Raw genomic sequence first — 451474 nt, 5'->3', positions numbered from 1 at the left:
ATAAAAAAGCCCCGATCAGATCGGGGCTTTTTGGTTTTCGATTCGTCGATTCAAGTCGTCAAATCGCGGCTAGCTTGGAAATCAATCCCAGCTCAAAGCCCCACCCGTCTGATACTCAATAACCCGAGTCTCAAAGAAATTCTTCTCTTTCTTCAAGTCCATGATCTCGCTCATCCAAGGGAACGGGTTAGTCGTCCCTGGATACTCTTCCTTCAACCCAATCTGCGACAGACGACGGTTAGCAATGAACTTGAGGTAGTCCTCCATCATCGCCGCATTCATGCCCAACACCCCACGAGGCATGGTGTCACGCGCGTATTCGATCTCCAGCTGAGTACCCTGCAGAATCATCTGCGAAGCTTCTTCCTTCATCTCGGCATCCCACAAATGCGGGTTTTCGATTTTGATCTGGTTGATCACGTCGATGCCGAAGTTCAGGTGCATGGATTCGTCGCGCAGGATGTATTGGAACTGCTCGGCGACGCCGGTCATTTTGTTGCGGCGGCCCATGGAGAGGATCTGGGTGAAGCCGCAGTAGAAGAAGATGCCTTCCAGAACGCAGTAGTAGGCGATCAGGTTGCGCAGCAGTTCTTTGTCGGTTTCGACGGTGCCGGTTTCGAACTTCGGATCGGAGATCGAACGGGTGTATTTCAGGCCCCAGGTGGCTTTTTTCGCGACCGATGGGATCTCGTGGTACATGTTGAAGATTTCGCCTTCATCCATGGCCAGCGATTCGATGCAGTACTGGTAGGCGTGGGTGTGGATCGCCTCTTCGAAGGCCTGGCGCAGGATGTACTGGCGGCATTCCGGGTTGGTGATCAGGCGGTACACGGCCAGGACCAGGTTGTTGGCAACCAGGGAGTCGGCGGTGGAGAAGAAGCCGAGGTTGCGCATCACAATGCGGCGCTCGTCGTCGGTCAGGCCTTCCGGGTTTTTCCAGAGGGCGATGTCGGCGGTCATGTTGACTTCTTGCGGCATCCAGTGGTTTGCGCAGCCGTCCAGGTACTTCTGCCAGGCCCAGTCGTACTTGAAGGGTACGAGTTGGTTGAGGTCGGCGCGGCAGTTGATCATGCGCTTTTCGTCAACGGCGACACGGGCGGAGGCGCCTTCGAGTTCGGCGAGGCCTTCGGCGACGTCGAGGGAATCCAGGGCGGCTTTGGCGCGGGCAACGGCGGCGGAGTCAGAAGCGGTCACGGCACGGGCTTCCAGGGCGGCGGCACCGCCGGCGCTGTCGAGACGGTCCATGTTGGCTTCGGTGGCGTGGCCAGCGTTGGCGCTCTTGACTGCTACTTCCGTGTCTTCTTTGTCGAATTCGTCCCAGCTCAGCATGACGTGTCGTCTCCTGCGTGAGGGCCAGTGTGCCCGTGTGAAATTGGATAGGTCGGTTTTTCACACGGCCTTACTGGCCGCGTTGGATCTAAAGGAATCGTTTTTTGCGGCAGCTATACGCAGGCATCAAACAGAATTTTGTACGGGGTTCCGAGAGCCACTGATGGGCGCAGCAAGCGTTGATCGCTTGTGCGGGGCTTCAGACTGGCTTTTCGTCCCTGTAAGGGAATATTGCAGGCCCGTTTAAGGCTGCATTATAGGGAAGTTTTGCGTGCTGTGGTGCGGCGAAATGGCTCACGGATCGGTCGACGGGGGCCGTTTTTCGGTCGGAGTGAGGGTTTACAGGGCTTTGAAGGGCGTTGGCGGGGGAAGATTTTTTTTCCTGATTTTTTGCCCCGGATTATTTTTGTTCAAGAAATGACCAGAAAAGGCTTTTTTCACTACATCTTGTGTTTCGGTGGGGTTTTCTCAGGCTCCAGACACAACTAAGCCCGACCGAAGTCGGGCTGTGAAGTCACGCTGGTGGATCAGCTCAGGCGAGCGGCACCGACGTGGTCTGCACCGTCGGCGGCAAGGCGGGCGGCACCGGTGTGGTCAGCGCCATCGGAGGCCAGTTTGCCTGCGCCAATGTGATCGGCACCATCGGCGGCGAGACGGGCGGCGCCAGTGTGGTCAGAGCCGTCGGAAGCGACAGCGGCTTCAGTGGTGTAAGCAGCCGAGCCGGTGCGGTCGTAACCATCGGCGGCGAAGGTGTTGGCAGCCAGTACGGAGAGGGTCAGGGCGAGGATCAGTTGGGTTTTCATGGTTGTTGCTCCAGTTTTGTAAGCGTTGTTTGTCTTGGGTTGAAATGAATACTACGCCAATGAATTCGATTAAAAAGTGCAAATAAATGCTTAAAACAATCGATTTAATCGATCATTAAGGTTCGGCGTTTCATCTACCTGAGCGCGGCAGGTGGGTCGAACCTTTCAGGGGAGGGGTGAAGCAGGGGATCAGCCGTTGGAGCAGCCGTTGCCCATCGCGCTGTAACGCAGGATATGCCGTTGACCGTTGGAGTCTTCGTATTCCATTTTCATCGGCACAACTTCACACACGTTCGGGGCTTCGCTCATGGAGATCACTTTGGCGATGTCCAGGTGGGTGGAGTAGGTGTATTCCTCTATTGCTGGTTGTTGCCGCGCGACATCAGTCGGGACCTCGTTTGCCATGGCGGTTGCGCACAGACTGCTGAGGGCCAGAACCAATAAAGCTTTCATTTGAAATTTACCTTTTAGAGGTCGAAAGGGGGCACGCAATCTTTTTGGGATTGCGTGTGGAGCTTCAGTACCAGGGTGATTGATTAACTGCCTTCGTGGGGGCTGCAACTGGGTTAATCAGGTTGCCTTGTCGGCGTGGCTGATTTTAGGTGGGCGCGCCTCGTCCATATAGCCGTGGATTTGATAAACACTTTTGACAGATCCTGTAACAATCCCTGAATAGCCGCTTCTTTTGCAGGCGCGAGCTTGCTCGCGATGAGCCAGAGAGCGCCGCGGGGTGTCAGATTGGGCGCGTTATCGTTGACGACCATCGCGAGCGAGCTCGCTCCTACAGGTGCCGCGGTGGTTGTGGAAGCGAGCTTGCTCGCGATGAGCCGGAGAGCACTGCGGGGTGTCAGGTTGGGCGCGTTATCGTTGGCGACCATCGCGAGCAGGCTCGCTCTACAGGTGTCGTGCGATGTTTAGTAGGGGGTTTTCACGACAATTTGTAGGGGCTTGTTACTACCATCGTCGAATGGTTCTATAGCCCCGGCCCGGCTAAAACGTGGTCATACAAAAACAACTATTCCACCGAGGTAAGAAAGATGAGTGCGGCTTCCCTGTATCCCGTTCGTCCCGAGGTTCTGGCTAACACGCTGACCGACGAGGCGACCTACAAGGCGATGTACCAGCAGTCGGTCGTCAACCCCGACGGCTTCTGGCGCGAGCAAGCCAAGCGCCTCGACTGGATCAAGCCTTTTACCACGGTGAAGCAGACTTCCTTCGACGATCACCACGTCGACATCAAATGGTTCGCCGACGGCACCCTGAACGTTTCCTACAACTGCCTCGACCGTCATCTGGCCGAGCGCGGCGATCAGGTCGCGATTATCTGGGAGGGTGATGACCCTGCCGAAAGCCGCCACATCACTTACCGCGAACTGCACGAGCAAGTGTGCAAGTTCGCCAACGCCCTGCGTGGTCAGGACGTGCACCGCGGCGACGTGGTGACTATCTATATGCCGATGATCCCCGAAGCCGTGGTCGCCATGCTGGCCTGTACCCGGATCGGCGCGATTCACTCGGTGGTGTTCGGCGGGTTCTCACCGGAAGCCCTGGCCGGTCGCATCATCGACTGCAAATCCAAAGTGGTGATCACCGCCGACGAAGGCATTCGTGCCGGCAAGAAGATCCCGCTCAAGGCCAACGTCGACGACGCCCTGACCAACCCGGAAACCAGCAGCATCCAGAAAGTCATCGTGTGCCAGCGCACCGGTGGCGACATCAAGTGGAACCAGCATCGCGACATCTGGTTCGAGGACCTGATGAAAGTGGCGGGCACCGTGTGCGCGCCGAAAGAAATGGGTGCTGAAGAAGCGCTGTTCATCCTTTACACCTCCGGCTCCACCGGCAAGCCGAAGGGCGTGCAGCACACCACCGGCGGCTATCTGTTGTACGCCGCAATGACCCACGAGCGTGTGTTCGACTACCGCCCGGGCGAGATCTACTGGTGCACCGCCGACGTCGGTTGGGTCACCGGCCACAGCTATATCGTCTACGGCCCGCTGGCCAACGGCGCGACCACGCTGCTGTTCGAAGGCGTGCCGAACTACCCGGACATCACCCGGGTGGCGAAGATCGTCGACAAGCACAAGGTCAACATCCTCTACACCGCACCGACCGCGATCCGCGCCATGATGGCCTCGGGCACCGCCGCTGTTGAAGGCGCGGATGGCAGCAGCCTGCGCCTGTTGGGTTCGGTGGGCGAGCCGATCAACCCGGAAGCCTGGGACTGGTACTACAAGAATGTCGGCAAGTCCCGTTGCCCGATCGTCGACACCTGGTGGCAGACCGAAACCGGCGGCAACATGATGAGCCCACTACCGGGTGCTCACGCGCTCAAGCCAGGCTCTGCGGCGCGTCCGTTCTTCGGCGTGGTGCCGGCACTGGTGGACAACCTGGGCAACATCGTCGAAGGCGAGGCCGAGGGCAACCTGGTGATTCTCGATTCGTGGCCAGGCCAGGCGCGCACGCTGTTTGGCGACCATGACCGCTTCGTCGACACCTACTTCAAGACCTTCCGTGGCATGTACTTCACCGGTGACGGTGCGCGTCGTGACGCGGACGGTTACTACTGGATCACCGGTCGCGTAGACGACGTGCTCAACGTGTCCGGCCACCGCATGGGCACCGCCGAGATTGAAAGCGCGATGGTCGCTCACCCGAAAGTCGCCGAAGCGGCTGTGGTCGGTGTGCCGCACGACATCAAGGGGCAGGGCATCTATGTCTATGTCACCCTTAAAAACGGCGAAGAGCCGAACGAGCAGTTGCGCCTGGAACTGAAAAACTGGGTGCGCAAGGAGATCGGCCCGATTGCTTCGCCGGATGTCATCCAGTGGGCGCCGGGGCTGCCGAAGACTCGCTCGGGCAAGATCATGCGCCGGATTCTGCGCAAGATTGCGACGGCTGAATATGATGGGTTGGGTGATATCTCCACCCTGGCTGATCCGAGTGTGGTGCAGCATTTGATTGATACGCACAAGACGATGAATGTCGCGTAAGCGGCAGCTCTGAGTCACTGAAAGCCCCGTCAGGTGTTGAGCCTGGCGGGGCTTTTTTGTGCCTGGGGGGGGGGTGGTTGGGCTGGCCTCATCGCTAGCAGGCTAGCTCCCACAGGGGAATTGGGGGAGATGAAAGTTATGGGCACGACACAAAACCATTGTGGGAGCTAGCCTGCTAGCGATGGCGGTCTGTCAGACAGCAATTAAACGCGGGCCAATAAATATCGGCTTCAGCCGCAGGACAATTCCTACTGTTACCTACATTCTTTCAGGTTACTGAATGTGTAACCGCATCGCGCCAATACGGGGCATTGGGAAACGCCGGGGGGTAAATCCGGGCCTGAAATGCGCCTCAAAAAAATAAGCCACTACACTGCGCTTGCCGGATTAGAAGGGTTTGCCAATAATAGGCCCGCAATTTGCAATATAGATCGGTTCAATGTCTTTTGCTCTTGCATGATTTTGCAGGGCTGTCAACGCGCTAAAACGACTTTCTCAGTGCATCTGTAATTAGTTGTCGCATTGAAGAAATATCGGCCTCGGGCCTGTCGTTAGAATGCCGATCACTCGCTCGTCGTTGGTCGTGTTGAATTTCAACACCCGCTTCCCAGGACGCAGCACTGCTTTCCGGTTCCACTCACTCGCATATTGGGCTGTCGCTCACTCTGCCGTTTTTGCCCTTTACCGATGGAGTCCCAAGATGAAGAAACTCGTGCTGCTTGGCGCCCTGGCACTGTCCGTGCTGTCCATGCCAACCTTCGCCGATGAAAAACCTCTGAAAATCGGTATCGAGGCGGCTTACCCTCCGTTCGCGTCCAAGGCTCCGGACGGCAGCATCGTTGGTTTCGACTACGACATCGGCAATGCATTGTGTGAAGAGATGAAGGTCAAGTGCGTGTGGGTCGAGCAAGAGTTCGACGGCCTGATCCCGGCACTGAAAGTGCGCAAGATCGACGCGATCCTGTCGTCCATGTCGATCACCGAAGATCGCAAGAAGTCCGTGGACTTCACCAACAAGTACTACAACACCCCGGCTCGCCTGGTCATGAAGGCCGGCACTCAAGTCAGCGAAGGCCTGACCGAGCTCAAGGGCAAGAACATCGGCGTGCAGCGTGGTTCGATCCACGAGCGTTTCGCCCGCGAAGTCCTGGCCCCGCTGGGTGCCGAGATCAAGCCTTACGGTTCGCAGAACGAAATTTACCTCGACGTGGCCGCCGGCCGCCTCGACGGCACCGTGGCAGACGCTACGCTTCTGGATGACGGTTTCCTGAAAACCGACGCCGGTAAAGGTTTCGCCTTCGTCGGCCCTGCGTTCACCGACGTCAAATACTTCGGCGACGGCGTAGGCATCGCGGTGCGCAAAGGCGACAAGGAAGATCTGGACAAGCTCAACAACGCTATCGCCGCTATTCGTGCGAACGGCAAGTACCAGCAAATCCAGGACAAGTACTTCGCCTTCGATATCTACGGCAAGTAATACGTCCCAGCGACAAGTCCGAAATGGCGCAAGCAACAGGATCTCTGAGGTTTGCGCCATTTTTTCATCCCAACTTTCGAGGACCTGAATCATGTTGAAAGGCTACGGGGCTGTCATCCTCGATGGCGCTTGGCTGACGCTTCAGCTCGCCTTGTCGTCCATGGCCATGGCCATCGTTCTGGGTCTGATCGGCGTGGCACTGCGTCTGTCGCCGGTGCGCTGGCTGGCCTGGCTGGGCGACCTGTATTCCACGGTGATCCGCGGTATTCCCGACCTGGTGCTGATCCTGCTGATTTTCTACGGCGGCCAGGACCTGCTCAACCGCGTCGCACCGCTGCTCGGCTTTGACGAGTACATCGACCTGAACCCGTTGGCCGCCGGTATCGGCACCCTGGGCTTCATCTTCGGTGCGTACCTGTCGGAAACCTTCCGTGGCGCCTTCATGGCGATCCCCAAGGGCCAGGCTGAAGCCGGCATGGCTTACGGCATGAGCAGTTTCCAGGTGTTCTTCCGGGTGTTGGTGCCACAGATGATTCGTCTGGCGATTCCGGGTTTCACCAACAACTGGCTGGTATTGACCAAGGCTACCGCGCTGATTTCGGTGGTGGGTCTGCAAGACATGATGTTCAAGGCCAAGCAGGCGGCCGATGCCACCCGCGAGCCTTTCACCTTCTTCCTCGCAGTGGCGGCGATGTACCTGGTGATCACCAGTGTGTCGTTGCTGGCATTGCGTCACCTTGAGAAGCGCTACTCGGTAGGCGTAAGGGCGGCTGATCTATGATCTTCGACTACAACGTCATTTGGGAGGCCTTGCCGCTGTACCTCGGCGGCCTGGTGACCACCCTCAAACTGCTCGCGCTGTCGCTGTTCTTCGGCTTGCTGTGCGCCTTGCCGCTGGGCTTGATGCGCGTCTCGAAGAACTCGGTCGTCAACATGTCGGCCTGGCTCTACACCTACGTGATCCGCGGCACGCCGATGCTGGTGCAGTTGTTCCTGATCTACTACGGTCTGGCGCAGTTCGAAGCGGTACGTGAAAGCTTCCTCTGGCCGTGGCTGTCCAGCGCAACGTTCTGTGCGTGCCTGGCGTTCGCGATCAACACCAGCGCCTACACCGCCGAAATCATCGCCGGCAGCCTGCGCGCCACGCCGAACGGTGAGATCGAAGCGGCCAAGGCCATGGGCATGTCGCGGGTCAAGATGTACAAGCGCATCCTGCTGCCGTCGGCCTTGCGCCGGGCGCTGCCGCAGTACAGCAACGAAGTGATCATGATGCTGCAGACCACCAGTCTGGCGTCCATCGTGACCCTGATCGACATCACCGGTGCCGCGCGCACGGTCAACGCCCAGTTCTACCTGCCGTTCGAGGCGTACATCACCGCCGGCGTGTTCTACCTGTGCCTGACCTTTATCCTGGTGAAACTGTTCAAGATGGCCGAGCGCCGCTGGCTGGGCTACCTGGCCCCGCGCAAGCACTGAATACCACTGACTGACTGTTTTTGTGAGAACCGACAGCATGTACAAACTTGAAGTCCAAGACCTGCATAAACGCTATGGCAGTCACGAAGTGCTCAAGGGCGTGTCCCTGAAAGCGGCAGCCGGCGATGTGATCAGCATCATCGGTTCCAGTGGCTCCGGCAAAAGCACTTTCCTGCGCTGTATCAACCTGCTGGAGCAGCCGCACGCGGGCAAGATCCTGCTCAACAACGAAGAGTTGAAGCTGGTGGCGAACAAGGACGGCGCGCTGAAGGCGGCCGACCCGAAACAGCTGCAGCGCATGCGTTCACGCCTGTCGATGGTGTTCCAGCATTTCAATCTGTGGTCGCACATGACTGCGCTGGAAAACATCATGGAAGCGCCGGTGCATGTGCTGGGCATGTCCAAGGTTGAAGCGCGCGAGAAAGCCGAACACTACCTGAACAAGGTGGGCGTGGCTCATCGCAAAGACGCGTATCCGGGACACATGTCCGGTGGCGAGCAGCAGCGTGTGGCGATTGCCCGTGCGCTGGCGATGGAACCTGAGGTGATGCTGTTCGACGAGCCCACTTCCGCACTCGACCCGGAGTTGGTCGGCGATGTGTTGAAAGTCATGCAGGCCCTGGCCCAGGAAGGCCGGACCATGGTCGTGGTGACGCACGAAATGGGCTTCGCCCGCGAGGTGTCGAACCAGTTGGTGTTCCTGCACAAAGGTGTGGTCGAAGAAAGCGGCAACCCGCGCGAAGTGCTGGTGAACCCGCAATCGGAGCGTTTGCAGCAATTCCTGTCCGGTAGCTTGAAGTAATCAGGACTGCCGTTGTGCACCGGGATAGTGCATGCTTCGCAATTTAGAGGCCGGCCCCGATCCCTTGTGGGAGCGAGCCTGCTCGCGAATGCGGTGTGACATTCAACACAGATGTCGACTGATCCACCGCTTTCGCGAGCAGGCTCGCTCCCACATTTAGATCTCTGTTGGTTTTGAGATTTGCGTTCATTTACGGGCTAGCATTGGCCCATGCCTTCATCACTGTTCTCCGCTTCGGATTGCCCACCATGACTGCCCATCGAATTGGTTTCCTGATTTGGCCCAGCACTAAAGCACTGACGCTTGCGCTGGCTGAGGAGGCCTTGCGTGTTGCCCAGCGTGTGCATCCGGACGTGGTTTACGAGTTGTCGTTCCTGCAGGCCGAGCCGCCGGCCGAAAGCGCCTGGCAATTGCCGGGTGAAGCGTGGACCGGCAAGCTCGAAAACTTCCAGAAACTGTTCCTGCTCGCGGACGAGCCGCCGACCGCATTGGCGCCGGCGCTCAGCAGTGCGCTCAAGCAACTGGTGCGTTCCGGTTGCGTGATCGGCGGTCTGTCGGCCGGTGTTTATCCGTTGGCGCAACTCGGTTTGCTCGACGGTTATCGCGCTGCCGTGCACTGGCGCTGGCAGGACGATTTCGCCGAGCGCTTTCCGAAGGTCATCGCCACCAGTCATCTGTTCGATTGGGATCGCGATCGCCTGACCGCGTGCGGCGGCCTGTCGGTGCTCGACCTGTTGCTGGCCGTACTGGCCCGCGACCATGGGGCGGAACTGGCCGGTGCGGTATCCGAAGAACTGGTGGTCGAGCGCATCCGCGAGGGCGGCGAACGCCAGCGTATTCCGTTGCAGAACCGCCTCGGTTCCAGCCATCCGAAGCTCACACAAGCCGTGTTGCTGATGGAAGCCAACATCGAAGAGCCCCTGACCACCGACGAAATTGCCCAGCACGTTTGCGTGTCCCGTCGGCAACTGGAGCGCATCTTCAAGCAATACCTCAACCGTGTGCCAAGCCAGTATTACCTGGAACTGCGCCTGAACAAGGCTCGGCAGATGTTGATGCAAACCAGCAAGTCGATCATCCAGATCGGCTTGTCCTGTGGCTTCTCCTCGGGGCCGCACTTTTCCAGCGCCTATCGCAATTTCTTCGGTGCCACGCCGCGGGAAGATCGCAACCAGCGGCGCAGCAGCAGCCCGTTCGAATTGTCATCGGTGCCGTCGGAGCGCGGTTGATCCGCGCCTGATCCCGATCAATCTTCCGGTTCGGACGCCTCGGAAGTCGACATCTCCAATTCTGCCCGTTCGATCACTTCCTGAACTCCGAAGTCGACGCTGGTCAGCCTGAAATACTCGAGCAGGATTTGCAGGCTTTCTTCAGAGAACGGATTACCCCGCAGGCTGATGCTTTCGGCGAGCTCCAGCGGCAGTTCGAGGAGGTCGGCGGGTATCTGGCTGATCGCGTTGTCGCTCAGGTCCACGGATTCCAGGCTCTTGAGTTGCAACAGTCCGGCGGGTAGTTCGGTGAGCCCGCAGTTGTCCAGTTGCAGGGTCGCCAGGTCTGTCATCTGGCTGATATCCGGAGCCAGTCCCAGCGGATTGTTTCTCAAGTCGATGAATTCCAGGCGGGCCATCTCCGCCAGGTTCAGGGCCGACTGCGGGGTCAGGGTGACGTTGCAGTCCAGGAGATTGAGCGACTTCAAATCGCTCATCCGGAAAATCGCCTCCGGGATATCGCCCAGCCTGAAGTCGTTGATAACGAGGGTCTTGAGTTTGGGGAAGCTCTCCAGGAACCCCGTGACACCTGTGGTCAGGCCGCTCTCGCTGCTCAGGTAAACCATGGAAACATGGCTGAAATCTGCGCTAAGTATCGGCAGGCTACCGGTAATCCGCGTCTCCAGACTCAGGTCATAAGTAGTCGCTTGCAGCGTATCGTTGAAATCATCCGGATCGGTTTCCCGGCGCCAGCAGCGCAGTACGGACTCTCTGAATGCGTCCCGCGTCGAATGTTCGATCAGCAGTTGCTGGGCAGTGAACGGTTGATTGCTGTGAGGGTGGACGGCTGGAATATTGCCGGTCCAGGCTGACAGGTCGTTTTCAAGGGTGGTGAGTTCGGCTTCCAGGCGGGTCAATGTGATTCGCCCCTCGTCCAGTGTGCCGGGTAACAGGAACACGAATTTGCTGGCAACCTCACGGTCCAGCATGGGGTACAGCGCTTGCACGCGGTGGATGTCTCCTTCTTCGGCGTAGATACCGAAATCCTGACGGGTCTGCTGGAAGTGCTGTTTGTGGCGTTCACGGGTTGCGCTTGAAAGTGGATTGTTGCCCAGGTTGATATCTCCCTGGGTGCTGCGCTGCAATGTGAACAGGGTGTCGGGTACCTCCTTGATCTGGTTGTCATGGAGCAGGGCGGTGCGCAGGCGCGGACGAGTCAATAAGTCGCGCGGAAGTTCAGTGATGCCTGTCTGCGATAAATCGATGTAATTCAGATCGGGCATGCTGCCGATATCGGGTGTCAGGCCCAAGGGGTTTTTGAACAAGTTCAGAAAAGTCAACTGATGCAGGCCGGCAAGTGCGGTCTGGCTTTCGGGGCTGAGGGTAATCGCGCAATTGCTCAGAACGAGTTCTTCGAGTTGCAACGAGGAAACGGTGTCGGGCAAGCGGCCAAGGTTGAAATCGCGCAGTTTCAGGATGCGTAAACCTGTAAAACTGCGCAGAAACTCCTGCACGCCTCGCGTGGCACTACTGCCATCCAGGGTCAGCATGGTGACGCCGCTGAATTCGGCGTCCAGTGTCGGCAATTGGCCGATGATCGGTTGGGAAAAGTTGAAGTCGACCGATTCAAAAGCGGTCTCGGGGAGGGTCCATTGCTGGCGCCAACACTCGGCCAGACGGGTAGTGAATTGACGGCGGACCTGCTGTTGCGCAGCGAATTGCTCGGGCGTGATTCCGATTTGCGTGTCTGGAATGAACAGTGGAATTTGATTGCGCCAGGACGAAAGTGTCTCCAGGAGTTGCGCGTGTTGAGTCATGAGCCGACTCAGCTCTGCTCGCAGCCCGTTGGGGTGTTGCTGCAAGCGTTCGACGAAGGCGTCGAGTTCTTCGGCGGATAGATGGGGAAACAGAGTCTGCGCCCGGGTTTGCAAGGTGGGTGTGTTGCCTGGGATTCGACGATACCCGTCACTGCCACCGAGCAAGCGCATCACCTTTGGGTCGTAGGTGGGTTTGAGATTGGGGTGTTGAATCAGCAGCGCGCGCAATGCATCACGGCTCAAGGCGTGCTGGCGAATCAACTGTTTGAGCCGTTCACCTTCACCGATATGAAGATTCAGGGCGGTACGTTCGCTGTCCGGCATGGCCTGTAGCAGGCAGGTGTAAAGCGAGCCCATGCCGCTGAGTTCTTCGCCATCATGATCGAACGGCTGATACGAGCCTTCTTCATTGAGCACCAGTACTTTGCGGTCGGGCGCTTCGACGCTGCCAAGGCTGTCAATGAGGAGACCCTCATGGGAGTACTGGCGGATTTCCAACCGTAGCTGTCCCGTCCAGCCTGGCAGTTTTTCCAGGGTGTGCAAGGCCAGCCGGTCGGTGTCGAGGTTGTTCTCGGTCGATGGCAAATCCAGCCCCTCGTAGGCGCGTGTCACGCGCACTTGCAAGCGGGCCTCCCGGCTCAGCTCGGCTAATCGAGGGGGGACGGTTGCGTTTTTCAACTGCTGCAGTTCCAGGTCGCTTGCTGTGTCCACAATCGCTTGTGCAACGCTGCGTGGCAGTCCGGGCTCGGCATCCATGACCACTTGTACAGCTGCGCGAGCGCCACCTTCGAGTCTGCGATAACGCTGGTCGAACAGGCGTTGCCGTTTCTTTTCGGCAAGTTGCGAGAGTATCTGGCGCAACCGCTGCGTCCGGTTTTCCAGGCCCGGGGAGGGATGGCCGAATTCTTCACCCATCAACGTTCTGGCTTCGCTGTCCGACAGGGTCAGGAGAACTGTTTTCAACAGGTCACCATCGGTGAGGCGGGCGGTATCGATTTGCACCACGGGCACATCGCGCGCCGGGCTTTGCCAAAGGGTTTGCGCATTGTCGTCGATCAGTCGCAGGCCTTTGTCTGCTGGCCAGTAGCCGTTTTCATTAAGCAGTTCCAGCTGTGTCACGGGATCTGCCTTGAGGAAATGTTCCGGCTGGTCGCTGCCGATCTGATCGATAAAGGCTTGTATGTCCTGATCGATCCCGAAGCGTACGAGTGTGTCGGCCAATAGCGGCGGCACCTGTTCGGCATTCACATGCATCTTGCGCAGGACATCTTCGTGGCTGCCGCTGATGTCGAGGATGCGCTCGCGGGTGCTGGCTGGAAATCGCTGCATGTCCGGGCCGACACGGTGCAATACGGTGGCCTGGTTCCAGCTCAACGGCTGGTCGAGTTCGGTTTGCCAGGCACCGCTGCCGTTGTGTCGCAGTTGTGGTTTGTAGGCGTCAGGGCGGGTGGGGTGGTCGATGCGGTATTTGCCGGTTAGCGGATCCTTGCTCACGGCGTAGTGTTTGGTTTCCAGGGGCAGCAGGGTTTGGCCTTGATGCGGGTGCAGCCCCAGCTCATCCGGTTTTGCATCCTTGGGTAACACCGCGGGGTGTTCATAGGTGGTCAGGTCGGGCTGCCAGTAGCGGGTGTCGCCATCAGGCCGTTTTACCGAATTGAAGCGGTCGATGAATTCAACGATCTCCCGAGGCAATACCGAGCGAAATTCCCCGGCCGCGATCGCGCCACCTGCGGCAAAGGTTCCCAGTTGCACCACGGACTCCACCACACCCATCAGGTGCCCGAAGGCCTCGCGACTCTGCCCTTCGGCCCAGTCGACCACGCTTTCGAAGGTTTCGTCGAGCAACTGGTAGGCCATGTAGCCCAGCATCAGTTCGCCGAGAAACGGCACGAATGGCAGCGCGACGAACGCGGCGATGTTCAGCAGCGCCGAGGCGATTTCCGTGAAGGAATCCCACAGCGCCCAGCGGGCTTTCTGGTCGACCGTTGCAGTGGACACCGCGATCACCCGCGCATCGTTGAGGATCTTGTCGAGCTTGCTTTGGTAGAGGTGAGTCCACAGTTCTGCTGTGACAGGCGTTGCCACGATCTGCAGATCCGCACGGGGGTTGGGTTGTTCCCGCCAGGTCGGACGAGAATCGCCTGGCTGGACCGGTTGCCAGGTGATCGGGGCAAGCAGGTTGTTCAACTGAGCGAAAAAGTGGCCGCGATCCTCATGGTTAATGAAGCGGCTGAAAAACTGTTGATAGGCGGGGGCGCGAAGGCGCTGGCCCAGTTCCTCGGCGAAGGCTGCGGACGATGGGTATTCCTTGATCGGCTGTTCGGGGTCGCCCGGTATATAAGCCACCACGCGAACCACTTCCCGGGCGCGCTCCAGGTCCGGGGCAAACAGCAGGATGCCGGTCAGGCGCGCGTTGAGGATCGTCAGGTCATGACAGCGCCATGGCTGCCTGTGCAGGCGCAGATGCGGCAGGTTGTCGAGCAGACCGAGAATCAGGCTGTGGGTGTCGTTGCCCAGGTTTTTTTGCATCTGTGCCAGGTGCAATGCAGCGGTGATGGCGGATTTCTGGCTGTCGCGGATTTTTCCTTGCAGGACCGCCGCGACCACCGGGTTGCTGATGCCCAGATTGTCTTCCAGATAGGTTTTATAGCGCTGGCCAATGTCCAGCTCCCGGCACATACCGGTAAATACCGTCACAGGCATTTTTTTCAGGATCTGCGGCAAGGTCAGGAATTGCCCGTCGGAAGACGGTGCTGTGATGTACGTCGAGGCAGGCTCGAAGGCATCGACGCGGGTCTCGGCAGTTTCGAAATTGTGCAGTGCGGCGTCCAGCAGCGATACCGTCCAGATGCGCGCAGCGCCCGACTTCAGTCGTAACCACGGCAGGTGATCAGGTAGGTAGAGGCGCAAAAACGTTTCGCGCACATTCAGATCCAGGCCGAAGCGGCGCTTGATTTCGGCCTGGAGCAGCGGTTCGGCGAAATCCGCGGGGTTTTGCAGGTTGGCCAGCGCCTTGTCGACCTGGTTCTGGCTGGCGACCTGTCGGGCGATCAGCCTGGTGAGTTCCGTGTGGTGATGTTTCGACGCAGTCTTTAGTCCGGCGGGCAGAGCGGGGGTGATGTTGCGTAGCGCCTTGCGTCTGTGGGGGGCCGCCTGGCGGAGCCAGGAGGGGATGACATTCTGCAGGTGCTGGAAGTGAGCGTCGGGGCTGAAAGCGTCGGAGGCAACAGTGGCAGTAGATTCGGTAGTCATGGGGGCAGTGGCCGTTGGCTTTGAAAGACCACTAGGAAAACCCGCGAATCTGGACGCTGTGCGGTACATATTTACCGCACTCCGACCATTGCCATGGGTTACAACGCAGCAAGCCTGCCGCAAACGCCCGTCGCCAGTTAAACTGCGCCTTTGCGACCCTATATGTCGCATTGCCGTAAACCCGGGAAAATCCGGGGTTTGCGCTATAAGAAGTTGTCGCTTGGCGGCAAGGCCGGGCTGAAAACTGTCCTTACAATCCTCACCAAGCTCGCCAGTTTCAGGCGAGTGTTTTCTCTTCAGGAGACTCCGATGTCCGTTGAGCACGCTGCGGTACAACGCGCCGATTTCGATCAGGTAATGGTTCCCAACTATGCGCCTGCCGCATTCATTCCTGTGCGTGGCGCCGGTTCCCGCGTTTGGGACCAGTCCGGCCGCGAGCTGATCGACTTCGCCGGCGGGATTGCCGTCAACGTATTGGGTCACGCGCATCCGGCGCTGGTCGGTGCCTTGACCGAGCAGGCGAACAAGCTGTGGCACGTGTCCAACGTGTTCACCAATGAGCCGGCCCTGCGCCTGGCGCATAAACTGGTCGACGCCACCTTTGCCGACCGCGCCTTCTTCTGCAACTCCGGCGCCGAAGCCAACGAGGCCGCTTTCAAGCTGGCCCGTCGCGTCGGCTTCGACCGTTTCGGCAGCGAGAAGTACGAAATCATTGCGGCGCTCAACAGTTTCCACGGCCGTACCCTGTTCACCGTGAACGTCGGCGGTCAGTCGAAGTACTCCGACGGTTTCGGTCCGAAAATCACCGGCATCACCCATGTGCCGTACAACGATCTGGCTGCACTGAAAGCTGCCATTTCCGACAAGACTTGCGCTGTGGTGCTGGAACCGATCCAGGGCGAAAGCGGTGTGATCCCGGCTGAACTCGAATACCTGCAAGGTGCCCGCGAGCTTTGCACCGCGCACAACGCGCTGCTGATTTTCGACGAAGTGCAAACCGGCATGGGCCGTACCGGCCATCTGTTCGCCTACCAGCATTACGGCGTGATCCCGGACATCCTGACCAGCGCCAAGAGCCTGGGCGGCGGTTTCCCGATCGCGGCGATGCTGACCACCGAAGACCTGGCCAAGCACCTGGTCGTCGGCACCCACGGCACCACTTACGGCGGCAACCCGCTGGCGTGCGCTGTCGCGGAAGCTGTGATCGACGTGATCAACACCCCTGAAGTGCTGGCCGGCGTCAACGCCAAGCACGACAAGTTCAAGGCCCGCCTTGAGCAGATCGGCGAGAAGTACGGGCTGTTCACCAAGGTCCGCGGCATGGGCCTGTTGATCGGTTGCGTGCTGAGCGATGCCTGGAAAGGCAAGGCCAAGGACATCTTCAATGCCGCTGAGCAAGAAGGCCTGATGGTCCTGCAAGCCGGCCCGGACGTGGTGCGTTTCGCCCCGAGCCTGGTGGTGGAAGACGCCGATATCGATGCCGGTCTGGACCGATTCGAACGTGCCGCGGCAAAACTGACGCAAGCCTGATAGACCCTTCGACGCCTGCAAGTCAGGCGTCGAACCGAATTTTTTATGCCGGCCCCGCTTTTCTGTAGGAGCGAGCCTGCTCGCGATGGTGTGTCAGGCGACATCATTGTTGCTGATCCACCATCGCGAGCAGGCTCGCTCCTACAAGGGGCCGGCTTATTTTCCTCAAAAGAGTTAAGAGAAAGGAGTGACACCATGCTGGTGATGCGCCCCGCGCAAATGGCTGATCTGGGCGAGGTACAGCGTCTGGCTGCGGACAGTCCGATTGGTGTCACTTCCTTGCCGGATGACGTTGAACGCCTGAGCGACAAGATCGCCGCAAGCGAAGCCTCGTTCGCCGCCGAAGTGAGTTTCAACGGTGAGGAAAGCTATTTCTTCGTCCTTGAAGACTCTGCCACCGGCAAGCTGGTCGGTTGCTCGGCCATCGTGGCATCGGCCGGTTACTCCGAGCCGTTCTACAGCTTTCGCAACGAAACCTTCGTGCACGCCTCCCGCGAGCTGAAGATTCACAACAAGATCCACGTGCTCTCCCAGTGCCACGACCTGACCGGCAACAGCTTGCTGACCAGCTTCTATGTGCAGCGCGAGCTGGTGGGTTCGCCGTGGTCGGAGCTCAACTCCCGTGGCCGCTTGTTGTTCGTGGCCAGCCATCCGGAGCGTTTTGCCGATTCCGTGGTGACCGAAATCGTCGGTTACAGCGATGAAAACGGCGACTCGCCATTCTGGGATGCCATCGGTCGCAACTTCTTCGACCTCAACTACGCCGAAGCCGAGCGGCTGTGCGGGCTGAAAAGCCGTACGTTCCTCGCCGAACTGATGCCGCATTACCCGATCTACGTGCCACTGCTGCCGGACTCCGCGCAAGAAGCCATGGGCCAGGTACACCCGCGGGCGCAGATCACCTTCGACATCCTGATGCGCGAAGGCTTCGAGACCGATCACTACATCGACATCTTCGACGGCGGCCCGACCCTGCATGCCCGTGTTTCGGGGATCCGTTCGATCGCCCAGAGCCGTGTGGTGCCGGTGAAGATCGGCGAGCCGGTCAAAGGCGTCGGTCGCCAGTATCTGGTGGCCAATGCCCAGTTGCAGGATTACCGCGCGGTCATGCTCGAACTCGATTACGCACCAGGCAAACCAGTGACCCTGGACCTGGAAGCGGCCGAAGCCCTGGGCGTCGGCGAGGGTGCCAGCGTGCGCCTGGTTGCGGTTTAACGCCTGCCTGGCCTGATTGCTTGTTTAGACAGCAGCGAAGTTTCACGGGTGGCGCAAGCGGCCCGTTTGAGGAGATAGCATGATCGTTCGTCCCGTACGCAGCAGCGATTTACCCGCTCTGATCGACCTGGCCCGCAGCACCGGCACCGGCCTGACCACCTTGCCGGCCAACGAAGAGCGGCTGGCCCATCGGGTCGGCTGGGCCGAGAAGACCTTTCGCGGCGAAGCCGGGCGGGGCGATGCGGACTACCTGTTCGTGCTCGAAGATGACGACGGTCGCGTGGTGGGTATTTCCGCCATCGCCGGTGCCGTCGGCCTGCGTGAGCCCTGGTACAACTTCCGGGTCGGTCTGACGGTCAGCGCTTCGCAAGAGCTGAACATCTATCGCGAAATCCCGACGCTGTTCCTGGCCAACGACCTGACCGGCAACTCCGAGCTGTGCTCGCTGTTCCTGCACGCCGATTACCGCAGCGGCCTCAACGGTCGCATGCTGTCCAAGGCGCGGATGCTGTTCATCGCCGAGTTCCCGCAGCTGTTCGGCAACAAGATCATTGCCGAAATGCGTGGTGTTTCCGACGAGGCCGGGCGTTCGCCGTTCTGGGAAAGCCTGGGTCGGCACTTCTTCAAGATGGAATTCAGCCAGGCCGACTACCTGACCGGCGTGGGCAACAAGGCGTTCATCGCCGAACTGATGCCGAAATTCCCGCTGTACACCTGCTTCCTGTCGCCGGATGCGCGCAACGTGATCGGGCAGGTTCACCCGGACACCGAGCCGGCGCTGGCCATGCTCAAGAGCGAAGGTTTCAGCTACCAGGGTTACGTCGACATTTTCGACGCCGGCCCGGCGATCGAGTGCGAAACCGGCAAGATCCGCGCCGTGCGTGACAGCCAGGCGCTGGTGCTGGCCGTCGGCACGCCGGGTGACGACGCCACGCCATTCATCATCCACAACCGCAAGCGCGAGGACTGCCGTATCACTGCTGCGCCGGCACGTCTGGCCGCCGGCACCCTGGTGGTCGATCCGCAGACCGCCAAACGTCTTCAACTCAACGCTGGCGACCAAGTACGCGCCGTGGCGTTGTCCGCAGCTCGGGAGTCGAAATAATGAAGTCGCTTTACATTGCAGGTGAATGGCTATCCGGTCAGGGCGAAGCCTTCGAGTCGCTGAACCCGGTGACCCAGCAGGTGCTGTGGTCCGGCGTTGGCGCCACCGCCGCTCAGGTCGAGTCGGCTGTGCAAGCGGCGCGTCAGGCGTTTCCGAGCTGGGCTCGACGCACCCTGGAAGAGCGTATTTCGGTGCTGGAAGCCTTTGCCGCTTCGCTGAAGAATCACGCTGACGAACTGGCTCATACCATCGGCGAAGAAACCGGCAAACCCCTGTGGGAAGCGGCGACCGAAGTCACCAGCATGGTCAACAAGATTGCCATCTCGGTGCAGAGCTACCGCGAGCGTACCGGCGAAAAGAGCGGCCCGCTGGGCGATGCCACCGCTGTGCTGCGCCACAAGCCACACGGTGTGGTGGCGGTATTTGGTCCTTACAACTTCCCGGGTCACCTGCCGAACGGCCACATCGTGCCGGCACTGCTGGCCGGTAACAGCGTGCTGTTCAAGCCAAGCGAACTGACACCGAAAGTCGCTGAGCTGACGGTCAAGTGCTGGGTCGAGGCGGGTCTGCCGGCTGGCGTGTTGAACCTGCTGCAGGGCGCTCGTGAAACCGGCATCGCCCTGGCGGCGAACCCGGGTATCGACGGGCTGTTCTTCACCGGCTCCAGCCGCACCGGCAATCACCTGCACCAGCAATTCGCCGGTCGTCCGGACAAGATCCTCGCGCTGGAGATGGGCGGCAACAACCCGCTGGTGGTCGATCAGGTCGCCGACCTCGATGCCGCGGTGTACACCATCATTCAGTCGGCGTTCATCTCCGCCGGCCAGCGCTGCACCTGTGCCCGCCGTTTGCTGGTGCCGCAAGGTGCCTGGGGTGATACGTTGCTGGCGCGCCTGGTGGCGGTCAGCGCGACTATCGAAGTCGGTGCTTTCGATCAGCAACCGGCGCCGTTCATGGGCTCGGTGGTTTCCCTTGGCGCTGCGAAAGCGTTGATGGATGCGCAAGAACATCTGCTGGCCAACGGCGCCGTGGCGCTGCTGGAAATGACTCAGCCCCAGGCTCAATCGGCCTTGCTGACCCCGGGTATCCTGGACGTGAGCGCCGTTGCCGATCGTCCTGACGAAGAACTGTTCGGCCCGCTGCTGCAGGTGATCCGCTACGCTGATTTTGAAGCGGCGATCGTTGAAGCCAACGACACCGCCTACGGCCTGGCCGCGGGCCTGCTGTCGGACTCCGAGGCGCGCTACCAGCAGTTCTGGCTGGAAAGCCGTGCCGGTATCGTCAACTGGAACAAGCAGCTGACCGGTGCCGCGAGCAGCGCGCCATTCGGCGGCGTCGGCGCCTCGGGCAACCACCGCGCCAGCGCCTACTACGCGGCGGATTACTGCGCGTACCCGGTGGCCTCGCTGGAAACGCCGAGCCTGGTGATGCCAGCAGCCTTGACGCCTGGCGTGAAAATGGCGTGATGCCCATCGCCAGCAGGCTGGCTCCCACAGGTTCGGTGGTGTTCACACACTCTGTGTACGACACAAACCCTGTAGGAGCCAGCCTGCTGGCGATGGCCGCGCCTCGGTCTCAAATCTAGTTACTGAAGCCTATAACAACAGATTCTCGTGGAGCCTCGCTGATGAAATCCTATGAAGTCAATTTTGACGGTCTAGTGGGGCCGACCCATAACTATGGCGGCCTGTCCTACGGCAACGTCGCGTCCCAGAGCAACAGCCAGCAGTCTTCCAACCCCAAGGAAGCGGCGCTGCAAGGCCTGGCGAAGATGAAAGCGTTGATGGAAATGGGTTTCCAGCAAGGCGTTCTGGCACCGCAAGAGCGCCCGGATGTGGCCGCACTGCGTCGCCTGGGCTTTGGCGGCACCGACGCTGAAGTGATCGAGCGCGCGGCCAAAGATGCGATGCCGCTGCTGGTGGCCAGTTGCTCGGCCTCGAGCATGTGGGTGGCCAACGCCGCCACCGTCAGCCCGAGCGCCGACACCGCTGATGGTCGCGTGCATTTCACCGCCGCCAACCTCAACTGCAAATACCACCGCAGCATCGAACACCCGACCACCAGCCGCGTGCTGGGGGCGATGTTCGCTGACCAGAAACACTTCGCCCACCACGCTGCCTTGCCGGCTGTGGCGCAGTTTGGTGACGAAGGCGCGGCCAACCACACGCGTTTCTGCCGTGAATACGGCGGAGCCGGTGTCGAGTTCTTCGTGTTCGGTCGCAGCGCGTTCGACACCCGCTACCCGGCACCGCAGAAGTACCCGGCGCGCCAGACCCTCGAAGCGTCCCAGGCCGTAGCCCGTCTGCACGGCTTGAGCGATGACGGCGTGGTCTACGCCCAGCAGAACCCGTCGGTGATCGACCAGGGCGTGTTCCACAACGACGTGATCGCCGTGGGTAATGGCGAAGTGCTGTTCTATCACGAGGACGCGTTCCTCGACACCGAGAAGATGCTCGCTGAATTGCAGAGCAAACTCGCCAAAGTCGGTGGGAAATTTCAGTCTGTCTGTGTTCCGCGTTCCGCTGTCAGCGTGGAAGACGCGGTTCGTTCCTACCTGTTCAATAGCCAGCTGCTGTCGCGTCCTGATGGCTCCATGCTGTTGATCGTGCCGGAAGAATGCCGTGGCAACGAGCGTGTCTGGCAATACCTGCAGGGTTTGACCAGCTCCGGCGGCCTGATCCGCGAAGTGAAAGTCTTCGATCTCAAGCAGAGCATGCAGAACGGCGGTGGCCCGGCTTGCCTGAGGTTGCGCGTCGCGCTCAACGAAACCGAACTGGCGGCGGTCAATCCAGGGGTTATCATGACGGCACCGTTGTACGGCACACTGACCGAATGGGTCGAGAAGCACTACCGCGACCGCATGACCGAAAACGATCTGGCGGACCCGCAATTGCTGCTTGAGTGCCGGACGGCACTGGATGAACTGACGCAAATCCTTAAACTGGGCGCGGTTTATCCATTCCAGATCAATTGATCGACGGTGCGTTGCCTCCCGTGGCTGCGCGCCGCTTCATCTCAAACGAGAGCGTAAAACATGAGTGATTCCCTGCAGCTGATCCTTGAAGACACCGACGGCACGCAACTGGAGACTTCCTGCACCCGCGTCGCGGTCCTGTGGCAAGGTAAAGAGCTGTGGATCCAGCAGGACGGCCGCGGCCAACTGTTGATCGGCGTGGACGTCGAAGAAGGTGACGCTGAATACGCCAACCTGCTGTTGCGCCCATTGGCGACTAATCTGGTAAGTCTGCAACTGGAGATGGAACCCGCTGACCTCGGTGACGACGAGGAACACGTCCACGGCCCGGACTGCAACCACGATCACTAAGGAAGCCGCTCTATGCTCGCCCTCGGCAAACTGCTTGAACTGACCCTCGCCGGCCGTGAACCGGCGGAGAAGACTCAACTGACTGTCGAAGGCGTGCGCATGCGCTGGTTGAGCGAAGGTGCGCTGGAAGTGCGGCCACCTGAGGCGCGTGACAATGGCCTGGACCTGCTGCTGTCGGCGGGGATCCACGGCAATGAAACAGCGCCGATCGAGTTGCTCGATCGCCTGTTGCACGACATTGCCCGCGGCGACTTGAAGCCGCGCGCACGTATTCTGTTCCTGTTCGGTAACCCCGAGGCGATTCGCAAGGGCGAGCGCTTCGTCGAGCAGGACGTCAATCGGCTGTTCAATGGCCGTCACGAACAAAGCAGCGGTTCCGAAGCCCTGCGCGCCTGTGAGCTGGAGCGTTTGGCTGCCAGCTTCTTCAGTCTGCCGGATCGTCAGCGCCTGCATTACGACCTGCACACGGCGATTCGCGGCTCGAAAATCGAGCAGTTCGCCCTGTATCCGTGGAAGGAAGATCGCCAGCATTCGCGTCAGGAACTGGCGCGCCTGCGTGCTGCCGGCATGGAAGCGGTGTTGTTGCAGAACAAGCCTTCCATCGTGTTCAGCGCCTACACCTACGACAAACTGGGGGCCGAGGCCTTCACTCTGGAGTTGGGCAAGGCACGGCCTTTCGGGCAGAACGACGGGGTCAATGTTTCCCTGCTGGAAAACCGTCTCAAGCAAATCATCGAAGGCACCGAGCCGGAGCTGACTGAAGCGGCACTGGACGGTTTGCAGCTGTACAGCGTGGCGCGGGAAATCATCAAGCACAGCGACAGCTTCCGCCTGAACCTGCCGGCGGATATCGAGAACTTTTCGGAACTGGAAGTGGGTTACCTGCTGGCGGAAGACATCGCCAACACCCGCTGGATCATCGAGGAGGAGGGCGCCCGGATCATCTTCCCGAACCCCAGGGTGAAGAATGGTTTGCGTGCCGGCATCCTGGTCGTGCCGACGACCGACGAAAACCTGGCCTGAATTCAGCGTAGAACCCATGTAGGAGCGAGCCTGCTCGCGATAGCGGTGTATCAGTCAGCATAAATGTCGACTGACAGTCCGCCATCGCGAGCAGGCTCGCTCCTACAGGTTTTGCGGTGATTATACGGCTAGCGCACGCGGTTCACTGCGACGCAGCGAACGGATCTTCATCAGCGTATCCGCACAGGTCTTCGCCGCTTCCTGACCTTTGTGCAGGAAATGCTCGAAGAAGAACTTCTGGTGTTCTTCACCGGCATGGAAGTGGTGCGGGGTCAGGGACACCGAGAACACCGGCACTTCGGTTTCCAGTTGCACCTGCATCAGGCCGCTGACCACTGACTGGGCGACGAACTCGTGACGGTAGATGCCGCCGTCCACCACCAGGGCTGCCGCGACGATGCCGGCATAACGACCGGTCCTGGCCAGCAACTTGGCGTGCAGGGGCATTTCAAAGGCGCCGCCGACTTCGAAGAAATCGATGTCGGACTCCTGATAACCCTGGGCAATCATTTCGGCGACGAAGCCTTTACGGCTCTGGTCGACAATATCCTTGTGCCAGCAGGCCTGGATGAACGCTACGCGCTCGCCGTGATGGTGTTTGCTTTTGCTGTCGATTGCGGTGGGTTGCATGTTCTGACTCCTGTTTGTGTGAAAAACAGGGCGTTATGAATCGAAGGGGATCTGAGGGTACGCACGCTCGCACGAGTGCCGGCGGACGGCCCTTTGTTGTCAATCCCGTTCTCTCTTCATCCGGACTATGACCGTCGGCCCCGGGATCACACCGGGTCTGCTGACCTTGCCGCCAACCACCGCCGAAGCAGCGTCGTCGCCAAGCGCTCGCGGGCTATGCGCTTTGCGCGCAATTACCGCCGGTGGGGAGTTGCACCCCGCCCTGAGAACGTTTTTGCCGCCCAAATGTTTGGCGGCGCAGCGTTTTTATCACATATTTGCGGTATGCGCATGGCCCCTTTTGGATGATTGCTATCGAGTATTTCGCTCTATTAGTGAGCATTATCCCAGCCCAAGGGTTGATTAATCGTCGCCATGCCCGCAGTAATTCCTGACTGAAAGGGATTTCCCCTGCTTACTGAGGCCAGATTCATGAGTGTTATCGATCTTCGCAGCGACACCGTCACCCAACCTTGCGCCGGCATGCTCGAGGCAATGACCAAGGCCGCCACCGGCGATGACGTGTATGGCGAAGATCCGACGGTCAATCACCTGGAAGCCGAACTGGCCAGGCGCCTGGGCTTTGCCGCGGCACTGTTCGTGCCGACCGGCACCATGAGCAACCTGCTGGGGTTGATGGCCCATTGCGATCGCGGTGACGAGTACATCGTCGGCCAGCAGGCCCACACTTATAAGTACGAAGGTGGGGGCGCGGCGGTGCTTGGCTCGATCCAGCCGCAGCCGCTGGAAGTGCAGGCCGATGGTTCGTTGGACCTGGCGCAGGTTGCGGCGGCGATCAAGCCGGACGACTTCCATTTCGCCCGCACCCGTTTGCTGGCGCTGGAAAACACCATGCAAGGCAAGGTCCTGCCCCTGGAATACCTGGCCCGGGCCCGAAACTTTACCCGCGAAAACGGCTTGCAACTGCACCTGGACGGCGCTCGTTTGTACAACGCGGCAGTGAAACTGGGGGTGGATGCCCGGGAAATCACCCAGTATTTCGATTCCGTCTCGGTGTGCCTGTCCAAAGGTTTGGGCGCACCGGTCGGTTCGGTGCTGTGTGGCTCGGCGGAGCTGATCGGCAAGGCCCGGCGCCTGCGCAAGATGGTCGGTGGTGGCATGCGTCAGGCCGGGATCCTCGCGGCGGCGGGCCTGTATGCGCTGGATAACAACGTTCAGCGCCTGGCCGATGACCATGCCAACGCACAGTGGCTGGCCGAAGGCCTGCGTGGAGCGGGCTTCGAGGTCGAGCCGGTGCAGACCAACATGGTTTACGTGCAGATGGGCGACCAGGCCGAGGCCATCAAGGCCTTTGCCGCCGAGCGGGGGATCAAGCTCAGTGCCGCTGCGCGTCTGCGCATGGTCACGCACATGGACGTCAGTCGTGCGCAAATCGAGCAGGTCGTCGCGACATTCGTCGACTTTTCGCGCAAGTGATAGCGTTAGCACTCCAATTGAGTGTTTCTATCGTATAAACACGCTGTACCCCGCGCGCAGGGCCGATATAATGCGGCCCTTTGCCGTCGCTTCGTCTGTTGACGTTTCGAACAGGCCTTTGGCCGCAGCCTCCGTGGAAGAACCTAATGAAAAGCGCAGAAATCCGTGAAGCCTTCCTTCGCTTCTTCGAAGAGCAAGGCCACACCCGTGTAGCCTCCAGCTCTTTGATTCCGGGCAACGACCCAACCCTGCTGTTCACCAACGCGGGGATGAACCAGTTCAAGGACTGCTTCCTGGGCCAGGAAAAGCGCGCGTACACCCGCGCGGTTTCCAGCCAGAAATGCGTGCGCGCCGGCGGCAAGCACAACGACCTGGAAAACGTCGGTTATACCGCTCGTCACCACACCTTCTTCGAAATGCTGGGTAACTTCAGCTTCGGTGATTATTTCAAGCGTGATGCCATCAGCTACGCCTGGAACTTCCTGACTTCCGACAAGTGGTTGAACCTGCCCAAGGAAAAGCTCTGGGTCACCGTCTACGCCAGCGATGACGAGGCGTATGACATCTGGACCAAGGACATCGGGGTTCCGGCCGAGCGCATGGTGCGCATCGGCGACAACAAGGGCGCGCCGTACGCCTCCGACAACTTCTGGACCATGGGCGATACCGGCCCGTGCGGTCCATGCACCGAGATTTTCTATGATCACGGCGCCGACATCTGGGGTGGCCCACCGGGCTCGCCGGAAGAAGACGGCGACCGTTACATCGAAATCTGGAACAACGTGTTCATGCAGTTCAACCGCACCGCCGATGGCGTGCTGCACCCGCTGCCAGCACCATCGGTGGATACCGGCATGGGCCTGGAGCGGATCAGTGCCGTGCTGCAGCACGTTCACTCGAACTATGAAATCGACCTGTTCCAGAGCCTGCTGACTGCATCGGCCAAGGCCATCGGCTGCACCAACGACGCCCAGGCTTCGCTGAAAGTCGTGGCTGACCACATCCGTTCCTGCGGTTTCCTGATTGCCGACGGCGTGCTGCCGTCCAACGAAGGTCGCGGCTACGTGCTGCGCCGGATCATCCGTCGCGCCTGTCGTCACGGTAACAAGCTGGGCGCCAAGGGCAGCTTCTTCTACCAGATCGTCGCGGCCCTGGTTGCCGAGATGGGCGAGGCGTTCCCGGAGCTGAAATCCCAGCAGGCGCACATCGAGCGCGTGCTGAAGGCCGAAGAGGAGCAATTCGCCAAGACCCTGGAGCAGGGTCTGAAGATCCTCGAGCAGGATCTGGCTGAACTCAAGGGCAACGTGGTGCCGGGCGACGTAGTGTTCAAACTCTACGACACCTACGGTTTCCCGATGGACCTGACCGGCGACATCGCTCGCGAGCGCAGCCTGACCATCGACGAAGAAGGTTTCGAGCGCGAAATGGAAGCCCAGCGCGTCCGTGCCCGTTCCGCCAGTTCCTTCGGCATGGACTACAACAGCCTGGTCAAGGTCGACGTGGCCACCGAGTTCACCGGTTACATCGCTCACAGCGGTTCCGCCAAGATCGTTGGGCTGTATAAAGATGGCCAGTCGGTCGACGTATTGAGCGAAGGCGATGAGGGCGTGATCGTTCTCGACAAGACGCCGTTCTACGCCGAGTCCGGTGGCCAGGTCGGTGATTGCGGTTACCTGCAGGCGGGCAGCGCGCGTTTCGACGTGCGTGACACCACCAAGACCGGCGGTGCATTCCTGCACCACGGTATCCTGGATTCGGGTAGCCTGATCGTCGGTACGCCGGTCGAGACCCACGTTGACGCCGAGGTGCGTCACGCCACGTCGTTGAACCACTCCGCGACTCACTTGCTGCACGCCGCATTGCGCCAGGTGCTGGGCGATCACGTTCAGCAGAAAGGCTCGTTGGTCGACAGTCAGCGCCTGCGCTTCGACTTCAGCCACTTCGAGGCCATCAAGCCTGAACAACTGAAAGCGCTGGAAGACATCGTCAACGCCGAGATTCGCAAGAATTCCGAAGTTGAAACCGAAGAAACCGATATCGAAACCGCCAAGCAGAAAGGCGCCATGGCGCTGTTCGGCGAGAAATACGGCGACAACGTGCGTGTACTGAGCATGGGCGATTTCTCCGTCGAGCTGTGCGGCGGTATCCACGCCAACCGTACCGGCGACATCGGCCTGCTGAAAATCATCAGCGAAGGCGGTGTGGCGTCGGGTGTGCGTCGTATCGAGGCAGTCACCGGTGCGCAAGCGCTGGCCTACTTGAACGCGGCGGAAGAACAACTCAAGGAAGCGGCCAGCCTGGTCAAGGGCAGCCGCGACAACCTGATCGACAAGCTGTCGGCTGTGCTGGAGCGCAACCGTCTGCTGGAGAAGCAACTCGAGCAGTTGCAAGCCAAGGCTGCCAGTGCTGCGGGCGACGATCTGTCGGCCCAGGCGCTGGACGTCAAGGACGTGAAAGTGCTGGCCGTGCGTCTGGACGGTCAGGATGGCAAGGCGCTGCTGGCGCTGGTTGATCAACTGAAAAACAAACTCGGCCGCGCAGTGATCCTGCTCGGCAGTGTCCATGAGGAAAAGGTCGTTCTGGTTGCAGGCGTAACCAAAGACCTGACTGGCCAACTCAAAGCCGGTGATTTGATGAAGCAAGCCGCTGCGGCAGTGGGCGGGAAGGGTGGTGGTCGTCCAGACATGGCGCAAGGCGGCGGTACCGACGCTGGCGCACTGGATGCGGCACTGGCCCTGGCCGTTCCGTTTGTAGAGCAGGGTCTATAAGGCAGTGCTTGCGGCCCGCAGTCTAGTGGCGGGCCGCAACGCTGTTTGAGTGATTATTTGGGCGCCCTTCATGGGCAGAGGCGGCTTTGAAATGGCTTTGATCGTACAGAAATTTGGAGGCACCTCGGTCGGCACCGTCGAGAGAATCGAGCAGGTCGCCGACAAGGTTAAGAAATTCCGCGACGCCGGCGATGACCTGGTGGTTGTGCTGTCTGCAATGAGCGGCGAAACCAACCGTCTGATCGATCTGGCCAAGCAAATCAGTGGCGACGGTCAACCGGTTCCGCGCGAGCTGGACGTGATCGTTTCCACCGGTGAGCAGGTGACGATTGCCCTGTTGGCCATGGCGCTGATCAAGCGCGGCGTGCCGGCGGTGTCCTACACCGGCAACCAGGTGCGGATCCTGACGGATAGCGCGCACAATAAAGCGCGTATCCTGCAGATTGATGACCAGAAGATTCGCGGTGATCTGAAGGCCGGTCGTGTGGTGGTTGTCGCCGGTTTCCAGGGCGTCGACGAGCATGGCAACATCACCACCCTCGGTCGTGGCGGTTCCGACACCACCGGCGTGGCGCTGGCTGCAGCCCTGAAGGCTGACGAATGCCAGATCTACACCGACGTCGACGGCGTCTACACCACCGACCCGCGTGTGGTGTCCGTGGCTCAGCGCCTGGACAAGATCACCTTCGAAGAGATGCTGGAAATGGCCAGCCTCGGATCCAAGGTGCTGCAGATCCGCGCGGTCGAGTTCGCCGGCAAGTACAACGTTCCGCTGCGCGTACTGCACAGCTTCAAGGAGGGTCCGGGCACCCTCATTACTATTGATGAAGAGGAAACCATGGAACAGCCGATCATTTCCGGTATCGCTTTCAACCGCGATGAAGCCAAGCTGACCATCCGTGGCGTGCCAGACATCCCGGGCGTTGCCTTCAAGATTCTCGGCCCGATCAGTGCCGCGAACATCGAAGTCGACATGATCGTGCAGAACGTTGCGCACGATAACACCACCGACTTCACCTTCACCGTGCATCGCAACGACTACCAGGCGGCGCAAGCGGTGCTGGAAAAGACCGCTGGCGAGCTGGGTGCCCGTGAAGTCGTGGGCGATACCAAGATCGCCAAGGTGTCGATCGTCGGTGTTGGCATGCGCTCTCACGCAGGCGTGGCCAGCCGCATGTTCGAGTCCCTGGCCAAAGAAAGCATCAACATCCAGATGATCTCGACTTCGGAGATCAAAGTCTCCGTAGTGATCGAAGAGAAGTACCTGGAACTGGCTGTGCGCGCTCTGCACACGGCTTTCGAACTGGACGCACCGGCCCGCCAGGGCGAGTGATGCGTTTGCCAAAAGGCGCGGTCTGACCGCGCCTTTTGTTTTTTTGAATGGCGTGGCCCTCGAGGCTGTTCTTTTGCTCGCGCTAGTCAATACTCAGGCATGTAGGGCTGCGACCGCTCCGGTTGTGGGTCGAGTGCCTTTTTTTTGCAGACTGTTGTCCCTGAAATGTAATGCGTGAGGAGAAAGGTATGCTGATTCTGACTCGTCGGTGCGCAGAAAGCCTGATTATCGGTGATGGCGAAATCACCGTGACCGTGCTCGGCGTCAAAGGAAATCAAGTGCGCATCGGTGTCAATGCCCCCAAAGAGGTGGCTGTTCACCGGGAAGAAATTTACCTGCGTATCAAGAAAGAGAAGGACGAAGAACCAAGCCATTAATTTTTATCGTTTTTTATGTTTGCAAACGGGGAAGAAGCTGGTTAATATACGCCCCGTGTTGCGGAGAGCTGGCCGAGTGGCCGAAGGCGCTCCCCTGCTAAGGGAGTACACCTCAAAAGGGTGTCGGGGGTTCGAATCCCCCGTTCTCCGCCATTATTTGCGTAGTACGTTGTAATCTGGCTTCTTCGGTAAGTTGTTGAAATTACTAGAAAAAGTGTTTGACATAGAGATTAGACGGCCTATAATGCGCGGCAACAAATGCACTCGTAGCTCAGCTGGATAGAGTACTCGGCTACGAACCGAGCGGTCACAGGTTCGAATCCTGTCGAGTGCACCATTTAAGAGTTAGTTGCAGCAATGCAGGTAACTTGGTTTCAACCAGTTGTGGTCTGGTCTAAAAACACAAAATGCACTCGTAGCTCAGCTGGATAGAGTACTCGGCTACGAACCGAGCGGTCACAGGTTCGAATCCTGTCGAGTGCACCATACAAACAGAAAGCCCGCATTTAATGCGGGCTTTTTGCCGTCTGGAATTTGGCTTTTCCTTTCGTGCATCCCTTCCCGTCGAACTCCACGTTTGCGCTACGACCTCGCCGGGTGTCGTAGCGCTAGCTGTGATCTCTCTGCGTACTCTCCAGCGTCTTCCGTGACGTTCCTTTTCAAGGGGAGCGTCTACAATTTTCGAAGGGTGTGTGTTTTCCTTTCAGAATTCGTCGTCGCATTTTCATGGATCAGGACGATGCTCAAGATTGTTGTGCAAGCGCTTGTTTCAGCCGAGATTTTTTAACGTTTAAAACCGTCAGGCGGTGTATCATTGCGCCCGTCAGCCCCGCCGGGGCTTGTGGAATACCTCCATGGACTTACCCAGTAGTTACTCAGTACCCCGTTTCACCAATCATGAATTGACTGATTGATCCTTCCGGCGTGCCCCGCTGCTGGGAGTGGAGTTCGCCTATGTCTGAAATCGAAGTAAAGAAAACGCAGGAAAGCTTGCAGGATCGCCTGGCTCAGGTGGTTGAGCTGCTGCAGCGCCAGCGAGTTGTAGAAGACCTGACTCACCGCCAGGAAGGCCCGCATCATGACCGGGTCGAGAACCTGGTCCACCGGCAGAACCTCGTCGAGCTGCAACGCAAGCTCGATGACCTGCACTCCGCCGACGTCGCCTACATCCTTGAAGCCTTGCCGCTGGACGATCGTCTGACGCTCTGGCAACTGGTCAAGGCCGATCGCGACGGCGACATCCTTCTTGAAGTATCCGATTCGGTCCGTGAATCGCTGATCGCCGACATGGACGATCACGAGCTCCTGGCAGCCGCCAAGGACATGGATGCCGACGAACTCGCTGACCTGGCCTCCGAGCTGCCGCGAGACGTCGTCCATGAGCTCATGGAGACCCTCGACCAGCAACAACGCGAGCGCGTGCGTTCGGCACTGTCCTACGACGAGGAGCAGGTCGGTGCGCTGATGGACTTCGAGATGGTGACCATCCGCGAGGATGTCAGCCTTGAAGTGGTCTTGCGTTATCTGCGCCGTCTCAAGGAGTTGCCGGGCCACACCGACAAGCTGTTCGTGGTCGATTACGACGGCGTCCTCAAGGGCGTGTTGCCGATCAAGCGTTTGCTGGTCAACGACCCGGACAAACAGGTTTCCGAGGTGATGGCCAGCGATCCGGTGAGTTTCCACCCGGACGAAGACGCCTACGATGCCGCTCAGGCGTTCGAGCGTTACGACTTGATCTCCGCCCCCGTGGTCGACAAGAACGGCAAGCTGATCGGCCGTCTGACCATCGATGAAATGGTCGACCTGATCCGTGAAGAGAGCGAAAGCGAAGTTCTCAACATGGCGGGTCTGCGTGAAGAAGAAGACATTTTTGCATCGGTCTGGAAATCCCTGCGCAACCGTTGGGCCTGGCTGGCGATCAACCTGATTACCGCGTTCGTGGCTTCTCGGGTGATCGGCTTGTTTGAAGGTTCGATCGAGAAACTCGTGGCGCTTGCGGCGTTGATGCCGATCGTGGCGGGAATCGGCGGTAACTCGGGTAACCAGACCATTACCATGATTGTGCGGGCCATGGCGCTGGACCAGGTGAGCACCGGCAATACCTCGCGCCTGATGCGCAAGGAGTTGGCGGTAGCGCTGATCAACGGCGTGATCTGGGGCGGGGTGATTGGCCTGGTTGCCTACATGCTCTATCACAGTTGGTCATTGGGCGTGGTGATGACCGCCGCGATGACACTCAACTTGCTACTGGCGGCGTTGATGGGGGTTCTGATCCCGATGACCCTGGCGAAGATGGGGCGCGATCCGGCGATGGGGGCCAGTGTGATGATTACTGCCGTGACCGACAGCGGAGGCTTTTTCATCTTCCTGGGGCTGGCGACAATCTTCCTGCTCTGAAGTCCTGCTTGTTGAAAACCCGCTGAATGGCGTAATGCTGTGTAGGAGCGAGCTTGCTCGCGATGGTCGCTAAAGATAACGCGTGTTTGCTGACTAAACGCAGCGCTCGCGAGTCCATCGCGAGCAAGCTCGCTCCTACAGTGATTAGCACTACGCCCGTGGCGGGTTTTTTTGTGCCCGGATTTCAGGCAAAAAAAAGCCAGCGATCAGGCTGGCTTGGGCTTTCTGGCTGAATCAGGACGCGTCGGCGGCCATTTCAGCGTCATGGGCGATCAGCGAAACCAGGGCGTTCTGCTGTCGATGGGAGAGCTGGCGGAAGCGCTGCAGCAGCTCCCGTTCGTGTAAGGAAAGCTCGGGGCTGTCCAGACGCATGCTCAACTCTTCTCCCAGTGCACCTTCCTGAATAAGACTCTGCTCAAGGCGCGCAATGATTTCGGAGTTCATGCTGCGATGATGATTGCGAGCCACCTCGGCAATGCGTTCACGCATTCCGTCTGGCAGACGTACGACGAACTTGTCAGCCGTACGGCTGGAATAAATTGCCTGTTTCAATGGGCGCATATATTTAACCGGTTAGTTCAGGGGAGCGGTTTTCGGGATTGGCCGCAGGATGTCTGGTAGGACAAGCGCTCTGGCCAAATGTTCAACCTGAATTGATAGAGGCGCGCATCATGCCTCAAAGTAGCCAGATCCTTGGCGTCAATTCTGTGACAAATATTGAACTGGATAAAGGCGTTCTGCCAGCACCAATTATCAGAAATGCGGACTGGTTTGAAAAGTTCGACCAGGCCGTATCACTTCGTGCTTTCTCCACCCGACGAAAGGTTTCCGGCGGGCAGGAAAAAGTGAACTCGATCCCTGTTCCTTACCTTTTACAGAATAGTGGCAAATGGCCGATTTACTAGGGGAGTCGCATGGAGGGGGGAATTAAGGATGGATGGCAGGCCCTTGCAATGGGACTGCCATGTCGGGATCACCGCAGAACCGGATCAAACTTGATCTTGCGCCCGGCGATCAATGCGAGCACGAACAGCGCGCTGAATACGCCACAGGCGATCAGGGGGAGGGTGACGACCATGTCCTGGGTCAATGACAGATGAAAAATGCCGCTCAACAAGGCGAGGATGAAGAAACTCGCGGCTGATCTGGACATGCTGTACTCCTGGTGAAGGTCTTTCAAAATACCAATCGTTCGGCGGATGGAGCCGGCACCAGGATGTTTTCCTGGCTGACAAAGCCGTGCCGGTCGCTTGTCGTTGCCAGCAGCTTGCACGCCAGAGTCTATCGGCAATTAAATTCTTTAAAAACAATGAATTAAGTTATTTTTGGCAAATCTCGATATTGCATTTTGCAATGATAGCTTTTTGCAGTGATGCAATTTGCACGGTAAACAAGTCCGCACCCGCTCGAGGCGTCTGCCTACACTTAAAAAGCCTACGGACGACATGACAAAAGCCAGCCCGGCCGTTAACATGCACGCCGTCCATCGCACCGCGTATCGTCGTGGTCACCGTGTGTCTCAGTAGCTCAATTGGATAGAGCATCCCCCTCCTAAGGGGAAGGTTGGCAGTTCGAACCTGCCCTGGGACACCATATTTTGCAGCTCCCCCACCTGTTTCAACGCTTCCCTTTCACGACTCGTAGATAAAGTTCGGCAAATTCAGATGCCCGGGATTTATCCCAAGCCATCAACTTTACCTTCGCGACTTTCCGTCTCCTCCCCCCTCGTAGTCTGAATCTCCCATCCCGTCTGGGAGTATCCGCCGATGTGCCGCCTGCGGTGCTTGTTCATAGTTGAGACCAATAGATCAGAAAATGGTCCAAGGTCGACCCCCGATGACTGGACCCCGCTCAGGAGAAAGTCATGACTATGCGCAAGAAAACCTCATCGCCCACGAACGACCTGACCAATAACACCGGTGACCATCCTTCACCCGTCAACCACGACTGGACGTTTACCTACATTCCGACCGTCACCACCAACCTTGAAGACTACGCTCCCGGCAGCACAGCCATCATTACGGCCAGCGGTTTTGCCGCCGGCAGCACCGTGACACTCGAAGTGGACCACGCCATCGGTGCTGGCGCGGATGGTGTGTGGGGCACGCCCGACGATGTGCTCGACACCAACACCGGCGCGGGGCATGAGCCCTGGTCCGTGACCGACGGCGGCGCTGGCGATCTCGACGGCCAGGTCAACGGCAGCGTCACCACTTCGTGGTACGTGAATCCCGACGACTCGGCAGGCGCGACGTTTCTGCTCACCGCGACCGCTGCGGGCGCCGATGGAGTGGTCGGCACCGGTGACGACGCCGTGGCGACAACGTCCTTTACGGACAGCGTTTTGGGCGTCGTGGCGACCGGCGAGGACGTCACGCTGGACGAAACGGCCGGGTTGCAGAACGCCACTGCCACGCCAGCCCCTGCGGGGGACGCTGACGACAACGATATTCTGGTGGCGTCCCTGCCTTCGACCTTCACTACCCGATTGACTGCTCTGGGGGCAGGTACCGCAACAGGCGCGGCCTTGAGTGGCTATACCGGTGCCGTTGGCAACACTGGCAGCAATGCATTCACCATCACCGCTGACCCCGGAGCAAGCATTACCGATATCAGCTTCGTCGGCATCTCCGGCGCACCGCTCAATGGCGTGGACAGCGGGCTGGATACTCTCGATGGCATCGACATCCTTCTCTATACGGATACGAACAACAACATCGTTCTGGGTCGAGCTGGGAGTTCCACCGGCGCGATCGTGTTCGCTGCCTATATTGAAGAATCCGGATCGGGCGGCAAAATCTGGACCGTGGAGTACCAACCGCTTAAACACCCCGTTACGACGAATGCCGATGATTCGCTCAACCTGCTGGATAAGGTTTTCATCGGCGCCAGCCAGGACATGGAATTCAGCCTGGCCAATGCGCCCTCCGGTCAGAACCTGTTCCTGATGTTCACGAAGGCGAACCCGAACGTTGTCGATGTCGGTGGTGTGTTGCGGATCACGGACCCCACCATCATCGCCACCGGCAAGGACCCCGCAGACCAGTCAAGCGGCGCCAATATAACGACTGGAGACACGATCAATACCAGCCAGGCGGGTGGCCCTACCACCTTCGGCACCAATAATCAGATGATTGTGGAGCAAGAAGGCATCCGCTTTTCGTTCGTCACGGGTGCCAGGCAGAGTGTGACCATTCCCAACCTGGACCAGAACGAAGCCGATGTTGAATCCAACGTCGACTTTACCGGTGTCTTCAATGCGAAATCGGCCAGTTTCGACGTTGTGCAGTTGCAAAGCGGCAAGAGTGCCGTGGTAAGAGTCAGCGCATCCAGCACCGCTGCTGAACCTGGCACGAATTTCATCAATGGGTATGGGAATGATTCGCCGGTGGCCATCACCAATGTTCGTGTCTTCAACAGCATCGGGCAGGTGATCGAGAATTCAAACGGCTCGGTGAATGATCCGGCCATCACCATCAGCTTTGCAGCAGGGGTTGCAACCATCACGGGCGTCAAAGCCGGTTACCAGATTGAATACACCACTGCGGCGGACCACAACCGTGTGCTCGTCGAGAACGGGGCGGCCGTCAATGCCAAGGGCAATGAGCACGCCGATTTTGATATCGGTGCTTTCACGCTGGTACAGGCCTCTATTTCGAAAGCCGAAATCGGCTCCAGGATCATCTTCGACGACGATGGACCGAGCATCACCACCACCGGCACGGAACCAACACTGACGGTGGACGAGACGGTACTGGCGACCAATGCCACCCAGAGCTTTGCCGCCAACTTCAATTCGGCGTTTGGCGCCGATGGGGCCGGCACCCTGACCTATGCGCTGGGCGTGGTGGCCGGGGCCTCCGGGCTGATCGACACGGCCACGGGCGAGGTGGTGAACCTGTCGCTCAACGGCACCGTGGTCGAAGGCCGCACGGCCCTTACCAGCCAGCTGGTGTTCACGGTCAGTGTCGCCGCCACTGGCAGCGTCACGCTCGACCAGATCCGCGCCGTGGTGCATGCCAACACAACCAATCCCGATGATTCGACGAGCCTGACCTCGGACAACCTGGTGACGCTGATCGCGACCAAGACCGACAGGGACGGCGACAGCGCCCTGGCGACCCTGAACATCGGGCAGAATCTGGTGTTCAAGGACGACGGGCCGAGCATCACGAGCACCGGCGTGGAACCGACGCTGACGGTGGACGAGACAGTACTGGGCACCGACGCCAACCAGAGCTTTGCCGCCAACTTCAATTCGGCGTTTGGCGCCGATGGGGCTGGCACGCTGACCTATGCGCTGGGCGTGGTGGCGGGGGCCTCCGGGCTGATCGACACGGCCACGGGCGAGGTGGTGAACCTGTCGCTCAACGGCACCGTGGTCGAAGGCCGCACGGCCCTTACCAGCCAGCTGGTGTTCACGGTCAGTGTCGCCGCCACTGGCAGCGTCACGCTCGACCAGATCCGCGCCGTGGTGCATACCAACACAACCAATCCCGATGATTCGACGAGCCTGACCTCGGACAACCTGGTGACGCTGATCGCGACCAAGACCGACGGCGACGGCGACAGTGCCCAAGCGACCCTCAACATCGGGCAGAACCTGGTGTTCAAGGACGACGGGCCGAGTATCAGCACCACTGGCGTCGAGCCGACGCTGACGGTGGACGAGACAGTACTGGAAGCCGACGCCAGCCAGAGCTATGCCGCCAACTTCAACTCGGCGTTTGGCGCCGATGGGGCTGGCACGCTGACCTATGCGCTGGGCGTGGTGGCCGGAGCCTCCGGGTTGACCGACACAGCCACGGGCGACGTGGTGAACCTGTCGCTCAATGGCACGGTGGTGGAAGGGCGTACGGCCACGGACAACCTGCTGGTGTTCACGGTCAGTGTGGCCGCCGATGGTGTCGTCACCCTCGACCAGATCCGGGCGGTGGTGCATCCCGATGCAAACAATCCCGATGATTCGACGACGTTGACCTCGGACAACCTGGTGACGCTGACCGCGACCAAGACCGACGGCGACAGCGACAGCGCCCTGGCGACCCTGAACATCGGGCAGAACCTGGTGTTCAAGGACGATGGGCCGAGCATCAGCACCACCGGTGTGGAACCGACGCTGACGGTGGACGAAACGGCACTGGCGACCAACGCCACCCAGAGCTTCGCCGCCAACTTCAACTCGGCGTTTGGCGCCGATGGGGCCGGCACCCTGACCTATGCGCTGGACATGGTGGCCGGGGCTTCCGGGCTGACGGACACGGCCACGGGCGACGTGGTGAACCTGTCGCTCAACGGGACTGTGGTGGAAGGCCGCACGGCCACGGACAACCTGCTGGTGTTCACAGTCAGTGTGGCCGCCGATGGCAGCGTCACGCTCGACCAGATTCGCGCCGTGGTGCATTCCGACCCAACCAATCCGGATGACTCGACGAGCCTGACCTCGGACAACCTGGTGACGCTGATCGCGACCAAGACCGACGGCGACGGCGACAGCGCCCAGGCGACCCTCAACATCGGGCAGAACCTGGTGTTCAAGGACGACGGGCCGAGCATCAGCACTACCGGTACGGAACCGACGCTGACGGTGGACGAAACGGCACTGGCGACCAACGCCACCCAGAGCTTTGCCGCCAACTTCAACTCGGCGTTTGGCGCCGATGGGGCCGGCACGCTGACCTATGCGCTGGGCGTGGTGGCCGGAGCTTCCGGACTGATCGACACGGCCTCGGGCGAGGCGGTGAATCTGTCGCTCAACGGCACCGTGGTCGAAGGTCGTACGGCCACGGGCAACCTGCTGGTGTTCACGGTCAGCGTCGCCGCCACTGGCAGCGTTACGCTCGACCAGCTCCGCGCCGTGGTGCATTCCGACCCAACCAATCCGGATGACTCGACGAGCCTGATCTCGGACAACCTGGTGACACTGACCGCGACCAAGACCGACGGGGACGGCGACAGTGCGCTGGCGACGCTGAACATCGGGCAGAACCTGATGTTCAAGGACGACGGACCGAGCATCACCAGCACCGGCGTGGAACCGACGTTGACGGTGGACGAGACGGTACTGGCGACCAACGCCACCCAGAGTTTCGCCGCCAACTTCAACTCGGCGTTTGGCGCCGATGGGGCCGGCACGCTGACCTATGCGCTGGGCGTGGTGGCGGGAGCCTCCGGGCTGACGGACACGGCCTCGGGCGAGGTGGTGAACCTGTCGCTCAATGGCGCCGTGGTCGAAGGCCGCACGGCCCTCGGCAACCTGCTGGTGTTTACCGTCAGCGTCGCCGCCAATGGCAGCGTCACGCTCGACCAGCTCCGCGCCGTGGTGCATCCCGACGCCACCAATCCCGATGATTCGAAGACATTGACCTCGGACGACCTGGTGACGCTGACGGCAACCATTACCGACAAGGAGGGCGACAGTGCCTTGGCGACCCTCAACATCGGGCAGAACCTGGTGTTCAAGGACGACGGACCGAGCATCAGCACCACCGGCGTGGAACCGACGCTGACAGTGGACGAGACGGTACTGGCGACCAACGCCACCCAGAGCTTCGCCGCCAACTTCAATTCGGCGTTTGGTGCCGATGGGGCCGGCACGCTGAGCTATGCGCTGGGCGTGGTGGCGGGAGCTTCCGGGTTGACCGATACGGCCTCGGGCCAGGCGGTGAACCTGTCGCTCAACGGCACCGTGGTCGAAGGCCGCACGGCCACGGGTAATCTGCTGGTGTTTACCGTCAGCGTCGCCGCCAATGGCAGCGTCACGCTCGACCAGCTCCGCGCCGTGGTGCATTCCGACCCAAACAATCCCGATGATTCGAAGTCGTTGACCTCGGACAACCTGGTGACACTGAGCGCGATCAAGACCGACGGGGACGGCGACAGCGCTTTGGCGACCCTGAACATCGGGCAGAACCTGGTGTTCAAGGACGACGGGCCGGCACTCAGTTTCGGCAACCTGATCGGGACCGGTAGCGTCCTGGCGCAATCCGGGTTCTGGAACATGGCGACGGGAGCCGACGGGCTGGGTGCGGCCGGTCTGGACATCTCGCTGGTCAATAACCAGTTTACCCTCGTCCGGCCCGACAACACGACCACGACCGGGACCGGCACGCTCACCGAGCTGGCGCCATCACCGGATGCCAATGGCGCGTACCAGTTCGCAGGAACCTTGACCGGTGACTTCGACAACAACGCGGCAACGGCGAACACCTCCGTCGATTACACGCTGACCGCCTATGCCGATGGCCACTATGCACTGGATCTGGTGCAAGGCTTCAGTTCGACGATCGTGCTCAGCAGTGCCGACGGCTCACTCACTGCCGGCGGCCCGGATGCGGTGCGCACATTGTTGATTCCGCTGACGAGCAACCCGGCTATTCCTTCGACATCCGAGGAGATCGTGTTCTTTTCCGCGAAGGCGCTGGCATCGACTTCGGACATCCTGAGCGGCATCGGGCTCGGAGCCCCCGACCCGACCGAAGCCACACTGCAGACCAACCCCCTGCCGTCGTACATAGACCCGGCGGCCATGAACGTCAGCACGTCCGGCATTGGCGTCGCCAACAACGTGTTCCAGGGGGATAACCTGGCGGCCATCAGCGCCGCCGATGAAAGCTTCGTCATCAATCCAGAGACCCTGCTGACGGGCATGAAGGTCTTTATCGACAACTCCGTGGCGGGTTACAACACCGCGACCGAGGACCTGTACTACAGGATCTACTACGAGGATGGCACGTTCTCGAACCGCGTCGAGGTGAACACCCTGACTCCGGAGGCCGGCGGACAGGTGTCCTTCCTCATTGAGAAGGAGGGCTCGGCGCTGATCGATGCTGTTCAGCTGACAATGGGCCGAGGCGAGATCAAGATCCCGGTGATCCAGTTCATACAGCAGAGCGAGAGCCTGGCCAGCGATGTCCAGCTTGCGTTCAGCGCGACGCTGACGGACAAGGATGGGGACTCGGCGACGAGTACGTTTGACGCCAACCTGTTCGCCAACGATCCGAACAACGCACTCTTCGACTTCACGCTGGCTGGCACGATCGCCAAGCAGGATGCGTTCAACGTCGATCTGTCAGTCAATGAGAACCTGTACCAGGTCACCGGCTTCGATACGGGCCCTGGCGTGCAAGACAAGCTGGTGTTCAACGGCGACCCGAACGCCGTTGTCCAATCGATCAACAACACCGGCGCGGACAGCGTCGTGACGGTTGCCGAGACGGGCGGACAAACAACGACCATCACCCTGGTCGGGGTCGATCTACAGAGTACCGACATCTTTTTTGGCAGCGCTTGAGGAATTGCGCGCGTGAACGGATGCGAGGGCGGCCCAGGAAACCCCCCTCGCATTCTTTTTGCGGCTCCAATACGAGATCCGCATGATCGCATCCGCGGTGAACTATCGAGCGGTACAAGGCTTGAAGGGGGCGGCGGGGGAGATACGGGTTAACGCGGCAGGATATATCGAGAACGACATCAGCATTCCGGGAATCCTGTTCCGGGCCACCGACAAGGAAGGCGAAATGGTGAAGGCCTACCCCCTGAAAGTAAGGGGCAGACCGTTTTGTATCGACTTGAATTCAATCCAGTTCCACCCAGACGGACTCGGTCGGTGCTTCGTTGGTGAGCCCGTGTTTGAGCGCATACATCAGCAAGTCGATGCGGTTGATGAGGTTGAGCTTTTGATAGATGTTGCTCAGGTGGTTGTGCACGGTGTGCTCGCTGATCCCCAGGCGCCCGGCGATGCTTACATATTTGGCGGACGGTTCGCCCACGATGGCGCGAATCAGTTCTCTCTCGCGCAGCGTCAACCGCGCCTGTTTCGCCTGCTCCAGATTGCATTTGATGGGTATGTGCCCGCTCACGGCATAGCCGCAAAGGCCGCCAGCCCAGGCTCTGTCCATTGCGAAGTCGCTATGGTGAACATTGAGGATGGCCTGGATAATCGATTCCGTCGGGTCTTCCGCGAGCACGATGCCGCGAGCGCCAGCCTCTATCGCCTGGGCAGCGGGGACGACTTCGTACAGGCCCTTGAGCAACAGCACTTTCATTTCAGCGCTACGGGTGAGTCCCGCGACGACATCCAGCGGATTCAGCGCATCCGGAAAGAAACTGAAAAAAATCACATCCGGCCGCAACTGATCGGCAAGGTCCAGCGCCTGGGTATAGGTGCTGGCCTGTCCTGTCACTTCCATCCGGGGCTTTCTGGCATTGATCAAGTCGTGAAGGCCCTTGAGTACGAGGGGGCGACAATCGATCAACATCACGCCAATTGATTCGTTCTGGTCAGTCATGATCTTCCTGACCCCCTTGAAAAACCTGTGATGGCCTCCATCCGCCGGCCTTCCAGGGTCAGCAACTTGCTCACTGGGGCGGTGCGATTGAAGGATGGATTTGAACGCCGGTAGGCCGTGATGATGCCCGCCCGGGTATTGGCAACCAGCACCCCCGAGGCAATTTTCATCGACAGCACTGGCACGCGGGGCGAAGGTTTACAAAAGTCAGGCAAAGCCCGGGAGAGAAGGTCAATACGAGTAATTATCAGTGGTTTACGCATGATGATGTGCTCCCTCCCGCCTATCAACTGATTCTAGGTCAGCCCGGAGTGCTGCCAACCTACCCATCCGTCAGGTCCTCGATAGCGAGCCGGTACGACGAGGCCTGAGCGATGTTCTCAAGGGGGACAGTAACCCTCGAAAATCAAGGGATTAGGCTCGCCGGAGGTGGCCACTGGCCAATATCGGATCCTGATCAATGTCGTCAATTAATCGACGAGTGGTGTGAAGTTAGGAGTGCTAACTTTAGAGTGGTCAATTTGTTGGCGATTCACGGTCTGACCGAACCACCTGCCAGCCAGCGCTTGTTGAAATCAGCCGACGACCTGCGTGGAAACCCGGTGACGGCTGTGCCTTACTTCAAATTACATCTGTGGAGATCAATCGATGCGACACAGAGGCACCGGATACTGGCTCTGGACCAATACCCGCTTACCCTTTCAGACCTATGAAGAAGTGCTCGACGACGGCGTGCAGGTCGAGGTGCGGGCGCGCAAAGGAGCGACTGCAGCAGGCCATCGATCAACGGGCCTGCGTGCAGCGGGCTTACTTGAGTTGCCTCAGGTCAATGAGCGCCGCAGAGCCTCAATAGTGTCGATCAGGTCATCGTAGGACACCGGTTTACCGATGTGCTGGTTGAAACCCGATTGCCGTGATTTCTGAATATCGCTTTGGGCACCGTAACCGGTCAGCGCAATGGCAGGCACATTTTTGACTTGCGGCAATTGGCGCAGGGCGCTGATCAGTTCATGGCCGTTCATGACCGGCATGCCCAGGTCCGAGATGATCAGGTCGAACCGGGTATTTTTTGCCGCGTCCAGCGCCGCCGCCGGACGGTCGAAAGCGATCACTTGGGCGTCCTCCATCTCCAGCAGCATCTTCAAGGTTTCCAGTACCTCGGCGGAGTCGTCTACCAGCAGGATGGTCAGGCCGCTGAGCCGGCCGGAAGCGTCTTCGATCTGCGCGGCGGGCAGGGCTTCGCCGTTGATCTCGGCCAATGGCAAGTAGACGGTAAACGTGCAACCGGTACCCACGCCGCCGGAACTCACTTGCACCGTGCCTCGTTGTGCCTCGGTCAATTGACGGACCAGCGACAGGCCGATCCCCAGCCCCTCGCGTTGGTGCGAGGCGTGCTGTTTCTCCGCCTGGCCGAACAAGTCGAATACGTGTTCGAGGTGCTCTTTCGCGATACCGATGCCGTTGTCTTTGACATCCAGCCTGGCCATGTTGCCCGCCTGACTCGCGATCAATAGCACGCGGCCCTTGGCCGGGGTGAATTTCAGTGCGTTGTTCACCAGGTTCCAGATGATTTGCTCCAGGCGCGTCGGGTCGGCCTGGATCATCAGTGCCTCGGCAGGGGCTTGCAGCTCGACCTTGATGTCGTGCCCGTCATTGAGAACCACGGTGTAGATGTCACGCAGTACATTGTTCAGGTCCACAGCGACCGATTGCAGCTTGAGCTTGCCGGTGCGGACCCGGGCGACATCCAGTAGATCGTCGATGATCCGCGCCTGGCTGGTGACGGCTTCGCAGATGGTGTTGACGGCTTTGGCGGCTGGAGACAGGTTTTTCGTCACTGGCAAGCGACGCAACAGTTCCGCATTGAGCTGGATCAGGTTCAGCGGATGCTTGAGCTCGTGGGACATGACCGCAAAGAACTCGTCCTTGAGGTAACTGGTATTGCGCGTCTCGGCCAGTTGCAGGCTCTGCTCTTCATGCTGGCGCTTGTGGCCGGTCAGGTCCCGGGCGATTTTCACGTAGCCCTGAAGTTTGTCACCGTTGAGCAGAGTGACTTCGCCGCTGCAAAAGAATCGGCTGCCGTCCTTGCGCAGGTGCCAGCGTTCATCTTCGAAGCGCCCATGATTGCGGGCCGATTGCAGTTCGTTTTGCGGAATGCCGTTGGCACGATCTTCGGCTGAAAAGATGAAATCGTAGCGAGTCCCCTCGGCCTCGTCTTTGTTGTAGCCAAAGATCAATTCGGCACCTTTGTTCCAGCTGGTGATCACGCCGTGTTCATCGAGGGTGATGATGGCGTAGTCGCGGGTGCTTTCGGCGACCAGCCGCATGCGTTCTTCACCCAGGCGCAACTCTTCCTCGGCCGCGCGGCGCTTGGTGATTTCGATGAAGGTCAGCACCGTACCGTCGATGTGGTCTTCGCTGGAGCGATAAGGCAACAGGCGGGCAATGTACCAGCGGTTGTCGGTGCTGCTGACTTCGCGCTCGATCATGTTCAGCGATTCGAAAACCAGGGCGGCATCGGCGGCCAGGTCCTCGTAGTGCAGGCGATGGGTGATGTCGAGCAGTGAGCGTCCGGTATCGACCGGCAACATGCTGAAGATGTCGGTGGCACGGGGGGTGAACCACTTGATGCGCAAGCTGCGGTCGACAAACACCGTGGCGATGTCGGTGGAGGCGATCAGGTTGCTCAGGTAATCGTTGATCTTGTCAGTCTCTTCGACTTTGGTTTTCAGTTCGAAGTTGACCGTCAGCAGCTCTTCGTTGATCGACTGAAGTTCTTCCTTGCTGGTCTCGAGCTCTTCGGTGGCCGAGCGCAGCTCTTCGTTGATCGCCTGCATTTCTTCATTGGAGGCCTTCAGCTCTTCGCTGGAGATTTCCGATTGTTCGATGGTGTCTTGCAAGTGCAGCTTGGTGCGTTGCAGTTCGCGCTCAAGGTTGGACAGCACCTGGCTTTCGGTTTGCAGCTGGGGGCTCAAGGTCACTTCCGAGGGGTCGATCTCGAGCTCCTCGAAAATCACCAGTACGTACTCGCCCTCCGAGACTTCATCCTTGTAGGGATGGGCGACCAGATCGATCAGGGAGCGCCGTTCATCGCGTTTGATCGGCACCCCGCGGGACTTGACCGAAGTACCGCTCTGCTGGACCTGGAACAGGGTGGTGCGGATTTCCAGGCGCAACTCCGGAAGAATCAGGTTCAGCAGGTTGCGCGACAGTTCGCCGCCCACATGCCGCAGGAAACGCCCGGCGCTCTCGCTCATGTGCAGGATGTCGGCGTTGGTATCGACGAGTACGCTCGGTGGCGCCGACTGTTCGAGGGCGCGCTGGTGCAGGTCGGCCACCGACAGTTTGCGTTGCACGCTGGTTTCCTGGGCCTGCCGGGGCATATTGGTACGTACGTAGCCGCCACGGGGCATGGTGGGCGTGCGTCGGCTGGAGGTCGTGCCGGTTTTGGCGCGGAAGATCCGGTTGCGTTTGTCGACAGGGGCAAACAGTTCATGGCAGGCATCGGCGCTTTCGGACGTGCCGAGGAACAGGAAGCCGCCGGGGCGCAGGGCGAAGTGGAACATCTGGAGGATCTCGCGCTGCACTTCGCGATCCAGATAGATCAGCAGATTGCGGCAAACGATCAGGTCGATCTGCGAAAACGGCGGGTCGGACAACAGGCTGTGCTTGGCGAATAAAACCCTTTCGCGCAACTCCTTGCGCACCCGGTAGTGGTCATTCTCCTTGATGAAATAGTGGCGCACCCGTGACGGAGGCACGTCGGTGATGATCGCTTGCGGATACAGACCGCTGCGCCCGTAGCTGACCGCGCGCTCGTCGATGTCGGTGGCAAACACTTGCAGCGTGGCCTTGCTGGAGTCCAGTTGCATTTGATCGTGCAGCAGCATCGCCAGGCTGTAGGCTTCTTCGCCGGTGGAGCAGCCGGCGGACCAGACACGTATTTCTTCTTTTTTCTCCGACTGTGCCGAAGCCGTGGCGGCGTTGACCAGTTGCGGCACCACATCCCGCTCGAGGGCTTCGAAGGCTTCGCGGTCACGGAAGAAGTTGGTCACGCCGATCAGCATGTCGCCCAGCAGCGCCTTGGTTTCCTCGGGATTGTTTTGCAGGAATTTGTAATAGGAGGCGAGGTCCGGTTGCGCCGTGACCTGCATCCGGCGTTCGATGCGTCGCAGTACCGTGGCACGCTTGTAGTGTTTGAAATCATGGCCGGTGCCAGTGCGCAATTGAATCAGAATGTCATGCAGCATCTGCTCGGCCGCCGCGGTATCGCGCTCGGACACCGGGGCAACACTTTTCATCTCCTGATCACTGACCGTGGGCAGGCTGATTTCCCGGGCGTTGCGCCACAACTCCAGCAACTTTTGCGGCATTTCAACCACCGGCAACACGAAGTCGACCATGCGCGTATCGATGGCGGCTTTCGGCATCCCGTCGAACTCGGCGTCTTCCGGCGTCTGGACCAGGGTGATGCCACCTTGTTCCTTGATGCGCGACAGGCCGACCGCGCCATCCGAGCCGGTGCCCGACAGTACCAGGCAGAACGCGCGTTCACGGTGCACATCGGCCAGGTCGCGGAAGAACAGATCGATCGACGAGTGACGTCCCAGGCGCGGGTCGACAGGGCTGACCTCAAGCAGACCGTCATTCATGTTCAGCTGTTGCGCCGGCGAAATGACGTAGACCCGGTTCTTTTCGATAGGCACCGTGCTGCCGACCTGCAGGACCGGCATCTTGGTTGATTCCTGGACGATCTTGTCGGCGATGCTTTGGTGGTCGGGAGACAGATGGAGAATGATCACGAACGCCATGCCGTTGTCCTGCGGCATGTTTTCGAAGAACAACTTGATCGCTTGCAGCCCGCCCGCCGACGCGCCGATCCCCACCACCGGAAAATCCAGCGTGCTTGGGCTCAGGGCCTTTCGCTCTGGAACGGTATTGGAGGGTCTACTCATGGGGTCGTCCTTTGGCGATGGGGGGCATGCACTTGAGTCCTGGGAGAGGCAAGAGCAAATCGATAAATCAGGATAATCCTGTTTTTCGCTAGCGCCTTCAAATAATTAGAGTGTGCCGCAGGGGAAGATTCTCAAGGGAACGCCACTGCTGGCCGATAACCCGGGCAGACAGGGGCCATTTTGCCTCTTTTGCCTTTGGGTTCTTCTTCTTAAATTGCCTGGAAATCTTCGATGCTGTCGTATCACCAAAAGCGTTTTCTGATCGTCGATGATTTCTCGGACTTTCGCAGTTCGGTCAGGTCGATGCTGCGCGAACTGGGCGTCAAGGAAGTGGACACTGCCGATACCGGCGAGCAGGCGCTGAAAATGTGCTCGCAGAAAGCCTACGATTTCATCTTGCAGGACTTTCACCTGGGTGACGGCAAGAAGAACGGCCAGCAGGTGCTCGAAGACCTGATGGAAGAAAAGCTGATCAGTCATGAAGCGGTGTTCGTCATGGTCACCGCCGAAACCAGCCAGGCCATGGTGCTCAGTGCACTGGAACATGAGCCCGATGCCTACCTGACCAAGCCGTTCAACCGCTCCAGCCTGGCCCAGCGCCTGGAGCGCCTGGAGCAGCGCAAGACCTTGCTCAAGCCGATCCTGCAGGCCCTGGATCGCGGCAAGCCGATGGAGGTGCTCAACGCCTGCATCGCCCTGTGCAAGCAAGACATCCGCTATTCGCCACTGTGCTTGCGCTATCGCGCCGATGCCTTGCGCGACCTGAATCAGAACGAAGCGCTGGAGCGCCTCTATGACGGCATCATCGCCGACCGCCCGTTGCCATGGGCGTTTGCCGGGTTGGGCAAGTTGCTGTTCAAGCGCGGTCAGGTCGGGCAGGCCAAGGGCATTTATGAAAAAGCCCTGAAAGTCTTCCCGATGATGCCGTCGCTGTATGACGGGATGGCGGATGTATTGGTCGCCGAAGGGGACACCAAGGGGGCGCAGCGTGTCCTGGAAGAGGCGATTCGCCTGTCGCCTCTGGCGGTGCGCCGGCAAGCGTTGCTCGGTAAGCTGGCGATGACCAACGAGGACTTCGACACTGCCTCCAAAGCCTATCGCCAGGCTGTGGCCCAAGGCGCGCAATCACGTTTCAAGGATCCTGAAAGCAACCTCGGCCTGGCTCACGCGTTGATCAGCAAGGGCAGCGAACGGGGCCTGGACACGCGCACCCGCCTGGAAATCAACACCACATTGAGCGCCGTGGCCAAGGAAAACCCCTCCGATCCGGGCCTGCAAATCCGGGCGCGCCTGATGAAGGCCACCAGCCTGTTGCTCAACGATGCAGAGACGGCTGACAAGCTCACCGAGCAAGCCATGTTGCGTCTGGACGGCATGGAGCAATTCATGAGCGCCGAAGCGGCCTTGCTGGTGGCCAAGCAGCTGAAACTGCTCGGGCAGACCGAGGCCGGTACCGCGATGCTGAAAAACTGCGTGGAAATCTACGGCGACGATCCGGTGGTCATGAAGGACATCGCCAAGCAGACCGACGACCCGAGCATCCTCAATTCCGGCAACGCCGCCGCGGAACTCAACCGTCAGGGCGTGCGCGTCTACAAGACCGGCAACCTGGTGGAAGCCCGGCAAGTATTCCGCAAGGCCCTGGCGATGCAACCGAAGAACATCAGTATCGCCCTGAACCTGGCGCAGTCGTTGTTGCATGGCACCGATACCAACCTTCCTTCGGCGGAGCTGGAAGAATGCCGGACCTGCCTGAAAATGGTCGGCCTGATGCCCGACTCCGACGCGCGCTATCCGCGTTACCAGAAGCTGAAAAGCAAGGCGCTTGGTCAATGAACGACAACCAACAGGCACTGGATTTTTCCACGGTGATCGCCTCTACCGTGCACGACATGAAGAACTCGCTGGCCATGCTGATGCAGGCCCACAGTCAGTGGCTGGGGCGATTGCCGCAGACGGCGCGGCAGACGCCGGAGCAGGGCGTGATCGACTTCGAGTTCGCTCACCTCAACGGCATGCTGGTGCAGTTGCTGGGATTGTACAAACTCGGGGTCAACCAGATGCCGCTGCAACCGGCCTACCATGAACTGGATGATTTCATCGAAGCGCAACTGGCCTGTCATCAGGAGGTGTTCGCCAGCCGCGGCATCATGGCCACCTTTGAAGTGGATCCGCTGAGCCCGCTGGGTTTCTTCGATCGTGAGTTGATCGCGTCGGTATTGGCCAACTGCATCAACAACGCCATTCGTTTTGCGCGGCATGCCGTTCTGATCAGCGTCAGCGACGAAGCCGGGCAACTGGTGTTGACCATCAATGACGATGGCGAGGGGTACCCGGCGCAGATGATCGAACGTCAGACCGATTACGTGCAGGGCATCAATCAAAGCACCGGCAGCACCGGGCTGGGCCTGTACTTTGCCGGGCGAATTGCCGCGCTGCATCAGCGCAACGGCGTGGGTGGGCGTACCGAAATCAGCAATGGTGGTCCATTGGGTGGGGGAGTGTTTCGCCTTTACCTGCCCTGACCGGCAGCATATTTAACGACGCTGCTTGAAATTCCGAACACGCGGAGCCTATTTTGTACGGTCGCCGTTCGCGGCCCGTACAATAACAAGGATAGCGTCATGACGACCGTTGGCCTGAGTTCACTCGCGCAGCGATTGACGGGCATTGATCAAGTTGAATGTGTCACGCCGGACTTGAATGGCGTTCCACGGGGCAAAGTGATGACCGCCGAGGGCTTTCTCGACGGTCGACGTTTGCAGATGGCACGGGGTGTGCTGCTGCAATGCATCATGGGCGGATATCCGCCGGCACGTTTTTACGGCAGCGACGATGGCGACCTGGCGTTGATCCCGGACCCTGCACAAATCCACCGCTTGCCCTGGAGCCATCCGCCGCGGGCCTTGGCCATTTGCGATGCGGATGAACTGGGCACCACCACCAGTTCCAATCTGTCGACCCGTGGCCAGCTCAAGGCGGTGATTGCCCGTTATGCGGCCCGCGGCCTGGCGCCCGTGGTGGCGACCGAGCTCGAGTTTTTTGTCTTCGCCCCCAATACCGATCCGACCCTGGCTTTTCAACCGCCACTGGGGCTGGACGGTCGCCGCGAAGACGGTCAGTCGGCGTTCAGCGTCAGTTCCAACAATGGCTTGCGGCCGTTCTTCAATGAAGTCTACGAGTGCATGGCGGCCTTGGGGCTGCCTCGCGATACCTTCATGCACGAAATGGGCGTCAGCCAGTTCGAGATCAATCTGCTGCACGGTGATCCGCTGTTGCTGGCCGACCAGACGTTCCTGTTCAAGCACCTGCTCAAGGAAGTGGCCCTCAAGCACGGTCTGAGCGTGGTGTGCATGGCCAAGCCGTTGGCGCATACGCCGGGCAGTTCGATGCATATCCACCAGAGCGTGGTCGAGATCGATTCAGGGCGTAACGTGTTCAGCGATGAGGCGGGGCAGGAGACGGCCATCTTCCGCCACTTCATTGCCGGTCAGCAAACGTGCATGGCCGATTTCACCGCGTTGTTTGCGCCGAACGTGAACTCCTATCAGCGCTTGTGCCACCCTTACGCCTCACCGAATAATGCCTGTTGGTCCTACGACAATCGGGCGGCGGGCCTGCGCATTCCGGCCAGTTTGCCGGTGGCCCGTCGGGTCGAGAACCGCTTGCCGGGGGCCGACGCCAACCCGTATCTGGCGATTGCCGCAAGCCTGGCGGCGGGGTTGCATGGCATCGAGAAGGCATTGGAGCCGAGCGCGCCGATCCAGGGTGAGTTCGAAGTGCCGGAAAATCTTTCGTTACCGTGTACCTTGCATGCGGCACTTGAGCGTCTGAAACGTAGTCAGTTGGCCAAGGAACTGTTTGGCGCGGAATTCATCGAAGGCTACATTGCTTCGAAGACCCTGGAACTGACCAGTTTCCATGATGAAATTACTCCCTGGGAACGGCGTGTTTTAGCAGCCCAGGCCTGACGATCCATCGACATCCGGCTATCGTTTAGCGGTAGCCGATTCTCACTGCAAGGAGCCGCTCGGAACGCCGATGCGCCAAATCTGGAAATCCTTTCGAGCGCTGTATTTCGCCTCGCTGATGATGTTGATCGGCTCGGGCCTGTTGAGCACTTACCTGGCGTTGCGCCTGGCTGCCGACCATGTCGACAGTCTGTGGGTCGGTGCGCTGATGGCTGCCAACTATTTCGGCCTGGTGCTGGGGGGCAAGATCGGTCACCGGTTGATTGCCCGGGTCGGGCATATCCGGGCTTACTCGGCCTGTGCCGGGATCGTTGGCGCGGCGGTGCTCGGCCATGGCCTGGTGGACTGGTTGCCGGCCTGGCTGTTTTTGCGGGTGATCGTCGGCCTCGGCATGATGTGTCAGTACATGGTGATCGAGAGCTGGCTCAATGAGCAGGCCGATGCCAATCAGCGCGGCATGGTCTTCAGTGGCTACATGATCGCTTCGTATCTGGGGTTGGTGCTGGGGCAGTTGATTCTGGTCATGCACCCAGGGCTGGGGCTTGAATTGCTGATGTTGGTCGCCCTGTGTTTCGCCCTGTGTCTGGTGCCGGTGGCCCTGACGCGGCGGATTCACCCGGCACCCTTGCACCCGGCACCGATGGAGCCGCGCTTCTTTATCAAGCGCGTGCCACAGTCATTGAGCACGGTGCTGGGGGCGGGCTTGATCGTCGGTTCGTTCTACGGTCTGGCGCCGCTGTATGCCTCGCAGCAGGGATTGTCCACGGAGCAGGTCGGCCTGTTCATGGGTAGCTGTATTTTTGCCGGGTTGCTGGTGCAGTGGCCGCTGGGTTGGTTGTCCGATCGCTACGATCGGGCCGTATTGATCCGCAGTTTTGCATTCAGCCTGGCACTGGCGGCACTGCCGCTGGCGATCATGCCGCAGGTGCCGCTGGAGGTTCTGTTTATCGCCGGTTTTATCTGTTCGCTGGTGCAGTTCTGCCTGTATCCGTTGGCAGTGGCGTTCTCCAACGACCACGTCGAAGGTGATCGCCGGGTGTCCCTGACGGCAATGTTGCTGGTGACCTACGGCGTTGGCGCGAGTATCGGGCCGCTGGTGGCCGGCGTGCTGATGAAGCTGTTCGGCAGCCAGATGCTTTATGCGTTTTTCAGTTTCTTTGCGTTGGTGCTGGTGTGGCGGATTCGCCCGAAAGCGGTGACCAACCTGCATCAGGTGGAAGACGCGCCGCTGCATCACGTGGCCATGCCGGACAACATGACGAGTTCACCGCTGGTGGCCTGCCTCGACCCGCGTGTTGATGAGCAGGTGGTGCAGGATCAGATGCAAAACCCGGTGAGTGCCGGGCCAGAGCCTGAATCAGAACCTGAAACTGTCACCGAAGCTGAAACCGATCAGCCGCCGCAAGACCCTGATACAGGGCGGGACCCTAACCTCAGCGAGGCCAGGCCTTAAATCCAGGGCATAAAAAACGGGCAGTCACCGCAAGGGACTGCCCGTTTTTTGTTGACGCTCTATCACATGTCGTCTTTGTCGAAGCGACGTGCTTCACGTTGCAACTGGTAGACGAAGCGCTCGACCTGGCGCTGCACCAGCCCGCTCATGTTGTGGAAGCGAACGCCGGCGAAGGTGGTGGAAATCCTTTCTTCGAAGTGCAGATAACGCAACTCGACCGGTGCGGTCATCTTGCCGAAGGGCAGGTCGGCGCTGAAGCGGTCGTAGACCTGACCCAGTTGCAGGCTGCCGGTGATGTCGCCGTCGAAGCGCAGTTTGCAGCCGGTAGCGGAAATATCCAGTAACTTGCCGCTGATCGACGCCTTGAGCTTTTCGCCGTCGAGGTTGACGTTGACCAGTTGTGCCAGCTTCAGCGCGGCGCGGAACGCATTGCGGCGCTGGTGGTACACCACTTCAGCGGGCAGGGGGCCGCGATAGCAGCGGCTGCCACCGGATTCGTCGATGTTCAACTGGCCGTTGCTTTCCCAGGCAATGCGTACGCCTTCGTGGAAGCCTTCGACCCTGAACGGCTCACCCGCCAGCAGGTAGCGCTCGCCATCACGGGGAATCATTTCGTCCAGGGCGATCATGTTGCTGTCACGGTCCAGGTCCACCAGATAGCTCTGGAAGCGCTGGCTGCGCTCGTGGAACGTGATGATCAGCGGGTCATGGCTTTCGAGCAGCTGGCGCAGGTTGCTGGAGATTTCCAAGGGCGTGGAGAGCACCTTGGGTGGCTGCGGAGCATCATCCACGGATAAGGCATTGGACACGGTTAATCAATCTCCAGACAAAATTTGACTACGGCAAGCTAGCAGTTTGCCAGTATGTTGCGCGTCTTGATAGAGCGGGGGCATTGACCGGCTCATGCCTGACTGAGCGGGCGCGGCTTGGCAAGCTTGGAGAATGTTCCGCTGGCATCGTAAAGCGCCGGGGTTTCACCGCCGGTGAGGATTTTCAGCTGGGTGGCCGTCGCGGCCTGCTGAGTGAGGATCGACTGGCCGTTGTTGGCGTTGATGGCCTGGCACTGGGCCAGGAGATCGGTCAGCACGTCACTTTGCGCCAGCAACTGCTCGCCAATGCTCGACTGGCCGGCCAATTGCTCGAGACCGCCGCGGTTGGTCGGCAGGTTGAGGCTGGCGAGGATTTCACTGCGCTTGCGGCCGTGCTGTTCGAGCAAAACGACCAATGCCTGTTTCTGCGCCAGGATGTTCTCGAGCAATGGCATGTCGCGGCCATGCAATGCGAGGGATTCGGTCTGCAGGAGTTCCAGCAAGTGTTGCGCTGGAGCAAAGTCGTCGGTGATCAGTTGCAGTAAATTTGTGTCGTGCATGGCTGGCCTTGGGTTTTAAGCGTCCAAAAGCCTGGCGCCGGCGGTGGCCTAGCGCTGGGCTTCGAAGTTGAGCAGTTTGCTGGCTACACGGTTGCTGTCGACTTTATAGCTGCCATCGGCAATCGCTGCTTTCAACTCGGCCACGCGGGCGTTGTCGACGGCAGGCTGATCGCGCAGCTTGTCAGTGACCTTCTGCAACTGTTGAGCCTCATTGCTGAGATGTACCGATTCCCCGCTTTTGACGGTACCGGCCTGTTCGGCCGCGGACTCCAGCGGCGCGGATTTGCCGGCCTCGGCGCTTTCCTTGCTGGCGCTGGTACGTGTACTGCCCGTCAGGGACGAGGAGCTGTTCAAACGGCTGAAATCAATGACCATGATAAAAAACCTCTGGGAATTTGGACGCTTGCCATGGTTTCGGCCATTCCCTGGAAAACTTTAGGCTCATTTATCAATGAACCTTGCGCGCGTCAGCGCTTGCCCTGCATGGAGCACAGTCTAGGGAACAGCCGCGGCAAGCGCCACATTCCGATCAACAGAGGACCTTACATGGACACTTCCACCTGCCCCGGCGCCATGACCTGCGCCTTGATGACTCGTTGGGAATTGAGGTTTTTCACCCGGATCTGTTCGCTCAGGCTGCCGTTTGACAGCGCTTCGCCGGGCATGCGCACGCTGAGGGTGCCGCTGCGGGCGGTGATCACCACCTGATCGCCCTTGCGGATGACTTCGGCCTGTTCGATGTTCACCAGGGTAATCACCTGATCGGTGACCATTGGTCGGGTCAGTCGCTGCCCGATCGCCTGATCGAGGGAGGTCAGGTAGCCCTGGCTGATCAAGCTGATATCGCGCTCGCGCAAGACCACATCCCCAGGCTCGACAATGGCGGCGCGGCGCAGTGGCCGGGCGCTGGTCACGACATCGCGAAACAGGCGGACTTGAGCGGGTACGAAGACGGTCCAGGGAGACGCGCCCTCGCAGCGAACCTTGACCGTGACCCGTCCCAGCGGCTTGGGACTCTCGAGCGTTGCTGTCAATTCCTTGTCGCACATGGGCATGTGCATGCGCGGATCGAGCGGGTTGACCTGGATCTCGTAGCGACCCTCCGTTTGACTGGTAGCCAGATAGTCTTCTACGGTGAATTCAAGAAAGCCCTGAGTGACGCCGATAAGCATGTCAGGCAAGGTAACCGCGTCAGCAAGGGCAGGGCTGCCAGCGTTGAACAGGCAAACAGCCGCCAGCACGCCGAGCCGTTTGCGGTAGGGTGTGGTCAGGCGTCGAAAAAATGTCGGTTCTGTGTTCATAACGATTAAAAAAGCAAGCGCCGTGCCGTTTAGTGATGAAGGCACGTCGCAACAACACTTGGCGTTGGCGTAGGAGTCTGGCATGGCTGGTGTAATGGATTCGGTAAACCAGCGCACGCAACTGGTGGGGCAGAATCGCCTTGAGCTGTTGTTGTTCCGTCTCGACGGCCAGCAGCTGTACGGGATCAACGTGTTCAAGGTTCGGGAGGTGCTGCAATGTCCCAAACTGACACTGATGCCCAAGTCCAGTCCTGTCGTGTGCGGCGTGGCGAACATCCGGGGGGCGACCATTCCGATCCTTGATCTGGCGATGGCGACCGGCTCCGGCGCGTTGAAGGACAAGCACAACCCCTTCGTGATCATCACGGAGTACAACACCAAGACCCAGGGTTTCCTGGTGCGTTCGGTGGAACGCATCGTCAACATGAACTGGGAGGAGATCCATCCGCCGCCCAAGGGAACCGGGCGCGATCATTACCTGACGGCGGTGACGCGGGTCGACAATCAGTTGGTCGAAATCATCGACGTCGAGAAGGTGCTGGCGGAAGTGGCGCCGACGCCGGAAGCGATTTCCGTCGGTGTGGTGGATGTCGAAACCCAGCACAAGGCGCTTTCGTTGCGCGTGCTGACGGTCGACGACTCGTCGGTGGCGCGCAAGCAGGTCACGCGTTGCCTGCAAACGGTCGGCGTCGAAGTGGTGGCGTTGAACGATGGTCGGCAGGCGCTGGACTACCTGCGCAAACTGGTCGACGAGGGCAAGAAGCCGGAAGAAGAGTTCCTGATGATGATCTCCGACATCGAGATGCCGGAGATGGACGGGTACACCCTGACGGCGGAAATCCGCAACGACCCGCGCATGCAAAAGCTTCATATCATCCTGCATACTTCGTTGTCGGGGGTATTCAATCAGGCGATGGTCAAGAAGGTCGGTGCCGATGACTTCCTGGCCAAGTTCCGTCCTGATGACCTGGCATCCCGGGTAGTCGACCGGATCAAAGCAGCAGATATCAGCCAGGGGCCCGTGTCCCTGGCAGTCAACACGATTTAAGAGGCGGCATCATTGTCTACGGGTAATTTGGATTTCGAACAGTTCCGGGTATTCCTGGAAAAAGCCTGTGGCATTTTGCTCGGTGAAAACAAGCAGTACCTGGTCTCCAGCCGTCTCAATAAACTGATGGAACAGCAAGGCATCAAGTCTTTGGGGGAACTGGTTCAGCGCATGCAGACCCAGCCGCGTAGCGGTTTGCGCGAGCAGGTGGTGGATGCCATGACCACCAACGAAACCCTGTGGTTTCGTGACACTTACCCGTTTGAAGTCTTGAAGAACAAGGTACTGCCCGAAGCGATCAAGGCCAGTCCCGGCCAGCGCCTGCGCATCTGGTCGGCAGCGTGCTCGTCGGGCCAGGAACCGTATTCGCTGTCGATGTCCATCGACGAGTTCGAACGGGTCAACATGGGCCAGTTGCGGATGGGGGTGCAGATTGTTGCCACCGACCTGTCCGGCACCATGCTGAACAACTGCAAGACCGGCGAGTACGACAGCCTGGCCATCGGCCGCGGTCTGTCGCCTGAGCGGCTGCAGCGTTACTTCGACCCGAAAGGGCCGGGGCGCTGGGCGATCAAGGCACCGATCAAGAGCCGTGTGGAATTTCGCTCGTTCAACCTGCTGGACAGCTATGCGGCCCTCGGCAAGTTCGACATCGTGTTTTGCCGCAACGTGTTGATCTACTTCTCCGCCGAGGTGAAGAAGGACATCCTGTTGCGCATCCACAGCACGTTGAAGCCGGGCGGTTATCTATTCCTCGGTGCTTCCGAAGCGCTGAACGGCTTGCCGGATCATTACCAGATGGTCCAGTGCAGCCCGGGGATCATTTACCAGGCGAAGTGATTCTGTTGGTGTTGTCAAAAAAACGGGAGTCCTCAGGGGCTCCCGTTTTTTTGTCTGCTGATTTTTCGCCAGCACTGCATTCTCCTGTAGGAGCGAGCCTGCTCGCGATGGCGTCCTGACAGTTGAACTCAACGTTGCCAGATAAACCGCTATCGCGAGCAGGCTCGCTCCCACAGTGGCCGGTGGTGTTCTGAAAGGGTGAGGAGGCGGCAGAAAAGCGGCATGCGGCGGAAAACCGTTGCCGCTTTTCTGGCATTGCCGCGTTGCCATGTCCGGGAAAGCCCCGGTTTTCGGGGGTTTTTGAATTGGCATGGGGCTTGCTAAGTTGATCCTACGAAAAATCAGGTCACCCGAAGGTTTCCCGACATGAGCATCAGCTTCGATAAAGCGCTCGGTATCCACGAACAAGCCCTGGGCTTCCGCGCCCAGCGTGCCGAAGTCCTGGCCAATAACATTGCCAACGCCGATACCCCGAACTACAAGGCTCGGGACCTGGACTTCTCGAAAGTGCTCGCCGAGCAGAACGAGAAAACCAAAAGCGGCACCTTCGCCTTGAACATGACCAACAGCCGTCATATCGAGGCTGAAGGCCTGGGCAATGGCGACGAATCGTTGCTGTATCGCACGCCGATGCAACCGTCGATCGACCAGAACACCGTGGATGCTCAACTTGAACAGTCGAACTACGCGGAAAACGCGATCGGCTTCCAGGCCAGCTTCACCCTGCTCAACAGCAAATTCAAAGGGCTGGTGTCAGCCCTGCGCGGAGAGTAAGCCATGTCTCTATCCAGTGTTTTCAACATTGCCGGTAGCGGCATGAGTGCGCAGACCACGCGCTTGAACACCGTCGCTTCGAACATCGCCAACGCCGAGACCGTCTCGTCGAGCATCGACCAGACCTACCGTGCGCGCCACCCGGTATTCGCCACCATGTTCCAGGGCGGGCAGAGCGGCGGCAGCGACTCGCTGTTCCAGAGCCAGGACGCCGCCGGTGAGGGCGTGCAGGTGCTGGGTGTGGTCGAAGACCAGAGCAACCTCGAAGCGCGCTACGAGCCGAACCATCCGGCGGCCGATGCCAAGGGTTACGTCTACTACCCGAACGTCAACGTGGTTGAAGAAATGGCCGACATGATTTCCGCGAGCCGTTCGTTCCAGACCAACGCCGAAATGATGAACACCGCCAAAACCATGATGCAGAAGGTCCTGACCCTCGGTCAGTGATAAGGGGCGACTCAGATGAGTGTTACCGATTCCACCAGTGGTTTGAGCCTCAAGGACATCCTGGCCAACTCTTCGGTCAAGACCACCACCACGACTGATGGTCTTGCGTCGGCAACCGGCAGCGCCACGGGCAACAAAGCTCTGGGCAAGGATGCATTCCTGCAGTTGCTGGTGACCCAGCTGAAAAACCAGAACCCGCTGGAGCCGCAAGACAACGGTGCTTTCGTGGCCCAGTTGGCGCAGTTCAGCAGCCTGGAAGGCATCACCTCGCTCAACGACACCGTGAGCGGGCTGGCCAGCAACTACAACTCGTCCCAGGCATTGCAGGCTTCTTCGCTGGTGGGGCGTTCGGTCATTGCACCCGGTGACAAGGCTGTGGTCGACACGTCGAAGAGCCTCAGCGGTACGGTGGTGGTGCCATCGTCGGTGGCCGCCGCGACCCTGAAGATCACTGATGCGGACGGCAAGACCGTACGCACCATCGACCTGGGTGCTCAGAAAGCAGGCAACGCCAGCTTCATCTGGGACGGCAAGAATGACGCGGGGGAAACGGTCGCTGCAGGTACGTACACCTTCGGTGCTACCAGCACGATCGATGGGCAGTCCGTGGCACTGATCACCAACCTGCCAGCGACCGTCAACAGCGTGACCATCAGCCAGACTGGCGGTGAGTTGATGCTCAATCTGGCCGGGCTGGGTACCGTCGCTCTGTCCAAAGTACAAACCATTGGCATGTAAGGCCGACTAACCCGGCACAAAGGAGTGGATTATGTCTTTTAATATCGGCCTTAGCGGTCTCTTTGCATCCAACAAACAACTGGACGTGACCGGCAACAACATCGCCAACGTCGCGACCACCGGGTTCAAATCGTCCCGTGCGGAATTCGAAGATGTGTACTCGGCAACTCGCCTGGGCACCGGCAGCAAGACCGTCGGCAACGGCGTGCGCCTGGCCAACATTTCCCAGCAGTTCGGCCAGGGTGACGTGAACAACACCGGCAACGTGCTCGACATGGGAATCCAGGGCAACGGCTTCTTCGTCATGAGCAACAACGGTTCGCTGACCTACACCCGTGCCGGTACGTTCAAGACCGACAAGGATGGCTACGTGACGAACAGCGACGGTACGGCCCGTCTGCAGGGTTATGGCGTGGACTCCAATGGCAAGATCCTCAATGGCGTGTTGACCGACCTGCGGATCGACACCTCCAATCTGGCGCCAAAATCCACCAGCACCGTTTCGTCCACGATCAACCTGAACTCTACGGCCGTGGTGATTGATCAGTCGGTCGCTACCAACAAATTCGATCCGACCAAACAGGCAACTTTCACCAAGCAGTTCAGTACCCCGATTTTCGACACTCAGGGTAACCAGCACACCATGGATCAATACATGGTCAAGACCGGGCCGAACACTTGGGATACCTACACCCTGATCGATGGCCGCAACCCGGACGGCTCCTCGCCTACCGGCACGGGTGCAGTTGATCCAATTGCTTCGACCATGACATTTGATACATCCGGTAAACTGGTTTCGGTCACCACACCAGTGACGCCGCCGACGACCCCGCCAACATCGACCACCAGCGATGACCTGAAAATCAGCAACTGGACGCCGGGCACCGTCACCAACGGTGTCTGGACAGCCAACGGCGCAGCAGCCGACCCGGCGGGCCTGACCATCGCCATGGGCAACACCACCCAGTTCAACGCCGACACCGCGCGTTCGATTCCGTCGCAGAACGGTTATGCCACGGGCCAGATCACCAACCTGACCATCGACGGCAGCGGCGTACTGCTGGCCAACTTCAGCAACAACCAGACCAAGCCAATCGGTCAGATTTCGTTGGCCAGTTTCACCAACGAACAAGGTCTGCAGCCGGTGGGTGGCACTAGCTGGAAGGAAACCTACAACTCGGGCATTCCGGGCTACGATGCGCCGGAAACCGGCACACTGGGTTCGATCGTTTCCAACTCCCTGGAGGAGTCCAACGTCAACCTGACCAACGAACTGGTCGACTTGATCAAGGCGCAGAGCAACTACCAGGCGAACGCCAAGACCATCTCCACCCAGAGCACCATCATGCAGACCATCATTCAGATGACTTGATGCTGGATTGTGCTGTGCAAGGAGCCCCTCGTAGAGGGGCTTTTTTGTGGCCTATGGTTTTGTGTTGGAGGTGACGGCCTCATCGCAAGCAGGCTGAACTGGTCTTTCCAGATAAACACGATCAACTGTAGGAGCGAGCCTGCTCGCGATGGTGTCAGACCGGGCACCATTTTCCTTGGGGCAAAAGAAAACCCCCGACCCGCCAGAGGCTGATCGGGGGTTTCGAGTAAGCACCTTGCGGCGCTCACGGGTTCAGCTTACTGGCAAGCTTCGCAATCCGGCTCGTCGATGGCGCAAGCCTTCGGCACTGGAGCAGGGCCGGCAGGCGCTGCCAGGACCGAGTCGTCACCGTGGTTGCCGCCGCTGGAAACAGCGTTCAGCTTGCCGGTGTTGATGGTCGACTTCTCGGTGCTGGTCGCAGCCAGGGCACGGAGGTAGTAAGTGGTTTTCAGACCACGGTACCAAGCCATGCGGTAGGTCACGTCCAGCTTCTTGCCCGAAGCGCCGGCGATGTACAGGTTCAGCGACTGAGCCTGGTCGATCCACTTCTGGCGACGGCTGGCGGCGTCGACGATCCACTTGGTGTCCACTTCGAAGGCAGTCGCGTAGAGCTCTTTGAGTTCCTGCGGGATGCGCTCGATCTGCTGCACCGAACCGTCGTAGTACTTCAGGTCGTTGATCATGACCGAGTCCCACAGGCCGCGAGCCTTCAGGTCGCGCACCAGGTACGGGTTGATCACGGTGAATTCGCCCGACAGGTTCGATTTCACATACAGGTTCTGGTAGGTCGGTTCGATCGACTGCGAGACGCCGGTGATGTTGGCGATGGTCGCGGTCGGTGCGATGGCCATGATGTTCGAGTTACGAATGCCTTTCTGTACACGGGCGCGAACCGGTGCCCAGTCCAGGGATTCGTTCAGGTCGACATCGATGTACTTCTGGCCACGGGCCTCGATCAGGATCTGTTGCGAATCCAGCGGCAGGATGCCTTTGGACCACAGCGAGCCCTGGAACGTCTCGTAGGCGCCACGCTCGTCAGCCAGGTCGCAGGACGCCTGGATCGCGAAGTAGCTGACCGCTTCCATGGAAGTGTCGGCGAACTGCACGGCAGCATCGGAACCGTAAGGAATGTGCTGCAGGTACAAAGCGTCCTGGAAGCCCATGATGCCCAGTCCGACCGGACGGTGCTTGAAGTTGGAGTTCTTCGCTTGCGGCACCGAGTAGTAGTTGATGTCGATCACGTTATCGAGCATGCGCACGGCGGTGTTCACGGTGCGTTCCAGCTTGGCGGTGTCCAGCTTGCCGTTGACGATGTGGTTCGGCAGGTTGATCGAACCCAGGTTGCAAACGGCGATCTCGTCCTTGTTGGTGTTCAAGGTGATCTCGGTGCACAGGTTCGAGCTGTGGACCACGCCCACGTGCTGCTGTGGGCTGCGCAGGTTGCACGGGTCTTTGAAGGTCAGCCATGGGTGGCCGGTTTCAAACAGCATGGACAGCATTTTGCGCCACAGGTCTTTGGCCTGGATGGTCTTGAACAGCTTGACCTTGCCCGGGTACTCGGTCAGGGCTTCGTAGTACTCGTAACGCTCTTCGAAGGCCTTGCCTGTCAGGTCGTGCAGGTCCGGTACTTCGGATGGCGAGAACAGGGTCCACTTGCCGTCATCGAAGACACGCTTCATGAACAGGTCAGGGATCCAGTTGGCGGTGTTCATGTCGTGGGTACGACGACGGTCATCACCGGTGTTCTTACGGAGTTCGATGAACTCTTCGATGTCCATGTGCCAGGTTTCCAGGTAGGCACACACAGCGCCTTTGCGCTTGCCACCCTGGTTAACGGCAACGGCGGTGTCGTTCACGACTTTCAGGAACGGAACAACGCCCTGGGATTTGCCGTTGGTGCCCTTGATGTACGAACCCAGCGCACGAACCGGCGTCCAGTCGTTGCCCAGGCCGCCAGCGAATTTCGACAGCATGGCGTTGTCGTGGATCGCGTGGTAGATGCCCGACAGGTCATCCGGCACGGTGGTCAGGTAGCAGCTCGACAGCTGTGGACGCAGGGTACCGGCGTTGAACAGGGTCGGAGTCGACGACATGTAGTCGAAGGACGACAGCAGGTTGTAGAACTCGATCGCGCGGTCTTCTTTGTGCTTCTCTTCGATCGCCAGGCCCATGGCCACGCGCATGAAGAAGATCTGCGGCAGTTCGAAACGCACGCCATCCTTGTGGATGAAGTAACGGTCGTACAGGGTTTGCAGGCCCAGGTAAGTGAACTGCTGGTCGCGCTCGTGGTTGATCGCCTTGCCCAGTTTTTCCAGGTCGAAGGTGGCCAGCACAGGGTTCAGCAGTTCGAACTCGATACCTTTGGCGATGTAGGCCGGCAGTGCCTTGGCGTACAGGTCGACCATTTCGTGGTGAGTGGCGCTCTCGGCCACTTCGAGGAAGCCCAGGCCTTCGGCACGCAGGGTGTCCATCAGCAGGCGGGCGGTGACGAACGAGTAGTTCGGCTCGCGTTCAACCAGGGTACGGGCGGTCATCACCAGGGCGGTGTTGACGTCGGTCAGGGCCACGCCGTCGTACAGGTTCTTCAGGGTTTCGCGCTGGATCAGGTCGCCGTCGACTTCTTCCAGGCCTTCGCACGCTTCGGTGACGATGGTGTTCAGGCGGCCCATGTCCAGCGGCGCCAGGCTGCCGTCGGCACGGGTGATGCGGATCGACGGGTGAGCGTTGACCGCTTCTTCGGCCGGTGCGTGGGCAGCGCGTTCTTTCGAACGACCGTCACGGTAGATCACGTAGTCGCGAGCGACTTTCTGCTCGCCGGCACGCATCAGGGCCAGTTCGACCTGGTCCTGGATTTCTTCGATGTGGATGGTGCCGCCCGAAGGCATGCGACGCTTGAAGGTCGCGGTGACCTGTTCGGTCAGGCGGGCAACGGTGTCGTGGATTCGCGACGAGGCAGCAGCGGTGCCGCCTTCAACTGCGAGGAACGCTTTGGTGATGGCGACGGTGATTTTGTCATCGGTGTAGGGAACGACAGTGCCGTTACGCTTGATCACACGCAGCTGGCCTGGCGCGGTGGCGGACAGATCCGGATTCGAATCGGCGGCCTGCGGCAAGGTGCCCTGCGGGTTCTCGCGAGTTGTGTCGGTTTGCATGGGGGGGTGTCTCCACATTCTCTATGTTTGTTTGGGCACCATCACGGTGCCCACCGTTCTGTCCTGAAGCACTACAACCGACATGGCGTCGGGCATAACAACTTCGGGACAGTAGGAAAAAGGCTAATGATGCCGCTTCCGTGCCGAAGTCTTTGGCCCCGAGCCTGAGCTCGAAGCCGGATTCCTTTCTCAGGGTGCCTGTCATGACTGCAACACCCGTACCGTTCTGGCCATTCGGGCCTGAAAAAACGGTGCCATCCGCCTGTGCGGTTTGGGCTTGTAAAATCGTGCTTGGTTCAACCAAAACTGGCGATAAAGCGCTTGAGTTTGTGGTCTGAAATGTGGTTGGGCTTTTCAGCTAAAACCCTACATGTAGGGTTTTTTTAGCGCCCAGGTACAAGATAATGCGTTTTTGAGGGGGTTGCAACGTACTGCCTGTGGATAAACCTGTGCGTAAATTGTGTGTGAAAGATGGAACGGGCGTGTAGGCCGCGAGCTAGCTGGAGCGGACTGTTTTTCACTGATTTTCAGCGATTGAAAACAGCCGTTCGGATTTTTAAGGGCGCGAACCCTATCACAAAAAACCCTGTCGTCCGAACGCATTTACCCGCTTGTGTTCTCGACGGGCGGCGTTTATACAATCGGCCCAGCGTGTATACATATTTGTCCCCCCGAATCATTACAAAAAGACGGGCGGAACCTTCCTTATTAGTGTTTTTGGCAAGCAGAGGTCACCCGTGGAGCAAGAAGCCTGGCAGGTATTGATTGTGGAGGACGACCAGCGACTGGCCGAACTGACCCGCGATTACCTGGAAGCCAATGGCCTGCGTGTATCGATCGAAGGTAATGGCGCGCTTGCTGCGAATCGCATCATCAAGGAACAACCGGACCTGGTGATCCTCGACCTGATGCTCCCCGGTGAAGATGGCCTGAGCATTTGCCGCAAGGTCCGCGCCCGCTATGACGGCCCGATCCTGATGCTCACTGCCCGCACCGATGACACTGACCAGATTCTCGGCCTGGACCTGGGGGCTGACGACTACGTTTGCAAACCGGTACGTCCGCGCCTGTTGCTGGCGCGCATCCAGGCGTTGCTGCGACGCAGTGAAACGCCCGAAGTCGCCCCGGAAAAACAGCGGCGTCTACAGTTCGGCCCGTTGATCGTCGACAACGCCTTGCGCGAAGCCTGGTTGCAGGGCAACGGCATCGAGCTGACCAGCGCCGAATTCGACTTGCTCTGGCTATTGGTGGCCAATGCCGGGCGCATCCTCTCTCGGGAAGAAATCTTCACCGCGCTGCGGGGCATCGGCTATGACGGTCAGGACCGTTCCATCGATGTGCGCATCTCGCGCATCCGCCCGAAAATCGGCGATGACCCGGAGCATCCACGGCTGATCAAGACCGTGCGCAGCAAAGGCTATCTGTTCGTTCCCGAGGCTTGCGTAGACCCGTCCCTGTGAACTCGATCTTCCTGCGTATCTATGGCGGCATGTGCGCCGCGCTGATTCTGGTGGCGGTGCTCGGTGTGCTGGCGTTGCACCTGCTCAATGAGGTGCGCAGCGAGCAATACCGCGAACGCCTGGCCCATGGCACGTTCTCACTGATGGCCGACAACCTGCAACCGATGAACCAGACCGAGCGCCACCGGGCCTTGCTGGTGTGGGAGCGGCTGCTGGGGATTCCGCTGGCGCTGAAAACCTTTGCCGAGACCGACCTCGACCTGACCCAGCGCACCCGTGTGTTGCGCGGCCAGGCATTGGTGGAACAGACCGGGCCGCACGCGGCGAAGGTCTACAAGCTGGTCAGCGACAAGGAACAGTTGATGCTCACCGGGGAAGTGCAGCAGATCAGCGAACAACTGGCCCGGGCGACCATCTACCTGTTGACCGATGAGCTGGTGCGTACCCCGGTTGCCGACCAGCCCTTACGCCTGGCGCAACTGAAGGAAAGCAAGGGTTTCGGCTTCGACCTGCGGCTGGTCACGGTCGACCAGGCGGACATGGACGAAGACCAGAGCCGCCGGGTGTCCGAGGGCGACACGGTGATGGCGCTGGGCAAGGGGGGCGATTCGATCCGGGTGTTTGCCGGCATGGTGGGCACGCCGTGGGTCCTGGAAATCGGTCCGTTGTATCAGATGAATCCTTATCCGCCGGAGTGGCTGGTGCTGATCGCCGCCCTGGGCCTGTCGCTGATCGGATTGATCGTCTATCTGCTGGTGCGCCAGCTCGAGCGACGCTTGCGTGGCCTCGAAGCCGCCGCCACGCGCATCGCCAAGGGCAGCCTGGAAACCCGCGTACCCGCTCGCGGTGCGGACTCGGTGGGACGACTGGCCTCGGCGTTCAACGGCATGGCCGAACACTTGCAGCAGTTGCTGGCGATCCAGCGCGAACTGGTGCGCGCGGTATCCCATGAATTGCGCACGCCGGTGGCGCGCCTGCGTTTTGGCCTGGAGATGATCGGTTCGGCCACCACGCCGCAAGCCCTGGAAAAATACTGCCAGGGCATGGACCACGACATCGAGGACCTCGACCGGCTGGTGGACGAGATGCTGACCTACGCGCGGTTGGAGCAGGGCTCGCCGGCGCTGAATTTTCAGCGGATCGATCTGGATGCCTTGGTCGATCAGGTGATCGAAGAGCTGGCGCCGTTGCGTGCCGACGTCACGGTGCAGCGCGGGTTGTGCCTGTCGGCCGCCGATAACGACGACGCCTGGGTCGAGGCTGAACCGCGCTACCTGCATCGGGCGATCCAGAACCTGGTGACTAATGCCATGCGCCATGCGCAATCACGGGTGACCATCAGCTATCAGGTGGGGCAGCAGCGTTGCCGGGTGGATATCGAGGATGACGGGCCGGGCGTGCCGGAGTCGGCGTGGGAGAAGATCTTTACGCCGTTCCTGCGCCTCGACGACAGCCGCACCCGTGCATCTGGAGGTCATGGGTTAGGCCTGTCCATTGTGCGACGCATCATCCATTGGCATGACGGGCGCGCGTTGATCGGCAAGAGCAAGAGCCTGGGCGGAGCGTGCTTCAGCCTGAGCTGGCCGAGAAATCAGGAAAAGCGCTGAAATGTTGCGTTGTCTGATAGGGCCCCATCGCGAGCAGGCTCGCTCCTACAGGGATCTATGTCACGCCACAAATCCCTGTAGGAGCGAGCCTGCTCGCGATGGCGGCCTGACAGGCGCCAATTAACCTCAGGCCTTGATACTGACCAGACTCAACAACTGCCCGTCCTTGACCCCGAACTGCGCATCCAGCTCGGTGCCATTGCGCCATTCGCTGGACAAGTCAGTGAGCAGTCGCAACCGCACTTCGCCCGATTCACGCCACTCCAGCACTTCGGCCTGTTCGAAATAAAAGCGTTGCCGAACGATCGGATAGAGCGCCTTGAACAGACTTTCCTTGACCGAGAAAGTCAGGGTGACCAGCAACGCCCGTTGATCGTGATCAGCCGCCGCCATGCGCTGGAGCTCCGGCGGATTGAGGATTTCCCCGGCCAGGCGTTCGGCCCGTTCGGCATTGAGCAGGTTTTCCAGGTCCATGCCCAGGCCGCGCCAATGGCTTTTGTTCGCCACGATCGCCGCGGCCCGGCCAGTGCTGTGGGTAATCGAGCCAGTGATATGAGCAGGCCAGACCGGTGCCCGGTCTTCACCGATGGCGGGAATGAAACTCAAGCCTTCGAGTCGCTGCAACGCGGCCCGGGCGCACACTCGCCCGGCGAGAAACTCCGCCTGCCGTTTGGCCACCGAGCGCTGGATGCTCGCCGGTGCTTCGACAGCACTGCGCTGAAAGTCATCGCTGGCCAGTTGGGTGCTATCGAAGTGAGTACTCAACAGGACCGTATCGGGCAGCACAAACGGCAGTGGCCAATGGTCATCGAGGGGGGTGCAACAGACGGGCAGGGCGGGGGTTGGATTCATATCAGGCATTTTGCCGGGTTGGCTTGAGGCTGGGTAGTGCAAAGCTTCTGACGCATTGGTAGTCGGCGCTGGCCTTGTCCATTGCATGGTCGGATCTGCTGTTGAAACGTTTCGAAATACTCGGGGCGGGTCGGTTCAGCCCAGGTTCAGAGTGTGTTCAGGGGGAGTTCAGGGCGCGGTGCGTAACCTTGCCCCGTACCCAAAAAACAAACGGCACATGAGGAAACTCCCCAATGACTGGATTCAAAAAACTGCTTCTGGCATTCACGGTTCTGGGCGCAAGCACCGCAGCTTTCGCGTCCGACGACAACTTCGCCAGCCTGACTCTTGGACAGACCAGCGACAAGGTCAAAAAATCCCACGCCCTGAACGACAACCTCAATCACCCGAACGCCGATGGCGTGATCGGCAAGGACACCACCTGGGGTGTTCGTCTCGGCCAGCAAAACACCAAGGGCCGCTACTACGCCACTTACGACAATGTGTCGGGCTCCCACAACGGCATTAAACTTCGTCAGGAAAACCTCCTGGGCAGCTACGATCTGTTCTACCCGGTGGGCGGCAGCACCAGGCTGTTCGGTGGCGCCACGGCCGGCCTGACCAAAATGACTCAGGAGTCGCCAGGCTTCAGCCGCGACAGCGATATCGGCTACGCCATCGGTGGCCAGGTGGGTGTGCTGCAACAGGTTTCGCAGAACACTTCGGTTGAACTGGGTTACCGTTACCTGCGCAGCAACGCCAGCACCGAGATGAGTGAGCGCGGCGGCAGCAAGCAGGGTTCGCTGGACCTGACCAGCAGCGCCCAGACTTACCTGTCCGCCAACTACGCTTTCTGACAAGGGCATGCGCCAACGCGAAGCCTGTAGGAGCGAGCTTGCTCGCGAAAGTGGTGTGTCAGGCAACATCAATGTTGACTGTGACGCCGTCTTCGCGAGCAAGCTCGCTCCTACAGTGACCGTTGCCATGTTAGCTATCGAGGTGCGACGTTGTGCCTATGGAGATGTTGATTTGCCCGGGAGAGCAATATGAAATTGCTGGTCATCGAAGATGAAGCGCTGCTGCGTCATCACCTGCAAACCCGCCTGACGGAGAGCGGCCACGTGGTCGAGTCCGTGGCCAACGCCGAAGAGGCGCTGTACCAGGCCGCACAGTTCAACTTTGACCTGGCGGTGATCGACCTCGGTCTGCCGGGCATGAGCGGGCTCGACCTGATTCGCCAGTTGCGCTCAAGTGGCAAAACCTTCCCGATTCTGATCCTCACCGCGCGCGGCAACTGGCAGGACAAGGTCGAAGGCCTGGCCGCCGGCGCCGATGATTACCTGGTCAAGCCGTTTCAGTTCGAAGAATTGGAGGCGCGCCTGAATGCCTTGCTGCGGCGCTCCAGCGGTTTCACCCAGTCGACCATCGTCGCTGGTCCGTTACTGCTGGATCTGAACCGCAAGCAGGCGTCCCTTGACGAACAGCCGTTGGCACTGACCGCGTATGAGTACCGCATTCTCGAATACCTGATGCGCCATCATCAGCAAGTGGTGCCCAAGGATCGCTTGATGGAACAACTCTACCCGGATGACGACGAGCGTGATCCGAATGTAATCGAGGTGTTGGTCGGCCGTCTGCGCCGCAAACTGGAGGGGCCGGGCGGGTTCAAGCCGATCGACACCGTGCGTGGCCTGGGCTACCTGTTCAACGAGCGTTGCACTTGATCCGTTCGCTGCGCATACGCTTGATGCTTGCCGCCACGCTGTTGGCGGTGTTGTTCATGCTGGCGTTGCTGCCGGCGATGCAGGGTGCCTTCAGCCTGGCGCTGCAGGATTCCATCGAGCAGCGCCTGGCATCCGACGTGACCACGCTGATCTCGGCCGCCCGGGTGGAGAACAACAGCCTGCAGATGCCGGCGCAATTGCCTGACGAGCGCTTCAACCTCACCGACAGCCGATTGCTCGGCTACATCTATGACCGTGAAGGGCATCTGGTCTGGCGCTCGAAGGCGACCCAGGAAGAACGCATCAACTACAGGCCGCGCTACGACGGACGTGGCAGCGAGTTTGCACGGATCCGCGAAGCCAGCGGTCAGGAATTCTTCGTCTACGACGTCGAGGTCAAGTTGCTCGGCGGCAAAAGTGCAGCCTTCAGCATCGTGGCATTGCAGCCGGTTCGCGAGTACGAACTGACCCTCGAAGGCCTGCGGGAAAATCTCTATCTGGGTTTTGGCGCGGCACTGCTGGTGCTGCTGGCGTTGCTGTGGATCGGCCTGACCTGGGGCTTGCAGGCATTGCGGCGCTTGAGCCAGGAACTGGACCAGATCGAAGGTGGCACCCGCGAAAGCCTCAGTGAGGAACATCCCCGGGAATTGCTGCGCCTGACCGGTTCCCTCAACCGTTTACTGCACAGCGAGCGTGAGCAGCGCAGTCGCTACCGTGATTCCCTCGACGACCTGGCCCATAGCCTGAAAACGCCGCTGGCGGTGTTGCAAGGCGTCAGTGAGGACATGGCCCAGCGGCCCGAGGATCGCGATCAGGCCTGGGTGCTGCAAACCCAGATCGAACGCATGAGCCAGCAGATCAGCTACCAGTTGCAGCGCGCCAGCCTGCGCAAAAGCGGTCTGGTACGTCATCAGGTGCACTTGCGACCGGTACTGAAGAGCCTGTGCGACACGCTGGACAAGGTCTATCGCGACAAGCGCGTGCACGTCGCGTTCGACCTGCCCGACCCGTGCTACGTACCGATCGAGCAGGGCGCTTTGCTGGAGATGATGGGCAACTTGCTGGAAAACGCCTATCGCCTTTGCCTGGGCGAAATACGCATCAGCGTTCGTGAAACCCTCAGCGGCACCGAGTTGTGTGTCGAGGATGACGGCCCTGGCGTACCACAGGATCAGCGCGCAAGGATTCTCGAGCGCGGAGAGCGCCTGGACCGTCAGCACCCGGGGCAGGGCATCGGCCTGGCGGTGGTCAAGGACATCATCGAAAGTTACAGCGCCAAGCTGACCCTGGGGGATTCACCGATGGGCGGGGCGGCGTTCCGGATTCATTTTCCGGTGGTTTAGTACACTGTCAAATGTGGGAGCGAGCCTGCTCGCGATGAAGTCAGTGAGTTCACCAGGTAGCTGAGCCTTGAACCTCAGTTTTCCTGAGCTCGATAGGCCCCCGGCGTCAGCCCCGTCCACTTCTTGAACGCCCGGTGAAACGCCGAAGGCTCGGAAAACCCCAATTGCTCGGCGATCTGTTGCAACGACAGGTCGGCGCGGCTCAGGTGATAAATCGCGATGTCCCGGCGCAATTGGTCCTTCAACTCCTGAAAGCTCGAACCCTCTTCCCGCAAATGCCGGCGCAAGGTCTGCGGGCTGATGTGCAGGTGCGCGGCCACGGCTTCCAGGTCGGGCCAGTGTGAACTGTCGCGACTGAGCAAGCGCCGCAGGCGGCTGCTCAAACTGTCGCCATCGTCCGGGCGCGAGAGCAGGTCGGCGGGGGAGCGCTCGAGGAAATGCTTGAGGGTGCGTTCGTCCTGTAACAGCGGCATGGCCAGGTAACGGCTGTGAAACAACAGGCTGCTCTGGGGCATGGAAAACTCAAGCGGGCAGGAAAACAGCAGGTCGTACTCGGCGCCGTGTTCCGGCCGGGGGTAGCTGAACGTGGCCTGCTCCAGGCGAATGCGCTGGCCGATCAGCCAGCTGCCGAAACGGTGCCAGATCACCAGCAGGCTTTCGCTGAGGAAATGATCCGGGTCCCAGAGTTGCGAGTCGTCCAGGCTCAGGCGCACCCATTCATCTTCGCGGCTCAGGGTCAAACGCGGAGCCCCGGGGAATAGGCTATAAAACAATAAGCCGCGATGGAGTGCCTTATCCAGGTTGCGGCAGTGAATCACGGCATGGCACATCATCGCGAAGCTGCCCGGCCTGCTTGGGGCTTGCCCGAACCCCAGGTACTCGTCGTCCAGTGCCAGCCATAAGGCCTGAATCAGTTGGGCGAATTGCTCCGGAGCGATGCGTGCCCGGGGCTCGTCCAGCAACTCGGGGCTGATGCCCAGTTGCTGTAGCAGGCCCGAATAGTCGTAGCCGTGCCGACGCGCACCACCCAGGGCGGCGCGGGCGAAATGACTGGCAATGGTGCGTTCGCGCATGGCAGCAGATCTGACCGTTGATCGACGGATGGTAGCTGCGCGCCGCGGCCATGAACAGGGCGGATATCCGCCAAATAGCAGGACGACTTTTAATGGAAGGGCGGAAATCCGCCACATGCTTGTATCCATCCGATAACAGGGAATTCGCTGCGCCCCCTGAGATCAAAAGGCTTGCAGGGATTTTGCGGAAGGTGGCACGGGCCTTGCGATACAACATGCAGATGCCTGCCGTTGCGCAGCTCGAAAAAACAAATCCCTCCAGTGCAGGAGGGTTCGCAATTGCGGTGTTGCGGGCAACAGATGGATGTTGTCACCGGGCACCCTTGAGGAACTTTGCAATGACGACTCGTCAGCCACTGTACAAATCCCTGTATTTCCAGGTGATCGTTGCAATTGTCATCGGTATTTTGCTCGGTCACTTCTATCCGCAGCTCGGTGTGGCGGTAAAGCCGCTGGGTGACGGGTTCATCAAGCTGATCAAAATGATCATCGCCCCGATCATCTTCTGCACCGTCGTCAGCGGTATCGCCGGCATGCAGGACATGAAAGCGGTCGGCAAGACCGGCGGCTACGCGCTGCTGTACTTCGAGATCGTTTCGACCATCGCATTGCTGGTCGGTCTGGTCGTGGTCAACATCGTGCAGCCGGGCAATGGCATGCACATCGACGTTACCACCCTCGATGCCTCCAAAATTGCCACGTATGTTGCAGCTGGTGCGGACCAAAGCGTCGTCGGCTTCCTGCTGAACGTGATCCCGGCCACCATCGTCGGCGCCTTCGCCACCGGTGACATCCTGCAAGTGCTGATGTTCTCGGTGATCTTCGGTTTCGCCCTGCATCGCCTGGGTGCCTACGGCAAGCCGCTGCTGGACTTCATCGATCGCTTTGCCCACGTGATGTTCAACATCATCAACATGATCATGAAGCTCGCGCCAATCGGTGCCTTCGGTGCCATGGCCTTCACCATCGGTGCCTACGGTGTCGGCTCGCTGGTGCAACTGGGTCAACTGATGGCCTGCTTCTACATCACTTGCCTGCTGTTCATCCTGATCGTGTTGGGCTCCATCGCTCGCATTCATGGTTTCAGCGTGCTGAAAATGATCCGCTACATCCGTGAGGAACTGCTGATCGTGCTGGGTACTTCTTCTTCGGAATCGGTACTGCCACGCATGCTGATCAAGATGGAGCGTCTGGGCGCGCAGAAATCTGTCGTGGGTCTGGTGATCCCGACCGGCTACTCGTTCAACCTCGACGGTACTGCCATCTACCTGACCATGGCCGCGGTGTTTATTGCACAGGCTACCGATACGCACATGGACATCACGCACCAGATCACCCTGCTGGTGGTGTTGCTGCTGTCCTCCAAAGGCGCTGCGGGCGTGACCGGTAGCGGTTTCATCGTACTGGCTGCCACCCTGTCCGCCGTCGGCCACCTGCCGGTTGCCGGCCTGGCGCTGATCCTCGGTATCGACCGCTTCATGTCCGAAGCCCGTGCCCTGACCAACCTGGTCGGCAACGCCGTGGCCACCATCGTTGTGGCCAAGTGGGTCAAGGAACTGGACACCGACGTGCTGCAAGCCGAGCTGGCTTCGGGCGGCCGCGGCATTGCCGACGAGCCTAAAGACGATGTTTTGGGCCACGTCGAAGAGGTAGCCCCAGCTAACGCCAAGTAAGCCTTGTTGTAATGAGAAAACCCGCTTCGGCGGGTTTTTTCATGCCCGACGATTGAGCGCAACGGTCACTGCACGTGGCGTATAAGGTGATTGCTGCAAAGCGATCGGCTGCCTAGGCTGTGGGCATCATTAAGGGAGAACGCCCATGCTCGGTCCACTGGCATCACTCAAGGTTCTGGATTTCTCGACACTGCTGCCGGGGCCGTTCGCCTCGTTGCTGCTGGCGGACATGGGCGCCGAAGTGCTGCGCATCGAATCACCGACCCGCATGGATCTGCTGCGGGTGTTGCCGCCCCACGATCAAGGCGTGTCAGCCAGTCATGCCTACCTCAACCGCAACAAGCGCAGCCTCGCCCTGGACCTCAAACAGCCTGAGGCGCTGGAGGTGATCAGGTCGTTGCTGCAGGACTACGACATTGTGCTCGAGCAATTCCGCCCGGGTGTCATGGAGCGTTTGGGGTTGGGGTACGAAGCCCTGAAGGCAATCAATCCGAAATTGATTTATGTGTCGATCACCGGCTACGGCCAGACCGGCCCCTACAAGGACCGCGCCGGCCATGACATCAACTACCTGGCCCTGTCCGGTCTGGCGAGTTACACCGGCCGTGCCGACAGTGGGCCTTTGCCGTTGGGCATGCAGGTGGCGGATGTCGCCGGTGGCTCGTTGCATGGGGTGATTGGCTTGCTGGCGGCGGTCGTTGCCCGGCAGCAAACCGGTCAGGGCCAGCACCTGGATGTCAGCATGACCGACTGCGCGTTCAGCCTCAATGCGATGGCGGGTGCCGGGTATCTGGCCTGCGGCGTCGAGCCGGGTCCGGAAAACCAGGTGCTCAACGGCGGCAGTTTCTACGACTACTACCGTTCCCGGGATGGCCGCTGGCTATCGGTGGGCAGCCTGGAACCGGTATTCATGAAACAGCTGTGCACGGCGTTGGGGTTGGAAGCGTTGGCCGGTCTCGGCCTGTCAGCGCAACCGGCGCAGCAGAAACAGCTTAAAGACGCGCTGAAGGCCGAATTCGAAAAGCATGACTTTGCCGAGTTGCGCACACTGTTTGCCGAACTGGATGCCTGTGTCGAGCCGGTGTTGAGCCTGGGAGAAGCGCTGCATCATCCACAGTTGCAGGCGCGGGAGTTGGTGGCCGAAGTGCCCCGGGGCGATGGCTCGTCCCAGGCGCAGATGGCTTGTCCGCTGAAGTTTTCACAAGGGTTGCCTGAGCCCCGGCATATTGGCGCGGCGCTGGGGCAGCATACGGATCAGGTGTTGGGGGAACTGGGGTTCAGTGTTGAGCGGATAGATGAACTGCGGCGTTCCCAGGTGGTTCTTTAGTGCCTGATAAATCGCTTTCGCCAGCAGGCTGGCTCCCACAATGGATCTATGGTGGACCGATGATCCCCTGTGGGAGCCAGCCCGCTGGCGAAGAGGCCAGTGCAGCCACTACAAAACTCAACTACTCGACCCGCATCTCCCCACTGAACACCAGGGTATTGCGACACCGCCGGCACAAATACCGCCGTCCTTGCCGAACCAGGCTGTGGCGCTGGGCCGAGAACGGGAAGTCGCTGTCGGCGCACGGGCACTTGTAGATGTAGCGGGTCACGCTGCGGCGTTTGACGTCATAGGTGTGGCAGCGGTTGGGCGGCAGTTCGTACACACCGCGCATGATCAATTGCCACTCTTCGCCATGGGGCTGGATGCGGTCGCCGAACAACTGGTGGGCGATCAGGTGTGCGACTTCATGGGCCACGGTCTGTTTGAGGAAATCTTCGGCGTTTTCCCGGTACAGCTGTGGGTTGAAGCGCAGCAGGTTCTCGTGCAAATGCGCGACACCGGCTTTTTGCCCGCGCAGCTTGAGGCTCACCACGGGGCGCTTGAAAGGTCGTTTGAAAAAGGATTCGGCTTGTTGGAAACAGTCTTCGACGCGGGTATTGAGTTGCTCGGGCATGCTTGATGGATCTCCAGAGCGGTCGAGTATGCCGCAACCCTCGGACCTTGCGAATCGCCAGGTTGACGAATGGTCGTGTGCCGCCTCGTTGCTGAAGAATGAAAAGGCCGCCTTGCGGCGGCCTTTGTCGGCAGTTCCGATTTTCAGTGATGAGCGGCTAACTGGTGTAGACCGGCCCCACGCCGAGTCCCCAGACAATGACTGTGAACGCCATGATGGCGACCAGCACCACCAGGCCTACGGCGAGCACCGAACTTGAAAACAGGAAGCCCTCGTCAGATGGAATGTTCATGAATGTCGGCAAGCCCACGTACAGCAAGTACACCGTGTAGCAGATGGCGGCGGTGCCGACGATCATCCCCAGCCACAAATGCGGGTACAAGGCGGCGAGGCCACCGATGAACAGCGGTGTAGCGGTGTAGGTTGCAAACGCAATGCAGCGGGCGAGGCTTGGGTTGGCGTCATAGGTGCGGGCCATCCAGTGGATGAATGCGCCCATTACCGCGACACCGCCGAGCATCGCCAGGTACGACATGATCGTCATCCATATCGCGCTTTCTACGGTCAGCATTACGGGAGGTCGATTGCCGATGACCCAGCCGACCTGTGTGGTGCCAATAAAGGCAGACACGGCGGGGATCGCCGCCAGGATCAGTGTATGGGTCAGGTACATGTGGCTGATGCTTTCCTCCTGGTCGCCACGGATTTCTTTCCATTCTTGGTCAGGGTGGGTGAAGAGCCCCACTACGTGATGGATCATGCCAGTCACTCCTCTTGTTTTTACCATCGCCCCCCAGCGGAGCGCCTACGGGCCAATGTGGCCAAGCAAGTCATAGGTCTGAATTTGTATGTGACCTTATGTCGCAGTATAGGGAGGAGTTTCCCCAGAGGGAGTAGGGGCTTTAGAGCAAATCGCGCTGTAAACCCGGTTGTTAATCGCCGCCGGGTCTGTGGCGAACGGCCCTTTTGGCCAGGCACTTCGCCCCTGAGGTGTTTTTGCGTAAAATGCCGGCCTTTCGTCACACCTCACGGACTTCGCGTCATGGGCACTCTCACGGTCAACCAGAACAAACTGCAAAAGCGCCTTCGCCGACTGGCCGGTGAGGCGGTTGCCGACTTCAACATGATTGAAGACGGCGACAAGGTCATGGTCTGCCTGTCCGGTGGCAAGATATAAGCGACAAATATTTTGTAAAGCAAAGAAAGCTGGAAGCCGTCTCTTTAAGCCCCGCTGTGTAACACTCATATATCCTTTTCGTTTGACAAAGCTCGTTTCCAGACTAGTCTTTTCTGAACTAGTTATTGGACTAACTATTTTGTCAATCATGAAGCTCAGGCGATACCAATTCAACTCGTTGCCATTCGTGACCCTAGTGGATGACGCGGATTGCCCTATCGATCCATATGTTTCGTGTTATCTCAATGGTCCGTTGTCTTCTAAGTCGGCTAATACGAGATTTAGATACGCAAATGAACTGTTGTTCGTGCTGCAGTACTTTTCAGAAAAGAATATCGACTTGCCAGCACGGGTTGCATCGGGAAAGTTTATTTCGCTGAAAGAGTATATGCAGTTTTATGATAGTTGTTGTTTGCACAAAGGCGCATTTGATGCAGCTTCAAATGTGAAGCACTTTAGAGTAAATGATAAGCACCTGAGAAATATCATAGTCGCCAATCAGAAAGGTATGGCAAAGGTATCTAGCGAGACTTTGCAAGGTCGCGTCAGGCGTCTTAGGTGTTTTCTTGACTGGCTATTTGAACAGTTTCACGAAGTGCATGAGGTTGACGAAGTAATAAGCGAACAATTTGCTAAGCTGATTACTAAAATTAAACTGGATGAAGAAGGGCTTCGAAGAAATGGAAGCCAACAAGTAAGTGGTGCTGAGGAGTCGGTCCTTCCGGATGAGATTTTCCTGAAGTTGCTCGAATTGATAATGCCTTCTTCTCCTAATAATCCATTCAAAGCATCAAGGGTCAGAAATTATCTGATCGTCAATTTGCTAGTACAAAGCGGCATCAGAAGAGGCGCGTTGGGAAAGTTAAAAATTTCAGATTTCAATTTCTATGGTACTTACGATCAGATATCTATCTATAGGTCTGGAAACGATTCAACAGATCCACGCGCTGAAAAACCCAATCAAAAAACAAAAGCGCACTTGGCTACGGTTGAAAAAAATGTAATGCATGAAGTTGAGTTTTATATTAATCACATTCGTACAATATTTCCTCGCGCTAAATATCATGACTTTTTGCTTATCAGCGAAAATGATTCAAAAGGTACCGCGGGTCAACCGCTTTCTCTGAAATCAATCAATTCAATCTTTCAGAAAATTTCTACAGCATTGGGGGTTCGTGTGCATCCTCATATGTTGCGTCACAAGTGGAATGAAATATTCGATGAAAAGGGAGAGCGGCGTGGCATCAATCCAGTTCTTCTTGAGGATATTAGAAAATATGCTATGGGTTGGTCGCAAAATACAACCATGAATAATGTTTATAATGACAAGCGACTTGCATTGAAAGCGAGGGAGTTATCACTAGCACACCAGCATAAAGTAGATCAAAAAAAATGATTCGATACAAAAAACAGGAAGGAGCAAAAGCTAGCAAACAAAAAGCTTGTTTGGTTACGGCTAAATCTGGCCTGGTGGTAAATACAGCAGATGACGTATGGGTAATACTCCCAAATAATGGAAAAGGACATAACCTTTACGTAGGATGGGTGCACTCATCGGGTATGCCAGATGATGAAAAAAATTTGATTTTGGATGTTTTTGTATATTACGTCCGAACCAAGGCTGCCAGCACAGCGTCCGGCATAAATACTAATGTGAAGCCATTTATGTCAGGTGGAATTCCTTCGTTAGACAGAATAAAGGCACTTTGGAGTGGGCTTAAAACAAACCAAAAGAAAGGGCTTAATCAATTTTTTGGAACACTCTCCAAACAAGGCTATAAGAGGTTTAAGGGATTTCATTCGTTTACTTCCACGCACTTGGATAAACTGCGTGTAAATGCACTCGATTCTTCCAGTGGGGCGTTAAGTGATAGTGAGTTTGATTCGTTGGCTAAGGAAATTAATCTTGGCCTTCAAGAGTTTAAATGGGGCGATGATCGAGAACTTCTCTTTTATCAGTCATCAAGGCTCTATGGTCGCCTTAGAAATTTAGTGACTAACAAATTATTGCTTTCGATTGTACGGAGGCCGATTCAAATTGCTCTTTTGAAATGGTCCGACTTGATTCCCTTAGGTGCAAGTTTTAATGATGCAGGGATTCGTGCTGCGGATGAAATTGGTGCTATGGGCGGACAAGCATTGCAGTTAAGAGTATTCATTGCAAAGTCTACAGGAATGAGCTTCTCGAGGGAGTGTCCCGAGCGCTATCCTATCTATGTTTCTGATGATCTTTCAAAAATGCTTATAGAATATAAGAGAGTAATGTTGGAAGGGCTCGTGATGTTAATGCAGTCATTGGAAGTCAAAGTCGACAAGTCCGAGCTATTGAATTTAATGACTGATATGCCTATGTTTCCTCATACTAGCCTTTTTGAAATACGTTTTAAGTCTATCGATTTTTTGAAAAGTCTTTTCACATCACGTTCTACGGCCTACCACGTTTCGGAGGGGGCTGTGACGAACGCAATGAGATGGGTATCGGTAACCTCTGATCGAACTGCAGATTGCATGGTCACTTCCAATAGGATTCGTCATACCGTATTAACTCGTGGCGCTCAAGATGGTTTGTCCGCTGCTCAGTTGGCAAAAATAACCGGTGTTACTGTGCCAGCTGCAAGGCACTATATAGACTTGGACTACAAATCCAGGCGGGAAATTGACTCCAAATATATCGGCAATGAGTTTCTGAAGAAGGCATTCAGCAGTAATGTAACGGTAGGTTCGGCAGATGACGAAACTATATTTGACAATCAATTCAATCCTATTGGCAACCCTAGAAACAAGCGTTCATGTACTACTTGCTCAACAATAATGGGGAGACCATTGGGGTGCTATGGGTGCCCAAATTTTCGCCCAATACTTGAGGCTGATCACAGGTCGGTGTTAGAGCTCGCGGAGAATAAGCTTGCGGTAAATCTCAGTTCCTTAATCAATCCTCTTCACGCCCGAAGCATTGAAAAATTGGAGCGACAAATTGCTTGGGTTAAACTGACAATAGCCGTTTGCGATGAAAACCTTCCAAGGCAGAGCGCAATTGAAGATTAACAAGTACTTTGATCGATTAGAGTCGTTAATCGATTCATATCGTGACACCGAACTAAAACAATTTGAAGGGCCTGGTGGTAATGCAATATTTGATGATCTGATTTGGTACCACATTGACCCTAATACCGGACGCCGAACTAGGTATCTTTGCGGAGTACATGGGCGTAAGGGAAAGGGTAACGCCGGTAACCTACCCACAGATGCGCTTCCTTACCCCTATAGTCATCTGATAAAAGTGTGGATAATCGAAGTGGCAAATACGCATTTATCTGCCAGCGAAAAAAAAGCTCAAACGTCCGCAGCTAGAAAGCTATTGTCATTTATGGAGGGGGATCTCTATACCCAATCAGAGTCTACAATTCGAGAACTTAATTTAGGAATAAGAGCTGCCGACCGTCTACGCCCGTTTTTTGATTTTTGCACTAAGAAGGGAGTAATGCGAAAAATTGACTTAAAGGGAAGTGATAATAGAGATAGAACTGGGCATGCTTCTTTAGATCACGTGTTGGAGAAATTACCGGATATCACCACAGTTCTCGCTCTGGGCAATATATTCTCATGTGTGTTTGAACATGTGGGTGAATGTGGATCGCTTCTCCCTGGTGAGAGCATTAAAATGCATGATGCCTTGGTTGTTACGTTTACCACCTTATCTCTGGCGTCACCTAATCGCACTTCTGCGGAAATACCACTCCTTCCTAAACAAAAGCTTAACTGCCACTCCGAAGGAGATGGGGTACCAGTCTACTATCTCGATTGGATTGGAAGCAAAGGATATAGGAACAATAAAAATCATGTGCTTTCGGCGCTAGCTGAACCAATCACGAAAGCTACGAATTACTTTTTTAAGGCATGTGAACCGGCAAGAGTGTTATGTAGGTATTACGAAAAGCCTAACCAAAGCTTGAGCCGACTGCTCGGAGAGTTCGAAGTTGCGCCAGAACTAAAGCACAATTTGTCTTTGACCCAGCAACCCAATCTTTTCACGTTGGGTTATGCGTTAGGGTTTTATGGAATTAATCAATGCGTTCCGGTGCTGAAAGAAGGTGTTGATCTGACTTCCATTAACCGGACTAAAAGAAGTCAGTGCTTTGAAATGAAACAAATTTGGTCTTTGCGACCTAATGATCGGTTATCTGTATCATATACTGATTCTGCCTCTTTGTCCGCGCTACCGCTATTATTCGGATACTCTAATATGCCTAGGGTATTTATCGATAAAATCACTGTCACAGTAGGAGAGGTTCAAAATTGGTGGGTTTCTTTTTACAAGGAAAATATTCTTCCAGAGTTTCCACTTTCATTTTCTAGCGGCGAGTCAAGTATCAATATAAAAAATGCAATGTTTTGCTGCTTGGGAAGCTGGCTTTATGGGAAATCATCGAAAGGAGGCACCGGTGGAAAAATATTTCAAAAGTCGAAGTATTCAGTAGTACCTCTCGCATCTCTAGGGAGCTCGGTGTCATCTCGAATTGGCCTTAATCGAAACATAAGGTCAATTTTTCAAAGTTACGGGTTTTCCTCAGATTTAACGCTGTCCCCGCATAGTTTGCGACACTTATCCAATACCCTTGCGGATTTAAGTCGTATCCCGGTAGAAATAATAACTGCTTGGTCTGGTAGAAAAAATTCTGAGCAAACTCATACTTATATCCATACGGGCGACGACGAGAAGGCAGGCCGGGTGAGTGCGATAATGAATCCGCCCGATATCGACAATCGTTATATTAGGGTGGTCTCTCAAGAGCAGCTTACTAAAGCTACAAACCTACCGGCGTCGCTTACTTCCACGGGGCTTTGTACTCAAAATCTAAATGTGACTCCATGCAATTATTTGAATGATTTCGTCTCCCAGTGCTTTCTATGTCCAGAGACTTGTCACATTGCCGGCGATGTAAATGCTATAGAGTTGTTTGAGAAAGATCTATCGTTTCAAGTTGTGAGGCTAGAGTCCGTGGCAGAGGATCTTCGTCTATCCTCATCTCAAGCAATGAGAAAATGGTATGTTATACATTCTCGAAATGTTCATGTCCTTTCAATGTTGATTGATTTGATGAGAAGTTGTTCCGCAGGTACGACAATTTGTTACTCGAACAAAGACTCTGAATTCAAATTGATCGATTTAGATACGATGGCCATAAAAAGGGTTGCGTGTGCCCTCCCAAATTTTGAGGCACGCCTGAAAAGTTTGATTGAAGATGAAGGTATGAACGCTACGGCAGATACCAATCCTCAGCTACGCTCTCTTTTTTCGTCTTTCGGACTGTCCGATAAGGAGGTATGACGTGGTGGAACCAAAAATATCTGCCCTGGCGCAACGTAAGATAGAGATTATGCTGATCAAGTGGAAAGGTAAGCTTACTTGGGATGCGCTAGTGACAAAGGTTGAGCTTGAACTCGCAATAAAAACTACAAGACAAACTCTATGCACTTATGTGGGTATAAGTACATCGTACAAAAACAAAAAAGCGCAACTTCGAGGTGTATCACCTTCGCTCTATACAAAAATTACGGCTTCTGATGTGAAGTTGGATAAACAGATAGAGCACTTAAAGGCTGAGGTTGAGGTGCTGAAAAAAAATAATGCGGAGCAATTACGAATGATTGAAAGAATGCTTTTGAACGCGAATGATATTCCAAATCTAGATCTCTATGCTTTAGTTAAGAAGAGGCCTGAGGAAATACAAGTGTTTAAGAAGTCCTAGACAACCAGGGTGATTCAGTTTTATGCAGCGGTTAAGTGTTGTGTTGTCTAATATGATCTTTTAAATATTTTCTAAGGTAATAGGTCTGCTGGGCCACATTCCAGGCTTTCGGCAATTTGGTATAACTTTTCGACCGTAATATTGACTTCGCCCCGCTCAATTCGGCCCATGTAGCTTCGGTCAACTTGGCAAATCAGAGCGAAGACGTCTTGCGATAGACCTTTTGCTTTTCTCGCTTGCCTGATCTTTTTCCCCAATTCTTTCGCCAGATTCCCCATAGCCGCCTCGACACACATGAGGAAAGACTATCGAGCGTTTGCGGACGAATCGGCCACGGACTATAATCCGTATTTTTGTTAAAGATCATTGAGGCGCCTGCATGAAACAAGATTTATTCGAATTCGACAGGCAGCTCCATTCTCTGCTTTGCGAGCATTTTTCTGAGGAATTCACGACCCGCCAGTTGAGAGACGCGTATGCAGCTCTCCTTCCTCCCTCAAGCTTTCGGCTCGCGGATGTGCGCGTCTATGTTTATGAACAAATCCGTAGGCTAGTTCGCGTTGGCTGGGCGGAGACGGCAGAGCAGCGCCAGAAGCGGGGGCAAGTGTTTCGTTTGTTGGATATGCCGCAACGGCTGCAGCTCGTACTGGTAGATGGGAACTTCTCCAAGAGCGTCGATTCGCTGGATGTTCTCGCAGATGAGGGAAGAGAAAGACCATGCCCTTCGTCTAACCCAAGGGAAGAGCAAGACGACCAAGCCCGCCTTCAAGTGATGCTGAAGGAGACCCGGCTTGATCTGCTCTCATCCTTGGGCGAGACCGAGCGCTACAAGCAGTTGTTTGAGGAGATCCCACATCTGAAGGGGCGTCTTGAAGGGGTATATCTAGAAGTCCGTGACAGGAGTTCAAAGCTACTTGGTCACGTTCGTGCAATCGAGAATACGCTTAAGGCGATTTCTGCCACATGAACTCCACTCTCAGGGTATGGCAGCACGACTGCATTACGTTGGCTATGCAGCACTTCACCCAGCAACCTCATTTTTTTTGCCAAGCAACTCCCGGTGCTGGCAAGACGAAAATGGCAGCGGAGTTGGCCAGGCAATTGCTTCAGCAAGATAAGATAGATCTGATTCTCTGCTTTGCTCCGTCACGGCAAACAATGGATGGATTTCAGAGAACATTCTCCGCCGCTCTAGGGAAGCGCCTGGATGGATTGATAGGTGCCGTCGGAGCTGTTTGCACGTATCAAGGGATGGAATATCGAGACGCAGCGTTCTGGAAGCTGTTCGACGACTATAGGGTGTTCGCAGTTTTCGATGAAATCCATCACTGCGCCGGCCATGACTTGCTGTTAAGCAATGCATGGGGTCAGCAGATTGTGCAAAGGATTCAAGATCGCGCCACCTTCACTCTTGCGCTCTCGGGGACACCCTGGAGGTCTGACCAGAAGGCAATAGCGCTTGCTCGATATTCTCAACCAGACGGGGTGCTGATCTGTGATTACCGATATGGCCTGCAGGAGGCAATCGCTGACGGCGTATGTCGGTCACCGCGTATCGTCGTATTGGATAACAACATGGTGAGATTAACTGAAACGCTATCCACAGAAGGCACCGTCACGACGTATCCGAGTATTGCCAGGCTACTTTCTGAGTCACCCGTGTCTTATGAAGATCTGCTTTTTCATGACGATATCCTGCGGCAGATTCTGTTTTTAGGGTGCACAAAGCTTCGCGAAATCCGTGAACGACATCCGGAAGCCGGGGGGCTGGTGGTTGCGACAAACATTGAGCACGCTCACCGCATAGCTGACCTTATGCGTGCTCAGGGGGAGGTTTGTCAGGTCGTGACCAATAAGACGCCAAACGCGCAGCAGGTCATCAATGATTTTCGACATGGTGGCTGCACTTGGATTATTGCGGTTGGCATGATCAGCGAGGGGACGGACATACCGAGGCTGCAGGTTTGCTGTCATCTAAGTCGTATACGTACCGAACTGCACTATCGCCAGGTCTTGGGCAGAATTCTCAGGCGCTCAAGTGATGCGGATGGAAAAGCTTGGCTATATGTTCTCGCGGAACCAGCGCTCCAGCAGTACTCGGAGCGTTTGGCCGATGATTTGCCCGATGATCATGCCGTATTGAGTGTCGTACGAGCTTCGCAGTTTGAGTGCGACGACCAGATTAACGACCATCCAGAAGATCCTAGCGGCATTGAGATCTCCATTTTAGGAGGTTCAATGGGCGGAGCCTTTTCCCGAATGGGGAGCGATCACGCAATTTCGATTCTCGGCTCATCTGAGCCTGCATTGTATGAACTCAACTTTTCACAGCACTACCGAACTCAGCTTCTGAGCGTGTATTGAGAGCATGAACTCATTAGCATGACTGTGGTTGGAAAGGTTCAGCTTCGGCTTCACAGTTCACCGACCCAGCGGACACAAAATGCCGGTTCCCCAAAGTTAATTTTGGTAGTGGCAGCACTGCGTTGGTGCCAATGCGAGAAACCTCTTTGTGCGAAAACAGAAAAACAGACGTAAGAAAGTGCAATTCATCAAAGCGTTGATGGCCATCAAAATCAATCAAGAAGCACGTCAATTGCTTGAAAGGCGTTCAGCCCGCGCGAGTCGATTTCTGAATGGGATATCGATCGTCGGAGATAACTCAGAGTCCGATGGCTGCGAAGCACAGGGAAAATACATGCGTGAGTGTTCAACCGTGGATGGGAGTATGGGGGCTAGCTATCGTCGATAGTTATCATTCATTTTAAAGGAGGCAGCCCGTAAGGCGCCGTGATGTTTAGCGCCCACCTGACGATGTGAAGCTGGTCATGTATCAACCCTAGCCTCTGGAAACCTCTATCAATGGACCTACAGACCCACGAAAACCACTACGTACCAATCTGGTACCAGAAGCGTTTCCTTCCTGCGGCTGGTGCCCAGTTTTTCTATCTTGACCTGTCACCCACCATCTATCGGAAGGAAAATCGTGTCCCCAAGAGCAGCTTCAAAAAAACTGATCTCTACACTACCTAGCCTGGCTGACAGCCCAATGATGAAATAGAGCGCTTGATTTTTGGAGAAATCGACAATTTTGGGGCTGTTGCGATTCGTCAACCGGCCGGTGGTCAGCCAGAGGAAGTTCATGAAGCGTTTACGCCTTTTTTCAAGTACCTCGGGGCACAGAAGTTACGCACACCAAAGGGTCTAGATTGGATCAACGCGCACTACTCGTAGCTTGATCAGTCCGGGCTAATGAGAGAAATGCAGCACCTATTGACACTGAACTTGACCATCTGGAGTGAAGGGGGTCGTGAGATCGTCTCCGCGAAAAAGTCGGACGTTAAATTCATCATTACTGACAATCCTGTCACCCTCTACAATGCGGCCTGCCCTCCAGAGGTGCCGACGTGTCGCTACCCAAATGAACCGTCCGTGCAATGGAACGGGACGCAAACGATTTTCCCTCTAGATGCCGAGCATTGCCTAATCCTTAGCCACCTCGATTACGCGAAGCAGACAGAGGGTGTCGACCTGTTAGCCGAGAGACAGAATGCCCGCAACTTCGGAAAAAGCTTGGCTCGAACGGATGCATGGATCCGTTCCAGGGCACTGTCCCGAGACCAAGTGCTGGCAATCAATTACCTTCTAAAATCTCGCGCCTGCAAACATGTGGCGGCGCCTGTAGAGGATTGGCTCTACCCGGAACGAGAATACGCGGTGATTGGGGCCAGATTGGGGAAGTGCTTCTCCCGCCAGCTGACGAGCTTTGGCATTTCGGCGGGGAAATGTTCGTTGGTTACGAGGATGGCTCGACCCTCTACCAGGACCCGTACGGGCGTACTTCAGGCAGTAATGAGTATCTGAAGAAATCGCCGCCCTCGGATTTCATTGATGGTGAAGCCGAATGCGGTTGCGGTAGCGGGTATTCGTTTACAGCGTGTTGTAAGGATATTACTGAAGCGCATCGGCCTGCCTGGTCTGTTGCAAGCATTCGAGAGCGGAACCTAATGTTCGTCGGTAAGGTGAAAAACGTCCTTGGATTGGACAGCGGCAAAAGCTGGGGCGACGTGCGAGCAGAACTCAACGATGAGCACGTCACGCAAATTTATCGGTAACCGGATGAAGCTCATGATCATGGTGTTACTGAAGATCGAACTCAATGAGCTGTCGGTGAAAGCGGAAGCAGAGGTTAACGCTGAATAATCTTGTCCCTATTTGCGAAAGGTTCGGCGTTGCACTGCAGAGCCGTGGTTGAAGTAGGCATGACTAACGACATGCCTCAGCCCGCTTTCTCGCTTTACCAGGCATTCGATCAAGGTGAATGGTTCCGCAGTAACGACCCACCGGAGAATGACCCCCAGTGAGAAATACACGAAGCCGGTGGTCGAGGAAATAATGAGTACCCTTAGATATTAGCGATGTGCTGCTAACGAGTCGCCGTCGAAAGTGTCAACAATGCTTCGAAAGCATTTATTTATGTATCCATGATCGAAGTAAGTTGTGTCGTGATGCACGAGTTAAAATGTAAAGAGGGACGGGGATGGGGATGGACGAATCTTATTGATCGGCGTAGCGGGGTGAGCGCGAAACAAGATAAAAGTTGCGTTTGATGTTGTTTCTCATGTGTGAAGTTATTTCAGAATCGTCTGATGGTGGCTGGCCGGAGTGTCAACTTAAACTATTTAGTGGAGGGAAGGTTCCGTTTTAATGGTAAGCGCTATTTTATTTTAAATGCGAACCCCCCTGTGGGCACTCTGCCGGCCACAGTGAGTAAACATGAATACAGACGACACTTTTTTGAAAATCAACCGCAGGCGCTTGCTCGGACTTGCAACCGGAGCCGGTTTGGTTGGCCTTCTGCCCAGGCAGGCGCTTTCGGGCTCGCCGGACTCGGCCATTGCAGGCCAGACTGCATCGAGGGAACAGGTGCGCTACCCGGAAAAGACCGGGATGATTCTGATCACCGATCGACCGCCGCAACTGGAAACCCCGCTGCATTTCTTTCGTCAGGATCTGACGCCAAATTCGGCACATTTTGTGCGCTGGCACTTGTCTGGTTACCCGACTGAAGTAGATACGCGAACCTTCCGTTTACGTCTCGACGGCCTTGTCGACAAACCGCAATCGTTCACTCTCGAAGAACTGGTCAAGGGTTTCGATCCGGTCACGTTGGTGGCGATGAATCAATGCTCCGGTAACGCACGTAGTTTGTTCAGTCCGCAACCGCCTGGCAGCCAATGGCAATTCGGCGCGATGGGTAATGCGCAATGGACAGGCGTACGGCTCAAAGATGTGCTGGCGCTTGCTGGGGTCAGATCCGGGGCAGTGGAAGTGGCGTTTTCCGGGCTGGACGAGTCGCCCATGCCAGGGCTGCCCAAAGTAGTCAAATCGTTGAAGTTCGATCATGCCGTCGATGGTGACGTGATGATCGCTTACGCCATGAATGGTGAGCCGTTACCTATGCTCAACGGCTTCCCGCTACGCCTAGTGGTGCCGGGCTGGTACGCGACGTACTGGATCAAATCGCTGGCACACATCGAGGTGCTCGAAAAGCCTTTGAGCAATATCTGGATGGACGTGGCCTACCGCATTCCTGATAACCCGGAAATCAACGAAGAACCGGGAAATCTGGCGAAGAAAACCGTTCCGATCAATCGCTTTGCTACCCATTCGATTTTCGTGCGTCCCGAGCCAGAAGAGCAGTTGTTGCTCAATCATCCGATGATGCTCGAAGGATTGGCCAATGACGGCGGCGACGGCATAGCCCGCGTCGAGGTGTCGTTGGACAACGGCCGCACTTGGGTCGACGCACTACTGGATCCTGAGATCGGGCGCTTTTCCTGGCGACGCTGGCGTTACCTTTGGACGCCACGCGAGAAGGGGCGTTACACCTTTCTAGTTCGCGCGACCAATCGCGCAGGCGAGGGGCAACCGGTCTCGCAGTGGAATCGTGGCGGCTTTGCGCGTCGCATGATCGAGAGCACCAGCGGAATGGTGGTCTGACATGGCCCGCCATTATCTGCCGTGCCTATTGGCATGCGCACTCAGTCCGACGCTCCACGCGCAAGAGTCGCCGGATGTGAATTTCGGCCAGGCGGTACACAGCATCACCGTGCCGCACAACGAGCCGTACCTGCTGGACGGGCCGGGACGTGCAGAATTTCTTCAGCAATGCGTGATTTGTCATTCGCCACGCTACGTCGTCATTCAGCCTACCTACCCCCGCAAAACCTGGGCGGCCGAAGTGGCGAAGATGCGCGACGAATACGGCGCGCCGATTCCCGATGCGGCGGTTGAGCCGATCCTCGATTACCTGATGTTCCTGCAAGGTAAGCCCGCGCCATGAGTGATGTTGAAACAAACGCCAGACATTCGAGCATCTCACGCGCGGCGCTGGTCATGCTGGTCGGCGTGTTGAGTCTGGGTACCGTTATTGCCTGGAGCGTGGTGCGCATGCCCGCGAGTTCGACCATTAGCCCGCGTGGCGACAACTTGCCCGGCGTGCCCCAAGGGACGACGTTTGACCCGGGCCGAGCGTCTGCCCTGATCCAAACCGGCAAAGTGGTGGTTCGCCAGCGTTGTGCCGGTTGCCATGACGCGCAGCAACGTCTGGAAGGGCCGTCCTGGCAAGCGATTGTGGCGCGCTACCAGCAACATGTTGGCGCAGATCCCATGGGTGCCGATGCCTTGGCGCTGATGAATACCGCCATTGGGCACCCGCGTCCGGGATGGGACGGATATACCCCGGGACCTTTAGCCATTGCTTTGACACCCGATGCACAACTGGGCGTGGCCGCCTGGATATTGAGTCATGCACGAGAAGAAATTAAATGAGAAGCCTTGATTCGGCATCGGCCGGAATTGCTCAACGACAGCTGGAATATCTACCGCGCACCGACTACGACCTGATCAAGGCGCACAGTTACGCGGCGGTCATCACGCTATTTCTGTCCGCCATAGCCGGCCTGCTGGTCGCGCTCAAACTGACCCTGCCGGAGTTGCTGGGTAACCACGCGGCATTATCTTGGGGCAGACTGCGATTCGATCACACCCAAGGCATCTTCTTCGGCTGGTTGGGTAACGCGTTTTTCGCGTTCTGCTACCACATGGTGCCTCGTCTGGCTGATCGTCCGGTTTACAGCCGCAAGCTCGGCTGGGGGATTTTCCTGCTCTGGAACTTCGGTGTGCTCTTGCCGGGATGGGCATTGATTTCGCTAGGCCTGGATAACCAGTGGCTCGCGGTGCAGTCGCTGGAATGGGCAGAGTTCCCGATGCTCATCGATCTGCTCGCGGTGCTCGGCTTGCTGCTGATCTGCGTGCAGTTCACCGGACCTTTTGTGCTCAAGCGTCAGTCCGGGGGGGTGTATATTTCCGTTTGGTACCTGGTGGGCGGCGCAGTCTTCAGTTTGCTGGCCTATCCAGTCGGCAACTTCGTCCCGGCTTTTATACCGGGGGCGCAGGGAGCTGCCTTCAGCGGACTGTGGATTCACGATGCGGTCGGGCTGTTTGTCACGCCATTCGTGTTGGCGATTGCCTATTACATTATCCCGGCGACCACCCAGCGGCCGATCTACAGCCATTTTCTGTCGATGATCGGATTCTGGTTTCTGTTTTTCTTCTATCCCTTGAATGGCACCCACCATTACGTCTATTCGGCAGTGCCGATGGATGCGCAGAAGGCGGCGATCATTGCCTCGGTGTACCTGGGGATGGACGTAATCCTTGTGGTATTCAATCTGTTGATGTCGCTGCGTGGGCAGGCGACGAAAGTCGCCAGTGAGGTGCCGTTGCGGTTCGTTTGGACCGGCATCATTTTCTACCTGCTGGTCAGCCTGCAAGGCGCATTCCAGGCTTTGATGCCAATCAATCGATTGACGCATTTCTCGGATTGGGTCATCGGCCACTCGCATCTTGCGATGCTCGGTTTCGCCACCTTCATCGCTGCCGGCGGCATTGCCCATGCGTGGCAGCGGATACCGCACGCGCGCTACAACGACGCCGCCATGAACTGGGCCTTCTGGCTGATTACCGTTGGCCTGTTGCTGATGTTCTTCACGTTGACGGCCGGAGGGCTGGTACAGGCGCACCTTTGGGCGAGCCCCGCGCCGTGGATGGATTCGGTTCGCGCATCACTTGCCTACTGGTGGCTGCGAGACATATCGGCAGTACCGCTGCTGGCAGGTTTTGTATTGTTTTTCTTCGGGCTGACCACGGGGCCGCGATCGGCTTCGTGCAACGTCGCAGCCCCTCGCTTCCACAGTGCAATGGCAGGAGCCTGATCCATGAAAACGGCTAATAGACACCGTGTTTTCAACAGCGTTTACCTGATCATTTTTGTTGCCGGCATTGGTTTTTTTGCGTTGTCGTTCTACTTGCTGGGGATCTTGCCCGGTCAGGAACTGCAAAAGGAAATTAACGCGCGCGCACCCGCTGACATGGCCGATTACACGGCACAGGAAGAGCGGGGTAGAACTATATATGGCCGTGAGGGTTGCGGTTATTGCCATACTCAACAGGTCCGTTTTGTTGCTGAAGACGTTGCCCGTTGGGGCGCGCCAACGCAGGCCTGGGAAACCCGTTTTGATTATCCGCAGCTGTGGGGTACGCGGCGCATCGGCCCGGATCTGGCGCGCGAGTCGGGTGTGCGCAGTAACGATTGGCAGCTTACCCACTTGTTCAACCCGCGCTTCGTCGTAGGCGACTCGGTGATGCCGGGGTATCCATGGTTGTTTGACGGCGATGCTGCAAAACCCACAGCCGATGCGGTGAGTCTGGTGGCTTATCTACAAGCGTTGGGGCGGCCACGGATTGTCTCCGGTTACGACGATGAAACAGCGCCAGCGCCTTCGCCAATGGCCGCGGGACATGCCGACAGCATGGACACATCCACGCTCGCGGCGCGGCGCCAGGCGATCTCGGCACAAGCACGGCTAGACGCAGCGGTGCCGCAATTCTCTCTGCCAGACAATCCGGAAGATTACTCAGTCGCTCTGGCCGCCGGGAAAACTGCCTTTGAGCAAAATTGTACGGCGTGTCACGGTGCGACGGGGGCCGGTGACGGACCAGGAGCCGCATCGCTTCTTCCGCGACCGGCAGATTTGCGCGCCGCCAGCTTCACCTCGGGGCGCATAGCAGATGCACTGTGGAATGGTCGCTATGGCAGTTCCATGCCGGCGTGGCGCGATCTCGACAACTCAACGCTCGCCGCGTTGACGGTGTACGTTCAGAGCCTGCACACCTTGCAAGCTTTGCCAGAGACCGCTACCGGCGAAAGCACTGTGCAGACCACCGCACTCTTCGAGAAAAACTGCAGCAGCTGTCACGGCGCAACTGGGCAGGGCGATGGCCCGGCAGCTCGCAGCCTGGCTCCGCGCCCGGCTAACTTTCAGCTCAAGCAAGGCAACCCTGACTATCTGGAAATGGTCCTGCGCAACGGCATCCCCGGCACCGCCATGCCACCGTGGGAGGAAGTCTTGACCGATCAACAACGCCACAGTCTGGTGCGTTACTTGCGTTCTCTTTATCAACCTTCTGCTCAGGAATAACCCATGTTCGCTTTTATGGTCATCACCATGACGTTGATCGTCTTTGCCTGCACAATCGCCTGGCTGTCCAGCAAGGCAATGAGGAATTGGTCGGAGGGGTCCAAATACCAGATGCTCAAGCGAGAGCAGACGTACGAACGGGCGCAACGGCGTGACGTCGCCTTACTCGGTTGCGAAAGCGCTGCGAAGAAAGCGACTGTTTGAATAGATTGATTGCGATCTGATAGTCCGATGTCGGCGTTCACGCTTATCCAGGTGAACGCTTTTTTTTTCGATAGAATTCGGCTGACAGATCAGCCTTAGTTAAACACGTTACTTTCCAGGCAATACGTTAGCAGATCCTGATCACTGGAAACCTCCAGCTTGCGCATGGCCGCAATCTTTTGCGTGCTGATGGTTTTTGCACTACGGGAAAGGTTGCGGGCAATCGTGGTTACGCTCTGCCCGGCGACAAACATGCGCAAGATTTCGAACTCCTTGGGCGACAGCCGAGAGATCCTTTCATCCAGCGCTACATTGGGCTCCTTTACGCACGTCGGCGCCGGCTTGGCGCTGTTGAACGAGCGACCTTGCGCCACGGCCATCAATGCCAATTGAATCTCCTCATGCAGCTGGCTTTTCTGAATGACCCCGACGACGCCCAATTCATGTAGTCGCGTCAGGATCAACGGGCTGGAGATCATGGTCAGTACCAGGACTTTCACATCGGCAAAATGCCTGAGCAGGTATTCCACCAGCTTCAGGCCATCTCCGTAAGGTGAATCAGCGGGCATGTTGAAGTCGGTGATCACAAGATCGACGGATTCACGCTTGAGCAGCTCGATCAGTTCGTTCGAGCACACAGCCTCACCCACGACGCGATAGCGGTCATCGCGCTCTATCAGCTCACGTACACCCAATAACACGATGGGGTGATCATCGGCGATCACGACGTTGAGTTTTGCCATGTTCGGCTTTCCCTGACTTATTGTTGAATGCATACTGATTACGCCAGCGCGTCGAGCATTGCTTCCAGTCGCCCCAGCATAGCGCCGATCTCGGTGGCCAAAGCCGGAGTAAGAGGCCGACCATCCAGGCGACTCTCGAGGCTGACACAAGCGTCCGCCAAACTGTCGGCCCGCACGGCGCCCAAAGCTCCGGCCATGCTGTGCAGATGACGACCAAGTGCAGCCGCGTCGTTGTCTTGAAGTGAGGCGGTGACCTTGTCAATGTCCTGTTGCATGGTGCTGAAGAACAACGCACGCATTTTCGGCGAAAACTGCGGCTGATCAGGGCGAGGAACATCAGGTGCACGCTGGTCGGGATCAACGGCAAGCAATGGATCGGCGACTTTGCAATGTTTGAGCAATTGCGTGCGCAGCATGTGCAGGTTCAACGGCTTGACGAGCCAAGCGTTCATGCCCACCGCCGCACAATGTTCGCCTTCATCGCGCAAGGCATTGGCTGTGACGCCGATGATCGGCAAATCAGCATCGTTCCTGCGCAGTGCCCTGGCCAGTTCATAGCCATTCATGACGGGCATGTTGACGTCGGTCAGCACCATGTCGAACAAGCCTGGCAGCCATTGGTGCAGCGCTTGTTCGCCGTCGGCCGTGGCGACCACTGTGCAGCCCAGCGCCTCCAGTTGCTCTTTGATGATCGCCCGATTGATCGGGTTGTCTTCGGCAATCAGAATGTTCAGATCCAGGCGTCGGACCTGCTCCGTGAGCGCCGTTCGGCTTCGTTTACCCGCACCTTGTTGCGCGAAACTGACCGCCCAAGCCATCGCCCGGATGTCATGCGCATCGACCGACCAACCTTCGGCGGTGTATTCCGCCGGGTTTGCCCCCGCGGTCGTGGCGATGACGCGCGGGCCGGCCCAGGCAGGTTGCGAGGACGGCAGCACATCGAGCAGCAGCGCTGAAGAGCCGGGCAAGTGTTTCGCGTCCGGCCCGAGGATGCGGGTTTCTTGGCCCAGTCGGTTGAACCAGTTGCAGACATGCTGTGCCAGTTCGGGCGCCGGTGCCTGTACGTAAATCGGCGGCGCATCAGGGGCGAACTCAGGGCAGTCGCTCAGTTGGCCTTCTGCGCAAGCGACATGCAAATGCAGAGAGAAACTACTGCCCAGTCCGGGTTCGCTGACCACTTTCAATTTTCCGGCCATCAGTTCACACAGCCACCAGCAGATCGCCAGGCCGAGGCCGGCGCCGGCTTCGCTGGACGTATCGCGCACTTGATAGAACGGGTCGAACAGCTGCGTTTGCTGCGCTTGGGAAATGCCGATTCCGGAGTCGCTGACCTGCCATTGCAGGTTGGCGCCACCGGTGTTTTGATCCAGCAGCCGTAGTCGCAATACCACGCGGCCGTTGTCGGTGAACTTGATCGCATTGCTCAGCAGATTATTGAGAATCTGCCGGATGCGCAGCGGATCGCCTTGCACCCGGTCCGGGACCGACGAATCAATGCAGGCATAAAGCTGCAGGCCTTTGGCCTCGGCGCACGCACTGTAGGCGCGCAAAGTATCTTCGGTAAGCTCCAGCGGGCAGAAGTCCTGAGCTTCAATGGTCATCTGCCCGGATTCGATTTTCGATACATCGAGTACGTCGCTGATCAGCTGAAACAGGGTGGCCGACGAACGATGAATGGTGCGCAAGTATTCCTGTTGACGCGGCTTGAGATCGGTCAGGCCCAACAGTTCGAGCGTGCCTAGAACGCCGTACAACGGCGTGCGGATTTCATGACTCATGGTCGCCAGAAAGCGCGTTTTCGCCTCGTTCGCCGAATCGGCCGCACGCAATGCCTGCTCCAGTGCCGCGGCATCATTTATATGCCGGGTCACGTCATGGAATGCGCAGATCCAGACATCCTCGCCATGGTAGCGAGCGCCTACCACCCCCGCGTGCAGATGGCGCCCATCGATTTCGAGGTCGGTCTGCCCGGGGCTGGTCAGCGGGCGCTTCTGGTTGAGGACCGCGATCAGTCGGTCGCTTTGATGCCACTCTTGAATATGCTGGTTTTCCAGCAATACTTGATGATCACTGCAATGCACCACACACAGCCCGGTGGGCGCAGCGTCGATGACTGCGCGGCTGAATGCCTCGCTTTCGGCAATGCTCTGATGCGCTTGATGCGCGGGGAGCACCACGCGGGTTTTGTACCACCGGTTGAAGGCCCGGCCACCACCAATGGTGGCAATCATTAACGTCAAAACGCCGAGCAGTGGCCACCACGCGTAATCGATAAAGCTCTTGAAGCCGACTACGTAAACCGCTGTCCAGCGTTGCGGGCCTTCATTGGAAATCTTGAACACCAGACCGTCGAGGCGAACATTCAGCCCTTCGCTCAACGTCCGGTCGGGCGGCTCGGTGCCGACCAACAGATTGCCGTTGGGCGCGGTGAGACTGAAGCGGTCGTAGATCGACCATTTCATGATGCGCTCGATATCGTTGATCTGGCTCAGGTTCAACAGCGATGCCACGACTACCCACGGACTGGCACCGCCAATGTCCAGTTGGCTTGCCGGCAGGTCGACATTGATGTAAGCCAGTACCCTCGGAGCGACGTCTTTATCCACTTCAGCACCATAGCGAACCCAGTGAACCCGGCTGTCCAATGGTTGCGGATTCTTCTCCTGCAGACGCTGCAATACGTGCGTCAGTACTTGCTGGAAGCTGACCCCCTGGATCTGCCTGGCGCCGCGTAATTGCCCGGCGGCGGGCACGGCGATATCAAAGTTGTCCGGGACGTTGAATAGAAACACCTGGGGCGACTGATAGTGCGAGGCCGACCAGAATGCGCTGTAGTAACTGGCTAGGTGCGCGCCCAACGCGAACACCTTGGCGCGCTCAGCCGTTTCAATCGCTGCCGGGTTGATCTTGACGCTGAAGGGCAGGGAAAAAGACAGCTCTTGAGCCCGGTAAATCCCGCTGCCTTGCTCGGGCATAGGTTCTTGCACAGACATGCTCATCCGCTGCGTATTCAGCGTGAGTCCCTTGGCACTTTGCTTGGCGATAGCGCTGAGGAAAGTGTCTTGTTCGCCAATGTTCTCCATCAGTCGTGCGAAGTGATAACGCACCGCATCACGCTGTTCGGCGACCATACGATTCAGGCCCCAGACGCTGAGACCAACCAACACTGATGCCAGACCGCACAGCACCACGACACCTTTATTCATGCGCAGCGAGCTACTGGCCAGTTTGTGCAATCGCACATTGGGATGAGTCATTGGACCAGCCTGTTGGAGACGCTTGTATAAGCCTTGGACACCGCTACCTCTGATGCAAACAGAATCTGTGCGCCAGGGATTCAATCCACTACAGCCGGGCCGTCCTGGGTCAGCAGTTGCTGAAATTCGGATGATGACACCGCATGGGAAATGAGAAAACCCTGAACCTGAGTGCAGTTGATTCTACGCAATAGCGCCAGCTCCTGTGCTGTTTCCACGCCTTCGGCCACCACCGTGAGACCCAACTGACGTCCAAGTGCGACGATGCTGGTCAGGGCCAGAGTCAACTCTTCATTTTCGCCGCAGCCGTGCACCAGCGCCCGGTCAATCTTCAGTTCGGTGAACGGCGTCGACACCAGATTCATGTACGAACTGTAGCCCTGACCGAAATCATCCTGCGAAAGCCCGAATCCCTTCATGCGCAATCGGCACGCACCAGCGTAGAAGTTGCTGATATCGTCGGGCATCGAACACTCCATCAGTTCAAAACAGATCATCGCCGGGACGCCATGGTGCTTGAGGACAAATTGCAGAATCCGGTCCGGCAGGTCTGGACTGTTAAGCAAGTGGGTGGGCAAGTTGATTGACACGGGAATCGCGTAGCCTTGAACGTCCCATAGTTTCTGTGCCTTCATCGCTTGCTCGAGAATACACCAGAGCAGGCTTTCCTCCAGGCCAAACGCCTTGAAGGCGGGCAGAAACATACCCGGCAAAAGCACCCCATGCTCGGGATGGATCCAGCGTGCCAGCGCCTCTGCTGCGACGATACGGCCGTTGGTCAGCGACTTTTTTGGCTGGAACCAGGCTTGCAATTCACCGTTGTCCAGACCCGCGAGTATCGCCAGGTGATCAATTTTCGGGCCGGGCGGAGGCTGGGTGGCTTGATGCGTTTTTCTCAACTGCTCGGTTAGCTTACGCAATGCACCGCTCTTGACCGGTTTAGAAATCAGGCCGATGACGCTGACGCCTAGATTGCGCGCTGCGAGGCTGGCGCTGGTCAGCATGCGTCGGGAGGCGACGCTCATGATCGCCAGCGCGGGCCTCGAACCTGATTCTGCCAAACCCTGAATGAACTGGACGCCGTCCATCCCCGGCATCAGCAAATCAGTCAGCACCAGATCGAAGTCGCGCCTTTTCAGGCAGTCCAGCGCTACGCTGCCTTCTTGAGCGAACTTCAGCTCAAAGTCTCCCAGCTCGCTGAACAGATTCCGTAAATACAGTTGCTGGAACGGGTGATCTTCAACGATCAGGATACTAAGTGGTTTCATTGGAAGTTCTTTCGTAAGGCGCCAGTTGGTTGTGTAAGGCCTGCAACGTGAAAGGTTTGACCAGACAATGGTTCATTCCAGCAGCCAGACACAGGGCTTCTTCGCCGCGCATGGCGTTGGCGGTTGCGCCGATGATCGGCACGTTGCAACCCATGCGGCGCAACTCTCGCGCAAGTTCGTAGCCATTTTTGCGCGGCATGTTGACGTCGCTCAGAATCATGTCGAAGCGACCTCTGCGCCACATCGTCAGTGCCTCCTCACCATTGCCGGCCAGTTCTGCCGTACACCCTAGTTCCTGTAATTGGTCATGCAGGATCAACCGGTTGATGACGTTGTCTTCAGCCACCAGTATGTGCAAATGCAACTTTTTCAGCTGCCATTGCAGGTTGTCATTTTCCGGTTTGATTGCCGAAAGCCCTTGGGCCCGGCTGACGGCCTGATGAATGGCCTCCAGATAGTTGATGTTGACGACCCAGCCGCCGGAACCTGCTTGGGGTTCGTTGTAGCCCTCGCCGGTGGCCATCACCAGCTGCCCCGTCCATTCAGGGGCCACGCGCGCTTCGTAGCAACCGGGATGCAACTCAAGCAGCACGCTGTCTGGCGTATCGGCGCCGCGCGAAGGGCGATCGAGTTGCGGGCGTGCGCCCCATCGACGCAACCAGCCGCTCATGGCTTCCGCGAGTTCGCGAACGGGTGAAAGCACAAACACCACTTTTGGCAACAGCGGCGTGAAACTGTCATTCAACGCGGGGCTTGAGGGCTGTTCCAAAGAGAGAGTCAGCGAAAAACTGCTACCTAGTCCGGGTTCGCTGACCACGCGGATACTGCCATTCATCAAGTGAGTGAGGCGCTGGCAGATGGGCAGACCGAGGCCAGTACCGGCGATCACGTTGGCGTGGCCGCGAGTTTGGTAGAAGGGCTCAAAAATTCGTGTCTGGTCCTCCTGAGTGATGCCTTTTCCAGTGTCCGAGACTTGCCAGAACAAGTTGGCGCGCTCGCCGTCGCGGCCAATCAGACTCACGCGTAGGACGATATGACCCGCGTCGGTGAATTTGACGGCGTTGCTCAGCAGGTTGTAGAGAATTTGGCGGATGCGCGACACATCGCCGATCATCCGTTCCGGCAATTTCGGATCAATCACCGCGTATAGATCAAGGCCCTTGCCGTGGGCTGCTGCTGCGTATCCCTGGATCACTTCGTGAATCAGTTCGAGTACGCTGAACTCTGTGAGTTCGAGTGCCAGTTGCCCGGCTTCGATCTTCGATACATCGAGTACATCGCAGATCAATTGCAACAGCGTCGCAGATGATCCTTCGATGGTGCGCAGATAGTTGGTTTGTTGCGCATCCAATTCGGTTCGGGCCAGCAATTCCAAGGTGCCCAACACGCCATATAAAGGCGTGCGGATTTCATGACTCATGGTGGCCAGGAACAGGGTTTTTGCTTCGTTCGCTGCATCGGCCAGTTGCCGCGCCTGATCCAGCGCATCTTCAATCTGAGTGCGGGTGCTGATGTCACTGAAGGCGCAGAGCAAGACGTCTTCGCCCTTGTAACGGGTGGGCGCGCAACTCAGGTACAGGTGACGGCCGTCGGCGGCTTCGAAGTAGTCAGTGACTTGCGGGTTCATCTCATCGAATGCCTGGTAGATCCAGCGCGGACTGAGCCGTTCACGCTCACCACTCTGGCCCAGCCATTGCTGTGACAAGGTGTTTTCCAGCACCACCTGGCCGTTGGCGCGCCGCAGTACACACAGCGCAACGGGTGCGGTCTGAATCACGTCGCTACTGAATAGTTCGCTTTCGACCAGTGCCTGGATCCGACTGATGGTGGGCATGATAAACCGATCTTCGAGGCGTCGAATCACAATCCACACAAGGCTGATGCTGAACAGGCAGAACAGTAGGGCGCCGCCAAGTCGTGGCCATAGTGCGATGAGCACATCACGCAAATCGATGGAGTAGACCAACTGCCAGTCGGATGACTTCAATTGTTTGCGCATCACCAGATTATCGGGCAGGAAATGTTTTCCAACAAAGCCAAAGAAATTCTGACGCTGCATTTGCATGAGATTTTTACAGATCTGTGCAGGTTGACTGTTGCTGAACACCAGCATGCCGTCGGGGTTGAACATCATGAACTGCCCAGCGCTTTGATCATCCAACGCATGGGATACTTCGCGGCCGTCCATCTCAAGTCCCAACCACCCGGAATCGAGGTCGTGCGCATCAAGGCGAATGAATATGTATAACTGAGAATGACTGGACGATTGATTGGTCAGCCACAACTCGTCCATCGCACTGGAATTCTCACCTTTCAACGCTTGCAAGCGTTCGAGCATTGCCTGGGGAAAGTCGGCCACGATCGGTGTCGCCGTATAAAGTCTTTTCACCTGAAGATTGTTGCCACTGCTGACGTACAGCAAGTTGACCTGCTTGCTCCTCAGATATTGCCGAATCCGCTCGCTCAGCCAAATGCTCCATTGCTTGCCGCGCGTATTGCCCAGTAGTAAATGGATTTCTTCCGGTGATACTTGCGGCTTTACGCCATCGGGCTTGCGAATCGCCGACAGGCTAAGGCTTTCGAGCAGCGCTTCGCGGGTGGTGAAAAAGGTATGGGCTTCAGCAATTGCACTGCTCATGTGGCTGCGTCTGCGCGACACTTCGGCGTTGAACGTCAGCAGCAGAAAACTGTAGACGCCGCTTAGTATGCCAACGAGCAAAACCACGCCAAAAATACGCAACAAACGTCTTGCGGCATTTGGCGTAGAGAGGAGGGGATTGATCTGGTAAAGGTAGTTCTTCAGTTTCATCTGACTACCCTATCGATAGGGTATTTGAGCGGGTATCAGGCGATTCCTAAAACTGGCGTTCTTTGTGTTTATTCGCTGACGTAGAGGTCGCATCGCTTTAGTTTAGTGTCGTAAGAATTTATAAGCCGCAGAGGACTGTCTGGCTCGGTCAGGCTTTTGGTATTTTCATATGACGATTTTCATTGATTGATCACGCCACTACACAGCTATAACGATAGGAACATAAGACGATTCCTAAATATCAATAATTATTTCTTTGTAGCCCTATGGCAGCTTTCCGGGACAAGGATTGTGTGTTCGTATATAGGACGATTCTTATATACATTTGCTAGTATATTTCTCGGGGCTGCGTAAAAGGCTGTGGTGTAGACTAAGCTTCGCAAGACTAGCTGCGCTATGCGGCGAGTTGAATTATGTCGTAGGAGGCTATGTGAGTAACCGTGTTGAGCAGGCAATGCTCAAACAATCGACCGCTCTGATGTTTGCTGTGGCAATTGCCGCTATCATCACGGGTTTTTTTTCTGGCTCCCAATCGATTTTGTTCGATGGGTTTTTTTCGTTGGTCGCAACCTTCATCAAAGTTCTAATGCTGATCACCGCCAAGTTGATTGCCAAGGAAAGCAACCAGCGCTTCCAGTTTGGCTTCTGGCACCTGGAACCGATGGTACTGCTCATCGAGGGCAGCTTTCTGTTATTGATTGCAATTTACGCCTTCCTCAGCGGTATGTTCGGCATAATCAATGGTGGTCGCGAAGTCGAATTGAGCATAGTGATCCCTTTTGCTGCACTGCTTAGCATCGTCTGTTTGGGCTATTTCTTCTACGTCCGCTATCGCAATCGTACGTTGAAATCTTCGCTGATCCAGTTCGACAATATCAGTTGGCTGGTGGATGCAATGCTTTCGATCGGCTTGCTGGTTAGCTTTCTCACCGCGTTGGTGCTCAAGTCGCAAGGCTATGGCGCATGGGCCGCTTACGTCGATCCATCTATCCTGATCCTGTTGGGGCTGAGCATGCTCGCACCGGCGCATAAGATCTTAAGGCCAGCGTTACGCGATGTACTTGGGATCGTCCCAGATCAGCTAGATGAAAAAGTTCGCCGAGTGATGGACGAGGTTAAAGCTAATCAGGGTTTTTCCGAATACGTCTCGTATGTTCAGAAACATGGACGCGCGCGGTTTATCGAAATTCATGTAGTGTTGCCGATGGACTATCAATTGCAGGATGTGGGAAAGCTAGATGCACTCAGGGAACAGATTTCCGCCAAGCTTGGCAAGCCGGACGCGACACGATGGTTGACCATCTGCTTTACCGGAGATCGAAAGTGGATTGCCTGATCTTCTTAGGGAACAAACGAGAGCGTGCATGAGCGCATGCGACTACCGGTAGTAAGTAAGTGAACAGCATTGTTGCCTTGCCGCGCATTTTTATTCGTGCAGATTAGTGACGTTTAAGAATCGTCTTATGGGCTGGGTGCATGTGCCAGTACATCATTGAATCACCTGCTACGGCAAGCCGTGGAACAGGGACGTTAAATGATGTAATGGCACATCTACTACAGCTAAGGGTAACTTTCATGGTTAAGAGTATCTGTAAATGCACCGCTCTGTGTGGTTCCTCATTGTTGATCCTGATGGCCGCCGTCAGCGCGCAGGCATCGGACGGCCAAGTTGAATTCACGGGTTCGATCAACGACAACGCTTGTACCATCAGTACCGAAAACGTGAAGAAGTCGGTCGATTTGGGGCAGGTCCGCGTGGGTGACTTTGCCAACACGGTCGGCGCCACCGCTGGATCCGTTCCGTTTTCCATCTCGCTGGAAAACTGCAGCAGTGCGACGTTGAAAAATGCGGCGATCACCTTCCGCGGACAGCAATCGTCTTCCGATCCAACGATCCTGGGCATGACCGGTGCCAATCAGGTAGCGGGGGTCGGTATTCAAATCAACGATGCCCGCACCGGAGCCAAGCTATCCCTCAACACCGCCAGCACGGATTACGTGTTGCGCCCGCAGTCCAATACCTTTGATTTCACCGCATCCTATGTGCGTCTGGTTGCAGACACAGAGGGTGCTGATGGCAAGCCTGGTGTTCGCGGTATCGGCACCGGTCAGGTGAATGCACTGGCCAGTTTCGATGTGACCTACAAGTAATCATGATATTAACGCCAGGGGTCGCATTCAGCAGCGAGCCCTGGTGTTAACCGAGGACTATTTATCATGCGCTTAAAAGTTGCGGCCATTACGGCTCTGGCGGCGTGTTTTTGGTTGCCCCAGCTTCAGGCGGGCGTCAACGTGGGCACCACACGCGTGGTTTATCAAGGTAAAGACAAAGAGGCGAATCTCTCTCTGGCCAATACCGATGATGATTCGCCTTATTTGGTTCAGTCTTGGGTAAGTCCTTATGACAATCGCGACACCAGTGCCGATGAATTTATTATTACTCCGCCGTTGTTTAGACTCGATGCGAAAAGTCAGAATATTCTGCGAATAATCGCAACCAACGTACAGCACTTGCCCGACGATAGGGAGAGTTTGTTCTTTATCAATGTCAAGGCTATCCCGGCGGTGGGCCCCGAGCAGCACAGTCAGAACGTACTGCAGATTGCATTGAAAACGACGATCAAACTTTTTTATCGTCCGGAACACTTGAAGGGATCATTGAAGGAGGCTGTCGATCAACTGCAGTGGAACGTTGACGATGGCAAACTGAGTGTTAGTAATCGCTCAGGTTTTAATGTAGTGGTGAGTGAGGTATTGGTTAATAACACCATTAACAAAGATTTTCCTGAAGTCATTAAGCCCGCTAGTACGCTGCAGTCCGCACAAGCACTTAAATCGGGCGATAAAATTGTACTAAGTTACATAAATGAATACGGCAGCACCGTCAAGGTAGATCCCGTCACAGTTCACTGAGCATTAAGGTTCTAAATCTTAAAGAAAGGACTCTCTCATGCCTCGTTTGCGCATGTGTGCCTATGCGCGCCTACCCAAGTATTGGAGTTGCTTTGCCCTGATTACTTCAGGATTGACAACCCCTGTGGTTTACGCGGATTACAGCTTCGATGCTTCATTTCTGGAAATTGGCGGAGGTAGCACTTCGACCGAAGTTGCTGAGCAAGTCAAGACCATGAGCAAGGGGCAATTGCCGGGCGTGTACCGTGTCAATGTGACCGTCGATAATCGGAAGGTAGAGCAACGTGACGTACGATTCGTTCAGGAAGCAGCGAATCAGAAACCGACTCCCACGGGATTGTTCCCCTGTTTCAGTGTTGATGACCTGGCAGCGTTGGGGGTTGAATCGAGTCGGCTTGCTCAGGCCGATATCAGTGCCGACCAATGTGTCTACTTCAACAGTGATTTGGCTGATATCACCTATAGCTACGACTTTCATAAGCAGCATCTGGATCTGCAGATTCCGCAGGCGTACATCGGCAGCGTTCCGTTTGCAGTCAGGCGTAAAAGCTGGAGTGACGGGGAGCAAGTAGCCTTCTCCAACTATAATTTTTCCGGTAGCCATTACGAAGCGCCGTACGGCAATCGTCAGTCACAGTTCGGTAGTTTGCGCAGCGGTATCAATACTGGTGCCTGGCGCTTGCGTAATTTTTCGACCTGGCAGAAAAGCACCAACGTCGAGGGCAATTGGAAATCGGTAGATTCCTATGCCCAGCGCGATCTGGGCGACATGATGGCCATTGCCACAATCGGCGAGAGCTCTACCGATAGCGAATTATTCGACTCCATTTCCTTTCGCGGTGTCGGCATTGAGTCGGACCTGGACATGCTGCCTGAAGACTCGCGCAACTTCGCGCCCGTCGTGCGTGGCGTGGCAAACGGTCGATCATTGGTCACGTTACGCCAGCGCGGTTACGTGATCAGTGAACAATGGGTGCCTTCCGGTCCGTTCGCCTTAAAGGATCTTTATTCAACTTCCAGTAATGGCGATATCGAGGTGAGTGTTGAAGGCCCCAATGGCGAGCGTCAGGTCTACACCCAGTCATTTTCTTCGGTGCCCTACATGATGCGTGAAGGCCAGCAAAGCTACTCGTTGACGGCAGGGCAGTATCGACCGGCTGATGGGGCGATCAGCCAGGAAAAACCAGCCTTTGTGCTGGGCACGTTGCGCCGCGGATTGAGCGACGGCACGACGCTGTTTGGCGGCGCCATAGTCAGTGATCAATACAAATCATCGCTATTGGGTTTTGCTTATGATTTTGCCGGCGTCGGTGCGATTTCCATCGACGTGACCCATGCGGTCAGCGATGACATGGGGGCTGAGGCTAAAACGCTTTCGGGTCAGTCCTATCGTTTTCGCTATTCCAAGACGTTAGACCTGACTAATACCAACTTCAGCCTGATTGGCTATCGCTATTCCACGAGCGGTTATTACAGCTTCAATGAGGCGGTCAATGCGCGCAGTAATCGTTCGTTAACCCCCTATGTCGATGATGCCCTGGACAGCAGCCGGGCATTTTCGCCGTACCTGCAAGGCCATATGAAAAGCAGCTTTACAGCCAGCGTATCGCAGCAATTAGGCGATTACGGTGGCATGTTCGCCAGCCTTACCAAGACCGATTACTGGAATATGGCCCAGAGCAACACGTCGTTGCAGCTGGGTTACAGTTTCAGCGTGGGCTATGCCTCTTACAACCTGGGGCTGGCGCAGAACAACAGCAGCGGTGATGACACTCGCAGCCTGTCCTTGAGTGTGAGCATTCCTCTGGGACAGCCTGGCAGCAGCAGCCGTATTGGTTTGAGCAGCACCCAGGATTCCAACGGCGGAGCCACTCGCTCAGCCACTTTCAGCGGCTCCAAGTTCCAGGACGATGCGCTGTCCTACACCTTGGGCGTCAACCAGCAGGTCAGTAATGATGAACGGGTCGTGGGAGGTTCGGTTGCCGCACGTTACAACGGTGCCAATGGAATTTGGCACGGTTCGTACAACAGCGATAAAAACAATCGGCAATTGGACTTTGGCGTAGAAGGGGCTGTCGTCGCCACGCGGGATACAGTGATGTTTTCTCAGCCGCTGGGGGAAACGAACATTATCGTGGCCACACCCGGTGCCGCCGATGTCGGCGTGTTGACCCGAAGCGGCGTCAAGACCAACAGCAGTGGCTACACGATTATTTCGTCGGCCCAACCTTATCGTAATAACCGAGTGTCGCTCAACACTGACTCGTTATCCGATGATGTCGATATTCCTGCACTGGTCCAGGAAGTCACGCCTAACCGCGGCGCTTTCGTGTTGGCCAATTTTCAGACCCATAACGGTCGTCGCCTGCTGGTCAGTGTCACCACACAGCAGGGCACGCCCGCGCCGTTTGCAGCACAAGCCCAAGTATTCGATCTGGAAGACAACTTGCTCAGCGACGCGATGATTGCAGACAAGGGCAGGGTGTTCCTGACCGGCGTGCCGGACAAATTCCGACTGGTCATCAAGGTTAACGAAAAACTTTGGTGTAGCGAGGACCTGGACTTAAAACAATACAGCCTGCCGGCAACGGGTATTGGTCAGTTCAAGGTCACTTGCACTCCCTCCAAAAAAATAATGGCTGACCATAACGAATGAGGTGGTCCTATGCGTGATCTGACAATGGGAAAATTTATCTGGATAAGAAAAATCCGGTGCTGCTTTTTAATTGTTTTTTGCAGTCTGGCCAGTCGATACGCTATGTCTGCGGACCCGGTGCTTAGTTTAACTTGCAGCAACACCGAGATGACCGTGAATCTAAAAGAGGTCATTCCACTTAGTCCTTTCCAGACCCGCTTTGCAGGAACTTGCAAAGTCAACTCAATCATTGCGCTAGGTGGATACTACACCCAAGCCCAGCATGGGCAGTCCAACACGGGGCGAGACTTAACGGTAGTGGCGGCGGCAACTGGTTATGACGTGCCCTATGAGAGTGCTCCAGCAAATACTGCTTGTTTTGAACCGGGCAATTGTGACGGGTACCTAGACGTCGGTGATACTCTTTCATACGATTTCATCATCTCTGGGACCACTAGGACCACGCCAGGATTTTATTTTGGAGGGGTGACCTTATATGGAACCGATGTGGCTTTCGCGAGTAAAGTCGCCATCGGGGTGGTGAATTTCGCCTACACGGTTGTTCAACCTACTTGCTCCATCAGCTCAGCGTCCCATCTTGCCCTTGGGTTCGGTGCGCTTACGAGCAACGACTTCGCCTCGTCGCAGCAGGTGGCTGAAATCAGCTTGAGCTGCAGCGCAGCCACGCAGGTCAATGTCACGCTTGTACCGACTCAAAGCGCGGTCAATGGTTCCCCTGGTGTATCCGCAACTACCCTTGACGGTTTATCCATGGCCGCCACATGGGTCGACAGCACCTCTGCCGTTGTCTTTAACACACCGCGCAATTTTGCAATGAACAAGGGTAGCAACCTCATCCAACTTGGATTCCGTCCCAAGCTCAATGCTGGCAGTTCCCCTGTCGGGGATTTTTCCAGCCAGTACACACTGAACATTGTCTATCCCTGATCTTCTAAAGGAACTCGATCATGAAATTGCCTTTCTCGCTGACCGCTGCAGTTGTCGTGATGCTGACCTGCCGGTCTGCACTCGCGATTACCGATACTGTCACCATTAATGTATCTGGCACGCTCACCAGGCCGCCTTGCACGGTGACCAGCAGCAAGACGTTGAGTGTGAATTTCGGCAGCCTGCGTTATGACCAGGTTTCCTCCGCGCCGGTGATCCCAGTGCCCGTTACGCTGACTTGCCCGGCGAACTCTTCTTTGAGTGTCAGCGTCAAGGCATCGGGCGTCATGGCTGGCTCGACCACCCAGGCGGCAACAGACAAGGCCAATCTGGCGTATACGCTGACGCTGAACAGCGACAGCTCGGAAGTTGATATCACAGGGGCAAAACGTACGCTGACCAAGCAAAGCGGCACCGTAGACTTGAGCATGAAGGCAAAGCTCGTTGCGACGGGTGCGCTTACCGAAGGTAATTTCAGTGCTTCGACGATGATCAATATCGAGTACCTGTGATATGTCAACGGTCATCAGGGTGATGCTGTGGGGGACGTTATTGTCTGCGGTCATGCTTTGCTCCACCAAGACCATAGCCGCCGATACCACTCGTCTCGACATCAGCGGCAGCCTTATCAAGCCGCCCTGTACCGCCAATTTTGGGGCGACGCAAAGCGTTGATCTTCCCAGCGTGAGTCTCAACTCATTGAAAATGGGGCTTAACGAGTGGACAGACGTTGCCCTGGGTTTCCAATGTACGCAGGGCAGTAAGGTGCAATTGCGCTTCACTGCTGGCAACGGCGCCTACGACGCCTCTACGTTGCGTACCACGTTGGACAAACTGGGATTGAAAACCCGTCTGAGCGACGTGACAGGCACTGTCCGCGAAGTGGATCTCAATTTTGGCGAGCCACTGACGTTCTTGGTCGAGGCGACAGCGCTGAATCTCAAGCTTTCGGTCAAGCCGGTACTCGGCGTACAGGAGTTACCTGCGGTTGGCAGTTATAACGCAACCCTGATGATGGAGATCGTTTACCTGTAGCGCCAGGCTTTAATTTATGAAATCGGTAGGTCGTTTTTTCCGAGAAACTGCACCTCTTCCCTCCGTTAAAGAACCCTAATGCCGGCGTACACGAAAGAAAAAATGTCCTGAACTTTGTCATAGTTTCGGGCGTCTACGCTTGTCGGCGATTTAACCTCGATTTTTTATACGCACTCCGTTCGCCATACTGCTGAGTTAATCGAGCCTCAATCACCTCATGGGTCATGATTGTCGACAGCTGTTTGTGCCTTGTAGCATCGCCTTGATTAAATGTTGAGTTAAGCGTCATGTTCACGACAGAGATGCCCCGTTAAAAGCCTTATCGGAAAAATCGATAAGGCTTGCCGATAATACGGTAAAAAGCCGATAAGAAAATGACTTAAACTACACAGCTTCACATCAGAAGGATTACTAAAGCGCGTTATCACGCATAAGAAGTATGAGCATCGTACAGGTCGTAGCTGTTCTTAATGGCTTTGCTGAGCTCCATTTCTATAGTTCCTGGAAAAAGCGAACTGTGGGGTTTTATGGAGGGTCAGTTTCGCGTGGTTTAACACTCATTCAAAGACGGAGTCTTTAAGTCAAGACTCACTGTGTTCCAATGAATTGCGTTTTGTATTCAATTCTGGTGGTTGAAGTTTGGTTTATGATCTTTTGCTGATTTAAAAGACTTGAGCCGGCTTATCTTTCGTGGTTCCGCGTGCCATCTCGGCAGAGAAAGTACATCGGTAATGTAGAGCGCAGTCACTTACTTCAAAGTACTGTTGCAGTCATGCTTTATCTGCATATAAGAGGGCAGTTATGTTCAACCTACAGGCATTAGACTTGGCGCGAATGCAGTTTGCATTTACGGTGTCGTTCCATATCCTGTTCCCGGCCATCACCGTCGGTTTGGCGGGTTACCTGGCCGTTCTTGAGGGGTTGTGGCTCAAGACCCGTAACGACACCTACCGTGATCTGTACCACTTCTGGTCGAAGATTTTTGCGGTCAACTTCGGCATGGGCGTGGTGTCCGGCATTGTGATGGCCTATCAGTTCGGTACCAACTGGAGTCGCTTTTCGGACTTCGCCGGTCCCGTCACCGGGACGCTGCTTACCTATGAGGTGCTCACCGCCTTCTTTCTTGAGGCGGGCTTTCTGGGTGTGATGTTGTTCGGCTGGGGCCGCGTCGGGCGCGGACTGCATTTTTTCTCGACCGTAATGGTGTCTCTTGGAACGCTGATATCGACCTTCTGGATTTTGGCGTCCAATAGCTGGATGCAAACCCCCAATGGCTTCGAAGTCGTTAACGGGCAGGTGATTCCGACGGATTGGCTGGCGGTCATTTTCAACCCATCGTTACCCTACCGCCTCGCACACATGTCGATCGCTGCGTTTGTTGCCACCGCCTTCTTTGTCGGTTCATCGGCTGCCTGGCATCTGTTGCGCGGCCGTGATAACCCGGCGATCCGCACCATGCTGTCGATGGCCATGTGGATGGCGTTGATCGTCATGCCCATTCAGATCATGGTCGGTGATATGCACGGCCTGAATACGCTGGAACATCAGCCGGCAAAAATCGCTGCGATTGAAGGGCATTGGCAAAACCGTGGTAACGAACCGACACCGCTGATTCTGTTCGGCTGGCCGGACATGAAAGCCGAGAAGACTAGATTCACCGTCGAAATTCCATACCTGGGCAGTCTGATACTGACCCATAGCCTGGAGAAACAGGTTCCCGCCCTGAAATCGTTTGCCCCTGAAGATCGCCCGAACTCGACCATCGTGTTCTGGTCGTTCCGGGTGATGGCCGGCCTCGGCATGTTGATGCTCTTCACCGGATTGTGGAGCTTGTGGTTGCGCAAACGCGGAACGCTTTACCAGTGCCGCCCCTTTCTGTACTTGGCGATGTTCATGGGGCCGTCCGGTTTGATCGCGATTCTCGCCGGTTGGCTCACCACCGAAATCGGTCGTCAACCGTGGGTGGTGTATGGTCTGTTGCGTACTGCCGATGCTTCCTCAAACCACAGCGTGGCACAGATGAGCCTTACCCTGGTGCTGTTTGTGGTGGTGTATTTCGCGCTGTTCGGTACCGGTTTCGGCTACATGATGCGCCTGGTGCGCAAAGGTCCGAAGACCAACGAAGGCGCAGAAATCAGACACGCAGGTTCTGGTCTTTCCGCTACCGACGACACCGTTGAAGGCGATCACCGCCTTAGCCCGAACAAGAAGGGGAACTGAGTTATGGGTATTGATCTTCCATTGATTTGGGCCGTGGTCATCATTTTCGGCATCATGATGTACGTGATCATGGACGGCTTCGACCTGGGGATTGGCATTCTCTTTCCGTTCATTCCGGGCAAGACCGATCGTGACGTGATGATGAACACCGTCGCCCCCATCTGGGACGGTAACGAGACCTGGCTCGTACTGGGTGGCGCGGCGCTGCTCGGTGCCTTCCCGCTGGCTTACTCGGTGGTATTATCGGCATTATATCTGCCGCTGATTCTGATGCTGTTCGGGCTCATATTCCGGGGCGTGGCCTTTGAGTTCCGCTTCAAGGCCAAAGAACACAAGCGTCATATCTGGGACAAAGCCTTCATCGGTGGTTCGCTGGTCGCCACATTCTTCCAGGGCGTGGCGCTGGGGGTGTTCATCGATGGTATACCGGTGGTCAATCGGCAGTTCGCTGGTGGTGAGCTGGACTGGTTGACACCCTTCAGCCTGTTTTGTGGCCTGGCCCTGATCGTCGCGTATGCCTTGCTGGGTTGTACCTGGCTGATCATGAAAACCGAAGGCAAGTTGCAAGAACGGATGCATAACCTGGCTCGGCCGCTGGTTCTCGTGCTGCTGGCGGTAATCGCTATCGTCAGTATCTGGACGCCACTCACCCATCCCGAGATTGCCGCTCGCTGGTTCATCCTGCCGAACCTGTTCTGGTTCCTGCCGGTGCCGATTCTGGTGCTGATCACAACCTGGTGCCTGCTCAAGGCGGTGGCGCGCAACGCGCACTACACGCCGTTCCTGCTGACCCTGCTGCTGGTATTCCTCGGCTACAGCGGTTTGGGCATCAGTCTGTGGCCGAACATCGTGCCTCCGTCCATTTCAATTTGGGAGGCTGCTGCCCCACCGCAAAGCCAGGGCTTTCTCCTGCTGGGTACCTTGTTCACTATCCCGTTCATCCTGGGTTACAGCTTCTGGAGCTACTACGTGTTCCGCGGCAAGGTTACCCACGAAGACGGTTACCACTAGCAGAGGGCTGCTCCAATGGACAGTAAGACAATTGTTGAACCGGCCGAGCATAAGCCACTACTGCGGCAGAAGTTGGGCTGGATGCTGGTGATTTATGTGGGCAGCGTGGCGGCACTAGGTGTGTTTGCCATGCTGATCCGACTGTTCATGCAGGCGGCGGGGATGAAGTCGCACTGACCAACATTCTGATACTGGATACAGCCTCTTCAAAAAGTCGAGCGTTGCCCGAAGAGGCTGTTCTTTGCCGAACCGCGAAATTGCGATAAGCAACTCACCCAAAAAATGAGCGCACGCTCAGCCACACATACATCAGGAAGATTGTCATGTCGCTTAAAGATCTCGCAACTATCAATGCGGGAGCCAAACCCCTTAGCCATTTGAGTCGACCTCGCGATGCGATACGCCAATTCACGCCGAACTGGTTTGCAGCGACCATGGGCACCGGCATTCTTGCCTTGGCCCTGGCTCAGTTTCCTCTAGCCATCCCTGGCTTGAGGTCCATTGCTGAAGGGCTCTGGATGTTCAATATCCTTCTGTTCTGTACCTTCAGTGCGATGTACATGGCTCGGTGGATCATGTTTTTTGACGAGGCCAAGCAGATCTTCGGGCACTCCACGGTCTCGATGTTCTTCGGCACTATTCCGATGGGGCTTGCGACCCTTATCAATGGTCTTATAGTGTTCGGCGGTGCTCGTTGGGGCTCAGCGGTCATACCGTTGGCTGAGGCCCTATGGTGGATTGATGTGGTCATGGCGCTCGCTTGCGGTGTGCTGATTCCTTACATGATGTTCACCCGTCAAGAGCACAGCATCGATCAAATGACGGCCGTCTGGTTGCTGCCAGTTGTCGCTGCGGAAGTCGCGGCTGCAAGTGGTGGGGCGCTGGCTCCGCACCTGCTCGATACCGGCGCGCAATTTGTTATGTTGATTACCAGCTATGTACTGTGGGCCTATTCGGTTCCTGTCGCGCTGAGCATTCTGGTCATCCTGCTGTTGCGCATGGCGTTGCACAAACTTCCCCACGAAAGCATGGCTGCATCCAGCTGGTTATCCCTGGGGCCTATCGGTACGGGTGCGTTGGGCATGCTGGTCATAGGCAGTGACGCTCCCGCGATCTTTTCGGTGCAGGGATTGCAAGGGATTGGCGAGGTTGCTCAAGGCATTGGCCTGATTTCCGGCATTCTTTTCTGGGGCCTAGGGTTGTGGTGGATGGCAATGGCCACCCTCATCACGGTCCGTTACTTTAAGGCGGGTGTTCCTTTTAATCTGGGGTGGTGGGGGTTTACTTTTCCTATCGGCGTCTATGCCCTCACGACTCTCAAGTTGGGCGCTATTCTGCATTCCATCTTTTTCAATGTTTTTGGCGGATGCTTGGTGTTGGTGTTGGCGGTCCTGTGGTTGATCGTGGTTTCCAGGACGATTGCTGGCGCGTATCGAGGACATCTTTTCGTCTCGCCATGCCTGGCGTCTTTGGCTAAATAGTCAACTCATCAATAGCGGCCTCAGGCTTGCGAGCCTGAGGTCAGCGGCCAACCTGACCTCCTGCATGACCTCTCTTTATTTACTCAGCCTGGGTGCCAAGTGAGTGCTGTTTCATTAGCGCTGACTGCATCGTCCAGATCCTGGAACGTCTGAGTACCCGCCAGCATTCGCTTATAGCCATGATTATTTCCCTTAAATGAACCTTCATCATCTCTTAATCTTTCATACGATTACCAAGACCGGCAGCATCACGGCCTGTGCAAAGGCGTTGCACATTTCGCAACCAGCGTTGTCTCGCGAATTGCGAAAACTTGAGGAGCGCTTCGGTCTAACACTTTTTGAACGCCAACCGCGTGGTATGCGTTTGACGCATGCCGGCGACGTTCTTGCCGGATATGCCGATCGGCTCTTTGATATTGCCAGAACGGCTGACCTAGCAATGAAGGAACTCGAAAGCGCCAAGATTGGGCACTTATCCATAGCGGCGAGCAGCACTATCGGCACCTATGTCTTGCCGCGCGTTCTTGCACGTTTTCGCAATAACAACCCAGGTGTAAAGGTCAGTCTTTTCGTGAATAACACGGAACAGGTTTCTGAAGCCGTTGCAGATATGCGCTATTCGCTGGGCTTTATTGAAGGTCCTTTGCATATAAAAGGATTGACCGCTACCCGTTTTCGCGAGGACGACTTGCTGCCAGTGGTCGCCGCGTGGCACCGGTTGGCCGATGCTACCGCCATTAAACCCGGGGATATCGATGACGAGCCATTGCTGATGCGCGAGGTGGGATCGGGCACCCGCGAATTGGTGGCGGCAGTACTCGAAGACCTGGGTGTGCAGCAAGGATCAATCATGGAGTTTGGCAACACCGAGGCCATCAAACAGGCTGCCATTCATGGTGGCGGTATCGCTTGGCTGCCCTCCATCAGTATCACCGATGAAGTGGCCAATGACGTACTCATCCCTCTACCCTGCGCGCAGCTCACGCTACGCCGAACGTTGAGTATTGTGCGTCGCGCGGCTGTCCCTGATGGGCCGGCCGAGCGCGAATTACTCTCCTTGCTCGGGTGAGCCGGATGAGAGCGCCTTATCAGATGTATGTGCTCGCGCGAATATCATCAATCAAATGGCGTTCTCGTTTCTGTGTCTTTTGGAACTTTGTGAAGAGGCAAAAAAAGGGCTGAGTAGCGAACTCAGCCCAAAGCTAATTAAACGGAACCCACGGGCCCGGCTTGGGTTTAGCTGTTACCCGCCGCCGGCCGTTGATGAAAATGCCTGGTGACATTGACCAAGGGGCTACCTGGCGCGTCCTGAATCGAACCGCCACGCTAGCTATATGGTCACTTCGGCCAACGCGGGAAGATCTTGGCCAGCCAATGGTCTGCGCTGACATAGCGACCTGCGCCATAGAAGAACAGCACCATAATCATGATGGCGTAGGTCACCGTGAATTCGATGCCGTTGTTGAGGATTATTGGGTCACCCAATTCCGTTACATAGTTGAAGCGGCCCGGAAAGGATTGTTGCAGCCAAGTCATGAGACCACTGAGCCGCATACTGGCTTCGGTGGATTTGTCGGCAATCGCGGCCCAGCCGTGGGACCAATGGACAGCCAGACCGGCGACGGTCATCAATATCGCCAATGGGATAGTGACGATGCGGGTGAACAGACCCAGGGCAATGCAGATCAGTCCTGCTACTTCGGTTCCCGTAGCAAGCGTGGCCATCAGCGTGGGCAAAGGCATGCCGAGACCGCCTTGAGCCGCTGGAGTGGCGAACCACTCGACCAGTCCACTGAAGCCGGTAACTTTGGCGTGGGCGCCCTCGTAGAGGGTCGGCAGCAGATACAAACGGATGGAAAGGAGCGCTACGAAATCCAACTTTTTGGACTTTTCGAGGCCGCGATTCAGAAGTGCGATCAGTTTAGCCATGGTGATGCCTTACTATTCGTGGTGTGAAGTAATGAGTTCGTGCGCAAGCGCGTGGGTGAACCAGTGTGCTGACTCTTGTGGCGATATGAGCCGCTCGCCGTCTGTGAAGGAGGACAGTTCTGCGATGTCGTGATTTGAAAGCCTTTGCGTCATGACCCTATGGTCGAATGTGCGAAAGATGGCATAGGCATAAGGCGCATCGTGGTTTAGCAGTGCCTGCGCCGCATGTTGGTCGTCCGTATGCAGATCAAAGGGAGTGGCCAGCCATCGCACGGTGGGGTTGAGGTAAACATGGGTTGGGCGACGCGCCTCCTGTCCATCGGGATAGGGGACTGGGGTCTTATCGACCTCTACGTCAAACAGCATCCATTCGTACTCGATAAGGGGCCGCCCGATACCTGGCGGCAGGCGCGGCTGCATGAAGCGGACAAACTCGGTCGCAAGGTGAATGAATTCGGCCCGCGTTGCGCCAAAGCATTTGTAAAATGCGTCGATATCCTGGCGCAGGCGCTCGGCACCGCGATGTTGGGTAAACCGTGGGAACATCGTGGTGACTAGCTCTTGCGCGTTCACCCGGACCAACTCTCCATACGGGCCGAGATCACCGCGGCGAACGGCCTGACACCGACGCTCTGCTTCGCTGGTGACCTCTGGTGCGATGCGAACGTTCATTGCAGTTTCCCGGTCGAGCCGGTCATGGCCTCATGGATGCCGCGCAGTTCCTCACATAGCTCGTCAAGGCTGGGTATATTGTTGTCGCGCTCCAGCACAATGGGCTGCTCACCGAACCGATGAACCGCATAGGCACCCAGATTAAGCACGGCGACCGAAACGTCGGTTCCATGGGTATCCAGGACCCGCTCTTGAGGACCATTATCCAGATGGCCGGCAACGTGAAAGTAAGTCACCGCATCCGTTGGTAATGCATCTATGAATGCGTGCGGATCGAATCCGTGATTGCGCGAGTTCACATACGCATTGTTGACATCCAATAGCAGTCCGCAGCTTGAGGCGTCGATCAGCCGAGCGATGAATTCGGTCTCGGCCATCTGCCCCTCCTCATCGTAGTAGTAGGAGATGTTCTCCAGCGCGATACGCCGGGACAGGTAATCCTGCACTGCCTTGATCTTATCGACCATCAGCTGCAGGCTGGCCTGCGTGCGACTTACCGGAATCAGCTCGTAAAGGTAGCCGCGGCTATCGCGTGACATGCTGACGTGATCGCTATAGATCGCAATGTCGTAGTTGTCCAGGAAGGTCTTCACTGCGCTCAAGTAATTCATATCCAGCGGTTGTGCGTCGCCGATGGACAGGCTCAAGCTGTGTGCAACCATTGGATATTTATCCGCGATGGCGTCGAGTTGTTCCATGCTCTCTCCACCCAACCCCATCCAGTTGTCGGGTACGACTTCCAAAAAGTCGAAGTCATTCCGGATGGGGCCGTTGGCGAGAGACGAGGCAAACTCACGTCGGAGCCCAAGCCCTCGTCCTTGGATGATCATTGGCCACAAACCCCTTCGGAGAGCTTCTTCTGGGTCGTTTCGGCGATGTCGTAACCCTCAGCGGTCAGGCCACATTTACCGTCACGTGTGCGGACCAAGCGACCCTGTGGGTCCTGACTGAGTTTGGCCTGGCCGTAGATCTTCTCGGTGCCGCACTTACCGCTGGCACACTTGCCACCACCCGTGGTGGTCTTGGCAGTGGCCGGTGGTGGGGTTTCACCGGCGTGAGCCGGCTGGCTGATGACGGCGAGCGAGGCGAGCGAAGCTACGGCGATGGATAGTGCGAAGGTGTGTTTCATTGGATGCTCCTGAGTCATGGCATTTCGAAGCGCGACAGATCACGACCTGCGTAAACCGGGCCGTGGTAGTAGCGTTTGATAATTTCGACGTTGCTATCCTTATTCTTCAAAGACTTACCCATGAAGTGATTGAGGATGAGCATTTTGGGATTGACGGCTGCGGCAATCTTGCCAACGACCGTGGGTGTTGCATGGAGGAATTTAGAGGTGTCGTCGGCATCGTCATCGATGGCAGCTGGCATAACCAAAATGTCAGCGCCCTTGGCAAAGTCGACGAACCCGGCACGGCTGCCGTTCTGATCCGCGGAGATCACGATCGTGCCGCACTTGCCTTCGATGCGAAATGCCAAGGTCGGCACATCACCGTGCGGAATGCCGTACGCATAAACCTTAACCTCGGCGTCTTGATAGACGAGGGAGGCTTTCTCGGCGTGGCGATCCACGTTGATAATCGGGCTGATCTTTAGATTCAGCCCATCACTGCCATCATGCAGACCCTCGAGATAGGCAAACGAGCCCGTTTTGGCAGCAAACGTGTCATGGAAGAATTCCGTCATGCTCGGGAATGAGTCAGATCCATCCGGACCGACCAGTGCGGTTGTGTGACCCGAGGCCATAAAATACGCGCCCTTCAAGATGGCGGGTAAGTCGACGCTATGGTCTGTGTGGAAATGCGAAATGCCGATGAAGTTCAGGTCTTCCAATCGGGCATGCGCCTGGCCAAAGCGCAGGTACGTACCACCGCCAGCGTCAATGAGCAGTCGCGACTTTCCATCAATCCAGACTATCTCCCCCGATGATGCACGAGCGTCGTCAGAGATTGGGCCACCAGAACCGAGCAGTTGAATGCTCATGGAATGCGATGTGTCACAGCTAGTTGTAGCGGCGGATGCACCGCAGGAGAGTGCCGCCAAACTAAGAGCGGTGGCGATTCGCAAGATTGTTTTCACAGTGAAGCTCCAAGCGGACTGAAGTGGAATGTGCGGGTCACCGAGTGGTGCCGAGCAGCACCAATGAGGTGTGACACATCGTTATCGATAGCTGACATATGCACCATTGCTTGTTTTTGATAGGTCGCATGCCTTTTTGGTATGCATTAAGGCGATGTTGCCGCATAGGTAGATTTCAAACTCTCGTTGGGCAGGGGGACGCAAGCCATGCCGATAGGGCATGGCGCACATGCGAAAAATGTCATCGTGCATGTCGGGTGAAAGTGGAAGAATAAATTCGAATTAATCACCGACTCATCCCGCATTACTTGCTAATGGAAATACCATGGTCATTTGTCGTCCCTTTTTTCGCGCTGAACTTGTCTCAGGAGGTCGTTCCTTCCTTTCATCCCGATGGGGAATCAGACTTTTCTAGGCGGTATCTCAATTGTGAGTGTTCGGCTCATTAGCCCTATACACATCTCATGCAGTTACAGCTCATGAATCTTAAGATGGGGCGAGATTGAACTATAACTTTGTCATTGTTCTGTTCGTAGATTATTTCTGTCGGGTTAGTTGCTGTAGGCTCATTATCAGCTAACAAGAAACTACAAAAATATAGAGGTAATTAAATGAAGTTGTTTATGCTTGGATTTGCTACCTTGCTCACCAGCGGTTTAGTTTTTGCCGATACTACTGAGAATTCACCGGTGATTCACGACAAGACTGGCTTCTATGTTTCTATGGATATCGCAAAAGTCATATCAGTTACTGATACATCGGGCCAGTGCGGTGTGATTCCCGCACGTCTCGATTACCTGGACCATCAGGGGCGGGAGCATGTTTTGGACTATCTGGTTCAAGGAGGTTGCCCGAACGAAAACTGATGATCACTGCGGTCAATTAATAACGACACTTCCTAAAGTGCCATTTATAAATTTCATATCGCCCAAGCGACACCCTCCGTTATTACCTCAGGAAATTAATTCTATGAAACTGTCCACCCTTGTCATGGCCGGCCTATTGTCCGTCATCTCTGCCGCTGCCTTTGCCGAAGACGGTTCTGACCGGGCCCGCGCCCGTTGGGAGGCGTTCCAGGCCAGCCAGGTGGAGGCCCACACTGACGCCGCGCAAAAGGCCTTGGCAGCCCAGACCAAATACAACGATTCTTCTGCAGCAGACACTATTGAACAGAAGCAACAGCCCGATATCTGATCATTCGAGCCGTTCCCGACATTCACTTCTTTTACACTCGGCTAACTTGGATTTGGTGTTTAATTTAGCGCGCGATAATACGGGCGTTGCTCGTTAGCGCAACCAGCTTGGCTGTGGTGGCCCCGCTGGTGACTTGGTGGAGAAACTCTCTGTACTCCCGGCAAGGGGAAGAAGCCAGAGGTACGGGTGTCGCGGGTGACTGCGAATCTGAAGGAAGCATGTGAAACGCAGATTATATTCCAAAAGAAAACTGTTACTCCGAGTCCCGGATGGTATCCGAGGAAGACTCTGACACGGGTCAAGCATCGACGGCGTCCGTGACGTGGACGATCGCGGAGTCGGACACGCTTATGGCGCGGGTGGTTGCACCCGTCAACCTTAAGCGTGCGTTTCAGCGCGTAGTCAGCAACAAGGGCGCACCGTGTGCCGATGGCATTATTACTTGGGTTGCGGGATGAGCTGGCACCAACAGCCGAGGCTAAAAAAGGGGAACTCAACTAGCGCTGATCTTTTATTAGTTGCTTATGACGCGGGATTAGTGCTGATCGTTGTTCTGTGCTCGCTGAGCTTCTTTTTCCTTCCTGTGATTATTTATATCTAGTCTGGCACCCCAAGCGGTGACGACGACTCCAAAAACGACCAACAAAATCAGTTGAGTGGTAAGCATGGCTGTCTCCCTGTAAAGGGGCTATTGGACTTGCAATTGCATTCCATGCCAAATTTAAGTTGTTACAGTATCTTGCAGCGACGGACGCTTTTACGAGTGCGCACTAAACCCTGTCAGCTCGACGCTTCTGATTTTAAGAATCTTCTTATATCAACCGGATAATTCAGCTGTCATCTTCTTCATTTATTTCTCCGGATATTGAACGGCTATGAAGATAGATAGATCCAGAAAGGTTTATACAACCCTTTTTACGCTGGCTATTTTTTATACTGCGACAGCTGTTGGTGCCGCCCCGTCTTGCGCGACTAAATCGGTTACCAGTTATGCGCCAGCTACTGCGCCATATTACTGGCCCGCTGCATCGGCAGGCGCGTGAGGACGTCCTTCAAATAAGCATACGGATCATGCCTGTTGAGTCGCGCTGACTGGATCAAATTCATGATCGCCGCCGCCCGTTTATCGCTGCGCAGCGAACCTGCAAAAACTAGTTCTTACGACCCACGGCCCACGACCGGATCTGGTTCTCGGCCCAATCATTGGGCAAGGCCCCGTCTTCGAGATAGCGCGACAGCGCAGTCCAGCGTTTCAGGCTGTAGTCCAAGGCTCTGCTGATGGCTCTGCACGTTGTAGCCGATGATTACCTCGTGATCGGGACTGTACACGTGAGTCCTGGCTTCAGTGTGCCCATCGAGACGCTGGCGCAGAAACTCGCCAGTTTCTTGGATAGTGAACGGCTTTTACTCGAACTTTTCGCATGCAGCTCCCCCCGGTCGCAGCTACGCGTCGATGAGTGCGCGAACTAACGACTAGTTGTACTCCCGTGAGCGCACCGCCGTGACTTATGCTTGCAAGCAGCAGTTCTGGAAAAGACGGTTCGCCTCGGTCTTTCGCCTGTTCGCCGGCGTTATCGATCGCGTCGAGCAAGATGATCAGTTGTCGATCAGTCGTTACTCGACGGACAGTATCCGCTGCTTGGCCTATTTTCAGCCGAAAGGCACGGATCAGGTCATCGCTATCGTCCGTACCCGGTAAAAGCGGATCACACAAGCCGCGACACGCGAGCTCATTGACGATATGGACTAATCCTTTTCTCGGCAGATGAGGCTTGCCACACTGTTCGTAAGCCATGTCCAACGCCTTGATGACCAGATCCGCATCCGGCTTGTTCGACAGCGCCCAATCACAGTCCCGATAACGCTGCAATCACCAACGACGTTACGTGCGCTTGATGATCCCAGCTGCACTGATGGCGTCTGCTGCCGTCCCAAATGGTAGAGGATGATCTGTCGCCATGAGTGTCTTTGAGGCCAATCAACCCTGGTCACCAGCAGTACTCCGCGATGTAGTCAATCACTGAGGCGCCCTAGCGAAGCTGAAAACGATCGTTGGTCAGGGTGCACTTAAAACGTAGACACAATCTTGTTATGATGCAGCCAAGTCAGATATCGTTCGCTTTATCTCATTTTCGAGTTTTAAGCGTCTAGATAAGATGTGAAGTGTCTGTGTTAATGTATGTTATTTGTTATGGGCTTTCTGTTCTTTGTTTTTGCGTTAATTAGCTATCTGAACTCGTTGCAAGAATGTGGATGTTTTAGGTGGCGTGTTTTTTTTCATTGGGGTTATTTCTAAACTTCTAAGTTATTGGTAGGAGCTTAAAGCTATGATGATAGATGAAAGTACAGCTCAATTAAATAAGGCGGCAGAGCTTCGTCGTAAAAAGCTGCGTGGTAATGTCGGAAAGGCTGTTGTAGATTACGCAATGATCGACGACGGCGATAAAGTTATGGTGTGCGTAAGTGGTGGCAAAGATTCATTTGTAATGCTGGATGCGCTGCTACACCTCCAGCGCGTTGCGCACATAAAATTTAGCGTTGTAGCCGTAAATCTTGATCAGAAGCAACCTGGGTTTCCTGAGCATATTTTGCCTGAGTTTTTTGAGAGTAAAGGGATTGATTATTATATAATTGACAAAGATACTTATTCAGTCGTCAAGCAAAAGATTCCTGAGGGTAAAACAACCTGCTCTCTTTGTTCAAGACTCAGAAGGGGTACGCTTTATAGTTTTGCCGAGGGAATAGGGGCTACTAAATTGGCGCTTGGACATCATATGGATGATATGGTTGAGACCTTATTTCTCAACATGTTTTTCCAAGCGCAGATGAAAGGGATGCCGCCTAAACTTCTCAGTGACGATAAGAGGAATATCGTTATTCGGCCGCTCGCCTATTGCCGAGAAAAAGATGTAGCGAAGGTCGCTGCTGATAGTGCGTATCCGATCATTCCATGTAATCTCTGCGGCTCACAAGAGAATCTCCAAAGGAAAAAAATTAAATCGATGATTGCGGAGTGGGACTCGGTAAATCCCGGGTGCGTGGAAAATATTTTTCACAGCTTACAAAGCGTAAACCCTTCCCAGATGGCCGATCGCAGTCTGTTCGACTTCGTAAATCTGTCTATTGACAGATCGGAAGACCGGCCACCCTATAAGTTTGATGACGCAACGGTTTCTTCTTCCCGCGTTGAAAACTGGATAGATGTCGTCCAGGTTTTGTAAAGGTTCAACGTCTTTTTTTGAGGAAAGGGAGGTTCTGGAACTTGCGAAACCATGAAATTTACATTATCGATTTTTTTTGTAAATAATCTTATTCGTAAAACATAGTAAAATTATAGGGTTACGAGCATGAGTGTACTGTTTTCTAGGATATCCTTGAGCTATAAGGCAAAGACAGCTACACCATGCTCGATGTGCTGATGCACTTGCAGAAGGTCGCGCCGATCAAGTTCGAGATCGTGGCCGTGAACATGGACCAGAAGCAGCCGGGCTTTCCGGAGCACGTGCTGCCGGCCTACCTCAAGGACCTGGGGATCGAGTACCACATCGTCGAGAAAGACACGTATTCGGTGGTCAAGGAGCTGATTCCGGAAGGCAAGACCACCTGCTCGCTGTGCTCGCGCCTGCGTCGCGGCACGCTCTACACCTTCGCCGATGAAATCGGCGCGACCAAGATGGCCCTCGGTCACCATCGTGACGACATCGTCGAAACGTTCTTCCTGAACATGTTCTTCAACGGTTCGCTCAAGGCCATGCCACCGAAACTGCGCGCCGACGATGGTCGCAACGTGGTGATCCGCCCGCTGGCCTACTGCAACGAAAAAGACATCCAGGCTTACTCGGACTTCAAGCAATTCCCGATCATCCCGTGCAACCTTTGTGGTTCCCAGGAAAACCTGCAGCGTCAGGTGGTCAAGGAAATGCTGCTGGACTGGGAGCGCAAGACCCCGGGCCGTACCGAAAGCATTTTCCGCAGCCTGCAGAACGTGATCCCGTCGCAATTGGCGGATCGCAATCTGTTCGACTTCACCAGCCTGAAGATCGACGAATCAGCGGCCTCGCGGTTCGTCAACGTGGTCAACCTCTAACCCCAATTACGGTGGGAGCCAGCCTGCTGGCGATTGCAGTGTGTCAGACCCATCATGGTTGACTGATACACCGCCATCGCCAGCAGGCTGGCTCCCACAGGTTTTGTCACAAGTTGGCAGTTCATTTTTCAATTCTCAGGAGAGGGCATGCGCGATTACAAGTGGCTCAATGAATACTGTCTGAACCGCTTCGGTTCGGCGGCTGAACTGGAAGCCCATCTGCCCGCTCCCAAGACCCCGGCGCAACTGCGCAAGATCAGCGACGACCGCTACCTCTCGACGATGGCGCTGCGGGTATTCCGCGCCGGGCTCAAGCACAGCCTGGTGGATGCCAAGTGGCCGGCCTTCGAAGAAGTATTCTTCAAGTTCGACCCGGAAAAAGTCGTGCTGATGAGCGCCGAGCACCTTGAGCGCCTGATGCAGGACACGCGGATCATCCGTCACTTGGGCAAGCTCAAGAGCGTACCGCGTAATGCGCAGTTCATACTGGATGTGGCCCATGAAAAAGGCAGCTTCGGTGCGCTGATCGCCGATTGGCCGGTGACCGATATCGTCGGGCTCTGGACCTTCCTGAAAAAGCGCGGGCATCAGTTGGGCGGGCTGTCGGCCCCGCGCTTCTTGCGGATGATCGGCAAGGACACCTTTGTACCGAGCTATGACGTGGTGGCGGCGTTGAATGCGCAGGACATCATCGACAAGGTACCGAGCAGTCTGCGCGACCTGGCGTTGGTCCAGGACGTGTTCAACCAGTGGCATGAAGAAAGTGGCGGGCGGCCGATGAGCCAGATTTCGATGATGCTGGCTTACACAGTGAATCATTGAGACCTAGTCGCTCCAATCGCGAGCAGGCTCGCTCCCACATTGGATGTGTGTCGTTCACAAAATCCTCTGTGGGAGCGAGCCTGCTCGCGATGGCGTCAGATCAGGCGACAGAGATTTCGCCTTCACCCGCCAGCTTGCGGTTCAACTGATACCGCCACCGCACATACAACAACGCCGAGCAAAACACCGCCAGGCTCGCGCCCATCTCCAGCAAACCGAATACTTGCCGGTTCGGGTCATAGGCCGCCAATGCGCCCTTGATGAAATACAGGTTCACCACGAAGCACATCCACGAATGCCCGCGAGGGCTGCCGATGATCATCCCCGGTGCCAGAATCAGCAGTGGCACCAATTCGATCAACAGGATCACCCAGGGGCGTGCCCCGTGCAGATCGGCAATCGCCAGGTAGTAAACACACAGCAATCCCACCAGCCCGAAAAAACACAGCAGGCTGATGGCGCGCATCGCCTTGACCCGTGGTTCGAGCCATTCGAGGGCGGGCAGGATCTTCGGTTTCTTGGCCACCTCAGCTCTCCAGTTTCTGTGCAGTCTTGGCCAGGCGCATACCCAGCGCGCGGCACAGCGCCACTTCATGGGCATCCAGACCGCTTTTGCCATCGGCGCCGGCGTGGTGGCTGGCGCCGTATGGCGTACCACCGCCCTGGGTTTCCAGCAGTGCCGATTCGCTGTAGGGCAGGCCGGTGATCAGCATGCCGTGGTGCAGCAACGGCAGCATCATCGACAGCAGGGTGGTTTCCTGGCCGCCGTGCAGGCTCGCGGTGGAGGTGAACACACCGGCCGGTTTGCCCACCAGGGCGCCGGTCAGCCACAGGTTGCTGGTACCGTCGAGAAAGTACTTGAGCGGCGCGGCCATGTTGCCGAAGCGGGTCGGGCTGCCAAGCGCCAGGCCGGCGCAGTTCTTCAGGTCGTCGAGGCTGGCATAGAGTGCGCCTTCGTCGGGAATCTCCGGCGAAACGGCTTCGCACTCGGAGGAAATCGCCGGCACCGTGCGCAGGCGGGCCTCAAGCCCGGCCTGTTCGACACCACGGGCGATCTGCCGGGCCATTTCGTTGGTCGAGCCGCTGCGGCTGTAGTACAGAACCAGAATGTACGGTGCACTCATGGCAACAGTTCCAGGATCTGTTCCGGTGGGCGGCCGATGATGGCCTTGTCGCCGACTTCGAGTATCGGTCGCTCCATCAGTTTCGGGTGGGCGGCGATGGCGGCGATCAACTGCGCTTCGCTCAGGCTGCTGTCAGCCAGGTCGAGGGTCTTGTACTCGTCCTCGCCGGTGCGCAGCAATTGCCGCGCGCTGATCCCGAGTTTGCCCAGCAGGCTCTGGATCTGCGCGGCGTCCAGCGGGGTTTCCAGATAGCGGACCACGGTCGGGGTCAGGCCACGGGCTTCAAGCAGTTCGAGCGCACCGCGGGATTTCGAGCAGCGCGGGTTGTGATAAAGCGTCAGATCGGTCATGAGCGGGTCGCATCTTGCGTAAGGTGGCAGCTATTCTAACTGTGCAGCGCGCAATCCAGAACCGTGAGAGGCGATGGGTCGCAGGCGCATTTTATTTTTGACAAGGAACACGACATGACAAGGCGACTGGCAGCAGCATTGGCGATCATCGGAGCGTTGATGCTGGGGGGCTGCGGTAATGACTATGGCATCGACCAGGACGGCCACAAGATCGCCGCCGACCGACTGGACGGCAAATGGCTGGTGCTCAACTACTGGGCAGAATGGTGCGGGCCTTGCCGTACCGAGATACCGGAGTTGAATGCCTTGGCCGAGCAGCTCAAGGACAAGAAAATCGGTGTGTTCGGGGTCAACTTCGACAATGTCCAGGGGCAAGAGCTGAAGGGCGCGAGCGAGAAACTGGGGATCAGGTTCACCGTGCTGGCCCAGGATCCTTCCGAACTGTTCGAGCTGCCGCGCAGCGAGGCGTTGCCGGTGACCTACATCATCGATGACAAGGGCAAGGTGCGTGAGCAGTTGATGGGTGAACAGACGGCGGCGGGGGTGATGGCGAAGCTTGAGGCGTTGCAGGCGAAGAATTGATTTTGCAGGAGCCGGCAAGCCGGCTCCTGCAAGGCTACGATCAACCCTCCTCAAGCCACCAACGCAGCGGCTTGCCTTCGGCTGGCCAGAAGCGGATCTGCTCGATCGGGGAGACGTCCCAGCGCTGGACGTTTTCCAGGGCCTGAAGGAAGCGTTTTTCCTGTTCCATCAGCGCCGGCGCGCACAATTTGCGGGTGCTGCCGATTTTGCCGAAAGTCAGTTTGTCGCCATCGAGGGTGTACGGCGCAAACCAGTGGTTGCAGCCGCCATTGCCGTACGCCCGGCCGTCTTCGCCGAGGGTGATGGTCAGGTGGCTGTAGTCCATCAACGGTCGCTCGCCGATCCACTCCAGAATGTAGCTGCGATTGTGTTCAAGCTGCACCGGCTCGGCGGCGCAGCCCAGCAGGCTGGCGCCGACCATGGCGCTCACAGCGAGGCGTTTCATCACGCAGGCTCCTGGCATTTCGGGCACAGGTGTTTCTCGCCAACGGTGGTCCAGCCCAATTCGGCAATCCTTGCGGTGGCGGCAGGTTTTTCGGCCTTGTTGCCCAGCTTGGCATCGACGGCGAACTCGAAGCTCAGCTCTTTGGCGCAGCTGTCACAGTTCACTTGCCAGGTGTGGATGGCCAGTTCGCCGAACACCGGGCCACTGGCCACCGCGACCCATTGGCCGGGAGGGTTGATCAGGTGGCGAACCGTTTCGACGGTCAGGCGCATGGACAAGTCCCTGGCACCCTTGAGGGTCACGACCAGCACGTCATTGTTGCGAATCGAACCACCGTTGCCGGTGACTTGATAGCGCCCCGGCACCAGGGCGCGGCATTCGGTGAGGGTGTGTTGCGGGTTCATCAGGCTGTAGCGGAAATCGTGTTCGACCATGGGTCCTCCAAATATGCGCGATATGCTAGCACGGGCTTGCACGCCGCATCGCGCAGGCAGATGACCTTCGATCCGTTTCAGTCGCCCGTGACCTGGTTTTCCGGGGTGCCCGCCGTCCAGGCTGCAATGTTGCGCATTGTGGTGGCGGCAATCGCGTCCAGCGCTTCGCGGGTCAGGAAGGCCTGGTGCGCGGTGACGATCACGTTAGGAAAAGTCAGCAGCCTGGCCAGTACGTCGTCTTGCAACGGCAGGTCGGAGCGGTCCTCGAAGAACAACTGCGCCTCTTCCTCATATACATCCAGCCCCAGGTAACCCAGGCGTCCGTCTTTCAGTGCGTCGATCAGTGGCGGGGTGTCCACCAGGCCGCCACGTCCGGTATTGATCAGCATCGCGCCCGGTTGCATGTGCGCCAGGGACTCGCGGTTGATCAAGTGCCTGCTCTGCTCGTTGAGCGGGCAGTGCAGGCTGATGATCTGCGAGTCGGCCAGCAATTGCGGCAGGCTCAGGTAGCGCGCGCCGAGGGCTTCGACCTGTGGGTTGGGGTAGGGGTCATAGGCCAGTAACTGGCAGCCAAATCCGCCCATGATTTTGGCGAAGGTGGCGCCAATCTGACCGGTGCCGACCACGCCGACGGTCTTGCCCACCAGATCGAAACCGGTCAGCCCCTGCAGTCTGAAATCCCCTTCGCGAGTGCGGTTGTAGGCGCGGGGCAAGCGGCGGTTGAGTGCGAGGATCAGCGCTACGGCATGTTCGGCCACGGCGTGGGGCGAATAGGCCGGGACGCGCACGATGGCCAGTCCCAGTCGCTTTGCCGCTGGCAAGTCGACATGGTTGTAACCGGCCGAGCGCAGGGCGATCAGGCGTGTGCCACCGGCGGCCAGGCGTTCGAGTACCGCCGCGCCTAGGTCATCATTGATGAATGCGCAAACCGCTTCATACCCTTGGGCGAGCGCCACCGTGTCGAGGCTCAGGCGCGCAGGCTGAAATTGCAGCTCGATGCCGGGCGGTTGCTCGGCCGCGAGGAAGCTGTCGCGGTCGTAGTTCTGGCTGCTGAAAAGTATCGTACGCATGCGGTGCTCCTTGAAGGTGGCCTGCGCCGTTGAGCAAGCCGGCATTCGACAGTCGTCAGGTTAGCTTGCCGGCAACCCTTCGCGATTGCGCTGCATCAAGCATTCATACGCGCCTGGGCCGCCAGGCGATTGATTGCCCGGTCGAGCTCATCCAGTGCCACGCCGGCTTTCGGGTCCTGTTGCTTGAGCAGGGTTTCACTGCGTTGGCAGGCCGCACGCAATTGCGGTACGCCGCAGTAACGCGTCGCGCCATGCAGGCGATGGACCCGTTCGATCAGGGCGTTGTGGTCATTGCTTTGCTGAGCCTGTCGGATGGCTTCGCGGTCAGCCTCCAGTGACGCCAGCAGCATTGCCAGCATGTCTGCAGCCAGGTCAGCCTTGCCGGCGGCCAGGCGCAAGCCCTCCTCGTGGTCGAGCACCAGCAGGTCTTGAGCGCCAGCATGCCCATCGCCGGAGCGCTCCGGGCTGTGATTGCGTAGCGCCAGGCCGGTCCACTTCAGCACCACCTGGGCCAATTGCCGTTCGCTGATCGGTTTGGTCAGGTAGTCGTCCATGCCGCTTTGCAGCAGCGCGCGTTTTTCGTTGGCCATGGCGTGGGCGGTGAGGGCCACGATCGGCAAAGGCGTGCAATGGCGTTCGCTTTCCCATTGGCGGATCGCCTCGGTGCTCTGGCGACCGTCCATGCCGGGCATCTGCACGTCCATCAACACCAGATCGAATGTCTCGTTCTGCACAGCCTTGACGGCGGCATAACCGCTTTCTACCGCGAGTACCCTGGCGCCCATGTCTTCGAGCAGGGTCTGCACCAGCATCAGGTTGGCCGGATTGTCGTCGACGCAAAGCACCTTCGGGGCGCGACTGGACAGCGGTTCGCCCGGTTCGCTGCGCATCGGACGCGGGCTGACCAGGTCAGACAGGGAGCGTCGCAGCTTGCGGGTGCAGGCCGGTTTCGCCTGGAGCTGGCTGTGGGGGTTGGGCACGGAAAGATGAAAGAGCGTCTGTTCCGTGGTCGGGCACAGCACCAACACTTTGCAGCCAAGATGTTCGAGGTCCCAGATGTGCTGGTTCAGGCGTTCCGGCGGCATGTCGTTACTGGTGATGCCGAGCACGGCAAGGTCGATCGCCTGGTCGGTCTGGTGGGCGGCGGTGACGCCATTGGTCAGGCTTTCCAGGGTATTGAACGGTGTGGTACTGAGGCCGCAGTCTTCCAGTTGATGCTGCAATGCCTGCCGCGCCAGCTCGTGGTTTTCCAGTACCGCCACCCGGCGCCCGAGCAAGGGCGCGCAGGGCAGGTCTTCGGCATCGTCGCGGGTTTTCGGCAGGCTCAGGCTGATCCAGAACTCCGAGCCTTCCCCCGGCGTGCTGTCGACACCGATCTCGCCGCCCATCTGTTCAATCAGACGCTTGGAAATCACCAGGCCCAGGCCAGTGCCGCCGGGTTGCCGCGACAGCGAGTTGTCGGCCTGGCTGAAGGCCTGGAACAGGGCGCGTACGTCCTGGTTCGACAGACCGATGCCCGTGTCCTGAATGCTGATGCGCAACTGCACGGTGTCTTCGTGTTCTTCTTCGAGCATGGCGCGGGCGACGATGGTGCCTTCGCGGGTGAACTTGATCGCGTTGCTCACCAGGTTCGTCAGAATCTGCTTGAGCCGCAGCGGGTCGCCCACCAGTGACAGCGGTGTGTCCCGGTACACCAGGCTCACCAGTTCCAGCTGCTTGGCGTGGGCGGCCGGGGCGAGGATGGTCAGGGTGTCCTGCAGCAGGTCGCGCAGGTTGAACGGAATATGGTCGAGCACCAGTTTGCCGGCCTCGATTTTCGAGAAATCGAGAATCTCGTTGATGATGCCCAGCAGGCTGTCGGCGGATTTTTCGATGGTGCCCAGGTAGTCGAGCTGGCGCGGGGTGAGCTCGCTTTTTTGCAGCAGGTGGGTGAAGCCGAGAATGCCGTTGAGCGGCGTGCGGATTTCATGGCTCATGTTGGCCAGGAATTCGGACTTGATCCGGCTCGCTTCCAGGGCTTCCTTGCGCGCCAGGTCCAGCTCGATGTTCTGGATCTCTATGGTTTCCAGGTTCTGGCGCACATCTTCGGTGGCCTGGTCGATGCTGTGCTGCAATTCTTCCTGGGCGTTCTGCAGGGTGCCGGCCATGCGGTTGATGCCGGAGGCCAGTTCGTCCAGTTCCTGGCTGCCGAGGGGCGGCAAGCGGGTTTCCAGATGACCGTCCTTGAGTTGGGCCACGGCCTGCTTGATCTGGCTCAACGGCCGATTGATCGTGCGCCCCATTCGCAGGGCCAGCAATGCCGCCCCCGTCAGCCCCCCGGCAATCAGCATCAGGCTGGCGAACAGGCTGCGGTAACCACGTAACAGCATGCTGTTGTGGGACAGTTCAAGCTCGACCCAGCCCAGCAGGCGGTCGGCTTCTTCGGGAATCACGTCTCCGGCCAGGTTGCGGTGTTTGCCGAATACCGGCAGCAGATAGCGGGTCGCATCGCTGCCACTGCGGCGCAGCATCTGCGTGCCACTGCCGGAAGGTGTCTGGTTGAGCATGGTCGGGCCGGCGTGGGCCAGCAGCGTGCGGTCAGGAGCCAGGAAGGTCACCGCCCGTACGTCGGTTTGTTCCAGGGCCTGGGTGGCGATGCGCTCGAGCAGTTCGTTGTCCTGATGGCCCATGGCTGGCGCCGCCAGTGGAGCCAACTGCTCTGCGATCATTTCGCCGCGCTGCATGAGCTGGGTTTGCAGGTCAGCCTGTTGCATCCAGGTAAAATATCCCCCCAGCACTAACGCCATCAGGCTGGTTGGCAGCAGGGTCAGCAACAGCACGCGGCCTTTGATTCCCAGTTTCTTGAGCACGCATCTCTCCTGCATCCCGCAATTTATTGACCTGCACATGCATCCACCATGCATCCCTTGCGCAGTGTAGCGATTTGCTTGCGGGCAATCCTCGTAAAAATGATGCAGTCATTCGTCGGCCAGGACGAGTCATTGGTGATATAGGCCAACCGCAGGTTGCTCCTGACGAGGCAATCTTGAATAATCGCTCAACTGAGAATTATTTGCAGATAGTCATGACTCCCATCACTGCCGGCCTCCCGCGAATCCTGTCCATCGAAGACGACCTTGTGCTCGGCGCCTACGTGCATGAGCACCTGGACCGTAGCGGTTTTCAGGTGACCTGGTGCCAGAACGGCCAGGAGGGCCTGGACATTGCCCGCCGGCAGCCTTTCGATGTGGTGTTGATGGATATTCTGCTGCCGGGCATGGACGGTCTGGCGGTACTGACCCAGTTGCGTCAGAGCCATTCCACCCCGGTGTTGCTGATGTCGGCCCTCGGTGCCGAAGCCGACCGTATCAGCGGCTTTCGCCTGGGGGCCGATGATTACCTGCCAAAGCCCTTCAGCATGGTGGAGTTGCGGGTGCGCATCGAAGCCATTCTGCGCAGGGTGGCACTCGACCGCCGGCCGGTGCCGACAGCGCCTGCTCCTTCGATGGACAGCCTGCGTTTCGACGATGAAAGCTTCGAGGTCTTTTACGGGGAACAGGCTGGCGGCCTGACCCGCAGCGAGTATCGGTTGCTGGAGACGTTGCACCGCACTACCGATGAAGTACTGAGCAAAGCCTTCCTTTATCAACAGGTGCTGCAACGCGGTTATGCGGCCCATGACCGTAGCCTGGACATGCACATCAGCCAGATCCGTCGCAAGCTCAAGGCCATCGGCTACACCGAGCGCGAAGTGCGTACGGTATGGGGCAAGGGCTACATCCTGAGCGCCGCCGATGAAATGTAATTTGCCGGGCAGGCATTCGCTGTTCTGGAAACTGGCCTGTCTATTGGTCGCTTTCTGTCTGCTGATGATCTGGCTGAGTTGGTCCTGGGGTCGGTACATGGAGCAGCGTAACCAGTTCCTCTCCGATGAGGCCCGTGGCACCCTGACACGCTATGCCGCCGAGGCCGAGCAGGCATGGCGGCAGCGGCAGGGCGCCGGTGTCGATGACTGGCTGCAAGGCATGCATCAGCGGGAAAAAGGCTGGGTCGGTGTAATCGGCGGTGATTTGCAGTCCTTGAGCAACCAATCGCTGACAGACAAGGAAGTCGAGCGCCTGACTTTTTTGCGCGGCCTCGATTGGCCGATCCACAAGAAAGGCCAACCCTGGATGCGCATACCGTTTCCCGGTGACCCGTCCGCCGGCAGCCTGGTGATCGAGTTGCCCAAGCGCTTCGTACCCGGGCGTTACCGGGTGTTCTGGCGGGTGATCACCAACGGCGTGATTCCGGGAATGTTCACCTTGCTGCTGTGCGTCGGGTTGTATCGCTTGCTGGTGGTGCCGCTCAACAGCCTGCGTGAACAGGCCAATGCCTGGCGTGCCGGTCAACTGAACGTACGACTGTCGAGCCGCACCACCAATCGTTCCGATGAACTGGGCGAGTTGGGCAGGGCGTTCGATCACATGTCCGAGCGCCTGCAAAGCACCGTGGCCTTGCAGCAACAGTTATTGCGCGACCTGTCCCACGAATTGCGTACGCCGCTGAGCCGCCTGCGCGTGGCCAGTGAAAGTGAACAGGGGCTCGAAGCCTTGCGCGAACGCATCGGCCGTGAGGTCGATGGCATGCAGCGCCTGGTGGAAGACACATTGCAACTGGCGTGGCTCGATACCGAACGCACCCGGTTGCCCGACGAAGCGATCCAGGTCCAGGCCCTGTGGGAAATGCTCACTGAGAACGCCTGCTATGAAAGTGGTTGGCCCGATACGCAGTTGCAATGCACGGTGGATGCATCCTGCTGGGTTCGCGGTCATCTCAACACCCTGGCCCAGGCGCTGGAAAACATTCTGCGTAATGCGATTCGGCATTCACCGGCGGGAGGCATTGTCCAACTGGGCGGTCGGCGTGATGGCGATTTCTGGCACCTGTGGCTGGAGGATCACGGCGGCGGCGTGGCGCAAGCTGATCTGGAGCGGATCTTCCTGCCGTTTACCCGACTGGACGGTTCGCGGCCGGGGGATGGTGGGTTCGGCCTCGGCTTGAGCATCGCCCGAAACGCGGTGCAGCGTCAGGGCGGACAGCTGTGGGCGCAGAACACCGGGACCGGGTTGCGCCTGAATATGCGGTTGTTGGCGGATGATGGCGATGTCAGTGACAACGCCATCGCGAGCAGGCTCGCTCCCACATTGACCGTGTTTCAACCACAAATTGTGTGATCACCTCAGCCCTCTGTGGGAGCGAGCCTGCTCGCGATGAGGCCCTTCCACACACCGATAAATCCGGGCTTATTCCCATAAACCATAAGCACCACACTTTGCGTGATATGGCCTGCGAACGTTTGCCGGTATGATAGGCCCCCCCGCAGTCTGGATTGCGAATACGCCATGACCTTGCAGTACCCAACCATCGCCGATTGCGTCGGCAACACTCCGCTGGTCCGTTTGCAGCGCCTGCCCGGCGCCACCAGCAATACCCTATTGCTCAAGCTCGAAGGGAACAACCCGGCGGGTTCGGTCAAGGACCGTCCGGCGCTGTCGATGATCACCCGCGCCGAACTGCGCGGGCAGATCCACGCCGGCGATACGCTGATCGAGGCGACCTCGGGCAACACCGGGATCGCCCTGGCCATGGCCGCCGCGATCAAGGGTTACAAGATGATCCTGATCATGCCGGACAACTCCAGCGCCGAGCGCAAGGCAGCCATGACCGCCTATGGCGCCGAGCTGATTCTGGTCAGCCAGGAAGAAGGCATGGAAGGCGCCCGTGACCTGGCGCAGAAGATGGAAGCCGAAGGTCGCGGCAAGGTACTGGATCAGTTCGCCAACGGTGACAACCCCGAGGCGCACTACACCACTACTGGCCCGGAAATCTGGCGCCAGACCCAGGGCACCATCACTCATTTCGTCAGCTCCATGGGCACCACCGGCACCATCATGGGCGTGTCGCGCTACTTGAAAGAGCAGAACGACAACGTGCAGATCGTCGGCCTGCAACCGATGGAAGGCTCGGCGATCCCGGGTATCCGCCGCTGGCCTCAGGAATACCTGCCGAAGATCTACCAGGCCGACCGCGTGGACCGGATCGTCGACATGGCCCAAAGCGAAGCCGAAGACGTGACCCGTCGTCTGGCCCGCGAAGAAGGCATTTTCTGTGGTGTGTCCTCGGGCGGTGCCGTGGCGGCAATGCTGCGTCTGTCCAAAGAAGTTGAAAACGCGGTGATCGTCGCGATCATCTGCGACCGTGGCGACCGTTACCTGTCGACCGGCATTTTCGACGCGCCCAACTGATGGCCAAACATGAAAGAGGCCTGCGCTTCCAGCCCACCGGCGGCAGCAAGGCCCCGCAAGTCCCGACCGGCAAAAAGCAGCGCCTGACCATCGAGCGCCTGGCCAATGACGGTCGCGGTATCGCGTTTTTCGAAGGTCGCACCTGGTTCGTCATCGGCGCTTTGGCCGGTGAAGAGATCGAGGCGCGCGTCCTCGGTGCCCACGGCAAAGTGGTCGAGGCGCGCACCGAACGGGTGTTCAAGGCCAGCGAATTGCGCCGCCCGGCGCCGTGCGCCCATGCCGGCCGCTGCGGTGGTTGCAGCGTGCAACATCTGCCCCACAACGAACAGCTTGCCCTGAAACAGCGCATGCTCGCCGAGCAGTTGTCGAGGGTCGCGGGCGTCGAACCCGAAGAGTGGGCGGCGCCATTGAGCGGTGCGGAGTTCGCTTATCGGCGTCGTGCTCGCGTCGCGGTGCGCTGGGACATGAAGGCGAAAAAACTCGAAGTCGGTTTCCGTGCCGCCGGCAGCCAGGACATTGTGGGCATCGATGATTGCCCTGTGCTGGTACAGCCTTTGCAACCGATCATGGCCCGCTTGCCGGAGATGCTGCGGCGCTTGAGCAAACCCCAGGCACTTGGGCATGTGGAGTTGTTCAGCGGCTCGACGCTGGCCGTGTTGCTGCGGCACATGGCGCCGCTGTCCGACGCCGACCTGACCATCCTCAAGGATTTCTGCGCGTTCCATCAAGCCCAGTTGTGGCTGCATGGCGACGGCGAACCACAACCGGTCGAGGTCGATCAGTCGTTGGGCTATCGTCTTGAACAGTGGGGCCTGGAGCTGGCGTATCGTCCAGGCGATTTCATCCAGGTCAACGCCGCGGTCAACGAAGCGATGGTCGCCCAGGCGCTGGACTGGCTGAAGCCGACAGCGGATGAGCGCGTACTCGACCTGTTCTGTGGCCTTGGCAACTTTGCCTTGCCGCTGGCCAGGGCCGCTCGTGAAGTGGTGGCGGTCGAAGGCGTGCAAGTGATGGTCGATCGGGCAGCGGCGAATGCCGCTAGCAACAATTTGCATAATGCGAAGTTTTTTCAGGCCGATTTATCCCTGCCTTTGACGGACGCCGAATGGGCCGCCGAAGGCTTTTGTGCGGTACTCTTGGACCCACCGCGTGACGGTGCTTTCGAGGTTGTGCGCAAGCTCAGGAGCCTGGGCGCCGAACGTTTGGTGTATGTGTCGTGCAATCCGGCGACGCTGGCGCGCGACACGGTCGAATTGATCAAGCAGGGCTACCGGTTAAAACGTGCCGGGATTCTCGATATGTTTCCTCAAACGGCACATGTCGAGGCCATGGCGTTATTTGAAGCGAGCTAGGATGCTCGTCTGGTCCGACTGGCCCGCCCGTGCAGCCGCGCACGGGCAACGAAGGTCAGCGATTTGACGCATTGAATCTGCGTCGTAGGGAAGGTAAGCAAGATGGTACAGGTGAGAGCACACCAGCCAATCAACACCGACGGCAGTATCAATCTCGAGGCTTGGCTCGATCATGCGGTCAGTGTCGATCTGGCACTGGATCGCGAAGCCTTGAAAGAGGCCTGCGAGTACGCTCGCGAGGCCGAACAACAAGCCAATGCGGCACAGAATCTGTGGTCGGAAGGTAACTCGACTTTCCGTACCGGGCTTGAGATCGCCGAGATTCTCGCCGATCTCAAACTCGACCAGGACTCACTGGTCGCCGCGATCCTGTATCGAGGCGTACGTGAAGGCCAGATCAAGTTGCCGGCCGTCAGCCAGCGCTTTGGTCCGGTGGTGTCCAAGCTCATCGACGGCGTGCAGCGCATGGCCGCGATCAGCGACAGCCTGAGCCCGCGTAAATCCCTGGTGCTGGGCACCCAGGGCCAGGTGGAAAACCTGCGCAAGATGCTGGTGGCCATGGTCGACGACGTTCGCGTCGCCCTGATCAAGCTGGCCGAGCGTACGTGCGCAATCCGTGCGGTGAAGACCGCCGACGACGAAAAGCGCAACCGCGTGGCCCGTGAAGTCTTTGACATCTACGCGCCGCTGGCCCATCGCCTGGGTATCGGTCACATCAAGTGGGAACTGGAAGACTTGTCTTTCCGTTACCTCGAACCCGACCAGTACAAGCAGATCGCCAAGCTGCTCCATGAGCGGCGACTGGATCGCGAGCGTTTCATCAGCGACGTGATGAGCCAGCTGAAAAACGAATTGCAGGCCACCGGCGTCGATGCCGACATCAGCGGCCGGGCCAAACACATCTATTCGATCTGGCGCAAAATGCAGCGCAAGGGTCTGGAGTTCAGCCAGATCTACGACGTGCGTGCCGTGCGCGTGCTGGTGCCGGAAATGCGCGATTGCTACACCGCGCTCGGCATCGTCCACACCCTGTGGCGACACATCCCGAAAGAGTTCGACGACTACATCGCCAACCCCAAGGAAAACGGTTATCGCTCGCTGCACACCGCGGTGATCGGGCCCGAGGGCAAGGTGCTGGAAGTGCAGATCCGCACTCACTCGATGCACGAAGAAGCCGAACTCGGCGTGTGCGCGCACTGGCGCTACAAGGGCACCGACGTCAAGTCCGGCTCCAATCACTACGAAGAGAAAATCTCCTGGCTGCGCCAGGTGCTCGAATGGCACGAAGAGTTGGGTGACATCGGCGGGCTGGCGGAACAGTTGCGGGTGGATATCGAGCCGGACCGGGTCTACATCTTCACCCCGGACGGTCACGCCATCGATTTGCCGAAGGGCGCGACCCCGCTGGACTTCGCCTACCGCGTCCACACCGAAATCGGTCACAACTGCCGTGGCGCCAAGATCAACGGGCGCATCGTGCCGCTCAACTACAGCCTGCAAACCGGTGAACAGGTCGAGATCATCACCAGCAAGCACGGCACCCCGAGCCGTGACTGGCTGAACCCGAACCTGGGCTACGTCACCACGTCGCGGGCACGGGCGAAGATCGTTCACTGGTTCAAGCTGCAGGCTCGTGACCAGAACGTCGCGGCCGGTAAAACCCTGCTCGAGCGCGAACTCAATCGCCTCGGCCTGCCGGCGGTGGATTTCGACAAGCTGGCCGACAAGGCCAACATGAAAACCGCCGAAGACCTGTTCGCCGCCCTCGGCGCCGGGGATCTGCGCCTGGCGCAACTGGTCAACCTGGCGCAGCAACTGGTCGAGCCGGAGCGTGGCAACGAACAGCTTGAACTGATTCCACGCAAGGCCACCGGCTACAAACCGGGCAAGCGCGGCGACATCCAGATCCAGGGCGTCGGCAACCTGATGACCCAGATGGCCGGCTGCTGCCAGCCGCTGCCGGGGGATGCCATCGTCGGTTACATCACCCAGGGCCGTGGGGTGAGCATTCACCGCCAGGACTGCGCCTCGGTGCTGCAACTGAGCGGGCGCGAGCCGGAACGGATCATCCAGGTCAGCTGGGGCCCGGTGCCGGTGCTCACCTATCCGGTGGATATCGTCATTCGTGCCTACGACCGTTCCGGTCTGCTGCGTGACGTCTCGCAGGTTTTGCTCAACGAGCGGATCAACGTGCTGGCGGTCAACACCCGTTCGAACAAGGAGGACAACACTGCGTTGATGTCCCTGACCATCGAGATTCCGGGGCTGGATGCATTGGGGCGGTTGCTGGGGCGGATTTCCCAGTTGCCGAACATCATCGAAACCCGGCGTAACCGTACGCCCTGAGACGGGAGCGCTTTACTGTAGGAGCGAGCTTGCTCGCGATGAACCAGAGAACGGCGCGTTCATTCAGATTGCACGCGTCATCGTTAACGTCCATCGCGAGCAGGCTCGCTCCTACAGGGAGCGGAAAGAGACTGAACGATGTATTCACTTGAAGACCTGCTGCACCTGATGAACCGCCTGCGCGACCCGCAGTACGGTTGTCCGTGGGACATCAAGCAAACCTGGGCCACCATCGTCCCGCACACCCTTGAAGAAGCCTATGAAGTTGCCGATGCCATCGAGCGCGGCGACTTCGATCACGTGCAGGGCGAGCTGGGCGATCTGTTGTTGCAGGTGGTGTATTACAGCCAATTGGCCCGGGAAGAAGGGCGCTTCGAGTTCGCCGGCGTGGTCGACAGCATCACCCGAAAGCTGATCCGCCGTCATCCTCACGTGTTCCCCACCGGCGATCTCTACGCACCACTGGATGTCCCACGCCTGAGCGAAGCGCAGGTCAAGCAGCGTTGGGAAGAGATCAAGGCCGAGGAGCGCGCGGAGAGGTCCTCGGCGCCTGAACAGCTGTCGTTGCTCGATGACGTCCCCGCTGCAATGCCGGCGTTGTCACGCTCGGCGAAATTGCAAAAGCGCGCAGGGCAGGTCGGCTTCGACTGGCCGGACGCCTTGCCGGTGTTGGATAAAGTGCGTGAAGAGCTCGATGAAGTCCTCGAAGCCATGTCGGAAAATGATCCCGAGGCCGTGGCCGACGAGATCGGTGACCTGCTGTTTTCCGTGGTCAATCTGGCGCGGCATCTCAAGGTTGATCCGGAAACGGCACTGCGTGGCGCCAACGCCAAGTTTGAAAGACGCTTTCGTTTTATCGAACAGGCATTGCGCGACACCCGCCGTCCCATGGAAGATTGCACCCTCGAAGAGTTGGACGCCTTGTGGGGCGAAGCCAAACGTCAGGAAAAGAATTTGCCCAGCTGCGGTTGAGCAGTGGCCTAAGTGAGTAATAAGCACCATGAGCATTTCCCTTCGCGACCAGTTGCTCAAAGCAGGGCTGGTCAACCAGAAGCAGGCCAAGCAGGTCAGCAAAGACAAGCAGAAACAGCAACGCCTGGCCCACAAAGGCCAGATCGAGCTGGATGACTCCCAGCAGCGCGCGGCACAGGAAGCCATGGCCGAGAAGGTCAAGCGCGACCAGGAGCTCAACCGACAGCAGCAGGAAAAGGCTGAGGCCAAGGCCCGTGCCGCGCAGGTCAAGCAATTGATCGAAGTCTCGCGTTTGCCGAAATTGACGACCGAGGATTACTACAACTTCGTCGACGACAAGAAGGTCAAGCGCATCTGCGTCAACACCCTGATGCGCAACAAGCTCAGCAGCGGTTCGCTGGCCATCGTGCATCACGCTGGCGGCTACGAAGTGATTCCGCGCGAGGCGGCATTGAAGATTCAGGAGCGCGACCCGCAACGCATCGTGCAGTTGAATGTGCAGACCGAAGAAGTCAGCGTCGAGGACGATCCGTACGCGGCCTACAAGATCCCTGATGATCTGATGTGGTAATCGCTTCTCTGGCATTACATGTTTGTTAGTACATTGCTGGATTAATCAATTGAACCCGAAAGGTCGCGTCGATACGATCTCTCGGGTTTTCTTTTGCCCGAAGTATTCTCAGGGAAGAGAACTAATGGAATGAAGTTCAATGAATAAGGATATTCTCAATGCTGGTAAGTATCGCCTCGTTACGCCAACCCACTTTTAAATCGCAGCTTTCACAGCCGCGACAACTCGATCAATCCATTCACGATTACCTGGACGACGAGCTTGTCGTACGGGCGGAGCTTGTACGCCGAAAGATCAAGATCGCTGCGAAAGCTGCTCGCGACGATCACGGCAGTCCCGCGTGCGTTTTCGTTACCTTGCCTGAGTTTTTCTGGAACATTCCCTGGCACGAAGTCCGTAATGAACAGGAGCTTCACGAGCTGAACTCTGCCTATCTGACGAAGGTGACTGAATGTGTGACGCTTTTGATAAGCGATCTGCCAGTGGAGCGCTACGGCAAGATCGTTTTATTGGCGGGAAGTTGTGCGACGTTGATCAAGGTGGGAGAGGGGGAGTCGAGCTATTACGATGTCATCAATTATGTGCTGACCATTTCCAATAAGGAATATGAGGTCGACATGCCGCTGATGTCGATGTGGCCGAAACGTTATGTGTCAGGAATTGATTTTGGAAAAAATGTAGGAGCGGAAGACGGGTACTGGTTTTTCAAGTTGTTCGATCAGGTCGTGGTAAGGGTAAAGACAGTCAGTAGTGTGCAGGCCGAGCACAGTTACTTTGGTGGCTACGAAGGAACGTTTATTAACAGCCTTGTAGCGGGTTGCCCATTCGGCATCAATTTGTGCCTGGATTATGCGGTGTTGAAAGACGGTGAGCGCGACAAGGAAGTTGAACTGACGGGGGCAAAAATCGATTTTCTGATTGCCTGTGGCATGGACTTCGATTACGGCAAGCGTCATCTGTCTTCGCTTCAGTTTGCCGTCCGCAATGACGGCATGGGCGATGGTGAGTGCGAGGTGGTGAAACTTGAGGCGGGCTGGATCGTCGGTGTTGTTCCTTCGGTGGTGATCGACGACACCCTTCATTTAGCGGCCTTTCAGATTGCCTGAGCCGCGTGCCTTGGTCGCAGCCTGCCCGTGGGGGGAGGGGCAGGCTGCACGGTGGTGGAGTCTGTCTTCAACGGGTTGCGAGCTCGCGGTCGCGCTCGAGCATTTCCAGTTCGGCCCTGTAGTGTTGCGCTTCGGTCTCGGAGTGGAACATCCCGACCAGCAGGTCTTGTTGATGCACGTCCCAGATCCGGATACCGGCGGCTACACCCTCGTGGGATTTATGTGAATCGTCGCGTTCGGTTACTTTTACAGTCATCTGCTAGCTCCAATCTCTGTTATCTGCAGCAAGGCGTGTGCAGGTCTCTGTTATAGATGTTGGTAGCTTGCTAAGTAAACGACTGAGTTTGGTACGGGTTTTTTACAAAAACGGAAACAGTCCTGCAGCCCGCTAAACACGCGACATTCGGTTGCTGGGCATTAAGTTTCATGACAAAAGCTTCATGTTGGAAGCACCGCAAATCCGGTCTCGAGCATAAAACCTGTGGGAGCGAGCCTGCTCGCGAAAGCGGTGTGTCAGCCAATAAATATGTCGACTGATACTCCCTTTTTGCGAGCAGGCTCGCTCCCACAGGTCTTGCATCTGTCTTGGGCTTTTCTCAAGGCAAAAAAAACGCCCCGAACCAGTCGGGGCGTTTTTTGTGCGGCGTTATGACGGGGTATTACTTACCCTGCCAGCGCTTCAGTACCAAGGTGGCGTTGGTGCCACCGAAACCGAAGCTGTTGCTCATCACGGTGTTGATGCTGGCGTTTTCGCGGGTCTTGGTCAGTACCGGCAGGTCGGCCACTTCAGGGTCCAGCTCGTCGATGTTGGCGGAGCCGGCAATGAAGTTGCCTTCCATCATCAGCAGGCAGTAGATCGCTTCGTGAACACCAGCGGCGCCCAGGGAGTGACCCGACAGGCTCTTGGTGGAGCTGATGGCCGGAGCCTTGTCGCCGAACACTTCACGCACGCCTTTCATTTCCGCGACGTCGCCGACCGGGGTCGAGGTGCCGTGGGTGTTCAGGTAGTCGATCGGGGTATCGACGGTGGACAGCGCCTGCTGCATGCAGCGGATCGCGCCTTCGCCGCTCGGAGCAACCATGTCGTAGCCGTCGGAGGTCGCGCCGTAGCCGACGATTTCCGCGTAGATCTTCGCGCCGCGGGCCAGAGCGTGTTCCAGCTCTTCAACCACGACCATGCCGCCACCGCCGGCAATGACGAAACCGTCACGCTTGGCGTCGTAGGCACGGGAAGCTTTTTCCGGGGTTTCGTTGTACTGGGTGGACAGGGCGCCCATGGCGTCGAACAGGAACGATTGGCTCCAGTGTTCTTCTTCACCGCCGCCGGCGAAAACGATGTCCTGCTTGCCCAGCTGGATCTGCTCCATGGCGTTACCGATGCAGTGAGCACTGGTGGCGCAAGCGGAGGAGATCGAGTAGTTCACACCCTTGATCTTGAACGGCGTGGCCAGGCAGGCGGAAACGGTGCTGCCCATGGTCCGCGTGACGCGGTACGGGCCGACGCGCTTGACGCCTTTCTCGCGCAGGATGTCCAGCGCTTCCATCTGGTTCAGGGTCGACGCGCCACCGGAACCAGCGATCAGGCCGGTACGCACGTTGGAAACCTGTTCTTCGGTCAGACCGGAATCTGTGATGGCATCTTTCATGGCCAGGTAGGCATAAGCTGCCGCGTGGCCGACGAAGCGATAGATCTTGCGATCGATCAGTTCTTCAAGGTTGAGGTCAATGGAGCCGGAAACCTGGCTACGCAGACCCATTTCGGCATATTCCGGGTTGAACCGGATGCCAGGGCGGCTTGCACGCAGGTTAGCGGAGACGGTCTCTTTGTCATTGCCCAGGCAAGAAACGATGCCCAGACCAGTGATAACGACGCGGCGCATGCGAATAACCCTTAGAAGTTGTCAGTGGAGGTGAACACGCCGACCCGGAGGCCTTCGGCGGTGTAGATTTCGCGACCGTCGACAGTGACCGAACCGTCGGCGATGGCCAGGTTCAGTTTGCCTTTGAGGACGCGCTTGATATGAATGTTATAGGTGACTTTCTTGGCGGTCGGCAGGACCTGGCCGAAGAATTTCACTTCGCCCGAACCCAGCGCACGACCACGGCCCGGCAGGCCTTGCCAGCCCAGGAAGAAACCGACCAGTTGCCACATGGCGTCCAGGCCCAGGCAGCCCGGCATCACCGGATCGCCTTCGAAGTGGCAGGCGAAGAACCACAGGTCCGGATTGATATCCAGCTCGGCGACCAATTCACCTTTGCCGTACTTGCCACCTTCTTCGCTGATCAGGGTGATGCGATCAACCATCAGCATGTTCGGGGCGGGCAGTTGCGCGTTACCTGGGCCGAACAGCTCACCGCGACTGCAGCGCAGCAGGTCTTCCCGGGTAAAGGCGTTTTGTTTGGTCATGCGAGCTCCTCAATAGTCCCATGCGGCAGGTGGGGCAAATCTTCCCGGCCGATCGAAGCGTTCATGCCTCGAACCGGCAGCCTACTCATAGACTATTGCGTTGTGGTGAAAGTCACAGCACCAAGGACATGAATGTACACTTGTGCACTGAAATTATTATTCAAGCCCCTTTTCGGGCCTGTTCGGGGGCTTAAGACTGCCGCACTTTCGCCTTTCACGCCAGTCGCAGATGCTCGAAAGGCCTGTACTACTGCACCCAGCGTTGCAGAATTTGCTGCAGATCAGTCCGTTTGAACGGCTTGGCCAGGTAATCGTTCATCCCCGCCGACAGGCAGGCTTCACGGTCGCCCTGCAAGGCGTTGGCGGTCAGGGCGATGATCGGCAGGTCGGTGCAACCGGGCAGCTTGCGGATTTGTCGGGTGGCTTCATAGCCATCGATGATCGGCAAGCGGCAATCCATCAGGATCGCTTCAAAGATCAGACTCTCGGCACTGCGTACCGCCTGCGCGCCGTCGGCGGCGACACTGACCTTGAAGCCCAGGCTGCGCAACATGGCTTCGATGACGGTCTGGTTGACCGGGTTGTCTTCGACCAACAGCACATTGCGCCCTTCGCCGTTGCTGTTGCGCGATTGCGCGCGAGGGGGTAACAGCGGTTGTGTCTGCTGGTGCAATGCCAGGGGGATTTCCAGGGTGAACACCGAACCGCGGCCTTCCTCGCTCTGCGCGCGCAAGGTGCCCCCCATGCGTTCGGCCAGGGTACGGGCAATCGGCAGGCCCAGCCCCGTGCCACCGTAGCGTCTCGAGATAGAGCTGTCGGCCTGCTGGAACGCGTTGAACATCAATTCCAGGCTTTGCGCCGGGATGCCGATACCGCTGTCGCGCACGGTGCAGGTGAACCACAGCAACTCGTGGTCCAGCGACTGCCACTGCGCCTCGATGGTGACGCGGCCCTTTTCGGTGAACTTCAGCGCATTGCCGACCAGGTTGACCAGTATCTGCCGGATACGCGTCGGGTCGCCCTTGACCTGCAAGCCGCGCATGTCGTCGGGGATCATCAGTTGCAGGTCCAGACCGCGTTGCGCGGCGCTGTGCTGGAACGACTGGGCGCAACTGACGATCAGGTCGGCGAGGTTGAACGGGATGTGCTCCAGCTCCAGCTCTGAACGTTCGATCCGCGAGAAATCCAGGATGTCGTTGATGACCTTGAGCAAGTGCTCGGTGGATTCCGAGGCCAGCGCCGCGTACTCCACCTGCTCCTCGGTCATGTCGGTGGTTTCAAGCAACTGCAGCATGCCCAGTACGCCATTCATCGGCGTGCGCAGTTCATGGCTCATCATGGCGAGGAAATCGGATTTGGCGTTGTTGGCCTTTTCTGCTTCTTCGCGGGTCTGGATCAACTGCGCCATGGCTTGATGCTGTTCGCGGCTGGCCTGCTCGAGACCGCTGGCGAGGTTGTTGATGTGTTGCGACAGCGCCCCCAGCTCGGTGTCGTCGACAATGGGCAGCGGTGTCTTGTAGTCGCCGTCCTGGATCGCCTTGACCGCATTGCCGATATCACGGATCGGTTGCGACAGGCTGCCCGCCAGGCGCCGGGCCACGAGGAAGGTAAACAGCAGGGCGAACAGCGCCAGGATGGCGGCCTTGAGCACGATTTCCTGCTGGCGCCGGCTGAAGGCATCGTTGGACAGCCCGACGATCACCCGGCCCAGATAGTCTTCGACAGGGGCCACGGTGGCGGTTTTGCTGCTCTGGAAAAAATCATTGTGCAACGCGATGCGCTGGAGCCGTATCGGTGCCTGGAACACTTCGAGCTGTTGCGCGCGATTGTGGTGTTCGTTCGGTTGTTCAACGTACACCAGAACCCGGTTGGCGCTGTCCTGGATTTCCAGAAAACTCACATTGGGCGTGGCCAGCGTCGCCTTGAGCAAGGTTTCGAGCACTTCGATGTTGCCCGAAATCACTCCGTACTCGGTGGCCGGGGCCAGTTGATTGGCGATCAACTGGCCGGTGTGGGTGATTTCCTGACGCAGATCCTGGATACGCACGAACGTGAAGAAGCTGATCAGCAACAAGGTCAGCAGCAGTGCAGGGCCGAGGCTGATGAGTTGGGTGCGGGTGTTGATGTCCCAGCGACGGCGAAAGTTCATGGGCGGCGTTCTCCTTCAGCCAGCAGTGCGGCGACAGACGCTTCGTTTATCTGTTCGATACCCAATGAACGCGCCACCTGCGGATTGCTCGCGACCTTGAATCGATGGGGGTAGTGCGTGCGCGGCCAGGTGGCCGGTGGCCGGTCGAGCAATTCGTCGAGGACCGCCAGCCAGTCGCTCTGATCGCTATAGGTGCTGGCCAGGCTCCCGGCCTTGACGAATCCGGCGTTGGGTCCGATCAGCGCCACTTGTCGCGAGTAGCTGCTCAGCAGCAGGTTCTTTGCGGTTTGCGGGTTGTACAGGTCGGCATCATCCAGGCCCAGCAACACGTCACTGTCATTAAGCAGGGCCTGTAATGGACGACTGTCGTGAATGTTGTCCCAGCGCTGAGTGACTATCTCAAGACCCAGGGGGAGGGCGGCCTGACGCAGCTCATTCAAGAGGAATTCACTGTGGGTGTCGTAGAGCACACCGATGCGTCTGGCCTGGGGCAACAAGGTACGGGTCAAGCGCAACTGGCGGTCCAGTGGTGGATCGCTCCATAGCAGGCAAAGGCGCGCAGGCAGCGAGGTGTCCAAGCGTTGCCGGGCTTGCAGGCGGCTGATGCGCAATACGAGTGTCGCCGGGCCTTGGGCGTTCTGCAGGCGCCAGTCGAGGCTGGGCAGGTCGAGCAGTATCAAGCGGATGTTTTCCGGCAGCTTGTCCGGTATCGGCATTTTAGCCAGCGTCTGGAAGCGTATGTTATCGCTTGGTCGCAGCTCGCTCAGGGCTTGGGTAAACGCCCGCACAGCGGGGCTGTCTTCGGCCCCTGTGAGCAAAATGTCGGCCGCATTACTCGCCAGGCTGCCCAGCAGGCCGCTTGTCAGCAGGCAGAGTATGGCCAGCAGCCGACCCAGGGGTGGCATTCTGCAGGCCGGACGATTCGGCATCTTAAAGCTCCAGCTCCGCGCTGAAATACATCACATGGCGCTGGTCATAATTATTGTCGATGAAGGTGGTCGGCTGATTGTCCAGCCGTTGCTGTAGCACTGCGGCCAGTTCCAGGCTGGCCTTGCCCAGGGTGATACGTTTGGCGATGCGCGCATCGACCCGTTCGAAGCGGTAGCCGTTGAGGGCGTCATCGCCATAATAGAAAAGCGCACTGTTCCAGCCCTGGCCCCAATCCCGCAGCCATCCGGCCGAGCCACTGTTGCTTGCAGTCTGCCTGGCATCCAGCGGATTGCTGGCGTCGGCATCGACGTAGGCATAGGTCAGTCGCAGGCGATCGAGGCTGCCGACACGCCAGTCGAGCTGGGTTTCGGCCCCCGAAAAACGCGCTTTGTTGGCGTTGCTGGCGATGTACTGATTGTTGCGCAGCGGTTCACTGATCATGCCGGTGATTTCGTCGTGGAACAGCTTCACGTCGAGCACCAGCCCCGGTTCGGGAAAATAGCCGTTGTAGCCCAGCTCCCGGGAGCGCATGTGCTCTTGATCGAGATCGCCGGGGCCACGGGTCTTGACGAAATATCGGGCGCTGGACTGGCCAAAGGCACCGGGCTTGAGGTTGGTGACCTGATAACTCCAGTTGACGTTATTCTCGAACATGTCCGGCGAACGGACGGCCTCGGAGTACACCGCACGCAAGCCGTGGCGCGGATTGATCAGGTAGTTGACCGCTATGCGAGGTGTCAGCGAACTGCCGATCAACCGGGTGTCCTCGAACATGGCACCGCCTTGCAGCAGCCAGTGTTCGGTGGCACGCCACTCGAACTGGCCGAACGCCCGCCAGAGGGTGTCATCGAGCGTGCCATTGAAGTAGGTCTCGGAATCGGCCCGGTCGTAACGATAATTCAGACCGCTGACCAGCCGCAGGTTATCGGCGAGGCTCAGGGTGTCCTGCAGCTCGAGGTCGTAGCGCGATTCCCGGGTGCTCTGGTCGATGTCGCCGCAAACGGTCTGGCTCGCGCCGTTGCGCCATTGATCGAGTACCTGGTTGGCCAGCGCCTGCTCGGCGGGCGTGCCGGCCGGTGCACCGGGGCCGAGGAAACGCGTGATATTGCGGGCCAGGCGTTCGGTGTAGTTCGGGTTCATTTGCCAGAGTTCGGTCAGTTGCGGGCTGAACGATATTTCAGCGTCGCAGGCGCGCCAGGTTTGCTGGCGATCCCAGTGTTGGGCCGAACCCTGAATATAAAGGCTGTGGTCGGGATCGATGTCCAGATTCCAGCGCAATGACCCGGCGTAATCCTTGGCGGTGACATCTGAGTCGTTGCCCGCGCGGGTAACTCCCGGGAACACCGGGCGGTAGGTATAGGGCCGCTGGTTGGTGCCGTCCTTGGCATTCAATTGCCAATCGAGGCTCTGCCGTTCATTGAGGCTCTGGCTGACGGCCAGGTTGAAGCGATCGAGGCGACGGCTGTCATGGTAGTCCGCGCCCGTTCGGTCGGTGTCGAAACCGTCGTCTTGCTGGCCGGACAGGGACAGGCGCATGTCACCGTCTTCCCAGCCCAGTCCCTGGCTGGCGTAAAAGTCATTGATGCCGCGCTGGCCCCGGGTGATCTTCATGCGCGTACCGTGACTGTCGGCCGGCCGCCGGGTAATGATGTTGACCACCGCCATCAGCGCGTTGGCGCCGTAGCTGACGGTATTCGGCCCGCGAAAGACTTCGATGCGCTCGATGTCTTCCATGGCCACCGGAATGTCACTCCAGTCCACGGTGGCCAGGCCGGCGCGATACACCGAGCGCCCGTCGATCAGCACTTGCATGCGTCGCGCTTCAGTTGCGTTGGTGCCATGGTAGTTAACCGCTGCCTGGTTGCCGCTGATATTACCGACCATCATCCCCGGCACCAGGCGCAGCAGTTCGCTGATGTCGCGGGCACCGCTGGCGTGGATCAGGGCGCTGTCGATCACCGTCATGCTTCCCGGCACCGCCGCTGGCGACTGCTTCAGGCGCGTTGCGGTGAGCACTTGCGGCAGCGGTTCGCTGTCCAGGAACAAGTCGTCGGCCAGCGCCGGCGAGCTGAAAATCAGCGCCAGTACCAGAGGCGAATGCGGTGAAGGGGAGCCCGGAGACACAACAGATCCCTGCCAGTGATTGTTGGCGCGCATGTTAACCGAGCCGAATGACTTTTCCATTCACGATGTCTGCATTTTCCTCGGTTTTATTGGTCTTCTTCCTACGGATGCAGGTATTTGATGTCGGGGCTGGCCGCCGATGGGCTGCCCCGTATAATGCCGACATCGCCACTGGTATGGATTAACGGATTGCATATGACTGAGCAGCGCCCGATTGCGGTCCTGGGAGGCGGAAGTTTTGGAACCGCCGTGGCTAATCTGCTGGCCGAGAACGGGCATCAGGTCCTTCAGTGGATGCGTGACCCCGAACAGGCCGAGGCCATTCGGGTCAATCGCGAGAACCCGCGTTACCTCAAAGGCATCAAGATTCTGCCTGGCGTCACGCCCGTCACCGACCTGCAAGCCACCCTGGACGCCTGCGACCTGTGTTTCGTTGCATTGCCCTCCAGCGCGCTGCGCTCGGTGCTGGTGCCCCACGCCGAACGCTTGACCGGCAAAATGCTGGTGAGCCTGACCAAAGGCATCGAAGCCCACACGTTCAAGTTGATGAGCGAGATCCTCGAAGAGATCGCCCCGCAGGCGCGCATCGGCGTCCTGTCCGGGCCCAACCTGGCCCGTGAAATCGCCGAACATGCACTGACCGCCACGGTGGTCGCCAGTGAAGACGAAGAACTCTGTCAGCAGGTTCAGGCCGCGCTGCACGGGCGCACCTTTCGTGTGTACGCCAGCGCCGACCGTTTCGGCGTGGAACTGGGCGGGGCGTTGAAAAACGTCTATGCGATCATCGCCGGCATGGCGGTGGCGCTGGGCATGGGGGAAAATACCAAGAGCATGCTGATCACCCGGGCATTGGCGGAAATGACTCGCTTTGCGGTGAATCAGGGCGCGAACCCGATGACCTTCCTGGGGTTGGCGGGCGTGGGCGATCTGATCGTGACCTGTTCGTCGCCCAAGAGCCGCAACTATCAGGTCGGTTTCGCCCTCGGCCAGGGCCTGAGCCTGGACGAGGCGGTCACGCGCCTGGGAGAAGTCGCCGAAGGGGTCAACACCCTTAAAGTGCTCAAGGCCAAGGCCCAGGAGGTTGGCGTGTACATGCCGCTGGTCGCGGGGCTGCACGCGATCCTGTTCGAAGGCCGCACGCTGGAGCAGGTCATCGCTTTGTTAATGCGTGGCGAGCCGAAAACCGACGTCGACTTTATTTCCACCAGTGATTTCAACTAATCACGCTTGCCAGAAAAGCAGGGAGTTGCGCATGAACGATCCAAAAGTAGAAGCCAAGTACGAATCCATCCTGCTGCGGGTGCTGTGGATGATCCTCTTCGTGCTGGTGTGGCAAGTGGCGCAGTTCATCCTCGGCGCCGTCGTGCTGGTGCAGTTGATCTATCGTTTGTTCTATGGCGCCCCAAGCGCCAGCCTGATGAATTTCGGCGACAGCCTGAGCCAGTTTCTGGCGCAGATCGGTCGTTTCGGCAGCTTTCACAGCGACCAGAAGCCTTGGCCGTTCGCCGACTGGCCGACGCCGCGTACACCGGAAGGTGAGGCGCCGCATGTCGTGGCACCGGCACCCCATCCGGCCCGAGATGAGGAACCCAAGCTATGAAACTCTGGGTATTGCGTCATGGTGAAGCTGTACCACACGGCTCTCGTCCCCACGATTCGGAGCGGGAACTGACGGATAACGGTCGTAAGGAAGTATTGAAAATCGCCGCGCAGCTGGTGGGTCAGCCGCTGACCGGCATTTACGCGAGCCCGTACCTGAGAGCGCAGCAAACAGCGCAACTGGTACGAGAGGCATTGGGTTTCGAACCGGAAATCCGCACCGTCGAGTGGCTGACACCGGACACGGAGCCGGACAAGGTGGCCGAACAGATGGTCGCGGTAAGCAACGTGTTGCTGGTCAGTCACAACCCGCTGGTGGGGAATCTGCTGAGCTACCTGCAACATGGTGCCGGACATCTGCCGGAAAGGGTCAGCACTGCCGGTTTGGCGCAGCTCGAGGGGGATGAGCTGCTGGTCGGGTCAATGACGCTCGACAGCATCAAGCACCCGTAGCCACGCCTTTCAAAGGGCACCGCTTGATCTGAAGGCGGCACGATCACCGTAGGAGCGAGCCTGCTCGCGATAGCGGCAAGTCAGTCGACATCCATTTTGAATGTCAGCCCGCCATCGCGAGCAGGCTCGCTCCTACAGGTATAGAAAAACTTTGAATAAAATAGTCAACCAAGCACTTGCTTGGTTGACTACGCTTGCTCCAGACCAAAAACAAAGGAGCGAGTCGCATGTCTGCTGCTTTTCGTTTGCCGCTGGACGTCTTTTACGAGCGTGAGGCCCGTCATCCGCGCCAGCGCTTTTTGGTCCAGCCTGTCGGCGGCGGCCAGGTCGAGACCTTAACCTGGGCCGACGTCGGTCATCAGGCCCGCTGTGCCGCCCACTGGCTGCGAGCGCGGGAACTGCCGCAGGGCAGCCATATCGCCCTGATCTCGAAGAACTGCGCGCACTGGATCATTGCCGACCTGGCGATCTGGATGGCCGGGCATGTCTCGGTGCCGTTGTACCCAAATCTGACCGCCGAGACCGTTGCCCAAGTACTCGAACATTCGGAGGCGGCGCTGGCCTTCATCGGCAAGCTCGACGACTGGCCAGGCATGTCCCGTGGCGTCAGCCCCGACCTGCCGACCATCAGCTTGCCCTTGCATCCTCCTGGCGACTTTGATTTCAGCTGGGACGACCTGCAACGCAGCTCGCCCATCCAGGACAATCCCAAACCTGCCGCCGATCAGCTGGCGACCATCATCTACACATCCGGCACCACGGGCATGCCCAAGGGCGTGATGCACAGCTTCGGCAATCTGGGGTTCGCCACTACGCGCGGCACTGCGTTGTTCGGCCTCAACGAGTCGGACCGCTTGTTGTCCTACCTGCCGCTGTGCCACGTTGCCGAGCGGATGTTCGTCGAACTGGCATCGATCTATACCGGCCAAACGGTGTTTTTCGCCGAGAGCCTCGACACCTTCCTCACTGACCTGAAGCGTGCGCGTCCGACCGCACTGTTTGGCGTGCCGCGCATCTGGACCAAATTCCAGATGGGCGTGTACGGCAAGATTCCGGCAAAACGTCTCGACTTCCTGCTCGGGCTGCCGATCATCGGCAAAAGGGTCGGGCATAAAGTCCTCGCCGGATTGGGGCTGGATGCGTTGCGCATCGCGTTGTCCGGCGCAGCTCCGGTGCCGCAGACCTTGTTGCAGTGGTACCGCAAACTGGGACTGGACGTGCTGGAGGTCTACGGCATGACCGAGAGTTGCGGCTACTCCCATATCGGCATGCCGGGCCAGAACAAACCGGGCTGGATCGGCAAGCCGTGTCCGGAAGTCGAAGTGCGGATCGCCGAGACGGGGGAAGTCATGGTGCGCAGTGATGCGACCATGCTCGGGTATTACAAGGAACCGCAGAAAACCGCCGACACCATTACCGAGGACGGCTTCCTGCGTACCGGCGACAAGGGTGAGGAGGACGCCGAAGGCAATCTGCGCCTGACCGGGCGCCTGAAGGAAATCTTCAAGACCAGCAAAGGCAAGTACGTGGCTCCGGCACCGATTGAAAATCGCCTGGCCGTGCATTCGCGTATCGAGCAGGTCTGCGTGGTGGGCGATGGCTTGAGCGCGCCGCTGGGGTTGTGCGTGTTGTCGGCGGTCGGCCAACAGGATGCCGGCGGGGTCGCGCGCGCGGGCCTGCATTCAAGCCTGGAAAAACTGCTGGAAGAGGTCAACGGTGCCCTCGACAAGCATGAACAACTGCGGCGCCTGGTGGTGGTCAAGGACAGTTGGGCCGTGGAAAACGGCTTTCTCACCCCGACCCTGAAGATCAAACGCAACGTGATCGAAGCGGCTTACGGTGAGCGCTTTGAGGAATGGAGCGAGCGCAGTGAAGCAGTGCTGTGGCAGGATTGATCCACGAATAAAACCAACGAGGAAATTCTGCGATGAGCCTGTGGCGCACCACCCCGAACATCGAGCGGTTGAACGCAATCCAGAAAAACACCATTGGCGAAGTGCTGGACATCCGTTTCGAAGCCTTTGACGACGACTCCCTGACCGCCAGCATGGTCGTCGATCACCGCACCCACCAGCCTTACGGCTTGCTGCATGGCGGTGCCTCGGTGGTGCTGGCCGAATCGGTCGGCTCGATGGCCAGCTACCTGTGCATCGATGCCAGCAAGTTCTATTGCGTGGGCCTGGAAATCAACGCCAACCATTTGCGCGGCCTGCGCAGCGGACGGGTGACGGCGGTGGCCAAACCGATCCACATTGGCCGCACGACCCATGTCTGGGACATTCGCCTGACCAGCGATGAGGGCAAGGCCAGCTGCGTGTCGCGACTGACCATGGCAGTGGTACCGTTGGGTGAAAATCCGCCGGCGCGTTGAACCAAAGCCATGGCTTTGACCGGACTGTCATCATTCCTGTCAGTTACGGTCATTGCCGCAGGACGCGGTCTTGCGGACAATCAACGCCTGTTCTCGCTCATGGATTTGCAGGTATGTCGCAACAGATCTTTTTCGCCCACGCCAATGGTTTTCCTTCGGGGACCTACGGCAAGTTGTTTGCGGCGCTGGCACCCGAGTTTCAGGTGACGCATCTGGAGCAGCACGCCCACGACCCGCGTTTTCCGGCGGACGACAACTGGTACAACCTGGTGGATGAGCTGATCCATCACCTGCAACAACAGGCCGAGCCTGTGTGGGGCGTCGGTCACTCCTTCGGTGGCGTGTTGCACCTGCATGCCGCTTTGCGCTGCCCTGAGCTGTATCGCGGGGTGGTGATGCTCGACTCGCCAGTGCTGACACGCACCGACCGATGGGTCATACGGGCGGCCAAACGCTTTGGTTTCATCGACCGTTTGACCCCGGCCGGGCGTACCCTGGGCCGCCGTGAAGAATTCGCCGACCTGGACAGCGCCCGCAAGTATTTCGCTGGCAAGACGCTGTTCCGCGGCTTCGACCCGGAATGCTTCGATGCCTACCTGCAACACGGCTTGCATCAGGTCGGCGACAAGCTGCGCCTGCGCTTCGACCCAGCCACGGAAATCAGCATCTATCGCGGCGTGCCGCACACCAGCCCGGGCAGCACCCGGCAGTTGCAAGTGCCGCTGGCGGTGGTTCGCGGGCATGACAGCCGCGTGGTGATGCGTCATCACGCCAGTTCGGTCGACCGCCTGCCGCTGGGTGAATCGTTGACCATGCCCGGCGGCCACATGTTTCCGCTCGAACGTCCCCTTGATACCGCTGGCATGCTCAAAGGCCTGTTCTATCGCTGGGGCGGCCGTCGACAGCAGGATTGCGCATGAACCACGTCGTCGAAGAGGTTCGTCTGAGCCTGCCGCACATCGAACTGGCGGCGCACCTGTTCGGCCCTGAAGGCGGTTTGCCGGTGATTGCCCTGCATGGCTGGCTGGACAACGCCAACAGCTTTGCCCGCCTGGCGCCGAAGCTCAAAGGCCTGCGCATCATCGCGCTGGACATGGCCGGTCACGGTCATTCCGGGCATCGCCCGCCAGGCGCCGGTTACGCCATGTGGGACTACGCCCACGATGTGCTGCAAGTCGCCGAACAGCTTGGCCTGCGCAAATTTGCGCTGATGGGGCATTCGATGGGCGCGATTGCTTCGTTGATCATCGCCGGGTCGATGCCCGAGCGGGTCACCCATCTGGCATTGATCGACGGCATCATTCCTCCTACGGACAAAGGTGAAAACGCTGCCGAGCGCATGGGCATGGCCCTGCAGGCGCAGCTGGACCTGCGGGAAAAGCGCAAGCCGGTCTACGACACCCTCGACCGAGCCATCGAGGCGCGCATGAAGGGCCTGGTGGCGGTCAGCCGCGAGGCCGCTGAACTGCTGGCGCAGCGTGGCCTGATGCCGGTGCCTGGCGGTTACACCTGGCGCACCGACAATCGCCTCACGCTGCCATCGCCGCTGCGTCTTACCACCGAACAGGCCATGGCGTTCGTCCAGCGGATCAAGTGTCCTGCAACATTGGTGGTCGCTGCCGACGGCATGCTCGCCAAACACCCGGAACTGCTGGAGCGTCTACCCTTTAGCCGGGAACAGCTGCCAGGCGGCCACCATTTGCACCTCAATGACGAGTCCGGTGCCGATCTTGTCGCAGACTGTTTCAATCGGTTTTTCGCCATTCCTTGACTTGCGCCGGGCAACTGTCGAGGCTTGGCGGGTTGAAAAGGGAGACAACCATGATAGATCTCTACACCGCTGCGACCCCGAATGGCCACAAGGTCTCTATCGTGCTCGAGGAACTCGGCCTGCCCTACACGGTGCATGCCTTGAGTTTCGACAAAAAGGAGCAGAAGTCCGCGGACTTCCTCAAGATCAACCCCAATGGCCGGATTCCGGCGATTGTCGACCGCGCCAACGGCGATTTCGCCGTGTTCGAGTCCGGCGCCATCCTGATTTACCTCGCTGAACAGACCGGCAAACTGATGCCATCGGACCCGAAGGGGCGCTCGCTGGTATTGCAGTGGCTGATGTTCCAGATGGGCGGGATCGGCCCGATGCAGGGCCAGGCCAATGTGTTCTTCCGCTACTTTCCGGAAAAACTCCAGGGTGCCATCGACCGCTATCAGCATGAAACCCGTCGCCTCTACGAAGTGCTCGACACGCGCTTGCAAAGCGTGGAGTTCCTCGCCGGCGAGTACAGCATTGCCGACATCGCCACCTTTCCCTGGGTGCGCGGTTACGAATGGTCTGGCGTCTCGGTGGAGGGCTTGACGGCATTGCAACGCTGGATGGCAACCATGGAGGACCGGCCGGCGGTGCAGCGTGGTCTGCAAGTACCCAAACGCGCCGATGAAGCCAGTATTATCAAGGGCGCCCAGGCCATGCTGATCCGATGAGTCTATCCATGCGTTCATTCAGTTTGCTGGTGCTGTGCAGTTTCAGTCCCTTGTCGTTCGCCGCCGATGTTCCGGGCAGTCAGGACCTCCCGATGGTGCCGCGCATGGTCGACGCCCAGATTGTCGACTATCGCCCCGCCGCCGAACTGGAGCGGATCTACCCGTTAGGCTCGATCCGAAAAATCAGTGGCCAGTTACGTTTCGACGGTCAGGTCAGTGCCCGCGGCAACGTCACTTCGGTGACCTACGAGTTGCCACCGGAGCATTCATCCATCGAGGCGTTCACCGCTGCCCGCGAGGCTTTGCAACAGCAAGACGCCGGGTTGCTCTTTTGGTGCCAGGCACGCGATTGCGGCGAAAGCAGCCTGTGGGCCAATGAAGTCTTCGGCAACGCCAAGCTGTACGGCGCCGACGATCAACAAGCCTATCTGCTGCTGCGTCTTGCCGCTCCACGGGACAACACGCTCATCGCGCTGTACAGCATCACCCGGGGTAATCGCAAAGCCTACCTGCATGTCGAGCAGTTCGACGCTTCGACACCGCTGGGCCAGTTGTTGCCGACCTCAGCGACCTTGCTGCGTGAGCTCAAGAGCACCGGCGAGCTCGATTTTTCCACGTTGAACAGCGCACCCGACGAGGCCTGGCTACGCCTGATTTCTCGCGGACTGAATCTGGACACCACTTTGCGGGTCAGCATTTCCGGAGCGAACGCCGAAGCCTGGCGTCAGGCACTGATTGGCCAGGGCGTGCGTGCCGCGCGGATGGAAACCGGCAGTGCCGAAGGCTCTGGCCTGCACATCGAGCTATTGCGCTAGGCTGTACCGGGCGAGCGTGCAAGCGGCGTTCGCCTACTCTTTTGCTGACTGACTTTTTCGAGACTTTTGATGATCAATAACGATCGCCTGTTGGTGCAGATCCTGCTCGTGGTGTTGTTCGGCGCGAGCTTCTGGGTGATGGCGCCATTCTGGTCGGCGATGTTCTGGGGCGCGGTGCTGGCATTTGCCAGTTGGCCGCTGATGCGCCTGCTGACCCGTTCGCTCAATGGCCGCGAGTCGCTGGCGGCGGCATTGCTGACGCTGGGCTGGATGGTGCTGGTTGCGGCGCCACTGGTGTGGCTGGGTTTCAACCTTGCCGATCATGTGCGCGACGCCACGGCATTCATCAAGGATGTACAGGTCGATGGGCTGCCCGAAGCGCCGCTGTGGTTGGGATCGATTCCCCTGGTCGGCGAGCGGCTGGTAGGCATCTGGAACAGCATCGATGAGCAGGGCGCGGCGATGATGGTATCGCTCAAGCCTTATCTGGGGCAGGTGGGTAACTGGTTGCTGGCGCGCAGCGCACAGATCGGCGGCGGTATTCTCGAGCTGACCCTGAGCATCGTCTTCGTGTTCTTTTTCTATCGTGACGGGCCGCGCCTGGCGGCGTTTGTACACACGCTGCTGGAGCGCCTGATCGGTCAGCGGGCCGGCTATTACATTGAACTGGTGGCGGGCACGGTACAGCGGGTGGTCAACGGCGTGATTGGCACTGCGGCGGCCCAGGCGATCCTGGCACTGATCGGGTTCCTGATTGCCGGCGTACCGGGTGCGTTGGTGCTTGGCATCGTGACGTTCATGCTCAGCCTGATCCCGATGGGCCCGCCGCTGGTGTGGATTCCGGCAACCGCGTGGCTGGCCTGGAAGGGCGAATACGGGATGGCCATTTTCCTCGGCATCTGGGGCACATTCGTCATCAGCGGTGTCGACAACGTGCTCAAACCGTACCTGATCAGCCGTGGCGGTAACCTGCCGCTGGTCATTGTGCTGCTTGGGGTGTTTGGCGGATTGATTGCCTTTGGCTTTATCGGCCTGTTCATTGGCCCGACATTGCTGGCGGTGGCCTACAGCCTGTTGATCGACTGGAGCAAGACCCAGGCGCGGGTGGACGATCGCCGGCCCTGAGATTTGTATACAGCTTCGGGCCTCTTCGTCGGAACGCCGCCCGGAGCAAGCCCGCTCTCACATTGATCCTGGTTGATCACAAGACCCGTGTGGGAGCGAGCCTGCTCGCGAAGACGGCATCACATTCAACCAGGATGTAGCTGATACACCGCTTTCGCGCGCAGGCTCGCTCCCACAATGGGCCGGTGTGGCTTTCAGGCGCGCGGCAGGCGAATCACCGCCGTCAGGCCTCCGCCCGGAGTTTCTTCCAGTGTCAACTGCCCGCCCATCCGTTGCGCGGCCTCGCGGGCAATGGTCATGCCCAGGCCAACGCCGCCGGAATTGCGATTGCGCGAGCCTTCAAGGCGAAAGAAGGGTTCGAACACCGCTTCACGTTGTTCCGGGGCGATGCCCGGGCCATGGTCGATGACTCGAATCACCAGCTGGTCACGATGGTCTTGCAGGGTAATCAGCGCCTGTCCGGCATAGCGCAGAGCGTTGTCCATCAGGTTGTTGATGCAGGAACGCAAGGCCATCGGCTGCACTTGCAGGGGCGTGCAGTGGCCGCTGGCCTGGACGTTCGCGCCCTGATCCTGGGCATTCTCACTCAGTGATTCCACCAACGCCTGCACGTCCATCCACTGCGGGGCTTCACTGGTGCGCTGTTCATGCAGGTAGGTGAGGGTGGCGTCGAGCATGCTGATCATGTCGTCGAGGTCCTGGCGCATCTGGCCTTGCAGCTTGTCGTCGTCGATTTTCTCCAGCCGCAGCTTGAGCCGCGACAACGGCGTTCGCAGGTCGTGGGACACCGCGCCGAGCATGCGTGAGCGCTGCTTGACCTGTTCCAGGATGCGGCGCTGCATTTTGTTGAACGTGTGTGCCGCTTGCCGTGCTTCCCGTGGTCCCGATTCATCCAGTGGCGGGCTGTCGAGGTCTTCGCTCAAGCGCTCGGCCGCGTCGCTCAGGCGCTGGATCGGCCGGCTCAGCAGTTTGGCGCCGTACCAGGCGGCGATGATCAGCGAGACAAATTGAAAGGTCAGGGGTACCAACGGGCCGCCAAACCACGGTCGAGGTGGCCGTTTCTCGAAGCGTGGGTCCAGCGGCGGGCGTGGCCCGTCCTGGCCTTCGGAAAACTCTGGGGGAGGCGGCGGCGGTGGCGGACCGTAATGGTGAAACCAGGCAAAGGCCAGCAGGTGCGCGAGGATAATCGCCAGCAACAGCACGCCAAACAGGCGGCCGAACAGCGTATCGAAGCGCCCGCGCATCAGCCGATATCTCGGGCATCGAACAGGTAACCCTCGCCGCGAACGGTCTTGATCAACTGCGGAGCCTTGGGGTCGTCGCCGAGTTTCTGCCGCAGGCGCGACACCAGCAGGTCGATGCTGCGGTCAAAGGCTTCGATCGAACGACCGCGAGCGGCGTCCAGCAGTTGTTCGCGGCTGAGCACGCGGCGCGGACGTTCGATAAACACCCAGAGCAGACGGAATTCGGCGTTGGACAGCGGCACCACCAGGCCATCATCGGCGATCAGTTGCCGCAGCACGCTGTTCAGGCGCCAATTGTCGAAACGAATGTTCGCCCGCTGTTCGCTGCGGTCATCGCGTACCCGGCGCAGGATGGTCTGGATCCGCGCCACCAGTTCGCGAGGTTCGAACGGCTTGGCCATGTAGTCGTCGGCGCCCAGTTCCAGGCCGATGATCCGGTCGGTGGGTTCGCAGCGGGCGGTGAGCATCAGGATCGGGATGTCCGACTCGGCGCGCAGCCAGCGGCACAACGACAGACCGTCTTCACCGGGCAGCATCAGATCGAGCACCACCACGTCGAAATGCTCCGCCTGCATCGCCAGGCGCATCGCGGCGCCATCGGTGACACCGCTGGCGTGGATGTTGAACCGGGCCAGGTAGTCGATCATCAATTCGCGGATCGGGATGTCATCGTCGACGATCAGGGCGCGAATGTTCCAGCGTTTGTCGTCACCGGGCGCTTTTTGGTCGTCGTTCACGGGTGCTTGGGAGTTGTGCATGCGTGCGTTCATCTGCCAGGTAGGCTGCCAACCACAAAGATAGGCTGCGAGGTTGTGGTTCCAGCATAGGCGTCCGGCCCTGAGGCGGGAAGTGCTGTTGCAGGGACCTGTTGCGGTTGCCGAGGGTAGCGGGCCAGGGTGTTGGCGGCGTGTCGTGTCTGTATCGAACTCGACACAATGGCCTCAAGGGCTAGTCTTGCCTGAGCCGTCGCGACGATTTACCGATCATCGGGTCCCGCAGCGGCGCTGGTTCCGCTACAATGCGCGCCGATTTCGACTTGCCTGAGAGCCCACTCATGTCCGCCTGCCAGACTCCCATCATCGTCGCCCTGGATTTCCCTACCCGTGACGCCGCACTGAAGCTGGCCGATCAGTTGGACCCGAAGCTGTGCCGGGTCAAAGTCGGCAAGGAACTGTTCACCAGTTGCGCTTCGGAAATCGTCGGCACCCTGCGTGACAAGGGTTTCGAAGTGTTCCTGGACCTCAAGTTCCATGACATCCCGAACACCACCGCGATGGCCGTCAAGGCCGCTGCGGAAATGGGCGTGTGGATGGTCAACGTGCATTGCTCCGGCGGTCTGCGCATGATGGCTGCGTGTCGTGAAGTGCTGGATCAGCGCACCGGTCCTAAACCACTGCTGATCGGCGTGACCGTGTTGACCAGCATGGAGCGTGAAGACCTGGCGGGCATCGGCCTGGACATCGAGCCGCAAGAGCAGGTGCTGCGCCTGGCCGCGCTGGCGGAAAAAGCCGGGATGGACGGCCTGGTGTGCTCGGCCCTGGAAGCCCAGGCGCTGAAAACGGCGCATCCATCGCTGCAACTGGTGACCCCGGGGATTCGTCCGGCGGGCAGCGCCCAGGACGATCAGCGTCGCATTCTGACCCCGCGTCAGGCGCTGGATGCCGGTTCCGACTATCTGGTGATCGGCCGTCCGATCAGCCAGGCGGCGGATCCAGCGAAGGCGCTCGCCGACGTAGTCGCAGAGATAGCGTAAACGCCGCTAAACCTGTAGGAGCGAGCCTGCTCGCGAAGGAGTATCAGTTACGTTGATGTCGACTGACACACCATCGCGAGCAGGCTCGCTCCTACAGGGTTTTGTTTTTTCGGGTAAAGGGTCAAACCTTCAACACCAACTTTCCGAAATTCTCGCCGCTGAACAATTTCATCAGCGTCTCCGGGAAAGTCTCCAGTCCTTCGACGATGTCTTCCTTGCTCTTGAGCTGCCCCTTGGCCATCCAGCCGGCCATTTCCTGGGCGGCGCTCGCGTATTGGGCGGCGTAGTCCATCACCACAAATCCTTCCATGCGCGCACGGTTGACCAGCAGTGACAGGTAGTTGGCCGGCCCCTTGACCGACTCCTTGTTGTTGTACTGGCTGATGGCACCGCAAATCACCACCCGCGCCTTCATGTTCAAACGGCTCAACACCGCGTCGAGAATGTCGCCACCCACGTTATCGAAATAAACGTCGACGCCTTTCGGGCACTCGCGCTTGAGACCGGCGAGGACGTCTTCGCTCTTGTAGTCGATAGCGCCATCGAAACCCAGCTCATCGATCAGGAACTTGCACTTGTCGGCGCCGCCGGCGATGCCAACCACCCGGCAGCCTTTGATCTTGGCGATCTGCCCGGCGATGCTGCCCACGGCGCCCGCCGCGCCCGACAGCACCACGGTGTCACCGGCCTTCGGCGCGCCGACGTCGAGCAGGGCGAAGTACGCCGTCATCCCGGTCATGCCCAGCGCGGACAAGTAACGTGGCAGCGGTGCCAGTTTCGGATCGACTTTGTAGAAGCCACGAGGCTCGCCGAGGAAGAAATCCTGCACGCCGATGGCGCCATTGACGTAATCCCCGACCGCGAACCCCGGGTTGTTCGAGGCAATGACTTTGCCCACACCCAAGGCGCGCATGACTTCGCCGAGCCCGACCGGCGGAATGTAGGACTTGCCCTCGTTCATCCAGCCACGCATGGCCGGGTCCAGGGACAGGTATTGGTTTTCGACCAGGATCTGACCCGCCGCCGGCTCGCCGACCGGTACTTCCTGGTAGGTGAATGTCTCACGGGTCGCCGCGCCAACCGGACGTTTGGCGAGCAGGAATTGGCGATTGGTCTGGGAGGTCATGGCAGGCACTCAAGATGAATGAAGCTTTGTTGATAGCCGGTCAGCGCCGATGCCGCAAGTTCGGCTGATGCGGCGAATGCAGGTTGATCCAGTGCAGTGATAGTTGGTACGGCAGTTCCATCACTGCAACTCATGGGCGCCCAACCGGAGTCTTGATAGTGCTGCCGTGTTCAAGACCTCCATGACTAGACTGGTCCCACGCGATTCCCCGCATTCTTCTTTTCGAGGACATAACAATGAGCATGACGTTTTCCGGCCAGGTGGTCGTGGTGACAGGCGGGGCGGCCGGTATTGGCCGCGCGACTGCCCAGGCATTTGCCGCCGAGGGCCTTAAGGTCGTGGTGGCCGATATGGACGTGGCGGGCGGCGAGGGCACGGTGGCGCTGATTCGTACGGCCGGTGGCGACGCGACCTTCGTGCGCTGCAACGTTACCCTGGAAAGCGATGTAAAAAATCTGATGGAGGAGGTGATCAATACTTACGGTCGCCTCGACTATGCCTTCAACAATGCCGGCATTGAAATCGAGAAAGGCAAATTGGCCGAAGGTACGCTCGACGAGTTCGACGCGATCATGGGCGTCAACGTCAAAGGCGTCTGGCTGTGCATGAAATACCAGTTGCCGCTGCTGTTGGCGCAAGGGGGCGGCGCGATCGTCAATACGGCATCGGTGGCCGGCCTTGGGGCAGCGCCGAAAATGAGCATCTACGCAGCCTCCAAACATGCGGTGATCGGCCTGACCAAGTCGGCGGCCATTGAGTACGCCAAGAAGAAGATCCGGGTCAATGCGGTGTGCCCGGCGGTGATCGACACGGATATGTTCCGTCGCGCCTATGAAGCCGACCCGAAAAAAGGCGAGTTCGCCAACGCCATGCATCCGGTCGGTCGCATCGGCAAGGTCGAAGAGATCGCCAGCGCGGTGCTGTACCTGTGCAGCGATGGCGCGGCGTTCACGACCGGCCATTCGCTGGCGGTGGATGGTGGTGTTACTGCGTTCTAAAACGACGCACCGATATCAGGTACACCGGGAACCTGTGGGAGCGGGCTTGCCCGCGATGAGGGAGTGTCTGCCGACATTGATGTCGCCTGATACGCCGCAATCGTCGGAACGCCGCCCGGAGCAAGCTAGCTCCCACTGGTTTTTTGGTTCCGCTATAGGACCTGTCAATGTGTTTCAAATGATTAGATCCAAGGGTTTTGGCGGCGTTGTCGCACATGCCTTCGAACTCGCCTGTGATTAACTGCTTCTCGCAAAATCAACAGGAGTTTGCTTGCTCATGGAATTGAGAATCGACCGACAGGCGCTGGTGCCTGTCGTACAGCAAATTGTTGACGCACTGACCCGCTGGCTTCATTCCAGCGGGGTATCGCCCGGTACGCGCCTGCCTTCGGTGCGACAGATCGCGCGGATCAATTTGCTCAGTCAGGTGAGCGTCGCCCAGGCCTGTGAACGCCTGGTGACGCAGGGGATGCTGGTGTCAGGTCATGGCGCCGGCTATGCGGTTGCCGACCCGGCATTGGCCACAGGCGCAAAGCACGAGCCTGTCTGGTTCGAGGGGGCTGAGCCCGAGATCGGGCCCTGTTCGACTGCGTTGAGGCTGGGCTGTGGCGGGCTGCCTGAAAGCTGGCGCGAGACAGACGATCTGATTTACGCGATTCGGCAAGTCAGTCGTACCGACACGGCGAGCCTGTTCAACTACGGCACCCCGCTGGGATTGCCAGCCTTGCGACAACAGATCCTCAAGCACCTTCGGCAGCTGGATATTCGGGCGCAGGACAACCGGATCATGACCACGGCGGGTGCCAGTCAGGGGCTCGACCTGATTGTGCGGACACTGTTCAAGGCCGGTGATTGTGTGGTCGTGGAGAGTCCCGGTTATCCGGTGCTGTTCGATCTGCTCAGGCTGTACGGCATCCACATGGTCGAGGTGCCGCGAACACCGCGCGGGCCGGACGTGGACGTGCTCGAATCGGTGCTGGTCAAACACCGGCCTCAAGGGCTACTCATCAATAGCTTCTATCACAACCCGACGGGCAGCAGCCTTGCACCGGCGGTGGCGCGCCGCGTGCTGCAGCTGGCCAGGACCTTTGGTGTGCAGGTGATCGAAGACGACGTCTATGCGGATCTGCACAGCGGTTCCGGTATGCGACTGGCTGCGCTGGACGACGACGTGATCTACGTAGGCAGCTTTTCCAAGACACTCAGCAGTTCCTTGCGGGTCGGTTTCGTGGTGGCCGATGCCGAAGTCATTACGCGCCTGGCCGAGGTCAAGATGATCAGTGGCATGGGCGCCTCGCGATTTTGCGAATCGGTGCTGGCGTGCCTGTTGGCTAACGGTGCCTACCGCAAACTGGTGCAGCGTCAGCGCCAACGCTTGAGCAGCGACCGGCTGGTGGTGTTGCAATGGCTCGAAGATGCCGAATGGGAGATTTTCGGCAAGCCGGCGGGAGGCCTGTTCATCTGGGCGCGATCAAGAATGTCCGACTACGATCAGCTGCGGACCCAGGCCCGGCGCTTGGGTGTGCTGCTGTCATCGAAGACCGCCTTCAACCCCTCGGGTGAGGCCAGTGACTGGCAGCGCATCAACGTGGCTTATGCCTGCGACCCGCGCGCCCGGGCGTTCTTTCAGGCCACTGCCCGGGATCGACCTCAAGCGTTCTGAAAACGACGTTGATGTAGCTTTTTGCCATTATTCCGGCGCCAGAGCCTTGTGTTGCTACCGGCCCGTTGCGAATCTGCGTCTACAGACTTTGGCAGGGGACTAAGTGCAATGAATTCGGCCGTGCAAGGACGTTTTGCCAACCTCGGTATGGCGAAAAAACTGGGTGTCGGGTTTGTCCTGGTGCTGTTGTTGACTGCGCTGGTAGCGGGCATTGGCGTTTGGTCCCTGCAAACCATCAGCCAGCGCTTCGACGGGCTCAAGCAAATGTCATCGCTCAACAGCGGTTTGCTCAAGGTGCGACTGCTGGAGCAGGAGTACGCCTTGCACGGCAATCCGAAAACCGTCGATGCCCTGCACGAGGGCGTCGATGGTTTGATTGCCCTGGCCGGCCAGCTCAAGGCCGCATCTGCGGCCAATGTGCCGGTGATGAATGATGTCGAACAGTCCCTGGGGGCCTATCGCAAGGCCTTCGACGAGTTTGTCTCGCTCAGCCAGGCCAAGGACCTCGCGCTGGAAATGGCCAGTTGGTCGGTGTCCAGCGTGGCCAACAATCTTGATGTATTGCAGTCCGGGCTCGCCGATGACGGCGCCTATACGCTGAAAGATTCCGAAGGCAAGGACGGAGCGCAATTCATTGAGCAGGCCAGTCAGGTCAGCCAGGTTTCACGCTTGATGCTGCAAGCCATGAATGAAGCTCGCGTGCGTCTGGATCAAAGCCGCAAAGGCGACGACAGCGCCGGGCAGGGCAAGATCGAGCAGGCCAGCCAGGCACTGGTCCAGGTCGAGCAGCTCAAGACCACGGTCAAGGACGAGGGGTACCAGACCGTCCTCAATGAGGTGACAGGCCATATTGCCAGTTTCAGTGACAAGCTCGCCGAGTACACCGGCCTGCTGGAACAGGAAAAAACCGTCTATCAACAATTGCATCAACGCGCAGCCCAAGTGGTCGAGCGGGTGGATCAGGCTTATGTCGCGCAAGACCTGGCGATGCAGGCTGAACTGAAAAAGAACTCGCTGCTGATCATTGGCTCTTCCGCGTTGGCCTTGCTGGTTGGGCTGGTTGCCGCTTGGTTCATCACCCGGTTGATCGTGGCGCCGCTGCGTAGTGTGATTCAGGTGGCGCAACAGATTGCCTCGGGGGATTTGAGTGCGACCATCGACGTGACCCGCCGTGACGAAATCGGTCAGCTGATGCAGGCAATGCAGCAAATGGGCGCGGGGCTCAGCCATATAGTCAGCGGCTTGCAGTCGGGTATCGAACAGTTGGCGACTTCCGCCCAATCGCTGTCGGCGGTGACTGAGCAGACCAACCTCGAAGTCAGCACCCAGAAGGAGGAAACCGAACAGGTCGCCACCGCAATGAATCAGATGACGGCCACGGTGCATGATGTCGCACGCAATGCAGAGGAGGCGGCGCTGGCCGCGCAAACGGCTGACGGCAAGGTTGAAAGTGGTCAGCAGGTGGTGCGCCAGAGCATGGCGCGGATCGAGCAGTTGGCGGATTCGGCCACCTCGGCCAGTTCGAGTATCGAAAGCCTGAGTGCGGAAATCCAGAACATCGGCACGGTTTTGAGTGTGATCAAAAGCGTGGCGGAGCAGACCAACCTGCTGGCATTGAACGCGGCGATCGAGGCGGCCCGGGCCGGCGAGCAGGGCAGGGGCTTTGCGGTGGTGGCCGACGAAGTGCGTGCACTGGCCAAGCGAACCCAGCAATCGACCGAGGAAATCGAGCGCCTGGTCAGCGCCTTGCGCTTGGCGGCGCAGTCGTCGGTGCAGCAGATCCAGAGCAGTGGCGAGCTGGTGAAGCTGGCGGTCAGCGATGCCTTGCAGACCGAAAGTGCGCTGGGAAGCATTGCGGCGGCGGTGTCGTTGATCCAGCAGATGAACCAGCAGATCGCCGCGGCGGCCGAGGAGCAGAGCTCGGTGGCCGAGGAGATCAATCGAAGTGTCACCAGTATTCGCGCCAGTGCCGATCAGTCATCGCTGGCGATGCAGGGCAATGCCGCGTCCAGTATTCAGCTGGCGCAACTGGGGGTTGAACTGAAGGGGATGGTGGGGCATTTCAGGCTGTAGGAGCGAGCTTGAACGCGATGGACGCAAGAACAACGTGTATAGCCAGTAAACACGCGTTCTCCTTAACGACCATCGCGAGCAATGCAGTTCAGTTAAGGAAATTGTAGGAGCGAGCCTGCTCGCGATGGACTCAAGAGCGCCGCGTTTAGCCAGTAAACACGCGTTCTCCTTAACGACCATCGCGAGCAATGCAGTTCAGTTAAGGAAATTGTAGGAGCGAGCCTGCTCGCGATGGACTCAAGAGCGCCGCGTTTAGCCAGTAAATACGCGTTCTCCTTAACGACCATCGCGAGCAATGCAGTTCAGTTAAGGAAATTGTAGGAGCGAGCCTGCTCGCGATGGACTCAAGAGCGCCGCGTTTAGCCAGTAAATACGCGCTATCGTTAACGACCATCGCGAGCAAGCTCGCTCCTACAGTGGTTTACGCTGGTCAGTCGTAGATCACTTTCTTCTTCCAGTCCGCGTCAGCCTCGACGTCCTTGAGACCTTCGGTCAACTGGTTGACCTCGCCTTCGACCGGTGCGATGCGATCCATGACCTGGTCATTGGCGCGAGCCAGGAGTTTTTCCAGGTACTCCAGTTGCTCGGCGTAGACCTGTGGTTCCTGTTGTTTGCGCAGGTATTGCACGCCGCGTTCGAATGCCAGGCGAGCCTGCCCGGGCTGGTTCTGTTGCAGGGAGTGCTGGCCGAGGTTGTTGAAGAACTCGATGTGCAGCAGCACCAGGATGTGGCGCACTTCACGGATCCAGCGCTTGGCTTCGTTGGGGGGCAAGAAGCCGTCCTGTGCCGCGCGGGTAATCTGGCCGTGCAGAGCTTCGAGCAGGAAGCGGACATCCTTGGCCTTGGCTTCGGTCTGGATCGGTGCCGGCGGATTGTTGACCGGGATGGATTCACCCTGGCCGACAAGGGCCTCCAGTTCGGCGATCCGTGCCTTGAGGTTGGCGCTGGATTTTTCCAGGTTGAGCAGACGCTGGCAGACGTTGAGTTCCAGGCGGGCCAACAGCAGCTTGAGTGCCGGGGTCATCAACTGGCCGGGGAACGTCTCGGTGATTTCGCCGCAGCGTCGCAGGCGATCATTGAGCTCAATCTTGGTACGGGCCTTTTCCAGCTTGTTGTTTTCCACCACATGGTTCATGTAGCCAATGGCGATCAACAGTGCGATCCCGGCTACAACTAGCAGGGTGATCATGAGTGGCGTCACCGGTAAGACCTCTTTATAGGTTACGCATGGGAGTCTGGTTACTTGGCATTTGAGCGCCCAGGCCCGCACGACGGGTTGGATCGGACATGCTTGTATTTATATCGGCCGGAGCTCCGCTTCTATAAATGATGGCACTCGATATACAGATTGCCATCATCCGGTGGACTATAACGCCTTGGCGGGTGCCAGAATATAGGCGTCAAACGCCGGGCAGCGGAAAAACCGCAATGGCGTCCAAAAGCAGGGCGAAGTCATTGATTTAAATAAATTTATAACAGGGGGTTGACGACATCTCAATCCATCCATAGAATGCGCGCCACTTGCAGCGTAAAGCACACAGCGAAACGAAGCAGGGAGTGAATGTTGTACGTGTGTCCCCTTCGTCTAGTGGCCTAGGACACCGCCCTTTCACGGCGGTAACAGGGGTTCGAGTCCCCTAGGGGACGCCAATGCGGGAATAGCTCAGTTGGTAGAGCACGACCTTGCCAAGGTCGGGGTCGCGAGTTCGAGTCTCGTTTCCCGCTCCAATTTTAAACAGCATTGCTTTCGGGCAGGGCTGAGTGAAACCAGAACCAGGTCTTCGGATACGGCTCTGGACACCGAAACACACACCATGTGTTCCGGGTAGCGTGTCCCCTTCGTCTAGTGGCCTAGGACACCGCCCTTTCACGGCGGTAACAGGGGTTCGAGTCCCCTAGGGGACGCCATTTGCGGGAATAGCTCAGTTGGTAGAGCACGACCTTGCCAAGGTCGGGGTCGCGAGTTCGAGTCTCGTTTCCCGCTCCATATTTAACGAAAACGCCGCTCATTGAGCGGCGTTTTCGTTTGCGCGTAAAAAACCGGCTCAACCGCTGAGGCTTTGTACCAGGCTTTCGAGCGCTTCAGTGGTTTTCTCATCCTCTACCAGTTGCGCAGCCGCAGCTGCTTTGAGTTGGCGTGCCAGGCGGTATTCGCTGGGCGTACAGTTGGCGAACTGCTTGAAGGCACGGGCGAAGTAGGAAGGATCCTTGAAGCCGGCTTCATAGCCGATGCTGGTAATCGGCATCTGGCTGTTGTCGAGCAGGTCTTTGGCGAAGTTCATGCGCTTGTCCAGGATGTAATCCGTGAAGCCAAGCCCATTGGCTTCCTTGAACAGGCGGCTGAAGCGAAATGTTGTCATGCCGCAGCGCTGCGCCAGGTCCCTCTGATCGATACTGTCTCGAAAGTGCTGTTCGATGTACAGCATGATGCTGTTCAGCGCTTGGTGTTTTTGGTGTCCCGAGGTTAGCCGGATGCTGTCCGGCAGAGTCGGGGAGTGATCGATCTGCGATGACTTGCCCTGGCCGTGAGCATTTCGGCGCAACTCGCAGAGCTGAACCACCGCCGTCAGGTAGCGCTTCTTCTCGGTGATCGAGAGCGGTAGCACCATGTATTCCCAAACGGCGGAGCGCATGGCCCAAACCGCCAGTTCCTCGGAATGCTGCACGGTGAACATGGAGATCGGGATGGTGGGGGTGGTGCGCTTGATCTCCAGCAACAGCTTCAAACCTGAAGTGTCAGGGCGATCAAAATGAATGCAGACCATGTCTGCCTGTTCCCTGATGGGCAACACGGAGCTTTTTACCAGTTTGCAGTCGCAGGCGTCCTCGAACTGCGTGACGAGTTCTTTCGTGGACCGATCATGAGTCAGATCGAACCACAGGAGCGATGGCCTTCTGGTCAAATTGGACGTCATGTCTCTACTCTGGGGTTCTAGTGACTCTCTTTGCCAGTATTGCCAATGTGCTATCACTTTGCAGATTTAATCCCGATAGGAAAGATGATTTTTAGATCTATTCGCTCTATGGGTTGCCTGGAAGGCGGCTGCGGACGAATGTTTGCTCGGGCGTCTTCGAAAAAATCGGGGTGAGCCGCCTGTCGCTTGTGAATCAATGGCAATTGCCTTTGCGTTCCAGTGCCCTGTTTACCCCTCCCGTTACTGCTGTAAAGGCCCAATGCTCCGTATTTGGCCGCCCCGCAAAAAAGTCCTAACGATGCGCAAAATCCTCCTAACGCCTATGCCTTCACTCTGACTAGGGTTGCATCAGGCAGCGCAGAAAGTACTGCCTCCGGAAAATAACATTCGAGTGAGGTGGGCAAAATGATCATGCAAACAATCAAGACTTCGGTAGTGAGATTCATCAAAGACGAAGATGGACTGACCATTGTGGAATACGCGGTGGCTGGCGGGCTTATAACCCTGGCGGTTGTCACTGCTTTTACCACCTTGGGCACCGCCATTATCGCCAAGCTCGGAAAGCTGGCTGCTTGTATGGGCGCCACGGGCACAGGGCAGACTTGCACGTAAGCCTATTCCCAGTGAGAGGTGCAGCAGAAAAAACAACATTCGAGTGAGGTGGGCAAAATGATCATGCAAACAATCAAGACTTCGGTAGTGAAGTTCATCAAAGACGAAGATGGCCTGACCATTGTGGAATACGCGGTGGCTGGCGGGCTAATAACCCTGGCGGTTGTCACTGCTTTTACCACCTTGGGCACCGCGATTATCGCCAAGCTCGGTAAGCTGGCTGCTTGTATGGGCGCCACGGGCACAGGGCAGACTTGCACGTAAGTCTATTCCCAGTGAGAGGTGCAGCAGAAAAAACAACATTCAAGTGAGGTTGGCTAAATGATCATGCAAACGATCAAGGCTTCGCTAGTGAAGTTCGTCAAAGACGAGGATGGTCTGACCATTGTGGAATACGCGGTGGCAGGTGGGCTAATAACCCTGGCGGTTGTCACTGCTTTTACCACCTTGGGCACCGCCATTACCACTCAGCTCGGTAGGCTAGCCGCTTGTATGGGCGCCGGTGCGGGGACGTGCACGTAAGTCTATTCCCAGTGAGAGATGCAGCGATGCCTATTGAGCAGATGTTTACATCAATAGTTCTGTTAGGGCTGCTTGGTATTGCGGTGGTGAGCGACCTTCGTCGCCACCGCATCCCCAACCTGCTGGTTCTTATAGGACTTGTTTTGGGTTTGACCAGTCAGGCTTACGCCAGTGGAGTTGAGGGGCTTGGTAATGCTGCGCTGGCCATGCTGATCGGCTTTGCAGTGTTTCTACCCTTGTACGCACTGGGCGGTATGGCCGCCGGGGACGTCAAGTTGATGGCCATGGTCGGATGTTTTTTTACACCGCATAACGCGTTGTGGACGGCGTTTTTCAGTCTGATGGCCGGTGGTTTGTGCGGTTTTTTGATCATCCTTGTTCGTGGCCAGCTGCTGCAAACCTTCGCGCGCTACTGGTTGATATTAAGGGCGCGAACCTACTTGGTTCCGGCGGCAGATGAAGTGGCCGGAAAGCCTTTCCCATACTCCGTTGCAATTTTGCTCGGAACCCTGGCCAGTGGCTATTGGCTGCAGATCGGCCCGTAGCCCAGGAGGCTAGTCATGCACGTTATCGTCGAAAGTGATGCCTACCCCAGCGATCGGGGAGCGGTGCAACGCCTGGCTCCTCAGCCCTGCACTATTCGCGAAACTGGCCTGACGGACAGTTTTCTCGGAGAGTTAGTGTGCAAGCATTTGTTTGATGCCGGCGTGTTGGACATGTCGCGGCTGGTGGAGCGCCTGGCGCTGACTGGCGCGGTACTTGAAGAGGTCCTGGCGTTTCTGCGCAAGGATGGCCGTGTCGAAGTGCTGGGCCAGGTGAGTCAAACGGGTGGGCAGTCGCTGCGTTATGGCCTGACCGAACGCGGACGCAGTGCCGCCCGCGATGCCCTGTCGCGTAGCGGTTATATCGGTGCGGCACCGTTTCCGGTGAGCACCTACCGGTCACTGATTAAGCTGCAGACCATTCACCATGGTCGCATCAACGCCAACGATATGCGCAATGCCCTGGCTGGCGTAGTGCTCACGGAGGAGATGCTCGATCAGTTGGGTGTGGCGATGAACTCCGGGCGCGCGATCATGATTTATGGCCCCGCGGGTACCGGCAAGACTTATGTCAGCAGTCGGCTGATCCGTCTGTTCGCCGAGGCCATCTGGGTCCCTCATGCCATCGTCATCAACGAGTCGGTGATCGAGATCTATGACCCGCAGGTGCATCAGCGGCTCGATGATAACGTTCAACAGAACACTCTGATGCTCAACGAGGGCATTGACCGCAGACTGCTGTGCTGCAAACGCCCGATCGTGATCACGGGCGGTGAGTTGAGCATGGAACAGCTGGACGTTCGTTATGACCCTTTTACCCGTCAATACCAGGCCGCCTTGCAGCTCAAGGCCAGCAATGGCCTGTTCATCATCGACGATATGGGGCGCCAGCGCATGGCACCCGCCGAGCTGCTCAATCGCTGGATCGTCCCGATGGAAGAGAAGCGCGACTTTCTCAATTTGGGCGGCGGTCGGCATTGCGAGTTGCCGTTCGATCTGATTCTGGTGTTCTCCACCAACCTCAATCCCCTGGAGCTGGCCGATGAGGCCTTCCTTCGGCGGATTGGCTACAAGCTGCAATTCGGTTACCTGAAGCCCGAGGAGTACGAAAAGATCTGGCGCCAGGAAAGCGAGCGTCTGGGCATTTCCTATGACCCGTTGCTGGTGCGTTATGTATTGCAAAGGCTTTATGCAAGTGAAGGCATGCCCCTGGTGCCCTGCCATCCCCGCGATCTCCTGAACATGGCGCTCGATCGCCAGCGTTATATCGGCGGTTCCGGACCACTGTCACCGAAAGAATTGGAATGGGCCTGGCACAACTACTTCGTCCAGCTCAACTTTCTTTGATGCGGAGATACTGACATGAGCTCTCGTACGCTGACCCTGATAGGCGTTTCCCTGGCCATGGGCCTAGGGGCTGCATGGATGGCCGATTCCTGGCTGAGCGCGCGGCTCAATGCCAGCCCGGATGACCACCTTCGAAACGTGGTGGTCGCCACGGTCGAGATTCCATTCGGACAGATGGTCGAGGCCCAGCAGGTCACGACGGTACGCATGCCCATGGATACGGTCCCGGACGATGCCTTCGATGCCAGCGAAAAAACCGTAGGCAAGATCGCAACGTTCGACATTCTGCGGGGCGACATCGTGCGCGGCGCGCGTCTGAGCGAACACCTGGGTGGCAGTACCCTGGCTTCTTTGATTGCTCCTGACAAACGCGCCATATCGGTACGGGTGGACGATGTGGTCGGCGTCGGCGGATTCCTGTTACCGGGTAACCGGGTCGATGTACTGGCGACCAAAACCACCAGTACCGGCAACAACAGCAACAGCGCCACGTCCAGGACCATCCTCGAGAACTTGCGGGTGTTGGCGGTGGATCAGACCGCGGGCACCGACAAGACCCAGCCGGTCGTGGTGCGCGCAGTGACCCTGGAGATGTCGGCCGCTGAAGCGGAAGCCCTGGTTACGGCGCAGACGGAAGGCAAGTTGCAACTGGCGCTGCGTAACCCGCTGAACCTCGAGAAGAAAGCAGCGGTCGTTGCGCCTGCTACGCCTGTTGCCCCGGCCATGGCAGTGGCCACTGCAGAGGCGCCAAAACGCGTGGTACAGCGCAGCAGTGGCGAGGGTGCGGGTATCACCGTTATCCGCGGGACCGAAGCCAAATTAGTCAACATTCGCTGACAGTGTGCAACAGGTGCCAGGGCACCAGGGTATTGGCGGAGCCGATCCGGATCAGTGTCGGCAATCGAGGGCTTGATGATGAATCTTCGTATTCAGCAGCCGTTCACTTCGACGCCAAGGCGCCAGGAAGGATCGGTGAGTGTATTGATGGTGATCGCGTTGGCGGCGATGGCCATGATGGCGGCGTTGGCCTTGGATGGCGGGCATATGATGCTGAACAAAACGCGCCTGCAGAATGCGGTAGACGCCGCCGCCCTGAGTGGCGCCAAAACCTTGAGTCAGGTGGAGGGGGGCGTCAACACTGTCAGCGCGGCTGACGCGACGCGTACCGCCGCGCTCAATACGCTGACACAAAATGCCAATGCCACAGGCAACAACGAATTGGCCACGGCGGTCGGCGGCGACGCCGGTGCATTTGCAGTGGTGGGACTGGCAAGCAGCGTCTATGGCCCGTTCACCTTTCCCGGGCCGACGGATGCCAAATACGTTCGGGTATCGGTAGCGAGTTATGGCCTGACGGGATTTTTCTGGAGCTTCGCCCAGTCATTAGGCGCCGTGGGGAACAAAGCGGTGGCGGCGATCGCCACAGCGGGACCCAGCCCCACCAGCCCCTGCGATCTCGCGCCTTTGATGGTCTGTGGCGATCCGGCTCAATACAACCCAGGCGCCGGTATGTTCTGGGGCTTCCAGTTTGGTGATTTGAAGGTATTGAAGACGGCTTCCGGCAATCAGTCGCCCATTGGTCCAGGCAACTTTCAGTTGCTCGATTTTGGCACGGGCGGCAATGCGGTCAGGGAGGAGATGGCCGGAGGCGGCGAGGTCTGCCGCAATGTGGGAGACAACGTCGCGACCGAGCCTGGCAACAAGGTCGGCCCTGCGTCTCAAGGCCTGAATACGCGCTTTGGCATCTACAACGGCCCGGTCAGTGCCTCGGCCTATCCTCCGGACCTGGTGACCACGTCCAGTAACCCCGCCATCACTGACGACGGCACAGGCCCGAAGTACCAGGGGCAAACCATCACCTCGAACAATGGCACTCTCACGGCAGGCGGCAACCCGATACTGGACTATAACGACTGGCGTACGAGCGTTGCCGCGTGTGTGGCCGGGGGCAGTGGTTGTCAGGGCAATGGGGTGTTCGAGCGCCGGATGCTGAAAATCGTGGTGGGTGACTGCGCCGGGAAAAATAGTGGTTCAACCTCGATCCCCGTCCTCGGTTTTGGCTGTTATTTCGTGGTGCAGCCCATGGATGGCGGCGGCGGGGAAGCGGAGATCTTCGGTCAGTTCGTGAAGGAGTGCGAAGGCGACAACGTGGCCGGCCCCTCGCCGTCCACCGATTCCGGCCCGCAGATCATTCAACTCTACAAAACCTATCTCAACGGCAGCGGCACTCCGAGCACTGACTCGTAGGGGGACGTCATGAGACTTCATGGATTTAAACATCGACAGCGCCAGCAAGGCCTGGCCATGGTGGAGTTCACCCTCATCATGCCGGTGTTGCTGTTGCTGTTACTGGGCTTCGGTGAGTTCGGCCGCATGCTCTATCAGTACAACTTGTTGCTGCAAGCCAGCCGCGATGCCGACCGTTTCGTCGCCAGCCAGGCTTGGGACTCGACGCTGGGTGCGGTCTCTCTGAGCAATACACTACTGACCCAGACGAAAAACGTTGCGGTGTATGGCGTGCCTGCCAACACCGGGACCGCTGTGGTGTCAGGGTTGACGACTGGCAACGTGGTCGTCGCCGCCGTGGGCACCGACCATGTGCGGGTCACCATCACTTACACGTTCTGCCCGGTGATTGGCGCTGGCAATTGCGCCGGATCGCTTCCCGGTTTTTTTGGTAATCAGATTGCGCTGGGCATTCCGCTGGTCGCCACTACCGTGATGAGGGCCCTGTGATGAACAGAAAACACATGCGCGGCACCTATACGGTGGAGTTCGCCATCGTTGGTCTAATGGTGTTCACGCTGTTGTTCGGTGTGTTGGAAATGGGCCGCCTGTACTTTACGGTCAATGCGCTGGATGAAGCCGTGCGCCGTGGTACGCGACTGGCGGCGGTGTGCAATATCAGCGATCCGGTGGTGTTGCGGCGGGCGATCTTCAACGCGGCGGGCGATGCAGGAAATAGCCAGCTGATCGGCAACCTGGCCACCACCAACCTGACATTGACCTATCTGGACGTAAACGGTGCCCAGGTGGCCAACCCCGCTGACACTGTAAGCGCCAATGGCTTTCGTGCCATCCGCTATGTCCAGTTGAGTCTGCAAAATTTCGTATTCAATCTGTTTATTCCCGGGTTCGGTGTGCCCTTTACGCTGCCTACATTCAGGGCAACGTTGCCACGTGAAAGCCTCGGGCGTCATTCCGATTCCGGGGAGATCACGCCATGCTGAATACCAAGGAAAATCCACTCTCTACCTCGACCGGCAAAGCCGGGCTACGGTTGCTGATCAGCAGCCGTGATGCCACGTCGTTACGCGACCTGCAGAGTGTCTGCCAACGCATGCCCAGCCTGGAGGTCAGCACTCGCCTGGTGAGCAATGGGCATGTCGACCCGCTCTATGGCCTGGACCGGATGCCCGATCTGTTGCTGTTGCGCGTCAGCCATCTGTGGCGTGAAGAGCTGGCGGCACTGTTGCAGCGCCCGGCCCATGAGCGTCCGCCGATGCTGGTGTGCGGGCTGCTGAGCGAACAGGAAAGCATGCGCCTGGCGATGCAGGCCGGCGCCCGTGACGTGCTGCCGGAGCCCGTCGCCGAGACGGAACTGGTCGCCGCCTTGAATCGGCTGGTCATGGAGGTTCGGACCGGCAGCGGGACAGAAGGCAAATTGCTCGCCGTGATCAGCGCCAAGGGAGGATCCGGCGGCACCATGCTGGCTTGCAACCTGGCTCAGCAACTCAGCATGAAGGGTGGCAGTACCCTGTTGCTGGATATGGACCTGCAATTTGGCAGCGTGACGCATTACCTGGATGTGGCGCAAACCCACAGCCACCTGGAGGTGTTGCATCAGATCGACGGCATGGACAGCGTCGCGCTACGGGGTTTTTGCAGCCACTTCAGCCCGACCTTGCATGTACTGGGTGGACGGGCCGGTGAGCTGTGCCTGCCGCAGGATGCCCAACCCGAGCAACTTGACACCCTGATGCAGCTGACCCGCGCCAGCTATGACTGGGTAGTGATCGATCTGCCACGGCAAATCGACCACCTCACCGGCTCCGTACTGGAACAGGTGGATAGGGTGTACGTGGTGGTGCAGCAAAGCGTCAGCCATTTGCGCGATGCCAGCTCCCTGGTGCGGATTCTTCGCGAAGACCTGGGCGTGCGTGGGGATCAGTTGCAGATAGTGGTCAACCGCTATGACAAGGCGGCAGCGGTCAGCCTCAAGGATATCGGCGAGGCGCTGCGCTGCACGAACCTGTCGAAATTACCCAACGACTTCAATCTGGTCAGCCAGAGTCAGAACACGGGCGTGCCGTTGGAGCTGCATGCGCCGAAGGCGGCGATCACCGTTGCCCTGCGCAACGTGGCCGATGAGCTGGTCGGCAATCAGATGGCTGGAAAAAAAGGCGTGTTCAAACGCGCCTTCAACCGTTTTTTCGGGGGGTGACCCATGATCAGCGACTTTCGTAACCGCTTGCGCAAACAGTCCGGTAAACCCGCCCCGTCGTCGGCTAACCAGCCGGGTGACGACCCGACGGATCCGGCAGAGGAAATAATGGCGTGGGAACGTGCAACGCCGGACGTTCTTTACGAAACCAAAAGTCAGGTCACCCCGGTGGAAGCCGAGTGGCGAGAAAAGATCTACCAGCAGTTGCTCAAGGTCATGGACTTGTCCTTGCTGGACTCCCTGGAACAGGCTGAGGCTGCGCGGCAGATTCGCGAAATTTGCCAGCGCCTGCTCGATGAGCATTCGGCACCGGTGAGTACTTCCAGCCGCCAGTTGATCATCAAGCAGATCACCGATGAGGTGCTCGGTCTGGGGCCTCTGGAACCGCTGCTGGCCGATCACACTGTGTCCGACATTTTGGTCAACCGGCATGACTCGGTGTATGTCGAACGCTTCGGCAAGCTGCAACGCACTGATGTGCGTTTTCGCAATGATCAGCATTTGCTGAACATCATTGACCGCATCGTCTCCAGCCTGGGTCGGCGTATCGATGAGTCCTCGCCGTTGGTGGATGCGCGGCTCAAAGACGGTTCACGGGTCAACGCGATTATCCCGCCGCTGGCCATCGACGGCCCGAGCATGTCGATCCGGCGCTTTTCCGTGGACCTGCTCAATACCGACAGTCTGATCCAGGTGGGGGCGTTGACCCCAGCCATTGCCCTGCTGCTCAAGGCGATTGTCCGTGGGCGCTTGAACGTGCTGATTTCCGGTGGTACCGGCAGCGGCAAGACCACCATGCTCAATGTGCTGTCCAGTTTCATTCCGCACAACGAGCGGATCGTCACCATCGAAGACTCGGCCGAACTGCAACTGCAGCAGCCCCACGTGGTGCGTCTGGAAACCCGGCCTTCGAATATCGAGGGGCGTGGCGAGGTGAGTCAGCGGGAGTTGGTGCGTAACAGCCTGCGGATGCGGCCGGACCGCATCGTGATCGGCGAAGTGCGCGGCGCCGAGGCGCTGGACATGCTGACGGCGATGAACACCGGTCACGACGGCTCGCTGACCACGATCCATGCCAACACCGCGCGCGATGCATTGGGGCGAATCGAGAACATGGTGTCGATGACTGGGGCGACCTTTCCGATCAAGGCCATGCGCCAACAGATCGCTTCGGCCATCGGAGTGGTCATCCAGCTGGAGCGCCAGGAGGACGGCAAGCGCCGCCTGGTCAGCGTGCAGGAGATCAACGGTATGGAGGGCGAGATCATCACCATGACCGAAATCTTCTCCTTCGTGCGCCACGGCATGGGCGAAAACGGCGAAGTACTCGGTGATTTTCGGCCCAGCGGCATGATCCCCGCCTTCCGCGATGTGCTGGCCAAGCGCGGCATCGAGTTGCCGCTGACGATGTTCAGGCCTGAGTGGATGGAGGCACGGCAATCATGAACCAGGTTCCTGGTGAATTCATTCTGATGTTCCTCGGCATGGTGTTTATTGCCGTCTTCCTCCTGTCCCAGGGCGTGGCGGTGCCGGTATTCGGCGAGGCCGGCAAGATGCGCAAGCGTATTCGTGGCCGCTTGCATGTACTGGAGAAAGCCAACAATCAGTCCAGTATGCAGACTGTGTTGCGACAGAAATACCTGACGCGTTTGTCGCCATTGGAGGCCAGGCTTGAGCAGCTGCCTTTTATGGAGGCATTGACGCAAATGATTGAGCAGTCCGGGCACGAATACCGAGTCTATCGGGTATTGCTGCTCGGGCTGGTGCTGGGAGTCTGGGCGGGTATCTTGATCTGGATGGTTTGGTCAGTCTGGTGGATGGCGCTGCTGGTGGGTTTCGCGGTCTTCTGGTTACCCATACTGAAAATCTCTCGCGACCGTGGCAAGCGTTTCGCTGCGTTCGAGGAAGGCCTGCCGGATGCGCTGGACGCGATGTGCCGCGCTTTGCGCGCCGGACACCCCTTCAACGAAACCCTGCGCCTGGTGGCCGAGGAACACAAGGGGCCGGTTGCTCATGAGTTCGGCCTGACGTTCGCCGATATCAACTATGGCAACGATGTGCGCCGGGCCATGCTCGGTCTGCTGGAGAGGATGCCAAGCATGACGGTGATGATGCTGGTGACCTCGCTCCTTATCCATCGCGAGACCGGCGGTAATCTCACCGAGGTGCTGGAGCGTCTGAGTCTGCTGATCCGCGGGCGCTTCCGCTTTCAGCGCAAGGTCAAAACCCTGTCGGCCGAGGGGCGGATGTCGGCCTGGATACTGGTGGCCATTCCCTTCGTACTGGCGGCTGTGATTTTGTTCACTACCCCTAAATACATGCCGTTGCTGATCAATGATCCGATGGGCCATAAGCTGATACTTTGGGCTTTTGGTGCCATGTTGGTCGGGATTTTCTGGATTCGCAAAATTATCCGGATCCAGGTTTAAGCGGTATTCGATACCGGGAGGTACAGGTCATGGATTTTTTACTCGGGTTATTCAGTCGGGTGACGGGGAACGAGGAGATGGCGCGCCTGTTGTTTCTTGGCGCGATCGGTTTGAGTACGGTACTTGCGGTGGGTGCCGTGATCCTGCTGATGATTGGGCTACAGGATCCCGTGCAGCGTCGTCTGGCGCTGATCAAGCGTGGTCATTTAGGCAGCGCGACCGGGCAGGAAGCTCCGGGTAACCTGCAACTGTTGCTGGAGCGGGTCGGCCAGCGCTTTGCCTCGGCCGAGTCGGCTCAAACATCCGCCACTCAGACCCTGTTAATGCATGCGGGGTACCGCTCCTCGTCGGCGGTGCAGATGTACTGGGCAGTGCGCTTGATGTTACCGCTGTTATTGATCGGTATTACGTTGCTGCTGTTGCCGATGATTCCCAAGGTGTCCCTGATCATGGGGCTGCTGTTGGTGGGCTTGGTGGCGGGTATCGGATGGTTGGTGCCAGCGCTGTATGTCGCCAAGCGCAAACAGAAGCGACAAGGCCGGCTGCGCGCCGCGTTTCCCGATGCGCTGGATCTGATGGTGGTGTGCGTGGAGTCGGGCCTGGCCTTGCCCGCAACCATCGAACGGGTGGCCGAGGAGATGTCGGTCAGTCAGGTCGAACTGGCTGAAGAACTGGCTCTGGTCAATGCACAAATCCGCGCGGGTATTTCCAGTACTGCGGCGCTCAAGCAACTGGCTGTGCGCACAGGCCTGGATGACGTACAAGGTCTGGTCAGCCTGTTGGCGCAGAGTATCCGTTTTGGTACCAGCGTGGCCGACACCTTGCGCATCTATGCCGAAGAGTTCCGTGACCGGCGTACGCAGGCCGCCGAAGAGATGGGGGCGAAAATCGGTACCAAGCTGATATTTCCACTGATTTTCTGTCTATGGCCGAGCTTCTTTCTGGTCGCTATCGGCCCAGCCTTGATTGGGGTAATCAAAGCATTCGGGTGAGGTAAAACAGCCGGAGGCTGTCGAGTGCGATGGCCTCGCCATCCGAGCTTGATCTGCACTTGATCTACACATCTCCCCAGAGCTGCCACAGGCTGCGATCTTTTGATTTTTCTGGCAGGCAATTCGTTGCCTGGGCCTTTAATTCAAAAGATCGCAGCCTGCGGCAGCTTCGTGGGTAATTCGGTAAGGGTTGGATAATGTGTAGATACCACTGCTTTCCTGCACACGACATCAAGCCCGGCTTTGCAGCCAGGCTACTCTGGACGACACCAGAGGCTGATCACCCATCGACATGACTCAGTTGCCGATGGTCATTTCTCCCGCTGCATCCTGGTCATAAAATTCCGGAATCGGGTAGTTGAAGCTATTGAGCCAGCGCTGCATGGCCAGGTCACGTTCGGTAGCCGAAGCGGTTTGCAGGTGAGGGGAGGCAACCACACCGCGAATCTGCAACTGCAACCACTGCTCGGTGCCTTGTTGATATGGTGAAGAGGGGCCTGGCTCAATGGCCCAGGCAGTGGTTGAGAGGCAAGCCGTGCACAGGATCAACAGCCGTTTGGTATTCATCTCGACTCCTCGTACGTTCTACTTGTTCGCACTGGAAGAGGCATCGGCTACCTCAGTCTTGCGATTCCCCTCGGAGGCCACCACTTTTTTGGCGGAGGCCTTGAGTTTTTCCGCGCGGTTTTGAGCCTCTACGACTTGCTTGGGGCTCAAGTCGGCGCGGGTCACGAGTTCGGCTGCCGCCTTCCAGTTATCCTGGTAGATCAGCAACGTCACCATATTGAGTGCCGCCAGTGTGTTTGCCTGCTTGAGCTCCATGGCGGTCATGAACTCAAAGCGTGCTTCAGGGATCCGTCGCTGATTGAGGTAGACGACTCCCAGGTCATTTCGCATCCTGTCGTCGGTGGGGGCCATCTTCACCGCACGCTCAAGGTGAGTGGCAGCGGTGGCGTTATCATTTTTGGCGGCGGCCAACTGGCCCAGTCCATGTTCCCCTTCAGCCGCCAGACAGGTGCCGAGCAAGCTTTCGTACAACGGCTGCGCGTCGCCGCTACGCCCCATCAGGCGCAGCACCCGAGCCTTGCGCAGGCGAACCTGGACCACGCTATCGGGCAAACCTTCCAGATTCGCCAGGCTGGCATACAAACGGCCTTCTTCGGCCATGTTGTCGGCCAGGTTCAGGGCCAGTTCTTGCTCCGAACCGGGCTTGGCACAGCTGGCCGGCCGCGAAGTCATGCCATTGCTGGCACAACCTGCGAGCATTAATGTCGCCGCTATTGCAATGACTGCTTTCATCGAATGCCCCTTGGCGACAACACGTTGAACGTCTGGCCAATGGCAGTAAAGCTGGCCCGGCAAGCGTTCAAAGCCACCGTTACGAGTGAGGGCGAGGTCAGTCCGGTTCAGGCTTCGGTTCATTGCGAGAGCCCGCTGAGACTGTCGAAGTCGCCATTTTCCAGGAAAAACATGCGGTAGAAGTTCGGGTCGTAATTGCGCAGCTGCTCGCCAGGCAATGACGGTAGTTGTGCATTGGCAGCCAGTGGCTGGACCAGATGCGGAGTGACGATCATCAGCAGTTCGCGCTCTTCACGGTTGATGGTGTTGTCGCGGAAAAACGCGCCCAGAACCGGGATATCGCCCAGCCCCGGAAACTTGTTCACCTGAGAGTCGTTGTGGGAGCTGATCAGGCCGCTGATGACGAAGCTTTCGCCGTCGGCCAGAGAAATGCTGGTATCGGTACGGCGCACGGTCAGGGCTGGGACTACCGTGCCGGCAATGCTCACTGCGTTGGTGAAGTCCAGTTCACTGACTTCCGGCGCCACCTTCAGCGCGATACGGTTTTTCCCGACGATGGTTGGCGTCAGGGTCAGGCGTATACCGAACTCCTTGTACTCGATGAACACGCTATCGCTGCCTGAACTGGGCACCGGAATCGGTATTTCACCGCCGGCCAGGAAGCTCGCACTTTGCCCGCTGAGCGCTACCAGGCTTGGCCGCGCCAGGGTGTAGGCGAAACCGCTGCCCTCCAGCGCGTTGAGTGCCACCAGGGTACTGCCGGTAGCAAACGTGAGGTTGAACTGGTCGTTTCTCACCGGTATCGACGGCGAGACAATGCCGCCAATGGTGGGCAAGGTTCTCGGCGAGCCGAACAGCCAGTTGCCCCGGACGCCGAAAATCGAGGCGGAGGCTTCCTTGAGCTTGGTTCGGCTGACTTCAACGAAGCGGATATCGGTCTGCACCTGGCTCGGCAGCAGCGGGTCGTCGGAAGGCACCGACGGCGCGCTGGTCAGCGCCGACGTGGCCTTGCCCTTGACGAACACCATGCTTTGGCGCGGCGTTTTCGAACAGGCGGTCCAGACCATCAGGCTGGTGGTCCCCGGCGCAATGCCCGTGAGTATGAAGGCGTTGCTGCCGCTGGGTTGCACGTCGGCGATTTTCGGGTCGCCCACCGCCAGTTGCGTTACCGGAACGGGGCTGCGCAGTTCATTCTGCAGTCCCTGACCGACCTCGTACGTTGTCGGCCAATTGTCCAGTTGCGGGCAATTGGCCGGCGCGGCCTGAGCCGCTTCCACGCTGAGGCCGATCCAGAACAGGCCATGGAAAATTCGCTTGAAAGCGGGCACGGTACGAAGGCTCATTAAGTACATCCTCACTGGATAGACCGTCTTTAGGCGGACTGAGTTGTCTCGGATCACTTCACGGGGATCGGGCTATCCCCCCCAATGCGCCAAACCACTCATCCATGGCCTTGGCGTTATTCCTTGCGTGCTACGTGCGCGCGGGCTCAATTCGCTGATCTGGCGGGACAGCGAGCGACCTTTGCTGAAACGGTTTTCAGTGACCCGGTGACCTGGACTGCCGGCAAGAGCGATATTCGCGGCCATGGACGGCACTGTCCGCTGTCCTGATTTCCCCTGAAAGTAATCGGCAATGCAGGTACAGAGCCGGAAAACGCCTGCCAGGATCATGGTGAGGTAACTCCTTTTGCCAGTCCGCTATCTGATCGCTGAAGCTAACGTGGAAACTCGAGCCGTTATGACTTCTTGTAGTTTGAAGGTAGTTCAATCAAACCAAAGTGCCATGAATTTAAAGAAAACCCTTGATACAAAGTCTGGATTCAAGCAGGCGGGCGAGGGGGGCGGGCAAAGTCGCGGCACAGTGCGGTTGCCTGAAGCCGGCGGGTTGCGCTGAAGGCCATAAACAAAAAAGGCCCGCATGCTCAAGCATGCGGGCCTTTGGCATCATTGATCGAAGATCAGTGCTTGCTGTCCTGGTTCGACAGCGCCAGCAGCTGCTTTTCCTGGTTCCAGTCGAAAGGTTCGTCGTTCTGTTCGGCTTCGAAGCGACGCTCTTCCAGTGCCTGATACAGGTCGATTTCTTCATCGGACAAGTAGTGCAGGCAGTCGCCGGCGAAATACCACAGCAGATCCCGTGGAATCAGGTGGGCGATTTGCGGATAACGGGAAATGACTTGAGTCAGGATGTCCTGGCCCAGGTATTGGCTTTCGATCGGCTCGATCGGCAGTGACGCGAGCAGTTCGTCGAAGCGCTCGAGGAACAAGGCATGGCTTTCTTCGGGAACCTGCTCGGCCTCACCTACGGCGACCAGGATGCTGCGCAGGTGGTCGAGTAAAACGAGATGATCGGCAACGATGTTGGACACGAGATAAGTCCTCAAGAGCAAAACGGGCGCGGGAGTATAAAGCCCTCACGCCCGTTTTTACATGCTTGAAGGGATCAGCGGACTTTTCCCTTGGCCAGTGCCAAAGCCTTTTGGTCAAAGTCATCGACATCGATCACCTTGCGCCGGGCCGCCTCGGCTTCACGCAGGGTTTGGGCTTCCACCGGCTGCAATACACCTGCCTCGAGGGCGGCATCGATCACCGACTCACCGGCCACCGGTTTGACCTGGCCACTCTTGAGCGCCACATGCAGTTTTTTCTGCAGCGGCTGTGCAGCGCTCAACAGATTGCAGGCGTGTTGCAATGCGCCGACCGGATCGTCGCTCGCTTGCGGGCGGTAGCAACCCAGGAGCACTTCCTCCAGTGCCGGGTCGCCCTTGGCGCGGCCAATCACCCCGGCGACTTCGGCACCGAGTTTGTCCGATGGCCCTTTGTGCCGGCGACCGAACGGGAACACGATCACTCGCAACAGACAGCCGACGATTTTGTTCGGGAAATTATTCAACAACTCATCCATGGCCCGTTCCGCCTGGCCCAGGCTTTCTTCCATGGCCCAGGTCAGCAGAGGTTCCATGTACTGCGGTGAATCGAGGTCGTTGTAGCGCTTGAGCGCGGCCGAGGCCAGGTAAAGGTTGCTCAGTACGTCGCCCAGCCGTGCGGACAGGCGTTCGCGGCGTTTCAGTGCACCGCCCAGCAACATCATGCTGAGGTCGGCGAGCAGGGCGAATGCGGCGGCCTGACGGTTGAGGGCGCGGAAGTAACCCTGGCTGAGTTTGTCGCCCGGGGTGTGCTCCAGGTGCCCGAAACCGAGATTGAGCACCAGCGTACTGGCGGCGTTGCCCACGGCAAAACCGATGTGCTTGAGCAGCAGGCCATCGAACTCTCTGAGCGCCTGATCCTTGTCTTCACGGCCGACGAGGGCCATTTCCTTGAGCACGAAGGGATGGCAGCGAATTGCGCCCTGGCCGAAGATCATCAGGTTGCGCGAGAGAATGTTCGCACCTTCGACGGTGATGAAAATCGGCGCGCAGTTCCATTTGCGGCCGAGGTAATTGTTCGGCCCCATGATGATCGCCTTGCCGCCGTGCACATCCATGGCATCGCTGATGCAGTCGCGGGCGCGCTCGGTCAGGTGGTACTTGAGAATTGCCGACAGCACCGACGGTTTCTCGCCCAGATCGACCGCATTGGCGGTCAGCATGCGGGCGGCGTCCATCATCCAGGCGTTGCCGCCAATGCGGGCCATGGCTTCCTGGATGCCTTCGAACGCGGCAATCGGCACATTGAACTGCTCGCGAACCTGAGCGTATTGGCCCGTGACCAGGCTGGTGAACTTGGCCATGCCGGTACCCACCGCCGGCAGGGAAATCGAACGCCCGACCGACAGGCAATTCATCAGCATCATCCAGCCTTTGCCGAGCATCTCCTGGCCGCCGATGAGGAAGTCCAGCGGAACGAACACGTCCTTGCCCGAGTTCGGGCCGTTCATGAACGCGGCGCCCAACGGCAGATGCCGGCGGCCGATCTCGACGCCGGCGATGTTAGTCGGAATCAGCGCCAGGCTGATGCCCAGGTCTTCGTTGTCGCCCAGCAGGTGATCAGGATCGTAGGCCTTGAAGGCCAGGCCGAGGAGGGTGGCCACCGGGCCGAGGGTGATGTAGCGCTTCTCCCAGTTCAGGCGCAGGCCGAGGACTTCCTGGCCCTCCCATTCACCTTTGCAGATCACCCCGGAGTCCGGCATGCCGCCGGCGTCGGAGCCGGCCAGCGGCCCGGTCAGGGCAAAGCACGGGATGTCATCGCCGCGTGCCAGGCGTGGCAGGTAGTGATTGCGTTGTTCATCGGTGCCGTAGTGCAGCAACAGTTCGGCCGGGCCGAGGGAGTTGGGGACCATCACGGTGGAGGCGAGGTCGCCGCTATGGCTCGCCAGTTTCATCGCCACTTGCGAGTGGGCGTAGGCGGAGAAGCCCTTGCCGCCAAACTCCTTGGGGATGATCAGGGCGAAAAAGCCGTTGTCCTTGATGAAGGTCCAGACGTCGGGCGGCAGATCCATGGATTGACTGAGCTGCCACTCATTGACCATGGTGCAGAGTGTTTCGGTCGGCCCGTCGATGAAAGCCTGTTCCTCTTCATTCAATTGCGCTTTGGGATAGGACAGCAGTTTGCTCCAGTCCGGACGGCCACTGAACAGTTCGCCGTCCCACCAGACCGTGCCGGCTTCAATGGCATCGCGTTCGGTTTGCGACATCGGCGGCAGGGTTTTCTGGAACCAGTTGAACATCGGCGCGCTGAACAATTTGCGGCGCAGGTCGGGCAGCAGCAAAGGCGCGGCGACGGCGGCAATCAAGATCCAGAAAACCAATAGCAACCAGCCAGGCGCACGGCTGAAAGCGCCCATGGCCACGACATAGACGGCCACGATGACCAAGGCGGGCAGCGGGGCGATGCGGCGGTGGGCCAAATAAGCAATTCCGACCAGCAGAACCAGTATCCACAACAGCAGCATATTCATTCCTCCGTGAAACCAGGGCGAACCAGCCCACAGAGCTTAGACGGCATCCGCGAAACAGGCTGGTCGGAGCGATGTGATTGGAATCGTGGGAAAAGCGTTTATTGAACGAGCGGCAAAGCGCCCATGTTTGGCCGAAACGTCGTTATCTCTGTGCTGACGCGCTCGCTAGACTCGGGGCTTCCTCTGGAGATTATTCTCATGCACGAGTATCTGAGTCCCGGCCGCTTCATCGATAGTGACCATCCGTCCGTGATGGAGTTCGCCGAAAAGCACCGTGGTGCCAGTCGCGATCCGCTGGAGCAGGCGATCAGTCTCTATTACGCCGTGCGCGAAGCGGTGCGCTACAACCCCTACACATTCAGTCGCGATCCGCAGACCCTGCGCGGCAGTCATGCGCTGGCGACCGGGGAGAGTTACTGCGTGCCCAAGGCCACGCTTTTGGCCGGTGCAGCGCGGCATTGCGGGATTCCCGCGCGGATCGGCCTGGCGGATGTGCGCAATCATCTGTCGACGCCACGGCTGCTTGAATTGCTCAAGAGCGACATGTTCGCCATGCACGGCTACACCGAGTTTTATCTGCAGGATCGCTGGGTCAAGGCGACACCAGCGTTCAACCGCAAACTCTGCGATCTGTTCAATGTGGCGCCGCTGGAATTCGACGGGATCAACGACAGTGTTTTTCATCCCTTCAACCGCGATGGCGAGAAGCTGATGGAGTATCTCGTCGATCACGGCCAGTTCGCCGACGTACCTGAAGCGTTCTTTTTCGAACACCTGGAAAAATGCTATCCGCACCTGTTCGGTGAGCAACAGCAACCGTTGCTGGGCGACATGCAGAGCGATTTGAGTCGCGGCTGATCCGGCGTATGCTGCCTGCCCACTTACCGAAAAAGAGGCGGTCATGCTGAAGATCTGGGGTCGGAAAAACTCGTCGAATGTCAGAAAGCCATTGTGGGCCGCCGAAGAACTTGGACTGGCCTACGAGGCGATCGATGCCGGTGGCGCCTTTGGTGTTGTCGACACGCCCGAATACCGCGCCATGAATCCCAATGGTCGCGTGCCTGTCATTGAAGACGACGGTTTTGTGTTGTGGGAATCCAACGCCATCGTGCGTTACCTGATGGCCTTGCATGCCGACGGCACGGCCTGGTACCCGAACAATCTCAAGGCTCGCGCTACTGCCGACAAGTGGATGGACTGGACCACCTCAAGCTTTGCCGGCCCGTTCCGTACGGTGTTCTGGGGCGTGCTGCGTACCCCGGCAGACCAACAGGACTGGCCTGCCATCAAGGCGGCGATCAAGGAATGCGAGACGTTGCTGGCAATGGCCGATCAGGCGTTGGCGAACAAGCCCTACCTGTCCGGAGACGAGATCGGCATGGGCGATGTTCCCTTGGGCAGTTTCATTTATGCCTGGTTCGAGATGCCGATCGAACGTGCGCCGCAACCGCATCTGGAAGCCTGGTACGCGCGGTTGAAACAGCGTCCGGCGTATCAAAAGGCGGTCATGACCGCGTTGACTTAATACTCACTATCGACACGCTTGACTGTACTTGTGTGGCGGCGACAAGCACCATTGTGCCAGGTCGCTGCGGTTGTATTGTTCGCCGCCGCCCATACTTACTCCTTTCTTCCCTTCTTGGTGCGTAAATCAGATATGAGTTCCGCTCTGTCCATCCGGCAGCTAACCAAAACCTACGGCAACGGTTTCCAGGCCCTGAGTGGTATCGATCTGGATGTCGCCGAAGGTGACTTTTTCGCTTTGCTCGGCCCCAACGGCGCCGGCAAATCCACGACCATCGGCATCCTCTCGACCCTGGTGAACAAGACCAGCGGCACGGTGAATATCTTCGGTCACGACCTGGACAGGAATCCTGCGCAGCTCAAGCGCTCCATCGGCGTGGTGCCTCAGGAATTCAACTTCAACCAGTTCGAAAAGACCTTCGACATCGTTGTGACCCAGGCCGGCTACTACGGCATCCCGGCGAAAATCGCCAAGGAACGCGCCGAGCAGTACCTGACCCAGCTCGGCCTGTGGGACAAGAAGGACGTGCCGTCGCGCTCATTGTCCGGCGGCATGAAGCGTCGCCTGATGATCGCCCGCGCGCTGGTTCATGAACCGCGTCTGCTGATCCTCGACGAACCGACCGCCGGGGTGGACATCGAACTGCGTCGCTCGATGTGGAGTTTCCTCACCGAGCTGAACCAGAAAGGCATCACCATCATCCTCACTACCCACTACCTGGAAGAGGCTGAACAGCTGTGCCGCAACATCGGCATCATCGACCACGGCATCATCGTCGAGAACACCAGCATGAAGCAGTTGCTCAGCCAATTGCATGTGGAAACGTTCCTGCTGGATATGAAGAACACGTTGCAAGTGGCGCCTCAGTTGCTCGGCTACCCGTCCCGGCTGATCGACGGCCACACCCTGGAAGTCCAGGTGGACAAGTCCATGGGCATCACCGCGCTGTTCACTCAGTTGGCGCAGCAGAACATCGAAGTGCTGAGCCTGCGTAACAAAACCAATCGCCTCGAGGAGTTGTTCGTGTCCCTGGTGGAGAAAAATCTGTCGAAGGTGGCGGTATGAGTTCCGAGCTGCGCCCCAACCTCGTTGCCCTCAACACCATCGTTTACCGTGAAGTCCGGCGTTTCACCCGGATCTGGCCGCAGACCCTGCTGCCACCCGCGATCACCATGGTTTTGTACTTCGTGATCTTCGGTAATCTGATCGGTCGGCAGATCGGCGACATGGGTGGCTTCACTTACATGGAGTACATCGTGCCGGGGCTGATCATGATGTCGGTGATCACCAACTCCTACGGCAACGTGGTGTCGAGTTTCTTCGGCAGCAAGTTCCAGCGGTCCATTGAAGAACTGATGGTCTCGCCGCTGTCGCCGCACACCATTCTGATCGGCTACACCCTGGGCGGTGTGCTGCGCGGGTTGATGGTGGGGATCATCGTGACCCTGCTGTCGCTGTTCTTCACCCACTTGCAGGTGCATCACCTGGGCGTGACCATTCTGGTGGTGGTGCTGACCGCGACGATCTTCTCGCTGCTGGGCTTCATCAACGCCGTGTTTGCCCGCAACTTCGATGACATTTCGATCATTCCGACTTTCGTGCTGACGCCACTGACCTACCTGGGCGGGGTCTTCTACTCGATCACCTTGCTGCCGCCGTTCTGGCAGACCGTGTCCCTGGCCAACCCGGTGTTGCACATGGTCAACGCGTTCCGCTACGGCATCCTGGGCGTTTCGGATATCCGCATCAGCGTGGCCATCGCCTTCATGCTGGTGGCGACCGTGGTGCTGTATCTCGGTAGTGCGCGGTTGCTGGTAAGTGGCCGCGGGATGCGTACCTGACCCGCAGCAAACCCTTGTAGGAGCGAGCCTGCTCGCGATAGCTTTAGTTCAGACACCGCAAAAAAACGGCCTCCCAAGTGGAGGCCGTTTTGCATGCTCACATCCGGCTCTTCTTGCGCCGCTTCCACTGCCTGGCCACCCACCAGCGCCAATACATCATGACCAGAAAGTAGGCCAATGCACCGAGTGCCAGCCCCGTCACCACCGAGCCCAGCAGAAATGGTTGCCACAAGGTCGAGATTTCGCCCCTGATCCATTCCCAGGTCAGCGAGTCCGGCAACGTCCGGGCAGGGACATCCATCAGCCAGGCGCCAGTCTGGTATGTGCAAAAGAACACGGCCGGCATGGTAATCGGGTTGGTCAGCCAGACCAGGCTCACGGCAATCGGCATGTTGCCGCGCACGATGATGGCGAGGATTGCCGCCAGCAGCATCTGCAGCGGGATCGGCAGGAAAGCGGCGAACAGGCCCACCGCCATGGCGCGGGCAACGGAGTGGCGGTTGAGGTGCCACAGGTTCGGGTCATGCAGCAGCGTGCCGAGAAAGCGTAAGGATTTGTGTTCCCTGATGCTCATCGGGTCTGGCATGTAGCGTTTGAATAATCGCCGGGGCATAAGGCTTCTCGGTCGGTCAAGGCGGCAAGTATGTCTGGATTCCATGAACTGCCCATTCAGACTTTGTGACAATTGATAACGACGCCCACGCGACGGGTGGGCTAAGCCTTGCAAGGGACTTTCAAGGACGGGCTTATGCGCACAGGGATGATGGCGCTGGCGTTGGGTCTGTTGACCTTGCGTTTTTTACCGGCATTACCGCCTGTCTGGTTGTGGTTGGCGATGCCGGTGGCGGGTTTGATGTTGCTGCCGTTCAGGACTTTTCCGGTGGCGTTTTACTTGTTCGGCTTGAGTTGGGCCTGCGTGAATGCGCAGTGGGCGCTCGATGACCGGTTACCGCCGGCGCTGGACGGAGAAACTCGCTGGGTCGAAGGGCGGGTTACGGGCTTGCCCCGGCATGACGATGGTGTCGTGCGATTCGAATTGACCGATATCCAGTCCCGACGTACCCGGCTGCCGCGGCAAATGCGTCTGGCCTGGTATGGCGGGCCGCCGGTGAACAGCGGCGAGCGCTGGCGTCTGGCAGTCAAGTTGAAGCGCCCGGTCGGGCTCCTCAATCCGCAGGCCTTCGACTACCAGGCCTGGTTGCTGGCGCAACGCATCGGGGCCACCGGGACAATCAAGCAGGGCGAACGCCTTGCGCCAGCGCGATGGGCCTGGCGCGATGCAATCCGTCAGCGTTTGCTGGCGGTGGATGCCCAAGGGCGAAACGGTGCGCTGACGGCATTGGTGCTCGGGGACGGTGCCGGGTTGAGTCGCGAAGACTGGCAGGTATTGCAGGACACCGGCACGGTGCATCTGTTGGTGATTTCCGGGCAGCACATCGGGTTGCTGGCGGGCGTCGTGTATCTGCTGATCGCCGGCCTGGCCCGCTTCGGGTTATGGCCGAACCGTCTGCCATGGTTGCCCTGGGCGTGTGGCCTGGCATTCGCCGCTGCGCTCGGTTACGGGATGCTGGCCGGTTTCGAGGTGCCGGTGCGGCGGGCCTGCCTGATGATCGCAATGGTGTTGTTGTGGCGTCTGCGGTTCCGTCATCTCGGTGCATGGTGGCCACTGTTGTTGGCACTCAACGGCATTTTGCTGCTGGAGCCGCTGGCGAGTCTCCAGCCTGGTTTTTGGCTGTCTTTCGCGGCCGTCGCAGTCTTGATACTGACCTTCGGCGGACGTTTGGGGCCGTGGCGTTGGTGGCAGACCTGGACCCGTGCCCAGTGGCTGATTGCAATCGGATTGTGTCCGTTGTTACTGACACTGGGGTTGCCGATCAGTCTCAGCGGGCCGCTGGCCAATTTGTTCGCGGTGCCCTGGATCAGTCTGGTGGTCCTGCCACCGGCATTGCTCGGGACGCTGTTGTTGCCGGTGCCATACGTGGGTGAGAAATTGCTGTGGCTGGCGGGCGGCCTGATCGAATGGTGGTTCAGGGCGTTGGGGGTCGTCTCCGGTCAGGTTCCCGCGTGGGTGCCCGCGGCGGTCCCGCTATGGGCCTGGATAATCGGTGCCATTGGTGCTTTTTTGCTATTGCTGCCGCGAGGCTTGCCGATGCGCCCGTTAGGCTGGCCCATGCTGTTGATGCTGGTTTTTTCGCCCAGGCCGTTGTTGCAGGAGGGCAGGGCCGAAGTCTGGCAACTGGACGTGGGGCAGGGCCTGGCGATCCTGGTGCGCACTCGGCATCACACGTTGCTGTATGACGCCGGACCGCGTTTCGGTGAGCTCGACCAAGGGGAACGAGTGGTGTTGCCGGCATTGCGCAAACTGGGAGTGAAGGGGCTCGACATGATGCTGATCAGCCACGCCCATGCCGATCATGCCGGCGGTGCCCCGGCGGTTGCCAGGGGCTTGCCGGTGAAGCAGGTGGTCAGTGGTGAACCGTCAGACTTGCCTGCGCAATTGCAGGCCGGGAGCTGTGAGAGCGGTCGGCAATGGACCTGGGATGAAGTCGATTTTCAGCTCTGGCACTGGCCGTTGGCCGGCGACAGCAACCAGAATTCATGTGTCTTGTTGATCGAGGCCAATGGCGAACGGTTGCTGTTGAGTGGCGACATCGATGCCGCCGCCGAGAGAGCCCTGCTGGACAGCCCGCTGGCCGTGCCCACCGATTGGCTGCAGGCGCCACACCACGGCAGTCGCAGTTCGTCGTCCAATGCACTATTGGATGTTCTGCAACCCAAAGGTGCGCTGATTTCCCGCGGGCAGGGCAATTCGTTTGGCCATCCGCATGCGATGGTCATCGCGCGTTATCAAAAACGTGGAATGGCGATCTACGACAGCGTCGAACAGGGTGCCATTCGTCTGCAACTGGGACGCTTCGAGCCGCCGTGGTCAATGCGCCAGGAACGGCGTTTCTGGCGTGATCCGCCGCCCTCGAGCCCATAATCGAGCCTTATCAAGGCCCGACCGGTTGCGACATCACGGTTTTCGGTGCTTCAACCCCCTATGTTAGAGTGGCGCACTTTTTCGAGGGGGCTGTCACTGTGTGGGAATTGGTCAAATCCGGCGGCTGGATGATGTTGCCGATCATTTTGAGTTCCATCGCGGCCATGGCGATCGTTGCCGAACGTCTGTGGACCCTGCGGGCCAGCCGCGTGACCCCTGAGCATTTGCTCGGGCAGGTCTGGGTCTGGATCAAGGACAAGAAACTCAACAAAGACAGACTCAAGGAACTGCGCGCCAACTCGCCGCTGGGTGAAATCCTCGCCGCGGGCCTTGCCAACTCCAAGCATGGTCGCGAGATCATGAAAGAGTGCATCGAAGAGGCGGCCGCGCGAGTCATCCACGATCTGGAACGTTACATCAATGCCCTCGGCACCATTGCTGCCATGGCCCCGTTGCTGGGCTTGCTCGGTACCGTGCTGGGCATGATCGATATTTTCAGCGCGTTTACCGGCAATGGCATGACCACCAACGCTTCGGTGCTGGCCGGTGGTATTTCCAAGGCCCTGATCACCACGGCTGCCGGTTTGATGGTCGGTATCCCGGCGGTATTCTTCCATCGATTCCTGCAACGCCGGATCGATGAGCTGGTGGTAGGGATGGAGCAGGAAGCGATCAAACTGGTCGAGGTAGTGCAGGGCGACCGCGACGTGGACCTGGCCGAGGGCAAAGCGTGAAATTCCGCCGCAAACCACGGGAAACGGTGGACATCAACCTCGCGTCGCTGATCGACGTGGTGTTTATCCTGCTGCTGTTTTTTGTCGTGACCACCACCTTCACCCGTGAAACCCAGTTGCGCGTCGATCTGCCGGAAGCCGTCAGCGGCGCGCCGGCCGACGATCAGAGCAAACCTTTGGACATCGCCATCAGCGCCGACGGCGTGTTCTCGGTGAACAACCAGATTTTGCCGAAAAGTGACCTGGCGTCGCTGATGGACGCGCTGCAAAAAGCAGCCAACGGCGACACCAGCCGACCGCTGTCCATCAGCGCTGACGGCAAGACTGCGCATCAGTCCGTGGTGACGGCCATGGATGCGGCCGGCAAACTCGGCTTCAGTCATTTGCGCATGACCACCATCGAGGCGGCGCCCCCGGCGCCCTGATGGCCATGTCCGATCGATTGCTCGCCGCGTGGTACGCAGGTCATCCGGCCCTGAAGCTGTTGCAGCCATTGGAATGGCTGTACCGGCGCGTGGTCATGAACAAGCGCAAGCGCTTTCTGGCGGGTGAGGGCGAGATCTATCAGCCGCCGGTGCCGCTGATCGTGGTCGGCAACATCACTGTGGGTGGTACCGGCAAGACACCGCTGATTCTGTGGATGATCGAGCACTGCCAGCGCAGCGGCCTGCGGGTCGGCGTGGTCAGCCGGGGTTACGGCGCCAAACCGCCGCAGTTGCCGTGGCGGGTCGAGGCCGAGCAGAGCGCCGACATCGCCGGTGACGAGCCGTTGCTGATCGTCCAGCGCACGGGCGTGCCGCTGATGATCGACCCCAATCGCAGCAACGCCGTCAAAGCCTTGCTGGCCAGAGAGTCGCTGGACCTGATCCTGTCCGACGACGGCATGCAGCACTACCGCCTGGCCCGCGACCTGGAACTGGTGCTGATCGACGCCGCCCGAGGCCTGGGCAATCGCCGTTGCCTGCCCGCCGGGCCATTGCGTGAACCGGTCGAGCGCCTGCAAAGCGTCGACGCGGTGCTCTACAACGGTGCCACGGTCGACCGCGAGGGCGGTTTTGCCTTCCAGTTGCAACCCATCGCGCTGGTCAACCTGCGCAGCGGCGAACGGCGTCCCCTCGACCACTTTGGCGCAGGCCAGTCTGTGCACGCGGTGGCCGGCATCGGCAATCCGCAACGTTTCTTCAAGACCCTCGAAACGCTACACTGGCAGCCGGTTCCACATGCGTTTGCCGACCACGCCGAATACAGCGTGCAGGCGTTGAATTTCACGCCGTCATTGCCGTTGGTGATGACGGAAAAGGACGCGGTGAAATGCCGTGCCTTTGCCGCCGCCGACTGGTGGTACCTGGCGGTCGATGCCGTGCCGTCGCCGGCCTTCGTGGCCTGGTTCGACACACAGCTGATGCGCCTGCTGCCGGCTCGTTTGTTGCCTTAACTCCGTTTTTTCAGGGAATGCTCATGGACACCAAATTGCTCGATATCCTCGCTTGCCCGGTCTGCAAAGGCCCGCTCAAGCTCAGCGCCGACAAGACCGAGCTGATCAGCAAGGGTGCAGGCCTGGCCTACCCGATTCGCGACGGCATCCCGGTGATGCTCGAATCCGAAGCGCGCACCCTGACCACCGACGAGCGCCTGGATAAATGACCACAGCCTTTACCGTCGTCATTCCATCGCGTTACGCCTCCACCCGCCTGCCGGGCAAGCCGATGCTGCTGATCGCCGGCAAGCCGATGATCCAGCACGTCTGGGAACAGGCGAGCAAAAGCAGCGCCGAGCGGGTAGTGGTGGCCACCGACGACGCGCGCATCGTCGAGGCCTGCAAAGGCTTTGGCGCCGAAGTGGTGTTGACCCGTGAAGATCACAACTCCGGTACCGATCGCCTGGCCGAAGTCGCGATGAAGCTGGGCCTGGCGCCCGACGCCATCGTGGTCAACGTCCAGGGCGACGAGCCGCTGATCCCGCCGAGCGTGATCGATCAGGTCGCCGCCAATCTGGCGGCCCACGCCGAAGCGCGCATGGCCACCCTGGCCGAGCCGATCGAAGACGCGGCCACCCTGTTCAATCCCAACGTGGTCAAGGTCGTCAGCGACCTCAATGGCCTGGCGCTGACGTTCAGCCGTTCTACCTTGCCCTGGGCGCGGGATGCCTTCGCCGTGAACCCTGAGCAGTTGCCCGAAGGTGTGCCGTACCGCCGCCATATCGGCATCTATGCCTACCGCGCCGGTTTCCTGCAGGACTTCGTCAGCTGGGGCCCATGCTGGCTGGAAAACACCGAGTGCCTGGAACAGCTGCGTGCCCTGTGGCATGGCGTGCGGATCCACGTGGCCGACGCACTGATCGCGCCGCCCGCCGGCGTCGATACCGTTGAAGACCTTGAGCGCGTTCGTCGCCTGCTGGAGGCGTGATGCGGGTTCTGTTTGTCTGCCTGGGCAACATCTGCCGTTCACCCACGGCCGAAGGCGTGCTGCGGCATAAGCTGCGCGAGGCTGGCCTGGCCGATCAGGTTGAAGTGGCTTCCGCCGGCACCGGCGACTGGCATGTCGGCAAGGCGCCGGACAAGCGCAGTCAGGCCGCGGCAAAGCTGCGCGGTTATGACTTGTCCGCCCAGCGCGCCCAACAGGTCAGCCGTGCCGATTTCGCCACCTACGACCTGATCCTGGCGATGGACAACGGCAACCTGCGCAACCTCAAGGCCTTGCAGCCAGCCAAGGGCAAGGCCGAACTCGACCTGTTCCTGCGTCGTTATCAGTCGGAAATCGACGAGGTCCCGGATCCGTATTACGACGGCGATCAGGGTTTCGAGCAGGTGCTGGATTTGATCGAACGCGCCAGTGATTTGCTGGTGATCGAATTGAAGGGACGGTTATGAGTTTGCAGGTTCAATCGCAGGTTTCGCTCAAGCCGTTCAACAGCTTTGGCGTGGATGTCCAGGCCCGGCTGTTCGCCGAGGCCCATAGCGACGCCGATGTGCGCGAAGCCCTGGCCTATGGGCTGGAACACGAGGTCCCGGTGCTGGTGATCGGCGGTGGCAGCAATCTGCTGCTGACGGCGGATATCGATTCACTGGTGCTGCGCATGGCCACGCGCGGGATTCGCGTGCTGAGCGATGAGGGTGGTAACGTGGTGATCGAGGCCGAGGCGGGTGAGCCGTGGCACCCATTTGTACAACACACACTGTCCATGGGGTTGTCCGGTCTGGAAAACCTCAGCCTGATTCCCGGCACTGTCGGCGCTGCGCCAATGCAGAACATTGGTGCTTATGGTGTCGAGATCAAAGATGTTTTCGCCGGTTTGACCGCCCTTGATCGCCAGACCGGCGAATTGCGCGACTTCACACTGCAAGAGTGCAACTTCGCTTACCGCGACAGCCTGTTCAAGCAGGAGCCGGGGCGTTGGTTGATCCTGCGTGTGCGTTTCGCCCTCGACCGCGCCGCGCATCTGCATCTGGAGTACGGCCCGGTGCGTCAGCGCCTGACCGAACAGGGCATCGAGCATCCGACCGCCAGCGATGTCAGCCAGGCCATTTGCAGCATCCGCAACGAAAAACTTCCGGACCCGGCCGTACTCGGCAATGCCGGCAGCTTCTTCAAGAACCCTTTGGTGTCGGCGGCGCTGGCTGCACGACTCAAGGGCGAATACCCCGACCTGGTGGCCTATGCGCAACCCGACGGGCAGATGAAACTGGCCGCCGGTTGGCTGATCGAGCGGGCAGGGTGGAAAGGTTTCCGTGAGGCCGATGCTGGCGTGCATAGATTGCAGGCGCTGGTGCTGGTCAACTATGGCGGCGCGACGGGCCTGCAATTGCTGAATCTGGCACAACGCATCCAGAAAGACATTTTCGAGCGTTTCCATGTCGATCTGGAAATGGAGCCGAACCGCTATTGAGCTAAGCTTTCGAGACGGATCAAGCCCTGCACAATGTTTATTGTGCAGGGCTTTTTTGTTAATGCTCGGTTAACTTAGTCAGCTAACGATGCACACTCTTGCTCCACCAAAGGCCCGGTGCAGACCGTTTGCGTCCGCACAAGAGAGCCTATTAGCCTGAGTCGATCTGCGTGCGACCCTACGTCGCAAAGCCTGAGATCCAGCGGCAGATTGCTCGACCCCATAACTCAAGACCTATGCGGGCGTGCCCATGATTACCCTGAAACTCAATGGTCAAGACCATCAACTCGACGTCACCGAGGACATGCCGCTGCTCTGGGCGATCCGCGACGTGGCCGGTTACAACGGCACCAAATTCGGCTGTGGCATGGGCCTGTGCGGCGCCTGCACCATTCATATCGAAGGGGCCCCGGCACGCAGTTGCATCACGCCCATCGGTTCAGTCGTCGGGCAGAATGTCAGCACCATCGACAACCTGCATGCCGACCCGATCGGCAAAGTCGTGCAGCAAGCCTGGCTCGACACGGCAGTGGCCCAATGCGGTTTCTGCCAGGGCGGGCAAATCATGTCGGCGACGGCGCTGCTCAAGACCAACCCGAACCCGAGCGACGAGCAGATCGAAGAAGCCATGGTCGGCAACATCTGCCGTTGCGGCACCTACAACCGCATCAAGACCGCGATCCGCCAGGCTTCCACTCACCTGAAGGAGGCTAAGGCATGAGCCGGTTACCGAATGATTTCGCCCTGAGTAATCTCAGTCGCCGTGGTTTTCTCAAGGGCGTGGGGGCGACCGGTGCGCTGGTGGTCGCCGCGAGTTGGGGCTGGCAGGACGCGTTTGCCGAAGAGAAAGAGAAGAAGTTCGGCGCCGACGGCATGCCTCACGGCTGGGTTGACGATCCGAAAGTCTATGTGAGCATTGCCGCCGATGGCACGGTCACCGTGATCTGCAACCGTTCGGAAATGGGCCAGGGCGTACGCACCAGCCTGACCATGGTGGTGGCCGATGAACTGGAAGCCGACTGGGCGATGGTCAAGGTGCAGCAGGCCCCTGGCGATGAAGTACGCTTCGGCAATCAGGACACCGACGGCTCGCGCAGCATGCGTCACTGGTATGAGCCGATGCGCCGTTGCGGTGCCGCTGCGCGAACCATGCTCGAACAGGCCGCCGCCGCACAATGGAAAGTGCCGGTCGGTGAGTGTCACGCGAAACTGCACAAAGTCGTCCATGAGCCTTCAGGCCGCGAGCTCGGATATGGCGCTCTGGCTTCCGCCGCAAGCGCCTTGCCGGTTCCGGCCCGCGACAGCCTGAAACTCAAGGAACCCGCGCAATTCCGTTACATCGGCAAGGAAGGCACCAAGGCCATCGACGGTGAAGACATCGTCAACGGTCGTGCGGTGTACGGTGCCGACGTGCATTTCGACGGCATGCTGTACGCGACCATTGCAAGGCCCGCGGTGTATGGCGGCAAGGTCAAAAGCTTCGATGGCAGCGCGGCGATGAAAGTCCCTGGCGTGGTCAAGGTGCTGCAGATCGAAAGCCGGCCTTTGCCTTCGGAGTTCCAACCCCTGGGCGGCATCGCCGTGGTGGCGAACAATACCTGGGCGGCGATCAAGGGCCGCGAGGCTCTGAAAATCGAGTGGGACGACGGCCCCAACGCCAGCTACGACTCGATTGCCTATCGCAAGGAACTCGAAGCCGCCTCGCTCAAACCCGGCAAAGTGGTGCGCAATACCGGTAACATCGATCAGGCCTTGGCCAGCGCCGATAGCACCCTGGAAGCCTCCTACTACTTGCCGCATCTGTCACAGTCACCGATGGAGCCGATGGTCGCCATTGCGCGATTCAAGGACGGTGCGTGTGAAGCCTGGGGGCCAAGCCAGGCGCCGCAGGTCAGCCGGGAGCGAATCGGCGAGCGTCTGGGCCTGCCGTTCGACAAGGTCACGTTCAACGTGACCCTGCTCGGTGGCGGATTCGGGCGCAAGTCCAAGCCTGACTTCATCATCGAGGCCGCCGTCCTCGCCAAGGAATTTCCCGGAAAAGCAGTGCGGGTGCAATGGACCCGTGAAGACGACATCCACTGTTCCTACTTCCATACCGTGTCGGCCGAATACCTCAAGGCCAGCCTGAACAAGGATGGCCTGCCGTCCGGCTGGTTGCACCGTACGGTGGCGCCGAGCATCACCGCGTTGTTTGCGCCGGGCATGAACCATGAGGCGGCGTTCGAGCTGGGCATGGGCTTCACCAACATGGCCTATGCGATCCCCAACATTCGCCTGGAGAACCCCGAGGCAACGGTGCATACCCGGGTGGGTTGGTATCGCTCGGTGTCGAACATTCCCCATGGCTTCGCGATCCAGAGCTTTATCGATGAACTGGCGCACAAGGCCGGGCAGGATCCGCTGAAGTACCAGATCAGATTGCTCGGCCCGGACCGTCAGATCGATCCGCGCACCTTGAGTGAAGAGTGGAACTACGGCGAATCCCCCGAGCGTTATCCGATCGATACCGCGCGCCTGCGCACGGTACTGGAGACCGCCGCCAAAGCTGCCGGTTGGGGGCGTGAGTTGCCCAAGGGGCGCGGCCTGGGCCTGGCGGTGCATTACAGCTTCGTGACCTATGTGGCGGCGGTGATCGAAGTTGAGGTCAAGGACGACGGTACGCTGGTGGTGCACAAGGCCGACATTGCTGTCGATTGCGGTCCGCAGATCAACCCCGAGCGGATTCGCGCGCAGTTCGAGGGCGCCTGCGTCATGGGTCTGGGTAATGCGGTGCTGGGGGAAATCAGCTTCAAGGACGGCAAGGTCCAGCAGGATAACTTCCACATGTACGAAGTGGCGCGCATGTCCCTGGCGCCGAAAGAAGTGGCGGTGCATCTGGTGACGCCGCCGGGCAACGTACCATTGGGCGGTGTGGGTGAACCGGGCGTACCACCGATTGCGCCGGCACTGTGCAATGCGATCTTTGCTGCCACCGGCAAACGCATCCGCAATCTGCCGGTTCGTTATCAGCTGTCGGGCTGGCAGAAGGCAGGCGCCTGATGGACAGCGCTGATCTGAACGTGCTGCGCAGCGTGTTGCAATGGCATCGCGCCGGTCAGCGGGTGGTGTTGTACAGCGTGGTCGAAACCTGGGGCACCGCGCCCCGGGCACCCGGCGCCATGCTGGCTCTGCGTGAAGACGGCATGGTGATTGGTTCGGTCTCGGGTGGGTGTGTCGAAGATGACTTGATCGCCCGGCTGCACGACGGGCGCCTCGCACTTGACGGCCCACCGGTGCAACTGATCACGTACGGCGTGACCCGCGAGGAGGCCGCACGTTTCGGCTTGCCCTGCGGTGGCACCTTGCGCTTGACCGAGGAGCGTATCGACGATGGGGGTTGGGTCGAGCATTTGCTCGCCCGTTGCGAGGCCCATGAAATCGTTGCCCGTGAACTGAACCTGACCACCGGCAAAGTGCTTTTGCTGCCGGCCAGTAAAACTGACGTGTTGACGTTCGACGGACAGACCTTGCGGGCGATCTATGGCCCGCGCTGGCGCTTGCTGCTGATCGGCGCGGGGCAGTTGTCGCGCTTTGTGGCGGAAATGGCCCGGCTGCTGGATTTCGAGGTGCTGATTTGCGATCCGCGCAGCGAATTCGTCTACGGCTGGGAGGAGCAGCACGGACGGTTCGTTTCGGGCATGCCGGATGAGGCGGTATTGAACATTCAGACCGATGAACGCACGGCGATCGTGGCCTTGACCCATGATCCGCGCCTTGATGACATGGCGCTGCTCACGGCTCTGGACTCCAGGGCTTTTTACGTCGGGGCGCTGGGATCGCGAGTCAACAGCCAGAAACGTCGGGAAAACCTGGCTCAACTGGGCTTGTCGCAAGCGGCGATTGACCGCTTGCATGGTCCGATCGGTTTGCACATCGGCAGTCATAATCCGGCGGAAATTGCCTTGTCGCTCATGGCGGAAATCGTGGCGGTCAAAAACGGCATCGAACTGAAGCAGAAGAAAGCCGTGCGGGAGAGCGTATGAGCGAGTCCATTGGCGTCATCGTGTTGGCAGCGGGGCAGGGCAGCCGGTTTCGCCAGGTAGCAGGTGCTGACAAGGATAAATTGGTGGCCGATTGCATCGGGCGTGACGGCGTGGTGCGGTCCGTCATCGAGCATACGTTGGTCAACCTGCCGGCGACGCTGGGCAAACGCGTATTGGTGACCACTGCCGACCGCCCGCAGGTGATTCGCATGGCTCAGGCCTATGGCTGCGAGATTGAACTGATCGAATCGACGGGAATGGGTGACAGCATTGCCGCAGGAGTCGCTGCCTGCAAGCAGCTTGATGGCTGGCTGATGGTGCTGGGGGATATGCCGTTCATCCTGCCATACAGTATCGAGCAAGTGGCGGCGGGTATTGGCGATGACCGTATCAGCGTGCCCGTGCAGGGCGGTGAGTATGGGCATCCGGTCGGGTTCGGACGGGACTTCGCGGCGGGGTTGACGGCATTGTCGGGGGATCGCGGTGCCAAACCGCTGTTTGCCCAAGGGCGGGTGGTTGAGGTGGCAGTAGCGGATCCCGGTGTGTTGTGGGATGTGGATGTGCCGCAGGCATTGATCTTTAGCCCCGCATAGATCTACAGATCAACCTGGATCCCCTGTAGGCGCGAGCCTGCTCGCGATAGCGATCTGGCATCCAACAGAGATGCAATCTGATCCACCGCCATCGCGAGCAGGCTCGCTCCTACAATGGATTGTTGTGAAGTCCGGATATAAAAAAGCCCCGCCTGGGATCACCAGGCGGGGCTTTTTAGTGGCCGATGGAATCAGACGAGAGGTTTAGTCTCGTGCTCTTTTTCCTCGGCTTGCTCTACCGCTTCCTGAACGGAGCGCGGTGCTTCGTGGATCACCGACTCAGCCGGCTCGGCAGCCGCCTCAGGGGCAGGAGCTGCCTCAACCACTTCAGCAGCAACCGGTGCAGGCTCGGCAGCGACAACCGCTTGAGCTGGAGCCGCAGCGGCAGCCAGTTCAGCTTCCTTCTGCAGACGCTCGGCTTCACGCTTGCGACGACGCACTTCACGCGGGTCGTTAGGCGCACGGCCACTTGGCGTCAGGGCGCTGGCAGGAGTTTCGACTACCGGAGCTGGTGCCTCGGCAACGACCGGAGCTTCAACGACTGGCGCTGGGGCCGGTTCCGCGGCGGTAACCACCGGCTCGGAAACCATGGCTTCAGCCACTTGGGCTTCAGCGGCAGGTGCAGCGGCTTCAGCGACGGCTGGCTCGGCAACCCAGTTGAATGCGGTTTGTTCTTCGCGAATTTCACGCACGGTTTCAGTCACGGTCTCAACAACCGCTTCTGCAGCCTCAGCAGGTGCTTCTACCACTGGCGCTGGCTCGGCAGCCGCTTCAACAGCAGGCTGAGCTTCCGGCGCAGACGCCACTTCGATTTCCGGCGAGGCGGTGACTTCGACCGGTGTGGTCGCTTCAACGACTGGCGCTTCGACCGGAGCCGGTTCCAGGGTCGCGGCAGTGGCGCGTTCGGCTTGCACGTTGGCCTCAGCTTCGGCTGGAGCGCTGATCACGCTGCTGGCAACGGCTGCGGTGACAGCCAGGCCGGCGGCCAGATCGGCAGTGCTTGGCGCTTCAGCGTTTTCGCCGGACTCGGATTCTTCCGAACCTTCGATCACGTTGCCGTTGGCGTCACGCTGACGCTCGCGACGGTTGCTGCGACGACGCTGACCACGGGAGCGGCGGCGTGGACGATCGCCTTCGGCGCCTTCCTGGCCGTCTTCCTGCAGTTGCTCTTCGTTGGTGACCAGTTCTTCTTCGGTTGCGGCTGCGGCAGCTTGTTCGGCACGTGGCTGACGTTCTTCACGCGGTGGGCGTGGAGCGCGTTCTTCACGCGGCTGGCGAGCTGGACGCTCTTCAGCGGTGGCAGCGGCGGCCGGAGCAGCCGGAGCAGTCGGAGCTGCATCCAGTGGCTCGCGCAGTTCACGAACGCGCTCTTCACGCTCGCCACGTGGCTTGCGATCTTCACGCGGAGCGCGCGGTGCACGTTCTTCACGAGGCGCGCGTGGTGCGCGTTCTTCGCGGGCTACTGCCGGCGTTTCTTCGCGGGTTTCGCGAGGCTCGCGCACTTCACGTGGCTGACGCTCTTCACGCGGCTCGCGTGGTGCGCGTTCTTCACGCGGTGCACGCTCTTCGCGAGGCTTGCGCTCTTCATCGCGGCGACCGTTACGGTTGCGGCTCTGCTGGCGACCGTTGCGACGCTCTTCGTTGCGGGCCGGACGCTCGGTGGTCGCAGGTTTTTCAACCACAACCGGAGCTACAGGCTCTTCCTTGGTGGCGAACAGGCTCACCAGCGACTTCACCAGGCCTTTGAACAGGCTTGGCTCAGGCACTGCAACCGGAGCAGGAGCCGGAGCGGTCACTTCGGTCGGCACCGGAGCGTTGGCGCGGGCCGGGGCCGTCTTGACCGCGGCTTCCTGGCGAACCAGGGTGCGGGTCGCGGCGGCTGGCTGGACTTCCTCGACTTCGGCAGCGGCAGCGGCGATTTCGTAGCTGGACTGGTTGGTCGCGGCTTCCGGGCTGTCATCACGCAGGCGCTGCACTTCGAAGTGCGGAGTTTCGAGGTGATCGTTCGGCAGGATGACGATGCGGGCGCGGGTGCGCAGTTCGATCTTGGTGATCGAGTTGCGCTTTTCGTTGAGCAGGAAAGCGGCCACCGGGATCGGCACTTGTGCACGAACTTCGGCGGTACGGTCTTTCAGGGCTTCTTCTTCGATCAGGCGCAGGATCGCCAGGGACAGCGATTCAACGTCACGGATGATGCCGGTGCCGTTGCAACGCGGGCAGACGATGCCGCTGCTTTCGCCCAGGGAAGGACGCAGGCGCTGACGGGACATTTCCAGCAGGCCGAAGCGCGAGATGCGACCGACTTGCACGCGGGCGCGGTCGGCTTCCAGGCATTCGCGGACTTTCTCTTCCACGGCGCGCTGGTTCTTGGCAGGGGTCATGTCGATGAAGTCGATGACGATCAGACCGCCGATGTCGCGCAGGCGCAACTGACGGGCGATTTCCTCGGCCGCTTCAAGGTTGGTTTGCAGCGCGGTTTCTTCGATGTCGCTGCCTTTGGTGGCGCGCGCCGAGTTGATGTCGATGGACACCAGGGCCTCGGTCGGATCGATAACGATGGAGCCGCCGGAAGGCAGTTCGACAACGCGCTGGAAGGCGGTTTCGATCTGGCTTTCGATCTGGAAGCGGTTGAACAGCGGAACGCTGTCTTCGTACAGCTTGATCTTGCTGGCGTACTGCGGCATCACCTGGCGGATGAAGGTCAGGGCTTCGTCCTGGGCTTCAACGCTGTCGATCAGCACTTCGCCGATGTCCTGGCGCAGGTAGTCGCGGATCGCGCGGATGATCACGTTGCTTTCCTGGTAGATCAGGAACGGTGCGGAACGATCCAGCGAGGCTTCTTTGATGGCGGTCCAGAGTTGCAGCAGGTAGTCGAGGTCCCACTGCATTTCTTCGCTGCTGCGGCCAAGGCCGGCAGTGCGCACGATCAGACCCATGTCGGCCGGGGCAACCAGGCCGTTCAGGGCTTCACGCAGTTCGTTGCGCTCTTCACCTTCGATGCGACGGGAAATACCGCCGGCACGCGGGTTGTTCGGCATCAGCACCAGGTAACGACCGGCCAGGCTGATGAAGGTGGTCAGGGCGGCGCCCTTGTTGCCACGTTCTTCTTTTTCGACCTGAACGATGACTTCCTGGCCTTCGCTCAGGACGTCCTTGATGTTGACGCGGCCTTCCGGGGCTTTCTTGAAGTATTCGCGGGAGATTTCTTTGAGGGGCAGGAAGCCGTGGCGCTCAGAGCCGAAATCGACAAAGGCAGCCTCGAGGCTTGGTTCGATGCGAGTAATCCGGCCTTTATAGATGTTGGCCTTCTTCTGCTCGCGTGCACCGGATTCGATGTCCAGGTCGTAGAGGCGCTGGCCATCTACCAGTGCAACACGCAACTCTTCGGGTTGAGTTGCGTTAATCAGCATTCTTTTCATGTAGTACCGTCGGTTTCCGGGCTGCCGGAAACGGCGTTCGGCACACACGACTTCTCACGGTCGGTGTCAGGTGCGTCGGGAGTGGTTGGCCATTTCCCGTGTCCAGCGAAGTCCGGCCAATGTGGGCCTTCATCGCGACGTACGCGTCCTGCTTGCTGTGGCTACTTAAGCACTCAGTCAGGAGGAGGAATCAACCAGCGGCTGTGGACGAGATGAAGCGTCTTGAGAAAGCCTGTTGCTACACAGTCCGGCGGTTGTGCATCTCCACCCTACACGTATCCCTGATAATTCGGGTGCTGCCGCGCGCAGAATCCGCAGCGGGTTGGCATTTACCGTGAGCTCCGAAAGGGGAGGTCACGCATCATGGCTAATTTAGGCGTTGTTTCCGATGCCTTCGCTCGGGGTCATTCGCAGCTGACTGCACTTTGTGAACTGGCCGTGAATATGGCGCGCAAAACGAGTGGAAAACTCTGTTTTGTGGCGTGATTCAGGCCTCATGTCACCTGCGCTCGTTACACCTGCAAACTCCACCGTTACGTAGCGAAAGCCCCGTAGGACGGCCTCGCGTCCTGGTGAATTGCGTTGGTCAGGGCCGGTTTTTGACCGTTGGTCCGCTGTCCAGGCCGCTTTTGGCGACGTTCGCGACTATAGCAGCAATGATTAAGTGCTTCAATTCCATAAAAAATTGTTATCATCCGCGCCATGACGACGACTACCCTCCCGACTCCAAGCGTACAACTGCTTGAGGTCTCGCCGGAATATGCCGGCCAGCGCATTGATAATTTCCTTCTCGCCCGACTCAAAGGCGTGCCCAAGACCTTGATTTACCGCATTTTGCGCAAGGGCGAAGTGCGCGTGAACAAAGGTCGGATCAAGCCCGAGTACAAGCTGCAGGCGGGCGATATCGTGCGCGTACCGCCGGTTCGTGTGCCTGAGCGCGACGAGCCGGTACCACTGGCTCAAGGCCTGCTGCAGCGACTCGAAGCCTCGATTGTCTTCGAAGACAAGGCGCTGATCGTGATCAACAAGCCTTGCGGCATCGCCGTTCACGGCGGCAGCGGCTTGAATTACGGAGTGATCGAAGCCTTTCGTCAGTTGCGCCCCGATTGCAAGGAGCTCGAACTGGTTCATCGTCTCGACCGTGATACGTCCGGCCTGTTGATGATCGCCAAGAAGCGCAGCATGCTGCGTCACTTGCACACGGCCTTGCGCGGCGATGGCGTCGATAAGCGTTATATGGCGCTGGTTCGCGGTAACTGGGCGTCCTCGATCAAGCAAGTCCGGGCGTCGCTCGGCAAGAGCAATCTGCGCTCCGGCGAGCGTATGGTCGAGGTCGACGAGGAGGAGGGCAAGGAGTCTGTGACCGTGTTCAAGGTCCTGCGGCGTTTTGGCGACTTTGCCACCTTGATCGAAGCCAAGCCGATCACCGGTCGCACCCACCAGATTCGCGTCCATACCTTGCACGCCGGTCACTGCATTGCCGGTGACACCAAGTACGGCGATGACGATTTCAGTAAGGAAATTCGCGATCTGGGTGGCAAGCGCCTGTTCCTGCACGCCTACATGCTGACCGTGCCACTCCCCGATGGCGGTGAACTGAAGCTGCAAGCGCCGGTCGACGAGATGTGGGCCAAAACCGTGGAGCGATTGAGTGCGCCCATCTGATTACAAGCTGCTGATCTTCGATTGGGACGGCACCTTGGCCGATTCCATTGGCCGGATTGTCGAGGCGATGCACGTCGCCTCCCGGCGTTCCGGCTTTGAGCTGTGCGATGACCTGGCTGTCAAGGGCATCATCGGCCTGGGTCTGCCGGAGGCGATCCGCACCCTGTACCCCGAAATCGGCGATGCCGAGCTGATCGCGTTCCGCGAGCACTACGCTGAGCATTACATTGCGTCGGAGGCTGTGCCTTCGCCGCTGTTCGAAGGTGTGGTCGAATCGCTCGAGGCATTTCGTGCCGAGGGCTATCATCTGGCTGTGGCGACCGGCAAGGCTCGTCGCGGGCTGGATCGGGTGTTGAAGTCCCATGGCTGGGAGAATTACTTCGATATCACTCGTGCCGCCGACGAGACCGCCAGCAAGCCCCATCCGCTGATGCTCGAACAAATTCTCGCCCATTGCGAGGTTCGCCCGGAACAGGCGTTGATGGTCGGCGATTCGTCCTTTGATTTGCAGATGGCGCGCAACGCCGGCATGGGCTCGGTGGCCGTCAGCTATGGCGCTCAAACGATCGATGCGTTGAAGTTGTATGAGCCGCGACTGGCCATCGATCGTTTTTCAGAATTGCATGCCTGGCTGAGTCAGCGGGCTTAACCGGTTGTTTGTGGGGTGGATGGCATGACCGACGAATGGAAGGCGCCCGCCAAGGCGAGCGCAGAGAGCGGTGACGACAGAAGCTGGAAGCTGCTGGAAAAGACGCTGCTGGCCGGTATACAGGAGCAGCGTCGGTCCCGTCGCTGGGGGATATTCTTCAAATTTCTGATTTTTGTGTATCTGTTCGGCGCAATTGCGCTGTTTTCGCCGCTGATGGATATGGAAAAGGCTGCGACCCTCAGTGCCAATTACACGGCGTTGATCGACGTGACAGGTGTGATTGCCGACAAGGAGTCGGCCAGCGCGGACAATATCGTTGGCAGTCTGCGCGCGGCTTTCGAGGACAAAAAGGTCAAGGGCGTCGTCCTGCGCATCAACAGCCCGGGCGGCAGTCCGGTGCAGTCGGGTTATGTCTATGACGAGATCCGTCGCCTGCGCGGCCTGCATCCGGACATCAAGCTCTATGCGGTCATTTCCGACTTGGGGGCTTCCGGTGCTTACTACATTGCCAGCGCGGCAGATCAGATCTACGCCGACAAGGCGAGCCTGGTCGGCTCCATTGGTGTGACGGCGGCCGGTTATGGTTTTGTCGGTACCATGGAGAAACTGGGCGTCGAGCGTCGCACCTACACTTCTGGCGAGCACAAGTCGTTCCTTGATCCGTTCCAGCCACAGAAGCCGGAAGAAACTGCCTTCTGGCAGGGCGTACTCGATACGACCCACAAGCAGTTCATCAATAGCGTCAAGCAGGGGCGCGGCGATCGCCTGAAGGATAAGGAGCATCCGGAGCTGTTCTCCGGCCTGGTCTGGTCCGGCGAGCAGGCGCTGCCGCTGGGGCTGATCGATGGGCTGGGTAATGCCAGTTCGGTTGCGCGGGATGTGATCGGCGAGAAAGAGCTGGTGGACTTCACCGTTCAGGAGTCGCCATTCGATCGCTTCTCGAAAAAGCTCGGTGCCAGCGTGGCTGAGCATTTGGCGATGTGGATGGGGTTTAGCGGTCCGTCGCTGCGCTGATTCTGAAACGACATGAAAAACCGGCCTGCGTGGCCGGTTTTTTAGTATCGGGATTCAAGGAACCTGTACGCCTTCGGTCAGCAACATGTCGATCAGGCGAATCAGCGGCAGACCGATCAGGCTGGTGGCGTCGGGGCCCTCGGTGCTGCGAAACAGGCTGACCCCCAGGCCTTCGGCCTTGAAGCTGCCTGCGCAGTCGTAGGGTTGCTCGGCGTGCAGGTAGCGTTCAATGCGCGGTGCGTCGAGTGTGCGCATGTTTACGGTGAACGGCACGCAATCGACCTGGCAGTGCCCTGTCTGGCTGTTGAGCAGGGCCAGGCCGGTCAGGAACGTCACGCTGGCGCCGCTGGCGGCCAGCAGTTGTTCGCGTGCTTTTTCGAACGTGTGGGGCTTGCCGATAATCCGCTCTCCCAGCACGGCGACCTGGTCGGAGCCGATTATCAGATGAGCGGTATGGCGGTCGGCCAGGGCACGGGCTTTCTCTTCGGCGAGGCGTTTGACCAGCTCGATGGCGGACTCGCCCGGGCGCTGGCTTTCGTCGATATCCGGCGAGCTGCAAGTGAAAGGCAGCTGCAGGCGGGTCAGTAATTCCCGGCGATAGGCCGAGCTGGAAGCGAGTAATAAAGGCAGCATGCGCAACTCCATAAGGCGTGCGCGAATTCTAGCGAGGCTTCCAAGTGACGGACAGGGCTGAATTTCCTTTGACATGGGCGGGTGCATCCCTATAATGCTGCGCCTATGTTGAATGACCCGATTCCACCTCACGTTGACCCGCGCAAATTGGCTGATCGTGGCACCACCCTTCAAGGTGAAATGCTGCTGGCCGATTTGGAGAGACTCTGCGACCCGCTTTCCGACAATGTCGGTACGGTGCAGGCTAAATTCGTTTTTGAACGAGATGAACGTAAATCTGTGGTCATCCACAGCTTTATCGACACTGAAGTCAAAATGGTTTGCCAGCGTTGTCTTGAGCTGGTCACCCTGCCGATCCATAGCGAATGCAGTTACGCTGTGGTGAAGGAGGGTGCGAATACCCAGTCGTTGCCGAAAGGTTATGACGTGCTGGAACTGGGCGAAGATCCTTTGGATCTGCAGTCACTGATCGAGGAGGAGCTTCTGCTCGCCTTGCCCATTGTGCCTGCTCATCATCCGGAAGAATGCCAGCAGCCGGCGGGAGCAGATGAGCCCGAACCGAGCGAGGACGAGGTAACGCGGTCCAACCCGTTCAGTGTATTGGCGCAGTTAAAGCGTGACCCAAACGTTTAGGAGTTAATCAATTATGGCTGTTCAGCAGAACAAAAAATCCCGCTCTGCCCGTGACATGCGCCGTTCGCACGACGCTCTCGAGGCTAGCACCCTGTCTGTAGAAAAAACCACCGGTGAAGTTCACCTGCGTCACCACGTATCGCCAGAAGGCGTATACCGTGGCCGTAAAGTGATCGACAAGGGCGCTGACGAGTAATCACTTGTCCGCTCAAGTCATCGCGATTGACGCAATGGGCGGGGACTTCGGTCCCCGCAGCATTGTCCAGGCCAGCCTTGCCTGCCTGTCTGCTACACCCTCGCTGCACCTGACCCTCGTCGGTCAACCCTCCCTTCTTGAAGAACTGATCGCTGGCTATCCGGCTGTGGATCGCGCGCGCCTGTCGATTACGCCGGCGTGCGAAGTCATCACCATGGACGAAAAGCCTGCCCAGGCCCTGCGTGGCAAGCCCGACTCGTCGATGCGCGTGGCGCTTGAGTTGTTGCGCGACGGCAAGGTCCAGGCCTGTGTCAGTGCCGGCAATACCGGCGCGCTGATGGCGTTGTCGCGTTTTGTGCTCAAGACCCTGCCGGGCATTGATCGTCCGGCCATGGTGGCGGCGATTCCGACACAAAAGGGTTACTGCCAGTTGCTTGACCTGGGCGCCAATGTCGATTGCAGTGCCGAGCATCTGTTGCAGTTTGCGGTCATGGGCTCGGTGGCAGCGGAGACCCTGGGCATAATCCGTCCGCGGGTGGCGTTGCTGAACATCGGCACCGAAGACATCAAGGGTAATCAACAGGTCAAGCTGGCAGCGACTTTGTTGCAAGGCGCCCGTGGCATCAATTACATCGGCTTTATCGAGGGCGACGGTTTGTACCGTGGCGAAGCGGATGTGGTGGTGTGTGACGGTTTTGTCGGCAACATCCTGCTCAAATCCAGCGAAGGCCTGGCGACCATGATTGCCGGGCGTATCGAGGCGTTGTTCAGAAAAAGCGTGGCCTCTCGCGTGGTCGGCGCGCTGGCGCTGCCCTTGATGAAGCGTCTGCAGGCCGATCTGGCGCCTGCACGGCACAACGGCGCGAGCTTTCTCGGTTTGCAGGGGATTGTGGTGAAAAGCCACGGTTCTGCCGGGGTCCAGGGGTTTCAGAGTGCCATTGCACGCGCCTTGATCGAGATTCAGGAGAATCTTCCCGAGCGCCTGCACGGTCGTCTGGAGGATTTGTTGCTTTAGGCGTTTTCGTCGGACAATGCTTAAATGTGACCGCTTGGTTCGATGGGCCATCCAACTGTCAGTTTCTTGCGTCCCCAAAGCGGGGCGCCAACTCTCCGACGACAAGATCATTAGGGGCTTGTTACATGTCTGCTTCCCTCGCATTCGTCTTTCCAGGACAGGGTTCGCAGTCCCTCGGCATGCTGGCCGAGCTGGGCGCGCAACATCCGGTTGTCCTTGAAACATTCAAAGAAGCTTCCGATGCACTGGGTTACGACCTGTGGGCACTGACCCAGCAAGGGCCGGAAGAGCAACTCAATCAAACCGATAAAACCCAGCCGGCCATTCTGACCGCCTCTATCGCCCTGTGGCGTCTGTGGCTGGCCGAAGGTGGCGCGCGTCCGGCTTACGTTGCCGGGCACAGCCTGGGCGAATACAGCGCGCTGGTCGCGGCAGGCAGTCTGAGCCTGGGCGACGCGGTGAAGCTCGTCGAGCGTCGTGGCCAGTTGATGCAGGAAGCCGTTCCGGCCGGGCAGGGCGGCATGGCTGCCATCCTGGGCCTGGACGATGCTGACGTACTGGCAGCCTGCGCCGAAGCGGCGCAAGGCGAGGTAGTCAGTGCAGTCAATTTCAACTCGCCGGGCCAGGTGGTCATCGCCGGTGCCAGGGCTGCCGTCGAGCGCGCCATCGAAGGCTGCAAGGCGCGTGGTGCCAAGCGCGCCATGCCGCTGCCGGTCAGCGTGCCGTCGCACTGCGAGCTGATGCGTCCGGCCGCCGAGCGTTTCGCCGAGTCGATCGCCGCGATCAACTGGCAGGCACCGCATATTCCTGTGGTGCAGAACGTCAGTGCCCAAGTGCCGGCCGATCTGGAAACCCTCAAGCGCGATCTGCTCGAGCAACTGTACAAGCCAGTACGCTGGGTTGAATCGGTCCAGGCGCTGGCCGCCAAGGGCGCGACCAACCTGGTCGAGTGTGGTCCGGGCAAAGTACTGGCCGGTCTGAACAAGCGTTGCGCTGAAGGCGTGTCGACATCCAACCTCAATACCCCAGACGCTTTCGCTGCCGCCCGTGCAGCGTTGGCCTGAATCAGGAGAAGCTTGCATGAGTCTGCAAGGTAAAGTTGCACTGGTCACCGGTGCCAGCCGTGGCATCGGCCAGGCCATCGCCCTGGAGCTGGGTCGTCAGGGCGCCATCGTTGTGGGTACCGCGACCTCCGCGTCGGGTGCCGAGCGCATTGCCGCGACCCTGAAGGAAAATGGTATTCAGGGCACTGGCCTGGAGCTCAATGTCACCAGCGACGAGTCTGTGGCAAGTGTTCTGGCGAGCATTCAGGAGCAGTTCGGTGCGCCGGCGATTCTGGTCAATAATGCCGGTATCACCCGCGATAACCTGATGATGCGCATGAAAGACGACGAGTGGCACGACGTTGTCGATACCAATCTGAACAGTCTGTTCCGCCTGTCCAAGGGCGTTTTGCGCGGCATGACCAAAGCCCGTTGGGGCCGAATTATCAGTATTGGCTCGGTTGTGGGTGCCATGGGCAACGCAGGCCAAGTAAACTACGCTGCCGCCAAGGCCGGTCTGGAAGGTTTCAGCCGTGCACTGGCGCGTGAAGTCGGTTCGCGTTCGATTACGGTAAACTCGGTGGCCCCTGGGTTCATCGATACCGATATGACCCGTGAACTGCCCGAGGCGCAGCGTGAAGCCTTGCAGACGCAGATTCCGCTGGGTCGTCTGGGGCAGGCTCAAGAGATCGCGTCCGTGGTCGCTTTTCTTGCGTCGGACGGTGCGGCTTACGTTACCGGAGCTACAATCCCGGTGAACGGCGGGATGTACATGTAATTCAAATGTGACGGATTGCTTCAAAAAAATGTCATACGAGCTGTCTAAAATCCGTTATAAAGCTGCAATCTATTTATAGGCAGAGGGTCACCGGGTTCGAGGAGTGAAGCTTTCAGTTGAAAAGCTGAAAAGCCTTTCTATACACTTACCCACTGGCCAGCTGCCTGAATTTGTCCATTAGGAGTGAAAACAAGGTATGAGCACCATCGAAGAGCGCGTCAAGAAAATCGTTGCTGAGCAACTGGGCGTTAAAGAAGAAGAAGTGGTCAACACCGCTTCCTTCGTTGAAGACCTGGGTGCCGACTCCCTTGACACCGTTGAGCTGGTGATGGCTCTGGAAGAGGAATTCGAGACCGAAATCCCTGACGAAGAAGCCGAGAAGATCACTACTGTACAAGCTGCAATCGACTACGTTACTAGCCACCAGGCGTAATAGTTTGTAATCGTTGCTCGCTGTCATGGAAAAACCGCACTGCCATCATGGCGTGCGGTTTTTTCTTTAGGCCTGATGCAAAGTCGTCATTTGAAAAAAGGAGAGTGCTGTGTCGCGTAGACGCGTCGTAGTCACCGGTATGGGTATGTTGTCGCCACTGGGCACGGATGTGCCGAGCAGCTGGCAGGGCATTCTGGCTGGCCGCAGTGGCATTGGTCTGATCGAACACGCCGACCTTTCTGCCTATTCCACCCGTTTTGGCGGCTCGGTAAAGGACTTCAATGTCGAGGAGTACCTGTCGGTCAAGGAAGCCCGCAAGCTCGACCTGTTCATTCAGTACGGTCTGGCCGCAGGTTTTCAGGCGGTACGCAATGCCGGTCTGGAAGTCACTGACGCCAACCGTGAGCGTATCGGCGTGGCCATGGGTTCGGGTATTGGCGGTCTGACCAATATCGAAGAAACCGCCCGCACGCTGCACGAGACCGGCCCGCGACGGATCTCTCCGTTCTTCGTGCCAGGCTCGATCATCAATATGATTTCCGGTTTCCTGTCCATACACCTCGGTGCACAGGGACCCAACTACGCCATCGCCACGGCCTGTACCACCGGTACACACTGCATTGGCATGGCAGCCCGCAACATCATGTACGACGAAGCCGACGTGATGATTGCCGGCGGCGCCGAGATGGCGGCCTGCGGTCTGGGCATGGGCGGCTTTGGTGCCTCGCGCGCGCTGTCGACTCGCAACGACGAGCCGACCCGCGCCAGCCGTCCATGGGACAAGGGCCGCGATGGCTTTGTATTGTCCAATGGTGCCGGTGCGCTGGTGCTGGAAGAACTCGAGCACGCCAAGGCGCGTGGCGCGACCATCTACGCCGAGCTGATCGGCTTCGGCACCAGTGGCGATGCCTACCACATGACCTCGCCGCCAGCCGATGGCGCAGGTGCGGCGCGCTGCATCACCAATGCGCTGCGCGATGCCAAAATCAATGGCGATCAAGTGCAGTACATCAACGCCCACGGCACCTCGACCCCCGCAGGCGACCTGGCCGAAGTCAATGCGGTCAAGTCGGTGTTCGGCGACCACGCCTACAAGCTGGCCGTCAGCTCCACCAAGTCCATGACCGGCCACCTGCTGGGTGCGGCGGGCGCGGTCGAGGCGATCTTCAGCGTGCTGGCGATCAACAGCCAGGTGGCACCGCCGACCATCAACCTCGATGAGCCGGACGAAGGCTGCGATCTCGATTTCGTGCCGCACACGGCGCGCAACATGGAGATCGATGTGGTCGTTTCCAACTCCTTCGGTTTTGGCGGCACCAACGGCTCGCTGGTGTTCCGCCGGTTCGCAGGCTGATGGACAGCTGGGTCGACGGTCAGCCGGCTGACGCGTTGTCGCTGAAGGACCGCGGCCTGGCTTATGGCGATGGTCTGTTCGAGACCATCGCCGTGCGCAACGGGCAGCCTGTGTTGCTGGACCGGCATCTGTCGCGTTTGGTGGACGGCTGCTCGCGCCTGGCGATAAACGCCGAGCATGAGCTGATCCGCAGCGAACTGCTGGCCTGCGCCGCGGCACTGGGTGACGGGGTGCTCAAGCTCATTCTCACCCGTGGCGACGGTCTGCGTGGTTACGCCCCCGATCCTTCGGCCCAGGCTCGACGCATTCTGCAAGGTAATCCACCGGCGGCGTATCCTGCCGCGCACGGTGAGCAGGGTGTTCGGCTGTTTCCTTGCGCCACGCGATTGTCCAGGCAGCCATTACTGGCCGGCCTCAAGCACCTGAATCGTCTTGAACAGGTTCTCGCCCGAGCCGAATGGCAGGACAGCGAGCATGCCGAAGGCTTGATGCTCGATCAGGCCGGACGGGTGATTGAAGGTGTATTCAGTAACTTGTTCCTGGTGCGTGATGGCGTGCTCATCACGGCTGACCTCAAGCGTTGCGGCGTGGCAGGCGTGATGCGTGCCGAAATATTGTTTCAAGCCAAGTCGCTGGGAATTCCCACGCAAATCACCGATATCCCCCTCGAACAGCTGCAATGGGCTGACGAAGTCTTTGTCTGCAACAGCGTGTATGGTATCTGGCCGGTGCGCGCCTATGCTGCTCTTCACTGGCCGGTTGGGCCGCTCACCCGTAAACTCCAAACCATTGCCCGTGTGCTACTGGATGCTTGATACGTGAGACGTAAACTCTTGCTGCTGCTGGAAACCGGAGTGGTTCTGGCGGGGCTGCTGATGGGTGCTTCAGCCTGGAAAATTCATTCGGCGCTGGTACAGCCGCTGAACATTGCCCAGGAACAATTGCTGGATGTGCCCAAGGGCACCACGCCGACCCGCACCTTCTACCGACTCGAAGCCAATGGCGTCATCAAGGACGCATTCTGGCTGCGGGTGTATTGGCGCTTCAACCTCGCCAAACAACCCCTGCACAGCGGCGAATACCGCATTCAACCTGGCATGACCGTCGAAGGCCTGATCGACCTGTGGAAACGCGGGGAAATGGTTCAGTACAGCCTGACCCTGGTCGAAGGCTGGAATTTCCGTCAGGTCCGCGCAGCGCTGGCCAAGGAAGAGAAGCTCGACCATAGCCTCGAGGGTTTAAGCGATAGCCAGGTCATGGACAAGCTCGGCCACACCGGGATTTTTCCGGAAGGGCGCTTTTTCCCTGACACCTATCGTTATGTGCGGGGCATGTCCGATATCGAGGTGCTGAAAACCGCTTATGACCGCCTCGACGAAGTGCTCGCCAAGGAGTGGGCACAGCGCTCTTCCGATGTGCCGTACAGGGAGCCCTACCAGGCGCTGATCATGGCTTCGCTGGTGGAAAAGGAAACGGGTGTGCCGCAGGAGCGTGGGCAGATTGCCGGCGTGTTCGTGCGACGCATGGCGATGGGCATGCTGCTGCAGACCGACCCGACAGTGATCTACGGCCTCGGCGACCGCTACAGCGGCAAGCTGACCCGGGCTCACCTCAAGGAATCGACGCCCTATAACACCTACATGAATGCGGGCCTGCCGCCGACGCCGATTTCCATGGTCGGTCGCGAGGCCATCCATGCGGCACTCAATCCGGTGGAGGGCAACAGCCTTTACTTCGTGGCGCGTGGCGATGGCACTCACGTGTTCTCCGACGATCTGGATGCCCACAACAATGCCGTGAAGGAGTTCCAGCTCAAGCGTCGCGCCGATTACCGCTCCAGCCCGGCACCCGCTACTGCGCCCGAGATGCCGCCAACCCAGGCTGAGCAAAACGGTACGCAGGAGGCCAAGGCTTCCCAAGAGCAGGCGCCGATCCCGGCCGCTTCACCAAACACAGCTCCCGAGGCGTTGCCGCAGGTGCCGGCGCAAGATCCTGCGCCAGCCCCTGAAACGCCCGAACCCGATGCAAGCGCACCGAAAAGCCCGCAATGACTCTGACTAAGGACTGCCTGTGACTGGCTTGTTTATTACTCTGGAAGGCCCGGAAGGCGCCGGCAAGAGCACCAATCGCGAATACCTGGCCGAGCGCCTGCGCGCCGCCGGCATCGAGGTGGTGCTGACCCGAGAGCCGGGTGGTACGCCGTTGGCCGAGCGAATCCGTGAAGTGCTGCTGGCCCCGGTCGATGAGGTCATGAACCCGGATACCGAGTTGCTGCTGGTGTTCGCGGCGCGTGCCCAGCACCTGGCCGAGGTGATTCGCCCGGCACTGGCCCGCGGTGCCGTGGTCTTGTGTGATCGTTTCACCGATTCGACATACGCCTATCAGGGTGGCGGTCGCGGCTTGTCGCTGGAGCGCATCGCGACCCTGGAAACCTTCGTCCAGGGCGATCTGCGCCCGGACCTGACGCTGATTTTCGATCTGCCTGTCGAAGTCGGCCTGGCCCGCGCCAGCGCTCGCGGTCGTCTGGATCGCTTCGAGCTCGAAGGCCGGACCTTTTTCGATGCCGTGCGCAGTGCCTTCCTCAAGCGGGCCAAGGCGGATCCGGCGCGTTATGTGCTGGTCGATGCTGCCCAACCGTTGGCAAAAGTTCAGCAGTCTCTGGATGTCTTGCTGCCGCGCCTGCTGGAGTTGAGCCGTGGCTGAGGTCTATCCATGGCAGGAAACCCTCTGGCAGCAACTGGCCGGTCGCGCCCAGCATGCGCACGCCTACCTGCTGCATGGGCCGGCCGGGATCGGCAAGCGGGCACTGGCCGAACGCTTGATGGCCAGCTTGCTGTGCCAGCGCCCGAACGCGCTGGAGGCCTGTGGCGAATGCAAATCATGCCTGCTGCTCAAGGCTGGCAGCCACCCCGACAACTACATCCTGGAGCCGGAAGAAGCCGACAAGGCGATCAAGGTCGACCAGGTGCGCGACCTGGTCGGTTTCGTGGTGCAGACCGCGCAGTTGGGCGGGCGTAAAGTGGTGCTGATCGAGCCGGTCGAGTCGATGAACATCAACGCCGCCAATGCCCTGCTCAAAAGTCTTGAAGAGCCGTCCGGCGATACCGTTCTATTGCTGGTCAGCCATCAGCCGAGCCGCTTGTTGCCAACCATCAAGAGTCGCTGCGTGCAGCAGGCCTGTCCACTGCCGGGCGAGGCCATGAGCTTGAAGTGGCTGGCCCAGGCGTTGCCGGAGTGCTCCGAAGACGAACGCGTCGAACTGCTGACCCTGGCCGCCGGTTCGCCGCTGGCGGCGGTCAACCTCCAGGGCCAGGGCGTACGTGAACAGCGCGCGCAAGTGGTGGAAGGGGTGAAAAAACTCCTCAAGCAACAGCAGTCGCCAACGCAACTGGCCGAGGAATGGAAAAACATTCCGATGTTGCGCCTGTTCGACTGGTTCTGCGATTGGTCGAGCCTGATCCTGCGCTACCAGTTGACCCAGGACGAAGCCGGCCTTGGCCTGACCGACATGCGCAAGGTCGTGCAATACCTTGCGCAGAAGAGCGCCCAGGGCAAAGTCCTCGATATCCAGGACTGGATCCTCGCCCAGCGACAGAAAGTCCTGAGCAAGGCCAACCTCAACCCGGCCTTGCTGCTGGAGGCATTGCTGGTGCAATGGGCGTCGTTGCCTGCCCAACGATGACCGTCTGCACCTAAACTCTGAGTATTGGTACATCCGACCGTCCCACCCATTCGATACAAGTTGCAGCCCTTTATGCTCGTAGATTCCCATTGTCACCTTGATCGCCTCGACCTGACCGCTCACGACGGCTCCCTGGATGCTGCCCTGGATGCGGCCCGGCAACGTGGGGTAGGGCACTTTCTGTGTATCGGTGTCAGCGCGGACAACGCGGCCGACGTCAAAGCCCTGGCCGAACGTTATGACGACGTCGACTGCTCGGTGGGCGTGCACCCTCTGGATGTGCAGCCAGGTGCCGCGCCGGCGCTGGACTGGCTGTTGCACGAACTCAATCACCCGCGTGTGGTGGCCATCGGCGAAACAGGTCTGGACTATCACTACGAGCCGGAAGCGGCAGAGTTGCAGCAGGAGTCGTTCCGCCTGCACCTGCAGGCAGCGCAACAGACCGGCAAACCGGTGATCATCCATACCCGCGGCGCCCGCGCCGATACCTTGGGCTTGCTGCGTGAGGCGGCGTTGCCCCAGGCGGGCGTATTGCATTGCTTTACCGAAGACTGGGAGATGGCGAAGGCTGCGCTGGACATGGGCTATTACATTTCCCTGTCCGGGATTGTCACTTTTCGCAATGCCGATGCGTTGCGCGATGTGGCCAGCAAGGTGCCGGCCGACCGGTTGCTGGTGGAAACCGACTCGCCGTACCTGGCACCGATTCCCTATCGCGGCAAGCCAAACCTGCCGCAGTACGTGCGTGAAGTTGCGGAATTTCTGGCAATGTTGCGTGGTGAGCCCTACGAGCGGTTTGCCGAGCAAACCACGGCGAATTTCAAGCGCCTGTTCCCGCTGGCGCATGTGAAATCAGTTTAGGGTTCGAAGCCGCTTTCGCGAGCAGGCTCGTTCCCACAAGGTTAAATCGCAGGCAAAAAAAACCCGGGTTCTGGGGGGTGAATCCGGGTTAAGACCATTAGGAGTAAAACAATGGCACGCGGTCCGTTGGTACCAATATCGGCGTGACACTTGGGGGAGATGCCCCGCCGACAGTTCAAGTATTGATCAGGATTGCGCCTCGTCCAGTTTAGCGGCCCGGGTTTTTAAACAAATTTGGAATACGTGCGCTTCGGAAGAGTTCTCATCACCCTGTAAACGTACGCGGAATGACCAGAAAGCGCAGATATGGTCGGATGATCCGTGCATTTTTGCGTAAGTTAGGCATAATACGCGGCTTCGAATTTTGACCCCTGCAGACCTTTTCTTATGCATAAAGAACCTCGTAAGGTCCGTGAATTCCGTCGCCGCGAGCAGGAAATTCTCGATACCGCGCTCAAGCTGTTCCTCGAACAAGGTGAAGACAGTGTCACCGTCGAGATGATTGCTGATGCCGTCGGTATCGGTAAAGGCACGATCTACAAGCACTTCAAATCCAAGGCGGAAATCTATTTGCGCCTGATGCTCGACTACGAGCGCGATTTGAACGAGCTGTTGCATTCGGCCGATGTCGACAAGGACAAGGAAGCTCTGTCCCGGGCCTATTTCGAATTCCGCATGCGCGATCCACAGCGCTACCGCCTGTTCGACCGCCTTGAAGAAAAAGTGGTCAAGGGCAACCAGGTGCCGGAGATGATCGAGGAACTGCACAAGATCCGTGCCTCGAACTTCGAACGCCTGACCCTGCTGATCAAGGGCCGGATCAGCGAAGGCAAGCTGGAAGACGTGCCACCTTACTTCCACTACTGCGCATCCTGGGCCCTGGTGCACGGTGCCGTCGCGCTGTATCACTCGCCGTTCTGGAGCAATGTGCTGGAAGACCAGGAAGGTTTCTTCCAGTTCCTGATGGACATCGGCGTGCGCATGGGCAACAAGCGCAAACGCGACACCGACACTTCCGGCAGCTGAGCCATTCAGTTGCCTTATTGCGCCATGATTTTGCTACTTGGCGCAGTACCGCAGGAATATACTCAGGTAGAGGACTTGCTAAAACTTGATTTCTGAGTCAAGTTTTAGCGGCCCGATATTCTTCCGCCGGAGTGACCATGATCGTTGACCGTCAAGGCAGGCGTTTTCGCAACTTGCGAATCAGTCTGACCTCAGCCTGCAATTACGCTTGTACCTACTGCGTGCCCAACGGCAAGCGGCTGGTGGCTGCGCAGGATGAATTGTCGGCCGAAGCCATGGCGCGTGGCGTGGCTTACCTGATTGAAGCGGCGGGTATCGAGCGTCTGCGCATTACCGGCGGCGAGCCGCTGGTCAGCCCGAAACTCGAAGCGTTCATGACGGCGGTCGGGCGGATGGGCCTGGAAGACATCAGCCTGACCACCAATGGTCAGTTGCTGGCGAAGAAACTGCCACTTCTGGTGAACGCCGGCATTCGGCGCCTCAACGTTTCCCTCGATACCCTCGACGCCAGTGCGTTCCGCGGCATTGCCCGGGGTGGCGACCTGGCCACCGTGCTCGACGGCATGAGCGAGGCCAGTGCGGCCGGCATGAAGATCAAGGTCAACATGGTGCCGCTGCGCGGACAGAACCTCGATCAAGTGATGCCGCTGCTCGATTACTGCCTGGAACGTGGATATGAACTGCGCTTCATCGAGCTGATGCGCATGGGCCACCTGGCAAACGACTCCAATGCCTTTCTGCAGCAGTTCGTCAGCCTTCAGCAATTGCTGAGCCTGATCGGCGAGCGCTACGAATATCTGCAAGCCGATGCACCTGTCGATGCGACGGCGGTGCGCTATGAAATTCCGGGGCACGGCTATTTCGGCGTGATCGCCAATGAAAGTGTGCCGTTCTGCCGGACCTGCTCGCGACTTCGTTTGTCTTCCACCGGATGGCTGCATGGCTGCCTGTCGTCGAGCAATCGCCATTACATCGGCGACCTGCTGGACAAGCCGCGCCATCAGGCGCTGCCGGCGCTGCAGAGACTCTTGGTGAAAGCCTTGGGTGACAAGCAGGAAGTGGCGTTCTCCGGAGGCGCGACCGTGATGAAAATCATCGGTGGCTGATCATTCCTCATCGCGAGCAGGCTCGCTCCCACATTGAAATGCAACCCTCTGTGGGAGCGAGCCTGCTCGCGATGCGATCTGAGTGTTGGTGAGCGGGAGCTGGCGCAAAAGCTGCATCCTACGGCCATTCGCCGGTTTTCCGACACCGGCCTCTGGAGGATAGGATGCGTAGCCTGGTTTTGCTGCTGGCCGTATTGGCAATTGGTGGCTGCATGAACGTCAGCGATATGGCCGAAGGGACTCGTTACCATATGAGCGATGCGGGGTTGCTCGACCACAGTGAGAGCCGTCGCGTAAACAACCTGCGCATTCAGCCGGACTCGTTCGTCTACATCGCCCAAGGCGCTTTCATGCCGCCGGGCAGCGCCGTTTACCCACGGCCCAACGTGATTGCCGAAGTCGCGTTCGATGGCTTCATCGAATACTTCCCGATGGTCCGCCGTGCCCGTACGCCGGAAGGCCTCGACCAGGCCATGGGCGAAGCCCGTGCCGCCGGTGCGCACTATCTGCTCTATACCCGGTTTGCCAAGTCTGACGACCGTATCGGCAACTCGGACGAGTGGCTGGACCAGGAAGCCCTGGATCGTCTCGGCATCGACAGCGGTATGATTCAGATCATGTTGATCGAGACCAGCACCCAGTATTTGATTGATACTGCAACCATCAAGAGTCGTGGCGGTTTACTGACGTTCCACGATAAAAAACCCGAAGACCTGATGGGCCCGCCGCTGGAGCAATACGCGCGCAGCCTGCTGGGGCTCAGTGACCAGTAATCCCGAGGAGAGCGCCATGAGTGGCCCGCAAAAAGCCAACGACCTGCTGGGGCAAATCCCCAAGACCAAAGGCTTGCCGCCGGTGCACCTGTGGAATCCCGATTTCTGCGGCGACATCGATATGCGCATCGCCCGGGACGGTACCTGGTATTACCTGGGCACGCCGATCGGGCGCAAGCCGATGGTCAAACTGTTCTCCACCATCATCCGCCGCGATGGCGATGATTATTTCCTGATCACTCCGGTGGAAAAGGTCGGCATCAAGGTCGACGATGCGCCGTTCGTGGCGATTGCCGTCGATGTGGAAGGCGAGGGCGAGGCGCAGGTGTTGCGCTTTACCACCAACGTCGATGAAACCACCGAGGCCGGCGCCGATCATCCCATGCGTGTGGTCATCGACCCGGTAACGCAAGAGCCGGCCCCTTACGTGCATGTGCGCAGCAATCTTGAAGCCTTGATCCATCGCAACGTGTTCTATCAGTTGGTGGAGCTGGCGGTGAGTCGCGAGATCGACGGCCAGCGCTGGCTCGGTGTATGGAGTGGCGGCGAGTTCTTCCCCATCGGTCTGGAACCCTGACGCATAAACCCTGTAGGAGCGAGCCTGCTCGCGATGACGGAGTGTCAGTCGACGACATCTGTGCCTGAACCGCAATCGCGAGCAGGCTCGCTCCTACAGTGGTTTCGGAAATTCTCGAAAGAACCAGATTGACATCCAATCGTATGATGATTAGCGTGGGCCTCCATTGCGAACGGCTTTGAGGTGTCCATGTCCAGCAGCTTTCATGCATCGACGGTTGACTGGCTGGGCTGTTGGCTCGCCACGGGGCAGGTCAAGCCGGGTGAGTCACTCAAGGTCGAAGCCGACCTCGGCGAACAACTCGGCGTGAGCCGCACGGTCATCCGTGAAGCCATCAAGACCCTGGTGGCCAAAGGCATGCTCGAGGTCGGGCCGAAAGTCGGCACGCGGGTGTTGCCGGTACGGCGCTGGAATCTCTTCGATCCACAAGTCGTCGGCTGGTTGTCGCGCAGCGGCTTGCCGGAAAACTTCGTCGACGATCTGCTCGACCTGCGCCGCACCATCGAGCCGATGGCCGTGCGCTGGGCCTGCGAGCGCGCAACCGGCGAACAGGTGAACGCGATCCTGTTGGCCTGTAACGCGCTGGAACGGGCGGTGGACAGCGGCATCGATTACAACCGCGCCGACCAGCTCTTCCACGAATGCATCCTCGCCGCCAGCCACAACCAATTCATCGAACAAATGGTTCCCGCCCTCGGCGCTTTGCTGGCGGTGGCCTTTGAAGTGTCCGCCGCCGACCCGGATGAACTGCGTCGCACCTTGCCGATTCACCGGGACCTGGCTGAGGCGATCGCGGCCCGTGATACCGCCCGGGGTGTCTGGGCCTGCATGACTCTGATCGATAACGCGGACCTGGCGATCAAGCGCTACTACCCGCAAGTCATGGCCGATAAAAAGGCCAGCTGACAACGAAAATCCCCATATAAAAACAAGAACAATGCAGGAGGTTTCATGGCGTGGACTGCGGTGACCGAACATCGGGCTCAACTGGGCGAAGGCCCGTTCTGGGATGCGCCCACCCAAGCCCTGTACTGGGTGGATATCGCCGGTAAACAGGCGCTGCGATTGATCGGCGCCAACGTGCAGATCTGGCAGATGCCGGAGCACGTATCGGCGTTCATTCCATGCGAAAGCGGCGATGCCCTGGTGACATTGAGCAGCGGCGTGTATCGCCTCGATCTTGATTCACCCGGCCTGGAACCGCGCCTGACGTTGTTCTGCGTGGCCGATCCGCAACCGGGCAACCGCCCCAACGAAGCCCGCTGCGACACCCAGGGCCGGCTTTGGCTCGGCACCATGCAAAACAACATCGGAGAACAGGGCGAAGACCTGCCCCTCGTCCGTCGTTGCGGTGGGCTGTTTCGCATCGATCGCGCCGGGCGGGTTGCGCCGTTGCTGCGTAACCTGGGCATTCCCAACACGCTGCTGTGGAGCGATGACGCCACCACGGTGTACTTCGGCGACAGCCTCGACGGCACCTTGTATCGACATTTCATCCGTACCGACGGAGCCCTCGATGCGCCACAGGTCTGGTTTGGTCCGCACGGGCGTGGCGGCCCGGACGGCTCGGCGATGGATACCGAAGGTTTTATCTGGAATGCCCGTTGGGACGGCAGCTGCCTGCTCAGGTTGAGCCCGGACGGCAAAGTCGATCGGATCATCGAGCTGCCGGTCAGTCGTCCCACCAGCTGTGTGTTTGGCGGTGCAGACCTGAAAACCCTGTACATCACCAGCGCGGCAAGTCCGCTGGGCCATCCATTGGATGGTGCTGTGTTGTCGATTGCAGTGGATGTGCCTGGAAAGCATTGCACGCGTTTTGCTGGGTAAATCCCAAAATATGGGATGTAAATATATATATTGAGATTTGTCGCGAGCCGGGTTTATAGTCGGCCTCACGAGTTACATGCACTCACACTTAAAAAAACAAAACAGGTGAAGTGATGCAGCGAAGTTCCCCCGTGCTCCCTTGCGGAGCCAGTGCCTCAGAGCGTTTCCGAGCTGAAACGTTTTCGCACTCACTTGTTTCCTACCCAGCGCCTTTTGACCGGACATCGACAGATGCCCGGTTTTCGTCGTGTCTTCGAACAGGAGTCTTGATCCATGGCTGAACCACTGTCATTGCCACCGGTGCCCGAACCGCCCAAGGGCGAACGCCTGAAAAACAAGGTCGTATTGCTGACCGGTGCCGCCCAGGGGATTGGTGAAGCGATTGTGGCGACCTTCGCGTCCCAGCAGGCCAGGCTGATCATCAGCGACATTCAGGCCGAGAAAGTCGAGAAGGTCGCGGCGCACTGGCGAGACCAGGGCGCCGATGTGGTGGCGATCAAGGCCGACGTGTCGCGTCAGCAGGATCTGCACGCGATGGCCCGGCTGGCGATCGACCTGCACGGCCGGATCGATGTGCTGGTCAACTGCGCCGGGGTCAACGTATTCCGCGATCCGCTGGAAATGACCGAGGAAGACTGGCGTCGCTGCTTTGCCATCGACCTCGATGGCGCCTGGTACGGTTGCAAGGCGGTGCTGCCGCAGATGATCGAGCAGGGCATCGGCAGCATCATCAACATTGCCTCCACCCATTCCTCCCACATCATTCCCGGCTGCTTTCCATACCCGGTGGCCAAGCATGGCTTGCTCGGTCTGACCCGTGCCCTGGGCATCGAATATGCGTCCAAGGGAATCCGCGTCAATGCCATCGCGCCGGGCTACATCGAAACCCAGATCAACATCGATTACTGGAACGGTTTCGCCGACCCCCACGCCGAACGGCAGCGCGCGTTTGACCTGCACCCGCCGCGTCGCATCGGGCAGCCGATCGAAGTGGCGATGACCGCCGTGTTCCTGGCCAGTGATGAAGCGCCGTTCATCAATGCCTCGTGCATCACTATCGATGGCGGGCGCTCGGTGATGTACCACGACTGAGTGATCGGGCTTTCAGGCGTGTTGCTACGTCTGAAATACAATCATCATATGATATGACTATTGGCAGTATGTTTCACCGCGTCATGGCTTCAACGAACGCTCAAGAAAAATAACAAGGAGTCAGCTTATGAATCGTCGTCATGCTATTCGTTCCCTGTGCTGTGCCGCGTTGGCGGTCTCGGCGTTCAGCCTGAGCAACACGCTGCTGGCAGCCGAGGAAGTGAAGATCGGTTTCCTGGTCAAGCAGGCTGAAGAGCCCTGGTTTCAGACCGAGTGGGCCTTTGCCGAAAAGGCCGGGAAAGAGAAGGGCTTCACCCTGATCAAGATTGCCGTGCCTGATGGTGAGAAAACCCTTTCTGCCATCGACAGCCTTGCGGCCAACGGCGCCAAGGGGTTCGTGATCTGCCCGCCGGACGTCTCCCTGGGACCGGCGATCATGGCCAAGGCCAAACTCAACGGGTTGAAAGTGATTGCTGTCGATGACCGCTTCGTCGATGCCAGCGGCAAGTTCATGGAAGACGTACCGTACCTTGGCATGGCTGCATTCGAAGTCGGCCAGAAACAAGGCAATGCCATGGCGACCGAAGCGAAGAAACGCGGTTGGGACTGGAAAGACACCTACGCGGTGATCAACACCTACAACGAACTCGACACCGGTAAGAAGCGCACCGATGGCTCAGTCAAAGCGCTGGAAGATGCCGGCATGCCGAAAGACCATATCCTGTTCGCGGCCCTCAAGACCCTCGACGTGCCGGGCAGCATGGATGCCACCAACTCGGCCCTGGTGAAACTGCCGGGGGCGGCGAAGAACCTGATCATTGGCGGCATGAACGACAACACCGTGCTTGGCGGTGTGCGCGCCACCGAGAGCGCCGGTTTCGCGGCGGCCAACGTGATCGGCATCGGCATCAACGGTACCGACGCCATCGGCGAGCTGAAGAAACCCGACAGCGGCTTCTACGGTTCGATGCTGCCGAGCCCGCACATCGAGGGCTACAACACCGCCAGCATGATGTACGAGTGGGTCACCACCGGCAAAGAACCGGCGAAGTACACTGCCATGGACGACGTGACGCTGATCACCCGCGACAACTTCAAGCAAGAGCTGGAAAAGATCGGCCTGTGGAACTGACGGCCGTTTGATTTCAGCGGCGGCCTCGGTGGCGGGGCTGCCTGATCGGTGTGAAGAGGTGGTTATGCACGCGCAAACAATCCAACACGAACACAGCCTCACCGGCAGCTTGCGCTTCAACGGGATCGGCAAGACCTTTCCCGGGGTAAAGGCGCTGGACAACATCAGCTTCGTCGCCCATCCGGGGCAGGTTCACGCCTTGATGGGCGAGAACGGGGCCGGCAAGTCGACGCTGCTGAAAATCCTCGGCGGGGCCTACACGCCTTGCAGTGGCGCCTTGCAGATCGGCGAGCGGACGATGGACTTCAAGTCCACCGCCGACAGCATCGGCAGTGGCGTCGCGGTGATCCACCAGGAGCTGCATCTGGTGCCGGAAATGACCGTGGCCGAGAACCTGTTTCTCGGGCATCTGCCCGCCAGTTTCGGCCTGATCAACCGCGGTGCCCTGCGTCAGCAGGCACTGGCCTGTCTCAAAGGCCTGGCCGATGAAATCGACCCGCAGGAGAAAGTCGGGCGCCTGTCCCTCGGCCAGCGGCAACTGGTGGAAATCGCCAAGGCGTTGTCCCGTGGCGCCCATGTGATTGCCTTCGACGAACCCACCAGCAGCCTTTCGGCGCGGGAGATCGAACGCTTGATGGCGATCATCGGCCGGCTGCGGGACGAGGGCAGAGTGGTGCTCTATGTCTCCCACCGCATGGAAGAAGTGTTCCGCATCTGCAACGCGGTGACGGTGTTCAAGGACGGACGTTACGTGCGCACCTTCGACGACATGAGCCAGTTGACCCACGATCAACTGGTCACCTGCATGGTCGGGCGCGACATCCAGGACATCTACGATTACCGCCCGCGCCAGCGTGGCGCGGTGGCGCTCAAGGTCGACGGCCTGCTCGGGCCGGGGTTGCGCGAGCCGGTGAGCTTCGAGGTGCACAAAGGCGAAATCCTCGGGCTGTTCGGACTGGTCGGTGCCGGTCGCACCGAGCTGTTGCGCCTGCTCAGCGGCCTGGCGCGTAACAGTGCCGGACAGCTGAAACTTCGTGGCCATGAACTGAAACTGCGCTCACCCCGGGACGCGATTGCCGCCGGGATCCTGTTGTGCCCCGAGGACCGCAAGAAGGAAGGCATCCTGCCGCTGGCCAGCGTTGCCGAGAACATCAACATCAGTGCGCGCGGCGCCCACTCCACCTTCGGTTGCCTGTTGCGCGGTCTGTGGGAGAAGGACAACGCCGAGCAGCAGATCAAGACGCTGAAAGTGAAGACGCCCAACGCGGCGCAGAAAATCATGTACCTGTCCGGCGGCAATCAGCAGAAGGCCATTCTCGGCCGCTGGCTGTCGATGCCGATGAAAGTGCTGCTGCTCGACGAGCCCACCCGCGGCATCGACATCGGTGCCAAGGCCGAGATCTACCAGATCATCCATAACCTGGCCGCCGAGGGGATCGCGGTGATTGTGGTGTCCAGCGACTTGATGGAAGTCATGGGCATTTCGGACCGCATCCTGGTGCTGTGCGAAGGCGCCCTGCGTGGCGAGCTGAGCCGCGAACAGGCCAACGAATCCAACCTGCTGCAACTGGCTTTGCCGCGCCAACGCGCCGACGGCGTGGCGAACTGAGAGGTGACTATGATGACAACCCAAAACAACACCCTGCCAACCACACGCAAACCGCTGGACCTGCGACGCTTCCTCGATGACTGGGTGATGCTGCTGGCGGCGGTCGGCATCTTTGTCGCCTGCACCTTGCTGATCGACAACTTCCTGTCACCGCTGAACATGCGTGGCCTGGGCCTGGCGATTTCCACCACCGGGATCGCGGCGTGCACCATGTTGTACTGCCTGGCGTCGGGGCATTTCGACTTGTCGGTGGGCTCGGTGATTGCCTGCGCCGGGGTAGTCGCGGCGGTGGTGATGCGCGACACCGACAGCGTGTTCCTCGGAGTCTGTGCGGCGCTGGTAATGGGCCTGATCGTCGGGCTGATCAACGGGATAGTGATCGCCAAGCTGCGGGTCAATGCACTGATCACCACGCTGGCGACCATGCAGATCGTGCGCGGCCTGGCCTACATCTTCGCCAACGGTAAAGCGGTGGGAGTGTCCCAGGAATCGTTCTTCGTGTTCGGTAACGGCCAGCTGTTTGGCGTGCCGGTACCGATCCTGATCACCATCGTTTGCTTCCTGTTTTTTGGCTGGCTGCTGAACTACACCACCTACGGACGCAACACCATGGCCATCGGCGGCAACCAGGAAGCGGCACTGCTGGCTGGTGTGAATGTCGATCGGACCAAGATCATCATCTTCGCCGTGCACGGTGTGATCGGTGCATTGGCCGGGGTGATCCTGGCATCACGCATGACCTCCGGCCAGCCCATGATCGGCCAGGGTTTCGAGCTGACCGTGATCTCGGCCTGTGTGTTGGGCGGGGTATCGTTGAGCGGCGGGATTGGCATGATCCGGCATGTGATCGCCGGGGTGTTGATTCTGGCGATCATCGAGAATGCGATGAACCTGAAGAACATCGATACGTTTTATCAGTATGTGATCCGGGGTTCGATTCTGCTTCTGGCCGTCGTGATTGACCGTCTGAAGCAGCGCTGACACCCATTACACTTGTGGGAGCGAGCAAGCTCGCTCCCACAATTGACCGGGTTGGTCAGGCGAACGCGGTCCCCTGTGGGAGCGAGCCTGCTCGCGATTGGGCCTCCACGTTCAATACATAAGCAGGCCCTAGCTCGCCTTGCGCAACGCCTCGATCAGCTCTTGCTTGCGCATCGAGGACCGCCCGGGAATATCCTTTGCCCTGGCTTCCTTCCTCAAGCTATCGACTGTTTGAGTCTCTCGCGAAGCCTTGCTGCTACGTGAGTTTCCTTTACGACTTGCGACCGCCCGACGCGCCGATTCCTTGCGATCTGCCGATTTTGCACTGGCGGGTTTCTTGCGCCCCGAACCGCCGGCCCGTTCGCCGCCACCGGACTGTTTGTTCACCGTCGCCCAGGCGCGGGCTTCGGCTTCGTCCTTTGAGACGCCTTTGTTTTCGTAACTGTCTTCGATGTGTTGCGCCTTGTGCTTTTGCTCGGCGGTGTATTTGGTTTTGCTTCCACGAGGCATTGGATTTCTCCTGGCTTCATTATTGGCTCATGTTGCTGTCCTCGTCCTCGGTGGTGCTTGAACCGACGCCGCCACTGCCGGGCGTTTTTTTGTCCGGCAGGTTCGTCCCATCCTGACGTCCCGCGTCATTGCCTTTAACCCGTGGGTCGGTGCCGGTGGCGGGCGGCAGGTTATGGTCGATCGTCGTGCCATCGGTGTTCATACCGGGGGCACTCTGGATGGCGGGGGCCCTGGGTTTTTCCACCGGATTGGTCGGGCCGGTGCTCGAACCGATGGTCCCGGCGAAGGAGGCTGCGGACAAAAGCCCAGTGAGAACGAGGGCGGTCAACCTGGACAGAATCATGGGGTGTCTCCAACGAGTAGAGTCCTTACCTGATTAGTCCGCCCTCGATCCGTATGGGTGCAGTGTTGGCGACGAACGGCTCAGGCCTGCTCCAGTGCCCTGATCGCCGTGGCTCTACGCCAGATCAACCGGCCCACGGTGATCAGCCAGTTGAGCGAGGCAACTACCAGCACCGTGAGCAACAGCGTGGCCATGCCTTGCTCGACGATGATTTTCCCGGCCAGCAATGGAAAGCCGAATACGCCGATGAAGTACGACAGACTGAACAGCAGCAAGGATTGTGCGGTAGTGCCGTTCGGCGCTTCATTGGCGGCCAGGCCGTTGATCACCGAGTACGTCAGGCCGTAACCGATCCCGAGCACCGCCGCCGCGAGCACGTAGCTGAAGCTGCTGTCGACGACAAAACCGAACATCACGATCGACGCCAGCATCAGCCCCGAAAGCAGGCACGACGCACGGAACGGATCGCGCTTGACCACGAAACCGGCAACCAGCATGCGGCCGCTGATCGCCGCGCCCATGAAACCGAGGAAGAACAGCGAATAGTCGAGTGAGTGCGCCGCCGCGTAACTGGTTTGAAAACTCGACAGACCACCGAATACGCAGCCGCCGAGACCGACCATGATGATCGGGAACACCGCCCTGGACGACAGCACCTGACCCGCTGCACGCCAGGAAATTCGCGACACACTGCCAGATTGCGCGGGCGCTTGTTTCAGTTGTCGATCCAGGCGCCAGAACAGCAATACGCCGATCAGGCTGGCCAGCGCCGCCAGGTAAAACGCCGCCGTCACCGGATAACCGAGCGCACTCGCCGCGCGGCCGAGCAACGGGCCGCTGCCGATCCCGGTCATCATGCTGCCCGACAGCAAGGCGAAGTATTTGGCGCGCTGCGCGGGTGTCACAAGACTTGCCACGATGATCGGCCCCAGGGTGTAGAACACGCCCCAGCCCAGGCCCAGCAGCAGCCCGAAAAACAATAGCAGGTGACCGAAGCCCGGGGTCAGGGCGAAGCCCAGGCTGGCCACCACCAGCAATACACCGAACAGCGCCACCGAGCGGGCGGCACCGAGCAGGTCGGACAAATGACCGGAAACAATCACCGCCGCAAAGGTGCTGAGCATCGCCGCCGAAATCACACTACCGGCATCGTGTTCGTTACCGCCGCGCGAGCCGATCAGTAATGAGAGCAAAAACGTCGAACCGTAGGACAACGACAACAGGTAACTGGCGAGGCAAAACAGGCCGAACAGCTTGCTTGAAACTGGAGGTGTTGCGGTAGACATGACGCAGTTCCTTGACCGGCTAAATGAGCTGTGCGGCTATCTAACCACGCAGTGACCGAATGTCAGGTCCGAGGTTATCGATTCCAGGGTTAGTGTTGGCCGGAGTAAAGCTCCCTCGCCACAGGCTACGCGCCGACTTAGTATGGTGTTTTCAACTTTTGACAAGGCACGTCCATGACGATCGAAATCCGCCCGGCGACCCCCAGTGACGCACCGCAAATCCTCGCGTTCATCACTGAACTGGCCGACTACGAACGTGCCCGCCATGAAGTCATCGCCAGTGTTGCCGATATCGAGCGCAGCCTGTTCAGCGAAGGTGCCACCGCCCATGGCCTGATCTGCCTGCGCGACGGTGCGCCCATCGGTTTCGCGGTGTTCTTCTTCAGCTATTCCACCTGGCTTGGCAGCAACTGCCTGTACCTCGAAGACCTCTACATCACCCCGCAACAGCGCGGCGGCGGTGCGGGCAAGACCCTGCTGCGGCACCTGGCGAAAATCGCCTGCGCCAATGATTGTGGGCGGTTCGAGTGGAGCGTGCTGGAGTGGAATACGCCAGCCATCGACTTCTACAAATCCCTCGGGGCGCAGCCGCAGGAAGAGTGGGTGCGCTATCGGATGGATGGGGCGGTGTTGCGGGATTTCGCAGCGGGTAACTGATCGCCTTTAAAAGATCGCAGTCTTCGGACTGCGATCTTTTTTGTCTCGTCTCACAATATGGGATTGATATTTATATATTGAGATTTTACAGCGCCAGGGTTTATAGTCGCGATCACTCACTGCCAAAAACCAAAACAGGTGAAGCGATGCAGGCGCAATTGATCGCGCTCGACTGGGGGACAACCTCATTACGTGCTTACAAACTGGCTGAAGGCGGGCAAGTGCTCGAACAGCGTTCGCTGTCGTCGGGGATCATGCAGCTGCCGAAAGCGCCGCGAATCATTGGCGGCCGGGAATGCACCGATGGTTTCGAACTGGCCTTCGATGAGGCTTGCGGCGACTGGCTCAATGCCCAGCCGAATTTGCCGGTGATTGCCTGCGGCATGGTCGGCAGCGCCCAGGGCTGGAGCGAAGCGGTCTACCGCGACACGCCGGCGAACGTCGCCACGCTCGGTACTTCCTTGCAAACCGTGCGCAGCCTGCGCGGCGTCGATGTGCACATCGTGCCCGGCGTCATCGAGCGCTCGCCTTTGCCGAACGTGATGCGCGGCGAAGAAACCCAGGTGCTCGGCGTGCTGCAAAACCTGGCGAGCGAGGCGGGCGCTGATCTGCTGATCGGCCTGCCGGGCAGCCATTCGAAATGGGTGGAAGTGGCCGACGGCTGCATCATGCATTTCGACACTTTCATGACCGGCGAAGTCTTCGCTGTGCTCAGTCAACACAGCATTCTCGGACGCACCCAGCAACGTGGCGCGTCTTTCGATGGCGATGCATTTGATCGCGGCGTGAAGGTCGCGTTGTCGGCGGACGCTGAAATCGGTCCGCTGTCGACCCTGTTCAGCGCCCGCAGTCTCGGCCTGACCGGCGAACTGAGCGCTACGGCGCAAGCGGATTATCTGTCCGGCCTGCTGATCGGCCATGAACTGTCGGCCCTGGCCAACGTGCAGCGGCGCCGACGCAACAGCGTGCATCTGCCGTCGATCATCCTCATCGGCAACACCCAACTCTGTGCCCGCTACAGCCGTGCGCTCGACGCCTGCGGTTTTGCCCGGGTGACCCTGGCCGAACAGGCCACCGAACGCGGATTGTGGCAACTGGCGCTGGCTGCCGGCCTGGTCACGCGCACCGCATCCCGTTAAACCTGACTGGAGTCCTGACATGCTCAAACAAGCCCTGGCGCAAAACGGACTGATCGCGATCCTGCGCGGCCTGCGCCCACAGGAAGCGGCGGCCATCGGCGAAGTCCTGTACGCCGCCGGATTTCGCGTCATCGAAGTGCCGCTCAATTCCCCTGAGCCGTACGAAAGTATCCGCATCCTGCGCAGTACCTTGCCCGCCGATTGCCTGATCGGTGCCGGCACAGTGTTGACGCCGGAGCAGGTTGAGCAAGTGAAAGCCGCGGGCGGCCAGGTGATCGTCATGCCCCATAGCGATCCGAAGGTCTTGCGCGCGGCGAAAGCGGCGGGGCTGTACCTGTCGCCGGGTGTCGCCACGCCGACCGAAGCCTTCGCGGCACTGGCTGAAGGCGCCGATGTGCTGAAGCTGTTCCCGGCCGAGCAGATGGGCCCGGCGGTCGTCAAAGCCTGGCTCGCCGTGCTGCCGGCTGGAACGATTCTGGCGCCGGTCGGCGGCATCACGCCGGACAACATGCAAGTGTTCATCGACGCCGGCGTCAAAGGTTTCGGCCTCGGTTCCGGTCTGTTCAAACCGGGCATGACGCCTGCGCAAGTGGCAGCCAATGCCAAGGCCTACGTCGCTGCCTGGAAAGCCCTTCGATAAGACTTCTTTGAGCGCCGAGCGCGCTGCATCTAATAAGAGAGCCAAAAGATGAAAATCACCAAACTGACCACCTTCATCGTTCCGCCGCGCTGGTGCTTCCTCAAGGTCGAAACCGACGAGGGCGTGACCGGTTGGGGCGAGCCTGTGGTTGAAGGTCGCGCCCACACCGTTGCCGCGGCCGTTGAAGAGTTGTCCGATTACCTGATCGGCAAAGACCCACGCAACATCGAAGACATCTGGACCGTGCTGTACCGAGGTGGCTTCTACCGTGGCGGCGCAATCCACATGAGCGCCCTGGCCGGTATCGACCAGGCCTTGTGGGACATCAAGGGCAAGGCGCTGGGCGTATCGGTCAGCGATCTGTTGGGTGGTCAGGTGCGGGACAAGATCCGTGTGTATTCGTGGATCGGCGGCGACCGTCCGGCGGACACCGCGCGTGCGGCCAAAGAAGCGGTCGAGCGTGGTTTCACCGCAGTGAAAATGAACGGCACCGAAGAGCTGCAATTTCTCGACACTTTCGACAAGGTCGACCAGGCGCTGGCCAATGTCGCTGCCGTGCGCGATGCCGTCGGCCCGAACGTCGGCATCGGCGTGGACTTCCACGGCCGGGTGCACAAGCCCATGGCCAAGGTACTGATGAAGGAGCTCGATCCGTACAAGCTGATGTTCATCGAAGAGCCGGTGCTCAGCGAAAACTACGAAGCGCTGAAGGAACTTGCGCCGTTGACCAGCACGCCGATTGCCCTGGGTGAGCGCCTGTTCTCGCGCTGGGATTTCAAGCGTGTGCTCAGCGAGGGCTACGTCGACATCATCCAGCCGGATGCCTCCCACGCCGGCGGCATCACCGAAACCCGCAAGATCGCCAACATGGCCGAAGCCTACGACGTGGCGCTGGCGCTGCATTGTCCGCTGGGTCCGATTGCCCTGGCGGCATGCCTGCAACTGGACGCGGCCTGCTACAACGCGTTCATCCAGGAACAGAGCCTGGGCATCCATTACAACGAGAGCAACGACCTGCTCGATTATGTGAAAGATCCGCGGGTGTTCGACTACGACAAAGGCTTCGTGAAAATCCCCAACGGCCCGGGCCTGGGCATCGAGATCAACGAGGAATACGTGATCGAACGCGCCGCCATCGGCCACCGCTGGCGCAACCCGATCTGGCGCCATGCCGATGGCAGTTTTGCCGAGTGGTGAGTGCTTCCTGACTCACCACAAACCCCTGTGGGAGCCAGCCTGCTGGCGATTTGGTCGGCACATCCAGCATTTATGGTGGCTGACACTCCGCTATCGCCAGCAGGCTGGCTCCCACAGTTGATCTCCATGACTCCGGAGATCTGCATTTCACATCGACCTCAATAACCATAAGAAGAGGCACCCCTCATGCAACCGCAAACCCTCACCGGGCAGGCGTCGTTGGTGACGCCCAGCCGTAAGCGTTTTTTCATCATGGTGCTGTTGTTCATCACCGTGGTGATCAACTACCTGGACCGCAGTAACCTGTCGATTGCCGCCCCGGCATTGACCAGTGACTTGGGCATCGACCCGATCCACGTCGGTCTGATTTTCTCCGCGTTCGGCTGGACCTACGCTGCCATGCAAATCCCCGGTGGCTGGCTGGTGGATCGCGTGCCGCCACGGATTCTGTACAGCGTCGCCTTGCTGCTGTGGTCGGTGGCCACGGTGATGCTCGGCTTCGCCGCCAGCTTCATCGCGCTGTTCGTGTTGCGTATGGCTGTCGGTGCGCTGGAAGCGCCGGCGTATCCGATCAACAGCCGCGTGGTCACCACCTGGTTTCCCGAGCGCGAGCGCGCTACGGCGATTGGTTTTTACACCTCCGGGCAATTCGTCGGCCTGGCCTTCCTGACACCGGTACTGGCGTGGCTTCAGCACGAATTCGGCTGGCACATGGTGTTCGTCGCCACCGGCGCGGTGGGCATTGTGTGGGCGGTGATCTGGTACGCGGTGTATCGCGAGCCGCGGGATTTCAAAGGCGCCAATGACGCGGAAATCGATTTGATCCGCGAGGGCGGCGGGTTGGTGGATATCCAGGCCGAACAGGCCAAAGTCAAAGCCAAATTCAGCTGGACTGACCTGGGCATTGTCCTGACCAAGCGCAAACTCTGGGGCATCTACCTCGGGCAGTTCTGCCTCAATTCGACGCTTTGGTTTTTCCTGACCTGGTTCCCGACCTACCTGGTGAAATACCGCGGCATGGACTTCATCAAGTCCGGTCTGTTGGCGTCGCTGCCGTTTCTCGCCGCGTTCATCGGTGTGCTGTGTTCCGGTTTCTTCTCGGACTTTTTGATCCGTCGCGGCTGCACGGTGGGTTTCGCCCGCAAGTTGCCGATCATCAGCGGTTTGCTGATTTCCACCTCGATCATCGGCGCCAACTTTGTCGAGTCGACGCCGTTGGTGATTGCCTTCCTTGCGCTGGCATTCTTCGGCAATGGCCTGGCTTCGATCACCTGGTCGCTGGTATCGACGCTCGCCCCGGCGCGCCTGCTCGGGCTGACCGGCGGGGTGTTCAACTTCATCGGTAACCTGTCGGCGATCGCCACACCAATCGTGATCGGCTTCCTCGCGACGGGTGATTCTTTTGCTCCGGCAATCACCTACATTTCGGTGCTGGCATTGATTGGCGCACTGTCCTACATCCTGCTGGTGGGCAAGGTCGAGCGTATCAAGTTGTAGTCGTGGCACGCGGATGACCATAATGCCGCCCGTTCACTCGCTCAACGGTAAAGGCTGGATATGCAGGAAGACGCCCCAAAAATCGCCAAGGACGCCGCACCGACCGGCACCCAGACTCTGCTTCGCGGTCTGGGTGTGGTTCATGCCGTGGCCAGCGGCGCCCGCGATCTCAAGGAAATCGCCCGGCTGATCGGCACCACGCGCAGCACCACCCATCGTCTGGCCAGTTGCCTGGTGGACGAGCGTTATCTGCGGGTGGTGCCGCAAGTCGGTTATCTGCTGGGGCCGAAACTGATCGAGTTGGGCTTTCAGGCCCGTGAAGAGCTGCCGTTGGTGACCCTGGCCGGGCCGTATCTGGATGAGTTGTCGGCATTGACCGGCGACACCATTCACCTGGCGATTCGTGAAGGCGACGAAGTGCTGTACCTGCACAAGAATCCGGGGCGCAATGGCCCGGAAATGCGTTCGCGGGTCGGCCATCGCATGCCGTTGGCGCGCACCGGGATCGGCAAGGCACTGATGCTCGATGATTCACCGCAAGAGTGGCAGCGCCTGTACGAAGTCAGCCTGCCGGTGGGTGGGAAAAACCAGTTCTGGCCGCAGCACCCGGAGCAGTCCTGGGAGCAGTTCGAGCAGCGCATGGTCGAGTACGTGGCCGGCGGTTATGCCTTCGACCTGGAAGACAACGAACCGTCGATCCGCTGCGTGGCGGCGCCGATCCGCGATGCCAGCAAGCGCATCGTCGCCGGCATCAGCATCGCCAGTACGGTGCCTTACATGCCGCTGGAAAAAATGGCCGAGCTGATTCCCCTGATCAAAGGCGTCACTATTCGGTTGTCGGCCGAACTTGGCCTCAAGGTTTAAATACAAAACACTGTAGGAGCGAGCCTGCTCGCGATTGCGGTTTTACATTCAATACATTTGTTGACTGATACGCCGCCATCGCGAGCAGGCTCGCTCCTACACTGGTCTTGTGTTATGCCCTGAATCGCACGCAACAAAAAGGCCCCCTTTTCGGGAGCCTTGATGTTCGCGGTTCGGCTTACATGTTCGGGTAAGTCGGGCCGCCAGCGCCTTCCGGTGTCACCCAGGTGATGTTCTGTGCAGGGTCCTTGATGTCGCAGGTCTTGCAGTGAACGCAGTTCTGGGCGTTGATCTGGAAGCGCTTCTCGCCGTCTTCCTTGGTGATCACTTCGTACACGCCGGCCGGGCAGTAACGCTGTGCCGGCTCATCGTACAGCGGCAGGTTCTTGCTGATCGGGATGCTTGGGTCGGTCAGCTTCAGGTGGCACGGCTGTTCTTCTTCATGGTTGGTACCGGAGATGAACACCGAGCTCAATTTGTCGAAGCTGAGCTTGCCGTCCGGTTTCGGGTAGTCGATCTTCTTGCAGTCGGCCGCGAGCTTGAGGCAAGCGTAATCCGGCTTGGTGTCGTGCAGGGTGAACGGCAGTTTGCCGCCGAAGATGTTCTGGTCGAGCCAGTTGAAACCACCACCGACGATGGCACCGAACTTGTGGATCGCCGGGCCGAAGTTGCGGCTGGCGAACAGTTCTTCGTAGAGCCAGCTCTTCTTGAACGCGTCGACGTAAGTGGTCAGCTCTTCGGTGCCGTCCTTCTCGGCGAACAGCGCCTCGGCCACGGATTCAGCGGCGAGCATGCCGGACTTCATCGCGGTGTGGCTGCCTTTGATCTTGGCGAAGTTCAGGGTGCCGAGGTCGCAACCGATCAGCGCGCCGCCCTTGAAGACCATTTTCGGCAGCGAGTTCAGGCCGCCCTTGCTGATCGCGCGGGCACCGTAGCTGATGCGCTTGCCGCCTTCCAGGTACTGAGCAAGCACCGGGTGATGCTTGAGGCGCTGGAACTCGTCGAACGGCGACAGGTAGGTGTTGCTGTAGGACAGGTCGACGATCAGGCCAACCACCACCTGGTTGTTTTCCAGGTGATAGAGGAACGAGCCACCGGTGTTTTCGGTGCCCATGATGTCCATCGGCCAACCGGCGGTGTGCACCACCAGGCCTGGCTGGTGCTTGGCCGGGTCGACTTCCCAGATTTCTTTCAGGCCGATGCCGTAGTGCTGGGCATCAGCGTCAGTGTCCAGGTTGAAGCGCTTGATCAACTGCTTGCCGATGTGGCCGCGGCAACCTTCGGCGAACAGCGTGTACTTGCCACGCAGTTCCATGCCCGGGGTGTACAGGCCTTCCTTCGGATTGCCTTCCCGGTCGACACCCAGGTCGCCGGTGATGATCCCGCGTACCACGCCGTTCTCGTCGATCAGCGCTTCCTGTGCGGCGAAGCCCGGGTAGATTTCCACGCCCAGGTTCTCGGCCTGCTGGGCCAGCCAGCGGCACAGGTTGCCCAGGGAGATGATGTAGTTGCCTTCGTTGTGCATGGTCTTGGGCACAAAGAAGTCTGGAACTTTCTGCGCGCTTTCAGCGTTCTTCAGCACGAAGATGTCGTCGCGGGTGACGGGCGTGTTCAGCGGCGCGCCGAGTTCTTTCCAGTTCGGGAACAGTTCGTTCAGGGCCCGTGGTTCGAACACGGCACCGGACAGAATGTGAGCACCGACTTCGGAGCCTTTTTCGACCACGCAGACGCTGATTTCCTTACCGGCTTCGGCGGCCTTCTGCTTCAGACGGCAGGCGGCAGACAGGCCAGCGGGGCCGGCACCGACGATGACCACGTCGAATTCCATGTATTCGCGTTCCACAGGCTATCTCCTACTCAAGGCTCAACAGTTTTTTTTTCTAATTTTGAGGTTTGGTGTCGCATCCATGAATCCCGGCGCAACGCCGGAAGAGGACAATCGATTGACCACCTTTCTCTTTGGGTGGCGCATTATATCTACACCACTCTCAGCGTCCAATACAAACGTTTGTTTGAATTGGCTCAAAGCCAGAGAAATCAAAGTCACGCGCCTTATGAACGGCCATTTTGGCGTATTGACCGGAATAGGCGTTCCGGTCAAGATACGGGCGGTTTTGCGCTCGCCGTAGGCTGACTGTTGGTTTCAAGAGCACCTCTAAAGACAGGGCGATGGCAGTAGAGAGTGATGCGCTGCGCGGGTTTGATGTGCAGTTTACACGCCGCGATGTTGAATGACTCGTCAGTCACCACTGACGAACGGTCATCCAGATCATGAGCGATGGTCACTTGACAGCTTTGCCGGCGTTTTTGGAGGTGCCCTTGCGCCCGATGAGCATCAACCGCCAGGTTCGCCTAGGCGACTTTCTTTTCACCGGAGAGTAACGAGGAATCCATGAAGGTTCTTGTAGCTGTCAAACGCGTTGTGGATTACAACGTCAAGGTCCGCGTCAAGGCGGACAATTCCGGCGTCGATCTTGCCAACGTCAAGATGTCGATGAACCCGTTCTGCGAAATCGCCGTGGAAGAAGCCGTACGCCTGAAAGAGAAGGGTGTTGCGACTGAAATCGTCGTCGTCTCCGTAGGCCCGTCCACCGCTCAAGAGCAACTGCGCACCGCGCTGGCTCTGGGTGCCGACCGCGCCATCCTCGTCGAGTCCGCCGAAGACCTGACTTCCCTGGCTGTTGCCAAACTGTTGAAGGCTGTTGTCGACAAGGAACAGCCTCAGTTGGTGATCCTTGGCAAACAGGCCATCGATAGCGACAACAACCAGACTGGCCAGATGCTCGCTGCATTGAGCGGCTACGGTCAGGGCACGTTCGCGTCCAAAGTCGAAATCAGCGGCGACAGCGTAGCTGTAACCCGTGAAATCGACGGTGGCGCGCAGACGGTTTCCCTGAAACTGCCGGCGATCGTCACCACCGACCTGCGTTTGAACGAGCCGCGCTACGCGTCTCTGCCAAACATCATGAAAGCCAAGAAGAAGCCTCTCGAAGTGCTGACTCCGGACGCTTTGGGCGTTTCCACCGCCTCCACCAACAAGACTGTGAAAGTCGAAGCGCCGGCTGCACGCAGCGCGGGTATCAAGGTCAAGTCGGTGGCTGAACTGGTCGAGAAACTGAAAAACGAAGCGAAGGTAATCTAAATGACTATCTTGGTTATTGCTGAACACGACAACAAAGTGCTGGCCCCGGCCACGCTGAATACCGTGGCTGCCGCCGTTAAAATCGGTGGTGACATCCACGTTCTGGTTGCAGGTCAGGGCGCTGGCGCTGTGGCTGAAGCCGCGGCGAAAATCGCTGGCGTGGCTAAAGTGCTGGTGGCCGACAACGCCGCCTACACTCACCAACTGCCGGAAAACGTCGCGCCGCTGGTTGCCGAATTGGGCAAGGGCTACAGCCACATCCTGGCTGCCGCCACTTCCAACGGCAAAAACATCCTGCCGCGCGTTGCCGCTGCACTGGACGTTGACCAGATCTCCGAGATCATCTCGGTCGAAAGCGCTGACACCTTCAAGCGTCCGATCTACGCCGGTAACGCCATCGCTACCGTTCAATCGAACGCTGCAGTGAAAGTGATCACCGTGCGTGCCACCGGTTTCGACCCGGTTGTCGCTGAAGGTGGTTCCGCTGCCGTTGAAGCCGTTGCTGCTGCCCACGACGCTGGCATCTCCAGCTTCGTTGGCGAAGAACTGGCCAAGTCCGATCGTCCGGAACTGACCGCTGCCAAGATCGTCGTTTCCGGCGGCCGTGGCATGCAGAACGGCGACAACTTCAAACACCTGTACGCCCTGGCCGACAAGCTGGGCGCTGCCGTCGGAGCATCGCGCGCCGCGGTCGACGCAGGTTTCGTACCCAACGACATGCAGGTCGGTCAGACCGGCAAGATCGTTGCTCCACAGCTGTACATTGCCGTCGGTATCTCCGGCGCGATCCAGCACCTGGCCGGCATGAAAGACTCCAAAGTGATCGTTGCGATCAACAAGGACGAAGAAGCGCCGATCTTCCAGGTGGCCGATTACGGCCTGGTGGCGGACCTGTTCGAAGCCATCCCTGAGCTGGAGAAGCTGGTCTAATCCGGCTGCTTCACTTATAAAGAGCCCGGCCTTTTGGTCGGGCTTTTTTTTGCCTTTTTCCCCTGTAGGAGCGAGCCTGCTCGCGATGGACGTCAACGATGACGCGGGGATCCTGGATACACGCGGTGCATTTGAGACCATCGCGAGCAAGCTCGCTCCTACAGAGGGCATAACCGGGTTTGAGTGGAGTGAATTGCCATGGATCTGCGACTTGCGTGGAGCTTACTGGGATTGGCGTTATTGCCGACGCTGTCTGTCGCCGCAGGCAAATGCGAACGCCTGGTGGTCACCGGCAGCCCGGACGCGCCGCCGTACCTGTGGCAAGACCCGCAAAATCCCAAATACCTGATCGGTGCCAGCGCCGATTTGCTGCGGCAAGTGGCGGGGGAGTTGGGGCTCAAGGTCGAACTGCTTTATGCCGGCAAGCGCGCCCAGGCCCTGGACGAAGTGCGCAGCGGGCGCATGGACATGCTGGTGGACGCGACGTTGACCGTCAGCGAGCTGGAAACCCTGGACTACATCCATCCACCCTTGCTGGAAAACGACTATCTGGTCTGGACTCGCAAGGACTCGACGCTGGTCTACAACGAAGCACCAGATCTGCACGGCCATCCCGGCGCCGTGTCGGAAAAGGCCCGATTGACCGCGCAATTCAGTGCCTTTGCCGGACAGCAACTGACCCTCACGCGCACGTCCAACCTGACCCAGGCCTTTCAGAAACTGCTGTTGGGCGAGGTCGAATTTGTACTGGCAGGGCGTTACTCGGGCATGGCGACTGCGCAGACACTGGGCATGGCCGCTGATCTGATCGCGCGTGCGCAACCGGTCGACAAGCCTGGCCTGTATCTGGCGATTTCCCATGACTCGGCCTGCAACGATCCGTGGTTGCGCGGACAGTTGGCCAAAAAGATGACAGAATTGCCCGCGTCCGGACTGACGGAGACCGTGCTGATGCGCAATATCGAGCGCTGGAAAGCACAACGCTCACAACCACAGCCAAGCCCCCCGCAACAACCCGTCAGTATCCCAAAACAGTAAGGATATTTAGTGAGTATTCGACTTCTTTTCGCTGCCGTGGCCTTTGCCGCCCTGGCGGGTTGTGCAACCGATCCTGCGCCGAATGAACAGTTTCGCCTGACCGAACAAGCACTCGAACAGGCCAAAGCCGTGGGCGCCACGGCAGACGATGTGCCGGAAATGAAGCTGGCCGAAGACAAGTTCAACCGTGCCAAGGGCAACATGACCGATCAATCCTTCAAAAACGCACGCATGCGTGCCGAACAGGCCGAACTCGATGCGCGCCTGGCTGAAGCCAAGGTGTTGACGGCCAAGAGCGAGGAACAGTTGAACGTGCTCAACACCCGCATCGCTCGCCTGCGCAAGCAACTGGGAGATGCCCAATGAGCCTCAAGAGCAAAGCCCTCGGCGGTTTGATCCTGGCAGGCTGCGCGAGCCTCTTTGGCTGCGCCAGCCAGCATAGCGAGTCCGCGTTGCAGCAGGCCGGTGCCGACTTTCAGAAGGTCAAGGAAGACTCCAATGTACTGCGAATCGCCCCCAAGGACGTGATTCGCGCCGGTGAATCCCTGGCCCGTGCCGATCGCCTGTCCAGCTATTGGGGCAGCGGTTCGGACGTGGTGCATTACGCCTACCTGAGCCAGCGCTATAGCGCCATTGCCCGGGAACACACCAATCAGGTGCTCAACGAAGAGCAGGCGGCGAAGCTCGAACTGGAACGGCAGCGTCTGCAACTGGCACTGCGTGAATCCAAACTGTTCAGCGTGCAGCAGCAAGGCAAATGGCTCGAGGAGCAGATCCTGGCATTGACCACCAGCCAGACCGACCGTGGGCTGGTGATGACATTGGGCGACATGCTGTTCGACACGGGCGAAGCGGAATTGAAACCGTCGGCCAACCGTGTGGTGTTGAAGATCGTGCAGTTCCTGCAACTCAACCCCAAGCGGGTGGTGCGGATCGAAGGTTATACGGACAGTACCGGGGGCAAGCAGGAAAACCTCAAGCTGTCCCGCGACCGCGCACAATCGGTGGCTGACGTGCTGATCGACCTGGGTATCGACGACAAGCGCATCCAGGTCGAGGGTTATGGCGACGAGTATCCGGTGGACGCGAATGCGTCGGAACGGGGCCGGGCGCAGAATCGTCGGGTGGAAATTGTGTTTTCCGACGAGAAGGGCCAGCTCGGCGCCGCCCGCTAGGGGTTGCGTCGCTGGAAAGCCCGGCCTGCCATGCAGCGCCGGGTTTTTTTACGCCTGCCGATTACCGCACAAAACAGTACAGATTTTGCTGACACTGCACTGTACGGTCGACTATTGTGGCAACTGTCCCCGTACACTTCTAAACTGTTCCGGTATTGTTTCACACAAGAATAAAATGCCCGTGAAATCGAGTGCTGCGTCATGACCAACCTTTTGCTCTATCAACGTATTGCTCAACAACTGGCCGAAGACATCCGTCGTGGGGTCTATCAGCCGGGAGAGCGCGTGCCTTCGGTGCGCAAGATGAGCTCGCAGCTCAATGTCAGCCATGCGACGGTGTTGCAGGCGTATGCCAATCTCGAGGATCAGGGTCTGATCCGCGCCCGGCCACAGTCGGGTTACTACGTGCACCAGACGCCGGCACTCACCGCGCCGACGCCGGACATCGCCCGGGTTGAACGCCCCGGCCTGGTCACCCGCAGCAGCATTATTCAGCAAGTCCTGGTCGAATCCCGTCGTGAAGGCGTGTTCCCGCTGGGCGCTGCGGTGCCGAGTGTCGACTATTTGCCGGTGCGGGCACTGCATCAGCAATTGGCCAAGGTCACCCGTTTCCATAGTCCGCGGGCCTTCAGCTACATGTTCAGCCCCGGTTTCGAGCCGTTGCGCCGACAGGTGGCGATCCGCATGCGCGATGCCGGCGTGGTGGTCGATCCGTCGGAAGTGGTGATCACCCACGGTTGTGTCGATGCGCTGCAGATGTCCTTGCGTGTGCTGACCCGTCCGGGTGATCTGATCGCGGCCGAGTCGCCGACCTATTACGGCTTGCTGCAACTGGCCGATCTGTTGGGCCTCAAGGTTATCGAGATCCCCAGCGATCCAGCCACGGGCATGAGCCTGGAAGCCCTGCAGTTGGCGGCCAACCAATGGTCGATCAAGGCGTTGGTGCTGACCACCCGACTGAGCAATCCATTGGGCGGCACCATGCCGGAGGAGCGGCAGAAACAATTGCTGCGCCTGGCGTCGGACTTCGATATCCAGATTGTCGAAGACGATATCTACGGTGAGCTGATGTTCGAGCAGGGGCGCACCAAGTCCCTCAAGGCCTACGATCGGCTGGATCGGGTGATCTATTGCTCGAGCTTCTCCAAGACCCTGTCGCCCGGCGTGCGGATCGGCTGGATGATTGCCGGCAAGTATCAGCAGGAAATCCAGCGCTTGCAGACCTTCAGTACGCATTCCGCGTGCAGCGTGACCCAGATGGGCATTGCCGCGTACCTTGAAAATGGCGGGTACGACCGGCATTTGCGCTTCATCCGTCAGGAGTACCGGAAAAACCTCAGTGCCTTCCAGTTGGCCGTGCAGCAGTATTTCCCGGAAGGCACGCAGATGACCCGGCCTACCGGCGGCTTCATTCTGTGGGTCAGTCTGCCGGGGCGGGTCAATACGCAAGAGTTGCACGTGCGGGCGTTGCAGCAGGGCATCAGTATCGCGCCGGGACTGATCTTCAGTAATACCGAGCAATTCAATCACTGCATCCGGCTCAACTGCGGCATCCCGTGGAACCGTGAAGCCGAGCGCGCATTGATGACCCTGGGCATGCTGGCCACCCAACTCTGCCAGGAGATGGCTGGCGGTTTGTAACTGGCTGCGACTGCGCTTGTCTTGTGGGCTGCAACAGGCGAGCATAGGCACCTCTGCCGTTTGCACCCACCGTTGGATCCATGAAACCGACTTTTCCTGCCGCCTGGCTTTTGCTCTGCCTGATTGCGAGTATTCAGCCGGCATCCGCCGTGGCCGCTACCGAGCAGGATCAGACAACCGGCAGTTTCCACGTCGCACCGATAGAAACCGCGCCTGCGAAAAAAGCCTCGGCGGGCAGTAAGCAGGCTGCGCCCGTGAAAAAGCGTCCGCCCATTGCCTCCAAATCGAAACCGGCCAGCGAGGTGGTAAAGACTGAGCTTCCATCTGCCAAACTGGATCTGAGCTTGCCCAAGGATATGGTTCAGGAGCTCAAGCCGGTGGGAACGGTTCCGTTGGTCAAGCGCGAACCGTTGTTACCCCAGATGTTCGGTGACAAAAGCGCCAACAGCGAGTTCCAGCTCAACGGCCGCCTGCTCAGCAATGAAATGCAGCTGCAACTGCGAAATGAAGAGCGCCACGAGGTCGAAGGCGCGGCACTGGATTTCGAGTTCAAGCAGTAACCCCCGTCAGGATCCGCGAGCCGCAGGCCAGACGCTTTGTCGGAGACTGGCCGGTCATGCCCGTTTGCGTTGAAAAACCCGCTCACAGGTAATTTAAAACAACTGTTTAAGCGGGTACTCTGTGCCCCGTCCATTAACACATTGCTCGTCGCGAGGAGCTTGTCGTCATGAAATGCCGTGAGGGCTGTGGCGCTTGTTGCATTGCCCCTTCCATCAGTTCGCCGATTCCCGGTATGCCCAATGGCAAAGCCGCGGGGCAACGTTGCCTGCAACTTTCCTCCGATAACCTGTGCCGTATTTTCGGCCAGCCGGAGCGGCCGGCGGTGTGTTCTGCCTTCGAGGCCGACCCTGAAGTGTGTGGAAGCAGCAGCGAAGAAGCCATCCGGTTGATTGGCTGGTGGGAGCAAATGACGGCGGCGTGATGTGTGGGCTTGCACTTGCGATCACCTCCGAAAAACCTGGAAGTGATTGCAGGTGCAAGCCCAACGAACGGAACTTCAACAATAAGGAATAAGACTATGGGTTCGCTGCATCGTATGGCTGTGCTGTGTGGTTTGACGGTTGCGCTGGCTACCTCGACCGTCCAGGCCGAAGACTGGAAAGTCAAAAAGGACGAAGACGGCATCAGGATTTCCCTGAGTGAAGTGGCCGGCTCCGACTACAAGGCCTACCAGGGCGTCACGCTGATGAAGACCACCATGGCCAAGCTGCGCGCGTTGCAGGAAGACGTGCCTGGAGCCTGCGCCTGGATTCACGAATGCAAAACCCAGAAGCTGCTCAAGCACGAAGGTGACCAGAGCTGGACCTACACTCAGTTCAACACCCCTTGGCCGGTTACTCCCCGTGATTCGGTGTTGCACATCACCACTCTCGAAGGGGCCGATGGCAGCCTGACCCGCAAGCTCGAAGGCGTGCCGAAATACCTGCCTGAAGAAAAAGGCTTCGTCCGGGTCGCCAAGGTCGACGGTTTCTGGAAGTTCGTACCCAAGGGCGACCAGATCGAAGTGACCTATCAGGTGCACACCGAGCCGGGTGGCAGCGTGCCGTCGATGGTGGCCAACAAGTTCGTGGTGGATGCCCCGTTCAATACCTTGAAAGCCCTCAAGGAACGCGCCGAGAAGTAACTGTGTCGCTCTTTTGAGATGACTTCGTAACGCCCTGACTTGATCGGGGCGTTTGCGTTTTTGACCGGTGCGCAGGCTTTAATTTGTTTCCGGATATGCGTTGCACGAAATTTTCACCCAGCCTCCAAGACAATTCGCCGGCTCTCCCGCAACACGTTGCGTATGCCTGAGTGCAGGATGAAAGAGTCGGGATGAGGGTAGTTATCAATGGCAATGCTGCCGTTGATCGTGCAACATTTGCGCACCGCGCAAACCCCAAGGCCTTGTACGGGCCGAAAAGAGGGCAGGGCGCAGCTGTATTTTTGAAACTTCAACTTTCCAATGGGTCCTAAAACGACATGGCAATCCCGGACGCCCTGAGTCAGCAGCGAGCTTCTAGTCGCCTGCTGCAACCGACCGTCAAATCACATCTGGCCTACACGCTGTTGTGTGCCCTGGTCATGATGGTCATGTTCAGCCTGCTGCGCGTCGCGCTGCTGGCTTACAACCGCTCGATGATCCTCGACACGCCGGCCTCGACCTTCCTCGAGGCATTCGCCAATGGTCTGCGTTTCGACCTGCGCCTGGTGGTCTATCTCAGTATTCCGTTGCTGCTGGCCCTGTTCAGCGCCCGGGCCATGGCCGCACGCGGGCTGTTCCGTCTCTGGCTGACGGTGGTCTCCAGCATTGCGCTGTTCCTGGGCCTGATGGAGATGGACTTCTATCGTGAGTTCCACCAGCGCCTCAACGGCCTGGTCTTCCAGTACGTCAAGGAAGATCCGAAAACCGTGGCCAGCATGCTCTGGTACGGTTTCCCGGTGGTCCGTTACCTGCTGGCGTGGGCCCTGGGTACCGTGATCCTGAGCATGGCATTCAAGGGCGCCGACCGTGCGACCCGCCCTCGTGGTCCGTTCAGTGGCGGCAGCATCGGCACACGCAAGGTTGCGCCGTGGTACGCGCGTATCGCGGTATTCATGGTGTGCCTGCTGGTTTGCGTGGTCGCCGCCCGTGGCACCCTGCGCCAGGGCCCGCCGCTGCGTTGGGGTGATGTCTATACCACCGATTCGAATTTCGCTAACCAGTTGGGCCTCAACGGTACGCTGTCGCTGGTAGCCGCAGCCAAGAGCCGCATGTCCGAAGATCGCGACAATATCTGGAAGGCAACCTTGCCACAGCCACAAGCCCAGCAAGTGGTGCGTGACATGCTGGTGCTGCCGGCCGAGAAACTGGTCGATGCCGGCACTGCGGCGGTACGTCGCGATTACACCCCGCCAGCCGACAAGACCCTGCCGATCAAGAACGTCGTCGTGATCCTGATGGAAAGCATGGCCGGTCACTCGGTGGGTGCGCTGGGTGGGCCGGGCAACATCACGCCGTACCTCGACAAACTGTCGAAGGAAGGCTTGCTGTTCGACCGCTTCTTCTCCAATGGCACCCATACCCACCAGGGCATGTTCGCCACCATGGCCTGCTTCCCGAACCTGCCGGGTTTCGAATACCTGATGCAGACCCCGGAAGGCAGCCACAAGCTGTCCGGTCTGCCGCAGTTGCTCAGCGCCCGTGACTTCGACGACGTGTACGTCTACAACGGCGATTTCGCCTGGGACAACCAGTCGGGTTTCTTCAGCAACCAGGGCATGACCAATTTCATCGGCCGTAACGATTTCGTGAATCCGGTGTTCTCTGATCCGACCTGGGGCGTGTCCGACCAGGACATGTTCGACCGTGGCCTGGTCGAGCTCAAGGCACGGGAAAACGGCAAGCCGTTCTATGCCTTGCTGCAAACCCTGTCCAACCACACGCCTTACGCCTTGCCGACGCCATTGCCTGTCGAGCGCGTGACCGATCGTGGCAGCCTGAACGAACACCTGACCGCCATGCGTTACTCGGACTGGGCACTGGGCCAGTTCTTTGAAAAGGCCCGCAAGGAGCCGTACTTCAAGGAAACCCTGTTTGTCGTCGTCGGTGACCACGGTTTCGGCAACGAACAGCAGATCACCGAAATGGACCTGGGCCGTTTCAACGTGCCGATGCTGATGATCGCGCCGGGCATCCAGGAAAAGTTCGGCCAGCGTGACCACACCGTGGGCACTCAGATCGACATCGTGCCGACCATCATGGGCCGCATCGGTGGCGAAGTGCGTCATCAGTGCTGGGGACGCGACCTGCTCAACTTGCCGGAAGGCGACGCCGGTATTGGTGTGATCAAGCCGTCGGGCAGCGAGCAGACCACGGCCATCCTCACCGCAGACCAGATTCTGGTCCTGCCGAAGGACAAGGACATGGCGCCGAAGTTGTATCAGTATGAATTGGGTGCCAAGCCTCGCGCCGAAGTCATTGCAGATGCGCCGCGTACCGCCGAGTTGAAACTCAAGCTCGAAGCGTTCCTGCAAACAGCGACCAAGAGCCTGCTGGACAACACCGCCGGTGTTGTTGATGGCAAGCCGGACTAAGTTGTGACGCAATGGAAAAGAGGCCCTTCACGGGCCTCTTTTTTTGCCTGGCGGATATTTATATTCGGCCGAGCAAGAGCAGGATCAACAACACCACCAATACGACGCCGATGATACCGGACGGGCCGTAACCCCAACTTCTGGAGTGCGGGAAGACCGGTAAACCACCGATCAGTAACAGGATCAGAATGATGATCAGTATTGTGCCCATGTCTATTTCCTTGTCGAAAATGCAGTGGATTGACCCTGCCAATCAAGGTCAGCGTGAATGAAGTAAATTCGAGCTGCTTAAAAAATCCGACTTTTGTGCTTGCAGGAAAATTCCAAGTTTTTTGAAGTAATTCGAGCGGGTTCTTATTTCTATTTTGGTGCCTTAGTTACTTCAGGCGTTCCCGCGGTTTGCTCGGGCCATTCAGCAATCTGATGGAGCGTGGGTCGGGCAGTTTCCTTCGCTACACTCGGTGCATCTTCCGAGAACAACAAGGCTGTCTGCTATGCAAAATCGCATGATGATCACTGGTGCAGGCTCTGGCCTGGGTCGCGAAATCGCGCTGCGCTGGGCGCGCGAAGGCTGGCAACTGGCCTTGTCGGACGTCAGCGAGCCCGGCTTGCAGGAAACCCTCAAGCTGGTCCGCGAAGCGGGCGGCGACGGTTTTATCCAGCGCTGTGACGTGCGCGATTACAGCCAGTTGACAGCGTTCGCCCAGGCTTGCGAAGTCAAACTCGGCGGTATCGATGTCATCGTCAATAACGCGGGTGTCGCGTCTGGCGGATTTTTCAGTGAGCTGTCCCTTGAAGACTGGGACTGGCAGATCGCGATCAACCTGATGGGCGTGGTCAAAGGCTGCAAGGCGTTCCTGCCACTGCTGGAAAAAAGCAAAGGCAAGATCATCAACATCGCGTCCATGGCCGCGCTGATGCAAGGCCCGGCGATGAGCAACTACAACGTGGCCAAGGCGGGCGTGGTGGCGTTGTCCGAAAGCCTGCTGATCGAGCTGGCGCATCAGGAAGTCGGCGTGCATGTGGTGTGCCCGTCGTTCTTCCAGACCAACCTGCTGGACTCCTTCCGTGGCCCGACCCCGGCCATGAAAGCCCAGGTCGGCAAGTTGCTGGAAAGCTCGCCGATCAGCGCCGCCGACATCGCCGACTACATCTATCGGCAGGTAGCGGCAGGCGAGTTCATGATCCTGCCCCACGAACAGGGGCGCATGGCCTGGGCGATCAAGCAGAAGAACCCGCAATTGCTCTACAACGAAATGACCGCCATGGCCGACAAAATGCGCGCCAAGGCCGGGCAATCCGCAAGCTGATCTTGCCCGCGGGCGACGCTGTGGTTAGGGTGGCCGCCATCGGCCATCCTCGCGAGACGCTCGCATGCTCAATTACCTGTGGTTTTTCCTCGCCGCGCTGTTCGAAATTGCCGGTTGCTTTGCCTTCTGGATGTGGCTGCGCCAGGGTAGAAGCATGTGGTGGGTGGTGCCGGCGCTCTTGAGCCTGACCCTGTTCGCCCTGCTGCTGACCCGGATCGAAGCCACCTACGCCGGCCGCGCCTACGCCGCTTACGGTGGCATCTACATCATTGCCTCAATCGGCTGGTTGGCCGTGGTCGAGCGGATTCGTCCGTTGGGTTCGGACTGGCTCGGCGTGGCGCTGTGTGTGATCGGCGCGAGCATCATTCTGTTCGGGCCGCGATTCTCCGCGTCCTGACAGATTGGCCCTACATTTGGCCGGCCTGTCAGACCTTTCCGTAAGTGGTGTGCGTCAAGGGGTGTCAGTCCGGTCTGGTTTGCTGTCGGAGCATTGTAGGCGTACGGCGGGGAGGGCATCTTCAAGGGCCAGAAATCCCTGAAGGACATTCCTCATGCTCGTACTCACTCGCGTTGTGGGCGAAAACATTTCCATCGGTGACAACATTACCGTGCGTGTTCTCGCGATCAACGGAAACAACATTCGCTTTGGCATCGAAGCGCCTCAGGAAGTGAATGTGCACCGCTGCGAAATCTACGAACGCATCCAGAACAAACTGGCGAAGACCAAGGGACGCTGAAGACTTCAGTCAAACAGGTGCTTGGGCACGTCGTGCTTGAGCATCAGTTGGCATTGCTCGCTTTCCGGGTCGAAGACAATCAGTGCCTGGCCCTTGGTCAGCGCTTGGCGCACGCGCAGTACGCGGGTTTCCAGGGGGGTGTCGTCACCATTGTCCGTGCCGTCGCGGGTCACGAAATCCTCGATCAGGCGAGTGAGGGTGTCGACTTGAAGTTGGTCGTGGGGGATCAGCATAGGCACCTCGGTTGGATCAATGGCGCGATGCTACGGCGATTGGGCGTGGACGGCCAGCCCGGGATTTGTGTTGTCTGGTCTGACGCTATCGCGAGCAGGCTCGCACAGTAGACCGAGTTCTTCCATGGGAATGCGGTCGAATGTGGGAGCGAGCCTGCTCGCGATGGCGGCATGGCTGGCGATGAAGATCCTGATCAGTTCTCCGACCGCTGCCCCACCAGACTGTCCACCGACGGCACCCGCGTATCGCTTTCCATCTGGGTGTCATGTTCAAGCTGATGGCTGAAACGGTCCAGTGAGCCCTTGGCCGGTTGTGCATCGCTGGCAAACACTGGCGGGCTGAGGATGTACGCACCGAGCAGGCGGCTCAGGGCGGCGAGACTGTCGATGTGGGTGCGTTCGTAACCGTGGGTGGCGTCGCAGCCGAAGGCGAGCAGGGCGGTGCGAATGTCGTGGCCGGCGGTCACCGCTGAATGTGCGTCGCTGAAGTAGTAGCGGAACAGGTCCCGGCGTGCCGGCAACTCGTTGTCGCTGGCCAGGCGCAGGAGGTGGCGCGACAGGTGATAGTCATAGGGCCCGCCGGAATCCTGCATGGCGATGCTCACCGCGTGCTCGCTGGAGTGTTGGCCAGGCGCGACCGGTGCGATGTCGATGCCGACGAATTCGCTGACGTCCCAGGGTAGTGCCGCCGCCGCGCCGCTGCCGGTTTCCTCGGTGATGGTGAACAGCGGATGGCAGTCGATCATCAGCTCTTCACCGCTGTCGACGATGGCCTTGAGCGCCGCCAGAAGTGCGGCCACCCCAGCCTTGTCGTCGAGGTGACGAGCGCTGATGTGGCCGCTTTCGGTGAACTCCGGCAGCGGGTCGAAGGCGACGAAATCGCCGACGCTGATGCCCAGCGACTCGCAGTCGGCACGGGTGGCGCAGTAGGCGTCCAGTCGCAACTCGATGTGATCCCAACTGATCGGCATCTCATCCACGGCGGTATTGAACGCGTGCCCGGAAGCCATCAGCGGCAAGACGCTGCCACGGATCACGCCATGGTCGGTAAACAGGCTGACCCGGCTGCCCTCGGCAAAGCGGCTGGACCAGCAGCCGACGGGCGCGAGGCTCAGGCGGCCGTTGTCCTTCACCGCGCGCACCGCCGCGCCGATGGTGTCCAGGTGGGCGGAAACGGCGCGGTCGGGGCTGTTCTTCTTGCCCTTGAGCGTGGCGCGGATGGTGCCGCGACGGGTCAGCTCGAAGGGAATGCCCAGTTCTTCAAGGCGTTCGGCGACGTAACGCACGATGGTGTCGGTGAACCCGGTGGGGCTGGGAATGGCGAGCATTTCCAGCAGCACTTTTTGCAGATAGCCGAGGTCCGGCTCGGGGATTTTGCTGGTCATGGAGACTCCTGATTGGTTATCGCCTGTACGGCCGCCTTCGCGAGCAGGCTCGCTCCTACAGGGGGAAAGCGATCAAATGTGGGAGCGAGCCTGCTCGCGAAAGGGCCAGTCCAGACAACACATGGCTAAGAGACCACCGGCTGACTGTACGGAAACAACAGATCCACAAACCGCTCCGCCGTCGGCTGCGGTTCATGGTTGGCCAGCCCGGCCCGTTCGTTGGCTTCGATAAATACATAGTCCGGCTGGTCAGCGGCGGACACCATCAGGTCGAGGCCGACCATGGGAATGTCCAGTGTCCGCGCGGCCCGTACCGCCGCATCCACCAGCGTCGGGTGCAGGATCGCCGTGACGTCTTCAAGCACGCCGCCGGTATGAAGATTCGCCGTGCGCCGTACGAACAGGTGCTCACCGGCCGGCAGAATGCTGCTGTAGTCGTAACCGGCGGCACGCAAGGTGCGCTGGGTTTCCCGGTCCTGCGGGATCTTGCTTTCGCCACCGGTGGCCGCTTGTCGCCGCCGGCTCTGGGCTTCGATCAATGCACCGATGGAGTGCTGGCCGTCGCCCACCACTTCGGCCGGCCGGCGAATGGCGGCGGCGACCACTTCAAAACCGATCACCACAATGCGCAGGTCCAGGCCTTCGTGGAAACTTTCCAGCAACACGCGGCTGTCGAAGTGGCGAGCGGCTTCTATGGCTTGCTGCACTTCCTCGATGGTGCGCAAATCCACCGCCACCCCTTGGCCCTGTTCACCATCCAGTGGCTTGACCACCACGCGTTGGTGTTCATCGAGGAACGCCAGGTTGTCATCGGCGTTACCCGCCAGTTGCTGCGCCGGCAAGTTCAACCCGGCGGCCTTGAGCACTTTGTGGGTCAGGCTTTTGTCCTGGCACAGGGTCATGCTGACGGCACTGGTCAGGTCGCTCAGGGATTCACGGCAACGTACCCGGCGCCCGCCATGGCTGAGGGTGAACATCCCGGCGTCGGCGTCATCGACGTGCACATCGATGCCACGACGGTGTGCTTCCTCGACTATGATCCGCGCGTAGGGGTTGAACGCGGCTTCCGGACCGGGCCCGAGAAACAGCGGCTGATTGATGCCGTTCTTGCGCTTGATGGCGAAGGTCGTCAGGTTGCGAAAACCGAGCTTGGCGTAAAGGCTTTTCGCCTGGCGGTTGTCGTGCAGCACCGACAGGTCGAGGCAGGCGAGCCCGCGACTCATGAAGTGTTCGATCAAATGCCGCACCAGCACTTCACCGACACCTGGTCGCGCACAATGCGGGTCGACCGCCAGGCACCACAGGCTGCTGCCGTTTTCCGGGTCGTTGAAGGCCTTGTGGTGGTTGAGGCCCATGACGCTGCCGATGACCGCGCCGCTGTCCTCGTCTTCGGCCAGCCAGTACACCGGGCCGCCCAGATGGCGCGGCGTCAGCAGGGTGGCATCGATCGGCAACATGCCACGGGCCTGATACAGCTGATTGATCGCCTGCCAGTCGGCATCGCTTTGCGCACGTCTAATGCGAAAACCGCGAAACACCCGGGTCGCCTGACGGTAGTCGCTGAACCACAGGCGCAAGGTATCGGACGGGTCGAGGAACAACTGCGTCGGCTCCAGCCCCAGCACTTGCTGGGGCGCGGCGACGTACAGGGCAATGTCCCGCTCGCCGGGCTGCTCGTTGAGCAACTCCCCGGCCAGGCTCGCGGCATCGGCAAAGGTGTGGCCGATCAGCAGGCGCCCCCAGCCGCAATGCACGGCAATCGGCGCCCCGCCGCGTTCACAGCGATCCTCGGCAAGACGTGCCTGCAAGCGTTCGTAGGAGGGTGACTGGCCGCGCAACAGGCGTTGGCTGAAAGCCGTGGCGTGAGATTTCATCGGTCAGATTCCTTGTTCGCTGAGCCACAGGTTCAGGGCTGCCAGTTGCCACAGCTTCGAGCCGCGCAATGGCGTCAATTGACCCTGTGGGTCGGTCAGCAGTCGATCGAGCATCGCCGGGTGGAACAGGCCGCGATCCTGACTCGGATCGAGCAGCAGCTCGCGCACCCATTCCAGCGTATCGCCCTGCAAATGCTTGAGGCCCGGCACCGGGAAGTAACCTTTCTTGCGGTCGATCACTTCACTGGGAATCACTTGTCGCGCCGCTTCCTTCAGGACTTGCTTACCGCCGTCCGGCAGTTTGAAACGCCCCGGAATCCGTGCCGACAGCTCCACCAGGCGGTAGTCGAGAAACGGCGTGCGCGCTTCCAGGCCCCAGGCCATGGTCATGTTGTCGACCCGTTTGACCGGGTCGTCCACCAGCATCACCGTGCTGTCCAGACGCAAGGCCTTGTCCACCGCCGCATCGGCACCGGGCTGAGCGAAATGGGCTTTGACGAAGTCGCCGGCGGCGTCATTCGCGGTCAGCCATTTCGGTTGCACGGTGGCGGCGTAGTCGTCGTAACTGCGGTCGAAAAACGCTTCGCGGTAAGCGGCATAGGGATCACTCGCGCCGTCCACTTGCGGATACCAGTGGTAACCGGCGAACAGCTCATCGGCGCCCTGGCCGCTCTGGACGACTTTGCAGTGTTTGGCTACTTCCCGGGACAACAGATAGAAGGCGATGCAGTCATGGCTGACCATCGGCTCACTCATGGCGCGGAAGGCGGCGGGCAGTTGTTCGATGATTTCCTTTTCGTCGATGCGCAGTTGATGGTGCTGCGTGCCGTAGTGTTTGGCGATCAGGTCGGAATACTGGAACTCGTCGCCGCGTTCGCCGCCGGCATCCTGGAAGCCGATGGAGAAGGTCGACAGATTGTCCACGCCGACTTCCCGCAACAGGCCCACCAGCAGGCTGGAATCGACACCACCGGACAGCAGCACGCCGACATCCACCGCCGCACGCTGTCGAATCGCTACCGCTTCGCGGGTGCTGTCGAGTACACGGTCGCGCCAGTCTTCGAGGCTCAAGTCCGTCTCATCGGCGTTAGGGCCGTAGGGCAGGGTCCACCAGGTTTTCTGTTCGGTGCGGCCATCGGCTTCGATGCGCATCCAGGTGGCCGGCGGCAGTTTTTCAATGCCCGCCAGCAAGGTGCGCGGTGCCGGGACCACGGCGTGGAAATTCAGGTAGTGATTGAGCGCCACGGGATCGAGGAGCGGGTTGATGTCGCCACCCTTGAGCAATGCCGGCAGGGCCGAGGCGAAGCGCAGGCGCTGGCCGGTGCGCGACAGGTACAGCGGTTTTACGCCGAGTCGGTCGCGGGCGATGAACAGGCGTTGGGCATCGCGCTCCCAAATGGCAAAGGCAAACATGCCGTTGAGTTTCGGCAGCAGCGCTTCGCCCCAGGCGTGATAGCCCTTGAGCAACACTTCGGTGTCGCCACCGGAATAGAAGGCGTAACCCAGGTTTTCAAGTTCCGTGCGCAGTTCCGGAAAGTTGTAGATCGCCCCGTTGAAGGCCAGGGACAAGCCCAGTTGCGGGTCGATCATCGGCTGCGCCGAGCCGTCTGACAGGTCCATGATTTTCAGGCGCCGATGGCCCAGGGCAACCGACCCCTGGCTATGAAATCCCCAGGCGTCGGGGCCGCGAGGGGCCAGGTGATGGGTGATTCGTTCAATGGCTGCAAGGTCTGCAGGTTGATGATCAAAACGTAACTCGCCAGCTAATCCGCACATAAATTCCTTACCGGTTTTTCCGTTGGGGAGGGTCGATCGATACCGCGTCGAAACAGCGGGTACTCAGAAAGTGACCCTCCTCGGTAAGGGGAGTTTTAGATCGATGAGTTATATGCGCGACTGACCACGGCCGAATCGCCCCATGAGGGCGACTTCGACTGCTGTATCGACTACTTGCCCCGGATCAGGCGCCGCAAGGCAAACCGGTTGGGGTGACAGGCTTCGGCCACGCTTCTGGGCAATGGCAGGGGTTCGTTGTCCAGCCAGGCTGCCAGTAGTTCTCCGGACAGCGGCGCGGTGATCAGGCCGCGCGAGCCGTGACCGCTGTTGATGTACAAACCGTCAAGCCATGGGCATTCGACGTCCGGCACCTGCCGGGCGTCCTTGCTGAGTGCTGCATACACCTGAGTGAACGCCTGGGTGTCGGCCAACGGACCGACGATTGGCAAGTAGTCGGGGCTGGTGCAGCGAAAGGCAACGCGACCCTGGAGACTTTCAGGTGCAAGTTCATCGGCCTGTAAACGCTCGACCAGATCGTGGGAAATCTCTTCGAGCATGGCCAGGTTGCCCAGGTGTTCCGCCGTAGTCGGCGCCAGGTCATCGCTCTTGAAATCGAAACTGGCTCCCAGGGTGTGTTCGCCCAAACGGGCAGGGGCGACATAGCCTTCGGCGCACACCACGGTGCTCAGGGCCTGGCTTTGCGGGGTTTGCACCAGTCGGGTGATTTGCCCGCGAATGCGTTTGAGCGGCAACTCGGCGCTCTCGGGGAAACGCCGGATTTCGGCGGCACCGGCGAGCACCACCACGGGGGCGTCGGCAAGCAAGCGCTCGCCGTCCCAGGCTTGCCAACGGCCTTCAACTTTGCGCAGCTCCAGCGCATCGTGATGGGTGAGCAGTTGAATCTGTGGATGCGCAGCCTGCCACTGGCACAACGCCGGTGGATGAACCCAGCCGCCTTCGGGATAGAACAGGCCACCCTGTGCCAGCCCGATGCCGGCCACGGCCTGTGCCTCGGGTTGATCCAGCAGGTGCAGCAAGTCCGCTGGAAACGCCGCTGCCAACTGCGCTTGACGCTCGGCTTCCTTGGCGTTGAACGCCAACTGCAACACGCCGCAATCGTCCCAGTCGCGGCCCCGTTGCAAGTGTTCGAGCAGGCGTCGGGTGTAGCCGAATCCGCTGACGATCATTTGCGACAGCGCCGTGCCGTGGGCGGATAACTTCAGGTAGAGCACGCCCTGCGGGTTGCCCGAGGCTTCCTGGGCGATGGCGTCGTGGCGCTCCAGCAAAGTCACTTGCCAACCCCGCGCGGCGAGGCTGGCGGCGCTGGCACATCCGGCCAGGCCGGCACCGATCACCAGAGCCTGGCGTTCGCCGGTCAGCGGGGCCGGCCGGGCGAACCAGGGTTTATCCAGGGCCGGGGTCGGTGTTTCCTGGGGCCAGCCGAGGAACTCGCCGCGCAGGATTTCCCATTTGTGGCCAATGCCGGGGGTGCGTTTCATCTTGAAGCCGGCGGCGTTGAGCAGGCGCCGCACCCAGCCGGTGCTGGTGAACGTGCTGATGGAGGCACCGGGGGCGGCCAGGCGCGCCAGTTCGGCAAACAGCTCGGCGGTCCACATGTCGGGGTTTTTCGCCGGGGCGAAACCGTCGAGGAACCAGGCGTCGATTCGGGCATCGAGTTGCGGCAGTTGCTCCAGTGCATCGCCGATCAGCAGGGTCAGCGTCACGCGGCCGTGGTCCAGCGTCAGGCGCTGAAAGCCCTGATGGATGGCCACGTATTGCTCAAGCAGTTGATCGGCAAACACCTTGAGTTCCGGCCACAGCGCCAGGGCCCGCTGCAAGTCGTCGGGGCTCAACGGGTATTTCTCGACGCTGACAAAATGCAACCGCGCACCGGTCGCGGCGTGTTGATCGAACACCTGCCAGGCGCACAAAAAATTCAGCCCGGTGCCGAACCCGGTTTCACCGATGACCAGCCGCCCGCCCTCGGGCAGGGCAGCAAAACGCTCCACCAGACGGTTCTGCTCAATAAAGACATAGCGGGTTTCGTCCAGCCCCGACTGGTCGGAGAAATACACATCGTCGAATACCCGCGAATACGGGCGACCTTGGTCGTCCCAGTCGAGCTGGGCGTGGGGCAATACAGGTTTCATGGCAGGCTCGGCAACGGCAAGGCCGCCATTCTAGCCGATCGACGGCGTGGTGCTTGATCCGTGGCAAGGTATGCATTAGCCGAGACCGGGAGAATCTCTGCTGGCCTTCAGTTCAATCCGCTAGTCTTGCTCACATCTGGAAGGGAGCCGCTTATGTTTGAATCCGCCGAAATCGATCACGCCATCGACAAAGAAACCTACGACGCCGAAATCCCGGCCCTGCGCGAAGCGTTGCTCGAAGCGCAATTCGAATTGCAGCAGCAACGCCGCTTTCCGGTGATCATTTTGATCAATGGCATCGAAGGTGCCGGCAAGGGTGAGACGATCAAGGTGCTCAACGAGTGGATGGACCCGCGCTTGATCGAGGTGCGTACCTTCGATCAGCAAACCGATGAAGAACTGGCGCGGCCGCCGGCCTGGCGGTACTGGCGGATGCTCCCGGCCAAGGGGCGCATGGGGATTTTCTTCGGCAACTGGTACAGCCAGATGCTGCAGGGGCGGGTCCATGGCGAGTTCAAGGATCCGCGACTGGACCAGGCGATCAATGGCGCCGAGCGCCTGGAAAAGATGCTCTGCGATGAAGGTGCGCTGATCTTCAAGTTCTGGTTTCACCTCTCGAAAAAGCAAATGAAGGCACGCCTCAAGGCATTGGCCGACGACCCGCTGCACAGCTGGCGCATCAGCCCGCTGGACTGGCAGCAGTCGCAAACCTACGACCGGTTCGTGAAGTATGGTGAACGGGCGCTGCGTCGAACCAGCCGTGACTATGCACCCTGGCATGTGATCGCCGGGGCGGATGCCCATTATCGCAGCCTGGCCGTGGGTCGGATTCTGCTGGCGGGCCTGCAAGGGGCATTGAAGCGACCGAAGATCCATCCGGAAAAGGTCAGCGCCGCGCCAGTGTTCCCCAGTGTCGATCAAGTGAACCTGATCGACAGTCTGGACCTGACCCTGCACCTGGACAAGGATGATTACGAAGAACAACTGATCACCGAGCAGGCGCGGTTTTCCGGGTTGATGCGTGACAAACGCATGCGCCGCCACGCACTGGTGGCGGTGTTCGAGGGCAATGACGCGGCTGGCAAAGGTGGGGCGATCCGTCGGGTAGCGGCAGCGCTGGATCCGCGTCAGTACAGCATCGTACCGATTGCCGCGCCAACCGAAGAAGAACGGGCGCAGCCGTATCTATGGCGTTTCTGGCGGCACCTGCCGGCCCGGGGCAAGTTCACGGTGTTCGACCGCTCGTGGTATGGCCGGGTGTTGGTGGAGCGCATCGAAGGCTTTTGCAGCCCGGCGGACTGGCTGCGTGCCTATGGTGAAATCAACGATTTCGAAGAACAGCTCGCCGACGCCGGTGTGATCGTGGTCAAGTTCTGGCTGTCGATCGACAAGCAGACGCAATTGGAGCGCTTCGAGGAGCGCGAGAAGATTCCCTTCAAGCGCTTCAAGATCACTGAAGATGACTGGCGTAACCGTGAAAAATGGGATGACTATCGTGCGGCGGTCGGTGACATGGTCGACCGTACCAGTACCGAGATTGCGCCATGGACCCTGGTGGAAGCCAATGACAAGCGCTGGGCACGGGTCAAGGTGCTACGCACCATCAACCGGGCGCTGGAAGAGGCTTTCGAGAAATCCGACCGGCATGAACGCAAGCGCAAGGACAAGAATTGAGGCCATGGTTACGCATACGCGAGGTGAATGATCGTCGCGGTCGGTGAAGCGCTGGACTTATGCTCGGTCCACTCTCAACCGATAACAACAATGAGGTATGCCATGCGTGAAGTGGTGATCGTCGACAGCGTACGGACCGGCCTGGCCAAATCCTTTCGCGGTAAATTCAACATGACCCGCCCGGATGACATGGCGGCCCACTGTGTCGATGCACTGTTGGCGCGCACCGGTATCGATCCGGCGAGCGTCGAGGACTGCATCGTGGGTGCCGGCTCCAACGAAGGTGCCCAGGGTTTCAATATCGGTCGCAATGTCGCGGTGCTCTCGCGCCTGGGTATCGGCACGGCCGGCATGACTCTCAACCGGTTCTGTTCTTCGGGCTTGCAGGCGATCGCCATTGCCGCCAACCAGATCGCTTCGGGTTGCAGCGACATCATCGTCGCCGGCGGCGTCGAGTCCATCAGCCTGACCATGAAGAGTGTCAACACCGACAACCTGATCAACCCGCTGCTCAAGGAGCAGGTGCCGGGCATCTATTTTTCGATGGGCCAGACGGCTGAAATCGTCGCGCGTCGGTACGGCGTCAGCCGTGAAGAGCAGGACCTGTACGCGCTGCAAAGCCAGCAACGTACCGCAGCGGCGCAGGCCGCCGGGTTGTTCAGCGATGAAATCGTGCCGATGGCGGTGAAGTATCGCGTCGAAGACAAGGCCACAGGTCAGGCACAGATCCTCGACGGCATCGTCGACCGCGATGACTGCAACCGACCGGACACCACCCTGGAAAGCCTGGCCGGATTGAAACCGGTGTTCGCCGAAGATGGCTCGGTCACGGCGGGCAACTCTTCGCAACTGTCCGACGGCGCGTCCATGACCCTGGTGATGAGCCTCGAAAAAGCACTGGAGCTGGGGCTCAAGCCGAAAGCGTTCTTCCGCGGCTTTACCGTGGCCGGTTGCGCGCCGGACGAGATGGGCATCGGCCCGGTGTTTTCGGTACCGAAACTGCTCAAGGCCAAAGGTTTGCGGATTGACGACATCGACCTGTGGGAACTCAACGAAGCGTTCGCCTCGCAGTGCCTGTACAGCCGCAACCGGCTGGAAATCGACAACGCCCGGTACAACTTCAACGGCGGCTCGATTTCCATCGGTCACCCGTTCGGCATGACCGGCTCGCGCCAAGTCGGGCATCTGGTTCGTGAGTTGCAGCGACGCAATCTGCGGTACGGCATCGTCACCATGTGCGTGGGTGGCGGGATGGGGGCTACGGGGTTGTTTGAGGCGGTGCGTTAAGCCTCGATATTTTTCGTTGTCTGCCAGATAGCTTTCGCGAGCAGGCTCGCTCCCACAGGTTTGGTGGCGTACACAACATTTGTGATCGCCGCTAATCACTGTGGGGGCGAGCCTGCTCGCGATGGGCTCACCTCGGTTGTAAAAAATCCCCCTCAAAGATTGCGACCCGCACAGTTTCATTCGCGGCCAGTCCAAAACTGTCCCTGTGTACGTCACCGCTCCAAGCCTAGAATGACGACTCCTGTCAGTTGGCGTTGGGGTTCACATGCACATTTCATCGGGTCGCTGGGGTTACGGTCTGTTCCTGGCCTTGTTGACCGCGTTGTTGTGGGGAATCCTGCCGATCAAGCTCAAGCAGGTGTTGCTGGTGATGGATCCGGTGACGGTGACCTGGTTTCGTCTGCTGGTGTCCGGCGGCTGCCTGTTCATTTACCTGGCGGCCACCAGGCGTCTACCCAGCCGCAAGGTGCTCGGACCTCGTGGTGGCTGGTTGGTGCTGATGGCGGTGCTCGGACTGGTCGGTAACTATGTTTTGTATCTGATGGGTCTGAACCTGCTCAGCCCCGGCACGGCGCAATTGGTGGTGCAGATGGGCCCGATCATGCTGCTGATCGCCAGCCTGTTTGTGTTCAAGGAGCGTTTCAGCCTGGGGCAGGGGATTGGCTTGCTGGTGCTGTTGATCGGCTTTGCGCTGTTTTTCAACCAGCGCTTGAGTGAGTTGCTCACGTCGCTGACGGACTACACCGCCGGCGTGCTGCTGGTGCTGCTGGCGTCCACGGTCTGGACCTTCTATGCCTTGGGGCAGAAGCAATTGCTGACGGTGTGGAATTCGCTGCAGGTGATGATGGTGATCTACCTGTTTTGCGCGCTGTTGTTGACGCCGTGGGTGCATCCGCTCGAAGCGTTGCAATTGAACCCCTTGCAGGGGTGGTTGTTGCTGGCGTGCTGTCTCAACACCCTGATTGCCTATGGCGCGTTTGCCGAGGCCCTGGCCCATTGGGAAGCTTCCCGGGTCAGCGCGACGCTGGCCATCACGCCGCTGGTGACCTTTGCCGCGGTTGCCATGGCTGCGTGGCTGTGGCCCGACTATGTGCATGCCGAGACGATCAATGGCCTGGGATATGGCGGCGCGGTGCTGGTGGTGCTGGGGTCGGCGCTGGTGGCGTTGGGGCCTTCGTTGATTGCCGGATTGAAGGCCAGAAAAGCCAAAATGGTCGTTGGCTGAAAATCTTCATCGCGCCCTTCGCGAGCAGGCTCGCTCCCACAGAGATCCAGTGTGGGAGCGAGCCTGCTCGCGAAGACGGACTTTCAATCACCGCAAAATTCAGCCCTTGGCCCCAGCCTCCAGCATGTTCTCCGGCCTCACCCACGCATCGAACTCTTCGTCAGTCAGATACCCGAGTTGCAACGCCGCCTCGCGCAAGGTCAGGCCTTCGCTGTAGGCCTTCTTGGCGATCTCCGCCGATTTGTCATAGCCGATGTGCGGGTTGAGCGCCGTCACCAGCATCAGACCGCGCTCCAGGTGTTCAGCCATTTTTTCCGCATCCGGTTCCAGGCCGGCCACGCAGTGCTGCTGGAAGTTGCTGCAGCCATCAGCCAGCAAACGGATCGATTGCAGCAGGTTATGGATGATCACCGGTTTGAACACGTTCAACTGCAAGTGACCCTGACTGGCGGCAAAACCGATGGCGACGTCGTTGCCCAACACCTGGCAGGCGAGCATCGACAGTGCTTCGCACTGGGTCGGGTTGACCTTGCCCGGCATGATCGAACTCCCCGGTTCATTGGCCGGCAGCCTGACTTCGGCGAAGCCGGCGCGCGGGCCGGAACCCAGCAGGCGCAGATCGTTGGCGATTTTCATCAGTGTCACGGCGAGGGTTTTCAGCGCGCCGGACAACGTGGTCAGCGGCTCATGGCCGGCCAGTGCGGCGAACTTGTTCGGCGCGGTGATGAACGGCAAGCCGGAGAGGGCTGCCAATTCCGCGGCGATGGCCTCGCCGAAGCCGTGGGGTGAGTTCAGCCCGGTGCCGACGGCCGTTCCGCCCTGGGCCAGCTCGCAGACCGCGGGCAGTGCACTGCGGATTGCCCGCTCGGCGTAATCGAGTTGCGCGATGAAAGCCGAGATTTCCTGACCGAAGCTGATCGGTGTCGCATCCATCATGTGGGTTCGACCGGTCTTGACCAGTTTCATATGGCGTGCGGCCAGTTCGGCCAGCCCGCCGGTCAGTTCACTGATCGCCGGCAGCAAGTGCTGCTGCACCGCCTGGACGGCTGCGATGTGCATGGCGGTGGGAAAACAGTCGTTGGAACTCTGGGAGCGATTGACGTGATCGTTGGGATGCACCGGGGACTTGCCGCCACGAGGGTTGCCGGCCAGCTCGTTGGCGCGACCGGCGATCACTTCGTTGACGTTCATGTTGCTCTGGGTACCGCTGCCGGTTTGCCAGACCACCAGCGGAAACTGGTCGTCGTGGTCGCCGGCGAGCACTTCGTCGGCCGCCTGCTCGATCAGGCGCGCGATATCGGCGGGCACGTCGCCGTTGCGATCATTGACCCGTGCCGCGGCTTTCTTGATCAGCGCCAGGGCATGCAACACGGCCAGCGGCATGCGTTCGTTGCCGATGGCGAAGTTGATCAGTGAGCGTTGCGTCTGAGCGCCCCAATAGGCTTCATCCGGGACTTCAACCTGGCCGAGGCTGTCGGTTTCGATACGGCTCATCTTGCTCACTCCTGTAGGTCCGATTGCGCAGTTTAGGCCGTGATCGACGGCCGTGGTTCCATCAGTCTGAATTTGACCATTCAACCCCTCTAAATCAGGCGCGACAAGGCTTGGGGTTGAGCGACACACTTTTTTAGGCGCAGAATGGACGCCCTTGGGGTCTTACCTCGCCAGCTAGAAAAGGAAACTCGATGACTCGTCTTCGTGCCATCTGTACCGCCGTTGCTTTGGTCTGCGCCAGCGGCCAGGTTCTTGCCGACACCGCCAGCCATAACGCCAGTGCCGAGGCTTTCCTGACCATGGCGCACGCTGACAAACTGGGCACCCCGGTGTACATGCAAGTACAGCAGATGTTTGCCCAGCGTTTCGAACAAACCAAAGCCCCTGAGTCGAAAAAAGCCGTGCTGGAAACCTACCAGGCCAAGGCCAACGCCGCTCTGGACCAGGCCATTGGCTGGAACAAGCTGAAACCGGACATGGTCAAGCTCTACACCACCAACTTCACCGAATCCGAGCTCAAGGACCTGGTTGCGTTCTACCAGTCGCCACTGGGCAAGAAAGTCCTGGAAAAAATGCCTCAGCTGACCCAGCAATCGGCCCAGATGACCCAGGCCAAGCTGGAAAGCGCGGTGCCTGTGGTCAACAAGCTGCTGGCTGACATGACCGCCGAGCTGACGCCGAAAGACGCGGCTGCTCCAGCCAAGAAAAAGCCTTAAGCGGAGTTCGGTATGACCATGCAACAACGCATCGAATCGACGCTGGCCCTGCTTCAGCCCGAGCATCTGCAAGTGCTGGATGAAAGCCACATGCACAGCCGTGGGCTGCAAACCCATTTCAAGGCGGTGGTGGTCAGCGCGCAGTTCGAAGGCCTGAACCGGGTCAAGCGTCACCAGAAGGTCTACGGCACGCTTGGCGAGCTGATGGGCGAGTTCCATGCGTTGGCTCTGCATACCTACACGCCAGAGGAATGGGCCCGGATCGACGCGGCTCCGGTCTCGCCGACCTGTGCCGGCGGCGGCAAGCACTAAACACAGGTTTTTTGTTAGAATGCCCAACGCGCCGCTAACCCGGCGCGTTTTTTTTCGCATCCGGTTCACCCCTTACGAGGGTAGCCACCTGGAGATTTACCCATGACACAACAGATTGTCGTGGCGGCACTGTATAAGTTCGTCACCCTGGAAGATTACGTCGCCCTGCGCGAGCCCCTGCTGCAAGCGATGGTCGACAACGGCATCAAAGGCACCCTGCTGATTGCCGAAGAAGGTATCAACGGCACCGTGTCCGGCAGCCGCGAAGGCATCGACGGGCTGATGGCCTGGCTCAAGAACGACCCGCGCATGGACGACATCGACCATAAAGAGTCGTACTGCGACGATCAGCCGTTCTATCGCACCAAAGTCAAACTCAAGAAAGAAATCGTCACCCTCGGCGTGGAAGGCGTGGACCCGAACAAAAAGGTCGGCACCTACGTCGATCCGCAGGACTGGAACGCCCTGATCAGCGACCCCGAAGTGCTGTTGATCGACACCCGTAATGATTACGAAGTCTCGATCGGTACCTTCGAAGGCGCCATCGACCCGAAAACCACCAGTTTTCGCGAATTTCCCGATTACATCAAAGCCAACTTCGACCCGGCCGTACACAAGAAGGTCGCAATGTTCTGCACCGGCGGCATCCGCTGCGAGAAGGCCTCGAGCTACATGCTCAGCGAGGGCTACGGTGAGGTTTTTCACCTCAAGGGTGGCATCCTGAAGTACCTCGAAGAGGTGCCGCAGGAAGAAACCAAGTGGCAGGGCGACTGCTTCGTGTTCGACAACCGCGTGACCGTTCGTCACGACCTGAGCGAAGGCGACTACGATCAATGTCATGCCTGCCGCACGCCGGTGAGCGTGGAAGACCGCGCGTCCGAGCATTACGTGGCCGGCATCAGTTGCCCGCATTGCTGGGATAAGCTGAGCGAGAAGACCCGTCGCAGCGCGATCGACCGGCAGAAGCAGATCGAACTGGCCAAGGCTCGTAACCAGCCTCACCCGATCGGCTTCAACTACAAGCAAGCATCCTCCGAGGCCTGAACCATGTCTGCGCGCCTGCTTTATGTGATGGACCCGATGTGTTCCTGGTGCTGGGGGTTTGCCCCGGTGGCCAACGCACTGGTCGAGCAGGCGCAAGCCGCGGGTGTGGATGTGCATCTGATCGTGGGTGGTTTGCGCACCGGTAGCGGTGCGGCGCTGGAGCCGACCACCCGACGCTACATCCTTGAACACTGGCAGGCGGTCACCGAAGCCACCGGCCAGCCTTTCAAGTTTGAGGGCGCGTTACCCGATGGCTTTGTCTATGACACCGAGCCTGCCTGCCGGGCACTGGTGACGGCGCGCGGACTGGCGCCGGATTGCGCCTGGAAGCTGCTCGGGCTGATCCAGCATGCGTTTTATGTCGAAGGCCGGGATGTCACCCGCGCCAGCGTGCTGGTGGAACTGGCCGAGCAAGCCGGCGTGCCGCGCATCGAGTTCGCCGCCGCGTTTGACCGCGCCGATATGCATGCCGCAACGGCGGCTGATTTCACCTGGGTCCAGGACCTGGGCATTGCCGGTTTCCCCACTCTGCTGGCCGAGCGTAACGGCCAACTGGCGTTGTTGACCAATGGCTATCAGCCGTTGAGCGAGTTGTCCCCGCTGCTCGGCCGCTGGCTGGAGCGTGCTGCCTGTGCATGACCTGCCTGATGATGTCGCACCCGCTAAACGTGTCGACCGTCTGAGCTGGGCGGAAATCCGCCGCCTGGCCCTGCATCACAAGAAATCCCTGTGGATCGCCAACGGTGTGGCCGTGCTGGCGACCCTGTGCAGCGTGCCGATTCCCTTGCTCCTGCCGTTGCTGGTGGACGAGGTGTTGCTGGGGCATGGTGATGCCGCGCTGAAGATCATGAACCACGCGCTGCCCGAAGGCTGGCAGAAGGCCGGGGGCTACATCGGCCTGATGCTGGTGGTGACCTTGACCCTGCGTTGCACCGCGTTGCTGTTCAACGTGGTGCAGGCGAAATTGTTCGCCGGGTTGGCCAAGGACATCGTCTACCGCATTCGCATACGCCTGATCGAGCGTCTCAAGCGTATCTCCCTGGGCGAATACGAAAGCCTGGGCAGCGGCACGGTGACCACGCATCTGGTCACCGACCTGGACACCCTGGACAAATTCGTCGGCGAAACCCTCAGCCGTTTCCTCGTGGCCATGCTGACCCTGGTCGGCACGGCAGGCATTCTGATGTGGATGCACTGGAAACTGGCATTGCTGATTCTGCTGTTCAACCCGCTGGTGATCTATGCCACGGTGCAATTGGGCAAGCGGGTCAAGCACCTGAAGAAACTCGAGAACGACAGCACTTCGCGCTTCACCCAGGCACTGACCGAAACGCTGGATGCCATCCAGGAAGTTCGCGCCGGCAACCGCCAGGGGTTTTTCCTCGGTCGCCTGGGGCAACGCGCCCGGGACGTGCGTGACTATGCGGTGAGTTCGCAATGGAAAACCGATGCGTCGAATCGGGCCAGCGGTTTGCTGTTCCAGTTCGGCATCGATATTTTCCGGGCCGCGGCGATGCTCACCGTGCTGTTTTCCGACCTTTCAATCGGCCAGATGCTCGCGGTGTTCAGTTACCTGTGGTTCATGATCGGTCCGGTTGAACAACTGCTGAACCTGCAATATGCCTACTACGCTGCCGGCGGTGCGCTGTCGCGAATCAACGAACTGCTGTCCCGTGCCGATGAGCCCCAATACCCGGGCGGCGTCGACCCTTTCGCCGGTCGCGAGACGGTCGGGCTGGAAGTACAAGGGTTGAGCTTCGGTTACGGTGATGAACTGGTCCTGAACCAGATGAACCTGTCCATCGCCCCCGGCGAAAAGGTTGCGATCGTCGGCGCCAGTGGCGGTGGCAAGAGCACGTTGGTGCAACTGCTGCTGGGCTTGTACACGCCGTTGGCCGGAACCATTCGCTTCGGCGGTTCGACCCAGCAGGAGATCGGCCTGGAAACCGTGCGGGAAAATGTTGCCGTGGTCCTGCAACATCCGGCGCTGTTCAACGATACCATCCGGGCCAACCTGACCATGGGCCGCGAACGCAGTGACGAGGCCTGCTGGCAGGCGCTGGAAATTGCCCAGTTGCATGGCACGGTCCGGGATTTGCCCAATGGCCTGGACAGCATCGTCGGGCGCTCCGGGGTGCGTTTGTCCGGCGGGCAACGTCAACGCCTGGCCATCGCCCGAATGGTGCTGGCCGAGCCCAAGGTGGTGATCCTCGACGAAGCCACCTCGGCACTGGACGCCGCCACCGAATACAACCTGCACCAGGCTTTGGCGCGGTTCCTGAGCAACCGCACCACGTTGATCATTGCCCACCGCCTTTCGGCGGTAAAACAGGCGGATCGGGTGCTGGTGTTCGACGGCGGGCAAGTTGCCGAGGATGGCGACCACCAGCAACTGATTGCCGACGGTGGGTTGTACGCCAAGCTGTATGGGCATTTGCAGCGGTTGTAGCGGTTGTAGCGAGGTCGCTTCAAGGTTGCAGAGCGCTGTTTCAATACTATAAAAATTCATCGCGAGCGAATTCAGTGGCCGATACTCCCTCCGGGCAAAGCTTGTCGCTTGCCGGAAGCAGGATCGCCCCCTAGTCTAGCTATAGCGATTTCGTCCGGAAGACGAGCAGACAGTGCCAATGCAAGGGACCCCATGAATCAAACGCGGACTCTCGGAACGCCACGGCTGTTGGGCATCGTCTGGCCATTTATCGCCGTTGTGGTGTTTCAAGCCTTGTTGGGCGGCGTTAGCCTTTACGTGCTGTCGGCGGTTCGCGGCTATGTTGCCGGCGAAAGTCTCTGGTCCAAGGGCCAGAAAGACGCCATCTATTACCTCAACCTCTACGCCGACAGTGGCGACGAAGCGATTTTTCGTAAATACCAGCACGCGATGTCCGTGCCCCAGGGCGGACATGAGTTACGTGTGGCACTGGACCACCAACCGCCGAATATCGAGGCGGCACGTGTGGCGATTCTCAAGGGCGGCAACCACCCGGATGACGTTTCCAGCCTGATTTGGCTGTACCTCAACTTTCGTCACTTCAGCTACCTCGAAAAAGCCATCGACCTCTGGACCGTGGGTGATGCCTATCTTGTCAAACTCGATAACGTTGCCAGGGACATGCATCGGCACATCGCTGCCGGCCCGGCTTCCAGGGCGGATGTACAGCGCTGGAGGGAGCAGATTTTCGCGATCAATGATGAGGTGACTCCGGCGGCGAAAGCCTTCAGCGATGCACTGGGGGAGGGGTCGCGGGTCATTCTTCGTCTGCTGTTGCTGACTAACCTCGCCACGGCTCTTGGATTGATCGCGCTGGCGCTGATGCGCACCCATAAACTACTCAAGCAGCGCCATGCCTTCGCCGATGCGTTGCAAGTGGAGAAAGAGCGGGCGCAGATCACCCTGCAATCGATTGGTGACGGCGTGATCACCACGGATGTTTCTGGTGCGATTGCCTACATGAACCCCGCGGCCGAGGCGTTGACCCACTGGAAGGCCGAACAGGCGACGGGGTTGCCGCTGGCGGCGCTGTTCAACCTGCTGGACGAAAATGCCCAGACCGATGGATTCACCCTGATCGAGCATATTCTCAGCGGCCAGCTCAGTGGCGGCAGTGAACACTCCAAGCTGATCCAGCGTCTGGATGGCAGTACGGTGTCGGTCACGCTGGTGGGCGCGCCGATCCGTAATGCCGGCAAAGTCAGCGGGACGGTGTTGGTGCTGCATGACATGACCCAGGAGCGGCAATACATCGCGAATCTGTCGTGGCAGGCGACCCACGACGCCTTGACCGGGCTCGCCAACCGTCGCGAGTTCGAATATCGCCTGGAACAGGCGCTGCACAACCTGACCCGCCATTCGGGTCGCCATGCCCTGATGTTCCTCGATCTGGACCAGTTCAAGCTGGTCAACGATACCTGCGGCCACGCGGCGGGCGACGAACTGTTGCGGCACATCTGCGCGCTGTTGCAATCCGGGCTGCGCGAAGGCGACACCCTGGCGCGCCTTGGCGGCGACGAATTCGGCATCCTGCTGGAAAACTGCGCACCGGAAGCGGCGGAGAAAATTGCCGAAAGCCTGCGCCAGACTGTGCAGAATCTGCATTTTGTCTGGAAGGGCCGGCCTTTCGTGACCACTGTCAGTATCGGGCTGGTCCATGTCGCGCAGAATCCGACGACGCTTGAAGCCTCGCTGCGTGCTGCCGACATGGCGTGCTACATGGCCAAGGAAAAGGGGCGTAATCGGGTCCAGGTCTATCATCCGGATGACTCGGAATTGTCTCTGCGCTTCGGCGAAATGGCCTGGGTGCAGCGTTTGCACATGGCGCTGGAGGAAGACCGCTTTTGCCTGTACGCCCAGGAAATTGTGCCCTTGGGTCATGTCGAACAGGGCGGCGGGCACATTGAGATTCTGCTGCGATTGCATGATGAAGCCGGGCGGATGATCCTGCCCGACAGCTTCATTCCGGCTGCCGAGCGTTATGGCTTGATGAGCTCGCTCGATCGTTGGGTGGTGCAGAACGTGTTCAAGATCATTGCCCAATGCAGGGCCGAGCAAGGCCATGGGCCGCTGGCCATGTGTGCGATCAATCTGTCAGGCACGACCATTGGGGATGAGGCATTCCTGGACTTCCTGCGCGAACAGTTTGTGACGTATTCGATTCCGCCTGAAATGATTTGTTTTGAAATTACTGAAACCAGTGCTATTTCAAATCTTGGCAGCGCCATTCGATTCATTAATGAACTCAAAGGCTTAGGATGCTATTTTTCACTGGATGACTTTTGTGCCGGAATGTCCTCATTCGCGTACCTGAAACATTTGCCTGTAGACTTCCTGAAGATCGATGGGAGTTTCGTAAAGGATATGCTGGACGACCCGATCAACCGCGCCATGGTCGAAGTGATCAACCACATTGGCCATGTGATGGGTAAGCGCACGATTGCCGAGTTTGTCGAAACGCCCCAGATCGAGCAGGCATTGCTGGAGATCGGGGTGGATTACGCTCAAGGGTATGTGATTGAACGCCCGCATCTGTTTACCTTTGATAGCCTGCTAAGCCGTCCCGCCAGGCCTCAGCCGCTGTTGTTCAAGGCCCCTGGCACGTTCCGTTGAAACTCCTGCCGGTCTTACAATCACAATCAAAAGGAGCTCGACAGTGATCGATACATTCAACCGAACCGGACCGCTCATGGAAGCTGCAAGTTACCCTGCCTGGGCCCAGCGCCTGATCCAGGATTGCAGCGAGAGCAAGCGCCGGGTTGTCGAACACGAACTGTACCAACGCATGCGAGACAACAAACTCAGTGCGAAGACCATGCGCCAGTACCTGATCGGTGGCTGGCCGGTGGTCGAACAGTTCGCGTTGTATATGGCACAAAACCTGACCAAGACCCGCTTTGCCCGTCATCCCGGCGAAGACATGGCCCGTCGCTGGCTGATGCGTAACATCCGCGTCGAACTGAACCACGCCGATTACTGGGTGCACTGGAGTCGCGCGCACGGTGTCAGCCTGGAAGAGTTGCAGGCTCAGCAGGTTCCACCCGAGCTTCACGCCCTGAGCCATTGGTGCTGGCACACCAGTTCCGCCGACTCGCTGATCGTTGCGATTGCCGCCACCAACTACGCGATCGAAGGGGCGACCGGGGAATGGTCGGCGGTCGTGTGTTCCAACGGTGTCTACGCCGCCTCGTTCCCCGAGGAAGATCGCAAGCGGGCGATGAAATGGCTGAAGATGCATGCGCAGTATGACGATGCCCATCCATGGGAAGCCCTGGACATCATCTGCACACTGGCAGGTACCAACCCGAGCAAATCCCTGCAGGTGGAGCTGCGTCAGGCTGTTTGCAAGAGCTACGACTATATGTACCTGTTTCTCGAACGTTGCATGCAAATGGAACACGCAGAGCGGGCACCGGTCGTGCGTGAGCGGATGGCATTGGTCGAAAGCTGATTCAATCGCTGCTTGAAAAACAACTGTGGGAGCGAGCCTGCTCGCGAATACGGACTGTCAGTCAACATCATCGTTGAAAGTCAGATCCCATTCGCGAGCAAACCTGCTCCCACATTGTTTTGTGTCGTGGCTGAACAATCAGCCCGCCATTTCCAGCCGGTTACGACCTTCGCGCTTGGCCACATACAATGCGCTGTCTGCCCGCCGCAACAGGCTTTCGGCAGACTCGCCGGGCAACAGGGTCGAACAGCCTAGGCTGACCGTCAGCAGGATCTTGTGGCTATTGGCCAGGTACTCTTCAGACTGCACTGCAAACCGCAGCCGCTCACCGACCATGGCCGCGGCCTCGCGACAGGTATTCGACAGCAGGATCAGGAACTCCTCGCCGCCATAGCGGAACACCATGTCCACGTTGCGCAGCTGGTTTTTGATCGAGGCAGCGACCGCCTTGAGCACGTCATCGCCAGTGCTGTGGCCGTGGGTATCATTAACCAGCTTGAAATGATCGATGTCCAGCATCAGCACCGACAACGGTTGCAGGTGGCGCCGGGACAGCTCGATTTCCCTTTGCAGTGTCTGGTCCATGGCGATGCGGTTACCGGCGCCCGTCAGCGGGTCGCGCAGTGCGCTTTGGGTAGCGGTACGGTACAGCAGCGCATTGCGCATCGGGAAAAGCAGCGCGGCCAGCAGTGATTCGAGATTGCCCTGTTCCTGTTCGCTGAAACGCTGATTGCGGCGGAAAATCAGCTCACCCAGGTGTTCGCCTTCGTGGCTGAGGCTGTAATTGAGGGAATGGTGGCCACGCTGGCCGAACTCCAGACGCAAGTCACTGCTCTTGTGCTGGTAGCACAAGGCGTCCAATGGCACCAACCGCTGAATCTCGCGATAGAAAGTCCCAAGAATGCGTTGCGGCTCCAGACTGGTTTGCAGCTGCAGGCACAATTGCTGGCGCAATTGCGCAAGACTGACAGGTCTTTCCAGAAGGGGCGGCTGCTGACCAAAGCCCAGGCGTTGCAATTTGGCGCTATCGAAGTCAATTGCGTTGGTCTGGGAAGGTGGTTTCATAAGGCGTTCGCCCCTAAGCAGTAAGGCTGTCTTACAAGCAGGGTGAGAGCGGCTTAGGGCTGCGCGTCGTACTGGTCCGTCAGTCCCGTAGGACATTTCGTACAAGTTTAATCCGCTTTGTAGAAGAAGAGTAATCTCTGGACTCAAGCTTCACCCCCGTCTGCTTTCACGTTACGTGTCTGAGCAAACTTAGAGCGAAAGTCGTGCCATTCGGTTCATCCGAATAAAAGTTGTTTTGAATCAATTAGTTGATTGTCGTCTGCTACCTGGGTGACGTAGGGTGTGACGTTTGTTTGACAGGTGCCTGGTTCGAATCCTGAAGCCTTCGAGTGCCGCGACAGGAAGCTGGCGCGGCACCAAAAAGCGACGTACGGTTGTTACTGGGCGTTGAACGCCTGGCCATTGATGCCCGTGCTGTCCGGGCCCATCAGGTAGAGGTAGACCGGCATGATCTCCTCGGGCGTCGGGTTGTTCAGGGGGTTTTCACCCGGGTAAGCCTGGGCGCGCATGCTGGTGCGGGTGGCGCCGGGGTTGATGCTGTTGGAGCGTACCGGGGCCACGGTGTCGACTTCGTCAGCCAGGGTCTGCATCAGGCCTTCGGTGGCGAATTTGGAGACGCCGTAAGCGCCCCAGTACGCACGTCCCTTGCGGCCGACGCTGCTGGAAGTGAACACCACCGAAGCATCCTGCGACAGCTTGAGCAGCGGCAGCAGTGTGCTGGTGAGCATGAACATGGCATTGACGTTGACTTGCATGACCCGCATGAAGTTTTCGCCGGAAAGCTGCTCGATCGGCGTGCGCGGGCCGATGATCGAAGCATTGTGCAGCAGACCGTCGAGATGCCCGAATTCGCTTTCGATCATCGCTGCCAACTCATCGTATTGATGGGGCAGGGCGGTTTCGAGGTTGAAGGGGATGACTGCCGGTTGTGGATGGCCGGCGGCTTCGATCTCGTCGTAGACCTGGGTCAGGTTGGCTTCGGTCTTGCCCAGCAGCAGCACGGTTGCGCCGTGTGCCGCGTAGGTTTTTGCCGCTGCGGCGCCGATGCCGCGTCCTGCGCCGGTGACCAGAATGACCCGATCCTTGAGCAGTTCGGGGCGGGCGGAATAATCAAACATAAAAAACCTCAACAAATTTAGAAGACTGGCGCCGCCCCTGTAGGAGCGAGCCTGCTCGCGATGGTCGTCAACGATTACACGTAAAACCTGACACCCAGCGGCGTTCTCAGGTTTTTCGCGAGCAAGCTCGCTCCTACAAAAAACAGGTTCAGCAACTGCAAAGCGCGCTATCGAGCACCTTGCGCAACTCCAGTGGATGATCGACCACCACGTCCGCCCCCCAATGCCGCGGATTGTCATCCGGGTGGATATAGCCGAAGGTCACGGCGGCAGTCTTGGTGCCGGCATCGCGGCCCGACTCGATGTCGCGCAGGTCATCGCCGACGAACAGCACGCTGGCCGGGTCCAGGTCGAGCATCTTGCAGGCCAGGATCAGCGGCTCGGGATCCGGTTTGCTGTTCTTCACATGATCGGGGCAGATCAGCAGCGCCGAGCGTTCAGCCAGCCCCAGCTGTTGCATGATCGGCTCGGCGAAGCGCAGCGGCTTGTTGGTGACCACGCCCCAGATCAGGTTGGCCTTCTCGATGTCCGCCAGCAGTTCGCCCATGCCGTCGAACAGCTTGCTGTGGACTGCACAACCGACGAGGTAGCGCTCCAGGAACTCCAGGCGCAGTTCCTCGAACCCCGGCGATTCCGGGTCCATGGAGAAGGTCACCGCGACCATCGCCTTGGCACCGCCGGAAATCTCGTCGCGGATGTGCTTATCGTTCATCGGTGGCAAGCCGCGGTCGGCACGCATCGCCTGACAGATCGCAATGAAGTCCGGCGCGGTGTCGAGCAGGGTGCCGTCCATGTCGAAAAGAACTGCTCTGATTGGCATCGGCTTACTCCTCGCGCAGGGTCTGGATCATGTAGTTGACGTCCACGTCGGCCGCCAGTTTGTAGTGCTTGGTCAGCGGGTTGTAGGTCAGGCCGATGATGTCCTTGACGGTCAGACCGGCCATGCGGCTCCAGGCGCCGAGTTCGGAAGGGCGGATGAATTTCTTGAAGTCGTGGGTGCCGCGCGGCAGCAGCTTCATGATGTATTCGGCGCCGACGATGGCGAACAAGTACGCCTTCGGATTGCGGTTGATGGTGGAGAAGAACACCTGGCCGCCGGGCTTGACCATGCGGAAGCAGGCACGGATGACCGACGACGGGTCCGGTACGTGCTCAAGCATTTCCAGGCAGGTGACCACGTCGAACTGCTCGGGCATTTCCTCGGCCAGGGCTTCAGCGGTGATCTGCCGGTATTCGACGTTCACGCCCGACTCCAGCTGATGCAACTGGGCAACCGCCAACGGCGCTTCGCCCATGTCGATGCCCATCACGGTCGCGCCGCGCTGAGCCATGGCTTCGCTGAGGATGCCGCCGCCGCAACCGACGTCGAGGACCTTCTTGCCGGCCAGGTTGACCCGCTCGTCAATCCAGTTGACCCGCAGCGGGTTGATGTCGTGCAGCGGTTTGAATTCGCTTTCGCGGTCCCACCAGCGATGGGCCAGGGCCTCGAATTTGGCGATTTCGGCGTAGTCGACGTTGCTCATGGTTTAAGTCCTCTAAAACTTGAAAAATCCTGTTGCCCCGGATTGTGCTCCAGGGTGCTTACGATTCGGTGCGGCCACTGATGCGCTGGCCCCAGGCCTTGGCGACAGTGCCAAGCTGTTGTTCATCCAGGCGTGTCAGGCGACGGTCGTCGAGCAACTGCTTGCCCGCAACCCAAAGGTGTTTCACGCAGTCCCGGCCGGTGGCATATATAAGCTGCGAAACCGGGTCGTAGACCGGCTGCTGGGCCAGGCCGGAGAGGTCGAAAGCCACCATGTCCGCGGCCTTGCCGACTTCCAGCGAGCCGGTTTCGGCCTCGATACCCAGCGCCCGGGCACCGTTGAGGGTGGCCATGCGCAAGGCACGATGGGCATCCAGCGCGGTGGCCGAGCCGGCGACAGCCTTGGCCAGCAGGGCCGCGGTGCGGGTTTCGCCGAGCAGGTCCAGGTCATTGTTGCTGGCTGCGCCATCAGTGCCGATCGCGACATTGACCCCGGCCTGCCACAAACGCTCGACCGGGCAGAACCCGCTGGCCAGCTTCAGGTTCGACTCCGGGCAATGAATCACATTGCTGTTGCTTTCTACCAGCAGCGCCAGGTCGTCTTCGCTGATCTGGGTCATGTGAACCGCCTGGAAGCGTGGTCCCAGCAAGCCCAGGCGCGCCAGTCGGGCCAGCGGTCGTTCACCGCGTTGCTCGACCGATTGCTGCACTTCGAAAGCGGTTTCATGTACGTGCATGTGAATCGAAGCGTCCAGTTCTTCGGCAATTACCCGGATTTTTTCCAGGTTTTCGTCGCCCACGGTGTAGGGTGCATGGGGGCCGAAGGTGACTTTGATGCGCTCGTGGTGCTTGAGATCGCCAAACAGCTCGACGCCCTGACGAATGGCTTCGTCCGCCGTAGCGGCGCCCGGAATAGGGAAGTCGAGGATCGGGATTGCGATCTGCGCGCGAATGCCGCTGTTGTGCACGCGCTCACTGGCAACCTTCGGGAAGAAGTACATGTCAGAGAAACAGGTGATGCCGCCTTTGATTTGCTCGGCGATGGCAAGGTCGGTGCCGTCGCGCACGAAATCTTCGTTGACCCATTTGGCCTCGGCGGGCCAGATATGGTTTTCCAGCCAGGTCATCAATGGCAGGTCATCGGCCAGGCCGCGAAACAGTGTCATCGCCGCGTGCCCGTGGGCATTGATCAGTCCGGGGCTGAGCAGCATGTCGGGCAATTCGCGGGTTTCGGTTGCGTTAAGCTTCAGAGCGGCGGAACGTGGGCCGATAAACACGATGCGTCCATCACGGATGCCCACGCCATGTTCCTTGAGGACAACACCAGCGGGTTCGACGGGTACCAGCCAGGTCGGCAGCAATAACAGGTCGAGCGCAGCGGCAGTGTTCGGCATCGAGGGTCGGTTCCAGTGCTTTTGTATAGGATGGCGAAGTATACCCGAGCGTCTTCGCGGGGGGATCGCTATAATCGGCGGCTTTTGTTCATGAGTGCGGGGTGAGGGATGCGCGATCGACTGTTGGCTGCGGAAAAGGTAAAGGCCATCGATTGGCGTGATGGCGCTCTCCATCTGCTGGATCAGCGTATTTTGCCGTTCGAGGAAACCTGGATTGCCTACACCAGCGCCGCTGGCGTGGCCGAGGCCATTCGCTCGATGGTGGTGCGTGGCGCGCCGGCCATCGGCATTAGCGCAGCCTATGGCATCGTACTGGCGGCCCGCGCCCGGATTGCCGAAGGTGGCGACTGGTACGCTGCGCTGGAAGAGGATTTCATGCTGTTGGCCGATTCCCGTCCCACCGCGGTCAACCTGTTCTGGGCGCTGGGCCGCATGCACGACCGGCTTGATCGCCTGAAAGACAATGCCGATCCGCTGGAGGTGCTGGAGGCCGAGGCCATCGCCATTCATGAAAGTGATCGCGAAGCCAACCTGACCATGGCGCAGTTGGGTGTCGACCTGATCCGCAAGCATCAGGGCAACGCCCAGGCGATCCTGACCCACTGCAACACCGGCGCGCTGGCCACGGGCGGCTTTGGCACGGCGCTGGGGGTGATTCGTGGGGCTTTCATCGAGGGTATGGTCGAGCAGGTCTATGTCGACGAAACCCGCCCATGGTTGCAGGGCTCGCGGTTGACCGCGTGGGAACTGGCCAATGAAGGCATTCCCGTGACCCTCAATGTCGATTCCGCCGCGGCGCATATCATGAAGACCAAAGGCCCTACCTGGGTCATCGTCGGCGCGGACCGGATCACCGCCAACGGCGACGTGGCCAACAAGATCGGCACCTATCAGCTGGCCGTCAACGCCATGCACCATGGTGTGCGCTTCATGGTGGTGGCGCCGAGTTCGACCATCGACATGAACCTGGCCAGTGGCGATGACATTCCGATTGAAGAGCGTGATGGTCGCGAGCTGCTGGAGGTGGGTGGCAAGCGCGTCGGCGCCGATGTCGATGCCTTTAACCCGGTGTTCGACGTGACGCCGGCGGACCTGATCGATGCGATCGTCACCGAAAAAGGCATCGTCGAACGCCCGGATACAGCGAAAATGGCGCAGTTGATGTGCCGTAAGCGTCTGCATTGATCGGCCGTGGCGTTCGAATGGGCGCCATCGCCAGCAGGCTGGCTCCCACAGGTTTTGTGATCGACACCGGTCAATGTGGGAGCCAGCCTGCTGGCGATTGGGGTCTGAAAGTCAATAAACATCCGTAATTCGGCCCCGAATTCAGCATTCGCAGCGGCTCTAAGCCTCTCTCGTCCCATTCAAGCCTGTCACCGGTCAACTAACTACTCTCCATGCGCATCTGGGGGATAGGTGCGTGGCGGCTCTTGTGATAACATCCGGCGGTTTCCAGGGTTGCCCGAAGTGGCGACCCGTACTGCGCAGATCCATGGCATAACTCGTTGATTTGTTGTAAGCCAATGCATGGCACTGAGCCTGCAGCGGCGAGCTTCGTTGGTCCTGACGAAGTTTCACCAGAAAAAGGAATCAGGCTTCTCATGGGCGAACTGGCCAAAGAAATCCTCCCGGTCAATATCGAAGACGAGCTGAAGCAGTCCTACCTCGACTACGCGATGAGCGTAATTGTCGGGCGGGCACTGCCGGATGCGCGCGATGGCTTGAAGCCCGTGCACCGGCGCGTGCTGTTCGCGATGAGCGAGCTGGGCAACGACTTCAACAAGCCGTACAAGAAATCTGCCCGTGTTGTCGGTGACGTGATCGGTAAGTATCACCCGCACGGTGATACCGCGGTGTACGACACCATCGTTCGGATGGCACAGCCATTCTCCCTGCGCTACCTGCTGGTAGACGGCCAGGGCAACTTCGGTTCGGTGGACGGCGACAACGCCGCGGCCATGCGATACACCGAAGTGCGCATGACCAAGCTGGCGCACGAGCTGCTGGCTGACCTGCATAAAGAAACCGTGGACTGGGTGCCGAACTACGACGGCACCGAAATGATCCCGGCGGTCATGCCGACCCGTATTCCCAACCTGCTGGTCAACGGCTCCAGCGGCATCGCCGTGGGCATGGCGACCAACATTCCGCCGCACAACCTCGGTGAAGTCATCGACGGTTGCCTGGCGCTCATCGACAACCCAGAGCTGACCGTCGATGAACTGATGCAATACATCCCCGGTCCGGACTTCCCGACCGCCGCGATCATCAACGGTCGCGCCGGCATCATCGAAGCCTACCGCACCGGTCGCGGGCGCATTTACATGCGCGCCCGCTCGATGATCGAAGACATCGACAAGGTCGGTGGCCGCCAGCAGATCGTCATCACCGAACTCCCATACCAGCTGAACAAGGCGCGTCTGATCGAGAAGATCGCCGAGCTGGTCAAAGAGAAGAAGCTTGAAGGCATCACCGAGCTGCGCGACGAGTCCGACAAGGACGGTATGCGCGTCGTGATCGAACTGCGTCGCGGCGAAGTGCCTGAGGTCATCCTCAACAACCTCTACGCCCAGACCCAGCTGCAAGCGGTGTTCGGTATCAACATCGTCGCGCTGATCGACGGCCGTCCGCGGATCCTGAACCTCAAGGATCTGCTGGAAGCCTTCGTCCGTCACCGTCGCGAAGTGGTGACCCGTCGTACCGTGTTCGAACTGCGCAAGGCGCGCGAGCGTGGTCACATCCTTGAAGGTCAAGCGGTTGCCCTGTCGAACATCGACCCGGTCATCGCCCTGATCAAGGCGTCGCCAACCCCGTCGGAAGCCAAGGAAGCGCTGGTCAGCACCCCTTGGGAATCCTCGGCCGTGGTGGCGATGGTCGAGCGTGCCGGCGCCGATTCGTGCCGTCCGGAAAACCTCGATCCGCAATACGGTCTGCGCGATGGCAAGTACTTCCTGTCGCCGGAACAGGCGCAGGCCATTCTGGAACTGCGTCTGCACCGTCTGACCGGTCTGGAACACGAAAAGCTGCTGGCCGAGTATCAAGAGATCCTTAACCAGATCGGCGAGCTGATCCGCATCCTCAGCAGCGCCACGCGCCTGATGGAAGTGATCCGCGAAGAGCTGGAAGTGATTCGCGCCGAATACGGCGACGTGCGTCGTACCGAAATCCTCGATGCCCGTCTCGACCTGACCCTGGGTGACATGATCCCGGAAGAAGAGCGCGTCGTGACCATTTCCCACGGTGGCTACGCCAAGACCCAGCCGCTGGCTGCGTACCAGGCCCAGCGTCGTGGCGGTAAAGGCAAGTCGGCGACCGGCGTCAAGGATGAGGACTACATCGCTCACCTGCTGGTTGCCAACAGCCACACCACGCTGCTGCTGTTCTCCAGCAAGGGCAAGGTGTACTGGCTGAAAACCTACGAAATCCCTGAAGCGTCCCGCGCTGCCCGTGGTCGTCCGCTGGTCAACCTGTTGCCGCTGGATGATGGTGAGTACATCACCACCATGCTGCCGGTCGAGGAATACACCGAAGGTCACTACATCTTCATGGCCACCGCCAACGGCACCGTGAAGAAGACCCCGCTGGAATCCTTCAGCCGTCAACGCAGCGTCGGCCTGATCGCGCTGGAGCTGGATGAAGGCGACGTATTGATCAGCGCGGCCATCACCGATGGCGAGCGCGAAGTGATGCTGTTCTCCGACGGCGGCAAGGTTACCCGCTTCAAGGAATCCGACGTTCGCGCCATGGGCCGTACCGCCCGCGGTGTACGCGGCATGCGTCTGCCGGAAGGCCAGAAGCTGATTTCCATGCTGATCCCGGAAGAAGGCAGCCAGATCCTCACCGCTTCGGCGCGTGGCTACGGCAAGCGCACGGCGATCACCGAGTTCCCTGAGTACAAGCGTGGCGGTCAGGGCGTTATCGCCATGGTCAGCAACGAACGTAACGGCCGTCTGGTCGGTGCGGTCCAGGTGCTCGACGGCGAGGAAATCATGCTGATTTCCGACCAGGGCACCCTGGTGCGTACCCGTGTCGACGAAGTGTCCAGCCTGGGTCGTAACACCCAGGGCGTGACCCTGATCAAACTGGCCAACGACGAAACACTGGTCGGGCTGGAGCGGGTTCAGGAGCCGTCGGAAGTCGAAGGTGAAGAGCTGGAAGGTGTAGAGGGTGAAGGGTTTGTCGGTGAAGTCGTGATCGACGACGTTGCCGAAGACCAGCAACTCGACGCCGCCGCTGACGAAGAGCCACAGGAATAAGCGGGTAAGCAGGGGGCGGATGAAAATTCGCCCCCTTGTTGTTTGTCCGTAATGAAATATCGACACCTCCGGAGATCCCTTGTGGGAGCCAGCCTGCTGGCGATGCAGGCGCCGCGGTACGTCTGAAGTATCGCGGTGATGCAATCGCGAGCAGGCTCGCTCCCACAGACCTGTTTCAACAGGGACCCGGTGTCGGCTGATAATGTGATTTATTGCGTGATACCACCAAATCAGAGCGAGATTGGATGTGAGCAAGAGAGCCTATAACTTCTGTGCCGGTCCCGCGGCGCTTCCCGAAGCTGTCCTGCAGCGCGCCCAGGGTGAACTCCTCGACTGGCACGGCAAGGGTTTGTCGGTCATGGAAATGAGCCATCGCAGTGATGAGTTCGTATCCATCGCCACCAAGGCCGAGCAGGATCTGCGTGATCTGCTGAATATCCCCTCGAACTATAAAGTGCTGTTTCTGCAAGGTGGCGCCAGCCAGCAATTTGCTCAGATTCCTCTGAACCTGTTGCCGGAAAACGGCTCTGCCGACTATATCGACACCGGTATCTGGTCGCAGAAGGCCATCGAAGAAGCTTCGCGCTACGGCCACGTCAACGTTGCCGGCACCGCCAAGCCTTACGACTATTTCGCCATTCCAGGCCAGAACGAGTGGAAGCTGTCGAAAGACGCGGCCTACGTTCACTACGCGCCGAACGAAACCATCGGCGGCCTGGAATTCCAATGGATCCCGGAGACCGGTGATGTTCCGCTGGTCGCCGACATGTCTTCGGACATCCTGTCGCGCCCGGTGGATGTTTCGCGCTTCGGCATGATCTACGCCGGCGCCCAGAAAAACATCGGCCCGAGCGGTATCGTCGTCAACATCGTTCGCGAAGACCTGCTGGGCAAGGCCCGTTCCCTGTGCCCGACTATGCTCAACTACAAGGTCGCGGCCGATAACGGTTCGATGTACAACACCCCTCCGACTCTGGCCTGGTACCTGTCCGGCCTGGTGTTCGAGTGGCTCAAGGAGCAAGGCGGCGTAGAGGCCATCGGCAAGCTCAACGAAGTCAAGCAGCGCACGCTGTACGGCTTCATCGATGCCAGCGGCCTGTACAGCAACCCGATCAACAAGTCGGACCGCTCGTGGATGAACGTGCCGTTCCGCCTGGCCGATGATCGTCTGGACAAGCCGTTCCTGGCCGGTGCCGACGAGCGTGGCCTGTTGAACCTCAAGGGGCACCGTTCCGTGGGCGGCATGCGCGCCTCCATCTATAACGCCGTCGACATCAACGCCGTCAACGCGCTGGTTTCGTACATGGCAGAGTTCGAGAAGGAACACGGCTAATGTCTGAGCAAGAACTCAAGGCACTGCGCCTGCGCATTGATGCCCTGGACGAAAAGGTCCTGGAGTTGATCAGTGAGCGCGCGCGCTGCGCCCAGGAAGTCGCGCGGGTAAAGATGGCCTCGCTGGCCGAAGGCGAAGTGCCGGTGTTCTATCGTCCTGAGCGCGAAGCTCAGGTGCTCAAGCGTGTCATGGAGCGTAACCAGGGGCCGCTGGGCAACGAAGAGATGGCGCGGTTGTTCCGTGAAATCATGTCTTCGTGCCTGGCGCTCGAGCAGCCGCTGAAAGTGGCTTACCTGGGCCCTGAAGGTACGTTCACCCAGGCGGCGGCCATGAAGCACTTCGGCCACGCCGTGATCAGCAAGCCGATGGCGGCGATCGACGAAGTGTTCCGTGAAGTGGCGGCGGGGGCGGTGAATTTTGGCGTGGTGCCGGTGGAGAACTCCACCGAAGGCGCGGTCAACCACACCCTCGACAGCTTCCTGGAACATGACATGGTGATCTGCGGCGAGGTCGAGCTGCGTATCCACCATCACCTGTTGGTTGGTGAAAACACCAAGACCGACAGCATCAGCCGCATCTACTCCCACGCCCAGTCCCTGGCCCAGTGCCGCAAGTGGCTGGACGCCCATTACCCGAATGTCGAGCGCGTGGCGGTGTCCAGCAACGCCGAAGCGGCCAAGCGGGTCAAGGGAGAGTGGAACTCGGCGGCGATTGCCGGCGATATGGCGGCCGGCCTGTACGGCTTGACCCGTCTGGCCGAGAAGATCGAGGACCGTCCGGATAACTCCACGCGCTTCCTCATGATTGGCAATCAGGAAGTGCCGCCGACCGGCGACGACAAGACCTCGATCATCGTTTCGATGAGCAACAAGCCGGGTGCGCTTCATGAGTTGCTGGTGCCATTCCACGACAATGGCATCGACCTGACTCGAATCGAGACTCGTCCGTCGCGCAGTGGTAAGTGGACCTACGTGTTCTTCATCGACTTCGTCGGCCACCACCGCGACCCGCTGGTCAAAGGTGTGCTGGAAAAGATCAGTCAGGAAGCAGTGGCACTCAAGGTGCTGGGTTCCTACCCGAAAGCAGTTCTCTAAGGGGCGGTAGCAAATGAGTGGCAATTTCCTCGCTCTGGCACAGCCGGGCGTGCAACAACTTTCGCCTTACGTTCCGGGTAAACCCGTGGACGAACTGGCGCGTGAGCTGGATCTCGATCCAGCCAGCATCGTCAAACTGGCGAGCAACGAAAACCCGCTGGGTGCTGGCCCCAAGGCACTGGCGGCGATCCGCGATGCGCTGGTCGAGCTGACCCGTTATCCGGACGGCAATGGTTTTGCGCTCAAGAGTCTGTTGGCCGAGCAGTGCCGCGTCGAGCTGAATCAGGTGACGTTGGGTAACGGCTCCAATGACATTCTTGAGCTGGTGGCGCGCGCCTACCTGGCGCCGGGGCTGAATGCCGTGTTCAGCGAGCATGCGTTCGCTGTCTACCCGATTGCCACCCAGGCGGTCGGCGCACAGGCCAAGGTGGTTCCAGCCAAGGATTGGGGGCATGACCTGCCTGCCATGCTGGCGGCGATCGATGCCAACACCCGTGTGGTGTTCATCGCCAACCCGAACAACCCGACCGGGACCTGGTTCGACGCCGAGGCGCTGGACGAATTCCTGCAGGATGTTCCGGAGCATGTACTGGTGGTGCTGGACGAGGCTTACATCGAGTACGCCGAAGGCAGCGATCTGCCGGATGGTCTGGACTTCCTCGCGGCTTATCCAAACCTGCTGGTTTCCCGCACTTTCTCCAAGGCCTATGGTTTGGCGGCGCTGCGAGTGGGTTATGGCTTGTCCACGACGGTAGTCGCAGACGTGCTGAACCGTGTGCGCCAGCCGTTCAATGTCAACAGCCTGGCCCTGGCCGCGGCCTGTGCAGCGTTGAAGGATGAAGAGTATCTGGCGCAAAGCCGTCAGTTGAACGAGTCCGGCATGCGGCAACTGGAAGCCGGTTTCCGTGAGCTGGGGCTGAGCTGGATTCCATCCAAGGGCAATTTCATTTGCGTCGATCTCGGTCAAGTCGCGGCCCCGGTGTTCCAGGGCTTGCTGCGTGAAGGCGTGATCGTGCGTCCGGTGGCCAATTACGGCATGCCGAACCACTTGCGCATCACCATTGGCCTGCCGGCAGAGAACAGTCGCTTCCTTGAGGCGCTGACCAAGGTTCTGGCTCGTGGTTGATGTCACTGCGTTGCAATCTGCTGAGCCTATGATCGGTCGCCTGGTGGTGGTCGGTCTCGGGTTGATCGGCGGTTCGTTTGCCAAGGGTTTGCGTGAAAGCGGTCTGTGCCGCGAGGTGGTCGGGGTGGATCTCGATCCACAATCGCGCAAACTCGCGGTCGAGTTGGGTGTGGTGGATCGCTGCGAAGAAGACCTGGGTGTTGCCTGTCAGGGCGCCGACGTCATTCAGTTGGCGGTGCCGATCCTGGCCATGGAGAAAGTGCTCGCGCGTCTGGCGGGCATGGATCTGGGGCAAGCGATCCTGACCGATGTCGGCAGCGCCAAGGGCAATGTGGTGCGTGCGGCCACCGAAGCATTCGGCAGTATGCCGTCGTGCTTTGTGCCGGGGCACCCGATTGCCGGTTCCGAGCAAAGCGGGGTGGAAGCCTCCAACGCCGGGTTGTTCCGTCGCCACAAAGTGATCCTGACGCCGCTGGATCAGACCGATCCGGCAGCCCTGGCGGTCGTTGACCGTTTGTGGCGCGAGCTGGGTGCCGATGTCGAGCACATGCAGGTCGAGCGTCACGACGAAGTACTGGCCGCGACCAGCCATCTGCCGCACTTGCTGGCGTTCGGCTTGGTCGATTCGTTGGCCAAGCGCAATGAAAATCTTGAGATCTTCCGTTACGCTGCGGGCGGTTTCCGCGATTTCACAAGAATCGCCGGAAGCGACCCGGTGATGTGGCACGACATCTTCCTCGCCAACCGCGAAGCTGTCCTGCGCACACTCGATACATTTCGCAGCGACCTCGACGCCTTGCGCGACGCGGTCGATGCAGGGGATGGGCACCAATTGTTGGGCGTTTTCACTCGCGCCCGGGTTGCCCGCGAGCATTTCAGTAAAATCCTGGCCCGCAGGGCCTATGTGGACGCTATGAATTCCAACGATCTGATTTTCCTGGCTCAACCTGGTGGCCGCCTGTCCGGTCGGATTCGCGTACCGGGTGACAAATCGATTTCCCACCGTTCGATCATGCTTGGCTCCCTGGCTGAAGGTGTCACCGAAGTCGAAGGTTTCCTGGAGGGCGAAGATGCCCTGGCGACCTTGCAGGCGTTCCGTGACATGGGCGTGGTCATAGAAGGACCGCACCACGGTCGTGTGACCATTCACGGCGTTGGCCTGCATGGCCTGAAGCCTGCACCGGGCCCGATCTACCTGGGCAACTCCGGTACTTCGATGCGTCTGCTGTCCGGCCTGCTGGCTGCGCAGAGCTTCGACAGCACCCTGACCGGCGACGCTTCGCTGTCCAAGCGCCCGATGAATCGCGTGGCCAATCCGCTGCGTGAAATGGGCGCGGTGATCGAAACCGCCGCTGAAGGTCGCCCGCCGATGACCATTCGTGGTGGCCACAAGCTCAAGGGCCTGACTTACACCATGCCGATGGCCAGTGCCCAGGTTAAGTCCTGCCTGCTGTTGGCCGGTCTGTATGCCGAAGGCAAGACCACGGTTACCGAGCCTGCTCCGACCCGCGACCATACCGAGCGCATGCTGCGTGGCTTCGGCTACCCGGTGACGGTCAACGGTGCGACCGCATCGGTCGAGTCCGGCAACAAGCTGACCGCGACCCACATTGAGGTCCCGGGTGATATTTCGTCCTCGGCGTTCTTCCTGGTGGCGGCATCGATCGCCGAAGGTTCGGAGCTGGTGCTGGAGCACGTGGGCATCAACCCGACCCGTACCGGTGTGATCGACATCCTGCGCCTGATGGGCGCCGACATTACCCTGGAAAACCAGCGTGAAGTGGGTGGCGAACCGGTAGCTGACTTGCGCGTACGTGCAGCTAAACTCAAGGGTATCGAGATTCCCGAGACGCTGGTTCCGCTGGCGATCGACGAGTTCCCGGTGCTGTTCGTCGCCGCCGCCTGTGCCGAAGGGCGCACCGTGTTGCGTGGCGCTGAAGAGCTGCGGGTCAAGGAGTCGGATCGCATCCAGGTCATGGCGGATGGTTTGCTGGCGCTGGGCGTCAAGTGCGAGCCGACCCCGGATGGCATCATCATCGATGGTGGCCAGATCGGCGGCGGTGAAGTGCACGGTCATGGTGATCACCGTATCGCCATGGCGTTCAGCGTTGCTTCGCTGCGCGCCAGTGCACCGATTCGCATTCATGATTGCGCCAACGTCGCGACGTCGTTCCCGAATTTCCTGGCGCTGTGCGCACAGGTCGGTATTCGCGTGGCACAAGAGGCGCAGTCGTGATCAACATTGCACCGGTCATCACCATCGATGGACCAAGCGGTTCGGGCAAGGGCACGGTAGCCGGGATCCTGGCCAAACGCCTGGGCTGGAACCTGCTGGACTCCGGTGCGTTGTACCGATTGCTGGCCTTCGCTGCGCATAACCACGGTGTCGACCTGACCAATGAGGAGCTACTGAAGAAACTCGCCGCTCATCTGGATGTGCAGTTCATCGCGGCGACGGAGGGGCAATTGCAACGCATCATTCTGGAAGGTGATGAAGTCAGCGATGTCATTCGCACCGAAAGCGTCGGTTCCGGCGCTTCCCAGGTGGCTGCGCTGCCCGCTGTACGCGAGGCGCTGCTGCAGCGCCAGCGGGCTTTTCAGGAAGCGCCGGGTCTTGTGGCGGATGGTCGCGACATGGGCACGGTGGTTTTTCCTGACGCGCCGCTGAAGATTTTTCTGACCGCCAGCGCCGAGGAACGGGCACGCCGTCGATATTTGCAGTTGAAGGGCAAAGTCGAGGGTGTTAGTCTGTCGAGTCTGCTAGATGAGATACGTGCGCGCGATGAGCGTGACACCCAGCGAGCGGTAGCCCCGCTCAAACCGGCGGCTGACGCCATACAGCTGGATTCCACGGAATTATCCATCGATCAGGTGCTGGAACGCATCATGAGCGAGATCGCCATTCGCGATATCGCCGGGTGACCAAGAAGGCCGCAGGGGACCAGTCATAGTCCTGCGGTGGCTTCTTTTAAATGAAACTAACCCACACCGTCTGGGGTGTGGAGATGGGCGTATTCTTCGCCCTCATCAACAGGAATTAAAATGAGCGAAAGCTTTGCGGAACTCTTTGAAGAAAGCCTAAAAACCCTGAACCTTCAGGCAGGCTCCATCATCACCGGTGTTATCGTTGATATCGATTACCAGGCTCGCTGGGTAACCGTTCACGCTGGCCTGAAGTCTGAAGCACTCATCCCGCTTGAGCAGTTCTACAACGACGCTGGCGAACTGAACATCAACGTCGGTGACGAAGTTCACGTTGCTCTGGACTCGGTTGAAGACGGCTTTGGTGAAACCAAGCTGTCCCGTGAAAAAGCCAAGCGCGCTGAATGCTGGATTGTTCTGGAAGCAGCCTTCGCAGCCGAAGAAGTGGTCAAGGGCGTTATCAACGGTAAGGTTAAAGGCGGCTTCACTGTCGACGTTAACGGCATCCGTGCGTTCCTGCCAGGTTCTCTGGTTGACGTCCGTCCAGTGCGCGACACCACGCACCTGGAAGGCAAAGAGCTGGAATTCAAGGTCATCAAGCTGGACCAGAAGCGCAACAACGTTGTCGTTTCCCGTCGCAGCGTCCTGGAAGCCGAGAACTCCGCCGAGCGCGAAGCTCTGCTGGAATCCCTGCAGGAAGGCCAACAAGTCAAAGGTATCGTCAAGAACCTCACCGATTACGGCGCATTCGTCGATCTGGGTGGCGTCGATGGCCTGCTGCACATTACCGACATGGCTTGGAAGCGTATCAAGCATCCTTCCGAAATCGTCAACGTTGGCGACGAGATCGATGTCAAGGTTCTGAAGTACGATCGCGAGCGCAATCGTGTTTCCCTGGGCCTGAAGCAACTGGGCGAAGATCCATGGGTTGCTATCAAAGCCCGTTACCCGGAAAGCACTCGCGTTACCGCGCGTGTAACCAACCTGACCGACTACGGCTGCTTCGCTGAGCTGGAAGAAGGCGTTGAAGGTCTGGTACACGTTTCCGAAATGGACTGGACCAACAAGAACATCCACCCTTCGAAAGTCGTACAAGTCGGCGACGAAGTGGAAGTTATGGTTCTGGACATCGACGAAGAGCGTCGTCGTATCTCCCTGGGCATCAAGCAGTGCAAATCCAACCCATGGGAAGATTTCTCTGGCCAGTTCAACAAGGGCGATAAAATCTCCGGCACCATCAAGTCGATCACCGATTTCGGTATCTTCATTGGTCTGGACGGCGGCATCGACGGTCTGGTTCACCTGTCCGACATCTCCTGGAACGAAGTGGGCGAAGAAGCCGTTCGCCGCTTCAAGAAGGGCGACGAGCTGGACACCGTTATCCTGTCGGTTGACCCAGAGCGCGAGCGCATCTCCCTGGGTATCAAGCAACTGGAAAGCGATCCGTTCTCCGAGTACGTTCAAGAGAACGACAAAGGCGCCATCGTTAAAGGCATCGTGAAGGAAGTTGACGCTAAAGGCGCCATCATCACTCTGGCCGACGATATCGAAGCGACTCTGAAAGCCTCCGAAATCAGCCGTGACCGCGTTGAAGACGCGCGCAACGTTCTGAAAGAAGGCGAAGAAGTAGAAGCCAAGATCATCAGCGTTGACCGCAAGAGCCGTGTAATTCAGCTCTCGATCAAGTCGAAAGACGTTGAAGACGAGAAAGAAGCAATCCAGAGCCTGCGCGACAAGCCAGTAGCTACTGATGCTCCTGTGGCCACCACTCTGGGTGACCTGCTGCGTGCACAAATGGAAAAACAGAACTAAGTTCTGATTTTCTGTAAAAAAGGGCGACTTCGGTCGCCCTTTTTTGTGTCCGGCGTTTGGTGAATCGGGTGCGGATGCATGCGGTTGCTTGGGTCGTGAACCAAAAACGCCGAAAGAGGGTCTGAATGTTTAGTCGGATCAATCGCTTATTTGCAGCTAGTCTTTAGCCTGAGGCTAATGATCGCCCGATAGGCTTTCTGGCAAAAGGACGTGAATGAACAAGCTCATTGTCGCAGTAGCGGTGCTGGCATTAGCAGGTTGTACCACTAATGCCAAAACTCACGCAGTGCGTGGGGTTAGCGGTGTTGAGGTCGATTGCTCGGGGCTCGGTTCGAAATGGGAGAAGTGTTACAAGCGTGCGGCCAGGGAATGCAAAGGGGCGGGCTACCAGGTTGTGACAAGGTCTGATGATCTCAAGGAAGAGGAGGAGGAAGGGGGGCTTTTGGGGTTCAACCCGGCGGGTTTCCTGACGCGCACTATGCTGGTGATTTGCCGATGACAGGGTGATCGCCCATAGTCTTCCCGTTCGAGGAATCCAGCATTTTGGTGGGCTGGGATGGATGGCGAAACTCAGGCTGTTCAAAATCGTGCAGGCATGCTAAAACCTTTGGAGCGCTGATCTAGCTGCTTGAAAAAGAAGGGAAAAATATGACGAAGTCGGAGTTGATCGAACGAATTGTCACCCATCAAGGGCTGCTCTCATCCAAGGATGTGGAGTTGGCCATCAAGACCATGCTTGAGCAAATGTCCCAATGTCTGGCTACCGGGGATCGCATTGAGATCCGGGGGTTTGGCAGCTTCTCTCTGCACTATCGCGCACCACGGGTAGGGCGCAATCCGAAAACCGGCCAGTCTGTCAGTCTCGACGGCAAATTCGTTCCTCACTTCAAGCCAGGTAAAGAGCTGCGTGACCGGGTGAATGAAGAAGAGGAGGATGTGCTTTGACAGTCACTGCCGATCAAGGAGCCCTTCATGCGTAATCTCATGCGAGTGCTGCTTGGTGTGTTAGTCCTTTTTCTGGTGCTGATGATCCTGGCGTTCGTGCTGGAGAATCAGCAATCGGTCACCTTGTTTTTTCTCGGATGGGCTGGCCCGCAACTGCCAGTATCTTTGGTAATAGTTCTGGCGTTGCTGGCAGGGATGGTCGTCGGACCGCTGCTTGGCTGGATTCTAGGACGATCGTCCAGGATTTTACGCAAACGGCTTGTCTAGTAACATCAAGTAAGAAGTGCTCAGAGAGCTCGCGCCATCGCTTCTCTACATCCGTTAGTAAATCGGTCATTAAGCTGTAAAATGTAGCGCTGTTCGAGAGTGGTCTATCTCCACACCGATTTAGACTAGCTCTGACAGAAGCCGCATGTTTGATGGCTTTTTATACATGGATTTGGCAGCGCTGATGTGCAGCCCCTTCAGCAACTCAAGGTATGGTTTCGCGTGAAAATTCTCGTAACCGGCGGAGCCGGATTTATTGGCTCGGCAGTCATTCGTCATATCATTTCGAATACCGCCGATTCTGTTGTTAACGTCGATAAACTTACCTATGCCGGTAATCTCGAGTCTTTAGCGGAAGCCAGTCAGAGCTCGCGCTACGTATTCGAGCGCGTTGATATCTGCGACCGTGACCAGATCGATCGTGTACTGCTTGAGTCTCAACCCGACGCTATCATGCATTTGGCTGCAGAGTCGCACGTTGACCGCTCGATCTCGGCGCCCTCCGATTTTATCCAGACCAATATCATCGGCACCTACACCTTGCTGGAAGCCACGCGTCAATATTGGATGGCGCTGGACGATACACGCAAAGCCAGTTTTCGGTTTCACCACATTTCGACTGATGAAGTTTACGGAGACCTGGAAGGTCCGGAAGACTTATTCACTGAAACTACAGCCTATCAGCCAAGCTCGCCTTACTCGGCCAGCAAGGCCAGTTCCGATCACTTGGTCAGCGCCTGGAGTCGTACTTACGGTCTGCCAACCCTGATCAGCAACTGCTCGAACAATTACGGCCCTTGCCATTTTCCTGAAAAATTGATCCCGCTGATCATTCTCAATGCTCTGGAAGGCAAGCCCCTGCCTGTCTATGGCAAAGGCAATCAGGTTCGTGACTGGCTCTATGTCGAAGACCACGCCCGTGCACTCTACAAAGTTGTAACCGAAGGCGTCATCGGTGAGACTTACAACATTGGTGGTCATAACGAAAAGCAGAATATCGAGGTCGTCCATACGCTGTGCGCGTTGCTCGATGAACTGCGTCCAAACTCTGCTCACCGTCCCCACGCGAGCCTGATCACTTATGTTCAGGATCGTCCTGGTCACGACCAGCGTTATGCAATTGATGCCAGCAAAATTCAGCGTGAGCTTGGGTGGGTGCCGGAAGAAACATTCGAAACGGGCATCCGCAAGACGGTTGAGTGGTATCTGAACAACACTGATTGGGTGGAGCATGTGAAGAGCGGTAGCTACCAGCAGTGGATCGACCAGAATTACGCGGGTCGTTCGAGTACGGTATGAAAATCCTCCCGCTCGGGAAACACGGTCAGGTCGGCCGGGAGCTACAGCGATCACTCGCGCCATTGGGCGAGCTGGTCGCGCTGGATCGTCAGAAGGTTGATCCTCTCTTCGGAGACTTGTCTGATCTGCTACGTCCTTCCAAAGAGCTTGAAACTTTAAGCGTCATTGCTGATCAGACAGGGTTGCGACAGGTACGGATCCGATCGCCGATGTCACCGCATTGGCTATTCAGCAAAATTCAGACTCGGAAAGAATTGCCGGGTATCCGCTATGTACTTGCTAAACTGGCAATCGGGCATAGGCCGGAAAGCTTGGGGAGCTTATAAGCGGCTGATAAATACAAAAACAGGACTGTAGTTTCAATGGGTAGTATTTTTTACTCTGGCTATCATGATTTTTAAAGTTTTTTCCATGCTTAAATAAAATATTTTCACCTCGATGTGTGACTAAGCTCATTGAAGGACACTGATTTGAGTCAGTGGGGCGCGTGCGGAGAGGAATTGGAGGTGTTTTACATGGTTGGGGCTATGGTTTTTATTATTTCAAGGGTTTTAGGATATGCAGGTTGGTTCAAGTAATTCTGTAGTCAATGATGGTCTTGATTTGCACGCGCTCGCTTATACGCTTTGGCGACAAAGGATTGTGATTTTGTGCGCGGCTTTGCTGGGAACATTTGTAGCCGCTACCTATGCATTTCTCTCAGAGCCTTTATACGAAGCGAAGGCATTTGTGATCCCGCCGACCCAAAATGATATTGAGAACTTAAACTACGGTCGCATTGAACAGACCAAGTTGCCCCAGTTTACTGCAAAAGAAGTTTATTCGGTTTTTTTGAAAAATTTGCAAAGTGAGTCCCTTCGCCGTGAGTTTTTCAAAAATACATATTTAGCCGCGCAGGGTAAGAGTGAGGATCCCAAGGGGAAGTTATATGAGAAGCTTTCGAAGAATCTTGTTATCTCGATAGTTGGTAAAGATGCGCTGGACCGATACTCCGTTGTTATCCTGAATAAGGATCCGGAAATGGGCGCCAAGTGGATTGAGCAACTGTTGGAGCGTGCGCAACAATTAGCGATACAAGAGATTAATAAAAATATCTCCAGTGAATATGATATTAAGTCTCAGAATCTTCTTCAGGAAATGGTCTCGCTGCGAGAAGTTGGAGACAAGACAAGAGAAGATAGCTTGATTAAACTTCGTGAGGCCCTGGTGGTTGCCCAAGCGATTGGTCTTGAAAAGCCACCCGCCATTGGCAGTGACTCGAAAGCCTCGATGGGTATTTTAGGCAACATGGAAGGCGATCTTACCTATATGCGCGGCACGAAAGCACTGACGGCTGAAATAGAAAATTTGAAAGCAAGGAAGTCTGACGATCCATTTATCGGCAAATTGCGAGAGATAGAAACGAAGTACAATTTTTATACTCGACTTTCTAAAAGCTATCGAGAAGCTAAAGCTTTCAGGATAGATGGACTCGTAGAAAAATCAGGCGCACCAGTCAAGCCAAAATTTTTGTTTGTAATCCTGGCTGGTATGTTATCAGGTCTTGGTTTTGGGCTGGTTGTTGCGCTTGTTCGAGACTTTCTTGTGGCCAATAAGGTGGCTGTACAGAAGAGCCTATAACACGCAGCGATCTCGCCCATTCTGATAGGTTTTATTTATCATGATGGTTGTTTGATTTTGCCGGGTCTATTGAGCGACGCTGGTCGTTTTGTGAGACGGCTTTATGTTCGTCTATCGGAAAAATAGCACTAAACAGGTGTACGATTATGTTTAGCCGGTAGATTGTTTGTATCAATGTTGATCGGAAGCCTAGGATCAGGCACGAGGGAAGAGTATGAAAGGCATCATTCTGGCTGGCGGTTCGGGAACCCGTTTGTATCCTCTGACGAAAGGGGTATCCAAGCAGCTGCTTCCGATTTACGACAAGCCGATGATTTTTTATCCGCTTTCTGTACTCATGCTCGCCGGGATCCGTGACGTCCTGATTATCACGACGCCTGAAGACCAGGCAGGATTTCAACGTTTGCTTGCTGATGGCAGTCAGATCGGCGTCAGCCTCACCTATGCAGTACAGGCAAGTCCCGATGGTCTTGCACAAGCATTTCTTATCGGTGAAGAATTTATTGGTAAGGATTCGGTATGTTTGGTGCTTGGCGATAATATTTTTTATGGCCAGGGGTTTACGCTCATGCTCCAAGAGGCGACGAAGCGTAAAAGCGGCGCTACAGTATTCGGTTATCAAGTGAAGGATCCGGAACGATTTGGTGTTGTTCAGTTCGATGAAGGTCGTAAAGCGATCTCTATTGAAGAAAAGCCACTCAAGCCCAAGTCGAATTTCGCAGTAACCGGGTTGTACTTCTACGACAATGACGTGATTGAAATTGCAAGGCAAGTCAAGCCTTCTGCTCGCGGCGAGTTGGAAATTACTTGTATAAACCAGGCATATCTGGAACGAGGAAATTTGCATGTCGAACTTCTGGGGCGAGGATTTGCGTGGCTGGATACCGGTACCCACGAAAGCTTGCTCGAGGCTTCGCATTTTGTTGAAACAATAGAAAAGCGCCAAGGTTACAAGATCGCCTGTTTAGAGGAAATTGCCTTTAATAACGGATGGTTGACCGTTGCAGAACTCCAAAGGACTGGGAATGAACTGAAGAAAAACAGTTATGGACAGTACCTGTTGAGTTTGGTTGACGAGATTGATAAGAAGTAATTTGTTTTGAGTTTGAGTTAAGTTCTACATGGGTGGCCTATGGCGTACTTGAGCGCAATACAGTTGAGTGAACTAGGTTTCAGAACCCTAGGGAAAGAAGTAAAAATCAGTGACAAGGCTGCTATCTATAATCCAGAATTGATTGACCTTGGAGACTACACGCGAATAGATGATTTTTGCGTGGTGTCGGGACGCGTAGTGTTTGGTAAGTATAATCATATTACACCAATGTGCCTCGTTGCTGGTGGAGAGCCAGGTATCGAGTTTTCCGACTTCTGTACGCTGGCTTATGGTGTCAAAATTTTCTCGCAGTCAGACGATTACAGTGGTGCCACACTTACTAACTCATTGGTTCCAAAGAAGTATAAAAAAGAAATATTCGAGAAGGTTAAGCTCGAGCGTCACGTAATAGTTGGTGCAGGGGCAATAGTGATGCCTGGAGTCACTATTAAAGAAGGCTGCTCGATAGGTGCTATGGCATTGGTTACGAAAAGCACTGATCCATGGGGGATTTACGTTGGTGTCCCTGCTGAGCGAGTGAAGGAGCGTAAGCGAGATCTCCTGGCACTCGAACAAAAGTTTCTGGATGAACAAAAATGACTATTCCATTTAATAAACCACCTTATACCGGAAATGAAGACCAATACGTCATTTCCGCAATGCGCAGCGGAAAGATGTCTGGTGACGGGGAGTTTACCCTTCGCTGCCAACGTTGGTTTGAAGAAAAACTACACTGCCAAAAAGCATTGTTAACGCCGTCGTGCACCCAGGCACTTGAAATGGCCGCATTGCTGGTCGATATTCAGCCGGGCGATGAAGTGATCATGCCTAGTTATACATTTGTCAGTACAGCTAATGCTTTTGTATTGCGCGGTGCAAAAATTGTATTTGTTGATATTCGCCCTGACACTATGAATATTGATGAAACGCTTATTGAGGCTGCAATTACCAACAAAACCAAAGCTATTGTGCCTGTCCATTACGCAGGGATTGCATGCGAAATGGACACAATTATGTCCATCGCAAAGCAGCATAACTTGTTTGTCATCGAAGATGCCGCTCAAGGTATGATGTCGACCTATAAAGGCAAGGCGTTAGGTACCATTGGCCACATGGCGGCCTATAGTTTTCATGAAACAAAAAACTATACAAGTGGTGGCGAGGGAGGGCTGCTGCTGATTAATGATGAACAATTTATAGTCCGGGCAGAGATCATTCGTGAGAAAGGAACTAATCGCAGTTTGTTTTTCCGTGGCATGATTGATAAATATACCTGGGTCGATGTGGGGAGTAGTTATCTTCCAGGAGAACTGCAAGCTGCTTATCTATTCGGTCAGCTCGAAAAAGTGGATGAGATAAATAGTGCAAGGCGCCAAATCTGGGAAAGTTATTATCTGGCATTAAAAGAACTCTCCAACGCTGGCCTTATCGAACTTCCCACGACACCTGATGGATGTGTCGGCAATGCCCATATGTTTTATATAAAAGTTCGGGATATCGACGTTCGAACAAAAGTATTGGGCTTACTCAAAGATCAAGAGATCGGTGCAGTTTTCCATTACATTCCACTCCACTCAGCACCTGCAGGATTGCGACTTGGTCGTTTTCACGGCAAGGATGTTTGCACCACAGTTGAGAGTGAGCGCCTGATTCGTCTGCCAATTTGGTACGGCATGCAGAAGAAGGACATAGATCGAGTAGCTTCTGTTGTCATCGGTGCGGTTCATGCATCCGACCAGTAAAGTTGCAAAAAACTTCTCTGATAGTAAGCGTGCGCTAATCAGCGCCGCTTTAACTACTCTCGCCCAAATTTCGAAAATCGGAGTAGGTTTCGCCTTCATTAAGCTTGTTGCTGTGTACCTCGGTGCAGAGGGTATGGGGCAATTGGGGCATTTTATGAGTGCTGTTACCATGCTTTCTCTGCTTGCAGGAGGAGGGATTGTAAACGGCCTTATTAAATATGTCGCACAGTACAAAAAACAACCTAAGGAACTGCTGAAGACGATTGCGGTTTCCAAAGCGTACTCTTTAGTTTTTTGTGTTGTTGTGTGTTTGTTGGGGTGTGCTTTTTCCAGGATTATCTCCAGCTATATCTTTAAGACGCCTGATTATTATTGGATTGTGGTATTTCTTTCTGTTTCTCAGTTTGGGTTTGCTTTTACCAATCTAGTGACGGGAGTCGCAAATGGTCTTCGCGATACCAAGACATTTGCGGTTATACAAATAGTCGGAAATATATTGGTTCTTCCGGTAAGCTGGATCTTGATTCAGAGGTTTGATTTTGTCGGTGCAGCGATATCGATGGTGCTTTTTTTCTCGTTTTATTCGATACCAGCACTGTATTTTTACTGTAAATCTATTTTCTTGAAGTTGCCCATCGGTTTCAAGTTTGAGAAACAAGGTTTTAAAAGATTATTGTCTTTTACATTGATGGCAACAGTTGGAGCAATCAGTGTTCCATTGGTCGAAATTATTATTCGTGAACAAATTATTGAGCATGTTGGATTTGTAGCAGCGGGTATTTGGCAGGCATCGATAAAGATATCCAGTGCATACATGGGTTTTTTTACAATTTTTCTCGCTGTTTATTTTATGCCAATGGTTTCAGAAAAGACCAAAGTGTCGGAAATAACACCTCTGGTTTTTAGATTTATGAAGCTCGTCATGGTGATTTTCGTATTGGGTGGAACGGTGTTTTTCGCTCTTCGTCAATACGTTATTCCATTACTGCTTTCATCCGAGTTTTCCGAGCTTGAAGATCTTATTAAGTATCAACTGCTGGCAGATTTTTTCCGTGTTATTACATATGTGATAAGCTTTGTCGTTGTGGCACGGGCGGCACTCAAAATATATTTGCTAAGTGAACTGACTCAGGGCGTGGTGTTTTGCAGTTTTAGTCTGTTTTTTTTGAATGGTGGACAGGGCGTCGAAGGCGCTTTTGTCGCTAACTTAATAATGAATGTAATTTATTTTATTGTTTCGGTTTTCGGTTTTGTTATTTATAAAAGGAGAAATGCCTGATGTTATCCGGGAGTGTAGTTGTATCTTGTTATAATCAGCAGGATTACATAGAGGAGTGTCTGGATAGTATCCTTTCTCAGAATATAGATTTTGATTGTGAAATTATTGTCTCGGATGATTGTTCAACCGATCGAACACAGGAAATACTTCGTGAGTACTCAAGCAAGCACGAAGGTAGAATAAAGCTGCTGTTGAGAGAGAAAAACGTTGGCGCCGCCTTGAATTACCATGGTGTCCACAAGATGGCGTCAGGAGATGTTGTTTATCATTTCGATGGTGATGATGTCATGCTGCCGGGGAAGCTTCAGCAGCAGTATAATATTTTCAAAGAGAACGCGGATGTAAATGTCGTGTTCCACAAAGCTATTTATTTTTCTGATGACGGTTCTTACGCTTCTGAAACTCAGTACCCAAATTCTGACGCTAGCCTGGTTTCTTTTATCTCTCTTCAGGAAATGGCTCGCTGGGGCGCGATTGCGGTTCACAGTTCCTATGCCTATCGTCGAACTTCCAGGAAGGCAGTCATTACTCGAGAATTTATGGAGTGGTTCTTCGTTATCGATTCTTTACTTCCTAACGGCAAGGCAGCTTACATAAATTCTCCGTTAGTAAAATATCGGTGCAATCCATCTGCAGGTTCTTATTTGTCGACGACTAAAGGGAAAATAAAATCGTATACGATTTATTTTGATGATTTGTATCGATATTTTTATCAGTTACCGGAACTGAGAAAAGATCTATATTCAAATTTTATTGTCACATTCCTGGCGATGGCGAAATCTACTCGCAAGTGCACATTCAAGGGGTTGATTTTTCTGTTGCGTAATTTTTACTACTTCCGACTACACAAATTTATGGATACGGTAAGTGTCAGAAAGCATGTAGGCCCTGAGAGCAAAGTTCGTTGACTAGAGAACAGTGCGATGTGAGGCTGATCGAGGCGAGAAAATGGCTGGTTTAGAGTTGTATGGCACGCCACTGTATGTGATAAGTGTTTTTTTACTGTTATTGACTGCAGTGAGGGCGTTGGTGCCTGATAACAGGGCGAGCAATCTGTTTCGCACGATAGAAGTTTTTATCGTTTTTCTTGCGATTGTTTTGGCGTCCTATTATATATCTAATCGACCATTTGATATGGAAGGTGATACTGAGGTCTATATAAATTTTTATAATGATTATAATTCTGGTCTCGAAAATCCATTTCAAACTTTTGAGCCTGGCTTTATCGGAGTAGTCAGTTTCTTTGGTTTTCTTGGTTTGAGCTATCAGTGTTTTTTCTTCTTTGTAGCATTTATGTTTTTATGGTCCTACTATTTTTTGCTGAAAGCTGTGTTTGGTAGTAGCTCCAGTTGGGTGCTCCCGGCTTTTGGGTTCTTGTTGTTTTATCCATTCTTTTTTTCATTGACGGCAAATATTATTCGGCAAGGTTTTGCTCTGTGCTTCGTGAACTTTTCTTTGGTTTGTTGTGTGAAGGGCTATTGGCGTCGAGGTCTAGTGTTTTCATTGCTGGCAACATTGTTTCATAAGTCCTCATTGGTTTACTTTCCTTTTGTGCTATTTCGAAGGCAAATTATGGGGGTTGGTGTTTTTAGTGTAGTGGTTTTTTGGCTGTTGGTGTCCATGGCATCCTACTTTAAGGTTTTTTCTTTGTTGGTGTCCATGTTGTTCGAGTTGTTGTCAGGTTACGGTTTGTCAATAAACTATACTGATGTCGATAATATTGACTATCTCACAGGGTTTAGATGGGATTTCTGGGCGTTTTCATCGTTTTCCATTGTATTGTTGATAGTGCTTAAACTGCTAGAGAGAGGCCGCACAAATGAAACGTATATATTTTATATCTGTGCATTTCTTTCTTGTTTGCATATAGCGATGTTTGATGTGGCTTATAATGACAGATTTGGCATTTATGCCTGGATTTTTTATCCCTTGGAGATCGGGTACATCATTCGCCTCGCATGTGCCAGTTTAGCAGCCGGAAAGCGACCAAAAGAAACTGGAAACGAAAATGTGTTTTTGTAAGGGGGGGAGGTGAGATGTTCGTATTACTGACAGGTGCTAAGGGTTTTATTGGAAGCCAATTGCTCGCGCGCCTGTGTGCATCGGGCCATAAAGTCAGGGTTGTAACTCGTACCTCCTTTGAAACCAGTTTCAGCGACGTAGAGGTTGTGCTGGCTGATTTGACGAACCCTGAAACGAATTACGACTCTTTGGTATCCGGTTGTGAAGTCGTTTTCAATTGCGCGGGTGAAATTCGCGATGAAAAGGCCATGCGATCACTTCATGTCGATGCCACTGGTCGTTTGATTGCAGCTGTTAATCGTCTGGCATCTGCGGAACACCCCATACACTTTGTTCAATTAAGTAGTGTGGGAGCATATGGCCCTGCCCAGGGTGCGCTCCGTATCGTAAGTGAAACAACAAAAGAAAATCCTCAAGGAACCTACGAAGAAACCAAGACGATAGCCGACTCACTGGTAATGAAAGGTGGAAGTAGTGAGTTCTTCAGTTACTCGATATTGAGGCCGTCTAACGTATTTGGTGCAAGCATGACGAACAATTCGCTTCGTCAGCTTGGAAAAATTGTACAGAAAGGGTTGTTTTTTTACATAGGAACTGCCAGGAGAGATGCCGTCGCTACATATGTCCATGTTGAGGACGTTGCCTCTGCCTTGATGCTTTGTGGATTCCACCCATTGGCTAGAGGTGAGGTATTTAATCTTTCTAATGACTGTCCATTGTCTGATCTGATAAACGGTATGGCCGATGCACAACATGTATCCCGTCCGAAATGGAGCGTTTCAGAAACGCTGCTGCGCGTAATGGTTACCGTAGCCAATCGTTTTTTGCGACTGCCCGTCACTCCGGCACGTATTGACGCACTAGTGTCTAAAACAACGTACCCAACCACCAAGATTCGTGACACCCTCGGTTTTGTTCCTGAAAAAAATGTGCCAGAGGCTATCAGTGAACTTTTTACAAAACGACCGATAGTCTGATAAGTGGAGTTCTCTTTATGTTTTACGACCAAGTACTCCAAACTATCAGTCGTATTTCTTTGCAGTCAGTGGGTGCAGCTATTGGCTTGATTGTTTCGACGCAGGGTAATGGACGGAGCCAAGGTGTTAAGAGGGGGATTCATAGTGCAGGATAAAAACTTAAAAATTGCTCGAGTTTCAACTGTTCCTTTTTTTGTTCTAACGCAGTTGAAAGCGCAGATTGACGCATTGGCCGCTTCTGGTGCTGCGGTTACTGTTATTGCTAGTTACGATGAAATGAGTGGTCAGCTAGCGGAAAGTACGAATTATATACCAGTAAATATTGAGCGTAAGATAGACCCTGTAAAGGATTTATTAAGTTTGATATCACTGATTAAGGTTTTCAGAAATAAAAAGTTCAACGTGGTTCACTCTACGACGCCGAAAGCAGGGTTGCTTTGTGCAATTGCAGGTTTTCTATCGGGTACAGAAGTTCGTCTGCATACCTTTACCGGGCAGCCGTGGGTAACGATGGGCGGAGCCAAAAAATTAATACTGAAATTTTGTGATAAAATTATAGGGTTGCTGAATACACACTGTTATGCCGATAGTATAAGCCAAAAGAATTTTCTTGTTTCCAGCGGTGTAATAAAAGCTAAAAAAATTTCCGTTCTAGGAAGTGGATCGTTGGCAGGCATAAATCTTGATCGGTTTGATTCTTCTCGTTATGACGTGGAGGCGTTGGCCGATTTGCGAGATGGTCTTGGTATTCCAGAGGGTAGCAAAATACTATTGTTTGTCGGGAGAGTTACTCCGGACAAAGGAATCAGAGAACTTTTGTCGGCATTTCGTGAGATTGTACGTGCCGATAAAAGTGTATTTCTCATTCTGGTAGGGCCATTTGAAGCCGATGCCGAAGAAATTGTCGCTAGCGCCTCTACGGATGACTTAAGTCGTAATCTTAAAATTGTCGGTTATTCAAATGAGCCTGAAAAGTATATGGCTCTGGCGGACTTGCTATGTCTACCCAGTTATCGCGAAGGTTTTGGCACCGTTGTCATTGAGGCTGCGGCCATGGGGACTCCAACGGTAGGTACTGATATTTACGGTTTGTCTGACGCGATAGTAAATGGTGAGACGGGAATTTTGGTTCCTGTCAGGGATCCTGCTTCACTTGAGCAAGCCATTGTTTCCATATTGAGTGATGCTCGTTTACTGGAGGCGATGGGGGAGGCTGCGAAGGTGCGGGCCATCACTGAATTCAGTGCGAGTACCTGCTCTGAACTGTTGATTAACGAATATAAGAGGTTTTTTAATTGACTATGGATTCAGTTCAGGTCCCCCTACGTATCGTAGTTACAGGGGCAAGCGGCTTTGTCGGATCTGCGGTGGTGAGTGCACTGGATAAAGTTGAGCGATATTTCCCAGTGGCTGTCGCGCGTTCAAAAAAAGATGGCCAAAAACGTTCTTCGTCAATGTTCTTGGTTCCGGATATATCCTCTGCAACTGATTGGAGTGCTGGGTTAAAGGACGCTGCAGTAGTTATTCATGCTGCCGCACGGGTTCACGTGATGAAGGAGGTAGAGCAGGATGCATTAGCCGAGTTCAGGAAGGTTAATGTTGAAGGCACGATCAATCTTGCTCGGCAGGCTGCTGCAGCCGGAGTTAAACGTTTTGTTTTCATCAGTTCCATAAAGGTAAATGGGGAACAGACAGATGTCGGTAAGCCGTTCACCGCTGACGATAAGCCTGCCCCATCCGATGCCTATGGTGTTTCCAAAAAAGAAGCCGAAGACGCATTGCGTGTTATTTCGAAAGAAACGGGTATGGAGGTTGTCATCATTCGGCCTACCTTGGTTTATGGCCCTGGTGTAAAAGCTAATTTTAGAAATATGATGACTTGGCTCTACAAAGGTCTTCCGCTGCCATTTGGTTCTATTCATAACAAACGAAGTTTGGTGTCACTCGATAATCTCGTCAGTCTGATTATGGTTTGCGTTGAGCACCCCAAAGCCGCGGGACAAACATTTTTGGTCAGTGATGGCATTGATTTGTCTACAACTGAATTATTACAACGCACTGCTAAGGCCCTAGGGGTCAAGAGTCGGCTGCTTCCGGTTCCTGCAAAGATGTTGGCATTTTGTGCTGTTGCCTTGGGACGTCGATCACTGTCCCAGCGTTTGTGTGGATCACTGCAAGTAGACATACAAAAGACCCGGCATCTTCTTGGATGGTACCCAGCAGTATCAGTCGAAGACGCTCTAGACAAAACAGCCAAAGAATTTTTGGAACATCGCTGATGACGACCTTATATTGGATTTTACCTTTGGCGTTTGTTGGCGCTCTGGTAGGCACTGCTGTTTTACGTCGATATGCATTGTCCAATAGCCTTATTGATGTCCCAAACGCGCGGAGCTCGCACGTGCTACCCACCCCCAGGGGAGGAGGGGTCGCGATCGTGGTTTCCTTCCTTTTGAGTGCGATTTTTCTTGCTGTGACTGAACAGATTCATTGGTCCGTCGCCTTGGCTGTCCTGGTGCCTGGGGGACTTGTCGCGATCATTGGTTTTCTCGACGATCATGGTCATATCCCGGCGCGTTGGAGATTGTTAGGCCATTTTTCGTCGGCAATCATCGGAATGGTTATTTTCAATGGAATGCCAGCGATTCACCTGTTCGGTATGGCCATTGATCTAGGATGGGCGGCGTATTTGTTCGGAAGCTTCTATCTGGTCTGGTTATTGAACCTGTACAACTTTATGGACGGGATCGATGGATTGGCGAGTATGGAAGCCATTTTTGTTTGCCTGGGTGGAGCCGTCCTGTACGTCGTCTCAGGAAATCCCGATTCTGTGTGGGGGCCGGTGGCGCTCGCGCTGGCTGTTGCCGGTTTCTTGTATTGGAATTTCCCTCCTGCGCGAATTTTCATGGGCGATGCCGGTAGCGGTTTCCTGGGCATAACGCTAGGTTTTCTGTCTTTGCAAGCAGCGTGGGTAAACCCCACTTTGTTCTGGGGGTGGCTGATTCTCCTGGGCGCGTTCATTGTCGATGCGACATGCACGCTTTTCGTTCGACTGATTAGAGGCGATAAGGTCTACGAGGCGCATCGCAGTCACGCTTATCAGTACGCGTCACGACAGTACGGCAGCCATTTACCTGTAACGCTTTCGGTAACCGGCATAAATGTGGTTTGGCTGTTACCAATTGCCATGCTGGTGGCGATAGGCCTGCTTGATGGTTTCGTCGGATTGTTGGTGGCTTATGCACCCTTGCTTCTGCTGGCATTGCGATTCAAGGCCGGTCAGCGCGAAGTGTGATGTGTCGCTTGAAGGTGTTTGAGATAAACACGCTTGAGCTTTAAGCTTGTCGTTTGCTTTATTTGAAAAGGATATTGAGATGCTTCGCCAATGGCTACTGCAGCTTCCGCGGCGCCAAAAAAGGCTGATGCAAGTTACGACCGATATTTTCCTGGTCTGGGCTGCGCTTTGGTTGGCATTCGTCGTTCGCTTGGGTATTGACGAGATTGTAAATCCGCTGCAGGCGCACACCTGGTTATTCTTGTGTGCACCGGTTGTCGCGATTCCGCTGTTCATTCGCTTTGGATTGTATCGTGCGGTTTTACGCTACTTCGGAAACGACGCACTGATTGAAATCGTGAAGGCGGTTAGTCTCTCGTCGCTGATCCTCGGGCTCGTGGTTTATTGGTATAGCAATCATCAGACTGTTATTCCCCGCTCGATCATTTTTAACTATTGGTGGCTCAGCTTATTGATGATTGGCGGGTTGCGACTAGCAATGCGCCAGTATTTTCTTGGCGATTGGCTTACTGCTGCTCAGCATGTCCCATTCACGAATAGAGACAAGGGGTTGCCAAAGGTTGCAATCTACGGAGCAGGCGCCGCGGGAAACCAGCTGGTAGCAGCGCTTCGCATGGGACGATTAATGAGACCTGTCGCGTTTATCGATGACGACAACAGTATTGCTGACAGGGTCATTTCGGGATTGCACGTTTACGAGCCCAAGCATATTGAGAAGATGATCGATGTTACCGGGGCTCAGGAAATCCTTTTGGCCATCCCGTCGGCAAATCGCGGGCGGCGTCGTGAAATATTGGGGTACCTGGAAGGCTTTCCACTGCATGTCCGAAGTGTTCCCGGCTTTATGGATCTGGCGAGCGGTCGTGTAAAAGTTGACGACATTCAGGAAGTGGATATTGCGGACCTGCTCGGGCGCGATGCCGTGCCTGCGCAAGGCGATCTCCTCTCGCATTGCATCAGGGGCCAGGTCGTGCTGGTGACGGGGGCGGGTGGATCGATCGGTTCTGAGCTTTGCCGCCAGATACTGGTGCTGCGACCCACTACGCTTTTGTTGTTTGAGCATAGTGAGTTCAATCTTTACAGCATTATGTCCGAATTGGAGCAGCGGGTTGCACGCGAGTCTTTGCCTGTAAAGTTGCTGCCGATCCTTGGGTCTGTCCGTAATCAGGAAAAGCTGCTGGACGTGATGAAGACGTGGCGTGTCGATACGGTTTACCACGCCGCGGCTTACAAGCATGTCCCGATGGTTGAGCACAACATCGCCGAAGGTGTACTCAACAACGTCATCGGTACGCTGAATACCGCGCAGGCTGCGTTGCAGTCCAATGTTGCCAATTTTGTACTCATCTCAACGGACAAGGCAGTACGGCCTACCAACGTCATGGGCAGCACCAAGCGTTTGGCTGAGATGACGCTCCAGGCGTTGAGTCAGGAGTTGGCACCTGTTTTGTTTGGGGACGCCTCGAATGTTTCGCGGGTCAATAAAACCCGTTTTACGATGGTTCGATTCGGCAACGTCCTGGGCTCTTCTGGGTCCGTCATCCCGCTATTTCACAAGCAGATTCAACTCGGTGGCCCACTGACGGTTACACATCCGAAGATCACTCGCTATTTCATGACGATCCCCGAGGCGGCCCAGCTTGTGATTCAAGCAGGCTCAATGGGGCAGGGAGGCGACGTTTTCGTTCTGGACATGGGCGAGCCGGTAAAGATTGTCGAGCTGGCGGAAAAAATGATCCACTTGTCAGGTCTCAGTGTGCGCTCGGAGAGAAATCCCCATGGAGATATCTCGATTGAGTTCACCGGACTTCGCCCTGGTGAAAAACTGTATGAAGAGTTGTTGATTGGCGACAACGTAGCCGCAACGCCTCATCCAATGATCATGACCGCCACTGAGGACTACCTTTCCTGGGAGGTTCTTAAAGTCAAACTGGCGGAATTGCTGGCCGCCGTTGAGCAGGATGACTACTCCTGCGTCCGCCAACTCCTGCGCGAAACCGTCAGCGGCTATACCCCCGACGGCGAGATTGTTGACTGGATCTATCAGCAGCGTCGCCTCGAACCCTGATTGCTTCACATGCTGTAACGGACACATTTTTGACACGCTCCAGACATCACCTGAGTTTTGAGGCAGCTTCGGAAAAGCTGCTTTCTCAATCGATGTCATGGAGCGTCATTTATGGGTACTGGCTATTTCTACTCTCTCGTTTTTGCCCTGCTGACCAGCATATCAATTGCCGTCGTCAAACGCCCAGCCAATACACGGTCGGCTTCTTCCGGGAAGGGGGTCTGCATGTCCCAGGTACGCAGGCCTGCTTCAACATGGCCAAACGGAATTCGGCGATAAAAAAATACCAGGGTCAAAGCGAAAACAGTGGTGGTATCACCTTATGTGCGACGCAGGAACCAGCGCGTCATCACAAAAGTAACGGGGATAGTCACCACAATGACGACCAGTGGTGCAACGCTCTGAGGAATGCTGAAGCGCTCGACAAAGACGCTTAACAGAGCTGCTGACAACAGATACTGCACCAGGTATACCAGTGGAAAGGCAAAGAAGCCTTTCCAACTGACGGGGGTCTTGAAAACGATCGTTGCGTTGAACCAATAGGAAAACACTACGCCGGTGGCAAAGGCCAGGGCGTATGCCACTTGGTAAGGCAATACGACCTGAAGGCCGAAGTACAGGCCGAAGGTAAAGGCGGTGTTGATGCCACCGCCAACAACAAACTTGACCAGGTCGGTCAACGTCTTTCGCCTCGACATCCGCTCAAGCCTGCTTTTGAGATTTGATCAGATCGACAAACTGACCGTAGTCGCGGATGTAGTCGTCGGCGTCGTAATAGTCGGATGCGAACACCAACAACATGGCATCGGCTGAGTACTTGTACTGAATGCCCCAGGTCTTGGGCGGCAGGTACAAGCCCATGTTAGGGCGATCCAGTGTGATTTCTTCACGCGTCTCGCCATCATCCACGACTACGCGGATGCTGCCTCTGACTGCGATCAGAAATTGGTGGCACTGGTGGTGAGCGTGCTCGCCACGGGTATCGGCAGTGGGTACGTCATAGACCAGGAAATAGCGTTTCGGGTTGAATGGAATCTCGCGTTCAAATTCACCCACCGACAGGCTGCCACGCAGGTCAGGAACAGCCTTGAAGGTATGCAATGTGACTCCGGACACTTTGGTGCCGGTCACTGCCGGTTTCGACGAGGCACTGACCTTCATGCTCTCGTTGGTACTCTCGACGGCGTCAGCGTAACCAATGATCTTGGCCGGGTTGCCGACGACTATTGCAAACGGAGGGACGGATCGGGTTACAACGGCACCAGCGCCGATCATGGCGTTTTCACCAATGGTCAGGCCGGGGAGAATGGTGGCGTTGGCACCGATGGTCGCTTTGGTCTTGACGATTGTGCGCAGGAATTCATCCGGATACTGCTTGCTGCGCGGGAAGCGGTCATTGGTGAAAGTGGCATTGGGGCCAATGAACACATCGTCCATGATCTCGATACCATCCCACACCTGAACTCCGCATTTGATCGTGACGCGGTCACCAATGACCACATCGTTCTCGATAAAGACGTTATCGCAAATGTTGCATTCGGAGCCGAGACGGGCTTCGGGCAATACATGCGCGAAAGCCCAGATCTTGGTGTCCTTACCGATATGTGGGGATTCGCAAAGCCCTTTGGGGTGAACGAAATACTCGGCGTTTTCATTATTCATGATTGAAATTCTCTGTCCTCATCGGGATGGCTAACGGCCTGGCCTTGGTATTTTCGTAGGTACGCCATGCGTATGAACCTACGATCCCCAGGCCCAACAGGTTGGCTGCCCCCAGAAAGACGATGACATTAATGGTCATTGCGTAACCTGAAACTGTGATCAGTCCAAGAAGCCGCGCAATGGCTACGGCGATACCGAAACTGGCAGCTAGAAGGGTAGTTACACCACCCAAACGTGTCAGGAGGCGGATGGGAAGGTCGGTAAATGCGAAAATGCTGTCCATCATGTAGTTCACTTTTTTGGTGAACGTCCATGCCGACTTGCCGTGCTCACGCTTAAGGCGGTTGTAGGAAATAGTCTTGCGCCGATAGCCCAGCCAGAAAATCTGTGCGATCAACGAACTGTGCCTTTCATCGAGGGTCAGGAGCGTGTCGCGAAAGGTTTTGTTGCAGCCGAAGACATCCACGCCACCTTCTGGAATTTCCGGTACTACATAGCGTCGATACAGGTTCCAGAATGTTTTGGAGGCAATACGCGACAGAAGGGGGTCGTCCCGACCTTCACGGACGCCGAGAACCACATCGTACTGCCCACTGAGCAGTTGCGTGTTCATCTCCAGCACCAGCTCCGGTGGTTCCTGCAAGTCGGCAGCCATGACCGCAAAACGATCACCACGACCGGCCTCAAGGCCTACCCGAATGGCCGGGAACGAGCCAAAGTTGCGGGAGAGCAAGACCAGGCGGGATTCGAAGCGTTGCTTGGGTAACTCATCCCGCAAGATCTCGTAGCATCGGTCTGGACTGCCGTCGATCACAAAGACCACTTCGAAATCGCCTGCTAATTTGCTGTTCAGTCCATCGATGGCGATCAACAAGTCCGGCAATGAGCCTTCGTTTTTATAAACAGGAATGACTAAAGTTAGCAAGCGATGATGCTCCTTATTGTTCGAAGTATTTTTTCACAGCTGTGATGACTGTCTCTACCGCTTCATCGGTCATGCCGGGGAAGCAAGGTAGGGTCACCAGGTTTTTGCACGTGCTTTCGGTCACTTCCATGGAGCCGACAACATGGGGCTCGGTATAGGCTGCTTGCTGGTGGTCCGGAACCGGGTAATGAACGTCAGTGGTAACGCCTTGGGACTTCAGGAATTCACGCAGAGCATCACGATTCTGAATGCGCGCGACATACAAGTGTGCGGCGTATGACTCGTCGACCGATGGCAAAGCTTCGAAACCCAGGTCCGCAAAGGCGGCATTGTAGCGAAAAGCGATGTCGCGGCGCGCAGCGTTCCAGGCGTCCAGCAACGGCAGCTTGATCCGTAGAATCGCGGCTTGCATTTCATCCAGGCGACTGTTTTTGCCGCCGGCATGCCCAACGTGATACTTGGAGGACCAGCCGTACTGGCGCAGAGTCTTGAGGCGTGCGGCCAATTCCTCATTGTTGGTCACAACTGCACCACCATCACCCAGGGCGCCGAGGTTTTTGGTGGGGTAGAAACTGAAACAAGCCACATCACCAAAGCTTCCGGCCTGACGACCATCGCGCTGTGCGCCGTGAGATTGTGCGCAATCCTCAATCAATTTCACGCCGGCCGCATGGGCCAGAGCCAACAATTCTTTGATATCTGCCAACTGACCGTAAAGGTGAGTGACAATCACGCACTTGGGCTTGTGTTTGAGTGCCTCTGAAAGAGCCTCGACCGACATGGTCATGCTGGACGGGTCGATGTCGACATAGAGTGGCGTGGCGCCGATGGCATGAATGGCCGTGCTGCTGTAGAAGCCGGCGTTGGCCACGGTAACTACGCTATCACCACGCTCAACACCGACGCTGCGCAGGGCAATCTCAATTGCGTCTGTGCCGTTTGCCATGGTCACACAGTGCTCGACGCCTACATAGGCGGCGAACTCTGCTTCGAAACCAGTCACTTCTTCACCCAGAACATACCAGTGGCGGTCCAGAACCTTTTTAACCGCACCAAGGAAGTCCAGATTTTTATTCATTGCTACATCGGAAAAGAGGGGGATCATATCAATGCTCCTTGGTTATTCAATCCGGAATTGATCGCTGATGTTGCAGGTTTTTTGATGAAAACCTTTTTTAGGCGCATAGCTCTTTTTTCGACTAGATGCCAAGAGGCAATACCGCAAGTCAAGGCGATCGTACTGGCAACCAGGCAGTTTTGAATCCCTGAAAACTGTGGGAATGCCCAGGCGGTCAGCTGTTGTGCCGGCCAGCCGTAAAGATAGACGCCGTAAGAGTAATCTCCCCACTTATCCATCCATGCGAATTGTTTCAGAAAACTGACCGAACAGAAGAAAGTCACCAGCAGCAGTATGTAGCCATAGACAAATTTTTCAGTACCCAGCGTAATGCCGGCCAGAAATAGTGCGATCAGCAAAAAGTACGGACTGACGGGCACGCTGTCGCGGTTGATGTATAGAAACGAGCCTATATAGAACAACAGGCAGACATGCAACATCGTCGAACCGAATGCCGGCGGCAGAGATCCCTGGTTGTTCCAAATCACCACAATCAGAACGAAAAACAACGTATTGAACACGGCACGATTGCGCATCAAGCCGAAGAGGTAGAAAAACAGGACAACGACATATAGCCAGACTTCGATCACTACCGACCAGAGCGAACCGTTCACTGCGTGATTATGATTTTGAGTGAATACGCCCGGCAGGAAAAAAGCACCTTGGTAGGCAAATGCCAGGTTCTTAAAGTAAGACCAGACCTCGCCATTGGTGAGGTAGTCCGATACGGACAATGTGGTGACGATACTGCCCAGCACAAACGTCACTAGTATCAGATTGACCCAAAGTGCCGGAAAAATCCTCAGCACCCGGGAGATGACATAGCTCTTCACGCCGCTGTTCAGGATACTGGCCGTGACCAGAAAACCGCTGATCAGGAAAAAAAGGTCGACTGCAACTCCGCCAAAAAATGCGTAGCCTGTGGTGACCGCTACCCAGTCTGACGGGGCACCGGCAACAATCGCCGAAGTATGGCCGTAGATGACCGCTAGCGCAGCTACTAGCCGGATAAAGGTCAGATTATTGTTCTTTCCTGCGAATAAATCCGCCAACGTACGCATTATTTAGCCTCGGCGATCGAAATTTTTATGCAGTTTGCATTTGCGTCTGCTTCGCCTGTCACCACGACCTTTCCATGGGACATATTCGCCCCCAGCTGGAAGCCCGGATAGAGCGGAGAGTTCTTGTCGACAACGATATTCCAGACAGTATGCAGACCCATCACAGTGTCCAGATATTGGCCACTGTGCATGTACCACGGTGAGAAAGCACCGGCGCCGTAAACGCACACGGATGGTGCGGCATTGATGGCGGTCTTATTTTCATCAAGTTGTTTGAGCACCCGGGTATTGTCTGAAGCAATAACGTTGTACCAATTGGCAATGGCGGATCGACCTGGAGTGTCTACCACATACAACAGGATGGTGAGAGTCGCCAGCAACGCGCAGGTTACATAAGCGCTCATCGAGTTCGCGGAGTTGATCTTGAACAATTCTGTCAGTGCGACATAGACGCCGCCAATGATGAACGGCAGCCAGATCAACTCATAGTATGGGTTTACGTGGTTCGGCAGGACGGAATAAGGGGCGATCAGTGTCAACGCTGCCCCAACTATATAAAGTGTTTTCGGGATCTGCTTGTCACGTACCAGCACGTACAGCGCCACAATACCGGAAAAGACTATTGCCGCCGCAACGATGCGCCCGTGGCCAATCATGGTCGAATGTCCGGTGCCTGTCAGGTAACGCCACACCGTGGCTGCCACGCTGGTCACCGAGGTATCGATGAAGTATGGGGAGTGGACATCGTTTTCGCCCAGGAAGCTGGAAGCGGCCAGGAACTTCGCGCCTGCAACCATGAGCAGTGACGCTGCCAGGCCGATCAGGCCAACGACGATGCGTTTTTTGACCGGGTTGTTCGACCTGATCAGAACGTACGCGAAAGAAAACGCATAGAACAGAATAAAGTCTTCCTTGGCCAGTGTGGACAGCAACAGCAACACCACTGATGCATATAGCCAGACGTTACTGGTCTCGCGATCATCCTTGAACACGAAATATACGGCTGCGAGACCCAGGCAGCCCGACATCATGTGCGTCACCATACCTGTGTAACGAGCGTATTCGGCGACGATAGGACTGGATAGCGAAGCTACCGCAAACAACATCAGAGTTATCCAGTACTGGCGAGGTTGCAAGACCTGAACCAGGATCCTCCAGCACAGGAATACGTAGGTGGCGGTGAGGATCCTGACAGCCCAGCTCAGGTACTCAGGGCCCATGGAGGAAAATATGTAAATCGCCCAGGTCGAAAGCGGACGGTTCCACGACCAGGCCAAACCTCCTGAAGCCAGCGCATAGTTGGCGTAATCGTCGTGATGAGCAGGAATGGAGCTTGGTAGCAAGGCTGAGACAGAGTAGTACGCCATTAGATAGAAGATGGCACAAATTAATGCATATGAAAGGAGATTCACGTGCCTTGAAATAATCGTTTTTTGCATCGGGTTCATTGAGATGCTCATTTCTTTTCCATGTTTTTGTAAGTGTGTGGCGTACACGTGCCCCACTTGGCGTCATTTATTGCTTTGTTCTGCTCGAACAGAGCCTGATGATCAGCGCTTTTAAGCTTATTGAAGGACGTAGACAATTGATGGTGAATAAACACATCTTCCGCACACAGAACTCTTAGGCCTGACTGCTCTACACGGCGGCAATAGTCATCGTCTTCGAAGAATCCTCGACCGAAGGCCTCATCCAGCGGGCCGACCGATTCATACACTTTTCGCGTGAACATCACGCACAAGCCAACGAAAAGAGTGATGGCGAAGTCGGTTTTGCTTTCATCTGCCGATACACCCCAGCGTGCCTTGAAAACTACCGAAAAAAGACCATGACAAACCCAATGTCGAACCGCGATAACGGCCAGGCAAATCGCGTTTACTCAACTGCATTGTCAGCCGTTTGTTGCGCCAAAAGCTGTTTATCATTTCCACGGGGTTTGCTGAATAATTTCGCATCAGTAATGTGGCTCGACTTCTTGTACAGGTGGCCGATCGACGTTCAAGTATTGACAATGGCCCCTGTGAGCCCAGCGTCTCAACCGCGTCGCGCATGGTAGCGTATTGGACTGTGCCTTTTCACCTTGTAATCGCCGTTTTCCTAAGCGGTGGTGGTTGCAGGTGCGGCAGGTTCTTTCCAGGAGGGGCTTATCATTGCAAGTGAGTGGAACCGGGGGATACCGAGGCTTTTTGCCGTTTCTGGCAGGTACGGCCTTACGGAAAACAAACGGTCAAGAGAAGGTGTTGAATAAATGAAACAGTACGGGTGGATGAGAAGGGTTGGCTGAGCTTCTCACAGCAGTCGAAAAGACGATTATTCCCGCGTACGCCAGTTACGCGAAACCGTCAGCGGCTATACCCCCGACGGCGAGATTGTCGACTGGATCTATCAGCAGCGTCGCCTCGAACCCTGATTGTTTCACATGCTGTAACGGACACATTTTTGACACGCTCCAGACATCACCTAAGTTTTGAAGGCAGCTTCGGAAAAGCTGCTTTCTCAATCGATGTCATGGAGCGTCATTTATGCGTACTGGCTATTTCTACTCTCTCGTTTTTGCCCTGCTGACCAGCACTTCAATTGCCGTCGTAGCTGCACCTGCAGTCAAACAGGAAGCTGGAAATCCTCCTGTGGTGATGGAAGCTTCAGAGAAAGAGCAGTCCGGCAAAATCAACCTCAATGCGGCGGATGCAGCAACACTGCACCGCGAACTGTCCGGTGTGGGCGAAGCCAAGGCGAAAGCGATTGTTGCGTATCGTGAGGATAATGGACCCTTTGCTTCAATTGACGAACTGCTTGAGGTCAAGGGTATCGGCAAAGCCATTCTCGATAAAAACCGCGAGAAGCTTGAGGTGAACTAAACTTGTAAATCTACGCCAAGGGGCCGGTCATTGACCGGCCTTTTTACATTCTGGCAAATGGGAACACTCCGGGCGTTGACTGTTCCTGGCTCCGATCATTGAGACTGGCTCTCTGTCAGCATTATAAAATTATGACTATCATGTATTTGTAAAATTATGCCTATAATAAATTGACGTTCCGACACCGCGTCCTGAAACACAGGCGCTGGTTTTCTTTTTGCGTTTCTCAGGAGCACTGCAATGAATTCTGTTCAGTCCTCAGGTACGGCCCTCGTCACCGGTGCTTCGTCGGGTATCGGTGCGGTTTACGCCGAGCGTTTGGCGGCACGCGGTTTTGATCTGTTGCTGGTTGCCCGCGATCAGGATCGATTGGAGTCCGCAGCCAGCAAACTGCGCACCGAGCATGGTGTTCGGGTAGAGGTGTTTAAAGCGGACCTGACTCAAAAGGAGGACATACTCAAGCTCGAGCAGCGATTGCGCAGTGACTCGAGCATCAGCCTGCTACTCAATAATGCAGGTGTGGCGGCGGATGGTTTGCTGGCCAATGCCGATATGGACCAACTCGAGCGCTTGATTCAACTCAACATCACAGCAGTTACGCGGTTGGCGTCGGCGGCTGCGGCCAGCTTTACCAAGGCCGGGCGCGGCACGATCATCAATATCGCATCGGTGGTGGCGTTGTTTCCCGAACGTTTCAATGCGACGTACAGCGCCAGCAAGGCCTATGTATTGAGCTTGACTCAATCGTTGAGCACCGAGCTGAATGGCACTGGAGTGAAGATCCAGGCGGTGCTGCCCGGTGTGACACGAACCGAGATCTGGGAGCGTTCCGGTATCGATGCTTCACAAATTCCTGCGGATATGGTGATGGAGGCGGGTGAAATGGTCGATGCTGCGTTATCGGGTCTGGATCAGGGTGAACTGATCACCATTCCTTCGTTGCCTGATGCGGCAGATTGGGATGCGTTCGTGGCGGCACGTCATGTGATGGCGCCTAACCTTTCCAAAAGCAAGGCCGCAGCCCGTTATCGGTAAGTGCCATCAATCGGCTTGAGGTGTATTGGGTATGAATGATCGTCGAGTGGTTGTAACGGGCATGGGCCTGGTGTCGCCGTTGGGGAGCGGCGTCGAAGTGGTTTGGCAGCGGCTGCTGGCCGGTCGTTCCGGACTGCGCAATTTGCCGCACGAGGTGGTTGCCGATCTGCCGGCCACGGTCGGCGGTGCCGTGCCTGCGCTGGCGGATGATCCGCAGGCGGGGTTCGACCCGGACCGGGCAACCCCACCCAAGGAACAGAAGAAGATGGACCGCTTCATCCTGTTCGCCATGGAAGCGGCGCGTCAGGCACTGGAGCAAGCCGGATGGCAAGCGCTGGATGCCAATGCCCAGGAGCGCACGGCCACCATCATCGGTTCAGGTGTGGGGGGGTTCGGCGCGATCGCCGACGCGGTGCGCACCACTGACAGTCGTGGTCCGAGACGTTTGTCTCCATTCACAATCCCTTCGTTTCTGGTCAACCTCGCGGCAGGTCATGTGTCGATCCAGCATGGCTTCAAGGGGCCATTGGGCGCACCGGTCACGGCGTGCGCCGCCGGGGTTCAGGCGATTGGCGACGCGGCGCGGTTGATTCGTGCGGGTGAGGCGGATATCGCGGTGTGCGGCGGTGCGGAAGCGGCGATCGATCGGGTCAGCCTTGCCGGGTTTGCGGCTGCTCGCGCCTTGTCCAGCGCCTACAACGAAACGCCTGAGCGCGCTTCGCGACCTTTCGACAGTGGTCGCGATGGTTTTGTCATGGGAGAAGGGGCCGGGCTGCTGGTCATCGAGTCTCTGGACCATGCGCTGGCCCGGGGAGCCCAGCCCCTGGCGGAGCTGGTCGGCTACGGCACCAGCGCCGATGCCTTTCACCTGACCGCCGGCCCCGAAGACGGCAATGGTGCGCGGCGGGCGATGTCGTTGGCGTTGGCACAGGCCGGTGTTTCACCGGCCCAGGTTCAGCATCTGAATGCTCATGCAACTTCGACTCCGGTGGGAGATCTGGGTGAGCTGGCTGCGATCAAGGCGTTGTTCGGTGCACAGAACGGCATTGCCGTGACATCGACCAAGTCGGCGACCGGGCATTTGCTCGGTGCAGCGGGGGGAATCGAGGCGATCTTTACGTTGCTGGCGATCCGTGACCAGGTTGCACCGGCGACCCTCAATTTCGAGAACCCGGACCCTGCCACTGAAGGTGTCGACATCGTTCATGGCCAGGCGCGACCGATGGCCATCGAGTACGCGTTGTCCAACGGCTTCGGATTTGGCGGGGTCAATGCCAGTGTGCTGTTCAAGCGTTGGCAGGGTTAATCCTGCGAGTGCTTGAGGTGTTCGCGTGCGACGTCGAGAATCCGTTGGGCAAACTCGGCGTCGGCCACGCTGCGCGATAACAGCAAGGCGCCGACCAGCGTAGACATGATGACGATGCTGCGGTCGGCGGTGTGCTCTCCGTCAAGGGTGTGCTGGATCTGGTCGAGTCGCGCCTGGAGCACGACGTCGCTGGTCGGGCTCGGTTGACCACGCAGCCCCAGTTCCGAAGAAATGGTCAGCAGCGGGCAGCCTTCGTGGGGTGAGGTTTGATGCCATTCGGACAGGTAAGCGTCGATGAAGGCTTCGAGTGGCTGCTCCTCGGCGAAGATTTGCGCGCACAACTCATCGACTTGTGCGCCAGCCTCCTGCAAGGCTTTCTCTACCAGTTCGTCTTTGGACTTGAAGTGCGAGTAAAAGCCACCGTGAGTCAGGCCCAGTGCTTTCATCAGGGGCTGCAGCCCGGTCGCGCCGATACCGTCGCGTCGAAATCGCGCTGAAGCTTCCTTGATTATGCGTTGGTGGGTCTGGGCTTTATGGTCCTGCGAGTAACGCATCTGATATCTCCGCATCAATGCGCCATATTAACCAATGAAAATTGCATGGTGACTGTACTTCTACTTCTAAAAAACATGCAGATGCTTCGATATGAGTGCAAAGCGGCATGAATTCGGGAGTTTTCACGCAAAAACAAACCCCGCTGTTCAAGGCGGGGTTTTCGGTCAGCGGTCCTGGGCTTCCTTGGCGTCCATTTCCGCATTGCGTTCGGCGACGCGCTTGCGTTGCTCTTCGGTCAGTTCGACCTTGTTGGCGGTGTCGCGCAGCAACATCAGGCCACCAACGATCGAGCCGATGGCAACGACCAGAATCAACCAGGCATACCAGGGCATAGGACTCTCCTTGAAAAGCAGGCGGTCGGCGAGGGTTCGCCAACCGATCGTGCATACCGTTTTGAGTGATGGGGTTTCATCGCAGTTCCATCGCTATCACCCCCATTCTATGCCTGTTGTTCAAGGTTCACTCGAACGCTTTCACAGTCCGGTCAGCATCGCATCCGCCGGTGCGTCTGCGCGCAGTTGTGCGGTGAGCATGAAGTACACGAAACCTGCCGCCATGAAGCCCAGGAAGATCAGGCCGATCAAGGTGTTGAACCAGGCCATCGCCAGCAGGCACACCACGGCCAGCATCAGTGCAATGAACGGTATCAGCGGGTAGCAAGGGGCACGGAAGGTGCGTTCCAGGTTCGGCTCGGTTTTACGCAGTTTGAACAGGCTGAGCATGCTCATGATGTACATCACGATGGCGCCGAACACGGCCATGGTGATCATCGCGGCGGTCAGCGTCATGCCGCCGAGGTTGATCAAGCCGTCGCTGTAGATGGCAGCAATGCCGATGACACCGCCGGCGATGATCGCCCGGTGCGGTGTCTGAAAACGCGACAACTTGGCCAGGGACGCCGGCAGGTAGCCCGCGCGGGCCAGGGCGAAGAACTGCCGCGAGTAACCCAAGATGATCCCGTGGAAGCTCGCGACTAGTCCGAACAGCCCAATCCACACCAGCATGTGCAACCAACCCGAGCTTTCGCCGACCACGGCTTTCATCGCTTGCGGCAACGGGTCGTTGATGTTCGACAGGGTGCGCCAATCACCGACGCCACCGGCAAAGAACATCACGCCCATGGCCAGCAACACCAGCGTCAGGATGCCGCTGATGTAGGCCTTGGGAATCGTGCGTTTCGGGTCCTTGGCTTCTTCGGCTGCCATGGCCGCGCCTTCGATGGCGAGGAAGAACCAGATAGCAAAGGGGATCGCCGCAAACATCCCGGCAATCGCCGGAGCACCGAAGACATCGGAACCGGCCCAGCCATTGAGGGCGAAGTTGCTGAAACTGAATGCCGGGGCGACCACGCCCATGAACACCAGCAATTCGGCGACCGCCAACACGCAGACCACCAATTCGAAAGTGGCTGCCAGTTTCACGCCGAGGATGTTGAGGCCCATGAAGGCGATGTAGGCACCGACTGCCGCGTGTTTCGGGTCCAGGGCTGGAAACTGGACATTGAGGTAGGCACCGATGGCCAGGGCAATTGCCGGTGGGGCGAAGACGAATTCGATCAGTGTCGCCAGCCCGGCGATCAACCCGCCTTTCTCGCCAAAGGCGCGACGACTGTAGGCAAAGGGACCGCCGGCGTGGGGAATGGCGGTGGTCAGTTCGGTGAAACTGAAGATGAAGCAGGTGTACATGGTGGCGACCATGAAAGAGGTCACCAGAAAGCCCAAAGTCCCGGCCACGCCCCAGCCATAGCTCCAGCCGAAATACTCTCCGGAAATCACCAGCCCGACCGCAATGCCCCACAGGTGCAAGGTGCCCAGCGTGGGTTTGAGTTGTGTGTTCATGGGGTTGCTCCCTGAGTGGTTTGGAAAGCTCACGGGAGGCCAGTGCAGTGGGCGTGCCATTTTGTGATGTTGCGTCGTAAAGCGCTGAAAGCTGTCGTATCGGGGATGTTGGCGGCTGGATGTCTACATTTTTGTGCGCCAGTAGTGAGCGTTGTTGCCTGTAATGCCGCCTTCGCGAGCAGGCTCGCTCCCACAAAAGCAGCGTGTTCCCCTGTGGGAGCGAGCCTGCTCGCGATGGCAATCGTCCAGACACCGCTGTAACCCCAGCGTAAACCCACTCTTTACGCATTCTTTATGCCCCGCCCGCACCCTCGGTCTCGTTCCTTTACAGCCTCCTTTCCGACAATGACTCCACACGCGGCAATACGCCGTAACACGGAGAACTTCCATGAGCGTTCTGGACGGGGTGTCGCTGCTGCTGGCAGTGGGGCTGTTCATTTATCTGTTGGTTGCGCTGCTGCGCGCGGACCGGAACTAGGAGCGGCTATGCACAGTTATGACTATTGGCTGATCCTCGGCTTTTTTGCCCTGGTTTTGGTTCCGGCGCCGTTTCTCGGGCGCTTCTTCTACAGGGTGATGGAAGGGCAGCGCACCTGGCTGACACCGGTTCTCGGTCCGGTCGAACGCGGTTGTTATCGTCTGGCCGGTGTCGATCCGCAAGCCGAACAGAGTTGGCAGAAATACGCCCTGGCCCTGATTGCCTTCAACGTTGCGGGTTTCCTGCTGCTGTTTGCGATCCTGTTGTTCCAGGACCACCTGCCGCTGAATCCGCAGAATCTGCCGGGTCAGGAGTGGACGCTGGCGTTCAACACCGCCGTCAGCTTCATGACCAATACCAACTGGCAGGCCTACAGCGGCGAAGCTTCCCTGAGCTACCTGAGCCAGATGGTTGGCCTCACCGTGCAGAACTTCGTCAGCGCCGCCACCGGCCTGGCGGTACTGGTCGCGCTGTGTCGCGGCATCGGCCGCAAATCCACCCGGACCCTGGGCAACTTCTGGGTCGACATGACCCGCGCCACCCTCTACGGCCTGCTGCCGCTGTGCCTGCTGTTGGCGCTGTATCTGGTCTGGCAGGGCGTGCCGCAAACCTTCGCGCAGTATGTGAATACGGTGACGATGCAGGGCGTCGATCAGGTGATTCCGCTGGGGCCTGCTGCCAGTCAGATTGCGATCAAGCAATTGGGCACCAACGGTGGCGGTTTCTTCGGCGTGAACTCGACGCATCCGTTCGAGAACCCGACGGCCTGGAGCAACCTGTTCGAGATGGCCTCGATCATCCTGATCCCGGTCGCGCTGGTGTTCACCTTCGGTCATTACGTGAAGGACCTGCGTCAGAGCCGGGCGATCATCGCCTGCATGCTGGCGCTGTTTCTGATCGGCGGCGCCACCTCGCTGTGGGCTGAGTACCAGCCGAACCCGGCGTTGAACAATGTCGCCGTCGAACAGGCCGCGCCATTGGAAGGCAAGGAAGCGCGCTTCGGCACCACCGCCACCGTGCTGTGGTCGGTGACCACCACGGCCGCGTCCAACGGCTCGGTCAACGGTATGCACGACAGCCTCAACCCTCTGAGCGGCATGGTGGCGCTGGTCAACATGATGGTCGGCGAAGTGATCTTCGGTGGTGTCGGTGCCGGGCTCTACGGCATGTTGCTCAACGTGCTGATCGCGGTGTTCCTCGCCGGCCTGATGATCGGCCGCACCCCGGAATACCTCGGCAAGAAACTGCAAGCCAGGGAAGTGCAATTGCTGGTGGTGACCCTGATGGTCATGCCGATTGGCGTGCTGGTGCTCGGCGCGATTGCCGCCAGTCTGCCCGGCCCGGTCGCCGCCGTGAGCAACCCTGGCCCTCACGGATTCAGTCAGTTGCTTTACGCCTATACCTCGGCCAGCGCCAACAACGGTTCCGCCTTCGCTGGCTTCGGCGCCAACACCCCGTACCACAACCTGATGCTGGGCCTGGGCATGTTGATCGGTCGTTTCGGCTACATCCTCCCGGTCCTGGCCCTGGCCGGCAGCCTGGCGATGAAGAAAACCGCGCCGATCGGACAGAACAGCTTCCCGACCCACGGCCCACTATTTGTGACCTTGCTGACCGTGACCATTTTGCTGGTGGGCGGCCTGACCTTCCTGCCGACTTTGGCGTTGGGCCCAATCGCTGAACATCTGAGCATGGGCTTCTGAGGAATAGACAATGAATATGCCCGTAACCAAAACCGTTGCCGCCAAGGCGCCGGAGCAAACAAAAACCGCGATCTCGGCCCTGTGGCGCCCGGCGCTGGTGCAAGCCTTCGTCAAGCTCGACCCACGGCAGTTGCAGCGCGCGCCAGTAATGCTGGTGGTCGAACTGACGGCGATCCTGACCACCGTTTTGTGCTTCATTCCCGACACGGCGGTGCCGACTTTCGTCGCCGCGCAAATTGCTGTGTGGCTGTGGTTCACCGTACTGTTCGCCAACTTCGCCGAAGCCCTGGCCGAAGGTCGCGGCAAGGCCCGCGCCGACAGCCTCAAGGCCGGCAGCGAAGGCCTCAGCGCCCGGCGCAAGACCGGCAACGGCGGCTTTCAGGTGGTGCCCGCCGCCAACCTGCGCAAAGGCGATGTGGTGCGCGTCGAAGCGGGGGAGATGATCCCCGGTGACGGCGAGGTGATCGAAGGCATCGCGGCGGTCAACGAAGCGGCGATTACCGGCGAATCGGCGCCGGTGATTCGCGAGTCCGGCGGCGACCGCTCGGCCGTCACCGGCAACACCCGACTGGTGTCCGACTGGCTGCTGGTGAAAATCACCGCCAACCCCGGTGAGTCGACCCTGGACCGCATGATCGCTCTGGTCGAAGGCGCCAAGCGTCAGAAAACTCCGAACGAAGTGGCGCTCGATATCCTGCTGATCGGCCTGACCCTGATCTTCCTGCTGGTGGTCGTCACCCTGCAACCGTTCGCCCACTTCGCCAATGGCAGCCTGCCACTGGTGTTTTTGGTGGCGCTGTTGGTCACGCTGATTCCAACCACCATCGGTGGTTTGCTGTCGGCCATCGGGATCGCCGGGATGGATCGTCTGGTGCGCCTGAACGTGATCGCCAAGTCCGGTCGTGCGGTGGAAGCAGCGGGGGACGTGCACGTTCTGCTGCTGGACAAGACCGGTACCATCACCTTCGGTAACCGTCGTTGCTCGGCGGTGTATGCCGCGCCTGGCGTGACAGCCAGGGAGCTGGCCGAAGGCGCATTGCTGGCTTCGCTGGCAGATGACACCGCCGAAGGCAAGTCGATCGTCGAGTACCTGCGCGGCACCCATCCGCAACCGGAACCGTCCGCCGACGTGCTGACAGCCGTGCCCTTCAGTGCCGAAACCCGCTTGTCCGGTGTCGATTATCAAGGACGCGTGTACCGCAAGGGCGCGGTGGATTCGTTGCTGGCGTTCGTGGGTCTGAAACGCGCTGACCTGGCACCGGCCTTGTCCCGTGAAATCGACAAGATCGCCCAAAGCGGCGGCACCCCGCTACTGGTGTGTGCCGACGGCAAGTTGCTCGGTGCGATCCACCTCAAGGACGTGGTCAAGCCCGGTATCCGCGAGCGTTTCGCTGAGCTGCGCAAGCTGGGAATCCGCACTGTCATGGTCACCGGCGACAACCCGTTGACCGCTGCCGCCATCGCCGCTGAGGCGGGTGTGGACGATGTGCTGGCCGAAGCCACGCCGGAGAAAAAACTGGCGCGCATTCGTCACGAACAAAACGACGGTCGTCTGGTTGCCATGTGCGGCGACGGCGCCAACGACGCCCCGGCCCTGGCCCAGGCGGACGTGGGCATGGCGATGAACGACGGCACCCAAGCGGCACGTGAAGCGGCGAACATGGTCGACCTCGACAGCGACCCGACCAAGCTGCTGGACGTGGTGCAGATCGGCAAGGAGTTGCTGGTCACCCGCGGTGCGCTGACGACCTTTTCCATCGCCAACGACGTGGCCAAGTACTTCGCGATCCTGCCGGCGCTGTTCGCCGCGATCTATCCGCAACTGGGGGTGCTCAACGTGATGCACCTGAGCAGTCCGCAGAGCGCGATTCTCTCGGCGATCGTGTTCAACGCCCTGATCATTGTGGTGCTGATTCCGCTGGCGCTGCGCGGTGTGCGGGTTCACGCGGCGAGTGCGGCGGCGTTGTTGCGGCGCAATCTGCTGATCTACGGCCTGGGCGGGATCCTGGTGCCGTTCGTGGGCATCAAGGCCATCGACATGCTGTTGACGGCGTTGCATCTGGTTTGACCGCCCTCTGTAGGAGCGAGCTTGCTCGCGATGGGCGTTAACGATAACGCGCCATTTCTGATAAAGCGCGGCGCCTTCAGATCCATCGCGAGCAAGCTCGCTCCTACAGCTGTTTTTACGAATTAGAGGATTTTGAAATGTCCACATTGATACGCCCGGCCCTGAGCCTGCTGGTCCTGATGACGCTGATCACCGGCGTCGCCTATCCACTGGTGGTCACCGGTGTGGCCCAGGTCGCCTTCCCGGATCAGGCCAACGGCAGCCTGGTGCGGGATGCCGAGGGCAAGGTCCGCGGTTCCTCGCTGATCGCCCAGGATTTCGTCGGCGAGGCCTGGTTCCACCCGCGCCCTTCGGCCGGTGCCTTTGCCACCGTATCGAGCAGTGCCAGCAACCTGGCGCCGAGCAACCCTGCGTTGGCGACGCGAGTGAACGACGATGCCGGCAAACTGCTGGTGCCCGGTCAGGGGCCGGTGCCCTTGGCGCTGGTCACTACGTCCGGCAGCGGTCTCGATCCGCACTTGCCACCGGCGGCGATTGCCTATCAACTGGCGCGTGTCGCGACGGCGCGCAACTTGCCGGTAGCGACGCTGCAACAACTGCTGGACGCCCACATCGAACAGCCATTGGTAGGTCCGCCGGTGGTGAATGTGCTTGAGTTGAATCGGGCGCTGGAAAACCTGTAGATCGGCGGCGCTGCCATTCGCGAGCAGGCTCGCTCCCACAGGAATACGCATTCCAACTTGTGGGAGCGAGCCTGCTCGCGAAGGCGTCAGAACAGTCGCTATATCAATTCCAGAAAAAAAGAGAGCTTCATACATGAGCAACTCCGGCCGCGCCGACGCGCTGTTAGCAGACCTGCCCCGCGATGGCCGTGGTCGGCTCAAGGTATTTCTCGGTGCCGCGCCGGGTGTCGGCAAGACGTACGCCATGTTGCAAGCGGCCCACACCCAGTTACGCCAAGGGGTGAAGGTCATCGCCGGCGTCGTCGAAACCCACGGTCGGGCCGAAACCGAAGCATTGCTGGGCGGCTTGTCGCAGCAGCCGATGGTACGTTCCGAATACCGTGGCGTGTTGCTCGAAGAAATGGACCTCGACGGTCTGCTTGTCGCCAAACCGAAACTGGTGCTGGTCGACGAACTGGCGCACACCAATGCACCCGGCAGCCGTCACGAAAAACGCTGGCAGGACATTCAGGAACTGCTTGCCGCCGGCATTGACGTATACACCACGGTCAACGTCCAGCATCTGGAAAGCCTCAACGACCAGGTGCGTGGCATCACCGGCGTGCAGGTCCGCGAGACCCTGCCGGACTGGGTATTGCAGGAAGCCTACGAACTGCTGCTGATCGACTTGCCGCCACGGGAGCTGCTCGAGCGCCTGCGCGATGGCAAGGTCTATGTGCCGGAGCAGGCGCGGGCGGCCATCGACGCGTTCTTTTCCCAGACCAACCTGACGGCCCTGCGCGAACTGGCGATGCAAACGGCGGCGGCTCAGGTCGATAACGATCTGGCCCAAGGGTATCGTCAGTTGGGGCAAGCGGCGCCGGCTGTGCGCGGACGCTTGCTGGTAGGGGTCGACGGCGATGCCCAGGCCGAGCGCCTGGTGCGTCATGCCAGTCGCGTGGCCCAGCGGCGGCACCTGCCCTGGAGCCTGGTGCACGTGGACAACGGCAGCGTGCGTGACGAACAGTCGCGCCTGCGCCTGCAAAGCGCCCAGCAACTGGCCGAGCGCCTGGGTGGCGAAGTGGTGTTGCTGCGCGCCGGTGAAGTGGCGAAAACCCTGATCCAGCATGCCGCCGAACGCCGCGCCAGCCTGGTGCTGGTCGGTCAGTCCCGGCTGCGTTTGCACCGACGTCTGTTCGGTGGCGGCTTGGCGGCGCGACTGCTGCGCAATGCTCGTGGACTGGAAATCAACGTTCTCGACGGCGATCACCAACAGCATCAACCCCATCAGCGGTCGATGCATTCACTGGTCTGGTTCGACTACGCATTGGCCGTGGTCGCGACGGTTCTGGCCAGCACCCTGGCCTGGGCCGTGGCGAGCGTTCTGCCTCTGCCGAACATTTCACTGGTGTTCCTCGCCGCCGTGTTGCTGGTGGCGGTGCGCAGCAGTCTCGGGCCGGCGCTGGCCTGTGCGGCGCTATCGTTCCTGACCTATGACTTCCTGTTCATTCCACCGAAGTTTTCTTTCAGAATCCAGCGCGAAGAAGACGTGCTGACCTTGCTGTTCTTCCTGCTGATGGCGGCCCTCACCGGCAACCTCGCGGCGCGCCAGCGCAGGCAACTGCAGGCACTGCGCGATACCCAGGAAGAGACCACTGAACTGCTCGACCTGTCACGCAAACTCACCGCCGCCACCGACCGCCAGGCCGTGGTCAGTGCGGCCGCCCAGCACCTGGATGGTTGGAGCGATGTGCAACTGTGCCTGCTCAATCGCGACGGGCAAAACGGATGGAAAGTCGAAACCGGTGGGCCGCTAGAGTTCAGCGAAGCCGAGCGCGCCGCCGCTGACTGGGCCTGGCAGCACGATCAACCCGCCGGTGCCGGCACCGGTACTTTGCCGTTCGGGCGCTGGTGGTGGTGGCCGTTGTCGGTGGAAGACGGACCACTGGCGCTACTCGGCGTGTGTGCCAAAGAAGGCCAGACCCTGAGCGGCCAGCGCCGACGCCTGTTGACCGCGCTGAGCCAGCCACTGGCCCAGGCGCTGGCCCGGGCGCAACTGGCCGATGATCTGGAAGCGGCGCGGCTGCACGGCGAAACCGAGCAACTGCGCAGTGCCTTGCTGGCGTCGGTGTCCCACGATTTGCGCACTCCGCTGACGTCCATGCGCGGTAGTATCGACAGCCTGCTGGCCCTGGGTGAAGCGATCCCGCTGGAGGACAGACGTGAGTTGCTCGAAGGCACCCGCGATGAAGCCGAGCGCCTCGATCGCTACATTCAAAACTTGCTCGACATGACCCGGCTCGGCCACGGAGCCTTGAAGCTGGCGCGGGACTGGGTGTCGCCGGCGGACATCGTCGGCAGCGCGCGCAATCGCCTGCGGGCAGTCCTTGCGCCGTTGCAGGTCAGCACCGACGTACCGGCCGAGTTACCGTTGCTGTATGTGCATGCCGCGCTGATCGAACAGGCACTGGTCAACGTGATGGAAAACGCAGCGCGGTTTTCGCCGCCCCACGGGCGCTTGCAATTGCGCGCCGGGGCCGATGACAGTGAGCTGTTTTTCTCGGTCTGCGATGAGGGGCCGGGGATTCCGGAAGAGGAACGGGCGAAGATTTTCGACATGTTCTACACCGCAGCGCGAGGTGATCGTGGCGGGCAGGGCACCGGGTTGGGGCTGGCGATTTGTCAGGGCATGGTCGGTGCCCATGGCGGGCGCATCAGCGTCGCCGACGGCATCGAGGGGCGTGGCACCTGCATCACGTTGCACCTGCCGCTGCAGGCTCAGCCGGGATTCGAAAGTGAAGCCTGATCGCTCTTGCGCTACTCTCTTGCAACTTCTTTGTGTTGATGTGAATTCATGAGCCAGACCGCGACCATCCTGGTCATTGACGACGAACCGCAGATCCGCAAATTCCTGCGGATCAGCCTCGCTTCCCAGGGCTACAAAGTGCTGGAGGCAGGTACCGGCAGTGAAGGATTGGCGCAAGCCGCGTTGAACAAACCGGACTTGCTGGTGCTCGACCTCGGCTTGCCGGACATGGATGGACAACAGGTATTGCGCGACTTTCGCGAGTGGTCGACGGTGCCGGTGCTGGTGCTCTCCGTGCGCGCCGGTGAAGGACAGAAAGTCGAGGCCCTGGATGGCGGCGCCAATGACTACGTGACCAAGCCGTTCGGCATTCAGGAATTCCTCGCGCGGATCCGTGCGTTATTGCGCCAGGCACCCACAGGCGAGGCGCAACAGGCTGCGCTGGACTTCGGTCCGTTGACGGTCGACCTGGCGTATCGCCGGGTGCTGCTCGACGGTGTCGAAGTCGCGCTGACCCGCAAGGAATACGCCGTGCTGGCGCAACTGGCGCGGCATCCCGGACGGGTAATCACCCAGCAGCAATTGCTCAAGGACATCTGGGGGCCGACCCACACCGAAGACACTCATTACCTGCGCATCGTGGTCGGGCACTTGCGCCAGAAACTGGCGGATGACCCGACCCAGCCCAGGTTCATCGTCACTGAGGCAGGGGTGGGGTATCGGTTGTTGAGTGAGGGTAGCCTTTAGATCTTCGTTGCCTGACCTGGCCCCATCGCGAGCAGGCACGCTCCCACATGGGATCCTGGTCAGACACACATTTTGTGACCGCCGAAGATCCACTGTGGGAGCGAGCCTGCTCGCGATGAAGGCCTGATAGTCACCCGAGAACTTTCAGGTGCTCAGTTCTGCTCATTCTCATACCGATCCAGCGTATCCCGCGCAATCTCCCGTCCCAGCGCGATCAGCTCCGGCGCCTTGTAGAACTCGAAAAAACGGCACACGCGCTTGGGCACGTTGATCAGGATGTCCGGCGGATACCCGGCAATCTTGTACTGCGCCAGCGACGTCTGCATCACCTCGAAACTCTGGTTGATCAAATCCAGCAAGGACGCCGGCCCGACGTTGTCGATGATGAATGAACCGGTGGCGGAGCGGGGCGCGCCACTGGCTTGCGGAGCCGCCGCCGGTTGCTGCCCTTCTGGCTCGGCGGATTCGATCCACGGATTGAGGTTCGCGCCTTCGGCCCTCAGGGCTTCCTGCTCGAGGATCAACAATTGCTCGGCCTGTTTGCGGCGGAACGGCATTTTCGAGCCCAGGGAGTTGATCAGGCTGTCGAAGCGTGTCTTGAAGGCGGCGGGACGCTGGATGACCGGCAATTGATAGTGGCGCTGGTTGGTGGAGTTGAGGTTGACCGCAATGATCAAGTCGCAATGGCTCGACACCACCGGCACGATCGGCAGCGGGTTGAGAATGCCGCCATCGACCAGCATGCGGTTGCCCTGCATCACCGGGGTGAACAGGCTGGGAATCGCTGCCGAGGCGCGCATGGCCTGATGCAGGCAACCTTCCTGGAACCAGATTTCCTGCTGGTTGGTCAGGTCGGCGGCAACGGCGGTGTAGGGGATGCGCAAATCTTCGATGTTGATCTCGCCAACGATCTTGCGGATCTGCCCGAAGACTTTCTCGCCACGGATCGCCCCCAGACGAAAACTGACGTCCACCAGGCGCAACACGTCGAGATAGTCCAGGCTCTCGATCCAGTCGCGGTAATCATTGAGTTTGCCGGCGGCGTAGATCCCGCCCACCACCGCGCCCATGGAGCATCCGGCGATACAGGCAATGTCATAGCCACGCCGTTCGATCTCTTCTATGACCCCGATATGTGCATAACCCCGGGCTCCACCCGAGCCCAATACCAGTGCGACGCGCTTTTTCATGAATCGCCCTCGTTTGAATGGTTCAACAATGCACCCATCGAGGGCCATGCTTCAATCGCCATGGTCGTTCGAGCGGACAGGAGCGTCGTATTTTCGACACTCCATGGCGGCACATGGTTATTCTCGGCAGCGCTATAGTTTGCACAGCTGACCAACGGCACTTTTCAGGTGCTACAACGTCTTACCTGCATGACTGTTGACCTATTCTTGAGGAGTGAATGATGAAAGCCTGGATCTGCGTGCCATTGATTGCCCTGGCGCTCGCCGGTTGTGCCGGCAAAACCGCTTATCGCGACAGCTGTGGTAGTAATCTGGATGCGGCATGGCATGAACTGGACCTGGCCAAGGCCGAAGGGTTCGCCGGGACTGTCAGCTACTCCAAGGCCCTGTCGCTGTTGACCGCGGCCAAGACCCAGCAGCAATTCGAGGGGTTCGAAGGCTGCACCAAGAAAGCCGAGAAGGCTCGTTTCTATATTCGTGAGTCGCGCGCGGGGCGTTAAAAGCGAAAAGCGGTTACAAGCTCTAAGCTGCAAGCTGCAAGATCTTTCGAGTTTGCAGCCTGGAGCTTGCAACCTGGCGCTGTTTACGGAGTAAACCCCCATGATCGATCGGTTGGTGGCTCAGGTTCTGGGTCTGGAAGTTCGTCTGCTTGCCTGTCAGGCCCGCTTGAAAGAGTGTACAGACCCTGAAGCGTTACACGACCTGCGCACAACCATGCGGCGGTTACGCAGCCTGTTGCGACCCTTGCGCGGGCTGCCCGGTGTCGAACAACTGGAAGCGGCCGCCTCCCGGGTGGGCGAACTGAGCACGCCTTTACGCGATCGCGAAGTGTTGGCGGCGTACCTGCTCCAGCACCATCAACCCCAAGCCGCACAGTGGCGCATGGCGCAAATGGCCGAGGCCTATCCGGCCGTGGCAGCCAGTCCCGAGCTCGCGCAAATGCTGATCGTCCTTGATGCGTTTCCGCGTTTTCTGCGTGCCGCCCAGCGCCAGGGATTGCTCAAGGGCCTGCGCAAGCGCATCGAAAAACGCCTGGGCAAGCAGTGGAAAAAACTCGACGAGGCGCTGCACGATCCGGCTCATGACCGTCATCGACTGCGCCTGCTGATCAAGCGCGTGCGCTATGGCATCGACGCTTACCCCGAACTGGACCGTTTGCCGAAAGCCGCCATGCCCCGGTTGAAGTCGGCCCAGGGTGCGCTGGGCGACTGGCACGATTGCGTGCAATGGCTGGCCATGGCTGAACGGGAAGCGGATTTGCAACCCTGTGTTGCTGTCTGGGAAGCCACCATGGCCGAGGCTGAAAGCCGTGCGGATCGGGTGCTGGAAAAACTCAGCAAGGCCTGTTTCAAATCCTGAGACCTCCCCGGATCCATTGTAGGAGCGAGCCTGCTCGCGATAGCGGATTAATATTCAGCACACATTGTGACTGTCAGACCGCTTTCGCGAGCAGGCTCGCTCCCACATGGGCTCAATGTTGACCCTGGATTTTTTGTTAGGACCGGGCACGGCTCATCTGTCAGTCAATTTGGCCGGAATAGGCGATGTATCAACTTCGCCAGATGGTTAAGATCCCTTCGTCTTTTTCCGATCCCTGAGGTTTTCATGCGTTTTTCCGAACTGCTCGACGCTGTCCGCAGCCAGCCGCTGGAGCTGTCTATTCCGGCCTCATGGGCCCAGGGGCGAGCCAGTTTCGGTGGCCTGGTGGCCGCTTTGCAATACGAAGCCATGCGCGCCCGAGTGCCGGCGGATCGGCCGGTGCGTTCGTTGGCAATCACCTTCGTCGGCCCGGTTGAGCCCGAGGTGCCGGTCAGTTTTGAAGTCGAGGTGCTGCGCGAAGGCAAGGCCGTCAGCCAAGTGCTGGGCCGGGCGGTGCAGAAGGGCCAGGTGGTGACGTTGATCCAGGGCAGCTTCGGCGCCTCGCGACCCTCGGAAGTGGCGGTGGCCGCTGAACCGGCACCTGAAATGAAGCACTGGGACGAATGCCAGGAATTGCCTTTTGTCGAAGGTGTCATCCCGGAGTTCATGCGACATCTGGCGATGCGCTGGAGTGTCGGCGGGCTGCCGTTCAGCGGTAGCACATCCCGGCAAATGGGTGGCTGGGTACGCTTGCGCGGTGACGTGAAGGAAGAGGCTATCGGCGAGGCGCATATCCTGGCGCTGGTGGACGCCTGGCCGCCGGCCCTGATGCCGTTTTTGAAGAAACCGGCGATGGGCAGCACGCTGACCTGGACTATCGAATTCGTGCAGCCGCTGCTGGAACTGACCACCCTGGACTGGTGCAAATACCTCGTCGAAACCGAATACGCCACCGACGGCTACGGGCATGCCGCCGCAAAAATGTGGAGCGCGGATGGCCGGTTGATCGCCATGAGCCGGCAGACGGTGACGGTGTTCGCCTGATCAGTGGCGGCGGTGGCGCTCACGCCAGGCGCGCCACCAGCCGCCGCTGAGGAAGAACCGCGGAAACGTCAGGAACTGCTCGACCAACAGGCGCGATACCGCATCCTTGCGATCACTGAAGGGTTCGGAGGCTTGGGTCTCCAGGCTGTGGCCATGGCGTTGCAAGGCCAGCGCCGCTATCACACCGATCACACCGATGGCGATGTTTGCCAGGCTCAGGCTGAACACCCCGGACACAATCAGCAGAAATGCCACGATGAACAGCGGCACCGCGATCAGGTGCAGCACCAGATTGGTCGGGTGCTGATGATTGTTCGGGTACGCTCGCCATTGCCAGGCGGGAAGGTTGGGGTGACGTTTGCCCATGATGCCGATCCTCGATCCATGTTGAACACATGTAGGAAGAATAGGCCCGCTCAATGCTGGCGGCGAATCAAGGCTGGCTATTGGCTCGATAGGTGCCATGACTGGAATGGATGGTGCCAGTTCTGACGCCTTCGCGAGCAGGCTCGCTCCCACATCGATCTTCGGTAACCATCAGATTCTGGGCATACATAGATCCCTTGTGGGAGCGAGCCTGCTCGCGAAAGGGCTCTCAAAGTTTCAACTGACCGATGGCCTTGCTCAACTCCCCGGCCAACGCTGCCAGCTCATTGCTGGTGGTCGCCGAAGTCACCGTCTGCTGCACCGTGTTCTCGGTCACGTCACGAATGCTCACCACCGCCCGGTTCATCTCTTCCGCCACCTGGCTCTGCTGCTCGGCCGCCACGGCGATCTGCGTGTTGCTTTCACGCATCTGCGCCACCGCGCCGGTGATCTCGGCCAATGCCGCGCCGGCCTCTTGCGCCTGTTGTACGCAGTCGTCGGCCTTGAACGAGCTCTCTTGCATGAAATCCACGGCGTCCCGTGTGCCGGCCTGCAACGCCGAGACCATGAGGGTGATTTCATCCGTGGAGGCTTGTACACGTTTGGCGAGGTTGCGTACTTCATCGGCAACTACCGCGAAACCGCGACCCATCTCGCCGGCCCGGGCCGCTTCGATGGCGGCGTTCAGCGCCAGCAGGTTGGTCTGCTCGGCGATGCTGTGAATCACGTTGACCACGCCGTTGATCTTCTGGCTGTCCTCGGCCAGGCGTTGAATCATCTCGGCGGTCTGCTGGACGCCGGTGGACAGTCCGGCAATCGAGCGCTGCACCCGCGTCACGACCTCCTGCCCGCTGCCGGCCAGGGTATTGGCCGATTGCGAAAGGTCACGGGTGGCGCCCGCGTGTTGGGCGATGTGATAGACCGTGGCGGTCATTTCATTGATCGCCGTGGCGGCCTGATCGGTTTCGCTTTGCTGGCCCAACATGCCGTGGCGCACTTCATTCATGCTGGCCGCCAGCCGTGCGGCGCCGATGTCCAGTTGCCGGGCGGTGCTGGCGACGGTGTTGACCACCCGTTGATAACCGGCCTGCATGGCGTTGAAGGCGTTGGCCATTTGCCCGACTTCGTCGCTGCAAGCCAAGGGCACGCGGGCCGACAGGTCGCCGGTTTTCTCCACGTGCAACATGACGTCTTTCAAAGTGTTGAGCTGGCTGAGCAGGAAGCGAATCAATAACTGCGATGCGCCGAGCATTGCCAACATCAGGATGAACACGGCCACCGCGTAATTGGCCAAACGCTCGCTGAACACCTGGCTCAGGCTTGGACCGTAGGCAATCACGGCGATCCGTTGGCCATCGGCACGGGTAAACACCTCGGCACCCATCAACGGATTGTCACCGAACAGCGGCATCAGGTTGATCTCGACCCAGCCGTTTGCGTTGATGAGTTCCGCAATGGGTTGTTCATTCAGCGAAGGCGCCTGTCCGCGATTGAACGTCAGCAGGTTGTCGACGTGGGGAAGCGGTTGCCCGGCGGGCCAGGCTTTGAGCAATCGCGCCTGGGCTTGGGCCGAAGCCTGGGCGGCGTGACTTCTGGCCTGTTGTTCGAGCTGCACGGCGTACAGCACCAGCAACAGGGTGGTGATGAAAGCGACGGCGTTGACCGCCCAGAATTTGTATTTCAGCGAGATATTGCTAAGCCAGGCACCCATGGAGGTCTTCTCTGATAGCGGAAACAGTTTTGGCAAGGTGCCAGCATTGTGCCGCTACTCAGGTGGCTGATTCTTGATGCAGATCAACGGGCTGCACCATTACCCCTTGTAGGAGCGAGCCTGCTCGCGATGGCGATGCAACATTCACCATTGAGGTGACGGTTAGATCGCCATCGCGAGCAGGCTCGCTCCTACAGGGGTAAAGTTTACAGGTCGATAGTGGGCAGCCCATAAAACGCCCGCGCGCACGCGGTGGTGTGCGCCGCCAGATCTTCCTGGCTTTCCCCGCGATGCAGCGCCACTTCGCGCAGTACTTCGGTCAGGTACGCCGGCTCGTTTCGCCCGTTTTTCGGCTTGGGGCGCAGGCTGCGCGGCAGCAGATACGGTGCATCGCTTTCGAGCATCAGGCGCCCGCGCTTGATCTCCTTGACCAGCGGATGCAAATGCGTGCCCCGGCGCTCGTCGCAGATCCAGCCGGTAATGCCGATGTGCAGATCGAGGTCGAGATAGCTGAACAGCGCCTTCTGCTCTCCGGTGAAGCAGTGCACCACCGCGGCCGGCAGTCGGTCGCGGAAATCGCGCAGGATTTCCAGCAACCGCTGACTGGCGTCGCGTTCGTGCAGAAACACCGGCATTTGCAATTCGACGGCCATGGCCAGATGTTCTTCCAGGACTTTCTCCTGCTGCGGGCGTGGCGAGAAATCACGATTGAAATCCAGCCCGCATTCACCCACGGCCACTACATTCGGCTCGTTGAGCAAACTGCGCAAACGTCGGGCGCTGTCGGCGTTCCAGTCGCTGGCGCAGTGAGGGTGAATACCGGCAGTGGCGAACAGGCGCTGGGCGCTTTCGTCCAGTTGTTGGCACAGCTCGAGGGCCTGTTCACTGCCCTCGACACTGGTACCGGTCAGCACCAGCTGGCACACGCCGGCCGCGTAGGCGCGATCGAGTACGGCCTGGTGTTTGTCGGCAAAACTGGCGTTGGTCAGGTTGACGCCGATATCGATGAGTTGCATGGTGCTACCTCGGCCCAAAGGCCGGAAAGCATATCAGAGCCGTGGATTTATAAGAAAAGCCAAGAACTACAACGGGTTAACGCTGTCTCTTGAGCCGCGGGCCAGGCTGGGTTGGTAGTTTTGCCATCATTGTGCCAGTCTTTCGCACTTTGCCAGCGCCTTGGGCGCTCTGTTTTTGTCGCCGCGCTTGATGGTTTTCGTCATTGCAGCGGGCCTCATATTCTTTCCGGAGAGTGGATGATTCGTCCCTCGGTTTTGCTACTGCTGTGTTGTTCGCTGCTACTGCCTATGTCGGCGGTCGCCCGTCTGCCCGGGCCGCTGCAAGCTGTACCGGCCGGCAAGGTGCGCGACCTTGGTGAAATTCGCAGCAGTCGCGTGCTGCGGGTGTTGGTCAACCAGAGCCGCAACAGTTCCGGCGAAGTCCAGGGGCAGGCGATCGGGGTCGAATACCATCGCCTGAGAGCGTTCGAGCAATACCTCAACGGCCATGCCCGGGATGGCCAGGAAATCACCCTCAAGATCATTCCCAGGGCCAAGGATCAACTGCTTGGCGCATTGCAGCGCGGGGAGGGCGATCTGGTGGCGCCAGGCGAGTTACTCGATCTGCAACCGGGTTTCGCCGTCAGCACCAGCGAGCCGATTGCCAGCAACATTCCGTTAGTGCTGGTGGGCATCAAGGGCGAACGCCGCTACACCAAACTTGAACAGCTTTCCGGCAAGACCCTGGCGTTACCCGCCGGCAGCGCCGCCGGGGATGCCGTCAGCCAGATCAATCAAAAGCTCGCCCTGCACAAACTGCCACCGGTCACAGTCGAATGGGTCGATCCGAGCCTTGCCGTCGAGGACGTACTGGAGATGGTGCAGGGCGGGATCTTCCATCTGACCATCGTCGAGCAGCCGATCGCCGAACGCTGGGGCAAGATCCTGCCCAAGCTGCGTTTCGACAAGCAAGTACTCATCAGCGAGCCGGGAGAAGAGTTCTGGTTCGTGCGCCGTGATGCCTCGATGCTGCGGGCCAGCATCGATCGCTTTCTTACCGTCTACAAAAAGCCATCGGATCAGGACGCCGCGTTCCTGCGGATCTATCGTCGCCTCTATCAAGTGCACTATCCATTGGCCAAGGCAGACCGGCAGCGTCTGGAAAAACTTCGCCCGGTGCTGCAGAAACACGCCGATGCCCAGGGCATGGACTGGCTGAACCTGGCGGCGCTGGCCTTCAAGGAGTCAGCCCTGCAACCCGCCGCCCGCAGTGGCGGTGGCCCCACCGGTTTGATGCAGATCACGCCTTCTGCGGCACAGCGTGTGGGGGTCAACAATATTCAGGAGCTTGATGGCAATGTGCAGGCCGGGGCCAAGTACCTGGCGATGATCCGGCGCAAGTTCTTTGCCAGTCCGAAGCTTAACGAGCGTGAACGCATGGCCTTCGTGCTGGCGGCCTACAACATCGGGCCGGAGCGGGTGCAAGGCATGCGCGCCGAAGCCCGGCGCAGAGGCTTGAACCCCAACCAGTGGTTCTTCCAGGTCGAGCGCATTGCCATGGAGCAAGTGGGGATGGGGCCTGTCAGCTATGTTAATAGCGTGAACAAGTATTACTTGGCGTTCGACCGAGAGCGGGAGTCGTTGGAGCCCCAGGAGCCAAAGGTTGCTTCACGCAAATGATCAACTAATCTGATTGTAATGGTGGGTTTTTTGCGCTTTTAACATGTAATTAACTGATTAATATAGCGGCCAACCAACACACACTTACAAGGAATGAAACAGCATGAGCACTCTGATCAACAAGGTACTGTCTACCCGCGCTGGTTACGGCCTGACTGTTCTGCGCATCGTGGTCGGCATTATTTTCGCCGCTCACGGCTCGCAGAAACTCTTCGGGGCATTCGGCGGCTATGGTCTGGCTGGAACCGGGCAGTACATGGAAAGCATCGGACTGGCGCCGGGTTACCTGATGGCGGCACTGGCGGGCGGCACCGAATTCTTCGCCGGCCTGGCCCTGATCATCGGCTTGTTGGTTCGCCCGGCCGCGCTGGGCCTGATCTTCCTGTCGCTGGTCGCGATTTTCTCGGTGCATATCAGCAACGGTCTGTTCATGGCCAACAACGGTTATGAGTTCGCCCTGGCGTTGCTCGGTGGCAGTATCGCAGTATTGATCGAAGGTGCGGGCAAACTCTCGGCGGACCGCGCCATCGCTGGTTGACCGCTCTGGCTCAACGAAAAGGCCCGCATTGCGCGGGCCTTTTTTGTTGAGCGTCATTCTTGACACTGTCCAGTCAGCTTCTCTAGGATGTTGCTCATGCGCCGATTTAAACAGCTACTTGCGGGGCGCCAGGTGACTCATCCAGTTGCCGATAGAAGCCGGAACAGGCTTCGAAATACCGCTAAAGCGCTGGTTCGGTGTTGCCTCTCACCTGCCATGCAGACTTTTGAGGCAGAGACACGACCCAATGAATGCACTAAACGCCGTTGTACGTCCCGCGCCGATCACGGCACACCTGACCCAGCGCAATCCAAAAATCCTGCTTGGTGGCAAACATCAGCCGACGCTCTTGCGTTATCTCGATGGTTGGCCACGTCGTACCGGCGGTCCCGCTGCCTTCCTGATCCAGTTTGTCGAAGACGGTGAGTCCCTCGCTCGTTTCGCCGACGACAGTTTCGATCTGGCAGTGATTCAATCCCCCAGCCTCGAAGATGCGCCTGAAGTGATCCGGCAACTGACCCGCGTTGCCCGGCAAGGGTTGATTACCCGGCGTTAAAGCTCACGGGTAGTCGATCGCCACAATGTACACACACTGTTCACCGGTCGGTGTCTGGACCCGGACTTCGGCGTCCAGTGCCTTGCCGATCAGTGCGCGGGCCAGGGGCGAGTCGATGCTGATCAGGCCTTGCTTGAGGTCCAGTTCATCGGGCCCGACAATGCGGTAGCGCGACTCTTTGCCATCCTCGTCTTCGATCGTGACCCAGGCGCCGAAATAGACCTTGTTCGGATCGCTGGGCTTTTCGCTGACAACCTTGAGCGCTTCCAGGCGTTTGGTGAGAAAACGCACGCGGCTGTCGATTTCGCGCAGCATCTTTTTGCCGTAGGTGTATTCGGCGTTCTCCGAACGATCACCCTGGGCCGCGGCTTCGCTGACAGCCTGGGTAACCTGGGGCCGACGTACATGCCACAGCTCATGGAACTCGGCGCGCATCCGCGCTTCACCTTCGGGGGTGATCAGCGCGGTGCCAGCGGTGCGGGGAGGGCGGTAACGGCTCATGACAGCTTCTTGTGGTGAGGATGTCAGGAGTCTATCAACCCTCGCGCAGGACTGTCAGTGGGCTGGCGTTCAATGCCCGACGGGTGCCGAACACCCCGGCACCGCCAATGAGCACGGCGCCCAGCAGTGGCAGCAACAACAGCCATGGATGCGGATGCCACGGCAGGTCAAAGGCGTAGCGGTAGAGCACCCAACTCACCACTTCCGAACCCAGCGCCGCCAGCAAGCCACTGACTGCGCCGAGCAAACCGAACTCGATACGTCGAGCCTTGACCAGCAATTGCCGCTCCGCCCCCAGCGCACGCAGCAACGCGCCCTGGCGAATGCGCTCATCCAGCGTCGCTTGCAGGCCGGAGAACAGCACCGCCATCCCCGCCGCCAGCACGAACAACAACACGTACTCCACCGCCAGGGTCACCTGGGCGAGGATGCTGCGCAGTTGCTCCAGCAAGGCTTCGACCTGCAGGATGGTCACCGCCGGGAAGGCGCGGGACAGGTCGACAATCTGCTGATCGTGACCCGGTGCCAGATAGAAACTGGTCAGGTAGGTCGCCGGCAGATCCTTGAGGGTGCCGGGTTGAAAGATCATGAAGAAGTTCGGCTGGAAGTTGTCCCAGTTGATCTCCCGCAGGCTGGTGACCTTCGCCTCGCGATTGACCCCGCCAACGCTGAAAACCAGGTGGTCGCCGAGCGTGATCTTCAGGCTTTCGGCGACCTTGCCCTCTACCGACACGCCTGGAACATCGTCCGGCGTCTGTTCGTTCCACCAATTGCCGGCCGTGAGCTTGTTGCCCGCCGGCAGGTCCGCGGCCCAGGTCAGGCTCAGGTCGCGCTGGATCGCCCGATCACCTGCCGATTCCTTGGTGACGATTTGCTGCACCGGCTCGCCGTTGATGCTGATCAAGCGCCCGGGCACCACCGGGTACAGCGGAGCCGATTGCGCCGACACGGCAATCAGGTGATCGGTGAAGGCCTGTTTGTCCGCCGGCAGGATGTTCAGCGCAAAGTAGTTCGGTGCGTTTTTCGGCAGCTGGTTCTGCCAGGTGTCCAGCAACTCGCCGCGCAGCAGCGCAATCAGCGCCATCGACAGCAGAATCAGGCCGAACGCCAGGGACTGGCCCGCGGCAGCGAGGGGATGACGCAGCAATTGGCCCAGTCCCAGGCGCCAGGGCAGGGACGCACGCGCCAGCATGCGCCGCAGGCTCTTCAACAGCAGCAATAACAAGCCGCCCAGCACCAGCGCTGCAACCACACCGCCGCCAAGCAGGGCAAAGGTCAGCACCAGGTCCAGGCTCAGGCGCCACATGATCAGGCCGAGGGCGCCCAGCGCTGCGCCGTAGACCATCCAGGTGCTGGAGGGGATCGGCAGCATGTCCCGGCGCAGCACGCGCAATGGCGGAACCCGGCCCAGAGCCGCCAGAGGCGGCAAGGCGAATCCGGCCAGCGCCACCAGTCCGGTGCCGATCCCGGCAATGGCTGGAAACAGCCCGCCGGGAGGCACGTCGGTCGGCAACAAGTCATGCAGCAGGGCAAACAACCCCAGCTGTGCGAGCCAGCCGAGGAGGGCGCCGCTGATGCTGGCCAGCAGCCCGAGCACGGTCAGTTGCAAGCTGAACAACACCATGGTTTCCCGGCGCGACAGCCCGAGGCAGCGTAGCAAGGCACTGGCATCGAACCGACGGGTGGCGAAACGGGTTGCCGACAGCGCCACGGCCACGCCGGACAGCAACACCGCCACCAGGCTGGCCATGTTCAGGTAACGTTCGGCCTTGCCCAGGGCGCCGCCGATCTGCCGGTTGCCGTCGCGGGCGTCCTGCAAGCGCTGGTTGGCGGCGAGCCCCGGTTTGATCAGTTGCCGATAGGTCTCGAGGGACTGAGCGTTGCCTCGCCATAATTCGCGATAGCTGACCCGGCTGCCGGGCTGCACCACGCCGGTGGCCGCAAGGTCGTCGAGGTTGATCAGCACTCGCGGCGTCAGGCTGTAGAAATTGCCGGCGCGATCGGGCTCGTAGGTCAGCACCCGCGCCAGTTTCAGGGTTTTCATGCCGACATCGATGCTGTCGCCGATCTTCAGGTCCAGGGCGGTCAGCAGGCGTGCCTCGACCCAGGCTTCACCGGGTTGCGGTCCGCCACCGACTATTTCCGTGGCATAGGGTGAGGGCGCGCTTTTCAATTCGCCCCGTAGCGGGTAGGTGCCGTCGGCCGCCTTGATGCTGGACAACTGGATGCCGTTGTCGGTGGCGATGACGCTGGAGAACTCCACCACTTGAGCGTGTTCCAGACCCAGTTCGGTGCCGCTTCTTATCTGTTCGGGGCGCGCAGGCGAACTGCCTTCGAGCAGCAGGTCGGCACCGAGGAATTCGGTGGCGCGCAGCATCATGGCACCGTTCAGGCGCGCGCCGAAATAACCAATGGCTGTGCTGGCGGCCACGGCTACCAGCAAGGCGAAAAACAACACGCGCAATTCACCGGCGCGAGCATCGCGCAGTAATTGGCGGATGGCGAGGCTGAACAGGCGCAACAGCGGCAGACGTGCCATCAAGGCTCCAGAGGGGCGACCAGCAGGCCGGCTTCAAGACGGATCAGGCGCCGGCAGCGATGGGCCAGGCGTTCATCGTGTGTCACCAGCACCAGGGTCGTGCCGCGCTCCTGGTTGAGCTCGAACAGCAAGTCGCTGATGCACTCACCGGTATGGCTGTCGAGGTTGCCGGTCGGTTCGTCGGCGAACAGCACATCCGGCTCGGCGGCAAACGCGCGGGCAATCGCCACGCGTTGTTGCTCGCCACCGGAGAGCTGGCGCGGCGAGTGCGTCAGGCGTTGGCCCAAGCCCACCCGTTGCAGCAATTGGGTGGCGCGTTCGCGGGCGTCTTTGCGGCCATCGAGCTCCAGCGGCAGCATGACGTTTTCCAGGGCATTGAGACTGTCGAGCAGTTGAAACGACTGAAAGACAAAACCCACGTGCTCGGCGCGGATGCGCGCACGCTGGTCTTCATCGAGGTTGCTCAGGCCTTGCCCGGCGAGAGTGACTTCGCCGCTGCTCGGCAGGTCGAGGCCGGCGAGCAGACCCAGCAGGGTGGACTTGCCGGAGCCGGAAGCGCCGACGATGGCCAGGCTATCGCCCTTGTTCAGTTCCAGGCTGAGTTGGTGCAGGATGGTCAGTTCACCTTCCGCGCTGGGAACCACTTTGCTAAGGTCCTTCGCGATGAGAATGCTTGCGCCCATGGAGAGTCCGATGCGTGTGTGGTTTTTGAGTGCTGGCCTGGCCTTGATGTGTATGGCCCAAAACGCAGCGGCGGGTACAGTCCTGATCGTTGGCGATAGTATCAGCGCCGGTTTCGGGCTGGATACCCGGCTGGGGTGGGTGTCGCTGCTTGAGCAACGGCTCAGGCGCGAAGGTTTCGACGACAAAGTGATCAATGCGTCCATCAGTGGCGACACCAGTGCCGGAGGTCAGGCGCGCCTGCCCGCGCTGCTTGCAGAGCATAAACCGGAACTGGTGATCCTCGAGTTGGGCGGCAATGACGGCCTGCGCGGGATGCTGCCAACTCAATTGCAACAAAATCTTGCTTCGATGATCGACAGCTCCCGGGCCAGCGGTGCCAAGGTGTTGCTGCTCGGTATGCAATTGCCACCTAATTATGGTGCGCGTTACACCAAGGCGTTCGCCGAGGTCTATAGCAACCTGGCCGACGAGAAAAAAATCCCGCTGGTGCCGTTTTTCCTCGACGGCGTGGGCGGCCATCCGGACTTGATGCAGGCCGACGGCATACACCCGGCGGCCGGGGCCCAGGACAAGTTGCTGGAAAATGTCTGGCCTACCCTAAAACCGCTGTTATGACACTTTTCTAGAAGCAGGCTTTCGGCTAAGGTGGCGCCCCCGATTTGGAGCCCCCGATGCCGCGTCCCGCCTGGTCACTCTTTGCCTATCAACTGATCGAGCCTGACGAACAGCTGGATCTGTTCGCCTGCCAGGAAGTGAGGGTGCATCTGGTGACCCGTCAACTGGAGTTGGGCGGTTCGGCGGACCGGACCCTGTGTGGCAGCCTGTTGCCGGCTTCGCCTCGCTGGTCGAGTGTTGATCGCCGGGTGTTTCAGGACCAGCGGCTGTGTTCGTTGTGCCGGGCCATTCTTGAGTCGCAGAAGCGGGGGACATCGCCGATCTGGCCTGAATTGCGGTTTGAGCTTTGATCCGTCGCGTGTCGAGGCGGCCTTCGAGCCGATCTGGCTTTTGTTGACCGTGTACATATCCGTTATTTAGGTAACGGCGACTTATGGTTTCGCCCTTACGGCGACTCACTTTTTTACAAGCGCCTAAAAAAGTAAGCAAAAAACGCTCGCCCCTTACGTACGGCCCCTCGCTTAGGCTCGGCGTTCCTTCGCTGCGGTATCCATCCGGGGGCATCGCCCTCCGGTTGGCTTCGCTGGCACCTACATGCGATGAGTTCGACTGCGTCGAACGGCGCTGCGCGCCAATCCCCGGATGAACACCTCCACTCAGCCTGCCGATGGGGCGGGTAGATCAAGATCAAGATCAAGAGCTGCAGGCGAGCTAACGCTCGGCCTGATGAGTGGTGAGGAACGGGGGGTGTACGCCGATCTGCCTCTGCTCTCTGTGGGAGCGATGGCGGCCTGCCAGCCGACCAATTCCTTTCGGATGTCCCCAGCCCAACTGTAGGAGCGAGCCTGCTCGCGATAGCGGCCTGCCAGCAGACCTGAGTCTGGCGGATGTACCTCGACCCTGTGGGAGCGAGCCTGCTCGCGATAGCGACCTGCCATCCGACCTGAATCTGGCGGATGTACCTCGACCCTGTGGAAGCGGGCTTGCTCGCGAAGGCGGCCTGCCAGTCACCAGGTACCTCCCAGACGAACGCACCCGGCAAACAGGCCGGCCGGTAGGCCGCCTCGGTTGCTGTTGCGGTGCACGCCCCATCGTGAGGCCGAGCGCAGGTTCTGCGCAGTGGGCAACCCGGCATGGATGCCGGGTTAGCCGCCGCCGGCCATGGATGGCCGATGGCGGCGGGCCCACGGAGCAGGACCGGAGCGAGGGCATGCCGAGCCTGGGCGAGGCACCGAATGTCAGGGGCAAGAGCCTTTTGGTTACTTTGGGGCTTTTCCAAAGTGACCCGCCGTAAGGGCGGAACCCTAAGTAGCCGTTACCGCAGCAACGGATATGTACACCCTCAAAACACTCATCACCCAACACATAGCCATCATCGGAACGCCGCCCGGACCAACCCACAGGGATCTTCAGTGGCCACAAGTCCCGAGTAAACCCGGGGGACCCAATGTGGGACCGAGAACAATCGCAAAATCGCCTCGCACTGCCTGCAATCGGGCCATCTCCCCGAAATAACAGACAGCGGTGTACAATCGCGCTCTTATATCTCTGTTGATCATGCGAAGGATTTTCCGGATGTTGCCGCGCTTTCCTGCCGTCACCCGCTGCCTGACTCTTGCCGCCCTCTTTGTGGCCGGTCCAGTCGCAGCATTGGAGCTTCCCCTGCCACCGCCCGGTGAGGACATCATCGGCCAGGTGCAGGTGATCAAGGCCAAGTACGAAGATACCTTCGCCGACCTTGGTACCACCTATGATCTGGGCTACACGGAAATGGTCGCGGCCAACCCGGGTGTCGATGCCTGGTTGCCAGGCGTCGGCACGGAAATCATCCTGCCGACCCGCTTCATCCTGCCACCGGGCCCGCGTGAAGGCATCGTGATCAACCTGGCCGAGTACCGCCTCTACTACTACCCGAAAGGCAAGAACGTGGTGTACACGTTCCCGCTGGGTATCGGTCGTGAAGGCTGGGGCTCGCCGATTGCCCACACCAGCATCACCGCCAAGACACCGAACCCTACCTGGACGCCTCCGGCTTCGATCAAGGCCGAGCACGCAGCAGACGGTGATCCGCTGCCCAACGTCGTGCCGGCTGGCCCTGACAACCCTCTGGGGCCGTTCAAGTTCACCCTGGGCACACCGGGCTACCTGATTCACGGTTCGAACAAGAAGTTCGGTATCGGCATGCGCACCAGCCACGGTTGCTTCCGCATGTTCAACAACAACGTGCTGGAAATGGCGGGCATGGTGCCGGTCGGTACGTCGGTGCGGATCATCAACGACCCGTACAAGTTTGGCCTCAGTGGCGGCAAGGTCTATCTGGAGGCGCACACGCCGCTGGACGACAAGGGCAACCCGTCGGTGGTCGACAAGCACACCTCAGTCATCAATGCGATGCTCAAGCGTGAAGACATCACCAACAACCTGCGCATGAACTGGGATGTGGTGCGTGATGTGGTCGCCGCTGAAGACGGCCTGCCGGTTGAGATCGCCGTGCCGGGCAACGGCGTTGCACCGATGGTGTCCAGCATGCCGATCGACCCGCTGCAATAGCGCGGGCAAAGAGCCCGTCGGCGCGGACTGCGTCGACGGGTTTTTTATTGCCTAGAGAAACGCCGGGCAATAAAAAAGCCGACCCAAAAAATGGGTCGGCTTGATAACAATCCCGAAGGATTATTACTTGCGGCTAGCTTTGTCCAGCATGCGCAGAGCACGCTCGTTAGCTTCGTCAGCAGTCTGTTGTGCTTTTTGAGCAGCAGCCAGAGCTTCATCAGCTTTACGGTAAGCTTCGTCTGCACGAGCCTGGGAGCGAGCAGCTGCGTCTTCAGTAGCGGTCAGACGTGCTTCGGTTTCTTTCGATGCGCTGCTGCAACCGGTAGCCAGAACTGCGGCCAGAGCCAGAGCAGAGAATTTCAGAACGTTGTTCATCGTGTTCCCCTTCAAGGACTTTCTATTAAGTAGCTATCTCCTCCGATTGAGGAAATAGCCGGCGTACATACTACCCATTACTTGTAGTAAGTAAAACTGACGTGACGCAAGAAGCAAAAAAAATTGTAGGCGTTGATTCTTTTTCGAGCAACTTTTAACCGAATTGTTTAAAAAATATCCAGCTACAAGGCCCGTGGCTGAGCGAGCTGGCGAGAAAAAGTTTCTATGGCATGGCGCTGTTTTTCAGTGGGGCTAAAGTCCGCCTACATGGATTCGTCTACACTTTTGTTCGGCTTTTGTGTGGCGCCTCTCAATATCTTTCTCGATGTTCAGGTGACTTAAACAACGGGCGCTCGTCTTAAGTCTCAACATCCGGCAATGTACAGGCTATCGACCCGGAGTCATCTTCGGTCGAGCCAATCCTGCGTGATCCGGAGCAGCACCCGCCAATCCGCACGATGACGAGCGCACCTTGAGCATTTCTGCCAATGGTGCCTACTATTTGTACGTGCCCGGTAGCGCGAGATCGGTGCAGCTCTTCTCGGTGTCCATACAGGCACGGGGTGGCGTAGATGTTCCTTCGCCGGAAAAACATCGGTAAGGTAGGGGTCGGAATTCCAGACCCGCGAGGAGTAGTGATGAGCGAGGCGTTGTCCATCCACCATGACCAGGCTGGTCATCAGTTCGAGACCAATGTGGACGGTCATCGTGCCTATCTGACCTATATGGATCTGGGGAAACAGACCCTGGATATCTATCGCACCTTCGTGCCCAACGCATTGCGTGGTCGCGGTATTGCGGCAGCCTTGACCGAGAAGGCGCTGGAGTACGCTGACGAAATGGGCTACACCGTCATTCCATCGTGCTCCTACGTCGAGCGCTACATGGAGCGTCACCAGCGGCATGCGGCCAAGCTGAGTCAGTGACCTTCAACAAAACGAATGCATAAAAAAAACGCCGGGTTCAGCCCGGCGTTTTTCTGTGTGCGCTTTTTGCGCCGCCAACCAGGCGATCAGCTGCGATCGCGTTTAGGCAGCACATCCTTGAGCTTGGCATGCATACTGCGCAAGGTGTTTTCGGTCGCGGTCCAGTCGATGCAGGCGTCGGTGATCGACACGCCGTACTGCAGGTCGGCGAGGTCTTTCGGGATCGCCTGGGCGCCCCAGTTCAGGTGGCTTTCAACCATCAGGCCGATGATCGACTTGTTGCCTTCGAGGATCTGGTTGGCGACGTTCTCCATCACCAGCGGTTGCAGGGCCGGATCCTTGTTGGAGTTGGCGTGGCTGCAATCGACCATGATGTTCGGCTTGATCTTCGCCTTGTTCAGCGCCTGCTCGCAGAGCGCAACGCTGACCGAATCGTAGTTCGGCTTGCCGTTGCCGCCGCGCAGCACCACGTGGCCGTAGGCATTGCCCTTGGTGGTCACGATCGATACGCCACCTTCCTGGTTGATGCCCAGGAAACGATGCGGGCTGGAAACCGACTGCAGGGCGTTGATCGCCACGGTCAGGCCGCCATCGGTGCCGTTCTTGAAGCCGACGGCCGAGGACAGGCCGGACGCCATTTCACGGTGAGTCTGGGATTCGGTGGTACGCGCGCCGATGGCCGACCAGCTGATCAGGTCCTGCAAATACTGCGGGGAGATCGGGTCGAGGGCTTCGGTGGCGGTCGGCAGGCCTTTTTCGGCCAGGTCCAGCAGCAACTGGCGACCGATGTGCAAGCCGTCCTGGATCTTGAACGAGTCGTCCAGGTACGGGTCGTTGATCAAGCCTTTCCAGCCGACGGTGGTACGTGGCTTCTCGAAATACACGCGCATGACCAGATACAGGGTATCGGACACTTCGGCGGCGAGAGCCTTCAGGCGCTCGGCATATTCGTGGGCAGCCTTGATGTCGTGGATCGAGCAGGGCCCGATGACGACGAACAGGCGATGGTCGGTGCCATCCAGAATATTGCGAATGACTTCGCGGCCCTTGGTGACGGTGCGCAGTGCGGCGTCGCTCAGGGGAATATCGCGCTTGAGCTGATCGGGAGTGATCAGTGTCTCGTTGGAGGCGACGTTTAGGTCGTTGATCGGTAAATCAGCCATCGTTTACTCGTCAGGTCACGGGTGCCGGCCGCCAGCGAACCCGCGCGGCGGAGCACAGCAAATTAAGCGCGTCGGGGAGCCGAACCTTAGCGCGTTACACCGTGGCTCGACAATGGGCAGACGCCGGTTTGGTGGGCTTTTGCAGTCAGTTTCCCTGCCGTGAGGGGCAAACCGGTCAAGAACGCTCCTATTCCAGCACCGGCTGCGCAAAAGCCTTGCGCACCGAATCGTGAGAGAACTCGTCGGCATGCTCCTGGACCCATTCGAGGGCCAGGGCCTGGATATCCTGCAAGTCTTCGTGGGCGTCATGCAGGCGGCAGTAGCGTTCGATCTGGCACACCTGCTCGCCCATTCGGGCACTGAACAGCGTTTGTTCATCAACGAATGCGATGCCGACCAGGTAACCGCGCTTGCGTCGCAGGCACCAGGCGACATAGCCCAGGTAGCGCATGTCCGGGTTTACCGTCGGCATGCGTACCTCCAGCGCCGTGCCGTGGCGCCACGCGCGGTGATAATTGCAAGCCATGCCCCCGAGACTGATAGTGTGCAGCTGTCGTCGCGAAATACACTCAGGTTTCAGCAACGTTAATTCGACGGGCACATCGTCAGGGTGAGGAATAAAACGTCCCATGAACACAGACTCCATGTGTCGGCCATCTGACATTGTTCCTCCCAGTATAGTGGTCGAATTGGAACTGACCGATTTTGACGCCGACCAACGGCTGCTGGCGATGAGTGGTGTATCGCTGGTCATTTTCACCAGTGTCGGCTGCGCCGGTTGCCGTTTTGCCCGCGAGCAATTACCGACACTCGACCTGGCAGTCGACCGACTGTGCTGGATCGATGCGGGCAACAACGGAGGGGTGGTCGAGCGCTATCAGGTCTTTCACTTGCCGGCGCTGTTTGTCGTTCGCGACGGCGAATTCTTTGGAGCACTGAAATCGCGCCTGACCGACACCGAGCTCAATCGGGCCGTGCGCCAGGCGCTGAGTCGAACAGCAGAGGAGTTGCCATGATGGGAGCAGTTGCCAGGCCGACGATCGGCATTATCGGGACCGGCGCAATCGGCGGTTTCTACGGAGTGATGCTGGCGCGTGCCGGTTTTGATGTGCATTTTCTGCTGCGCAGCGAATTTTCCGCCGTGGCCGAGCACGGGTTGCAAGTCGATAGCGCGCCCCACGGCGCGTTGAAACTGAATCCGGTGCAGGCTTATTCAAGTGCTGAGGACATGCCGCCCTGCGACTGGCTGCTGGTGGGGACGAAAACCACCAACAACGCCGATCTGGCACCCGCCATCCTGCAGGCGGCGGCACCGAACGCCAAGGTACTGCTGTTGCAAAACGGCCTGGATGTGGAAGACGGCCTGCGCGAGCTGCTCCCCGATTCGCTGCATGTGCTCGGAGGGCTCTGCTACATCTGCGTCCATCGTGAAGCGCCGGGTGTGATTACCCATCAGGCGTTGGGCGCGGTGCATGTGGGTTATCACAGCGGCCCCGCCGATGGGCCGGCACGCAGCGCGATTGTCGAAGAGGGCGTCGGGCTGTTTCGCAGCGCCGGCCTCGACTCCCAGGCCATGGCGAATTTACACCAGGCGCGTTGGCAAAAACTGGTCTGGAATATCCCTTACAACGGTCTCTCGGTTTTGCTGGGGGCGAGCACTACACCGTTGATGGCCGATGCCGACAGCCGCGAGCTGATCAAGGCGCTGATGGCTGAAGTGGTGCAAGGCGCTGTTGCCTGCGGGCACGACGTACCGGCAGGGTATGCCGAGCATTTGTTCATGGTGACCGAAAAGATGCCCGACTACTGGCCGAGCATGTACCACGATTACTTGCACAAGCGGCCACTGGAGCTGGCCGCGATCTACGCCCGGCCTTTGGCGGCGGCGAAGGCAGCCGGGTGTGAGATGCCACGCATCGAGGCCTTGTATCGCAGTTTGAGTTTCATTGATCGACGCAATACCTGAGTCGACCGACCTGAGGGGGAAGGGCATGCCAAAGGCAATTGACGACAAGCTGGTGCTGGCGATTTCTTCGCGGGCGCTGTTCGACCTGAGCGAAAGCCACAAGGTCTACCTGTCGAGTGGCGTCGAAGCCTACCGGCAATACCAGATCGAACATGAAGACGAAATCCTCGAACCCGGCGATGCCTTCCCGTTGGTGCAGAAACTCCTGAACCTCAACAACAGCCTCGGCCGCGCCCGGGTCGAGGTGATTCTGGTGTCGCGCAACAGCGCCGACACCGGGCTGCGGGTGTTCAACTCGATTGACCACTATGGACTGGCCATTTCCCGTGCAGCCTTTGTCGGCGGGCGCAGTCCGTATCCCTACCTCAAGGCCTTTGGCTGCGACCTGTTTCTCTCGACCCACGCCGAAGACGTACGCAATGCACTGGACGCCGGGTTCGCGGCGGCGACCATTCTGTCGGGCGGTGCCAGCCGTGCGGCCAGCGACGAGCTGCGCATTGCCTTCGACGGAGACGCGGTGCTGTTTTCCGATGAGTCGGAGCGCATTTATCAGGCCGGCGGTCTGGAAGCGTTCCAGGCCAGCGAGCGTGAGGCCGCCCGCGAGCCCTTGCGCGGTGGGCCGTTCAAGGGCTTTCTCGCAGCCCTCAACCTGTTGCAGCGTGAATTCCCGGAGGACACCTGTCCGATCCGTACCGCGCTGGTCACGGCGCGATCGGCGCCGGCCCATGAGCGGGTGATTCGCACGTTGCGCGAATGGGACATCCGTCTCGACGAGTCGCTGTTCCTCGGCGGCCTGACCAAATCGGCCTTTCTCGAAGCCTTCGCGGCCGACGTGTTTTTCGACGATCAGGCCGGCCACTGCGAATTGGCCCGTGAAGTCGTCGCCACCGGTCATGTGCCCCATGGCATAAGCAACGAGCAAAAGGTTTAAGCCCGCCGTTCAATGCGTTGCGCCGCACGTCGCAGTCGCCAAGGCACTGCTAAGCTGAATCAAATCTCCGCCATGTTGGCAGTCGAGGAGGTCATATGATTCGTACGATGCTGTATGCCACTGACCTTGGCCTGTACGCGCCCGTGGTGATGCAGCATGCCCTGGAACTGGCCCGGACCTTCAATGCCGGTTTGTATGTCGTGCATGCGGTTGAACCCATGGGGTTGTTTGCCGAGTCGGTGCTGCAAAGTTATCTCGATGAACAGGCGCTGAACGAGTTTCACAGCCAGGGCCTGAATACGGTGATCGCCAGTATCGAGCAGCGGGTGCTCGACAGTTTTCGTGAAGAGTTGGGGGATGAAGGGGAGCACGACCTGGAGCGGATTCAGGCAGTACGGGTGCTACAGGGCGATCCATCACAGGTGATTCTGGACCAGGCGCAGAAACTCTCCGTGGATTTGTTGATCGTAGGTAGTCACAGCCACGGTGCCGGTGCGGAAACGCCTTTGGGGCGAACCGCCGCCCGTGTGTTGCAACTGTCCAAGGTGCCTGTCTATCTGGTGCCGCTGGTGCAACGTCGTCGTCAAGGGGACCGCTAGGACACGAATAATGGCAATCTGATAAAAAAGTTCTAGATTTATTCTTCGAGCCATTAATATAGTTATATATCGTCGCTGATGCCCGTGGCGTCTACCTGCTTTGAGGGATTCATATGAAGCTTCAACAATTGCGCTACATCTGGGAAGTGGCGCACCACGACCTCAACGTTTCCGCTACAGCCCAAAGCCTTTACACCTCTCAACCCGGCATCAGCAAGCAGATCCGTCTGCTGGAAGACGAACTGGGCGTCGAGGTTTTTGCCCGCAGCGGCAAGCATCTGACCCGCGTTACCCCGGCCGGCGAGCGCATCATCACCACCGCTGGCGAGATTCTGCGCAAGGTTGAAAGCATCAAGCAGATCGCCCAGGAATTCTCCAACGAGAAGAAAGGCACCCTGTCGATTGCCACCACACACACCCAGGCGCGTTATGCATTGCCGCCGGTGATCAGCAATTTCATCAAGCAATACCCGGACGTTGCCCTGCACATGCACCAGGGATCGCCGATGCAAATCGCCGAAATGGCCGCTGATGGCACCGTGGATTTCGCCATCGCCACCGAAGCGCTCGAGCTGTTCGGTGATCTGGTGATGATGCCGTGCTACCGCTGGAACCGTTGCGTGGTCGTGCCTCAGGGCCACCCGCTGACCAAGCTGTCGAAACTCACCCTCGAAGCACTGGCCGAATACCCGATCGTGACGTACGTGTTCGGTTTTACCGGCCGTTCGAAACTCGACGAAGCTTTCAGCCATCGCGGCCTGACGCCGAAAGTGGTGTTCACCGCTGCCGACGCCGACGTGATCAAGACCTATGTTCGACTGGGTCTGGGTGTGGGCATCGTGGCGAAAATGGCGGTCGATACCAAGCTCGACAGCGACCTGGTGGTACTCGATGCCAGTGAACTGTTCGAGTCCAGCGTGACCAAGATCGGCTTCCGTCGCGGCACCTTCCTGCGGGGTTTCATGTGCGACTTCATCGAGAAGTTCGCGCCGCACCTGACCCGCGAAGTCATGGCCAAGGCCATTCAGTGCCACAACAAGCAGGAACTGGAAGAGCTGTTCGAGGGCGTTGAACTGCCCGTTCACTGACAGCGTTTCTGCCGGTCAAACCACCTCGGTGACTGCGAACTGTTGCCGAGCGCCCGCCACCATGATCTCCACCTCATCGCCCTCGAACTTGCCCAGCAGGCTTTTGCCCAGCGGTGAGCGCGGGGTGATGACGGTAATCAGTTGCCCCACCAGATCGACCTTCAGGCCGGCGGCGTCGGGGGCCAGAAACAGCCATTGTTCGCGCCCCTTTTCGTCCTCGAGCCCGAGCAGCGCGCCCACTTCGATGCCCCGCTGATCGTCATACGGACGCGGGGCCAGGTTCTGGCAGAGGCTCAGTGACTGGCGAATTTCCTCGACCCGCCTGGCCTGCCCGGCCGCGAGATAGGATGCTTCCAGCCCCAGGGTGTCGTACTTGTTCTCGGCGATGTTTTCTTCGTGGGTCGCCGTTTCGTAGGCGGTCTGCGCGGCCCGTTCGGCGATGTCGAGATCGATCCGCAGCTTGTCGAGAATCAGTTGGTGGACGGTTTGCTTATTCATGATCAATCGCAGAATTGCAGGACGTTGGCGCGGCTTTTTTCGCTGGGTGCAGTCTGGTCCTGTTGCAACCAGAACTGACAGCTTGGATTGGACAGGTTGCGACTGCTGCCGCGCGCCTGATCGAGCCGTTGCTGCTGCTCGTTCTTGCGCAGGTTTTCTTCATATTGCTCGAACAATGGGCTTTGTGGCGGAATGCTCGGTATCGGTTGAGCCTCCATCGGCGGTTTGGCCAGTTGCTCCACTGCTGCCGCCACGGGTGCCAGTTGTTCGCTGAAAAGCAGGCGCGAAGCGAGCCAGCAGGTCAGCACGATGGCAATGAACCCCAGCCACATGCCGAGGGCGATGCTGCCGGTCAGTTGCAGGGCGTTGAGGCTGATCGGGAAGGATCGGCGCTGAGTGGGGCGGTGGGGCATGGTTGCCTCCTGGCGAAAGGTCACTGGCGAGTGGCGATTGTCGCATGAAGAATAATCGCCGTCGGCTCTTCTGCACGGGGTAATTTATGCGGACAATCGGCGCCTTTGCCAACGGGAGCCTGGAATGCCTGAAATGAAAACCCGCTGGGATATTTTTTGCACCGTGGTCGACAACTTCGGCGACATCGGCGTGACCTGGCGACTGGCCCGGCAACTGGTGGCCGAACATGGGCTGGCGGTGCGTCTATGGGTCGATGACCTGCGAGCGTTCGAGCGCCTGTGCCCGGAAATCGACATCCATGCTGCGCGGCAGTGGCAGCACGACGTCGAAGTGCGCCAATGGCCCGCCGAGTGGCAGCCGACCGAAGCCGCCGATGTGGTGATTGCTGCCTTTGCCTGTCAATTGCCGAGCGCCTATATGGACGCCATGGTCGAACGGGACAAGCCGCCGCTGTGGATGAACCTCGACTACCTGAGTGCCGAGGACTGGGTGATCGGCTGCCACGGTTTGCCCTCGGTGAAGTACAAAAACGTGCAGAAGTTCTTTTTCTTTCCGGGGTTCCAGAAGGGCACTGGCGGGTTGTTACGTGAGCGCGGGTTGCTTGAGCGTCGTCGGCAATTTCAGCAAAACCCACAGGCACAAAGAGAATTCCTGCACGGTTTGGGGATTGATCGTGCTCCCGGTGCGCAGTTGATCTCATTGTTTGCCTACGAAAACACCGGGCTGGCCAGTTGGCTCGATGCGATGGCTGGCGATTCTACGGCCACTCATCTGCTGGTGCCGGAAGGGCGGATTCTCGGCGACGTCGAGCGTTGGCTCGGTGTGGAGGGTTTGGCGGCCGGTGCCGTGCATGTGCGTGATGCCTTGACTGTGCAAGTGCTGCCATTCGTCCGCCAGGACCAGTACGACTTGTTGCTGTGGTGTTGCGATTTCAATGCCGTGCGCGGCGAAGACTCCTTTGTGCGCGCCCAATGGGCCGGCCGGCCATTTCTCTGGCACATCTACCGGCAGGAAGAAGATATCCATCTGGACAAACTCGAGGCCTTCCTCGAAGTCTATATAAAAGGGCTTTCTGATCCTGCGCGGGAGGCGATCAGCGGTCTCTGGCGCGCGTGGAACGCTGGTGAAAAAATAGCCGACCACTGGCAATTCACCCGTAAACACTGGCCAGAGCTGGAAAAACACGCCGAGGCGTGGTGTCAGGAACAGGCCTTGCGGGCCGATCTTGCCACGGCGCTGGTACAGTTTTATGGAAATTGGATATGATACGCGGCCTAGATTTTTGTAAATCCCATCCAAATTCGGATATTCGCAATGAAAACTGGTAAAGAACTGAAACCCGGGACCGTGATTCGTCTCGAAAACGATCCTTGGCTGGTTCAGAAAGCTGAATTCACCAAGTCCGGTCGTAACAGCGCGATCATGAAGACCAAGCTGAAGAACCTGCTGACCGGTTACAAGACCGAGATCGTTTACAGCGCCGACGACAAACTGGACGACGTAATCCTCGACCGCAAAGAAGCGACCCTGTCCTTCATCAGCGGCGACACCTACACGTTCATGGACACCACCGACTACACCATGTACGAGCTGAACGCTGAAGACATCGAAGCCGTTCTGCCTTTCGTTGAAGAAGGCATGACCGATGTTTGCGAAGCGATCTTCTTCGAAGAGCGTCTGGTTTCCGTAGAACTGCCGACCACCATCGTGCGCGTAGTTGACTACACCGAAGGTTCGGCTCGCGGCGACACTTCCGGCAAGGTGATGAAGCCTGCCAAGCTGAGCAACGGTACTGAGCTGCAAGTTGCTGATTTCATCGAAATCGGTGACAAGATCGAGATCGATACCCGCGAAGGCGGTTCCTACAAAGGCCGTGCCAAATAAGCACCGCTTGAGGAATGAAAAAGCCCGACCATTGAGTCGGGCTTTTTTGTGCCTGGATGTAACATCCAGTTCTCCTGTAGGAGCGAGCCTGCTCGCGATGGGCGTTAACGATAACGCGGGCTTCCTGAATGCCCGCGTTGTCTGGGCGTCCATCGCGAGCAGGCTCGCTCCTACAGTTGGGCGGTGTTATTTCAAGTGTTGTTTCAGTTCTTCAGACGCCTGCAGCATCGCCGAACGCACCGCTGGCACCTGGCTTACCACGTTGAGCAAACCGTAGTCGTGGATCAGGCCGTTGTAGCGAACCGAGGTCACCGGCACACCGGCCTCGTCCAGTTTGCGGGCGTAGGCTTCGCCTTCGTCGCGCAACACGTCGGCTCCGGCGGTCTGCACCAGCGCTGGAGGCAGTCCTTTCAACTGAGCGGTGGTTGCGCGCAGTGGTGAGGCGTAGATCTCGTTCCGTTGTTTGGCGTCGGTGGTGTAGTTGTCCCAGAACCACTTCATCATATTTTTGGTGAGGAAGTGCCCCTCGGCAAACTGGTTGTAGGACGCCGTTTCGAAGTTGGCATCAGTCACCGGCCACAACAGCACCTGGAACCTGATCGCCGGTGTGCCCTTGTCCTTGGCCATCAGCGCAACCACAGCCGCCATGTTGCCGCCGACGCTGTTGCCGGCTACCGCCAGGCGCTGGCCATCGACGTTGATCTCTTTACCGTGCTCGGCCACCCATCGGGTCGCGGCGTAAGCCTGGTTGATCGCCACCGGGTAATGCGCTTCCGGTGACGGCGTGTAGTTCACGAACACCGCCGCTGCACCCGAGCCCGTCACCAGGTCACGCACCAGCCGCTCGTGGGTCGGGAAGTCCCCCAGCACCCAGCCACCGCCGTGGAAGAACATGAACACCGGCAACTCGCCCTTGACCCCGGCTGGCCGGACGATGGTCAGGCTGATCGGTTGGCCGTCGACTTGAATGGTCTTCTGGCTGACATCGGCTTTTGGCAGCGTCAGCTTCACCCCGGCTTGGGCGCCCACCAGCACGGCGCGGGCTTCGGCGGGTGTCATTTGTTCCATCGGCTTGCCGGTGCCGGCGTTCAGAGCGTCGAGGAATGCCTGGGTGTTGTGTTCAACCCCGGTACCTGCGAACGCGTTGCTGATGGACAGGGCGAGAAGGGTGCCGGTCAAGACTTTGCTGAAAGTGTTCATGTTCATTTCCTGTTCGGGCCTGGGTAGTCAACGCTTAGACGGTTACGTGCAGACGCACATCGACGTTGCCACGGGTGGCGTTGGAGTACGGGCAGACCTGGTGGGCCGCATCGACCAGTGCCTGTGCATCGGTCTGTTCAAGACCCGGCAAGCTGATGTGCAGGTCAATGTCCAGGCCGAAGCCGCCGGGGATCTGGCCGATGCCGACGTGGGCGGTGATCGAAGCGTCGTTCGGGATGCTGCGCCTGGTCTGGCTGGCCACGAATTTCAGGGCACCGATGAAGCAGGCGGAGTAGCCGGCGGCGAACAGTTGCTCAGGGTTGGTGGCCGCGCCGCCGGCACCGCCGAGTTCTTTCGGCGTGGCGAGCTTGACGTCGAGGATGTTATCGCTGGAAACCGCACGACCGTCACGGCCACCGGTGGAAGTTGCGATTGCGGTATAGAGAGTTTGCATGGTGAAAGCCTCGTTTGGGATTTGGTTTGTTTTGCGCTAAATGTTTGCGCGCTAAGTAAGTGCGAGATGAATGTATCGCGCAAATGTTTAGTGCGCAATATAAATTTTCAAAGACATTTGAAAAAAACGAAAGGCTGTGGGGCGGTTTGGGTTGGAAGTGTTGAGCTAGAGCTATCGAGGAGGATTTTTTCAGCAAGGATTTTTTTCAGAAACAGGTGGTGAGCCCTATTTTTCGGCCTGGCGCAAAACAAATGTGGGAGCGAGCCTGCTCGCGATTACGGTGTGTCAGTCAACGTAGAGGCTGAATGTCACAACGCAATCGCGAGCAGGCTCGCTCCCACAGGGGGCTGTGCTGGCCTTGAAATTAGAGGCTGTCTTGCAGGTGGCGACGCAGCTCCTGCAGCTCCGCTTGCAGCTTTTGCAGGCGCTCCACGGTCATCCCGCTGGCACCAAGGATGCACTGGGGAACATCACGGGCCTTGTCGCGCAAGGCCCGGCCCTGTTCGGTAAGTTCGACGATCACCACCCGCTCATCTTCGCGGCTGCGGGTCCGGCTGAGCAGGCCTTCGGCTTCCAGGCGCTTGAGCAGTGGCGTCAACGAGCCAGGATCGGTCAGCAACCGCGTGCTGATTTCACCTACGGTCAAACCGTCCCTTTCCCACAGCACCATCATCGCCAGGTATTGCGGGTAGGTCAGGCCCAGCGCTTGCAGCAAGGGTTTGTAGACCTTGGTCATCATCAGCGATGTGGAATGCAGGGCGAAGCAGGCCTGATTGTCCAGCAGCAGGTTGTCGCAGTTGTCCGGAGTGTTGCGCTCGGTGGTCATGTCGAAGCCTTGATCTGTGATCTCAAGAATCTAGCGGGCGAATCTTTAATGCGCCAGATAATTCTGATCAGTGCCGTTGCAGATGGGTTTGCAGCACCAGATCCCAGGGCGGAATCGGGCTGAAGCGGGTTTTCAGGTACTCCAGCAACAAACGACTGCGGGAGTTGGGCTGCTGTTCCAGGCGCAAGGCGTAGATGCCGGCGCTTTCCGGTTTCGGCAGGCCGCTGTCGCAGAACAGCGGCAGCAACTCACCCCGCAGCAGGTACTCGCTGGCCAGCCAGGTCGGCAGATGCGCGATACCCAGTCCGGCCAATGCGCCGCACACCAGTGCCTCGGCATTGTTGGCGCTCATGCGGATCCGTGCCGGCCGGTGCAACTGCATTTGCCCGTCGCGCTCGAAACGCCAGGCGAAGGGCGGGGCCAGGCCATCCCAGTCGAGTCCGTCGTGTTCCATCAGCCGTGACGGCTCGATCGGCACGCCGCGACGCCGCAAATAATCAGGGCTGGCGCAGGCGATACGCACGATGCTCGCCAGTGGTGTGGCCACCAGCCGGGTGTCAGCCAATTGCCCGGCGCGCAACACCAGATCGACCTTGCCGAGGTTCAGGCCCTGCATGTCGACGAAGCTGTCGATCAAGTGCAACTGCACATCGAGCCCGGGGTAGAGCATCAGGAAGTCGGCAATTACCGGTGCCAGGTGCCGCCGACCAAAGGCTGTCGGCGCATCGATACGAATCAGGCCTTCTGGCGCGCAGCTCAGGGACACGGCCTCGGCCCGGGCCAGGCGCAACTCGGCGACAATCCGCCGTGCGCGCTCGGCAAAGGCCAGTCCCGCCGGGGTGGCGCGTACCGCATGAGTGCTGCGCAGGAACAACTGACTGCCGACCGCGCTTTCCAGGCTGTCGATACGCCGTGCCACGGCCGAAGGGGTCAGCGGATGACGGCGCGAGGCGGCGGAAAAACTGCCGGTTTCCAGTACGTCGAGGAACAAGGCCAGTTGGTCGGTCAGTTGATTGGGGTTCATGGCAGGTTTGCGCTTGTGCGAATTTGGCACAGCCATTGTGCGATGCTGTGCGTTTCCGCGCCAGAAGCAACTGCGTAGGATCAAAGGCCTGACGGCAACGGGGAAAGGCTGTGATTGAGTTCTTGATGTATCTGATGTTCGGCGCTGCGTTGGGCACGCTCGGCGGGTTGTTTGGCATCGGCGGCGGCCTGATCGCCATTCCGCTGCTGGGCGTGCTGTTCGGGCTCGATCAGCAGATTGCCCAAGGCACAGCGCTGGTGATGGTGGTGCCGAACGTGATGCTGGCGCTGTGGCGCTATCATCAGCGCAACCGGATCGAACTGCGCCACGCATTACCGCTGGCCATCATGGGGTTCTGCTTCGCCTGGCTCGGATCGATCTGGGCGGTGGGCATTGATGCGCAAACCATGCGCATAGGCTTTGTCGCGTTTCTGATCGCTCTGTCGGCGTACAACCTCGTTCGCATGTTCGCCGCCAGCGCCCAGCCAGCTTCGCAGATGAACTACTCATGGCCCTGGCTGGGCCTGCTTGGCGCCGCATCCGGTACGATGGGCGGGTTGTTCGGCGTGGGGGGCGCGGTGGTGGCGACACCGGTGCTGACCAGTCTGTTCGGCACCAGCCAGGTGGTTGCGCAGGGGTTGTCGTTGGCGCTGGCCTTGCCGAGTACGGGAGTGACGTTGGTGACTTACGCCGCGCACCATCAGGTCAGTTGGGTGATCGGCTTACCCTTGGCGGTCGGCGGGCTGATGAGCATCAGTTGGGGCGTAAAGATTGCCCACGCTTTGCCGGAGCGGCTGCTGCGCGGGCTGTTTTGCGGGTTTCTGGTGTTCTGTGCGGTGATGCTCGCCTTCAAAGTTTGAAGCCTTCGACGATGTGCTCGGCCAGGCACTCGGTGATGGGTGACGGGTTATGCAGGTTGCGCACGAGCATGATGCTGGCCTCGGGCAGCAGCGGCAGGTCCTGGGCCTCACCGAGGATGCGCATGTCCGCGGTGATCAGGCTTTCAAGCTGCGCCGTGACGGCCAGGCCGGCGCTGACCACCGCCATGATCGCCGACAGGCTGTCGCTGTTGTACGCCACCCGGTAATCGCGCCCCCGGGCGTCCAGGGCGTTGCAGGCCCACAGACGGCAGAAACAATCACTGTTGAACATCGCCAGTGGCAGCGGCGTCTGCTCATGAGCGCTGTAGCATTGCGCCTCGGCCCAGACAAAACGTTCCTTGCGCAACAACTGGCCGATTTCGCTGCCCGGTTCGCGAGTAACGATGGACAGGTCCAGGTCCTGGCGCATCAACAGTTGTTTTGATGATTCGCAGTGCACTTCTATCTGAATCAGCGGGTAAGACTGGGCAAACCGGCGCAGAATCCCCGGGAGGAATCGCATCACATAATCATCCGGCGTGCCGATGCGCACCGTGCCAACCATGTCGGGCTCACGCAAGGTATTGAACACCTCACTGTGCAACTTGAGGATGCGCCGCGCATAGCCCAGCAACACCTGGCCTTCGGCTGTCAGCCGCACTTGCCGCCCGTCTCGCTGGAACAACTGGCGCTGCAGCACATCTTCTTCCAGGCGTTTCATCTGCATGCTGACGGCTGACTGGGTGCGGTTGACCATTTCGCCGGCGCGGGTAAAGCCGCCCTGGTCGGCGATGGCGACGAAGGTGCGCAGCACTTCGGTATCGATACTCGGGTAGGCGGACATCCATCAATCTCCGAGATATGTGACATCAGAAACATTCGTTGGATTGATCTTAGACCCGGCGCGAGACTGGAGCCATCCAAACGGAGGGCAACAAGATGAAAGGTCAACACGAGTTCCACGGATCAGAAAAACACTCGATTCACGTGATATCCGATCTGCTGCACAAGGTCGGCCGCTGGTACGAACTGCATCGCGAGCGCGAACTGCTGGCGAGCTTGAGCGACGAAGCACTCAAGGACATCGGCATGAGCCGTGCGGATGTGGAGAACGAGTCGATCAAACCGTTCTGGAATGATCCGATGCATAAATGATGAATGCCACGCTACACAAACCCCTTACCGGTGAGGTAGGTTGCGAGCAGACAAGGAGACGCTCATGCCCGCAACGTTGTCCTTTACCCTCAAACAGGCTCGGCGTCTGGCGCTGGCCGCCCAAGGGTTCAGCGGGCGGTCGCCGCCAGCGGCGATCAAGGCTATTGCGCTCAATCGGCTGATCGAACGGCTGGGCGTTCTGCAGATCGATTCGGTCAATGCAGTGGTGCGTTCGCACTATCTTCCGCTGTTTTCCCGCCTCGGCAATTATTCCTCCGATTTGCTCGACCAGGCTGCCTGGAGTCAGGGCCGGCGCCGTACGTTGTTCGAGTATTGGGGCCATGAAGCCTCGTTATTGCCACTTTCCATGTACCCGTTGATGCGTTGGCGCATGCAGCGTGCGAGCCGTGGCGAAGACATTTATGAGCAACTGGCGCGTTTTGGCCGTGAACAGCAAGACACCATTCGCCGGGTGCTGGCTTCGGTCGAGGAGCAGGGCGCGTTGAGTGCCGGAAGTCTGTCGACCCGTCAGGAACGGGCCAGCCCCTGGTGGGACTGGAGCGCGGAAAAGCATGCGCTGGAATGGTTGTTCGCGGCCGGTGAAGTGACCGTTGCCGGACGGCGCGGATTCGAAAGGCTCTACGATCTGCCGGAGCGGGTGATTCCCCGGGCAGTTCTTGCGCACCCCGTTCTGAGTGAAGACGACGCTCAGCGCGGCCTGTTGCGGCATGCGGCAACGGCATTGGGGGTCGGTACGGAGAAGGACTTGCGTGACTATTTCCGCTTGAACCCTGCGGACAGTCGCCCACATTTGGCCGAGTTGGTCGAGGCTGGTGAATTGCTGATCTGCGAAGTCCAGGGCTGGCGACAACCGGCCTATTGCCTGCCCGAGCCAAAAGTGCCGCGCAAAGTCACCGCCAGTGCCTTGCTTTCACCGTTCGATTCGCTGATCTGGGAGCGCAGCCGGACCGAGCGGTTGTTTGATTTTCGCTATCGGCTGGAGATCTACACGCCACAGGACAAACGGGTGTATGGCTATTACGTCCTGCCGTTTTTGCACAACGAACGGATTGCCGCACGGGTGGACCTGCGCGCCGAACGGGTGGCTGGCCGTTTGGCGGTGCATGCGGTGCACGAGGAAGAGCCGGGGCTGGATGACGAGGGGATGGCGGCGCTGGCGGTCAACCTGCGGCAGATGGCGGGTTGGCTGGGGCTGGCACAGGTTCAGTTGAATTGCCCGCGGGCGAGTGCGGATCGTTTGCGGGTGGCATTGTCCCAAATCGGTGGTGACTGATCTGGCCTGATCGCCAGCAGGCTGGCTCCCACACTGGATCTGTGTCGTCCACAAAACCCATGTGGGAGCTAACCTGCTAGCGATAGGGGTGACGCGATTTAACGCCGGACTTGCTTCAAGGTCTCAGCAATCAAAAACGCCAGCTCCAGCGACTGATCGGCATTCATCCGTGGGTCGCAATGGGTGTGGTAGCGATCCGACAAGCCATCCTCGGTGATCGGCCGCGCACCACCGATACACTCGGTCACGTTCTGCCCGGTCATTTCGATATGGATCCCCCCGGCATAACTGCCTTCGGCTTCGTGCACCTGGAAGAACTGCTTCACCTCCCCAAGGATCTGCGCGAAGTCGCGGGTCTTGTAGCCGCTGCTGGCCTTGATGGTGTTGCCGTGCATCGGGTCGGAACTCCACAGCACCTGCTTGCCTTCACGCTGGACGGCGCGGATCAGCTGCGGCAAGTGATCGCCGACCTTGTTCGCGCCCATCCGCGCGATCAGGTTCAGGCGGCCCGGATCGTTGTCCGGGTTGAGCACGTCGATCAAGCGAATCAGGTCGTCGGGGTTCATGCTCGGGCCGACCTTGACCCCGATCGGGTTGTTCACCCCGCGCAGGAATTCGACGTGGGCACCGTCGAGCTGGCGGGTGCGATCACCGATCCACAGCATGTGAGCCGAGCAGTCGTAGTAATCGTTGGTCAGGCTGTCGCGACGCACGAAAGCTTCTTCGTAGTTCAGCAGCAACGCTTCGTGGGCGGTGAAGAAACTGGTTTCGCGCAACTGCGGCGAACTGTCCATGCCGCAGGCGCGCATGAACGCCAGGGTTTCATCGATGCGGTCGGCCAGGTGGCTGTACTTTTCCGCCAGTGCCGAGTTGGCGATGAAGTCCAGGTTCCACTTGTGCACCTGATGCAGATCGGCAAAACCGCCCTGGGCGAATGCGCGCAACAGGTTCAGGGTGGCGGTGGACTGGTGATAGGACTGCAGCAGGCGTTCCGGGTCTGGCACGCGGCTTTTTTCGTCGAAACCGATGCCGTTGACGATGTCGCCACGGTAGGCGGGCAGGGTCACGCCATCGATGGTTTCGTCATTGGCCGAACGGGGTTTGGCGAACTGCCCGGCCATGCGCCCGACCTTGACCACCGGACAGCCGGCGGCAAAGGTCATCACGATCGCCATCTGCAACAACACCTTGAAGGTGTCGCGGATTTTCGCCGCGGAGAATTCGGCGAAGCTTTCCGCGCAGTCGCCACCCTGCAACAGAAACGCGCGGCCCTGGGTCACCTCGGCAAACTGACGGCGCAACTCCCGGGCTTCGCCGGCAAACACCAGCGGCGGATAGCTGGCCAGGGTCTGCTCGACCCGCTGCAAATGCGCGGCATCGGGGTATCGGGGTTGTTGCTGGATCGGCAGGGCGCGCCAGCTGTCAGGGCTCCATGGTTGGCTCATCACGGTCTCTAGTGTTTTCGCTCGGACGTCCATGTTATCAGCAAATTAGTGCGTGACCTGTTCCCGTCGCTTCGCCGACAATCTCGCCTTTGCCGCTCTCTACACGCGGTGTTATTGCGTTGCCGGCCCCGGTGACGATCAGGAGATGAAATGACTGAGGAGCGCGTCGAGCATCTGCTCGCCGAGGTACAGGACGAGTTCGGCGTGATTCGTGTACTGGAAGTGGCCGATTACCGTTTTCTCGAGTTCGGTGATGCCATCGAGCAAAGCTGCGTGTTCACGGCGGATCCGAGCTGGCTCGAGTACGACTACACCCGGGCGATGCTGATCGGCGCGCTGTGCCATGAGCAGCCGGAAAGCGCGCTGTTCCTCGGCCTCGGTGCCGGTACGCTGACCCAGGCCTGCCTCAAGTTCCTGCCGCTGGAAGATGTCGAGGCCATCGAGTTGCGCCCGGACGTACCGCGCCTGGCCATTGAATATCTGGGGCTGGATGACGATCCGCGCCTGTACATCCGCGTTGGCGATGCGCTGGAGCTGCTGGACACCGCTGAGCCGGCGGACCTGATTTTCGTCGACCTTTATACCGATGTCGGCCCGGGCGTCGGGCATCTGGCCTGGAGTTTCCTGGAAAACTGCCAGAAGCGATTGAATCCGGGGGGCTGGCTGATCATCAATCAGTGGGCTACCGACGATGGCAAACCCCTGGGCGCCGCCTTGTTGCGCGGTTTGTACCACCGACATTACTGGGAGCTGCCGGTGAAGGAGGGCAACGTGATTCTGATCGTGCCGTCGGAGCTGGATCAGGAACTGGACATGGACGGCCTGATCGCCCGCGCCGAAGCGCTGGCGCCGCGGTTGGGGTATTCGCTGGACTCGTTGATCAAGTGCATTCGCCCGGCGACATGAGTTGTCTGTGAAGGCGTCACCGCGAGTGAACTCGCTCCCACATTTGACTGCGATCCCCTGTGGGAGCGAGCTTGCTCGCGATAGCTTTCCAACTGGCAATACAAGGCTAAAGTCCTTTGAACACTCCAGGCCGCCGCTCCACCATCGACCGCACACCTTCCTTGACGTCCTCGCTGGCCATCAACTTCTTGACCATCAGAGGCAACGCCTGTGCCGCCGCGATTTCCCCTTCATACCGGGCCTGTCGCGCAGACATCAGCGTCGCCTGCACCCCAAGCGGTGCCTGGCGGGCGATCCGCTCGGCCAGTTCAATCGCCCGGGGCAGCAAGTCTTCACTGGCCATGACTTCCTGCACCAATCCCAGGTGCAAGGCATCACGGGCGTCGAATTCATCACCGGTCAGTAACCAGCGCATGGCATTGCCCCAACCGGATACCTGATGCAGGCGCAGGGTGGCGCCGCCGAACGGGAAGAGCCCGCGTTGCACTTCCATCTGCGCGAACCGGGTGTTACTGGCGCACAGATTGATGTCGGCGGCCAGCATCAATTCGATGCCGATGGTCAGGCAGTAGCCTTGGGCGGCGACGATCACCGGTTTGCTGACCCTGGGGCCTGCGAACACCCCCCACGGATCACAGCCGCCGGGCGGAACCTGCCAGCCATCTGCCAGTGAGACGCTGGCATTGACCAGGTCGAGCCCGGCGGTGAAGTGCTCGCCGTGAGCGAACACCACCGCCACCCGCGCCTCGCTGTCGGCTTCGAACTCGCCATAGGCCAGGCTCAACGCGTTGAGCAGGTCGAGATCGAAGGCGTTGCGCTTGGCCACCCGATCCAGACCGATCAGGAATACATGACCATGCCGTTCGCGGCTGACTCGACTGGGGCAGGGCTGATTCATGGAGCGATCCTCAGGGTGGGAAAGGCGTGCCAGACCGGCGGTCTGCACGGCAAAGGGTGAACCGTTTTAGCGCCATCACCCGCAAGGCCGGGCCTTTGAAAAATAGACGGCTGACCGATTATTCGCAAAGCCTGTTACACAACGGTGTATTCGGTGGATTTCCGATAAAAAAAGCTCCCTTTTTGGGCGAATTCCGGTATAGTGCGCGCCGGCCTTTAACCGGGCCGCGTTTAGGTAGCGCAATTCCCCGAAGCCAGCTTCGGCTGCACGTCCGCCCAGCGGACTCTTCCTTGACGATTCTTTTCATTCATTCGTTTTCGCAAATCCCCGCCGACAAAGCTGCCAGGGCGACTCTTGAGTCTCAACACGGCATGTGCAGCTTTGGAGCATGGGTCTTTGCGGATGCACTTAGAGGCAGACCCATGACCCAGGAAATCGGCGGCTTCGCCGCTCTTGAACTTCATCCAAATATTGTCGCTGCAGTAGTCGCTACCGGCTATGAAGAGCCTTCGGCCATTCAGCAGCAGTCGATCCCGATCATTCTCGCCGGTCACGATATGATTGGTCAGGCGCAAACCGGTACCGGTAAAACCGCTGCCTTTGCCCTGCCAATTCTGCACCGCATTGATCCGTCCAAGCGCGAGCCGCAAGCTCTGATCCTGGCCCCAACTCGTGAGTTGGCGCTACAAGTTGCAACCGCTTTCGAAACCTACGCCAAGCAAATGCCGGGCGTGACTGTTGTGGCTGTCTACGGCGGCGCGCCGATGGGCCCACAATTGAAAGCAATCCGTAATGGCGCACAAATTGTTGTCGCCACTCCGGGCCGTCTGTGCGACCACCTGCGTCGCGACGAAAAAGTACTGGCGACCGTGAACCACCTGGTTCTCGACGAAGCCGACGAAATGCTCAAGCTGGGCTTCATGGACGACCTGGAAGTCATCTTCAAGGCCATGCCGGAAACCCGTCAGACCGTACTGTTCTCGGCAACCTTGCCTCAATCGATCCGTGCCATCGCCGAACGCCACCTGCGCGATCCGAAGCACGTCAAGATTCAGAGCAAGACCCAGACCGTTACCGCGATCGAGCAGGCTCACCTGCTGGTTCATGCTGACCAGAAGACTTCGGCCGTTCTCAGCTTGCTGGAAGTGGAAGATTTCGACGCCCTGATCATGTTCGTGCGCACCAAGCAAGCGACCCTGGATCTGGCCAGTGCCCTGGAAGCCAAAGGCTACAAAGCCGCTGCGCTGAATGGTGACATCGCCCAGAACCAGCGTGAGCGCGTGATCGATTCCCTCAAGGATGGCCGTCTGGACATCGTTGTGGCGACCGACGTTGCCGCTCGTGGCCTGGACGTTCCGCGCATCACTCACGTGTTCAACGTTGACATGCCGTACGACCCAGAGTCCTACGTTCACCGTATCGGCCGTACCGGCCGTGCCGGTCGCGAAGGTCGTGCACTGCTGCTGGTGACTCCTCGTGAGCGCCGCATGCTGCAAGTGATCGAGCGTGTAACCGGTCAAAAGGTTGCTGAAGTTCGCCTGCCGGACGCTCAAGCCGTTCTGGATGCGCGCATCAAGAAACTGACCAACAGCCTGTCGCCGCTGGTGGCCGAGGCCGAATCGACTCACGGTGATCTGCTCGATCGTCTGACCGCCGACATCGGTTGCAGCCCGCGTGCCCTGGCTGCTGCCCTGCTGCGCAAGGCAACCAACGGTCAAGCGCTGAACCTGGCCGCTATCGAGAAAGAACGTCCACTGGTGCCGAACAACGCACCGCGTGGCGATCGTCCAGAGCGTTCCGGTGATCGTCCTGAGCGTGGTGACCGCGAGCGTCGTGCTCCAATGCCGCTGGGCGAAGGCCGTGCACGTTGCCGTACCGCGCTGGGTGCGCGTGACGGTATCGCCGCCAAGAACCTGCTGGGTGCCATCCTCAACGAAGGTGGTCTGGCGCGTGAAGCGATCGGTCGCATCCAGGTGCGTGACAGCTTCAGCCTCGTCGAACTGCCGGAAGATGGTCTTGAAAAGTTGCTGACCAAGCTGAAGGACACTCGCGTTGCCGGCAAGCAGTTGAAGCTGCGTCGCTACCGCGAAGATTGATCCGCTCTCGAGCTGATTGATCGAACATAAAAAATCCCCGACTGGTTCGGGGATTTTTTTTGTCTGTTGATTTGTGTTCGGCGTTCGAATGGTGTTGCAGCCATCGCGAGCAGGCTCGCTCCCACATTGGAATGCGATCCCCCCCTGTGTGCGAGCCTGCTCGCGATGGGGGCGACTCGGTTCTTGGGTTAACCGAAGCGGTAGATGTCCATCCCTAGCGCGCCCATGGTGAACCCCAGGTGGGCAACCCCGAACTGCCCGCCCGCGGCCCGGGCAAAGTACAACGGCAACAAGTGCTCATCACTCGGATGATTGCGTACAGCGTTCGGCGCCTGCGCGCGATAGTCATGCAGCGCGGCTTCATCGTTCGCGGCGAGTTTCTCGATCATCCAGTCGCGAAATGCCAGAGCCCAGGGTTCAACGCTCTCGGGGCCGGCATGCCAGTCCAGTTCCCGCAGGTTGTGAGTGATGCTGCCGGAACCGATCAGCAGCACGCCGTGCTCGCGCAAGCTGGCCAGCGCGTGGCCGACGCGGGTCTGCAGGGCGGGGCCGCCACGGGTGGGCAGCGAAACCTGGACAATCGGGATGTCTGCCTGCGGGTACATCAGCGATAAAGGCACCCAGACACCATGATCGAAAGGCCGATTGCTGTCGATACGTGCAGGAAAACCAGCGGTTTTCAGTAACTCGGCAACCTCTGCGGCGAGTCGTGGGTCGCCGGGAGCCGGGTACTGGACTTCGAACAGGGCTTTGGGGAAGCCGCCGAAGTCATGCCAGGTTTCCGGTTGCGGGTTACCGCTGACCAGCAACTCATTGCTTTCCCAGTGTGCAGAAACAATCACGATGGCTTTGGGCTTCGGTATTTCGGCCGCCAGGCGAGCGAGTGCCGGCCCGCTGGCACCGGGTTCCAGGGCGAGCATGGGGGAGCCGTGGGATATGTACAGGCTGGGGAACATGAATGAGCTCCTGAGAGTTAAGATGCAACATCTTCAGTCAGATCATTAATCTAAATCTAATATAAGTTTTAGGGTGTTTTGATCGAATTTTCGGGGTTATTTATGCAGCCGGAGTTTTGGCACAAGAAATGGGCGGCGAACCAGATCGGCTTTCACCTGCCGCAGGTGAACCCTCATCTGAAACGGTTCTGGCCAGCGTTAAGCCTTGAAGAAGGCGCGCGCGTGTTGGTGCCGTTATGTGGAAAAAGCCTGGATTTGCTCTGGCTCGCCCATCAAGGCCATGAGGTCCTGGGAGTCGAACTGTCGGAAAAAGCCGTCGAGGAGTTTTTCAGCGAACATGGCTTTGATCCAGCCGTCAGCGAGCAGGGGCCGTTCAAGGTCTATCGGGCAGGCTCCATTGAGCTGTGGTGCGGCGATTTCTTCGAGCTGACGGCAGGTGATGTTGCCGATTGCTCCGCGCTTTATGATCGCGCGGCGTTGATCGCACTGCCGGCGGAAATGCGAGAGCGCTATGCCGCCCATTTGAAGCGGATACTGCCGAAGGAATCCCTTGGACTGCTGATTACCCTGGACTATGACCAGGCGCAAATGCCCGGCCCGCCGTTTGCTGTACTCGATGATGAGGTGCTGCGGTTGTTCGGGGACTCATGGGCGCTGAAGATCCTGGAAGATCAGGATGTGTTGAGCGAGAGCGGGAAATTCCTGGAGGCGGGTGTTACGCGGCTGGAGGAGCGGGTGTATCGGGTTTCCACGCGGTAATTTGTAGCGACAGTTCTGGCCTCATCGCGAGCAGGCTCACTCCTACAAGGGGTCTGCATCGTTCACAAATCACCTGTAGGAGTGAGCCTGCTCGCGATGAGGCCCTCACACACACCAATAATTAGCAGACAAAAAAAGGCCCGCATCGCTGCGGGCCTTTTCATTTTTGCCGTGAAGTCTCTTAGCCGCGACGACGAGCCAGCGCATCAATACGCTCTTCCAGCGGCGGGTGGCTCATGAACATGCGAGCGAACCCTTGCTTGATGCCACCGTTGATGCCGAAGGCGTTCAGGGTGTCGGGCATGTGCACCGGCAGCCCTTGTTCCGCCCGCAGGCGTTGCAGGGCACCAATCATCGCGGCGGTGCCGGCCAGGTTTGCACCGGCTTCGTCGGCACGGAATTCGCGCTTGCGCGAGAACCACATGACGATGGCGCTGGCCAGGATGCCCAAAACCAGTTCGGCGAAGATGGTCGCCACATAGTAGGCGATGCCCTGGCCTTCTTCGTTCTTGAAGATCACCTTGTCGACGAAATTGCCGATGATCCGTGCGAAGAACATCACGAAGGTGTTTACCACGCCCTGGATCAGCGCCAGGGTAACCATGTCGCCGTTGGCAACGTGGCCGATTTCGTGGGCCAGTACGGCTTTCACTTCATCCGGCGAGAAACGCTCGAGCAAACCCTGGCTGACCGCGACCAATGCGTCGTTCTTGTTCCAGCCAGTGGCGAAGGCGTTCGCCTCGTAGGCCGGGAAGATACCGACTTCGGGCATCTTGATCCCGGCTTCGCGGGACAGTTGCTCGACGGTTTGCAGAAGCCATTGCTCGTGACGGGTGCGTGGCTGGGTGATGATCTGGGTGCTGGTGCTCATCTTCGCCATCCACTTGGAGATGAACAGCGAGAACAGCGAACCTGCGAAACCAAAGACCGCACAGAAAATCAGCAGCTGATTGAGGTTGAGATCAACCCCATTGGCCGCCATGAACCCGTTGAAGCCGAAAAGGCTCAGGGTGATGCTGGCAATCAGCACGACCGCCAGGTTAGTGGCCAAGAACAGCAGGATGCGCATCATGGTTGTAGAAATCTCCTCAAGCTAAAGATGTAGCGTACTGCGGGGTATATAAGGTGCTGCACCGGGGTATTCAACCGGGTGACTATTTCAAACTGTGTCCTACGGCAACAGTCTAGCTGCTTGCAGGGCATTTCCGACAAGTATGCGGGAAGTGTTTGTCAGTCAATTCATGTCGAAGGCCCCGCCTTTGTTAGGCACGAGCAGGCAAGGCGCTGTCCGGCAGCGAAAAAGCGACTGCCAGTGGCGCAATGCAAACAAATGTTGCCGGATGAATCACCGTGCGACGTTCGGGGCGTCGCACGGTGACGGACCGCTTATTGGCGGTAGGACTTGAGGAAGCCGCCGATGCGTCCGATGGCCATTTCCAGGTCATCGACACGGGGCAGGGTCACGACGCGGAAGTGGTCTGGCCATGGCCAGTTGAACGCGGTGCCTTGAACCACCAGCAGCTTTTCGGAGAGCAGCAGGTCGAGGACGAACTTTTCGTCGTTGTGGATCGGGCAGACCTTTGGGTCGATCCGCGGGAACGCATACAGCGCGCCCATCGGCTTGACGCAGCTCACGCCCGGAATGTCGTTGAGCAACTCCCAGGTGCGGTTGCGTTGCTCCAGCAGGCGGCCCTGGGGCAGCACCAGGTCATTGATGCTCTGATAGCCACCCAGGGCGGTCTGGATCGCATGCTGGCTCGGTACGTTGGCGCACAGACGCATGTTCGCCAGCATGTCGATGCCTTCGATGTAGCTCTGGGCGTGGTGTTTCGGGCCGGAAATGGCGATCCAGCCGGAACGGAAACCGGCCACGCGATAGGACTTGGACAGACCGTTGAAGGTCAGGCACAGCAGGTCCGGCGCCAGGGAGGCGGTGCAGATGTGCACGGCGTCGTCGTAGAGGATCTTGTCGTAGATCTCGTCGGAGAACACCACCAGGTTGTGCTGGCGGGCCAGTTCCAGCATGCCCAGCAGCACTTCCTTCGAATACACCGCGCCGGTCGGGTTATTCGGGTTGATGATCACCAGGGCCTTGGTGTTCGGGGTGATCTTGGCCTTGATGTCAGCCAGGTCCGGCCACCAGTTGGCCTGCTCGTCGCACAGGTAATGCACCGGATTGCCGCCAGACAGGCTCACGGCTGCGGTCCACAATGGATAGTCCGGCGCTGGCACCAGCACTTCGTCGCCATTGTTGAGCAGCGCCTGCATCGACATCACGATCAGTTCGGAAACGCCGTTGCCCAGGTAGATGTCTTCAATGCCGACGCCTTCCACCTGCTTTTGCTGGTAGTACTGCATGACGGCCTTGCGCGCACTGAACAGGCCCTTGGAATCGCTGTAGCCCTGGGCGGTCGGCAGGTTGCGGATCACGTCCTGGAGGATTTCATCCGGTGCTTCGAAACCAAAGGGCGCCGGGTTGCCGATGTTCAGCTTGAGGATGCGATGGCCTTCCTCTTCCAGGCGCTTGGCGTGCTTGAGCACCGGGCCGCGAATGTCGTAGCAGACGTTGGCGAGCTTGTTCGATTTGCTGACCTGCATGGCGATGTGTTCCCGAAAATGAACGATCCAGACGGCGTTTGGGCAACCGTGCTGGGAATCCTGCGTATTCACACAGGCCTGACGCCTTGAGATGCAGCACCCATATTTCCGTTTGAATGCGCGTGGTCTGGCTGCCAGACTGGCGTTTGACGAGGCGCAATCATACGTGCCGCCCGATCCGTGGAAAAGGTACAGATCGGGCTTTTTCAGCCGCTGAGGTGTGATGATGGAAAAGTTGGAAAAAACCCTGGAAGAATGGAAGGCGATGCTCGACCCGGAGCAGTACAACGTGTGCCGCCTCAAAGGCACCGAACGTCCGTTTTCCGGCAAATACAACGCCACCAAGACCGACGGCATCTACCACTGCATCTGCTGCCGCGAACCGCTGTTCGACTCCAGCACCAAATTCGATTCCGGTTGCGGCTGGCCAAGTTTCTACGCGCCGATCGGCGACAGCGCCATGACCGAAATCCGCGATGTCAGCCACGGCATGATCCGCACCGAAGTGGTCTGCGCCAAATGCGACGCGCATCTTGGCCACGTGTTCCCCGACGGCCCGCCCCCGACGGGCCTGCGCTATTGCATCAATTCGGTGTGCCTGGAACTGGTGCCCCGCGAGTAATGCGAGCCCTGTAGGAGCGAGCCTGCTCGCGATGGTCGTCAACGATAACGCGGGAAGCCTGGTGCCCCGAGTTGTTCTCTGGTCCATTGCGAGCAAGCTCGCTCCTACAGTGGATTGGCGTTCGATAATTTAAATTGCACACAATTCAATTGCTCGCTATTTTGTTGGTTCTTCCATTCGTTCGGAACCTCAAACATGAGCGACAACCTGCTGAGCATCCCTTGCACCACGATCAAGGGTGAGCAAAAGACCCTGGCGGATTTCGCCGGCAAGGCCGTGCTGGTGGTCAACACCGCCAGCAAGTGCGGTTTCACTCCGCAGTACAAGGGCCTGGAAGAGCTGTGGCAAACCTACAAGGACCAGGGCCTGGTGGTGCTCGGCTTTCCCTGCAACCAGTTCGGCAAGCAAGAGCCGGGTAACGAAGGAGCGATCTCCGAGTTCTGCGAGCTGAACTTCGGTGTCAGCTTTCCGCTGTTCAAAAAGATCGATGTCAACGGTGCCGATGCCCATCCGCTGTTCGTGCAATTGAAAAAGCGCGCACCGGGGGTGCTGGGTTCCCAGGGCATCAAGTGGAACTTCACCAAGTTCCTGATCGGCAAGGACGGGCAACTGGTCAAGCGCTTCGCTCCGGCGACCAAGCCGCAGGACCTGACCCGCGAGATCGAAGCCCTGCTCAAATGAATACCTTGTCAGTCGATTCCCTGAAGCTCGACAGCCAGTTGTGTTTCAAGTTGTACGCGGCTTCCCGGGCGGTGATTCGCGCCTACAAGCCCATGCTCGATCAGTTGGGCCTGACTTACCCTCAGTACCTGGCGATGCTGGTGTTGTGGGAGTGGCAGGAAGCGGCCCCGGAGCAACCGACCGTCAAGGCATTGGGCGAGCGCCTGGCCCTGGATTCCGGCACGCTGACACCCTTGCTCAAGCGCCTGGAACAACTGCAACTGGTGCAGCGTCAGCGTTCGGCGCGCGATGAGCGTGAAGTGCACCTGAGCCTGTCGCCAACCGGCACGGCCTTGCGCGACCGGGTCGGCCCGCTCAAGGCGCGCCTGTTGTGCGACAGTGGGGTCGATCTGAATCGTCTAAACGAGTTGCGCGATGGTCTCGATCACCTGTTGGGGCAGATCAAGGCACTGTCGTAGGGGGGATCCACAGGTCCAGCAGGGCGGCCAGTTCTTCGCGCCGGAAGGGTTTGGCCAGGTAGTCGCTCATGCCCGCGGCACGACAGCGTTCGCGCTCCTCCGACATGGCGTTGGCCGTCAGGGCGACGATGGGCAGTTGAGGCCAGCGTCCGCTGCGGCGGATTTGCCGGCTGGCTTCATAGCCGTCCATCACCGGCATGTTGCAGTCCATCAGCACCAGGTCGAATTCCCGTTGCTCGAGCTGGTCAAGGGCCTCGCCACCATGAGCCGCGGTGGTGACCTCGCAGCCGAGTTTGCCGAGCATGCCCTTGGCCACCAACTGGTTGACCGGATTATCTTCCACCAATAGTACGCTCCCGCGGCGTTGCGGGCATTGCGTGTCGAGTCGGGCCTCGTTGACCGGGTGGGTTTGCGGTTGCAGGATCCGCCGCAACGTCTGAAGCAGCGTATTGCGGGCCAAGGGGCGGGCCTGTTGTTGCAGGGGGGCGAGGGCGTTGACCTCTTCGCCGGGCATGAAGTTGCCATACGCGGTAATCAGCAGGATCGGCGCGCTGAGGTTGGGGCGCAGATTGAACAGGCATTCGGGGCAGTCGGTGATGAGCACGTCGGCTGTCAGGCCAAGCAGTGGGTCATCGATGGAACGCCGTTCATAGTCCAGCCCCCAGACTGGCAACAAGCTGTTCAACATTTCCCCCAACCCGCTGCTGGCGGCCGTGATGGCAATGACTTTGCCCTTGAGCGAAACAGCAGGTATTGCACGGGTATGACCGGGCAATGGCAAGTCCGCGCAGAACTGGCTGCCAAACCCCGCCTCGGAGCTGATCGTCAGGCGCCCCTGCATGGCTTCGCAAAGGTTGTAGGTCAGGGCCAGGCCCAGCCCGGTACCGCCAAATTGTCGGGTAATACCGGCGCCGGCCTGGGTGAAAGGCTGGAGAATCTTGACCTGGGCATCCTGAGGGATGCCGATGCCGGTGTCGCACACTTCGATCCTGACGCCATCGCCGAACGTCGACAGGCGCACGTCGACCCGTCCGAAACGGGTGAACTTCAACGCGTTGGACAGCAGATTACTGACGATCTGCCGCACCCGGGTCGGATCGCCGAGCACCAGTGCCGGGAAATCCGGGTCGATCAGGCAGGTCAGTTCGACGCTGGGGGCAGCGTTCTGTGACAACAGGTTGGCGGTGTCTTCGATCAGCGAACCGAGGTCGAAGGGGATGTGTTCGAGTTCGAGTTGGCCGGCATCGAACTTCGACAAATCGAGAATATCGTTGAGCAATTCCACCAGCACTTTGCCCGAGTCATGGGCGATCGACAGTTGCTGCTGTTGTTCGGGGTTCAGCGGTCCGTCGAGGGACAGCGCGATCATCCCGAGCAAGCCATTGAGGGGGGTGCGGATTTCATGGCTCATGTTGGCCAGGAACACCGAGCGGGCTTCGGCCATGTCGAGGGCGGTACTGCGCGCGACTTCCAGTTCCTCGTTGGACTGGCTCAGCCGGGCGTTGATCGCCTTGAGTTCGGCAGTGCGGGCCGAGACGATGTTTTCCAGTTGGCCCAGATACTCGGTCAGGCGGTTTTCCGCGTTGCGCCGCTGCTGGATTTCGGTGGCGATGTTCTTGAATTGCTGGTTGGCAGCCTTGACCAGCACGCCGATCTCATCGTTGGCGTGCCCGGAGGGGCACTCCAGTGAGGTCGATTCGTTGCTGCTCGGGTCGCGACCGCTGAGTTCACGGATGACCCGTACCAGGGGTTTGGTCAGCATCACATAGAACAGCGCCAGCAGGATGCCGGACAGCAGCAGGCTGCGGGCGAAGCCATTGAGCAGGGTCACTTCGGCCCGGCGCAGGAACCGGTCGCCGAAGGCGTAAGTGTCGACGCTCAGGCGCAGCGTACCCAGGGATTCGTTGGGCATATGATCCAGGTAAAGCCGGTCTTCGAACTGTCGGTTGGCGCCGAACAGGAAGTCACTGAGCATCCGGTAACCGTTTTCCACGCCGGGCCGCTTGACGTTGGCCAGCACGGTGCCGTTGTTGTCGGTCAGTTTCGCGCCAATGATCGCCGGTGAGCGCAGCAGGCCCTGGGTCAGTTCCTTGGAGAGTTCGGCGTCGATGTTGTACGCGATTCGCGAGGCCGGGTTGTGGCTGATTTCCAGCAATGAAAGGATTTCACGATTGATGGAGGCGTCTTCACTGGCATAATCGATGCCTATTTGCAGCAGGCTGAGCAGCGTACCCAGAATGAAACCGACCAGCACGGTAAGCCGGGCTTGCTTGAATGACAGCCGGTTGGTGAATTTGATGTCCATGGGGGGGTGAACCACTTCCGTTTCCTTTCGCTGCTCAAGCATAGTCGATCATGCCTGCCTGCTGATGTTCTCGCGAGGCCTGTATTGTGGGAGCCGCCGCTTGTGTGACGCTGTGTTTCGTCGCTGTATCACCATCATTACTGTGAACGAGCCCGAGGAGAAGTCGTGGATTCCCGATTGAATGCTTTTCTTGAACGTGCCGATGCCGTTCTGGCCCGTATCGAGCCGTTGCTGCCGGCCCCCCGGCCAGCCATCGACTGGACGCAATGCCTGGCCGCGCGCTGGCAGCGTGAGTCGCGCGGCGGTTATCTGATGCCGCTGGAGGTCAGCCTCGACATGCGTTTGTCGGACCTGATCGGCGTCGACCGGCAAGTCGAGCAGCTTGGGCGCAATACCCAACAGTTCCTCGATGGCATGCCGGCCAACCACGCCTTGCTCTGGGGCTCGCGCGGCACAGGCAAGTCGTCGCTGGTGCGCGCCTTGTTGGCTGAGCACGCTCAAGCCGGCTTGCGCTTGATCGAGATTGAACGTGATCACCTGGCGGACCTGCCGCGGGTGGTCGAACAGATCGGCAAGCTGCCCCAGCGTTTCGTGCTGTTTTGCGATGACCTCTCGTTCGAGTCGGGCGAGGGTGATTACCGAGTGCTCAAGAGTGTCCTCGATGGCTCGCTGGAACAGGCACCGGACAACGTTTTGCTGTACGCCACGTCCAACCGTCGCCACCTGGTGCCGGAAAAGGAAAGTGACAACGAAAACTGGAAACGGGTTGACGGCGAACTGCATCCGAGCGAAGCGGTGGAAGACAAGATCGCGCTATCGGACCGTTTCGGTTTGTGGCTGTCGTTCTATCCGTTTACCCAGGAACACTTCCTCGACGTCGTCGAGCACTGGATCGGCCAGTTGGCTGGCAAGGCCGGACTGGCGTGGCAGCGCACCGAGGAGCTGGACATTCTGGCGGTGCGCTGGGCCACCGGCCGAGGCAATCGCAATGGGCGTTGCGCCTATCAATTTGCCCGTTATTGGGTCGGGCTGAAGCTGTTGGAGCACAAGGCATGATCGATTTACAAAAGAGCGGCCAAGGCCTCGAAGGCTACGGCATGCTGCAGGCGCAGCTTGAATCCTTGTTGGCGGACGAGCGGGATTTCATCGCCAATGCCGCACAGTTCTCGGCGTTTCTGTTCAACCAACTCGATGACTTGAATTGGGCCGGTTTCTACCTCAACCGTCATGAAGAACTGGTGCTGGGCCCGTTTCAGGGGCAGATCGCTTGTGTACGGATTCCGTTTGGTCGCGGCGTTTGCGGAGCGGCGGCAGCCACCCGACAGACTCAACGAGTCGAAGATGTGCACGCGTTCCCCGGTCACATTGCCTGCGACAGCGCCTCGAACAGCGAATTGGTGGTGCCGCTGGTCAAGGACGGCCGATTGATCGGCGTGCTTGACCTCGACAGTCCGAAACTCGCGCGTTTCACCGCGCAGGACCAGGCTGGAATCGAACAACTGGCGGCGATTTTCCTGCGCCTGACCGACTGCTGATCAAGACGCCAGGCCGGCCTTGGCCAGCAGGCCCGAGGCGTCCACCGCATCGATCTGCCCAGGGTCGAGGAAGCGCCTGGCGTACTGCAGATAGACCTGTGTCTTGATGAACAGCCCGAACACCTCCGGGTCGATGTGGGCATCACGGCACATCAACGCCATGATGCCCAGCGCCTCGCTCAAGGTCTTGGCTTTTTTGTAGGGGCGGTCGGCGGCCGTCAAGGCTTCGAAGATATCGGCAATCGCCATCATCCGCGCCGGCAGGCTCATTTCTTCTCGCTTCAAGCGTTTCGGATACCCGGTGCCGTCCATTTTTTCGTGATGCCCGCCGGCTATTTCCGTGATGTTGCGCAAGTGCTCGGGGAACGGCAGATGGTTGAGCATCAGGATCGTCTGAACGATGTGGTTATTGATGACATAACGCTCCTCGCTCGTCAGTGTGCCCCGGACAATGCTCAGGTTGTACAGCTCGCCCCGGTTGTATTTGTGGGGTGGAACGTCGAGTTTGAAGCCCAGGGGATTGTCTTGCGGTATCACTTCGTTATCGCTGCGCTCGAACAGATGCTCGGGTTTGTCCGCCAGTAACGATTCGCTGACGGGCAGGGTAGGGGCGGGCGTTCGGGCCTGACGCCGGTTTTCTTCCCAGGACACGCCCAACCGGTCATCCAGGGTTCGGGTCCAGGTGCGTTCAGCCAGGCAGCGCAGGCGTTGCAGGTCAGCGTCGGCCATGGCTTCACCGCCGAGATTGCATCGGGCCACGAAGGCGAAATCATCATCCAGCCCGGCCAGGCTGGCATTGCGCAATTCTGCCAGCGCTGGCTCGTCCCCCCCCAGGGCAATGGCCTGCCAGTAGCTGATCCAGGTATCACGCTTGAGTACCTCGAAGCGGGTACGGATTTCGTGGATGCGATCGGTCAGGGTTTCCAGTTTCGTGGCTTTGTCGACAACGTATTCCGGGGTGGTGATTTTGCCGCAATCGTGCAGCCAGGCGGCGATGTGCAGTGCCTCCCATTCATCTTCGGTTGGCTGATAAGCGCTGAAGGCGGGCTCCTGGCTGTCTGCCGCCGCTTGGGCGAGCATCAGGGTCAGTTCCGGAACGCGCTGGCAATGGCCCCCGGTGTAGGGGCTTTTGGCGTCGATGGCGCCGGCCAGCAGTTGAATGAAGGCGTCCAGCAGCTGTTTTTGCCGGGCTTGCAGGCGCTGGCTCTCGATGCACACGGCGGCCGCGCCGGACACCGCCTTGAGAAACGCAATGCGGTCCGGCCGCAGTTTGTCCAGATCGCTCTGCTCGCCGCTGTCGGCCAACAGCAATACCAGCACGCCCACGGTTTCGTTGTGACGATTGTGCAGGCGGATACCGATCAGATGGACCCGGGGACTTTCCAGGGCGAGCAGGATTTTCTGCAGGTCACCCGCCTGCTCGAAACCCAGGTTGCTGACGACAGTGTCGACGTTGGCCAACTGGTGCAGCCATGGGGGGCTTTGCGGGTTCTTGAGCGAGTGTCCGCTGATGTCGAAGGTTTGCAGGTTTTCGGCGGTGTTGTTGATGACCAGTCCATGGGGTTCCATGTGCTCGCCGTCACCTTCGCGCAAATAGATCAGGCCGGCCTGGGCCTGACCGATTTTCACGGTTTCAAACAACACCCGTTCCAGCAGCGGGGCGAAACGGGTTTCGGCGCTGAGGCTGTCTGTGATCTGGAAGAAGCTCGCCAGGGTGTCTTTCATCCGTGCCATCGACACACTCAATTGGTCGACTTCGAGCACCGGCGAGCGACGGGAAAGCGGAAAATTGAAATCGAAACTGCGAATCGCATCGGCCTCCTGCACCAGTGCGCGCAAGGGTTTGACCAGAACTCTTGACGTCAGCCAACCCAGCGGCACGCATAACAGCAGGGTAGCCAGGGTAATGAGCGCACCTTGCCAGCGCATCCGGTACGCGTCGACGAGCAACTCGTCTTCCGGCACCAGCAGCGCCAGTTGCAGGCCTTGGGGGCCGCCTTCCTGCATGCTGCCGCGGGCCACGATCCACTGCCGGCCGCTGGCGTTCAGGCGACTGCCCTGAGGGGGACTGTTGAGCAACGCACCCAGGCTGGGGCTCAGGTCCGCCGCCTTGATCAGACGGGACGTCTGATCATCGATGATCAGCCTGCGGCTGTCCGGGTAGGCAATGGCATTGCCTTCGGCATCGAACAGGACGATTTCGGTATTGGGGGTCACGACGTGCTTGGCCAGGGTCGCGCTGAGTTCGGCCAGGGTCAGGTCAGCGGCCAGGATTGCCTTGTCACCGCTACGTCGTGCCAGCGTCGTGCCGATGTTGTGGGTGGAAAAGAAGATATAGGGTTCGGTGGTGATCTGGGCATTGTCGACGCGGGCGCTGGTAAACCAGGCGCGGTTGCGAGGATCGTAGGTGTCGTTCAGGTTGTCCTGACGGCTGACAAGTGTCAGGTTCCGGTCGAAAAACAACGACTGGGAGTGGGCCTGCCCGCTGCTGTCGTGCTCGATGCTCCAGACCTGGTAAACCGCCGTGTCCGGGGCCTTGACCAGATTTTTGACCTCTGGGGTACGCAGCGGGCGGACCATGAAAAAGTCGCCATTGTCGTAGCCCAGGTACAGCGAAGCCAGGTTGGGGTTGTCCTCGAGTGACTGGCTGAACGGTTCGAGCAGTGCCAGGCGTTGTTCCAGATCAGGGGACTGGCCCGCCGGATTGAGTGCCAACAGGCTTAACAGATGACGAATGGGGTCATAGGTCGCGTGCAGGTCCAGCCGGACATCCTGCTCGATGCGGTTGAAGAGTTTTTCACTGCTGGACAAGATGATCTGTGTGGTTTGCCGGTAGTTGAAAAGCCCCAGCACCACCCCGGTCAGCAACAACAAAAAGGTGAACATCACGCTGATATGGACATGCAGCGGAAACCTTCGTGGATCCGTGCGCAGTGAGTCAGGCATTGCGGGTTTCTCCATGATGGTCAACACACTGCCGAGGGACCAAGCATAGTTAAGGCTCTGGCATTTTGCCTTGGTCGTAATGCTCGATCTGACGTAGCAATGCGTCCTCCAGCTCAAGCATTACGCGCTCCATGGATTTACAGCATCCGGCCACTTCTTCGCGATCGAAATCCTCATGGCAGGCGGCTTCGAGTGCCTCGCAGCAGTCGATCAGGCGGGAGGCCTGAACTATCCGGGCCGCGCCTTTGATTTTGTGGGCAATGTCTCGCAGCGCTTGCGTATCCCCTGAGCTGGATAGCGACAACAGCGTCGGCAGATCCTGGCGGTTGCTGCTCACCAGTTCGTTCAGCAATCGTCGGTTCAACACCGGGTTGCCCCCGGTCAGCTGTTTCAATCCGTGAAGGCTGAACGCCGGGGCTGCATGGGTGGGTTCAATGCCTTGCACCCATTGACTCAAGGCCCCGAGGCTGAGGGGTTTGAACAGGCAGTCGTTCATACCTGCCTGTTTGCAGCGTTGTATTTCTTCCGGTTGGGCATTGGCGGTAAAGCCAAGAACGGTACAGGGAGGGCGATGGAGTTGTCGCTCATGCTGGCGAATGGCACGTGCCAGCTCGTAACCGTTCATGACCGGCATGTTGCAATCGGCGATCACCAGATCAAAAGGCTGGTCTTTCCATGCCTCCAATCCCTCCTGTCCATCGGCCGCGACAGTGAATCGATGCCCAAGAAACTCCAGTTGCTGGCATGTGAGCAATCGATTGGCCGAGTGATCGTCGACTACCAGAACATTCAATGGGGTTGTGGCGACGACGACTTGGGTTTCGACAACTTGGGCCAACTGTTGCAGCGGCAACGTCTCCAGCTGCAACAACACCTCCACTTGGGTGCCGATGCCCGGCTCGCTGTGCAATTGCAGGCTGCCGCCCATCATCTCGCAGAGATTGCGGCTGATCACCAGCCCCAGCCCTGCGCCTCCCCTGGCCGATTGCATGGCGTGGTCGGCCTGGGCGAAGGGTTCGAACAGGCGTTGTTGATCCTGTTCGCTGATCCCGATACCACTGTCGTGAACCTGCAGCCGCATCTGAACACGCTCAGGTTGCGTTGCCGGGTGCAGGTCGACAATGACCCGGACCTGACCTTGTTCGGTAAACTTGATGGCATTGCTGATCAGGTTGGACAGCACCTGCTTGAAGCGCAACGGATCCAGCAACACATCGAAGTTCGGGTTCGCCGATGAAAACTCCAGTACCAGTTCGAGTTCCTTCTGTCGGGCCAGGCCTTCGAAAATCCGCGTGACCGAGGTCACGAGTTCACCCGGATTGACCCGCTCCGGACTCAGGCTCAATCGGCCTGATTCGATTCTGGCGATGTCCAGAATGTCGCCGATCAATTCCAGCAACCCTTTCGCCGAGTGGTAGGCGACATCGATGGCCGGACGCTCCGGGTGCTGATGATCAAGACGCTTGAGTGTCAGTTCAAGCATGCCGATGATTGCATTCATCGGTGTGCGGATCTCATGGCTCATCGTGGCCAGGAACGTGCTTTTGGCCCGGTTGGCGTTATCGGCGCGCTCTTTCGCGCAACGCAGATCATCGAGCAGTTGCCGCCGTTCGCTGATGTCGATCCAGCCACCGATAATGCCTTGCACTTTTGCGCTGGAATCCCGATAGGGAAGAATCCAGTGGTAGATCGTCAGTCGCCGGCCACCAATGTGCAGCTCGCGATCGACGATCAACGGTCTGCCCTCGGCCACCACGCGCTGGTAGTCGGCCTGGTACTCCCGGGCTTCGAACACATTGCTCATCGATCCCTGCATGACGCTTTTGCCGATGACATCTTCACGCCGGGCGCAGAACGCTTGCAGGTAACTGTCGTTGCAACTTTGCAGCAGCCCCTGGCGATCACGCACGTAGATCGGATGGGGTGTGCCATTGACCAGCGATCGCATGAACTCGAATTGATCGTTCAGCGCACGCTCGGCCGCCTTGCGTTGCTTGATCTGGCGTCGCATGTAGTCGTTCCACGCAACGGAAATCAGCAACAGCACGCCTGCACCGATGACGATTTGGTAGAACAGTCTTTGATAGTTGCGCCAGGTGCTTTGCGAGGACGCCGAATAGCCGCGCCAGCGACTGTTGATGATGCCCAGTTCTTCCGGCGAGATGCTCAGCAGCGCCTTGTCGAGAATGGCGTTCAGCTCTTTGGCGCCCCGAGCGGTGGCAAGGGAAAACGCGGCCTGTTCGGTGCCGATGGTGGTGCTGATTTGCAATGTGTGCTCGAACAGTCGCGAGGAAATGAAATAATTGGCAATGACCAGTGAGTTCACCGCGCCCTCGGCCTGGCCTTCGGCAAGTAACTCCACGGCGCTGAAGGTGTCCGGGGTTTCGATCAACTTGATCCGGGGAAACTCTCTGCGCAGGTAATCCATGAGTGGATTACCGCGGGCAATGCTCAGGCGCTTGTCCTGCAACTGCGCGAGGTTGGTCGGGCTGTCGGCTGCTTTGCGGGTCAGCAGGACGTAGGAGTTTTCCAGAAAGGGGCGGGTAAAGTTCAGCTGGGTTTGACGTTCGGCGCTGGGGAGCAACGCGGCAATCACATCTACCCTGTTGTCCTTGATCTGTTGGATCATCTCGTCATCGCTTCGACTGCTCCGGATATCGAAGCGCAAGCCGGTACGCAGCCTGATCAGCTCAAGCAGATCCGCGGTGACGCCACGAAAGTTGCCATTGCTATCGAAAAATGTCAGTGGCGCAAAGGCTTCGTTGACGACAACGCGCACAATCGGGTGGTGGCTCAGCCAGCGTTCCTCCCGGTCGGTGAGTTGCAGCTTTTGATCGGTCAGCAGAATGTCGCTGCCGGCGCTCCAGCGTTTGGCGATGTTTTCCCGTTCACTGGAGGGGATGGCCGTGATCATCGCGTTGATGATGCCGAGCAGTTCGGGGTTGTTCCGGTTGACGGCGAAGCTGAAGCCAAAGGCTTCATGTTTGCCGAAGTTGGCCATGCGGATGTTGTTCAGGTACCCCTTGTTGATCATGTAGTGAGTTGAAATGGTGTCACCGAGAAACACGTCCGCCTGATCGAAAGCAACGGCATTGATCGCATTCTGGTAAGACGGATAGGACGTGATGATCGCCTTCGGGTACAACGCCTTGACTTCCGCCAGCGGCAAGTAGTGATACACCATGCTCAGGCGCAATCCGGCCAGACCATCGGTGAGGGATCGGGTTTCCCCTTCGCGGGTCACCAGTACGGGTTGGTCGACGGCATAGGGTATGGACAGGGCAATGTCAGCATTGCCGGCTTCGAATCCATTGGCGGTGCCCAGCAGATCGACATCGCCGTTCTCCAGCGCAGCGATCGCGGCCCCTCGGGAATCGAAACGCTGAACCGTGACGGGCAAACCGGTTACTTTTTCCAGGAGACCGGCGTAATCGGCGGTAAACCCTTCATAGTCCCGGCCACTGGTGGTCAGGTCGAATGGGGGGTAGTCCGGGGCCGACGTACCGAGCGTCAGTTGTTTTTTTTGTGTTATCCATTGCTGCTGGGATTCATCCAGCCGAACCTCCAGCGCTCCGACCTTCGAGCGGCTGAGCAACGTGTAGTTTTCATTGCCCGGTGCCCCGAACAACGAGGTGCTCACGCATAGACCTGCGGTCAGTTGAATCAGATAGACCTTCAAACGGCTGGGCATCCAGATTCTCACACTAGCGCGTTACGTTTTGCCATCTCGATCAGTTCAACCAGGGATTTGGCTTTGAGTTTCTGCATGAGGCGCTTTTTGTAGGTGCTTACGGTCTTGTTGCTCAGAAACATGCCCTTGGCGATTTCCTTGTTTGTGCGGCCCTGGGCAAAAAGTTGCAAGACCATCAGTTCCCGGTCATTTACCGATTTGAACAGTTCCAGTTCGATGCAGCGTGTTTCATCTCCGCGGACGGGGTTCAAGGCCTCACTGGGGAAATAGTTGTAACCTGCAAATACCGCTTTTATGGCGCTGACCAGTTCACTGATGTCCTCTTGTTTGCAGACATAGCCCGATGCGCCCGATTGCATGCAACGAATACCGAAAAGTGTCGGGCATTGTGCTGTCAGTACCAGTGTTTTAAGGGGGGTGCTCATTGCATTGAATCGGGACAGCACTTCCAGACCATCCAGTTTTGGAATGCTGATGTCGAGAATGACCAGGTCCGGCATGCATTCGCGAACCATCTGCATGGCGTCGACCCCATTGTCAGTTTCGCCGACGACTTTGTAACCTTCATGTTCCAGTAGCATTCGAACGGCAAGGCGGATAACGGGGTGATCGTCGACAATAAAAACGGAGTTCATAATCAAGTCCCATACGAGCTCAAATAAAGCGCGCACCATAGCTCAGATAGTTGAAGGGGCGCATGAACTGACTGACCTGTAGCAGCAATATAGGAAAAGTCCTACATATTAAAAAGAATAGGACTACGCATTAACTAGGTTTCTTATTAGGAAGGCTGAAAAAAGTCCAGCATTTGGGTGCGATTTAAAGGGGGGTTGTTGGTAAGTTTTGTTTTGTATGTTTGCTGGTTTTTATAAGTGTTTTTTTATAGTTTTGCTGAGGTCAACAAGTCTCTAAATTCAGATTGTTTCAATGGTTTTATCAAGTAACCCAATAATGGCAGCGCATGTGAAATGGCCGTTTTTTCAAGTTCATCCAGTTCAGAGGTCGTCAGGCTACTCAGAATGATTGCCTGTCTAATCAGCCCTCGCTGGCTGGCGAACCGGACCAGATCGAGCCCCTTCAGATCGGGCAGGCATTGATCGCATAAAAGGATGTCGAACGGTTGATCGGCCTCGAGCATTTGCTGCACGGCGCCTTTGGCGCTGTCGGTGGTCGTCAGTCGGGTGAAGCCATAACTTTCCAGCAGGTATTGAGTGGCTATTAGTTGGAAGGGGTGGTCTTCTACCACGAGGATGTGTAGATCGTCTTCGGCCATGGGGAACACTTCATCTGTCGAACAGAAGGGAGGGCGATTGTTTCGCGAGCGTTCCGGGCAAGCGATCAGTTTGCTCGCCATGTGCTGTAGGGCGATTCGACGAAACTTGAGTGCTGTTGGATGTTGAAGGGGGGATCGGCCATAACGAATGCCGTAATGGCTGATCAATCCATTCACCTCAGTGGCTGGCACGGCCGGTCATTTCCAGGGCCATGTCACTGGCATAGCTGTCGGTCATACCGGCTATGAAATCAATCATGCGCAAAAACGAGGTATGCAACGGGCCGTGAGGATCGGGTGCATTGTTGCCCAGCAGGTCAAGGATGCGGCGGCTCTTGAACGACGGCGTACGCCCGTTGTGCTGCTCCAGCGCGGCACCGCAAAAGGCGTTGAGCAGGATTTCCAGCGTGGTGTAGGCGCCGATCTCGTGCAGGGTCTTGCGCTTGTCCTGGAAAATTTTCTTGCGGGCCATGTCCTTGGCATTGAGTACGCAACGCTTGGCGGGACCGTGCATGTGTTCCACCAGATCGCCGGGCAGCGTACCGGCCAGCAGCGCATCCTGTTGCTCGACGAAGGCGCGGGCCGCGGCATTGGTCAAGTGCTCGATGGCTTTACCGCGCAGGATCGCCAGTTTGCGCCGGCGCGAATCGTCGGGACCGAGCTGGCGATAGGTCTCCGGCAAGTCATCGCCCACCAGACCCAGCAGCAGGGATTCGACTTCGGCATATTCGAGCAACTCCATTTCTAGGCCGTCTTCCAGGTCGATCAGCGCATAGCAGATGTCGTCGGCGGCCTCCATCAGGTACACCAGCGGGTGCCGCGCCCAACGTTGCTCCTCCAGTTGTGGCAAGCCGAGTTTATGGGCGATCTGCTCCAGCAGTGGCAGCTCGCTCTGATAACAGCCGAACTTGTGTTTCTTGTAGCCCAGCGAGTCGGCGTGCCTGGCTGTCCATGGATACTTCAGGTACGTGCCCAGCGTTGCATAGGTCAGGCGGGTGCCGCCGTCGAACTGGTGATACTCCAGTTGAGTGAGTACCCGAAAGCCTTGGGCATTGCCTTCGAAATTCAGGAAGTCATTGCGCTCGGCCTCACTCATGGCATCCAGCCAGCCGCGGCCGGCGGCTTGCTGGAACCAATGACGGATCGCGTCTTCACCGGAATGGCCGAACGGCGGGTTGCCGATGTCATGTGCCAGGCAGGCCGATTGCACCACCATCCCCAGGTCGCTGGGTTCGCACCATTCGGGCAGAGTCCTGCGGATGGTTTCGCCGACGCGCATGCCCAGCGAACGACCCACACAGCTGACTTCCAGCGAGTGGGTCAGGCGCGTATGAATGTGATCATTGCTGGACACCGGATGGACCTGGGTCTTGCGCCCGAGGCGGCGGAAAGCCCCCGAGAAAATGATGCGGTCGTGGTCTTTGTGAAAAGGGCTGCGGCCGAGTTCTTCAGGGCTGTGCAGCGGTTTTCCGAGGCGTTCGCGGGTAAGCAGTGTGTGCCAATCCAAGGCGGGTCTCTCCGTCAGGTGTCTGATGGCCTAGCTTCCCGTTTCGCGCCATGACCTGCAAGCGGAACTACAACCCGGCGGCGTCGATATCGAGGCCTCCTTGTAAGATCTTTTTTTAGAGGGGGGCCTGTTGATCGGGTAGACGCACAGGATTGCGCCCCCCCGATAGAGGGGCGTATCCCGTCGATGTAGCAAGGATGCAGCCAGAAAGAAACTGATCAGTCTTTGCGCGAAGAGCCCTGCATGATCAGTTTGATCAGCGGCCCCAGTGTGGCGCCGAGGCGGATCAGCCGGGTCAGGCTGCTGAGGCCGCCCCCGTTTTTCGCACCCTTTCCGGTCAGAAAGCCCAGCAAAGTAACGGCAGCTACGCCCCAGAGTGGAGCGTGCTTGATGCCGAAGCCGTCCTGCAGGTTTTGCGTCATCCCGCGCACCCGTTGCAAGGGCTGCAGCAGTTGCGCGGATTCGTGGCGGATTTCCTGACGGTGCATTTCCATGCGCAGGCGGATCAGGGCCTTGCGCATTTCCGCGCGCGAGCTGTTGTGTGGCAATTCAGGCAGGCTCATGGCAGCAGGCGCTCCCGATCGTTGGCCAGCTCTTCCAGGGTGCCATGGAAGGGCGAGGACTCATCGAAAATCGCCGCTCTCAAGCGCATTCCACAGAATATGGCGGCGAGGGAGTAGAACACACAGAGCCCGATGATGGCGGTCAGGCGATAGGTGTCCCAGAACACGATAAGCACCAGCGTCGACAGCCCTACCAGCAGCAGCAACGCAAACACCAGCGCCAGGCCGGCAAACAGCAGCAGGCTGACGGTGCGGGCTTTTTGTTCCTGCAATTCGATGCCGAACAGTTCGACATGGCTATGCAGCAACCCAAGGAAGGCAGCACCCAGGCGCCGCGATGAGGAGCTGGTTCCCGTCACGGACGGGCCGGATTCGCCGATCGACATATCAGCGCCGGCTGGCCAGCAGGCCGATCAGGAAACCCACGCCGGCCGCGATCCCGACGGATTGCCAAGGGTTGGCCTGGACATAGTCTTCAGTGGCGGTGACAGCAGCCTTGCCGTGTTCGCGCAGGGAATCTTCGGTCAGTTTCAGGGTTTCACGGGCACGCAAGAGACTGCCGTGAATCTGCTCGCGCAACTCGTCGGCCTGATCGCCGGCCAGGGTCGCGGTGTGCTCCAGCAAGCGCTCGGTGTCACTGACCAGTGTCTGAAAGTCGTTCATCAGGATTTCTTGGGCGGTCTTTGCCTGTGTGCGGGCCATGGTGGATCTCCTTAAGTGGCTTTCTGATGCGTTCGAGTATGAGCCTTCGACGAAGGTTCAGTACAAATGACTGGTACAACTTTTGCTGAGTCTTGGTGCGCCGGTGCGCACCATTGCGCTAATGCCGGGCATGATTTCAGTAAAACCGTAGGACCAACAATCAAAAACTCGCGTAAACGGCCGGGGCGCGTTTTTCCTGGGCGGCGTCCGTGCGCCAAAGTGGTTCAACGGGATCAGTACCCTGATGCCTTGAAGCTGCAACTTGGTGCATGGGCAGCCATCGCGAACTGCTTTGGTGCTTTTTTCTGCCATAAGGTCTGCCCATTCCATGGAAAATCTGCAAAGTGCTGTGGACACCCTGGTCCATAGCTCCAACACGCTGTTCATTCTGATCGGTGCGGTCATGGTTCTGGCCATGCACGCCGGTTTTGCCTTTCTCGAAGTCGGAACCGTGCGACAGAAAAACCAGGTCAATGCGTTGTCGAAAATCCTCAGCGACTTCGCCGTTTCGACACTGGCCTACTTCTTTATAGGCTATTGGATTTCCTATGGCGTGACGTTCATGCAGCCAGCGGCCGTGCTCAATGCCGACCATGGTTATGGACTGGTGAAGTTTTTCTTCCTGCTGACCTTTGCCGCGGCGATCCCGGCGATCATTTCCGGAGGGATCGCCGAGCGCGCCAGGTTTGCTCCCCAGTTGTGTGCAACCGCGTTGATCGTCGCGTTCATCTATCCGTTCTTCGAAGGCATTGTCTGGAACGGCAACCTGGGTTTGCAAGCCTGGTTGCTGGAACGCTTTGGCGCCGGTTTCCATGATTTCGCAGGCTCCGTGGTGGTGCATGCCATGGGCGGTTGGCTGGCACTGGCGGCGGTGCTGTTGCTCGGGCCGCGTAATGGCCGCTATCGCGAGGGTCGGCTGGTCGCGTTCGCGCCATCGAGCATCCCGTTTCTGGCACTGGGCTCGTGGATCCTGATCGTTGGCTGGTTCGGCTTCAACGTCATGAGCGCGCAAACCCTGCAAGGTGTCAGCGGACTGGTGGCGGTGAACTCGTTGATGGCCATGGTTGGCGGTACGGTTGCGGCGCTGATTGTCGGGCGCAACGACCCCGGCTTTCTGCACAACGGCCCTTTGGCGGGGCTCGTGGCAATCTGTGCCGGATCCGACCTGATGCATCCTGTGGGGGCGCTGGTCACCGGTGCCGTCGCGGGGGCGCTATTTGTCTGGTGCTTCACCGCGGCCCAAGGCAAATGGCGCATCGACGATGTGTTGGGGGTGTGGCCGTTGCATGGCTTGTGCGGCGTGTGGGGCGGCATCGCCTGCGGCATTTTCGGTCAGATCGCTTTGGGCGGGCTGGGCGGGGTCAGCCTGATCAGCCAGTTGATCGGCACTGCGCTGGGCATCACTGTGGCACTGGTCGGCGGGTTTGCGGTGTACGGCGTGATCAAGGCGTTGCATGGATTGCGCCTGAGCCAGGAAGAGGAGTACTACGGCGCGGACCTGTCGATCCACAAGATCGGTGCCGTGAGCCAGGACTGATTCGGGGCTCTTTATTTTCGGTGGCATCAGGTAGGGGCCTCAATGGCTCGACGGTTTTTCGGGGCAGGCCTAGAATGGTCACTTCATTTTCTGGTTGAGCGCTCATGCTTCCCGAATGTCAGCTGTTCGGCACCCTTGGATGCCATCTCTGTGAAGTAGCCGAAGCCATGTTGATGGAGTTCGTCGAGCGCGGTCTGCTGGTGGAGCTGGTGGACATCGCCGACGATGAATCATGGTTCGCAGCCTACAGCCTGCGGATTCCGGTGTTGCGGCGAGTCGATACCGGCGCTGAACTGGGCTGGCCGTTCAGTGCCGATCAGGTGGTGGCGTTCCTGCGTTGAGCGGTTCTTGCGCTGGCGGCATGTCCCGCCTGTCGAACTTTGCGATCGATCCCCTTGGCTTATTCGGCGTTGATCGGACACTGTATGTGCATACAGTTATTCGCGGTGCCTGCCTTGCCGTTCCTGATTTTCGGGAGTGAGCAGGCAAGCCCGGGCGTCAGAGGGATGAATAGTGGTCAATGTCGAACAGTTGAAGAACAGCGTGAACCGGATGTCCGCGGACGTCGTACGCGAGGCTGTCCTTGAGTTGCGTCTGGATGGTCTGGTGACCGAGGGGAAAACGCCCTTCAACAAAACGCATTTCAATACCTGTTTCGCAGAAATCGAAGCCTTGTTTCAACGCGCGGGTTATCACCGGCAACTCGATGTCGTGGGTTATCTGGGATTGTTGTACGCCCTGTATGACCCCGCTCGCTGGGAGGCGGTCGATGTACTGCGCTGGCTCAAGGAGTACACCGAAGCGGCGGCGCGCGCACAGATCCCGGCTTGAGGAATCTTCTCCAGGGGGCGTTCTCAATAGGTTTTCATGCGGGGAAAACTTATTGAGAACGCCCCCTAGGTTCATTCCCCTTGCTGTTGGATAATGCCAGCCTGCACTGAGGGTTAGAGCTTTCGTATGTCCACTTCTTCTTTTTCCGCGGCACACAGTCAGGCCAGTACGCTCTACTTGCCACCTGGCCCGTGGCAGACTGTTGTCGATTGCCTGTGTGAGCATTTCAGCGCCATCGGTCGTGAACAATGGCTGGACAGGATTGCCCGTGGCCGGGTCCTCGACGGGCAGGGCATGCCGATTGCCCTCGATCTGGCCTACAGGGAAGGTTTGCGGATTCATTATTTTCGCGAAGTGCCGGATGAAAAGCCGATCCCGGTGATCGAGTCGATTCTGTACGCGGACGAGCATCTGGTGGTAGCCGACAAGCCACATTTCCTGCCCGTGACGCCGGCTGGCGAATACGTCGAACAGACGCTGCTGCGACGCTTGATTCGGCGCCTGGACAATCCGCACCTGGTGCCATTGCATCGCATTGACCGGCACACCGCAGGGCTGGTGCTGTTTTCTGCCAATCCGCAGAGCCGTTCGGCTTATCAGTCGTTGTTTCCAACCCGGCAAATCGAAAAACGCTACGAGGCCATCGCAAAGGCGTTACCCGACCTGGCTTTTCCGTTGGTTCATAAGAGCCGACTGGTCGATGGGGAGCCGTTCTTCCGCATGCAGGAAGGTCCGGGAGCCAGCAACACCGAGACGGCGGTTGAAGTCAGGGAGAAACAGGGGGATCTCTGGCGTTATGGTCTTTACCCGGTGACAGGCAAGAAACATCAGCTACGGGTACATATGGCGGCGTTGGGCGCCGGTATCTGCAACGACCCGTTTTACCCCGATGTGCTCAAGGATGCGCAGGATGACTACGCCAACCCTTTGAAATTGCTGGCTCAGGGGCTGAAGTTTATCGATCCGGTCACCGGCCAGGCGCGTGAGTTCGAGAGTGAAATCACCCTGCAATGGTGATCAGGAAGCGACTCTGAAGCGCTGTTCTCCAGGCATGAAAAAGCCCGCATCAAGCGGGCTTTTCTGTATCCGGCGGGTTCAGGATTACAACTCCTTGACGGTCCGAACCTGGTCTTTGTTGATGCGGGTCTGTTTGCCGTCGAGCTGTTCGAATTCGTAGAAACCGGAATCCTTGTCGAATTGTGGCGTGTCGACGGCCTGGATTTCTCGACCGTCATTCAAGGTGATCACTGTAGGCGACGCGCAACCGGCGAGGGTGGCAAGGCCCAGTGCGAGCATGAAAGTGGCGAGGGTCCGTTGAGTCATGAGTTGTGTCTCCGAAAAAGAATTCTTTGGTTGCTGAACTTGAGACGTGCACCGTCCACGCAAGTTCCTGATCAATATCAGTCTGACACAGTGTCATGACCGCTTAAAAGTTCCGGCGTGTTGAGATTTGCCAGCCGAGGGTCGTTGTCCGGGCATTGCAGCGCTGTCGCGCCGAGCTTGCGCATCAACCGGCCAGGGCTGCGCTCACCCTCGTTCCAGGCATTCTCAAATACTGCCCTGTGTAGCACGGGAATCACACACAACAACGGCTCCCAGTGGCCATCATGCCGCACCATCAACGGCTTGTCCGGATGCAGGTTGGCGGCCTCGCGCATCGTGCCGATCAGCGCAGCATCAATACCCGGAACGTCACACGGCATGACCAGCAGGTGGCTATGGCGAGCAGCTTTCAGGCCTGCGCGAATACCTGCCAGCGGCCCGGGGAAGTCACCTTCATCATCGTGGACCAACTGGTCGGCGTAGGGGGCGTACTTCTCAAGGTTTCGATTGCAGGAGATGATCAGGTCATCGGTCAGCGGACGGGTTTTGCGATGCAGATGCACAATCAGCGGTTCGCCGTGCCAGTCCAGCAACCCTTTGTCCCGCCCCCCCATACGTTGGCCGCGGCCGCCCGCCAGGAGCAGAATGGAGCAGGGTGGCAATTGTGAATTCGTGGTCATGGCAGGCCTCCATGGGGGCGGCGAAAAAACGGAGCGCTGTGATATAACACCGGGCTGTTTCTCCTACAACTGGACGAGCCTATGAAAGCCAAGGCTGATGTACCTTTCGCACCGCTGAATATTGCAGTGCTGACTGTCAGCGATACCCGCACACTGGAAACCGACACCTCAGGTCAGGCCTTTGTCGACGGCTTGACCGCTGCCGGTCATTACCTGGCCGCCCGGGTGTTGCTCAAAGATGACCTCTACAAAATTCGAGCGCAAGTCGCCAACTGGATCGCCGACGATGTCGTGCAGGTGGTGCTGATCACCGGCGGTACCGGGTTTACCGGGCGTGACAGCACGCCGGAAGCCGTCGGTTGCCTGCTGGACAAACAGGTCGATGGATTTGGTGAGCTGTTCCGCCAGATCTCGGTTGCCGATATCGGCAGCTCGACCGTTCAGTCTCGGGCTTTGGCCGGTCTGGCCAACGGCACGCTGGTTTGCTGCTTGCCGGGCTCGACCAATGCCGTACGCACCGCTTGGGACGGCATACTGGCCGAGCAGCTGGATTCGCGGCATCGTCCGTGCAATTTCGTGCCCCATTTGAAACAGGCTGCGCCTTGTGAATCCCGTGGGTAAGCCTGGCAAGTCTGGCAGCCTGATGCCTGTCGAGCAGGCGTTGGCGCGCTTGCTGGAAATGGCCGAGGCCTCGAGGATTGTCGAGCGTGAACGCTTGCCGTTGGCGCAGGTACAAGGGCGCGTTCTGGCTGAAGATCTGGTGTCGACGCTCGATCTGCCACCCTGGCCCAACAGCGCCATGGACGGTTATGCCTTGCGCATGGCTGACTGGACGGGAGAGCCGTTGCTGGTCAGTCAGAAGGTGTTTGCCGGTCAGGCCCCCGATCCGTTGCAGCCAGGCACCTGTGCGCGCATTTTCACCGGGGCGCCTGTTCCCGCCGGTGCCGATTGCGTCGAGATGCAGGAAAACGCCGAGGTTCAGGCCGATGAGCGAGTCCGTTTCACTCAAGCCTTGAGCCAAGGTCAGAACATTCGCCCGCAAGGCCAGGAAACCACCGTCGGCGAGTTGATTCTGCCGGCAGGTACGCGGCTGGGGCCGATCGAGCAAGGATTGGCTGCCTCCTTGGGATGTGCTGAGCTGGAAGTGGTTCGCAAGGTGCGCGTGGCGGTGCTGTCTACCGGCGACGAGTTGATTGAGCCGGGGCAGGCGCTGGGGCCAGGGCAGATCTACAACAGCAATCGGGTGTTGTTGTGTAGCTGGTTGCAGCGCTTGGGGTGTGAGGTCGTCGACGCGGGAATTCTGCCGGACAATCTGGAAACCACTCGCTCCCGATTAGGTGAGTTGAAGGATGTCGACCTGATCCTCTCGACCGGTGGCGTATCGGTGGGGGAAGCCGATTTTCTGGGCATCGCCCTGCGCGAAGAGGGCGAACTGACGCTGTGGAAACTCGCCATCAAGCCGGGTAAACCGCTGACGTTCGGGCATTTTCGCGGTGTGCCGGTGATTGGCTTGCCGGGCAATCCGGCGTCGACCCTCGTGACCTTTGCCTTGTTGACCAGACCCTATCTCTTGCGCCGTCAGGGTGTGCAAGACGTTGAGCCACTGAAGGTGCAGGTGCCGGCGGGGTTTGACTGGCGCCAGCCAGGCAATCGGCGCGAGTATTTGCGCGGACGGCTGGAAAACGGCAGGGCGACGATCTACAAGAACCAGAGTTCCGGTGTACTGCGCAGCGCTGCCTGGGCTGATGGACTGGTAGAAGTCCTGGAGGGTCGCACGCTGGCTCAGGGCGATAGCGTTTTCTTCATTCCGCTGAGCGAAGTCCTGGGCTGATAGTTTCAGTGGCTCTGTCACACAAGGCCCGGTTGATTGAGCCGGGTCCTGTGTGGGTGGCAACTCAATGCGCCAGAAGCAATGAAATGACCTGCTCGAAACGACTATTGGCGATCCAGCCAAGGAGGCCGAGGATCACGGCTGTTCCGCAGGCGGAATAGACAAGCCGGTGCTTGATGGATTTGACGTCATCCCGGGCTTCTTCCATGTCCCTGCGTATGCACTTGAGGTGTGTTTCCAGCTCGGTGACGCGAGGTTCCATATCAACTTCTCCCGTGGCTTTTGTGCTGTTGCGGCATTCAGCTCGATGGCCTGCATTTTTATTATCTGTGAGCGGCAAGACCGAAAGGGTCGGTGACGCGAGGTTTTGGCGTTGCATGGCACTTCCTTGTGATGTCCCGCTGGCTCCTAAAACTCTATCAATTCAGATCTCCGGTCAATTGGGCCGATTCCTCATGTTTTGTAAGAAAATTCCTGTGGTGTGGGGGGCAAGACTTTCCGGCTGGAAATAATTCGATTTTTTGCGACTTTTACCGGAGCCTTCGCGGTCAACATCTCCCAGATGCCATTCAAAGCGGGAGTGAGTAATGAGCGATCGCAAGGCGCTATTGATTCTGCATGGCAAGCAAGCGCTCAACGAGGCGGTTCGCACCGCCGTCGAAAACCAGCGTGAGCGAGGTTGGGAGCTGGCTGTTCGATTGACCTGGGAAGCCGGCGATGCGCAGAGGCTGGTGGGCGAAGCGTTGGCGGCCGGGTATCGATACATCATTGCCGGAGGCGGCGATGGCACCTTGCGCGATATCGCCGAAGCCATGGCCGGGCATTCGAAAAAGGCCGGCCTGGTATTGATGCCGTTAGGTACCGCCAATGACTTTGCGCGTGCGGCGGGTGTGCCTCTGGAGCCTGATCAGGCGCTGGAGCTGCTTGATTGCGTGCCGACTGCCATTGATCTGGGGGAGGTTGATGGGCAGATATTCCTGAATATGGCGACCGGTGGGTTCGGCAGTCATGTCACGGCGAACACCCCGGAGGATCTGAAGAAAATCCTCGGCGGTGCGGCATACCTGTTCACCGGCTTGTCACGCTTCAATGAGCTGCATACCGCCTACGGTGAATTGCAGGGGCCGGATTTTCACTGGCGCGGCGATCTGCTGGCACTGGGCATCGGCAATGGCCGGCAGGCCGGAGGTGGGCGGGTGTTGTGCCCGCAGGCATTGGTTGATGACGGTTTGCTGGATATCAGCATCCTGCCAGCGCCGCAGGAGGTGGTCGGGACATTGAAAAACCTGCTGACCGAAGGTTTCGGCATCGACAGCCTGTTTGTCCGGGCGCGCCTGCCCTGGGTCGAGATCAAGGTTTCGGAAGGGCTGTACATCAATCTTGATGGAGAACCGCTGGAAGGGGACAACCTGCGTTTCTCGGTTCGCCCGGCGGCGTTACTCGTGCATCTGCCCGAGGGTTCGCCGCTGTTACGTGCCGGTGAAGTGCCTAGTCATCAAGGCTGATGATTTGTTCGCGCACGGCAAACAGCACGAGGCCGGCCACATCGTAGATCTGCAAGCGCTTCATGACCTGCGAACGGTGGGTTTCGACGGTCTTGACGCTCAACCCCAGGCCGTTGGCGATCTCTCGAGTGGATTTTCCGCGAACGATCAACCGCAGGATTTCCAGCTGACGTGCCGTCAGGTTGTGCGAGTCGGCAGGTTCGGGCTGGTGTTTCTGGTTTCGGGTCAGTGCCTGGTTGATCACCGTGTGGGCAATGGCCGGGCTCAGATAGCGCTCGTTGTTGCGCAAGGCCTCCAGCGCGTGTTCGAGTTCGGTCGCCGTGGTGTCCTTGAGCAGGTAGCCATGGGCTCCGGACTCCAGCGCCTGCATGATCAGGGTCGGGTCGGTGTGCATCGAGAGGATCAGCACCTTGCTCTGCGGGCGCACCCGCTTGAGCTGTTGCAAGGCTTCGAGGCCGCCGGTCTGGCGCATCGAAATATCCAGCAGGACAATATCCGGGGACAGATGCCCGACCATTTCGAGCAGCTGCGAGCCGTCACTGGCCTCACCGATGACGGCATAGCCGGGCAGATCCATTACCAGGGCGCGCACGCCAGCCCTGATCAGCGAGTGGTCATCCACCAGTAGTAAATTACAAGTCAATGCATAACCTTATTCGAACTGGCCCGTTCGAGCGCGCGGGGCGCCCAGGGGAAAAGAGCTTCGATTTGAGTGCCTTTACCCGGCTCGCTGGTCACGGTCAGTGTGCCGCCCAGTTGATCGATCCGTTCCGACATCCCGGCCATACCGCGCTGCCCTTCACGACCAGGGTCGGTTGCGGGGGCGAAGCCCTGACCATCGTCGCTGATCTGCAACTTCAGGCCTTGGGGCAGGCGCTGCAGGCACACTAGCAGGTTCTTGGCCTGGGCATGTCGCAGGATGTTGGTGACCGCTTCCTGGGTAATGCGGAAAGCTGCCACGGCCATTTCCTCCGGTATGCCGGTCAGGCGCTGCTGGCATTCCAGGCTCCAGTGCACCGGGGTGTTGGCCAAAGTCTTGAGCAGGTGCGCCCGCAGACTGGCTTCCAGCCCAAGGCTGGTCAACTGCCGGGGATTGAGAATGGCGGATACGTCACGAACTTTGGCCAGGGTTTCTTCCAGCGTGTCGCAGAGGACCGTGCATTGTCCCTGGAGCTCTTCGGGCATCCGGCGTTTGAGCCAGTCACTTTGCAGTTTGGCGGCGGTCAGCAATTGACCGATGTCGTCATGCAGTTCGCGGCTAAGCCGGTGACGTTCGTTTTCCTGGACCTGCAACAGCCGGTCGGCCAGTTCCTGGGGCTGGAATTTGATCGATTTGCGCGAGAGGCAGTACTGCGCGACAACACTGGTCAGTGCCGCAATGTTGAGCACCAGCAATGACAGGGGCAACGGGATGGACAAGCCATAGACCAGTAGACTGCCGAGGGTCGAGCAGGCGCATAGCGACAGCGTAAATGAGCGTGCATTTTCCCGGGAGGGTGGCCACTTGGCGATTGACTTGAGGCTGGCGTGCATAGCGGATGGAGCCAATGGATGTTCGCTGCGGGCTGACCGGTCATGCTGGCTGACAGGCCCCTGTTTTTTATGTGGAGCGCCGACGAGCTCAGCTCCGAACTGCAATGAGCTGTGTCCGGCTGCATTCACACTGCCATTAATTGGCGTCAACTAACAGGCGGCATGGTAGCACTTAAGATACCGTTGGTCGCGTCCGTATATAGGTGGTCATTTGCGACATGTGCGCACTCAAGTTACAGCGCGGAATTGATAACCAGAACACGCCATATGGCATGTTTTGGCAAGTTCAGGCCTGTCGCTCCGAATAGGATACGAGGGTGAAAGGCCTGGCGTTGACCGGTGGTTGAAACCGGCTTTGCCCGACCTGAAAGGCAAAGGCTTCGATCAGGGTGACCTGCTCGCTGTCGTCGAGGCTGAGCTGTCCGGTGGTCTGGTCGATGAGTTCGAGTTGCCAGGCAATCAGGGTCAGGCAGTCTTTCAGGGCACTGAGCGCCTCGTCGTGCAGGCTCATGGTGTTCTGTGCATGATTGAGCAGGCCATGAATATGCAGAGAGAATTCAGACACGGCCGCCAACGCCAGGGTATCGGCCTTGTTGGCCAGCTTGAGCAATGTGCTGAGCATGCAGTCGATGGCGTCCTTGTCATTGCTGATCAGCTGCAGATGACTCAGGCATTCCTCGGTTTTAGCCAGGAGTTTTTCAGCCTCGACAAGAAACTCCGGGAGCCGCTGAGCCCACTCTTTACGGTCGTTCGGCATACTTATCTCCACAACGTCATGTCAAATGAGGGGATATCGTGTGTGTCGACGAGGGCGGTCGGAACCCCGGCATTGCCGAGTCGTCGGGTGAACGAACTGCGACTGGCCCGCAAGCAGGCTGGGGAACACGAGAAGGTGGTTGGCCACTGGCTTGCGATCGCACACAAAAGCCTGACTCCGTTCATGCAATGAGAATGGCGTCACATTAATGGCTATTGGATATTGCGAATATCAGGTTGCACCTGATTGTTGATAGGGGAATCCCTTACGCAGGGGAACCTTTCGCGAGAACCAGGGTCGCGTGGCGAAGAAGTGCGGCAGATGTAATCACAGCGTCAGTAAAGCATGATGTTAATGTGACATCAATGGCCGGGCGTGGCATTTTAGAGAGGGTCAAGCTTCGGCAACAACAGCCGATAACCTTCCTTAAGTGAATTCATCCGAACAAGACCTGGAGTCATTGATGGCCGGCATTCTCGACACGGTAGACCAACGCACGCAACTGGTGGGTGAGAATCGCCTGGAAATTCTCATGTTCCGGCTCGCCGGACGGCAATTGTTCGCGATCAACGTCTTTAAAGTACAGGAAGTCCTGCAGCTGCCAAAGTTGACGCTGATGCCGCAGCGCCATCCTTTTGTGTGCGGCGTGGTCAACCTGCGTGGCCAGACCCTGCCGGTGATCGACCTGTCCCAGGCCATTGGCATGCGTCCGTTGGTGCCGGGGCCTGGCAGCACGATTATCGTCACCGAATATAACCGTTCGGTTCAGGCCTTCCTGGTCGGCGGGGTGGACCGGATCGTCAACATGAACTGGGAAGCCATCCTGCCGCCCCCAAGCAGCGCCGGCCGCCAGCACTACCTGACAGCCATCAGCAAGGTCGATGACCAACTGGTGGAAATCATCGACGTCGAAAAGGTCCTGGCCGAAATAGTCCCGTACAACGCCAAGGTCTCCCGCGACAAGCTCGAAGATCCGGTGCTGGAACGCGCCCGTGGCCGTGAGGTGCTGCTGGTGGATGACTCGAACGTGGCCTTGACGCAATTGCGCGATACCCTGGGACAGTTGGGCGTGAAGATGCACATCGCCAGTGACGGGTTGAAGGCCTTGAACATGCTCAAGGCCTGGGCCGATACCGGCGTGGACATGACCGAAAAACTGCTGATGGTCTTCACCGATGCGGAAATGCCGGAAATGGATGGCTATCGCCTGACCACCGAGATCCGCAACGATCCGCGCCTGCGCGGCTTGTACGTGGTGCTGCACACCTCGCTGTCCGGCAGCTTCAACGACTCGATGGTGAAAAAGGTCGGCTGCGACAATTTCCTCTCCAAATTCCAGCCGGACAAACTCGTCGATGTGGTGCGCCAGCGCCTGATGCTCGACGAAGTAACGGCCTGAATAAAACAGCGGACATACTGTGGGAGCGAGCCTGCTCGCGAAGGCGGTGTGACATTTGGCCTCAATGTCGACTGATACGCACTCATCGTCGGAACGCCGCCCGGACCAAGCTCGCTCCCACAGGGATGGCGGTAAGCGATTGTCAGCCTTTGATTCGGTGATCAAGCTCGTATAGGGTGGCGTTTTTACCTGACAGGGAGCTGGCCATGTTGCGTCTGAGCGCGCTGTATCGTTATCCGTTGAAGTCCGCCAAGGCCGAGACCTTGCAAGCGATCGGCCTCGATAAACTCGGACTGGACGGCGATCGCCGCTGGATGCTGGTGGACGAGGCCAGTGGGCGCTTCCTGACCCAGCGCGCGGTGGCGCAGATGAGCCAGTTGTCGGCGCTGTGGAATGCCGAGGGTGGCTTGACCCTCAGCGCGCCCGGCCATTCGCCGATCGATATTGCCATGCCTGGTAACGATGCAGAGTTGCGTGGCGTGACGATCTGGCGCGATACCTTGCGAGTCCCTGATGCGGGCGATGAAGCAGGGGCCTGGGTCAGCCGGTTCATCGGCAAACCGACACGCCTGGTGCAAGTGCCGCTGGATCGGGCGCGGATGACGGAGGCCGGCTTCGGCAAGGATGACGACCAGGTGGCGTTCGCCGATGGCTATCCGCTGTTGCTGATTGGCCAGGCCTCTCTCGAGGACTTGTCGCAACGGGTCGGGCGCCCGTTGGAGATGCTGCGTTTCCGGCCGAACCTGGTGATCGAAGGCAGTGCAGCGTTCGCCGAGGATGGCTGGAAGCGTATCCGTATCGGCGAGGCCGAGTTTCGCGTGGTCAAGTCCTGTTCGCGCTGCATCCTGACCACCATCGACCCGCAGACCGGGGAGCGCAGCGAAGATCGCGAACCCTTGGCCACCTTGCAGAAATACCGTGCCCAGGCGGACGGCGCAATGTTCGGCCAGAACCTGGTCAACGACGGCAACGGTCGACTCGAAGTCGGCATGCCGGTGGAGATCCTTGAGTAACTTTGCGCAGAATAAAAAAATGCCCGTGTCGAAAAACACGGGCATTTTTTATGGCAGTGAAGCCCGACAGGTTTAGCCGCGGTATTCGCACAGGTAAGCGGTGTCGACGGCGACTTTCAGCTGGAACTTGCTGTTGGCCGGCACGTTGAACTGGCTGCCGGCGGCGAAGGTTTCCCAGTCGCTGCTGTCTGGCAGCATGACGGTCAATGCGCCGCTGACCACGTGCATGATTTCACGCTGGCTGGTGCCGAATTCGTACTCGCCCGGAGCCATGACGCCGAGGGTCGCTGGACCTTCTGCGGTGCCAAAGGCGATCGACTTGACGGTGCCGTCGAAGTACTCGTTGACTTTAAACATGGGCGATTCCTCGAAAAGGGCTAAAAAGGGCCGGCCAGTATGCACAAGGCCCCGGGAGTCGTCACCTGTCTAAAGCGGAAGAACCAGCGGCAGCAGGCGTGCGGTATTGCGCGCATCTTCCAGCGCCCGGTGTTGTTGGCCGTTGAACTGCAAGCCGGCCAGTTGCAACGCGCCGTTTAATCCCAGCGGGCGTTCCAGTCGTCTGGCCTTGGCAAAGCGCTGTTTGAGGTTCATGTGCGGTACGTTGGCCAGCATGCTGGCGAGTCCCAGTTGTTGCCAATCCTGAAGCAGTTGTTTGCGATCGTAATCGCCCCAACTGGCCCAGCCCTCAAGTCGCGTGTGGTGTTGGCCGAGCCAGCGTTCAAACGCCGGCCAGACTTCGCCCAGCGGTTGCGCGGTATCGATGTTGGCTTGGGTGATGCGCGTCAGCTCGCGGCAAAACGGCGTCAGCAACGGCCGCCGCACAGGGCGGACGAAGCGCTGGAAGTGGTCCAGCTCGCGTCCCTTGCGGTCCACCAGAGTGGCGCCGATTTCAATGATTTCCATATCCGTTACGGGCCAACCCCCTTCATCGGTGGTGGCCTCCAGATCAATGACCAGCCAATGAGGCATTGCAGGGTTCCTGGTATCCGCGTCCTGTAGGGTTTGAGCGTAGCCAAACCCGGCAGTTCCGCCTAGCGCCTTATTCGACCTCCAACAGAATCTGCCGGTTTTTCACCTGATCCCCGACTTTGACCTGCAAGCGTTTGAGAACACCGTCGATGCCCGATTTCAATGGGTGCTCCATTTTCATCGCCTCCAGTACGACCAGCAGTTGGCCCTTGGTCACCTTGCTGCCTTCGTTGACCAGGACGTCGACAATCGCCCCGTCCATCGGCGCCTTGAGGGTACCGGAGCTGACACTGGCCTGACCGGTAACCTGCGTCTGAGTGCGATCCACGAACTGCAGGCTGCCTGGCCGGGTAAACAGCCAGAGACGCCCGGCCTCCAGACGATAGGCGTGGCGTTGGCGAACGCCTTCGATTTCCAGGGTGGCCCAGCGTCCGTCGCTGTGGATGATCTTCAGTTCGAAGCTGCGCTCGGCGACCTGAATGCGTAACGGCTGGCCCGGGATCGCCTGCAACGCTACCGGCCAGTCCTGATCCTCAAGGCCGATGCGATAGTGCAGCGGCACGCTGGCATTGTTGCGCCAACCGCCAAGCGGTGCCGGGTGAGCCTGTGCCGCCGCCTGATAAAACAGGGCGGCGACGATGGCCAAGTGGTGCGCAGCTGGGGTTTTGCGATGCAGGCAGGGGTGGTCGGCGAAGTGCTGCGCGATGAACCCGGTACTGAAATCTCCGCTGGCGAACTGCGGGTGTTCCAGCAGGCCGGCAAGCAGGCGTTGATTGCTTTGCAGCCCCAGCAGCACGCTGTCTTGTACGGCCCGCAGCAGTTTGCGCCGGGCTTCCTCGCGGGTGGCACCGTGTGCGATGAGCTTGCCGAGCATCGGGTCGTAGAAGGGACTGATGACCTGGCCTTCGATCAGGCTGTGGTCGATGCGTACGCCGTCCTGCAATGCCGGTTCCCAGGCCACGACGCGCCCGGTTTGCGGCAGGAAACCCTGGGCCGGGTCTTCGGCGTACAGGCGTACTTCCATGGCGTGGCCTGTGAGTTGCACCTGTTCCTGGCGCAAGGGCAATGGTTGCCCCTCGGCGATGTTCAGTTGCCAGGCCACCAGGTCCAGCCCGGTGATCAGTTCGGTCACCGGGTGTTCCACTTGCAGTCGGGTGTTCATCTCCAGGAAATAGAACTGCCCGCGCGCATCCAGCAAAAACTCCACGGTGCCCGCGCCGACGTAGTTCACCGCGCGCCCGGCCTTGAGCGCCGCTTCGCCCATGGCCTGGCGCAACTCAGCGGTCATCACCGGGCAGGGCGCTTCCTCGATGACTTTCTGATGCCGGCGCTGCACCGAGCAATCGCGTTCGCCGAGGTAAATCAGGTTGCCATGCCGGTCACCGAACAGCTGGATCTCGACGTGACGGGGTTCGACCAGTGCCTGTTCTAGAATCAGTTCGCCGTTGCCAAAACCGTTCAAGGCTTCGGAGCGCGCGGTGCGAATCTGTTCCAGCAAGTCGCGGGCGTCATGCACCAGGCGCATGCCGCGTCCACCGCCGCCAGCGCTGGCCTTGATCATCAACGGATAGCCGATGCGCTCGGCTTCGCGGCTCAGGGTGGCGTCGTCCTGTTCGGTGCCTTGATAGCCGTTGATGCACGGTACACCGGCGTCGATCATGGCGATTTTCGACAGGCGCTTGCTGCCCATCAGTTCGATGGCCTCGGGGCTGGGGCCGATGAAGGTGAAACCGGCGTCCCGACAGGCAAGGGCAAACCCGGCGTTTTCCGAGAGGAAACCGTAGCCCGGATGGATCGCATCCGCGCCCGTGCGCCGCGCTGCGTCGAGAATGGCCGGGATGTTCAGGTAAGACTGTTGCACCGGGGCCGGGCCGATATTGACCGCCTCGTCGGCCATCCGCACGTGCAGCGCATCGGCGTCGGCGTCGCTGAACACGGCGACGGTGCGATAGCCCAGTGCCTGGGCCGTGCGCTGGATGCGGCAGGCGATTTCACCGCGGTTGGCGATGAGGATTTTTTTGAGTCCGGGCATGGGTAGGCTCTCTGATTTTTAGCGGTGTCTGGTTGGGCCTCTTCGCGAGCAGGCTCGCTCCCACAGGGTTTATGAACGACATAAATCCAATGTGGGAGCGAGCTTGCTCGCGATGCTTTTCAGGAGGCCCACCCCGGTTTGCTTTTTTGCACGAAGGCCATCGTTCCCTCGACACCTTCGGCTCCGGTCACCGCTTCGCTGAACCATTCGGCAGCCTGATCAAGCAGCGCATCCGAGGGCTGTCCCGCACTGGCCAGCAAGAGTTTTTTGGTCGCCGCATTCGCCCCTGGCGCACAACACAGCACATGGGCCAACACCTCATCGAGACGTTCGGCCAGGGCCTGCGGATCATGCTCGACAAAATGCACCAGCCCCATGCGCCGCGCCTGGGTACCGTCGAAACGCGCCGCCGTCAGGGCCAGGCGCCGGGTCTGGGTCAAGCCGATGCGCTGCACCACGAACGGCACGATCTGCGCCGGCAACAGGCCGAGGCTGGTTTCCGGCAGGCCGAATTGCGCCTGGTGATCGGCCAGGGCGATATCGCTGACGCAGGCCAGGCCGAGACCGCCGCCGAGTACCGCGCCTTGCAGCACCGTGATCACCACTTGCGGTGCGTGTTGCACCTCTTGCAATAGCGCGCCGAACACCCGGTTCAGGTCCCGGTGCGCAGTCGAGCCTTGAGCGCGGGCATTGGCCATGTCCTTGATGTCGCCGCCGGCACAGAAGTGCCCGCCGACGCCGCCGATCACCAGGGCGCGAACTCCGGGTTTATCGCGTACCGCGGCCAGCACCGAGCGCAACTCGGCGACCATCTGCAAGCTCATCGCATTGCGGCATTCCGGGCGGTTGAGGGTGATGTGCAACACGCCGTTGTGCAGTTCCAGCAGCAAGGTCTGGCAAACCGGCAGGTTGTTCATTTCTTCTTCCCCGGCAGAATGCCCATGAGTTTGCAGATGATCCCCAGCATGATTTCGTCGGCGCCGCCGCCGATCGACACCAGCCGTACATCGCGGTAAGCCCGGGCCACCGGGTTGTCCCACATGAAGCCCATGCCACCCCAGTATTGCAGGCAACTGTCACTGACTTCGCGGCCCAGTCGCCCGGCCTTGAGCTTGGCCATGGAGGCCAGGCGCGTGACGTCCTGGCCTTTGATGTATTGCTCGGTGGCCTGATAGACCAGCGCCCGCAGGCATTCGATTTCGGTTTGCAGTTCAGCCAGGCGAAAGTGGATCACCTGATTGTCGATCAGCGCGTTGCCGAAGGTTTTGCGCTCCTTGCAGTATTCGATGGTGCTGTCGACGCAGTACTCCAGACCCTTGATCATGTTGGCCGCGCCGAACAGGCGTTCCTCCTGGAACTGCAGCATCTGCATCATGAACCCCGCGCCTTCATGACCGATGCGGTTGCGCTGCGGTACGCGCACGTTGTCGAAAAACACCTGGGCGGTTTCCGAACTGCGCATGCCGAGCTTGTCCAGATGCGAACTCAAGCTGATGCCCGGCGTGTTCATCGGCACCATGATCAGCGACTTGTTGATGTGCGGCTTGTCGTCCGAGGTGTTGGCCAGCAGGCAGATGAAGTCGGCGCTCGGCGAATTGGTGATCCACATCTTGCTGCCGTTGATCACGTAGTCGTCGCCGTCCTTGCGCGCCGTGGTTTTCAGCCCGGCGACGTCGGAGCCGGCGCCGACTTCGGAGACACCGATGCAGCCGACCTGCTCGCCGCTGATGGCCGGGCGCAGGAATTCCTCGCGCAGTTCATCGGAGCCGAACCGTGCGAGTGCAGGTGTGCACATGTCGGTCTGCACGCCGATGGACATCGGAATGCCGCCGCAATGGATGGTGCCGAACTCTTCGGCGGCGACGATCGAATAGCTGTAGTCGAGCCCCATGCCGCCGAATTTTTCCGGTTTGGAAATGCCCAGCAAACCGAGATCGCCGGCCTTGCGGAAGATCTCGTGGATGGGGAAGCGCCCGGCCTTTTCCCATTCCTCGACGTGGGGGTTGATCTCATGCTCGACGAACTGGCGAACGGTGCGGCGCAGTGCTTCGTGTTCCTGGGTGAAGATCATTTTTATTGTTCTCCTGTTAGTCGGCTTAGAGCCGCGCCACACCAAAGCTGTTGGTTTGCAGAGGCCGCCTTTCGGCCTCGTGACAGATATCCAGCAAGTAACCCAGCAACGTCCGGGTATCGCGCGGGTCGATCAAACCGTCGTCCCACAGATTGGCGCTGCCGTAGAGCGCCGTGGACTGGCTGTCGAGTTTCTGCGCGGTGACTTGTTCGAGCATGTCGAGCATTTTCGGATCGGGCACCAGGCCATCCTTGGCCTGTTTGGCCTCGGTGACGATGCGCAGCACTTTGCCCGCTTGCGCGCCGCCCATCACGGCGGTGCGGCTGTTGGGCCAGGCGAAGATGAAGCGCGGGTCCAGGCCGCGCCCGCACATTGCATAGTTGCCGGCACCATAGGAGCCACCGACGACGATGGTCAGTTTCGGCACCCGGGCGTTGGCCACCGCCTGAATCATCTTCGCGCCGTGCTTGATCACGCCTTGCTGTTCCGATTCGGTGCCGACCATGAATCCGGTGGTGTTGTGGAAAAACAGCAGCGGCGTCTGGCTCTGATCGCACAGCTGGATGAACTGCGCGGCCTTGCTCGCGCCCTTTGGCGTGATCGGGCCGTTGTTGCCGATGAAACCACAGGCGCGGCCCTGAACTTTCAGATGACCGCACACCGTCTGCTGATCGAACTCGCCCTTGAATTCAAGAAAGTTCGAAGCGTCGGCGAGGCGGGCGATGATTTCGCGCACGTCGTAGGGCTTTTTCGGATCATCCGGGATCAGCCCCAGCAGTTCATCGATGGGGTAGAGCGGTTCCTTCCAGCGACGTTCGGGTAGTGGGGGCAACTGCTCGTTCCATGGCAACAGGCTGACGATCTCGCGTACCTGACGCACGCCGTCGGCGTCGTTTTCGGCCAGGTATTCGGCGGTGCCGGCGGTTTGTGCGTGCATCTCGGCGCCGCCCAGTTCTTCATCGGTGGCCACTTCGCCGGTGGCGGCCTTGAGCAGTGGGGGACCTGCGAGAAACAGCTTCGCCTTGCCGCGTACCACCACCACGTAATCCGACAGTCCCGGCTGATACGCGCCGCCCGCCGTGGCCGAACCGTGCACCACGGTGACCTGCGGCAAACCCATGGCCGACATCCGCGCCTGATTGGCAAAGCTGCGTGCGCCTTCGACGAAAATCTCCGCCGCGTAATTGAGGTTGGCGCCGCCGCTTTCGGCGAGGGTGATCACCGGCAGTTTGTTTTCCATGGCGATCTGTTGCAGGCGCAGGGACTTCTTCAAACCGCTGGGAGAGATGGTTCCGCCCCTGATCGCGCTGTTGTTCGCCACCACCAGCACGCGCACGCCGGACACGTAGCCGATGCCGGCGATCAAGCCGCCACCGGCGCAGCTGCCATCCTTGTCGTCGTGCAGCTTGTAGCCGGCCAGGCTCGCCAGTTCGAGAAACGGCGCACCGGGGTCCAGCAGTAGATTGAGGCGTTCCCGGGGCAGCAACTGGCCGCGTTTTTCGAACTTCGGCCTGGCTTCGTCAGCCTTGTTCAGCAGGTTCTGTTCGAGCACGCGAACTTGCTCGATGGCGCTCAGCATCACCGCACGGTTCTGGGCGAACGACTCGCTGTGGGGATCGAGTAACGATTGAATCACCGGCATGGGTTATTCCTTGTCCTTCAATACGTCGGGTATGTAGGCGCGGTGGAAACCGTTGTACGACTCGCTGTTGGTCGCCTTGTGGATCGGCCAGGCGCGGCCGCCGAGGCTGGCGGCGCCGTCGATGCGCAAGGTGCTGCCGCTGACGAACGCCGCTGCCGGGCTGAGGAGGAAAACTATCGCCGCGCTGACTTCCGATTCGGTGCCGATACGCTTGAGCGGCACATGTTCGCGCAGGGTCGGGATCACGGCCTTGAAGGCGCCTTCGTAGGTGTCCATGCCGCTGGAGGCAATCCACCCCGGCGCCACGGCGTTGACCCGCACCCCGGCATGACCCCATTCGTACGCGGCGGTCTTGGTCAGGTTGTCCATGCCCGAACGTGCCGCGCCGGAGTGGCCCATGCCCGGCATGCCGCCCCACATGTCGGCGAGCATATTGACGATGGCGCCGCCGTGCTTGCTCATGGACTGGTTGAACACTTCCCGGGCCATCAGGAAACCGCCCACCAGATTGGTGCGCATCACGGTTTCGAAACCCTTCTGATTGATCGAGGCCAGGGGCGACGGGTACTGCCCGCCCGCGTTATTGACCAGGCCATGAATGGGGCCATGCTTGCGGATCAATTCGCTGACCAGATGCTGCACCAATTCTTCCTCGCGGATATCGCAAACCGCCCAGTCGGCCTTGCCGCCGTCGTCGGTGATCTCCGCCGCAACGGTTTTCAGCTTGTCGGCCTTGCGCCCGACCAGCAGCACATGGGCGCCGAGGGCCGCCAGTTCGTGGGCGGTGCAGCGGCCGATGCCACTGCCGCCACCGGTGACGATGATGTTTTGGCCGGCAAACAAATCGGCTTTGAAAATCGAATCGTAGGCCATGGCGGCAATCCTCTAGTTGAACTGGTCGGCGATGCGCTGCGGCACCGGAATCTGGATTTCCAGCAATTGCTGGGCGAATGCCTTGCCTTGCGGATCGATGCGCAGGCTGGCGACACCGCCGCCGCCGAGGGCGTTTTCCAGCAGGAAATTCAGGCTGTGGCTGGCGGGCAAGTACCAGCGCTCGACTCGCCCGTGGACTGGATCGAGGACGTGGCCCATCCAGTCGACGATCACTTCCGGGGTCAAGGCTTCTGCGATCCACGGCAGGAACTCGGGTTCGCGGGCCATGACGCCGATGTTGCTGTGGTTGCCCTTGTCGCCCGAGCGGGCGACCGCCAGTTTGACCAGGGCCACGCTGGCGTCGGCCAGGCCAACCGGTTTCGGTGGTGCGATCGGGGTTGGCAGGGCCAGCGGGTCGAGCACATCCAGGGCGGGCAGGGCACACGAGCGGCGCTGGCCGATGAAATCAATGTCCAGCGTGCAGGCGGTTTTGTCGATCAGGAACGAGAACAGCCGGATCAGCGGATACACGGTCGGCCGGCCACCGACAATGCCGGTCAACCCCGGCGCCATCCCGGTGGCGGCCTGGGCGATTTCCCGGGAGAACACGATCAACGCCTGCTTGTCCGGATGGCGCACCGCGAGTTTGATCACCACTTCGCGGCTGTCCTGACGCTGGCCGTGGGGGCCGTAGGTGGCCTCGCTGCCCAGCAACTCGATACTCACGTCGCTGTACGGCGCCCAGCCGCGCTGGCGGAACATTTCCGAGGTCTTGTTGATGATCGCATCAGCAACCCGCCGCGCCTTGTCGACGGCATCGATGCCGGCGATCAGGCAACTGGCGGTGCAGCGGAAACCATCGGGGTACGTGGCGCTGACCTTGTATTGCGCGGTCGGCGGCAAGCCTTTGGCACCGTGTACCTGCACCGCATTCCTGCCTTGTTGCAGCAGTTTGACCTGAGTGAAATCGCACACCACGTCGGGCAGCAGATACGCCCGCGGGTCGCCGATTTCATACAGCATCTGTTCGCCCACTGTCAGCGGCGTGACCAGCCCGCCGGTACCTTCGGGTTTGCTGACGATGAACTGGCTGTCGGCGCTGACTTCGACGATGGGAAAACCGATGTGTTCGTAGTCGGGCACGTCGCGCCAGTCGGTAAAGTTGCCGCCCGTGCACTGGGCGCCGCATTCGATGATGTGCCCGGCCAATGCCGCCTGGGCGAGCTTGTCGTAGTCGTGCCACGACCAGCCGAACTCGTGCACCAGCGCGGCGCTGACCACCGCACTGTCGACCACGCGCCCGGTGATCACGATGTCCGCCCCCAGGCGCAGGGCTTCGACAATGCCGGGTGCGCCGAGGTAGGCGTTGGTCGAGACACACATCGATGGCAGGGGCGCGCCACTGAACATTTCATGAATGCGCAGGTTGCGCAGCTGTTTGAATTGCGGTTGCAGGTCGTCACCCAGCAACACGGCGATCTTCAGCGCCACCCCGGCCTTGTCGCAGGCCGCTTGCAGGGCGGCGGCGCAGGCTTGGGGATTGACCCCGCCGGCATTACTGATGACCCGAATGTTTTGCTGCGCAAGCTGCGGCAGCAAGGGCGCGAGCACTTCGATGAAGTCGCCCGCATAGCCGGCCTGGGGATCTTTCATCCGCGCGCCGGCCATGATCGACAGGGTGATTTCGGCCAGGTAATCGAAGACCAGATAGTCCAGATGCCCGTGTTCCACCAGCTGCGCGGCAGCGGTCGAGGTATCGCCCCAGAAGGCGCTGGCGCAACCGATGCGAATTGTTTTAGGCGCAGTCCATTCCATAACTACCTCCAACCGAAGTGCATCGACATTACCAAGCAAGCGCTTGGTTTGTAAATGACTTGATTATCTTCTGCCCAAGCGCTTGCTTGGTTGCACCCATACGCTTAAATTGCCCGCGCAACCCCGCTGTTTTCGGGGGGATCGGCGTTATTGATTGAACGACTGTAGGAGAGAACGGGTGGACGAGCAAAAAGCCCTGAGGGTGATGCGCCAATTGGTCGACGACGGCCAACTGACCGACCCGGACAGCGCCCGTGGCAAGCTGCTGCAAGTGGCGGCCCACCTGTTCCGCAATAAAGGCTATGAACGCACGACCGTGCGCGACCTGGCCGGCGCCGTGGGCATTCAGTCCGGAAGCATTTTTCATCACTTCAAGAGCAAGGACGAAATCCTGCGGGCGGTGATGGAGGAGACCATTCTCTACAACACCGCGTTGATGCGAGCGGCCATCGCCGAGGCCGGCAGTGTGCGCGAGCAAGTGCTGGCGCTGATCCGGTGTGAATTGCAGTCGATCATGGGCGGCAGCGGCGAGGCCATGGCCGTGCTGGTCTACGAATGGCGCTCGCTGTCCGAAGAGGGCCAGGCCAAGGTCCTGGCGCTGCGGGACATCTACGAAGACATCTGGCTGCAAGTGTTGGGCGAAGCCAAGAACGCCGGGTTTATCCGCGGCGATGTGTTCATCACCCGCCGCTTCCTGACCGGCGCATTGTCCTGGACCACCACCTGGTTTCGCGCCGGCGGCAGCATGAGCCTCGATCAGTTGGCCGATGAGGCGTTGATTCTGGTGCTGGAAGACCGGCAATAAGCTTGTATTGGCCTACATTAAACTGGCTAACTGGGCGAAACCGCCTAGCTTGAATGCATTGGTACCGTTTTATTGGGGAGTGGGGGCGTTTTCATGGGTTCACCAATTCGGTCAGCCTCGCGGCTTTTGCTGTCGATGTTTGCGGCGTCAGCGATGATGCCGTCCCAGGCTGCGCAACTGGTGCGCATTGGTGCCGCGCACTTTCCGCCTTACACCGTGCGCCCGGAATCCGGGGCCGATACCGGGTTGCTGCCGCAACTGGTCGAGGCCCTGAATGCGTCGCAAACTGACTACCAGTTTATCCTGGTGCCCACTTCCATTCCCCGGCGCTTCGGTGATTTCAAGCAGGGCCGGGTCGACATGGCCATCTTCGAAAATCCCGCCTGGGGTTGGGAAGATATCCCCCATACTGCCGTCGACATGGGCTTGGAGGACGCCGAGATTTTTGTCGCGCAACGCCTGCCCGATCGACAGCAAAGCTATTTTGCCGACCTGAAAGGCAAGCGCCTGGCACTGTTCAGTGGCTATCACTACGAGTTCGCCAACTTCAATGCCGACCCCCTGTACCTCGCGAAAAACTACAACGCCACGCTGACCTATTCCCATGACAGCAATCTGCTGATGGTATTGCGCGACCGGGCCGACATCGCCCTGGTCACGCGTTCGTACCTGAGCGACTACTTCCTGCGCAATGAAAAAGTCGCTGGCGAGTTGCTGGCGTCCCAGCGCGTCGACCAGGTCTATCACCACTACGCCATTCTGCGTCCGACCGCGCCCATCACTGGCGAAGCCTTCGGCAAGCTGTTGCAAGGCTTGCGGGACAATGGCCAGATGTTGAAGATTTTCGAACCGTACAAGATTGCGCTGGTGCCGGTCCAGCGCAACGCACCGGCGCCACAAGCCGCCAAATGATGGTCTTTGCCTAAATTTCCCGCCGTGGCTCACGTCACCTCGTTGAACTGTCGACGATTATCGTGAGCCCGACCCATGTCCGATCTGAATGAACTGACTGCCTTGTGTCTGCCGACAGGCAGTCGTCTTGCCGCTGATGAAACCGATTGCTGCCTGAGCCTCAGCCTGGAAGGGCAACCGTTGCCCGCCCTGCGGCTCAGTCGTGGCCCCGAGTTGCACGTGCAACTGGAGGAGCGTTTCAGGCGCCCCGAAGGGCAGGCATTGTGGGCGGCCTGTTACTGGCTGTTCGCTCGCGACCCCGACTGCCAGTGTCTTACCTGGCAACTGCAAGAGGTGCCGGACGAAGCCGTGTCCGGCGGTCTGCTGATTCCAACTCCCGTCAGCGGCCAGTATCGCTGCGAGCGCACCGTGTTCTGGCAGTTGCCGCAGCCGTGGCTGGGGCATTCCCTGACCGGCAGCTACCCGCAGCAAATGCTCATCACCGACGGCAAGCGTCATCCACGGCGGCCGGTCAAGCCTCGTGGTGAAGTGTATCGACGCTTCGATGCGCGGCTGGGTGCCCGGGTTTCCCTGCGCACGCTGGACATCGAGCAAGACCTGGCACGCTTCAACCGCTGGCAGAACAGCCCGCGAGTCGCCAGTTTCTGGCAGGAGGAGGGCAGCCTCGAACAGCATCGCCAATACCTGAGCAAACTCGAGGCCGACCCGCACACGCTGACGCTGATCGGTTGTTTCGACGATCAGCCCTTCGCTTATTTCGAAGCCTACTGGGCCAGGGAAGATCGCATCTCACCCTTCTACGAGGCCAGCAATTACGACCGTGGCATTCACATGCTGGTGGGGGAAGAAAATCACCGCGGTCCGCACAAGGTGGCGAGCTGGTTATCGGCGCTGGTGCATTACCTGTTTCTCGATGATCCGCGCACCCAGCGCGTGGTTGCCGAGCCCCGTGCCGATAACGCGAAGATGATCGGTTATATGCAGGAACAGCGCTTTCACTGCGAGAAAGAGTTCGACTTCCCGCACAAGCGCGCGGCCTTGATGGTGTTGGGGCGGGAGCGGTTTTTTGACCGCTGTACACTGGCTTGAGGCGTAAGGCTCACGATTTTTGGCGGTCTTGAGTGCCCCATCGCGAGCAGGCTCGCTCCCACATTTACCCTGTGCTCGCAGGACCCTGTGTGCGAGCCTGCTCGCGATGGAGGCGCTGAAAAATCGGATCTTATTGGCGAGCAGCCATATCGCCCCGGTTGCCCGACACCTTGCGGCAGTGCACCAGCGCATCACGGATCATGAAGTTCACCAGGGTCGGCGAGACGCCGAGTTCCTTGGCGATGTCCTTTTGCGGTACGCCGTGCAGGCGATACATCTCGAAGGCGTAGCGGGTGCGGCTCGGCAACTCGGTCAACGCATCGGCAATGTGCTCCAGCGTCGAAAAATTGATGTGCGAGGTTTCCGGCGACGCACCCTGAATCACCACATTCAGCCCTTCCTCTTCAGGACCGGAATACTTCTGCTCCAGCGCCTGCTTGCGGTAGTGGTCGATCGCCAGGTTGCGCACGATCTGGAACAGGTAGCTGAGCTGAGCCTTGATCGAACTGGTGATGGGCGGGGCCGATTGCAGCCGGAAGAATGCGTCCTGCACAACATCTTCGGCACGTGAGCGGCAACCGGTAATTCGGGCTGCGATCTTCACCAGAATCAGTCGATTGTCGACGAATGCCTGAAGTAGCGGTGTATCGCACCTGCTTGTGGATACTGGTTCCATCATGGAAATCACCCTGCTGCCAAAAGGTTAGTGGGACGGCGAAAAACCGGGGGGCGTCCTACACATCGAGCGACAAATTAGGCTTAATGATAATGATTGTCAAATGAGAAAAAGAATTAATGCGCTGCAGCGATGCAGAGTGAGAACTGCGACACGCTGACTCACTTCACACCTCTTTGTGTTCCAGCCTGGCGACTAATTATCTCCAGACGTCATCCGTTCTCATTGGTGAATGCAACAGCGCAATCCTCATACCCCCTGTAGGAGCGAGCTTGCTCGCGATGGGCTCACCGGCGCCGCGTTTATCCAATGGCAACGCGTCATCGTTAACGTCCATCGCGAGCAAGCTCGCTCCTACAGCCGAAATCAGGCAGGAAACCTCATGACCGACGCGTTCGAACTCCCCAGCACAATGGTCCAAGCCCTTCAGCGCCGCGCGGCCCTGACGCCGGATCGGGTGGCCCTGCGCTTTCTCGCCGAGACCCCGGACCAGGCTGTGGTGCTCAGCTATCGCGAACTTGACCTGCGGGCGCGGACGATTGCCGGAGCGTTGCAGGCGCAGGCGGATGTCGGCGACCGCGCGGTGTTGCTGTTCCCCAGCGGCCCGGATTACGTCGCGGCATTCTTCGGTTGCCTGTACGCGGGCGTGATCGCGGTGCCGGCCTATCCGCCGGAGTCGGCACGGCGTCATCACCAGGAACGCCTGCTGTCGATCATCGGCGATGCCCAGCCGCGCTTGCTGCTGACCGGTGCCGGGTTACGCGATGGATTGCAGCAGATCGAAGGGGCGCCGCCGCTGCTGTGTGTCGATACCCTCGACGGTGCGCTGGCCGAACGCTGGGTCGCGGTGGACTTGCAGGACGATCACATCGCCTTCCTGCAATACACCTCCGGTTCCACCGCGCTGCCCAAAGGTGTGCAAGTCAGCCACGGCAATCTGGTGGCCAACGAGTTGCTGATTCGCCACGGTTTCGGCATTGACCTGAACCCCGACGACGTCATCGTCAGCTGGCTGCCGCTGTACCACGACATGGGCCTGATCGGCGGCCTGTTGCAGCCGATTTTCAGCGGCGTGCCTTGCGTGTTGATGTCCCCGGCGTACTTCCTCGGCCGGCCGTTGCGCTGGCTGGAGGCTATCAGTGAATACGGCGGCACCATCAGCGGCGGGCCGGATTTCGCCTATCGCTTGTGCAGTGAGCGAGTCAGCGAGTCGGCCCTGGAGCGGCTCGACCTGAGTGGCTGGCGCGTGGCGTATTCCGGTTCCGAGCCGATTCGCCTCGACACCCTGGAGCGCTTCGCCGGGAAGTTCGCGACCTGCGGCTTCACCGCGGACAGTTTCATGGCCTCCTACGGTCTGGCCGAAGCCACCTTGTTCGTGGCCGGCACCGCGCGCGGCCAAGGCATCGGTAACCTGCGGGTGGACGATCAGGCCCTGGCGCAGAACCGTGTCGAAGCGGGCGAGGGCAGCCCGATCATGAGTTGCGGTATCAGCCAACCGGCGCACGCGGTACTGATCATCGACCCGGTCTTGCTCAGCGAACAGGCCGACAACGTTGTCGGCGAAGTCTGGGCCAGCGGGCCGAGCATCGCCTCAGGCTACTGGCGCAACCCCGAGGCGTCGGCCAAGACCTTTGTCCGGCACGCCGGGCAGACCTGGCTGCGCACCGGGGACCTGGGTTTCCTGCGCAACGGCGAGCTGTTCATCACCGGGCGCCTGAAGGACATGCTGATCGTGCGCGGGCACAACCTGTACCCGCAGGACATCGAGCAGACCGTCGAGCGCGAAGTGGAAGTGGTGCGCAAAGGCCGGGTTGCCGCCTTCGCCGTCACGGTTGACGGTCAGGAAGGCATCGGCATCGCTGCCGAAATCAGCCGTAGCGTGCAGAAAATCCTGCCGCCCGAATCCTTGATAAAAGCCATTCGCCAAGCTGTTGCCGAGGCGTATCAGCAAGCACCGAGCGTGGTGGTGTTGCTCAATCCGGGCGCGCTGCCCAAGACCTCCAGCGGTAAATTGCAGCGCTCGGCGTGTCGCAATCGTCTGGCTGACGGCAGTCTCGACAGCTACGCGATGTTCCCGTCGGCCGCCACCGAAAGTGCAGGCCAGATCGAGTCGGGCTCCGAGCTGCAAAGCCTGATCGGCCAGATCTGGTGTGAGCAGTTGCAGGTGGGGCAGGTGGGTGCCGACGATCATTTCTTCCTGCTCGGCGGCAACTCCATCGCGGCGACGCAAGTGGTGGCGCGCCTGCGTGAAGAGCTCGGTCTGGAGTTGAACCTGCGCCTGCTGTTTGAAGCCCCGACCCTCGGTGCATTCGCCGATGTCGTGGCCTGCCAGCAACAGGACGGTGGCCTGGCCCAGGGCGCGATCACGGCGTTGTCGCGCCAGCAACCGATGCCGCAATCCCTGGCACAAAACCGTCTGTGGATCACCTGGCAACTCGACCCGCACAGCAGCGCCTACAACATTCCCGGCGGCTTGCGCCTGCGCGGCGAACTGGATGAGGAGGCATTGCGCGCCAGTTTCCAGCAGTTGATCGAGCGTCACGAATCCCTGCGCACGCGATTCTTCGAGCGTGACGGCGTGGCGCTGCAACAGGTCGTTGCGGCTGCCGGGTTCAATCTGCAATTGATCGACATCAGCGACCTGCCGGCCGCCGAGCGTGAGGCCCGGGCGCGGCAGATCCGCGAGGACGAAGCGCGGACCCAATTCGATCTGGAGAAAGGCCCGCTGCTGTGGGTGACGCTGGTTCGCCTCGACGACGAAGACCATCAGTTGCTGGTGACGATGCACCACATCATCGCTGACGGCTGGTCGCTGAATGTGCTGATCGACGAGTTCTCTCGGTTGTACGCAGCGGCGACCCAAGGCCAGCAAGCGCTGCTGGCGCCATTGCCGACGCAGTACGCAGACTACGGCAGCTGGCAACGGCAATGGCTGGCGCAAGGGGAAGGCGAGCGGCAACTGGCCTATTGGAAGGATTGCTTGGGTGATGAGCATCCGCCCCTGAGCCTGGCCACCGATCATCCACGTTCTGCCCAACAACTGCACAGCGCCGCTCGCCACACCGTGCGTCTGGGCACAGCCCTGAGCGATGCGATTCGGCAGACCGCGCGGGCCCATGAATCGACTTCATTCATGCTGTTGCTGACTGTGTTCCAGACCTTGTTGCATCGCTATAGCGGCCAACGAGATATCCGCATCGGCGTGCCCAATGCCAACCGTCCGCGCCTGGAAACCCAGGGCCTGATCGGTTTCTTCATCAATACCCTGGTGCTGCGTGCCGAGGTGGACTCGCGCCTGCCATTCGTTGAGCTGCTGGCGCAGACCCGGCAAGCCGCATTGGGTGCGCAAGCCCATCAGGACCTGCCATTCGAGCAACTGCTGGAAGCCTTCCCGCAGGCCCGCGAGCAGGGCCTGTTCCAGGTCATGTTCAACCATCAGCAACGGGACCTCAGCGCCTTGAAGCGCTTGCCGGGGCTGTTGGCTGAAGAGCTGCCGTGGCATAGCCGCGAAGCCAAGTTCGATTTGCAGTTGCACAGCGAAGAAGACCGCAACGGTCGCCTGACCGTGTCCTTCGACTACGCCAGCGAATTGTTCGAGGCCGCGACCATCGAGCGCCTGGCCGAGCATTTCAGTAACCTGCTGCGCGCTGTCTGCGAGCAACCGGACACCACCATTGGTGACCTGCCACTGTTGACGGCCGCCGAACACCTTCAGCAATCAGACTGGGCCACCGTACCCTGCGCAGCGGCCAGCCAATGGCTACCGGAATGGCTCAACGAGCAGGCACGCCAGACCCCGCAGCGCACCGCGATGATGTGGGACGGCGGCCAGATGGACTTCGCCGAGCTGCACACCCGGGCCAACCGTCTGGCGCATTATCTGCGCGACAAAGGCGTCGGCCCGGACGTCTGCGTGGCCATCGCCTGCGAGCGTTCGCCGCAACTGCTGATCGGCCTGCTGGCGATCATCAAGGCCGGTGGCGCCTACGTACCGCTGGATCCGGATTACCCCGCCGAGCGCCTGGCCTACATGCTCAGCGACAGCGGTGTTGAATTGCTGCTGACGCAAACCCGATTGCTTGAGCGCCTGCCAGCGACTGACGGCGTCAGCGTGATCGCCATGGATGCCCTGCATCTGGAGAATTGGCCGAGCCATGCGCCAGGGCTGCATCTGCACGGCGACAACCTCGCCTATGTGATTTACACCTCCGGTTCCACCGGCCAGCCCAAAGGCGTCGGCAACACCCACGCCGCGCTGGCCGAGCGCCTGCAATGGATGCAGGACACTTACCGCCTGAACGAAACCGATGTGCTGATGCAAAAGGCGCCGATCAGTTTCGACGTGTCGGTGTGGGAGTGCTTCTGGCCGCTGATCACTGGCGCGCGTTTGCTGATCGCCGGCCCCGGTGAACACCGCGATCCGCACCGCATCGCGCAGCTGGTGCAAGCCTACGGCGTGACCACGTTGCACTTCGTGCCGCCGCTGCTTTCGTTGTTCATCGAAGAACCGCTCAGCGCTGAATGCACCAGCCTGCGCCGGCTGTTCTCCGGGGGCGAAGCCTTGCCGGCGGAGCTGCGCAACCGGGTGCTGATGCAACTGCCGACAGTGCAATTACACAACCGCTACGGCCCGACCGAAACCGCGATCAACGTCACCCACTGGCATTGCTCCAGCGCCGATGGCGAACGCTCGCCGATTGGCCGGCCATTGGGCAACGTGATCTGCCGCGTGCTCGACAGCGATTTGAATCCCGTGCCGGCCGGCGTGCCGGGTGAGCTGTGCATCAGCGGCGTTGGTTTAGCTCGTGGTTACCTCGGTCGCCCCGCGTTGACCGCCGAACGCTTCGTGGTCGATCCGTCGGGCGAGCCGGGCGCACGCCTGTATCGCACCGGCGACCGGGCACGCTGGACGGCCAACGGCGTGATCGAATACCTCGGTCGTCTCGATCAGCAGGTCAAGTTGCGCGGGTTCCGCGTTGAACCGGAGGAAATCCAGGCGCGGCTGTTGGCCCAGGACGGCGTTGCGCAAGCCGTGGTGCTGGTACGCGACACCGTGGCCGGGGCGCAGTTGATCGGTTATTACACCGCAGCGAGCAATGCCGGGGACGAAGCCGAGCAAACCGCCCGCCTGAAAAACGCATTGGCCGCCGAACTGCCGGAATACATGGTGCCGGCGCAACTGATGCGCCTGGAACAAATGCCCCTCGGCCCGAGCGGCAAACTCAACCGTCGCGCCTTGCCGGAACCGCAGTGGCAGGTGCGCGAACACGCCGAGCCAGAGACTGAACTGGAGCAAACCATCGCCGGTATCTGGCGCGAAGTGCTGGGTTTGGCGCAAGTCGGTTTGCGCGATGATTTCTTTGCCCTCGGCGGCCACTCGCTGCTGGCCACGCAAATCATCTCCCGCACCCGCCAGGCCTGCGACGTCGAGTTGCCGCTGCGGGCGCTGTTCGAACACAGCGAGCTTGGTGCGTTTGCCGAACAGGTTCGCCTGATCCAGGCCAGCGGCAGCACCAATAAACAGCCGCCCATTGAAAAAGTCGACCGCAGCCAGCCGGTGCCGTTGTCCTATTCCCAGCAGCGCATGTGGTTCCTCTGGCAGATGGAGCCCGACAGCCCGGCCTACAACGTCGGCGGCATGGCGCGGCTGCGCGGCGTGCTCGACGTGGCGCGTTTCGAAGCCGCGCTGCAAACCCTGATCCTGCGTCACGAAACCCTGCGCACCACGTTCCCGAGCATCGACGGTGTCGCCCGCCAGCAAGTACACGCGCAAACTGGCGTGCGCATGGCGTGGAAGGATTTCACCGCGCTGGATGCCGAAGTCCGAGAATGGCAGGTCCAGCAACTGGCCGACGACGAAGCGCACCAGCCGTTCGATCTGGAAACCGGACCTTTGCTGCGCGCCTGCCTGGTCAAGACCGCCGAACAGGAACACTACTTCGTTCTGACCCTGCACCACATCGTCACCGAAGGTTGGGCGATGGACATTTTTGCCCGGGAACTCAGCGCGCTGTACGAAGCGTTCGTCGATGATCGTGAGTCACCGCTGGCGCCGTTGCCGGTGCAGTACCTGGATTACAGCGTGTGGCAGCGTCAGTGGCTGGAGTCCGGCGAGCGTCAGCGCCAGCTCGATTACTGGACCGCGCAACTGGGCCGCGAACACCCATTGCTGGAGTTGCCGGCCGACCGTCCGCGCCCGCCGGTGCAAAGCCATCAGGGTGAGTTGTATCGTTTTGACCTGAGCGATGAGCTCGCGGCAAAGGTCCGCGCCTTCAACGCGCAAAACGGCCTGACCCTGTTCATGACCATGACTGCCACCCTGGCGACGCTGCTGTACCGCTACAGCGGCCAGACCGATCTGCGCATCGGCGCGCCGGTGGCCAACCGCATTCGTCCGGAAAGCGAAGGGCTGATTGGCGCGTTCCTCAACACCCAAGTGCTGCGCTGCCGGCTCGACGGGCAGATGTCCGTGGGCGAGTTGTTCGAGCAGGTGCGCCACACGGTGATCGAAGGCCAGTCCCATCAGGACCTGCCGTTCGATCATCTGGTGGAAGCCTTGCAACCACCGCGTAGCGCGGCCTACAACCCGTTGTTCCAGGTGATGTGCAACGTGCAGCGCTGGGAGTTCCAGCAAAGCCGCAGCTTGGCCGGCATGACGGTCGAGTACCTGGCCAACGATGCCCGCGCGACCAAGTTCGATCTCAACCTGGAGGTCACCGACCTCGACCATCGCCTGGGTTGCTGCCTGACCTACAGCACCGATCTGTTCGACGAGCCGCGCATCGCGCGCATGGCCGGGCATTGGCGCAACCTGCTGGAGGCGCTGATTGCCGACCCGCAGCAGCGCTTGAGCGAACTGCCGCTGCTGGAGAGTGGCGAACAACAACATCTGCTCGATAGCCTCGGCGTCGCGCCGGGCGAACACCGGCTGGATCAGTGCATCCATCACCTGTTCGCCGAGCAAGCCTTGACGCGCAAAGACGCTCCGGCCCTGACCTTCGCCGGGCAGACTTTGAGCTACGCCGAACTCGACAGCCGCGCCAACCGCCTGGCCTGGATGCTGCGCGAGCGTGGCGTCGGGCCGCAGGTGCGCGTGGGCCTGGCACTGCAGCGCTCGCTGGAGATGGTCGTCGGCCTGCTGGCGATCCTCAAGGCCGGCGGCGCCTATGTGCCGCTGGATCCGGAGTACCCGCTGGACCGCTTGCATTACATGATCGAAGACAGCGGCATTGGATTGCTGCTCAGTGATGCAGCGATGTTCAAAGCCCTGGGTGAAGTGCCGCCGACGGTGGGTCGCTGGTGCCTGGAAGAAGACGCGGAAAAACTGATCGATTACCCGGCCACCGAGCTGCCGCTGATCAGCCTGCCGCAGCATCAGGCCTACCTGATCTATACCTCGGGCTCGACCGGCAAACCGAAAGGCGTGGTGGTGTCCCACGGCGAAATCGCCATGCACTGCCGCGCGGTGATCGAGCGTTTTGGCATGCGCCCGGACGATTGCGAACTGCACTTCTATTCGATCAACTTCGACGCCGCCACCGAGCGATTGCTGGTGCCGTTGCTCAGCGGTGCGCAGGTGGTGCTGCGGGCTCAAGGGCAGTGGGACGCAGAAGAAATCTGTGGCCTGATCCGTCGTCATCACATCAACGTCCTCGGTTTCACGCCAAGCTACGGCGGCCAGTTGGCGCAATGGCTGGCAACGCAAAATGAAACCCTGCCGGTGCGCATGATCATCACCGGCGGCGAAGCGCTGACCGGTGATCACCTGGCGCGCATTCGCGCAGCCTTCCAGCCGAGCCGGTTCTTCAACGCCTACGGCCCGACCGAAACCGTGGTCATGCCGCTGGCCGGTCTTGCCCCTGAAGTACTGGAAGAGGGTGCCGGCAGCGTACCGATCGGCAGCGTGATCGGCGACCGCGTGGCCTACATTCTCGACGCCGACCTGGCGTTGGTGCCGCAAGGCGCGACGGGCGAGTTGTACGTCGGTGGTGCGGGCCTGGCCCAGGGGTATCACCAGCGTCCGGGCATGACCGCGGAGCGCTTTGTCGCCGATCCGTTTGTCGCCAGCGGCGGGCGTATCTACCGTACCGGCGACCTGGTGCGCCAGCGCGCCGACGGCCTGGTGGAATACCTCGGACGCATCGACCATCAAGTGAAGATCCGCGGCTTCCGCATCGAGCTCGGTGAAATCGAAACCCGTCTGCTGGAGCACGAATCGATCCGTGAAGCGGTGGTGCTGGCGCTCGATGTCCCGAGCGGCAAGCAACTGGTCGGCTATCTGGTGACTGACGTCGCCGGACAGAATGAAGCGCAGCAATCGGCCTTGCGCGAAGCTCTCAAGGCGCATCTGAAATCGCAACTGCCAGACTACATGGTGCCCACGCACCTGATCCTGCTGGCCAGCATGCCGCTGACCACCAACGGCAAGCTCGATCGTCGCGCACTGCCTGCACCGGACCCGGAGCTGAACCGTCAACACTACGTGGCGCCGAGCAACGAGCTTGAAATCACGCTGGCGCAGATCTGGTGCGAAGTGCTGAACGTCGGGCAGGTTGGCCTCAACGACAATTTCTTCGAACTGGGTGGCGACTCGATTCTGTCGATTCAGGTGGTCAGCCGGGCGCGGCAGCAGGGCATTCACTTCAGCCCCCGTGACCTGTTCCAGCACCAGACTGTGCAGACCCTCGCCGCCGTGGCCACTCGCAGCGAGCAGGTCAGCGCCGAGCAAGGCTTGATTATGGGCGAGTCGCGACTGACGCCGATCCAGCACTGGTTCTTCGACACCGACATCCCGCACCGCCAGCACTGGAACCAGGCGCTGTTGCTGCAACCGACTGTCGCCCTGGAACCTCATCGCCTGGAGCAAGCGCTGCTGGCGGTGATCGAACAGCACGATGCCTTGCGCCTGCGGTTCAACAAGGTCGCCGGTCAGTGGCAGGCCATGCACCAGGGGATTTGCGATGCGCCGGTGTTGCGGCTGGTGCGCGTTTCGTCCATGGACAAATGCACGGCCTTGTTCGCCGATGCCCAGCGCAGCCTCGACCTGGAACAAGGGCCGTTGCTGCGCGTGTTGCTGGTCGATGGTCCCGAGGGCCAGCAACGGCTGTTCATCGCGATTCACCATTTGGTGGTCGATGGCGTTTCATGGCGCGTGCTGCTGGACGATCTGCAAACCGTGTATCGCCAACTGGACGCGCGGCAGTCGGTGAAACTGCCGGCGAAAACCAGCGCCTTCAAGGACTGGGCTGCACGTTTGCAGGCCTACGCCGGCAGCGAATCCCTGCGTGAAGAACTGGGCTGGTGGCAGGCTCACCTGGCCGGACCCACTGCCGATTTGCCCTGCGATCACCCCGAAGGCGGGCGGCAGAACCGGCATGCACAAACCGTCAGCGTGCGCCTCGACAGCGAGCGTACCCGGCAGTTGCTGCAACAGGCACCGAGTGCCTATCGCACCCAGGTCAACGACTTGCTGCTGACCGCATTGGCCCGCGTGCTGTGCCGCTGGAGCGGTCAGCCATCGGCGCTGATTCAACTGGAAGGCCACGGTCGCGAAGCGCTGTTCGACGAGATCGACCTGACCCGCACCGTCGGCTGGTTCACCAGCGCCTATCCCCTGCGCCTGACCCCGTCGAACGTTGAAGAAGCCGCCGGGCAGGGTGCGTCGATCAAGGCGATCAAGGAGCAACTGCGTGCCGTGCCGCACAAAGGCCTGGGTTATGGCGTGCTGCGCTACCTCGCCGATGACCAGAGTCGCCAGCGCATGGCCGGGTTGCCGGTGGCGCCGATCACCTTCAACTACCTCGGCCAGTTTGACCAGAGTTTCGGGGCGGACGCGCTGTTCCATCCACTGGATGAAGCCATCGGCGCGGCCCACGATGCCAATGCCCCGCTGCCCAACGAGTTGAGCGTCGACGGTCAGGTATATGGCGGTGAACTGGTGCTGCGCTGGACGTTCAGCGCCGAACGCTTCGATCCGCAAACCATCGACGAGTTGGCGGACGCTTACCTCGGTGAACTGCAAAGTCTTATCGAACATTGCCTGCGCGATGACGCGGGTGGCCTGACGCCGTCGGACTTCCCCCTGGCGAATCTCAGCCAGACACAACTGGATTCGCTGCCGGTCCCGGCCGCCGCCATCGAAGACGTCTACCCGCTAACCCCGATGCAGGAAGGCATGCTCTTGCACACCTTGCTGGAGCCGGGTACCGGCCTGTACTACATGCAGGACCGCTACCGCATCAACAGCGAACTCGACCCGCAGCGTTTCGCCCAGGCCTGGCAAGCGGTGATCGCCCGCCACGAAGCGTTGCGCGCGTCGTTCTGCTGGAACGTCGGCGAAGACATGCTGCAAGTGATCCACAAACCGGGTAGCACGCCGATCGAATACCTCGACTGGCGCGATCTCGCCGAAGCCGACCAAGAACCGAAGCTGCAACTTTTGCTCAAGTCCGAGCGCGAAGCCGGGTTCGATCTGCTCAACCAGGCACCCTTCCAGTTGCGTTTGATCCGTGTGGGGGAGGCGCGCTACTGGTTCATGATGAGCAACCACCACATCCTCATCGATGCCTGGTGCCGTTCGCTGCTGATGAATGATTTCTTCGAGATCTACAGCGCCCTCGGCGAAGGCCGGGAAGCGCAGTTGGAGGTGCCGCCACGTTATCGCGACTACATCGGCTGGTTGCAGCATCAGAGCCTGGCCGAAGCGCGGCAGTGGTGGAAAACCAACCTGCAGGGTTTCGAACGGACCACACCGATCCCGAGCGACCGGCCATTGCTGCGCGAACATGCCGGCGACAGCGGCGGCATGATCGTCGGCGACCGCTACACAAGACTCGATGCCCGTGACGGCGCGCAACTGCGCGAACTGGCCCAGGCCCATCAGCTGACCATCAATACTTTCGTCCAGGCGGCGTGGGCGCTGGTGCTGCGGCGCTTGAGCGGTGATCGCGATGTGCTGTTCGGCGTCACCGTGGCCGGGCGTCCGGTGGACATGCCGCAGATGCAGCGCACCGTCGGCCTGTTCATCAACAGCATAGCGCTGCGGGTGAATATGCCCGAGGACGGCCAGCGTTGCAGCGTGCGCCAGTGGCTCGGCGGTCTGCTCGACCACAACATGCAGCTGCGTGAATACGAATACCTGCCGCTGGTGAACATCCAGGAGCAAAGCGAACTGCCCAAGGGCCAGCCGCTGTTCGACAGCCTGTTCGTGTTCGAAAACGCCCCTGTGGAAGTCTCGGTGCTGGACCGTGCGCAGAGCCTCAACGCGACCTCGGATTCGGGCCGGACCCACACCAATTTCCCGCTCACGGCGGTGTGCTATCCGGGGGATGACCTGGGCTTGCACCTGTCCTACGACCAGCGCTACTTCGATGAGGCCACGGTCGAGCGCATGCTCGGTGAGTTCAAGCGTTTGCTGCTGGCGTTGGTGGAGGGTTTCCATGGCGACATGGCCGATCTGCCGCTGCTGGGGGCCGAGGAGCGAGACTTCCTCATCCATGGCTGCAACCAGAGCGAACAGGATTACCCGCTGGAGCAGAGCTACGTTGCACTGTTTGAATCCCGGGTCGCCCGGCACCCGCAGCGGATTGCCGCCAGTTGTCTGGACCGGCAGTGCAGTTATCTGGAGCTTAACCAACGCAGCAACCGCCTCGGTCATGCGTTGATCGCCGCCGGTGTCGGTCGTGATCAACCGGTAGCCTTGTTGGCCGAACGCAGCCTCGATTTGCTGGGCATGATCATTGGCAGCTTCAAGGCGGGGGCGGGTTACTTGCCGCTGGACCCGGGTTTGCCGAGTCAGCGTCTGAGCCGGATCATCGATCTGAGTCGCACGCCATTGCTGGTGTGCACGCAAGCCTGTCGTGAGCAGGCGCAGGCCTTGCTTGAGGAGTTCGGCAGCACCAGCCGACCACGGCTGCTGGTCTGGGAGGACGTCCAGGCCCTTGCGCTGTCGGCGGACAATCCAGGTATCTACAGCGACCCGGACAATCTCGCCTATGTGATCTACACCTCCGGCTCCACCGGTTTGCCCAAAGGCGTGATGGTCGAACAGCGCGGCATGCTCAACAACCAGTTGAGCAAGGTGCCGTACCTGAACCTGAGCGACGCCGACGTGATCGCCCAAACCGCTTCGCAAAGCTTCGATATTTCCGTGTGGCAGTTCCTCGCCGCGCCGTTGTTCGGCGCACGGGTGGACATCGTGCCGAACACCATCGCCCACGATCCGCAAGGCTTGCTGGCCCATGTGCAGAGCCAGGGCATCAGCGTGCTGGAAAGCGTGCCGTCGCTGATCCAGGGCATGCTCGCCCAGGAACGCATGAGCCTCGACGGCTTGCGCTGGATGCTGCCGACGGGTGAGGCGATGCCACCGGAACTGGCGCATCAATGGTTGCTGCGCTATCCGCAGATCGGGCTGGTGAATGCCTACGGTCCAGCGGAGTGCTCGGATGATGTGGCGTTCTTCCGTGTTGATATGGCGTCGACTCGCGGCAGCTACCTGCCGATCGGTACGCCGACCGACAACAACAAGTTGTACCTGCTCGACGGAGCGCTGGAACCGGTGCCGCTCGGCGCGGTGGGGGAGTTGTGCGTGGCGGGGACCGGGGTCGGTCGCGGCTATGTCAGCGATCCGCTGCGCACGGCACCGGTGTTTGTGCCGAACCCGTTCGGTGCACCGGGTGAGCGCCTGTATCGCACCGGCGACCTGGCCCGTCGTCGCAGTGACGGCGTACTGGAGTACGTCGGTCGCATCGACCATCAGGTGAAGATCCGCGGTTATCGCATCGAATTGGGCGAAATCGAGGCTCGCCTGCATGAACAACCGCAAGTCCGCGATGCAGCGGTCGGTGTACAGGAGGGGGCGAACGGCAAGCACCTGGTCGGCTATCTGGTGGCGGTCGATTCAGTGCTCAATCCGGCTGAACGCCTGGAGCGCATCCAGCAACGCCTGCGTGCCGAACTGCCGGAATACATGGTGCCGCTGCACTGGCTGTGGCTGGACAAGCTGCCGCTCAACGCCAATGGCAAATTGGACCGCAAGGCCCTGCCGGCGCTGGAGATCGGCCAACTGCAACGTCAGGATTACCAGGCGCCACGCAATGAGCTGGAGCAGAGCCTGGCAGACATTTGGGCCGAAGTATTGAAGGTCGAGCAGGTAGGCGTTCGCGACAACTTCTTCGAGTTGGGCGGGCATTCGCTGCTGGCCACGCAAATCGCCTCGCGGGTGCAGAAAGCCCTGCAACGGGATGTGCCGTTGCGGGCGATGTTCGAGTGCAGCACGGTGGAAGAGTTGGCCCGGTACATCGACGGGTTGGCGGTGAGCGAACTCACCGAGGAGAAGGTGGATCGCTTGAATGACCTGATGGCGGAGCTGGAGGGGCTTTGATCCTTTAGCGTCAGTACCGGCCCCATCGCGGGCAAGTTAGGTGGTGTACTCATGGTCGGTGAACACCTCGAACCCTGTGGGAGCGGGCTTGCCCGCGATGGCGATAGTACAAACGCATACATTCTGGCGATTGACGGCTGTCCGTCAGCCGCTCAGTCTTCCTCCTCCATTTTTCTAGCGGAGACACTCGATGCCCTTCGTAACCCTGGACGGACAAGCCCTTCACTACATCGATCAAGGCACCGGCCCGGCGGTGCTGCTGGTCGGCAGCTATCTGTGGGACCAGGCCATGTGGGCGCCGCAGATTGCCGCGCTGTCGCAACAGTATCGTGTGATCGCCCTGGACCTGTGGGGGCACGGCCAATCCGGGCCGTTGCCTGTCGGTACGACATCGCTGGATGACCTGGCGCGTCAGGCATTGGCCTTGCTCGACCACCTGGACATCGAAAGGGTCACGCTGGCCGGTTTGTCGGTCGGTGGCATGTGGGGCGTGCGCCTGGCGCTGTCGGCAGCGCACCGGATCAATGGCCTGGTGTTGATGGACACCTACGTCGGCGCCGAACCGGAACCGACTCGCCAGTATTACTTTGCACTGTTGAAGCAGATCGAAGAGGCGGGTGTCATCACGCCAGCGCTGCTGGATGTCGTGGTGCCGATTTTCTTCCGGCCGGGCATTGATCCGCAGTCGGCGCTCTACCGGGATTTTCGCGCTTCTCTGGAGGCTCTACCCGCGGATCGCCTGCGTGAAAGCATCGTGCCGATGGGGCGGATTACGTTTGGGCGGGATGATCTGTTGCCACGACTGGGCGAACTGGACGCAGCGACCACACTGGTGATGTGCGGCGATCAGGACAAACCTCGACCACCGGGTGAAGCCCGTGAAATGGCTGAGCTGATTGGCTGCCCCTGGGTACTGGTGCCGCAGGCGGGGCATATTTCCAATCTGGAGAATCCTGGGTTTGTGACTGAAACCTTGCTGGCGTTTTTGACGGAGCAAAACTCGCGAAACGCTTGAATGCAAAATCATCAACAGCCTCGCTTTTACACTGATTCTGCGGTTTGCAGGGTTGTTGTAAAAGCGGGCCGATTTGGGCTGATATACCTGATACTCAAGATCTCGCTGTCCAACACCATTGGGTGTCACTCACGTCGATACCCAATGCGCTTAACTTTTCTGCTACGTATCTCAGGCAAGATCCTCCATCAGGCTTATAGTGGCCGGACGCATCGTTGATGTGAACGATCACATTTTTAATGGGGGTGGAATTTGTCTTCGACTCAACTTTGAATTCGCCCGCGCAAATCACGGGGCGACCGCTGCCAAGTTGACTGTGTCGTATGTAATTCTGAGTATCTGCGTGTTTCCAGCGCCGATAAATTATTGATCCTTCCGGTGTATACACCCAAGTATAACTATCATTGTCTGCATTGGGGTGCAGGATCTCGGTTTCTCGTGTTTTCAAAAGCTCGCCAATCAGTTTCCCGTCTATCATTCCGATTAGTTGGCCCACACCTTCAATTTTCGACGGATCGTAAGTGCGCCAGGATTTCAGATCGGCGATGTAGGGCAGCCATCTGACCGGATAGGTCTGGGCATTCAGATCGATAGGACGTTTATCAGTGTTTGACCATGCAGACCATTCGATCTGTCCGGCCCAGACCTGATGCAGGTGTGTTGAGTGATTCCCGAGCCATTGGTGGATTTTTCTGAAGGATGAATTACTGAAAATGCCATTTGCGGTCAGCGTCACGCTTCCTAGTTCCCAATCATCATTGTCCAGCGGATGATCTGTCGGAATTTGATAAATTCCCACATGGTTTATTTCGCTGATGTGTATGCTTGGTTTTCCAAATAATCTCAAAATATCAACTTCGATGGTGGTGTTGGATCCGGCTCTCGGGGCCTGTTTCAGCAGTTGCATGTTGGTTGTGTGGCCCATGCTTATATAAATGCTGTCGTCGGTGCCGGCCCAGTAATCGTTGTCGATGGCTATCGATACGGTGAGTTCGGTAACCATCGCGCTTGGTTCAAAGTTTCTGGTGAATTCGCTGACCATTTTATTCGTCCTTGAGTTATATCGAAGGTCTATCCATTGCCAAGATAAGACTATCTGATGGCTCTAAAGGTCAGCCAAGTGTTATTGTATTGCCTTTTGTTAGTCCAAGATGGATGTCGGATTATTATTTAGGCCCGAGAATCTTCGCCAACTTGTCCGGCGACGGCGCACCTTGCTGCTGTTGCAGATTACCCTTGTCGTCCATGTAGAAAATCGCCGGGGTCGCCTGCAGTTCCAGTTCTTCCATCAATTGCATGTTGGCTGCGAATTTTGCCTGAATCACCGGCGGCACTTCCTTCAAGGCCTTGAGCGCGCTGTCCTTGCCGGCCGCTTCGTGATCCTGCAGGGCTTTTTCCGGGTCTTTGGCGGCGAGCAGTGCGGCGGATTTCCCGGGGCTGTCCTCGCGGATGATGCCCACCATGATGTGGCGCAACTGCACCTTGCCGGCCTTGACCCACGGCCGGGCCTGCTCCCAGAACATGTTGCAGTACGGGCAGTTCGGGTCACTGAACAGGTACACCACGCGCGGCGCATCCTTCTTGCCGTCGCCGATCCAGTTGCTGGTTTCGAACTTGGCCCAGACTTCCTTGGCCATCGGGGCATACACCAGTTTCTGCAATGGCGCGCTGCTCAGGTCATTGCCCTGGGCGTCATACAGGTTGCCCAGCAACACGTGTTTGCCATCCGGGGTCAGGTACAGCGCCATGCCGCGGTTCTGGTATTGCGCGGCATAACCGCGCAAACCGTCGGGGGCGTCGAACTGACCGACGATTTTCGCGCCCTTGGCCTCGATTTTCTTGATCGCATCGGGCAACTCTTCGGCCTGCACCAATGGCAGGTGCAACAGGGCGGCACCGAGGCTCAGGGTCAGCAGGTGGCGGAGGCGGGACATGGCAATTTCCTTGAAGAGGTGGCGGGTACGGTGTCGAAGTTTTCCAGCGCGCGGGCCAGGCTGGCTTCCGACAACTCGCCCAGATGGCTGCCCAGCAGGCGACCCTCGGGGTTGTAGAACAGCGTAGTCGGTAACGCCATGGAACCGACGGCCTGACTCAGACGCCCGCTGCCGTCGAACAGCACGTTGGACAGGCTCAGGCCTTGGGTTTCCAGAAAGGTCGCGACGCTTTGCATGCTTTCCGCCTGATTGACGAACAGGAACGTCAGGTCCGGACGCTGTTGCTGGGCGTTTTCCAGCACCGGCATTTCCCGGCGGCACGGCGGGCACCAGGTAGCCCAGAGGTTGATCACCAATGGGCCGCCCTTGTAGTCGGCCAGTTGCACGGTTTCGCCGGCGGCGTTACGCAGGGTGATTTCCGGCAGGCGTGTGCCTTGTTCATAAATCGACAGGGAGAACGTCGCCAGCAGCCAGAACGCCAGGCCACTGGCCACGCCATAGCCCAATGGGCGACGCAGCCCCGGGCGACGCCAGCCGCGATACAGCGTGGCGAGCAAAACCACAATCACCCCCGGCCAGGCGAGAAAACCGCCATCGCGCAGGTCGATGACCTGCCACGGATCGTTGCGATAGTGCACCCAATAGGCCACCACGAAACTGATTCGGGCCGCCAGCATGCCCAGCAGGAACAGACTGAACAGTACCGATTCGGGGTTTTCACCACCACGCTTGGCGACCCGCCAGCCGACAAAGGTGGCCAGCGCCAGCGCACTGATCAGCAGCAGGTGATTAAGCGCGATGGCAAAGGTGCCGAGGGTGAAGGTCAGCATTAACGAGCGTCTCGGGTGGCGGTCCAGCGTTGCAGGAAAGTATCGGCATCGACCTCGCCGGTGATGCGCTGGCTGCGCCGCTCTTCACCGTCAACGCCAATCCACAGCAGGCTCGGTGGCCCTGGCACTTTGTAACGGCCAAGCAGTTCGCGGCTGGCGGCATTGTCGGCGGTGACGTCCAGTCGGAGCAAGCGCACATCACTCAAGGCTTCGAGGACACGGGTTTTGCCGAAGACCTGTTTTTCCATGACCTTGCACGACACGCACCAGTCGGCGTAGTAGTCCAATAGCACCCACTGGCCCTGAGCCTGGGCAGTGTCGAGTTCCCGTTGCAGTGCCTGCGGATCCTTGAGAGTGGTGAAGGCATCGTGGCCAACCGGCACGGCGGTCACCGCCTGGTCCGAGGCGCGGAAGACCTGCAATGGATTGAACGGATCATCACTGCCGCCGGCCGCCCCGATCACCAGCAGGCCACCCCACAAACCCAGCAACAACGAACTGGCGCCAAACAGGTGTGCGATACGGCCAAAACCTTCCGACTGTTTCCAGGCGCTGTAGGCCGCGATCAACAGCAGCGCACCGCACAAGCCGACCCACAGGGATTCGTCGAGCACCGGGCGTAGCATCAACAATGCGGTGGCGAGGAACAGGAAGCCGAAAATGCCTTTGACCAGGTTCATCCAGGCACCGGGTTTGGGCATGAAGCGATTGCCGACGGTCACCAGCAGCAACAGTGGCACACCGATGCCGATGCCCATGGCGAACAGGATCAGCCCGCCATGCAACGCGTTACCGCTTTGCGCGATGTAGAGCAGGGCGCCGGCCAGCGGTGCGGTCATGCATGGGCCGACCAGCAGACCAGACAGCGCCCCCAGCACGCCGGCGCCGATCAGGTTGCCGCCACGTTGATTGCGTGAGACGTTTTCCAGGCGATCACGCACGGCCACTGGCAGCTGCAGTTCGAAGAAGCCGAACATCGGCAGCGCCAGCAGCACGAAAATCGCCGCGAAACTCCCCAGCAGCCAGGGGTTCTGCAACCAGGCTTGCAGGTTGGCCCCGAGGGAGGCGGCCAGGACACCCATCGCCGCATACACCAGCGCCATGCTGATCACGTAACTGCTGGCCAGGGCCAATCCACGTCTGGGCGTGGCGCCGCTGCCGACGATCAACCCGGCCAGGATCGGCAGCATCGGCAATGAACAAGGCGTGAAGGCCAGCAACAGGCCCAGGCCGAAGAACAGCAAAAGGCTCCAGCCCAGCGCCCGTTGCTGCAGGCTACTGGCCAGTGCCTGATCCGGTGCTTCATTGGCCACACTCTGCGTATTGGCGTTACCCAGGTCCACGACCCGGGTTTGCGGCGGATAACACAAGCCGGCATCGGCGCAGCCCTGGTAACTGACCTTGACCTGGCCGCTGGCCCCCGCCGGAATCTTCAATTCCAGGCCCTGACGGTAGACTTGCTGCTCGCCGAAAAACTCGTCGCTGTGGGTTTCACCTTCCGGCAACGCGGGATGCTGCGCGACGGGCAGTCCGTCGAACTTCAAGCGTTTCTGGTACAGGTAATAGCCGTCGGTGATCTGCCAATAGAGCTGGGTTTCACCGGAATCCAGACGTTCAGAGGTAAACGTGAAGGCTTTATCAACCGGGAGAAATTCAGGTTTGGTGTCGAACGGACTGGTTCCCGCCTGGGCCAGGCCCGCGATCATTAGGGTAAAAAGTAAAAACAGACGACGCATGGATAAGCCTTTGCCCTGTGCTAATGAGGTGCACGGTGGCGGGTGGCGATTAACCGATGATTAACCCCATCCGTTGTGGGATTAAAAATGCGTCGTTTGATTCCGGCTTTTCAGACAGTTGATCGATGACGGGTACCCGAATCATGTGGGCGCGGATGCCTATTTTACAATTAGTCCTGGCCACGACTCTTCATCGATCGCGATCGGATCCGATATGCTCCGTTTATTTACGTCAAATCTCAGATATTCATTTTTGGTCAGGAAGATATAAAAAAATGTGTCAAGTAGTGGGTGGTCGTTAAGTACTGTCGTTATCATGCGATCTTTATATTGCTCAAGTTTGCTCCACATCGAGCCTTTGAGCGGGTTTAATTTCGATGCTTTTTTTAACCACGGATTGTAGATGAAGTAGTTTCCGTCATTCAGCAGTATGTGGAAAGTGTGCTTGATTTCCGCCTTTTCATCCCACATGACACCAATAATTTTGTCGAAGTAAGGTAGTAGTGGCGACCAGTCAGTTTCTGAAATGTTTTTTTTGAACTTTACTTTGTCGTTGTGTTGATCGTACTTGCATACCATCGGTTTATTGCCATCGTAATAGAAAAACCAAGTCATATCACTTTCGAATTCGAGATTCCAGTTACGGCCCGAAGTGTTAAACCCGAAGCACAGGTCTTTCACATGTTGGTCGAAGTCGTCCCAGTGCGAGACTACAGAGGCGGGGTGATTGTCCGCGACCTTGTTGTCCCCCAAGTTGAAGCGAGAGTAGGTGTTCGTGTCCTTGAAGAAAAAGTAAATGCGATCGGGTCCGCTGCGGTGGTCGGTAGCTACAAAATTTTTAAGTTCTGGCATGATCTGATTCCTTTCAGAATGTTTAAGTGGTGAAGTACTTCGAGATGTGCTGTTTTCGGTCTTCGAAGTTGGGGCGAGATTATCGTTTTTGCTAGAGTAAGTTGAAGGTGTTTTTATCGGCTTTATATTTCCATGCTAGTTGAGGTCATCAAACTTGCGTGTTCCTGTAAACACGCGTGTCGGGCGCGACGGATGGGCTGGAGCTTTTTCGTGCTGTTCGTCAGTCGGTCCCCTTGTCATAATTGCGCCTTAATCCACAGGTGTTTGACTCTGGTTTTTACTTTTGGAGCGCCCATGCACGTACTGGTTTGCGAAGACGATGAACTGATCGCCAGCGGTATCGTCGCCGGCCTGACTGCCCAGGGCCTGACCGTGGAACATGTGGCCACGGCGTCAGCAGCCCGGGCGATGCTCAAGGTGGCGGAGTTCGACGTCATGGTGCTCGATCTTGGCTTGCCCGACGAAGATGGCCTCAAGTTGTTGCAGCAGTTGCGCCATAACGGTCTGGAACTGCCGGTGCTGATCCTCACGGCCCGTGACTCGGTCACCGATCGCGTCGATGGCCTGCAGGCCGGCGCCGACGACTATCTGCTCAAGCCGTTCGATCTGCGCGAACTCGCTGCACGCTTGCACACGCTGTTGCGGCGGGTGGCGGGGCGCAGCGTCAACCTGATCGAACACGGCGCCCTGACCTACGACCCGAGCAGCCGCGAAACCACGCTCGCGGGGCTGCCGGTGGACTTGTCGCGCCGCGAACAGGCGCTGCTGCAAGCCTTGTTACACAACCGTGGGCGGGTGTTGTCCACCGAGCAGCTCAAGGACAGCGTCTATGGCTTCAACGACGAGTTGGAGAGTAATGCCCTCAACGTCCATATCCATCACCTGCGGCGTAAACTTGGCAATGGTATTGTCGAGACGGTGCGCGGCCTGGGCTATCGCCTGGGGCCGGCTGATGGCGGAGAAGAATCGAAGTGATGAGTCTGCGTTTGCGCCTGAGCCTGACGCTCGGCGCCGCATTTGCCTTGATCTGGGCCCTGGCCGCGGCCTGGATGCTCAGCGATTTGCGCAATCAAATGATGTTTTCCCTCGACCAGCGCCTGGTGGCATCGGCACGCATGGTTGCCGGCCTGATGGAGCAACTGCCGCCCGTGCCGAGCAAGGGCGAGGGCACTCATTTCAGCGCCGAACAACTGAACATTCCGGGCGGCATGGCCTGTCAGGTCAGCTCGTTGCGCGGTGAAATCCTCGCTCGCAGTCACACCGAGCCGCAGCAGACTCTGGAGGCCGAGAAACTCGGTTTTCACGATCAGATGATCGACGGCGCGCCGTGGCGCAGTTTCACACTGGCCCGGGGTGATTTGCGCATCACCACCGCCGACCGGCAGATCGAGCGCGAGGCGTTGAACATGTCGATCCTGCTGGCCGCTTCAGTGCCGGTGGGTGTGGCGCTGCTCGGTTGCCTGTGTTTGCTCTGGCTGGGTATCGGTCAGGGGCTGGCGCCGCTCAACCGCATGCGCGACGCCTTGATGCGCCGCAGCGCCGACTCCCTCGAACCCTTGCAGATCCAGCCGCTGCCCAGCGAGCTGCAACCCTTGCTGGAAACCCAGAACCAGTTGCTCCAGCGCATCGGCAAGACCATCGAGCGCGAACGTCGCCTGACCGGAGACGCGGCCCACGAACTGCGCAGCCCGCTGACCGCGATCAAGACCCACCTGCAAGTGGCGCGGATGACTGACGGCAGCGCCCGGGATCAGTCCCTGGCCCGGGCCGAAGAGGGGGCGGACCGCATGCACCGGACCCTCGAACAATTGCTGTTGCTGGCGCGGGTCGAGGGCAGTCTGTCGTTTGACGACGGTGTGCAATGCAACGCCGAGCAAGTGGCGAAACTGGCGATTCAGGACGCGGCGAGCGGCGATCGCCAGCGCATCAGGTTTCAGGCGCCGGGCAAGGTTTCCGCCGCGCCGGTACAAATGCCCGCTGTGCTGTCGATTGCCGCGCTGCGCAACTTGCTCGACAACGCACTGCGCCATACCCCTGCCGACAAAACGGTGGAGTTGAGCCTGGAAACCACCGGCGATCGTGTGCAGTTCGTGGTGCGCGACCATGGGCCGGGGATCGCCGAAGAAGACCTGCAACACCTGACCCAGCGTTTCTGGCGCAACGGCCAGAGCACCGGTTGTGGTCTGGGGCTGGCGATTGTCCAGGCCATCGTTCAGCGTTGCGGTTGCACCCTGCATTTCGATAGCCGGCCGGACGGCTTGCGGGTTGAGCTGACGATGCCGCTGCAACCGGTCTGAAAATCACCACATACCACTGTAGGAGCGAGCTCTGCTCGCGATGGTCGATAACGATAACGCGTGCTTTCTGAATGCACGCGGTGTTCTTGAGTCCATCGCGAGCAGAGCTCGCTCCTACCGAGGTTTGCGTGTTACCGCCTAAATCCTTCCAGCGCTGATGCGTTTCCAGAACAGGAAAACCTGACAAGTGCGCCCCGTGACCGGAACGCGCACCTGCCCGGTGTGCAGTTTTGGTCACTATTCACAGCGTATTGAGGGGTCGAGAGATGTCAGTCGCTACCAGCCTTATCGAAGAGCAGCCGGCGACGTCCGCCGAGACGCTTTATCAATTCAACGAATCGCCGCTGCTCGCCCGTCAGAGCCGGCAGGAATCCAACGCCCGCAGCTATCCACGGCGCATTCCCCTGGCACTCAAGCGCGCCAAGGGCCTGTATGTCGAAGACGTCGAAGGCCGCACCTTCATCGATTGCCTGGCCGGCGCCGGAACCCTGGCCCTGGGGCACAACCACCCGGTGGTGATCGAAGCCATTCAGCAAGTGCTGGCCGATGAACTGCCGCTGCATACCCTGGACCTGACCACCCCGGTCAAGGACCGGTTTGTCCAGGATCTGTTCGGTCTGCTGCCACCAGCCCTCGCCGCTGAAGCGAAGATCCAGTTCTGCGGCCCGACCGGCACCGACGCGGTGGAAGCGGCACTGAAGCTGGTGCGCACCGCCACTGGTCGCAGCACCGTGCTGTCGTTCCAGGGGGGCTACCACGGCATGAGTCAGGGCGCGTTGAGCCTGATGGGCAGCCTGGGGCCGAAAAAGCCCCTGGGCGCCTTGCTCGGCAGTGGCGTGCAGTTCATGCCGTACCCTTACGATTACCGCTGCCCGTTCGGGCTTGGCGGCGCGCAAGGGGTCAAGGCCAACCTGAGTTATCTGGAAAACCTGCTCAACGATCCCGAGGCCGGCGTGCAATTGCCGGCGGCGGTGATTGTGGAAGTGGTGCAAGGCGAGGGCGGGGTGATCCCGGCGGATCTGGACTGGTTGCGCGGTGTGCGGCGGATCACCGAAGCGGCGGGTGTCGCGCTGATCGTCGATGAAATCCAGAGTGGCTTCGCCCGCACCGGCAAAATGTTCGCCTTCGAGCACGCCGGGATCATTCCCGATGTCGTGGTGATGTCCAAGGCCATCGGTGGCAGCCTGCCGCTGGCGGTGGTGGTCTATCGCGACTGGCTCGACACCTGGCTGCCGGGTGCCCATGCCGGGACGTTCCGTGGCAATCAGATGGCCATGGCCGCCGGGTCCGCAGTGATGCGTTATCTGGTCGAACACAAGGTCTGTGAGCATGCCGCCGCGATGGGCGAGCGACTGGCCGAGCACCTGCGCATCCTGCAGCGGGATTTCCCGCAACTGGGCGACATTCGCGGGCGTGGCTTGATGCTCGGCGTCGAACTGGTCGACCCGACAGGCGCACTGGATGCCCAAGGCCATCCGCCGGCCTTCGCCCGCCTGGCACCCCTGGTGCAGCGCGAATGCCTCAAGCGTGGCTTGATTCTGGAACTCGGTGGCCGCCATGGCGCGGTGGTGCGTTTCCTGCCGCCGCTGGTGATTACTGCCGTGCAGATCGATCGCGTGGCCGAAATCTTCGGCCAGGCCCTGACCGCCGCCACCACCAGTCTTTAAATTTTCCGCCCTGCGGACCGTTCCTTCTACATAACGGCTGTGCACACAGCGCAGCCCACCCGATAACGATGGAGAGACACCATGACGTCAGTATTCGACCGCGAGGACATCCTCTTTCAGGTCGTGGTCAACCACGAAGAACAGTACTCGATCTGGCCCGACTACAAAGCCGTGCCACAAGGCTGGCGCACCGTGGGCAAAAGCGGGCTGAAAAAGGAATGCCTGGCCTACATCGAAGAAACCTGGACCGACATGCGCCCGTTGAGCCTGCGGCAGAAAATGGACGAGCAGGCGGCTGTGGCGCACTGATTGGTCATGCAAAAAGAAGCCCGCTGGACTGGTAACGGTCAGCGGGCTTTTTCAGGTCTTGTGTCGCCTATCAGGCCGCTATCGCGAGCAGGCTCGCTCCTACATTTGATCTCGGATTTGCACAAGTTCGGTGTCCACTGAAAATCCCCTGTAGGAGCGAGCCTGCTCGCGATAACTCAGCTACACACCACTCAGTCCCTTGATCAGCAAATCCACATTCCCCTCCAGTTCCGCCACCGGATCCTCGGCATCGGTACTCAACACCACCAACCGGCTACCCGACCCGGCAATCACCGCTTTCAGCGCATCCGACGGCTGCCGGTGATGCAGCACCACCGCCACGTCATTGTCCTTGAGGGTTGTGCCCAACAGTTTTAGCGCCTCCGGTGTCCACTCGGCATCGGTGCGTGCGTCCATGCCGATCAATTCCAGATTGAGGCCGCCAATCAGGTAGCCAAAATGATCGCTCAGGCTCATCACGCTGAGGTTGTCCGCATTGGCCAGCCGCGCCTCGCTGGCGGCACTGAGCTTGAGCAAACGCTGTTTCAACGCTGCCAGGTTGGCTTCGATTTTCGGCTTGGCCTCGGGCGCCAGGCGTACCAGGTCCGCCGCCATCACATCGGCCATGCGCCCCATGTTATTGCTGGAGAACCACGGTTGACTGTTCAACCCGTCGATCTTGTTACCGGGTTGCACGGCAATACCGGGCAGGGCGCCGTCCACCGGGCGGGCAGCGTCGACTTCGACGATGCGGATATTGCTGCGCCGGGAGATCGGGTACAGCGGGTCATCCGGCCACAGTGAGCGCAGGCCGATCACCGCATCGGCACTGTCCGCCAGCTTGGCCAACGCCGGGGCGCCACGGCCGGTGAAGTAGGCGGTCTGGCGGCTGCCGGGCAGGTTGGCCGGGGCTGCGCGTTCGAGGCTGACATCGGTGCCCTTGAGCAAAACTTCACCCAGCCCATAGGTAATCGGCAAGGAGGCCAGCACCCGCAGCGGTTTGCTGTTGTCGGCGGCGATGGCCGTTGTCGCCAGCCCACACAGAGCAACGGCGAGGGTCAGTTGACGCAGTGAAAAAGTCATTTATCCAAGGTTCCCTTTAAGGCTGGGGACGACGCCGCGCGCGAGGGCGGCCAGGGCGAAGGCGATACCGGCCACGAGGATGATCGCGGCACCGGACGGGATCGGCAGGTCGAAGATGATCGGCGCGAGAATCCCGCACAGGGTGCTGACCGTGGCGATCAGCACCGAACACCAGAAAAAGCCCTTCAGCGATTGGCTGAGCAGGCGTGCCGCGGCGGCCGGAATCACCAGCAGGGCGCCCACCAGAATTGCACCGATGACCTTCACGGCGGCGACGGTGATCAGCGTCACCAGAATCACGAACAGGTAATCCAGGGTTTTCACCGCCACCCCGCGCACCGCGGCCAGTTGCGGGTTGAAACTGGCGAGCATGATGCGGTTGTACAAAGGCAAGGCCAGGGCCATGACCAGCGAACCGACGATGGCCAGCACCAACAGGTCATTGCCGTTGACCGTCAGCACCGAGCCGAACAGCACGTTTTCCAGGATGTGCACGTTGATCTTGCCCGCCAGAATCAGCAGCAGGCTCGCGCCCAGGGCGAGCGACACCGAGAGAAACACACCGATCAAGGTGTCCGGCGCCAGGCCGGTGCGGTTGCGCAGGTAATTGAGCAGGATGCCGAACAACAGGCAGTAGCCGAACAGGCTGCCGTAAGGTCCGGTGTAGGGTTCGCCGAGCAGGATGCCGATGGCCACGCCGGTCAACGCGGCATGACCGACCGCCTCGGAGAAAAACGCGAAGCGCTTGACCACCACCAGCGTGCCCAGGCCGCCCAGCACCGGGCCGATCAGCAGCCCGGCGATCAAGGCGTTGACCACGAACCCATAGGCCAGCGCCTCGGGCAGATAACCCGACGACGCCCAGCCCTGGACCATCAGGCGAAAAGCTTCGTAACTCATCAGGCAAGGCTCCGTGGGTGCGTCGAGAACAGCGTCAACAGGCGCTCCGGTGTCAGCGCCTGTTGCGGCGTGGTGTCGAACAACACCCGGCGATTGAGCCCGGTGACGTGATCGGCCAGGCGCCCGACCGCTTCCAGATCGTGCTCGATCCACAGCACGGTGATGTCCGCCGCTCGCCAGTCGCCGAGCAAGCGTTCGAATACCCGGATGCCGGCTTCATCGAGGGCCGACATCGGCTCATCGAGCACCAGCAATTGCGGAGACGGAATCAGTCCCTGGGCCAGCAACACCCGTTGCCGTTCGCCGCCGGACAGCGCGCCCATGCGGCGTTTGCGCTTGTCCTGCATGCCGACCCGCTCCAGCGCCTCGCCAATCGCCGCCGCGTAGTGTTTGCTCAAACCGAGAAAGGCCGGGCGACGCTGGCACATGGCAGCCATGAAATCGTCGACGGTCATCGGCAAGCCCCGGTCGAACTCCAGCGCCTGTGGCACATAACCGATGGTCCCAGGCACCGCAGGCCATTGCAGGCTCAAGCGGCCCTGATGCGGCATCTGCCCGAGCAGGGTCTTGATCAGCGAACTCTTGCCACCGCCGTTGGGGCCGACCAGTGCGTGCACGGCGCCGGGGCGGACCTGGAAGGTCACCTTGTCGAGGATCGTCGTGCGCCCCAGCGTCAGGCTGATGTCAGCAAAATCCAGCGTCGGCCCCGCCCCCTGTAGGAGCGAGCCTGCTCGCGATTGCGCTGTGTCATTCAAGGAAGATGTTGGCTGGTCGGACGCCTTCGCCAGCAGGCTGGCTCCCGCAGGGTTTTCGGCGTCTCGGGCGATTAGTGTTTCTTTTGAAGTCATGCGCCCGACTCCTGAATCGCCCGCACCACGGTGTCGAGGTTGCCGGTCATTTCCTTTTCGTACTTGTCGGCGGTGTATTCGCCGTAGGAAATGTGCGACAGCGGATACAGCTTCACCCCGGATTCGCGTTGGATGGTGTCGACGTAAGTGGAAGGAAAGTCCATCTCCGAGAAGATCACCTTCACGTCCAGCTCACGCAGTTGATCGATGGTTTTTTTCAGCTGGCTCGGGCTCGGCTCGATGCCATGGGCCGGTTCGACCACGGCCGTCACTTCCAGGCCGAATTCGCGCAGCAGGTAGTCGTAGGCGGCATGCACCGTGGCCACCCGCAGTTCGGCGTTCGGTGCCTGGGTCAGTTTGGCCAGGGCGTCGGCGCGCATCTTGCGCAGGCGCTTGCCGTAGGCGCGGGCGTTCTCGGTATAGGTCTTGGCATTGACCGGGTCGAGCTTGCCCAGCTCCCGGGCGATGTTGTTGACCTGGGCGATGGAGGCGCTGATCGACAGGAACGTGTGGGGGTTCACCACTTTACCGGCGCCGCGTGCGGCCACGCCGGTGGCGGCCAGCAGCGGTACGTTTTCGTTGGCTTCGATCACCGGGACCTTTGGGGTTTCGCTGGCGGCGATCATGCGATCGGCGAAATCATCATGACCGACGCCATTGAGCACGATCACGTCCAGCCCGCTGATGCGCTTGATGTCTTCGGCGCGGGGTTCGTAGGCATGCGGGTTGAAACCGGCCGGAATCAGCGGCACCACCTCAGCCTTGTCGCCGACGATGTTCGCCACGTAGCTGTAGTAAGGGTGCAGGGTGATGCCGATGCGCAGACGCTTGACTTCATCAGCGCTGGCCAGTGAGGGCAGCAGGCAGGCGAGCAAGCCGACCAGCAGCAGGCGTAAAAAACAACGGTGAGATGAATTGGGCATGGGAAAGCGGTCTTCTCTCGGAAAAAGGCGAGGGTTCAGTGCCGGTGCTGGCGGGTCACGCCGGCATCGAATTGCGCGATGACCTGCTGCCAGCCGGCGCTTTCGAGCGCGGCGTCGCTGAGGTCGGCCGGTGCCGTGAGCGTGCTGGCGCGGTTGAGCCAGATGTCCGGTGCATCATTGGCTGCGGCCAGGCGCATCAGGAAAGAACCGGCGACCGTCGGTGTTCGGCTCTGGCCGAAATAGGCCTTGGCGTCGAGCAATTGCCAGGCATGGCCGCCCCGGCTGACGGAGCTGGCGTCCCGGGCAAACGGCGCAAACCCTTCCTCGGCCAGCGCCTCGGGTGTCGGCAGCGCTTGCTGTTCCTGGAGCAGCAAATGGATCTCGTCCAGCGTCACCCGCAGATCGGCGTAGATACCTTGCTCGGATGCACTGAGGTCACGGCGCGCATCCAGTTGATGGCTGCTGACGCTGCTCACCTCATGGGATTCACCGCGCCAGAGCACCACGGTACCTGCGACCGCCAGGATCATCAGGCACAGCAGCAGAACGTAGAGGGTTTCGTGACCGGCACCGGCCGGGCGCACGACTTGGGTCGTTGGAGTGCTCATGGCGCCTCGATGTCCGCCTGGTCGATTTCCACGACGTGACCGGGGCCGGCATCGAACAGCACATAGAACTCGGCGCCGGGCTTCTTGAAGGTCAGGGACGAATCAGGCCCGAGCTTGCCCGGCACCAGAATGGTTTCGTCGTAGCCGATCACATCGAGGGTCACGCCCGGAGCACCGCTGCCGTCGGAAAAACCGCCGGTGCACTTGATTTGTTCGGCGTCGATGGCCTTGCATTCGCACATCGGGTTGTGGGCCAGGGCGCTGGCACTGAAACCGGCGCAGAGCACCAGCAACAGGGGGTTGAGCGAGCGAAGAGGGTTGATCATGGTTTGCCTCCTTGTTTGTTCAACCAGGCGATGGTGGCGGGGGAGGCCTGGCTCAAAGGAATGGATGCCTGATGCATGGCGCCGTCCCAGCCTTCCATGGTGATCCACAGTTCGGCATCGGCCGTGGTCTTTTCCGGGACGGGCAGCGAAGCGCCCATGCGGTACGGGGCGCCGAAGAAAATCACCCCGGCGGCGCGCAGGCTGCGGGGCTTGCCGATGCGCAGGTAAGTGGCCTTGACCTGGTCGATACAGGCCTCGCACAGCGCGGCGTTGAAACCCTTCATGAAGCCGGCGGGGCCTTCGAGCATCGGGGCTGAGTTGCGCAATTCCGCCAGGCGCAGGCTCCAGGGGCCGACCCGGACTTCGCCGACTTCCCGTTCGCCAAGGCCACTGTCGCCGCGCATCAATGCCTCGTCGGCGAAGTACTTGGGCATGAAACCGAGTGGGATCAGCAGCAACAGGACGTTCAGGTGAAAGCGCCATCTGTGCCAGAACACATTCAGGCGCGAGGGTTGCGGGGCCGCAATGTCTTGGCTCACAGGTCGACCTCTGACACTTCGTGGTTCGTGGCCGCTTGCGCCGCGGTGTCGCGCTGTTTCTTGCTACTGCGTTTGAAGGCATTGGCGGTGGCCAGCGCCGTGCGCTTGGTCCAGATCAGCAGACCGCTGAGCACCATCATGCTCAGCAGCAGGCCGAAGAACGCCCAGATCAGCTTGATCCACAGTCCGCCGAAATCGCCGGTGTGCAGCGGGCGCATGGATTCGGTGACGAACTCCAGGGGCGAACGGTCCGAAATCAGGCGCGAGGCGGCGATTTCGCCGTTGTACGGGTTGATCGTGGCGGTCTGGAACATCAATGGATACCAACCGCGTCCGCCGACATCCAAGTGGCTGTAGGCATTGCCCGGCAGGCTGACGAAACTGGCTTCCAGCCCGGAAATTTTCTGTGTGGCGATTTCAACCGCGCGGTCGAGGTCGATACGCGGCGGGGGCGAGCCATTGGGCGACAGCGGCACCGCTTCGCGGGACATCGCCGGGATGATCTTTTCCGTGGAAATGGAAATCTGGTTGTCGGACAGCACTGCCTGGATCAGGAACCAGGTGCCGGTGACGGAAATCACCGCGATGAACCAGATCGACCAGATGCCGCTCAAGCGATGAAAGTCGCCCCAGAAAATCCGCGCGCCGTGGCGAAGGCGCAGGGTCGGACGGAAGAAGCCTTTCCAGAAGCGTTTGTAGACCACCAGCCCGGTGATCAGCGAAGCCAGCAAGGGCAAACCGAGAAACGACACCAGGTACCAGCCCCAACTGTAACCATTGGTGAACGGCACCAGCCACCAAGCGTGCAGCGCGCGGGTGAAGGCGCGGAAGTTGAACTCCGGTGCGACACCCTGGATCACGCCGCTGTACGGATTGACATAAATCACCACAGAGCGCCCGTCGGGGTAGCTGACTTCGACATCCAGGGCGAAGTGCGATTCGTCGGGGCGACTGATGCTCTGCACCACGGTCTGCGGCTCGGCCCTGTTGATGGCCTCGATGACCTGCTGGTAGCTGAGCAGCGGAGCATCGTCCGAGGGTTGGCTGGCGCGCATTGGCGGGTTGGCCAGCCAGACGATCTCCTGGCTGATGACGGCCAGGGTTCCGGTTACACAGACGATCAGCACAAAAAACCAGATCGGCAATGCCAGCCAGCTATGGACCAGGAACCAGATTTTTGAACGGGACTTCTTTGACATGTTGGAGGTCTTGGCTAGATGAGACGCAACTCGGCTACGGGCTTCGCAGGGCTGAGCGCGCTGAAGGTCCAGTCGTGGCTTTTGCCTACGCGAAAGGACTGCATCTATGTAGGACGGATGAGCAGGGGAAATCCCGAAAGGGGAAATGAAAGAAAATGTTTCTCATTGCCGACAGGTCAGGGGCGGGCATGCTTGCGCAAGTGATTGGCAAGTCGGCGGTGCTGTTGAAGGCGGTGCCCCTTGTGGGAGCGAGCCTGCTCGCGAAGAGGCCCGCTCCGACACCAACAATTTTAACCTTGCTGAAACATCTCCTGCGCCCGTTGCTCGATCTGTTCCTGAGTCAGGTCTTCCTTGTGCGTGGCCAGGAACCACAGGTGCCCGTAGGGATCTTTCAAGGTGCCCGAACGGTCACCGTAAAACTGATCCTTGACCTCCGATACAACGGTTGCGCCGGCATCGATCGCCTGTTTGTAGGACTTGTCGACATCCGACACGTACAAATGCAGACCCACGGACGGTGAATTGTCCGGGTTGCTCAGCGGCCCTTGATCGCACGGTGTGCCGAGCATGATCGGGCAATCGCCGATGCGCAGTTCGGCGTGGCCGACACCGCCATCGGGCATGTCCAGACGCATGATTTCAATGGCGCCGAAGGCTTTTTTGTAGAAGGCGATGGCTTCGGCGGCTTTTTTGATGCCCAGATAGGGGGTGACGCTGTGATACCCCTCTGGAATGGGTTTGACGCTCATGATGGATCTCCCTGTTCCGGATGTGTGAATAGAAGTACCTCTGCCGTTATACGACCGAATAAATATAGGTCAGCCTCTTTCGCTTCACCGAGTGCCCGACGAGCAGCAATGCCATTCAACTGCCATCAGCTCCAACCCGTGCGTCTCCAGCTCGCGTTCCCCGGCACATCGACAATGATCGCCATTTCTTGATAGCCACTATTGAAAGCGTTGATTTCTGCTGCCCGGGAGGCGCGGGTAGCCTGTGTTCATTGCCTCTAACCCAGTCGCCAGGACGCCAAAATGAAACCGATGATTGCTACTTTGCTGGTGCTCGCCGTCTCCGTACTCGCCGGATGTGCCAGCCATGTTTCCCCTGAACTTCGGCCTTACACGGCTGAAGAAAGCAAGGAACTGGCACTGGAAGCGCTGAACCGCCGCGGCCTGTCCTTCGACGAATACCACGCTAAAAAAGCCGAACTGCTTGGCCAGCCGCAAAAGTCGTTCAACTTCGACAACCAGGGTGAAATGAACGCTGGGCGATCTGTACAGCTGCACGGCCGTCCAAGCTGAGGCGAAACTGTACTGCTCCAAGTTTCGCGTAACTGTCCATGGGTTTCGCTCTGGGTGTGCGATAGGGTCAACACCTGACCGACCCTGACGGACTGCCACCCATGACGCTCTCTCTTGACCTGCTGCTGGGCTTCGCCCTGTTTGCTCTCGTTACTTCAATCACCCCCGGCCCGAACAACACCATGTTGCTGGCATCCGGGGTGAACTTCGGCTTCAACCGCACAATTCCGCACATGCTCGGCATCACTTGTGGCTTCTTCGTACTGGTGGTGGCGGTCGGTTTTGGCCTTGGCGCGGTGTTCCAGACTTACCCTTTGCTCTACACGGTGCTGCGTTATGTGGGGGCGGCGTATTTGCTGTACCTGGCGTGGAAAATCGCCCATTCCGGGCCCATGTCGGAGAGTCAGCAGGGCGAGGCGAAACCGATCAGCTATCTGGGCGCCGCCGCGTTCCAGTGGGTCAATCCCAAGGCCTGGATCATGGCCATTGGCGCTATCAGCACCTACACGCCGATGCAGGGTTACTTCACTAATGTGATCGTGATCGCGGCCGTCTTTGCGATCATCAACCTGCCGAGTGTCGGTGTCTGGGCCGCTTGCGGCACGCTGTTGCGCAACGTTCTGAAGGATCGCCGCTGGCTGCGTCTGTTCAATTGGGGCATGGCCGCGTTGCTCGTGGGTTCGCTGTATCCGCTGTTGCTCGAAAGCTTTAGCTGATGCATTGCTTCAACCGGTTGCCCGATGCCTGTTAAGCTGACTTTTCAGGAGCGTTCCTACGCACTTTTAAATGAAGTAATTCTTCTTTAACGGCATCCGATCAGGTATTGGTAGCGTTCTGAAAACAGCGCGCAGCTCACAAGGCTGCGCTTTGCCGTTTGCAGTCACGCGCTTCCTGATCCCGGAACACGCTCTGCGAGTCTTATATGAATAAACGTCCGTTGTATTTCGATTACGCCGCCACCACGCCGGTGGATGAGCGGGTCATCAAGGTAATGGTCGAGTGTCTGGGCTTTACCGGCAACTTCGGCAACCCGGCCTCCAGCTCCCACGTCTTCGGCCAGCAGGCCCGGCAATCGGTCGAACAGGCGCGACGCCAGGTCGCCGAACTGGTCGGCGCGACACCCGGGCAGATCGTCTGGACTTCCGGCGCCACCGAATCCAACAACCTTGCGCTCAAAGGCGTGACCCAGGCCCGCGGCACTGGCGGCGGCCATATCATCACCAGCCAGATCGAACACAAGGCCATTCTCGATACTGCGAAGCAACTGCAGGAAGCCGGTGTCGCGGTGACTTATCTGGTGCCGGACGCCGAGGGCCTGATCACTGCGCAAGCGGTCAGCGAAGCCATGCGCGAGGACACCTTCCTGGTGTCGCTGATGCTGGTCAACAACGAACTGGGCACCCTCAACGATATTCCCGCCATCGGTCAGGTCGTGCGTGATCGCGGGGCGTTGTTTCATGTCGACGCCGCACAGGGCGCGGGCAAAGTGGCGATCGACCTCGCGCAGTGGCCCGTGGACCTGATGTCGTTTTCCGCGCACAAGCTCTATGGCCCCAAAGGCATCGGCGCGTTGTACGTCGGTCCGCGAGCACAACAGCGTTTGCAGGCGCAGATCCATGGCGGCGGGCATGAGGGCGGTTTGCGTTCCGGCACGCTGGCGACCCATCAGATCGTGGCCATGGGCGCGGCCTTTGCACTGGCGGCGGCTGCGTTCGATGAAGAGAAAGCCACTATCGTGCGTTTGCGTGAACGCTTGCTCGAGCAATTGCAACGTGTTCCCGGCGTGCGTCTCAACGGCAGCCCGACCCGGCGCATTCCCCATACCCTGAGCCTGACCTTCAGCGAAGGCGAGTTCAACCCGGCGGCATTGCTGGCCTCGATCGCATTTTCCGCGACCTCGGCCTGCAATTCCGCGAGCAATACCCCATCCCATGTACTGCTTGCCTTGGGGCACGATGCCCGTTCGGCCAGTCGCACCATCCGCTTGAGCCTCGGGCGCTTCACCACCGAGCAGGACATCGACCAGGCGGTTCAACTGATCAAGGCAGCCTGCGCCAGTGCTCCGGCATTCTGGCAATAGGGCGACGAAGCGCCGACGTTGATCGGCACTCAACAATAATGAACAAGTGATTAGCAGGAGACACGATGAATACGCAGCTTTCGATCAATGGATCGGTGCCCCAGCGCCTGGCGCAAACCCGCGAACTGATGAGCCGGGAGGGCATTCACGCCTTGCTGGTGCCGTCGGCCGATCCGCACCTGTCCGAATACCTGCCGGGCTATTGGCAAGGGCGCCAGTGGTTGTCGGGTTTCCATGGTTCAGTCGGCACCCTGATCGTGACCCCGGACTTTGCCGGCGTCTGGGCCGATAGCCGTTATTGGGAGCAGGCGAGCAAGGAGCTCAAGGGCAGCGGCATTGATCTGGTCAAGCTGCAACCGGGTCAACCCGGGCCACTGGAATGGCTGGCCGAGCAAACCCCCGAGGGCGGCGTTGTCGCGGTCGATGGCGCGGTCATGGCCGTGGCATCGGCACGGACCCTGGGCGGCAAACTTGAAGAGCGTGGCGCCCGCCTGCGCACCGACATCGACCTGTTGAGCGGCGTCTGGAGCGATCGCCCGGGCCTGCCGAACGAACCGATCTATCAGCACCTGCCGCCACAGGCGACCGTCAGCCGTGGGGAAAAACTCGCCAAACTGCGTGAAACCCTTCAGGCGCGAGGTGCCGACTGGCATTTCATCGCCACCCTGGATGACATCGCCTGGCTGTTCAACCTGCGTGGCGGCGACGTGTCGTTCAACCCTGTGTTTGTTTCTTTCGCCTTGATCAATCAGCAACAGGCCACGCTGTTTGTCGCCTTGAGCAAAGTCAGTGCCGAGCTGCGCGTCATCCTCGAACAGGACGGCGTGACCTTACGCGATTACAGCGAGGTCGCCGCCGCACTGCGCGCCGTGCCGAGCGGTGCGAGCCTGCAGGTCGACCCGGCGCGGGTCACGGCGGGGTTGCTGGATAACCTCGACAGCGGGGTGAAGCTGATCGAAGGCCTGAACCCGACCACCCTGGCCAAATCGCAAAAAAGCCTGGCCGATGCCGAACACATCCGTCAGGCCATGGAACAGGACGGCGCAGCGCTGTGCGAATTCTTCGCCTGGCTGGACTCGGCACTGGGGCGCGAGCGCATCACCGAACTGACCATCGACGAAAAACTCACCGCCGCCCGTGAGCGTCGTCCGGATTATGTGTCGCTGAGTTTCAACACCATCGCCGCGTTCAACGCCAATGGCGCGATGCCGCACTACCATGCCACCGAAGAAGAGCACGCGGTGATCGAAGGGGACGGCCTGCTGCTAATCGACTCCGGCGGCCAGTACCTGGGCGGCACCACCGACATCACGCGGATGGTTGCGGTGGGCACACCGACCGATGAGCAAAAGCGCGATTGCACCCGCGTGCTCAAGGGCGTGATTGCCTTATCCCGCGCGCAGTTCCCGAAAGGCATCCTGTCGCCGCTGCTCGATGCCATCGCCCGTGCGCCCATCTGGGCGGAAAGTGTCGACTACGGTCACGGCACGGGTCATGGCGTCGGCTACTTCCTGAACGTCCACGAAGGTCCGCAAGTCATCGCTTATCAGGCCGCACCTGCACCGCAAACCGCGATGCAACCGGGCATGATCACGTCCATTGAACCGGGCACCTATCGTCCGGGTCGTTGGGGGGTGCGGATCGAAAACCTGGCGATGAACCGTGAGGCAGGCAAAAGCGAATTTGGCGAGTTCCTCAAGTTCGAAACCCTGACCCTGTGCCCGATCGATACGCGCTGCCTGGAAACTTCGCTGCTGTCGGACGAGGAAAAGCAGTGGTTCAACGCCTACCACGCTGAAGTGCGCGAGCGCCTGAGTCCGTTGGTCGAAGGTGCCGCGCTGGAGTGGCTGAATACCCGTACTGCGGCTATCTGATGTGAAGCTCAGGTGCTTTTTCCAGCGCTTGAGCCATGTAGTCGACAAAGGCTTTGACCCTGGCGGATTGGCGACGATTCGCCGGGGATACGGCATAAATTGGCAGCGACAACGTACTGTAGTCCTGCAAAATCGCGCTCACCCGGCCGGCGCTCAGATCTTCGCTGAATAGCCACACCGGTGACAACGCAATCCCCAATCCCCCCAGCACCATTTCGCGGATCGCCTCGGAATTGTTGCTCTGCGCATTGCCCTTGATCCGCACTTCGTGGCGTTGGGCGTCTTTTGTGTACAGCCACAGGTTTTGACTGCTCAACAGGTTGAACATCAGGCAGTTGTGCCCGCCCAGTTCCTTCGGTGTCTGCGGTTGGCCGTTTTGCCTGAGGTAGTCAGGGGAGGCGACGGTCACACGGTGGGTGCTACCGACAAGGCGAGCGATCAGGCCACTGTCGTTCAGGGCTCCGATCCGGAAAGTGACGTCCAGCCCTTCGCTGACCAGATCCTGGTTTTGATCGCTCAGTTGCAGGTCGATCTGCACGTCAGGGTAGTGTTTGAGAAAGTCCGGCAAGCGGGGGGCGATCTGCAAGCGTCCGAAACTGATCGACGAGCCAATTTTCAACGGTCCGGCGACCCTTTCCCGACCGGATTGAAAGCTATGTTCCGCCGCGTCCACGGCGGCGAGGATGAGTCGGCATTCGTTGTAGTAGCGCTGACCTTCGTTCGTCAGGGACAGCTTGCGGGTACTGCGGGCAATCAGCTTTCCGCCCAATCGGGTTTCCAGTGCCTGCAGCACTTTACTGATGGTCGGCTGGCTGGTCTGCAACTCCCGGGCAACCGCGGAAAAACTGCCCCGTTCGACCACCCGCACGAAAATCGCCATTGCATTGAGTTTGTCCACGGGATCGCTCATTGATGCTGTAGTGGAATGGTCACTATAGCGATATAGCGTCTTATCGGCATGAATTGAGCGAGGCAAGATGGCCCCACATCCACTTCTGATGGGGCATGGCGAAATGACTGACTCACTGAATATGCGCGCTCTGATGGTCGACTCGGCCAATGCGCCGTTACGTTTGGTTTCCGTTGCGCGGCCCGTGCCGCAGGCGGGGCAGGTACTGGTCAGGATCAAGGCCAGCGGTGTCAATCCGCTGGACGGCAAAATCCGCTCCGGGCAGGCGGCCCATGCGGCTCAACCATTGCCGGCGATAGTGGGGATGGATCTGGCCGGAACCGTGGAGGCGTTGGGGGAGGGTGTCAGTGGCTGGTTGCCGGGGGACGAGGTGTATGCCATGGCCACCGGTATTGGTGGTATTCAAGGTTCATTGGCCGAGTACGCGACGGTCGATGCGCGACTGTTGGCTCGCAAGCCGCACAATTTGAGCATGCGGGAGGCTGCCGGATTGCCGCTGGTGCTTATTACGGCTTGGGAAGGCCTGGTGGACCGGGCGCGCGTTCGATCCGGGCAGACGGTATTGATTCATGGCGGCGCCGGTGGCGTTGGCCATGTCGCGGTGCAAATCGCCCGCGCTTTTGGCGCAGAAGTTTTTGCCACGGGTTCTGCCGGGCAGCAGTCGATTATCGAAGGGTTCGGCGCGACCTTTATCGATTACCGCAAGTCTTCGGTTGAAGATTATGTGGCTGAGCATACGGCCGGTGAGGGCTTCGACATTGTCTATGACACAGTAGGGGGGGAAACGCTGGATGCGTCATTCAAGGCGGCACGGATGTATCACGGTCATGTGCTCAGTTGCCTGGGGTGGGGGCAGCACAGCCTGGCACCGCTTTCCTTTCGCGGGGCGACTTACTCCGGTGTCTTCACTTTGCTGCCGCTCCTGACCGGCAAGGGGCGTGAGCATCACGGCGAGATTCTGCACGAGGCGGCGCAGTTGATTGAAGCGGGCAAGCTCGCGCCATTGCTTGACCCGCACTCGTTCACGTTGGAATCGGCGGAAGCCGCCCATGTACTGCTCTTGTCAGGAGCGGCAAAGGGGCGGTTGGTGGTCGAGATTTAACTCAGGGCCTCGAGCACGAAGTCCAGTCGATCCTGGCCGAAGTACAGCTGGTTATCGACAAACATGCTTGGCACGCCGAATACGCCGCGCTGCACTGCTTTCTCGGTGTTGTCCTTGAGCGTTGCCTTGACTGTTTCGTCGGCGGTCAGTGCCAGCACCTCATTGGGATCGAAACCGTTGTCGCTCAGCACCGCCGCCACGGTTGCCGGGTCATTGAGGTTGCGGCCGTCGACCCATAGGGCCTTGAACAGGCAGTCAATGAAGGCAAAAAAACGCTCGGGTTGGTGCAACTGAATGCCGGTCACGGCACGCATCAGCACGAGAGTGTTGATCGGGAAGTGCGGATTGAACTTCAGTGGCACGTCATAGCGCCGGGCAAAGCGGTCCAGGTCCTGAATCATGTGGCGACCCTTGGCCGGAATGGTCGCCGGGGAGGCGTTGCCGGTGGCCTTGAACACACCGCCGAGCAGGATCGGGATGTAGATCAGCTGGCTGTCGGTTTGCTCGCAGATTGCAGGTAACTGGGTATAGGCCAGGTAAGTGGTGGGGCTGCCCAGGTCAAAAAGGAATTCCACGGTTTTGCTCATGTTCGGTGCGCTCTGCTTATTGTTGTAGGGGAGGGCTTACCAGCGTTCGCTCCAGGGGCGCAGGTCCAGTTCGAAAGTCCAGGCGTCGCGGGGCTGGCTGTGCAGGTACCAGTAATTCTCGGCAATGTGTTCGGGGTTGAGGATGCCGTCCTGATCCTTGGTCGCGTATTTCTCGGGGAAGCTGTCACGGATGAAGTCGGTATCGATGGCGCCGTCGACGACGACATGGGCAACGTGAATATTCATCGGTCCGAGCTCTCGGGCCATGCTTTGCGCCAGTGCACGAATGCCGTGCTTGGCACCGGCAAATGCGGCGAACCCGGCTGCGCCACGCAGGCCTGCAGTGGCACCTGTGAACAGGATTGTGCCCCGCTGGCGCTTGGCCATGCGTATGGCCACTTCCCGCGCATTGAGAAACCCCGAGAAGCAGGCCATTTCCCAGATCTTGAAATACTTGCGGGCGGTTTCTTCGAGAATGCTGCACGGCACGTTGGCGCCGATGTTGAACACGAATGCCTCGATGGGGCCGACCTCGCTTTCGATCTGCTCGACCAGTGCCACCACATCGTCTTCCTTGCGGGCGTCGCAGGCGAAACCGTGTGCCTCGCCACCATCGGCCTTGATGGCATCCACCAGTGGCTGGAGCTTGTCCGCACTGCGGCGGGTGACGCAGGCGACAAAACCCTCTTGGGCAAAACGCTTGGCAATGGCGCCGCCCGTGGCATCACCTGCACCGACGACCAGTACGACCTTCTTGTTATTCATGGGTAGATCCCTTTTGGTAAACGATCGTTAACTAAACGAACGTTATGCTATGATTCGACAGACGTCAAGGTGAGCAATTCAAGGGGAAGGGCAATGCGTTATTCGGCCAGTCACAAGCTGGAAACCAGGCAAAGGCTGCTGGAAAGCAGTGCGGTATCGGCCAAGAAGTCCGGATTTTCAACGGTGGGCGTGGACGGCCTGATGAAAGCGATTGGCTTGAGTGGCGGCGCCTTCTATAGCCACTTCTCGTCGAAAGACGAGTTGTTCGCAACCATTGTTGAACGTGAGTTGGGTCAAAGTCTGGCGCGACTGGGGGACGGGCAGGATCGTGACAAGCTTGAGCGCTGCTTGAAACAGTACCTGAGCATGTCTCACGTCGAGAGTCCGGAAACCGGTTGTGCGCTACCGGCCTTGGGGGCGGAAATTGCCCGTTCCGACCTGACTGTCCGCCAACAGGCAGAGCACTGGATTTGTCGGCTTCAGGAAAGTTGGGCGGGTGTTTTGCAAAGCGACAGCCTGGCGTGGGCGATTCTGTCGCAATGCATTGGCGCGCTGGTCGTGGCGCGCATGCTGGCTAGCCCGGATATCCAGCGCACAGTGCTGAAATCCAGCTACGAGGAAATCGGCCGTCAGATCGCAGGTCCGAGAACCTGACGCAATGGCCCTGCCTATTTGCAGATGACAATCATGCTGCGGCTGGTATAGCCCGCTGGATTGAGGCCAAATGGGTAGTCGCCGGGCTCTTCCACGGCATCCCCCGACTTGGCGATGACCTTGTATCCCTTGGGCGCGCAGGAGTTGGCTGCGCTGGCGTAGCACTTGTCCCAGGATGAAGATAATCCGGAACAGTTGATGTGTAGCCCTTTCTTGCCGTGCTTGATCTGTGTTTCCGAGGTCGCTGCGCAGCCTGCAATTGCAAGTACGGCGACCAGTATCAAAAATCGGTTCATTACTGTCCTTATAGCGTCCCCGGATCTTGTGCCCGGGTCTGGCTGCATTCGCTTTTGCTTGACGCGTACCGATATCCCTATCTGAAATGGTCCATGGCATGACTCTGGGGTGCGGGGCTAAACATGGCCTAATTGAGCGGCAAATACCAGAGCCGTGTCATATCCGCTTTCAATCTGCCGCTACTGCTGGTCTGGCGGCTGAGCTCATGGTCATGGTGGCACCGACGGATGCCAAAATGATGCACATGATGGCCATCCATTGTGACAGCGAGAGGTACTCATGAAGGAACAGCAAGCCGGATAGCGCGCCGAAGGCTGGCTCGATACTCATCAGGGTGCCGAAGGTCCTGGCCGGCATGCGGGTCAGCGCGACCATCTCCAGGGTGTAGGGGAGGGCGGTGGACAGGATGGCGACGCCCAGGGCCACAGGAATCAATGACGGGGTCAATAGGGCGGAACCGGCATGGACAATACCGATAGGGGCTACGAAGAGCGCCGCGATCATTACCCCCAGTGCGGCGGTTTGCACGCCATTGTCGGCCCCCGCTTTTTGACCGAACAAAATGTACAGTGCCCAGCAGACCCCTGCACCCAAGGCATAACCGGCGCCTACCAGATCAATGCCGGCGGTCGCTTCTCCCGTCGGTATCAGTAACAGTAAGCCGGCAGCTGCCAGGGCGATCCACAAAAAGTCGATCGCACGACGCGAGGCGTAGATTGCCACCGCCAGTGGGCCGGTGAATTCAAGCGCCACTGCGATACCCAGCGGGACAGTTTGCAATGACATATAGAAGAGGAAGTTCATGCCGCCCAGCGCCATGCCGTAGACGATGACGGTGCGCAGGGATTTTGCCGTGAGTTTTGCCCGCCATGGACGCAGTATCAGCATCATGATCACGCTGGCAAAAATCAGTCGTAATGTTGTCGTCCCCTGAGGGCCGACAACGGAGAACATGCTTTTGGCCAGGGAGGCTCCGGACTGGATCGACGCCATGGCTATGAGCAGCAGCCCAACCGAGAACAGAGTAGAGGCTAGACTGCGAGGCTGGTCATTCATTACGTGGCATCGTCCGAAATATAGGAATCAAGGGTATTTCTATTTGTGTTGGGCAATATACTGCGCATTCCATGCGGGCGCGTCTATATATACGCAGTGTTTTTGCACATATCGATAGAAACCCGAATCAGTGCTTGACGGCAGATTCTGGAGGCCTATAATTCGCCCCACTTCCGGCGCAGTCGAAACGGAAAACTCCTTGGTAAACAATGAGTTACGCAGTTTTCGGCAGTGGGTTGCTTCAGTTCATCGAAGTCGAAAGGGAGTTGAAAAAGAGGTGTTGACAGCAGCGTG

The 451474-nt window shown here is 58.9% G+C and carries 403 protein-coding genes, 8 tRNA genes, 9 pseudogenes and 1 riboswitch; of the genes and pseudogenes, 270 read left to right on the top strand and 150 right to left on the bottom strand.

The annotated features are described in order from the left end of the window. Positions 1-81: 81 nt before the first annotated feature. From ACM6J5_RS18440 to ACM6J5_RS18430, 3 genes are all read right to left on the bottom strand, one after another. Positions 82-1329 (bottom strand): ribonucleotide-diphosphate reductase subunit beta, encoded by a 1248-nt coding sequence (locus tag ACM6J5_RS18440; protein ID WP_007992761.1) that lies wholly within the window; start codon positions 1327-1329, stop codon positions 82-84. A gap of 527 nt (positions 1330-1856) precedes the next feature. Beyond that, complete coding sequence (locus tag ACM6J5_RS18435; protein WP_095944558.1) at positions 1857-2132, bottom strand: hypothetical protein; 276 nt, start codon at positions 2130-2132, stop codon at positions 1857-1859. Positions 2133-2321: 189 nt separating this feature from the next. Further along, positions 2322-2585 carry a DUF2790 domain-containing protein gene (locus tag ACM6J5_RS18430; RefSeq protein WP_414929094.1) on the bottom strand — a complete coding sequence of 88 codons (264 nt, stop codon included), beginning with the start codon at positions 2583-2585 and terminating at the stop codon, positions 2322-2324. 584 nt (positions 2586-3169) lie between these two features. Between ACM6J5_RS18430 and acs the strand changes: the two genes are divergently transcribed. The 6 genes from acs to argR all read left to right on the top strand — a co-directional run bounded on the left by acs (position 3170) and on the right by argR (position 10109). Beyond that, positions 3170-5125, top strand: a complete 1956-nt coding sequence (gene acs / locus ACM6J5_RS18425; RefSeq protein WP_095944559.1) for an acetate--CoA ligase — start codon at positions 3170-3172, stop codon at positions 5123-5125. 700 nt (positions 5126-5825) lie between these two features. After that, positions 5826-6602, top strand: a complete 777-nt coding sequence (locus tag ACM6J5_RS18420; RefSeq protein WP_095944560.1) for an ABC transporter substrate-binding protein — start codon at positions 5826-5828, stop codon at positions 6600-6602. 91 nt (positions 6603-6693) lie between these two features. Then, positions 6694-7383 carry an ABC transporter permease gene (locus ACM6J5_RS18415; protein WP_015096506.1) on the top strand — a complete coding sequence of 230 codons (690 nt, stop codon included), beginning with the start codon at positions 6694-6696 and terminating at the stop codon, positions 7381-7383. Further along, complete coding sequence (locus ACM6J5_RS18410; RefSeq protein ID WP_095944561.1) at positions 7380-8078, top strand: ABC transporter permease; 699 nt, start codon at positions 7380-7382, stop codon at positions 8076-8078. Before ACM6J5_RS18415 ends, ACM6J5_RS18410 begins: the two co-directional genes overlap by 4 nt. A 37-nt stretch (positions 8079-8115) precedes the next feature. Then, entirely contained in the window at positions 8116-8880 is a 765-nt protein-coding gene (locus ACM6J5_RS18405; protein ID WP_414929093.1) for an ABC transporter ATP-binding protein, read from the top strand. 248 nt (positions 8881-9128) lie between these two features. Then, a complete protein-coding gene (argR, locus tag ACM6J5_RS18400; protein ID WP_095944562.1) occupies positions 9129-10109 on the top strand; it encodes a transcriptional regulator ArgR in 981 nt (326 codons plus the stop codon). 17 nt (positions 10110-10126) lie between these two features. On the opposite strand, the gene ACM6J5_RS18395 is transcribed toward argR, so the two are convergent. Continuing rightward, positions 10127-15157, bottom strand: coding sequence for a dermonecrotic toxin domain-containing protein (locus tag ACM6J5_RS18395; RefSeq protein ID WP_414929092.1), 5031 nt, complete (start codon positions 15155-15157; stop codon positions 10127-10129). Between the two features lie 309 nt (positions 15158-15466). On the opposite strand from ACM6J5_RS18395, the gene ACM6J5_RS18390 reads away from it, so the two are divergent. The 7 genes from ACM6J5_RS18390 (at position 15467) to astE (ending at position 23355) form a co-directional block, all read left to right on the top strand. Then, positions 15467-16687 carry an aspartate aminotransferase family protein gene (locus tag ACM6J5_RS18390; RefSeq protein ID WP_095944564.1) on the top strand — a complete coding sequence of 407 codons (1221 nt, stop codon included), beginning with the start codon at positions 15467-15469 and terminating at the stop codon, positions 16685-16687. A gap of 195 nt (positions 16688-16882) precedes the next feature. Further along, a complete protein-coding gene (gene aruF, locus ACM6J5_RS18385) occupies positions 16883-17902 on the top strand; it encodes an arginine/ornithine succinyltransferase subunit alpha (protein ID WP_046042322.1) in 1020 nt (339 codons plus the stop codon). A gap of 79 nt (positions 17903-17981) precedes the next feature. Next, a complete protein-coding gene (gene astA / locus ACM6J5_RS18380) occupies positions 17982-19007 on the top strand; it encodes an arginine N-succinyltransferase (protein WP_008049558.1) in 1026 nt (341 codons plus the stop codon). Beyond that, a complete protein-coding gene (astD, locus tag ACM6J5_RS18375) occupies positions 19004-20473 on the top strand; it encodes a succinylglutamate-semialdehyde dehydrogenase (protein ID WP_414929101.1) in 1470 nt (489 codons plus the stop codon). Before astA ends, astD begins: the two co-directional genes overlap by 4 nt. Before the next feature lie 161 nt (positions 20474-20634). Continuing rightward, the gene (astB, locus tag ACM6J5_RS18370) at positions 20635-21981 is read left to right on the top strand and encodes an N-succinylarginine dihydrolase (RefSeq protein ID WP_414929091.1); all 1347 of its coding nucleotides are present in this window, start codon (positions 20635-20637) and stop codon (positions 21979-21981) included. Positions 21982-22041: 60 nt separating this feature from the next. Next, positions 22042-22332: a topoisomerase II gene (locus ACM6J5_RS18365; RefSeq protein ID WP_414929090.1), complete on the top strand. Its 291-nt coding sequence runs from the start codon at positions 22042-22044 to the stop codon at positions 22330-22332. Between the two features lie 12 nt (positions 22333-22344). Next, positions 22345-23355: a succinylglutamate desuccinylase gene (astE, locus tag ACM6J5_RS18360; protein WP_095944567.1), complete on the top strand. Its 1011-nt coding sequence runs from the start codon at positions 22345-22347 to the stop codon at positions 23353-23355. Between the two features lie 120 nt (positions 23356-23475). On the opposite strand, the gene ACM6J5_RS18355 is transcribed toward astE, so the two are convergent. Continuing rightward, on the bottom strand, positions 23476-23985 hold the full coding sequence (locus tag ACM6J5_RS18355) for a 6,7-dimethyl-8-ribityllumazine synthase (RefSeq protein WP_095944568.1): 510 nt from the start codon (positions 23983-23985) through the stop codon (positions 23476-23478). Positions 23986-24088: 103 nt separating this feature from the next. Then, a riboswitch (FMN riboswitch) is annotated at positions 24089-24259 on the bottom strand. 197 nt (positions 24260-24456) lie between these two features. Here ACM6J5_RS18355 and ltaE point away from each other — a divergent pair. The 7 genes from ltaE to ACM6J5_RS18320 all read left to right on the top strand — a co-directional run bounded on the left by ltaE (position 24457) and on the right by ACM6J5_RS18320 (position 30425). Next, entirely contained in the window at positions 24457-25461 is a 1005-nt protein-coding gene (gene ltaE / locus ACM6J5_RS18350) for a low-specificity L-threonine aldolase (RefSeq protein ID WP_095944569.1), read from the top strand. Positions 25462-25607: 146 nt separating this feature from the next. Continuing rightward, complete coding sequence (gene alaS, locus ACM6J5_RS18345) at positions 25608-28229, top strand: alanine--tRNA ligase (RefSeq protein ID WP_414929089.1); 2622 nt, start codon at positions 25608-25610, stop codon at positions 28227-28229. A gap of 91 nt (positions 28230-28320) precedes the next feature. Beyond that, a complete protein-coding gene (locus tag ACM6J5_RS18340; protein WP_007971040.1) occupies positions 28321-29562 on the top strand; it encodes an aspartate kinase in 1242 nt (413 codons plus the stop codon). Between the two features lie 188 nt (positions 29563-29750). Continuing rightward, complete coding sequence (gene csrA, locus ACM6J5_RS18335; RefSeq protein WP_002554426.1) at positions 29751-29939, top strand: carbon storage regulator CsrA; 189 nt, start codon at positions 29751-29753, stop codon at positions 29937-29939. A 62-nt stretch (positions 29940-30001) separates the two neighbouring features. Next, a tRNA-Ser gene (locus tag ACM6J5_RS18330) sits at positions 30002-30092 on the top strand. Between the two features lie 107 nt (positions 30093-30199). After that, positions 30200-30276 (top strand) — tRNA-Arg (locus tag ACM6J5_RS18325). Positions 30277-30348: 72 nt separating this feature from the next. Beyond that, a tRNA-Arg gene (locus tag ACM6J5_RS18320) sits at positions 30349-30425 on the top strand. A gap of 20 nt (positions 30426-30445) precedes the next feature. On the opposite strand, the pseudogene ACM6J5_RS18315 reads toward ACM6J5_RS18320, so the two are convergent. Continuing rightward, positions 30446-30547: pseudogene (locus ACM6J5_RS18315) on the bottom strand (cell envelope protein SmpA); the annotation flags it as partial. A 346-nt stretch (positions 30548-30893) separates the two neighbouring features. Between ACM6J5_RS18315 and mgtE the strand changes: the two are divergent. Then, the gene (gene mgtE / locus ACM6J5_RS18310) at positions 30894-32336 is read left to right on the top strand and encodes a magnesium transporter (RefSeq protein ID WP_414929088.1); all 1443 of its coding nucleotides are present in this window, start codon (positions 30894-30896) and stop codon (positions 32334-32336) included. A 234-nt stretch (positions 32337-32570) separates the two neighbouring features. Here mgtE and ACM6J5_RS18305 read toward each other — a convergent pair whose 3' ends face one another. Beyond that, positions 32571-32897 carry an Arc family DNA-binding protein gene (locus tag ACM6J5_RS18305; RefSeq protein ID WP_003178899.1) on the bottom strand — a complete coding sequence of 109 codons (327 nt, stop codon included), beginning with the start codon at positions 32895-32897 and terminating at the stop codon, positions 32571-32573. Positions 32898-33007: 110 nt separating this feature from the next. Between ACM6J5_RS18305 and ACM6J5_RS18300 the strand changes: the two genes are divergently transcribed. Continuing rightward, positions 33008-33241 carry a hypothetical protein gene (locus ACM6J5_RS18300; RefSeq protein ID WP_414929102.1) on the top strand — a complete coding sequence of 78 codons (234 nt, stop codon included), beginning with the start codon at positions 33008-33010 and terminating at the stop codon, positions 33239-33241. Positions 33242-33309: 68 nt separating this feature from the next. On the opposite strand, the gene ACM6J5_RS18295 is transcribed toward ACM6J5_RS18300, so the two are convergent. Next, entirely contained in the window at positions 33310-33489 is a 180-nt protein-coding gene (locus ACM6J5_RS18295; protein WP_095944573.1) for a PA3371 family protein, read from the bottom strand. A gap of 363 nt (positions 33490-33852) precedes the next feature. Between ACM6J5_RS18295 and ACM6J5_RS18290 the strand changes: the two genes are divergently transcribed. Together ACM6J5_RS18290 and ACM6J5_RS18285 are read left to right on the top strand one after the other, a co-directional pair. Then, positions 33853-33929 (top strand) — tRNA-Arg (locus tag ACM6J5_RS18290). Between the two features lie 271 nt (positions 33930-34200). Beyond that, on the top strand, positions 34201-40629 hold the full coding sequence (locus tag ACM6J5_RS18285; protein ID WP_414929087.1) for a DUF5801 repeats-in-toxin domain-containing protein: 6429 nt from the start codon (positions 34201-34203) through the stop codon (positions 40627-40629). A gap of 283 nt (positions 40630-40912) precedes the next feature. Here the strand turns inward: ACM6J5_RS18285 and ACM6J5_RS18280 are convergent, their stop codons facing one another. The 3 genes from ACM6J5_RS18280 to ACM6J5_RS18270 all read right to left on the bottom strand — a co-directional run bounded on the left by ACM6J5_RS18280 (position 40913) and on the right by ACM6J5_RS18270 (position 46581). After that, positions 40913-41626, bottom strand: a complete 714-nt coding sequence (locus tag ACM6J5_RS18280; RefSeq protein WP_414929086.1) for a response regulator transcription factor — start codon at positions 41624-41626, stop codon at positions 40913-40915. Further along, complete coding sequence (locus tag ACM6J5_RS18275; RefSeq protein WP_414929085.1) at positions 41623-41889, bottom strand: hypothetical protein; 267 nt, start codon at positions 41887-41889, stop codon at positions 41623-41625. The genes ACM6J5_RS18280 and ACM6J5_RS18275 overlap by 4 nt, the downstream gene beginning before the upstream one ends. 558 nt (positions 41890-42447) lie before the next feature. After that, positions 42448-46581: a CheR family methyltransferase gene (locus ACM6J5_RS18270; protein WP_414929084.1), complete on the bottom strand. Its 4134-nt coding sequence runs from the start codon at positions 46579-46581 to the stop codon at positions 42448-42450. 231 nt (positions 46582-46812) lie between these two features. On the opposite strand from ACM6J5_RS18270, the gene ACM6J5_RS18265 reads away from it, so the two are divergent. From ACM6J5_RS18265 to ACM6J5_RS18250, 4 genes are all read left to right on the top strand, one after another. After that, the gene (locus ACM6J5_RS18265) at positions 46813-48417 is read left to right on the top strand and encodes a response regulator (protein WP_414929083.1); all 1605 of its coding nucleotides are present in this window, start codon (positions 46813-46815) and stop codon (positions 48415-48417) included. Then, entirely contained in the window at positions 48414-49106 is a 693-nt protein-coding gene (locus ACM6J5_RS18260) for a sensor histidine kinase (protein WP_150672580.1), read from the top strand. The genes ACM6J5_RS18265 and ACM6J5_RS18260 overlap by 4 nt, the downstream gene beginning before the upstream one ends. A gap of 201 nt (positions 49107-49307) precedes the next feature. Further along, positions 49308-50552: a glutamine synthetase family protein gene (locus ACM6J5_RS18255; protein ID WP_414929100.1), complete on the top strand. Its 1245-nt coding sequence runs from the start codon at positions 49308-49310 to the stop codon at positions 50550-50552. A 70-nt stretch (positions 50553-50622) separates the two neighbouring features. After that, a complete protein-coding gene (locus tag ACM6J5_RS18250) occupies positions 50623-52005 on the top strand; it encodes an MFS transporter (RefSeq protein WP_414929082.1) in 1383 nt (460 codons plus the stop codon). A 62-nt stretch (positions 52006-52067) separates the two neighbouring features. Here ACM6J5_RS18250 and ACM6J5_RS18245 read toward each other — a convergent pair whose 3' ends face one another. The 4 genes from ACM6J5_RS18245 to flgA all read right to left on the bottom strand — a co-directional run bounded on the left by ACM6J5_RS18245 (position 52068) and on the right by flgA (position 54675). After that, entirely contained in the window at positions 52068-52814 is a 747-nt protein-coding gene (locus ACM6J5_RS18245; RefSeq protein ID WP_095942698.1) for a flagellar brake protein, read from the bottom strand. Positions 52815-52906: 92 nt separating this feature from the next. Then, a complete protein-coding gene (locus tag ACM6J5_RS18240) occupies positions 52907-53374 on the bottom strand; it encodes a flagella synthesis protein FlgN (protein WP_095942697.1) in 468 nt (155 codons plus the stop codon). Positions 53375-53422: 48 nt separating this feature from the next. After that, on the bottom strand, positions 53423-53749 hold the full coding sequence (flgM, locus tag ACM6J5_RS18235; RefSeq protein ID WP_056728065.1) for a flagellar biosynthesis anti-sigma factor FlgM: 327 nt from the start codon (positions 53747-53749) through the stop codon (positions 53423-53425). 167 nt (positions 53750-53916) lie between these two features. Next, entirely contained in the window at positions 53917-54675 is a 759-nt protein-coding gene (gene flgA / locus ACM6J5_RS18230; protein WP_095942696.1) for a flagellar basal body P-ring formation chaperone FlgA, read from the bottom strand. 82 nt (positions 54676-54757) lie between these two features. On the opposite strand from flgA, the gene ACM6J5_RS18225 reads away from it, so the two are divergent. The 6 genes from ACM6J5_RS18225 to flgE all read left to right on the top strand — a co-directional run bounded on the left by ACM6J5_RS18225 (position 54758) and on the right by flgE (position 59894). Further along, positions 54758-55723: a chemotaxis protein CheV gene (locus tag ACM6J5_RS18225; protein ID WP_095942695.1), complete on the top strand. Its 966-nt coding sequence runs from the start codon at positions 54758-54760 to the stop codon at positions 55721-55723. A 12-nt stretch (positions 55724-55735) separates the two neighbouring features. Further along, the gene (gene cheR, locus ACM6J5_RS18220) at positions 55736-56563 is read left to right on the top strand and encodes a protein-glutamate O-methyltransferase CheR (RefSeq protein ID WP_110662516.1); all 828 of its coding nucleotides are present in this window, start codon (positions 55736-55738) and stop codon (positions 56561-56563) included. Positions 56564-56929: 366 nt separating this feature from the next. Further along, positions 56930-57337 (top strand): flagellar basal body rod protein FlgB, encoded by a 408-nt coding sequence (flgB, locus tag ACM6J5_RS18215; protein ID WP_008051530.1) that lies wholly within the window; start codon positions 56930-56932, stop codon positions 57335-57337. 3 nt (positions 57338-57340) lie between these two features. Next, the gene (gene flgC, locus ACM6J5_RS18210) at positions 57341-57784 is read left to right on the top strand and encodes a flagellar basal body rod protein FlgC (RefSeq protein WP_095942693.1); all 444 of its coding nucleotides are present in this window, start codon (positions 57341-57343) and stop codon (positions 57782-57784) included. A 15-nt stretch (positions 57785-57799) separates the two neighbouring features. Continuing rightward, positions 57800-58522: a flagellar hook assembly protein FlgD gene (flgD, locus tag ACM6J5_RS18205; protein ID WP_095942692.1), complete on the top strand. Its 723-nt coding sequence runs from the start codon at positions 57800-57802 to the stop codon at positions 58520-58522. 31 nt (positions 58523-58553) lie between these two features. Next, on the top strand, positions 58554-59894 hold the full coding sequence (gene flgE / locus ACM6J5_RS18200; protein WP_095942691.1) for a flagellar hook protein FlgE: 1341 nt from the start codon (positions 58554-58556) through the stop codon (positions 59892-59894). 257 nt (positions 59895-60151) lie between these two features. Here the strand turns inward: flgE and ACM6J5_RS18195 are convergent, their stop codons facing one another. Continuing rightward, on the bottom strand, positions 60152-63046 hold the full coding sequence (locus ACM6J5_RS18195; protein WP_095942690.1) for a ribonucleoside-diphosphate reductase subunit alpha: 2895 nt from the start codon (positions 63044-63046) through the stop codon (positions 60152-60154). 737 nt (positions 63047-63783) lie between these two features. Between ACM6J5_RS18195 and ACM6J5_RS18190 the strand changes: the two genes are divergently transcribed. Together ACM6J5_RS18190 and ACM6J5_RS18185 are read left to right on the top strand one after the other, a co-directional pair. Further along, a complete protein-coding gene (locus ACM6J5_RS18190; RefSeq protein ID WP_008051517.1) occupies positions 63784-64506 on the top strand; it encodes a response regulator in 723 nt (240 codons plus the stop codon). Then, positions 64503-66113: an ATP-binding protein gene (locus ACM6J5_RS18185; protein WP_095942689.1), complete on the top strand. Its 1611-nt coding sequence runs from the start codon at positions 64503-64505 to the stop codon at positions 66111-66113. Before ACM6J5_RS18190 ends, ACM6J5_RS18185 begins: the two co-directional genes overlap by 4 nt. Before the next feature lie 126 nt (positions 66114-66239). Here ACM6J5_RS18185 and ACM6J5_RS18180 read toward each other — a convergent pair whose 3' ends face one another. Beyond that, complete coding sequence (locus tag ACM6J5_RS18180) at positions 66240-66965, bottom strand: 4'-phosphopantetheinyl transferase family protein (RefSeq protein ID WP_224790002.1); 726 nt, start codon at positions 66963-66965, stop codon at positions 66240-66242. Between the two features lie 233 nt (positions 66966-67198). Here ACM6J5_RS18180 and ACM6J5_RS18175 point away from each other — a divergent pair, with 233 nt between their 5' ends. The 3 genes from ACM6J5_RS18175 (at position 67199) to ACM6J5_RS18165 (ending at position 70011) form a co-directional block, all read left to right on the top strand. Continuing rightward, complete coding sequence (locus ACM6J5_RS18175) at positions 67199-67801, top strand: hypothetical protein (RefSeq protein ID WP_095942687.1); 603 nt, start codon at positions 67199-67201, stop codon at positions 67799-67801. Positions 67802-67990: 189 nt separating this feature from the next. Then, the gene (locus ACM6J5_RS18170) at positions 67991-68668 is read left to right on the top strand and encodes a response regulator transcription factor (protein WP_095942686.1); all 678 of its coding nucleotides are present in this window, start codon (positions 67991-67993) and stop codon (positions 68666-68668) included. Continuing rightward, positions 68665-70011, top strand: a complete 1347-nt coding sequence (locus ACM6J5_RS18165; protein ID WP_095942685.1) for an ATP-binding protein — start codon at positions 68665-68667, stop codon at positions 70009-70011. The genes ACM6J5_RS18170 and ACM6J5_RS18165 overlap by 4 nt, the downstream gene beginning before the upstream one ends. Before the next feature lie 74 nt (positions 70012-70085). On the opposite strand, the gene ACM6J5_RS18160 is transcribed toward ACM6J5_RS18165, so the two are convergent. Beyond that, positions 70086-71084, bottom strand: coding sequence for an AraC family transcriptional regulator (locus ACM6J5_RS18160; RefSeq protein WP_095942684.1), 999 nt, complete (start codon positions 71082-71084; stop codon positions 70086-70088). 338 nt (positions 71085-71422) lie between these two features. On the opposite strand from ACM6J5_RS18160, the gene ACM6J5_RS18155 reads away from it, so the two are divergent. Together ACM6J5_RS18155 and ACM6J5_RS18150 are read left to right on the top strand one after the other, a co-directional pair. Next, on the top strand, positions 71423-72757 hold the full coding sequence (locus tag ACM6J5_RS18155) for a dicarboxylate/amino acid:cation symporter (protein WP_414929081.1): 1335 nt from the start codon (positions 71423-71425) through the stop codon (positions 72755-72757). A gap of 145 nt (positions 72758-72902) precedes the next feature. Then, the gene (locus tag ACM6J5_RS18150) at positions 72903-74084 is read left to right on the top strand and encodes a CaiB/BaiF CoA transferase family protein (RefSeq protein ID WP_095942682.1); all 1182 of its coding nucleotides are present in this window, start codon (positions 72903-72905) and stop codon (positions 74082-74084) included. Positions 74085-74205: 121 nt separating this feature from the next. Here ACM6J5_RS18150 and ACM6J5_RS18145 read toward each other — a convergent pair whose 3' ends face one another. Then, complete coding sequence (locus tag ACM6J5_RS18145; RefSeq protein WP_095942681.1) at positions 74206-74700, bottom strand: SprT family zinc-dependent metalloprotease; 495 nt, start codon at positions 74698-74700, stop codon at positions 74206-74208. A gap of 157 nt (positions 74701-74857) precedes the next feature. Then, positions 74858-75460, bottom strand: a complete 603-nt coding sequence (locus tag ACM6J5_RS18140; RefSeq protein WP_008051494.1) for a Yip1 family protein — start codon at positions 75458-75460, stop codon at positions 74858-74860. Between the two features lie 282 nt (positions 75461-75742). On the opposite strand from ACM6J5_RS18140, the pseudogene ACM6J5_RS18135 reads away from it, so the two are divergent. The 5 genes and pseudogenes from ACM6J5_RS18135 to ACM6J5_RS18115 form a co-directional block, all read left to right on the top strand. Continuing rightward, positions 75743-75871, top strand: a pseudogene (locus ACM6J5_RS18135) (tRNA 2-thiocytidine(32) synthetase TtcA); the annotation flags it as partial. Positions 75872-76184: 313 nt separating this feature from the next. After that, the gene (locus ACM6J5_RS18130; protein WP_238704353.1) at positions 76185-77273 is read left to right on the top strand and encodes a site-specific integrase; all 1089 of its coding nucleotides are present in this window, start codon (positions 76185-76187) and stop codon (positions 77271-77273) included. Beyond that, entirely contained in the window at positions 77270-78922 is a 1653-nt protein-coding gene (locus tag ACM6J5_RS18125) for a hypothetical protein (RefSeq protein WP_414929080.1), read from the top strand. The genes ACM6J5_RS18130 and ACM6J5_RS18125 overlap by 4 nt, the downstream gene beginning before the upstream one ends. Then, the gene (locus ACM6J5_RS18120) at positions 78885-81206 is read left to right on the top strand and encodes a hypothetical protein (RefSeq protein ID WP_414929079.1); all 2322 of its coding nucleotides are present in this window, start codon (positions 78885-78887) and stop codon (positions 81204-81206) included. The genes ACM6J5_RS18125 and ACM6J5_RS18120 overlap by 38 nt, the downstream gene beginning before the upstream one ends. 1 nt (position 81207) lies before the next feature. Continuing rightward, on the top strand, positions 81208-81627 hold the full coding sequence (locus ACM6J5_RS18115; protein ID WP_414929078.1) for a hypothetical protein: 420 nt from the start codon (positions 81208-81210) through the stop codon (positions 81625-81627). 71 nt (positions 81628-81698) lie between these two features. Here the strand turns inward: ACM6J5_RS18115 and ACM6J5_RS18110 are convergent, their stop codons facing one another. Continuing rightward, complete coding sequence (locus ACM6J5_RS18110; RefSeq protein WP_127929401.1) at positions 81699-81905, bottom strand: helix-turn-helix domain-containing protein; 207 nt, start codon at positions 81903-81905, stop codon at positions 81699-81701. 101 nt (positions 81906-82006) lie between these two features. Here ACM6J5_RS18110 and ACM6J5_RS18105 point away from each other — a divergent pair, with 101 nt between their 5' ends. Together ACM6J5_RS18105 and ACM6J5_RS18100 are read left to right on the top strand one after the other, a co-directional pair. Next, positions 82007-82594: a hypothetical protein gene (locus ACM6J5_RS18105; protein ID WP_414929077.1), complete on the top strand. Its 588-nt coding sequence runs from the start codon at positions 82007-82009 to the stop codon at positions 82592-82594. Next, positions 82591-83991: a DEAD/DEAH box helicase gene (locus ACM6J5_RS18100; RefSeq protein ID WP_414929076.1), complete on the top strand. Its 1401-nt coding sequence runs from the start codon at positions 82591-82593 to the stop codon at positions 83989-83991. Before ACM6J5_RS18105 ends, ACM6J5_RS18100 begins: the two co-directional genes overlap by 4 nt. A 594-nt stretch (positions 83992-84585) precedes the next feature. Here the strand turns inward: ACM6J5_RS18100 and ACM6J5_RS18095 are convergent. Continuing rightward, complete coding sequence (locus ACM6J5_RS18095; RefSeq protein WP_127929398.1) at positions 84586-84771, bottom strand: hypothetical protein; 186 nt, start codon at positions 84769-84771, stop codon at positions 84586-84588. A gap of 446 nt (positions 84772-85217) precedes the next feature. Here ACM6J5_RS18095 and ACM6J5_RS18090 point away from each other — a divergent pair, with 446 nt between their 5' ends. The 6 genes from ACM6J5_RS18090 (at position 85218) to ACM6J5_RS18065 (ending at position 91172) form a co-directional block, all read left to right on the top strand. Then, on the top strand, positions 85218-85742 hold the full coding sequence (locus ACM6J5_RS18090; RefSeq protein ID WP_414929075.1) for a hypothetical protein: 525 nt from the start codon (positions 85218-85220) through the stop codon (positions 85740-85742). Positions 85743-86403: 661 nt separating this feature from the next. Then, positions 86404-87630: a molybdopterin-dependent oxidoreductase gene (locus tag ACM6J5_RS18085; RefSeq protein WP_414929074.1), complete on the top strand. Its 1227-nt coding sequence runs from the start codon at positions 86404-86406 to the stop codon at positions 87628-87630. Between the two features lies 1 nt (position 87631). Further along, positions 87632-87973, top strand: coding sequence for a hypothetical protein (locus tag ACM6J5_RS18080; protein WP_074877428.1), 342 nt, complete (start codon positions 87632-87634; stop codon positions 87971-87973). Then, positions 87970-88461, top strand: coding sequence for a c-type cytochrome (locus ACM6J5_RS18075; RefSeq protein ID WP_414929073.1), 492 nt, complete (start codon positions 87970-87972; stop codon positions 88459-88461). Before ACM6J5_RS18080 ends, ACM6J5_RS18075 begins: the two co-directional genes overlap by 4 nt. Continuing rightward, a complete protein-coding gene (locus tag ACM6J5_RS18070; protein ID WP_414929072.1) occupies positions 88458-89906 on the top strand; it encodes a cbb3-type cytochrome c oxidase subunit I in 1449 nt (482 codons plus the stop codon). The genes ACM6J5_RS18075 and ACM6J5_RS18070 overlap by 4 nt, the downstream gene beginning before the upstream one ends. Positions 89907-89909: 3 nt before the next feature. After that, positions 89910-91172 carry a cbb3-type cytochrome c oxidase subunit II gene (locus ACM6J5_RS18065; RefSeq protein ID WP_414929071.1) on the top strand — a complete coding sequence of 421 codons (1263 nt, stop codon included), beginning with the start codon at positions 89910-89912 and terminating at the stop codon, positions 91170-91172. Here ACM6J5_RS18065 and ACM6J5_RS18060 read toward each other — a convergent pair. The 5 genes from ACM6J5_RS18060 to ACM6J5_RS18040 form a co-directional block, all read right to left on the bottom strand. Continuing rightward, entirely contained in the window at positions 91163-91417 is a 255-nt protein-coding gene (locus ACM6J5_RS18060) for a hypothetical protein (RefSeq protein ID WP_154946631.1), read from the bottom strand. The two genes, ACM6J5_RS18065 and ACM6J5_RS18060, sit on opposite strands and share 10 nt — an antisense overlap. A 54-nt stretch (positions 91418-91471) precedes the next feature. Then, positions 91472-92119 (bottom strand): response regulator, encoded by a 648-nt coding sequence (locus ACM6J5_RS18055; RefSeq protein ID WP_127929393.1) that lies wholly within the window; start codon positions 92117-92119, stop codon positions 91472-91474. A 38-nt stretch (positions 92120-92157) separates the two neighbouring features. Further along, the gene (locus ACM6J5_RS18050) at positions 92158-95376 is read right to left on the bottom strand and encodes a response regulator (protein ID WP_414929070.1); all 3219 of its coding nucleotides are present in this window, start codon (positions 95374-95376) and stop codon (positions 92158-92160) included. A gap of 80 nt (positions 95377-95456) precedes the next feature. Beyond that, on the bottom strand, positions 95457-96644 hold the full coding sequence (locus ACM6J5_RS18045; RefSeq protein WP_008041712.1) for an EAL domain-containing protein: 1188 nt from the start codon (positions 96642-96644) through the stop codon (positions 95457-95459). Continuing rightward, positions 96631-99453, bottom strand: a complete 2823-nt coding sequence (locus tag ACM6J5_RS18040; RefSeq protein WP_127929391.1) for an ATP-binding protein — start codon at positions 99451-99453, stop codon at positions 96631-96633. The genes ACM6J5_RS18045 and ACM6J5_RS18040 overlap by 14 nt, the downstream gene beginning before the upstream one ends. A 430-nt stretch (positions 99454-99883) precedes the next feature. On the opposite strand from ACM6J5_RS18040, the gene ACM6J5_RS18035 reads away from it, so the two are divergent. The 12 genes from ACM6J5_RS18035 (at position 99884) to ACM6J5_RS17980 (ending at position 112765) form a co-directional block, all read left to right on the top strand. Beyond that, positions 99884-100789 carry a cation diffusion facilitator family transporter gene (locus ACM6J5_RS18035; RefSeq protein WP_154946630.1) on the top strand — a complete coding sequence of 302 codons (906 nt, stop codon included), beginning with the start codon at positions 99884-99886 and terminating at the stop codon, positions 100787-100789. Positions 100790-101028: 239 nt separating this feature from the next. Next, a complete protein-coding gene (locus ACM6J5_RS18030) occupies positions 101029-101604 on the top strand; it encodes a fimbrial protein (RefSeq protein WP_127929389.1) in 576 nt (191 codons plus the stop codon). A gap of 66 nt (positions 101605-101670) precedes the next feature. After that, positions 101671-102366 carry a molecular chaperone gene (locus ACM6J5_RS18025; RefSeq protein WP_127929388.1) on the top strand — a complete coding sequence of 232 codons (696 nt, stop codon included), beginning with the start codon at positions 101671-101673 and terminating at the stop codon, positions 102364-102366. Between the two features lie 37 nt (positions 102367-102403). Then, on the top strand, positions 102404-105022 hold the full coding sequence (locus tag ACM6J5_RS18020; RefSeq protein WP_127929387.1) for a fimbria/pilus outer membrane usher protein: 2619 nt from the start codon (positions 102404-102406) through the stop codon (positions 105020-105022). Positions 105023-105031: 9 nt separating this feature from the next. Next, positions 105032-105949 carry a fimbrial protein gene (locus ACM6J5_RS18015; protein WP_127929386.1) on the top strand — a complete coding sequence of 306 codons (918 nt, stop codon included), beginning with the start codon at positions 105032-105034 and terminating at the stop codon, positions 105947-105949. 20 nt (positions 105950-105969) lie between these two features. Beyond that, complete coding sequence (locus ACM6J5_RS18010) at positions 105970-106461, top strand: fimbrial protein (protein ID WP_127929385.1); 492 nt, start codon at positions 105970-105972, stop codon at positions 106459-106461. A 1-nt stretch (position 106462) separates the two neighbouring features. Continuing rightward, positions 106463-106984 (top strand): fimbrial protein, encoded by a 522-nt coding sequence (locus tag ACM6J5_RS18005; protein ID WP_154946629.1) that lies wholly within the window; start codon positions 106463-106465, stop codon positions 106982-106984. A gap of 801 nt (positions 106985-107785) precedes the next feature. Next, entirely contained in the window at positions 107786-109204 is a 1419-nt protein-coding gene (locus tag ACM6J5_RS18000; RefSeq protein WP_154946628.1) for a cytochrome ubiquinol oxidase subunit I, read from the top strand. 3 nt (positions 109205-109207) lie between these two features. Next, complete coding sequence (gene cydB / locus ACM6J5_RS17995; RefSeq protein WP_414929069.1) at positions 109208-110215, top strand: cytochrome d ubiquinol oxidase subunit II; 1008 nt, start codon at positions 109208-109210, stop codon at positions 110213-110215. Positions 110216-110230: 15 nt separating this feature from the next. Next, positions 110231-110392, top strand: coding sequence for a DUF2474 domain-containing protein (locus ACM6J5_RS17990; RefSeq protein WP_008041684.1), 162 nt, complete (start codon positions 110231-110233; stop codon positions 110390-110392). Between the two features lie 146 nt (positions 110393-110538). After that, the gene (locus tag ACM6J5_RS17985) at positions 110539-111696 is read left to right on the top strand and encodes a TDT family transporter (protein WP_127929381.1); all 1158 of its coding nucleotides are present in this window, start codon (positions 110539-110541) and stop codon (positions 111694-111696) included. Positions 111697-111892: 196 nt separating this feature from the next. Beyond that, on the top strand, positions 111893-112765 hold the full coding sequence (locus ACM6J5_RS17980) for a LysR family transcriptional regulator (RefSeq protein ID WP_032832643.1): 873 nt from the start codon (positions 111893-111895) through the stop codon (positions 112763-112765). A gap of 269 nt (positions 112766-113034) precedes the next feature. Here ACM6J5_RS17980 and ACM6J5_RS17975 read toward each other — a convergent pair whose 3' ends face one another. Genes ACM6J5_RS17975 through ACM6J5_RS17955 form a run of 5 tightly spaced genes read right to left on the bottom strand, consistent with a single transcriptional unit; the run spans position 113035 to position 116376 of the window. Beyond that, a complete protein-coding gene (locus tag ACM6J5_RS17975; RefSeq protein ID WP_008041676.1) occupies positions 113035-113625 on the bottom strand; it encodes a DoxX family protein in 591 nt (196 codons plus the stop codon). Between the two features lie 12 nt (positions 113626-113637). Next, positions 113638-114297, bottom strand: a complete 660-nt coding sequence (locus ACM6J5_RS17970; protein WP_008041669.1) for a putative DNA-binding domain-containing protein — start codon at positions 114295-114297, stop codon at positions 113638-113640. Then, positions 114294-115127 (bottom strand): DUF692 domain-containing protein, encoded by an 834-nt coding sequence (locus ACM6J5_RS17965; RefSeq protein WP_008041667.1) that lies wholly within the window; start codon positions 115125-115127, stop codon positions 114294-114296. Before ACM6J5_RS17965 ends, ACM6J5_RS17970 begins: the two co-directional genes overlap by 4 nt. Further along, on the bottom strand, positions 115124-115426 hold the full coding sequence (locus tag ACM6J5_RS17960; RefSeq protein WP_008041665.1) for a hypothetical protein: 303 nt from the start codon (positions 115424-115426) through the stop codon (positions 115124-115126). Before ACM6J5_RS17960 ends, ACM6J5_RS17965 begins: the two co-directional genes overlap by 4 nt. A gap of 14 nt (positions 115427-115440) precedes the next feature. Then, positions 115441-116376, bottom strand: a complete 936-nt coding sequence (locus ACM6J5_RS17955; protein WP_127929380.1) for an MBL fold metallo-hydrolase — start codon at positions 116374-116376, stop codon at positions 115441-115443. Positions 116377-116987: 611 nt separating this feature from the next. Between ACM6J5_RS17955 and ACM6J5_RS17950 the strand changes: the two genes are divergently transcribed. The 3 genes and pseudogenes from ACM6J5_RS17950 to ACM6J5_RS17940 all read left to right on the top strand — a co-directional run. Beyond that, complete coding sequence (locus ACM6J5_RS17950) at positions 116988-117242, top strand: DUF2790 domain-containing protein (protein ID WP_127929379.1); 255 nt, start codon at positions 116988-116990, stop codon at positions 117240-117242. 103 nt (positions 117243-117345) lie between these two features. Further along, positions 117346-117570, top strand: coding sequence for a hypothetical protein (locus tag ACM6J5_RS17945; RefSeq protein WP_127929378.1), 225 nt, complete (start codon positions 117346-117348; stop codon positions 117568-117570). 231 nt (positions 117571-117801) lie between these two features. Next, positions 117802-118007, top strand: a pseudogene (locus tag ACM6J5_RS17940) (group II intron reverse transcriptase/maturase); the annotation flags it as partial. A gap of 562 nt (positions 118008-118569) precedes the next feature. Here ACM6J5_RS17940 and ACM6J5_RS17935 read toward each other — a convergent pair. Beyond that, positions 118570-118853, bottom strand: a pseudogene (locus ACM6J5_RS17935) (transposase domain-containing protein); the annotation flags it as partial. A gap of 1044 nt (positions 118854-119897) precedes the next feature. Here ACM6J5_RS17935 and ttcA (ACM6J5_RS17930) point away from each other — a divergent pair. From ttcA (ACM6J5_RS17930) to ACM6J5_RS17920, 3 genes and pseudogenes are all read left to right on the top strand, one after another. Then, the gene (ttcA, locus tag ACM6J5_RS17930) at positions 119898-120791 is read left to right on the top strand and encodes a tRNA 2-thiocytidine(32) synthetase TtcA (protein ID WP_127929377.1); all 894 of its coding nucleotides are present in this window, start codon (positions 119898-119900) and stop codon (positions 120789-120791) included. 164 nt (positions 120792-120955) lie between these two features. Then, positions 120956-121657 (top strand): annotated as a pseudogene (ttcA, locus tag ACM6J5_RS17925) (tRNA 2-thiocytidine(32) synthetase TtcA); the annotation flags it as partial. Positions 121658-121804: 147 nt separating this feature from the next. After that, positions 121805-122479: a DNA-3-methyladenine glycosylase I gene (locus ACM6J5_RS17920; RefSeq protein WP_095942679.1), complete on the top strand. Its 675-nt coding sequence runs from the start codon at positions 121805-121807 to the stop codon at positions 122477-122479. A gap of 100 nt (positions 122480-122579) precedes the next feature. Here ACM6J5_RS17920 and ACM6J5_RS17915 read toward each other — a convergent pair whose 3' ends face one another. Genes ACM6J5_RS17915 through arsC form a run of 3 tightly spaced genes read right to left on the bottom strand, consistent with a single transcriptional unit; the run spans position 122580 to position 123953 of the window. Further along, positions 122580-123005, bottom strand: coding sequence for a DUF2069 domain-containing protein (locus tag ACM6J5_RS17915; protein WP_150672587.1), 426 nt, complete (start codon positions 123003-123005; stop codon positions 122580-122582). 1 nt (position 123006) lies between these two features. Continuing rightward, the gene (gene wrbA, locus ACM6J5_RS17910; protein WP_095942677.1) at positions 123007-123603 is read right to left on the bottom strand and encodes an NAD(P)H:quinone oxidoreductase; all 597 of its coding nucleotides are present in this window, start codon (positions 123601-123603) and stop codon (positions 123007-123009) included. Beyond that, positions 123600-123953, bottom strand: a complete 354-nt coding sequence (arsC, locus tag ACM6J5_RS17905) for an arsenate reductase (glutaredoxin) (RefSeq protein WP_150672588.1) — start codon at positions 123951-123953, stop codon at positions 123600-123602. The genes wrbA and arsC overlap by 4 nt, the downstream gene beginning before the upstream one ends. Positions 123954-124067: 114 nt before the next feature. Between arsC and ACM6J5_RS17900 the strand changes: the two genes are divergently transcribed. Continuing rightward, complete coding sequence (locus ACM6J5_RS17900; protein ID WP_095942675.1) at positions 124068-124535, top strand: TlpA disulfide reductase family protein; 468 nt, start codon at positions 124068-124070, stop codon at positions 124533-124535. Between the two features lie 40 nt (positions 124536-124575). Here ACM6J5_RS17900 and ACM6J5_RS17895 read toward each other — a convergent pair whose 3' ends face one another. The 4 genes from ACM6J5_RS17895 to ACM6J5_RS17880 form a co-directional block, all read right to left on the bottom strand. Beyond that, positions 124576-124980 carry an META domain-containing protein gene (locus ACM6J5_RS17895; protein WP_095942674.1) on the bottom strand — a complete coding sequence of 135 codons (405 nt, stop codon included), beginning with the start codon at positions 124978-124980 and terminating at the stop codon, positions 124576-124578. After that, positions 124980-125414: a hypothetical protein gene (locus ACM6J5_RS17890; RefSeq protein ID WP_095942673.1), complete on the bottom strand. Its 435-nt coding sequence runs from the start codon at positions 125412-125414 to the stop codon at positions 124980-124982. The genes ACM6J5_RS17895 and ACM6J5_RS17890 overlap by 1 nt, the downstream gene beginning before the upstream one ends. A 77-nt stretch (positions 125415-125491) precedes the next feature. Further along, on the bottom strand, positions 125492-126484 hold the full coding sequence (locus ACM6J5_RS17885) for a 2-hydroxyacid dehydrogenase (RefSeq protein ID WP_414929068.1): 993 nt from the start codon (positions 126482-126484) through the stop codon (positions 125492-125494). 95 nt (positions 126485-126579) lie between these two features. Continuing rightward, on the bottom strand, positions 126580-129333 hold the full coding sequence (locus tag ACM6J5_RS17880) for a response regulator (protein ID WP_095942671.1): 2754 nt from the start codon (positions 129331-129333) through the stop codon (positions 126580-126582). Positions 129334-129548: 215 nt separating this feature from the next. On the opposite strand from ACM6J5_RS17880, the gene ACM6J5_RS17875 reads away from it, so the two are divergent. The 8 genes from ACM6J5_RS17875 to ACM6J5_RS17840 all read left to right on the top strand — a co-directional run bounded on the left by ACM6J5_RS17875 (position 129549) and on the right by ACM6J5_RS17840 (position 139097). Then, on the top strand, positions 129549-130268 hold the full coding sequence (locus ACM6J5_RS17875; RefSeq protein WP_095942670.1) for a response regulator transcription factor: 720 nt from the start codon (positions 129549-129551) through the stop codon (positions 130266-130268). Then, positions 130258-131679: a sensor histidine kinase gene (locus ACM6J5_RS17870; RefSeq protein ID WP_095942669.1), complete on the top strand. Its 1422-nt coding sequence runs from the start codon at positions 130258-130260 to the stop codon at positions 131677-131679. The genes ACM6J5_RS17875 and ACM6J5_RS17870 overlap by 11 nt, the downstream gene beginning before the upstream one ends. Positions 131680-131847: 168 nt before the next feature. Then, complete coding sequence (cysM, locus tag ACM6J5_RS17865; protein ID WP_095942668.1) at positions 131848-132750, top strand: cysteine synthase CysM; 903 nt, start codon at positions 131848-131850, stop codon at positions 132748-132750. Further along, complete coding sequence (gene rlmD, locus ACM6J5_RS17860; RefSeq protein WP_414929067.1) at positions 132750-134102, top strand: 23S rRNA (uracil(1939)-C(5))-methyltransferase RlmD; 1353 nt, start codon at positions 132750-132752, stop codon at positions 134100-134102. Before cysM ends, rlmD begins: the two co-directional genes overlap by 1 nt. Before the next feature lie 102 nt (positions 134103-134204). Continuing rightward, positions 134205-136448 carry a GTP diphosphokinase gene (gene relA / locus ACM6J5_RS17855; protein ID WP_095942666.1) on the top strand — a complete coding sequence of 748 codons (2244 nt, stop codon included), beginning with the start codon at positions 134205-134207 and terminating at the stop codon, positions 136446-136448. Positions 136449-136586: 138 nt separating this feature from the next. Beyond that, positions 136587-137420 carry a nucleoside triphosphate pyrophosphohydrolase gene (gene mazG, locus ACM6J5_RS17850; protein WP_414929066.1) on the top strand — a complete coding sequence of 278 codons (834 nt, stop codon included), beginning with the start codon at positions 136587-136589 and terminating at the stop codon, positions 137418-137420. Between the two features lie 28 nt (positions 137421-137448). Continuing rightward, on the top strand, positions 137449-137991 hold the full coding sequence (locus ACM6J5_RS17845) for a DUF2058 domain-containing protein (RefSeq protein WP_008051468.1): 543 nt from the start codon (positions 137449-137451) through the stop codon (positions 137989-137991). A gap of 158 nt (positions 137992-138149) precedes the next feature. Next, positions 138150-139097 carry a hypothetical protein gene (locus ACM6J5_RS17840; RefSeq protein ID WP_095942664.1) on the top strand — a complete coding sequence of 316 codons (948 nt, stop codon included), beginning with the start codon at positions 138150-138152 and terminating at the stop codon, positions 139095-139097. Between the two features lie 67 nt (positions 139098-139164). On the opposite strand, the gene ACM6J5_RS17835 is transcribed toward ACM6J5_RS17840, so the two are convergent. The 6 genes from ACM6J5_RS17835 to ACM6J5_RS17810 form a co-directional block, all read right to left on the bottom strand. Then, positions 139165-139353: a hypothetical protein gene (locus ACM6J5_RS17835; RefSeq protein ID WP_095942663.1), complete on the bottom strand. Its 189-nt coding sequence runs from the start codon at positions 139351-139353 to the stop codon at positions 139165-139167. A 403-nt stretch (positions 139354-139756) separates the two neighbouring features. Next, entirely contained in the window at positions 139757-140977 is a 1221-nt protein-coding gene (gene fabB, locus ACM6J5_RS17830) for a beta-ketoacyl-ACP synthase I (RefSeq protein WP_095942662.1), read from the bottom strand. 11 nt (positions 140978-140988) lie between these two features. Next, positions 140989-141504: a 3-hydroxyacyl-[acyl-carrier-protein] dehydratase FabA gene (gene fabA, locus ACM6J5_RS17825; RefSeq protein ID WP_003227150.1), complete on the bottom strand. Its 516-nt coding sequence runs from the start codon at positions 141502-141504 to the stop codon at positions 140989-140991. Positions 141505-141751: 247 nt separating this feature from the next. Then, the gene (locus ACM6J5_RS17820) at positions 141752-143653 is read right to left on the bottom strand and encodes an ATP-binding protein (protein ID WP_150672595.1); all 1902 of its coding nucleotides are present in this window, start codon (positions 143651-143653) and stop codon (positions 141752-141754) included. Further along, complete coding sequence (locus tag ACM6J5_RS17815; RefSeq protein ID WP_150672596.1) at positions 143650-144582, bottom strand: ABC transporter substrate-binding protein; 933 nt, start codon at positions 144580-144582, stop codon at positions 143650-143652. The genes ACM6J5_RS17820 and ACM6J5_RS17815 overlap by 4 nt, the downstream gene beginning before the upstream one ends. Position 144583: 1 nt before the next feature. Continuing rightward, positions 144584-146707, bottom strand: a complete 2124-nt coding sequence (locus ACM6J5_RS17810; RefSeq protein WP_414929065.1) for a TonB-dependent receptor plug domain-containing protein — start codon at positions 146705-146707, stop codon at positions 144584-144586. Positions 146708-146902: 195 nt separating this feature from the next. On the opposite strand from ACM6J5_RS17810, the gene ACM6J5_RS17805 reads away from it, so the two are divergent. The 10 genes from ACM6J5_RS17805 (at position 146903) to ACM6J5_RS17760 (ending at position 155551) form a co-directional block, all read left to right on the top strand. Beyond that, positions 146903-147928, top strand: a complete 1026-nt coding sequence (locus ACM6J5_RS17805) for an NAD(P)H-dependent glycerol-3-phosphate dehydrogenase (RefSeq protein WP_095942659.1) — start codon at positions 146903-146905, stop codon at positions 147926-147928. A 31-nt stretch (positions 147929-147959) separates the two neighbouring features. Beyond that, a complete protein-coding gene (locus ACM6J5_RS17800; RefSeq protein WP_056727994.1) occupies positions 147960-148307 on the top strand; it encodes a DUF4389 domain-containing protein in 348 nt (115 codons plus the stop codon). Beyond that, entirely contained in the window at positions 148304-148759 is a 456-nt protein-coding gene (gene sixA, locus ACM6J5_RS17795) for a phosphohistidine phosphatase SixA (RefSeq protein WP_414929064.1), read from the top strand. The genes ACM6J5_RS17800 and sixA overlap by 4 nt, the downstream gene beginning before the upstream one ends. A 227-nt stretch (positions 148760-148986) precedes the next feature. Then, a complete protein-coding gene (locus ACM6J5_RS17790) occupies positions 148987-150654 on the top strand; it encodes an AMP-binding protein (protein WP_095942657.1) in 1668 nt (555 codons plus the stop codon). Positions 150655-150686: 32 nt separating this feature from the next. Next, on the top strand, positions 150687-151130 hold the full coding sequence (locus ACM6J5_RS17785; protein ID WP_095942656.1) for a hotdog fold thioesterase: 444 nt from the start codon (positions 150687-150689) through the stop codon (positions 151128-151130). Between the two features lie 113 nt (positions 151131-151243). Next, on the top strand, positions 151244-152050 hold the full coding sequence (locus tag ACM6J5_RS17780) for an alpha/beta fold hydrolase (RefSeq protein ID WP_150672600.1): 807 nt from the start codon (positions 151244-151246) through the stop codon (positions 152048-152050). Further along, a complete protein-coding gene (locus ACM6J5_RS17775; protein WP_095942654.1) occupies positions 152047-152901 on the top strand; it encodes an alpha/beta hydrolase in 855 nt (284 codons plus the stop codon). The genes ACM6J5_RS17780 and ACM6J5_RS17775 overlap by 4 nt, the downstream gene beginning before the upstream one ends. A gap of 50 nt (positions 152902-152951) precedes the next feature. Further along, positions 152952-153611 carry a glutathione S-transferase family protein gene (locus ACM6J5_RS17770; protein WP_414929063.1) on the top strand — a complete coding sequence of 220 codons (660 nt, stop codon included), beginning with the start codon at positions 152952-152954 and terminating at the stop codon, positions 153609-153611. Between the two features lie 8 nt (positions 153612-153619). After that, positions 153620-154426: a DUF4892 domain-containing protein gene (locus ACM6J5_RS17765; RefSeq protein WP_095942652.1), complete on the top strand. Its 807-nt coding sequence runs from the start codon at positions 153620-153622 to the stop codon at positions 154424-154426. 69 nt (positions 154427-154495) lie between these two features. Beyond that, positions 154496-155551, top strand: coding sequence for an AI-2E family transporter (locus tag ACM6J5_RS17760; RefSeq protein WP_095942651.1), 1056 nt, complete (start codon positions 154496-154498; stop codon positions 155549-155551). 194 nt (positions 155552-155745) lie between these two features. Here the strand turns inward: ACM6J5_RS17760 and ACM6J5_RS17755 are convergent, their stop codons facing one another. Together ACM6J5_RS17755 and ACM6J5_RS17750 are read right to left on the bottom strand one after the other, a co-directional pair. Continuing rightward, entirely contained in the window at positions 155746-156795 is a 1050-nt protein-coding gene (locus tag ACM6J5_RS17755) for a sensor histidine kinase (RefSeq protein WP_414929062.1), read from the bottom strand. Continuing rightward, positions 156795-157553 carry a response regulator gene (locus tag ACM6J5_RS17750; protein WP_095942649.1) on the bottom strand — a complete coding sequence of 253 codons (759 nt, stop codon included), beginning with the start codon at positions 157551-157553 and terminating at the stop codon, positions 156795-156797. The genes ACM6J5_RS17755 and ACM6J5_RS17750 overlap by 1 nt, the downstream gene beginning before the upstream one ends. Positions 157554-157849: 296 nt before the next feature. Between ACM6J5_RS17750 and pyrF the strand changes: the two genes are divergently transcribed. Further along, positions 157850-158548, top strand: a complete 699-nt coding sequence (gene pyrF, locus ACM6J5_RS17745; RefSeq protein WP_172435306.1) for an orotidine-5'-phosphate decarboxylase — start codon at positions 157850-157852, stop codon at positions 158546-158548. Between the two features lie 121 nt (positions 158549-158669). Here pyrF and ACM6J5_RS17740 read toward each other — a convergent pair whose 3' ends face one another. After that, complete coding sequence (locus ACM6J5_RS17740; protein WP_095942647.1) at positions 158670-159674, bottom strand: NADP-dependent oxidoreductase; 1005 nt, start codon at positions 159672-159674, stop codon at positions 158670-158672. Positions 159675-159910: 236 nt separating this feature from the next. Between ACM6J5_RS17740 and ACM6J5_RS17735 the strand changes: the two genes are divergently transcribed. From ACM6J5_RS17735 to ACM6J5_RS17720, 4 genes and pseudogenes are all read left to right on the top strand, one after another. Continuing rightward, a complete protein-coding gene (locus ACM6J5_RS17735; RefSeq protein WP_095942646.1) occupies positions 159911-160672 on the top strand; it encodes an SDR family oxidoreductase in 762 nt (253 codons plus the stop codon). Between the two features lie 277 nt (positions 160673-160949). Next, positions 160950-162335, top strand: coding sequence for a PLP-dependent aminotransferase family protein (locus ACM6J5_RS17730; protein ID WP_414929061.1), 1386 nt, complete (start codon positions 160950-160952; stop codon positions 162333-162335). 108 nt (positions 162336-162443) lie between these two features. Continuing rightward, positions 162444-163499 (top strand): annotated as a pseudogene (locus tag ACM6J5_RS17725) (methyl-accepting chemotaxis protein); the annotation flags it as partial. Between the two features lie 27 nt (positions 163500-163526). Further along, positions 163527-164408, top strand: a complete 882-nt coding sequence (locus ACM6J5_RS17720; RefSeq protein WP_371918222.1) for a methyl-accepting chemotaxis protein — start codon at positions 163527-163529, stop codon at positions 164406-164408. A gap of 430 nt (positions 164409-164838) precedes the next feature. Here ACM6J5_RS17720 and ACM6J5_RS17715 read toward each other — a convergent pair whose 3' ends face one another. Next, positions 164839-165597, bottom strand: coding sequence for a hypothetical protein (locus tag ACM6J5_RS17715; protein WP_172435305.1), 759 nt, complete (start codon positions 165595-165597; stop codon positions 164839-164841). Positions 165598-165982: 385 nt separating this feature from the next. On the opposite strand from ACM6J5_RS17715, the gene ACM6J5_RS17710 reads away from it, so the two are divergent. From ACM6J5_RS17710 to ACM6J5_RS17695, 4 genes are all read left to right on the top strand, one after another. Continuing rightward, positions 165983-166058 (top strand) — tRNA-Glu (locus ACM6J5_RS17710). A 2-nt stretch (positions 166059-166060) separates the two neighbouring features. Then, positions 166061-166136: transfer RNA gene (locus tag ACM6J5_RS17705), tRNA-Gly, on the top strand. Positions 166137-166240: 104 nt separating this feature from the next. After that, a tRNA-Glu gene (locus ACM6J5_RS17700) sits at positions 166241-166316 on the top strand. Positions 166317-166319: 3 nt separating this feature from the next. Then, positions 166320-166395, top strand: a tRNA-Gly gene (locus ACM6J5_RS17695). A gap of 58 nt (positions 166396-166453) precedes the next feature. Here ACM6J5_RS17695 and ACM6J5_RS17690 read toward each other — a convergent pair. Then, positions 166454-167323 (bottom strand): helix-turn-helix domain-containing protein, encoded by an 870-nt coding sequence (locus ACM6J5_RS17690; RefSeq protein ID WP_414929099.1) that lies wholly within the window; start codon positions 167321-167323, stop codon positions 166454-166456. A 405-nt stretch (positions 167324-167728) separates the two neighbouring features. On the opposite strand from ACM6J5_RS17690, the gene ACM6J5_RS17685 reads away from it, so the two are divergent. The 13 genes from ACM6J5_RS17685 to ACM6J5_RS17625 all read left to right on the top strand — a co-directional run bounded on the left by ACM6J5_RS17685 (position 167729) and on the right by ACM6J5_RS17625 (position 178211). Further along, complete coding sequence (locus ACM6J5_RS17685) at positions 167729-167935, top strand: Flp family type IVb pilin (RefSeq protein WP_414929060.1); 207 nt, start codon at positions 167729-167731, stop codon at positions 167933-167935. 57 nt (positions 167936-167992) lie between these two features. Next, positions 167993-168199, top strand: coding sequence for a Flp family type IVb pilin (locus ACM6J5_RS17680; protein WP_414918339.1), 207 nt, complete (start codon positions 167993-167995; stop codon positions 168197-168199). A gap of 57 nt (positions 168200-168256) precedes the next feature. Then, entirely contained in the window at positions 168257-168457 is a 201-nt protein-coding gene (locus ACM6J5_RS17675) for a Flp family type IVb pilin (RefSeq protein ID WP_414929059.1), read from the top strand. Between the two features lie 26 nt (positions 168458-168483). After that, positions 168484-169002: an A24 family peptidase gene (locus ACM6J5_RS17670; protein WP_414929058.1), complete on the top strand. Its 519-nt coding sequence runs from the start codon at positions 168484-168486 to the stop codon at positions 169000-169002. 15 nt (positions 169003-169017) lie between these two features. After that, a complete protein-coding gene (locus ACM6J5_RS17665) occupies positions 169018-170346 on the top strand; it encodes an AAA family ATPase (protein WP_414929057.1) in 1329 nt (442 codons plus the stop codon). A gap of 15 nt (positions 170347-170361) precedes the next feature. Then, on the top strand, positions 170362-171183 hold the full coding sequence (cpaB, locus tag ACM6J5_RS17660) for a Flp pilus assembly protein CpaB (RefSeq protein WP_414929056.1): 822 nt from the start codon (positions 170362-170364) through the stop codon (positions 171181-171183). 75 nt (positions 171184-171258) lie between these two features. Next, positions 171259-172593, top strand: a complete 1335-nt coding sequence (locus ACM6J5_RS17655) for a TadE/TadG family type IV pilus assembly protein (protein WP_414929055.1) — start codon at positions 171259-171261, stop codon at positions 172591-172593. A gap of 9 nt (positions 172594-172602) precedes the next feature. After that, positions 172603-173082 (top strand): TadE/TadG family type IV pilus assembly protein, encoded by a 480-nt coding sequence (locus tag ACM6J5_RS17650; protein ID WP_414929054.1) that lies wholly within the window; start codon positions 172603-172605, stop codon positions 173080-173082. After that, a complete protein-coding gene (locus ACM6J5_RS17645) occupies positions 173082-173576 on the top strand; it encodes a TadE/TadG family type IV pilus assembly protein (protein ID WP_414918332.1) in 495 nt (164 codons plus the stop codon). The genes ACM6J5_RS17650 and ACM6J5_RS17645 overlap by 1 nt, the downstream gene beginning before the upstream one ends. After that, entirely contained in the window at positions 173570-174790 is a 1221-nt protein-coding gene (locus ACM6J5_RS17640; RefSeq protein WP_414929053.1) for an AAA family ATPase, read from the top strand. The genes ACM6J5_RS17645 and ACM6J5_RS17640 overlap by 7 nt, the downstream gene beginning before the upstream one ends. A 3-nt stretch (positions 174791-174793) precedes the next feature. Next, positions 174794-176236, top strand: coding sequence for a CpaF family protein (locus ACM6J5_RS17635; RefSeq protein WP_414929052.1), 1443 nt, complete (start codon positions 174794-174796; stop codon positions 176234-176236). Further along, positions 176233-177219 carry a type II secretion system F family protein gene (locus ACM6J5_RS17630; protein WP_414929051.1) on the top strand — a complete coding sequence of 329 codons (987 nt, stop codon included), beginning with the start codon at positions 176233-176235 and terminating at the stop codon, positions 177217-177219. The genes ACM6J5_RS17635 and ACM6J5_RS17630 overlap by 4 nt, the downstream gene beginning before the upstream one ends. A gap of 29 nt (positions 177220-177248) precedes the next feature. Beyond that, the gene (locus ACM6J5_RS17625; protein WP_414929050.1) at positions 177249-178211 is read left to right on the top strand and encodes a type II secretion system F family protein; all 963 of its coding nucleotides are present in this window, start codon (positions 177249-177251) and stop codon (positions 178209-178211) included. A 297-nt stretch (positions 178212-178508) separates the two neighbouring features. Here ACM6J5_RS17625 and ACM6J5_RS17620 read toward each other — a convergent pair whose 3' ends face one another. From ACM6J5_RS17620 to ACM6J5_RS17600, 5 genes are all read right to left on the bottom strand, one after another. Beyond that, the gene (locus ACM6J5_RS17620) at positions 178509-178778 is read right to left on the bottom strand and encodes a DUF3613 domain-containing protein (protein WP_008054116.1); all 270 of its coding nucleotides are present in this window, start codon (positions 178776-178778) and stop codon (positions 178509-178511) included. 18 nt (positions 178779-178796) lie between these two features. After that, complete coding sequence (locus ACM6J5_RS17615; protein ID WP_150672621.1) at positions 178797-179510, bottom strand: tetratricopeptide repeat protein; 714 nt, start codon at positions 179508-179510, stop codon at positions 178797-178799. A gap of 119 nt (positions 179511-179629) precedes the next feature. Beyond that, positions 179630-180853, bottom strand: a complete 1224-nt coding sequence (locus ACM6J5_RS17610) for a type II and III secretion system protein family protein (protein WP_150672622.1) — start codon at positions 180851-180853, stop codon at positions 179630-179632. A 617-nt stretch (positions 180854-181470) separates the two neighbouring features. Further along, positions 181471-181878: a PA2817 family protein gene (locus tag ACM6J5_RS17605; RefSeq protein WP_056727242.1), complete on the bottom strand. Its 408-nt coding sequence runs from the start codon at positions 181876-181878 to the stop codon at positions 181471-181473. A gap of 74 nt (positions 181879-181952) precedes the next feature. Beyond that, the gene (locus ACM6J5_RS17600) at positions 181953-184400 is read right to left on the bottom strand and encodes an acyl-CoA dehydrogenase (protein ID WP_150672624.1); all 2448 of its coding nucleotides are present in this window, start codon (positions 184398-184400) and stop codon (positions 181953-181955) included. Positions 184401-184604: 204 nt separating this feature from the next. On the opposite strand from ACM6J5_RS17600, the gene ACM6J5_RS17595 reads away from it, so the two are divergent. From ACM6J5_RS17595 to ACM6J5_RS17580, 4 genes are all read left to right on the top strand, one after another. Beyond that, a complete protein-coding gene (locus ACM6J5_RS17595) occupies positions 184605-185264 on the top strand; it encodes a transglutaminase-like domain-containing protein (RefSeq protein WP_414929049.1) in 660 nt (219 codons plus the stop codon). Between the two features lie 43 nt (positions 185265-185307). After that, entirely contained in the window at positions 185308-185931 is a 624-nt protein-coding gene (locus tag ACM6J5_RS17590; RefSeq protein ID WP_095942616.1) for a glutathione S-transferase family protein, read from the top strand. A gap of 132 nt (positions 185932-186063) precedes the next feature. Beyond that, positions 186064-186996: an ABC transporter ATP-binding protein gene (locus tag ACM6J5_RS17585; protein WP_095942615.1), complete on the top strand. Its 933-nt coding sequence runs from the start codon at positions 186064-186066 to the stop codon at positions 186994-186996. Then, complete coding sequence (locus ACM6J5_RS17580; protein WP_008054107.1) at positions 186993-187772, top strand: ABC transporter permease; 780 nt, start codon at positions 186993-186995, stop codon at positions 187770-187772. The genes ACM6J5_RS17585 and ACM6J5_RS17580 overlap by 4 nt, the downstream gene beginning before the upstream one ends. 97 nt (positions 187773-187869) lie before the next feature. Here the strand turns inward: ACM6J5_RS17580 and ACM6J5_RS17575 are convergent, their stop codons facing one another. After that, positions 187870-188385, bottom strand: a complete 516-nt coding sequence (locus ACM6J5_RS17575) for a DUF2062 domain-containing protein (protein WP_095942614.1) — start codon at positions 188383-188385, stop codon at positions 187870-187872. Positions 188386-188520: 135 nt separating this feature from the next. On the opposite strand from ACM6J5_RS17575, the gene ACM6J5_RS17570 reads away from it, so the two are divergent. From ACM6J5_RS17570 to ACM6J5_RS17515, 12 genes are all read left to right on the top strand, one after another. Next, positions 188521-190755 carry a DNA internalization-related competence protein ComEC/Rec2 gene (locus ACM6J5_RS17570; protein ID WP_095942613.1) on the top strand — a complete coding sequence of 745 codons (2235 nt, stop codon included), beginning with the start codon at positions 188521-188523 and terminating at the stop codon, positions 190753-190755. Between the two features lie 98 nt (positions 190756-190853). Continuing rightward, a complete protein-coding gene (locus tag ACM6J5_RS17565; RefSeq protein ID WP_056855950.1) occupies positions 190854-191489 on the top strand; it encodes a MotA/TolQ/ExbB proton channel family protein in 636 nt (211 codons plus the stop codon). Then, complete coding sequence (locus ACM6J5_RS17560; RefSeq protein ID WP_095942611.1) at positions 191486-191914, top strand: ExbD/TolR family protein; 429 nt, start codon at positions 191486-191488, stop codon at positions 191912-191914. The genes ACM6J5_RS17565 and ACM6J5_RS17560 overlap by 4 nt, the downstream gene beginning before the upstream one ends. Next, positions 191914-192924, top strand: a complete 1011-nt coding sequence (gene lpxK, locus ACM6J5_RS17555) for a tetraacyldisaccharide 4'-kinase (RefSeq protein WP_414929048.1) — start codon at positions 191914-191916, stop codon at positions 192922-192924. Before ACM6J5_RS17560 ends, lpxK begins: the two co-directional genes overlap by 1 nt. 23 nt (positions 192925-192947) lie before the next feature. After that, positions 192948-193133: a Trm112 family protein gene (locus ACM6J5_RS17550; protein WP_003179363.1), complete on the top strand. Its 186-nt coding sequence runs from the start codon at positions 192948-192950 to the stop codon at positions 193131-193133. After that, positions 193130-193894 (top strand): 3-deoxy-manno-octulosonate cytidylyltransferase, encoded by a 765-nt coding sequence (gene kdsB, locus ACM6J5_RS17545; protein ID WP_095942609.1) that lies wholly within the window; start codon positions 193130-193132, stop codon positions 193892-193894. The genes ACM6J5_RS17550 and kdsB overlap by 4 nt, the downstream gene beginning before the upstream one ends. Beyond that, positions 193894-194358 carry a low molecular weight protein-tyrosine-phosphatase gene (locus ACM6J5_RS17540; RefSeq protein WP_414929047.1) on the top strand — a complete coding sequence of 155 codons (465 nt, stop codon included), beginning with the start codon at positions 193894-193896 and terminating at the stop codon, positions 194356-194358. The genes kdsB and ACM6J5_RS17540 overlap by 1 nt, the downstream gene beginning before the upstream one ends. Next, on the top strand, positions 194355-195374 hold the full coding sequence (murB, locus tag ACM6J5_RS17535) for a UDP-N-acetylmuramate dehydrogenase (protein WP_414929046.1): 1020 nt from the start codon (positions 194355-194357) through the stop codon (positions 195372-195374). The genes ACM6J5_RS17540 and murB overlap by 4 nt, the downstream gene beginning before the upstream one ends. Before the next feature lie 250 nt (positions 195375-195624). Then, entirely contained in the window at positions 195625-196095 is a 471-nt protein-coding gene (locus ACM6J5_RS17530) for a (2Fe-2S)-binding protein (protein WP_008046998.1), read from the top strand. Continuing rightward, positions 196092-198413: a xanthine dehydrogenase family protein molybdopterin-binding subunit gene (locus tag ACM6J5_RS17525; protein WP_150672629.1), complete on the top strand. Its 2322-nt coding sequence runs from the start codon at positions 196092-196094 to the stop codon at positions 198411-198413. Before ACM6J5_RS17530 ends, ACM6J5_RS17525 begins: the two co-directional genes overlap by 4 nt. Further along, complete coding sequence (locus ACM6J5_RS17520) at positions 198413-199396, top strand: XdhC family protein (protein ID WP_414929045.1); 984 nt, start codon at positions 198413-198415, stop codon at positions 199394-199396. The genes ACM6J5_RS17525 and ACM6J5_RS17520 overlap by 1 nt, the downstream gene beginning before the upstream one ends. Beyond that, positions 199393-199989, top strand: coding sequence for a nucleotidyltransferase family protein (locus ACM6J5_RS17515; RefSeq protein WP_414929044.1), 597 nt, complete (start codon positions 199393-199395; stop codon positions 199987-199989). Before ACM6J5_RS17520 ends, ACM6J5_RS17515 begins: the two co-directional genes overlap by 4 nt. Before the next feature lie 191 nt (positions 199990-200180). Here ACM6J5_RS17515 and rne read toward each other — a convergent pair whose 3' ends face one another. Beyond that, complete coding sequence (rne, locus tag ACM6J5_RS17510) at positions 200181-203408, bottom strand: ribonuclease E (RefSeq protein ID WP_414929043.1); 3228 nt, start codon at positions 203406-203408, stop codon at positions 200181-200183. 702 nt (positions 203409-204110) lie between these two features. On the opposite strand from rne, the gene rluC reads away from it, so the two are divergent. From rluC to ACM6J5_RS17495, 3 genes are read left to right on the top strand one after another with little or no spacing between them, the layout of a single operon-like run. Continuing rightward, positions 204111-205073 carry a 23S rRNA pseudouridine(955/2504/2580) synthase RluC gene (gene rluC / locus ACM6J5_RS17505; RefSeq protein ID WP_095942602.1) on the top strand — a complete coding sequence of 321 codons (963 nt, stop codon included), beginning with the start codon at positions 204111-204113 and terminating at the stop codon, positions 205071-205073. Next, complete coding sequence (locus tag ACM6J5_RS17500; RefSeq protein ID WP_414929042.1) at positions 205060-205722, top strand: HAD-IA family hydrolase; 663 nt, start codon at positions 205060-205062, stop codon at positions 205720-205722. The genes rluC and ACM6J5_RS17500 overlap by 14 nt, the downstream gene beginning before the upstream one ends. Positions 205723-205746: 24 nt before the next feature. Further along, a complete protein-coding gene (locus tag ACM6J5_RS17495) occupies positions 205747-206736 on the top strand; it encodes a S49 family peptidase (protein WP_150672633.1) in 990 nt (329 codons plus the stop codon). Positions 206737-206790: 54 nt separating this feature from the next. On the opposite strand, the gene ACM6J5_RS17490 is transcribed toward ACM6J5_RS17495, so the two are convergent. Continuing rightward, positions 206791-207369 (bottom strand): Maf family protein, encoded by a 579-nt coding sequence (locus tag ACM6J5_RS17490; protein ID WP_095942599.1) that lies wholly within the window; start codon positions 207367-207369, stop codon positions 206791-206793. A gap of 105 nt (positions 207370-207474) precedes the next feature. On the opposite strand from ACM6J5_RS17490, the gene ACM6J5_RS17485 reads away from it, so the two are divergent. The 22 genes from ACM6J5_RS17485 (at position 207475) to araH (ending at position 227487) form a co-directional block, all read left to right on the top strand. After that, positions 207475-208002: a YceD family protein gene (locus ACM6J5_RS17485; RefSeq protein WP_007942001.1), complete on the top strand. Its 528-nt coding sequence runs from the start codon at positions 207475-207477 to the stop codon at positions 208000-208002. Between the two features lie 13 nt (positions 208003-208015). Beyond that, positions 208016-208198, top strand: a complete 183-nt coding sequence (gene rpmF, locus ACM6J5_RS17480) for a 50S ribosomal protein L32 (RefSeq protein ID WP_003179396.1) — start codon at positions 208016-208018, stop codon at positions 208196-208198. Between the two features lie 4 nt (positions 208199-208202). Beyond that, positions 208203-209213 (top strand): phosphate acyltransferase PlsX, encoded by a 1011-nt coding sequence (gene plsX, locus ACM6J5_RS17475; RefSeq protein WP_150672635.1) that lies wholly within the window; start codon positions 208203-208205, stop codon positions 209211-209213. A gap of 125 nt (positions 209214-209338) precedes the next feature. Continuing rightward, a complete protein-coding gene (gene fabD, locus ACM6J5_RS17470; RefSeq protein ID WP_414929041.1) occupies positions 209339-210277 on the top strand; it encodes an ACP S-malonyltransferase in 939 nt (312 codons plus the stop codon). 16 nt (positions 210278-210293) lie between these two features. Then, entirely contained in the window at positions 210294-211034 is a 741-nt protein-coding gene (gene fabG, locus ACM6J5_RS17465) for a 3-oxoacyl-ACP reductase FabG (protein WP_007987168.1), read from the top strand. Between the two features lie 196 nt (positions 211035-211230). Further along, positions 211231-211467, top strand: coding sequence for an acyl carrier protein (acpP, locus tag ACM6J5_RS17460; protein ID WP_003175607.1), 237 nt, complete (start codon positions 211231-211233; stop codon positions 211465-211467). 109 nt (positions 211468-211576) lie between these two features. Then, entirely contained in the window at positions 211577-212821 is a 1245-nt protein-coding gene (gene fabF / locus ACM6J5_RS17455) for a beta-ketoacyl-ACP synthase II (RefSeq protein WP_095946391.1), read from the top strand. Continuing rightward, a complete protein-coding gene (pabC, locus tag ACM6J5_RS17450; RefSeq protein WP_414929040.1) occupies positions 212821-213636 on the top strand; it encodes an aminodeoxychorismate lyase in 816 nt (271 codons plus the stop codon). Before fabF (ACM6J5_RS17455) ends, pabC begins: the two co-directional genes overlap by 1 nt. Positions 213637-213639: 3 nt before the next feature. Further along, positions 213640-214872, top strand: coding sequence for an endolytic transglycosylase MltG (mltG, locus tag ACM6J5_RS17445; RefSeq protein ID WP_095946393.1), 1233 nt, complete (start codon positions 213640-213642; stop codon positions 214870-214872). A gap of 19 nt (positions 214873-214891) precedes the next feature. Continuing rightward, positions 214892-215524, top strand: coding sequence for a dTMP kinase (gene tmk, locus ACM6J5_RS17440; protein ID WP_414929039.1), 633 nt, complete (start codon positions 214892-214894; stop codon positions 215522-215524). Next, positions 215517-216503, top strand: coding sequence for a DNA polymerase III subunit delta' (locus ACM6J5_RS17435; protein WP_150672637.1), 987 nt, complete (start codon positions 215517-215519; stop codon positions 216501-216503). Before tmk ends, ACM6J5_RS17435 begins: the two co-directional genes overlap by 8 nt. Positions 216504-216575: 72 nt before the next feature. Beyond that, entirely contained in the window at positions 216576-217364 is a 789-nt protein-coding gene (locus tag ACM6J5_RS17430; protein ID WP_095944009.1) for a TatD family hydrolase, read from the top strand. A 387-nt stretch (positions 217365-217751) separates the two neighbouring features. After that, on the top strand, positions 217752-218390 hold the full coding sequence (locus ACM6J5_RS17425; protein ID WP_008050425.1) for a TetR/AcrR family transcriptional regulator: 639 nt from the start codon (positions 217752-217754) through the stop codon (positions 218388-218390). Between the two features lie 137 nt (positions 218391-218527). Continuing rightward, complete coding sequence (locus ACM6J5_RS17420) at positions 218528-219496, top strand: GTP 3',8-cyclase MoaA (protein WP_414929038.1); 969 nt, start codon at positions 218528-218530, stop codon at positions 219494-219496. A 164-nt stretch (positions 219497-219660) separates the two neighbouring features. Next, positions 219661-220269, top strand: a complete 609-nt coding sequence (locus tag ACM6J5_RS17415; protein ID WP_150672638.1) for a DUF4823 domain-containing protein — start codon at positions 219661-219663, stop codon at positions 220267-220269. Positions 220270-220285: 16 nt separating this feature from the next. Next, positions 220286-220846, top strand: coding sequence for a DUF1285 domain-containing protein (locus tag ACM6J5_RS17410; RefSeq protein WP_008050421.1), 561 nt, complete (start codon positions 220286-220288; stop codon positions 220844-220846). A 189-nt stretch (positions 220847-221035) separates the two neighbouring features. Beyond that, positions 221036-221752, top strand: a complete 717-nt coding sequence (locus ACM6J5_RS17405; RefSeq protein ID WP_046037461.1) for a FadR/GntR family transcriptional regulator — start codon at positions 221036-221038, stop codon at positions 221750-221752. A gap of 45 nt (positions 221753-221797) precedes the next feature. Further along, positions 221798-222673, top strand: a complete 876-nt coding sequence (locus ACM6J5_RS17400) for an SMP-30/gluconolactonase/LRE family protein (protein WP_095944006.1) — start codon at positions 221798-221800, stop codon at positions 222671-222673. A 273-nt stretch (positions 222674-222946) separates the two neighbouring features. After that, on the top strand, positions 222947-223765 hold the full coding sequence (locus tag ACM6J5_RS17395) for an SDR family oxidoreductase (protein ID WP_095944005.1): 819 nt from the start codon (positions 222947-222949) through the stop codon (positions 223763-223765). Positions 223766-223892: 127 nt separating this feature from the next. Beyond that, complete coding sequence (locus tag ACM6J5_RS17390) at positions 223893-224897, top strand: substrate-binding domain-containing protein (RefSeq protein ID WP_095944004.1); 1005 nt, start codon at positions 223893-223895, stop codon at positions 224895-224897. 64 nt (positions 224898-224961) lie between these two features. Further along, positions 224962-226506 carry an L-arabinose ABC transporter ATP-binding protein AraG gene (gene araG, locus ACM6J5_RS17385; protein WP_414929037.1) on the top strand — a complete coding sequence of 515 codons (1545 nt, stop codon included), beginning with the start codon at positions 224962-224964 and terminating at the stop codon, positions 226504-226506. Between the two features lie 12 nt (positions 226507-226518). Further along, positions 226519-227487: an L-arabinose ABC transporter permease AraH gene (gene araH, locus ACM6J5_RS17380; protein ID WP_095944016.1), complete on the top strand. Its 969-nt coding sequence runs from the start codon at positions 226519-226521 to the stop codon at positions 227485-227487. Between the two features lie 129 nt (positions 227488-227616). Here the strand turns inward: araH and ACM6J5_RS17375 are convergent, their stop codons facing one another. The 3 genes from ACM6J5_RS17375 to ACM6J5_RS17365 form a co-directional block, all read right to left on the bottom strand. Further along, positions 227617-227997 carry a Rho termination factor N-terminal domain-containing protein gene (locus ACM6J5_RS17375; protein WP_414929036.1) on the bottom strand — a complete coding sequence of 127 codons (381 nt, stop codon included), beginning with the start codon at positions 227995-227997 and terminating at the stop codon, positions 227617-227619. A 19-nt stretch (positions 227998-228016) separates the two neighbouring features. Next, positions 228017-228340: a hypothetical protein gene (locus tag ACM6J5_RS17370; protein WP_414929035.1), complete on the bottom strand. Its 324-nt coding sequence runs from the start codon at positions 228338-228340 to the stop codon at positions 228017-228019. An 80-nt stretch (positions 228341-228420) separates the two neighbouring features. Further along, the gene (locus ACM6J5_RS17365) at positions 228421-229626 is read right to left on the bottom strand and encodes an MFS transporter (protein WP_414929034.1); all 1206 of its coding nucleotides are present in this window, start codon (positions 229624-229626) and stop codon (positions 228421-228423) included. A gap of 174 nt (positions 229627-229800) precedes the next feature. On the opposite strand from ACM6J5_RS17365, the gene ACM6J5_RS17360 reads away from it, so the two are divergent. The 6 genes from ACM6J5_RS17360 to ACM6J5_RS17335 all read left to right on the top strand — a co-directional run bounded on the left by ACM6J5_RS17360 (position 229801) and on the right by ACM6J5_RS17335 (position 235620). Continuing rightward, positions 229801-230283: a GNAT family N-acetyltransferase gene (locus tag ACM6J5_RS17360; protein WP_095943999.1), complete on the top strand. Its 483-nt coding sequence runs from the start codon at positions 229801-229803 to the stop codon at positions 230281-230283. A 146-nt stretch (positions 230284-230429) separates the two neighbouring features. Next, a complete protein-coding gene (locus tag ACM6J5_RS17355; protein ID WP_414929033.1) occupies positions 230430-231422 on the top strand; it encodes a 2-dehydro-3-deoxygalactonokinase in 993 nt (330 codons plus the stop codon). A 19-nt stretch (positions 231423-231441) separates the two neighbouring features. Continuing rightward, positions 231442-232062 (top strand): 2-dehydro-3-deoxy-6-phosphogalactonate aldolase, encoded by a 621-nt coding sequence (locus ACM6J5_RS17350; protein ID WP_414929032.1) that lies wholly within the window; start codon positions 231442-231444, stop codon positions 232060-232062. Between the two features lie 48 nt (positions 232063-232110). Then, positions 232111-233259 (top strand): galactonate dehydratase, encoded by a 1149-nt coding sequence (gene dgoD / locus ACM6J5_RS17345; protein WP_008047041.1) that lies wholly within the window; start codon positions 232111-232113, stop codon positions 233257-233259. 186 nt (positions 233260-233445) lie between these two features. Beyond that, on the top strand, positions 233446-234756 hold the full coding sequence (locus ACM6J5_RS17340) for an MFS transporter (RefSeq protein ID WP_095943996.1): 1311 nt from the start codon (positions 233446-233448) through the stop codon (positions 234754-234756). Positions 234757-234816: 60 nt separating this feature from the next. Then, a complete protein-coding gene (locus tag ACM6J5_RS17335) occupies positions 234817-235620 on the top strand; it encodes an IclR family transcriptional regulator (RefSeq protein WP_095943995.1) in 804 nt (267 codons plus the stop codon). Positions 235621-235798: 178 nt separating this feature from the next. On the opposite strand, the gene ACM6J5_RS17330 is transcribed toward ACM6J5_RS17335, so the two are convergent. Continuing rightward, positions 235799-237463 (bottom strand): electron transfer flavoprotein-ubiquinone oxidoreductase, encoded by a 1665-nt coding sequence (locus ACM6J5_RS17330; RefSeq protein WP_414929031.1) that lies wholly within the window; start codon positions 237461-237463, stop codon positions 235799-235801. Between the two features lie 549 nt (positions 237464-238012). Between ACM6J5_RS17330 and ACM6J5_RS17325 the strand changes: the two genes are divergently transcribed. The 10 genes from ACM6J5_RS17325 (at position 238013) to ACM6J5_RS17280 (ending at position 247662) form a co-directional block, all read left to right on the top strand. After that, positions 238013-238762: an electron transfer flavoprotein subunit beta/FixA family protein gene (locus ACM6J5_RS17325; protein ID WP_007987229.1), complete on the top strand. Its 750-nt coding sequence runs from the start codon at positions 238013-238015 to the stop codon at positions 238760-238762. Next, entirely contained in the window at positions 238763-239692 is a 930-nt protein-coding gene (locus ACM6J5_RS17320; protein ID WP_095943993.1) for an electron transfer flavoprotein subunit alpha/FixB family protein, read from the top strand. Between the two features lie 198 nt (positions 239693-239890). Beyond that, positions 239891-240730 (top strand): substrate-binding periplasmic protein, encoded by an 840-nt coding sequence (locus ACM6J5_RS17315; RefSeq protein WP_414929030.1) that lies wholly within the window; start codon positions 239891-239893, stop codon positions 240728-240730. Between the two features lie 9 nt (positions 240731-240739). After that, the gene (locus ACM6J5_RS17310; protein WP_095943991.1) at positions 240740-241096 is read left to right on the top strand and encodes a DUF4398 domain-containing protein; all 357 of its coding nucleotides are present in this window, start codon (positions 240740-240742) and stop codon (positions 241094-241096) included. After that, a complete protein-coding gene (locus ACM6J5_RS17305; protein ID WP_095943990.1) occupies positions 241093-241905 on the top strand; it encodes an OmpA family protein in 813 nt (270 codons plus the stop codon). Before ACM6J5_RS17310 ends, ACM6J5_RS17305 begins: the two co-directional genes overlap by 4 nt. A 201-nt stretch (positions 241906-242106) precedes the next feature. Next, entirely contained in the window at positions 242107-243546 is a 1440-nt protein-coding gene (locus ACM6J5_RS17300; protein WP_008050371.1) for a PLP-dependent aminotransferase family protein, read from the top strand. Positions 243547-243626: 80 nt separating this feature from the next. Next, a complete protein-coding gene (locus ACM6J5_RS17295) occupies positions 243627-244106 on the top strand; it encodes a translation initiation factor 2 (RefSeq protein ID WP_150672648.1) in 480 nt (159 codons plus the stop codon). Positions 244107-244273: 167 nt separating this feature from the next. Continuing rightward, entirely contained in the window at positions 244274-244528 is a 255-nt protein-coding gene (locus tag ACM6J5_RS17290; RefSeq protein WP_095943988.1) for a YkgJ family cysteine cluster protein, read from the top strand. A gap of 96 nt (positions 244529-244624) precedes the next feature. Beyond that, positions 244625-245230, top strand: a complete 606-nt coding sequence (locus ACM6J5_RS17285; protein WP_414929029.1) for an START domain-containing protein — start codon at positions 244625-244627, stop codon at positions 245228-245230. A gap of 338 nt (positions 245231-245568) precedes the next feature. After that, positions 245569-247662, top strand: a complete 2094-nt coding sequence (locus ACM6J5_RS17280) for an LTA synthase family protein (protein ID WP_095943986.1) — start codon at positions 245569-245571, stop codon at positions 247660-247662. A gap of 58 nt (positions 247663-247720) precedes the next feature. Here the strand turns inward: ACM6J5_RS17280 and ACM6J5_RS17275 are convergent, their stop codons facing one another. Beyond that, entirely contained in the window at positions 247721-247879 is a 159-nt protein-coding gene (locus ACM6J5_RS17275) for a DUF3309 family protein (protein ID WP_172435350.1), read from the bottom strand. Between the two features lie 277 nt (positions 247880-248156). On the opposite strand from ACM6J5_RS17275, the gene ACM6J5_RS17270 reads away from it, so the two are divergent. From ACM6J5_RS17270 to csrA (ACM6J5_RS17260), 3 genes are all read left to right on the top strand, one after another. Next, positions 248157-248972 carry an SDR family oxidoreductase gene (locus ACM6J5_RS17270; RefSeq protein ID WP_095943985.1) on the top strand — a complete coding sequence of 272 codons (816 nt, stop codon included), beginning with the start codon at positions 248157-248159 and terminating at the stop codon, positions 248970-248972. Positions 248973-249036: 64 nt separating this feature from the next. Further along, entirely contained in the window at positions 249037-249369 is a 333-nt protein-coding gene (locus tag ACM6J5_RS17265; RefSeq protein WP_095943984.1) for a YnfA family protein, read from the top strand. Positions 249370-249523: 154 nt separating this feature from the next. Further along, positions 249524-249709 (top strand): carbon storage regulator CsrA, encoded by a 186-nt coding sequence (gene csrA, locus ACM6J5_RS17260; protein ID WP_150672650.1) that lies wholly within the window; start codon positions 249524-249526, stop codon positions 249707-249709. A gap of 5 nt (positions 249710-249714) precedes the next feature. On the opposite strand, the gene ACM6J5_RS17255 is transcribed toward csrA (ACM6J5_RS17260), so the two are convergent. From ACM6J5_RS17255 to mnmC, 5 genes are all read right to left on the bottom strand, one after another. Beyond that, positions 249715-249942 (bottom strand): YheU family protein, encoded by a 228-nt coding sequence (locus ACM6J5_RS17255; RefSeq protein WP_056727184.1) that lies wholly within the window; start codon positions 249940-249942, stop codon positions 249715-249717. Positions 249943-250136: 194 nt separating this feature from the next. Next, entirely contained in the window at positions 250137-251327 is a 1191-nt protein-coding gene (locus ACM6J5_RS17250; RefSeq protein WP_414929028.1) for an osmoprotectant NAGGN system M42 family peptidase, read from the bottom strand. Between the two features lie 125 nt (positions 251328-251452). Continuing rightward, positions 251453-253201 (bottom strand): N-acetylglutaminylglutamine synthetase, encoded by a 1749-nt coding sequence (gene ngg, locus ACM6J5_RS17245; RefSeq protein ID WP_095943981.1) that lies wholly within the window; start codon positions 253199-253201, stop codon positions 251453-251455. A 3-nt stretch (positions 253202-253204) separates the two neighbouring features. Further along, positions 253205-254977 (bottom strand): N-acetylglutaminylglutamine amidotransferase, encoded by a 1773-nt coding sequence (locus ACM6J5_RS17240; protein WP_414929027.1) that lies wholly within the window; start codon positions 254975-254977, stop codon positions 253205-253207. A gap of 170 nt (positions 254978-255147) precedes the next feature. Continuing rightward, a complete protein-coding gene (gene mnmC / locus ACM6J5_RS17235; protein ID WP_095943979.1) occupies positions 255148-257127 on the bottom strand; it encodes a bifunctional tRNA (5-methylaminomethyl-2-thiouridine)(34)-methyltransferase MnmD/FAD-dependent 5-carboxymethylaminomethyl-2-thiouridine(34) oxidoreductase MnmC in 1980 nt (659 codons plus the stop codon). A gap of 153 nt (positions 257128-257280) precedes the next feature. Here mnmC and pap point away from each other — a divergent pair, with 153 nt between their 5' ends. The 3 genes from pap to ACM6J5_RS17220 all read left to right on the top strand — a co-directional run bounded on the left by pap (position 257281) and on the right by ACM6J5_RS17220 (position 261313). Further along, positions 257281-258801 carry a polyphosphate:AMP phosphotransferase gene (gene pap, locus ACM6J5_RS17230; RefSeq protein WP_095943978.1) on the top strand — a complete coding sequence of 507 codons (1521 nt, stop codon included), beginning with the start codon at positions 257281-257283 and terminating at the stop codon, positions 258799-258801. A gap of 102 nt (positions 258802-258903) precedes the next feature. Next, the gene (locus ACM6J5_RS17225) at positions 258904-260088 is read left to right on the top strand and encodes a thiolase family protein (protein WP_414929026.1); all 1185 of its coding nucleotides are present in this window, start codon (positions 258904-258906) and stop codon (positions 260086-260088) included. A 265-nt stretch (positions 260089-260353) separates the two neighbouring features. Next, positions 260354-261313 carry a DMT family transporter gene (locus ACM6J5_RS17220; protein ID WP_095943976.1) on the top strand — a complete coding sequence of 320 codons (960 nt, stop codon included), beginning with the start codon at positions 260354-260356 and terminating at the stop codon, positions 261311-261313. Positions 261314-261412: 99 nt separating this feature from the next. Here ACM6J5_RS17220 and ACM6J5_RS17215 read toward each other — a convergent pair whose 3' ends face one another. Beyond that, the gene (locus ACM6J5_RS17215) at positions 261413-262807 is read right to left on the bottom strand and encodes a class II fumarate hydratase (RefSeq protein ID WP_008048978.1); all 1395 of its coding nucleotides are present in this window, start codon (positions 262805-262807) and stop codon (positions 261413-261415) included. 191 nt (positions 262808-262998) lie between these two features. Here ACM6J5_RS17215 and ACM6J5_RS17210 point away from each other — a divergent pair, with 191 nt between their 5' ends. From ACM6J5_RS17210 to ACM6J5_RS17180, 7 genes are all read left to right on the top strand, one after another. Beyond that, a complete protein-coding gene (locus tag ACM6J5_RS17210; RefSeq protein ID WP_007997268.1) occupies positions 262999-263523 on the top strand; it encodes a DUF2059 domain-containing protein in 525 nt (174 codons plus the stop codon). 12 nt (positions 263524-263535) lie between these two features. Continuing rightward, positions 263536-263835, top strand: coding sequence for a BolA family protein (locus ACM6J5_RS17205; protein WP_414929025.1), 300 nt, complete (start codon positions 263536-263538; stop codon positions 263833-263835). A 102-nt stretch (positions 263836-263937) separates the two neighbouring features. After that, positions 263938-264879 carry a rhodanese-related sulfurtransferase gene (locus tag ACM6J5_RS17200; RefSeq protein WP_046042587.1) on the top strand — a complete coding sequence of 314 codons (942 nt, stop codon included), beginning with the start codon at positions 263938-263940 and terminating at the stop codon, positions 264877-264879. Between the two features lie 36 nt (positions 264880-264915). Further along, on the top strand, positions 264916-265518 hold the full coding sequence (locus tag ACM6J5_RS17195; RefSeq protein WP_414929098.1) for a DsbA family protein: 603 nt from the start codon (positions 264916-264918) through the stop codon (positions 265516-265518). Then, entirely contained in the window at positions 265511-267328 is a 1818-nt protein-coding gene (locus ACM6J5_RS17190; RefSeq protein WP_414929024.1) for an ABC transporter ATP-binding protein, read from the top strand. The genes ACM6J5_RS17195 and ACM6J5_RS17190 overlap by 8 nt, the downstream gene beginning before the upstream one ends. Before the next feature lie 192 nt (positions 267329-267520). Then, positions 267521-269980 carry an EAL domain-containing protein gene (locus tag ACM6J5_RS17185; RefSeq protein WP_095943973.1) on the top strand — a complete coding sequence of 820 codons (2460 nt, stop codon included), beginning with the start codon at positions 267521-267523 and terminating at the stop codon, positions 269978-269980. Between the two features lie 76 nt (positions 269981-270056). Then, positions 270057-270818 (top strand): TenA family transcriptional regulator, encoded by a 762-nt coding sequence (locus tag ACM6J5_RS17180; RefSeq protein ID WP_414929023.1) that lies wholly within the window; start codon positions 270057-270059, stop codon positions 270816-270818. Positions 270819-270956: 138 nt separating this feature from the next. On the opposite strand, the gene ACM6J5_RS17175 is transcribed toward ACM6J5_RS17180, so the two are convergent. The 5 genes from ACM6J5_RS17175 to ACM6J5_RS17155 all read right to left on the bottom strand — a co-directional run bounded on the left by ACM6J5_RS17175 (position 270957) and on the right by ACM6J5_RS17155 (position 275917). Next, positions 270957-271883: a GGDEF domain-containing protein gene (locus ACM6J5_RS17175; RefSeq protein ID WP_414929022.1), complete on the bottom strand. Its 927-nt coding sequence runs from the start codon at positions 271881-271883 to the stop codon at positions 270957-270959. Positions 271884-272260: 377 nt separating this feature from the next. Further along, a complete protein-coding gene (locus ACM6J5_RS17170; RefSeq protein ID WP_007999919.1) occupies positions 272261-273001 on the bottom strand; it encodes a YciK family oxidoreductase in 741 nt (246 codons plus the stop codon). 148 nt (positions 273002-273149) lie between these two features. After that, a complete protein-coding gene (mupP, locus tag ACM6J5_RS17165) occupies positions 273150-273821 on the bottom strand; it encodes an N-acetylmuramic acid 6-phosphate phosphatase MupP (RefSeq protein WP_057713765.1) in 672 nt (223 codons plus the stop codon). A 4-nt stretch (positions 273822-273825) separates the two neighbouring features. Beyond that, positions 273826-274524: a bifunctional 2-polyprenyl-6-hydroxyphenol methylase/3-demethylubiquinol 3-O-methyltransferase UbiG gene (gene ubiG, locus ACM6J5_RS17160; protein ID WP_007985381.1), complete on the bottom strand. Its 699-nt coding sequence runs from the start codon at positions 274522-274524 to the stop codon at positions 273826-273828. A 58-nt stretch (positions 274525-274582) separates the two neighbouring features. Beyond that, positions 274583-275917 carry a TRZ/ATZ family hydrolase gene (locus tag ACM6J5_RS17155; protein WP_414929021.1) on the bottom strand — a complete coding sequence of 445 codons (1335 nt, stop codon included), beginning with the start codon at positions 275915-275917 and terminating at the stop codon, positions 274583-274585. Positions 275918-276025: 108 nt separating this feature from the next. Here ACM6J5_RS17155 and mtnA point away from each other — a divergent pair, with 108 nt between their 5' ends. The 25 genes and pseudogenes from mtnA to ACM6J5_RS17030 all read left to right on the top strand — a co-directional run bounded on the left by mtnA (position 276026) and on the right by ACM6J5_RS17030 (position 305067). Beyond that, on the top strand, positions 276026-277102 hold the full coding sequence (gene mtnA, locus ACM6J5_RS17150) for an S-methyl-5-thioribose-1-phosphate isomerase (RefSeq protein ID WP_095943969.1): 1077 nt from the start codon (positions 276026-276028) through the stop codon (positions 277100-277102). 416 nt (positions 277103-277518) lie between these two features. Then, complete coding sequence (gene gyrA / locus ACM6J5_RS17145; RefSeq protein WP_095943968.1) at positions 277519-280173, top strand: DNA gyrase subunit A; 2655 nt, start codon at positions 277519-277521, stop codon at positions 280171-280173. 247 nt (positions 280174-280420) lie between these two features. Next, positions 280421-281506 carry a 3-phosphoserine/phosphohydroxythreonine transaminase gene (serC, locus tag ACM6J5_RS17140; RefSeq protein ID WP_095944015.1) on the top strand — a complete coding sequence of 362 codons (1086 nt, stop codon included), beginning with the start codon at positions 280421-280423 and terminating at the stop codon, positions 281504-281506. After that, on the top strand, positions 281506-282600 hold the full coding sequence (gene pheA, locus ACM6J5_RS17135; protein ID WP_007939916.1) for a prephenate dehydratase: 1095 nt from the start codon (positions 281506-281508) through the stop codon (positions 282598-282600). The genes serC and pheA overlap by 1 nt, the downstream gene beginning before the upstream one ends. A gap of 13 nt (positions 282601-282613) precedes the next feature. Further along, positions 282614-283726, top strand: a complete 1113-nt coding sequence (gene hisC, locus ACM6J5_RS17130; protein WP_150672657.1) for a histidinol-phosphate transaminase — start codon at positions 282614-282616, stop codon at positions 283724-283726. Between the two features lie 28 nt (positions 283727-283754). Next, a complete protein-coding gene (locus tag ACM6J5_RS17125) occupies positions 283755-285962 on the top strand; it encodes a bifunctional prephenate dehydrogenase/3-phosphoshikimate 1-carboxyvinyltransferase (RefSeq protein WP_414929097.1) in 2208 nt (735 codons plus the stop codon). After that, a complete protein-coding gene (gene cmk / locus ACM6J5_RS17120) occupies positions 285959-286648 on the top strand; it encodes a (d)CMP kinase (protein ID WP_095943965.1) in 690 nt (229 codons plus the stop codon). The genes ACM6J5_RS17125 and cmk overlap by 4 nt, the downstream gene beginning before the upstream one ends. 120 nt (positions 286649-286768) lie before the next feature. Next, entirely contained in the window at positions 286769-288460 is a 1692-nt protein-coding gene (rpsA, locus tag ACM6J5_RS17115; RefSeq protein ID WP_007973639.1) for a 30S ribosomal protein S1, read from the top strand. 214 nt (positions 288461-288674) lie between these two features. Beyond that, positions 288675-288959 carry a hypothetical protein gene (locus ACM6J5_RS17110; protein WP_150673560.1) on the top strand — a complete coding sequence of 95 codons (285 nt, stop codon included), beginning with the start codon at positions 288675-288677 and terminating at the stop codon, positions 288957-288959. Between the two features lie 149 nt (positions 288960-289108). Next, positions 289109-289405, top strand: coding sequence for an integration host factor subunit beta (gene ihfB / locus ACM6J5_RS17105; RefSeq protein WP_150673561.1), 297 nt, complete (start codon positions 289109-289111; stop codon positions 289403-289405). A gap of 27 nt (positions 289406-289432) precedes the next feature. After that, complete coding sequence (locus tag ACM6J5_RS17100; RefSeq protein ID WP_414929020.1) at positions 289433-289672, top strand: LapA family protein; 240 nt, start codon at positions 289433-289435, stop codon at positions 289670-289672. A 222-nt stretch (positions 289673-289894) separates the two neighbouring features. Then, positions 289895-290971 (top strand): dTDP-glucose 4,6-dehydratase, encoded by a 1077-nt coding sequence (gene rfbB, locus ACM6J5_RS17095; RefSeq protein ID WP_414929019.1) that lies wholly within the window; start codon positions 289895-289897, stop codon positions 290969-290971. Further along, positions 290968-291099: pseudogene (locus tag ACM6J5_RS17090) on the top strand (dTDP-4-dehydrorhamnose reductase); the annotation flags it as partial. The gene rfbB and the pseudogene ACM6J5_RS17090, both read left to right, overlap by 4 nt. A gap of 430 nt (positions 291100-291529) precedes the next feature. Beyond that, positions 291530-292591 carry an LPS O-antigen chain length determinant protein WzzB gene (locus ACM6J5_RS17085; RefSeq protein WP_414929018.1) on the top strand — a complete coding sequence of 354 codons (1062 nt, stop codon included), beginning with the start codon at positions 291530-291532 and terminating at the stop codon, positions 292589-292591. Positions 292592-292805: 214 nt separating this feature from the next. After that, positions 292806-293684 (top strand): glucose-1-phosphate thymidylyltransferase RfbA, encoded by an 879-nt coding sequence (gene rfbA / locus ACM6J5_RS17080; protein WP_414929017.1) that lies wholly within the window; start codon positions 292806-292808, stop codon positions 293682-293684. Between the two features lie 39 nt (positions 293685-293723). Further along, positions 293724-294284: an acyltransferase gene (locus ACM6J5_RS17075; RefSeq protein WP_414929016.1), complete on the top strand. Its 561-nt coding sequence runs from the start codon at positions 293724-293726 to the stop codon at positions 294282-294284. Next, positions 294281-295426, top strand: coding sequence for a dTDP-4-amino-4,6-dideoxygalactose transaminase (gene rffA / locus ACM6J5_RS17070; RefSeq protein ID WP_414929015.1), 1146 nt, complete (start codon positions 294281-294283; stop codon positions 295424-295426). The genes ACM6J5_RS17075 and rffA overlap by 4 nt, the downstream gene beginning before the upstream one ends. Further along, the gene (locus ACM6J5_RS17065) at positions 295410-296705 is read left to right on the top strand and encodes an O-antigen translocase (protein WP_414929014.1); all 1296 of its coding nucleotides are present in this window, start codon (positions 295410-295412) and stop codon (positions 296703-296705) included. Before rffA ends, ACM6J5_RS17065 begins: the two co-directional genes overlap by 17 nt. After that, a complete protein-coding gene (locus tag ACM6J5_RS17060) occupies positions 296705-297613 on the top strand; it encodes a glycosyltransferase family 2 protein (RefSeq protein ID WP_150673569.1) in 909 nt (302 codons plus the stop codon). Before ACM6J5_RS17065 ends, ACM6J5_RS17060 begins: the two co-directional genes overlap by 1 nt. 40 nt (positions 297614-297653) lie before the next feature. Beyond that, positions 297654-298727: an EpsG family protein gene (locus ACM6J5_RS17055; RefSeq protein ID WP_414929013.1), complete on the top strand. Its 1074-nt coding sequence runs from the start codon at positions 297654-297656 to the stop codon at positions 298725-298727. A gap of 14 nt (positions 298728-298741) precedes the next feature. Continuing rightward, positions 298742-299704 (top strand): NAD-dependent epimerase/dehydratase family protein, encoded by a 963-nt coding sequence (locus ACM6J5_RS17050; protein ID WP_414929012.1) that lies wholly within the window; start codon positions 298742-298744, stop codon positions 299702-299704. 144 nt (positions 299705-299848) lie between these two features. Beyond that, positions 299849-301003, top strand: coding sequence for a glycosyltransferase (locus ACM6J5_RS17045; protein ID WP_414929011.1), 1155 nt, complete (start codon positions 299849-299851; stop codon positions 301001-301003). 2 nt (positions 301004-301005) lie between these two features. Beyond that, positions 301006-301983, top strand: coding sequence for a UDP-glucose 4-epimerase family protein (locus ACM6J5_RS17040; protein WP_414929096.1), 978 nt, complete (start codon positions 301006-301008; stop codon positions 301981-301983). Further along, entirely contained in the window at positions 301983-302999 is a 1017-nt protein-coding gene (locus ACM6J5_RS17035) for an MraY family glycosyltransferase (RefSeq protein WP_414929010.1), read from the top strand. Before ACM6J5_RS17040 ends, ACM6J5_RS17035 begins: the two co-directional genes overlap by 1 nt. A gap of 79 nt (positions 303000-303078) precedes the next feature. After that, positions 303079-305067, top strand: coding sequence for a polysaccharide biosynthesis protein (locus ACM6J5_RS17030; protein WP_414929095.1), 1989 nt, complete (start codon positions 303079-303081; stop codon positions 305065-305067). 176 nt (positions 305068-305243) lie between these two features. Here the strand turns inward: ACM6J5_RS17030 and ACM6J5_RS17025 are convergent. From ACM6J5_RS17025 to ACM6J5_RS16995, 7 genes and pseudogenes are all read right to left on the bottom strand, one after another. Continuing rightward, positions 305244-305387: pseudogene (locus ACM6J5_RS17025) on the bottom strand (UDP-N-acetylglucosamine 2-epimerase); the annotation flags it as partial. Beyond that, the gene (locus ACM6J5_RS17020) at positions 305388-305747 is read right to left on the bottom strand and encodes a GtrA family protein (RefSeq protein WP_414929009.1); all 360 of its coding nucleotides are present in this window, start codon (positions 305745-305747) and stop codon (positions 305388-305390) included. Positions 305748-305769: 22 nt separating this feature from the next. Beyond that, positions 305770-306729 (bottom strand): WxcM-like domain-containing protein, encoded by a 960-nt coding sequence (locus ACM6J5_RS17015; protein ID WP_414929008.1) that lies wholly within the window; start codon positions 306727-306729, stop codon positions 305770-305772. After that, positions 306722-307654 carry a glycosyltransferase family 2 protein gene (locus ACM6J5_RS17010; RefSeq protein WP_095943946.1) on the bottom strand — a complete coding sequence of 311 codons (933 nt, stop codon included), beginning with the start codon at positions 307652-307654 and terminating at the stop codon, positions 306722-306724. Before ACM6J5_RS17010 ends, ACM6J5_RS17015 begins: the two co-directional genes overlap by 8 nt. Before the next feature lie 13 nt (positions 307655-307667). Further along, positions 307668-308759: a DegT/DnrJ/EryC1/StrS family aminotransferase gene (locus tag ACM6J5_RS17005; protein WP_414929007.1), complete on the bottom strand. Its 1092-nt coding sequence runs from the start codon at positions 308757-308759 to the stop codon at positions 307668-307670. Beyond that, positions 308756-309832 (bottom strand): acyltransferase family protein, encoded by a 1077-nt coding sequence (locus ACM6J5_RS17000; RefSeq protein ID WP_414929006.1) that lies wholly within the window; start codon positions 309830-309832, stop codon positions 308756-308758. Before ACM6J5_RS17000 ends, ACM6J5_RS17005 begins: the two co-directional genes overlap by 4 nt. After that, positions 309832-311292, bottom strand: a complete 1461-nt coding sequence (locus ACM6J5_RS16995; protein WP_414929005.1) for a hypothetical protein — start codon at positions 311290-311292, stop codon at positions 309832-309834. Before ACM6J5_RS16995 ends, ACM6J5_RS17000 begins: the two co-directional genes overlap by 1 nt. 842 nt (positions 311293-312134) lie before the next feature. Between ACM6J5_RS16995 and ACM6J5_RS16990 the strand changes: the two are divergent. From ACM6J5_RS16990 to fabF (ACM6J5_RS16975), 4 genes and pseudogenes are all read left to right on the top strand, one after another. Beyond that, positions 312135-312242: pseudogene (locus tag ACM6J5_RS16990) on the top strand (hypothetical protein); the annotation flags it as partial. Positions 312243-312354: 112 nt separating this feature from the next. Beyond that, positions 312355-312690 carry a ComEA family DNA-binding protein gene (locus ACM6J5_RS16985; protein ID WP_095943941.1) on the top strand — a complete coding sequence of 112 codons (336 nt, stop codon included), beginning with the start codon at positions 312355-312357 and terminating at the stop codon, positions 312688-312690. 240 nt (positions 312691-312930) lie between these two features. After that, complete coding sequence (locus ACM6J5_RS16980; protein ID WP_095944975.1) at positions 312931-313725, top strand: SDR family NAD(P)-dependent oxidoreductase; 795 nt, start codon at positions 312931-312933, stop codon at positions 313723-313725. A 31-nt stretch (positions 313726-313756) separates the two neighbouring features. Continuing rightward, positions 313757-315031, top strand: coding sequence for a beta-ketoacyl-ACP synthase II (gene fabF, locus ACM6J5_RS16975; protein WP_095944974.1), 1275 nt, complete (start codon positions 313757-313759; stop codon positions 315029-315031). On the opposite strand, the gene ACM6J5_RS16970 is transcribed toward fabF (ACM6J5_RS16975), so the two are convergent. The 3 genes from ACM6J5_RS16970 to eat all read right to left on the bottom strand — a co-directional run bounded on the left by ACM6J5_RS16970 (position 315028) and on the right by eat (position 317424). After that, positions 315028-315585: a TetR/AcrR family transcriptional regulator gene (locus ACM6J5_RS16970; protein WP_095944973.1), complete on the bottom strand. Its 558-nt coding sequence runs from the start codon at positions 315583-315585 to the stop codon at positions 315028-315030. The genes fabF (ACM6J5_RS16975) and ACM6J5_RS16970 overlap by 4 nt on opposite strands. Before the next feature lie 165 nt (positions 315586-315750). Next, positions 315751-315918 carry a DUF2897 family protein gene (locus ACM6J5_RS16965; protein WP_007985427.1) on the bottom strand — a complete coding sequence of 56 codons (168 nt, stop codon included), beginning with the start codon at positions 315916-315918 and terminating at the stop codon, positions 315751-315753. Positions 315919-316059: 141 nt separating this feature from the next. Beyond that, positions 316060-317424, bottom strand: coding sequence for an ethanolamine permease (eat, locus tag ACM6J5_RS16960; protein WP_414929004.1), 1365 nt, complete (start codon positions 317422-317424; stop codon positions 316060-316062). Positions 317425-317812: 388 nt separating this feature from the next. Here eat and kdpF point away from each other — a divergent pair, with 388 nt between their 5' ends. The 6 genes from kdpF (at position 317813) to ACM6J5_RS16930 (ending at position 325888) form a co-directional block, all read left to right on the top strand. Continuing rightward, complete coding sequence (kdpF, locus tag ACM6J5_RS16955; RefSeq protein WP_007899818.1) at positions 317813-317902, top strand: K(+)-transporting ATPase subunit F; 90 nt, start codon at positions 317813-317815, stop codon at positions 317900-317902. 8 nt (positions 317903-317910) lie between these two features. Next, positions 317911-319605, top strand: coding sequence for a potassium-transporting ATPase subunit KdpA (kdpA, locus tag ACM6J5_RS16950; protein WP_414929003.1), 1695 nt, complete (start codon positions 317911-317913; stop codon positions 319603-319605). A gap of 10 nt (positions 319606-319615) precedes the next feature. Beyond that, on the top strand, positions 319616-321673 hold the full coding sequence (gene kdpB / locus ACM6J5_RS16945) for a potassium-transporting ATPase subunit KdpB (protein WP_414929002.1): 2058 nt from the start codon (positions 319616-319618) through the stop codon (positions 321671-321673). 137 nt (positions 321674-321810) lie between these two features. After that, positions 321811-322356: a potassium-transporting ATPase subunit KdpC gene (kdpC, locus tag ACM6J5_RS16940; RefSeq protein WP_414929001.1), complete on the top strand. Its 546-nt coding sequence runs from the start codon at positions 321811-321813 to the stop codon at positions 322354-322356. Between the two features lie 133 nt (positions 322357-322489). After that, entirely contained in the window at positions 322490-325141 is a 2652-nt protein-coding gene (locus tag ACM6J5_RS16935) for a sensor histidine kinase (RefSeq protein ID WP_150673582.1), read from the top strand. 48 nt (positions 325142-325189) lie between these two features. Next, positions 325190-325888, top strand: coding sequence for a response regulator (locus ACM6J5_RS16930; protein WP_150673583.1), 699 nt, complete (start codon positions 325190-325192; stop codon positions 325886-325888). 152 nt (positions 325889-326040) lie between these two features. On the opposite strand, the gene ACM6J5_RS16925 is transcribed toward ACM6J5_RS16930, so the two are convergent. After that, a complete protein-coding gene (locus tag ACM6J5_RS16925) occupies positions 326041-327078 on the bottom strand; it encodes a patatin-like phospholipase family protein (protein WP_150673584.1) in 1038 nt (345 codons plus the stop codon). A gap of 221 nt (positions 327079-327299) precedes the next feature. On the opposite strand from ACM6J5_RS16925, the gene ACM6J5_RS16920 reads away from it, so the two are divergent. The 3 genes from ACM6J5_RS16920 (at position 327300) to ACM6J5_RS16910 (ending at position 329481) form a co-directional block, all read left to right on the top strand. After that, positions 327300-327578, top strand: a complete 279-nt coding sequence (locus ACM6J5_RS16920; RefSeq protein ID WP_034150181.1) for a hypothetical protein — start codon at positions 327300-327302, stop codon at positions 327576-327578. 100 nt (positions 327579-327678) lie between these two features. Beyond that, positions 327679-328437 (top strand): CHAD domain-containing protein, encoded by a 759-nt coding sequence (locus ACM6J5_RS16915; protein ID WP_150673585.1) that lies wholly within the window; start codon positions 327679-327681, stop codon positions 328435-328437. Positions 328438-328683: 246 nt separating this feature from the next. Continuing rightward, on the top strand, positions 328684-329481 hold the full coding sequence (locus ACM6J5_RS16910) for an acyl-CoA thioesterase (protein ID WP_095944964.1): 798 nt from the start codon (positions 328684-328686) through the stop codon (positions 329479-329481). Here the strand turns inward: ACM6J5_RS16910 and ACM6J5_RS16905 are convergent, their stop codons facing one another. The 3 genes from ACM6J5_RS16905 to ACM6J5_RS16895 form a co-directional block, all read right to left on the bottom strand. Next, positions 329482-329847 (bottom strand): Mpo1-like protein, encoded by a 366-nt coding sequence (locus ACM6J5_RS16905; RefSeq protein WP_008049048.1) that lies wholly within the window; start codon positions 329845-329847, stop codon positions 329482-329484. It lies immediately after the preceding gene. 229 nt (positions 329848-330076) lie between these two features. Next, complete coding sequence (locus ACM6J5_RS16900) at positions 330077-331558, bottom strand: methyl-accepting chemotaxis protein (RefSeq protein WP_150673586.1); 1482 nt, start codon at positions 331556-331558, stop codon at positions 330077-330079. A 206-nt stretch (positions 331559-331764) separates the two neighbouring features. Continuing rightward, the gene (locus ACM6J5_RS16895; RefSeq protein ID WP_414929000.1) at positions 331765-332574 is read right to left on the bottom strand and encodes a TatD family hydrolase; all 810 of its coding nucleotides are present in this window, start codon (positions 332572-332574) and stop codon (positions 331765-331767) included. A gap of 237 nt (positions 332575-332811) precedes the next feature. Here ACM6J5_RS16895 and ACM6J5_RS16890 point away from each other — a divergent pair, with 237 nt between their 5' ends. The 3 genes from ACM6J5_RS16890 to ACM6J5_RS16880 all read left to right on the top strand — a co-directional run bounded on the left by ACM6J5_RS16890 (position 332812) and on the right by ACM6J5_RS16880 (position 335327). Continuing rightward, positions 332812-334233: a transglycosylase SLT domain-containing protein gene (locus ACM6J5_RS16890; RefSeq protein WP_150673587.1), complete on the top strand. Its 1422-nt coding sequence runs from the start codon at positions 332812-332814 to the stop codon at positions 334231-334233. A gap of 103 nt (positions 334234-334336) precedes the next feature. Further along, a complete protein-coding gene (locus ACM6J5_RS16885) occupies positions 334337-334771 on the top strand; it encodes a DoxX family protein (RefSeq protein WP_150673588.1) in 435 nt (144 codons plus the stop codon). Positions 334772-335018: 247 nt separating this feature from the next. Further along, positions 335019-335327, top strand: coding sequence for a hypothetical protein (locus tag ACM6J5_RS16880; RefSeq protein WP_046043367.1), 309 nt, complete (start codon positions 335019-335021; stop codon positions 335325-335327). A gap of 3 nt (positions 335328-335330) precedes the next feature. On the opposite strand, the gene greB is transcribed toward ACM6J5_RS16880, so the two are convergent. The 3 genes from greB to ACM6J5_RS16865 are packed head-to-tail and all read right to left on the bottom strand — an operon-like array spanning position 335331 to position 339050. Then, on the bottom strand, positions 335331-335828 hold the full coding sequence (gene greB / locus ACM6J5_RS16875; protein WP_007973570.1) for a transcription elongation factor GreB: 498 nt from the start codon (positions 335826-335828) through the stop codon (positions 335331-335333). A 34-nt stretch (positions 335829-335862) separates the two neighbouring features. Continuing rightward, a complete protein-coding gene (locus ACM6J5_RS16870) occupies positions 335863-338367 on the bottom strand; it encodes an ABC transporter permease (RefSeq protein WP_150673589.1) in 2505 nt (834 codons plus the stop codon). Beyond that, the gene (locus ACM6J5_RS16865) at positions 338367-339050 is read right to left on the bottom strand and encodes an ABC transporter ATP-binding protein (RefSeq protein WP_414928999.1); all 684 of its coding nucleotides are present in this window, start codon (positions 339048-339050) and stop codon (positions 338367-338369) included. The genes ACM6J5_RS16870 and ACM6J5_RS16865 overlap by 1 nt, the downstream gene beginning before the upstream one ends. A 10-nt stretch (positions 339051-339060) precedes the next feature. Here ACM6J5_RS16865 and ACM6J5_RS16860 point away from each other — a divergent pair, with 10 nt between their 5' ends. The 3 genes from ACM6J5_RS16860 (at position 339061) to ACM6J5_RS16850 (ending at position 342216) form a co-directional block, all read left to right on the top strand. After that, entirely contained in the window at positions 339061-339666 is a 606-nt protein-coding gene (locus ACM6J5_RS16860; protein WP_008049055.1) for an arylesterase, read from the top strand. Between the two features lie 56 nt (positions 339667-339722). After that, entirely contained in the window at positions 339723-340016 is a 294-nt protein-coding gene (locus ACM6J5_RS16855; protein WP_007991769.1) for a hypothetical protein, read from the top strand. Between the two features lie 1225 nt (positions 340017-341241). Beyond that, positions 341242-342216, top strand: a complete 975-nt coding sequence (locus ACM6J5_RS16850) for a L,D-transpeptidase family protein (protein ID WP_095944957.1) — start codon at positions 341242-341244, stop codon at positions 342214-342216. Positions 342217-342339: 123 nt separating this feature from the next. Here the strand turns inward: ACM6J5_RS16850 and oprI are convergent, their stop codons facing one another. Beyond that, positions 342340-342591 carry an outer membrane lipoprotei OprI gene (gene oprI / locus ACM6J5_RS16845; RefSeq protein ID WP_003199355.1) on the bottom strand — a complete coding sequence of 84 codons (252 nt, stop codon included), beginning with the start codon at positions 342589-342591 and terminating at the stop codon, positions 342340-342342. 638 nt (positions 342592-343229) lie between these two features. On the opposite strand from oprI, the gene ACM6J5_RS16840 reads away from it, so the two are divergent. After that, the gene (locus ACM6J5_RS16840) at positions 343230-343517 is read left to right on the top strand and encodes a GNAT family N-acetyltransferase (RefSeq protein ID WP_007973562.1); all 288 of its coding nucleotides are present in this window, start codon (positions 343230-343232) and stop codon (positions 343515-343517) included. Between the two features lie 86 nt (positions 343518-343603). Here the strand turns inward: ACM6J5_RS16840 and ACM6J5_RS16835 are convergent, their stop codons facing one another. Next, positions 343604-344680 (bottom strand): 3-deoxy-7-phosphoheptulonate synthase, encoded by a 1077-nt coding sequence (locus tag ACM6J5_RS16835; RefSeq protein WP_015094024.1) that lies wholly within the window; start codon positions 344678-344680, stop codon positions 343604-343606. A gap of 187 nt (positions 344681-344867) precedes the next feature. Then, on the bottom strand, positions 344868-345311 hold the full coding sequence (locus ACM6J5_RS16830; RefSeq protein ID WP_095944956.1) for a PilZ domain-containing protein: 444 nt from the start codon (positions 345309-345311) through the stop codon (positions 344868-344870). Between ACM6J5_RS16830 and ACM6J5_RS16825 the strand changes: the two genes are divergently transcribed. From ACM6J5_RS16825 to cysB, 5 genes are all read left to right on the top strand, one after another. Continuing rightward, entirely contained in the window at positions 345310-345696 is a 387-nt protein-coding gene (locus tag ACM6J5_RS16825) for a thioredoxin family protein (RefSeq protein WP_095944955.1), read from the top strand. The genes ACM6J5_RS16830 and ACM6J5_RS16825 overlap by 2 nt on opposite strands. After that, on the top strand, positions 345693-346646 hold the full coding sequence (locus tag ACM6J5_RS16820; protein WP_150673590.1) for a putative 2-dehydropantoate 2-reductase: 954 nt from the start codon (positions 345693-345695) through the stop codon (positions 346644-346646). Before ACM6J5_RS16825 ends, ACM6J5_RS16820 begins: the two co-directional genes overlap by 4 nt. Before the next feature lie 25 nt (positions 346647-346671). Continuing rightward, positions 346672-347577 carry a 5'-nucleotidase gene (locus ACM6J5_RS16815; protein WP_046043378.1) on the top strand — a complete coding sequence of 302 codons (906 nt, stop codon included), beginning with the start codon at positions 346672-346674 and terminating at the stop codon, positions 347575-347577. 95 nt (positions 347578-347672) lie between these two features. Then, entirely contained in the window at positions 347673-348176 is a 504-nt protein-coding gene (locus ACM6J5_RS16810; protein WP_046043379.1) for a universal stress protein, read from the top strand. Positions 348177-348289: 113 nt separating this feature from the next. After that, a complete protein-coding gene (gene cysB, locus ACM6J5_RS16805) occupies positions 348290-349264 on the top strand; it encodes an HTH-type transcriptional regulator CysB (RefSeq protein ID WP_015094029.1) in 975 nt (324 codons plus the stop codon). Between the two features lie 15 nt (positions 349265-349279). On the opposite strand, the gene ACM6J5_RS16800 is transcribed toward cysB, so the two are convergent. Continuing rightward, positions 349280-349762 (bottom strand): GreA/GreB family elongation factor, encoded by a 483-nt coding sequence (locus ACM6J5_RS16800; RefSeq protein WP_095944953.1) that lies wholly within the window; start codon positions 349760-349762, stop codon positions 349280-349282. A gap of 2 nt (positions 349763-349764) precedes the next feature. Then, a complete protein-coding gene (locus ACM6J5_RS16795) occupies positions 349765-350175 on the bottom strand; it encodes a hypothetical protein (protein WP_095944952.1) in 411 nt (136 codons plus the stop codon). 124 nt (positions 350176-350299) lie between these two features. Between ACM6J5_RS16795 and earP the strand changes: the two genes are divergently transcribed. Both earP and ACM6J5_RS16785 read left to right on the top strand, forming a co-directional pair. Further along, positions 350300-351442 carry an elongation factor P maturation arginine rhamnosyltransferase EarP gene (gene earP, locus ACM6J5_RS16790; protein WP_414928998.1) on the top strand — a complete coding sequence of 381 codons (1143 nt, stop codon included), beginning with the start codon at positions 350300-350302 and terminating at the stop codon, positions 351440-351442. Between the two features lie 48 nt (positions 351443-351490). Then, the gene (locus ACM6J5_RS16785) at positions 351491-352060 is read left to right on the top strand and encodes an elongation factor P (protein ID WP_028619992.1); all 570 of its coding nucleotides are present in this window, start codon (positions 351491-351493) and stop codon (positions 352058-352060) included. Between the two features lie 186 nt (positions 352061-352246). On the opposite strand, the gene ACM6J5_RS16780 is transcribed toward ACM6J5_RS16785, so the two are convergent. The 4 genes from ACM6J5_RS16780 to ACM6J5_RS16765 form a co-directional block, all read right to left on the bottom strand. Continuing rightward, the gene (locus ACM6J5_RS16780) at positions 352247-353260 is read right to left on the bottom strand and encodes an alpha/beta hydrolase (RefSeq protein ID WP_095944950.1); all 1014 of its coding nucleotides are present in this window, start codon (positions 353258-353260) and stop codon (positions 352247-352249) included. Positions 353261-353294: 34 nt separating this feature from the next. Beyond that, on the bottom strand, positions 353295-353714 hold the full coding sequence (locus ACM6J5_RS16775) for an organic hydroperoxide resistance protein (RefSeq protein WP_150673591.1): 420 nt from the start codon (positions 353712-353714) through the stop codon (positions 353295-353297). A 364-nt stretch (positions 353715-354078) separates the two neighbouring features. Beyond that, a complete protein-coding gene (locus ACM6J5_RS16770) occupies positions 354079-354540 on the bottom strand; it encodes a MarR family winged helix-turn-helix transcriptional regulator (RefSeq protein WP_095944948.1) in 462 nt (153 codons plus the stop codon). A gap of 67 nt (positions 354541-354607) precedes the next feature. Then, positions 354608-355564: a LysR family transcriptional regulator gene (locus tag ACM6J5_RS16765; protein WP_414928997.1), complete on the bottom strand. Its 957-nt coding sequence runs from the start codon at positions 355562-355564 to the stop codon at positions 354608-354610. A 110-nt stretch (positions 355565-355674) separates the two neighbouring features. Here ACM6J5_RS16765 and ACM6J5_RS16760 point away from each other — a divergent pair, with 110 nt between their 5' ends. Continuing rightward, the gene (locus ACM6J5_RS16760; protein ID WP_414928996.1) at positions 355675-356424 is read left to right on the top strand and encodes a sulfite exporter TauE/SafE family protein; all 750 of its coding nucleotides are present in this window, start codon (positions 355675-355677) and stop codon (positions 356422-356424) included. Here ACM6J5_RS16760 and ACM6J5_RS16755 read toward each other — a convergent pair. Then, positions 356414-357268 carry a LysR substrate-binding domain-containing protein gene (locus ACM6J5_RS16755; protein ID WP_095944945.1) on the bottom strand — a complete coding sequence of 285 codons (855 nt, stop codon included), beginning with the start codon at positions 357266-357268 and terminating at the stop codon, positions 356414-356416. The two genes, ACM6J5_RS16760 and ACM6J5_RS16755, sit on opposite strands and share 11 nt — an antisense overlap. A gap of 95 nt (positions 357269-357363) precedes the next feature. Here ACM6J5_RS16755 and ACM6J5_RS16750 point away from each other — a divergent pair, with 95 nt between their 5' ends. Together ACM6J5_RS16750 and ACM6J5_RS16745 are read left to right on the top strand one after the other, a co-directional pair. Further along, a complete protein-coding gene (locus ACM6J5_RS16750; RefSeq protein WP_046043392.1) occupies positions 357364-357579 on the top strand; it encodes a DUF1127 domain-containing protein in 216 nt (71 codons plus the stop codon). A gap of 64 nt (positions 357580-357643) precedes the next feature. Next, positions 357644-358873 (top strand): winged helix-turn-helix domain-containing protein, encoded by a 1230-nt coding sequence (locus tag ACM6J5_RS16745; protein WP_414928995.1) that lies wholly within the window; start codon positions 357644-357646, stop codon positions 358871-358873. 98 nt (positions 358874-358971) lie between these two features. Here the strand turns inward: ACM6J5_RS16745 and ACM6J5_RS16740 are convergent, their stop codons facing one another. Beyond that, positions 358972-360318, bottom strand: a complete 1347-nt coding sequence (locus tag ACM6J5_RS16740; RefSeq protein WP_414928994.1) for a class II 3-deoxy-7-phosphoheptulonate synthase — start codon at positions 360316-360318, stop codon at positions 358972-358974. A gap of 150 nt (positions 360319-360468) precedes the next feature. On the opposite strand from ACM6J5_RS16740, the gene ACM6J5_RS16735 reads away from it, so the two are divergent. After that, positions 360469-361224, top strand: a complete 756-nt coding sequence (locus tag ACM6J5_RS16735) for a spermidine synthase (protein ID WP_414928993.1) — start codon at positions 360469-360471, stop codon at positions 361222-361224. Between the two features lie 106 nt (positions 361225-361330). Here ACM6J5_RS16735 and ACM6J5_RS16730 read toward each other — a convergent pair whose 3' ends face one another. Then, on the bottom strand, positions 361331-362122 hold the full coding sequence (locus ACM6J5_RS16730) for a crotonase/enoyl-CoA hydratase family protein (RefSeq protein ID WP_095944942.1): 792 nt from the start codon (positions 362120-362122) through the stop codon (positions 361331-361333). Positions 362123-362544: 422 nt separating this feature from the next. Between ACM6J5_RS16730 and ACM6J5_RS16725 the strand changes: the two genes are divergently transcribed. Next, on the top strand, positions 362545-364218 hold the full coding sequence (locus ACM6J5_RS16725; RefSeq protein ID WP_007973525.1) for a DEAD/DEAH box helicase: 1674 nt from the start codon (positions 362545-362547) through the stop codon (positions 364216-364218). Positions 364219-364406: 188 nt separating this feature from the next. Here the strand turns inward: ACM6J5_RS16725 and ACM6J5_RS16720 are convergent, their stop codons facing one another. Continuing rightward, positions 364407-365174: a DODA-type extradiol aromatic ring-opening family dioxygenase gene (locus ACM6J5_RS16720; protein WP_095944941.1), complete on the bottom strand. Its 768-nt coding sequence runs from the start codon at positions 365172-365174 to the stop codon at positions 364407-364409. Positions 365175-365276: 102 nt separating this feature from the next. On the opposite strand from ACM6J5_RS16720, the gene ACM6J5_RS16715 reads away from it, so the two are divergent. Then, complete coding sequence (locus tag ACM6J5_RS16715) at positions 365277-365933, top strand: thiopurine S-methyltransferase (RefSeq protein ID WP_095944940.1); 657 nt, start codon at positions 365277-365279, stop codon at positions 365931-365933. 181 nt (positions 365934-366114) lie between these two features. Here ACM6J5_RS16715 and htpX read toward each other — a convergent pair whose 3' ends face one another. Together htpX and ACM6J5_RS16705 are read right to left on the bottom strand one after the other, a co-directional pair. Next, a complete protein-coding gene (htpX, locus tag ACM6J5_RS16710; protein ID WP_007973520.1) occupies positions 366115-367005 on the bottom strand; it encodes a protease HtpX in 891 nt (296 codons plus the stop codon). A gap of 314 nt (positions 367006-367319) precedes the next feature. Then, complete coding sequence (locus ACM6J5_RS16705; RefSeq protein ID WP_007973513.1) at positions 367320-368531, bottom strand: pyridoxal phosphate-dependent aminotransferase; 1212 nt, start codon at positions 368529-368531, stop codon at positions 367320-367322. Between the two features lie 226 nt (positions 368532-368757). Between ACM6J5_RS16705 and msrB the strand changes: the two genes are divergently transcribed. The 3 genes from msrB to ACM6J5_RS16690 all read left to right on the top strand — a co-directional run bounded on the left by msrB (position 368758) and on the right by ACM6J5_RS16690 (position 370292). Then, the gene (msrB, locus tag ACM6J5_RS16700; RefSeq protein ID WP_095944939.1) at positions 368758-369153 is read left to right on the top strand and encodes a peptide-methionine (R)-S-oxide reductase MsrB; all 396 of its coding nucleotides are present in this window, start codon (positions 368758-368760) and stop codon (positions 369151-369153) included. A 195-nt stretch (positions 369154-369348) separates the two neighbouring features. Continuing rightward, a complete protein-coding gene (locus tag ACM6J5_RS16695) occupies positions 369349-369834 on the top strand; it encodes a glutathione peroxidase (protein WP_056727098.1) in 486 nt (161 codons plus the stop codon). Beyond that, on the top strand, positions 369831-370292 hold the full coding sequence (locus ACM6J5_RS16690) for a MarR family winged helix-turn-helix transcriptional regulator (RefSeq protein WP_095944938.1): 462 nt from the start codon (positions 369831-369833) through the stop codon (positions 370290-370292). Before ACM6J5_RS16695 ends, ACM6J5_RS16690 begins: the two co-directional genes overlap by 4 nt. On the opposite strand, the gene ACM6J5_RS16685 is transcribed toward ACM6J5_RS16690, so the two are convergent. Beyond that, entirely contained in the window at positions 370276-372639 is a 2364-nt protein-coding gene (locus ACM6J5_RS16685; RefSeq protein ID WP_095944937.1) for a response regulator, read from the bottom strand. The two genes, ACM6J5_RS16690 and ACM6J5_RS16685, sit on opposite strands and share 17 nt — an antisense overlap. 123 nt (positions 372640-372762) lie before the next feature. Here ACM6J5_RS16685 and ACM6J5_RS16680 point away from each other — a divergent pair, with 123 nt between their 5' ends. Then, positions 372763-373653 carry an ATP-binding protein gene (locus ACM6J5_RS16680; protein WP_095944936.1) on the top strand — a complete coding sequence of 297 codons (891 nt, stop codon included), beginning with the start codon at positions 372763-372765 and terminating at the stop codon, positions 373651-373653. Continuing rightward, the gene (locus tag ACM6J5_RS16675) at positions 373650-374132 is read left to right on the top strand and encodes a GAF domain-containing protein (protein WP_095944935.1); all 483 of its coding nucleotides are present in this window, start codon (positions 373650-373652) and stop codon (positions 374130-374132) included. Before ACM6J5_RS16680 ends, ACM6J5_RS16675 begins: the two co-directional genes overlap by 4 nt. Here the strand turns inward: ACM6J5_RS16675 and ACM6J5_RS16670 are convergent, their stop codons facing one another. The 8 genes from ACM6J5_RS16670 to ACM6J5_RS16635 form a co-directional block, all read right to left on the bottom strand. Then, on the bottom strand, positions 374133-377078 hold the full coding sequence (locus ACM6J5_RS16670) for an HD domain-containing phosphohydrolase (protein WP_414928992.1): 2946 nt from the start codon (positions 377076-377078) through the stop codon (positions 374133-374135). A 49-nt stretch (positions 377079-377127) separates the two neighbouring features. After that, positions 377128-380769: a transporter substrate-binding domain-containing protein gene (locus ACM6J5_RS16665; protein ID WP_414928991.1), complete on the bottom strand. Its 3642-nt coding sequence runs from the start codon at positions 380767-380769 to the stop codon at positions 377128-377130. Between the two features lie 8 nt (positions 380770-380777). Next, positions 380778-381404 carry a response regulator transcription factor gene (locus ACM6J5_RS16660; protein WP_008002663.1) on the bottom strand — a complete coding sequence of 209 codons (627 nt, stop codon included), beginning with the start codon at positions 381402-381404 and terminating at the stop codon, positions 380778-380780. A 245-nt stretch (positions 381405-381649) separates the two neighbouring features. Continuing rightward, positions 381650-382042, bottom strand: coding sequence for a response regulator (locus ACM6J5_RS16655; protein WP_150673636.1), 393 nt, complete (start codon positions 382040-382042; stop codon positions 381650-381652). A gap of 178 nt (positions 382043-382220) precedes the next feature. Further along, positions 382221-383549: a deoxyguanosinetriphosphate triphosphohydrolase gene (locus ACM6J5_RS16650; RefSeq protein WP_008049102.1), complete on the bottom strand. Its 1329-nt coding sequence runs from the start codon at positions 383547-383549 to the stop codon at positions 382221-382223. A 218-nt stretch (positions 383550-383767) separates the two neighbouring features. Beyond that, positions 383768-384112: a hypothetical protein gene (locus ACM6J5_RS16645; protein WP_414928990.1), complete on the bottom strand. Its 345-nt coding sequence runs from the start codon at positions 384110-384112 to the stop codon at positions 383768-383770. Further along, positions 384109-384498 carry a phage holin family protein gene (locus ACM6J5_RS16640; protein ID WP_057713835.1) on the bottom strand — a complete coding sequence of 130 codons (390 nt, stop codon included), beginning with the start codon at positions 384496-384498 and terminating at the stop codon, positions 384109-384111. The genes ACM6J5_RS16645 and ACM6J5_RS16640 overlap by 4 nt, the downstream gene beginning before the upstream one ends. A gap of 1 nt (position 384499) precedes the next feature. Further along, positions 384500-384814 carry a DUF883 family protein gene (locus ACM6J5_RS16635; RefSeq protein ID WP_095944929.1) on the bottom strand — a complete coding sequence of 105 codons (315 nt, stop codon included), beginning with the start codon at positions 384812-384814 and terminating at the stop codon, positions 384500-384502. 328 nt (positions 384815-385142) lie between these two features. Between ACM6J5_RS16635 and ACM6J5_RS16630 the strand changes: the two genes are divergently transcribed. From ACM6J5_RS16630 to ACM6J5_RS16615, 4 genes are all read left to right on the top strand, one after another. Further along, positions 385143-386351, top strand: a complete 1209-nt coding sequence (locus ACM6J5_RS16630; RefSeq protein ID WP_414928989.1) for an ammonium transporter — start codon at positions 385143-385145, stop codon at positions 386349-386351. Between the two features lie 104 nt (positions 386352-386455). Beyond that, entirely contained in the window at positions 386456-386692 is a 237-nt protein-coding gene (locus ACM6J5_RS16625; protein WP_095946325.1) for a glutaredoxin family protein, read from the top strand. A gap of 172 nt (positions 386693-386864) precedes the next feature. Next, the gene (locus ACM6J5_RS16620) at positions 386865-387182 is read left to right on the top strand and encodes a transcriptional regulator (protein ID WP_414928988.1); all 318 of its coding nucleotides are present in this window, start codon (positions 386865-386867) and stop codon (positions 387180-387182) included. 126 nt (positions 387183-387308) lie between these two features. Further along, positions 387309-388199, top strand: coding sequence for a pseudouridine synthase (locus tag ACM6J5_RS16615; protein ID WP_095946327.1), 891 nt, complete (start codon positions 387309-387311; stop codon positions 388197-388199). Positions 388200-388283: 84 nt separating this feature from the next. Here the strand turns inward: ACM6J5_RS16615 and ACM6J5_RS16610 are convergent, their stop codons facing one another. Together ACM6J5_RS16610 and mobA are read right to left on the bottom strand one after the other, a co-directional pair. Continuing rightward, positions 388284-388505, bottom strand: a complete 222-nt coding sequence (locus ACM6J5_RS16610) for a YgdI/YgdR family lipoprotein (RefSeq protein WP_007994800.1) — start codon at positions 388503-388505, stop codon at positions 388284-388286. A gap of 77 nt (positions 388506-388582) precedes the next feature. Further along, positions 388583-389185, bottom strand: coding sequence for a molybdenum cofactor guanylyltransferase MobA (gene mobA / locus ACM6J5_RS16605; protein ID WP_095946328.1), 603 nt, complete (start codon positions 389183-389185; stop codon positions 388583-388585). Positions 389186-389266: 81 nt separating this feature from the next. Between mobA and moaB the strand changes: the two genes are divergently transcribed. Next, positions 389267-389806: a molybdenum cofactor biosynthesis protein B gene (moaB, locus tag ACM6J5_RS16600; protein WP_095946329.1), complete on the top strand. Its 540-nt coding sequence runs from the start codon at positions 389267-389269 to the stop codon at positions 389804-389806. After that, positions 389790-391016, top strand: coding sequence for a gephyrin-like molybdotransferase Glp (gene glp, locus ACM6J5_RS16595; RefSeq protein WP_095946330.1), 1227 nt, complete (start codon positions 389790-389792; stop codon positions 391014-391016). Before moaB ends, glp begins: the two co-directional genes overlap by 17 nt. 64 nt (positions 391017-391080) lie before the next feature. On the opposite strand, the gene ACM6J5_RS16590 is transcribed toward glp, so the two are convergent. Further along, a complete protein-coding gene (locus ACM6J5_RS16590; protein WP_224790035.1) occupies positions 391081-391395 on the bottom strand; it encodes a hypothetical protein in 315 nt (104 codons plus the stop codon). Positions 391396-391603: 208 nt separating this feature from the next. Here ACM6J5_RS16590 and yegS point away from each other — a divergent pair, with 208 nt between their 5' ends. Next, positions 391604-392521, top strand: a complete 918-nt coding sequence (gene yegS / locus ACM6J5_RS16585) for a lipid kinase YegS (RefSeq protein WP_095946331.1) — start codon at positions 391604-391606, stop codon at positions 392519-392521. Here the strand turns inward: yegS and ACM6J5_RS16580 are convergent. The 3 genes from ACM6J5_RS16580 to ACM6J5_RS16570 form a co-directional block, all read right to left on the bottom strand. Beyond that, positions 392505-393164: a response regulator transcription factor gene (locus ACM6J5_RS16580; protein WP_095946332.1), complete on the bottom strand. Its 660-nt coding sequence runs from the start codon at positions 393162-393164 to the stop codon at positions 392505-392507. The two genes, yegS and ACM6J5_RS16580, sit on opposite strands and share 17 nt — an antisense overlap. Then, complete coding sequence (locus tag ACM6J5_RS16575; RefSeq protein ID WP_150673637.1) at positions 393161-394054, bottom strand: sensor histidine kinase; 894 nt, start codon at positions 394052-394054, stop codon at positions 393161-393163. The genes ACM6J5_RS16580 and ACM6J5_RS16575 overlap by 4 nt, the downstream gene beginning before the upstream one ends. 286 nt (positions 394055-394340) lie before the next feature. Next, entirely contained in the window at positions 394341-394811 is a 471-nt protein-coding gene (locus ACM6J5_RS16570; protein ID WP_095946334.1) for a hypothetical protein, read from the bottom strand. A gap of 463 nt (positions 394812-395274) precedes the next feature. On the opposite strand from ACM6J5_RS16570, the gene ACM6J5_RS16565 reads away from it, so the two are divergent. Beyond that, positions 395275-396210 carry a chemotaxis protein CheV gene (locus ACM6J5_RS16565; protein ID WP_150673604.1) on the top strand — a complete coding sequence of 312 codons (936 nt, stop codon included), beginning with the start codon at positions 395275-395277 and terminating at the stop codon, positions 396208-396210. A gap of 206 nt (positions 396211-396416) precedes the next feature. Further along, positions 396417-397223, top strand: a complete 807-nt coding sequence (locus tag ACM6J5_RS16560; RefSeq protein ID WP_095946251.1) for an MOSC domain-containing protein — start codon at positions 396417-396419, stop codon at positions 397221-397223. Positions 397224-397295: 72 nt separating this feature from the next. On the opposite strand, the gene ACM6J5_RS16555 is transcribed toward ACM6J5_RS16560, so the two are convergent. The 8 genes from ACM6J5_RS16555 to ACM6J5_RS16520 form a co-directional block, all read right to left on the bottom strand. Continuing rightward, positions 397296-397580, bottom strand: coding sequence for a pyrimidine/purine nucleoside phosphorylase (locus ACM6J5_RS16555; protein ID WP_414928987.1), 285 nt, complete (start codon positions 397578-397580; stop codon positions 397296-397298). 69 nt (positions 397581-397649) lie between these two features. Continuing rightward, on the bottom strand, positions 397650-398192 hold the full coding sequence (locus ACM6J5_RS16550) for an exonuclease domain-containing protein (protein WP_095946253.1): 543 nt from the start codon (positions 398190-398192) through the stop codon (positions 397650-397652). Between the two features lie 70 nt (positions 398193-398262). Next, positions 398263-400224: an acetyl-CoA carboxylase biotin carboxylase subunit gene (locus tag ACM6J5_RS16545; protein WP_414928986.1), complete on the bottom strand. Its 1962-nt coding sequence runs from the start codon at positions 400222-400224 to the stop codon at positions 398263-398265. A gap of 119 nt (positions 400225-400343) precedes the next feature. Continuing rightward, positions 400344-401141, bottom strand: coding sequence for an enoyl-CoA hydratase/isomerase family protein (locus ACM6J5_RS16540; RefSeq protein WP_414928985.1), 798 nt, complete (start codon positions 401139-401141; stop codon positions 400344-400346). Further along, positions 401138-402295 carry a citronellyl-CoA dehydrogenase gene (atuD, locus tag ACM6J5_RS16535; RefSeq protein WP_008049124.1) on the bottom strand — a complete coding sequence of 386 codons (1158 nt, stop codon included), beginning with the start codon at positions 402293-402295 and terminating at the stop codon, positions 401138-401140. Before atuD ends, ACM6J5_RS16540 begins: the two co-directional genes overlap by 4 nt. A gap of 25 nt (positions 402296-402320) precedes the next feature. Continuing rightward, positions 402321-403937, bottom strand: coding sequence for a geranyl-CoA carboxylase subunit beta (atuC, locus tag ACM6J5_RS16530; RefSeq protein ID WP_095946256.1), 1617 nt, complete (start codon positions 403935-403937; stop codon positions 402321-402323). Between the two features lie 3 nt (positions 403938-403940). Beyond that, positions 403941-404810, bottom strand: coding sequence for an SDR family oxidoreductase (locus ACM6J5_RS16525; protein WP_150673607.1), 870 nt, complete (start codon positions 404808-404810; stop codon positions 403941-403943). 12 nt (positions 404811-404822) lie between these two features. Then, on the bottom strand, positions 404823-406625 hold the full coding sequence (locus tag ACM6J5_RS16520) for an acyclic terpene utilization AtuA family protein (RefSeq protein ID WP_414928984.1): 1803 nt from the start codon (positions 406623-406625) through the stop codon (positions 404823-404825). A 178-nt stretch (positions 406626-406803) separates the two neighbouring features. Between ACM6J5_RS16520 and ACM6J5_RS16515 the strand changes: the two genes are divergently transcribed. The 3 genes from ACM6J5_RS16515 to ACM6J5_RS16505 all read left to right on the top strand — a co-directional run bounded on the left by ACM6J5_RS16515 (position 406804) and on the right by ACM6J5_RS16505 (position 409431). Beyond that, complete coding sequence (locus ACM6J5_RS16515) at positions 406804-407430, top strand: TetR/AcrR family transcriptional regulator (protein WP_095946259.1); 627 nt, start codon at positions 406804-406806, stop codon at positions 407428-407430. 93 nt (positions 407431-407523) lie between these two features. Then, entirely contained in the window at positions 407524-408342 is an 819-nt protein-coding gene (locus ACM6J5_RS16510; RefSeq protein WP_095946260.1) for a substrate-binding periplasmic protein, read from the top strand. Positions 408343-408417: 75 nt separating this feature from the next. Then, complete coding sequence (locus ACM6J5_RS16505) at positions 408418-409431, top strand: GNAT family N-acetyltransferase (RefSeq protein WP_095946261.1); 1014 nt, start codon at positions 408418-408420, stop codon at positions 409429-409431. A gap of 130 nt (positions 409432-409561) precedes the next feature. Here ACM6J5_RS16505 and ACM6J5_RS16500 read toward each other — a convergent pair whose 3' ends face one another. After that, on the bottom strand, positions 409562-410110 hold the full coding sequence (locus ACM6J5_RS16500; protein WP_095946262.1) for an RNA polymerase factor sigma-70: 549 nt from the start codon (positions 410108-410110) through the stop codon (positions 409562-409564). A gap of 379 nt (positions 410111-410489) precedes the next feature. Here ACM6J5_RS16500 and ACM6J5_RS16495 point away from each other — a divergent pair, with 379 nt between their 5' ends. Both ACM6J5_RS16495 and ACM6J5_RS16490 read left to right on the top strand, forming a co-directional pair. Next, positions 410490-423488 (top strand): non-ribosomal peptide synthetase, encoded by a 12999-nt coding sequence (locus tag ACM6J5_RS16495; RefSeq protein WP_414928983.1) that lies wholly within the window; start codon positions 410490-410492, stop codon positions 423486-423488. A gap of 190 nt (positions 423489-423678) precedes the next feature. Further along, positions 423679-424503: an alpha/beta fold hydrolase gene (locus ACM6J5_RS16490; protein WP_414928982.1), complete on the top strand. Its 825-nt coding sequence runs from the start codon at positions 423679-423681 to the stop codon at positions 424501-424503. Between the two features lie 94 nt (positions 424504-424597). On the opposite strand, the gene ACM6J5_RS16485 is transcribed toward ACM6J5_RS16490, so the two are convergent. The 5 genes from ACM6J5_RS16485 to ACM6J5_RS16465 form a co-directional block, all read right to left on the bottom strand. Next, the gene (locus ACM6J5_RS16485) at positions 424598-425545 is read right to left on the bottom strand and encodes a hypothetical protein (RefSeq protein ID WP_095945839.1); all 948 of its coding nucleotides are present in this window, start codon (positions 425543-425545) and stop codon (positions 424598-424600) included. Between the two features lie 124 nt (positions 425546-425669). Continuing rightward, positions 425670-426437 carry a thiol:disulfide interchange protein DsbG gene (gene dsbG / locus ACM6J5_RS16480; RefSeq protein ID WP_095945838.1) on the bottom strand — a complete coding sequence of 256 codons (768 nt, stop codon included), beginning with the start codon at positions 426435-426437 and terminating at the stop codon, positions 425670-425672. Next, on the bottom strand, positions 426413-427267 hold the full coding sequence (locus ACM6J5_RS16475) for a TlpA disulfide reductase family protein (protein ID WP_095945837.1): 855 nt from the start codon (positions 427265-427267) through the stop codon (positions 426413-426415). The genes dsbG and ACM6J5_RS16475 overlap by 25 nt, the downstream gene beginning before the upstream one ends. After that, positions 427267-429003: a protein-disulfide reductase DsbD gene (dsbD, locus tag ACM6J5_RS16470; RefSeq protein WP_150673614.1), complete on the bottom strand. Its 1737-nt coding sequence runs from the start codon at positions 429001-429003 to the stop codon at positions 427267-427269. Before dsbD ends, ACM6J5_RS16475 begins: the two co-directional genes overlap by 1 nt. A 159-nt stretch (positions 429004-429162) precedes the next feature. Beyond that, positions 429163-429855: a hypothetical protein gene (locus ACM6J5_RS16465; protein ID WP_414928981.1), complete on the bottom strand. Its 693-nt coding sequence runs from the start codon at positions 429853-429855 to the stop codon at positions 429163-429165. Between the two features lie 294 nt (positions 429856-430149). On the opposite strand from ACM6J5_RS16465, the gene ACM6J5_RS16460 reads away from it, so the two are divergent. From ACM6J5_RS16460 to ACM6J5_RS16445, 4 genes are all read left to right on the top strand, one after another. Further along, positions 430150-430830 carry a response regulator gene (locus tag ACM6J5_RS16460; protein WP_095945834.1) on the top strand — a complete coding sequence of 227 codons (681 nt, stop codon included), beginning with the start codon at positions 430150-430152 and terminating at the stop codon, positions 430828-430830. After that, the gene (locus tag ACM6J5_RS16455; RefSeq protein ID WP_095945833.1) at positions 430827-432152 is read left to right on the top strand and encodes an ATP-binding protein; all 1326 of its coding nucleotides are present in this window, start codon (positions 430827-430829) and stop codon (positions 432150-432152) included. Before ACM6J5_RS16460 ends, ACM6J5_RS16455 begins: the two co-directional genes overlap by 4 nt. 266 nt (positions 432153-432418) lie before the next feature. Next, complete coding sequence (locus ACM6J5_RS16450) at positions 432419-433819, top strand: aspartate aminotransferase family protein (RefSeq protein ID WP_095945832.1); 1401 nt, start codon at positions 432419-432421, stop codon at positions 433817-433819. Between the two features lie 81 nt (positions 433820-433900). After that, positions 433901-434128, top strand: a complete 228-nt coding sequence (locus ACM6J5_RS16445) for an MbtH family protein (protein ID WP_057713869.1) — start codon at positions 433901-433903, stop codon at positions 434126-434128. 180 nt (positions 434129-434308) lie between these two features. Here ACM6J5_RS16445 and ACM6J5_RS16440 read toward each other — a convergent pair whose 3' ends face one another. The 9 genes from ACM6J5_RS16440 to ACM6J5_RS16400 all read right to left on the bottom strand — a co-directional run bounded on the left by ACM6J5_RS16440 (position 434309) and on the right by ACM6J5_RS16400 (position 441303). Further along, entirely contained in the window at positions 434309-435211 is a 903-nt protein-coding gene (locus ACM6J5_RS16440; protein ID WP_414928980.1) for a metal ABC transporter substrate-binding protein, read from the bottom strand. Further along, on the bottom strand, positions 435212-436111 hold the full coding sequence (locus ACM6J5_RS16435; protein WP_095945830.1) for a metal ABC transporter permease: 900 nt from the start codon (positions 436109-436111) through the stop codon (positions 435212-435214). Continuing rightward, positions 436111-436959 (bottom strand): metal ABC transporter ATP-binding protein, encoded by an 849-nt coding sequence (locus ACM6J5_RS16430; RefSeq protein WP_414928979.1) that lies wholly within the window; start codon positions 436957-436959, stop codon positions 436111-436113. Before ACM6J5_RS16430 ends, ACM6J5_RS16435 begins: the two co-directional genes overlap by 1 nt. Next, entirely contained in the window at positions 436956-437882 is a 927-nt protein-coding gene (locus tag ACM6J5_RS16425; protein ID WP_095945828.1) for a metal ABC transporter substrate-binding protein, read from the bottom strand. Before ACM6J5_RS16425 ends, ACM6J5_RS16430 begins: the two co-directional genes overlap by 4 nt. A gap of 35 nt (positions 437883-437917) precedes the next feature. Beyond that, positions 437918-438490, bottom strand: a complete 573-nt coding sequence (locus tag ACM6J5_RS16420) for a DUF6162 family protein (protein ID WP_414928978.1) — start codon at positions 438488-438490, stop codon at positions 437918-437920. Beyond that, a complete protein-coding gene (locus tag ACM6J5_RS16415) occupies positions 438487-438816 on the bottom strand; it encodes a hypothetical protein (RefSeq protein WP_414928977.1) in 330 nt (109 codons plus the stop codon). Before ACM6J5_RS16415 ends, ACM6J5_RS16420 begins: the two co-directional genes overlap by 4 nt. Continuing rightward, positions 438813-439355 carry a thiamine pyrophosphate-binding protein gene (locus ACM6J5_RS16410; protein WP_095945825.1) on the bottom strand — a complete coding sequence of 181 codons (543 nt, stop codon included), beginning with the start codon at positions 439353-439355 and terminating at the stop codon, positions 438813-438815. The genes ACM6J5_RS16415 and ACM6J5_RS16410 overlap by 4 nt, the downstream gene beginning before the upstream one ends. Then, on the bottom strand, positions 439352-440554 hold the full coding sequence (locus ACM6J5_RS16405; protein ID WP_095945824.1) for a PepSY-associated TM helix domain-containing protein: 1203 nt from the start codon (positions 440552-440554) through the stop codon (positions 439352-439354). The genes ACM6J5_RS16410 and ACM6J5_RS16405 overlap by 4 nt, the downstream gene beginning before the upstream one ends. Positions 440555-440844: 290 nt before the next feature. Then, positions 440845-441303, bottom strand: coding sequence for a VOC family protein (locus ACM6J5_RS16400; protein WP_414928976.1), 459 nt, complete (start codon positions 441301-441303; stop codon positions 440845-440847). A 282-nt stretch (positions 441304-441585) separates the two neighbouring features. On the opposite strand from ACM6J5_RS16400, the gene ACM6J5_RS16395 reads away from it, so the two are divergent. From ACM6J5_RS16395 to ACM6J5_RS16380, 4 genes are all read left to right on the top strand, one after another. Beyond that, entirely contained in the window at positions 441586-441855 is a 270-nt protein-coding gene (locus ACM6J5_RS16395; protein ID WP_150673626.1) for a hypothetical protein, read from the top strand. Positions 441856-441956: 101 nt separating this feature from the next. After that, positions 441957-442571: a LysE family translocator gene (locus ACM6J5_RS16390; protein WP_007993943.1), complete on the top strand. Its 615-nt coding sequence runs from the start codon at positions 441957-441959 to the stop codon at positions 442569-442571. Between the two features lie 206 nt (positions 442572-442777). Beyond that, complete coding sequence (locus tag ACM6J5_RS16385) at positions 442778-443935, top strand: cysteine desulfurase family protein (RefSeq protein ID WP_414928975.1); 1158 nt, start codon at positions 442778-442780, stop codon at positions 443933-443935. A 65-nt stretch (positions 443936-444000) separates the two neighbouring features. Beyond that, a complete protein-coding gene (locus ACM6J5_RS16380) occupies positions 444001-445809 on the top strand; it encodes an aminopeptidase P family protein (protein ID WP_414928974.1) in 1809 nt (602 codons plus the stop codon). Here ACM6J5_RS16380 and ACM6J5_RS16375 read toward each other — a convergent pair. After that, the gene (locus tag ACM6J5_RS16375; RefSeq protein ID WP_414928973.1) at positions 445802-446719 is read right to left on the bottom strand and encodes a LysR family transcriptional regulator; all 918 of its coding nucleotides are present in this window, start codon (positions 446717-446719) and stop codon (positions 445802-445804) included. The genes ACM6J5_RS16380 and ACM6J5_RS16375 overlap by 8 nt on opposite strands. Before the next feature lie 103 nt (positions 446720-446822). Here ACM6J5_RS16375 and ACM6J5_RS16370 point away from each other — a divergent pair, with 103 nt between their 5' ends. After that, on the top strand, positions 446823-447821 hold the full coding sequence (locus ACM6J5_RS16370) for a zinc-dependent alcohol dehydrogenase family protein (protein ID WP_414928972.1): 999 nt from the start codon (positions 446823-446825) through the stop codon (positions 447819-447821). Here ACM6J5_RS16370 and ACM6J5_RS16365 read toward each other — a convergent pair. Next, entirely contained in the window at positions 447818-448408 is a 591-nt protein-coding gene (locus tag ACM6J5_RS16365) for a 2-hydroxychromene-2-carboxylate isomerase (RefSeq protein ID WP_095945819.1), read from the bottom strand. The two genes, ACM6J5_RS16370 and ACM6J5_RS16365, sit on opposite strands and share 4 nt — an antisense overlap. A 36-nt stretch (positions 448409-448444) precedes the next feature. Next, positions 448445-449173: an SDR family oxidoreductase gene (locus ACM6J5_RS16360; protein ID WP_150673632.1), complete on the bottom strand. Its 729-nt coding sequence runs from the start codon at positions 449171-449173 to the stop codon at positions 448445-448447. Between the two features lie 93 nt (positions 449174-449266). On the opposite strand from ACM6J5_RS16360, the gene ACM6J5_RS16355 reads away from it, so the two are divergent. Then, positions 449267-449827 carry a TetR/AcrR family transcriptional regulator gene (locus ACM6J5_RS16355; protein ID WP_414928971.1) on the top strand — a complete coding sequence of 187 codons (561 nt, stop codon included), beginning with the start codon at positions 449267-449269 and terminating at the stop codon, positions 449825-449827. A 14-nt stretch (positions 449828-449841) separates the two neighbouring features. On the opposite strand, the gene ACM6J5_RS16350 is transcribed toward ACM6J5_RS16355, so the two are convergent. Continuing rightward, entirely contained in the window at positions 449842-450123 is a 282-nt protein-coding gene (locus tag ACM6J5_RS16350) for a hypothetical protein (RefSeq protein WP_095945816.1), read from the bottom strand. A gap of 169 nt (positions 450124-450292) precedes the next feature. Further along, entirely contained in the window at positions 450293-451180 is an 888-nt protein-coding gene (rhtA, locus tag ACM6J5_RS16345) for a threonine/homoserine exporter RhtA (protein WP_095945815.1), read from the bottom strand. Positions 451181-451474: the final 294 nt, after the last annotated feature.

The sequence above is a fragment of the Pseudomonas sp. IT-P74 genome, from assembly GCF_949768175.1.
Lineage (GTDB): Bacteria > Pseudomonadota > Gammaproteobacteria > Pseudomonadales > Pseudomonadaceae > Aquipseudomonas.
Note: the sequence above shows the minus strand (reverse complement) of the source record. Positions and strands in the feature narration are given on the sequence as shown.

Excerpts from the sequence above, each read along its gene's own strand:
- ACM6J5_RS16655 (WP_150673636.1), bottom strand. The coding sequence starts at position 382,042 with ATGGCCGAAGACGATCTACACATCCTCGTGGTAGAAGACCACCCCTTC.
- ACM6J5_RS17785 (WP_095942656.1), top strand. The coding sequence starts at position 150,687 with ATGAGCCTGTGGCGCACCACCCCGAACATCGAGCGGTTGAACGCAATC.
- ACM6J5_RS17280 (WP_095943986.1), top strand. The coding sequence starts at position 245,569 with ATGGCAATCCCGGACGCCCTGAGTCAGCAGCGAGCTTCTAGTCGCCTG.
- araG (WP_414929037.1), top strand. The coding sequence starts at position 224,962 with ATGCACGCGCAAACAATCCAACACGAACACAGCCTCACCGGCAGCTTG.
- eat (WP_414929004.1), bottom strand. The coding sequence starts at position 317,424 with ATGAACACACAACTCAAACCCACGCTGGGCACCTTGCACCTGTGGGGC.
- ACM6J5_RS16475 (WP_095945837.1), bottom strand. The coding sequence starts at position 427,267 with ATGCTGACCTTCACCCTCGGCACCTTTGCCATCGCGCTTAATCACCTG.
- ACM6J5_RS17650 (WP_414929054.1), top strand. The coding sequence starts at position 172,603 with ATGAGACTTCATGGATTTAAACATCGACAGCGCCAGCAAGGCCTGGCC.
- ACM6J5_RS16685 (WP_095944937.1), bottom strand. The coding sequence starts at position 372,639 with ATGCTTGAGCAGCGAAAGGAAACGGAAGTGGTTCACCCCCCCATGGAC.
- rne (WP_414929043.1), bottom strand. The coding sequence starts at position 203,408 with ATGAAAAGAATGCTGATTAACGCAACTCAACCCGAAGAGTTGCGTGTT.
- ACM6J5_RS18440 (WP_007992761.1), bottom strand. The coding sequence starts at position 1,329 with ATGCTGAGCTGGGACGAATTCGACAAAGAAGACACGGAAGTAGCAGTC.
- rpsA (WP_007973639.1), top strand. The coding sequence starts at position 286,769 with ATGAGCGAAAGCTTTGCGGAACTCTTTGAAGAAAGCCTAAAAACCCTG.
- ACM6J5_RS18140 (WP_008051494.1), bottom strand. The coding sequence starts at position 75,460 with ATGATCCATCACGTAGTGGGGCTCTTCACCCACCCTGACCAAGAATGG.
- oprI (WP_003199355.1), bottom strand. The coding sequence starts at position 342,591 with ATGAACAACGTTCTGAAATTCTCTGCTCTGGCTCTGGCCGCAGTTCTG.
- rfbA (WP_414929017.1), top strand. The coding sequence starts at position 292,806 with ATGAAAGGCATCATTCTGGCTGGCGGTTCGGGAACCCGTTTGTATCCT.
- ACM6J5_RS16840 (WP_007973562.1), top strand. The coding sequence starts at position 343,230 with ATGAGCGAGGCGTTGTCCATCCACCATGACCAGGCTGGTCATCAGTTC.
- ACM6J5_RS16565 (WP_150673604.1), top strand. The coding sequence starts at position 395,275 with ATGGCCGGCATTCTCGACACGGTAGACCAACGCACGCAACTGGTGGGT.
- ACM6J5_RS18270 (WP_414929084.1), bottom strand. The coding sequence starts at position 46,581 with ATGAGTAGACCCTCCAATACCGTTCCAGAGCGAAAGGCCCTGAGCCCA.
- ACM6J5_RS16495 (WP_414928983.1), top strand. The coding sequence starts at position 410,490 with ATGACCGACGCGTTCGAACTCCCCAGCACAATGGTCCAAGCCCTTCAG.
- mobA (WP_095946328.1), bottom strand. The coding sequence starts at position 389,185 with ATGACCACGAATTCACAATTGCCACCCTGCTCCATTCTGCTCCTGGCG.
- ACM6J5_RS18000 (WP_154946628.1), top strand. The coding sequence starts at position 107,786 with ATGTTCAACCTACAGGCATTAGACTTGGCGCGAATGCAGTTTGCATTT.
- ACM6J5_RS16510 (WP_095946260.1), top strand. The coding sequence starts at position 407,524 with ATGGGTTCACCAATTCGGTCAGCCTCGCGGCTTTTGCTGTCGATGTTT.
- ACM6J5_RS18145 (WP_095942681.1), bottom strand. The coding sequence starts at position 74,700 with ATGCCCGAGCAACTCAATACCCGCGTCGAAGACTGTTTCCAACAAGCC.
- ACM6J5_RS17015 (WP_414929008.1), bottom strand. The coding sequence starts at position 306,729 with ATGAATAATGAAAACGCCGAGTATTTCGTTCACCCCAAAGGGCTTTGC.
- ACM6J5_RS17085 (WP_414929018.1), top strand. The coding sequence starts at position 291,530 with ATGCAGGTTGGTTCAAGTAATTCTGTAGTCAATGATGGTCTTGATTTG.
- ACM6J5_RS18075 (WP_414929073.1), top strand. The coding sequence starts at position 87,970 with ATGAGTGATGTTGAAACAAACGCCAGACATTCGAGCATCTCACGCGCG.
- ACM6J5_RS17065 (WP_414929014.1), top strand. The coding sequence starts at position 295,410 with ATGCATCCGACCAGTAAAGTTGCAAAAAACTTCTCTGATAGTAAGCGT.
- ACM6J5_RS17305 (WP_095943990.1), top strand. The coding sequence starts at position 241,093 with ATGAGCCTCAAGAGCAAAGCCCTCGGCGGTTTGATCCTGGCAGGCTGC.
- ACM6J5_RS16920 (WP_034150181.1), top strand. The coding sequence starts at position 327,300 with ATGAAAGCCTGGATCTGCGTGCCATTGATTGCCCTGGCGCTCGCCGGT.
- ACM6J5_RS17525 (WP_150672629.1), top strand. The coding sequence starts at position 196,092 with ATGAGCCGGTTACCGAATGATTTCGCCCTGAGTAATCTCAGTCGCCGT.
- ACM6J5_RS16750 (WP_046043392.1), top strand. The coding sequence starts at position 357,364 with ATGAAAGGTCAACACGAGTTCCACGGATCAGAAAAACACTCGATTCAC.
- ACM6J5_RS17425 (WP_008050425.1), top strand. The coding sequence starts at position 217,752 with ATGCATAAAGAACCTCGTAAGGTCCGTGAATTCCGTCGCCGCGAGCAG.
- ACM6J5_RS16380 (WP_414928974.1), top strand. The coding sequence starts at position 444,001 with ATGAATACGCAGCTTTCGATCAATGGATCGGTGCCCCAGCGCCTGGCG.
- ACM6J5_RS17685 (WP_414929060.1), top strand. The coding sequence starts at position 167,729 with ATGATCATGCAAACAATCAAGACTTCGGTAGTGAGATTCATCAAAGAC.
- ACM6J5_RS17335 (WP_095943995.1), top strand. The coding sequence starts at position 234,817 with ATGCAGGAAGACGCCCCAAAAATCGCCAAGGACGCCGCACCGACCGGC.
- fabA (WP_003227150.1), bottom strand. The coding sequence starts at position 141,504 with ATGACCAAACAAAACGCCTTTACCCGGGAAGACCTGCTGCGCTGCAGT.
- pabC (WP_414929040.1), top strand. The coding sequence starts at position 212,821 with ATGGACAGCTGGGTCGACGGTCAGCCGGCTGACGCGTTGTCGCTGAAG.
- ACM6J5_RS17295 (WP_150672648.1), top strand. The coding sequence starts at position 243,627 with ATGAAACCGACTTTTCCTGCCGCCTGGCTTTTGCTCTGCCTGATTGCG.
- ACM6J5_RS17780 (WP_150672600.1), top strand. The coding sequence starts at position 151,244 with ATGTCGCAACAGATCTTTTTCGCCCACGCCAATGGTTTTCCTTCGGGG.
- ACM6J5_RS17100 (WP_414929020.1), top strand. The coding sequence starts at position 289,433 with ATGCGTAATCTCATGCGAGTGCTGCTTGGTGTGTTAGTCCTTTTTCTG.
- ACM6J5_RS17050 (WP_414929012.1), top strand. The coding sequence starts at position 298,742 with ATGTTCGTATTACTGACAGGTGCTAAGGGTTTTATTGGAAGCCAATTG.
- ACM6J5_RS16775 (WP_150673591.1), bottom strand. The coding sequence starts at position 353,714 with ATGCAAACTCTCTATACCGCAATCGCAACTTCCACCGGTGGCCGTGAC.
- ACM6J5_RS17980 (WP_032832643.1), top strand. The coding sequence starts at position 111,893 with ATGAACCTTCATCATCTCTTAATCTTTCATACGATTACCAAGACCGGC.
- ACM6J5_RS16460 (WP_095945834.1), top strand. The coding sequence starts at position 430,150 with ATGCACGTACTGGTTTGCGAAGACGATGAACTGATCGCCAGCGGTATC.
- flgE (WP_095942691.1), top strand. The coding sequence starts at position 58,554 with ATGTCTTTTAATATCGGCCTTAGCGGTCTCTTTGCATCCAACAAACAA.
- ACM6J5_RS16695 (WP_056727098.1), top strand. The coding sequence starts at position 369,349 with ATGAGCGACAACCTGCTGAGCATCCCTTGCACCACGATCAAGGGTGAG.
- ACM6J5_RS18340 (WP_007971040.1), top strand. The coding sequence starts at position 28,321 with ATGGCTTTGATCGTACAGAAATTTGGAGGCACCTCGGTCGGCACCGTC.
- ACM6J5_RS17845 (WP_008051468.1), top strand. The coding sequence starts at position 137,449 with ATGAGCATTTCCCTTCGCGACCAGTTGCTCAAAGCAGGGCTGGTCAAC.
- ACM6J5_RS16615 (WP_095946327.1), top strand. The coding sequence starts at position 387,309 with ATGTCCACTTCTTCTTTTTCCGCGGCACACAGTCAGGCCAGTACGCTC.
- ACM6J5_RS17595 (WP_414929049.1), top strand. The coding sequence starts at position 184,605 with ATGCACGAGTATCTGAGTCCCGGCCGCTTCATCGATAGTGACCATCCG.
- ACM6J5_RS17000 (WP_414929006.1), bottom strand. The coding sequence starts at position 309,832 with ATGCGTACGTTGGCGGATTTATTCGCAGGAAAGAACAATAATCTGACC.
- ACM6J5_RS16630 (WP_414928989.1), top strand. The coding sequence starts at position 385,143 with ATGGAAAATCTGCAAAGTGCTGTGGACACCCTGGTCCATAGCTCCAAC.
- ACM6J5_RS17815 (WP_150672596.1), bottom strand. The coding sequence starts at position 144,582 with ATGCCGAATCGTCCGGCCTGCAGAATGCCACCCCTGGGTCGGCTGCTG.
- ACM6J5_RS16800 (WP_095944953.1), bottom strand. The coding sequence starts at position 349,762 with ATGAATAAGCAAACCGTCCACCAACTGATTCTCGACAAGCTGCGGATC.
- ACM6J5_RS18065 (WP_414929071.1), top strand. The coding sequence starts at position 89,910 with ATGAAAACGGCTAATAGACACCGTGTTTTCAACAGCGTTTACCTGATC.
- ACM6J5_RS17075 (WP_414929016.1), top strand. The coding sequence starts at position 293,724 with ATGGCGTACTTGAGCGCAATACAGTTGAGTGAACTAGGTTTCAGAACC.
- ACM6J5_RS18090 (WP_414929075.1), top strand. The coding sequence starts at position 85,218 with ATGGATCCGTTCCAGGGCACTGTCCCGAGACCAAGTGCTGGCAATCAA.
- ACM6J5_RS17370 (WP_414929035.1), bottom strand. The coding sequence starts at position 228,340 with ATGATTCTGTCCAGGTTGACCGCCCTCGTTCTCACTGGGCTTTTGTCC.
- ubiG (WP_007985381.1), bottom strand. The coding sequence starts at position 274,524 with ATGAGCAACGTCGACTACGCCGAAATCGCCAAATTCGAGGCCCTGGCC.
- ACM6J5_RS18095 (WP_127929398.1), bottom strand. The coding sequence starts at position 84,771 with ATGAACTTCCTCTGGCTGACCACCGGCCGGTTGACGAATCGCAACAGC.
- ACM6J5_RS16360 (WP_150673632.1), bottom strand. The coding sequence starts at position 449,173 with ATGAATAACAAGAAGGTCGTACTGGTCGTCGGTGCAGGTGATGCCACG.
- ACM6J5_RS17900 (WP_095942675.1), top strand. The coding sequence starts at position 124,068 with ATGACAAGGCGACTGGCAGCAGCATTGGCGATCATCGGAGCGTTGATG.
- ACM6J5_RS17755 (WP_414929062.1), bottom strand. The coding sequence starts at position 156,795 with ATGCGCGGGCGCTTCGATACGCTGTTCGGCCGCCTGTTTGGCGTGCTG.
- earP (WP_414928998.1), top strand. The coding sequence starts at position 350,300 with ATGCCTGAAATGAAAACCCGCTGGGATATTTTTTGCACCGTGGTCGAC.
- ACM6J5_RS17125 (WP_414929097.1), top strand. The coding sequence starts at position 283,755 with ATGATCGGTCGCCTGGTGGTGGTCGGTCTCGGGTTGATCGGCGGTTCG.
- ACM6J5_RS17350 (WP_414929032.1), top strand. The coding sequence starts at position 231,442 with ATGCTCAAACAAGCCCTGGCGCAAAACGGACTGATCGCGATCCTGCGC.
- ACM6J5_RS17240 (WP_414929027.1), bottom strand. The coding sequence starts at position 254,977 with ATGTGCGGATTAGCTGGCGAGTTACGTTTTGATCATCAACCTGCAGAC.
- ACM6J5_RS16430 (WP_414928979.1), bottom strand. The coding sequence starts at position 436,959 with ATGACTTCAAAAGAAACACTAATCGCCCGAGACGCCGAAAACCCTGCG.
- ACM6J5_RS17315 (WP_414929030.1), top strand. The coding sequence starts at position 239,891 with ATGGATCTGCGACTTGCGTGGAGCTTACTGGGATTGGCGTTATTGCCG.
- ACM6J5_RS17895 (WP_095942674.1), bottom strand. The coding sequence starts at position 124,980 with ATGAAACGCCTCGCTGTGAGCGCCATGGTCGGCGCCAGCCTGCTGGGC.
- cysB (WP_015094029.1), top strand. The coding sequence starts at position 348,290 with ATGAAGCTTCAACAATTGCGCTACATCTGGGAAGTGGCGCACCACGAC.
- kdpA (WP_414929003.1), top strand. The coding sequence starts at position 317,911 with ATGCACAGTTATGACTATTGGCTGATCCTCGGCTTTTTTGCCCTGGTT.
- atuC (WP_095946256.1), bottom strand. The coding sequence starts at position 403,937 with ATGCCGGTGATTCAATCGTTACTCGATCCCCACAGCGAGTCGTTCGCC.
- ACM6J5_RS18155 (WP_414929081.1), top strand. The coding sequence starts at position 71,423 with ATGACGACTCGTCAGCCACTGTACAAATCCCTGTATTTCCAGGTGATC.
- ACM6J5_RS18070 (WP_414929072.1), top strand. The coding sequence starts at position 88,458 with ATGAGAAGCCTTGATTCGGCATCGGCCGGAATTGCTCAACGACAGCTG.
- ACM6J5_RS18225 (WP_095942695.1), top strand. The coding sequence starts at position 54,758 with ATGGCTGGTGTAATGGATTCGGTAAACCAGCGCACGCAACTGGTGGGG.
- ACM6J5_RS18285 (WP_414929087.1), top strand. The coding sequence starts at position 34,201 with ATGACTATGCGCAAGAAAACCTCATCGCCCACGAACGACCTGACCAAT.
- ACM6J5_RS17255 (WP_056727184.1), bottom strand. The coding sequence starts at position 249,942 with ATGCTGATCCCCCACGACCAACTTCAAGTCGACACCCTCACTCGCCTG.
- cydB (WP_414929069.1), top strand. The coding sequence starts at position 109,208 with ATGGGTATTGATCTTCCATTGATTTGGGCCGTGGTCATCATTTTCGGC.
- ACM6J5_RS16785 (WP_028619992.1), top strand. The coding sequence starts at position 351,491 with ATGAAAACTGGTAAAGAACTGAAACCCGGGACCGTGATTCGTCTCGAA.
- ACM6J5_RS16560 (WP_095946251.1), top strand. The coding sequence starts at position 396,417 with ATGTTGCGTCTGAGCGCGCTGTATCGTTATCCGTTGAAGTCCGCCAAG.
- ngg (WP_095943981.1), bottom strand. The coding sequence starts at position 253,201 with ATGAAATCTCACGCCACGGCTTTCAGCCAACGCCTGTTGCGCGGCCAG.
- ACM6J5_RS18085 (WP_414929074.1), top strand. The coding sequence starts at position 86,404 with ATGAATACAGACGACACTTTTTTGAAAATCAACCGCAGGCGCTTGCTC.
- ACM6J5_RS17690 (WP_414929099.1), bottom strand. The coding sequence starts at position 167,323 with ATGACGTCCAATTTGACCAGAAGGCCATCGCTCCTGTGGTTCGATCTG.
- ACM6J5_RS17740 (WP_095942647.1), bottom strand. The coding sequence starts at position 159,674 with ATGACCTCCCAGACCAATCGCCAATTCCTGCTCGCCAAACGTCCGGTT.
- ACM6J5_RS18150 (WP_095942682.1), top strand. The coding sequence starts at position 72,903 with ATGCTCGGTCCACTGGCATCACTCAAGGTTCTGGATTTCTCGACACTG.
- ACM6J5_RS16880 (WP_046043367.1), top strand. The coding sequence starts at position 335,019 with ATGAATGCACTAAACGCCGTTGTACGTCCCGCGCCGATCACGGCACAC.
- ACM6J5_RS18435 (WP_095944558.1), bottom strand. The coding sequence starts at position 2,132 with ATGAAAACCCAACTGATCCTCGCCCTGACCCTCTCCGTACTGGCTGCC.
- ACM6J5_RS16725 (WP_007973525.1), top strand. The coding sequence starts at position 362,545 with ATGACCCAGGAAATCGGCGGCTTCGCCGCTCTTGAACTTCATCCAAAT.
- rlmD (WP_414929067.1), top strand. The coding sequence starts at position 132,750 with ATGGCCAAACATGAAAGAGGCCTGCGCTTCCAGCCCACCGGCGGCAGC.
- acs (WP_095944559.1), top strand. The coding sequence starts at position 3,170 with ATGAGTGCGGCTTCCCTGTATCCCGTTCGTCCCGAGGTTCTGGCTAAC.
- ACM6J5_RS16755 (WP_095944945.1), bottom strand. The coding sequence starts at position 357,268 with ATGTCCGCCTACCCGAGTATCGATACCGAAGTGCTGCGCACCTTCGTC.
- ACM6J5_RS16505 (WP_095946261.1), top strand. The coding sequence starts at position 408,418 with ATGTCCGATCTGAATGAACTGACTGCCTTGTGTCTGCCGACAGGCAGT.
- ACM6J5_RS17790 (WP_095942657.1), top strand. The coding sequence starts at position 148,987 with ATGTCTGCTGCTTTTCGTTTGCCGCTGGACGTCTTTTACGAGCGTGAG.
- dsbG (WP_095945838.1), bottom strand. The coding sequence starts at position 426,437 with ATGTCCCGCCTCCGCCACCTGCTGACCCTGAGCCTCGGTGCCGCCCTG.
- kdpF (WP_007899818.1), top strand. The coding sequence starts at position 317,813 with ATGAGCGTTCTGGACGGGGTGTCGCTGCTGCTGGCAGTGGGGCTGTTC.
- ACM6J5_RS18045 (WP_008041712.1), bottom strand. The coding sequence starts at position 96,644 with ATGAAACCACTTAGTATCCTGATCGTTGAAGATCACCCGTTCCAGCAA.
- ACM6J5_RS16375 (WP_414928973.1), bottom strand. The coding sequence starts at position 446,719 with ATGAGCGATCCCGTGGACAAACTCAATGCAATGGCGATTTTCGTGCGG.
- ACM6J5_RS18125 (WP_414929080.1), top strand. The coding sequence starts at position 77,270 with ATGATTCGATACAAAAAACAGGAAGGAGCAAAAGCTAGCAAACAAAAA.
- ACM6J5_RS16550 (WP_095946253.1), bottom strand. The coding sequence starts at position 398,192 with ATGCCTCATTGGCTGGTCATTGATCTGGAGGCCACCACCGATGAAGGG.
- mupP (WP_057713765.1), bottom strand. The coding sequence starts at position 273,821 with ATGCCAATCAGAGCAGTTCTTTTCGACATGGACGGCACCCTGCTCGAC.
- ACM6J5_RS16440 (WP_414928980.1), bottom strand. The coding sequence starts at position 435,211 with ATGACTTTTTCACTGCGTCAACTGACCCTCGCCGTTGCTCTGTGTGGG.
- ACM6J5_RS17530 (WP_008046998.1), top strand. The coding sequence starts at position 195,625 with ATGATTACCCTGAAACTCAATGGTCAAGACCATCAACTCGACGTCACC.
- ACM6J5_RS17540 (WP_414929047.1), top strand. The coding sequence starts at position 193,894 with ATGCGGGTTCTGTTTGTCTGCCTGGGCAACATCTGCCGTTCACCCACG.
- arsC (WP_150672588.1), bottom strand. The coding sequence starts at position 123,953 with ATGACCGATCTGACGCTTTATCACAACCCGCGCTGCTCGAAATCCCGC.
- ACM6J5_RS16890 (WP_150673587.1), top strand. The coding sequence starts at position 332,812 with ATGATTCGTCCCTCGGTTTTGCTACTGCTGTGTTGTTCGCTGCTACTG.
- ACM6J5_RS17415 (WP_150672638.1), top strand. The coding sequence starts at position 219,661 with ATGCGTAGCCTGGTTTTGCTGCTGGCCGTATTGGCAATTGGTGGCTGC.
- ACM6J5_RS17920 (WP_095942679.1), top strand. The coding sequence starts at position 121,805 with ATGCGCGATTACAAGTGGCTCAATGAATACTGTCTGAACCGCTTCGGT.
- cpaB (WP_414929056.1), top strand. The coding sequence starts at position 170,362 with ATGAGCTCTCGTACGCTGACCCTGATAGGCGTTTCCCTGGCCATGGGC.
- ACM6J5_RS16855 (WP_007991769.1), top strand. The coding sequence starts at position 339,723 with ATGCCGCGTCCCGCCTGGTCACTCTTTGCCTATCAACTGATCGAGCCT.
- ACM6J5_RS18395 (WP_414929092.1), bottom strand. The coding sequence starts at position 15,157 with ATGACTACCGAATCTACTGCCACTGTTGCCTCCGACGCTTTCAGCCCC.
- ACM6J5_RS17375 (WP_414929036.1), bottom strand. The coding sequence starts at position 227,997 with ATGCCTCGTGGAAGCAAAACCAAATACACCGCCGAGCAAAAGCACAAG.
- ACM6J5_RS17720 (WP_371918222.1), top strand. The coding sequence starts at position 163,527 with ATGCAGGCAATGCAGCAAATGGGCGCGGGGCTCAGCCATATAGTCAGC.
- fabG (WP_007987168.1), top strand. The coding sequence starts at position 210,294 with ATGAGTCTGCAAGGTAAAGTTGCACTGGTCACCGGTGCCAGCCGTGGC.
- ACM6J5_RS16820 (WP_150673590.1), top strand. The coding sequence starts at position 345,693 with ATGATGGGAGCAGTTGCCAGGCCGACGATCGGCATTATCGGGACCGGC.
- ACM6J5_RS17840 (WP_095942664.1), top strand. The coding sequence starts at position 138,150 with ATGCTGGTAAGTATCGCCTCGTTACGCCAACCCACTTTTAAATCGCAG.
- astA (WP_008049558.1), top strand. The coding sequence starts at position 17,982 with ATGATCGTTCGTCCCGTACGCAGCAGCGATTTACCCGCTCTGATCGAC.
- ACM6J5_RS17640 (WP_414929053.1), top strand. The coding sequence starts at position 173,570 with ATGCTGAATACCAAGGAAAATCCACTCTCTACCTCGACCGGCAAAGCC.
- ACM6J5_RS18260 (WP_150672580.1), top strand. The coding sequence starts at position 48,414 with ATGAACGACAACCAACAGGCACTGGATTTTTCCACGGTGATCGCCTCT.
- relA (WP_095942666.1), top strand. The coding sequence starts at position 134,205 with ATGGTACAGGTGAGAGCACACCAGCCAATCAACACCGACGGCAGTATC.
- rhtA (WP_095945815.1), bottom strand. The coding sequence starts at position 451,180 with ATGAATGACCAGCCTCGCAGTCTAGCCTCTACTCTGTTCTCGGTTGGG.
- aruF (WP_046042322.1), top strand. The coding sequence starts at position 16,883 with ATGCTGGTGATGCGCCCCGCGCAAATGGCTGATCTGGGCGAGGTACAG.
- ACM6J5_RS18080 (WP_074877428.1), top strand. The coding sequence starts at position 87,632 with ATGGCCCGCCATTATCTGCCGTGCCTATTGGCATGCGCACTCAGTCCG.
- ACM6J5_RS17805 (WP_095942659.1), top strand. The coding sequence starts at position 146,903 with ATGACTGAGCAGCGCCCGATTGCGGTCCTGGGAGGCGGAAGTTTTGGA.
- ACM6J5_RS17210 (WP_007997268.1), top strand. The coding sequence starts at position 262,999 with ATGACTCGTCTTCGTGCCATCTGTACCGCCGTTGCTTTGGTCTGCGCC.
- ACM6J5_RS17490 (WP_095942599.1), bottom strand. The coding sequence starts at position 207,369 with ATGCTGCCTTTATTACTCGCTTCCAGCTCGGCCTATCGCCGGGAATTA.
- ACM6J5_RS17285 (WP_414929029.1), top strand. The coding sequence starts at position 244,625 with ATGGGTTCGCTGCATCGTATGGCTGTGCTGTGTGGTTTGACGGTTGCG.
- csrA (WP_150672650.1), top strand. The coding sequence starts at position 249,524 with ATGCTCGTACTCACTCGCGTTGTGGGCGAAAACATTTCCATCGGTGAC.
- ACM6J5_RS16450 (WP_095945832.1), top strand. The coding sequence starts at position 432,419 with ATGTCAGTCGCTACCAGCCTTATCGAAGAGCAGCCGGCGACGTCCGCC.
- ACM6J5_RS17945 (WP_127929378.1), top strand. The coding sequence starts at position 117,346 with ATGAAACTGTCCACCCTTGTCATGGCCGGCCTATTGTCCGTCATCTCT.
- dsbD (WP_150673614.1), bottom strand. The coding sequence starts at position 429,003 with ATGCGTCGTCTGTTTTTACTTTTTACCCTAATGATCGCGGGCCTGGCC.
- ACM6J5_RS18005 (WP_154946629.1), top strand. The coding sequence starts at position 106,463 with ATGTCAACGGTCATCAGGGTGATGCTGTGGGGGACGTTATTGTCTGCG.
- ACM6J5_RS16400 (WP_414928976.1), bottom strand. The coding sequence starts at position 441,303 with ATGAGCGTCAAACCCATTCCAGAGGGGTATCACAGCGTCACCCCCTAT.
- murB (WP_414929046.1), top strand. The coding sequence starts at position 194,355 with ATGAGTTTGCAGGTTCAATCGCAGGTTTCGCTCAAGCCGTTCAACAGC.
- ACM6J5_RS17390 (WP_095944004.1), top strand. The coding sequence starts at position 223,893 with ATGAATCGTCGTCATGCTATTCGTTCCCTGTGCTGTGCCGCGTTGGCG.
- ACM6J5_RS16465 (WP_414928981.1), bottom strand. The coding sequence starts at position 429,855 with ATGCCAGAACTTAAAAATTTTGTAGCTACCGACCACCGCAGCGGACCC.
- ACM6J5_RS17270 (WP_095943985.1), top strand. The coding sequence starts at position 248,157 with ATGCAAAATCGCATGATGATCACTGGTGCAGGCTCTGGCCTGGGTCGC.
- ACM6J5_RS18265 (WP_414929083.1), top strand. The coding sequence starts at position 46,813 with ATGCTGTCGTATCACCAAAAGCGTTTTCTGATCGTCGATGATTTCTCG.
- ACM6J5_RS17820 (WP_150672595.1), bottom strand. The coding sequence starts at position 143,653 with ATGAACTTTCGCCGTCGCTGGGACATCAACACCCGCACCCAACTCATC.
- ACM6J5_RS16985 (WP_095943941.1), top strand. The coding sequence starts at position 312,355 with ATGCGTACTGGCTATTTCTACTCTCTCGTTTTTGCCCTGCTGACCAGC.
- yegS (WP_095946331.1), top strand. The coding sequence starts at position 391,604 with ATGAGCGATCGCAAGGCGCTATTGATTCTGCATGGCAAGCAAGCGCTC.
- ACM6J5_RS16665 (WP_414928991.1), bottom strand. The coding sequence starts at position 380,769 with ATGCCCAGCCGTTTGAAGGTCTATCTGATTCAACTGACCGCAGGTCTA.
- ACM6J5_RS17715 (WP_172435305.1), bottom strand. The coding sequence starts at position 165,597 with ATGATCACCCTGCTAGTTGTAGCCGGGATCGCACTGTTGATCGCCATT.
- pheA (WP_007939916.1), top strand. The coding sequence starts at position 281,506 with ATGTCTGAGCAAGAACTCAAGGCACTGCGCCTGCGCATTGATGCCCTG.
- acpP (WP_003175607.1), top strand. The coding sequence starts at position 211,231 with ATGAGCACCATCGAAGAGCGCGTCAAGAAAATCGTTGCTGAGCAACTG.
- ACM6J5_RS16520 (WP_414928984.1), bottom strand. The coding sequence starts at position 406,625 with ATGGAATGGACTGCGCCTAAAACAATTCGCATCGGTTGCGCCAGCGCC.
- ACM6J5_RS16625 (WP_095946325.1), top strand. The coding sequence starts at position 386,456 with ATGCTTCCCGAATGTCAGCTGTTCGGCACCCTTGGATGCCATCTCTGT.
- ACM6J5_RS17775 (WP_095942654.1), top strand. The coding sequence starts at position 152,047 with ATGAACCACGTCGTCGAAGAGGTTCGTCTGAGCCTGCCGCACATCGAA.
- ACM6J5_RS16485 (WP_095945839.1), bottom strand. The coding sequence starts at position 425,545 with ATGGTCAGCGAATTCACCAGAAACTTTGAACCAAGCGCGATGGTTACC.
- ACM6J5_RS16965 (WP_007985427.1), bottom strand. The coding sequence starts at position 315,918 with ATGCCCTGGTATGCCTGGTTGATTCTGGTCGTTGCCATCGGCTCGATC.
- ACM6J5_RS17870 (WP_095942669.1), top strand. The coding sequence starts at position 130,258 with ATGAAATGTAATTTGCCGGGCAGGCATTCGCTGTTCTGGAAACTGGCC.
- ACM6J5_RS16610 (WP_007994800.1), bottom strand. The coding sequence starts at position 388,505 with ATGACTCAACGGACCCTCGCCACTTTCATGCTCGCACTGGGCCTTGCC.
- ACM6J5_RS16365 (WP_095945819.1), bottom strand. The coding sequence starts at position 448,408 with ATGAGCAAAACCGTGGAATTCCTTTTTGACCTGGGCAGCCCCACCACT.
- ACM6J5_RS18365 (WP_414929090.1), top strand. The coding sequence starts at position 22,042 with ATGAGTGATTCCCTGCAGCTGATCCTTGAAGACACCGACGGCACGCAA.
- ACM6J5_RS17320 (WP_095943993.1), top strand. The coding sequence starts at position 238,763 with ATGACTATCTTGGTTATTGCTGAACACGACAACAAAGTGCTGGCCCCG.
- ACM6J5_RS17225 (WP_414929026.1), top strand. The coding sequence starts at position 258,904 with ATGCGTGAAGTGGTGATCGTCGACAGCGTACGGACCGGCCTGGCCAAA.
- ACM6J5_RS16660 (WP_008002663.1), bottom strand. The coding sequence starts at position 381,404 with ATGAACTCCGTTTTTATTGTCGACGATCACCCCGTTATCCGCCTTGCC.
- ACM6J5_RS17585 (WP_095942615.1), top strand. The coding sequence starts at position 186,064 with ATGAGTTCCGCTCTGTCCATCCGGCAGCTAACCAAAACCTACGGCAAC.
- mazG (WP_414929066.1), top strand. The coding sequence starts at position 136,587 with ATGTATTCACTTGAAGACCTGCTGCACCTGATGAACCGCCTGCGCGAC.
- kdpC (WP_414929001.1), top strand. The coding sequence starts at position 321,811 with ATGTCCACATTGATACGCCCGGCCCTGAGCCTGCTGGTCCTGATGACG.
- ACM6J5_RS17670 (WP_414929058.1), top strand. The coding sequence starts at position 168,484 with ATGCCTATTGAGCAGATGTTTACATCAATAGTTCTGTTAGGGCTGCTT.
- hisC (WP_150672657.1), top strand. The coding sequence starts at position 282,614 with ATGAGTGGCAATTTCCTCGCTCTGGCACAGCCGGGCGTGCAACAACTT.
- ACM6J5_RS17195 (WP_414929098.1), top strand. The coding sequence starts at position 264,916 with ATGTGTTCCTGGTGCTGGGGGTTTGCCCCGGTGGCCAACGCACTGGTC.
- ACM6J5_RS17965 (WP_008041667.1), bottom strand. The coding sequence starts at position 115,127 with ATGATCATCCAAGGACGAGGGCTTGGGCTCCGACGTGAGTTTGCCTCG.
- ACM6J5_RS16435 (WP_095945830.1), bottom strand. The coding sequence starts at position 436,111 with ATGAGTTACGAAGCTTTTCGCCTGATGGTCCAGGGCTGGGCGTCGTCG.
- ACM6J5_RS16870 (WP_150673589.1), bottom strand. The coding sequence starts at position 338,367 with ATGGCACGTCTGCCGCTGTTGCGCCTGTTCAGCCTCGCCATCCGCCAA.
- ACM6J5_RS17735 (WP_095942646.1), top strand. The coding sequence starts at position 159,911 with ATGAGCATGACGTTTTCCGGCCAGGTGGTCGTGGTGACAGGCGGGGCG.
- ACM6J5_RS17060 (WP_150673569.1), top strand. The coding sequence starts at position 296,705 with ATGTTATCCGGGAGTGTAGTTGTATCTTGTTATAATCAGCAGGATTAC.
- kdpB (WP_414929002.1), top strand. The coding sequence starts at position 319,616 with ATGAATATGCCCGTAACCAAAACCGTTGCCGCCAAGGCGCCGGAGCAA.
- ACM6J5_RS16730 (WP_095944942.1), bottom strand. The coding sequence starts at position 362,122 with ATGAATCAGCCCTGCCCCAGTCGAGTCAGCCGCGAACGGCATGGTCAT.
- ACM6J5_RS18120 (WP_414929079.1), top strand. The coding sequence starts at position 78,885 with ATGAAAACCTTCCAAGGCAGAGCGCAATTGAAGATTAACAAGTACTTT.
- ACM6J5_RS17175 (WP_414929022.1), bottom strand. The coding sequence starts at position 271,883 with ATGAAACCACCTTCCCAGACCAACGCAATTGACTTCGATAGCGCCAAA.
- ACM6J5_RS17005 (WP_414929007.1), bottom strand. The coding sequence starts at position 308,759 with ATGATCCCCCTCTTTTCCGATGTAGCAATGAATAAAAATCTGGACTTC.
- ACM6J5_RS17520 (WP_414929045.1), top strand. The coding sequence starts at position 198,413 with ATGGACAGCGCTGATCTGAACGTGCTGCGCAGCGTGTTGCAATGGCAT.
- ACM6J5_RS17575 (WP_095942614.1), bottom strand. The coding sequence starts at position 188,385 with ATGCCCCGGCGATTATTCAAACGCTACATGCCAGACCCGATGAGCATC.
- ACM6J5_RS18030 (WP_127929389.1), top strand. The coding sequence starts at position 101,029 with ATGGTTAAGAGTATCTGTAAATGCACCGCTCTGTGTGGTTCCTCATTG.
- ACM6J5_RS17630 (WP_414929051.1), top strand. The coding sequence starts at position 176,233 with ATGAACCAGGTTCCTGGTGAATTCATTCTGATGTTCCTCGGCATGGTG.
- ACM6J5_RS16980 (WP_095944975.1), top strand. The coding sequence starts at position 312,931 with ATGAATTCTGTTCAGTCCTCAGGTACGGCCCTCGTCACCGGTGCTTCG.
- wrbA (WP_095942677.1), bottom strand. The coding sequence starts at position 123,603 with ATGAGTGCACCGTACATTCTGGTTCTGTACTACAGCCGCAGCGGCTCG.
- ACM6J5_RS16420 (WP_414928978.1), bottom strand. The coding sequence starts at position 438,490 with ATGAGCACTCCAACGACCCAAGTCGTGCGCCCGGCCGGTGCCGGTCAC.
- mgtE (WP_414929088.1), top strand. The coding sequence starts at position 30,894 with ATGTCTGAAATCGAAGTAAAGAAAACGCAGGAAAGCTTGCAGGATCGC.
- astE (WP_095944567.1), top strand. The coding sequence starts at position 22,345 with ATGCTCGCCCTCGGCAAACTGCTTGAACTGACCCTCGCCGGCCGTGAA.
- flgB (WP_008051530.1), top strand. The coding sequence starts at position 56,930 with ATGAGCATCAGCTTCGATAAAGCGCTCGGTATCCACGAACAAGCCCTG.
- ACM6J5_RS17655 (WP_414929055.1), top strand. The coding sequence starts at position 171,259 with ATGATGAATCTTCGTATTCAGCAGCCGTTCACTTCGACGCCAAGGCGC.
- ACM6J5_RS17030 (WP_414929095.1), top strand. The coding sequence starts at position 303,079 with ATGCTTCGCCAATGGCTACTGCAGCTTCCGCGGCGCCAAAAAAGGCTG.
- ACM6J5_RS17970 (WP_008041669.1), bottom strand. The coding sequence starts at position 114,297 with ATGAACGTTCGCATCGCACCAGAGGTCACCAGCGAAGCAGAGCGTCGG.
- ACM6J5_RS18040 (WP_127929391.1), bottom strand. The coding sequence starts at position 99,453 with ATGAAACTGAAGAACTACCTTTACCAGATCAATCCCCTCCTCTCTACG.
- ACM6J5_RS16815 (WP_046043378.1), top strand. The coding sequence starts at position 346,672 with ATGCCAAAGGCAATTGACGACAAGCTGGTGCTGGCGATTTCTTCGCGG.
- ACM6J5_RS16675 (WP_095944935.1), top strand. The coding sequence starts at position 373,650 with ATGATCGATTTACAAAAGAGCGGCCAAGGCCTCGAAGGCTACGGCATG.
- ACM6J5_RS16830 (WP_095944956.1), bottom strand. The coding sequence starts at position 345,311 with ATGGGACGTTTTATTCCTCACCCTGACGATGTGCCCGTCGAATTAACG.
- ACM6J5_RS16780 (WP_095944950.1), bottom strand. The coding sequence starts at position 353,260 with ATGAACACTTTCAGCAAAGTCTTGACCGGCACCCTTCTCGCCCTGTCC.
- ACM6J5_RS16860 (WP_008049055.1), top strand. The coding sequence starts at position 339,061 with ATGCGTGTGTGGTTTTTGAGTGCTGGCCTGGCCTTGATGTGTATGGCC.
- pyrF (WP_172435306.1), top strand. The coding sequence starts at position 157,850 with ATGTCCGCCTGCCAGACTCCCATCATCGTCGCCCTGGATTTCCCTACC.
- ACM6J5_RS18240 (WP_095942697.1), bottom strand. The coding sequence starts at position 53,374 with ATGCACGACACAAATTTACTGCAACTGATCACCGACGACTTTGCTCCA.
- ACM6J5_RS17615 (WP_150672621.1), bottom strand. The coding sequence starts at position 179,510 with ATGAAAGCAGTCATTGCAATAGCGGCGACATTAATGCTCGCAGGTTGT.
- greB (WP_007973570.1), bottom strand. The coding sequence starts at position 335,828 with ATGAGCCGTTACCGCCCTCCCCGCACCGCTGGCACCGCGCTGATCACC.
- ACM6J5_RS17170 (WP_007999919.1), bottom strand. The coding sequence starts at position 273,001 with ATGTTTGATTATTCCGCCCGCCCCGAACTGCTCAAGGATCGGGTCATT.
- ACM6J5_RS18100 (WP_414929076.1), top strand. The coding sequence starts at position 82,591 with ATGAACTCCACTCTCAGGGTATGGCAGCACGACTGCATTACGTTGGCT.
- gyrA (WP_095943968.1), top strand. The coding sequence starts at position 277,519 with ATGGGCGAACTGGCCAAAGAAATCCTCCCGGTCAATATCGAAGACGAG.
- ACM6J5_RS17395 (WP_095944005.1), top strand. The coding sequence starts at position 222,947 with ATGGCTGAACCACTGTCATTGCCACCGGTGCCCGAACCGCCCAAGGGC.
- mtnA (WP_095943969.1), top strand. The coding sequence starts at position 276,026 with ATGCGCGATCGACTGTTGGCTGCGGAAAAGGTAAAGGCCATCGATTGG.
- ACM6J5_RS16905 (WP_008049048.1), bottom strand. The coding sequence starts at position 329,847 with ATGGGCAAACGTCACCCCAACCTTCCCGCCTGGCAATGGCGAGCGTAC.
- ACM6J5_RS17250 (WP_414929028.1), bottom strand. The coding sequence starts at position 251,327 with ATGACCAGCAAAATCCCCGAGCCGGACCTCGGCTATCTGCAAAAAGTG.
- ACM6J5_RS17975 (WP_008041676.1), bottom strand. The coding sequence starts at position 113,625 with ATGGCTAAACTGATCGCACTTCTGAATCGCGGCCTCGAAAAGTCCAAA.
- ACM6J5_RS18105 (WP_414929077.1), top strand. The coding sequence starts at position 82,007 with ATGAAACAAGATTTATTCGAATTCGACAGGCAGCTCCATTCTCTGCTT.
- ACM6J5_RS16720 (WP_095944941.1), bottom strand. The coding sequence starts at position 365,174 with ATGTTCCCCAGCCTGTACATATCCCACGGCTCCCCCATGCTCGCCCTG.
- ACM6J5_RS17985 (WP_127929381.1), top strand. The coding sequence starts at position 110,539 with ATGTCGCTTAAAGATCTCGCAACTATCAATGCGGGAGCCAAACCCCTT.
- ACM6J5_RS17220 (WP_095943976.1), top strand. The coding sequence starts at position 260,354 with ATGCACATTTCATCGGGTCGCTGGGGTTACGGTCTGTTCCTGGCCTTG.
- ACM6J5_RS18420 (WP_095944560.1), top strand. The coding sequence starts at position 5,826 with ATGAAGAAACTCGTGCTGCTTGGCGCCCTGGCACTGTCCGTGCTGTCC.
- ACM6J5_RS18410 (WP_095944561.1), top strand. The coding sequence starts at position 7,380 with ATGATCTTCGACTACAACGTCATTTGGGAGGCCTTGCCGCTGTACCTC.
- fabF (WP_095944974.1), top strand. The coding sequence starts at position 313,757 with ATGAATGATCGTCGAGTGGTTGTAACGGGCATGGGCCTGGTGTCGCCG.
- ACM6J5_RS17040 (WP_414929096.1), top strand. The coding sequence starts at position 301,006 with ATGGATTCAGTTCAGGTCCCCCTACGTATCGTAGTTACAGGGGCAAGC.
- ACM6J5_RS17770 (WP_414929063.1), top strand. The coding sequence starts at position 152,952 with ATGATAGATCTCTACACCGCTGCGACCCCGAATGGCCACAAGGTCTCT.
- ACM6J5_RS16645 (WP_414928990.1), bottom strand. The coding sequence starts at position 384,112 with ATGAGCCTGCCTGAATTGCCACACAACAGCTCGCGCGCGGAAATGCGC.
- ACM6J5_RS16555 (WP_414928987.1), bottom strand. The coding sequence starts at position 397,580 with ATGTTTAAAGTCAACGAGTACTTCGACGGCACCGTCAAGTCGATCGCC.
- ACM6J5_RS18255 (WP_414929100.1), top strand. The coding sequence starts at position 49,308 with ATGACCGCCGAGGGCTTTCTCGACGGTCGACGTTTGCAGATGGCACGG.
- ACM6J5_RS18305 (WP_003178899.1), bottom strand. The coding sequence starts at position 32,897 with ATGCGCCCATTGAAACAGGCAATTTATTCCAGCCGTACGGCTGACAAG.
- ACM6J5_RS17035 (WP_414929010.1), top strand. The coding sequence starts at position 301,983 with ATGACGACCTTATATTGGATTTTACCTTTGGCGTTTGTTGGCGCTCTG.
- ACM6J5_RS16970 (WP_095944973.1), bottom strand. The coding sequence starts at position 315,585 with ATGCGTTACTCGCAGGACCATAAAGCCCAGACCCACCAACGCATAATC.
- ACM6J5_RS16770 (WP_095944948.1), bottom strand. The coding sequence starts at position 354,540 with ATGACCACCGAGCGCAACACTCCGGACAACTGCGACAACCTGCTGCTG.
- csrA (WP_002554426.1), top strand. The coding sequence starts at position 29,751 with ATGCTGATTCTGACTCGTCGGTGCGCAGAAAGCCTGATTATCGGTGAT.
- msrB (WP_095944939.1), top strand. The coding sequence starts at position 368,758 with ATGGAAAAGTTGGAAAAAACCCTGGAAGAATGGAAGGCGATGCTCGAC.
- ACM6J5_RS17580 (WP_008054107.1), top strand. The coding sequence starts at position 186,993 with ATGAGTTCCGAGCTGCGCCCCAACCTCGTTGCCCTCAACACCATCGTT.
- ACM6J5_RS17890 (WP_095942673.1), bottom strand. The coding sequence starts at position 125,414 with ATGGTCGAACACGATTTCCGCTACAGCCTGATGAACCCGCAACACACC.
- ACM6J5_RS17485 (WP_007942001.1), top strand. The coding sequence starts at position 207,475 with ATGTTGAATGACCCGATTCCACCTCACGTTGACCCGCGCAAATTGGCT.
- ACM6J5_RS17550 (WP_003179363.1), top strand. The coding sequence starts at position 192,948 with ATGGACACCAAATTGCTCGATATCCTCGCTTGCCCGGTCTGCAAAGGC.
- atuD (WP_008049124.1), bottom strand. The coding sequence starts at position 402,295 with ATGATCTTCACCCAGGAACACGAAGCACTGCGCCGCACCGTTCGCCAG.
- moaB (WP_095946329.1), top strand. The coding sequence starts at position 389,267 with ATGAAAGCCAAGGCTGATGTACCTTTCGCACCGCTGAATATTGCAGTG.
- ACM6J5_RS16370 (WP_414928972.1), top strand. The coding sequence starts at position 446,823 with ATGACTGACTCACTGAATATGCGCGCTCTGATGGTCGACTCGGCCAAT.
- ACM6J5_RS16835 (WP_015094024.1), bottom strand. The coding sequence starts at position 344,680 with ATGGCTGATTTACCGATCAACGACCTAAACGTCGCCTCCAACGAGACA.
- ACM6J5_RS17570 (WP_095942613.1), top strand. The coding sequence starts at position 188,521 with ATGCGCACAGGGATGATGGCGCTGGCGTTGGGTCTGTTGACCTTGCGT.
- ACM6J5_RS17610 (WP_150672622.1), bottom strand. The coding sequence starts at position 180,853 with ATGAGCCTTCGTACCGTGCCCGCTTTCAAGCGAATTTTCCATGGCCTG.
- ACM6J5_RS16795 (WP_095944952.1), bottom strand. The coding sequence starts at position 350,175 with ATGCCCCACCGCCCCACTCAGCGCCGATCCTTCCCGATCAGCCTCAAC.
- ACM6J5_RS16865 (WP_414928999.1), bottom strand. The coding sequence starts at position 339,050 with ATGGGCGCAAGCATTCTCATCGCGAAGGACCTTAGCAAAGTGGTTCCC.
- ACM6J5_RS16425 (WP_095945828.1), bottom strand. The coding sequence starts at position 437,882 with ATGCCCAATTCATCTCACCGTTGTTTTTTACGCCTGCTGCTGGTCGGC.
- ACM6J5_RS17325 (WP_007987229.1), top strand. The coding sequence starts at position 238,013 with ATGAAGGTTCTTGTAGCTGTCAAACGCGTTGTGGATTACAACGTCAAG.
- ACM6J5_RS17290 (WP_095943988.1), top strand. The coding sequence starts at position 244,274 with ATGAAATGCCGTGAGGGCTGTGGCGCTTGTTGCATTGCCCCTTCCATC.
- dgoD (WP_008047041.1), top strand. The coding sequence starts at position 232,111 with ATGAAAATCACCAAACTGACCACCTTCATCGTTCCGCCGCGCTGGTGC.
- ACM6J5_RS17410 (WP_008050421.1), top strand. The coding sequence starts at position 220,286 with ATGAGTGGCCCGCAAAAAGCCAACGACCTGCTGGGGCAAATCCCCAAG.
- ACM6J5_RS18275 (WP_414929085.1), bottom strand. The coding sequence starts at position 41,889 with ATGCGTAAACCACTGATAATTACTCGTATTGACCTTCTCTCCCGGGCT.
- ACM6J5_RS18010 (WP_127929385.1), top strand. The coding sequence starts at position 105,970 with ATGAAATTGCCTTTCTCGCTGACCGCTGCAGTTGTCGTGATGCTGACC.
- ACM6J5_RS17590 (WP_095942616.1), top strand. The coding sequence starts at position 185,308 with ATGCTGAAGATCTGGGGTCGGAAAAACTCGTCGAATGTCAGAAAGCCA.
- ACM6J5_RS18390 (WP_095944564.1), top strand. The coding sequence starts at position 15,467 with ATGTCCGTTGAGCACGCTGCGGTACAACGCGCCGATTTCGATCAGGTA.
- ACM6J5_RS16935 (WP_150673582.1), top strand. The coding sequence starts at position 322,490 with ATGAGCAACTCCGGCCGCGCCGACGCGCTGTTAGCAGACCTGCCCCGC.
- ACM6J5_RS18355 (WP_095944568.1), bottom strand. The coding sequence starts at position 23,985 with ATGCAACCCACCGCAATCGACAGCAAAAGCAAACACCATCACGGCGAG.
- ACM6J5_RS18170 (WP_095942686.1), top strand. The coding sequence starts at position 67,991 with ATGAAATTGCTGGTCATCGAAGATGAAGCGCTGCTGCGTCATCACCTG.
- astB (WP_414929091.1), top strand. The coding sequence starts at position 20,635 with ATGAAATCCTATGAAGTCAATTTTGACGGTCTAGTGGGGCCGACCCAT.
- ltaE (WP_095944569.1), top strand. The coding sequence starts at position 24,457 with ATGAGTGTTATCGATCTTCGCAGCGACACCGTCACCCAACCTTGCGCC.
- flgC (WP_095942693.1), top strand. The coding sequence starts at position 57,341 with ATGTCTCTATCCAGTGTTTTCAACATTGCCGGTAGCGGCATGAGTGCG.
- ACM6J5_RS17730 (WP_414929061.1), top strand. The coding sequence starts at position 160,950 with ATGGAATTGAGAATCGACCGACAGGCGCTGGTGCCTGTCGTACAGCAA.
- ACM6J5_RS16740 (WP_414928994.1), bottom strand. The coding sequence starts at position 360,318 with ATGAGCCAACCATGGAGCCCTGACAGCTGGCGCGCCCTGCCGATCCAG.
- rluC (WP_095942602.1), top strand. The coding sequence starts at position 204,111 with ATGACGACGACTACCCTCCCGACTCCAAGCGTACAACTGCTTGAGGTC.
- ACM6J5_RS16825 (WP_095944955.1), top strand. The coding sequence starts at position 345,310 with ATGAACACAGACTCCATGTGTCGGCCATCTGACATTGTTCCTCCCAGT.
- ACM6J5_RS18415 (WP_015096506.1), top strand. The coding sequence starts at position 6,694 with ATGTTGAAAGGCTACGGGGCTGTCATCCTCGATGGCGCTTGGCTGACG.
- ACM6J5_RS18195 (WP_095942690.1), bottom strand. The coding sequence starts at position 63,046 with ATGCAAACCGACACAACTCGCGAGAACCCGCAGGGCACCTTGCCGCAG.
- ACM6J5_RS17430 (WP_095944009.1), top strand. The coding sequence starts at position 216,576 with ATGCTCGTAGATTCCCATTGTCACCTTGATCGCCTCGACCTGACCGCT.
- ACM6J5_RS16715 (WP_095944940.1), top strand. The coding sequence starts at position 365,277 with ATGCAGCCGGAGTTTTGGCACAAGAAATGGGCGGCGAACCAGATCGGC.
- ACM6J5_RS18295 (WP_095944573.1), bottom strand. The coding sequence starts at position 33,489 with ATGTCCAGATCAGCCGCGAGTTTCTTCATCCTCGCCTTGTTGAGCGGC.
- ACM6J5_RS18050 (WP_414929070.1), bottom strand. The coding sequence starts at position 95,376 with ATGACTCATCCCAATGTGCGATTGCACAAACTGGCCAGTAGCTCGCTG.
- alaS (WP_414929089.1), top strand. The coding sequence starts at position 25,608 with ATGAAAAGCGCAGAAATCCGTGAAGCCTTCCTTCGCTTCTTCGAAGAG.
- ACM6J5_RS17495 (WP_150672633.1), top strand. The coding sequence starts at position 205,747 with ATGACCGACGAATGGAAGGCGCCCGCCAAGGCGAGCGCAGAGAGCGGT.
- ACM6J5_RS17055 (WP_414929013.1), top strand. The coding sequence starts at position 297,654 with ATGGCTGGTTTAGAGTTGTATGGCACGCCACTGTATGTGATAAGTGTT.
- ACM6J5_RS18430 (WP_414929094.1), bottom strand. The coding sequence starts at position 2,585 with ATGAAAGCTTTATTGGTTCTGGCCCTCAGCAGTCTGTGCGCAACCGCC.
- ACM6J5_RS17355 (WP_414929033.1), top strand. The coding sequence starts at position 230,430 with ATGCAGGCGCAATTGATCGCGCTCGACTGGGGGACAACCTCATTACGT.
- ACM6J5_RS16995 (WP_414929005.1), bottom strand. The coding sequence starts at position 311,292 with ATGAGCATCTCAATGAACCCGATGCAAAAAACGATTATTTCAAGGCAC.
- ACM6J5_RS17620 (WP_008054116.1), bottom strand. The coding sequence starts at position 178,778 with ATGAATACCAAACGGCTGTTGATCCTGTGCACGGCTTGCCTCTCAACC.
- ACM6J5_RS17800 (WP_056727994.1), top strand. The coding sequence starts at position 147,960 with ATGAACGATCCAAAAGTAGAAGCCAAGTACGAATCCATCCTGCTGCGG.
- ACM6J5_RS16885 (WP_150673588.1), top strand. The coding sequence starts at position 334,337 with ATGAGCACTCTGATCAACAAGGTACTGTCTACCCGCGCTGGTTACGGC.
- kdsB (WP_095942609.1), top strand. The coding sequence starts at position 193,130 with ATGACCACAGCCTTTACCGTCGTCATTCCATCGCGTTACGCCTCCACC.
- ACM6J5_RS17885 (WP_414929068.1), bottom strand. The coding sequence starts at position 126,484 with ATGCGTACGATACTTTTCAGCAGCCAGAACTACGACCGCGACAGCTTC.
- ACM6J5_RS17950 (WP_127929379.1), top strand. The coding sequence starts at position 116,988 with ATGAAGTTGTTTATGCTTGGATTTGCTACCTTGCTCACCAGCGGTTTA.
- ACM6J5_RS17185 (WP_095943973.1), top strand. The coding sequence starts at position 267,521 with ATGAATCAAACGCGGACTCTCGGAACGCCACGGCTGTTGGGCATCGTC.
- ACM6J5_RS17875 (WP_095942670.1), top strand. The coding sequence starts at position 129,549 with ATGACTCCCATCACTGCCGGCCTCCCGCGAATCCTGTCCATCGAAGAC.
- ACM6J5_RS18110 (WP_127929401.1), bottom strand. The coding sequence starts at position 81,905 with ATGGGGAATCTGGCGAAAGAATTGGGGAAAAAGATCAGGCAAGCGAGA.
- ACM6J5_RS16500 (WP_095946262.1), bottom strand. The coding sequence starts at position 410,110 with ATGATGGAACCAGTATCCACAAGCAGGTGCGATACACCGCTACTTCAG.
- ACM6J5_RS17405 (WP_046037461.1), top strand. The coding sequence starts at position 221,036 with ATGTCCAGCAGCTTTCATGCATCGACGGTTGACTGGCTGGGCTGTTGG.
- ACM6J5_RS16900 (WP_150673586.1), bottom strand. The coding sequence starts at position 331,558 with ATGGGTGCCTGGCTTAGCAATATCTCGCTGAAATACAAATTCTGGGCG.
- ihfB (WP_150673561.1), top strand. The coding sequence starts at position 289,109 with ATGACGAAGTCGGAGTTGATCGAACGAATTGTCACCCATCAAGGGCTG.
- ACM6J5_RS16490 (WP_414928982.1), top strand. The coding sequence starts at position 423,679 with ATGCCCTTCGTAACCCTGGACGGACAAGCCCTTCACTACATCGATCAA.
- ACM6J5_RS16590 (WP_224790035.1), bottom strand. The coding sequence starts at position 391,395 with ATGCAACGCCAAAACCTCGCGTCACCGACCCTTTCGGTCTTGCCGCTC.
- ACM6J5_RS17340 (WP_095943996.1), top strand. The coding sequence starts at position 233,446 with ATGCAACCGCAAACCCTCACCGGGCAGGCGTCGTTGGTGACGCCCAGC.
- ACM6J5_RS17675 (WP_414929059.1), top strand. The coding sequence starts at position 168,257 with ATGATCATGCAAACGATCAAGGCTTCGCTAGTGAAGTTCGTCAAAGAC.
- mnmC (WP_095943979.1), bottom strand. The coding sequence starts at position 257,127 with ATGAAACCTGTATTGCCCCACGCCCAGCTCGACTGGGACGACCAAGGT.
- ACM6J5_RS16810 (WP_046043379.1), top strand. The coding sequence starts at position 347,673 with ATGATTCGTACGATGCTGTATGCCACTGACCTTGGCCTGTACGCGCCC.
- ACM6J5_RS17400 (WP_095944006.1), top strand. The coding sequence starts at position 221,798 with ATGGCGTGGACTGCGGTGACCGAACATCGGGCTCAACTGGGCGAAGGC.
- ACM6J5_RS17360 (WP_095943999.1), top strand. The coding sequence starts at position 229,801 with ATGACGATCGAAATCCGCCCGGCGACCCCCAGTGACGCACCGCAAATC.
- ACM6J5_RS17645 (WP_414918332.1), top strand. The coding sequence starts at position 173,082 with ATGAACAGAAAACACATGCGCGGCACCTATACGGTGGAGTTCGCCATC.
- ACM6J5_RS17200 (WP_046042587.1), top strand. The coding sequence starts at position 263,938 with ATGACACAACAGATTGTCGTGGCGGCACTGTATAAGTTCGTCACCCTG.
- ACM6J5_RS18250 (WP_414929082.1), top strand. The coding sequence starts at position 50,623 with ATGCGCCAAATCTGGAAATCCTTTCGAGCGCTGTATTTCGCCTCGCTG.
- ACM6J5_RS17635 (WP_414929052.1), top strand. The coding sequence starts at position 174,794 with ATGATCAGCGACTTTCGTAACCGCTTGCGCAAACAGTCCGGTAAACCC.
- ACM6J5_RS16415 (WP_414928977.1), bottom strand. The coding sequence starts at position 438,816 with ATGATCAACCCTCTTCGCTCGCTCAACCCCCTGTTGCTGGTGCTCTGC.
- ACM6J5_RS18180 (WP_224790002.1), bottom strand. The coding sequence starts at position 66,965 with ATGAATCCAACCCCCGCCCTGCCCGTCTGTTGCACCCCCCTCGATGAC.
- ACM6J5_RS16405 (WP_095945824.1), bottom strand. The coding sequence starts at position 440,554 with ATGTCAAAGAAGTCCCGTTCAAAAATCTGGTTCCTGGTCCATAGCTGG.
- ACM6J5_RS16540 (WP_414928985.1), bottom strand. The coding sequence starts at position 401,141 with ATGAACAACCTGCCGGTTTGCCAGACCTTGCTGCTGGAACTGCACAAC.
- ACM6J5_RS16915 (WP_150673585.1), top strand. The coding sequence starts at position 327,679 with ATGATCGATCGGTTGGTGGCTCAGGTTCTGGGTCTGGAAGTTCGTCTG.
- ACM6J5_RS17750 (WP_095942649.1), bottom strand. The coding sequence starts at position 157,553 with ATGCACAACTCCCAAGCACCCGTGAACGACGACCAAAAAGCGCCCGGT.
- ACM6J5_RS17625 (WP_414929050.1), top strand. The coding sequence starts at position 177,249 with ATGGATTTTTTACTCGGGTTATTCAGTCGGGTGACGGGGAACGAGGAG.
- ACM6J5_RS16930 (WP_150673583.1), top strand. The coding sequence starts at position 325,190 with ATGAGCCAGACCGCGACCATCCTGGTCATTGACGACGAACCGCAGATC.
- flgM (WP_056728065.1), bottom strand. The coding sequence starts at position 53,749 with ATGGTCATTGATTTCAGCCGTTTGAACAGCTCCTCGTCCCTGACGGGC.
- ACM6J5_RS16355 (WP_414928971.1), top strand. The coding sequence starts at position 449,267 with ATGCGTTATTCGGCCAGTCACAAGCTGGAAACCAGGCAAAGGCTGCTG.
- ACM6J5_RS16635 (WP_095944929.1), bottom strand. The coding sequence starts at position 384,814 with ATGGCCCGCACACAGGCAAAGACCGCCCAAGAAATCCTGATGAACGAC.
- cysM (WP_095942668.1), top strand. The coding sequence starts at position 131,848 with ATGACCTTGCAGTACCCAACCATCGCCGATTGCGTCGGCAACACTCCG.
- pap (WP_095943978.1), top strand. The coding sequence starts at position 257,281 with ATGTTTGAATCCGCCGAAATCGATCACGCCATCGACAAAGAAACCTAC.
- htpX (WP_007973520.1), bottom strand. The coding sequence starts at position 367,005 with ATGATGCGCATCCTGCTGTTCTTGGCCACTAACCTGGCGGTCGTGCTG.
- ACM6J5_RS16640 (WP_057713835.1), bottom strand. The coding sequence starts at position 384,498 with ATGTCGATCGGCGAATCCGGCCCGTCCGTGACGGGAACCAGCTCCTCA.
- ACM6J5_RS16735 (WP_414928993.1), top strand. The coding sequence starts at position 360,469 with ATGACTGAGGAGCGCGTCGAGCATCTGCTCGCCGAGGTACAGGACGAG.
- argR (WP_095944562.1), top strand. The coding sequence starts at position 9,129 with ATGACTGCCCATCGAATTGGTTTCCTGATTTGGCCCAGCACTAAAGCA.
- araH (WP_095944016.1), top strand. The coding sequence starts at position 226,519 with ATGACAACCCAAAACAACACCCTGCCAACCACACGCAAACCGCTGGAC.
- ACM6J5_RS18280 (WP_414929086.1), bottom strand. The coding sequence starts at position 41,626 with ATGACTGACCAGAACGAATCAATTGGCGTGATGTTGATCGATTGTCGC.
- rffA (WP_414929015.1), top strand. The coding sequence starts at position 294,281 with ATGACTATTCCATTTAATAAACCACCTTATACCGGAAATGAAGACCAA.
- ACM6J5_RS17110 (WP_150673560.1), top strand. The coding sequence starts at position 288,675 with ATGAACAAGCTCATTGTCGCAGTAGCGGTGCTGGCATTAGCAGGTTGT.
- ACM6J5_RS16895 (WP_414929000.1), bottom strand. The coding sequence starts at position 332,574 with ATGCAACTCATCGATATCGGCGTCAACCTGACCAACGCCAGTTTTGCC.
- ACM6J5_RS18175 (WP_095942687.1), top strand. The coding sequence starts at position 67,199 with ATGACTGGATTCAAAAAACTGCTTCTGGCATTCACGGTTCTGGGCGCA.
- fabB (WP_095942662.1), bottom strand. The coding sequence starts at position 140,977 with ATGCGCCGCGTCGTTATCACTGGTCTGGGCATCGTTTCTTGCCTGGGC.
- ACM6J5_RS18055 (WP_127929393.1), bottom strand. The coding sequence starts at position 92,119 with ATGGCAAAACTCAACGTCGTGATCGCCGATGATCACCCCATCGTGTTA.
- ACM6J5_RS16705 (WP_007973513.1), bottom strand. The coding sequence starts at position 368,531 with ATGCAGGTCAGCAAATCGAACAAGCTCGCCAACGTCTGCTACGACATT.
- ACM6J5_RS16745 (WP_414928995.1), top strand. The coding sequence starts at position 357,644 with ATGCCCGCAACGTTGTCCTTTACCCTCAAACAGGCTCGGCGTCTGGCG.
- ACM6J5_RS17680 (WP_414918339.1), top strand. The coding sequence starts at position 167,993 with ATGATCATGCAAACAATCAAGACTTCGGTAGTGAAGTTCATCAAAGAC.
- ACM6J5_RS17180 (WP_414929023.1), top strand. The coding sequence starts at position 270,057 with ATGGAAGCTGCAAGTTACCCTGCCTGGGCCCAGCGCCTGATCCAGGAT.
- ACM6J5_RS16545 (WP_414928986.1), bottom strand. The coding sequence starts at position 400,224 with ATGCCCGGACTCAAAAAAATCCTCATCGCCAACCGCGGTGAAATCGCC.
- ACM6J5_RS17665 (WP_414929057.1), top strand. The coding sequence starts at position 169,018 with ATGCACGTTATCGTCGAAAGTGATGCCTACCCCAGCGATCGGGGAGCG.
- ACM6J5_RS16445 (WP_057713869.1), top strand. The coding sequence starts at position 433,901 with ATGACGTCAGTATTCGACCGCGAGGACATCCTCTTTCAGGTCGTGGTC.
- ACM6J5_RS17215 (WP_008048978.1), bottom strand. The coding sequence starts at position 262,807 with ATGAGCCGTATCGAAACCGACAGCCTCGGCCAGGTTGAAGTCCCGGAT.
- ACM6J5_RS17990 (WP_008041684.1), top strand. The coding sequence starts at position 110,231 with ATGGACAGTAAGACAATTGTTGAACCGGCCGAGCATAAGCCACTACTG.
- ACM6J5_RS17420 (WP_414929038.1), top strand. The coding sequence starts at position 218,528 with ATGATCGTTGACCGTCAAGGCAGGCGTTTTCGCAACTTGCGAATCAGT.
- ACM6J5_RS16525 (WP_150673607.1), bottom strand. The coding sequence starts at position 404,810 with ATGGCCTACGATTCGATTTTCAAAGCCGATTTGTTTGCCGGCCAAAAC.
- ACM6J5_RS17515 (WP_414929044.1), top strand. The coding sequence starts at position 199,393 with ATGAGCGAGTCCATTGGCGTCATCGTGTTGGCAGCGGGGCAGGGCAGC.
- sixA (WP_414929064.1), top strand. The coding sequence starts at position 148,304 with ATGAAACTCTGGGTATTGCGTCATGGTGAAGCTGTACCACACGGCTCT.
- ACM6J5_RS16910 (WP_095944964.1), top strand. The coding sequence starts at position 328,684 with ATGCGTTTTTCCGAACTGCTCGACGCTGTCCGCAGCCAGCCGCTGGAG.
- ACM6J5_RS17265 (WP_095943984.1), top strand. The coding sequence starts at position 249,037 with ATGCTCAATTACCTGTGGTTTTTCCTCGCCGCGCTGTTCGAAATTGCC.
- ACM6J5_RS18020 (WP_127929387.1), top strand. The coding sequence starts at position 102,404 with ATGCCTCGTTTGCGCATGTGTGCCTATGCGCGCCTACCCAAGTATTGG.
- ACM6J5_RS16925 (WP_150673584.1), bottom strand. The coding sequence starts at position 327,078 with ATGAAAAAGCGCGTCGCACTGGTATTGGGCTCGGGTGGAGCCCGGGGT.
- ACM6J5_RS17205 (WP_414929025.1), top strand. The coding sequence starts at position 263,536 with ATGACCATGCAACAACGCATCGAATCGACGCTGGCCCTGCTTCAGCCC.
- flgD (WP_095942692.1), top strand. The coding sequence starts at position 57,800 with ATGAGTGTTACCGATTCCACCAGTGGTTTGAGCCTCAAGGACATCCTG.
- ACM6J5_RS16570 (WP_095946334.1), bottom strand. The coding sequence starts at position 394,811 with ATGCCGAACGACCGTAAAGAGTGGGCTCAGCGGCTCCCGGAGTTTCTT.
- ACM6J5_RS16390 (WP_007993943.1), top strand. The coding sequence starts at position 441,957 with ATGACGCTCTCTCTTGACCTGCTGCTGGGCTTCGCCCTGTTTGCTCTC.
- fabD (WP_414929041.1), top strand. The coding sequence starts at position 209,339 with ATGTCTGCTTCCCTCGCATTCGTCTTTCCAGGACAGGGTTCGCAGTCC.
- ACM6J5_RS17155 (WP_414929021.1), bottom strand. The coding sequence starts at position 275,917 with ATGCCGAACACTGCCGCTGCGCTCGACCTGTTATTGCTGCCGACCTGG.
- ACM6J5_RS16575 (WP_150673637.1), bottom strand. The coding sequence starts at position 394,054 with ATGCACGCCAGCCTCAAGTCAATCGCCAAGTGGCCACCCTCCCGGGAA.
- ACM6J5_RS16385 (WP_414928975.1), top strand. The coding sequence starts at position 442,778 with ATGAATAAACGTCCGTTGTATTTCGATTACGCCGCCACCACGCCGGTG.
- ACM6J5_RS16395 (WP_150673626.1), top strand. The coding sequence starts at position 441,586 with ATGAAACCGATGATTGCTACTTTGCTGGTGCTCGCCGTCTCCGTACTC.
- ACM6J5_RS16765 (WP_414928997.1), bottom strand. The coding sequence starts at position 355,564 with ATGAACCCCAATCAACTGACCGACCAACTGGCCTTGTTCCTCGACGTA.
- ACM6J5_RS18015 (WP_127929386.1), top strand. The coding sequence starts at position 105,032 with ATGCGTGATCTGACAATGGGAAAATTTATCTGGATAAGAAAAATCCGG.
- ACM6J5_RS17960 (WP_008041665.1), bottom strand. The coding sequence starts at position 115,426 with ATGAAACACACCTTCGCACTATCCATCGCCGTAGCTTCGCTCGCCTCG.
- rpmF (WP_003179396.1), top strand. The coding sequence starts at position 208,016 with ATGGCTGTTCAGCAGAACAAAAAATCCCGCTCTGCCCGTGACATGCGC.
- ACM6J5_RS16850 (WP_095944957.1), top strand. The coding sequence starts at position 341,242 with ATGTTGCCGCGCTTTCCTGCCGTCACCCGCTGCCTGACTCTTGCCGCC.
- ACM6J5_RS18300 (WP_414929102.1), top strand. The coding sequence starts at position 33,008 with ATGCCTCAAAGTAGCCAGATCCTTGGCGTCAATTCTGTGACAAATATT.
- lpxK (WP_414929048.1), top strand. The coding sequence starts at position 191,914 with ATGGCCATGTCCGATCGATTGCTCGCCGCGTGGTACGCAGGTCATCCG.
- flgA (WP_095942696.1), bottom strand. The coding sequence starts at position 54,675 with ATGAACACAGAACCGACATTTTTTCGACGCCTGACCACACCCTACCGC.
- ACM6J5_RS17765 (WP_095942652.1), top strand. The coding sequence starts at position 153,620 with ATGCGTTCATTCAGTTTGCTGGTGCTGTGCAGTTTCAGTCCCTTGTCG.
- ACM6J5_RS18405 (WP_414929093.1), top strand. The coding sequence starts at position 8,116 with ATGTACAAACTTGAAGTCCAAGACCTGCATAAACGCTATGGCAGTCAC.
- ACM6J5_RS18160 (WP_095942684.1), bottom strand. The coding sequence starts at position 71,084 with ATGCGCGAACGCACCATTGCCAGTCATTTCGCCCGCGCCGCCCTGGGT.
- ACM6J5_RS16690 (WP_095944938.1), top strand. The coding sequence starts at position 369,831 with ATGAATACCTTGTCAGTCGATTCCCTGAAGCTCGACAGCCAGTTGTGT.
- ACM6J5_RS17365 (WP_414929034.1), bottom strand. The coding sequence starts at position 229,626 with ATGTCTACCGCAACACCTCCAGTTTCAAGCAAGCTGTTCGGCCTGTTT.
- ACM6J5_RS17835 (WP_095942663.1), bottom strand. The coding sequence starts at position 139,353 with ATGACTGTAAAAGTAACCGAACGCGACGATTCACATAAATCCCACGAG.
- ACM6J5_RS16670 (WP_414928992.1), bottom strand. The coding sequence starts at position 377,078 with ATGCCTGACTCACTGCGCACGGATCCACGAAGGTTTCCGCTGCATGTC.
- ACM6J5_RS18025 (WP_127929388.1), top strand. The coding sequence starts at position 101,671 with ATGCGCTTAAAAGTTGCGGCCATTACGGCTCTGGCGGCGTGTTTTTGG.
- ttcA (WP_127929377.1), top strand. The coding sequence starts at position 119,898 with ATGATGATAGATGAAAGTACAGCTCAATTAAATAAGGCGGCAGAGCTT.
- ACM6J5_RS17760 (WP_095942651.1), top strand. The coding sequence starts at position 154,496 with ATGATCAATAACGATCGCCTGTTGGTGCAGATCCTGCTCGTGGTGTTG.
- ACM6J5_RS16350 (WP_095945816.1), bottom strand. The coding sequence starts at position 450,123 with ATGAACCGATTTTTGATACTGGTCGCCGTACTTGCAATTGCAGGCTGC.
- ACM6J5_RS17300 (WP_008050371.1), top strand. The coding sequence starts at position 242,107 with ATGACCAACCTTTTGCTCTATCAACGTATTGCTCAACAACTGGCCGAA.
- ACM6J5_RS17600 (WP_150672624.1), bottom strand. The coding sequence starts at position 184,400 with ATGCTGCTGTTGTGGATACTGGTTCTGCTGGTCGGAATTGCTTATTTG.